Source organism: Serratia grimesii NBRC 13537, from assembly GCF_001590905.1.
Classification (GTDB): Bacteria; Pseudomonadota; Gammaproteobacteria; order Enterobacterales; family Enterobacteriaceae; genus Serratia; species Serratia grimesii.
On sequence record NZ_BCTT01000011.1, the window covers coordinates 1 to 442662 of the forward strand.

Sequence of the window (442662 nt, forward strand, 5' to 3'; positions counted from 1 at the left end):
AAGCATCAATTAAGCCAAGAGGCCATCCGAAAGGATGGCCTTTTTGCTTTGTATCGACCAACAACGTACGATTTTCCGCCTGTTTCTAAGCAATGAAACATTTTCACCTTCCCGTTGAATACTCGACATTGTGCTAAAAAAGCGCTATCTTCGGGCATCTAGAAGTCTAAACGTTTAAACGGATGTGTGAGGATTAAGCAATGCCGATTCGTGTTCCTGATGAGTTACCTGCGGTTAGTTTCTTGCGCAATGAGAATGTCTTTGTGATGACATCCTCACGGGCAAAAAACCAGGAAATCAGGCCGTTGAAAGTGCTGATCCTTAACCTGATGCCAAAGAAGATCGAGACGGAAAATCAGTTTTTACGCCTGCTTTCCAACTCTTCGCTGCAAATTGACATTCAGCTGTTGCGTGTCGACAGTCGTGAATCGAAGAACACGCCTGCGGAGCATCTGAACAATTTTTACTGTGATTTTGAAGACATTCAGGATGAGAACTTTGATGGTCTGATTGTAACGGGCGCCCCGTTAGGACTGGTTGATTTTTGTGATGTGGCTTATTGGCCCCAGATTGAACGGGTCATCGATTGGGCTAAGAACCACGTGACATCCACGTTGTTCGTGTGTTGGGCGGTCCAGGCTGCATTGAACATTCTGTATGGTATCCCGAAGATGACGCGAGAGGTGAAACTCTCCGGTGTTTATCAGCATCAAACACTACAGCAGCATGCACTGCTAACCCGTGGCTTTGATGATACCTTCCTGGCTCCTCATTCACGCTATGCGGACTTCCCTACGGAAATTATCCGGCAGTACACGGATCTGGATATCTTGGCAGAGTCGGAGCAAACGGGGGCTTACCTATTTGCCAGCAAAGATAAACGGCTGGCATTTGTAACCGGTCATCCAGAATATGATGCTTTAACGCTGGCTGGTGAGTATTGTCGTGATAACGATGCCGGTCTTAATCCTGTAGTGCCACTGAATTACTTCCCCGATGATAATCCTGAACTCACACCAAAAGCCTCTTGGCGTAGCCATGGTCATCTGTTGTTCACTAACTGGCTCAACTACTATGTTTACCAGATCACCCCGTACGATCTGCGTCATATGAACCCGACCCTCGAGTAACACTTCTTCCTAAAGCGGCGGCTGAATCGAGGCCGCCGACGTCATGCCTACCCGAAGCATCTTCCTTTGTACCCTCCCTATTTCAGTGAAAATCATTCTATAACAATCACTTAATTCTATTTATTAACGCTAATGGAACCGGTTTCCTTACCTGGGGTTATTGTTATTTTCATTAACCAATTGATAATAAAAGGTTAATAAAATATTTAATAATAAAATGGAAATCGTTTTTGATTTTTATTTTTAGTTGAGTATTCTTAGATCCAGAGAGAAGAGATCTGACCAGTTAAGGATCGTTTTATATGCACCGATCCACACTGATTTCTGACGAAGATGCGCTGGCTTAACAACAACGGTAGCGCGCAACGATGGGAAGGAGCAAGACAATGACGCAACAGATAGTAGGCACGGAGTTAACGTTTACGCAGGGTTTCACTGCTGCTGAGCGACAGGTGTTGACGGATGACGCGGTCGAATTCCTGGCGGAACTGGTGAGTAAATTTACTCCACAGCGTAACAAACTATTGGCTGCGCGCGCCTGCTGGCAGCAGAAGATCGATCATGGTGATCTTCCTGATTTCATTTCGGAAACTGATTCCATTCGTAATGGCGATTGGAGGGTCCGAGGTATCCCCGATGATCTGCGTGATCGCCGGGTAGAAATTACCGGCCCTGTTGAACGCAAGATGGTGATCAATGCCCTGAATGCCAATGTGAAGGTGTTTATGGCGGATTTTGAAGATTCGTTGGCACCGAGCTGGGACAAAGTTATCGACGGCCAGATTAATCTTCATGACGCGGTGAACGGTACCATCTCTTATACCAACGACGCTGGCAAAATTTATCAGTTGAAGCCTAACCCAGCAGTATTGATTGCCCGGGTGCGCGGTTTGCACTTGCCGGAAAAACACGTGCTGTGGCAGGGCGAAGCTATCCCCGGCGGTCTGTTCGACTTTGCTCTGTATTTCTTCCACAACTACCGCCAATTGCTGGCCAAAGGCAGCGGACCTTATTTCTATCTGCCAAAAACCCAGTCCTGGCAGGAAGCCGCTTGGTGGAGTGAGGTCTTCAGCTTCACTGAAGATCGTTTTGAACTACCGCGTGGAACCATTAAGGCGACGGTGCTGATCGAAACACTGCCGGCGGTGTTCCAAATGGACGAGATCCTGTATCACCTGCGTGACCATATTGTTGGGCTGAACTGCGGCCGCTGGGATTACATCTTCAGCTATATCAAAACGTTGAAAAATCATGGTGACCGGGTATTGCCGGATCGTCAGTCGGTCACCATGGATAAATCTTTCCTCAGCGCCTATTCCCGATTGCTGATCAAGACTTGCCACAAGCGTGGTGCCTTTGCCATGGGCGGTATGGCGGCGTTTATCCCTAGCAAAGACGCTGAGAAAAATGCCTGGGTGCTGAATAAGGTACGAGCAGATAAAGAACTGGAAGCTACTAACGGGCATGACGGTACTTGGGTGGCCCATCCGGGGTTGGCTGACACCGTGATGGACGTGTTCAGCCGGGTACTCGGCGAGCGCCGCAACCAACTGGAGGTGCTGCGTGAAAATGATGCGCCTATCAGTGCTGCGGAGTTGCTGGAACCCTGCGACGGGGAGCGAACTGAGGCTGGTATGCGTGCCAACATCCGCGTGGCGGTGCAATACATCGAGGCCTGGATCTCTGGCAACGGTTGTGTGCCGATTTACGGTCTGATGGAAGATGCGGCAACGGCGGAAATCTCCCGTACGTCGATCTGGCAATGGATCCATCACGAAAAGAGTTTAAGTGATGGTCAACTGGTGACCAAGGCGCTGTTCCGTCAGATGCTGAAAGAAGAAATGCTTGTGATACGTGAAGAAGTCGGTGAGGCGCGTTTTAACGCAGGCCGATTTGAAGAAGCTGCGCACCTGATGGAGCGTATTACGACACAAGACGAGCTAATCGATTTCCTGACTTTACCTGGCTATGAGCTCCTGGCCTAAATCCGTTCCTGACCATTAACCCTACATTATTGAAAAGGATAAAAATTATGTCTACCTCTCGTGCTCAACAGATTCAACAACTGGAACAGGAATGGAAATCGGCCCGCTGGGAGGGTATCACCCGCCCGTACAGTGCAGAAGATGTCATTAATCTACGTGGTTCGGTAAACCCGGCTTGTACACTGGCGCAAAACGGTGCCGCTAAGCTGTGGGAGCTGCTTCACGGTAAAGCACGCAAGGGTTATGTCAACAGCCTGGGTGCGCTGACCGGCGGCCAGGCGTTGCAACAGGCCAAGGCGGGTATTGAGGCAATCTACCTGTCTGGCTGGCAGGTGGCGGCGGATGCTAATACTGCGTCTGCGATGTATCCGGACCAATCGCTGTATCCGGTTGATTCCGTGCCGGCAGTGGTTGAACGTATCAACAATACTTTCCGCCGGGCGGATCAGATCCAATGGGCCAATAAAATTGAGCCGGGCAGCAAGGGTTATACCGACTATTTCCTGCCGATTGTCGCCGATGCCGAAGCCGGGTTTGGTGGCGTGCTAAATGCTTTTGAATTGATGAAAGCGATGATCGAAGCCGGTGCTGCCGGGGTGCATTTTGAAGATCAGCTGGCTGCGGTGAAGAAGTGCGGTCATATGGGCGGTAAAGTGCTGGTGCCAACCCAGGAGGCGATCCAAAAACTGGTTGCTGCCCGTTTGGCTGCAGACGTGCTCGGTGTGCCGACGCTGGTCATCGCGCGTACTGATGCGGATGCCGCAGATTTGCTGACCTCTGACTGCGATCCTTACGACAGCGAGTTTGTGTCCGGCGAGCGTACTGCCGAAGGCTTCTTCCGTACCCATGCAGGTATTGAACAGGCGATCAGTCGTGGTCTGGCGTACTGCCCGTACGCTGATCTGGTGTGGTGCGAAACCTCGACCCCGGATTTGCAGGCAGCCAAGCGTTTTGCCGATGCAATTCATGCCAAGTTCCCAGGAAAACTGCTGGCGTACAACTGCTCACCGTCGTTCAACTGGAAAAAGAATCTGGACGATCAGACGATTGCTCGCTTCCAGCAAGAGCTGTCGGCGATGGGCTACAAGTATCAATTCATCACGCTGGCAGGCATTCACAGCATGTGGTTCAACATGTTTGACCTGGCTCACGCTTATGCACAGGGCGAAGGCATGAAGCACTACGTCGAGAAAGTCCAGCAGCCGGAGTTCGATGCCGTGGCTCGTGGTTATACCTTTGCCTCACACCAACAGGAAGTGGGCACCGGTTACTTCGACAAGGTAACCACCATTATTCAGGGCGGCGCTTCCTCAGTGACGGCATTGACCGGCTCGACGGAAGAACAGCAGTTCTGACGCAATCACGCTGATAATAGGTACCCCAGAGCCTGCTTATGCAGGCTCTGTTTCCTGGCGGGAGGTAAGGATGGTGGCAAAACTGGAATTGTTGATCGCACAGACGATTCTACAGGGCTTTGATGCACAATATGGCCGCTTCCTGGAAGTGACCGCCGGTGCACAGCAACGTTTTGAACGGGCTGATTGGTCGGCAGTGCAACTGGCGATGAAAAAGCGTATCCACCTATATGACCATCATGTGGGTCTGGTGGTGGAGCAGTTGAAGTGCATCACCGGGCAAAAGTACTTTGATGCAGATTTCCCGAGTCGGGTGAAGGCGGTATATACCGATCTGTTGCCGGAATACCCACGTTTTGAGATCGCCGAAAGCTTCTTCAATTCAGTCTACTGTCGGCTATTCAGGCACCGTGATCTGACGCCGGAAAAGCTGTTTGTATTCAGTTCTCAGCCCGAAGGGCGCTTTCGCGATATCCCACGCCCGTTATCGCGTGATTTCACCGCCAATGGCGACGTGTCAGAGATGTTATATAACCTGCTGACCGATTTGCCTTTGCGCCTGCCGTGGGAAAACTTATCGCGCGACATTGATTACATTACGTTGGCGTTGCAGCAGAGCTTCAGTGCGCAGCAATTGGCTGGCGCAACGTTCCAGATTGCCAATGAGCTGTTTTACCGTAACAAGGCAGCTTGGCTGGTCGGGAAATTGCGCGTGGCGGAAACAGTCTATCCTTTTCTGCTGCCGATCCATCACAGTGATTCCGGCGCGTTGTTTATCGATACCTGCCTGACCAGCAAGGCTGAAGCCAGCATCGTGTTTGGTTTTGCCCGGTCTTATTTTATGGTTTATGCACCTTTGCCCGCCGCCATGGTGGAATGGTTGCGTGAGATCCTACCGGGCAAGACGACCGCCGAGTTGTATATGGCAATCGGCTGCCAGAAACACGGAAAAACAGAATGTTACCGTGAATATCTGACATTTATGGCGGGTTCTCAGGAGCAGTTTATTATTGCCCCGGGGGTCAAAGGTATGGTGATGCTGGTATTTACCCTGCCGTCGTTTGATCGGGTATTTAAGGTGATCAAGGATGAGTTTGCGCCGCAAAAAGAGGTCACGCAGGCACAGGTCATGGCCTGCTACCAGTTGGTAAAAGAGCACGATCGCGTAGGGCGCATGGCGGATACCCAGGAGTACGAAAATTTTGTTGTCGACAAGGCGCGTCTCAGTCCCGATCTCTTGGCCGAATTACAACGAGAGGTCCCGGACAAATTGGAGGATCTGGGCGATCGCATCGTGATCAAACATCTGTACATGGAACGGCGCATGACGCCGCTGAATTTATATCTTGAGCAGGCTAATGAACAACAGATGCGCGACGCGATTGAGGAATACGGTAATGCGATCAAGCAATTAGCCGCTGCCAATATTTTCCCCGGCGATATGCTGTTCAAGAACTTCGGCGTGACCCGACACGGGCGAGTGGTGTTCTACGATTATGATGAGATTTGCTACATGACCGAGGTGAACTTCCGCGATATACCGCCGCCGCGTTACCCGGAAGACGAACTGGCTAACGAGCCATGGTACAGCGTGTCACCGAATGATGTGTTTCCGGAAGAGTTCAGGCATTTCCTGTGCGGTGACCGGCGTATACGGCAGGTGTTTGAAGAGATGCACAGCGATCTGTTTGAGGCCGACTATTGGCGCGGGTTGCAGCAACGTATCCGCGATGGTCATGTGGAGGATGTCTTCGCTTACCGCAAAAAACGGCGTTTTAGCCAACGTAGCGGTGCGGCGCTGCCTGCGACATCGGCAACGGCGTAAGGGCGCGGAGTACCGCGCCCGGTACGGTTAGGCTTTCGCACCAGCAACGGCGGTACGCGCCAATTCGGTGATACGTGCGTAGTCGCTATTTTCTAAGGCATCTGCCGGCACCAACCAGGAGCCGCCAATGCACAACACGCTTTTCAGTGCCAAATAGTCACGGTAGTTGCTCGGTGAAATCCCGCCAGTTGGGCAGAAGCGCACTTGCGGGAATGGGCCGCTGATCGCTTGTAGAGCTTTTACGCCACCGTTGGCTTCCGCAGGGAAGAATTTAAACTCACGCAGGCCATAGTCCATACCCAACATCAGTTCTGATACGGTGCAGATGCCGGGAATTAACGGAATTGAACCGGCAGTAGCTGCCTTCAGCAAATCGGCGGTCAGTCCCGGGCTGATAGCGAACTGTGCGCCAGCGTCGGTCACGTCTTGCAACTGCTGCGGATTAATGACGGTACCTGCACCGATAATCGCGTCCGGCACTTCTTTGGCAATGGCACGGATCGCGTCCATCGCGCAGGCGGTGCGCAGTGTCACTTCCAAAACCCGTACGCCACCGGCTACCAGAGCTTTCGCCAAGGGTACTGCATGTTCCAGCTTGTTGATGACGATCACCGGCACGACCGGTCCAGCCATCAGGATCTGCTCTGCGCTTGTTTTCCAATTATTCATTAACGGTTTTCTCCAGTTTGGCCGCCGCCGTTGGGCTGCACAGCCATGCGACGGGTTAGAATTTAATGCAGCAGGCGCCTTGTTCGGCACCGGAAAGCTGGCTGCGTAAGGCGCTGAACAGTTCACGGCCACAGCCGATATGTTCCGCACTCAGATCAGGTTGATAAGGCGCACGCTCAGCCAAAATGTCGGCATCGACCAACAATGCCAACTCACCGGTGCGGCCATTGACGCGGATTACGTCACCGTTTTGTACCTTGGCGAGCATGCCGCCGGTGTAGGCTTCCGGGGTGACATGGATGGCGGATGGCACTTTGCCGGATGCGCCGGACAGGCGGCCATCGGTCACCAGCGCGACTTTAAATCCGCGGTCCATCAAGACGCCCAGTGGCGGCATCAGTTTGTGCAGTTCTGGCATGCCATTGGCCTGAGGGCCCTGGAAGCGCACCACTACCACACAATCGCGATCCAGCTTACCGGCTTCAAACGCCGGTACGATGTCATGCTGGCTTTCAAATACCACTGCAGGCGCTTCGATAATCTGGTTTTCAGCGGGGACTGCCGAGGTTTTCATCACCGCCCGGCCGAGATTACCGGCCAGCACCTTGGTCCCGCCGTGGTGCTCGAAAGGCTCGGCCACGCTGGCGATAACCTTGGCGTCGAGCGACGTTTCCGTGCCCTCACGCCAGGCCAGTTGGCCGTTATCCAGCCAGGGTTCCTGGGTGTAGCGTGTCAGGCCAAAACCGGCCACGGTATGTACGTCTTCGTGCAGCAGGCCGTGTTTCAACAGTTCGCGTACCACCAGGGCTACGCCGCCCGAGGCCTGGAATTGGTTGATGTCCGCCGGGCCGTTCGGGTAGATACGACATAACAATGGCACCGCGTCCGACAGCTCGGAGAAATCATCCCAGTTGATAATGATGCCGGCGGCGCGAGCCATTGCCACCATGTGCATGGTCAGATTGGTGGAGCCACCGGTAGCCAACAACGCAACGATACCGTTCACCACCACCTTCTCATCCACCAGTCGGCCGATCGGCAGGTAGTTGCCGGCGGTTTCGGTCAGGCGAGTGACCTGACGTGCGGCCGCGTCGGTCAATGCATCGCGCAGTGGTGTGTCCGGGTGGACGAAAGAGGCGCCCGGCAGGTGCAGGCCCATCACTTCCATGACCATCTGGTTGGTGTTGGCGGTACCGTAGAAGGTACAAGTGCCGATGCCGTGATAAGAAGCGGCTTCGGCTTCCAGCAAGGCCAATCGATCGGCTTTGCCTTCGGCGTACAGCTGCCGTACGCGCACTTTCTCTTTGTTTGGCAAGCCGCTGCTCATTGGGCCGGCGGGAACAAACAGCGACGGCAAATGGCCGAAGGACAGGGCGGACATCACCAGTCCCGGCACGATTTTATCGCAAATGCCAAGGAACAAGGCGCCGTCGAACATATTGTGTGACAGGCCGATGGCGGAAGACATGGCGATCACGTCGCGGCTCATCAGCGACAGTTCCATACCGTCTTGCCCCTGGGTCACGCCGTCGCACATCGCCGGTACGCCACCGGCGACCTGTCCGACAGCGCCCACCGCGTGTAACGCCTTCTTCAACTGCTGCGGATAGTTTTCATAGGGCTGGTGGGCCGACAACATGTCGTTATAAGCGGTAATGATGGCGATATCGCTGCGAACCATATTTTTCAGCGCAGTTTTGTCATCCGGCTGGCAGGCGGCGAAGCCGTGCGCCAGATTGCCGCAGGCCAGTTGTGCACGGTGTACGGTTTGAGAGCGAGCCGCATCAATGCGTGCCAGGTAGGCGGCGCGGCTCGATTTGGAACGGTCGATGATGCGTTGTGTGACACGGGATAGGGTTGGATTAATCATACCTTCCTCACATGCTATTGTTATAGACGCCGCCTGTGGCGGTGCCCCCGGTGGTGAATTGCAGCCCTGATGTGCAAGGCCGGGGGCGCTGTTATGTCGTTATGGTGTTTTAAAACAGGGTGAAAGCAATCATGCCGATAATCCCGCCCACGCTACCCAGAATGGTTTCCATCACCGTCCAGGTTTTCAGCGTTTGCAGCTCATTGGCACCGGTAAATTTGCCGAACAGCCAGAAACCGGCATCGTTGACGTGGCTGAGGACGATAGACCCGCCAGCAATACAAATAGCCAGTGCAGCCAGTTGCCCGCCGCCGAGGCCCAGTTGGCTGGTTACCGGTAGCACCAGGCCGACGGTAGTCAGACAGGCCACGGTGGCAGATCCCTGGATCACGCGTACCATGGCGGACAGCACAAAGGCCGCGACGGCAATCGGCAGACCGGTACCGATCATGGCGTCACCCAATGCCGGGCCGACGCCGGAATCCACCAAAATCTGTTTGAATACGCCCCCGGCACCGGTCATCAGCAGGATGATCCCGGCAGGCTGGACTGCCGCTGAGCAGATGGCCAGCGTTTGCTCGTTGGTCATGCCGCGTGGTTTTGCCAGGCCATAAATCACGATCAAACAGGCGACTAAAATGGCGATAAACGGGTGACCAATAAACTCCAGCCACTGTTGTAACTGTGAGCCAGGTGTGACCAGACGGGCACCAATGGTCTTCATGCCGACCAGCACCAGGGGGCAGAGTACCAGCGCCAGACTCAGGCCAAATGACGGCAGGTTGGCGGTGTTCAATGTCGGTTCGTTTTCATCCGCTGGCATTGACCAGTTAACATAGCGGCTGATAAAGCTGCCGTATAACGGGCCTGCAATCAGCATGCCGAGGACAGCTGCGACCAGACCGATGGCAATCATCCAGCCAAAGTCGGCCTTCATTTGCGAAGCCAACAGCATCGGTACCGGACCCGGCAGCAAGAATGAAGCGGCGGCGGCGACACCGGCAAACAGTGGGATGGCGAGCTTAACGATGTTGCCGTCGGTGCGGCGTGCTACGGCAAACACGATGCCGATCAGTAGCACCACGGCCACGTCAAAGAACAGCGGAAGAGCACAGATCAAACCGGCAATGCCGAGCGCGTAGTGTGCCTTGCTTTGGCCGAAACGTTTCAGCAAATGCGCCGCAATTTGATCCAACGCACCAACTTCATGCAGTATTTTGCCGAACATTGCACCCAACGCGACGACAATAGCCAGGAAGCCCAGGGTGTCGCCCATACCTTTTTGCATGGTATCGGCGATGCGGTCCAGCGGCATGCCGGAGAAAATACCCGCGGCAATAGAAACCAACATTAACGCGACGAAGGCGTGCATACGCGCCTTCATCACCAAAAACAGCAGTAATAGAACCGAGCCGACTGCAGTACCGACCAGCGTTACAGTATTCACGCGCAGACGTCCTGTGGCAGGAAGCTCTGAATGTGCTTCACGGTATCGGCGATAACGCCTTCCAATGGTTGGTTGATGTCGACGGACATCACGTCGCTCTCATCAGCGCCCGGTTGTTCCAGCGCGGCAAACTGTGTCACCAGCATCTGTGGTTTAAAGAAGTGGCCATTACGCGCTGCCAGACGGGCCTCGATGACCGGGAAGTCGCCGTGCAAGTAGATGAACGACAAATTGCCATTACCGGCGCGAAGGCGATCGCGGTAGTGTTTTTTCAGCGCTGAACAGACGATAACCGAAACATTATTAGTACGTTGCATGGCGAAAGCGGCGTCGTTGAGTGCGGCCAGCCAAGGAGCACGGTCGTCATCGTTCAGTGGCTCGCCCGCGGCCATTTTTAGGATATTGCTGCGCGGATGCAGAAAATCACCGTCGAGGAACCCGGCAGACAGTTGGCGGGCAGCGGCGGCGGCCACGGCGGACTTACCGCTGCCGGAAACGCCCATGATGACGTAAATACGGTTTTGATTATTGGTCATGGCTTAGCTCCAAAACGACACGTGGCGTTACCGTGCATTCATTGTTACCGGTAACATGTTATCGGTAACATTGTCGAAGGAAGTTTCGCCAGTTGCAATCGGCTTTAACAGGCAGGATCGTTAACTGTGATCGACTTCAAGTTTTTACGGGGCGGGAGAAACAGGATTGGGACAGCGTTTTACATGCTGACAACAGCGAGAAAATAATGGGCGCAGAAGCTGCGCCCAAGCGCCGGGATTTATGCTTAACGCACGCCGCCGTACTCCAGGCTGATTTCTTTTGCTGCGTGGATCACTAATGCACCCAGTTCGATCACACGGTTGTCGGTGATGCGTGACACCGGACCGGAAATAGAGATAGCGGCAAAGGCTTCGTGGTGTTCATCGAAGATACAGGCCGCTACACAACGCAGGCCAAGTGCATGCTCTTCATCGTCAAAGGAAAAGCCTTGTTTGCGGATTTGCGCCAATCCTTCCTTCAGGTTGTGTGGTGTCAGGGTGTGCTGAGTATAGGTTTGCATACCCTTCTTATGCAGCAGTTGGGTGACCTGCTCATCCGGTAGAGTAGAAAGAAAGGCTTTACCGGCACCGGAGGCGTGCATAGGCAGTTTGCCGCCGATCGGCGCGGACATACGCATCAGCGCGGTGCATTGGACCTGATCGATAATAATTGCCTGGTACTCGCTGGTATCGAGCACAGCCAGGTTGACGGTTTCGCCGGACTCTTCCATCAGGCGGCGCAGTGTTGGGTGTACCATGGCCAGGAGATTGCGGCTCTGCAAGAAGCTGCTGCCGACGACAAAGGCATGAGAACCGAGGGTCCATAGGCCCAAATCACCGACCTGCCGAACAAATCCTTGTTGCTGCATGGTCGTGAGTAACCGATGTGTTGTGGAGTTCGGCAACCCGGCTTGTTGGGCCAGATCGGTCAACGCGACGTTGCCCTGAGCTTCGGCAATATATTCCAATAATTTCAGGCCACGGGTTAACGACTGCACCTGGCCGGTAGCCGCAGTGGCGGTCGGGGATGCAGCACGGGGCTTTTTGCCACGCTTGGCGGGAGCAGGGGTGACCATAATCCACATTCCTTTTTCCGTATGATGGAATTCATTTTCGTTTTTTGCGTATGAATTGCAAGCCGTCAATCAGCTCATCGGATCTGTTGCCTGGCAACCTGAAAAACTCTCAATTACCGCTCACGGCTTTATCCGCACAACCTGTGCTAGGATGGCTCGTTGGTTTTTGCAGCAGTTGGGCGATGGGCTGGATGGCAATTGAAGGGGTTACAGTGACAAATCGAGTAGAGCAACTGCGCCGGCAGTTAGCGCAGCGCATTTTAGTGTTGGACGGCGGTATGGGCACCATGATCCAGAGCTACCGTTTGGAAGAAAGCGACTTTCGCGGCGAACGTTTTGCTGATTGGCAGAGCGATCTGAAAGGTAATAACGACCTGCTGGTGTTGACCAAGCCTGAAGTGATCACCGCCATTCACTACGGCTACCTGGAAGCAGGGGCCGACATCCTCGAAACCAATACCTTCAACTCTACCTCGATCGCCATGGCCGACTACCACATGGAGTCGTTGTCTGCCGAGATTAACTATCAGGCCGCTTGCCTGGCACGTGCCTGCGCTGATGAATGGACGGCTCGCACCCCAGAAAAACCACGCTACGTGGCTGGCGTGCTGGGGCCGACTAACCGCACCGCCTCTATTTCACCGAACGTCAATGATCCGGCGTTCCGTAATGTTTCTTTCGATGAGCTGGTAGATGCCTACCGTGAATCGACACGTGCGCTGGTGGAAGGCGGTGTCGACCTCATCATGATCGAAACCATCTTCGATACCCTAAATGCCAAAGCCGCCGCCTTTGCGGTAGAAACTGAATTCGAAGCCCTCGGTGTCGCACTGCCGATCATGATTTCCGGCACCATCACCGACGCCTCTGGCCGAACCTTATCCGGCCAGACTACCGAAGCTTTTTATAACTCGATGCGCCACGTCAAGCCGTTGAGTTTTGGTCTGAACTGCGCGCTGGGTCCGGATGAACTGCGGCAATACGTTGCCGAACTGTCACGTATTTCGGAGAGTTACGTCACAGCACACCCTAACGCCGGTTTACCTAATGCATTCGGTGAATACGATCTGGATGCGCAAGAAATGGCGAAGCAGGTCGGGGAGTGGGCGCACGCCGGTTTCCTGAATATTATCGGCGGCTGCTGCGGCACCACGCCGGAGCATATTGCCGCTATGGTCAAGGCCGTGGCGGATGTGCCACCGCGCCAGCTGCCGGAGATCCCGGTAGCATGCCGCTTGGCGGGTCTCGAACCGTTGAATATCGACGCCAAAACACTGTTCGTCAACGTAGGTGAGCGTACCAACGTCACCGGTTCAGCGCGCTTCAAGCGATTGATCAAAGAAGAAAAGTACAGTGAAGCGCTCGCGGTTGCCCGTCAACAGGTGGAAAGCGGCGCCCAGATTATTGACATCAACATGGATGAGGGGATGCTCGACGCTGAAGCGGCGATGGTGCGTTTTCTCAACCTGATCGCTGGCGAGCCAGATATCGCCCGCGTGCCGATCATGATCGACTCCTCTAAATGGTCGGTGATCGAAAAAGGCCTGAAGTGCATTCAGGGCAAAGGCATCGTTAACTCGATCTCGATGAAAGAGGGCGAAGAGGCCTTTATTCACCACGCGAAGCTGGTGCGCCGTTATGGTGCCGCGGTAGTGGTGATGGCATTTGACGAAGTGGGCCAGGCTGATACACGTGAACGCAAATTCGAGATTTGCCGCCGCGCCTATAAAATTCTAACCGAGCGCGTCGGTTTCCCGCCAGAAGACATCATTTTCGACCCGAATATTTTTGCCGTTGCCACCGGTATTGAAGAGCATAACAACTACGCCGTCGACTTTATCGAAGCCTGCGCCGATATTAAAACTCATCTGCCGCACGCGATGATTTCCGGCGGTGTGTCCAACGTGTCATTTTCATTCCGTGGCAACGATCCTGTACGTGAGGCGATCCACGCGGTGTTCCTGTATCACGCGATCCGCAATGGCATGGATATGGGGATCGTTAACGCCGGGCAATTGGCGATCTACGATGATCTGACGGCAGAGCTGCGTGATGCGGTAGAGGACGTGATCCTCAACCGACGCGACGACGGTACCGAGCGGTTGTTGGACTTGGCGGAAAAATACCGCGGCAGTAAAGACAATGAAGTAGCGGTACAGCAGGCGGAATGGCGCGGTTGGCCGGTCGAGAAACGGTTGGAATACTCGTTGGTGAAAGGCATCACCGAGTTTATCGAGCTGGATACCGAAGAGGCCCGGCAGAGAGCAGATCGTCCGATCGAAGTGATCGAAGGGCCGTTAATGGCGGGTATGAACGTAGTCGGCGATCTGTTCGGCGAAGGCAAGATGTTCCTGCCGCAGGTGGTGAAATCCGCCCGAGTGATGAAACAGGCGGTGGCCTATCTTGAGCCGTACATTGAGGCCAGCAAGCAGAAAGGCTCTACGGCAGGAAAAATCCTGCTGGCGACGGTTAAGGGCGACGTGCACGACATCGGCAAAAACATCGTTGGCGTGGTGCTGCAATGCAACAACTATGAAATTGTCGATCTGGGCGTGATGGTGCCGACGGAGAAAATCCTGAAGACTGCGCGTGAGCAGAACGTGGATATCATCGGCCTGTCGGGGCTGATTACCCCGTCGCTGGATGAGATGGTCAACGTGGCGAAAGAGATGGAGCGTCAGGGCTTTACTCTGCCGTTGTTGATCGGTGGTGCTACGACCTCCAAAGCGCATACTGCCGTCAAGATCGAGCAGAACTACAGTGGCTCGACCACCTACGTACAGAACGCATCCCGTACCGTTGGCGTGGTGTCGGCCCTGCTTTCCGATACCCAGCGCGACGATTTTGTGGCGCGTACCCGTAAAGAATATGAAACCGTGCGCATTCAGCATGCGCGCAAAAAGCCGCGCACGCCGCCAGTTGATCTACAGAAAGCACGTGATAACGCCATGCCGCTGGACTGGGAAAATTACCAGCCACCGGTGCCGAAACAGTTGGGGGTTTATCCGGTTGAAGCCAGTATTGAAACGCTGCGTCATTACATCGACTGGACGCCATTCTTCATGACCTGGTCGCTGGCAGGCAAATATCCGCGCATTCTGGAAGATGAAGTGGTGGGTGAAGAAGCTAAGCGGTTGTTCGCCGACGCCAATCAGATGCTGGACATGTTGGCTGCTAACGGTAGCCTCAACCCGCGCGGTGTGTACGGTCTGTTCCCGGCCAACCGCGTCGGCGACGACGTGGAAGTGTATCGTGACGAAAACCGTGACGAGGTGTTGGTGGTCAGCCGACACCTGCGCCAGCAGACGGAAAAAACCGACTTCCCGAACTACTGTCTGGCGGACTTTGTCGCGCCGAAAAGCAGCGGCAAGGCCGACTACTTCGGTGCCTTCGCGGTGACCGGCGGTCTGGAAGAAGATGAGCTGGCGGCGGCCTATGATGCACAGCACGATGATTACAATAAAATCATGGTGAAAGCATTGTCGGATCGTTTGGCGGAGGCGTTCGCTGAATACTTGCACGAACAGGTGCGTAAGCTGCACTGGGGTTTTGCTACCGAAGAGAACCTGAGCAACGAAGAACTGATCCGCGAAAATTATCAGGGCATCCGCCCGGCGCCGGGCTATCCTGCCTGTCCGGAACACACCGAGAAAGCGGAAATCTGGCGTTTGCTGGACGTTAACCGCCATACCGGTATGGTGTTGACCGAATCCTTCGCGATGTGGCCAGGGGCTGCAGTGTCCGGCTGGTACTTTAGCCATCCGCAGAGCAAGTATTTTGCGGTGGCGCAGATTCAACGCGATCAGGTGGAGGATTATGCAGCACGTAAAGGCATGAGCGTCAGTGAGGTTGAACGCTGGTTGGCGCCTAACCTTGGCTATGACGCCGACTAAATCAGTGAGGGCGTCGCATGCGGTGCCCCTACCGGCTAATTTCTCTCGCAGGGGCCAACACGTTGGCCCCTTTTTTATCCCTCGTCATTCGCCACTACTTCCACGTCGATGTGCAGCGCGTCGTAACGCCAGTACTCCAAATCACAATCAATCACCCGATCGTGCTGATCGCGGTTAACCCGGGTAATAAATAGCGCCGGGCTACCGTAGGTCACTTTCAGCATGTTTGCGGCTTCTTGCGGCAGCAGTGTCGGCAGCATATCGAAACGAACTCGCCCATAACGAATCCCATAGTGCTCGGCATACAGCCCTGTAAGTGATTGGGTTAAGTCTTCGTCCAAAATACCGGCAAAGTAGGCGGGATTGAGGTAATGCTCGCAGTACAGCACTGCGCGGCCGTCGATATAGCGTAGCCGCCGAATGCGATAGACCTCGGTGCCGGGCGGCAAAGTGAGCTTTTGACTCAAGGCTGCACACAACGGCACGGTAGCAGCGTCGATGACCTCAGTATGGGCATCACGCCCCTGTTGCTGCGCCATGGCATGAAAATGGCTGCGTTGTAACGGGTTATACACCAGGCGAGGCGGCGAGATAAACCAGCCACGTCTGACCTGACGGTAAATCACTCCCTGCGCCTCCAACTGGCCTAGCGCTTCCTGCAGTGTAATGCGGGTGGTAGAAAACTGTTCGCTCAGGGCTCTCTCGGAAGGCAGTTTGCCGTCGGCGTTGAACTCCCCTTCGGCGATACGGCTAGCCAGAGTCTGGCAAATGGTCGCCACGGTTGTTGTTCCTTCACTCATGCAACAGTTGCCCCATTTCAGTGCTTATCGCCCCAGTTAAGGTAGACCAGAGGAAGCTTCGGTGACGTCCGAACGCAATAAAAATGCTGCTTTTTTAGACTGACATATAATTATCACATTCGTCCGTTAGATTGGCTTGGTTCTTGCTGGACTAGTCCAGCGCCTCTACACACTACCACCCGGAGCATCAGTTATGAAACGTTTGTGCGCTTCTGTGTTAAGCAGTGCCATTGTACTGACCAGCCAGATGAGCTGGGCCGCGGATACCGATCTGGCGGCGCTGGAGCAGGCAGCTAAGAAAGAAGGTGAAGTTAACAGTGTCGGCATGCCGGACAGCTGGGCAAACTGGAAAGGCACCTGGCAAGACTTGTTGAGCAAATATGGCCTGAAGCATGTCGATACCGACATGAGTTCGGCACAGGAAATCGCTAAGTTCGATGCAGAGAAGGGTAACGCCACTGCGGATATTGGTGATGTGGGCGCAGCATTCGGTCCGATTGCGGTCCAGAAAGGCGTGACGCAGCCGTACAAACCGTCTACCTGGGCTCAGGTACCGGACTGGGCGAAGGACAAAGATGGCCACTGGGCGCTGGCTTACACAGGCACTATCGCTTTTATTATCAATAAACAACAAGTAAAAGAGATCCCGCATAGCTGGGCTGATCTGCTGAAGGGAACTTATCAGGTCACTATCGGTGATGTCGGCACTGCCTCACAGGCGGCAAGCGGCGTATTGGCAGCTACTTACGCCATGGGCGGCAATGAGAAGAACCTGAAGCCGGGCCTGGAATTCTTCGGCAAGCTGGCTAAGGCAGGGCGTTTGAGCCTGACTAACCCGGTGATCGCCTCGCTGGAAAAAGGCGAAGTGCAGGTTGGCGTGGTATGGGACTTTAACGGCCTTAACTACCGCGATCAGATCGACAAGACCCGTTTTGAAGTGTTGATCCCGTCTGACGGCTCCATCACTTCTGGCTATACCACCATCATCAACAAGTACGCCAAGCACCCGAACGCTGCCAAGCTGGCACGTGAATACATTTTCTCTGACGCTGGTCAAATCAACCTGGCACGCGGCTATGCTCGTCCGATCCGTGCGGAACATCTGACACTGCCGGACGATGTTAAAGCCAAACTGCTACCAGCAGAACAGTATAAAAATGCCCACCCAATCGCCGATCCGGCTGCCTGGGAACAAAGCGCCAAAACGCTGCCGCGTCAGTGGCAGGAAAATGTCATTATGTTTATGCAGCAGTGAGTTAAACCATCATGAAAACGATCCTCGTGCTGTTAGACGGTCTGAACTATCAGGTGGCGCATGACGCTATGGGCTATCTGCAGGCTGAATGTGCGGCAGGACGCGGACGGTTGTATCAAGTGGAGAGCGAGTTACCCTCGCTCTCCCGACCTCTGTATGAATGCATCCTCACCGGCGTCCCGCCAGTGGAAAGCGGTGTAGTGCATAACCAGGTGTCGCGTTTGTCGCATCAGCAAAGCGTGTTCCATTACGCGCGTGCTGCTGGCCTGACGACCGCTGCGGCCGCCTACCATTGGTTCAGTGAGTTATATAACCGTACCCCGTTCGACGCTGCCCGCGATCGCCATACCGATAATGCTGAGTTACCGATCCAGCACGGCCATTTTTATTATGACGACCGCTACCCGGACTCTCATTTATTTGACGACGCCGAAAGCTTACGCCGCCGTCATCAACCCGACTTTTTACTGATCCACCCGATGAACATCGACGACGCTGGCCATCGCTTTGGTCTGTCTTCGCCGCAATACCGCAATTCGGCACGTCATGCTGACGGTGTGTTGTCGCGTTATTTGGCAGACTGGTTGGCTGAGGGGTATCAGGTTATGGTCACCGCCGATCACGGCATGAATGACGACCGCAGCCACGGTGGTGTCTTGCCTGAAGAACGTCAGGTGCCGCTGTTTGTCTTTGGCAGTGCATTCAGCCAGAACGATGCCAACCCGCAGCAGACCGACCTGTGCGGAACGTTGTGTGAGGTGCTGCAAGTGGCACACGACAAGCCGCGCTGTCGTGCGTTGTTGGTATAAGGGCGCATAAAATGAAAGCTAAGTGGATTGCCGCGCTGTGCCTGCTGCCGTTCATCCTGTTGTTCGGCGCGTTCCAAATCGCACCGCTGGTATGGATTGCGGTCAGCAGTTTTTTCAGCCAGAGCAGTGGCTGGGGGCTGGGCAACTATGTTGATGTGCTGACTTCGCCATTCTACTTGCAGGCGTTTCAGTTCTCGTTGGAAATTTCCCTCTGGTCGAGCGTTTACGGCTTGTTGATCGCCCTGGTGGGCAGTTACTCATTGCGTCAACTGGGCCAGACACGGTTCCATGATTTTGTGATGTCGTTTACCAATATGACCAGCAACTTCGCAGGTGTGCCGTTGGCGTTCGCCTTTGTCATCTTGCTGGGGCTAAATGGTTGCCTCACGCTGTTGCTCCGTAAATACGGTTTGATGGAGGGGTTTAACCTTTATTCCAAAACCGGGCTTATCGTGCTGTACACCTATTTCCAGATTCCATTGGGTGTCCTGTTGTTGTACCCGGCATTTGACGCATTGCGTGAAGATTGGCGCGAATCAGCGTCGTTGCTGGGTGCCAGCCCGTGGCACTATTGGCGGCATATTGGCCTGCCGGTACTGGCACCGGCATTGATGGGCACTTTCGTCATTCTGCTGGCCAACGCCCTGGGCGCCTATGCCACGGTATACGCACTGACCACCGGTAATTTTAACGTCATACCGATCCGTATTTCGGCATTGGTGGCGGGGGATATTTCCCTCGATCCTAATCTGGCTAGCGCGCTGGCGATGCTGCTGGTGGCGATGATGGCGTTCATCACCTTGATTCATCAATGGCTACTGCGTCGGAGCTACCTCAATGCACGCTCATAACGTTGTGGAGGGCCGACATGTCCCGTTTTGAAACCGGTTATCACCGTGTGGTGAGCTGCTTACTGTTGCTGATTCTGCTGTTGCCGCTGGCGGCGACGCTGATTTATGCACTGGCCACCCAATGGGGCGCAACCATCCTGCCGGATGGCTTTACCCTGAAATGGTTGGTCGCGTTGTGGAGCGATACGCGCTTCCTGTTGGCGTTGTGGCACTCGTTACTGATCTGTTTCGGCACCCTGGTGCTGGCAGTGGTGGTGATTTTGCCGATGATGTTTGTCATTGCTTACTACTTCCCAAAATTAGATGCCGTGATGAACGTGCTAATTTTGTTGCCGTTCGCTGTCCCACCGGTGGTGTCCGCCGTCGGGTTGATGCAATTGTTTGCCACCGATCCACTGCCGCTGCTCGGAACGCCGTGGATCCTGATCGGTTGTTACTTCGCCATTGCACTGCCGTTTATTTACCGTGCCATCAGCAACAACATGCAGGCGATTAACCTGCGCGATCTGATGGACGCTGCCCATCTGTTGGGTGCCAGTACCTGGCAAGCCGCACTGCTGGTGGTGCTGCCGAATCTGCGCAAAGGCGGCATGATTGCCGTCCTGCTGTCATTCTCCTTCCTGATTGGCGAGTTTGTTTTCGCCAACCTGTTAGTGGGCAGTCAATATGAAACGCTGCAGGTCTACCTCTATAACATGCGTAATGGCAGCGGCCATTTCACCAGCGCACTGGTCATTTCTTATTTCGCCGTGGTGCTGATCGTCACCTGGTTGGCGAATTTGCTGAATAAAACTAAGGGTTAACCGCATGGCTTATCTCAACGTCACCCGACTCAACAAACACTACGGCCAAACCCAAGTGTTTCAGGACATCGACTTCACCGCTGAGGAAGGGGAGTTTGTCACGCTGCTCGGCCCGAGTGGTTGCGGGAAATCCACGCTACTGCGTTGCCTAGCTGGGCTGACGTCGGTCGACAACGGACAGATATTGTTGCAAGGTCAGGATCTGGTTCCAATGCCGCCGCAAAAGCGCGGTATTGGCATGGTGTTCCAGAGTTATGCGTTGTTTCCGAACATGACTGTTGAGGGCAACGTGGCGTTTGGCTTGAAAATGCAAAAGCTGGGTGGTGCGCAAATCCAACAGCGGGTGCAGGAGGTCCTGGCGCTGGTGGAGCTGACCGAGTTAGCCAAGCGTTATCCGCATCAGCTTTCCGGCGGCCAGTGCCAACGGGTGGCGCTGGCGCGCTCGTTGGTGACGCGGCCGCGTTTGCTGCTGCTTGACGAGCCACTCTCGGCACTGGATGCCAGGATCCGTAAACATCTGCGTGAACAGATCCGTCGGATCCAGCGCGAACTGAACCTGACGGCGATCTTCGTCACCCACGATCAGGAAGAGGCGCTAACGCTGTCGGATCGCATTGTGCTGATGAACAAAGGGCAAATCGTGCAAAGTGGTGATGCAGAAACCCTGTATACCCAGCCGGCCGACGTCTTTGCCGCCGGGTTTATTGGCAACTACAATCTGCTGAGTGCCGAACAGGCGTCGGTTTTGACCGGCAGCCCATACCACGGTAAGGTAGCTGTTCGTCCCGAATCCATTGGCATACTCCCAGCAGGGCAGGGAATTGCTGCGGTTATCCTCAACCACAGCCTGCTGGGCAACGTAGTACGTTATCGCGTGCAGGTACGTGGTGTTGAACTGCTGGTGGATGTGCTTAACCGTTCAGTGGCTGATTTGCATGCTGACGGTAGCGAAATTGGACTACACTTAGAAACTGTTACATTACGGGAAGTTGCATGACATTTTCACGCTGATAAGCGGGATTTCTCTTCCCCTAAGCGGCAGTCTGCAATCCGTTGCCGCTTTCCTGCTTTATTCACGCCCGGCAGGCAGGATAGCCTGCTATCCCCGTCGCTTTTCACGCTGTAGGTGTGTTGACTGCGCGGTCTCACCCTCAGGTACTTTCTTGAATAAGCTCCTGAGGACTTCTCCGCTGGCCATCGTCTTGCAGCCAAAGATTAAGCGGGTATAGCTTTTATTTACTCCTGCTGGCGTTAATGGAGCGTATTTTCCGTGTTGACCCTTCTTCACCTGCTTTCCTCTGTGGCGCTGTTGGTGTGGGGCACCCACATCGTGCGCACCGGGATCATGCGGGTCTACGGCGCTAATCTGCGTCGGGTATTGAGCGACAGCGTGGAGAAAAAACCGCTGGCGTTTGTTGCCGGTATTGGCGTAACCGCGTTAGTGCAAAGCAGTAACGCCACCGCGCTGCTGGTCACGTCTTTTGTCGCGCAAGGGCTGGTGGGGCTAACGCCTGCACTGGTGATTATGCTCGGCGCCGACGTCGGTACTGCGCTGATGGCGCGAATACTGACTTTCGATCTTTCCTGGTTATCACCACTGCTGATCCTGGTCGGCGTATTTTTGTTCCTCAGCCGCAAACAAACGCGGGTAGGCCAAATGGGCCGGGTATGCATTGGTCTCGGGCTGATTGTACTAGCGTTGGAACTGATCGTCGCTGCAGCCACGCCAATCACCCAGGCGGCAGGCGTGAAGGTGTTGTTTTCATCACTGACCGGTGATGTGATGCTGGATGCCCTGACCGGTGCGTTGTTCGCTATTATCAGCTATTCCAGCCTGGCGGCGGTATTGCTGACAGCGACGCTGACGGCATCAGGCGTGATCTCGCTGAAGGTAGCTCTGTGTCTGGTGATCGGTGCCAATCTTGGTAGCGGCCTACTGGCGGTGATCAATACCAGTGGTCAGAATGCGGCCGGGCGTCGGGTAGCGCTTGGCAGTCTGTTATTTAAGCTGATCGGTTGCGTGCTGGTGTTACCCTTTGTCTCTTATCTGGCAGACATCATGACCCGGCTGCCAGGAGAGAACGAAGAGCTGGTTATCTATTTTCACGTTTTTTATAACCTGATCCGTTGCCTGGTGTTGATCCCGTTAGCGGAACCGATGGCGCGTTTATGCGAAACGTTGATCGCGGACGTGGCCGCCGATGATCCCCGATTGCGACCGCGACACCTCGACGCCAGCGCGCTGGATACGCCGACGTTGGCATTGGCCAATGCGGCGCGAGAAACCTTGCGCATGGGAGACGTGGTGGAACACATGATGATTCTGCAGCGCGAAGTGCTGCACGGTAAGCAAGGGCAGGATAAAGAGGTGCGGCGGCTCGACGACGATGTCGATGTACTGTATACCGCCATCAAGCTGTATTTGGCGCAGATCCAGAAGGAGGATTTGGGCGAAGAAGATTCCCGCCGCTGGGCTGAAATCATCGAGATGGCGCTTAATCTGGAGCAAGCGGGCGACATTATCGAACGCATGGCCGGTGATGTGGGGGCGAAATCACACGCGGCGCGACGTGCGTTCTCGACGGAAGGGCTGGCGGAATTGGACGCATTGCATGAGCGGCTGATCGCCAATCTACGGCTCGGCCTGTCGGTGTTCCTGTCGGGTGATGTTACCAGCGCCAAGCGATTGCGCCGTTCAAAACATCGTTTCCGTATTTTGGACCGTCGCTATGCGCATGCGCATGTTGACCGTCTGCACCAACAAAACGTACAGAGCATCGAAACCAGTTCACTGCATCTTGGGCTGCTGGGGGATATGAAACGCCTGAACTCACTGTTCTGTGCCGTGGCGTATAACGTGCTGGATCAGGATGAAAAGGATGATGAGCGTGAATGGGAGGATACGCCGAGCACGCTGTAAAAAATGCCCCCGGTTTAGCCGGGGGCATGACTCAGGTTAATTACCGTAAACTACTTACCTGAAAAGACGCCAGCCTTAGCATCGGCAGCTTGGCTATTGCCGTAGCCGCCGATCGGCGTTTCCAGGTTCACCACGCTTTTACCCGCGATACCCAACAGTCCGCCGACAGAGGCTGCGGCATCAAGATGGCCGCCACCCTGATAGCGATTGCCTGTCACATCCTGCTGTTCAAGCTTACCGTTACCCAGAGTTACTTCGCCTTGTTGGCTGCGGATTTCGCCGCCGGTCAAATGGGTCGTGCCCTGAACATTCAGTGCCACGTCATTTTTTCCGTTAATGGAGGATTTCACGCCAACTGCATCGTTATTGACGACATCGGCGTTCACCTTGAATTGGCCTTGCAGTCCGGCAGGACCGGTCAGGCTCTCCTTGGACTTGTTGCCGAGGAAGCGAGCGCCGCGATCCCATAGTGGTGCCTTTTCTTTTTCACCTACCAAGGTTTCCGGTAGAGTGACCTTACCCCCGTCGGCCTTGCTGAAACTGACGGCTCCGGTGGTATCCTGCTTCGGATCGAGACGACGAGCCACGCTGTTGTACTTGTCAGTGGTGGCATCCGCAATCTTGTCGATACCGCCTTCCAATTTCTCTTTCACTTTACCGGCATAGCGCGGCGTACCCACTTTGGACAACTTGGAGGTGATACTACTGGCTGGATCATTGGTGTGGTTAAGACCGACATCCACATTGACCTTCACGCTGCTCTCGCTATCTTTGCGGCTCTCGACATGCAGATCGCCGCCAATATTGCCTTGTACACGGTCAGCATTGACCTGAGCACCGGCCAAGGTGGTATCTTTGCCACTGTTGAGCGTCACTTCTCCAGCACTGATCACGCTATTGCCTTGGGTGGTTTTTTGTAGTTTATCCACGCCGACCTTCACCCCAGCCCCCAGAGTATGGGTGTCGCTGCCGCTGGTGGCGTCGATCTTGCCGTTTGCATCCTTGTTGAAAGATTGCCCGCCTTTAGCATTAGCCTTCAGCCCCAGATTCCAGTTGTTTTTCTGTTCCTGGTTTTGTGTCGACTCCAATATCACGCCACCCTGTTCGGCGTTCAAGACGACACTGCTGCCTTTGATCTCGGTCCCCTGTAGATGTAAAGCCTGCTCGTCTTTGCCCTTGGCGGTAATGTTTACGGCTCCGCCGCTGGTGATTTTACCACCTTGCTGGGTTGTGGAAGATTCATCCACTTTGGCGATATCAAATGCACCACCGAAGGAAATGCCACCCGCGCTCTTTTTGTCATTATCGGTGCTGTTACCGCCGATATCGATATTGCCAGACAGCGTATCGTCCTTGCGTGTCTGGTGTGATTTTGCCGCTTGCACCGCGACCTTATCACCGGCTTTCAACGTGATGTCGCCCTGACTGGTGACATTGCTGCCTTGCAGCGTCAACCCACGACCGGCCTCCAGCTCCACGCCTTGTTGGCCGCCGATGCTACTGACCTGTGCGTTGCTGCTGTCGCTTTCACCCACGCTGCGACCGCCGCCCAGCCCACCGCCGACGTTTTTGGTTTCCGGAGTGGATCCGCCTTTGGCCGACACTTTGACATTGAAGTCGTTGTGGCTTTCATGGCTGCGATCGGTCGCCTGGTCGAAACGGATGTTGCCGTTTTCAGCCGTCACCTGCGCTTTACCCGTGCCGGCATCCAGTGAAATCCCCTGATAAACGGCGTCCTGCTTGACGTTAATGTTAATGCCATTGGCTGCGGTGATACCGCCTGTGACCGCCTGACTGCCGGTGTTTTCACTGCGTTTATTACCGCCGTCACCTTTGGCATCGACGTTCAGATCGTTACCGGTGTTGGTATAAACACGAACGCTGGCATTGCCGCGAGTGTCACGTTGGCTTTCCTGTTGGCTGTTTTCCGCTGCTTCGCTGCGGTGGCTGTCCGCTGCCAGCGTCACTGCGCCTTGGGTTGCCTGATATTTTGTCCCACGATCCAGCAGTTCACCGGGGGTTTTAACATCAATCTCGCCAGCGGTAATGGTGCTGACTACGGCTTGTGAGCTGCTGCTACTTTTCTCACTGGTACCGCCGTTGGCGCCGACATCGATGCCCACATTAGGTAAGCCGATGCTGCCAATATCATTAATCGCACCGTTGACGTCCAACTTGGCCGCCTTACCCACGGCACGCTCTACAGGGCGGCTGATAGCGCTGTAATCCACGTTGGCACCGATGTCTACACCGACATCTGTTTTACGAGTGCTGCTGCTTTCGCTGTCGGTGGCGGCCAGATGGGCAACGCTATTGGCATTTTCCTGATATTTACCACCAGCCTGGTGTTGCGCACCTTGCTGAGTCAGCTTGTCTTTGGCATTAATCGTCAGATTGCCTTTGACGTCGCTGGCTGATGTCACGGCTTTACTGTTTTGCGCGTGAGTCTTGCTGTTCTCATAACCCCCTTCGATACCGGAACCGACTTTGTCGATACCGCCGGTGTAGTAGAACCCTCCGCCAACTTTGGTTTGTTCAGTGTCGCTGGTGGTTTTGTTCTCCGCCGCCAGGAAGGAGACGTTATCGCCGCTGATGCTGGCGTCACCTTGGGTAGTTACCAGTTTGGATCCGCTGAAGGTGACGTCTTTATCTGCTTTCAGCGCTACGCTGCCACCACTCAATGTCGACGACTGTTGCTCATTGCGGGTGGTTTTTTCACTGTCGCTGGTGTGTTCGATGCGGAAACCGGCGCGGTATTGCTTATCACCTTTCTCATTGGCATAGCCGTTAATGGCGAGTGCGGTTTTCTGTTCATCAATGCGTTGTTGCTGTTCCCCAGAACTGACATTGATATTGCCACCGGCGTTGATGTCGAGCTTACCGGTACTGGTCACTTTGCTGCCCACCACATCCGTATCTTGTTTACTGACCAACTGCAGGTTGGTATCGGAAACCAGCTCACTGGCGGTGGATTGTTGATGGCTGTTATTGGACTTCTGCGAACTGCTGGTGATGTTGAAGACGGTGCCGGTACGGGCATCAACCTTATCAACCGTGGTGCTGAGGGCATTGTCGATCCGCAGACCGCCTGAAGTGGCTTCGACAAAACCACCTTGCTTACCTCTTACTTTGCTGCCGGTAATGGTTACGCCCTGTTGACCGTTCAGTCGCAGAGTACCGTCGGCGGTCAGTTCGGTGGCATTACTGACTTCGCTGCGGTTGCTGTTGTCTTGGTTATTGCCACCGCCAATACCACCCCATGAGGTTTTGTTGTCACGAACGGTCTTCGCATTGGCAGTTTTTTGTACGTTGATATTGATGCGATCGTTGGCGTTCGCCGTCAAGTTACGTCCCGCATGCGCTTTGGCTCCCTGGGTCTCCAGCATGTTGCCAGCCGTCAGCGTCAGATCGCCACCGGCACGCAAGTCGCTGCCCTTCAAGCTTTCGGTTTCGTTGCTGTTGCTCCAACTGCCGGTGCGTAGACTGGAGGTATGATTACGCTGATACCCCCGTTCGCTGGTTTTATCCCGCTCGACCAACCCGCTCAGCTGTACATCGCGCTTGGCTTCGATGTTTAGCGCGTCGCCTGCCGTAACACTGGCCCCCAACAGCTTCACATCCTGTTCGGTGGCGGTCAGCGTGGCATTTTTGCTGGCGCTGATGCTGCTGCCGGCTTGTTGATGCTGCTCATTTTCACGGGTGACATCGTATTGCCAAGAGTAGAACCATTGATCGTTGGTGTGGCCCTGAGTCTGCTTTAATTGCTGACCGTCGAGCGTCAGATTGGCACCTTGTAATTTGACCTCCTCGCCACGAATATCGGTCGCAGTCAGGTGGTTGCTGTTATCAGCCAGCAGGCTGATGTTTTTGCCTTTGAGCTCAGTACGGACCAGTTTTTGGCTAGTGCTGCGGTCGTTGATATAGATACCGCCGCGATAGTTTTGGTAGTTCTCACCGCTGTTGCGGTTGCTGCTGTCATCACGAATCTGGCTTTCTGCACGGATGTCGTAGGCTTTCACCCGGATCTCATCGCTGCCCAACAGTTTGCCTGCCAGTTTCACGCCGCTGCCGGCCGCCGTGTTGATGATGTTGATGCGCCCGGCCTGCATGCTGCCAAGATAGTAGCTGTCCAATGCACTTATCGGTTGTTCGCTGCTGAGCACCTGCGCATCGCGCGATACGCGGTTATGTCCGCTGATGGCGTTGATATCCGACACCATTTTCCCGCTTTTCTTATCAAATACCGGGGCGACAATCACCTCACCGCGGCTGTCGATGCGCGGTGCGATCAAATCCAGCACGCCACCGGCGTTCAGTGTGCCGTCCAGATTCAGGGTGTTGCGATTGCCCAGGGTGCTGTAACCCTGCAACATGCCATTTTCCACCAGCGGGTTACCTACCACCAGTGATGAACGGCTGGTATTGATAAAGCCGCAACCACTGCAACTGATCCCATTCGGGTTGGCCAACACATAGTCGGCTGCCATACCAAAGATTTCTTGCTGGCCATGTAACAGAGACGGGTTACGGCTGATAACTTCGTTAAGGATGACGCTGGCCTCACGGCCCGCCAGATTGGGGTTGGCACCCAATTGGCCCGCCAGCTGAGACAGCCCTGGGTCGAGTGAGTTATTCAGCACTGCACCGGGTTGGTTAACATTGAAATCCTGATATTGATTGTGTGACAACCCGTGATCATTGGGCGTCACAATATTGACTACCTGCGCACCGTTACCCGCGGTGGAAACGCCAGGGCCGTTAGCTCCGTTAGCCGCCACGATCTCTCCGGCATAACTGGCGCTGAGTGAGGCGAGAATGATCGCCAGTGAAGCGGCCAACTTACCCGCCGCCGAAAGCCTGAAGTTATTATTTTTCATCCATGTATCTCCGTATATCGCTGTGTTACTGCAAAACTACTGATTAAAATGTGTACGAAAAGCGTGCCAGCACCTGGATCGGATCGTCCGGCATTGCGTGGCTGGACAATAACCAACCACGGCTGGCTTCGACGTCGAGAGTCGCTCGCTGATAGCGAAGGGTGGCACCGGCACTCAAACCGGCACTGCTTTGCCAGCCCGATGGCCGATTGTCACGCGGTAGCACCCGGCCGACATCGCCGCCGATGCGTGGGGTAAGCGTGCTTTGGCCCAGGTTGAAGCTGCGGGACAAGGTATTTTGCAGATACCAGCCGTTATCGCCGGACAACGTGCTGCGACTGAAGCCACGGATCGCGCTACGATCCGTCAGGCTGAGCCATTCCACACCGGGTAAGCGATCGCGACTGTATTGCCCGTACAGCAGGTGACTCAGCTGGTAATTGGAGCCGGCCAACGTGAAACGTTGAGTGAGGTTGGCGAACAGCTTGCCTTTGGTAAATTGAGCATCGGGTATCCCGTCACCGCCGTGACGGTCGGCACCAAACCAAGGTAAACCTTGCTCTACGCTAAGGTTGGCGCTGATCAGGCCGCTGGGTAAGATTTGCAGATGGTTGACCCCTAGCTCGAACAGACTGAGCGTCGGGCTACCGAGGTTGATACGGACGGTGTCAAAATAGTTGTTAATGCGCTTATGGGTCAGCTGACCGCTCAGAGCGTTAATCTGATCGCGATCGCGGTAGAACACATAATCGCTGCGCAGGCCATATTGTTGGGTCTGGCCGTGCAGTTTATAGCTGTTGAACACCAGCTGTTGGCGGTTCATGTATTGTGAATAGCTGGCAAAGCCGCTGAAGGTAAAAGCACCGTAGGGTAGGGAATAGAGCAGGGTATAGGCGCGATTATAACGTTGTGATGGATCTTTCAGCGTACCGGCAACATTGAGACTCACAAAGTCCGACAAGCCGAATGGGCTGTCGAGCGTTGCCGTGCTACGTGCCAACCACTGGCCGGTATTTTTTTGGCCGTAATTGTCTAGTGTGGCTGATAGCAGCCAAGGCTTGGTATGTCGGTTTTGCAACCGAATAATTGAACCGCCGGTTTGACTGCCCGGTAATATATCTAATCGGGTTTTATTCGATTGCAAACGATTGGCTTGATCCAACCCCTGATCAAGTTGGGTTAATTTCAGTGGTTTCCCTTCCAACCCAGGAAATAATAATTGGCTGTTAACCCAGCGATCGCCGCCTTCTATTTTCTCGATAAATCCTTCGGTAACCCGTAGTCCTAACTCCCCTTCAGCATTGGGGCGAATAAATTGTACGCGGGCAGTGATATAGCCTTTATCAAGGTATAAACGGGTTAATTCGCGCGTCAGCAGGTTGATGTCATTACTGCTGATACAACGCTGTGGTAGTGCGGTCAGCGACGCCAAATCTTTCTCTGACAGTAAGGTAATACCCTGCAGATACACTCCACCGATTGGCAAGCATTGGGCAGATAGCGGTAGAGCGGGTACAGCAGGCTCGGGCTCTGCCAGTAATTGCTGCTGCTTAAGTTGTTGGTAGCGTCGTTGTTCTATCTGTTGATTCACTTCACGCGTACCGTCTTGCAGGGCACGACGTGATTCACCCATCGGCGAGAAATGTTCCATTTCCGGCAGGGTTGCAGCAGGTATTGCGGTGCTGAACAGCATCACCAGGGCAGCGGTTTTTTTAATCATTACAATCCATTATGAGAAGCCGAAAAACGGCCAACTCAATCCATGAGGTCAATAAACGGACGGCCAGCAGCCGGCCCGAAACAGCGAGCGACGATCACATTGCGGGGTTCTTTTTTGCTTGTGGCAAATAAGAATGTGGGTTTTTATTTTTCTAAATAATAATTAGTCTGCTTGTTTTTATTTCTAATAAACCTGCGTTTATTAATCACAAGAAGGTAATTAAAAAAGTAAATTAATTGTTTTTCCCGCTCTTGTCGTTATAGGCGGTTATCGGCAGTTATAAGAAGAATCTGAGTTTTTATTTATCGGTGGGATAATAGAGGATGGGGATTATTCTGACAATCCGACCAGTGGGAAATACGAAATTTCGTAGAAAGATGGGGCGCAGTCATTTGCGCCCCGGAGTGAAATTATTTTTTGTTGATCGGCCGACCGGACCAGTAACCCGCCAGCAGCGAACCGGACAGGTTATGCCACACAGAGAACAGGGCACCCGGTAGTGCAGCCAGTGGTGAGAAGTAGATTTTGCCCAATGTGGCCGCCAACCCGGAGTTTTGCATACCCACCTCAATCGCCAGCGTACGGCAGGTGGACTCGTCAAAGCCAAACAGCTTGCCGCCCCAGTAACCGCTCAACAGCCCGATGGCGTTATGCAGGATCACCGCGATGATCACCACCAGCCCAACCGAGGCGATATGACTTTGGCTGCCTGCCACTACGGCACTGATGATGGCCAAAATACAGATCATCGACAGCGCCGGCAGGATAGGCTCAATACGTTTGACCGTTTTGGTGAAGGTGTGATGGACGATCAACCCCAGACCGATAGGGATCACCACGATCTGCAGAATACTGAGTAGCATACCCATGACGTCGACGCTGATCTCGGTATCAACGTATAAGCGGGTCAGCAGTGGAGTTGCGAAGACGCCGACCAACGTAGAAACCGCTGAGATGGTCACGGACAGCGCAACATCGCCTTTTGCCAGATAGATCATGACGTTGGAAGCGGTCCCGCTGGCGACGCTACCGACCAACACCATGCCAGCGGAAAGATCCGGTGGCATATGGAACAGGATCGCCAGCAGCCAGGCCGCCAGAGGCATGATCAGGTAATGCAGAAAGATCCCCGCCGCCACTGGACCAGGACGAGATAACACGCGCTTAAAGTCATCCAGCCGCAGCGTGACGCCCATGGCGAACATAATCAGCATCAGCAGCGGGCTGACGAAGGGGCCGATACCGGTAAAGGTGGTGGGTGTGAAGTAGGCGGCGACGGCGAGCAACACCGCCCACAGGGGGAATAATCGGGTAAATTTTGCCAGCATGAATGAGGTTTTCCTTAGCCAAATAGAACGATGGGGTGGAGTTGTGTTTTTTTGCGAGTTCAGCGGACTGAACCCCTACGGTTATGAACTGATTTTTTAGATGTAGGGGCGCAGCATGCTGCGCCCGCAAGGGATGATAATAGTTTATTCGAACAGATTGTGATGCAGGGTGCGTACTACTTGCTCGGCGTCGTTACCTGGAACCAGGAAGCACAGGTTATAGCTGCTGGCGCCGTAGCAAATCATGCGGATATTGAATGGGTCGAGTACGCCGAACACCTCTTTACCCACGCCGCAGGCCTGGGAAAGCTTATTGCCGATCAGCGCTACCAGAGCCAGATTTTCTTCTACTTCCACCCGACATAGAGACGACAGCTCGGTCAGCAGTGAGGTCGTTAACAGGCTACCACCCGTTGAGGTTGAACCCGTTGTATCCATTGTCAGTGCGACGCTGACTTCGGAAGTGGTAATCAAATCCACCGAGATATTATGACGTGCCAGAATGTTGAACACTTCGGCCAGAAAACCGCGTGCGTGCAGCATGTTAAGGCTGTGCAGTGTCAGCAGGGTTTGCTTACGGCGCAGTGCCAGTGCGCGGAACAGCGGTGGGTTCTCGGTTGTGTTACACACCAAGGTGCCCCCGGCGGAAGGGTCTTTACTTGAGCCGACAAACACAGGGATATCGCTGCGAACAGCTGGCAACAGAGTCGCTGGGTGCAGAACTTTTGCACCAAAGGTCGCCATTTCCGCAGCTTCTTCGAAACCGATTTTATCAATGCGTTTTGCTGCGGGTACTACGCGTGGATCGGTGGTGTAGATGCCCGGCACGTCGGTCCAGATATCCACGCGACTGGCACTTAGCGCTTCGCCCAGCAGTGCCGCAGTGTAATCGCTGCCGCCGCGGCCTAGCGTAGTTGTGCGGCCTTTTGGCTCGCTGCCGATAAAGCCTTGAGTGACCACCAACGCTTCCTGCAGACGCGGCTTGAGTAACGTTTGGGCTAATTGACTCAGCGCTGCGCTGTCCGGTGTGGCGCGCCCGAAATGGTCATCGGTGTGCATGACTTTACGTACGTCAAACCATTCTGCCTGCACGTTGCGAGCGCGAAGGATCTCAACGAACAGCAGGGTAGACATCAATTCGCCGTGGCTGACCAGTTCGTCGGTCAGCGCTGTTGAGGTCGCCAGTGCCGCTGCTTCAGACAGCATGGCGATATTTTCCAACATGCGGTCGATTTCATCGCGGATCACGGCCGGGTTGTCGAGACGATCAAGGATGGCGTATTGGATGCGGCGAATTTCATCGAGCTGGTAAGTGCGCTTGTCGGCATCACTGCCTTCGGCCAGAGCCACCAACAGATTGGTGACGCCCGCGGAAGCGGACAAGACCACCAGACGTACGTCCGGATTGGATAGGACGACGTCGGCGCTGCGATTCATGGCTTCATAATCAGCAACGCTGGTGCCGCCGAATTTGGCGACAACGGTGGAATTCTGGGGTGCTGCTTGGTTCATGTAAAAACCTCGTGTCAGGGTGGCTCTATTCAGAGAGCGCTTTTTTCATAGCCTTGGCACAAGGGAGGAGCGATAAACAGGGGGCAGGCGTAGAGGTTAACGCTACGATACACCCAGAAGCGCCCCACCTTGCTGACTGCCCTTACGGACAATCCCTGGTGACAACTCAGGGGATTCAGCCCCTGTAGCCGATATGATGAATGCCGCGCATCACCTTACCTCGGCGTCGCTCCCCCTCAAGCGTCGTCATTGGAGAACGGCTCCTCTGACACTCTACCTGGGCGACGCACCTCTTCTGGCTTGCACACGGGGTGTGCAAGTAGGCTGTTAGGAATAGCCGGTAATCGCGCTGCTGTCAACGTCCAGACGTTGAGGGATTTTCATCTTGTACCAGTGCAATCAGCGTACAGGGCATCGCTGGGACGAAACCGGAACCGATCGGCTGCAGTGTGCCGTCCTCCCGCTGACTGAATAGCGGAATAACACCCTGATGTTTCTCAAGATACTCCAGCCAGCCAAAGTTCTCGTTTAGTTTGGTGGCTTTGATGGTCGCCCCGTGAGCGATCAGGCTGCTTAACCGCCCGTAGGTGGCCTCTTGATTAAACAAAACTTCATGTCGACGGAAGCGTGAGCTTTCGCCACTGTTGCCGCGACCTTTCAGTGGGGCACCGGAGCGGATAGCGAACACCTGCCCGTCGCCAAAAATATGGCCGAAGTGATAGACCGCCAGTGCATTCTGATGGCGGTTGGGCGACAGTGCCAGCACTTGCGCAGTATCGCTGAGATCAAGGAAGTTCTCGGCGTGTTCGGAGTAAGCATGTCCATAATACGCGGGAATGCCGTCCATTCGTGCCTGGCGGTAATATTCCCAGCTACTGTCAGTAACAATCACCGGGATATTCATTTTCATCAGTGCCTGTGCCAGCATGCGTGCCACGCTATTGGCTCCGACGATCAGCACCCCACGTGGTTTTTGCTGCTGAACCCGCAACCAGCGCGCCATCATGCCACTGGTCAGGCTTTGTAGCACCACAGTACCAATGATCACGGCAAATACCACGGTCACCAGACGATCGGCGCCTGGGTAACCGCTGCGTTGCAATGTCAGGGCGAATAATGAACTCACCGCAGCGGCGACGATGCCGCGTGGAGCTATCCAACACAGCAGCAGGCGATCGCGCCAGTGCAAGGACGAGCGCCAGGTTGACACAGCAATACACAGTGGACGGGCGATAAACTGCACCACCAGAAGCAGACCCAGCAGCGGCCAGCCCATGTTCCACAGTGCCTGGACATCAAGCCGCGCGGCCAAGATGATAAACAGCGCCGAAATCAGGATTGCCGACAGTTCTTCTTTAAAGGCCAGTATGTCACTGGTATCCACATCACGCATATTGGCCAGCCAGATACCCATCACCGTGACGGTCAGCAGGCCGGATTCGTCGGCAATGGCATTAGACACGCCAAAGGCGGTAAGCATAATTGCCAGTACTGCAAGGTTTTGCAGGTAGCGTGGTAGCCAAACACGGCGTAGTGCCAGGCCCAGCAGGTAACCGAATAATGCGCCAGCGACCAGGCCGACAGCGGCGGTAATGCCCAGAGTGTAGAACAGGTGAGTATAGGATTCTGAATGCTGCTTCAGCACGATAAATTCAAACACCAGCAGCGTAAAGATAGCGCCGACCGGGTCGATCACGATGCCTTCCCAGCGCAGTACCTGGTTGATATTGGCATTTGGCCGCACTACACGCATCAGCGGGGCAATGACTGTTGGACCGGTGACGACGGTGACTGCGCCGATCAGCGCAGCCAGTTCCGGCGGAAAGTCCAGCAGCCACCAGCAGGCCACACCGATCACCAGGAATGTGATCAGCATACCGATGGTGACCAGATTGCGCACCACGCCGCCGAGACCACGTATCTCCTCGACGCGTAGTGTCAGCGCTCCTTCAAACAGAATAATGGCGACCGACAGCGACACCAGCGGGAACAGAAGATCGCCGAACAGCGCATCTGGCTGAACCAGGTGCACCACCGGTCCTAGCACGATACCAAATACCAGCAGTGGCAAAATGGCCGGCAAGCGTAATAACCAGGCTAACCACTGTGCTAATAACGAACTTAATCCAATAACCACCAACATCAACGGGGCAGATAATTCCATAGTAATGTCCTTCGTCTTTCAAACTACAGCCTGGTTGGCCGCGCATCCTTAGCCTAATTACGTCAATGACGTGGTGATAATCTGACACAGTTTAGTGACAGTTAAGTAACCCTGATAACAGGCTATTATCCAAAAGTATAGGGGAAGAGCTGAAACGATGCGGCTGCGTTTAACAGTTAGCACCTATCGCAAGAAAAGAGATCATAATCACAGTCGAACAGGCTACAATCGGACAACCACGTCACATTTATTCTCAAGCCTAAGAGTGTTGCTATGAAAAATATCAATCCTAGTCAAACCGCTGCTTGGCAAGCCCTGCAGCAACATTTTGAACAGATGAAAGACGTACAGATCAGCGATCTGTTTGCTCAGGACAGTGAGCGTTTCTCCAAATTTTCCGCCACCTTCAACGATCAGATGCTGGTGGATTACTCTAAAAACCGCATTACCGCGGAAACCCTGGAGAAGCTGCAGGCACTGGCGAAAGAGACTGATCTGCAAAGTGCGATCAAATCCATGTTTGCCGGTGAGAAAATTAACCGTACCGAAGACCGTGCGGTGCTGCATGTTGCCCTGCGCAACCGTAGCAACAGCCCGATTATCGTTGACGGCAAAGATGTGATGCCGGAAGTGAATGCGGTGCTGGCCAAAATGAAACAGTTCTGTGACCGCGTGATTGGCGGTGACTGGAAAGGTTACACCGGTAAAGCCATTACTGACGTGGTGAACATTGGTATCGGCGGCTCGGACCTTGGCCCTTATATGGTGACCGAGGCATTGCGTCCGTACAAAAACCACCTGAATATGCACTTTGTTTCTAACGTTGACGGCACCCATATTGCCGAAACGCTCAAAGCGCTGAATCCGGAAACGACTCTGTTCCTGGTGGCGTCAAAAACCTTCACCACGCAGGAAACCATGACCAACGCCCACAGCGCGCGTGACTGGTTCCTGAAGACTGCCGGCGATCAAAAACACGTGGCGAAACACTTCGCGGCGTTGTCCACCAACGGCAAAGCGGTGGGTGAATTCGGCATCGATACTGCCAATATGTTCGAATTCTGGGACTGGGTTGGTGGCCGTTATTCTCTATGGTCTGCAATAGGTCTGTCGATTGCGCTGTCCGTGGGTTATGAAAACTTCGAGCAGTTGCTGAGCGGTGCGCATGAGATGGACAAGCATTTCGCGCAAACACCGGCAGAGAAAAACCTGCCGGTGCTGCTGGCACTTATCGGTATCTGGTACAACAATTTCTTCGGTGCAGAAACCGAAGCTATCCTGCCTTACGACCAGTACATGCATCGTTTTGCTGCTTACTTCCAGCAGGGCAACATGGAGTCCAACGGTAAGTATGTCGATCGCAACGGCAACCCAGTGGATTACCAGACCGGCCCGATCATCTGGGGCGAGCCAGGCACCAACGGCCAGCACGCGTTTTACCAGTTGATCCATCAGGGGACCAAACTGGTGCCTTGCGACTTTATCGCACCGGCCATCAGCCACAACCCGCTGAGCGACCACCACGCCAAACTGCTGTCGAACTTCTTCGCACAGACCGAAGCGCTGGCGTTTGGCAAATCGTTGGAAGTGGTAGAGGCCGAGTTTGCGGCACAGGGTAAAACGCCGGAAGAGGTCAAGCACGTGGCGCCATTCAAGGTATTTGAAGGCAACCGCCCGACCAACTCCATCCTGCTGCGTGAGATCACGCCGTTCAGCCTGGGCAGCCTGATCGCCCTGTATGAACACAAGATCTTTACCCAGGGCGCGATCCTGAACATCTTCACCTTCGACCAATGGGGCGTGGAGCTGGGTAAGCAGTTGGCTAACCGTATTCTGCCTGAACTGGCGGGTGACGAAGCGGTAAGCAGCCATGACAGCTCAACCAATGCGCTGATCAACCGCTTCAAAGAATGGCGTTAATCGCAGCTTGAATTGATGCCAATAAAAAACCCGCCGCGGCGGGTTTTTTTACGTCTGGAGGATTACAGATTGATTGGCACTTCGAAACTAATGCCTGCACCCACGTCATCGGCGGTGCTGGCATGACTATTGGTGTACCACAGGCTGGTATCAAACTTGACCTGTGAGTCGAAGTTGTAGCCCCAACCTAACTGAATGCCTTTCAGCGTGTCAGATTTCGGGAATGCCTGGTTAATTGACTGGCTGTTTGGATTCACTTTGGCGTATACCAAGCGTGTGCTCCAGCGTTGGCCATCGTCCAGCACCATTTCTACGCGGCCAGACAGCATTTGGCCGTCACCACCCATCGCGTGGCCCAGCGGGTAACCCTGCTGGTAGTAGCCACCTTTATAAGTGTAATGGGTGTAAACATAGTTTTTACGGCTCATGTCTGAGCGGGTATCCGCCCCTTCGATAGACCAGTTGATGGTAGTTGGGCCCCATTCCGGATGACCTTCTAAACCTAACAGGTAGGTGTTTTGTGAAGGCAGGAAACCGGCCTCATCTTCACCGACCAACTGACCGTACAGGCTGACAGGTAAGCCAATCAGTGGCTGCATTTTCAGCTTGAAGTCGAAACCGGCGAGCTGGTTACCCGGATCGTTGCCTTGGCCCGAATCATCGTTGTCTTTACCTCTAAAGGCATCCCAGAAGGAACTCCACGACTGCGGACGACCTTCACCACCCCATTGCATGATGCGCGATGCACCCAACTCAAGGAAGTTGGTTGGCATCATGGTAAAACGACCGCCAATCAGTTTGGTGTGTGGTACAGCAGTATATTGCGACAACTGGCCAGCGGTAATTTGATACTGCCAGCGGCCAATCCACGACAACCAAGGTGTTTCAAACGGCGATTGGTCAGCGCGTTGGAGCATGAAACCTGCGACCGGACGTGCTGCGTCTGAGCGGATCAGACTGCCGTCATAACCTGGGCCCCACCATTGGGATACTTCACCAAAGGACAGCCATTGGTTCCAGATTTTCACCGCACCGTAAGAGCCTTGCATATTGAATTTGGAACCGTCGCTAACACGCTGATCGCCTTCGACAGAACCCTGAACGCGCACGTCCCAGAACTCACCGTTTGCGCCTGCGCCAATAGTGAGGCGATCGTCGGCATATTCGTTTTGACCAAAGCCCTGTGGCGTGCCAGGTTTGTCGGTGGAAGCATAGCCACTCACACGGATATTGGCTTTCAGTTCCCCGACACGGCGTTGAACACGGTCGATGACATTTTTCTCGGTATTCGTGACTGGTTTGGCTTGTGAGATAACCGAGCTGATTTCTTCCTGGCTCAGTGGCCAAGTGGACAGACTGACGTTGATGACGCCACGGTCGGACAGCCAGGCGAGGTCATTACGCAGGTCATTATCAGGGGTGACCAATCCGCTGGCATGGCTGCTCAATGCACAGGTAAACAGGCCCGCGGCGACCAGTCCGTTAAGCTTAGCGCGCATAAATATTCCCTTGTTAATTCGAGTTGTTTGTTTTATGTAAAGATCTATGACCCATCATAGTGGACATTTCAATTTGCTACAAATATATCCATATGAAACATTTAAATGTAACCGGTTGAATAATATTTATTTTTTTATGCTTTTTTGGATATGTTAATTTTTAAGATAATGCCTATGGTAGGATTCGCGGATAATTTCAGTGGTGTTAATGGGGAATATGTATGGCAAAAACCTCCCGCTCAGTGATGGTGGCGAAAGGGTTACAACGGGTGTTGAACATTGGGCTGCTGCTGCTAGCGGCGATCCTGATCGTCTTTTTAGTGAAAGAAACCATTCATTTGGCGAAAGTCTTATTTGTAAACAACGAAGAGTCGACGTCTTATCTTCTGATTGAGGGAATTGTCATCTATTTCCTCTATTTTGAGTTTATTGCCTTGATTGTGAAGTATTTCGAGTCGGGTTATCACTTTCCTTTACGTTACTTTATTTATATCGGTATCACCGCGATTATCCGTTTGATCATTGTGGATCATGAAAATCCAATAGATACGCTAATTTATTCTGCGGCGATATTGTTGCTGGTGGTGACGCTTTATCTGGCTAATACCGACCGATTAAAGCGCGAATAAATACCCGTCATACTTGAAGCTGCGGCGGCGTTTGCTGCACGTGCGCACCCCAGTCACTTACGTTGAGTAAGCTCCTGGGGATTTACACGTTGGCCGCCTTGCTGCAACTCCAATTATTTGGGGTATATCAATAAAAAAGGCGGCCCGGAGAGGCCGCCGAAGACACAGGTATTGATTACCCGTCGCCTTTCAAGCTGCAAGCGTTGTTAACTGTACTCGCCCATCTCATTACTTACTAAAGTAAGCGCCTGAGGATGGGCGAGCTGGTCGCCTAGCTGTAACTTGAAATCCATAGGGTAAAGAAATAGAACGAAGTACATCAATCGCATTGCAGTGGCACAAAACTAACCTTTCACGCCGCCAGCCGTCAGGCCACCGACCAGCCAGCGCTGCGCCAGCAAGAAGACGGCGGTAATCGGAATCGCTGACAGCACCGCCGCAGCGGCAAAGTCTCCCCACAGATAGTTCTGCGGGTTTAGATATTGCTGCATCCCAACCGCCAGCGTATAGCTGTTGACGTCGCGTAATAGCAGTGAGGCCACCGGAACCTCGGTGATGGCAGCGATGAATGACAGAATAAATACTACGGCAAGAATCGGTACCGACAGCGGCAGTAACACTAAACGGAAGGCTTGCCACGGGCTGGCGCCGTCCAGTGCTGCCGCTTCTTCCAGCGAATTATCGATGGTTTCGAAATAGCCTTTGATAGTCCAGACGTGCAGCGCGATACCGCCCATATAAGCGAAGATTACACCGCCATGCGTGTTCAAACCGATAAATGGAATGTATTGGCCCAGCCGATCGAACAACGCGTACAGTGCCACCAATGACAACACTGCCGGGAACATCTGGAAAATCAGCATGCTTTTCAGCAGTGTGCTTTTGCCGCGAAAACGCATGCGAGCAAAGGCATAAGCACAGGTCGTGGACAATGTAACGATGCCGATGGCGGTGATCACCGCGATCTTAATTGAATTCCACAACCACAACAGGACCGGGAACGGCGGTGGGGTGACGCTGCCGTCGGCGTGTGTCACGCTCATGCCGAGCGCCAACCGCCAGTGATCCCAGGAAATTTGCTCCGGTATCAGGCTGCCGGTAGCAAAGTTGCCGGAGCGCAGTGAGATAGTGACTACCATCAGCAGCGGGAACATGATCAGGGCGATAAAGCACAACATCAGTGTATGAGTCATCCACAGGCGCAGACGCTGGGATTTGGGTTGGACCATAGCCATTATTTTTCTCCCTAGTCGAAGTTCATCTTGCTGGCTTTCAGATTCAGGATCGCCAGGGCGCCTACCAACAAGAAGATCAGCGTGGCAATTGCCGCCGCCAGCCCAAAGTCCTGTCCACCGCCGCCTTCGAAGGCAATACGGTAGGTGTAGCTGACCAGCAGGTCGGTATAACCGGCTGGCGTGGTGGTGCCAATCATGTCCGGCCCGCCGTTGGTCAACAGTTGGATCAGCACGAAGTTATTAAAGTTGAAGGCGAAACTGGCGATCATAAGCGGTGTCAGCGGTTTAATCAGCAGCGGCAAAGTGATGCGGAAAAAGTTCTGCATCGGGGTGGCGCCGTCCATCGCCGAAGCCTCGTACAGGTCATCCGGGATGGCTTTCAGCAGCCCCATGCACAGGATCATCATGTACGGATAACCCAGCCAGGTATTGACGATCAAAATCATGCTTTTGGCGGTGATAGGGTCGCTGAACCAGGCCGGTTTGATACCGAACAGATGGCTGAGCATCATGTTGATTTCACCGAAGCTTTGGTTGAACAACCCCTTGAAAATCAGAATCGAAATAAACGACGGCACCGCGTAGGGCAATATCAACATTACGCGATACACCGCTTTGCCCTTCAGCGCTTCCCACTGCACCACGCAGGCTAGCACCATGCCTACCGCTACGGTGAGGATCACGGTCATCACCGAGAACACAATGGTCCAGATAAAGATCGACACGAACGGTTTCTTGATGCCTTCATCCTGCAGGACGCGCAGGAAGTTTTTTCCACCGATGGTGACGGTGTAGCCCGGACTAAGCGTTTCTTTGGCCCAGTTTCCGTCAGCATTTACGGCCTGATAGAAGCCAATTTCCGGGTTCGGTCGGTATTGAATATGGGTTTGTTGGTCGGTCAGCGTATTGCTGTCCTTATCCAGCGCATAAAGCGGGGTGGTACCGGAAAACTGGCGTAGGGAGCTCATGCGCAGCTCACCGCCGTCCGGTAACTGTGCAACCAGTTGGCTCAACGCCTGACGGTTTTGAGTGATCACTCGCAACGTGGCACGTTCGCCCGCCGGTTCGGCGCTTTCTTCGACCAGCTTCAGCGTTTGCGGTGCGTTGGCATCAAAGCTGAAAGGCTGGGAAATCAGCGGTTGGCCGCTGTCCTGATGGGTTAACTGCAGACGCCAGCGTTGATTTTCCGCCGGATACAGGGCAAAGGCAAAGGTCTTGCCGGTCTGGAATTGGCGCTGCATCAGCACCGATTGAGCGCGCTCAAAGGTGAGCTGGTTGGTACTACTGTAGTTGGTAAAGGCGATAGCGATGGTGCAAATCAGCGGAAACAGGACGAACAGCCCCATGCCAGCGATGCCAGGGTAAACGTAGCGCCAGGCGTAGGCACGACGGTTGGCGAAGACGTAAAGCCCGGCGCTGACCAGAATCAACGTCAGAATGGCAAACAGGTATTCACCCTGTGCATACATCAACACAATCAGATAGCAGGTAACCAGGCTGAACAGGCCGATGACCAGCCATTTCAGGATGTCACTCTGCCACCACTTCGACTTTTTGCGCGCAGGTGAACCGGCGTGAGCTAATTGCATAGGGCGTTCCTTTCTGTGAAGCCACAGCGGGGTGCCTGTCTGCACCCCGCACAACATAGTGTGTTACTTGGTGATACGGGTCTGTACGTCATCCAGTGCGGCTTTCACCGTCTGACGGCCGCTGACGGCGTTGATTACCGCACTGCGTTCGGCGTACCAGAAGGCGCTCATCTGCGGGATGTTAGGCATGATTTCGCCGTTCTGGGAGTTTTCCATGGTGGCGGCAATCTTCGGATCTTTCGCCAGTTGTTCCTGGTAAGACTTCAGTGCAACAGCACCCAGAGGCTTGTCTTTGTTGACGTCCGCCAGCCCTTCGTTGGTCAGCAGGTAGTTCTCAAGGAATTCGGTCGCCAGCTCTTTGTTTGGGCTAGCGGCGTTGATCCCTGCGGTCAGTACGCCGACGAAAGGTTTGGATGGCTTGCCCTTAAAGGTTGGCAGCAGGGTCACGCCGTAGTTAATTTTGCTTTGCTCGATGTTTGACCATGCCCACGGGCCATTGATGGTCATGGCGGTCTGGCCTTTGTTGAACGCAGCTTCGGCAATCGAGTAGTCGGTATCGGCGTTGATGTGTTTGTTTTTTACCAAATCGACGATGAATTGCAGGCCAGCCTGGGAACCGGCATTGGCGACACCTACGTCCTTGATGTTGTACTTGCCATTCTCATACTTGAAGGCATAACCGCCGTCGGCGGCAATAATTGGCCAGGTGAAGTAGGGTTCTTGCAGATTCCACATGATGGCACTCTTGCCTTTGGCGCGCAGTTCTTTGTCCAGCGCCGGAATTTCTTCCCAGGTTTTCGGTGCTTGCTTGATCAGGTCTTTGTTATAAATCAGCGATAACGCTTCAACGGCGATCGGGTAACCGATCAACTTGCCGTCATAACGTACTGCATCCCAGGTGAACGGGAACAACTTGTCCTGGAAAGCTTTGGAAGGATGGATCTCGGCCAGCAGGCCTGACTGCGCGTAACCACCAAAACGGTCATGAGCCCAGAAGATGATGTCCGGGCCGTCGCCGGTTGCCGCAACCTGCGGGTATTTCTCTTCCAGCTTGTCCGGATGTTCGATGGTGACTTTGATACCGGTGTCTTTCTCAAATTTTTTGCCGACTTCGGCCAGGCCGTTATAGCCTTTATCGCCGTTGATCCAGATAACCAGTTTCCCTTCCTCGATCTTGGCAAAGGCGGAAGAAGAGAGCACCAACGTGGTCAGAGCCGAAAGTACCAGCGTACGGGCGGTGGTAAAGCTGCGAGTCATAATCCAATCCTTCTTTTTTGTGGGCACGTAAATCAAGGAGAGAGGTTTCGCGGTAATAGTGGGTCACAAAGCGACATATTCTCATCCTCCCCCCTTCTACGCCCCATGCCTGCGTAGTGTGATCCAGTTAACATTGCTCTCTATTCTGTGGCGTCAGACACAAAATAGGGGGACGATTTTTGCCAGGCAGATCACAGATTTGTCTTAAGCGTGGAACTTCTCACCGCTACGGTCGTTCTCTCATCCTCCCATCTCCTCCCCCATGAAAAATTCTGTTACGGATGATTACCCTTTGTGGGGTTTACCGCACTATCGGCCACATTGATTTTTATCGCCACGTGCAGCAGGGAATCGGATTTATGTCGCCAATGCCTATCGCCACTCAGCCAACCCTGTACCGGATCCATCCGGTCAGTTTCCGTGATGGAAACGGGGACGGTGTGGGTGACGCTCACGGCATGATTGCGGCATTACCGTACTTGAGCACGCTGTCGATTGACGGTTTGGTACTGCCGCAAGCGTTGGCGGCACAAGATGAAGCCACGGTCGCAACCCAAGGGCTGACGTTGTGGTATTGCGACGGGCCAAACCACATTCGTCGCGCCACCGCTGCGCAGCAACAGTATCTCCGCAGCCCATTAGCGTTAGAGGTCGTGCCCTTCAGCGTGGAAAAGCTGGTTGAGGTATTGAATGACCGCCGCGTCACCCTGGCTGATAGCCTGTGGAGTACCGGTGATGCCGACCAACCTCGCGTGGTCAGCCATTGGGGGCAAGGCAACTTACGCTCCGCTGATGCTTTTTTGACGCTGTTGGCAATGTTGCCTGCCCCTATTTGCTTGTATCAAGGCGAAGAATTGGGACTGCCGCACGCCGCTGGCCTGCAGGATCCTCTTGGTGCGCAAACGCCGATGCCTTGGCATGAAGCGCCAGAACAGGTGACCTCTGGCGAAATTCACTGGTACCAGCAGGTGGCGATCGAACACCGCGCGCTGGCCATCAGCCGCCAGCAGTATGACAACCAATCCACCTTACGTTACTGCCAGTCCCTGCTGGCATTACGCCGGCTGCCGGTTATCCAACAGGGAGAACTGAGCATCGTTAGCCAGCGTAATGGCGTCGTGCGCTTACTTATTACCCATCAGGATCAATGCCTTGAAGCGCTGATTAACCTGCAGCCTTATACTCAGGCGGCCGCGCCGTCTGAGGCGACCTTGCCACTGGCATGGCAGCACGGTGCGCAGCAAGAGGGTCATCAATGGGTTTTGGCGGGTTTTGCGTCCGCCATTTTTACACGAAATGTTAACTGCGAAAGCAGGGGAGTAACGCATGGCTAGCGTCACATTGCGCAGCGTTTATAAGGCCTTCGGCGAAGCTGTGATTTCCAAAGACGTCAATCTGACAATAGATGACGGTGAGTTTGTGGTGTTTGTCGGGCCATCGGGCTGCGGCAAATCTACGCTGCTGCGCATGATCGCGGGGTTGGAGGACATTACCTCCGGTGACCTGATGATTGGCGATAAACGCATGAATGAGGTTCCGCCGTCTGAGCGCGGTATCGGCATGGTCTTCCAGTCTTATGCGCTGTATCCACACCTGTCAGTGGCCGACAACATGTCATTTGGCCTGAAGCTGGCGGGTGCCAAGAAAGCAGAAATCAACCAGCGGGTTAACCAAGTTTCGGAAGTTCTGCAACTGGCCCATTTGCTCGATCGACGGCCTAAAGCGTTGTCCGGTGGGCAACGTCAGCGTGTGGCGATCGGTCGTACGCTGGTGGCAGAGCCGGACGTGTTCCTGCTCGATGAGCCTCTGTCCAACCTCGACGCCGCTCTACGGGTGCAGATGCGCATTGAGATTTCCCGTCTCCATAAGCGCCTACAGCGCACCATGATTTACGTCACTCACGATCAGGTCGAAGCGATGACGCTGGCCGACAAGATCGTGGTACTGGACGCCGGGCGTGTAGCCCAGGTCGGTAAGCCGCTGGAGCTGTACCACTATCCGGCCAACCGTTTTGTCGCCGGTTTCATTGGGTCGCCGAAAATGAACTTCCTGCCGGTCAAAGTGACCGCTGTGGAACCGCAACAAGTCCAGGTCGAACTGCCTAACCGTCAACTGGTGTGGTTACCGGTGGAAGGTACGCAGGTTCAGGCCGGTTCGAACATGTCATTAGGTATTCGTCCAGAGCATCTGTTGCCTGGCGATGCCTCTGAAGTTCGCCTGACCGGCGACGTACAGGTGGTGGAGCAACTCGGTAACGAGACGCAAATCCACATCCAAATCCCGGCAATTCGTCAAAACCTGGTTTACCGCCAGAACGACGTGGTGCTGGTAGAAGAAGGTGCAACATTCGCTATAGGCCTGCCGCCTCACCGCTGCCATCTGTTCCGTGAAGACGGTACGGCATGTAAACGGCTGCACCAGGAGCCGGGCGTTTAAAGCATCACAGTCTGTATAACAGGAGAATAATGATGACTACCTTGCGCAAACTTCCTCTGGCACTGGCAATCGCCGCTGGTGTTCTCACAACTCAGGCGATGGCCGTGGATTTTAAAGGTTACGCCCGTTCTGGTATCGGCTGGACCGGTAGCGGTGGTGAGCAACAGTGCTTCAAAGCCACCGGTGCTGACAGCAAATACCGTCTCGGTAACGAATGTGAAACTTACGCCGAACTGAAGCTGGGTCAGGAAGTGTGGAAAGAAGGCGATAAAAGCTTCTATTTCGATACCAATCTGGCCTATTCCGTTTCACAACGTTCTGACTGGGAAGACGTGACCCCAGGCTTCCGTGAAGTGAATGTGCAGGGTAAAAACCTGATCGACTGGCTGCCGGGTTCCACCATGTGGGCCGGTAAGCGCTTCTATCAGCGTCATGATGTTCACATGATTGACTTCTACTACTGGGATATCTCTGGCCCAGGTGCCGGTCTGGAAAATATCGATCTGGGCTTCGGTAAGCTTTCTGCTGCCGTCACCCGTAACTCAGAATCCGGTGGTTCTTACGGTTATCTGGATAATGAATGGAAGCAGCGCCCAACCGTCAACGATACCTTTGACGTGCGCTTGGCGGGTCTGGAGCTCAATCCTGGTGGGACTCTGGAACTGGGCGTGGACTACGGTCGCGCGAATGCACAAGATGGCTATAGTTTGGCCGACGGCGCCAGCAAAGATGGCTGGTTGATCACTGCCGAACATACCCAAAGTATTCTGAGCGGTTACAACAAGTTTGTACTGCAATATGCCACTGATTCAATGACCTCCCAGAACAATGGCCGTAGCCAAGGCGCCACTATCGACAACAATGGCAAGATGATTCGCGTGTTGGATCACGGTGCCATCGACTTCAACGATAAATGGGCGATGATGTATGTCGCTATGTTCCAGGACATTGATCGCGATAATAACAACGGCACCACTTGGTACACCGTGGGTGTGCGTCCAATGTACAAATGGACGCCTATCATGAGTACCTTGCTGGAAGCCGGTTATGACAACGTGAAATCCCAGCGTACCGGCGATCGCAACGGCCAATACAAAGTCACCCTGGCGCAACAGTGGCAGGCGGGCAACAGCATCTGGTCACGTCCGGCTATCCGCGTATTTGCTACCTACGCCAAGTGGGATGAGAAATGGGGCTACGCTAACAGCGATTCCGGCGCCGGTTACACCTCAGGTACCGCGTATAACGACACCAGCATGCACACTTTCAGCCGCGGTAATGACGATGAAGTCACCTTCGGCGCTCAGATGGAAATCTGGTGGTAATGTGATAACGGGGAGAGCCAGGTGTTCTCCCCAACCTGTATTCGCCGACACTGACTCTCTTGCCTGAGGCGCGTCGGATACAATGGGGTATAACAATGAAAAAGAATCTGCTGTCACTCTGCTTGTCACTGGCGCTTACCCTTGGTGCGCCATTGGCGGCCAATGCTGATACGCCGGCTAATGTCTCCATCGCACCAGCCATTAGTGCCAGCACGCTGCAAAGCCTGCCATGGCAACCGCTGGTACCGCCGGTTAGCCAAGACGTGAAACTGGATAATGTCAGCCCGCAAATCAATCAGGGCGATATTCAGGGCGCTATTGCCGCCTATACGCTGCCAGCCGATCGCGGCTCGCTGGAAGTTACGCTGAGCAGCATCAGCAAGAACAACTCAATTTATGCGCCAAGCGTACTGGTGCTCGATGAGCACCTGCGTCCGGCTGCCTATTACCCGAGCAGCTACTTCCCTTATCAGCCACCTGGCGCGATGTCGTCGGATCGCTTAGAGGGAACGCTGAAACTGACCCCAGCTCTGGGTCAGAAACAAATCTACCTGCTGGTGTACACCACCCGTCAGGATCTGGCAAAAACCACCCAACTGACCAACCCGGCAAAAGCATATGCGCAGGGTGTGGGTAACGCAGTGCCGGATATTCCGGATCCTATCGCTAGCCATAGCACCAGTGGCACCATCAAACTGAAGGTCACTGCAGAACAGGGTAGCGGCAATATTATGATTGGCATGCTGCAACCGGCACCGGCTGCGACGCCAGTGGTTGTGGGATCTACTGCTGCAGTCGCAGCAGCACCGGCTCCGGTACCAAGCAAGCCGGCGGAACCGATGTTGAATGATACAGAAACCTACTTTAACAATGGCATCAAACAGGCAGTGAAGGCGGGAGACATCGATAAAGCGCTGAAGCTGATGAATGAGGCGGAAAAACTGGGTTCCACCACAGCACGTGAAACGTTTATTAGCAGCGTGAAAGGCAAGGGGTAGTACCCGACGCTGCCGATGCTGGCTCAATGATTGGTGCGCCTCGGCGCACCTTTTTTCATTCGCGGGCCAGCGTTTGGCCGATCAACGCCAGTAGACGGGGATTATCGACCTGTTGCATCACCCGCACAGGTTTGCCCGTGGGCTCCGGCATGCCGACGGTCAGGCGCAAACTGTCTGGCCGCCAGCGCCGTGAACTGCCGCGTGTCATGGCTCCCTCCAGTGCAACATCCACATAATATTCTTCTGTTGTCACCAGCTCCGGCTCTAACAGCCAGGCAATCACCAGCGCATCATGAATCCAACAGCCTGGTAGATGGCGCGTATGGCGGGAATAATCGATCCAGGGTTGGGTCGTCGCCCGCAGATAGCGACACAGCGGCGTATCCGGTTGGGTCATGTGCGCCAGGTCTGCCTGAGTCAACATCGTCTTTGTCGTGACGTCTAATGGGGCGAGCGTGATGTTAGCGCCGCTAGTCAGCACCCGCCGGGCGGCTTCAGGATCCAATCCAAAATTGGTGTCCTTAATGTAGCCTTCGACGTTGAAAACCCCGCCCATAATCACGATTTCCTTCACGGCTTGGGCCATCTGTGGATACAACTGCAAAGCATGCGCGACGTTGGTGAGTGGGCCGATCGCTGCCAGGGTGATTTCGCCGGGGTTATTGCAGATAAGCTCGCCGATTGCCACTGCGGCATTCGGTGTTGTTGTTATTGTGGCATGTGGGTAAGGCGTTTCGCGCCACAGGCTGGCTAAATCCGGATCGGTAATGGCACGATCCAAATGGGCACGCCAGGGCTCTGGTGGTTCACTCAAGGCACAGGTGGCGCCAGCCACCACCGGCACCTGATAGCCGGTTTGTTGCAATAGATGATGGGCCACGGCGAAGCCGACGTCACGTGGCGTATTGCCCGCTACGATGCTGATCAACTCCAGTGAGAGCTGCGGTCTGGCCGCCAGAGCTAATGCCAGCGCCAACCCGTCGTCGACGTTGGCACCGGGGATGCCGTTACCGGGATCGCAATCAATAATCAAACGCATAGCAGTTACCTAAATCAATAAACTAGCAGCCGCACGATCGGCGGATATGTAGCTGGAAGGCGAATTCATGCAGCTCCGGTTGTGCCGCACCGGCAGCCAGCATGGCGATTGCCCGTTTCGCCATGGCGTCAATCGGCTGTTCGACTGCGCTGAGGGGCGGAATGCTGAATTCGGATTGCTGGGTGCCATTAAAGCAAATGATAGCCAGGTCGTCCGGTACGTGCAGTCGGTGTTCCGCCAGTGCCGACAAACAACCGAGCGCCTGTTGCTCGTTGGATGTGAATATGGCTCGTGGGCGCGGTCCTTGCAGCATTCTTTGACTGGCCTGATAGCCACCCTGACGTGTGTAGGGGGCTTCAAAAATCCATTCCTCATGCGGTGTAATGCCCGCCTCAATCAGAGCATCATGCCAGCCATTTAGGCGATCCTGTGCGTTGAGCATGCTCAGTGGGCCAACAAAAATGCCAATTTCCCGGTAGCCGTGTTGTAGCAGATGGCGTGTTGCCTGGCAGGCAGCATCACGTTCGTCTACGCGAATGGCGCAAATACCGGCATGGTTGTCGATGGTGTCGATCATCACGCAAGGGGTACCGGAATTGCGGATCAGATCAAACCAGGGATGGCGATCGACACTGATGTACAGCAGTCCGTCAACCTGACGGCGCAGCAGATGGTTAATCAGGTCGTGTTCGCGCTGCCGGTCGTCGCCGGCGTCACCTAACAACAGTACGCGTCCGTGGCTGAATGCCTCGCGTTGCAGCGCCCGTGCCAGTGTGGCAAAAAAGGGGTTGGAAATGTCAGGCACTACTAAACCGTAAGTCAGGGTATTACCTGAGGCCAGTGCGCGGGCAATGTCGTTCGGCCGGTAACCGGTTTGTTCGATCGCTGCCAGTACCCGCAAACGGGTGGCTTCTGCCACCGGCCGCGGGCCGTTGTTAATCACATAACTGACGACCGCGACCGAGGTGCCCGCTACGCGGGCGACGTCGGCGCGGGTGATACGCCGCGCGGATTGATTATCCAAGTTGGGTTCCTGTACGCCCTGATTACGCCGCGTCCTGCGGCAAGTTAAGATCGCGGCCGCGGGTTTCCGGTGCAAAGAAGGTGGTGATTAAGCCAATGCCCGCCATTACAACAAAATAGCAGGCAACAGGCCACCAGTGACCGAAGCCGGCCAGCAGGGCGGTAGCAATCAGCGGTGCGGTACCGCCGGACAGGATCGACCCCAGCTCTTTGGCAAATGCCATTTTTGAGTAGCGATTTTTGACGCCGAACAGTTCCACGCCGTAGGCGGCCTGCACGCCAAAAATACCCAATGACGCAATGCACATGCCGACCACAATCACCGAAATCACTATTGCTGGTTCGCGGCTGTCGAGCAGCCAGAATGCCGGGAAGGCATACAGCACTAGCAACAGGCAGAACCAACGGTAGGTAACGCGGCGGCCAAAGCGGTCAGAAAGCCAACCCGCGAGCGGGATCACCAGGAAACCGCACAGTGAGGCAATCATCACCGCCAGTGCCGGCACTGACTTATCCACCATCAGCACCTTGGCAACGTAACCCACGATAAAGCCCTGGCACAGATAGGATGGGCCGTTCTCGCCAATACGCAGGCCTAGCATGATCCAGAAGGCTTTAGTGCGTTGCAGATAGCTGCGGTTATCTGGTGTAGCAGGCGTGTTGTCCAGCATCCGCTGACGGTTTTGTTGCAGTTCGCGTTCAAACACCGGTGTTTCACGTACGTGGCGGCGCAGGTACAGCGCCCCTCCGGCGATCAAGATGCTGGCGAGGAACGGAATACGCCAGCCCCAAGCGATCAGATCAGCTTTATCCAACTGCAAGACCAGCAGCCACACCAGCGAGGCCAATAGCGTTCCGCTGTTAGAGCCGATAGCAATGATCGAGGCGACCAGGCCACGCCGTTTGGCCGGTGCGTATTCTGCCAGCATGACGGCGCCGCCGGAAAGTTCTGCACCAGCACCGAAGCCCTGAGCAAAACGCAGGATCACCAGACAGGTGGGGGCCCAGACGCCAATTTGGGCATAGGAAGGGATCAGCCCGATCAGCGTTGTGGAAACGCCCATCAGTGCAACTGTTGTGAGCAACACCACGCGGCGGCCCTTACGGTCGCCAATCCAGCCGAAAACCAACGCGCCGATAGGCCGGGCAATAAAACCGACGGAGTAGGTGGCGAAGCTTGCCAGTAGCGCGACCATTGGGGTGGCTTCGGGGAAGAACACGTCGCCGAACACCATGCCCGCCGCCAGACCATACAGGGCAAAATCGACATACTCCATGGCGGTGCCGAGCCAGCATGAGAAAGTGGCGCGCCAGAATTGACCACGCCCCTCTTTGGTGGCTAAACGTTCATCGGCCGCCAGCGTTTCACTGGCGGCCTGTGGGGTTGCAAGCGTTGTTTCGCTCATTGTATTGATATCCTCTGTTTTGCTGCAGTGAGTTCCCTGGTGTCGGCAAGAAGGTTTGCTGACGAAAAAGTCGGACAAATGGCGATTCAACGCTGCGATGCAAGAGTATCTACGCGCGTAGATAAAACAATGCAACAAAGGTGAAAGTTTGCGGACGATCACAGAATCCCCATCGCTCCGGGGAACGAAGGTAAAGAAAACAGATGGCAGAAAAATGACATTACGGCACTTTTTTACTGTTGAGTTTGCTACGTGCTATCCCACGAATCTGCCTGCCGCTTTTGAATTTCTGCGTTACAATGGCTCTCTGTTAACAGTTTGTATGGTCTGGCGCGGCCGCAGGGCGCGGCGTCAGGCATGGAGTAGAGCAATGTCTGGCAATAGGGATTCCATCTTGCCGCCGCTGGAGTGGTTATCTGTGCAACATCCTCCGGTACCCGCCGCTGTAAGCGACTGGCTGATGGAGCTAGGGTCGATGACTCGCCGTTTTGAGCGTCACTGTGGGCGTGTGCACGTTGAACCACAGCGCGAATGTTTTGTTACCCGCGATCAACTGGGTGAAGAGGCTGAACATTTGCCGGACAGCCCGCGTTACTGGCTACGTGAAATCGTGTTATTGGGCGACAACCAGCCTTGGTTGCTGGGGCGTACGGTGATCCCTCAGGAAACGCTCACTGGCCCGGATTTGGCGCTGGTGGATTTGGGGACGCTGCCACTGGGGCGTTATCTGTTTAGCAGCAATGAGCTAACCCGCGATTATATTCACATGGGGCGGCAAGAGAGCTTGTGGGCGCGTCGCTCCCGCCTGAGACTGGCGGGTAAACCGCTGTTGCTGACGGAACTGTTTTTACCGGCTTCGCCACTGTATGCGGCAGAAAGTACGGACCCAGAATGATGAGGAGAGGAAATACCTTGGAGGGAAGCGTGATTCAAAGCAAGTGGCAGGCTTATAGCCATCTGATGCGCATTGATAAACCGATTGGCACCTTGTTGTTGCTGTGGCCAACTCTGTGGGCGCTGTGGCTGGCGGGGCAGGGCGTGCCATCGCTGTCTATCCTGTTGGTGTTTGTGGTTGGGGTCTTCCTGATGCGTGCAGCCGGTTGCGTGGTGAATGACTATGCTGATCGCGCCGTCGACGGCCACGTAAAGCGGACTGCCGGGCGTCCGATGCCAAGCGGCAGAGTTAGCGAGAAAGAAGCCAAAATTCTGTTTGTGGTATTGGTACTGATCTCATTCGGGCTGGTGCTAACGCTGAATTCAATGACCATTTGGCTGTCACTGGCCGCGTTGGCATTGGCATGGGCTTATCCGTTTATGAAGCGGGTCACGCATCTACCGCAGTTCGTACTGGGTGCTGCCTTTGGTTGGGGCATTCCCATGGCTTATGCTGCTGTGAGTGAGTCGCTGCCTCTGAGCTGCTGGCTGCTATTGCTGGCCAATATCTGCTGGACAGTGGCTTATGACACGCTGTACGCCATGGTTGACCGTGATGATGATTTGAAGATTGGTGTTAAATCCACGGCCATTTTGTTTGGGCGTTACGACAAACTGATCGTTGGCTTACTGCAACTGGCCACGCTGTTGTTGTTAGTCTGGGTTGGCTATCTGGCTCAGTTGAGCGGGGCATTTTACTGGTCGTTACTGCTGGCAGGTGCGCTGTTTATCCACCAGCAAAAGCAGATCGCGACCCGTGAGCGCGAGGCCTGCTTCAAGGCATTCCTGGACAACAACTACGTTGGGTTAGTGCTGTTTATTGGTATCGCGCTGAGTTACTGGCAGGCTTAACGGGCCACTGGCAATAAAAAAGGCACCCGAGGGTGCCTTTTTCGTTTCCGTAACAACGGATTACTCGTCTTTTTCTTCAACTTCTTCGAGTGCAACCGACGGCGCGTTGGTTTCCGCTGGCATGCTGACACTCTCAATGGTCAATTTGATCTCTGGGGTGATCAAATCGCTCAGCATGCTGTACACCTCCATGGTGTGCTCACGGACCGCATCGCCGATGTCGTTGATGTAGCCTTCTTCACGCAGCGTTGCCACCAGGGTTGAGAACACTGCTTTGTCGAAGAACTCTGGCGCGTTGATGCCGTGCAATACCGACAGACGCTGGGCCATAATCCGACTCTCTTTCTCCAGTGCACCGCGATTAATGCTCGGATTCGCACTGAGGATCGACATGGTGATGGCGTAGCGTTGCAGCGTTTCGCGGATACCGGCGGCCAACAATTGCAATGGTCGGATGCGTGCTGGATTCAGAACCAGTTCGTCACCCTTATCGCAGATCAGTTGCTGACGGATCATTTCCTCGATCAGTGGTCGCAGCACTTCGGACAGTTGTTCCTTGTCGTTGTGCAAGAACAGCTCAGCCTTCAGCATTGGGTAAATCAACCCAATCTGACGCAGCAGTTCGGTGCGAGAAACGCGGCGATGATGCATCACGATCGTGGCTATCAGTGAAGGTAGCACCAGCAGATGATGGATATTATTGCGGTAATAGGTCATCAGGACTGCCTGCTCGCGTGGCAGGATGATGATATCGCCGATATTATCCTTCTCGACCTCAAACTTATTCATGTTCAGCGCGTGATCCAGCAGCTCATCTGGCGTCTGGGTCGGTACGGTGACATCGCTGGCATAAGGCACATTGCGCATCAGTTGCAGATAGCATTCAAGCTGCTCCAGCAACTGCTCACGGGTCAGCGAGCGTTGGCGTGAAGCCAGTAGCGCCGTGGAGCACAAGTTCATGGCGTTAGCCGCGGCGGCATTGTTGATGCGCACCATGATTTTGGCCGCCAGATCGTTAACCGTCGGCGTCAACCAGCTTGGGCGTTGGGATTCGATAGGATCAATCGATTCACGCCATTGAGGCACGTTCTGGTTCAGGTAAGTGGTCAACGGCAGTGGATCACCGAAATTGACATAACCCTGGCCGAGATTACGCAGCTTGCGCAGACCACGCAGCATCTGCAGCAGGCTCTCTTTTTCTTTGGTCGCGCCACGCAATTCTTTAGCGTAGGTGCCCACCTCCATCACGTGCTCGTAACCGATGTAGATCGGCACCAGTGTGATCGGGCGAGAACCGCCGCGCAGCATTGCCTGAATGGTCATCGACAGAGTGCCGGTCTTCGGTTCCAGCAGACGTCCGGTACGAGAACGACCACCTTCGACAAAGTACTCCACTGAGTAACCACGGCTAAAGAGTTCGCCGAGGTATTCGCGGAACACCGTCGAATACAGCTTGTTGCCTTTGAACGTCCGGCGGATAAAGAAGGCACCCAGGCGGCGGAAGATCGGGCCAGCCGGCCAGAAGTTGAGGTTAATACCGGCGGCAATGTGTGGCGGCACCAGGCCCTGGTGATACAGGACGTAAGAAAGCAGCAGGTAGTCCATGTGGCTGCGGTGACAGGGCACATAAACGATCTCATGGCCGTCTTGTGCCAACTGACGCACGCGTTCGGCGTTGGTGACGTTGATACCTTGATATAACCGGTTCCAGGTCCAGCTCAACACGCGGTCGGAAAGGCGCACCGTTTCATATGAGAAGTCAGCAGCGATTTCTTCCATCAGCGCAATGGCGTTCTGCTGGGCTTTCTCATGGGAAATTTTCTTGCTGCGCGCTTCGTCTTCGACTGCTTTCTCGATCGCTTTGGACGCCAACAGTTTGTTGAACAGGTCCTGACGGGCCGGCAGGCTTGGGCCAACGGCTGCCAGGCGCTGACGCGAGAAGTGCATTCGTGCTACGCGCGCCAGTTTTTGTGCGATGGTTTTGTCCGTGCCGTGTTCCGTCGCCATGCGACGCAGCGAAACGGTGTTGGAGAAACGCACAAAGCTGTCGCGACCGAGCCACAACACGGCAAAGAACTTCTGTACACCGTTAAGCAGGCGCAGATGCGGCGTGCCATGGCCTTCGCGGCCTGGAGAACGACCAAACATCACTGAAACAGGCAGCATCTGAATATCGAGATCCGGATTACTGCGGTGCAGATCCAGATAGTCGTGAAACAGTTTCACTGACTCTTCTTTCGGTGTGTAGTAGCGGAATACGCGCGGGCCGTCGTGAATAAACACGTGGCTAGGCAGCACGGTACCGTCTATCTCCAGCGGATTGAGGGGATCGGGCAGATCCTGCGCCAGGCACTGGGTGCGAAGCGTCAGTAAATCCGCCTTGGAATTATAAGGTAAAACATACAAAATCGGCCGTGAGGGATCCAACCCTAACTCCGTGACCGGATCTGAAGGGATAACCTTACTTCTTACCAACAATTTGAGTGGTAAATTCAATAGTTTATAATAAATTTTACGCCAACCTGACATAACAACGTGAAGCCTCTTGTTAGCAATGCGCCGCAAGCATACCAGAAACCGGGTAGCAGATCTGTGGTGTTGGAAAACCGAGAGCCGGAAGCATTTCCTGGCCTAGACTCTTTAATTATGACTTACCTCTGTGAAAGGCACTAAAAAACATGGCAAACCAAGCAACCGGCCTGACCCGTATTATTAAAGCCGCCGGCTACTCTTATAAAGGCTTTTCCGCTGCCTGGCAGCATGAAGCTGCATTCCGCCAAGAACTGGTGGCGACCGTGCTGGCTATCATACTGGCGATTTGGCTGGACGTGGGTGCGATAGCACGCATTTTACTGATCGGATCGGTGCTGCTGGTGATGATCGTCGAGATGCTCAACAGCGCGATTGAGGCGATTGTCGATCGGGTGGGTACTGAGCATCATGAGCTTTCGGGCCGGTCGAAAGATATGGGATCGGCGGCAGTTTCACTGGCAATTATTTTGGCACTGTTTGTCTGGGGCTCGGTACTCTGGCAGCACTTTGCCTGAGTGGGGTGGCCCTGTTGCGACATGGGTCGCTAATCCCTGATTTTTATTCATTCTTCGGTTCCCAAGCCGCACTTACCTGTATATACTCACAGCAAGACTGTATAAACAAACAGGGGGCGGAATGAAAGCACTAACTACCAGACAGCAAGAGGTCTATGATCTGATTCGCGATCATATTTCGTCCACTGGCATGCCGCCAACGCGCGCCGAAATCGCCATGCGTCTGGGGTTCCGCTCGCCAAATGCTGCAGAAGAACACCTGAAAGCATTGGCGCGTAAAGGCGTCATCGAGATCGTCTCTGGTGCGTCGCGCGGCATTCGTTTGCTGATGGAAGATGAAGAAGGTTTACCGCTGATTGGCCGCGTGGCCGCTGGTGAGCCGCTGTTGGCGCAACAGCATATCGAAGGGCACTACAAAGTGGATCCTTCCTTATTTAAACCGAGTGCAGATTTCTTGCTGCGGGTTAACGGTATGTCGATGCGTGATATCGGTATTCTCGACGGCGACCTGCTGGCGGTACATAAAACTCAGGACGTACGTAACGGCCAGGTCGTTGTGGCGCGTATTGAAGACGAAGTCACAGTTAAGCGTCTGAAAAAACACGGCAATGTCGTTGAACTGCTGCCAGAAAACAGTGAGTTCCAACCGATTGTGGTTGATCTGCGCCAGCAGAATTTCACCATTGAAGGTCTGGCGGTCGGTGTGATCCGCAATGGCGACTGGGTTTAATCTCCACGCCCGAACATCGTTCTCTGATTTAAATCGCCCCAGTTCTGGGGCGATGTCATTTCTGACTGATTAAAACCGCACTGCCACGGGAACATTTCACTATGCGCCTGATTTCTGCTTTTACCAGCGATACCGATAAAGCCTTGTGGCGTCTTGCGCTACCGATGATCTTTTCCAATATCACGGTGCCACTGCTTGGGTTGGTCGACACAGCGGTCATTGGCCACCTGGATAGTCCGATTTACTTGGGGGGCGTGGCGGTTGGCGCGATGGCCACCAGCTTCCTGTTTATGCTGCTGCTGTTCTTGCGCATGAGTACCACCGGGTTGACGGCACAGGCGTTGGGCGCACAAAACCCGCAGGGATTGGCACGCGCCTTTATGCAACCGCTGTTGCTGGCGGTATTGGCCGGCGTCGCTATCGTGTTGCTACGCCATCCGTTGATCAATACGGCACTGCATATCGTCGGCGGCGATAGCGCGGTGCTTGAGCAGGCACGGTTGTTTCTTGAAATCCGTTGGCTGAGTGCGCCAGCGGCACTGGCAAATATGGTGATCTTGGGCTGGTTGCTTGGCGTGCAATACGTGCGAGCGCCGGTCGTCCTGCTTATTGTCGGTAACCTATTAAATATCGTACTGGATATCTGGCTGGTGATGGGGCTGGGGTGGAATGTTCAGGGGGCGGCGACAGCGACAGCTTTGTCTGAATATGCCACGCTGCTGCTGGGGCTATGGCTGTCCTGGCGTGTAATGCGCATACGCGGTATTTCGGTGCCCATGTTGCGCCATGCCTGGCGCGGAAACCTCCGGCGTCTGCTCGCGCTGAACCGCGATATTATGTTGCGCTCACTGTTGCTGCAGCTGTGCTTTGCATCGTTGACTATCTTCGGTGCCAGACTTGGCGGTGACGTAGTGGCAGTCAATGCGGTACTGATGAATTTACTGACCTTTACCGCTTATGCGCTTGATGGTTTTGCCTACGCGGTAGAAGCGCACTCTGGTCATGCTTATGGCGCACGCGATGATAGCCAATTGCGCAAGGTGTGGCGGGCTGCTTGCCGACAGGCCTGTTTGGTGGCGCTGGCCTTTGGTGTGGTTTATGCGTTTGCCGGGCAGCAAATCATTGCGGCATTGACCTCGCTGCCAGAACTGCGCGCGATGGCGAGAGACTATCTGCCTTGGCAGGTGGTGCTCCCGCTGGTAGGGGTGTGGTGCTATTTACTGGATGGCATGTTCATTGGTGCGACTCGCGGCGCAGAAATGCGTAACAGCATGGCCGTAGCGGCTGCGGGCTACGGCTTGACGCTGTTAAGCGTACCTGTCTTGGGCAACCATGGATTATGGTTGGCGCTGGCGGTCTTTCTTGCGCTGCGTGGCATCGCGCTTGGATGGATTTGGCACCGTCACAGGCTGCGCGGCAGCTGGTTTTCAACCGCGCAATGATGTGGTTTTCTCACTAAAACATAAAATTCATTTATGTTTTTATTTGTATTTTGTTACATATTATCGCCTGCGAATAATGTCGCATAGGAAGTTGTTTGTTGGCGTTTTTTTCTTATTTTTGATTTAAAAATGGATTTTAATTCTGGTTTTTATTTGTTTATCGCTATCTGCTTCTATAATTAATCATGTGGCTGGCGAAGTGAACGGGGATTCTCCTCGGCCAGCAGGATCTGAAACTGATTCACAACAGGTTAACGGAGATACTATGAACAAAGATCAAGCCGACGGTAACTGGAAGCAGTTTAAAGGGAAAGTGAAGGAAAAATGGGGCAAGCTGACCGATGACGATCTGACGGTCATCGAAGGGAAACGCGAACAGCTTGTCGGTAAAATCCAAGAGCGTTATGGCTACCAGAAAGAGGCGGCCGAAAAAGAAGTGAAGTCTTGGGAAGATCACAACAAATATCGCTGGTAGCGCGATAGGCCGCAGCAGATTGCGGCCAGAAGCTTGGTGTCTCCCCCCTTGACGCCAAGTCTGCAGACACAGGGAGGTGCCTGCTAACCCCGCTTATTTCTTCTTGATAGCAATGCTATGGTCATGTTCGCCGCAATCATGCTTGCTGTCGCAAGCTTCTACTTCAACGCAGGCGACGCACAGACCGTGTGCTTCCACTACGCTATGACGCAGGATAAAACCCGACTCTTTAGCCAGTTTTTGCAGCGTATTTTCGATCCCTTCAGTCGTGCGTTCTGTCACCTGACCGCAGCGATCACAAATAAACAGCGCGGAAGTATGCATCGGTTGTTCAAAGTGATGACACAGCACGTAGCTGTTGGCTGACTCGACCCGGTGAATGAAGCCTTGTTCCAACAGGAAGTCCAGAGCACGGTAAACCGTTGGCGGTTTGGCTTGGGGTTCAGCGACGCGCAGCAGATCGAGCAGGTCATAAGCGCTGATGGCACCGGGCTGTTGTGCCATCAGGCGTAACACTTCCAGCCGCTGCGGTGTCAGTCGCACATTGCGTTGCTGACAGAGTTGTTCAGCCTGCGCCAGCAGCTTTTCCTGGGTGCTTGAGTTCATGGCAAATTTCCCGGTACGTAAAAAAGCCGATTTTACCATGATTCAGCCGAATCGCCGAGAGTCGGCCCCTTTTCCTCTGAGATGGCGCATTAATCGTTCGGTTGGCCACTGGCACTTAACCCGAAATGTGATGCTATTCACAACTTGTCTCAGCGGTTGGCGGGAAGAACACCGGTGTCAGGGAGATAAGGCACGTTGTAAGCGGGCTGCCAATGCGGTCATTTCACCCGTTGGGTTATGGCCAATCAGCATAAAAGCGTGGCTGCTATCAGACCAATAGACTACGTTCATCCCTTGGCGGCGTTCGTTTTCGGCGGGTTGTCGTTTGCCCGTTTGCTGGATAATGCATAGCGCCAGTGCACCATACTGCGCATCTAGCCAGGTCAATTGAGCTATTCGTCGATCGTCGTAAGCCAGTACGCGGGCGTTTTTCAGTTCAGCACCGTTTAACACCAACTGTTTTGCCGGGAGGGTCATGCCCAGTCGATCGCCGGTTTGCTGTAATTGAACGTCAATTTGCGTTGCTGATTCATTAACATCGGCCAGCGTTTCCGGCGTATACAGCGCCATATATTGGGCGACTAAGCTGCGCCAATTGTCCTCCGGCTGGCTTAACTGTATATAGACGCGATCGCCTGCAATCCCGAGAGCCAAGAAACTAACGGCGGCGGCAATGAGTCCACGACGACTGACGCCCGGCTGTGGCGTCATTGCGGTGAGTGGCCATGCACCCCTTAATCGTTGTACTGGTGCTTCATCAAGTAAAGGGGCGAATGCTTGTTTAAAAGGCAGACTGCTGCGTTCCAGCAATGACAAACGCTCGGCTAATGCCGGTTCGCCAGCCAGGCGTTGCTCCAGCTGTTGGCGTTGTTGTGGGTCTAACTGATTGTCCAAATAGGCGACCAGCAGTTCATCCGCAGCATAGGTTGAGCTCATGATTGTTCTCCTTTTGCCTGCGGCGAGCGGGTTTGCAGCACGCTATCGTTCGCCAACCTCAGTCGCGCAGCGGCCAAACGGCTCATTATGGTGCCAACAGGTACACCTAACACCTCGGCTGCTTCACGGTAGGAAAGCTCCTCCACGTATACCAGGAAAAGTGTATTACGCTGTGCTTCGGGCAGTTGATTAACGCGCTGCATCACCTCGTTGGCCCATATGGGCTCCTCTCCATTTTCTGCACTGGCCAGTTCGTCGACATCGACAAAACCCTGTCCCTGGCGGATATGTTGAGCGCGGATCTCGTTAAGCCAGATGGAATGAAGGATTGCAAATAACCAGCGGTCCATACGCGTTCCCTCAGCAAACTGTGCGGCGCGCTCAAGGGCACGCACGCAAGTGGCTTGCACCAAGTCATCGGCAATATCCCGTCGGTGGGAAAGCACCAGGCCATAGCGCCACAGACGGGAAAGGTACTGGCCGATTTCGTTGCGAATCGCATCTCTGCTGATGTGCGCCTCCAGGCTCTGTTACATCATGATTCTGGGTGATGATCGATGGCGGCTGCCAGATCTTTGTACTCTTCACAGCCGGTGCCGCACAGTGATTGAATCACCTTCAACTGCTCTTTTGCCAAGTCCTGGCGGCCCTTCACCATATAAGCTTCTCCCAAGTATTCGCGGACTTTTGGGTAGTTAGGATCGAGCGCCACTGATTTTAAATAGTAGCTGATCCCTTCATCAGTGCGGCCAAGCTTGCGGGTGGCATAGCCTCGGTAATTCAGCGCCACGGCGGTGTTGGGATCCTTCAGGGTGTTAAGTACATCGAGTGCTTCCTGATAGCGACCGCTTTTTGCCAGTGCATAAGCGTAGTTTGCTCGATCGTTGTCGTTGATCATGCTGCTTTTATCCACCATGCACGTCTTGGTTTTTGTATCGTATATCTGACCTTTCGGGCAGGTTGGCGTGGTCTGGCCGCTGCCATCTCCCCCCATCGCTAATGCTGCACCGGAAATCAACAGAGAACTGGCAATGACGGGTAGCAACAGGCGTTTGACGAAATTGTTCATGGTTGTTTCCTCATTGGGAGAGGGTGCTGAGCTGCACCCTTGCAGAGAGAACACCTAAAAGCGCCCGTTTATTCGTTTTAATCTATAGGTGCGGCAGTTTTCCCAATACCACCGGTTGTCGTTAGTAGTTAGCGCTGTTATTTGGGCTTAGCGCTGTGCTAGTTAGATTTGATCAACCTAGGGGCTGCGAAAAATTATGGGTTGAGTAAGCATTCGGTAAGTGGGGGGATGCCCTCATAGATGTATGATAAAGCTCCTAATTAATTATTTTATTATAGGAGCTTTATGTAGTATTAGATTGAGTTTAATGATGTATTTTTTTCTCAATAATATTGTATAGAATGACACCCGCAATAATAGATGTAAATGCTGTTGCTATCCCCATTGTTATACCTAAAGTGATGTTTGTGATATTTTTTACTAACATACCGTAAGTCATCACGAAAAATATATGACTTAAATATATCGTATAGGAGGCATCACCTATTTGTAAAAGATTTCTTCGGTTCTGATTAATTGGAAGTATTAATGCAAGTATCATTAGACTAAGTAAATAGTCAACTATTATTGGCTTGCTGATATATGTGGCAACTAATATTAGAATAAATGTTAATGACCATAATATTGTGTTGTTAACACTACCAATAACCTGTGTGATAATTTCTTGGTTTCTTTCTATAATTATTCCAGCCACGAAAAGTAATAGTAACCATTTAGAAAAAAAGATGTTTATCTCATCTAATGGGAATAATCCGTTTCGGGATGCTAGCATTAATGAGAAGAAAATTAAAAATAATAGTAGTGGTATTGCTTTTTTGTTTAATTTCATCATGATAAGGATGGAAAATGCTAGGTAAAAGAACATTTCATATATCAGAGTCCATCCTTGAGCTAGTATTGGTGGCGTGATTTTACCATTGGTTATGCCATACGGAACTAAGAGATATGATGCGATGATTTGCCCTATGTCAAAATTATATGTACGCATGGCTAGGCCAACTGCCCATAATGATATAAATACTGTCAGGTATATCCAATATAAAGGATAGATCCTTACTATCCTTTTCCTCAAGAAAATTAATCCATATTGCAAGTCAAATATTTTATTCTTGGTGGTGTAAGACATTATATAACCACTTATGGCAAAAAACACATATACCCCTATATTACCCATGTTAATCGTTTTTTTTAGGAGCGTATCAACGAAAGGCATTCCCGTCGAATGATAAAGTGAGAACTGAGTTACTGTATGATCTATGACAACCAGCATTGCGGCTATTGCCCTAGCATACTGTAATGATTCTAGTTTTTTCATGGCTACCTTTTCATTAAAGTGATTATGGTATGTGTAATGTCAACTTTGTGGCATTTTGGTTTGTATGATCTCTACTCAATAGATTAGTCTAATCTTGAACTATCCCATTGGACCACCCATAAAAAGAGATAAAAAACCACTGAATATTTCCATTTATTAATTAATTGTAAATATAGCAGCTGAGTGGTACTCATTCATTCTCCAGACAGAATTGGTTAGGTATGACTCTGACCTAGACATCTGCTTATGATATGGGGATTTAAAGTTGTATTCCAGCAACTATTTCTCTAGTTAGTGTCCTTTTGTCTTTGCCATGTAAAAGTCATAACGCACTGTTGCAGTTTTTTCAGCTTGAGCAATCTTATGCTTGTGCGCTGAAGCCAAGAGTGTAAATGTGTCCTGTTCGTCTAGGTTCTACATATAATGTCTGAAGGGAATTACATGAGTAAGTTATGCTTGATTTTTCTATTGTTAGTATCATTTCATGCACTAACTTAGCGTGGAAAATGGCCAATCTAATGCAGGGTTACAATGATTTTTTTTCAATATTTCAGAATAATCCCATAAAAAAGGGGGCCTAATGCAGCATAACATGTTAAGCCTATACCCACTGATTTTCTAAATGCTACATTGATTATAACCATGTAGATTTCGGGTGTAATTTAAAGTTAAAGAATGCGAAAGATTAACCTTAATGCCTATATGTGATTTTTTATGACTACACCAATGGCATTAAATCTATGTGCGTTGTGCGTTGTGCGTTGTGCGTATGGATGGTTGATCGTTTTATCTTCTGACCTGCCCCCAGTATTAGATACAACCGTCAGTTAGTAATGTCGGTTTGTTTATCTTCACATTTTCCATTTCGCCACCGTGCTGCAAACTCTGATGGCGTCTGATAATTCAGTGCCGAATGTGGACGACACTCGTTATAATCCTGCCGCCAGTCATTAATGATTTTCCTGGCGTAAACGATATCGCTGAACCAGTGCTCATTCAGACATTCATCGCGAAATCGTCCGTTAAAACTCTCAATAAATCCGTTCTGCGTTGGCTTGCCCGGCTGGGTTAAGCGCAACTCAACACCATGCTCAAAGGCCCATTGATCCAGTGCGCGGCAAGTGAACTCCGGCCCCTGGTCAGTTCTTATTGTCGCCGGATAGCCTCGAAACAGTGCAATGCTGTCCAGAATACGCGTGACCTGAGCGCCTGAAATCCCGAATGCGGTGGTAATTGTCAGACACTCCTTCGTGAAGTCGTCTACACAGGTCAGGCACTTTATCCTGCGGCCGATGGCCAGCGCGTCCATGACGAAATCCATCGACCAGGTTAGGTTGGGTTGGGCGCTGCTGGGCGGAGCAGCGGCAGATGTTCCATTGCCAGTCCTTTACGACGTCGTCTGCGTTTTACACCCAGCCCACTGAGATGATAAAGGCGGTACACGCGTTTGTGATTAACCTGAAGGCCTTCACGGCGCAGTAACTGCCAGATGCGGCGGTAGCCAAAACGCCTGCGCTCCAGTGCCAGCTCAATAATGCGCCCTGATAAATGCGCATCAGCCGCCGGACGCTGAGCCTCGTAGCGGCAGGTTGACAGAGACAAACCTGTAAGCCTGCAGGCACGACGTTGCGACAGACCGGTCGCATCACACATAAACTCAACGGCTTCCCGCTTCTGGCCTGTCGTCAGTACTTTCGCCCCAGAGCCACCTGAAGTGCCTCCTTATCCAGCATGGCTTCGGCAAGCAGCTTCTTGAGTCTGGCATTCTCTTCCTCAAGCGACTTCAGGCGTTTAACCTCGGGCACCTCCATACCGCCATACTTCTTGCGCCAGGTGTAAAAGGTGGCGTCGGAAATGGCGTGCTTACGGCAGAGTTCACGGGCAGAAATCCCGGTTTCAGCCTCGCGGAGAATACTGATGATCTAGTAGGTAACGGTTTAATCATGCTTTTGTATTCATTTTCCTTTTTTGTCGTCTGGCTACACGGCAGTTTTCCCAATACCACCGATTGTCGGTATAATAGCCGTTTGCGGCAGTACGCCGTTTGTTGAATCCCAGACAGAATCAGGTAGCCAGTAGCCCAGCATGACGACAGACAATAACGCCTCAAAATACGCCGCCAATCGTTTCTCCATCGCGCCAATGCTCGACTGGACCGATCGTCATTGCCGTTACTTTCACCGCCTGTTGACCAAGGAAACGCTGCTGTACACCGAGATGGTGACTACCGGGGCGATTATCCACGGTAAGGGTGACTATCTGGCTTATAGCGAAGAGGAACATCCAGTTGCACTGCAACTCGGCGGAAGCGATCCGGCTGCGTTAGCGCACTGTGCCAAACTGGCTGAGCAGCGCGGTTATGACGAGATCAACCTCAATGTCGGTTGCCCATCCGATCGCGTTCAGAATGGCATGTTCGGGGCCTGCCTGATGGGGCAGGCAACGTTGGTTGCTGATTGCATTAAGGCGATGCGCGACGTGGTGTCGATCCCCGTGACGGTGAAAACCCGTATTGGCATTGACGACCAGGACAGTTACGAATTTTTGTGTGATTTTATCGATACCGTTGCCGGGCGTGGCGAGTGCGATATGTTCACAATTCATGCGCGTAAAGCCTGGCTCTCAGGTCTGAGCCCGAAAGAGAACCGTGAGGTACCGCCATTGGATTATCCACGTGTGTACCAGTTAAAACGTGATTTCCCAACGCTGACCTTGGCCATTAACGGTGGGGTAAAAACGCTGGAAGAGGCGAAACAGCACCTGCTGCATCTGGATGGCGTAATGATGGGGCGCGAAGCCTATCAGAATCCGGGTATTTTGGCGCGGGTTGACAGTGAACTGTTTGGCAAGAAGACAGACGTTATGGACAGCATAGCGATTGTCGAGTCGCTGTATCCGTACATCGAACGCGAGCTGTCGAATGGCACTTATTTGGGTCACATTACCCGCCATATTCTAGGTTTGTTCCAGGGAGTTCCGGGAGCACGTCAGTGGCGCCGGCACCTGAGCGAAAATGCACATAAGCCAGGGGCCGATGCGCGTGTGGTTGAGCAGGCGCTGAATTTAGTGCGTTTGCCGCGTACCGAGATGGCGGAATCGGTATAAAATTTGACTAAAAGTTAGTTTTTTTGACCAGGCATGTTGCGCGCTGTGACATGCCTTTTTTTTAATTTCAATCACTTAGTTCCGTCGTTGTTTCTGGCATGCTTTTTGTAATAACTCAGCAGATACCTCGTTTTGCGAAGGAGCAAAATCATGCTGGAACTCTTCTTTCTTATCGGTTTTGTCGTCATGCTGATGGTGACCGGGATTTCGCTGTTGGGCGTGTTCGCCGCGTTACTGGTGGCAGCGGCATTTATGTTGATTGGCGGTCTGTTTGCGATGGTGATTAAGCTGTTGCCGTGGCTGATTCTGGCTGTTGTGGGTGTGTGGATATACCGTTCGATGCAGAAACCACAAATCCGGCGTTATTGATTTTTTGTCGAATAATCAGTCGGTCACGCTGAAATATACGCAACAGACTTGCTCTGAATGCGGCAGCGATCACAGCTTGGTGCTTTAAATGCTAATGCGCCGCATTAGCCATGTTTTTTGCGTTTCCGGGCTGTTAGGATGTTTGTCGATGCAGCGATGCGACCTATTTCATCACCGCAAGAGACAGTAATACCAAATATGCGTGTTGCTCAAGCAACCCCTGTCTCTGGCGGACTCTGCTCTACCCCTACAAACGCAGTAATAAAAAGGGCTCCTTACGGAGTCCTTTTTATTTGTCATAACGGCCCAGTGGGCGATCTCAACGCCCAGGAATCAGCAGGCTTGAACCGCTGGTGTTGCGGCTTTCCAGTACCTGATGCGCGCGCTGTGCGTCGGCCAATGCAAACTTCTGCTCTTCTTTAACGTCGACCTTGATGGCTCCGCTGCCGATCAGTGAGAACAGTTCATTACTGGCAAACTGCAGTTCAGCACGGTTGGTAATGTAGCCGTTAAGGGAAGGGCGGGTGACATACAGCGAACCTTTTTGGTTAAGCAGCGCCAAATCGACACCGGTAACCGGGCCGGAGGCATTGCCGAAACTGACCATCAACCCACGTCGCTTCAGACTATTGAGCGAGCTCTGCCAGGTACTTTGCCCAACAGAGTCATACACCACACCGACTTTCTCCCCCTGCGTCAGTTCAGCCACGCGCTGGGCGATGTCTTCCTTATGGTAATTGATGGTTGCCCACGCACCGGCACGTTTTGCCAGCTCGGCTTTGTCGTCGGAACCTACGCTGCCAATCAATTTTGCCCCAAGCGCTTTGGCCCATTGGCAGGCAATCAACCCGACGCCACCTGCGGCGGCATGGAACAGGAATATTTCACCTGGCTGTACTTCATGAGTTTGTCGCAAGAGATAGTGTACCGTCAGCCCTTTAAGGAAAGAGGCTGCGCCTTGCTCAAAGCTCAGGTTGTGCGGCAATATCGCCACTTTTTCAACCGCAACGTTGTGCACTTCACTATAGGCACCGAGTGACGACTGAGCGTAAACCACCCGGTCACCGGGCTTCAGTGCGGTGACACCCGCACCGACCTTAATGACGACGCCGGCGGCTTCGGTACCCAATCCACTGGGCAGGGTGGCCGGTGGGTACAGCCCACTACGCACGTAGGTGTCGATATAGTTGATGCCGATCGCTTTGTTTTCGACCTGCACTTCGCCGGCGGTTGGGTCTACGGGTGTAAAATCAACGTATTGCAACACTTCTGGGCCGCCGGTGGCGGAGAATTGAATGCGCTTTGCCATTTCATTACCTCGTGTGGGTGTCTCATTTCACCCTACGCGTTTTAGTATCGGTGATCCAGTTTGCCCTTGCGCAGATTGATACCTTTTTTGCATCGGTTATGCCGCAGGAATCACAGATAAAAATCACGTATACTCTCGCGTCAGGATTCTCCATTCGCAACCGGATAAAGAATACGCTTCATGGCAGGAAAAAAACCAACCAACAAAACAAACGCGGACGAAGCCAGAGATCGTCCACGAGATCGCCAGATGGAAGGGCTGAAGATGCCGCCACATTCGCTGGAGGCGGAACAGTCCGTGTTGGGCGGTTTGATGCTGGATAACGAACGCTGGGACAACGTGGCGGAACGCGTTGTTGCCAACGACTTCTTCAGCCGCCCGCACCGTCTGATCTTTACCGAGATGCAGCGCCTGCTGGAAATGAGCCGGCCTATCGATCTGATCACGCTGTCCGAATCGCTGGAACAGCGGGGCGAGCTGGATTCTGTCGGTGGCTTCGCCTATTTGGCAGAGCTATCGAAAAATACCCCAAGTGCTGCCAACATTGGCGCTTATGCAGATATCGTACGCGAACGTGCGGTAGTGCGTGAGATGATCTCGGTGGCTAATGAGATTGCTGACGCCGGTTATGATCCGCAAGGGCGCAGCAGTGAAGACTTGCTCGATCTGGCTGAATCACGTGTATTCCAAATTGCGGAAAATCGCGCCAGCAAAGATGAAGGCCCGAAAGGTATCGAACGCATCCTGGAGGATACGGTTGCACGCATTGAGCAGTTGTATCAGCAGCCGCATGATGGCGTTACCGGGGTGGATACCGGCTATCAGGATCTCAATAAGAAAACCGCAGGTTTGCAAAAGTCGGATCTGATCATCGTTGCCGCTCGTCCTTCGATGGGTAAAACCACCTTCGCCATGAACTTGTGCGAACACGCTGCGATGACGCAGGAAAAACCGGTACTGATCTTCAGCCTTGAAATGCCAGGCAACCAGATCATGATGCGTATGCTGGCGTCGCTGTCGCGCGTTGACCAAACACGTATCCGTACCGGCCAGCTTGATGACGAGGACTGGGCGCGTATTTCCAGCACCATGGGCATTTTGCTGGAGAAGCGCAATATGTACATTGATGACTCCTCCGGCCTGACGCCAACCGAAGTACGTTCCCGTGCGCGTCGTATTTTCCGTGAGCATGATGGCCTTAGCCTGATCATGATTGACTACCTGCAGTTGATGCGTGTGCCCTCTTTGTCCGACAACCGTACGCTGGAGATTGCTGAAATCTCCCGTTCACTGAAAGCGTTGGCGAAAGAGCTGCAAGTGCCTGTGGTGGCGCTGTCGCAGTTGAACCGAAGCCTGGAGCAGCGTGCCGACAAACGTCCGGTCAACTCCGACCTGCGTGAGTCTGGCTCCATCGAGCAGGATGCCGACCTGATTATGTTCATCTACCGTGATGAGGTTTATCACGAGAACAGCGATCTGAAAGGGATTGCCGAAATTATTTTAGGTAAGCAACGTAACGGCCCAATCGGTTCCGTGCGCCTGACCTTTAACGGCCAGTGGTCGCGTTTCGATAACTACGCGGGGCCACAATATGATGACGAATAATCAGCTAAGGAACTGAAATGAAAGCGGCAACCGCTGTAATCGACCGCCGCGCTCTGCGACATAATCTGCAACAGGTGCGCCGCCAGGCGCCACAAAGCCGCCTGATTGCCGTTGTGAAAGCAAACGCTTATGGACATGGCCTGCTGGAAACAGCGCACACCCTGCAAGATGCCGACTGCTATGGCGTGGCACGCATTGGCGAAGCGCTGATGCTGCGTTCTGGTGGCATCGTCAAACCCATCCTGATGTTGGAAGGCTTCTTCTCCGCCGAAGATCTGCCGGTGTTAGTGGCCAATAACATTGAAACTGCCGTGCATAGTATTGAACAGCTTGAAGCACTGGAGCAGGCCACGCTGTCACGTCCGGTGCCGGTGTGGATGAAGTTGGACACCGGCATGCATCGCCTGGGCGTACGCCCGGAGCAGGCTGAGGCCTTCTATCAGCGTTTGAGTGCCTGCCGTAACGTCGTACAGCCGGTCAATATCATGAGTCACTTCAGCCGCGCCGATGAACCTGAATCCGACACGACGCTGAAGCAAATGCAGTGTTTTGAGAACTTTGCCCGTGGCAAGCCGGGCCAGCGTTCGATCGCTGCCTCTGGTGGTACTCTGCTGTGGCCGGATGCACACAATGAATGGGTTCGTCCGGGTATTATCCTATACGGTGTTTCGCCGATGGAAGGTTCTAATGGCTGTCAGTTCGATCTGCAACCAGCCATGACGCTGAAATCGAACCTGATTGCGGTACGTGAGCACAAGGCCGGTGAATCTGTAGGTTACGGCGGCACCTGGGTGAGTGAAGGGGATACCCGCTTGGGCGTGGTGGCGATGGGCTATGGCGACGGCTATCCGCGCAGTGCACCTTCCGGCACCCCTGTGTGGCTCAACGGTCGTGAAGTCCCCATAGTCGGTCGCGTGTCGATGGACATGATGTCGGTCGATCTGGGGCCTGATGCGACGGATAAGGTTGGCGATGAAGTGGTGTTGTGGGGGAAAGCGTTGCCCGTTGAACGCATTGCAGCCTGCACCGGCATCAGCGCTTATGAACTGATTACCAAGCTGACACAGCGTGTAGCGATGGAATATATCGGCGAATAGCTTCTCGTGGGGCCAGCAACCATGTGCTGGCCCTGATCATGTTCGTGTTACTTCTTTACTGCCAACCATTGATCGATAATGCTTTGATACTCACCGGTCGCTTTGGCCAGGTGCAGCCACTGATCCACATACAATTTCCAACTCAAATCATCACGCGGCAGCATGTAGGCTTTTTCGCCGTATTGCATCGGTTTGTTCGGGTTTACCGCACACAGCTTCGGATAGCGTTTTTGCTGATATAACGCTTCGGAAGCGTCGGTGATCATCACATCGGCTTTCTTGTCGACTAACTGCTGGAAAATTCCCACATTATCATGGGTTAGCGTCAGCTTGGCTTTGGGCAGATAGGCGTGAACGAAGGCTTCGTTGGTGCCACCCGCCGGTTCAAGCAGGCGTACCGACGGTTTATTGATCTGGTCGATGGTGCGGTATTTCTTCACGTCGGTGCAGCGCACTAACGGGATTTTGCCGTCCGTATCCAGCTTATCGGCAAAGAACACTTGCCTCTGTCGTTGCAGCGTGACGGAGATCCCGCCCATAGCGATGTCGCACTTACCGGCGACAAAATCAGGCGTCAGGGTTTTCCAACTGGTTTTCACCCATTTCACTTTGGCTCCCAGGCTCTTTGCCAGCGATTCCGCCATAGTGATATCAATACCTTCATAGCTGCCGTCTTCTTTCAGGAAGGTATAGGGCTTGTAATCGCCAGTCGTGCACACTTCCAACGTGCCCTGTTGAATAACCTTATCCAGGTGTGATTGGGCGCTGGCGCTCCCGGCGGCAACCAGCAGTGCGAGAGGTAATAGCTTTTTCATCGGCGTCCTTTTTATACATTCGTGGTTTTATGCGCTATTTAGCCGTTAATTGTTGCTGACTTGCGCGAGTTACCCACTTTTTATGCCATGAGTTGGTGGAAACGTTCGGCATTGCTGCTGTGCGCTTCACAACCTCGGCGGGGGAAGGGTATCCACAGTCAAAAAACTGATAGGCTGTAACGTCAACATTTATTAACACAGTTTACAGGTGGCTATGTACAACATTGACGATTTTGATATGAAAATCCTGACGCTGTTACAGGCCAATGGCCGTCTGACCAATCAGGAACTGAGCGAACTGGTTGGGCTGTCTGCTTCCCAGTGTTCACGGCGGCGCATCAGCCTGGAGCAGGCGCAATTGATCCGTGGTTATCACGCACGGTTGGCACCAGAGGCGGTCGGACTGGGGCTTGTAGGGCTGATTGAAGTAAGCCTAACCCAGCACGGGCAGGAGCAAATTGACAGTTTCCATCAGATGCTGGAAGAAGTGGACGCCATTCTTGACGCCTATAAAACCACTGGCGATGCTGATTATCTGCTGAAAGTCGCCGTAGCGGACCTGCCGGCGCTGGACGATTTCATCAGCCAGACGCTGTCTCGGCATAAAAGTGTGGCACATATCAAAACGGCGGTAGTGCTCAACCGTATCAAGGAAAACGGTTTGTTGCCTGTTGCGAGATAAAGCTAAAACCGATCGCCGTTTTCCGTCTATATTAGAGCGTAATACTGTGCCCCCGAACCCTAATAATCCAGGAGAACAACCCCGTGTTTCAGAACGTTGATGCCTATGCAGGTGACCCGATCCTGTCGCTGATGGAAAAATTCAAAAAAGATCCCCGTTCGCACAAGGTTAACCTGAGTATCGGCCTTTACTATGACGAGCAGGGCATTATCCCGCAGATGAAAGCAGTTGCCGCAGCTGAAACGCAGTTGAACGCGGTGGATCAGGGCGCATCGGTGTATCTGCCGATGGAAGGCCTGCACCCTTACCGTACTGCGATTCAACATTTGCTGTTTGGTGCTGAGCACCCGATGTTGCAACAAGGCCGTATAGCCACCATTCAGACCGTGGGCGGTTCTGGCGCGCTGAAAGTCGGCGCCGACTTCCTGAAAAGCTACTTCCCGGATTCGCAGGTGTGGGTCAGCGATCCGACCTGGGAAAACCACATTGCTATCTTTGGTGGTGCCGGTTTTAAAGTGAACACCTATCCGTACTTCGACAACGAAAGCTTGGGTGTGAAATTTGACGCCATGCTGAGCGCGTTGAAACAACTGCCAAAACACAGTATTGCGCTGTTGCACCCATGCTGCCATAACCCGACGGGCTCTGATCTGACAAATGCCCAGTGGGATGACGTGGTCAAAGTGATCGCCGAACGTGAGTTGATTCCGTTCCTCGATATCGCCTATCAGGGCTTTGGCGGCGGGATTGCCGATGACGCCTATGCCATCCGCACTATCGCCGCGGCCGGTCTGCCGTGCCTGGTGAGCAATTCGTTCTCGAAAATCTTCTCGCTGTACGGCGAACGCGTCGGCGGCCTGTCGGTGGTGTGCGAAAGCGAAGAAGCGGCCGGGCGCGTATTGGGCCAGTTAAAGGCTACGGTTCGCCGCAACTACTCCAGCCCACCGAACTTCGGTGCGCAGGTGGTGGCGAAGGTACTGAACGATACGCAGCTGAAAGCCCAGTGGCTGGCAGAAGTTGAAACCATGCGCACCCGCATCCTGGAGATGCGCAAAACGCTGGTGGAAGCGCTGAAAGTTGCTCTGCCGCAGCGTAACTTCGATTACCTGCTGGAACAGCGCGGTATGTTCAGCTACACCGGTTTCAGCGCAGCACAGGTCGATCGCCTGCGAGAAGAGTTCGGTGTGTACCTGATTCACAGCGGCCGTGTCTGCATGGCCGGCCTGAACCATAACAACGTGCATCAGGTGGCCGAGGCGTTTGCCGCAGTGCAATAATGTTGTTAGGGTTTGACGTTCGCAAGGGAGCGATAGCGATATCGCTCCCTTTTTGTTGTCGGTTTGCCGCCGGGGTTGCCGCAAACTGGATAGAGAATATACTGATTGAGGGGCGCTCACTCATGTGGCATCAGCAAACGCTAATCCTCAGCGCAAAAGCGCGTGGTTTTCATCTGGTTACTGAAGAAATTACCGACCAGCTAACCCACTTACACCGCCTGCAAACTGGCCTGCTGCATCTGTTGTTGCAGCATACCTCGGCTTCGCTGACGCTGAATGAGAACTGTGATCCTACGGTGCGAGCCGATATGGAGCAGCATTTCCTGCGTCAGGTGCCAGAGAACGCACCCTATCAACATGACTATGAAGGGCCGGACGACATGCCGGCGCACATCAAATCCTCTCTGTTGGGCACGTCCTTGACGCTGCCTGTCGGTCACGGGCGACTGATGCTGGGCACATGGCAAGGAATTTGGCTGGGGGAGCACCGCATCCACGGCGGTTCACGCCGGATTGTGGCCACTTTACAGGGGGAATAACCCAATGAATAACGCAGCACTGCTGGAATACTGCATGGCGAAGCCGGGCGCTGAACAGAGCGACCAGAACCAGTGGCAGGCAAGTCAGATTAAGGTCGGCGACGTGATGTTCGCTATGGTGTGCGAGGTGCAGGGGCGTCCGGCGCTGGCGGTAAAATCCAGCCCGGAACTGGCGGAGAGCCTGCGGGAACACCATCCAGAGATTGTTGCCTGCGAGCGGCTGAACAAGGCTCACTGGAATACCGTGTTTCTCGACGGTAACCTGCCGAACTCCCAGTTCTATAGCTTGATCGACAGCTCGTATCAACTTGTGCTGCAAGGGTTACCTGATCACGTGCGTCAAGAGCTGCGCGCTTAAATCTCGAGGGCAGGTACGCACCTGCCTTCTTCGTTTTCTCATTCTCTGTAGTTTATCTTCCAAACTGTGAACTCAATTTGGTTTTGGGAACGTTCCCTTTTTAATGTTTGATTGAAACGACTAGGCTTATTTAATCAATAAGCCGTAAGACGAAAGGATGTCATGACATGGCCATGAGTGAAGAAAAACGCAAGATGATTGCCGGTGAATTGTATGACGCCGGTGATGAGTTACTCCGCAGCGAGCGCAAGCGTGCACGTCAGTTGGTACACCATTACAACCACTCGTCTCCGGATGAGGGAGGATTACGTAAACAATGGCTGGCGGAACTTCTGGGTCATTATCAGGGGGGAACCATCGAACCGACGTTTCGCTGCGATTACGGCTATAACATTTATCTGGGCAAAAATTTCTACGCTAATTTTGATTGCGTGATCCTCGATGTGTGCGAAGTGCATATTGGTGATAACTGCATGTTGGCACCGGGCGTCCATATTTACACCGCTACCCATCCTCTGGATGCAGAAACACGTGTCGGCGGGGCAGAGTTTGGCAAACCGGTACGCATTGGTGATAACGTGTGGATCGGCGGTCGCGCGGTGATAAATCCGGGTGTTACGCTGGGGGATAACGTGGTGGTGGCATCCGGTGCGGTAGTGACTAAAGATGTGCCAGCCAACTGCGTGGTCGGTGGCAACCCGGCACGAATCATTAAACAACTGTAAGAAAAACCGGGCGCCGCCATGGGCGCCCGCAGTGCTTAGGCTCGTAGTGAATTGATGTCTACCACGAAACGGTATTTCACGTCACTTTTCAGCATCCGTTCGAAGGCCTGGTTGATGTGCTGCATCGGGATCAGTTCAATATCTGAGGTAATGCCATGTTGGCCGCAAAAATCCAGCATTTCCTGGGTTTCGGCAATGCCGCCGATCAGCGAACCGGCGATGCGGCGGCGTTTCATGATCAGGTTGAACACTTGCGGTGACGGGTGATCGTGTTCCGGTGCGCCGACCAGCGTCAACGTACCGTCACGGCGCAGTAGGTTGAGGAATGGGTTCAGATCGTGCTGTGCCGCCACGGTGTTAAGAATAAAGTCGAAACTGTTCGTGTGTTGCGCCATCTCGTCCGGGTTACGCGAGATCACCACTTCATGAGCGCCGAGGCGTTTGGCGTCCTCGACTTTAGATGTTGAGGTGGTGAACAGCACCACATGTGCCCCCATCGCACGGGCTAATTTGACGCCCATATGCCCCAAACCACCGAGACCGACGATGCCCACCTTTTTACCCGGCCCGGCGCCCCATTGGCGCAGTGGTGAATAGGTGGTGATACCCGCACACAGTAACGGCGCTACACCGGCTGGATCGAGGTTTTCCGGTACGCGTAGCACGAAGTCCTGATCAACCACCATGTCGGTTGAGTAGCCGCCGTAGGTGATAGCTCCGGTTTGTCGATCCTGGCCGTTATAGGTGCCCGTAAAGCCGTTTTCACAGTATTGCTCTAACCCTTCGTCACAGCTTGGGCAACTGCGACAAGAGTCGACCATACAACCGACCCCGACTAAATCGCCGATCTGATAACGTGAAACGTGGCTGCCGACGGCGCTTACACGCCCCACGATTTCGTGGCCGGGTACTACCGGGAAAATGGTATTGGTCCATTCGTTGCGGGCCTGATGCAAATCAGAATGGCAGACGCCACAGAACAGAACGTTGATTTGCACATCGTGTTCGCGCAGGGCGCGCGGTGTGTAATCAAAAGGAACTAGCGCTGACGTGGCGTCGTGCGCGGCATAGGCGTGCGTAATGTTCATGGTAACTCCAGTCATCAATGAGTAGGGGGAAACGGCTTCCGGCAGTGGGATGCCGGTGAGACGTGGCCTGAGTAGAGCAAGGGGCCACAGAGGGAACATTGATGATAAAAGCTGCGAGCAAGGAGGGAAATGCCTGAAAATGTCGAAATCTTGCCTGTTTCTGTTCAATTTGAGCGAAACAGATAATAGTGCGGGCCGTCACAGGGACGGCCCGCCGGGCAGGGATTACTTCTTCTTCAGTAATGGCTTGAGGAAGCGTGCGGTATGGGATGCTTCACAGTTGGCCACGGTTTCCGGCGTACCGGCAACCAGGATCTCACCGCCGCCGCTGCCGCCTTCCGGCCCCAGGTCGACAATCCAGTCCGCGGTTTTAATCACGTCCAGGTTGTGCTCAATCACCACAATGGTATTGCCCTGATCGCGCAGTTGATGCAGTACCGCCAGCAGTTGCTGAATATCGGCGAAGTGCAGACCGGTCGTCGGTTCATCCAGAATATACAGTGTTTGGCCGGTACCGCGTTTCGACAGCTCACGCGCCAGTTTGACGCGCTGCGCCTCACCGCCAGACAGCGTGGTCGCTGATTGACCAAGGCGAATATACGACAGGCCGACTTCCATCAAGGTTTGCAGTTTGCGCGCCAGTGCAGGCACCGCGTCGAAGAAATCACGCGCTTCTTCGATGGTCATCTCCAGCACTTCGTGGATGCTTTTGCCTTTGTACTTCACTTCCAGTGTTTCACGGTTATAGCGTTTGCCTTTGCACTGGTCGCACGGCACATAAATATCCGGCAGAAAGTGCATTTCGACCTTGATCACACCATCGCCCTGGCAGGCTTCGCAGCGGCCACCTTTGACGTTAAAACTGAAACGGCCCGGGTTGTAGCCACGGCTGCGTGATTCCGGCACGCCGGCGAACAGCTCACGCACCGGGGTAAAGATACCGGTGTAGGTTGCCGGGTTGGAACGTGGGGTACGACCGATCGGGCTTTGATCGATATCGATGACCTTGTCGAAATGCTCCAGACCGTTGACCTCACGGAAGGGGGCCGGTTCGGCAATGGTAGCTCCGTTGAGTTGACGCTGGGCGATCGGGAACAGCGTGTCATTGATCAGCGTTGATTTGCCCGAGCCAGAAACCCCGGTAATGCAAGTAAACAGTCCCACTGGCAGTGTCAGCGTCACGTCTTTCAGGTTGTTGCCACGTGCGCCGCTCAGCTTCAGCACCTTGGTTGGATCGGCGGGGACGCGTTGTTCTGGAATAGCAATCTCACGTTTGCCGCTGAGGAACTGGCCGGTCAGTGATTCCGGCTGTGCCATGATGTCTTCGACAGTGCCTTCCGCCACTACCTGACCACCGTGCACACCGGCACCGGGGCCGATATCGATCACGTGATCCGCAGCGCGGATGGCATCTTCGTCATGTTCTACCACGATCACTGTGTTACCCAAGTTACGCAGGTGGATCAGGGTTTCTAACAGGCGCTCATTGTCGCGCTGATGCAGGCCAATCGACGGTTCATCCAACACGTACATGACACCCACCAGGCCGGCACCAATCTGGCTGGCCAGACGAATACGCTGTGCTTCACCACCGGACAGGGTTTCTGCTGAGCGTGACAGTGACAGGTAGTTCAGACCAACATTCACCAGGAACTTCAGGCGATCACCAATTTCTTTCAGGACTTTCTCTGCGATTTGGGCACGTTGTCCGCTGAGCTTCATGTTCTGGAAGAAAGTCATTGCGTGACCGATGCTGAGATCGGAAATTTCCGGCAGCGTCGTGTCTTCAACGAACACGTTGCGTGCTTCTTCACGCAGACGAGTACCGTGGCACGAGGCGCAAGGACGGTTGCTGATAAACTTCGCCAGCTCTTCACGTACTGCGCTCGATTCGGTCTCTTTATAGCGGCGTTCCATGTTGTGCAGCACGCCTTCGAACGGATGGCGGCGCACGGTGGTGTCACCGCGATCGTTAATGTATTTGAATTCGATCGACTCTTTGCCGGAGCCGCTGAGAACTGCTTTTTGCACGTCAGCGTCCAGGCTGTTGAAGGGGGCTTCAACGTCGAACGCGTAATGCTCAGCTAATGAACGCAGCATCTGGAAGTAATAGAAATTACGGCGATCCCAGCCGCGGATTGCACCACCGGCCAGCGAAAGCTCGGGATTTTGCACCACGCGCTCAGGATCGAAGAACTGTTGTACACCCAGACCATCGCAGGTCGGGCAGGCACCGGCTGGGTTGTTGAACGAGAACAGACGGGGTTCCAGTTCACGCATGCTGTAACCGCAGATTGGGCAGGCAAAGTTGGCGGAGAACAACAGCTCATCCGCTTTTTCGTCGTCCATATCGGCGACCACCGCGGTACCGCCGGACAGCTCCAGTGCAGTCTCGAACGACTCTGCCAGGCGCTGGGACAGATCGTCACGTACCTTAAAGCGATCAACGACCACTTCGATGGTGTGTTTCTTCTGTAATTCCAGCTTCGGCGGATCGGACAGGTCACACACTTCACCGTCGATGCGCGCACGGATGTAGCCTTGGCTCGCCAGGTTTTCCAACGTTTTGGTGTGCTCACCCTTGCGGTCTTTCACCACCGGCGCCAGCAGCATCAAGCGTTTGCCTTCTGGCTGGTTGAGTACGTTGTCCACCATTTGGCTGACGGTTTGTGCCGCCAGCGGTACATGGTGATCCGGGCAGCGTGGTTCGCCGACGCGGGCAAATAACAGGCGCAGATAATCGTGGATCTCGGTGATGGTACCAACCGTAGAACGTGGGTTATGTGAGGTCGATTTCTGCTCGATGGAGATTGCCGGTGACAGACCTTCAATGTGGTCGACGTCCGGTTTTTCCATCAGCGAAAGGAACTGGCGTGCATAGGCGGAGAGCGATTCGACATAGCGACGCTGCCCTTCGGCATACAGAGTATCAAAGGCCAGCGAGGACTTGCCTGAACCGGACAGGCCGGTGACGACGATCAGCTTGTCACGCGGGATAATCAGGTTGATGTTTTTGAGATTATGGGTTCGAGCACCACGAACTTCGATATTATCCATTTACACTTCCCGTCTTGATGATACACCGCGCCTGTCTGGGTTATTTACAGGTTGTTTTGTGATCGAACGCGCAAAAAACCGGCACAGCCAGTACGAAACGCATAATTATGACACAAAAAAACCTGAATGAATATCCAGTACATGAATGCAAGCAGGTCGATCGAAAGGACAATTCTGGAATACAATACGCAGTAATCAACACGGGTGTCGTTTCAGGCTGAGCGTGTTAAACTTACTCGTTTATACTGTGTAAAAATCAATCATCAGGAGAGTTCTCATGGCCAGCAGAGGCGTAAACAAAGTAATTCTGGTCGGGAATCTGGGCCAAGACCCGGAAGTCCGTTACATGCCGAATGGCGGTGCAGTGGCCAATATTACCCTGGCAACCTCCGAAAGCTGGCGTGACAAGGCGACTGGCGAGCAGAAAGAAAAGACCGAGTGGCACCGTGTGGTGTTGTTCGGCAAGCTGGCTGAAGTTGCGGGCGAATATCTGCGTAAAGGTTCCCAGGTTTATATCGAGGGCGCTCTGCAAACCCGTAAATGGACCGATCAGGCTGGCGTAGAAAAATACACCACCGAAGTGGTTGTGAACGTTGGCGGCACCATGCAAATGCTGGGCGGCCGTCAAGGCGGCGGTGCACCTGCAGGCGGCGGCCAGGCTTCTGGCGGCCAGGGCGGTTGGGGCCAACCTCAGCAGCCACAGGGCGGCAACCAGTTCAGCGGTGGTCAGCAAGCTCGCCCAGCGCAGAATAACGCACCAGCAGCCAGCAGCAATGAACCACCAATGGATTTTGACGACGACATTCCTTTCTAAGATTTGGTTTGGATATGTTGTAAAAAACCCGCTTATGCGGGTTTTTTTATGCCTGCAGCACAGTGGATAAGGCCAAATAAAACCACGGTTTTCCGGCCATCAGGCATGAATCAGCAAGGGCGGAGAGGAACGTTGCAGTCGGGGAAGACGTACGTCAGTGATACGTTTTTCGGTGCTGGTCGGCGGCGACAATAGCAGCCTGTCGCAAAATTGTGCTTTTAACTGCCCCTAAGTTCGAGTTGTTTGTCTGGCAAGTACTCGCTGGCGGGCCAACTGGCCAGATGGCCCGCGAAATCCTCCAAACCTCATTGTTCATGTGGGTTCATGAGTTGTTGTGCTTCATGTTTCATCACGTGGGTATGAATCGCCGCCTGAAACGCTTTAAACAGCAGGCCGTTAATAAAGGTCGTGATGGTGAGTACGATAAAAGCTGTCATCACCCAGTCGATCAGAGCGATGTCACTGTTCAGTAGCGTGGGGCGGTAAATCAGCATTCCCGCAATGACTACCCAGTGACTCATGCAGTAGAAGCACTTAAAAAGATGGCCCAGTAGATCGTTTTTTCTCGCTGTCCATGCTCGCAGAGCGGCGAAAAGTTCGGTCTGGGTCACCGTCATGGATATGCTGGCCGATGCCAGGGCAATCATCAGGCATACCGAGAGGTCCGAAGACAATATGGCGGTCATAATGTTTTCCCCATTGTGGGTTGTTGAGTAACGGAACGAGGCTTTTCAAGAGGGGTCATTACGGTGACTCTCTTATGTAACTTATAAGAGCACGTGATATTTGCCGTTGTCAATATCTTGTATCATTGTAAGATACATGAATAATGCATTGGGAAAGGGGGCTGAAATGCGTCAGGACAATAAGCTTTCGCGCATGCTGCACGTGTTATTGCATATGGCGCGGCACAACAGTGTCTATACGTCGGAACAGATTGCGGTGATGTTGGGCACCAACAGTGCTGTTGTCAGACGTACTCTGGCTGGCCTGCGTGATGCGGGTTTCGTTACATCAGAAAAAGGCCATCATGGTGGTTGGAGAATCGCCGTCGATCTGCGGGATATCAGTTTGCTCGATATTTACCGCGCGGTGGGGGTTAATCAGCTTTTCGCGATTGGTGGCGGAGAGCAGCATCCGGAGTGCGCGGTTGAAGCAGCGGTGAATCAGGCGTTGGGAAACGTATTGGATGAGGCTGAGCAGGCATTACTGGCTCGCTTTGCAGAAATCACATTGGAAAACCTGAAAGAGAAATTCGACCGTCACTTTCCCGAGGGATCCGAGGAAAATGGCGCTGCCTGCATCGACAGCGCCAAATGATAATGGCGCGTTTATGGCTTAACGGCAGCGCCTTCCTTTTTTTCTGGGGCAGGCGTACTTCTGGGGTTATCCATCGCCTTCTGTTTGCGCGCTCGCTCGTCCATGATCAGTCGATAAGCGATGTAGTATTTGTAGATATTACTGACATAAGTCACTGTTTCGGCACCGATCCGCTCGGCGGCCAGGTATTCCACGTTGCCGAACCAGACATTGGGGTTAAAACCGCGTTTTTTGGTTTCGGCTTGCAGGCGGGCAATACGGGCCGGGCCGGCGTTGTAGGATGCGAATGAGAAGAGCACCTTGTCGAGAGGTGTCATAGGTTCGTCAGCGTAGTATCGGTCGATCATCCAACGCATATATTTAACCCCGGCATTGATATTGGGATCCAGATTGCGTATGTCACCGACTTTCAGTTCCTTGCCCGTACTTGGCATCACCTGCATGACACCAATGGCGCCAACCCGGCTACGGACCGATTGGTTGAGGCGTGATTCCTGGTAGCCCTGGGCCACCATCAGCAACCAGTCCACATCATATTGATCGCCATATTTTCTGAATATGTCCACCATCGCCAGAAACTTGCTGCGCTCCTTCTCTGCTGCGGCATTCTTGACATATTTTGCGCTCTTCAGGTAGCGCAACAGAATGGTGTTTCCTAACTTGCTGCCCTGACGGTTATCCTTGACGAAGTTATTAAGCAACGCGAGAAGCTGCGGGCTGTTCTTGCGAACGGCCCAGGCAATGTTGGCATCGTCACGCAGTACCACATCTTCGTGTATCTGAATTTTTGGGAACACTTGTTTCCAGAACAAAGCCTTGTGCCGATCGACCACGATCAGAGGGATAAGACCGGCGTTCAGCATCTCAATCAGATCTTCATCCTCAAGTGCTTCGGGAGCCGCTTCAAGGGTCACGGGAGGAAGAGATTCTTTGGCGAAGTGTGCATTCAGCGCCACCAGGCTTTCGTGATAGCTCGATGAAGGGCGCACGAATACTGTCTTGCCGGAGAGTTGCTCCAGACTTTCTACCTTGGGTGAGGAAGGACCAGAGAGCAGCAGTTCCTTAACTTTTGGATAGAGAGGGGTAGTGAATGCCGCCAGTTCCTGACGTGCTGGGGTAATCGTCAGGTTGGCTGCCGCGATGTCTCCTTTACCTTCGTTGAGCGCATTGAAGAGCTGATCGCGTGCGACCGGTACAAAGATGATCCTTACCTTGAGGTGACGGTGTTTGAGCTTATTTTCCTTCATCAACGTAAGGTTAAGGTTGCGCTCGAACTCCAAAAATATGTCATGGGTGAGACCTCGTTGAGTCCCCTTGTTGATGAAGAAGAAGGTCTTGCTGTAGGTGGTCAACACCCGGATCACCCGTCGATCGAGCATGCCCGGCAAGTCCCCCTTCCAGGGTTGCATGATGTCGTCCATGTTGACTTCCAGAGTATCGCGTTCTTCCTGTTTCGGCGGCTTATCTTTCACCGTAGCAGCATGAACTGAACCAACGAGCAGTAGGGCAGTGAAGCAGGCGATGAGCAATCGATGAAAAGAGATAGCATTCATGGAGGACACTCCGAATGGTGCATCTTTTCATTGTAGTCAAACTAAAAAAGCCCCGAGTGGGGCTTTTCGCTTATGTGGAAATATTACGCCGAGAACCCGCCGTCAATGCTCAGGCTGGCACCGGTGATATAACCGGCTTCGGGCCCGGCGAGGTAGGCGACGAAACTGGCGATCTCTTCATCTTTGCCATAGCGGTTGATGGCCATCATTGCTTTCAATTGATCGGCGAAATCACCGTCATCCGGATTCATATCAGTATCCACCGGACCGGGTTGCACGTTATTGACGGTAATGCCACGTGGCCCAAGATCGCGTGCCATGCCTTTGGTCAGGCCGACCAGCGCGGATTTACTCATGGCATACACAGCACCGCCGGCAAACGGCATACGTTCGGCATTGGTACTGCCAATATTGATGATACGGCCGCCCTCATTCATGTGGCGCGCTGCTTCCTGACTGGCGACAAACACGCTGCGCACGTTAACTGCCAGTGTGCGGTCCAGATCTTCCAGCGGCAGTTCTTCGATACTGCCCATCGCCAGCACACCGGCGTTGTTCACCAGAATATCCAGATTGCCCAAGCTATTTACGGCCTGGCGTACCGCTTGTTGCAATGCGGTAGCGTCGGCGCTATCGGCCTTGATGGCCAGGGCTTTACCGCCAGCGGCGAGGATGTCACGGACCACTGCATCGGCTTTGTCGGCAGAGGCCACGTAGGTTAATGCTACGGCGGCACCTTCACGTGCCAGACGTTTAGCAATGGCGGCACCAATGCCACGTGAGCCGCCCTGAACGAATGCGACTTTGCCTTTCAAAGAGAGCGTTGCGGACATAATGTTTCTCCAAGGTGGGGATGAGGTTAAAAAATCTACCGTTTCAGTATCGGAGAAACACGGATCGGTGACTAGCCCAAAAGAGCTATAATCAGATTAAACCATAGGTTTGAAATCAGCGGGAAAACCATGCTTGGTCATCTGGAATGTTTTGTCAGCAGTGCAGAGAGTGGCAGTTTTTCCGCTGCCGGTCGTAAGCTAGGTATCAGCTCTGCCGCGGTGGGGAAGAACGTCACCAAACTGGAGACGCTGGTGGGCGTACGGCTATTTCAGCGTAATACGCGCAAGCTGACTCTGACTGAAGAGGGTGAACGTTTTTTGCAGGAGGTTAGCGGCGGATTACTGTCGATCCAGTGCGCATTGAAAGGCTTGAGCAGCAGCGGTGGAGTCGCTGTTGGGACATTGAAGGTCAGTATGGGGACCGCCTTTGGTCTGCATTTTGTGCTGCCAATGTTGCCGGAATTTCTGGCGCGATATCCGGCTATTGTTCCTGACTGGCATTTTGATAATCGTCAGGTGGATCTGATCGGCGAGCATTTCGATGCGGCGATGGGCGGCGGCATCGAGCTGGCGCAAGGCATGATCGCACGCGAATTGGCACCGGCACACGGCGTTTTGGTCGCTTCCGTCGAGTATCTGCAACGCCACCCACGACTTCAGCAGCCAGAGCAGTTGGCGGAACATGCGGGTATTTTTATCCGTTCGCCGCAAACAGGGCGAATTCGTAACCTGCCGTTGAGAAACGCAGATAATGAACAACGGGTACCGGCAATGGTGATAAAAATGACGGTGAATGAGCCGGAAGCGGCGGCCCAGGCGGCGGAAATGGGATTGGGTATTGCACTTATCAGTATGCCAAATGCCTTGCCCTACCTGGAAAGTGGCCGCTTGGTACGGGTATTGCCAGGTTGGTATGTCGATCGCGGTAGTTTGTGTCTGTACTTTCCCACCACCAAATTCTTGCCAACCAAAACCCGAGTATTCGTCGATTATATTACCGAACAATTTCGGCAGCAGAAGCTGGCCACACGTTTTGACGCCCGTTAAAAACGAGAAAAGCCCCTTTCGGGGCTTCTTTCTTCCGTCAGTTAACTGTCTGACGATCAGTTGAAGATTTCTGCGGTACCGTAAAGTTTGTTCTGGCCGCCGGCAGCAATGATGCGGTAAGAGTTAGCGCCTGATGCTGCAGCCTTGTTAGCCAATTCACTTTCCAATGCACTCAGGTTAGAAGCACCGCTAACGGATACGACACCGATTTTCTGGGCGTCGGCAGCAGGTTGGCTGGTTGGTTGGTCAGCGGCAACGCTAGCGAAAGAAGCGGTAGTCAGCAGCAAAGCAGTAGCAAAAATTTTGATGTTTTTCATGATTCAATCCTCAGGGTATTTTTTAGGTGAGAGGTTGTTGCCTCTCGATGTGTTAGATAATAGGCCGACATGTTTGAAGAGAAAATCGGAGAGTTTTGAGTATCTCGGTCAAATAAATTGACTTATTTTTGCGCGGTACTGCTTGCGCTGGCGCGCTGGAAAAATCACCACTACCCTTTACGTCAGCAGAATCCTTAAAGGAGTTCTCTCATGATCACTGTTCACCATCTAAATAACTCGCGCTCGCAGCGCATCCTGTGGTTTTTGGAAGAGTTAGATGTGCCCTACCAGGTACAGCGCTATGAGCGTGATCCACAAACTATGCTGGCACCACCGGCTTTGAAGAAGATCCATCCGCTGGGTAAGTCGCCAGTGATTGTCGATGGCGATCTGACGCTGGCGGAATCCGGCGCCATTATTGAATACCTGCAGGAAGCCTACGACGCGCAGGGGCAGTTTATTCCCACCGACTATCATGCCCGTCAGCAGTACCGGTATTGGCTGCATTATGCCGAGGGTTCGCTAATGCCGTTGCTGGTGATGAAATTGGTGTTCAGCCGTTTGGGTCAGCCACCGATCCCCTGGCTGTTAAGACCCGTTGCGGGCGCCATTGGCAAAGGCGTACAGCGTGAATATCTGGACAAACAGATCGCCCCGCACTGCGATTATTTGGAACAGCACCTGAGTAAAAGTACCTGGTTTGTCGGTAATGAGTTCAGTGCGGCAGATATCCAAATGAGTTTCCCACTGGAAGCGATGGCGGCACGCGGCGCACTGGACGGTTGCCCTAAACTACGTGGTTATCTGCAGCGTATTCATTCACGTCCGGCCTATCAGCGCGCACTGGAGCAGGGTGGGCCTTATGATCTGCTGAACTGAGGCGATGGGCTATACTCGATGAGGTCACTCTTCATCGGAGGTAGCCCATGGCTACGCAAATTTTTGTTAACCTGCCGGTGGGCGATCTGCCCGCATCTATGGCGTTTTTCACCCAGCTGGGCTTCAGCTTTAATCAACAGTTTACCGACGACACCGCCGCCTGCATGGTAGTTAGCGACAGCATTTATGTGATGCTGCTTACCCATGACAAATTCAAAATGTTCACCCCGAATCCGATTGCTGATGCCAGAAAGGCCACTGAAGTGTTGGTGTGTCTGTCTCAACCCAATCGGGCGGCGGTAGATGCTCTGGTACGCAAAGCCATCGCCGCGGGTGGCAATACCTATAATCAACCGCAAGATTATGGCTTTATGTATGGGCATGGTTTCCAGGATCTGGACGGACATATCTGGGAACTGACGTACATGGATGAAAATGCAGTGCGAACTCAGTAGTTGTTTTTGCCCCCCGATAGGGGGGTGTTCCCATCGGATTTACCTATGTGACAAATACCGTATTTTCAATAATGATGGTTCCCCATGCTTTTTGCATAAATTGCCGCGATCTTTGGTTGATCAGAGGGTATAGAAGGCTGGATAATCGTTTGCCTTGAATAAACCACCATAAATCACTCGCACCACGCAATGGGAGTTAAACGTTTGCCTTTTATGTAATGCCGATTGGCGACATGAGTGAAGAGCAATGAAGCAAACGTGACGGAAACGATACCGTAATGAACAGGCGTGGGCGGAATAACAAGCCTTTTGAAACGGGCTGGCAATGAAACACAGGGGACAGCAACATGTCGAATTCTCAAGCGAACAACGCCGTTAAACCAAAAGGCGGGCTTGATGGTTATTTTAATATTTCTGCGCGTGGCAGCACCGTGCGTCAGGAAGTGGTGGCGGGGTTAACCACCTTCCTGGCGATGGTTTACTCGGTGATTGTCGTGCCGAGTATGCTCGGCAAGGCGGGTTTCCCACCAACTGCGGTGTTTGTCGCGACCTGTTTGGTCGCGGGTCTTGGATCGTTACTGATGGGTCTGTGGGCGAATTTGCCAATGGCTATCGGTTGTGCGATTTCACTGACCGCGTTTACCGCTTTTAGTCTGGTATTGGGTCAGCACATCAGCATTCCTGTGGCGCTGGGCGCGGTATTCCTGATGGGCGTGCTCTTTACCATTATCTCGGTAACCGGCATTCGTGCCTGGATCCTGCGCAATTTGCCGATGGGCGTGGCGCACGGCACCGGTATCGGCATTGGCCTGTTCCTGTTGCTGATCGCCGCTAACGGCGTGGGCCTGGTGGTGAAAAATCCGCTGGATGGTTTGCCTGTGGCGCTGGGCGCATTTACCTCTTTCCCGGTTGTGATGACGTTGCTCGGGCTGGCGGTGATTTTCGGTTTGGAAAAGTTGCGCGTACCTGGCGGTATCCTGCTGGTGATTATCGCCATTTCGATCATCGGTCTGCTGTTTGACCCGGCGGTGAAATATCAGGGCCTGTTCGCGATGCCTAGTCTGACGGATGCTAACGGCAAGTCATTGATTTTCAGTCTTGATATTATGGGCGCATTGCAGCCTGTGGTATTGCCAAGCGTGTTGGCGTTGGTCATGACGGCGGTGTTTGATGCAACCGGTACTATTCGCGCGGTGGCCGGTCAGGCCAACCTGCTGGATAAAGATGGGCAGATCATCAACGGCGGTAAAGCGCTGACCTCGGACTCCCTGAGCAGCATTTTTTCCGGCCTGGTGGGTGCAGCGCCAGCGGCAGTGTATATCGAGTCTGCTGCGGGCACTGCGGCTGGCGGTAAAACCGGCCTGACAGCGACCGTAGTAGGTCTGTTGTTCCTGTTGATCTTGTTCTTGTCACCGTTGTCTTATCTGGTACCGATTTATGCTACCGCACCAGCGCTGATGTATGTCGGTCTGCTGATGTTGAGCAACGTCACCAAACTGGACTTCAACGACTTTGTTGATGCCATGTCCGGCCTTCTGTGTGCGGTATTTATCGTGCTGACCTGTAACATCGTGACCGGCATCATGTTGGGCTTTAGCGCATTGGTCATTGGCCGTATTTTCTCGGGCGAATGGCGCCGACTGAATATTGGCACCGTCGTGATCGCTGTGGCCCTGGTGGCGTTCTATGCTGGCGGCTGGGCGATCTAATCGCATTGTCGTTTCCCCCGTCGTTTCGGCGGGGGATGTTTTATCTCCGCTTCAGATAAGTCTCCTTCTGCCTGTGCTGCAATTTGAAAGGCACAACAAGCTTTAACCGCTGTAAAAAAAGTGATCTACTATCGGGGCATACTCAGAGATGTAGTCTGAACCCTAGAGTCTAAGGAAAGCATGGAAATCTTTTTTACAATCCTCATTTTAATTTTGGTGGTCTCCCTGTCAGGGGTGGTAACGCGCATGTTGCCGTTCCAGGTGCCACTACCGTTAATGCAAATCGGTATCGGGGCCCTGCTGGCTTGGCCGCATTTCGGGTTACACGTCGATTTCGACCCTGAATTGTTCCTGGTATTGTTTATTCCACCGTTGCTGTTTGCTGATGGTTGGAAAACCCCAACGCGAGAATTCCTGCACCACGGACGAGAAATCCTTGGTCTGGCGCTGGTGCTGGTCCTGATTACAGTGGTTGGCGTCGGTTACCTGATTTACGCCATGGTACCGGGTATCCCGCTGGTGGCAGCGTTTGCGCTGGCTGCTGTACTGTCACCAACCGATGCCGTGGCGCTGTCCGGTATCGTCGGTAAAGGGCGTATACCGAAGCCGATCATGGGCGTGTTGGAAGGCGAGGCGCTGATGAATGACGCGTCCGGCCTAGTGTCACTTAAGTTTGCGATTGCAGTGGCAATGGGGACCATGGTGTTTACCGTGGGGGGAGCGACGCTCGAATTCCTCAAAGTGGCGATTGGCGGCCTATTGGCTGGGGTTGCAGTCACTTGGCTCTACAGTAAATCACTGCGTGTGATGAGCCGCTGGAGTGGGGATGACCCGGCGACGCAAATCGTATTCCTGCTGTTATTACCGTTTGCCTCTTATTTGATTGCCGAACACATCGGCGTCTCTGGTATTTTGGCCGCTGTTGCTGCGGGGATGACCATCAGCCAATCTGGCGTGATCCGCAACGCCCCACTGGCGATGCGCCTGCGCGCCAACAGCGTTTGGGCGATGCTGGAGTTTGTGTTTAACGGCATGGTCTTCATCATGTTGGGCTTGCAACTGCCGGGGATCCTGGAAACCTCTATCTTGCAGGCAGAGCTGGATCCGACCATACAGACCTGGTACCTGTTTGCCGATGTCGCCATTATCTACGCCGCGTTACTGGTGCTGCGTTTCACCTGGCTATGGTTGATGAAAAACGCCAGCCGCCGCTTTATGAAAAAACGGCCGTTGCAGTTTGGCGATTACACCACCCGTGAACTGTGGGTCGCATCGTTCGCCGGAGTGCGTGGGGCGATTACGTTAGCCGGTGTGCTGTCGATTCCACTGTTACTGAGTGATGGAACGGCTTTCCCGGCGCGTTACCAACTGGTGTTTATTGCTGCCGGGGTCATCTTGCTTTCACTGATGGCCGGCGTCATGGCGCTGCCATTGTTATTGCGCGGGGTACAGGTGGCGGACAAGAGCGCCAGCAAGAGTGAAGAACGGATGGCGATTGCCATGGCGGCGGAAGTGGCGATCGAAAGTATCAACAAAATGGAAGAACGGTTGGCTGTTGATACCGAAGAAAACATTGATCCACAGGTGTTGAAAGAGATCAGTTCGCGTGTGGTAGGGACGCTGCGGCGGCGTATTACCACCAAAGACGATATCGAAAATGCGCTGATGCTGGAAAACCTTGAGCGACGTTTCCGCCTGACGGCGCTGCGTGCGGAACGGGGTGAGTTGTACCACCTGCGTGCCACGCAGAAAATCAGTAATGAGACGCTGCAAAAGCTGTTGCACGATCTCGACCTGCTGGAAGCGCTGCTGATAGAGCGCGAAGGGTAATGCCAACGGGGCCGCGGAAGCGGCCCTTTTTATTTAGCAGGTGGCCAATAGTCGCGACAGCAGGCGATCCACGCTTGGGCACTGTGCGACAGGTAACTGCCCTGACGCCAGATCAATCCGACTTTCCATTCCATACGCGGCTCCAGGGGCAGCCAGATCAGGTTCTCCTTATCCAGCCATTGGCAGACCGGTTCCGGTAGAGTGGCGATGCCAACCCCAGCCTGTACCATGGATGCAAGAAAATCCCACTGTCCGCTGCGGACGGCAATTTGTGGCTCAAAACCCGCCTGACGGAAAGCCTTCATCAGCATTTTGTAGAGTGAAAAGTCTTCGTTATAAATCAGGATCGGCCATTCGGCCAATTCAGTGATATTGATGCTGGTGCGATTAAGCCAATGTGGGGTACGCGGTGTGACGACACACATCGGATGGTCGAGTAGCGGTAAGAACGTCAAGGGTTGTTCCGAATCGACTGGCAATATGGTCATCGCCAAATCCAACTCACCCGACATCACGGCTTGCTCAACCGACAACCCACCCAACTCGGAGATTTTCAGCTCAATGCCGGGATAGGTTTGACGAAACTGGCGGATCAAATCGGCGATCTGTCGGCCAACCATTGGCGGAATACCCAGTCTCAATACGCCTTTTTTGACCGAGCTAATGTCTTCCAGCTCCGCTTCCAATTGGCGAAACTCATCGAGGATTGCCAGCCCACGCTGATATACCGCTTGGCCGCTGTCGGTCAGATGCAGTTTACGCCCCTCACGGATCAGCAGCGTGCACTCTAACTCTTCTTCCAGATTACGTAGCATTTTGCTGATGGTCGGTTGGGTGACGAACAGCTTTTCTGCTGCGCGGGTAAAGCTTTGCTGGCGCACGACTTCCACGAAGTAGCGCAGAGTGCGGACATCCACGTTGGGTTCTCCTCAGGGGCAATACCGGCGGGAAACTATTCCCTGATGGCATGATATTAATGATTTTAATTCATTTCAGGCTAGGTTTCCTGGCTGCGTATACTGTAAACCGTGAATTTTTGTTTGAGGTTAGTTTCCATGTTACTGGCGTTACGCCATGCTGCCCCCAACGTGTTGAATCGACTACAGGTGCCAATCCAGGTTGCTTTGTATGCGGGGTTATTTCTTCTCGCCGATCGGCTGGTACAACAGTTTCATCTGCCGCTGCCTGCCAACATTGTCGGCATGCTGATGATGTTGGCGCTAATCCTGCTGCGCATTTTGCCATTGAACTGGGTCAAGGCCGGTTCTCGCTGGTTGCTGGCTGAGATGTTGCTGTTTTTCGTACCGGCAGTGGTCGCCGTGGTTAACTATGCCCAATTGCTGATGGTCGAAGGCTGGAAGATTTTTTTGGTGATTGCGATTAGTACCATGTTGACGCTGGGAGCGACGGGGTTGGTGGTTGATCGTGTCTATCGGCTGGAGGTCTGGTTACGTCGCCGGAAGCAGCACGATGAATGATTTTATCCTCAGTATTGTCTGTTTTTTGGCGACATTGGCGCTCTATTTCGCCAATAAAAAGCTTTATCGCCGTCGCCGTACTCTGCTGTTGATGCCGCTGGTACTGACACCGATGATCCTGGTGCTGTTGCTGGTGGTGACCCACACCTCATATCAGGATTACATTGGCGAAACACACTGGTTGCTGTGGTTGTTGGGGCCCGCCACTATCGCCTTTGCGGTACCGGTATACGAGAATTTGCATATTATCCGTCGTCACTGGCTGTCGCTCAGCGCTGGGGTACTGACGGCAGTGTTGGTTGCAGTTTACAGCTCGGTATGGCTTGCTCGCGTGCTAACGTTGCCGGAAGAGGTTCAGCGCAGTCTGGCTGTGCGCTCCATAACCACACCATTTGCGCTGGAGGCCGCCAAGCAAATGGGGGGCCAACCGGATCTGGTGGCACTGTTTGTTGTGATCACCGGCGTGTTTGGCATGGCAGTGGGCGACATCCTGTTTTTGCGGCTGGCTGTACGCAGTAGCCTCGCGAAGGGAGCTGGGCTAGGTGCATCATCGCACGGTGCCGGCACGGCGAAGGCGTATGAAATGGGACAAGAAGAGGGTGTTGTATCCAGTCTGGTGATGATGTTAGCAGGGATTATTACGGTTATTGCCGCACCTTTGATTGGACAGCTGATGTGGTAAACCTGCGGCAACGTACGCCGCAGGTAGGTTAGGTTCAACGGATATCGGTTGATATAGCGGGAGATCGTGAAGACTCACGCAACACGCGGCCGATTTCGTCATGGTTGAAAATAATGGAGTGATGGTTACAGGCCAGAGGCTGTATGTGCAAATGATGACTAATCGAAGATAGCCCATTGTCCGCAATCGCCAAAAGCTCTTGCCCATCTCCCTGGTCGGTCATACTCAAATTCACGTCTTCGGTTGCCTTGAAGAGCGTAATGCGCGCGTGTTGCAAGGGAGCGCTGAGCGTTTCCTTATTCAGGGAGAGTTCTGTCGGCTCCGCACGCAATGCCCTTGCCGCAGCGTCACCCTCAATGCCTAGCATAGCCAGCATAGCCGCCAGCAAACCCGGCTCGCTGCGTATCTGGAAGGCCGTTTGATAGAAGGTATCCAGCAAAAATACCTGGATGTCACGGAAGCCTCGACTTTCAAGCTGCGCGGCCATTTCCAGAGCAATGAGCCCTCCCAGCGACCAACCTAAAAGGCGCACAGGGCGGGTGGGTGACAGCTTCATATGACCGAGATAATGGGATGCCAGTTCGCGCAATGAGGTGATATGCGGGTGGATAAACAAATTGTGGTTGTTGAGCCCCAATACGTTGAAAGAGCCCTCTAGCGAGATAGCCAAATCATGGTAAATATCGCATCCGGTTACCGCGGGATGAACCATCCAGATATCGTCGGCGGCAATGGTCCGATTAAGACGCATCACCTGTTTAAAGTTAAAGTTGGTTTGATTTAGCCGCGCCAGTAGCTGCTGCAGAGGAGCCGCAGAAATCGGGGCGGTGGCATCAGAGACCGTTTCTGCCGTCAATGCGCGTGCTTGAGCGCGCAACGTTGGGTGAGCAAACAGGGTTTTTATGACCACCGGATAGCCACAGCGCTTCAGCTTGACCAAAAGTTGAATGGCATGCAGCGAATGCCCACCGAGTTCAAAGAAATCATCATCAAGACCAATCTGCGCGACGCCAAGCAGTTCCGACCATAATGCAGCAAGCTGTTGCTCTAATGCAGTTTGAGGGGCTTCATATTGCAACGAAACCTGCGTGGTCGCTGCGGGTGCCGGCAAGGCTTTGCGATCTAACTTACCGTTGGGCGAGAGTGGTAGAGCTTTTAGTCTGACAAAGGTAGAAGGCACCATATAATCTGGCAGGTGTTGCTGTAGCTGATGGCGCCACTGTGTTGAATGTGAGCCCTCATCCGGAGCGACAACATAAGCCACCAGGCGTTTTCCTCCGTGCCCATCTTCTCTTGCCAGTATTGCGGCATCCTCGACGCCTTCACATTGGCGTAGTTGCTGCTCGATTTCGCCCAGTTCGATACGCACTCCATGGATCTTGACCTGGAAATCATTTCTGCCCAAGTATTCGATGTTGCCATCCGGCAACCAGCGTGCGAGGTCACCCGTTTTATACAGACGTGCCTGAGGATCAGGATTGAAAGGATCGGCAATAAAACGTTCTGCGTTTAACTCTGGACGATTCAGGTAACCGCGTGCGACCTGAATACCACCAATATGTAACTCGCCAGCTACGCCAGGCGGAAGGGGTTGTAACTGGGCATCCAAAATATGGAGCTGCGTATTGGCAATTGGTTTGCCAATAGGCACCAATGTCCGCTCGTCATTAGGGTGGCATTGCCAACTGGAAACATCCACGGCGGCTTCCGTTGGTCCGTAGAGATTGTGCAATTCCGCCTGAGGTAACTGTTGCAGGCAGCGGTGCACAGTGGCAAGCGGCAATGCCTCGCCACTGCACATAATACGGCGCAAGGAACCGCACTGCGCCATTTCGCCGTGCCGCAGAAACAGTTGCAGCATTGATGGGACAAAATGCAGTGTGGTTACGCGGTGTTGTGCGATACAGCTGCCGAGATAGTCGGGGTCTTGATGGCCGCCAGGTTTGGCAATCGCTAACTGTGCGCCGACCATGAGCGGCCAGAAGAACTCCCAAACCGAGACATCAAAACTGAACGGCGTTTTTTGCAATACCACATCGTCGTGCGTCAGCGGATACGCGTGCTGCATCCAGAGCAGGCGATTGATAACTCCGCGGTGTTCATTCATGACCCCCTTGGGTTTTCCGGTCGAACCGGAGGTATAAATCACATATGCCAGGCTGCGCTGTGGGTCAGACACTTGCGGCGTAAGATTATCCTTGGGCTCCTGCTGCCACAGATGGCTATCATGTTGTAGGTGCAGCCGTGGAATAGCGATATCAAGGATGGGATTCAATGCCTGTTCGCCTGCCGGGTCAATCAGGATGTATTTCGCACCACAATCTTGCAGCATATGGCGCAAACGATCTTGCGGGTAATCGGGATCAATGGGGACATAGGCCGCGCCAGACTTCAAAATGGCATACAGTGCTATCACCATTTCTGGGCTGCGATTGACGCAAACGGCGATGCGATCATCAGGCCGTATCCCTTGCTGGCGTAGATACCCGGCAAACTGATTTGCCTGCTGGTTCAACTGCAAATAGCTTATCTGCTGCTGCTCATAGCACAGCGCAGGTGCGTTTGGTGTACGTAATACCTGCTGTTCTAGAAATTGATGTATGCCCTGCGGCATAGCCCAGGATTGCTGCGTATTATTCCATTCGTGGAAAATATGTTGCTGCTCGGCAGGCAGTAACAGTGGTAGTTGTCCCAGTGGCAGATTAACTTCGCCATCTAACAAGGTATCAAGCATTTGCACCACGCGGTTGGCAATACGCTCCCCGTCTTCATGGCTAAACCAGGCTTGATTGAGATTGAACTCCAGTACTGGGTCATCGCCTGGGTGGTAGTGACGTAAGTAGATGCCCAATGGCAATTGTTCGTAGCCATGATGCATGTTCTCAACTTTAAACTGACTCCCCTCCAGCTCAATGTCAGTCGGGAAGACTTCCAGCGAAAAGCTGACGTCAAATAGCTGACGTCTTCCCTGTTGATGCAGGTTCAGTTGGCGGTTAAGTTCGGCGATAGGGAACCGCTGATGACGGTAGCATTTACGCAGTTCGCTACCAATGTGCTGCAACAGGTGGGAAAAGGGTTGCTGTACGTCCACGTTGATATTAAGCGGAATCATGGAGGAGAACATGCCAAGCGTTTGCTTATGATCGCTGGTGCTGCGGTTATGCACTGGCACCCCGATGGTGACATTATCCACCTGCCAAATGCGTGCGAACCAACTGGCAAGCAGAGCTACCATGAAGTGCATTGCCGAGCCGCCGTGATGAGCGGCATAGCGCTCCAACTGCAAGAAACGTTCTCGTGGCAAACGCTTTATGATTTGGCTGCTGGGATAGGTTTGCTGTTCGGTGTAATTGGGGCGGCGTTCCAATACGGATGGCGGAGCCGCTGCGAAACGTTCGAGCCACCAATCCCGATCGCGCTGATAGCGTGATGACTGAAGATAGGCGAGATCGCTAACCACGAAATCACTGTAACGTGAGTAACTTATTTCACTCTTCTCTCCCAGTTTTAGCTGCTTATACCGATCCATAATCATTCGGCTTAGTAACGAGATCGACGTACCATCCGCAATCAGGTGATGGGATGCTAATAACCATAGCGTTGTTGAATCGTCGATTTTGGTTAAATGGCAACGCCATAACAGGTCTTCATAGAGTTGATAAGGTTGGATAAATATTTCCCGCAGATGGTTCTGTGCCTGACTGGCTGCATCTTCCTGATGTGAAAAATCGTTATAGTGAAGTTCAATGGATTTTTGACTGAGTGGGTGTTGAATGACGCCTTGTGGTGTTTCCTTCAGCGCGGTTTGTAACGCATCATGCTGTTGCTGAATATACTGGATAGCTTCTTTAAACAGTGGGAAAGAAATCTCCTTATCCACGCGCCAGAGGCATCCTACATTATACATTGGAATATCAGGGTTTAAGGTCTGATCTAACCATACGGCCTGTTGTACCGTCGTGAGAGAATAAGCGGACACGGAACCACCTCCATAAATATAGGAAATAATCGACTTAAATAGGTGCGTAGTCGGTAAGTACTCGAACATTATAAGAGGTGATATTAGATTCGCCCAATTTCACATTAAACATTTTTAATTGTCTATGAAAATGATTTGAATTTAATTTATATTAAATTAAATGATTTGGATTTTTTTGTATTTTAATTTTCATAATATCAATAGCAATTAAAAAGGGTTTATCATCTTATAAATATCCCGTTACGATGACGACTATGTCGTCTTTTTGTTTTGTATTTATATGTTTTTTAAGGTTTTTTATGTCGTATGTACTGTGTTTGGATGAGGTTTTGTCAACAGTGCAGTGATGCCAGACTTCGACTTTATCTCGATTTTTTGCAGTAAGGATAAGTGAGCATACGTACCGGGTTCTCTATTTCAATTTTGCCAAATTGTCATCGATAGATTGCCAGGCCACTTTAAGTATCAGAGTTGCTAATGATATATTATTTAGTAATAAATAAGAGTTTTATCTACTTATTTAATTATTGGTGGGTTTTTATATACACGAGTTTAACGGTGGGCGTAAAAATGACAATTAAATTAAATTGGAATGAATAATATGTTTTTATAATAAGTCAATTTACTAATTTATTGTGAAGATACCCTTATTCATGGGGCCACGATGGCGTGGCCCCATGGTATCTCAATCTTTGACGATCAAATTGTTGCGGCAGTTTTGATCAGTTCTACGACCAGCGGGGACAGTTCGTTGCGTAATGCGGCCCGTTCGGACTGGAACAGTGTGGCGGCGTAAAAACGGTGCCCTGGCAGTTCTACCGATCGCACATCACCTTCGCTGTCGTGGCCGCTGATAATGAGTGGGTGCTGCTGTAGATCGGCGACAAACTCCGGATTAACACCAAAATTGCAGTGATAGCCTTCGTGCGTTTCAAGCTTGCCATATGTGCGTGCAGCCAGCGTATCCGGCTGGAAAATGATCGTGCCGCTTTTCTCGACTAACGAACAGCTCAGCGGGGCAATGACCAATCGACCGCCACTATCAGTCTCTGCATGGCCTGCATCATGCCAACCCATGACGTTACGGGCGTATTCCACAATGGCATACTGGAATCCGCCGCAGGAACCCAGGAAGGGTATGTTTTGCTCACGTGCATAGCGGATAGCCATAAAGGCACCGTCATCATGATTGTACGGGCTACCAGGGACTACCCAGATCGCATCAAAATCTTGCAGTACTGAGGTAGCGGTAATGCTCTCTGTAGGTAGCCAGTGGGATTGAATATCGACGTCAAGGTGTGCAGCAGTGAGTTGGAGAGCAATAGGGATGGCCTGGTGAGAGACGGCCTGAGGAAGGTAATCACCGACCAGAGCAATGCGAACTTGAGCTTTCATCATTTCATTTTCCTGTGCGGGTAAAAAAGGAGGTTACAGTAAAGCCGATCGCCAATCCGCAGTTTTTTAAACGCGGCGCACAAAAAAGCCCGGCGTTGGCCGGGCTTGGAAATCAGGTTTTGCTCAGTACAGCGACGGGGCGCCGGCTGGCCGGGTTTTGAAGCGACGATGTAGCCACATATACTGTTCTGGAGCGCGCATGATCTCTTGCTCCACCACTTTATTCATGTAAGCCGCTGCGGCGATCTCATCGCCAATAGGATAATTCTCCAGCGCGGGTTGGATCAGCAAATCATAACCACGGCCTTTCTCACGGCGAATCAATACGACCGGCACTAGCGCGGGTTTAGCCATACGTGCCAACATAAAGGTGCCGCTGGTGGTGGCCGCCTGATCGACAGCAAAAAGAGGTGCGAACACGCTGCCACGTGGGCCGTAATCTTGATCCGGAGCGAACCACACGGCTTCACCGCGTTTGAGGGCCTGAACCATACCACGCAGATCTTTGCGATCGAGCATGGCCTTGTTGGAACGCATACGGCCTTTGGTTTGCGCCCACTCCATCGCTTTATTATTATGCGGGCGATACATTGCCATCATCGGCTGACAGAGCCCCATGGCACGGCCACCCAGCTCCAGCGACATAAAGTGCACACCAATGACCAGAACGCCACGCTGATTCTGCTGTGCGAATTTCAGGTGGTTGATACCGGAAACGTTGAACCAGCGTTTGACGCGCTTATCTGACCAGAACCAGGCCATGCCGGTTTCCAGCAGGCCCATACCGAGGGATTCGAAGTTGCCGACCACTTTGCGCTCGCGCTGCGCCACGTCCATGTCTGGGAAGCACAGTTCCAGGTTACGACGGGTAATAGAAACCCGGCGTTTCAGGAATCGCATTGAGGTACGCCCCATCCACACGCCAAGCTTGTGCAGCAGCGGGTAGGGGAGTTGAACCAGCAGGAACAGGCAAGCCAGGCCGAACCACGTAAACCAGTAGCGCGGATGCAGCAGGGCCAATTTGAATTTTTGCGGACGCTTCATATGAACTCATTTATGCATTAAGAGGGGCAGCAACCTGTAACGCATAAAGATCCACTCAATTGCGATACAACCACTCAGACACCCAGACATCACTATCGTTTAGCCAGATTCCATAATTGACTAAATCTTTACACTCGAAGGGCGGTTCGCGCTGCTATCAGGCTTCGGAGGGATGGCTGTAGGCCAGCGAAGGCGGCTCTAGGAATCTGTATTATACCACACAATACGAGCTCTAAAGGTAGAGTGGCATACGAATATTCTCATTCGTATTGACAGAAGATTGATATAACACCACATAAGAAAAAGGCGCCGCCTCTTTCGAGGTTGCGCCTTTTCAACATGCTAACTGACTAGTATCAGTTCATGCCGTATTTTTTCAATTTCTTACGCAGCGTACCACGGTTGATGCCCATCATCAGGGCGGCACGGGTCTGGTTGCCACGGGTGTATTGCATCACCATGTCCAACAGTGGCTGTTCAACTTCAGCCAATACCAGCTCATACAGGTCGTTAACGTCTTGACCATTCAGTTGAGCAAAATAGTTCTTCAGTGCTTGTTTAACCGAGTCACGCAGAGGCTTTTGAGTCACTTGATCCTGTGAGTTCACGGTTGAAACGGTCAGTACGTCAGAATTTACGCGTTGTTCGAACATAGTTCTGTCAGCTCTTTTTTGTTACGCAAGATTTTCGAAATATGCCTCCAACGCCTCCAGCTGTTCGCTGGCATCCTCTATGGCGTTGAATGTGCGCCGAAACTGGTCATTCGGGGCGTGCTCCTGGAGATACCAGGATACGTGCTTACGAGCAATCCGGAATCCCTTGCCTTGGCCATAAAAGCCGTGCAATTCCCGAATATGCCCTATCAACAAACGCTTAACCTCGCCAAGTGGCAGAGGGGGCAGCAGTTCCCCAGTGTCCAGATAATGCTGGATTTCCCGGAAGATCCAGGGTCTCCCCTGAGCAGCACGGCCTATCATCAGGGCATCAGCCCCAGTGTAGTCGAGCACTGCTCTGGCTTTATGCGGGTCAGTAATGTCCCCATTCGCGATAATCGGAATGGAAACACTCTGCTTAACTGCCCGAATGCTGTCGTACTCCGCGTTGCCGTTGAACAGGCAGGCACGGGTTCGGCCATGAATAGTCAGGGCTTGTATACCACAATCTTCGGCCAGTTGGGCAATCTCTACACAGTTACGGTGTTCTGGCGCCCAGCCGGTGCGAATCTTAAGCGTAACCGGCACATCCACAGCATTAACCACTGCGTGGAGGATCTGTTTAACCAGGTCCGGGTACTGCAGTAATGCAGACCCTGCAAGCTTCCGGTTCACTTTTTTGGCCGGGCATCCCATATTGATGTCGATGATCTGCGCACCACTGGCCACGTTAATACGTGCAGCGGCAGCCATATCATCTGGGTCGCATCCGGCAATCTGCACGGAACGGATCCCTGGTTCATCGCTATGTACCATACGCAGACGCGACTTATCCGTCCGCCACACCTCCGGATTGGAGGAGAGCATTTCGGATACAGCCATCCCAGCACCCATTGCATGACATAGGGTTCTAAATGGGCGATCTGTAATGCCGGCCATCGGGGCCGCAATCAGGCAATTTGTAAGCTGGTGGTGTCCAATGCGCATAGACAAAGAGTAACCATACTGTGTCCGCAAGGGCGCGTATATTACGCATTTTTGCGTTGAGATGAAAGGCCAAACTTTGACCAATTGGCCGTTATTCGGCAATCAAAATGCGTCTCGTCAGGATTAATAAAAATATTATATATATTTAACAATGAGTTGACGAAAATCGTTTAATTTGTGTGCTATAAAATATTCCCCACACAACAGAATTTTATCTGTAATGAGTCTCGATTCAGCCAGAGATAGGCCGCAATATACGGCATCTATCAGGGGATTCCGTTGAGAATAGACCTAATTATGCTGGGATTACGTACTGGGCATAATGGCGAAGAGTCTGGCGGTTCCGGCGAAGCGCCGTGCTAATACTTGCGGATAAAAGCATGGTTGCTTCGTGGTAGAACAGAATAAAAAACCACCGTAACACGCTAAGTTATCGGTGGTTTTTATCAGGACGACAGGCTTAATTACTTACGTTGGCCTGTAATACGGCACCATTCTTCGCGTTCTGCGACCGGATCGAGTGTGAACTTGTCTTCATAGGCTTGAGCTACGCTTGCAGCCTGCGTGGCCAATACGCCAGATAACCCCAGATAGCCGCCGGACTTCGGCAGACAGCCGATCAGTGGCGCTAATTCGCGTAATGGGCCGGCCAGGATGTTGGCGACGACGACGTCAGCCAGCAGATCGGCAGGTTGGTCTTTTGGCAGATATAGTTCCAGACGCTCTGAAACGCCGTTACGCTGCGCGTTATCACGACTGGCCTGAATGGCTTGGGGATCGATATCGATGCCGATAGCGCGCGCCGCACCGAGCTTCAGGGCGGCAATCGCCAGGATGCCTGAACCACAGCCGAAGTCGATAATAGTCTTACCGGCCAGATCGAGGCCATCCAGCCATTGTAGGCAAAGCGCGGTGGTTGGGTGGGTGCCGGTACCGAACGCCAGACCTGGGTCCAGCATCACGTTGACCGCGTCAGGATCGGGCACATCACGCCAGCTTGGGCAAATCCACAGACGTTCACCAAAGCGCATCGGGTGGAAGTTATCCATCCATTCGCGTTCCCAGTCCTTATCTTCCAGTTGTTCGATCTTGTGGTGGAAACCGGTCCCCAGTAATGGATGCTGTTCCAGCATTGCCACCACGTCGGTCATATCGGTTTCAGCATCGTACAGCCCGATCACATCGGTATCGCCCCACAGCAGGGTCTCGCCTGGCAGCGGTTCGAACACCGGGTTGTCGTGGGTGTCCTGAAAGGTCACCGATACCGCACCGCTTTCAACCAGTGCATCGCTCAGGTCTTCTGCCTGGCTGCCGGTAGTATTCAGTTTGAGTTGGATCCAAGGCATAACAATTCTCTTTAAGAGGGTAATGATGACGCCACTCGGCGTTTTTCGCCGACGACGTTACCGATATAAAACGCCAGCAAGCTCAGTAGCAGTGAAGGCACGATAGGGTGCAACCCTGCCAACTGCAGCTTGAAGCTGGCCAATAGCGTATAGCATACCGCACCTGTAACCATTGAGCTAAGGGCACCCTGCGCGTTGGCGCGTTCCCAGTACAGGCCCAATACCAACGGCCACAGGAATACCGCCTCCAGGCCACCAAACGCCAGCAGGTTTAGCCAGATGATCATTTCTGGTGGCCGCCAGGCCGCCAGTAGCACCAACAGGCCAAGTACGAGCGTAGTCAGGCTGGAGAAACGCTTGATCAAACGCTCGTTCTGCATTTGCTGAGGACGCACGCCAAGGTAGAGATCTTTAATAATAGTGGCGGAAGATTGCAGCAGTTGAGCGTTAATGGTCGACATGATCGCCGCCATCGGTGCGGCCAAGAAAATACCGGCAGCATACGGCGGCAACACGGTGATCATCAGCGTTGGGATCACCTGATCCGGGATTTTCAGATCCGGCAGCACAGCACGTCCCAGCGCACCGGCCAGGTGCATACCAAACATTAGCACCGCCACCACCATGGTACCGAGGATGATGCCACGATGAACTGCTTTGCTATCTTTGTACGAAATGCAGCGCACCGCAGTATGTGGCAGGCCAATCACACCAAAGCACACCAGGATCCAGAACGATGCCATAAACGGCAGACTAAGGATCTGTTCACCGCCCTGAGGTGACACCAGTGCCGGGTCAATCTGTTGCAGTTTATCTACGGCGCTGTGCAGGCCACCTGCGGCGTGGATAACGGCAATCAACAACAGCACGGTGCCGATCAACATCACCAACCCTTGCATGGCGTCATTTAGCACACTGGCGCGGAAACCGCCAAAAGCGGTGTACAGCGCGATGCTGAGGCCAAAGATCAGCAGGCCGGTGTCGTACGGGATACCGGCAGCGGTTTCCAGCAGACGCGCACCACCGATAAACTGCACCGTCATGGCGCCCAGGAACGCCACCAACAGACTCAGGCTGGCTAGCCAGACCAACAGTCGACTTTGGTAACGGCCGTATAGCATGTCATTGAGGGTGATAGCGTTGTAGCGCCGCGCCAGAATGGCAAATTTCTTGCCCAGCACACCGAGCGATAACCATACGGCCGGCAGTTGGATCATTGCCAGTAGCACCCAGCCAAGGCCATATTTATAAGCCGCACCAGGGCCACCGATAAACGAACTGGCGCTGATATAGGTCGCTGTTAACGTCATCGCCAGTACGAAGCCACCCATCGATCGACTGCCAAGGAAATATTCACTGAGGAAATTGCCCGTCTGGCGTCGGCTGTAGGCGTAAACCGACAGCCCAAACACCAGAAGCAAATAGGCAACCAGCGGCAGAATGACTTCAGTTTGCATCGCCGTCCTCCAATGAAATATTACGGAATATGCCACGCACCATCAGCCAGCACAGGCCGATAAACAACAGCGGTACCAATAAGCAGGCCATTTCGAACCAGTGTGGCAAACCGGTAACGCCAGATGCGTTATCGGGTAGATAGGCCGCCAACGACCAGGCCAGCAGATAAAGTAGCGTCAGGCCGAGTGCCCATCGTGCTTCGCGGTGGGCTTGAATAAAGCGTTTGTCCATCCGTGTTCCCCATAGGTTTACGGTGATGGTTTTGCCAAAGGTAAGGAATTCTACGGCAAGGCCGGATTTTGCCAAGCCGTTACCGTGCCTGAGATGAAAAAGAAAAAGGCCGGTGATTAGCCGGCCTTCTGTCAGGCGATGCGAAAAGCCTGCCTTAGGTTTCTTGCAGACCCAGCTTCTTCTCCAGATAGTGGATGTTGGTGCCACCGTGCTGGAAGTTTTCGTCGCTCATGATCTTTTGTTGCAGTTCAACGTTGGTTTTGATGCCATCGATGATCAGCTCAGCCAGGGCGTTCTTCATGCGGGCAATCGCCACGTCGCGGTTTTCACCGAAAGTGATCAGTTTGCCGATCATGGAATCATAGTACGGCGGTACGGTATAACCGGCGTAAATATGAGATTCCCAACGCACGCCGAAACCACCTGGTGCATGGAAACGGGTGATCTTGCCTGGGCTTGGCAGGAAGGTGTTCGGGTCTTCGGCGTTGATACGGCATTCCACCGCGTGGCCGTGCACCTTCACTTCGTCCTGTTTGATCGACAGTGGCTGACCGGCAGCAATACGCAGCTGCTCTTTGATCAGATCCACACCGGTGATCATTTCAGTAACCGGGTGTTCAACCTGAATACGGGTGTTCATTTCGATGAAATAGAACTCGCCGTTTTCATACAGGAACTCGAAAGTACCTGCGCCGCGGTAACCGATTTCCACACAGGCCTTCGAACAACGCTCGCCGATATAACGACGCATTTCGCTGGTGATGCCTGGTGCCGGAGCCTCTTCAACCACTTTCTGGTGGCGACGTTGCATGGAGCAGTCGCGCTCGGCCAGATAGATGGCATTACCCTGACCGTCAGCCAAAATCTGAATTTCGATATGGCGTGGGTTTTCCAGGTATTTCTCCATGTAAACCATGTCGTTATTGAAAGCCGCTTTGGCTTCCGCTTTGGTCATGGTGATGGATTGCTCGAGGTCTTTGTCGCTGCGCACAACGCGCATGCCACGGCCGCCGCCGCCGCCTGATGCCTTGATGATCACCGGATAACCGATACGCTTAGCGAAGGCACGGTTTTTGTCCATGTCGTCGGTCAGCGGGCCATCGGAGCCAGGAACACAAGGTACGCCGGCTTTCTTCATGGCGTTGATAGCAGAAACTTTGTCGCCCATCAGGCGGATAGTTTCGGCTTTCGGGCCAATGAAGATAAAGCCAGAACGCTCGATTTGCTCGGCGAAGTCGGCATTTTCAGACAAGAAGCCATAACCCGGGTGAATCGCCACTGCGCCGGTGATTTCCGCCGCAGAGATGATAGCCGGGATGTTCAGATAGCTTTTAACTGATGGCGCAGGACCGATACACACAGTCTCGTCAGCCAGCAGTACGTGTTTCAGATCGCGATCGGCTGTGGAGTGTACGGCAACAGTTTTGATGCCCAACTCTTTACAAGCACGCAGGATACGAAGCGCGATCTCGCCACGGTTGGCGATAACAATTTTATCAAGCATGTTCGCCTCGTTATTCGATGACGACCAGTGGCTCGTCAAATTCTACCGGTTGGCCGTTCTCTACCAGAATGGCTTTCACCACGCCGGATTTGTCCGCTTCGATCTGGTTCATCATTTTCATGGCTTCAACGATGCACAGCGTGTCGCCTGCATTCACTTTCTGGCCGACTTCGATGAAGGCTTTCGCATCCGGGCTTGGCGTGCGGTAGAAAGTGCCGACCATTGGGGAACGGACGATGTGGCCACTCATGGCCGCTGGTGCTGCAGGCGTTTCAGCTGGTGCGCTGGCAACGGCGGTAGCCAAAGCTGGCTGCTGCTGTGCCGGCATTGCATATGCCTGCGGCATCATTGGGTAAGCCTGTACCGGAGCGGCACGGCTGATGCGAACTGACTCTTCGCCTTCAGAGATTTCCAGTTCAGAAATACCTGATTCTTCAACCAGTTCGATCAGTTTCTTGATTTTACGAATATCCATGAGTGTGATTCCGTACTCTTTTTGCGTAGCAATTAGTGGGTTTTCGACAGACGGTTAACCGCTGCCTGTAAAGCAAATGTGTAGCCATCCGCGCCGAGGCCGCAAATCACACCTACCGCAATGTCGGAAAGGTAAGAGTGATGGCGGAAAGGCTCGCGGGCATGCACGTTGGACAAGTGGATCTCGATAAACGGGATCTGCACCGCCAGCAACGCATCACGCAACGCCACGCTGGTATGCGTGAACGCGGCAGGGTTGATCAGAATAAAATCTGTATTGCCGCGCGCCTCATGTATGCGGTCGATCAACGCATATTCGGCGTTAGACTGCAGATGGCTCAGGGTGATATCCAGTGCGGATGCCTGGTTTTCCAATCCGTTAACAATTTCTGTTAGCGTCGTGCTGCCGTACTTCTCCGGCTCACGCGTCCCCAGCAGATTCAGATTGGGGCCGTTTAGAAGCAAAATGTGAAACTTATCCGCCATTGTGCTGGTATCTCCGGCAATAAAACCATCATCGTAGAAAATAACCCGACGTCACCGATTTGTCACCTGTTAAGGGGAAAATTCACCCTGAGAACAGGAACAAGGTCGGGCATTATAACGATATCGTAGCAATTCGCAGCTAAATACTGGTCTTATCAGCGAAGATATTCAACCCTAAATCAGCAAACTGACGGTGACGTTATCGCATTATGAGGGGTAGAACACAGAAAAGTTCCGCCTGTTAACGCCACCAATTGCGGAATTTCTTGTATCGCAACGCCAGCAGTATTACCGCCAGCAGAGCATAAATGAAAGGCTGCGGTGAAAAGGTTTTGACCGACCACAGGTAGTGAATCGGTGCCAGAATAGCCACCAGATACACCAAATTATGCAATATTTGCCATTTGGCGCCCAGTTTGCGCATCGCCCACAGCGTTGAGGTTGCGGCCAGCGCCAGTAGGATCAACCAACTGATAATGCCGAGTGTCAAATAAGGACGGGTGACCAGTTCGCGCCCCAGCAGGCCGATATTGCTTAGCCCTAGTTCAAGCGTCGAGTAGCTTATCAGATGCAGTGTGCCCCAGGCAAAACACCACAGTCCGACCAAGCGTCGGCAGCGTATCAATAGCGGTTGGCGGGTGTAGCGTGCCAACGGCGCGATCGCTAAGGTTGCCAGCAGCAATTTTAGCGTCATTCTGCCGGTAAAATGCTGGATATCTTTGGCAGGATCGGCGCTGAACCATCCTTGGTCTACCGACAGCACCAGCCAGAGGAAAGGCAGAAATGCCGCCAGATAAATGCCGACCTTGATCCATTTAATGTGAGTTAGGGTCAAACGCACTTAGAAATTCTCCCGCAGATCCAAGCCACGATACAGCGACGCGACCTGATCGGCATAGCCATTAAACAGAAGTGTCGGCTGGCGTTTGACGTCCAAAATACCGCCTGAACCGATAAAGCGCTCGGTGGCTTGCGACCAACGTGGGTGATCGACATGTGGATTCACATTAGCGTAGAAACCGTATTCATTTGGCGCAGATTCATTCCAGGTCGTCGGCGGTTGATCGCGCACCAGACGGATGTGCACAATGGACTTAATACCTTTAAAACCGTATTTCCACGGGGTAATGAGTCGTAGTGGTGCACCGTTTTGCGGTGGCAGTGTCTTGCCGTATACGCCGACAGTCAGCAAGGCCAGTGGATTCATCGCCTCATCAAGACGCAGCCCTTCGACATAGGGATACTTAAGACCACCGCCGATAAACCGGTCTTTCTGGCCCGGCATCTGTTCCGGGTCGTACAGTGTTTGGAAGGCGACGTAGCGAGCATTGCTGTTTGGCTCCGCCAACTTGAGTAATTTACCCAGTTCAAAGCCGATCCAGGGCACGACCATTGACCAGGCTTCCACACAACGCATGCGGTAGATACGCTGTTCCAACGGGAAGCGCTTCATTAAATCGTCGATGTCCAACGTGATGGGTTTAGCCACTTCGCCGTCGATGCGCACTTTCCAGCCTTCGGTTTTCAGCCCGCCAGCGTTAGCGGCTGGATCGGCTTTGTCGAGACCGAACTCGTAGAAATTGTTGTAGCCGGAAACTTTATCTTCCGGCGTCAGTGCCAGTTGGGCTTGCCAGGCGGCGGGCTTGGTGAACGTCAGCGGTTTGCCCGGTGGTGCCTTTGGCCGATCGTGGCCTTTGAACCATGACAGCAAATCAGCCCGTGCATGGGTGGGCAAGGCTAATGAAGCGGCGGTGATGCCTAATGCCTGCAACACTTTACGCCGTTGATAAAACACGGTTTCGGGTGTGACATCGGCTTCGGTTAATTTTCGTTGTTTATTCATGGCATTTTCTCCGCATCTCATCCCTATGGCTTTTAAGGGGCTGTTAACAACGCAACAACTCGACATTCATAGGGGATATATTGAGTAAGCATGGCGTGAAAGCACGCCATATGCGAGGGGCCACGGGAAAATATGAAATTTCGCAGGCGGATGTCCCCTCCGTTGCCGGAGGGGCACTGGGGTTAGCAGATTTTCACCAGGGTACGGCCGGTAACTTGGTTAGCCAGCAGTGCGGCAGCGGTAGCCGGTGCCTGTTCTAACGTGATTTCTTGAGTCGCCTGTTGATAGAAGCTGTCTGGCAGGATACCGGCCAGGCGTTCCCAAGCGGTTTGACGGCGGTGCAGCGGTGTGTGTACCGAGTCGACACCTTGCAGGCGAACATTGCGCAAAATAAATGGCATCACTGTGGTCGGCAGGTGATAACCCCCAGCCAGGCCGCAGGCGGCGACCGTACCGTTATAATTCATTTGCGCCAATACGCGTGCCAGCAGTGTGTCACCCACCGTATCAACAGCACCCGCCCACAGCTGCTTTTCGAGTGGACGCGGGGCTTCGAGATAGCCGCTGCGTGAAAGCACCTCTTTGGCGCCAAGCGCTTTCAAATATTCGATATTGCTTTCACGGCCGCTGATCGCGGTAACGTGATAGCCCAGTGCTGCAAGAATGGCGATCGCTGTGCTGCCTACGCCGCCACTGGCACCGGTAACTAAAATGTTGCCGTCATCGGGATGTACACCGCCTTCTTCCAGAGCCATCACGCACAGCATGGCGGTAAAACCGGCAGTCCCAAGGATCATTGCTTTACGTTCATCTAACCCGTTTGGGAGTGGTACCAACCATTCGCCGGAGATCCGCGCTTGTTCTGCCAGGCCGCCCCAATGGTTTTCACCCACGCCCCAGCCGGTAAGTACCACGCTTTGACCCTCTTTAAAGCGATCGTCGCGGCTATGATGCACCGTACCGGCGAAGTCGATGCCGGGCACCATCGGGAAATTGCGCACGATCTTGCCTTTACCGGTGATCGCCAACGCATCTTTATAGTTAATGCTGGACCAATTGACGTTTACCGTCACGTCACCGTCGGGCAATTGATCGCTGCTGATATCTTTGACGTGAGCTAGAGTTTGATCGTCTTGTTGTTCCAATAACAGTGCGCGCATGTCACTCTTCCTCTCGTTTGCATTTTTGCCATAGATGACTGAATCAGATTTAAATGACTATATGCATAATAAGAAATTTATGTCCTGATAAAGGACAAAAAATGATGATTGAAGGTTTTCTTCGTTGGCGATGCTTGATAGCTTGAGCGGCAAGATCGGCTGGTGGATATCCTTGGGTTGAGCCAGTTACTCATTAAAATATCAAGGTATTGTGTTGGATTCATTTGAGAGGATTCGGGGCCTTTATACTTCCAAAGGTGAAAATTCACGTAACCATAACGGACAAGGCACAGGGATGCGATTCACCACCAAACTCTCTGCATTGATCACCCTGCTTGTTGCTCTGGCGATGTTTTTGATGCTGATGGGCTGCTCATACAGCTTTTTCTACGTCACCCAAGATCGTCTGGAGCGTCGTTTCGACTCACTGATGACCTCGCTCGATCAGGCGATGGTGCGTGAATCCCCCCAAGAGCAGAAACAATGGTTGCCTTTGGTGATGCGCCCGCTCGGTATTGTGGCGGTCAGCGTAGATACCAGTAGCAGTAATCTTCTCTCTTATAAATTACCCACGGTAAAAGTGCCCTGGGAGCCGCTGAACGGCTATCGGCAAGTCACCCAGCCCCTAATGCAGCATCCTGGTGCATCACTGACGATTACGTATGTTGATCCTTTCGCCAGCGACGTGCGTTCGCTGCAATCAACTGCCGCAGTGACGCTGTCGATTGTCGTAATGGTCGTGATCCTGCTGTTCAGCCTGCGTTGGCTGCGGGAACAGGCCGACGGCGAGGATCGGCTCGAGCGACGTGCACGCCGCATTCTGAATGGTGAACGAGAGAGCGTGATGCAAGGTGATGTGCGCGAGTGGCCCGCGAACGTTAGCGGTGCACTCGATCGTCTATTGGCGGACTTGGCGGAAGCGCGCGAGGAACGCAGCCGTGTTGATACGTTGATCCGTGCCTTTGCGGCCCAGGATGCCAAAACCGGACTAAACAACCGATTGTTCTTTGATAACCAGCTCACTACCCAGTTGGAGGAGGTGGGCTCGCACGGCATTGTTATGATGGTGCGGTTACCTGATTTCGACACGTTGCGCGAAATTCACGGTAACAGTGCAGTGCAAGAACTGATGTATTCACTGGTTAACCTGCTGTCGACCTTCGTGATGCGCTACCCGGCGGCGCTATTGGCACGCTATTTTCACAGTGATTTCACCGTTCTCTTACCGCACCGCACCTTGAAAGAAGCGGATGGTATTGCTTCGCAGCTGGTTCACGCGATTGATGCTTTACCTTCAACAGCACTTATCGATCGCGAAGCGTTTTTGCACATAGGCATCGTGGCGTACCGCAGCGGGCAAACTACCGAACAGGTGATTGATTTCGCCGAACAGGCGACGCGTCATGCCACGCTGCAGGGGGAAAATGGCTGGTACGTTTACGACAGCCAGGTACCGGAAAAAGGGCGCGGCAGCGTCAAGTGGCGGACCCTGTTGGAACAAGTGCTGGCGAAGGGCGGCCCGCGCTTGTATCAGAAGCCGGCGGTGACGGTGGAAGGGGAAGTCCATCATCGTGAGATCATGAGTCGGATTTATGACGGGACTCAGGAACTGCTGCCATCTGAATATATGCCGTTAGTGCAGCAGTTGGGGCTGGCGGAAAGTTACGATCGTCAGCTGATTAGCCGGATCCTTCCTTTGTTGGCATTGTGGCCTGAAGAAACATTCGCATTTACGCTGTGTGTCGATTCATTATTGCAGCGTACTTTCCAGCGCTGGCTGCGTGATAGCCTGCTACAGTGTGAAAAAAGTCATCGTCGGCGAATTCTGATTGAACTTGCAGAGGCAGATGTGTGTCAACATATCGACCGTTTGCGCCCGGTGCTGAGATTGCTCTCAGGATTGGGCTGCCGTTTGGTGGTTTCTCAAGCGGGATTAACCGTGGTCAGTACCTCTTATATCAAGTCCTTACCGGTAGAGCTGGTTAAGCTTCACCCTGGTCTGGTGCGGAGTATTGATAAGCGTGATGAAAATCAGCTGTTCGTTCAAAGCCTGACCGGCGCTTGTGAAGGCACCAGTGCTCAGGTTTTTGCTGCGAGTGTGCGGACGCGCAACGAATGGCAAACGTTGAAAGAACGCGGGATCCTCGGTGGGCAGGGCGACTTTTTCGCGTCTCCAGAGCCAATAGACGTCGGGCGTAAAAAATATTCACGCCGTTATCGCGTTTAACCTGAATGCCTGGCAAAAATTGACGTAGAATGAGCGCCAATTCATCTGGGCTATTTTATCTGTCATTTTGGGATTATCCCCAAACTGCCTGCGACAATGACGCCTATTTGATATAGGCTCTTGTCAGTCCTTTTCTGTTGAGCGTTGGTAGGTGCTTACCACCAGCGGCAATCAGGGAATATGTTAGATTTTATGAGCTGTGTTACGCCGTTTCGTGCGCTGACAGGGTGGTAAACTGAGCCTTTGTTCAGGGAATTCAGGCCTCATCCAATTTCCGTGCATTCGAGCAGAAACAATACAGACTATTTTTCACCGAAGTAGAACGTTTTTGCGCCTTGTCGCTGCTTCGTGTGGTTGGTAAAGTAGGCGGATTTTATTTTCCGCCCCCAGCTTGCAGGATTATCCTTTAGTTATGTTTAAGAAATTTCGTGGCATGTTTTCCAACGACTTGTCCATCGACTTGGGTACCGCCAATACCCTGATTTATGTTAAAGGGCAAGGCATTGTACTGAACGAACCGTCGGTGGTTGCCATTCGCCAGGATCGTGCCGGTTCACCCAAGAGCGTTGCGGCCGTGGGTCATGAGGCTAAACAGATGCTGGGACGTACACCCGGCAATATCGCGGCTATTCGTCCGATGAAAGACGGCGTTATTGCCGATTTCTTCGTGACAGAAAAAATGCTGCAGCATTTCATCAAACAGGTTCACAGCAACAGCTTCATGCGGCCAAGCCCGCGCGTGCTGGTGTGTGTGCCGGTCGGCGCAACTCAGGTTGAACGCCGTGCCATCCGTGAATCTGCTCAAGGAGCTGGTGCACGTGAGGTGTTTCTGATTGAAGAACCTATGGCTGCGGCAATCGGTGCAGGTCTGCCGGTTTCTGAAGCAACAGGTTCGATGGTGGTGGATATCGGTGGTGGTACCACTGAAGTGGCCGTGATCTCACTGAACGGTGTCGTCTACTCCTCTTCTGTGCGTATTGGTGGTGACCGTTTCGACGAAGCCATCATTAATTATGTGCGTCGTAACTATGGCTCACTGATTGGTGAAGCAACCGCCGAACGTATCAAACACGGCATCGGTTCTGCTTATCCAGGCGATGAAGTGCATGAAATCGAAGTTCGCGGCCGTAACCTGGCTGAGGGCGTGCCACGCGGCTTTACCCTGAATTCCAATGAAATCCTCGAAGCCCTGCAAGAGCCGTTGACCGGTATCGTCAGTGCGGTGATGGTGGCACTGGAACAGTGTCCGCCGGAGCTGGCTTCCGACATTTCCGAACGTGGCATGGTGTTGACCGGCGGTGGCGCACTGTTGCGTAACCTGGATCGCCTGCTGATGGAAGAAACCGGTATTCCGGTAGTCGTGGCAGAAGATCCGCTGACCTGCGTAGCTCGCGGCGGCGGCAAGGCGTTGGAAATGATCGACATGCATGGCGGCGATTTGTTCAGCGAAGAATAGTCAGCCCCAGGAAGGAGGAATCGTATCGGATGACTGCGCAAAGCGAAAATCAGGTACGGTTCCTCTTTCTGTTGTCGAGGAACACGCATAATTTATGAAGCCGATTTTTAGCAGGGGCCCTTCTCTGCAACTACGACTTTTTTTGGCAGTGATTGCGGCGATTTGCCTGATCGTTGCTGATAGCCGTCTCGGTACGTTCGTGAAAATACGTAACTACATGGACACGGCCGTTAGCCCTTTCTATTTTCTGGCCAATGGGCCACGTAAAGTTTTGGACAGCGTTTCAGAAACGCTGGCTACCCGCCAACAGCTGGAGCTTGAAAACCGAGCTCTGCGGCAGGAACTGCTGCTGAAAAACAGCGATATTCTTCTTCTTGGTCAATTCAAGCAGGAAAACGCCCGCTTGCGCGAGCTATTAGGCTCACCGCTTCGCCAGGACGAACATAAAATGGTCACCCAGGTGATCTCGACTGGTTCCGATCCTTATAGCGATCAGGTGGTGATCGACAAAGGTTCGGACAATGGCGTTTATGAAGGCCAACCTGTCATCAGCGATAAAGGTGTTGTTGGCCAAGTCGTTGCTGTGGCGAAGGTGACCAGTCGCGTATTACTCATCTGTGATGCTTCACACGCGCTGCCGATCCAGGTACTGCGTAACGATATTCGCGTTATCGCTGCAGGCAGTGGTTGTGCAGACGATTTACAGCTTGAGCATTTGCCGAACAACACTGACATCCGCGTGGGTGATGTGTTAGTCACATCTGGCCTGGGTGGACGCTTCCCGGAAGGCTACCCGGTGGCCGTTGTGTCCTCGGTTAAAGTGGATAATCAACGTGCCTATACCGTGATTCAGGCGCGGCCAACAGCTGGCCTGCAACGTTTGCGCTATCTGCTGTTGTTATGGGGCGCTGACCGCAACGGTGATATGCCGTTGCCGCCGGACGAAGTGCATCGCGTTGCCAATGAGCGCCTGATGCAAATGATGCCGCAGGTTTTGCCAGCTGCTGATGCTATGGGGCCACCGTTGCCTGTGCCGGCACCGGCAACAGGGGCTGCTGTGCCGCAAGCTGCCGCACCAGCCACTGGAGTTGCGCAATGAACCGCTACCGCAGCAACGGGCGCTGGATAATCTGGCTGTCATTTTTGGTGGCTCTGGTGCTGCAAATCATGCCCTGGCCGGAACAGATCTACATGTTTCGACCGTCCTGGCTGGCTTTGATCCTGATCTACTGGGTGATGGCATTACCACACCGGGTTAACGTCGGTACAGGTTTTGTACTGGGGTTGATTATGGATTTGATCCTCGGCTCCACGTTGGGCGTACGCGCACTGGCGTTGGGGATCATTGCCTACCTGGTGGCATTCAAATTCCAGTTATTCCGCAATATGGCGCTTTGGCAACAGGCGCTGATTGTCGTGCTGTTATCACTGGCTATGGACGTTGTGGTGTTCTGGGCCGAGTTTTTAGTGATCAACGTCTCTTTCCGCCCAGAGGTGTTCTGGAGTAGTGTGGTAAACGGCATCCTGTGGCCGTGGTTATTCCTGCTGATGCGCAAAATCCGCCGTCAGTTCGCCGTACAGTAAGGGTATATCAATGACTTCGCTTTATCTGGCCTCCGGTTCTCCCCGTCGACGTGAATTACTGACCCTTTTGGGCGTCCCGTTTGAAATCATTCTGACGGATACAGAAGAACAGCGGCGTGAAGGGGAAGCAGCAGAAGTCTATGTGCGCCGTTTGGCGCAGGATAAAGCCAGAGCGGGCGTGGCACTGGCGCAGAAAGATTGGCCGGTACTGGGTGCTGATACCATTGTTGTGCTCAATGGCCGGGTGTTGGAAAAACCTCGTGACGAAGCGCATGCGGCAGAAATGCTGGCGGCGTTGTCGGGTAAACAACATCAGGTGATGACCGCCGTGGCGATCGCCGATCACCATGATGTTCTGTGCCAGCTAGTGGTGACAGACGTGACATTCCGCAACCTGTCACAGCAGGATATTTGCGACTATATTGCAACGGGCGAACCGATGGATAAAGCGGGCGCCTACGGAATTCAAGGAAAGGGTGGTTGTTTCGTCAGAACGATAACCGGCAGTTATCACGCAGTGATGGGCTTGCCGTTAGTCGAAACACATGAGCTGCTCAGTAATTTTGTCGCATTACGTGATGTAAGAACCGGTTGATGGGTGTTGCCATTATCGACCGGTTCTGAGGAGAGGGCATGACAGCTGAGCTACTGGTTAATATCACACCGTCTGAAACGCGGGTTGCCTATATTGATGGCGGCATCCTGCAAGAGATCCATATCGAGCGCGAATCCAAGCGCGGCATCGTCGGCAATATTTATAAAGGGCGCGTAAGTCGCGTGTTGCCAGGCATGCAGGCGGCCTTCGTCGATATCGGCCTGGATAAAGCGGCCTTCCTGCACGCCTCCGATATCATGCCACACACCGAATGTGTTGCTGGTGATGAGCAGAAGAATTTCCACGTGCGGGATATTGCCGAACTGGTACGCCAGGGGCAGGATCTGATGGTGCAGGTGGTGAAAGATCCGCTAGGCACTAAAGGCGCACGCCTGACTACCGACATTACCTTACCTTCGCGTTACCTGGTGTTTATGCCAGGTGCAGCGCACGTTGGCGTTTCGCAGCGTATTGAAAGCGAAGCCGAGCGCGATCGCCTGAAAAAAGCCGTTGCCGGTTATTGCGATGAACTGGGTGGTTTTATCATTCGCACCGCGGCGGAAGGTATTGGTGAAGAAGAACTGTCGCAGGATGCTGCCTTCCTCAAGCGCCTGTGGACCAAGGTGATGGAGCGTAAAAAACGTAACCAGACCAAATACAAACTGTATGGTGAGTTGGCCCTGGCGCAGCGCATTCTGCGTGATTTCGCCGGTGCGGCGCTGGATAGGATCCGCGTGGATTCTCGTCTGACTCACGATCTGTTGGTGGAGTTTACCGGTGAGTACATCCCGGATATCACTGCCAAGCTGGAGCTGTATACCGGTAGCCAGCCAATCTTTGACCTGTACGATGTCGAAAATGAGATACAGCGCGCACTAGAGCGCAAGGTGGAACTGAAGTCCGGCGGTTATCTGATTATCGATCAGACCGAGGCGATGACCACCGTGGATATCAATACCGGCGCTTTTGTCGGCCATCGTAACCTCGACGAAACCATCTTCAATACCAATATCGAAGCAACGCAAGCTATTGCCCGCCAACTGCGGCTGCGCAATTTGGGCGGCATAATCATCATTGACTTCATTGACATGAACAATGACGAACACCGGCGCCGGGTATTGCATTCGCTGGAGTTGGCACTGAGTAAAGATCGGGTAAAAACCACGATTAACGGCTTCTCTCAGCTAGGCTTAGTTGAAATGACGCGTAAACGTACACGTGAAAGCATTGAACATGTGCTGTGTCATGATTGTCCTACTTGTCATGGACGCGGCACATTGAAAACAGTGGAAACCGTGTGCTACGAAATCTTGCGTGAAATTGTGCGCGTGCACCATGCTTATGATTCTGATCGTTTCCTGGTATACGCGTCTGCGGCGGTGGGGGAAGCGCTGAAAAGCGAAGAATCTCATGCGTTGGCGGAAGTGGAAATCTTTGTTGGCAAGCAGGTGAAGGTACAGATCGAACCCTTGTACAGCCAGGAACAGTTTGACGTTGTCATGATGTAGTCCGCCTGTTGGTGGCCAAAGTCCGGCATCGGTGGGGCTCAGCATGCTGAGCCCCACCGTGCATAGATATTCCCGTTGCCAGGCAGCGGAAGCAAGGAGAACTGCGTGAGGCGACTGCCTGGGATTTTGTTAGCTACAGGCGCCAGTCTGATTGTAGTCGTGGCGTTGCTGATCAGCGGATTACGTTTGGCACTGCCTGAGCTGAACAACTACCGCCCTCAAATACTGGCAAAGGTCGAAGGCCTTTCCGGTGTGCCTGTGCAGGTCGATTTCATGCAAGGGAGCTGGGAAACCTTCGGCCCACAGCTTGAAATGGGCAACGTGCGTGCCACGTTGCCCAAAAGTAACCTGCATATTGAACGTGTTACGCTGGCGCTAGACGTGTGGCAGTCGCTGCTGCATTGGCGCTGGCAATTTCGCGATCTCACCTTTTACCAACTCCAGTTTGATCTGAACACCACGCTGGGTGGGGATGAACATCAAGGTAGCACCATCGAACCGGGTAAGATTACTGATCTGCTGTTGCATCAGTTGGATCATTTCGACCTGCGTGACAGCCGTCTCTCATTCCTGACACCCGCTGGTGCCCGTGCCGAATTCGAAGTCCCTCAGCTTACCTGGCTTAACGGTCGTGATCGTCACCGTGCCGAAGGGCAGATTAGCCTGTCGACGCTGAACGGGCAACATGGCGTGGTGCAACTGCGTATGGACCTGCGTGATAATCAGGGGTTATTGAATACCGGTACGGTCTATATGCAGGCCGATAATATCGACATGAAACCTTGGTTTACTCGCTGGTTGCGTGCCAATACCGGTTTGGAAAGCGCCGATTTTAGCTTGGCTGCCTGGTTACAGATCCAGAACGGTGAGATCGCCGGCGGTAATGCATTGTTGAAGCAAGGCGCGGCCAATTGGAGCGTAGGTGCCCAGCAACACCGACTGGACGTGGACAACCTGGCATTAACGCTAAGCCGTCAGGGCACCGGCTGGCAGGTGGATGTACCACAGCTCAATTTGACCACTGACGGTCAGGCTTGGCCGCAGGGCCGGCTTTCCACGTTGTGGCTACCCGAAAACACCGAGTTTATGGGGCCGGGGCAGACTGAAGAACTGCGCGTACGTGCCACCAATATTCAGCTAGAACGACTGGCGGCGCTGCTGCCGACCTTCTCGTTCCTCAGCCCAGACGTGCTGGAGCGCTGGAACGATTTGCAACCGCAAGGCAAGGTCAATGCATTGGCGTTGGATATTCCGTTGAAACAGCCGGAAAAAACCCGTTTCCAGGCCCGTTGGCAGGACGTCAGTTGGCAGCCGTGGAAACTGTTGCCGGGGATAAATCATTTCTCTGGCGCGCTGAGTGGCGGTGTAGAAAATGGCCGCCTGCAGCTTGATCTCAACGACAGCACCTTGCCGTACGGCGACATGTTCCGCGCCCCGTTGGAAGTCAGCAGCGCGCGCGGTGCGTTAACCTGGCTGAATAACCCACAAGGCTGGGAGCTGGCAAGTAAAAATCTGGATGTGAAAGCCAAATCGCTGTGGGTGAACGGTGATTTCCGCTACCAGCAGCCGGCCAAGGGCGACCCGTGGCTGAGCATTCTGGCCGGTATCCGCCTGTATGATGCCGCAGACGCCTGGCGTTACTTCCCGGAACCCTTGATGGGCAAGCACCTGGTGGACTACCTCAGCGGTGCCATTCAGGGCGGGCAGGTGGATAACGCCACGCTGCTCTACAACGGTGACCCGCAGCATTTCCCTTACCGTAAACATGAAGGCCAGTTTGAGGTATTTGTCCCGCTGCGCCATTCGACCTTCCAATTCCAACCGGACTGGCCGGCATTGACCGACCTGGCTATCGATCTCGATTTTGCCAATGAAGGGCTGTGGATGAATGCGCCACAGACCAAGCTGGGTAAAGTCGATGGCAAAAATGTTACCGCCGTCATTCCGGACTACCTGAAGGAACGCCTGTTGGTTGACGCTGACGTGGCGGGTCAGGGCGCGGAAATCCATGACTATTTCGAGCAGACACCGCTGCATGATTCGTTGGGCGCTGCACTGAATGAGCTGCAGATTGGCGGTAATGTCAGTGGGCGCTTACATCTCGATATCCCCTTGAACGGCGAGCTGGTGCGCGCTACGGGTGAGGTGGCGCTGAACAACAACTCATTGCTGGTTAAGCCGATCGAAAGTGAGTTGAAAAAAGTCAGCGGCAAGTTCCGCTTCGATAACGGCAACCTGACCAGTGATAGCCTGTCGGCCAACTGGTTCGGGCAGCCGGTTGCGGTGAACTTCACCACACAGGAAGGTCAAAGCGACTACAAGGTCAATGTGGGTCTGAAGGCTGACTGGCAGCCGGGTAAATTCCCCGGTATTCCGCACGAAGTCGCCGATGCCCTGAGTGGCAGCGCGCCCTGGCAGGGCCAGGTTGCCATTACCTTGCCGCATAAGGGCAACGCCAGCTATGACATCGGCATTGATGCAGACCTCAAAAAAGTAAGCAGTCACTTACCTTCTCCGCTAGATAAACCGGCGGGTGAGCCACTGCCGCTGAGTGTAAAAGTGAAAGGTGGCCTGAATGGCTTCATGCTGACCGGCAGCGCCGGCAAGCAGAACCATTTCAACAGCGAATGGACCTTTGCCAAACAGCAGGTGACGCTGGCACGAGCGGCATGGCAAACCGAAGGCGGTGGAACGCCACCTTTACCGGCCGGTAAATCTTTGACGCTCAACCTGCCGCCACTGGACGGTGAAAAGTGGCTGGGGCTAATGGCACCGGCGTTAAAACAAGGCGGTGGCTCGGGCCAGGTGGGTGGCTTCAACTTCCCGACCACCGTAGCGCTGAAAACACCGCAGCTGCTGTTGGGCGGCCAGGCCTGGCACAAGCTGACGCTCTCGGCCGAAAAACAGCTCGGCGGCACTCTGGTCAGCGCCAAGGGTGAAGAAGTCGACGGCAGTCTGCGGGTGACGGATCGTGGACCGTGGCGTGCCGATATCAATTATCTCTATTACAATCCGCAGTTTAGCGATGGTAAAGGGACGGCGGCGGCGGCGACCAACCCGCTGGCGACGGCAGAAAAGGTTTCTTTCCGTGACTGGCCGTCGTTGATGCTACGCTGCAAGTCGTGCTGGGTCATGGGGCAAAACCTCGGCAAGGTGGAGGCGGATCTGGCCAATCAGGGTGATACCCTGACCCTGGAGCATGGCTTGGTCGATACCGGTAAAGGGCGCATGACCGCCAGCGGCCTGTGGAAGCAGAACGCCCAGGAAGAACGCAGCTCGCTGAAAGGCAAGCTGCTGGGTGGAAAAATTGATGAAACCGCCGCTTTCTTCGGCATCACCACGCCGCTGAAAGGCGCGCCTTATGACATTGATTTTGATCTGTATTGGCATGGGCAACCGTGGAAACCGCAAATGAGCACCCTCAGCGGTGCGTTGAAGGTCAACATGGGCAAAGGTGAGATCGAGAGTATGGGTGGTGGGCGCGCTGGGCAGCTATTGCGTTTGGTGAGCTTCGACGCCTTGCTACGTAAGCTGCAGTTCGATTTCAGTGATACCTTTGGTAAAGGCTTCTACTTTGACTCCATCCGCAGCACGGCATGGCTGAAAGATGGCATAATGCATACCGATAACTTGTTGGTTGACGGACTGGCAGCGGACATCGCTATGAGTGGCCAGATTGATCTGGCACGCCGTCGGATTGATATGGAAGCGGTAGTCGCGCCGGCCATTTCAGCCACCGTTGGTGTGGCTACGGCGTTCGTGATTAACCCGATTGTGGGGGCGGCGGTGTTTGCCGCTTCGCAGGTGCTCGGACCGCTATGGAGCAAGATTTCACTGATTCGCTACCATATCAGCGGTGATCTGGATCAGCCGAAAATCAACGAGGTTCTGCGTAAGCCAAAGGAGGATAAGGCGCCATGAGAAATGCTAACGTTGCGTTGTTACAGTTGTGCAGTGGCGATCGGGTGCGTGACAATCTGGCCCAGATTGAACAGCAGATTAAGCAACTCAATGCCGGGGTGAAACTGGTCATGACGCCAGAGAACGCATTGTTGTTCGCTAACTCCGCCGCTTATCGTGAGCATGCAGAGCAACAGGGTGACGGGCCGTTGCAGAATGCGGTGCGTGAAATGGCGCGGCGTTATGGCGTCTGGTTGCTGGTCGGTTCCATGCCGTTGATCAGCCGTGAGAACCCCGCACTTATCACTACCAGCAGCCTGTTGTTTGATGACCAAGGTGAAATTCGTGCTCGTTACGACAAGCTGCACATGTTTGACGTGGACATTAAGGATACTCATGGCCACTATCGGGAGTCAGACACGTATCAACACGGTCAACAGCTAACGGTAGTCGATACTCCTGTAGGGCGCTTAGGGATGACCATATGTTACGATCTGCGCTTCCCTGCACTGTTTCAAGCGTTGCGGGCGCAGGGCGCCGAGTTGATTTCGGTGCCGGCTGCCTTTACCCGCGTGACTGGCGAAGCGCATTGGGAAATCCTGCTGCGTGCAAGAGCGATTGAAAACCAGTGTGTGATCCTGGCGCCAGCACAGGTTGGCAGCCATGGGCCTACGCGTCGCACTTGGGGCCATTCGATGGCCGTGGACGGTTGGGGCAAAGTACTGGCTGAAAACCCGGATGCAGTATCGGCGATGAAGGTGCGGGTCGATATTACTGGGCTCAAAACCATTCGCGAACAGATGCCGGTATTGCAACACAACAGATTCCAGACGTCGCTGACCGCGCCGTTTGAAAAAAACTTCTCCATTAAAGAGTAAAAAAATTATGAGCCTGACGTTTGTCAGTGAGCAGTTACTTACTGCCAATAAGCTGAGCCACCAGGACCTGTTTTCCGTCTTGGGGCAACTGGCCGAACGCCGCCTCGATTATGCCGACCTCTATTTCCAGTCCAGCTATCACGAGGCCTGGGTGATTGAAGACGGTATTATCAAGGATGGCTCTTACAATATTGATCAAGGGGTCGGGGTTCGCGCTGTCAGCGGCGAGAAAACCGGCTTTGCCTATGCCGATCAGATCACCCTGAACGCACTACAGCAGAGCGCCCAAGCTGCGCGCAGCATCGTACGTGACACGGGTAACGGCAAGGTGCATACCTTGGGCGAAATCAGTCATAACGTGCTGTACCCATTGCTCGATCCGCTGCAAAGCCTGCCGCGTGAAGAGAAAATTGCTTTGCTGCATCGCGTAGACAAGGTTGCCCGTGCTGCCGACAAACGGGTGCAGGAAGTGAGCGCCAGTATTACCGGTGTGTACGAGCAGATCCTGGTTGCGGCAACCGACGGAACGCTGGCGGCAGATGTTCGCCCGTTGGTACGTTTATCTGTCAGTGTGCTGGTTGAACAAGACGGTAAGCGTGAACGCGGCTCCAGCGGCGGCGGCGGTCGTTTCGGTTACGACTATTTCCTTGAAATTGCCGAGGGCGAAGTTCGCGCTGATGCTTACGCCAAAGAGGCGGTGCGCATGGCGTTGATTAACCTTTCCGCCGTTGCGGCACCTGCCGGCAATATGCCGGTGGTTCTGGGTGCTGGTTGGCCGGGCGTGTTGTTGCATGAAGCGGTGGGCCACGGTCTGGAGGGCGACTTCAACCGTCGTGGTACTTCGGTGTTCAGTGGTCAGATGGGGCAACTGGTGGCATCCGAACTTTGTACGGTAGTGGATGACGGTACCTTACAAGGTCGCCGTGGTTCCCTGGCGATTGATGACGAAGGTGTGCCGGGCCAGTACAACGTGCTGATCGAGAACGGTATTCTGAAAGGCTACATGCAGGACAAACTCAACGCACGCCTGATGGGCGTTGCACCGACGGGTAACGGACGTCGCGAGTCTTACGCGCACTTGCCAATGCCACGCATGACCAACACCTACATGTTGGCGGGTAAATCCACGCCGGAAGAGATCATTGCCAGCGTTGAATACGGCCTGTACGCGCCTAACTTTGGTGGCGGTCAGGTAGATATCACCTCCGGAAAATTTGTGTTCTCCACCACTGAAGCCTATCTAATCGAGAAAGGCCGCATTACCAAACCGGTGAAGGGGGCTACGTTGATTGGCTCAGGTATTGAGGCGATGCAGCAGATATCGATGGTTGGCAACGATCTGGCGCTGGATAAAGGCGTTGGTGTGTGCGGCAAAGAAGGGCAAAGCCTGCCTGTGGGCGTCGGTCAACCGACCCTGAAGCTGGACACTCTGACCGTTGGTGGGACCGCGTAATGTTCTCCAGGGGCCGGTTCACGGCCCCTATCAGAATCCTGTTTTGTGGCACGCGTCGTATTAGCAGTAATTTTTCAGTTTAGTGGCAATTAAGAGCGATTCACTGTTTTTTCCTTTTTGTACAAATCAATAAGTTAAATTTAACTATTTCAAATAACTTTCTGCTGGTTGGTCTAGGAACATTCTTTTTTTGTTAGCCTGATTTAGTCATCCGCTAATTATTTGCATCTTGTTACATTCTCCATCCCGTCGTTAAAATGCTGAAAAAACACACGGATGGTCTTCTGAATGGATTCAGTTACTCAACGTCTCACGGCAGCTTTGCTGTGCATTTTCTTTTCCTCTGCCACCGGCGCTAACCTGCTGAGTCCGGCGGACCGCGACACTATCCAACAACAACAACGTGATTTACTGGAGCAAAACCAGCTGCAGCGGCAGGAACTGCAACGCAGCCTGACGCCGACCTTGCCCGCAACCCCAATACCCAGCGCCAAAGTGGGTGGCCCTTGCTTCACCATCAACCGTATTCAACTGGAAGGCGCCGAGCATCTGCCTGCCAGTGCGCAACGCAAACTCACCCAGAATTACCTGCAACAATGCCTGGATCTGGGGCAAATCCAAACGCTGGTGCAGCAGGTTTCCGACTGGTACATCGGTCGTGGTTATATCACCAGCCGTGCATTCTTGACTGATCAGGATCTTTCGCGCGGCGAACTGCGGTTACTGGTGCTGGAAGGCCGTCTTGAGAAAATCCTGCTGGAGCAGCACCAAGATCGCATGCTGAAAATGGCTTTCCCTGGCTTGCAGGGGAACATCCTCAACCTGCGTGATATTGAGCAGGGCATGGAGCAGATCAACCGTCTGCGCCAGCAACCGGTGCAGATAGAAATCCTTCCCGGCAGCCAACCGGGCTACTGGTGGTCAATTTAAGCGCCAAACCCGAGTTTCCGCTGATGCTTGGGCTGGGGTTCGACAACAGCTGGCAGAAAGATGTTAGCGGTGGCGCGAGCTTTACTTTCGGGTCGATGAGCGGTTCTGCCTCGTTGAGTATGAGCCAGACTAAAATCGAGAGTGAATATGCCAGTGTGGGTGACCAAAGTGGTTTGTTTGCGGGAGATAAAGGCTTTGATATTAACGTTGGCAACCATACGCAACTGAATGGTGGGGTGATTGCTTCGACGGCTGACAGCATCAAAAATCAGCTCTCTACCGGCTCGCTGGGTTGGGATGCCATTGATAATAAAGCGGAGTATAACGCCAGCAGCAGCGGTTTTGGTATTTCTACCAGTGGGCCAACCGGCGGCGGTCTCGCTAAGGAAAAAGGTAAGGCTGCCGGCACTACGCAGTCGGCAGTCGCCGCAGGCAATATTGATATCCGTAATACGGCAGCTCAGACACAAGATATCGCCGAACTAAGCCGCGATACGGACAATGCCAACGGACGTATCGATAAAATCTTCGATGAGGCGAAGGTGAAAGACAACTTGGCGTTTACCCAGGGAGTCACGCAGCTTGCGACGCAGTTGGTCAGCGATTATGGTAACAAGCAGATGCTACAGGCTCAGCGTGCCGCTGCGGAAAAACTGAGTAAGGATCCAGCCTACCTGAGTGCAAGTGCACAGGAACGCCAGAAAATGCTAGAGGCGTCGCCGGAGTATAAGGCGGCGCAGAAAGAGTACGGTATCGGCAGTAATTTCTGGGCTGCGGGGACGGCTATCAGTGCGGCGCTGGCGGGAATTAGCGGCGGTGATATTGGCGCTGCGGCCGGTGGTGCGCTGGCACCGTATTTGGCACGGGAAATCAAAACCCGTACAGAAGGCAACACGGCAGCGAATGCGGCTGCACATGCGGTAGCCGGGGCATTGGTGGCATTGGTCTCGGGTAACAATGTGGCGTCGGGAGCTGCAGGCGCGGCAAGTGGGGAACTGGCTGCTAAAATTATCAGCGAACAGTATTATGGCAAGGATCCTTCAGCCCTGACGGAAGCAGAGAAGCAAAATGTCAGTGCGCTCAGCCAATTGGCGGCAGGGCTGGCAGGTGGATTGGTAGCGGACAGCACCGCAGGGGCCGTGGGCGGTAGCGTGGCCGGTAAGACGGCGGTGGAGAATAACTTCCTCAGCGTAACTCAGCTTGATAACTTCGCGCAGAAATCCAGGACGTGTGAAGGTGCAGCCTGTCAGCAAGTGATTCAGGACATGGTAGAGACCAACCTGAAACAGCAGAAGGAAATGCTGGCGTTCTGTAGCAGTCAGCCTGCTCAATGTGCGGATAAGTATGGTTATCTGGTTGAGCAGTGGGATGTGTTCGATCAAGCCATCAAGCAGTTGGACGCTGACGGCAAGCTACCTAACGAGTTCAAGAACTACCTGTCCGCAGTGTACAGTTCCAGTATGGAAGCCGAAGGGACAGTTGCCAATTTAGGGTGGCAACAGAAGTTCGAGGCGCTTGGACTGGACAAGGATACAGCGGCAGCAATGGCGGCTACCGTGCCTGCGCTGATTGCAGCGAAAGGACCGAAAGGAAGTGCAATACCTGTTCCTACTCCAACAAAAGCCAGCAATGGATTGGTTTATCAATCGAATTCCAAGCATACACTGGGTGGTGAAGGTAACAGGCCTAATGCAGGTATTGAACCTAAAAACTCTCTAACCATTTTCGAAAACTCTGTACCTTTAGCAATAAAAGGCAGAGAACACAAAGCGCGATATGCGTTAGACAGCGATGGTAATGTACATAGATTTTCACCAGACAATACTGGTGGTTATCACTGGTCAGGAAGTACCGCCGACCAAAGAAATAAGCTAGAACTACCAAATGACGTTAAAGCTGCCCTAAGAAAGCAAGAAGGATGGAAGTTAAAATGATCATTGGAAATGCACTAGAGATAGCGATTCAGTTGGAATACATTATCCCACTGAATTCACCAAGTGGCCTTTTTAATTTCATAATAGATGATGGCCTTATTCCAGGGAAAGGTACGGTAATAGATCTTTACATGGTGATATCGTCACTCAAGGATAGTTTGGCTTACCATTTAAATTCAGGAATTCAAGATATTGGCGATATCAATTTAGAGAAGCTAGATTTCTCTGACGGAGCCCCAGAAAATATAATCTGGCTGGACAGTGGTGAATTGTCTGACTATGGCTGTGTATTTTGGTTGGGATTTGATGGTGAGGAAGAAAGGTTTTTTTATTCAGTGGATTATGAAAAGACTATACAGGAGAAAAGGTATGCTCGAGGAACTATTGAGAAACTAATTAATAGTCTACCATCCCCTGAAAAGCTCAAAATAAAAAAAACTAACGATATAATATCCATTACAGATATTGATGATTCATATATAGTTTAGAGCTGATCGTTAACCCCGGCCAATTAGCCGGGGTTCTTACTTCTAAGCCCAAAATCCTCACACTTCCCACCGCTGCAACCGGAGCACACCGGGCGCAGCGGTCACTTCCAGTTGTTCAGCGTCGGTGATGCCCGAATCGGTCATCTAGTCGTGCCACAGAGCGCCGTTCCGGCGCTTGCGGGCACCGTCACAAAACCCGGAAAGCGGTAATGGCAGCGGCTGACGCCGCTGCTATGATGTGGCGTTGGTGCTCTTTAACAGCGTTGGGAAAATGGCGTAACGGGCTGAAGAATATCACCAGCGTTGATGCACAAAATCAGCAACAGATCCAAGACGCAATGATCAACTTCTTCATGACAACCAAAGGAGTCGATTATGCAACAGCCAAAGATTATGCCGAGCTGAAGCAGGGTGCTGATATCTTTGTTGCTTCATTGACACCTGTATTGGGTGCCGCAGCAGCAAAACAACTGAGTAAGATTGTGGATGCGAATCTGAAAGTTGTCGCGAAAGGAAATGTTGATGGTAGCAAGTTCACTGATACAAATCAGGGAGTAAGACCGTCAAAATTAGCTGATTTTAACAAACCGACCTTAATCAATGACGTTGTACAGGCCAAAATAGATAAGCGTCCTGACAAAAATTATCCTAATGGAAATATGGGTACTGCTCATGCAGAAATAGGTGTGATCCAACAGGCCTTTGATAAGGGGATGACCCAAGGGCGCGAAATGGCAATGAGTGTAGCAGGGAAAGAGGTCTGCAACTATTGCTTGAGTGATGTAAGGATCATGGCAGAAAAAGCAGGGCTTAAATCACTAACAATTTATTAAGAATCAACAGGTAACGTTCTGTTCTGGCAGCAGGGCATGAAAAAAATAGAAAATAAGGGGCCTGCAAAATGATAATAAAATATGAGCTTTCTCGATTATGTTCAGGTGAGGAATATGTCAGAAATGAATCTCCTCAGTGGGCTGATGTGCTCAATTTTTTAAATATTTTGAAGAATAGCAATGGTAGCGTAAACATCAGGATTATTAATGCCCCTGATATCGGGCCAGAAAGACTCAGTGTTGAGGCAGAGAAGGGTTTTTATCTGGTTACTCTATTGGAATATGATGAGTCTGGAGGTGATGTAAGGTCCATATGGAATAATACGTCATCATCAGGAGATAGTATCATTATCCTTGGTAATTACTGGCCTGAGCGTCAGCTTACAAAAGATTTCGATCTTGTTGTCAGGATCTTTAAGGAGTTCTTCGATACTGGAAATGTATCAACGGATCTCCTTAACTAAGACAAAAAAACCGGCTGCTATGAAATGATCCGGTTTTTTGTTTTTAAGTATTAAACACTAGACAGGCATACTCACCGGTTGCACTGTGGTGACCGCCACTGCGGATAAAAACCGCCTCGATACCACCGGTACCCTGGGCTTCAGCGAGATCCATAAGCAAGGCGATATCTATGGGCTGGAGGCGGCGAAGTATAAGTGCGAAAATGAAATGTTTAAGTTACGTCGATGCAATGTTCCTTGTAGTATTAAGAAGTGGAATATTGTGAAAATAATTGGATTTTTATTACCATGGTAGGTAAAAACAAATGGCTTCAGAATATTTTTTATATATTAAGTTGGAAAAGTTGTTAGCAGAACAGAAAAATTACTTTTGGTCTAAGAATAATTATAAATTATATAGTACAGGACATCTGAAAGAGTTGACTAGACACTATAATGGACATATACGAGAAATAGCTGTTTTATGCCTTGGTTTAATTCGTGATGTTTCTGCCTTGCCTGAGCTTATTAATCGTACAAATGATTGGGCAGAGCCAGTGAGAAAATCAGCAAGGCAGAGTATTGAAAGGTTGCTTGTGAGTAATAACTCCGCTGAGTTTGTTAAATGTCTACCGCATCTAATTTGGCTATTAGAATGTCAACGCGATGATCATAGTCTATTTGTTTTTAAAATCATGGATTTTTTATCTAGTGAAGAAAATAAGTATGCTTTACTGAATGGTTTATCTTCACCTGATAAAATCGTTGCTGAAAGATCATTGTGTATGTTAGTAAATAAAAATCTATTTTCGCTTGATATTATTTTTGAGCAAGCTATGTTACATCCCAATCCTATTGTTAGAATGAGAGCAACTGAATATAAATTGGATAGTGGTTGTGATAATAAAGAAAATCATATCAGAGTTATGCTCATTGACTCCTTCTCTCCTATAAAACAGTTTGTCTTGCAATACATGATTAATAATATGGTGAGAGTGCCTGAAGATCTCTGTTTTAGATTACTACTTGATAAAAACTCTCTTGTACGTTCAAGGATACATAAACTAATTGCGAGCAATCAATTTGATATAATCTCTTTCTATCTTAATGTTTTTAATAATTCATCAAATAGTGTAGCAAAGAGGAAGGTTGCACTTTGTGCACTGAACGAACATCGATATGAAAAAATCATAGAGATTACAGAAAGTAATTTAGAACCAAATTTTATTGGTATTTATATGACATCATTAAAAATTATAGCTCAACATAAAGGAGATGATGCAAGTGGCTTATTATTTGACTCAATGAGCCATCCGCTTGTTGGGATTGTAAAATTATCCTTGAAGTTGATTCTGAAAGAGAAAATAGTCTTTAACCTCATGGATGTACAAAGATTGTTAGATAAATCACCATCACCGTCACACATACCTATTTATTATTCTATGGCTCGTAATTTAAATAAATGGGATAACTTGATTTTAATTCTTGATAATATAAATAAAAATGATATTGATTTCACTAAAATACAAATAAATTACTGGGGTGAAAGTTATAATTTTTCTGGTATCCAACCTTCATATTCACAAAAAATTAAGTTAAAAACTCTTATCGAGAACATAAATATTCCATTAGTAACTAATAGAGTCGTGTTTTTTTTGGATTAATACTAAACCTGATTATAGTATGATTTATTTTAGCATTAAGCTATTTAGTTTCTCCTCCGCGATAAAACCAGGCCGGGCGGCAATCCAAAAGCTACCCGGCCTGCCGCCTTACTATTACCTGTCATATAAGCCGCAGCTTAAACTTTCACTTCCCCAATCCTCTCCAGTGCACCCACCACCAAATCCCAAAACTTATCCTGATCCAGCTTTACCGCCACCTGAGTGTGGCAGTCGGGCGGCGGCGCGGCGCGGAAGTCGGCCACCGTCATACCCAACGTCAGGGTGCCGGTCAGTTCGATATCCACCGGGACTTTACGGACAGTCATCACTTCGGGGTCGATCACATAAGCCACCGCGCAAGGATCGTGTACCGGCGGTGCGCTAAAGCCTTGCGCCTGTTGATACATCTTGCCAAAGAACTCAAGCAGTTCGCTGACAAACCTGGCCGGTCCGGTTTGGATAGCGGCAATGCGAGCACAGACTTCTGGCGTGGCGAGCGCCTGGTGGGTCAGATCTAGCCCGACCATGGTTAGTGGCCACTTTTCATTGAATACGATATGCGCGGCTTCCGGATCGATCTTGATATTAAATTCTGCCACCGCGCTCCAGTTGCCCACGTGGTAGCCGCCGCCCATCAGCACCACTTCCTTCACGCGTTCGGCAATGCGTGGCTCTTTACGCACCGCCATTGCGATATTAGTCAGGCCGCCGGTCGGGACGAGCGTCACGCTACCTGGCGGGTGAGCCATGATGGTGTCGATGATCAGATCTACCGCATGGCAGGGTTCCAGCGTCAATGTTGGTTGTGGCAGCACTGGGCCATCCAGGCCGGATTCGCCATGGATATCGGGTGCGACTTCTATCTGGCGTACCAGCGGGCGCGGGCAGCCGGCAGCAAAGGGCACGCCGGTAATATTGGCGATGCGCGCGACGGCCAGTGCGTTACGGGTGACCTTATCCAGGGTTTGATTACCTACTACGGTAGTCACCGCCAGCAGATCAATCTGCGGGTTACCCCAGGCCAGCAGCATGGCGATCGCATCGTCATGCCCCGGATCGCAGTCCAGTATGATTTTTTTCATTTTTATTCCTGATGCAGGGAGAGGTTCCCGCAGCATAGCGCACCGACGGCAGGCGAGGTAATGACCGATAATGCTTTTTGTTAACCACATCAAAGCGTTGCTGATTCGGTGATGTAATGAAACGTAAATCCCTTTCATGGCACTTTACCCTAGAGTTTACTCCAGGGTTTATTGTGAGGCCTGGCGAAATGCAGAGAGGAGAGGCGCGATGAGCATGTTGAAAAAGCTCTTGGGGCAAGGCGGTTTCGGTGGCGGGCATCAACGTTCGGGACATGGCCGGGGGCATCATGGCAACCGTTATAATCAGTATGGCGATCAGGGGCCACAATGCCTGCAATGTCAGGCACTCAACAAGCCCGGTGCGCGTTATTGCCATCGTTGCGGTCAGCCTTTTGAGGCGGCGGTGGCACAATGCAGCGGATGTTCCGCCCCCTTGCCGCCAGGCAGCCGTTTTTGCCAACAATGCGGCAAGGCGGTCAATGGGGGACAGTCATGACGAAACGTGGATGGAGTGTGATAGTGCTGTTGGTTGCCATGGCGTTATGGACGCTGCTGGCCTGGGGCGTTTCTGGCGTATTGGGCTGGTTGCCCGCGCTAACGGGACTGGCGCAGAGCGGCTCGGCGCAGTTGGCGCCACAGCTTACCGGTTTGCTCAATCTGGTTCCGCAGACGCTGTTGGATAGCGGGTTACCATGGTTGCAGCAACTGGGGAACTGGCTGGCGGGCTCTTTCCCGCTGCTGCTTACCTGGGCGGGATATGTCGTCTGGTTGATCTGGGGGCTAGGCATGCTGGCATTACTGGTACTTGGTGCCTTGGTGCGCCGTGTTCTGATTAGCGATAGCCCTGATAGACTTCCCCCACGCGCTTAAAGTAATCGGTCAGGTAGTTGATGCACACTTGTACCTTGAGTGGCAGTTTATCTTTCTCGGTGTACACGGCATATACCGGGCGAGGATCCGAATGATAACTTTTGAAAAGGATCTCGATCTCGCCACGTTTGATCTCTTCGATCACCCACATCAGCGGTGCATAGGCAATGCCTGCCCCGGCTTTTAACCAGCGGATCATGGTCTGTGAATCGTTGGTGACAAAACGCCCTTGCGGTGCAATACGTGTGCTGATGCCTTCCGGTGCGATCAGCTCGAATTCACTATCCGGTCGCACGCTGTATTCCAGCCAGGAAAAATTGACCATGTCGCTCGGTTTTTGTGGCGTACCGTATTGGCTAAGATAGCTTTTGGCGGCACACACCACCATTGGCATTGAGCCCAGGCGTTTGGAAAATAGGCTGGAGTCTTGCAGCGCACCCGTGCGAATCACCACGTCCAGTCCATCGGCGATCAAATCCGGTGCTGGGATGCCAGTGACCAGGTTCACTGTCAGACCGGGATACTCTTTCAGCATATCGGCGGTCATGGTGGCCAATACGTTTTGTGCCATGGTGGATGAACTGCCAATACGCAACGTGCCGGTCGGCGTATTGTTAAATGCATACAGTTGTTCGTGCACTTCGCTGACTTCCAGCAACATGCGGCGACACCCCTGATAGTAAATTTTCCCGGCTTCTGTCAGGCCAATACTGCGTGTGCTGCGATTAAGCAGCTTAACCTGTAGTTCATTCTCCAGTTTGGAGACGGTCTGGCTGATAGATGAAACGCTCATATCGAGCTGACGCGCAGCCGCCGTAAACGACCCGCATTCAACCACTTTGGCGAATACCGACATCCGTTTTAGTCTTTCCATTATTCACTCTGGCTTAAAAGTGATTTAGATCACAGATTGTTGATGAGTTGATAGTAAGCAAGCTAATATAACGTAGTCGGGTGGAAAGACCTTATCAACGCGCGAGTGTGATCGGCAGCGTCATAGTGGCCGAACCCTCCGGTATCCTCGCAATTCCTATCGCGGATGTACGTTCCAGAGTTTACTCTTTTTTCAGGTTCCTGACCTGTCTGGGCCGGAATTTGTGGTGCGTGTCAGCTAAAATGTAAAGAGAATGTGAATGGAGATATACCCTATAGCTTTCAAGTTGCAGTTAGGCGCCCAGCTCGCTCATCCCCAGGCGCTTACTTTAGTAAGTCACTGGGGTGAGCGAGTGCAGGTAACAACACTGCAACTTGAAAGATGACGGGTATGGAGGTTAACGCCCGGTGCAGTGAGTGATAAGGAAAAATTGATGAGTTTGCTTCCGGTTATGGTCATTTTCGGACTGTCGTTTCCCCCGGTCTTTTTTGAGTTGCTGGTTTCGCTGGCGCTGTTTTTTTTGCTGCGCCGTCTGCTGCAGCCCACTGGGATTTACGATTTTGTCTGGCATCCAGCGTTGTTTAATACCGCGCTGTATTGCTGTTTGTTCTATCTGATTTCATGTCTTTTCGTTTGAGGTCGCTGTGAAAAATTTTTCAATAAAAATAGCCCGAATCGCGATCACACTGATTCTGGTCCTGCTGGGGATAATCGCTATATTCAAAGCTTGGGTGTTCTACACCGAATCCCCCTGGACGCGAGACGCCAAGTTTACCGCTGACGTAGTGGCGATAGCCCCGGACGTCACCGGTCTGCTGACTGACGTGCCGTTAGTGGATAACCAATTGGTGAAGAAAGGGCAGGTACTGTTGGTTATCGATCAGCCGCGTTATCAACAGGCATTGGCGGAAGCCAGCGCCGATGTTGCCTATTACCAGACGCTGGCAGCGGAAAAAAGGCGTGAAGCCGGCCGCCGCGTACGCTTAGGTGTGCAGGCGATGTCGCAAGAAGAGATCGATCAGGCGAATAACGTACTGCAGACGGTCGAACATCAGTTAGCGAAGGCCGTAGCGACACGCGAACTGGCGCAGCTGGATCTGGAACGCACCACGGTACGTGCACCCGCTGACGGCTGGATCACCAACCTGAACGTACACGCTGGCGAATACATTACACGTGGTTCAGTAGCTGTGGCGTTGGTGAAGAAAAACAGCTTCTACATTCTGGCCTATCTGGAAGAAACCAAGCTCAATGGCCTGAACAAAGGCGATCGTGCAGAGATCACCCCGTTGGGCAGTAACCGTATTATGCACGGCACCGTGGATAGCGTGGCCGCTGCCGTTAACAACAGTAGCAGCACCGTGAACAGTAAAGGGCTGGCGTCAATCGACAGTAATCTGGAATGGGTGCGTCTGGCGCAGCGCGTGCCGGTAAAAATCCTGCTGGACGACAAAGACCAATTGCACCCGTACCCGGCTGGCACCACCGCCACGGTGGTGATCACCGGTAAGAATGATCGCGCTGTCGATAGCGGCTCACCTTTTGTGCGTTTGATGCATCGGCTGCGTGAGTTCGGTTAATGAATAACCCAACCTTTATCCGGCTGAGATTTGCCTTCAAACTCAGTTTCGCGATTGTGTTTGCCCTGTTTGTCGGTTTCCATCTCAATTTGGAAACGCCACGCTGGTCGGCGATGACTGCCGCCATCGTGGCTGCCGGCCCGGCCTTTGCGGCGGGCGGCGAACCCTTCTCTGGTGCTATCCGCCATCGTGGTTGGTTGCGCATTATCGGTACCTTTATCGGTTGCTTTGTCGGCTTGGTGATTATTGTCACGACGGCGCGTGCGCCGGTAGTGATGTTATTGCTGTGCTGTATCTGGGCGGGTTTCTGTACCTGGCTGTCTTCGCTGATTAAAGTCGAAAACTCCTATGCCTGGGGATTGGCGGGCTACACCGCGCTGATCATCATCGTGACCGTCGCTAGCAGCGAATCTCACCTGTTAGAGGCACCGCAGTTTGCCATTGAGCGCTGTAGTGAGATCGTACTGGGGATCGTCAGCGCTGTGCTGGCGGATCTGCTGTTCTCACCGCGTTCAATCAAGCAGGATATCGATCGTGCGGTGGATCAACTGCTGGTGGATCAGTACCGATTGATGCAGATGTGTATTAGCAATGCCGAGAAAGAAGACATCGACCGTGCCTGGAGCAACTTGGTGAAAAGCACCACTGCGCTGAATGGCATGCGCAGCAACTTGATGATGGAGTCATCACGTTGGCAGAAAGTGAACCGCCGCGTTCTGGCGTTGCATACGCTTTCGCTGACACTGATTACCCAGGCCTGCGAAACTTATTTAATCCTGCTGAACCACCCGGATGCGCTGAAAGAAAACGTTCGCGAGTTATTGATGGTACCGGCGGAAACGCCGCAGGAAATTCATAAACGCATGAAGTTGCTGCGGCAAGTGCTGACTACCAACCGTACCGATGAGACTTTAGTGACCATCACCAGTTGGGTGGGCGCAGCTACTCGTTACCTGCTGCTGGCCAAAGGTGTGCATACCAACAGCAGCATTAGTGTGGTGGAAGAAGGGGTGTTAAGCAGTGAGGTCGTGGTCAAACCAACCTCGGCAGAAAGACACCACGCGATGATTAACGGCCTGCGTACCTTTGTCGCAACGGCGTTTGGTAGCTTATTGTGGTTATGGACTGGCTGGACCTCCGGCAGTGGTTTTATGGTGATCATTGCGGTGATCACTTCACTGGCGATGCGTACTCCGGCGCCGCGCATGGTGGCGATGGACTTTGTGCTGGGTATGCTGGCGGCGATCCCGGTCGGCTCACTGTTCTTTATGGTAATCCTGCCTGCAACCCAGCAAAGTATTTTACTGCTGTGTCTCAGTCTGGGCCTGCTGGCCTTCTTCATCGGTATCGAAGTGCAGAAACGGCGGTTGGGCTCACTCGGCCTGTTGGCCGGGACCATCAACATTCTGGTGCTGAGCAACCCGATGGAGTTCAACGTGACTCAGTTCCTCGACGGGGCGCTCGGTCAGTTCCTTGGCAGCTGCGTAGGCTTGATGGTGCTGTTACTGATCCGCGATAACTCACGTGAACGTACGGGGCGTACGCTGCTGAACCAGTTTGTCAGCAGTGCAGTATCGGCGTTGACCACCAAGGCGTCGCGTCGTCGGCAAAATCATCTGCCAGCACTGTATCAGCAACTGAATCAACTGCTGATGATGTTCCCGAACGATATCGCGAAGTACCGCCTGGCGCTAAACCTGATCATCGCCCACCAGCGTATGCAGCGAGCGGAGATACCGGCCAGCGAGGAGCTTTCAGCATTCCATAAGCAGATCCGCAATACCGCAGACCATGTTGTTTCGGCTAAAAACGATGTGAAGCGCGCGTACTATTACGATCGACTGTTGGGTGAAATGAATGACTATCAGCAAAAACTGGTGGATTATCATGCGCCACTCAGCGTCACTGGGCCGGTAAAACGCCTGGCGGACATGTTGCATCGTTACCGCCATGCGTTGATCGACTGACACGCCAAATGCCCCTCCCGGGGCTATACTTGCCAAAGATGACCCTGTTTCGGAGTTGCACTGAGTGCCAGACGCGCTGCAAAATGGCATGATTAGCATGAATGGGTGATGCAAGTTGTTGGGTGCGGTTTCCCCTGAAGTGAAAACGTTATATGACAGTCATCTCTGCTTCATCCTTTTCATCTATAAATCCAACTAGCATGGGTGCTGATGCACCCCTGTCTGCCATAATTCAGGGACAGCAATGAATAAGCGGATCCTCGTGGCGATAGTTATCGCCGTTGTGATAGCCGGTTTTAGCGCACTGCGCGGTACCGATAGGGTGATTGCCAACGTGCCGGCGGTGGCTGAAGGTCAGAGTATTGACCAACTGACGCAGCAGAAAAGGGTGGTGAGTTACCTGCAGCAGCATCAGCGGCTGCCGGACTATTACATCACCAAGAAGCAGGCGCGTGAACAGGGGTGGGATGCACGTAACGGGAATTTGTGTTCGGTGCTGCCGGGCAAGGCCATTGGCGGTGACCGTTTCTCAAACCGTGAAGGGCAACTGCCTACCGCCCGTAGCCGAGTATGGCGCGAAGCGGATATCAATTATCAATGCGGCCGGCGCGGTGCCGATCGCTTGCTGTATTCCAGCGACGGCCTGATTTTTGTCACGCGTGACCATTATAAAAACTTCATTCGGGTGGAGTGAGCTTGATGGCAAAAGTAGAGTTCGATTTTAATCAGATTAACGATTTGCCGGCGTTCTACCGCGACTTTGCACATAAGTTTGCGCTGGATGAGGCGTTTGGCGCCAATCTGGATGCACTGTGGGACGTGGTAACCGCGGACATCGGCTTGCCGGTTGAGATTGAGTTTACCCATCTCAACGCCCGCAGCAAACGTCGTTTTGGCGCGATTATTCTTCTGTTTGAAGAGGCGGAAGAAGAGTTGGAAGGTAGCCTGCGTTTCAATATTCGTGAAAGCAGCGGTGAACCTGCACATCACCGGGGATGAACTGGGTTCATCCCGTGGTGACGGCGGCGATCATTCGGCGGTCTCGGCCAGATCACGCAGATACTGGAAGATTTGACGGTAAGCTTTCGGCGGCTTGTTAGCGGCTTTCTCTTTCTGTGCGTTACGCACCAGTGAGCGCAGCTGCTGACGATCGGCATCTGGATACAGCGCCAGAATAGGCGGGATCGCATCATCGCCTTCTTCTACCAGGCGGTCGCGCAGCACTTCCAGCTTATGGAACAGCGAAACCTGTTGGTTATGGCGGTTCTTCAGTTTGTCGAGCGCGGTTTGGATCGGCTCTACATCGCGGGCACGCAGCATTTTGCCAATCAGTTGCAGCTGACGGCGGCGGCCTTCTTTTTTGATCTTCTGCGCCAGTTCAATCGCGGTGCGTAAATCTTCGTCCAGCGGGATGCGGTCCAGGGCGTTTTTACCCAGCTCGACCAGTTCGACGCCCAGATCTTTCAGCGCTTCGGCATCACGTTTAATTTCACTTTTACTGACCCAGATAATCTCGTCATCTTCCTCGTCAATGTTCTCCGGGACATCGTCGAGCCAGTCTTCAGGCTGTTTGTTCATGGTAGGCTCCGTTAAAAAGAGGCTAATCCTAACAGGTTGCCGGCTTTATGCGAAATTCCACGCGGTTCCTGTTAGACTCAAAAGTATAAATCACATGATTTTTGCGCGTGACTCCACGCGCAACCACGCCGCCACGGCACTTTTCTCAACGATTTTCTGATTAAGTATGGCAGATTGATGAAAGTAGTCACTCAAGTTGCAGAACAGCGCAAGGCGCTGGAACAGGCCGTTTCACAGGCTTTGGAACTGGCACGCGCCGGCTCCGATGCGGCAGAAGTTGCCGTGACCAAATCTACCGGTATCAGCGTCAGCACCCGCTTCGGCGAGGTGGAGAACGTTGAGTTCAACAGCGATGGTGCGTTGGGCATTACTGTTTATCACCAACAGCGTAAAGGCAGTGCGTCTTCTACCGATCTCAGCCCGGATGCGATTGCGCGTACTGTGCAGGCAGCACTGGATATCGCCCGTTATACCTCGGTGGATCCTAACGCCGGCCCGGCAGAAAAAGATCTACTGGCGTTTGACGCACCGGATCTGGATCTGTTCCACCCAGAGGAACTGGACGCAGAGCGCGGTATCGAACTGGCTGCACGAGCCGAACAGGCGTCACTGGCCGCAGACAAACGTATTACCAATACCGAAGGGGGCAGTTTTAACAGCCACTATGGTATCAAGGTGTTCGGCAACAGCCACGGCATGTTGCAAAGTTACTGTTCCAGCCGGCATTCACTGTCTAGCTGCGTCATTGCGGAACAGGATGGTGATATGGAGCGTGATTACGCTTACACCATTGGCCGCGCGATGGGCGATCTGGAAAGCCCGGAATGGGTCGGGCAGGAATGTGCCCGTCGCACGCTGTTACGCCTGGCACCGCGTAAGCTGTCAACCATGACCGCACCGGTATTGTTTGCCTCTGAAGTCGCAACGGGGTTGTTCGGGCATTTGGTCGGTGCCATCAGTGGGAGCAGTGTTTACCGAAAATCCACTTATCTGTTGGATTCTTTGGGCAAACAAATCCTGCCGGACTGGCTGACTATCGAAGAGCACCCGCATTTGCTAAAAGGGCTGGCCTCTACGCCGTTCGACAGCGAGGGTGTCCGTACCCAACGCCGCGACATTGTCAAAGATGGCGTGTTGCAAACCTGGCTGATGACCAGCTATTCGGCGCGTAAGCTGGGTATGCACAGTACCGGCCATGCGGGCGGTATCCACAATTGGCGGATCAAAGGGCAGGGTAATGACTTTGCCGGTATGTTGAAGCAGTTGGGCACCGGTTTGGTGGTTACCGAACTGATGGGCCAGGGGGTCAGCGGCATTACCGGCGACTATTCTCGCGGTGCTGCGGGTTTCTGGGTAGAAAACGGCGAGATCCAATATCCGGTCAGCGAGATCACTATCGCGGGTAACCTGAAGGATATGTTGCGTAACATCGTCAGCGTGGGTAGCGATATCGAAACCCGCAGTAACATCCAGTGCGGTTCTGTGTTGTTGCCGGACATGAAAATCGCCGGTCAGTAATGTTTACCACGGCTGGCCGCTCCGGTTGCCAGCCGTCTCACTTCCCTTTCCCCCGTTTTAACCTTGCTTACAAATCTTCGGTTTCGGTTTTCACTTCACTTGCCTATGGTTAGGCTGGGTCAAATAAAACAATAACTGGAAGGTGAGCAAGCATGTCGAACAAACTGAAAGCGCTTATGGCATTGACGCTGCTGGGTGCCAGTTCACTGGCTGTCGCAGCCGATCTGGCCGACGATATGGATACCATATCGGGCAATTACAAAACGGTGCTGAGCACCGACTCCACGGACACAATGAAGCAAAGCTTGCAGAATATGCGTGCCGCTGCCGTAGATGCGAAGCAAAGTAAGCCACCAAAAATGGAAGATAAAGCGGCCAACAGCCCGGAGATAAAAGATTTCCATCACGGTTTGGATACGCTGATCGGCCAGATAGATCAATCGCTGGCGCTGGCTAATCAAGGCAAACTGGCCGAAGCCAAGCAAGTTGCGCAGGGCTTCAAGCAAACCCGCGACGTCAATCATAAGAAATTCCGCTAAGTCTTTTCGCGCCGTTCTGATGTCAGATAGCAGGACGGCGCTTGCCCCAGCACGCGTCGAAACATGGTTGCAAACGCCGCGCTGCTTTCATAACCCAATTCCAGAGCTACCTGCGTCACGCTGCTACCTTCGGCCAGTCGGGCCAATGCCAATACCACGCAGGCTCGTTGGCGCCATTGTGAAAATGACATGCCGGTTTGAGTGCGGAACAGGCGGCTGAAGCTACGGATACTCATGTACAGGCGTGCGGCCCATTCCTGCGGTGAGTCGTGGGCGTCAGGTTGTTGCAGGAAACGTTGGCACAGTTCACCCAACCGTGGGTCAGCAGGCAGCGGGATATGCAGGGGCAAGGACTGCAGATGAGCGAGCTCATGTAACAACAGACTAACCAGCGCGCCATCCCGGCCCTGTGGGTCGTATTCCAGAGGCATATCGACGGCTGCCATCAACAGTTGGCGCATGAGTGGCGTCACGCTAACCACTTGGCAAACCTGCGGTTGAGCGGGCAGTAGAGCCGTCGGCTCAATGTAGAGGCTCCGAGTAGTGACACCGACCATTCTGACCTCATGCGGCATTTGCGGTGGCAACCACACCGCCCGCTGCGGCGGCACAATCCAATTCCCCTGGCGGGTAAATACGTGCATCACACCGGTCGCGCCATACAGGAGTTGGGCGCGGCGGTGACTGTGCATGGGCAGCAGATGGCCTGATGGATAATCGGTGCCGATGGCGATCACTGGCCTTGGCACGTGGTCGAGGTCATCTATACGTACGTTGCGCATAAGCCCTATCGTTGAGCATGTTGGCCGAAATGCAATGATAGTTGGCCTTTCATATAAAGCAAGCCAATCGTCGTCGCTTTACTATCAAGGAAGAGAAATAACGCTGCCTTGGCAGTGAGATATTTTTATTGTTGATTGAACCCTCTTATTTTAAACGCCGGGGCAGGACGAGTTATCTCGTCTGCACAATACAAGAAGTTAATAAGGAATAAGTTGTCTTTTTATTCCAACACCTGAAGCAATAGTTCTTCTTTTAATGCTGTGACTATAAGGTGATATTTCATGTGTAAGATCGGTGTGATTGGTGGTGGGGCGGCTGGCATTTCCTTTGTTTACAATTTCATTAAGAATAAGTCTGTTAATAATTGCAATAAACATCTTTCGCTGAAGGTTTTTGACAAGCAAGGTTTTAACGGGGGCATGGCTTACAGCAGCGATTTCGATAGTCATATTTTAAATATGACGCCGGAGAACATGTCGGCAGATATTTTTGATCGTGCGCACTTTTCAGATTGGATCACTATGCATTTTCCTCGCTACACTAAAGACCGTTATCCACCGCGTTGGCTCTATAAAGAGTATCTCGATTTTATCCGTGATATGTCGGTCTTTATGGCGGCCGACAGCAACGTCACACTGAATTTCATTACCGCTGAAGTTGAGGAAATCGGCCCGCATCCTGCGGGATATTTGTTGACCGCAGCTGGTGGGATTGCAGAGCAGATGGATGCGTTGGTGCTGTGCTCGGGGCATAATGAAGCGGAAAGTCTGTATCCCATTGATGGCGTGATTTCTTATCAGGCGAATCGAGATCTTCCTGCTATTAACCCTGTTTCAGCAATTGGCGTGATTGGCTGTAGCCTAACGGCGATAGATGCCATTATTGAACTGATTGAGCGGGTGGGGGCGAGTAATATTTCGGCTTTGTCGCGTTCCGGATTGTTTCCCAGCGTACAACCTGCGCTGATGCGTGCACCGCCGCCAGAATTTAAGCAGCGATTGACCCGCTTTGTTGCCGACCATAACTATATCGATGCGCATCAGTTAGTTCACATGATTAATGCGGCACTGGAGCAATACTATCCTGGGCCAGAGCGGCTGACGGTATTGTCCTCTATGGGCACCGGTAGAGATTGTTATCGTGACCTGGCTGAAAGCCTCGACCGGGCACGTTTTGCCCGTGAGCATATCTGTAGCTACCTGGCCGCGATCCATCCTGCAGTGTGTGAAGCCTGGGTTAAAATGGATGAAAATAATCGACAAGTATTTATGCGCTTTTATAACTCTTCCTGGATGCGCAATCGGCACGCTATGCCATTAAAGAATGCTTATAAAATTATCACCGGATTAGAGTGCCAACGCTTACGCGCCTTTGGCGGCGTGGTAAATATTGAGAAGGATAATCAAGGGTTCAACGCTTTCTGCCACAATGCGACGGTACATACTCAATATTTACTTAATTGTACTGCCCCTTCATACCAAATGAAGCCAAACCGGTTAAATGGCACTCTGCTTCAAGGTGGACTGGTGCAGGAAAATATATTTGGTGGTGTGAAATGTAACCCTCTCACGCTTAAAGTCCCAGATGAACAGGGAAATGAACAAAACCTGTACTCTCTTGGCGCTCCTGCCAAAGGTGATCTTTTTTATACCTCGGCAATGGAATCCATTACCCGAGATATCAGCAAAATAGTTTTCAATAACAGCATATTTAATACAAAGAAGGCGATAGTATGAAAAACGTAGCGCTATTTGTTGGCAACGATATTTTTTCCTGGCTGGCATGTCAGGATGTTATTAGCGCCTTAAACAAGGAATGTGCCTTTACGGTTTATTTTCCATTGGTGAAAGCATCGCGCCGTTTCCAAGAGCCGGCTGTGCGGCAACTTGGCCTCTATGAACGCCAGGTACTGAATGACTTTGTTTTTCCCTTTGTCACCCGACATGCTGATATTTGCCAGGGCGCTTATCAGGCTCCGCAGGTTTTCCTGGCGGGCTCAGCAGTAAAGGCCCACCGTATTGCTGATATTAATGATGCAACTTTTATCAGCAGTTTGGGCAATATGGATGCGGTCATTTCATTGCGTTGTTATCAGAAATTCTCTGCAGATTATGTGCGGGCTTTCAGCCAGCGCGGTAAATTGCTGTGGAATCTTCATCCGGGGGATTTGCCACATTACCGCGGTGTCATGACACTGTTCCGCGCTATGGTCAACGGCGAGAAAAACTGTGCATTGACGCTGCATGAAATGGATGAGCAGTGGGATGCAGGCCCGGTGATCGCCCGCCAGTCGGCTGAACTGCGCTATGACCTTTCATTTTTGGAAAACATGATACTGCTGGGGTGCCGCTCTGGGGCATTTTTAGCGCACCATTTGATACGGGCGGATGAGCGGGAAGCGATAACCGTTGAGCTACAGGGCGACTACCGTTACTGGGGATTTCCGGACGCACACTCTTTGGCGCAGGCCGAGGCGCTTGGGATTGAACTGATCGACCATGATGCAATTCGCCGCCATTATCTGTCTCTGTTTGTGGGTGATGAGTTCCATGAACTGGCGGGCCAGTTCGCTGCTGGTTTCGATGATTTCATTCGGGCGCATAGCCATGATTGAGATGTTGGTCATTCTTGGTGCCGGTTTTATTACCGGCATTACCACCATTTTATTCGGCTTCGGTGGCGGCTTCGTGGTGGTACCTTTTGTTTATCATCTGGTTGCCTCTTCGGGTGAACAGTCAGGTCAAGCGATGCATGTCGCAGTGGCAACCTCAACGGCGGTGATGATCCTGAACGCGGGCTATGCCACTTTCACTAACTGGCGTAGTGGTAATCTGCTGCGTGAAACCATTGTTCCGCTGGTTTATTTTATCGCTATTGGCGCTGCATTGGGGGCTTTTGCCTCAAGCCTGCTGGAAGACGGCGTGGTTAGGCTACTGTTTGTAATTTATATGCTGGTGACGATTGCGGACTGTCTGTTCAGGCGGGGTTTTTTGGTCAAACCGCCTCGTGCGGCCTTGTCTAAGGTGACGCTATTTGTCGGTGGTCCGCTCATTGGGGTGATTGCGACGATGCTCGGCGTGGGAGGGAGCGTGCTAACCGTGCCTTTATTACGCCGACATGGTTATGAGATGAAACATTGCGTCAGCGCAGCCAATCCGCTGTCGATCCCGGTCGCTATCATTGGTGCACTGATGTATGTCGCTTTGGGCTGGCAGGAAATGACTGGGCCGCAGTATCTGGGTTATGTCAATCTGACCATTCTGGGGTTGCTTGTAGCGGCAGGTATTATGGGGATTGCGTTCGCCAAAAAATGGTTGCCGAAGGTTAATGACAGGCTGCATGCCAGAATTTACGTGCTGCTGTTGATCGTCGTACTGGTCGCCATCAGCTTATAAATGCAGAAAGGGCGGTTGGTCACCGCCCTGAAAACCGCTTAGCGGTGATATTCACCCGCCGCTTCCGGCTGGTACAACAGTTCCAGCACTTCAATACGCGCTTCTTCACCGTTCGGCAACTGCCAGGTAATCTGGTTGCCAATGTGCATGCCCAGTAGCGCTGCGCCTAACGGCGCCATCACTGAAAGCTGCTCGTGGCTATCTTTCAGCGACGCCGGGTAAACCAGCGTACGCACATGTTCTTCTGCAGTATGCAGATCGCGGAAACGCACGCGGCTGTTCATGGTCACCACGTTGGCCGGGATCTGGGACGGCGGCAGGATTTCGGCGCGATCCAGTTCGATGTTCAGCGCGGCGGCGACGTCGGTGTTGGCAAAGGCCGGTTGTTCCAATAGCGCATCCAGGCGTTCCGCATCCAGCTCATTAATAGTAATGGTTGGCTTGGTCATTCCACTCTCCAGTCAAATCAAAAGGCGACGGGTTACGCGCCCATAAATTCGGAAAAACAGCACAAAAGCAACACCCCCGCGCCAGAGGAGCGGGGGTGTTGTTGATGTCGAATTGTCTTACCGATAGTAGGCGGTTAAGCGGGGAAAAGAAAGAGATCCCGATCACGAAGCTTTTCACCGCCGCCGGGTTAACTGGAAACAGCTTGTGGGGTTATCTTTTTGTAATTTAATTGAATTATCTAATAAATCCTTATTTTGCGAAATGGATCCCTGATGGTCACTGAATTTCCACTTCCAACTGGAAAAAAACACGCTACACAGAAAATCGTCCTGGGGTTAGGGTAAAGACATCAGAGAAGGCGGGTTATTCAAGTGATGCGCTGTGAGATTGACAGAATCATGTTGGGATCTAGGGGTACTGAAAAGTGAATGATGGATCTGCTGCGATAGAAAAGAATGAACAGCCTGATGTCAGCATGGCCGGGGCGATAACTGAGCAGGTACTGTCAGATATTACCACTATGCTGAATGAAGACGGTATTTATACCAATGCGGTACAGCAACAGATGTTGGAATCTCATATTCGCGCCATGGTATTGCGCTCAATAACAGGTGAGCCATTACCGGAAGTTGATAAGTCACTGTTTGATGAGATCTCAGCGGAATCAATGCAAATGGCTGAAAGAGTGGTCGATCAGTTTACCACTCTTCCGATCGAAGAGGCTTATTTGCTGTCCGTGCATTTCGAAGTAGCAAAAGATAATAACCAATAGCCGTTAGCGAATTAAATTAATCAGGAGAAAATACCATGGGTCAGATTACTGTAGTGATTGGCGATCGTTTGGGTAAAGGTCAGAAAGTGGGTCAGGGCATTGAAAATGCAGGTGGAAAAGCCATTGTGATCCCTGGCGTAGCGGCAGATATGAAGCTGGGCGATGTGATGAAAGCGGAAGGTGCACAGTTAGGAATCTCTTTCTGTGGCAGTGGCGGTGCCGGCGCGATTACTGCACAAACAAAATACGGTTACAAAGCCAAATACGGTATGCGCTCCATTGATGAAGGCGTGACGGCAATTAACGAAGGTTGCACGGTGTTAGGTTTTGGTTTTATGGATAAAGAAGAACTGGGTCAGAGACTGGTTGAAGCCTACGTTAAAAAACACGGCAATCCGTAATGAAAGAACAATATACAACGTCGGTAAAGGTGGAGGGTAAGGGCGACAGCAAAGCGAAAGCTTTTGCTTCCGCCTTGGCCAACGTACAGGGCGCGGTATTAAAATCCACCAGTAATATTCTGCTGCGTATTGAACCGCAGGATGTCAGCGTATTAAGAGCGGAAGAGAAAATAACAAAAGAAAAGTTTCTATTCTTCTTTCTACCGCGCGAAAGAAAGAATTATTCCGTATCTCTGGAAATAACCGTGAACGTGACAATCATCAATACAGAAAAAGTTGTCTTCGTCACGAAATAAAAACGTTAGCATAAATCAAAGGGTATACTGATGTTTTTAATCATCTTATTTAAGTCGCTTATTATCGGCGGACTGGTGGGGGTTGGCGTAGGGGCCGGCGCCGCACGCATGTTCCATGCCCCAACCACTCAGGGCATGGGCGCTTTCCGTACCTTGGGCGAGCTGAACTCCTGCGAGGGCGATCCGGCTTCCCACTTTTCATTCGGTCTGGGCTTCTTCTTCAACGCCTGGGCGTCTTCCGTGGCGGCGGGTGCCTTCACGCAGGACGTTGACCACCGCATCATCCCACACTGGGGTGCGGCAGCGTTGATGGTCAAAAACCGCAACCTGGCGCAAACGCTGCACGACCCGAAAAAAATGGCTATCGCCTGCGGCATTATCGGCATGCTGGTGGTGGCTTTCCTCAATACTACCGCCTCCGCAGTGCCTGCTGCACTGCAAGTCACGGCGATTAAAGTGCTGGTGCCGGCAGCTAACCTGCTGGTGAATACCGTGATGCCGGTGATCTTCTGGCTGGCGGCGATCGACGCCGGGCGTCGTTCTGGCTTCTGGGGCACCATCTTTGGCGGTCTGGCGCAGTTGATCATGGGCAATGCCGTTCCGGGTCTGGTATTGGGCATCCTGATCGGTAAAGGCGTCGAAGAAAGCGGATGGAACAAAATCACCAAGATCATGATGGCGGTGATCGTGCTGTTGTTCGTGCTGAGCGGCTTCTTCCGCGGCTTCGACATGAAAGTCCTCGAGTCCTTCAGCCTCGGCGTACCGGGCTGGCTTGACGCCATTCACAATACCCTGAGCGGTAAATAAGGAGCTGGAAAATGGAAGAACAAACCCAAAAAGGCTTCTGGTATGCCGACTGGTCATTCCCGATTTTTGTTGGCCTGCTCTCTTCCGGCGTGTTTGCCGGGACGCACATGTACTACCTGTACGGCATCGGCGCATTTAACGAAGTCGCCTTTGTTTCTATGCTGCGTGCCGGGATGGATACCGGTGTTTATGGTGCTGTAGCGGCATTCGGTGCCAGCTTCCTGTTTGCGCGCATCATCGAAGGCTCGCTGGTGGGGATCCTGGACATCGGAGGTGCGATCCAGACAGGTGTTGGGTTGGGTGTTCCTGCACTGTTGCTCGGGGCGGGGATCATCTTCCCGGTGGCGAACTTTGCTGCGTCGCTGATAACCGGTTTGGTAATTGGTTTGGCGATTGGCTACCTGATCATCCTGGCGCGTAAATTTACCATCAACCAGAGCAACTCTACCTACGGGGCTGATGTGATGATGGGGGCAGGTAACTCCTCTGGGCGTTTCCTGGGGCCATTGATCATCCTGTCTGCAATGACTGCCTCAATTCCTATTGGTATAGGTTCACTGCTCGGCGCACTGTTGTTCTATATCTGGAACAAGCCAATCACCGGTGGGGCGATCCTCGGCGCGATGTTGTTAGGGGCCATTTTCCCTGTCGCCATCGCTTAAATGCGACTGTGATTGTTGGGGAGCGGCACGCCGCTCCCCTGCTTGAAAAGGAGTAATGCAGTATGTATGACTTAGTAATCAGACGCGCCAGACTGGTGGATGACCAGCTGGTCGATATAGCAGTTCAGGACGGCAAGATTGCCGAGGTTGGACAGTTAGCCGACGACGTCTGCGCCCATCGGCAACTGGATCTGGCGGGCAACTGTCTCTTGAGCGCCGGCTGGATCGACTCCCACGTGCATTGTTACCCTTCTTCGCCGATTTACCATGACGAACCGGACCTGGTTGGCACGGCCTGCGGCGTCACGACAGTGATCGACGCCGGTAGTACCGGTACCGATGACGTCGAGGCGTTTTATGCGCTGACGCGCAATGCTAAAACCAATGTCTTCGCCTTTCTAAATATTTCACGCATCGGTTTGTTGCGGCAAAACGAGTTGGCCGATTTGGCCGATATCGATAAGCAAAAAGTCAGCCAAGCTATCGGCAAACATCCGGGTTTTATCATCGGTATAAAGGCACGCATGAGCAGTAGCGTAGTCGGCCAGAATGGCACCCGGCCATTGGTGCTTGCCAAAGAGATCCAGCAGGAAAATAACCAATTACCATTGATGGTGCATATCGGTAATAACCCACCGGATCTCGATGAGATAGCCGATCTGCTGACCCGTGGCGACATTATTACCCACTGCTACAACGGCAAGCCAAATCGCATTCTGACGCCTGCCGGTACGCTGCGTGAGTCCATTCAGCGTGCATTGAAGCGTGGCGTGTTGCTCGACGTTGGCCACGGTACCGCCAGCTTTAGCTTTGAGGTCGCCCGGCAGGCGATAGCACTGGGTATTTTGCCGCATACCATCAGTTCCGATATTTACTGTCGCAACCGCATGGCTGGCCCAGTACACAGTCTGGCGACGGTGATGTCCAAATTCTTCAGTGTCGGTCTGTCTCTCCCGCAGGTGATTGCCTGCGTAACGGAGAATGCTGCCTCGGCGCTGCGTCTGAACAATAAAGGTCGCCTCGCACCAGGCTATGACGCTGATTTCACCCTGTTTGAACTCCACCAAGGGCCACAGGTGTTCGCTGATTCAGAAGGGCAATCAGTTGCTGGACAACAGTTGCTGGTTCCACTGGCTGCCGTCGTGGCCGGTGAAATCCTATTAACCGATGAAGGGAAAGCCGCTCATGTCTTCAATCTATGAAAAATATAATTTAAAACAGGTCATTAATACTTCCGGTCGCATGACTATGCTCGGTGTATCTACGCCGCGCCAGGATGTCATTGACGCCGTTGACTATGGCCTGAATCACTATTTTGAAATCAAGGATCTGGTTGATAAGACTGGCGCCTATATTGCCAACCTGCTGAATGTTGAAGCTGCGGTGATCGTTTCCTGCGCTTCGGCAGGCATCGCCCAATCGGTGGCGGCATTGATTGTGAAAGACAATGCCAACCTGTTGGTGAACTTGCACTCAGCACCTATTACCGTTCCACGTGAGATTGTGCTGCCACGTGGTCATAACGTTAACTTTGGTGCACCGGTTGACACCATGGTGGCGCTGGGCGGCGGTAAGGTTGTGGAGGCGGGCTACGCTAATGAATGTTCTGCTGAACAGCTTGAAGCCTGCATCACGCCTCAGACTGCGGCCATTCTCTACATCAAATCACACCACTGTGTGCAGAAAAGCATTCTTTCTGTTGAGCAGGCGGTCGTGGTGGCACGTAAACATAACCTGCCGCTTATTGTTGATGCCGCCGCGGAAGAAGATCTGCTGTGTTACTACCAAATGGGAGCCGACCTGGTGGTTTACAGCGGCGCCAAAGCTATCGAAGGCCCAACCAGCGGTCTGGTGATCGGTAAAAAACAGTATGTTGAATGGGTGAAGCTGCAATCTGGCGGCATCGGCCGAGCGATGAAGGTCGGCAAAGAGGGCATTCTAGGTCTGACTCAGGCGATAGAGAGCTATTTGACGCTGGAAAAAACCACCGGTCAGCAAATGGTTGAAAGAATGACGCCGTTTATCGATAGCCTCAATACATTGACCGGCATCAGCGCCAAAACCGTTTGGGACAGCGCCGGTCGCGATATCGCGCGGGCGGAAATCACCTTTGACGAAGCGGTGCTTGGGCGTTCGACCTACGACATCGTACAGGCGTTGAAAACTGGCGATATCGCTATCTACTTCCGTGGCTATAAGGCTAACGAAGGCAAGATTGAAGTGGATGTGCGCAGTGTTGACCAGCAACAACTGATGACCGTCTTCACCTGTATTAAAAATCTGTTTACGGAGAAACAAGCATGAAGCTGCAACCTAACTACTATCGCGATCGCGTATGCCTCAACGTATTGGCCGGTTCAAAAGACAATGCGCAGGACATTTATGCGGCGGCGGAAGGGCATGTGCTGGTGGGCGTTCTGTCTAAGAACTATCCAGATGTCGACAGCGCGGTGGCTGACATGCAGCGCTATGCGCGGCTGATTGAGAATGCGCTGTCGGTAGGGTTGGGCGCGGGCGATCCGAAACAATCGGCGATGGTCAGCCTGATTTCTCAACGGGTGCAGCCACAACACGTGAACCAGGTATTTACCGGTGTCGGTGCCAGCCGCGCGCTGCTGGGCCAAAATGACAGCGTGGTCAATGGCCTGGTGTCACCTACTGGTCGCGTCGGCTGGGTGAAAATCTCGACCGGCCCGCTGAGTGCTGCGGCACCGGACGGTATCGTGCCGGTGGAAACCGCCATTGCCCTGTTAAAAGATATGGGTGGCAGCTCGATCAAGTATTTCCCAATGGGTGGGCTGGCATGCAAAGAGGAATATCAGTATGTGGCCCAGGCCTGTGCTGAGCATGACTTTATGCTGGAGCCGACCGGCGGTATCGATCTTGAAAACTTCGAGCCGATCGTCGAGATCGCATTGGCTGTCGGTGTGAAACGAGTGATCCCACATATCTACAGCTCAATCATTGATTCCGCCACCGGCAACACTCGCCCACAGGACGTTAAAACCCTGCTGGCAATCACCAAAAAGCTGGTCGGGTAAACGCATTATCGGATGACGTAAGGCAGGGAGGCGACAGGTTCTGTATCCGCAGGCGCGGGCACGCCGCGCCGCTATCTATCATAAGGATAACTATGCGAAACTGGCAGTCTCCACCCCTACGCACCGCGTTAACCCTAGCGCTACTGGCGATGGCCAGCCCGGTGCTGCATGCTGAGGATGCAATGAAATCTACGTCATCTCATTTTGCTTATATCGGTACTTACAATCCCAACGGTGAAGGCGTTTACCGCGTGCAGGTTGATTCGGCCAGCGGTGTGTTGAGCGCCAGAACGCTGGTCAGTAAACAGAGTAATCCAGCACAGCTTACCGTAGATGCCAAAGGCCAGACGCTGTATGTCGCCAGTGAAGTGGCGGACTTTAATGGCACTAAACACGGCGGCATTATTGCTTACCATATCAACCCGGTTGATGGTGGGCTGACGCAGCTTAATCAGGTCGATTCCCAAGGCGCGGGGCCGGTATATCTTTCTCCGACGCCTAACGGCCGCCATCTCCTGGTAGCGAACTACGTCAGCGGTACCGTGGCGGTATTCCCGATTGAGAGTGATGGCAAGCTGGGTAACGCCAGCTCAGTGCAGCAACAGCAAGGGCCAGCCGGTACCGGCAAGCCGGAAGGCGCGGTGGAAGGCAGTTTTGCGATCAGCGACCACAATGGTCCGCATGCACATATGATCGCCAGCGATCCGAGCGGTAAGTATGTGTTTTCAACCGATCTGGGGCTGGATCGTATCTATCAATGGCGCTTTGATGATGCCAGCGGTCAACTGACGCCGAATGATCCACCGTGGATCGCGGCATCGTCTGCCGGCGCAGGTCCACGTCACTTTGTGTTCCACCCGGACGGCAAAACGTTGCTGTTGGTGAATGAAGAAGCCTCGACGCTGACCAGCTACCGTTTTGATAACCAAAAAGGTACTCTGAAACAGCAGCATGTTGTGTCTTCACTGCCCGCTGATTATAAGGGCACTAACTTTGCAGCAGGCCTGGTCCTGAGCGAAGACGGCAAAAATCTGTATGTTGCTAACCGGCTCCACAACAGCATTGGACAGTTCAGTGTTGGCCCTGACGGCGAGCTGCACGCGGTGGCTGAAATCTGGACGCGTGGTGATTACCCACGGTCATTGACGCTGAGCCCGGACGGTCACTTTCTGTATGCGATGAACCAACGCAGCGATAACGTTACCCGCTTCAGTGTAGATAAAGCCAGTGGCAAGCTCAGCTTTGTTGAAGGCTATACGCCGGTAGGCAGCCCATCGCAAATGGTGTTCTTGCCGCTCGCGAAGTAACCCGCTGCCCGTCTGACTCCCCAGGCGGGCACTTTAATTGACGGAAAGAGAATGGTGCGATTTCCCTACCCGCGTTTGGCCTATCTGTTTGATGCTTTACAGTCTGAGACTTTGCCACAAGACGAGTTGGCGAAGCGTTTCGCTGTGTCCACCCGGACCGTGCGTGCCGATATCACTGCACTGAACGACATTCTGGAAAAATACGGCGCCCACTTTGTGCATAACCGTGGTGCGGGCTATCACTTACAGATAGATGACGCCGTACTGTTCAGCGCCTTACAGCATCAAGAACGCAAAAAGCATGCGACTCCACGCAGTGCACAGGAGCGGGTGCACTATCTGCTGATTCGTTTTTTGACCTCAGCTTTTTCTCTAAAGCTTGAAGATTTAGCCGATGAATGGTTTGTCAGCCGCGGTACGCTGCAAAACGACATGGCTGAGGTGAGAGAGCGCCTGGTGCACTACCAGTTAACCATTGAAACCAAACCGCGCTATGGCATGAAGCTGTTCGGTTCGGAGATGGCGATCCGCGCCTGTCTGACCGATCTGTTATTCCAGTTGCATTTGGCCGATGCCGAAAATCCACTGCTCAACAATGAGATCCTGCGGCAACCGCAGGTGACGACCTTTGCCGGTTTACTGCATCCGTTGCTGTCGCAATATGCCATTCGTCTGACGGACGAAGGTGAGCAGTATCTGATTTTCTACTGTGCAGTGGCGCTGCGACGCATTACCGACGGTTATCCGTTGCCGGACTTTGACGTTGAGGATGGTGATGATGCTGTGCGCAAGGTCTCTACCTGGTTGGCAAGTGAGCTGCGTAAAGCTAGCGGGAAAGATATATCAATGGCGGAAGAGGCCTACTTGCGGGTGAATATTGCTGCGCGCCGGGTTCAAGAGGTGCAGCCGACGGAGATCAATGCTGACGATGAAGAAGCGCTGGTGGATTACATTCTGTCGTACATCAACGCGCACTATAACTACAATCTGCAGGGCGACACACAGCTGCGAGCCGATCTGCTCACCCATATCAAGACCATGATTACCCGGGTGAAATACCAGATTAATATCCCCAATCCACTGCTGGCGAATATCAAGCAGCATTACCCGATGGCCTATGATGTGACATTGGCAGCAGTGTCTAGCTGGGGGAAATACACGCCTTATACCCTGAGCGAGAACGAGATTGGGTACCTGGTGCTGCACATTGGGGTTGGTCTGGAACGGCATTACAACATTGGCTATGAGCGGCACCCACAGGTGATGTTGGTATGTGACACCGGCAACTCGACGGTGCGGATGATCCAGGCACAGATCGCACGTAAGTACCCGCAACTGGTAATGACGCGGATCGTTTCGCTACGTGATTACGAGGTGCTCAACCACATTGACGAAGATTTTGTTATTTCTAACGCGCGGGTCAGCGAAAAGAACAAACCTGTTGTTGTGATGTCACCGTTCCCGACTGAATATCAGCTCGAGCAGCTCGGCAAGTTGGTCCTGGTGGATCGAACCAAACCTTACATGTTGGAAAAGTTCTTCGATGCTGATCACTTCATGGTGGTGAACGAACCGCTGACCCAGGCGCAATTGTTCCAGAAAGTCTGTAGCCAGCTTGAGCGTGAAGGCTATGTTGGCGATGATTTTTATCCGTCGGTAGTGGAGCGCGAAACCATTGTTTCCACGATGTTGGGCGAAGGCATTGCCCTGCCGCACTCACTAGGCTTGCTGGCGAAAAAAACCGTGGTGGTGACGTTGCTGGCGCCACAGGGCGTCGTCTGGGGAGACGGTGAGATCGCTCACGTGATCTTCTTGCTGGCAATCAGCAAAAGTGACTATGAAGAAGCGATGGCGATCTATGATCTGTTCGTCACCTTCGTGCGTGAACGATCGATGAGTCGTCTGCTGGGCAGTGACAATTTTGATAGTTTTAAGGCAGTGGCGTTAGACTGTTTGAGTCGGATCTAGCGGCAGGAGTGATATGTTTTGAAGCAGGTGCGCAGCAGGTGGCGCACCTTACCTTTTAGTCTTCGTCAAAGCCGGAATTAATCAACTCAATCACGGCAGCCAGCGCTTTAACTTCATCCGGGCCGGTGGCTTCAACTTCGATGTGACGGCCTTGTGCAGAGTCCAACATCAGCAGCGCAATCACGCTGCTGGCCTCGGCTTCTGTGCCGCTGTCGTTACGCAGCATAACCTCGGCGTCAAAACTCTGCACCAACTCGAACAGCTTCATCGCTGGGCGCGCATGCATGCCAAGTTTATTTTTGATTTCAACTGTTTGCTTGACCGTCATTGTTTGCGTTTTTCCAACGTACGATGGCGTGATTGCACGTTCTTGCCGCGTGAGCGGAAGTAGTCGGCCAACTGCTCTGCCACATACACCGAACGGTGCTTACCGCCGGTACAGCCAATGGCAACCGTCAGGTAGCTACGGTTGTTGGTTTCCAGCATCGGCAGCCACTGCTCCAGATAACTGCGAGTCTGGTAGATGAAGTTGTGCACTTCAGTGTGGCGATCGAGGAATGAAGCGACGGGCTTATCCAAACCGGTCATTGGGCGCAGTTTGGGATCCCAGTGTGGGTTCGGCAGGAAGCGTACGTCGAACACGTAATCGGCGTCGATTGGGATACCGTGTTTAAAGCCGAAGGATTCAAACACCATGGTCAGCTCGCGCTCGCGTTTGCCCAACAGGCGGGTACGCAGCATTTCAGCCAGCTCATGCACTGACATTTCTGAGGTGTCGATGATTAGGTCGGCTCTGGACCGCAATGGTTCGAGCAGATCACTTTCTTCATCGATAGCGCTTTCCAGTGACAGGTTCTTGCTGGAGAGCGGATGCAGACGGCGTGTATCACTGTAGCGGCGAATCAGCGTATTGCGATCGGCGTCGAGGAACAGCAACTGCGGTGAGAAGCTGTCCGGCAGTTGAGTCATCGCATATTCAAACACTTCCGGCGATTCCGGCATGTTACGTACGTCGATGCTTACCGCCGCGGAGCTGTTGCGTTCAGCCAGCGTATTGGCAAGCTGCGGCAGCAGTACCACGGGCAGGTTATCAACGCAGTAAAAACCCATGTCTTCCAACGCCCGTAAGGCGACGGATTTCCCTGAACCGGAACGGCCGCTGACAATCATCAGCACCATGTGGAAACTCCCCTGGCATCTCAGTGGCGTCTATCGCCACCGTTAGAAACTTTATTATTCCGGCCTGAACCGGAATCCATCATGGCTAAACAGTATCGTTATCCGGGCTGGAAGTCACGCCAGCCGGGCGTTACTCGGTGATGATTTGGTAAAGCTCTTCGTCACTTTGCGCGGCGCGCAGGCGACGGCATACGGTTTTGTCGGCCAGGCGCTTCGCGACCAGAGACAGGGTATGCAAATGGGTTTTACATTGGTCGGCCGGTACCAGTAAGGCAAACAGCAGATCGACCGGCTGATTATCAATAGCATCAAAGGCGATAGGTTGGTCGAGACGGATAAACACGCCAACAGCCCGCAATGTGTCCTCTTCCAGTTTGCCATGGGGAATGGCGATACCGTTGCCGATACCGGTGCTGCCCATACGCTCGCGGGTGAGAACCGCGTCAAACACCACCTGTGGTGACAGGTTTAGCTGCTTGGCGGCCAGTTCGCTGATAATTTCCAAAGCGCGTTTCTTGCTAGTGCAATGGACGGCGCTTCTGGTGCACTCGATGTTTAAGACCGAGCTTAATTGCATTGTTTCGTTGTTCATCTCATCTTCACTTAAAATCACACCAGCAAGCAGGCTTGTGAGGTGATTTTTCGCCTGTTGGCTTATCGGCGCGGTACCCATACAAAGACAGGTAACGCGCCGATGGCCGAATATACGTTTGAGCCGAATCCGCTGACGGAAACGGCCCAGAATGTCAGTGTTGCTTCAGTTTGTCTTTATGTTTGTTCAATTGACGTGCCAGTTTGTCGATCAGGGTATCAATTGCAGCATACATGTTCTCGTCTTCCGAGGTGGCGTGCAACTCGCCTCCATTCACGTGCACTGTCGCTTCCGCGATCTGTTGCACTTTTTCCACACTAAGAACGACATACACCTGATTTATGCGGTCAAAATACTGTTCGAGTTTGGCGAACTTAGTGTTCACGAACTCACGCAATGGTTCGGTGATTTCGATGTGGTGTCCGGTAATGTTGAGCTGCATAGTGTCTTCCTTCTCAATAGAGGTCAAACCAACTGTTTACGTTGGTTGGACGGCGGGATGGACAAAGACTCTCGGTACTTGGCGACGGTACGCCGCGCCACGATGATCCCCTGGTCGGAGAGCAGGGTGGCCAGCTTGCTGTCGCTGAGCGGTTTGGCGGGGTTTTCCGCCGCGATCATTTTCTTCACGACTGCCCGGATCGCCGTAGAGGAAGCTTCGCCCCCGCTGTCGGTATTCACATGGCTTGAGAAGAAATATTTCAATTCGAAAATGCCGCGCGGACTGTGCAAAAACTTCTGCGTAGTCACACGTGAGATTGTCGATTCATGCATCTCCACGGCCTGTGCGATATCTGCCAGTACCATGGGCTTCATAAATTCTGCACCCTGCTCAAAGAAGGCCTGCTGCTGCTCGACAATGCAGCGTGAGACTTTCAGTAAGGTGTCGTTTCGGCTTTCCAGACTTTTGATCAGCCATTTGGCTTCCTGCAGATTGCTGCGGATGTACTGACCGTCACTGTCGTTACGCGCGCTGTTGCCCATTGCGGCGTATTGCTGGTTGATCTTCAGCCGTGGAATACTGTCGCTGTTGAGCTCAACCGTCCAAACATCTTGCACCTTGCGTACCAGCACGTCTGGGATCACATACTCAGACTCGCCGGTATTGATCGACTGGCCCGGACGTGGATCGAGTGACTGGATCAACTGCATCGCTTCTTTCAGTGTATCTTCTTTTGAGCGCGTTGATCGCATCAGGCTGCGAAAGTCGTGGTTCGCCAGCAAGTCCAGATGTTCACTGATGATCAGGCGTGCTTCAGCCAGATACGGCGTGTCTTCGGCATATTGGGAAAGCTGAACCAACAAGCAGTCGCGCAGATCGCGCGCGGCAACGCCAACCGGATCAAAACGCTGTACGCGTTTCAACACGGCTTCGACTTCGTCCATTGTCACATTTTCGTCACCGATGCTCTCCAGAATGTCTTCCAGTGGCACGGTGAGATAACCGGTGTCATCGACAGCGTCGACGATTGAGGTGGCGATGGCGGCATCCGTATCGGAAAACGGTGTGAGATCTACCTGCCACATCAGATAGTCTTGCAGGGTCTGGGTGGTTTCACCCTGATAAACCGGCAGCTCATCATCACTGTAATCAGTGCGGGTGCCAGAGGGGGTGCCCGCCGTGTAGATTTCGTCCCAAGTGGCGTCCAGCGGCAGCTCTTCTGGCATGTCTTTCTGTTCCAGCGCTTCGCGGGTGTCCAAACCTTCGGTTTCGATGGTTTCTTTGGTATCGATTTCTTCGTGCAGGTCGGTCTGTTCAAGCAATGGGTTGCTCTCTAACGCCAGCTGTATCTCCTGCTGGAGCTCAAGCGTGGACAACTGCAACAGGCGAATCGCCTGCTGGAGTTGGGGGGTCATAGCCAATTGTTGACTAAACCTGAGTTGCAAACCTTGCTTCATAATCTTCTGTCTACTTCCGTTAAGCGTCGCCCATCAGGACGTGCTGGTACTCAGAGGCGGAATTCTTCGCCCAGATAAACGCGTTTCACCTGCTCATCGGCCAGAATAGCATCCGGCGTGCCGTGAGCAATCAGTTTGCCCTGGCTGACGATATAGGCGCGTTCACATACGTCCAGCGTTTCGCGCACGTTGTGGTCGGTGATCAGCACGCCCAGGCCGCTGTCACGCAAGTGCTCGATAATTTTTTTAATGTCGATAACGGAAATGGGGTCGACCCCGGCGAACGGTTCATCCAGCAGGATGAATTTCGGGTTGGCCGCCAGTGCTCGGGCGATCTCCACGCGGCGGCGTTCGCCACCGGACAGCGCCTGGCCCAGGTTGTCGCGCAGATGGGTGATATGAAACTCTTCCATCAGCTCTACCGCACGGTCTGCTCGCTGTTCACTGCTGAGATCGTCACGGATCTCCAGAACGGCCATCAGGTTGTCATACACGCTCAGGCGGCGGAAGATTGACGCTTCTTGCGGCAGATAGCCGATACCACGACGTGCGCGCGCATGAAGTGGCAACAGGCTGATATCTTCTTCGTCAATCACGATACGCCCGGCGTCACGCTGGACGATACCGACCACCATGTAAAAGGTGGTGGTCTTGCCGGCGCCGTTTGGCCCCAAAAGGCCGACGATTTCGCCGGATTTCACGTTCAGACTGACGTCTTCAACAACTTTGCGGCCCTTGTAGGCTTTCGCCAAGTTTTCTGCGATGAGTGTAGCCATAAGTGATTAGTTACTCTTCTTTTGCCCGTTTTTGTCTTGCAACTGCGACGGTACCAGAACCGTAGTCACGCGTTTGCCTTTATCGCTAAACGCCTGCATTTGCTGCTGTTGCACCAGGTAGGTGATGCGATCGCCTTTTACGTTGCTGTCGAGCTGTTCCAGATAGGCATTCCCGGTCAGGGTCACTAACTGCGATGCGACATCGTAACGGACCTTTTGGGCATGGCCTTTAACCGGCTTGCCGCTGTCTTGCATCTGGTAAAAAGTAACTGGGTTACCAAAGGCTTCAATATAGGTTTTGTTCTGGTCGCCGCCCGGCCTGGTCACCACGACCTTGTCGGCTTTGATATCGATAGTGCCTTGCTTGATCACCACGTTATCGGTAAAGGTGCTGACGTTGCTCTGCATGTCCAGAGACTGTTTCAGTGAGTCAATGCTCACTGGTTGACTGGAGTCGGACTTCAGCGCCCAAGCGGGTGCACTGGCGGCCAAAATCAAGCTGCCGATCAACAGATTACGGCTTCGTTTGTTGGTTCTGAATTTCATAGTTGGTCTTAACCTTATCAATCAGCTCAGCGGTTTTGGCCCGCAGGTTCCCACGCATTTTCATGCCGTTAGAGGTGAAGTTCGTCCCGTAGAGTGTCACTTCGTCATCCGAAGCCACATCTTGGGTCACCAGGTTCACCTGAGCATTGTCTGTTTTAATTTTTTCCAGCTGTGAGGTGGTGGTCAGGCTGTTCACCTCGACATGGCCGTAAAGATACAGCATCCGGTCTTTAGTCAGTTTGGCGCGATCGGCGCGAACTGACCAGGTGGCCACCGCGTTTTCATCAAACAGCGTCATCACTGGCTGGGTAAACCAGCTTAATTCGTCGGCCTCATAGTACTTCACGTCTTCCGCCACCAGCTTGTAACTCAGCTTGCCGGTCGGATTGTACACTATGGTGACCGTGTGCTGGCTCTGGTAAGTTGGGTCCTGGCTGTTGACCGGCCCTGGGACCGAGTCATTATTGAAGTCAGCCATGTTCCAGCCAATCAGCGCCAATGCGATCACCGCCAGCAAGAGGGTGATCCAAAGTTTGGTTTTACTCATATCGACAGCCCTTTGGCGTCCTCCAGCTTGTTCTGAGCCAAAAGAATAATGTCACACAGCTCGCGCACCGCGCCCCGGCCGCCGGCAATGCGGGTAACGTAATGGGCGCGTGGTAGCAGCAACGGATGTGCATCTGCGACTGCAACGGCCAGGCCCACTTGCGCCATCACCGGCCAGTCGATCAGATCGTCGCCAATATAGGCCACCTGATCTGCCGTGAGCGACAGTGTATCCAACAGTTCACGGAAGGCCAAAAGCTTATCGGATTGCCCCTGATAAAGGTGAGTGATACCGAGGGTGTTAGCTCGGTCCTCCAGTAGCTTGGCGGAGCGGCCGGTGATGATCGCCACGTCGATATCTGAGGTTTTCAGGCAGCGGATGCCGTAACCGTCACGGACGTTGAACGCCTTTAACTCTTCGCCATTGTTGCCCATAAAAATCAGGCCGTCTGACAGCACGCCATCGACATCACAAATCAGCAGGCGGATTTTCCCGGCACGCGCCATGACGTCTTGTTCTACAGGCCCGTAGCAGGTTTCAACCAGACTCATTGAGTTCTCTTCCATAATTAAACGACGCCGGCGCGCAGCATGTCATGCATATGTACCACACCCAGCAATTGGTCGCCATCGGCAACCAGCACGGCGGTGATATGACGTTGCTGCATCAGGTTCAACGCGTCGACGGCCAACAGGTTCGGGCGTACTCGTATGCCGCCCTGTGTCATGACATCGACGATCTTGGCTTCGTTGAGGTTAATGCCCATATCAAATATTCGGCGCAGGTCACCATCGGTGAAGATACCGGCGATCTTCATCAGATCGTCACAGATGACTGTCATACCCAGATTTTTACGGGTGATCTCCAGTAATGCGTCGCGTAAAGAAGCGTCGGCACTGACATGGGGGATTTCATCACCACTGTGCATAATGTCGCATACACGTAGCAACAATCGGCGACCCAGAGCGCCGCCTGGGTGCGAAAGGGCAAAATCTTCTGGCGTGAACCCCCGCGCTTTCAGCAGTGCGACGGCCAAGGCATCACCCATCACCAGAGTGGCAGTGGTGCTGGTGGTCGGGGCCAGGCCAAGCGGACAGGCTTCTTGTGGCACCTTGATGCACAAGTGAATATCGGCCGCTTTGCCCATCGAGCTGTCCGGATTGTTGGTCATGCAGATCAATGGGATTTGCTGGCGCTTCAATACCGGGATCAGCGCCTGGATTTCGTTAGACTCACCCGAGTTTGATATGGCGAGCACGATATCTTGCGTAGTGACCATTCCGAGGTCGCCGTGGCTGGCTTCGGCAGGATGAACAAAGAACGCAGGCGTGCCTGTGCTGGCAAAGGTCGCAGCAATTTTGCAGCCGATATGCCCGGATTTACCCATGCCCATCACGACCACTTTGCCACTGCAACCGGCAATCAACTCGCAGGCGCGGGTGAAGTCTGCATTGATGTATTGATCGAGCTGAGCCAGCCCGTCACGTTCAATCTGCAGCACTTCTTTACCTGCCTGCTGAAAATCAAAGCCCGGTTGCAACTGAATGTTCGACATACTCATTCCCGTCGGTTATCCCCTTTCTCTTTAAGATACAGGGGTGTTGGCTGCTTTTTCTTACTCTGGGCACTTAGCGGGCTAAGTTCCCAGAGATGATGAGCCTTGTTCTTCGGCTCAACCAGCGGATCAGCGCAAGCGCTGTTCAAATCGGCTGTGGCCGGTTAGTCGTTCTTTTGCCGTCTTCGAATCTTTCAACGGCTATAGGGTATAGCCAAATAAATGGAAAGGGTTAAAGAACAGCACCGCAAGATACGCAATAAAACCACATAATAACAGAGCGCCTGCCAGATGGCCGATGCGATGTTTCCGCCCAATGCACAGGGCACTGAGCACAATGCTGACTGCCAACATCACCCAGTAATCGCGATGGAAGGCGGCGGCATCGACGCTGCCCGGAGACAGCAGGGCGGGAACCCCCAGCACGATTACCGTGTTGAAAATATTGGAACCGATGATATTACCAATTGCCATATCATCCTCACCCTTTAGTGCCCCGGCGATGGAGGTGGCCAGTTCAGGCAGGCTGGTTCCAATAGCGATAATGGTCAAACCGACAACCAGTTCACTCATACCGAAATAGTGCGCAATCACCGTGGCGTTATCGACCACCATTCTGGAAGACAGTGGCAGAATGATAAACGCCAACACCAGCCACAGCACCGCGACAGTATTGCTGCTGTCCTGCGGCAGTTCGGCCATTTGTTCCACGGTCAGGCTGTCATTGCCTTCACGCTGCGCCAGCCGGGCAATTTTTAGCATCAACAAAATAAAGACGGCGGCGGCAGCCAACAGCACCACGCCATCCAGCCGGCTCAAGGTGCCATCCATCAAGACGAAGCCACACAATACTGTGACCGCCAACATCAGCGGCAGTTCGCGCCGTAAAACTTCGGAACGCGCCGCCAAAGGATGTATCAGCGCAGCAACGCCCAGGATCAATAGAATATTTGTAATGTTGGAACCTAATACGTTCCCTACAGCCATATCTATTTGCCCGTTCAGCGCTGCTGTCGTAGATACGAACAGTTCCGGTAATGACGTGCCGATACCGACGATGGTCATGCCGATAATCAGCGGTGGTACGCCAAGTGAACGAGAAATTACCGCAGCACCGTAAACTAAGCGGTCTGCGCCATACACCAGTAAAAATAAACCAACGATTAATAACGCTATCGCGAGAAACATGCAGGGTCCTTTGTTGGGTATTATCCCGGTTCGTTGGTTAAAAGCCGTAATTCGGCTATCTTGCTTTGCCCTCCGTTGTGCAGACTAAAGCCGCAGCAACGGGTTTTCCCGGCTAATATATGAACACTTTCGTTTTTTTTCGTTATGGTGCCAATTTTGACCGGGTGACGCGTAAAAGTAAAATAGGCTGTGCCTTGGCGCACCATTGGTAACGAAATGCCGGTAAGTTTTTGTAAAGATAAGACGCATTGCGCCCGTTGCTTTAACATCACGGGTAGATTTAGCAAAAATGAGCCGTACGTAAAGGATCCATTAACATGCACCAGAAGGCAGAGAATCTGGTCGAAGTTCGCGATATGAGTTTCTCGCGCGGCGATCGACTGATATTTGAAGATATCAACCTGACGGTTCCCCGTGGCAAGGTGACGGCGATCATGGGGCCGTCCGGTATTGGCAAAACGACGCTTTTGCGTCTGATCGGCGGTCAGTTGACGCCGGACTGTGGCGAGATCTGGTTCGATGGCGACAACATTCCCGCGTTGTCCCGTCATCAACTGTATGATGCGCGCAAGAAAATGAGCATGCTGTTCCAGTCGGGGGCGCTGTTCACCGATCTGACAGTGTTTGAAAACGTAGCTTACCCGCTGCGTGAACATAGTCGTTTGCCGGAGCCGCTCCTGCGCAGCACGGTGATGATGAAGCTGGAAGCTGTTGGGTTGCGTGGTGCGGCTGACCTGATGCCCAATGAATTGTCCGGCGGTATGGCACGGCGTGCCGCGCTGGCGAGGGCTATCGCGCTCGACCCGGAAATGATCATGTTCGATGAGCCGTTTGTCGGCCAGGATCCGATCACCATGGGTGTATTGGTCAAGCTGATCGATGAACTGAATCACGCACTGGGTATCACCTGCATCGTGGTTTCACACGATGTGCCAGAAGTACTGAGCATTGCCGATTATGCGTACATTGTTGCTGATCATCGGGTGATAGCCGAAGGCACGGCGCAAGAATTACAGAACAATCCTGATGCGCGCGTGCGCCAGTTCCTGGATGGTATTGCCGATGGGCCAGTACCTTTCCGTTATCCGGCCGGTGACTATCAGGCCGAGCTGTTAGGTTTAGGGAGTAAATAAGCTGATGTTATTACAGGCGTTAGCGTCGTTAGGACGCCGTGGCATCAACACCAGCGCCAGCTTTGGGCGTGCCGGGTTGATGCTGTGGGGCGCGCTGGTCGGGCGGCCTGAACCACGCAAACAGTGGCCGCTGCTGCTCAAACAGATGCACAGCGTTGGCGTACAGTCACTGTTGATCATCATGGTCTCCGGGTTGTTTATCGGCATGGTGCTAGGGCTGCAGGGTTATATTGTGCTCACCACCTACAGCGCCGAGGCCAGTTTGGGCATGATGGTAGCATTGTCATTGCTGCGCGAATTGGGGCCAGTGGTCACGGCACTGTTATTTGCTGGTCGTGCTGGTTCGGCGTTGACAGCCGAAATTGGCCTGATGAAGGCAACCGAACAAATCTCAAGCCTGGAAATGATGGCAGTCGATCCGCTACGGCGCATTGTTGCACCCCGCTTCTGGGCAGGATTGATCAGTATGCCGCTACTGACGCTGATCTTTGTCGCGATCGGCATCTGGGGCGGTTCGGTGGTTGGCGTAGACTGGAAGGGCATTGACAGTGGCTTCTTCTGGTCAGCAATGCAGGGCGCCGTAGAGTGGAAAAAAGACTTACTCAACTGCCTGATCAAGAGCGTGGTATTTGCCATCACCGTGACCTGGATTGCCATTTTCAACGGGTATGATGCGGTACCGACCTCTGAAGGCATTAGCCGGGCAACGACCCGTACCGTGGTACATTCGTCACTGGCGGTGTTGGGATTGGATTTTGTGCTGACAGCACTGATGTTTGGGAATTGATTCGATGCAAACGAAGAAAAGTGAAATCTGGGTTGGGGCATTTATGCTGATTGCGCTGTGCGCCATCGTGTTTTTGTGTCTGCAAGTGGCGAACATTAAGTCGATTGGTAACGAACCAACATACCGTATTTACGCGACCTTCGATAATATCGGCGGTCTGAAAGCACGTTCACCGGTGAAAATTGGCGGCGTGGTCATTGGCCGTGTGGCTGATATCTCGCTTGACCCTAAAACGTATACACCGCGTGTCGCCCTGGATATCCAGGATAAATTCGACCAGATCCCGGATACCAGTTCATTGGCGATCCGTACTTCCGGTCTGCTGGGAGAACAATATCTGGCACTGAACGTCGGTTTTGAAGATCCGGATATGGGGACTGCCATTTTGAAAGACGGCGGCACTATTCAGGACACCAAATCAGCAATGGTTCTGGAAGATCTGATCGGCCAGTTCTTGTATAAGAGCGGCGGCCAGGATAACGCAGATAAAGCGGGAGACGCGGCTGCTAGCCCGGCTGCCGGTGCTGCGCCGCAATCTGCTGCCCCCATTCATTAAGAGAGGAAGCCTGCATGTTTAAACGTTTACTTATGGTTGCCCTGCTGGTGGTTGCGCCGCTGGCGAATGCGGTCGATCAAACCAATCCTTACAGCCTGATGCAAGATGCGGCTCAAAAGACCTTCAACCGTCTTAAAACAGAGCAGCCGAAAATCAAACAAGACCCTAACTACCTGCGTGCCGTTGTGCACGAGGAGTTGATGCCGTTTGTACAGGTCAAATACGCTGGCGCGCTGGTGCTGGGCCGTTATTACAAAGAAGCCACACCGGCGCAGCGTGAAGCTTACTTCACCGCATTCCAGGCTTATCTGGAACAAGCTTACGGCCAGGCGTTGGCGATGTACCACGGCCAGACTTATCAGATTGAACCTGAGCAGCCGCTCGGCACTGCCGACATTGTGGCCATCCGTGTAACCATCATTGATCAAGGCGGTCGTCCCCCGGTGCGTCTGGATTTCCAGTGGCGTAAAAACAGCAAAACCGGTCACTGGCAGGCGTATGACATGATTGCCGAAGGTGTCAGCATGATTACCACTAAACAAAACGAGTGGGCATCTACGTTGCGTACCCAAGGGATTGAGGGCCTGACCAAACAACTGCAGGCAGCAGCGCAGCGGCCAATCACGCTGGATCAGAAAAACTGATGTCCGCAGCACTCAGCTTTGAATCGCAACAACAGACCCTGATCCTGCGCGGTGAGCTGGATCGGGAAACGTTGTTGCCGCTGTGGGAACAGCGGGAAACGTTGCTGGCGGATAAAACCGTCCTCGACGTTACGCAACTGCAGCGCGTGGACTCTTCCGGGCTGGCACTGCTGGTGCATCTGCGCGAACAGCAGCGTCAACGTGGTGTGGAATTAAAAATTTCTGGTGCCAGCGATCGTTTAAAAACGCTGATCGCGCTGTACAACCTGCAAGCAATAATGCCTGTCGATACCGCTGGTTAGCCCTATTTTAGGCTGGCTAAAGACGGTTTTCTTTCAAAAAGCCCCTGTCACACAGGGGCTTTTTCTTTAGTTTAAGAAAACGTCGTATTCCACTAAGATGTCAGGCTGATTATGATCCTTTTGATGCAGAACTGGATACTATGGAAAATAACGAGATAAAAGACGTGTTGATGCGCGCATTGGCACTGGATGAAGCACATGTTACCGGCGACGGCAGCCATTTTCAGGTGATCGTGGTCGGCGAATTATTTGCTGCTATGAGCCGCGTTAAAAAACAGCAGGCGGTCTATGCGCCACTGATGGAATACATTGCGGACAACCGTATTCATGCTTTGTCGATCAAGGCATATACCCCTGAAGAGTGGCAGCGAGACCGCAAACTCAACGGATTTTAAGGCTGTTTGCCCAGAAGGGCGGGCAGCATCAGTTTAGATAATAGAGAGTAGTCAAATGGATAAATTTCGTGTGCAGGGCCGGACCCGCCTCAGCGGTGAAGTTGCTATTTCCGGGGCTAAAAACGCCGCCCTGCCGATCTTGTTCGCCGCACTGTTAGCGGAAGAGCCGGTCGAGCTGCAGAATGTCCCGAAGCTGAAGGACATCGATACCACCATTAAGCTACTCAGCCAGTTAGGCACCAAGATTGAGCGCAACGGTTCCGTGTTTGTTGACGCCAGCGGCGTGGACGAGTTTTGTGCGCCGTACGATTTGGTGAAAACCATGCGCGCTTCCATTTGGGCGCTGGGGCCATTGGTTGCTCGTTTTGGTCGTGGTCAGGTTTCACTGCCGGGTGGTTGTGCAATCGGTGCACGTCCGGTTGACCTGCATATCACCGGCCTGGAACAGCTTGGTGCAGAGATCAAACTGGAAGAAGGTTATGTTAAAGCTTCCGTTGACGGCCGCCTGAAAGGCGCGCACATCGTTATGGACAAGGTGAGCGTTGGCGCTACCGTGACCATCATGAGTGCTGCAACTCTGGCAACGGGCACCACCGTGATTGAAAACGCTGCACGTGAGCCGGAAATTGTCGATACTGCCAACTTCCTCAACACGCTGGGTGCGAAAATTACTGGTGCGGGCAGTGACCGCATCACTATCGAAGGCGTTGAGCGCCTGGGTGGCGGTGTTTATCGCGTTCTGCCTGACCGTATTGAGACCGGTACCTTCCTGATCGCCGCAGCAGTTTCTGGCGGTAAAGTACTGTGCCGTGACACCCGTCCAGACACCTTGGACGCTGTGTTAGCCAAACTGCGTGAAGCAGGTGCGGATATTGAAGTTGGTGAAGACTGGATCAGCCTGGATATGCATGGCAAACGCCCGAAAGCGGTTACCATTCGCACTGCACCACATCCAGGGTTCCCGACCGATATGCAAGCCCAGTTCAGCTTGCTGAACCTGGTCGCGGAAGGAACCGGTGTGATCACCGAGACGATCTTTGAAAACCGTTTCATGCACGTGCCTGAATTGATCCGTATGGGTGCACACGCAGAGATCGAGAGCAACACTGTGATTTGTCATGGTGTTGAGCAGCTGTCTGGCGCTCAAGTGATGGCAACCGATCTGCGCGCTTCTGCCAGTCTGGTGTTGGCAGGTTGCATCGCCGACGGTGTGACCGTTGTCGATCGTATCTATCACATTGACCGTGGTTATGAGCGTATTGAAGACAAGCTGCGTGCGCTGGGTGCAAATATCGAGCGTGTGAAAGGCGAGTAATTTGTTAAACGCCGGGGCGTTGCCTCCGGCGGAAATACAGTTTGGGGCTCGGCATTGCCGGGCCCTTTTTAATTGCTGTCTTCCGGGAACTCACCGACCGTCATCTTCAGCGTGATGCGTTTTCCCTCTCGCAGCACGACCACCGGAATTTCAGTCCCAGGGCGGATCTCAGCCACTTGGTCCATGGTTTCCAGTACAGAAATTGCCGGTTTGTTATCCACATTGATAATCACGTCGTTGATATGGAAACCTGCATTGCCTGCGGGCCCGTTCGGCGTAATTTCTGTCACGATAATGCCCTGCAGGCGGTCGATACCAGAATTGGACGAGCGCAGGGGAATAATCTCTTTACCCTGAATGCCAAAGTAACCACGGATGACACGACCGTCGCGGATCAGTTTATCCATGATTTTGGTCGCCAGTTCGATAGGAATAGCGAACCCCAAACCTTCTGGTGTCTCACCGTCAGTGATTTTGTCGTAGGTCAGCGTGTTTATACCGATTAACTCACCCAGTGAGTTGACCAGCGCGCCACCCGAGTTGCCACGGTTAATCGAAGCATCTGTTTGCAGAAAGGTCTGGCGGCCGGTTGTGCTCATACTGATGCGCCCGGTAGCGCTGAGGATACCCTGGGTGACGGTCTGACCGAGATTATAAGGGTTGCCGATCGCCAAGACGACGTCACCGACGTGTGCAGTGCGGGCGTTATTAAATGGGATTACCGGCAGGTTGCCAGGATCTATTTTCAGAACAGCCAGATCGGTCAGGCTGTCAGAGCCGACTAAGAGAGCTTCGTAGCGGCGGCCATCCTGGAGCACAACCGTAATTTGCTGTGCATCTTTAATCACGTGGCGATTTGTTAGGATATAACCGCGATCGTTCATGATCACGCCAGAACCTAGCGACAGCACGTTGGCAGCGCCACTCATATTACGGTTATAGATATTCACTACGGCAGGCGCAGCACGTCGCACCGCCTTATTGTAGCTAACCGGTGTTTCATCACGGGTATTGTCATGTTTTTCTGCGAACAGAGTATTGGAAGAACGTAGCGCAGGCAGAGCAACCAGCAACAGACCGGCAACGATTAGACCAATAACGACGGAGCGCAAGAGCTTAGCAAACATGGAGTTTTAGTACGTGAGATGAAAGATACACGGAGGATAACATGAGAATACCGGGCGCAGTATGTCACCGAGCCCGGTTTTTAAACAAATTACCGATTAACGCAGCAGCAGATAAATGGTTTCACCGCCACGTACGATGTTCAGCGCCATTACTGGTGGTTTGGCTTCAAGGACCTTACGCAGCGCCGTGATGTTCTCAATACGCTGGCGGTTGACGCCAATGATTACATCGTCTTTCTGTAGCCCGATCTGCGCTGCCACAGAACCTTTGTCTACTCGATCGATCTTCACGCCTTTCTCGCCGCTTGGAATGGCGCTGTTGCTGAGTGAAACACCCTGCAAGGCCGGTGACAGCGTTTCGGCATTGGTCGAAGCACTTTCGCTGTTATCCAGCGTAACGGAAACTTCCTGTGGTTTGCCATCACGCAGCAACCCAACCTTGATGGTTTTGCCCGGTGCGGTAGTCCCTACCTTGGCACGCAACTCGGCGAAGCTGCTGACCGGTTTGCCGTCAACAGAAACCAGAATATCGCCGGCTTTGATACCTGCCTTGGCGGCGGCTGATTTCGGGAGCACTTCACTGACGAAGGCACCGCGTTGGGCATCGGTATTAAATGCCTTGGCCATATCGGCCGTCATTTCGCTGCCTTTGATGCCCAGCAAGCCGCGTTTCACTTCACCAAACTCGATCAACTGCTGGCTGAGGTTTTGCGCCATGTTGCTCGGAATAGCGAAGCCGATGCCCACGTTACCGCCGCTTGGCGCCAAAATGGCGGTGTTGATACCGATCAGCTCGCCGTTGAGGTTAACCAACGCACCACCTGAGTTGCCCCGGTTGATGGAGGCGTCGGTCTGGATGAAGTTTTCCAGCCCTTCCAGGTTCAGGCCGCTGCGGCCTAACGCAGAAATAATACCGGAAGTGGCGGTTTGGCCGAGGCCGAATGGGTTACCGACAGCCACAGCGAAATCGCCGACCCGCAGTTGATCTGAGTCCGCTATTTTAATCGCCGTCAGGTTTTTCACGTCGCTGAGTTGCAGCAAAGCGATGTCGGACTGTTCGTCACGACCAACCAGCTTGGCGTCAACTTCACGGCCATCATTCAACTGCACGCTGATTTTGTCGGCGTTGTTGATCACGTGATTGTTGGTCAGCACATAACCTTTGGTGGCATCGATAATGACGCCAGACCCTAGCCCTTCAAATGGACGTGAGCTCTGTTGCTGCCCAGGGCCGCCCGGGCCGAAGAAGCGTTTAAATTCCTCCGGTACTTGTTGGCGCTGCACCTGAGTCCCTTCAACATGCACGCTGACTACTGCAGGCAAGACTTTTTCCAGCATCGGCGCCAGGCTTGGCAGCGGCTGCCCCTGAACGGCGACGGGCATCGCCGCGGTGGCTGCCGGTACGGAGGTCAGTGTGAGGCCAATGCTCATTGCCAATGCACTAAGAATTAACGACTTTTTCTTCATTGATAATAACTCTCTCAATACCTGCCGGTGAAATAGTGATGATAAAGCAGCAGCAATACCATAGTGAAGGGTAAGACCGTGAATTTGCGTGAAAAGTTCACTCAATCGCCAGCTTTAAGGATAGCTCAGCGCGGGGTAAGCAGTAGGGGGAAGAGTAAGAAACCCGTGGGGCTGTCCCACGGGTAAAGAAAAGCGTTTAGTCGCGGCGTGGGCGTTCGCCACGCAGCAGGCCAGATGCGCCTTCAGAGTAGTCGCGCGGCATTTCTACCGGCGCCTGATCATTGTCCGCTTCGGCTTCGGTCAGGCGATAGCGGAACGGGTTTTCCTGCATCGGCAGGTCTGGCAGCAAGTTGTTGGAGCTTTTCGCCATATGCTGATACAGCTGGCGATAGTCACGTGCCATGTTGTCCAACAGCTCAGCGCTGCGAGCAAAATGGCCAACCAGCTCTTGACGATATTCTTCCAGCTCGGTTTTGCTCTTGTCCAACTCGTTCTGCAAAACTTGTTGTTGGCGTAATTTACGGTTACCAAAACGCATCGCTACCGCACCAATGGCGATACCGACCACCAAACCAATCAGCGCATACTCCCAGGTCATGATGACTCCTATTTTGACTTCGTTGTTCCGCAGGGATTTTTCACTTAATAATATCCACTATAACCGTTAACCTTGTCCGAGTGGAATCCTGATGAGCTTTTACCTAGTGTTTACAGGGTTTTTCAGTATTGCCCGGAGTGGGTATTTGTGGCGATTACGGTGCGAAGCAGCATCAACTTGCCGCCAAAATTGGCTAAATAATTTATTATGCCCAATAGGTTTCAAGCTACGACAAGGCAGCAACCGTGCGGATTTCCAACGCTAAGCTTTCAAGGCTGTTGGGATTAAGGAGGCAACGCTGCGGCAGCTTGAAGATGAAGGGGATAGCGTTCTTAGGAAACATCGAACAGATGCAGGCACAATCACCGTTATCACGCTACCAGCAGGCGCTGGACGCGGGAGAATACCAGGCCGATGCGGTTCAGCGTCAGGCCGTGACTCAACTGGATCATATCTATCAGGCATTGCAGCAGACACCTGCCGTCAGTGCGTCAGCCAGCGGCCTGCGCGGTAAGCTCAGTCGTTTGTTGGGCAAGCGTAACGAAGTCGTAAAACAACGCCCAGTGCAGGGCTTATATATGTGGGGCGGTGTTGGGCGCGGCAAAACCTGGTTGATGGACATGTTCTTCCACAGCCTGCCGGGAGAGCGCAAGCTGCGGTTGCATTTCCATCGCTTTATGCTGCGGGTGCACGAAGAGCTGACGGAACTGCAAGGGCAAGAGAACCCGCTTGAAATCATCGCTGATGGGTTTAAAGCGCAAACCGATGTGCTGTGCTTCGATGAATTCTTTGTCTCCGACATCACTGACGCCATGCTGTTAGCTACGCTGTTGCAGGCCTTGTTTGCCCGAGGCATCACGCTGGTGGCCACTTCAAATATTCCGCCTAACGATTTGTATCACAATGGCTTGCAGCGTGCGCGCTTCCTGCCGGCGATAGACCTGATCAATACCTATTGTGATGTCATGAACGTCGATGCTGGCATTGACTACCGCCTACGTACGTTGACTCAGGCACATCTGTATCTGACGCCGCTTGATGAGCAGACTCGGCAGACCATGGACCGGATATTTGGGAAGCTAGCCGGCAAGGAAGGCGAGTTTGCGCCGGTCTTGCAGATCAATCATCGGCCACTGCAGGCGATCCGTGCGGTAGATGGCGTGCTGGCTGTGGATTTCCACACGCTGTGCGAGGATGCACGCAGCCAGTTGGACTACATTGCATTATCGCGCCTGTATCACAGCGTCATCCTGTATAATGTGCGGGTGATGGGGCCGCTGAAGGAAAATACCGCGCGTCGTTTCCTGGCCTTGGTGGACGAATTTTACGAACGTCACGTTAAGCTGGTTATTTCTGCTGAAGCCTCGATGTTTGAGATCTATCAGGGTGAGCGGCTGAAGTTTGAATACCAACGTTGCTTGTCGCGCCTGCAAGAGATGCAGAGTGAAGAGTATTTGAAGCTGCCGCATTTGCCATAAGGTCCACGGGGATTCAGTCATTGGAGTCCCCGGTTTTCCTCTGCTAGCGATAAATTGTATTTCCATTCAAAAAGCGTTCGATCTTTGTGAGCGACTTCTCTATAATCTTGCGACCCCACGTTACAACAAAGTTTTTTTTCCCAAAAACTTTATAGTGCCGGCAATGGCTATTCGAAGGGGTAGGTTTGCTGGACTTGTATGGTCGTGTGAGCCTCAACTGTTTTCGAGCGTTTGGGTGTTCACCAACGTGTAACTAATTATTGGGTAAGCTTTCTAATGAAAACTTTTACAGCTAAACCAGAGAGCGTTCAACGCGACTGGTACGTTGTTGATGCAGATGGTAAAACTTTAGGCCGTCTCGCTACTGAACTGGCTCGTCGTCTGCGCGGCAAGCATAAAGCGGAATACACCCCGCACGTTGATACCGGTGACTACATCATCGTTCTGAACGCAGAAAAAGTTGCTGTAACCGGCAACAAGCGTACAGACAAGGTGTATTACCGCCACACTGGCCACATCGGTGGTATCAAGCAAGCGACCTTTGAAGAGATGATTGCCCGCAGTCCTGAGCGCGTGATTGAAATCGCGGTTAAAGGCATGCTGCCAAAGGGTCCGTTGGGTCGTGCAATGTTCCGTAAACTGAAAGTTTACGCGGGCACTGAGCACACTCATGCGGCACAGCAACCGCAAGTTCTTGACATCTAATCGGGATTATAGGCAATGGCTGAAAATCAATACTACGGCACTGGTCGCCGCAAAAGCTCCGCCGCTCGCGTTTTTATCAAGCCGGGCAGTGGTAACATCGTAATTAACCAGCGCAGCCTGGAACAGTACTTCGGTCGCGAAACTGCCCGCATGGTAGTTCGTCAACCGTTGGAACTGACCGACATGGTTGGTAAATTTGACCTGTACATCACCGTTAAAGGTGGTGGTATCTCTGGTCAAGCTGGCGCTATCCGTCACGGTATCACCCGTGCACTGATGGAGTACGACGAGACTCTGCGTGCAGAATTGCGTAAAGCTGGCTTCGTTACTCGTGACGCCCGTCAGGTTGAACGTAAGAAAGTCGGCCTGCGTAAAGCACGTCGTCGTCCGCAGTTCTCCAAGCGTTAATTTTTTACTGCCTTGGCAGTGGAATTTACGCAAAAAACCCGGTGCTTCACCGGGTTTTTTTATGCCTGAAAATCAAGTTGTCGTTACTAAAATCTTTGGTATATCAGACAATTCAATACGAATTAGCCGTACAGCCCCCACAAAACAAGCAAAATCTGGTAAACTATCATCCACTTTTGCGCCTGTTCGCCATGCAGCAGTTATCAGTTTACTTCCAAGGCCGGTTTTTAGACCTCGGGTTTAGCTGCGAGTTGCTGGCCTGCGGTCAAGATCATTCAGGATAGCAGCCTGGTATACCCGATAGATTTCGTGGTGCAGCAAGGCGGGCAACTGGACGAGTCCCTGGAACTTAGTACGCTAAGTCATTGGGGGTGAGACAGATAAGCCAGCACTGTTGCAGTATGAAAAATGAAGGGAAGTTGGCTATTCGCAGTATTTTCTAGATAACTTGGAGGTTTTCATGGCTGTCGCTGCCAACAAACGTTCGGTAATGACGCTGTTCTCTGGCCCGACCGACATTTTTAGCCATCAAGTACGTATCGTACTGGCGGAAAAAGGTGTCAGCGTTGAGATTGAGCAGGTTGAGTTGGATAACCTGCCGCAGGACCTGATTGACCTCAACCCGTACCAGACGGTGCCTACGCTGGTCGATCGCGAGCTGACCTTGTATGAATCCCGTATCATCATGGAATACCTCGATGAGCGTTTCCCGCATCCACCACTGATGCCGGTTTATCCGGTTGCCCGTGGTGAGAGCCGTCTGATGATGCTGCGTATCGAGAAAAACTGGTATTCGCTGATGTACAAAATCGAGCAGAGTAACGGTCAGGAAGCTGAATCGGCTCGCCGCCAACTGCGCGAAGAGTTACTGGCGATTGCCCCTATCTTTGGTCAGACCCCGTATTTCATGAGCGAAGAGTTCAGCCTGGTGGATTGCTACCTGGCACCGCTGTTGTGGCGTTTGCCGCAGCTGGGCATTGATCTGATCGGCGCGGGTTCCAAAGAGCTGAAAGGTTACATGACCCGTGTGTTCGAGCGTGATGCCTTCCTGGCCTCTCTGACCGAAGCGGAGCGCGAAATGCGCCTGCAAACTCGGGGCTAAGCATCATGGATATGTCTCAGATGACTCCACGCCGTCCGTATTTGTTGCGGGCGTTCTATGAGTGGTTGCTGGATAATCAGCTAACACCGCACCTGGTGGTAGATGTGACGCGTCCTGACGTCTTGGTTCCTATGGAGTTCGCTCGTGATGGTCAGATCGTTCTGAATATCGCACCGCGTGCAGTTGGGAACCTGGAATTAGGCAACGACGAAGTGCACTTTAATGCGCGTTTCGGTGGTGTGCCACGTCAGGTCTCGGTACCAATGGCTGCCGTGCTGGCAATCTATGCGCGTGAAAATGGCGCAGGCACCATGTTCGAACCTGAAGCCGCTTATGAAGCGGAAGGATCGTTTGAAGGCATGGACAATGAGACGATTCCATCGGAAAGCCTGATGTCGGTGATTGATGGCGACCGCCCGGATCTGAGCGAAGATCACGATCCGGATGATGAGCCGCCACCGCCGCCACGTGGTGGTCGCCCAGCATTGCGCGTGGTGAAATAATCCCGTAGCAGTGAATAATAAAGGTCGCCTCGGCGACCTTTTTTTTGCCTGTAAAAAGGGCGCTGTCAGCTTTTCAATGACGCAATGCAGGCATCACGTGGGGCACTGAGATCGCCGATACGCACAGTAGTGAGTGCGTGAGTCGCGCGTTGTTTAAACGAGGTAATGGCGGTATCACCTTGTATTTCTGGTGGCGCAGTGCAGATATCGTTGATCGGTAAATTATTGCCTTTGTCGAGGGCATGCAATACCGCGGCTGGGTTGTAGACCAATGCAGAAGACAGCGCTGATTTGACGCCCGCGGTAAAGGCGGCGTTACCGCCGTTGGCTAACTTGGGTGCCAAGGCAATCCAACTGTCGTCACCCAGCTTAATGCTGTTTTCTACCGCATGAAGCTGGCCTGCTTTCGCCAGTTGAGCCACTACCGATGCCGCACCGCGCGCCTCAATGTTGTAACCCACCTCTTGTGAATCCAACGACATCGCCAGTGAGCTGAAACTGACAACCAGCAAAGCGCTGGCTAATAAGGGAACGGGCAATTTCATGGTTAGCTATCCTTATCAAGATACCAGGCGCAACTGCGCCCTGAGTGATATTAATAGAATACTATAGCGCGCCAGGCGCTGGACTGCGGGTGAGGTTGTTACAAAGCGTGTGGGGAGTGCAGTGAAAACAAAGGGCCCGTCAGTGTGAACTGCGGGCCCTTAGAGGCAAAGCGGGGAAGGATTAAACTTCCAGGTAATTCATGATGCCATCAGCAGCCTTGCGGCCTTCGGCGATCGCGGTAACCACCAGGTCCGAACCGCGTACCGCATCGCCACCGGCGAAAATTTTCGGGTTGCTGGTCTGGAAGGCATTATCGGTGCTTTCCGGTGCAACAATACGACCCTGCTTATCGAGCTCAACGTCATGAGCTGCCAGCCAGTCCATTTGGTGCGGACGGAAACCAAAGGCCATGACCACTGCATCAGCATCGATGATATGTTCAGAGCCCGGTACCTGCTCAGCAACCTGGCGGCCATTAGCATCTGGTGCACCCAACTGAGTACGAACCATTTTCACTCCGGCTACGCGGCCAGCGCTATTTAATTCGATACTCAACGGCTGCAGGTTGAATTTGAAATCAACCCCTTCCTCACGCGCATTTTTCACTTCACGTTTGGAGCCCGGCATATTGGCTTCATCACGGCGGTAAGCACAGATAACCTCGGTTGCACCCTGGCGGATAGAGGTACGCACGCAGTCCATCGCGGTGTCACCACCGCCAAGAACCACGACACGCTTGCCTTCCATGCTGACATACGGCTCGTGTTGCTCGGCCTGATAGCCCATCAACTGCTTGGTGTTGGCTATAAGGAACGGCAGTGCGTCGTAGACGCCCGGTGCTTCTTCGTTTTCCAGGCCGCCACGCATCGACTGATAAGTCCCGACACCGAGGAATACCGCGTCAAACTCATTGAGCAGCGTCTCCATGGCGATGTCTTTGCCCACTTCAGTATTGAGCTGGAACTCAATGCCCATCTCGCTGAAAATGCCGCGACGTTTGACCATCACTTCTTTTTCCAGCTTGAAGGCCGGAATACCGAAGGTCAGTAGACCACCGATCTCGGGGTGGCGATCGTAAACCACCGCTTTCACTCCGTTGCGAGTCAGTACATCGGCACAGGCCAGACCGGCAGGGCCGGCACCGATGATCGCCACGCGCTTGCCGGTAGGCAGCACATGGGACATATCCGGCTTCCAGCCCATTTCGATCGCTTTATCGCTGATATAGCGTTCGATGTTACCGATAGTTACCGCACCGAACTCATCATTCAGGGTACAGGAGCCTTCACACAGGCGATCCTGTGGGCAGACACGACCACATACTTCCGGCAGGCTGTTGGTCTGGTGTGCCAAATCCGCAGCCTCCATGATGCGGCCTTCGTTTGCCAGTTTCAGCCAGTTCGGGATGTAGTTGTGAACCGGGCATTTCCATTCGCAATAAGGGTTACCGCAGGACAGACAACGGTCCGCCTGCGCCTTCGCCTGAGTTTCCGAAAACGGCTCGTAAATTTCTACAAACTCAATTTTACGGATCTTCAACGGTTTCTTTGGCGGATCAACGCGCTGCAGGTCGATAAATTGATAAACATTCTGACTCATTAATGACCTCTTACTGCGCCTGAACCCGCAGCTCAGCTGCGGAACGACTACGGTGACCCAACAATGCTTTGACATCACTGGACTTCGGCTTGACCAGAGCGAACTTCGGTGCCCATTCCGGCCAGTTAGCCAGAATCTCTTCCGCACGCGAAGAACCGGTCGCCTGCACGTGCTCGGTAATCAGACCGCGCAAGTGCTCTTCATGAATTGCCAACTGATCGACATCCAACACTTCCACCAGCTCTGGGTTCACACGTTTACGGAATTCGCCATCTTCATCCAGCACGTAGGCAAAACCGCCGGTCATACCTGCACCAAAGTTGATACCGGTTTTACCCAGGACGCAGACGATGCCACCAGTCATGTATTCACAACCGTTGTCACCGATGCCTTCTACGACGGTGATAGCGCCAGAGTTACGTACGGCGAAGCGTTCACCTGCACGACCCGCGGCGAACAGCTTGCCGCCGGTTGCGCCATACAGACAGGTATTGCCAATGATGCTGGCTTCGTGACTGCGGAACGCTGAACCAATCGGTGGGCGCACGGCAATACGGCCACCGGCCATACCTTTACCAACATAGTCATTGGCGTCACCGGTCAGGGTCAGTTCAACCCCACCGGCATTCCATACCCCAAAGCTCTGACCGGCGGTGCCGGAGAAGTACGCTTTGATCGGATCGGCCGCCATGCCCTGATCGCCATGGACTGTGGCGATGGCCCCGGACAGTGTTGCACCTACTGAACGATCGGTATTGCGGATATCGAAGTAGAACGCCTTACTCTGCTTGGCTTCGATATGCGGTTCCGCCTGCGCCAGCAGATCTTTGTTCATCAACCCCTGGTCGAACGGTGGGTTGCTGCTTTCAGTACAGTACAGCGCCTTGCCAGGATGTGGCGTGGCAGTTTTCAACAGCGGCGACAGATCCAGCTTGTTCTGTTTGGCAGAAATGCCATCCAGCTCGGTCAAGAACTCGGTGCGACCAATCAGATCGACCAGCTGGCTAACACCCAATTGCGCCATTATCTCGCGGGTTTCACGTGCGATGAACTGGAAGTAGTTGGTCACACGCTCAGGCAGGCCGTGGTAATGATCGCGGCGCAGTTTTTCATCCTGAGTTGCCACGCCGGTTGCGCAGTTGTTCAGGTGACAGATACGCAGGTATTTACAACCCAGTGCCACCATTGGGCCGGTGCCGAAGCCGAAGCTTTCTGCGCCGAGGATCGCTGCTTTGACGATATCCACGCCGGTTTTCAGGCCGCCGTCCACCTGGAGGCGGATTTTATGGCGCAGACCGTTAGCTACCAGTGCCTGCTGGGTTTCCACCAGACCGAGTTCCCACGGGCAGCCGGCGTATTTCACTGAAGATAATGGGCTGGCACCGGTACCGCCGTCATAACCTGCGATGGTGATCAGATCGGCATAGGCTTTCGCCACACCGGTCGCGATGGTGCCCACACCGGGTTCAGAAACCAGTTTCACCGAAATCATTGCCTTCGGGTTCACCTGTTTCAGGTCGAAGATCAACTGTGCCAGATCTTCGATCGAGTAGATGTCGTGGTGCGGCGGTGGTGATATCAGGGTTACGCCCGGCACTGAATAACGCAGCTTGGCGATATAAGGAGTGACTTTATCCCCTGGCAATTGACCACCTTCACCAGGTTTGGCCCCTTGCGCGACTTTAATTTGGATCACATCTGCATTCACCAAATAGGCCGGGGTCACACCGAAGCGGCCTGATGCCACCTGTTTGATGCGTGACACCTTGTTGGTGCCGTAACGTGCTGGATCTTCGCCGCCTTCACCAGAGTTGGAGAAGCCGCCGAGGCTGTTCATGGCGATCGCCAGCGATTCATGTGCTTCCGGGCTCAGAGCACCGATGGACATGGCTGCAGTATCGAAGCGTTTGAACAGTGATTCGGCGGGTTCAACCTGATCAACCGGAATTGGCGTGCCTTTCGGCGTGATAGCCAACAAATCGCGCAGCATAGCAACGGGACGTTCATTCACCAGCTTGGCATACGTCTGGTAGTCGCTGTATTTACCGCTGTGGACCGCGGTTTGTAGCGTACTCACCACGTCAGGGTTATACGCATGGTACTCGCCGTCGTGAACGAACTTCAGCAGACCGCCTTGCTCTAGCGGCTTGCGTTTCAGCCATGCGCGCTTGGAAAGGTTTTGCAGATCCTGTTGGATGTCACTGAAGCTGGCTCCGCCGATACGGCTAACCACGCCCTGGAAACACAAATCGGACAAATCACGATGCAGACCAACGGCCTCGAACAGTTTGGCGCAGCGGTAAGAAGCGATAGTCGATATGCCCATTTTGGACATGATCTTGTACAGGCCTTTGTTGATGCCGTTACGGTAGTTCAGCATCACTTCACGGTATTTCTTGTCGATCGCCTGGGTATCCACCAGTTTGGCTAAGGTTTCGTAGGCCAGGTACGGGTAGACGGCAGTCGCGCCGAAGCCCAACAGCACGGCGAAATGGTGCGGATCGCGGGCGCTGGCGGTTTCAACGATAATGTTAGCGTCACAACGCAGGCTCTTTTCAACCAGACGGGTCTGGATCGCACCGACGGCCATAGGAGCAGGTACCGGCAGACGGCTTGTGGAGATCGCGCGGTCAGACAACACCAGTAACACGGCGCCATCACGGACCTTGCGTTCCGCTTCGTCACACAGCGCGCGGATGGTTTGTTCCAAATCCTGCTCTGCCGGATCAAAGGTCAGATCAAGATTGTCGGCACGATAGTATTCGCCTTCCAGCGTGGTGAGCTGCTTGAAGTCGGAGTACAGCAGGATCGGCGATTTAAAGCTTAAACGGTGTGCCTGGCCTTCAGCCTCGCAGAACACGTTCATTTCGCGACCGATGCTGGTCGCCAGCGACATCACATGCGCTTCGCGCAGCGGGTCGATAGGTGGGTTGGTCACCTGGGCGAACTGCTGACGGAAATAGTCATAGATAATGCGTGGACGGCTGGAGAGCACGGCGAACGGGGTATCATCACCCATTGAGCCGGTGGCTTCCTGACCGATCTCACCCAGAACGCGGATTACCTGATCCAGTTCTTCGCTGCTGTAGCCGAACTGTTTTTGGTAAGTCTCAAGCTGTGAGTCGTCAAGTTCACGACTGCCGACTTGATCGGCCGGTAAGTCTTCGAACGGCACCAGGCGCTTGACGTTCTTTTCCATCCATTCTTTATACGGATGGCGGCTTTTCAGATCGTCATCAGTCTCGGCGGAATGCAGGATCTTACCGCTGCGGGTATCGATCACCATCAGTTCGCCTGGACCAACGCGGCCTTTCTCTACAACTTCATCTGGCTGGTAATCCCAAATACCCACTTCAGAAGCACAGGTAATCAGTTTGTCTTTGGTGATGACGTAGCGTGCCGGACGCAGACCATTACGGTCCAGGTTACAGGCAGCGTAGCGACCATCGGACATCACGATACCGGCAGGGCCGTCCCACGGCTCCATGTGCATCGAGTTGAAGTCGAAGAAGGCACGCAGATCGGTGTCCATGTCCGGGTTATTCTGCCAGGCAGGTGGCACTAGCAGGCGCATGGCACGGATCAGATCCATACCACCCGCCAGCAACAGTTCCAGCATGTTATCCAGCGAGCTGGAGTCAGAGCCAGTTTCATTAACGAACGGTGCGGCAGTTTGCAAATCCGGGATCAGTGGCGTCTGGAACTTATAAGTACGGGCACGCGCCCACTGGCGGTTGCCGGTGATGGTGTTGATCTCACCGTTGTGTGCCAGGTAGCGGAATGGCTGTGCCAGCGGCCAGCGCGGTACGGTATTGGTAGAAAAACGCTGGTGGAACAGGCAAATGGCCGATTCCAGGCGCAAGTCCGCCAGATCAAGATAGAAGCGTGGCAGATCCGCAGGCATGCACAGGCCTTTATAGATCGTCACCAGATTCGAGAAGCTGCACACATAGAAGCTGTCGTCTTGAACGCGTTTCTCGATACGGCGGCGCGCGATAAACAGGCGGCGTTCCATATCACGTGGACGCCAACCGGCTGGGGCGTTAACAAAGATCTGTTCAATACGCGGCAGAGAAGAGAGGGCAATCTCGCCGAGCACGTCTGGGTTGGTCGGTACTTCACGCCAACCCACGACTGACAGCGTTTCATTTTGCAATTCTTCTTCGACAATGCGGCGGCTGGCACGGGCTTCCTCTTCGTTCTGGCTGAGGAACATCATGCCAACGGCGTAATTCTTGGCTAAACGCCAGCTGCGCTCTTCCGCCACCATGCGGAAAAAGCGGTCGGGTTTTTGTAATAACAAGCCGCAACCGTCGCCAGTCTTGCCGTCAGCAAGGATTGCGCCACGGTGCTGCATACGGGCAAGTGCGTGAATAGCGGTACGCACCACCTTATGGCTAGGTTCGCCTTCTATGTGGGCGATCAGGCCGAAACCACAGTTGTCCCGCTCTTGGGATTTATCGTACAACATATCAGTGAACCTCCCCAGGCTCTGCGTGACTCTCACAACCCACTGCGAGCGGCTTCTTAATTTCAGGCAGAAGTCCAATCAGCAAGGTTAATAGCGCCGATCTGCTTTTCCGCCCTCCGTTAATGGCCTCTCGTGACGGTTCTCACAAGTGGTAAATGACTTGTTTTAAGAGGGAGTCTTAAATTACTGCATAAATATGACGAGACGTTTGCCCGTCCAGAAAGCTTCCAGCGGACTTCCAACTTAGCGAGAAAGAATACGCAGGTCAACTATAGGCCTAAGGGGGTTTCTTATGGGATTTTTTTCGGTTAATTATTTGATAGTTAATATTTTATTTGAGTTTTTTAGCTTACGCAGGAGAGCAGTACCCCCCGGAGAAATGTGAGCTGTCTCACTATAGTGCAACGCCCGAATCTCTGCACCATGCTAGTGCGGGTGGGAATGGCAGAGTTTTATTCTAATAAGTCATTCTTTATTGTTGTTTATAACTATTTTTCATCGCTTTGTCATATTGACGTGAACGGTTGCGTGAGAATAAGAAAAATTCATCTTGGCTGGAGTGATTTTATTTGCATTTATAATGAATAGTTATGCCTGGTGAAGCCTTGCGGGGAAAGCGTTGATCTCTGTCATCGCGGGAAAAGCCGTTTCTTATTAGCATCACGGGCTTTGAACACAGAGACAACCAAGATTATGCAGTTGCCGCAATTAGTCAATATGTTTGGCGCCGATCTTCAGCGCCGATACGGTGAAAAGATCCATAAACTCACGCTGCACGGCGGTTTTAGTTGTCCTAACCGCGACGGCACGCTGGGGCGCGGTGGCTGTACCTTTTGTAATGTTGCCTCTTTTGCCGATGAGCAAATGCAACAACAGAGCATTGCAGAACAGTTGGCACTGCAGGCCATCAGAGTGAATCGCGCAAAGCGCTATCTCGCCTATTTTCAGGCTTATACCAGTACTTATGCAGAGGTGAGTTTGTTGGCGCAGATGTACCAGCAGGCGCTGGCACAGGCTGACATGGTCGGTATCTGCGTAGGCACGCGCCCGGACTGTGTGCCAACCGCCGCACTTGATTTGCTGGCGAGTTACCTCGAACAAGGCTATGAAGTCTGGTTGGAGCTCGGGTTGCAGACTGCGCACGATAAAACGCTAAAACGCATCAACCGAGGCCATGATTTCTCCTGTTATCAACATACCGCACGGCTGGCACGCGAGCGTGGGTTGAAGGTGTGCAGTCACCTGATCGTCGGGTTGCCTGGAGAAACTGCTGCCGACCACTTGGCCTCGCTGGAGCAGGTGGTGGACTGCGGTGTGGATGGCATCAAACTGCATCCGTTGCATATTGTTACGGGGAGCACGCTGGCGCGGGCCTGGCAAGCTGGCAAGTTGCCTGAGCTAGCGCTTGATGAGTATGCCGTCAGTGCGGGCGAGATGATCCGCCATACGCCGAAAAACGTGGTTTATCACCGTATCTCTGCGAGCGCACGCAGGCCGACGTTGTTGGCACCATTATGGTGCGAAAACCGTTGGAACGGTATGCAGGCAGTCGGTGGTTACTTGCAGCGTTATGGGGGACAGGGCAGTGCATTGGATGAAAAGCAGCAATATCGCCCTTGATCGCTGTTTTGATTTGCAATCTTTCCCACACTTCGGTGTTTGCTTCCTTATCTCATCGGTGTTTTACGGTATGATTTAAACGATTCTGTCTGATGGGAGCCGCTATGAAGCAAATCCGGGTGTTAGCCCAGTACTATGTTGATTTAATGGTAAAACTGGGGCTAGTGCGCTTTTCGCTGCTGCTGGCGTCGGCATTGGTGGTGCTGGCGATGGTGGTGCAGATGGCGGTGACCATGCTACTGCGTGGCGAAGTCGAAAGCATTGACGTAGTGCGCTCAATCTTCTTTGGTTTGTTGATTACGCCGTGGGCGGTCTACTTCCTGTCGGTGGTGGTTGAACAGCTAGAGGAGTCACGTCAGCGTTTGGCACGACTGGTAGATAAACTGGAAGAAATGCGCCACCGCGACCTGGAGCTTAACCAACAGCTTAAGGACAACATCAGTCAACTGAATCAGGAAATCGCCGACCGTATCAAGGCAGAAGAAGAGCGTCAGCAAGTGATGGACAAACTGACGGAAGAAATGGAACAGCGTGAATTGGCGCAGATCGAACTGGGTCAGCAGTCGGCACTGTTACGTTCATTCCTCGATGCTTCGCCGGATCTGGTGTATTACCGCAACGAAGACAAAGAGTTCTCTGGCTGCAACCGGGCGATGGAGCTATTGACCGGCAAAAGTGAAAAACAGCTGATTGGCCTAACGCCATTTGATGTCTACGGCCAGGAAATTGCCGAGAAGGTGATCGAAACCGACGAGAAAGTGTTCCGTCATAACGTTTCCCTGACCTATGAACAATGGTTGGTTTATCCCGATGGGCGCAAGGCCTGTTTTGAGCTGCGTAAAGTGCCGTTTTATGACCGTGTGGGTAAACGTCATGGGCTTATGGGTTTTGGCCGCGATATAACCGAGCGTAAGCGCTACCAGGACGCGCTGGAGAACGCGAGTAGGGATAAGACGACCTTCATCTCAACGATCAGCCACGAGCTTCGTACGCCGCTTAATGGCATTGTTGGCTTGAGTCGCATTCTGCTCGATACCGATTTAAACGACGAACAGCTGAAATACCTCAAAACTATCCATGTCAGCGCCATTACGCTGGGCAATATCTTCAATGACATTATCGAAATGGATAAGCTTGAGCGGCGTAAAGTGCAACTCGACAATCAGCCGGTCGATTTCACCGGATTCCTCGCCGATCTGGAAAACCTCTCTGGCCTGCTGGCACAACCGAAAGGGCTGCAATTTGTGATGGAGCCGCAGCAACCTCTGCCGCAACAAATCATCACTGACGGTACTCGCCTGCGGCAAATCTTGTGGAACTTGATCGGCAATGCGGTCAAGTTCACCCCACAAGGGCGGATTGTGGTGCGTGTGCGGCGCGAAGAGCAGGATCGGTTGGTGTTTGAGGTAGAAGACTCCGGCATGGGGATCCCTCAGGACGAACAAGACAAGATTTTCGCTATGTATTATCAGGTGAAGGATCAGCATGGCGGTCGCCCGGCGACCGGTACCGGCATCGGGCTGGCGGTTTCCAAGCGATTGGCGCAGAGCATGGGCGGTGATATCACCGTCAGCAGCGTACAGGGGCACGGTTCTTGCTTCACCTTGTCCATTAAGGCGCCAGGGGTGCAGGAAGCGGAAAACGAAACACAGGCCGAAGAGGTACTGCCATTACCGGCCCTGCATATCCTGCTGGTGGAAGATATTGAACTGAACGTGATTGTGGCACGTTCAGTCCTGGAGAAACTGGGTAACAGCGTAGAAGTCGCAATGAATGGACAGGATGCGCTGGCGATGTTTGATCCGGACGAGTTCGATCTGGTGTTACTGGATATCCAACTGCCGGACATGACCGGGCTGGATATCGCTCGAATACTGCGTGAGCGCTATGCCGGGCAGGCTTTACCGCCACTGGTGGCGTTGACGGCCAACGTGCTGAAAGACAAAAAAGAGTACCTCGACGCGGGGATGGACGACGTGCTGAGTAAGCCGCTGTCGGTACCGGCGTTGACCAAAGTCATCAAACATTACTGGGATCATCAATCCTCTCACGCCACAAAGAAAACGGAGCAAAAGACGATGCAGATTAATGAGTCGTTACTGGATACCACCGTGTTGGAACAGTATATGGACCTGGTGGGGCCGCAGTTGATTCATCAAAGCCTGGAGATGTTTGAGCAGATGATGCCAGGTTATCTGGCGGTGCTGGACTCCAACATGACGGCGCGCGATCAGAAAGGTATCACAGAAGAGGCGCATAAAATCAAGGGTGCGGCGGGTTCGGTTGGCTTGCGTCATCTGCAACAGCTTGCTCAGCAAATTCAAACGCCAACATTGCCGGCATGGTGGGATAACGTACAAGACTGGGTTGATGAACTGAAACAGGAATGGCGTAACGACGTGCAAGTGTTGCGGGAATGGGTAGCGAACGCTGAAAAAAAATGACCCCGACCTAGGCCGGGGTGCGCGAATATTGCGCCAACACCAGGGAAATTGTGAACCTGCGTATTGGATTTAGTGTTCTGGTCGAGCAGGTTGTAGAGAATTCCTAAACATCATACAGCCAACAACATAGCAAATGTAAGCGCTCTTGTTAGAAGATTCATTAAAATGTGTGATGTAGATTAGTGTTTGTCTACTCCGAGCACTAACCAGTTGACAGTATCAACAGGAGGAAGGGTGATGAAAAACGTTGGTGTAGTGCTGAGTGGCTGCGGGGTTTATGACGGTACGGAGATTCATGAAGCCGTTCTGACACTGTTGGCGTTGGACCGTGCGGGTGCCAAAGCAGTGTGCTTTGCACCTGACAAACCTCAACTTCATGTTATTAATCACTTATCTGGTGATGAAGTACCCGGGCAGCGTAATGTTTTAGTGGAGTCAGCGCGCATTGCACGAGGCGAGGTCCAGCCGCTTTCACAAGCCGATGCCAGTCAGTTGGATGCCCTGATCGTCCCAGGAGGATTTGGTGCAGCGAAGAACCTCAGCAGTTTTGCGAGCGAAGGTGAGGGATGCTGGATTGATAAGGATTTGGTTAAGTTAACGCAACAAATGCATAAGGCAAATAAACCAATCGGTTTTATGTGTATTGCCCCGGCGTTGCTACCGAAGTTGCTGGATCAACAAGTGCGGCTGACCATTGGCAACGATCCAGACCTCGGTGAAGTGATTGATGCCATGGGCGGTGAACCGGTGATTTGCCCAGTCGATGACATCGTGGTGGATAGTGAAAACAAAGTGGTGACGACACCGGCCTATATGCTGGCTAAATCTATCGGTGAAGCAGCCAGCGGGATTGATAAGCTGGTTTCACGGGTGCTGGATTTGGCTGAATGAGAAAGTCTGCGGGGAAATCGATTTTATCCCGGCCGTGGTTTTGGCTGAAGCGTGGGCTTCTTGTTCTGGTTGGGGTGTGGTTATTGGGGATTATTGCCTTTGCTTTCCTGCCAGTGCCTTTTTCTTCCGTCATGGTAGAACGGCAGGTTGGTGCCTGGTTGAGAGGCGATTTTGGCTATGTAGCGCACTCCGACTGGGTGTCAATGGACGATATTTCCCCGCAGATGGCGTTGGCGGTGATGGCGGCCGAAGATCAGAAATTCCCTGACCACTGGGGTTTTGACGTGGCGGCGATCGAAAAGGCGTTTAGCCACAATGAGAAGCGCCCGACGCGCATCCGTGGTGCTTCCACGCTGTCGCAGCAAACCGCCAAGAACCTGTTCCTGTGGGATGGCCGTAGTTGGTTGCGCAAGGGGTTGGAAGCCGGGCTGACATCCGGCATTGAGCTGGTGTGGACCAAGCGGCGTATCTTGACGGTGTACCTGAATATTGTCGAATTCGGTGACGGTATTTTCGGTGTGGAGGAGGCATCACAACGTTTCTTCAACAAACCGGCCAAGCGGCTGACCGCATCAGAGGCTGCATTGCTGGCGGCGGTATTGCCCAACCCGCACCGTTTCAAGGCGAATGCCCCTTCTGGCTACGTGATACAACGACAGCAATGGATTATGCGCCAGATGCGCCAACTGGGCGGGGAAGCGTTTTTGAAAGAGAATAATCTGGATTAACGCGCCGGATGAAGGCTAGTGCCTTATCCGGCGCGGCGGGTTATTTCACTGAGGTAAAGGCCGTGGTGACGTGTTTCACACCACTCACCTGGCTGGCGATTTGTGCCGCTGATTGCCCTTCTTGTGGTGTAACCAGGCCCAGCAGGAACACTTCACCGTTTTCGGTGGTGACTTTCACATTCGATGACTTCACCGTATCGCTGGTGAGCAACTGTGAACGTACCTTGGTTGTGATCCAGGTATCGGAAGAGGCGGTGCTCAGACTGACCGGAGTACCTTGGCGGATCTCGTTATACACTTCAGTCGTGCCTTCAACACCCATCGCGATTTGTTTGGCGCGTGCGGCCAAATCGGTGCTCGGCGCTTGGCCTGTCAGTAATACTTTACCCTGATAAGCCGTTGCAACGACGCGGGCATCTTTTTTCAACTGCTGATCTTTACTTAGGGCGTTCTCAACCCGGGCTTCCAGCGTGCCGTCGTCTACCTGAGTACCCACGCTGCGTGGGTCGGTGGCGGTTTTGGTGGCAACAGCCGCGCTGCCAACGACAACGCCTGCAATACAGCCTTGTAACAGCAGGGCGCTGGACAGCACTGCAAATGTGGCTTTCAGCTTCATCTCAGTTCCTTAATCGTCCTGGTGGGGAAACAACGTACTATCTATCAGGTCGCATAGGCAATTTACGGTGAGCATATGCATTTCCTGAATGCGTGCACTGCGGTGTGATGGGATACGGATTTCGACATCCTGCTGGCCGAGCAAGCCGGCCAGTTCCCCGCCGTCGTAACCGGTCAGCGCGACAATCGTCATATCACGCGTCACTGCGGCTTCGACCGCTTTTACAATATCACGGCTGTTGCCGCGGGTGGAAATTGCCAACAACACGTCGCCTGCATGGCCGAGCGCGCGCACTTGCTTGGCGTAGACCTCATCGTGCAGACGATCGTTAGTGATCGCCGTCAGCACCACGTTATCGGCATTGAGAGCAATTGCCGGCAGGCTTGGGCGCTCGGTTTCAAAGCGGTTGATCATGCTGGCGGCGAAATGCTGTGCGTTGGCTGCCGAGGTGCCATTACCGCAACAGAGAATTTTATTACCGTTAAGTAAGGATTGGACCAGCGTCATCGCTGCTCGCGAGATGGCATCGGGTAAAGCCTCCGCTGCCGCAATCTGAGTTTGGATGCTTTCGGTAAAACAGGCTTTAATTCTATCCAGCACGTTGTATTAATCCACTAAGTCAAAGGGCCGGTCTGCACCGGTAAACCACGATTAATCCGCATTGAAGGCGTTGGGTATCCATTCTAACTGGCTACCGGTGATGGCCAAAACATCAAAACGGCAAGATGATGTGTCAAAACTGGCTCCGCGCCCCGCCAACCAAACGGCGGCAGCATGCAACAACCGTTGTTGCTTACGATAAGTGACGCTGGCTGCCGCACCACCAAAAGCGTCATTGCGGCGGTAGCGGACTTCGACGAACACCCAGGTTTGACCATCGCGCATGATGAGATCGAGCTCACCGCCGCGCAACGCCACGTTGGCGGCGAAGAAGGTGAGCCCGGCGCGTTCCAGATAGTGGCGGGCTTGTAACTCATAGCCCGCCCCTGTGGCGCGTTGACTCAAGAGACCGGAACGACCGTACCCTGACGGTATTGCAGCCAAGGCAGTTTTCTGTTGATCACACAACCTTGTGAGGATGTTAGCACACCCGTCGTGCCTGAGACCTGGAAGCCTGGCAGTTGGCGCATTTCAGCAAAGTGGTTGGACAATGTCCAGGCATCCATCCCCATTGCGTACAGACGAACCAGCGAATAATCGTTACGGAACTGGCTGCTTGCCTGCTGCAATAACTGTGGGTTGGAGCCGGCCAACAATGGGATGTCGCTAAACTGCAGACCTTCCATTTCCAGGCGGAAGTCTGGACCGGCACCGGCCTGATAGCTGCGTGAGCTGGCGTACATTGCAGGCTTACTGCGTGAGGTGGTAGCCATGTCGATCATCGGTTTGATCAGTGTCAGTTGAGACTGTGTCGCTACGATATAGACCGCGTCTACGCTGCCGCCGCTGGCTGCAGGCGTATCGCTTGGCGGTGCCGGAATAGTCAGCCCGGCAATGGTTACCGCCTGTGGTGCAGGTGCAGCAGAGATTGGTGTACCGGACATGCGAATGCCGCCGCTGTTCACCATCTGACGCAATTCACCCGGTGAACCGATGCCTTGCTGCAACACGGTCTGGCCGCCCAGTTTCTGCCACTCTTGGTTAAAAGCCTTGGCAACGCGATCGCCGAAGGCGCCGCGTGGGATCAGCAACAGTGGTTGCCGTTTCTGCTGTTCCCAGATGTGGCGTGCAGCATCACGGGCTTCGTCTTCCGGTGAAAGTGCGAAGTAGCAAATATTTGGGTTGTCTTTCGGGGTTTCCGGCTGATTAAGCGCCAGTACGTTCAACGTGGTTGTGCTACTGGCCAGTTGGTCGACATTTTCTTTCAATAGCGGACCGACCACCAGGGTCGCGCCATCCTGCTGTGCCTGCGTCAGCAACGCGGCCAGTGGCTGGCTGGAGGTGTCATATACCTTAATCTGTGCATTAGCGGCTTGTGGCGGCGTAATAGGCGCAGTGGACGGTGTAGACGGTTGTGCCGCTGTGACCGGAGCAGCCTCAGCTGACGGCGCAGAGGTGCTTACCGCACCATTGGCGTTTTGGTCCGCTGGTGCAGGTGCCTGTGCGGGGGCACTGACGGGCTGTGGTTGCTGTTGTATCGGTGCTGAAGACGTCACGCCATTTTTCGCCGCTTCAAAGCCTTTTTGGATCGCGTCGGCGAACACTTTGGCCTGGCCGTTCAACGGCAGCAGCAGGGCGATTTTCGACGTAGAAGCCTGGGTAAAGTTCAGTACCTGGTTCAACTGGGTCGGTAACGTTTTCGCCGCCGGGTTCTGCGGGTAGCGATTCTGCCAGTCTTTAATGCCTGCTTTCAACAGATCAGGATCCTGCTTGTTGTCCTGATAAACACGCAACAAATCAAGCCAACCTTGCAGCACATTCTCATTGGCATTGATCACCAGACTGTTCATGTCCTGCGGTGTCAGCTGTAGTAATGCTTGCCAGGTTTGATCCAGATTGGTTTGGTGCGCTTTGCCGGTCAACAATGGCTCTTGTGCGATATAAGCACGGATGAGCGGCAGAGAAGGTTTACCCTGATTAGCGGCGATCTGCGCCTGATAGAAGCGCACTAACTGATTGGCTGACAACGAGCCGGTATCCAGATGGCCTAATGTACTGCGGGCGCTGACGTAGCTTTTGTTCGCCACCTGAAGTTCAGCACTCAGCAACTGGCGTTCTACCTGCTGCACGCTACTCAGGTTTTTTGGCAGTTGGTTCAGCTGTTCACTGGCTTGCGGCAGCTTCCCTTCACGTAACAGCGCGCGAATAGCAAGTAATTGCCAGTCAGCCTTGTTATCATTACTGCTTTGCTGCAACTGTTGCAGATAGTAATCGGAACTGGCGCTCGCTTCGTCCTGTATATTAGCGGGCGGCGTCTGCGGGGCCTGACTCGGGCAGCCTGCGAGGAAAAGGGCTGCAGCGATAACTGCGGTAAGTCGGACAGGCTTTGAACGCCCTGCTTTGGTACGAACGAATGTTGAGGAAAGCATACTGTATCCAGTGATGTTTTTTTCAAGATGCTTAATATTAAATCGGCAACTCGGATGAAACAATGAATCAACACCAACAATCAGTCATTTCTGCATCAACACTGTATGTGGTGCCCACCCCAATCGGCAATTTAGGGGATATAACCCATCGTGCGTTAGAGGTACTGAAAAGCGTTGATCTGATTGCGGCCGAGGACACGCGCCATACCGGGTTGCTGCTGCAACACTTCGCGATTAGCGCGCGGTTGTTTGCGCTGCACGACCATAACGAACAGCAAAAAGCCGATCAACTGTTGGCGAAACTGCAAGAAGGCCAGAGCATTGCGCTGGTTTCTGACGCAGGCACACCGTTGATCAACGATCCTGGCTATCACCTGGTACGCCGTTGTCGTGAAGCCGGCATTCGGGTAGTGCCATTGCCAGGAGCTTGCGCGGCAACTACTGCACTCTGCGCCGCAGGCCTTGCTTCAGACCGCTTCTGCTACGAAGGGTTCCTGCCGGCGAAAACCAAGGGGCGTAAGGATACGCTGATGGCGCTGGCAGAGGAACCGCGCACGTTGATTTTCTACGAATCTACTCACCGTTTGTTGGAAAGTTTGCAGGACATGGTGACCGTGTGGGGGCCACAACGCTATGTGGTATTGGCGCGCGAGCTGACCAAAACCTGGGAATCCATCACCGGCGCACCGGTTGGTGAGTTACTGGCCTGGGTACAGGAAGATGAAGTCCGTCGCCGTGGCGAAATGGTGCTTATCGTTGAAGGCCACAAGGTGCAGGAAGATGCATTACCGTTGGAAGCGCTGCGTACGCTGGCATTGCTGCAAAAAGAACTGCCGTTGAAAAAGGCGGCGGCGCTGGCGGCAGAAATCCATGGTGTAAAGAAAAATGCGTTGTATAAGTACGCCTTAGAGCAACAAGAACAGTAAAGCGGTTGACCTGCCGCGAGCACGACGCTACTATCCGCGCCGGAGTTGACCAGACAGTCGCCGCTTCACTGCCGTCCCTTTCGGGGGAGACAGGTGGAGGGGAGGAAAGTCCGGGCTCCATAGGGCAGGGTGCCAGGTAACGCCTGGGAGGCGCAAGCCTACGACTAGTGCAACAGAGAGCAAACCGCCGATGGCCCGCGCAAGCGGGATCAGGTAAGGGTGAAAGGGTGCGGTAAGAGCGCACCGCGCGACTGGCAACAGTTCGTGGCACGGTAAACTCCACCCGGAGCAAGGCCAAATAGGGGTTCACATGGTACGGCCCGTACTGAACCCGGGTAGGCTGCTTGAGCCAGTGAGCGATTGCTGGCCTAGAGGAATGACTGTCCACGACAGAACCCGGCTTACCGGTCAACTCCCTCTATAAAGAAAAGCCCGCGTAACGCAAGTTACGCGGGCTTTTTCCTTTTAGAATGCCACTCACACCGGCAAGTCAATCAGTAGCGCTCGCAATGGCGTTTTAGCGCGGATAGTCAGTCGATTCTCCTCATGGATAAACGCCCCATCACCGCAGGTCAGTCGATGACCGTCGTGACGTTCGCCATTGGCTTCAATGGTGCCGTGGATCGACTGTAAATACGCACGCGGTCCGTTCAGCGCCAATGTCTGCTGCTCGCCGGGCTGTAAATCCAAATGATGGATCCACACCTGCTGGCGCAGTTGCAGACTGCCCTGTGCGCCATCTGGCGAGGCCAGCAGCGTCAGGCCGGTTTCTGGCAGCATCAGGCGTTGTACACGTTCGTTGCTGCGCTCCGGGCAGGCATCCAGCCACAGTTGTAAACGGGTCAGTGGTGTATCGCTACTGATGTTTTGCTCGCTGTAACTCAGGCCAGGCTGAGTGGACAACAGTAAGGCTTCACCAGCTTGAGCATTCACTGTGTTGCCGTCGCTGTCGCGGTATTCGGCTTTCCCCTGCAAGATAAGATTCAGGATATCCACATTGGGATAAGTGCGTGGCTGGAATGACGCACCCGGCGCCAGCACCTCCTGATTGAGCACCCGCAATGAGGCGTAGCCCATCAGCTTGGGATCGAAGTAATGTCCAAAAGAAAAGGTGTAGCGAGCCTGCAGCCAACCAAAGTCAGCTTGCCCGCATTGTTGTGCTGTTCTGCATGTAATCATGGCAATCGGCTCTCTAAATTTATTCTTCCCTTCATCGTTCTGGTTGCTGTTGCGTTGGCTTATCTTGGCCATTTTCTCGCTGCCGCCAGAAACCTATTGGGTATATTAAGATGGTAAGCATCTGGACGCCGGATTGTTAGCCAGTTAATCTGGTCGGCATATTCAAATTTCCTGACAGAGAGATTCGATGGCCAGAGATCGGGCGTTAACGCTTGAGGCGTTAAGGGTTATGGATGCAATCGACCGACGTGGTAGTTTCGCTGCGGCAGCCGATGAGCTGGGGCGTGTGCCGTCGGCACTCAGCTACACCATGCAAAAATTGGAAGAAGAATTGGACGTGGTGTTGTTCGACCGTTCCGGTCACCGTACCAAGTTCACCAATGTCGGGCGCATGCTGCTGGAGCGTGGTCGGGTGCTGTTGGAAGCGGCAGACAAACTGACTACCGATGCCGAAGCGTTGGCGCGTGGTTGGGAAACCCATTTGACGATCGTCAGCGAAGCGCTGTCACCGCCGAGTAAATTGTTCCCGCTGGTCGACAAATTGGCGCTGAAGGCGAATACCCAGGTGTCAATTTTCACCGAGGTGCTGGCTGGTGCCTGGGAACGGTTGGAGCAAGGGCGTGCCGATATCGTTATTGCCCCGGACATGCATTTCCGCGCCTCGTCAGAAATTAACACCCGTAAGCTGTACAAAGTGATGAGTGTATACGTCGCTGCGCCGAACCATCCGATCCACCTTGAGCCTGAACCGTTATCCGAATTGACGCGAGTGAAGTACCGCGGTATCGCGGTTGCGGATACCGCCCGTGAACGCCCGGTATTGACTGTGCAATTGCTGGATAAACAGCAGCGGCTGACGGTCAGCACCATTGAAGACAAGCGCCTGGCTTTACTGGCTGGTCTGGGTGTGGCGACCATGCCTTACCCGATGGTCGAAAAAGACATTGAAGAAGGGCGTCTGCGCGTTGTCGGACCGGAGTACAGTCGTGAGGCTGATATCATCATGGCCTGGCGGCGTGACAGCATGGGGGAGGCAAAGGCCTGGTTCCTGCGCGAAATTCCGCGGCTGTTTGCACAACTGGAGCGGCAGTAAATCATTCCCCCTCGCCGGTAAGGAGAGGGGGAGAAACGTGTCACCCGAAACGCTTGTCTCGACCATGCGGTGCGTCCAAATCCTGTGACGGCCCGATGGAAATAATACCGTGCGGATTGATAGTGGCGTGACTGCGGTAATAGTGATTACGAATGTGCGGCAAACTGACCGTTTCGGCAATGCCGGGCATCTGGTAAATGTCCCGCAGGAAGCCATAGAGGTTGAGGTAATCGCTGATGCGGTGTTTGTCGCATTTAAAGTGGGTGACATACACCGGATCGAAACGCACTAGCGTAGTCCACAGGCGCAGATCAGCCTCGGTGAGGTGTTCGCCGGTCAGGTAGCGCTGCTGCCCCAAGATTTGCTCCAACCGTGCGAGTCCATCAAATACCCCGGTTACCGCTTCATCATAGGCCGCCTGGCTGGTGGCGAAACCAGCCTTATACACCCCATTATTTACCTGATCGTAAATCCAACCGTTTAGCTCATCAATTTTTCCGCGTAGCTCCGCGGGATAGTAATCGCCGGCACGTGCGCCAACGCCATCAAATGCACTGTTGAACATACGGATGATATCGGCAGATTCATTACTGACGATGGTTTGCTGTTGTTTATCCCACAGCACCGGCACTGTCACGCGGCCGGTATAGTGTTTGTCGGCGCGTAAGTAAATCTGGTAGAGGAAGTCTGACTGGTACAGGTTATCGCCGGTCGCTTCAGGGAAATCAGTGCCGAAGGTCCAACCGTTTTCCAACATCAGCGGATGCACCACGGAAACGGGAATGATGTGCTCCAGCCCTTTTAATTTGCGCATCAGCAGAGTGCGGTGCGCCCAAGGGCAGGCAAGTGAAACGTACAGGTGATAACGATCTTTCTCCGCTTTAAAACCTCCGACTCCGTGTTCGCCCGGTTGACCGTCAGCGGTCACCCAATTGCGGAACTGAGAGGTTGAGCGTTTGAAACGGCCTCCGGTGGATGAGGTGTCATACCAGATGTCTTGCCAAACGCCATCGACGAGTTGTCCCATGGGAATCTCCTTCGTGTCCGAGTGAAAAAGCAGAAGGGTCCGGCATGCCGGACCCTGAATCGGTCTTAAAATCTTACCACTTTTTGTTCAGAATGCGGTCAATGCTGAAGCCGCCTGGGCCTGCTACGGCCAGAACGATGAAGCCGCCGGCGATGGTCAGGTTTTTCATGAACATCAACTGGTTTACGCCATCTGCAAAGTTAGTATGGAACAACAGTGCGGTCAGGATGGTAAAACCAGCGGTGAACAGTGCCACTGTACGGGTCAGGAAGCCGAACAGAATTGCCAGACCGCCGCCAAATTCCAGCAGGATGGTCAGTGGCAGCAAGAAGCCAGGGACGCCCATTGATTGCATATACTGTTGGGTACCGGCATAAGCATCACCCATTTTGCCGTAGCCTGCCACGATAAACAGGATTGGCATCAGAATACGAGCAACCAGCAAACCTGTATCTTCTAATTTTTTCATCATCTACTCCAAAGTAATTTTTGTTTGCCAGTCTTGGCGTTTTCATGTCAGTGGGTGGTATGCCGGGTATCTGACCCTGTCCTGCCCGTTTCGTATTGATGGAGTGAATGTTAATCGGGAAGCGTATGCTTTGTTAGCAAGTAAAACTGTCGTATTTTTTCAAAAAAACTGAATCTTTAGCCTGCTAACAAATGGAGGGTAATCAGAATGTTGCCCAACCTTCACCGACAGAAACGTCATATTTCTGTGAAAAGGTGGGCGTAACAACGGAAGTATTGAAGAAAGTGAGGCAGGCTATTTCGAGGAAAAGGTTTTCTGGATCAATCTGATAGTGCTAACTGCGGCAAAGGCACGACGAGACCAGCGAATCAGCTTGCTGGGGTGGCGGACGCCGTACAGCGCCATCACACTTGAACCGACCACCAGATATTTACGCAAGCCAAAAATGGTTTGCCAGCCGCGATCGATGCGTTCAGTCTTTTCCAGCCAAAGAGTTTTATTGTCAGCAAGATCCAGCCTTTGCTGCTGGATCTTGTTAATCAGCTTCTCTTTCCTCCATTCCAGATAGCGGCGGCGATTCATTGTTCACCCTCCAACTGGGAACGGTCGATTTCCAATTGTTTGCGCGAAGCGCCAAGTAGCGTAGAACGCCGCGCTTTGACCAGCGTCCAAATGGTACCGACAATGGCCAGGAACAACAGTACGCCAGTGGTGGTGCCTAATGCGATCAAGCGGTAAACGGGGTCGATAGCCCAGAAAATCAGGATCAGCAGGCTCATCAGACCAAATGCCGTGAACAACAGCGTCATACCGGCCATGATCAACAACTGAATAAGGTTGGCTTTCTCCTCTTCCAGCTCGACCACGGCCAGTCGTACACGCGTTTCCACCATACCGACAAGAATAGTGATGATGCGCTGCCCGATGTCCAGGACCCCTTTAGCGGGGCCCTCACGACCTTGTGGTTGTTCGGCCATAATTAACGACGCGCGAGCAGAACGCCCAGCACCACGCCAACTGCAGCGCCGATACCGATGCCGGTCCACGGATTATCACGAACGTAATCGTCCGCCTGGCCTGCGATCTGTTTGGTCTGGGAAGCAATTTTGTCGCCGGCATCGCTCAGACGTGCACGAGTATCTTTCAATGCACCTTCTGCTTTGGAACGCAGTTTTTCCAGCTCGGCTTTTGGCTTATCGGTGGAAGAGTTCAGCACTTCTTCCAACGTATCAGCTAAGGATTTAAGTTCAGCGCGTAAGTTCTCTGCATTTGAATCATGTGCCATGTGATTATTCCTTAACGTTAACTTCGACAGACTTTCAACATAGCGGATTTTTTCGCCGGAGCAAAGGGCAGATGGGTAGCTGATATCACTAAGCATCCATTTTATACGTAATGAAAATCCCGTATGGCGCGGCTCTCAGCGATAAATCCGCTGGTGTAAAAAAATTATTCCGCTTGGGCTTGCTTAAGCTCTGCTTGAGCTTCAGCCAGCTTTTTCTGTTTCTTGGCGACTTTTTCCAGATTACCGGTCTGCTGAGCTTCTTTCAGCTCTTGCTGACGCTCAGTCACTTTGCGTTGTTTGTCATCAATTTTTTTCTGACGATCGGCCTGTAGGCTAGCCGGTGTGCAATGGGTTTGCACTTCGTTCAACGCTTTTTTCAAACCGGCGACACGCTGGGTATTGCCGTGTTGGGTCGCGTAATCAATCTGTTGCTGAATATTTTGTGCCTTGATGGTGCAGCCGTTATCTGCTGCAAACGACAGCGCCGGGCAGGCAAATAATAATGGGAGAGCCAGTAACATCGATTGGCGTAATTTCATGCTATCAGTTCCTTGTTAATGGGACGCATTGGCATGCATCCACTGTTCCTGACTGCCACAAAGGCAGTGCGACAGGAGTCTTACGCTGCTGACTGACGCTAACCTTTAGCATAGCCATAAATTGTGAAGACCCCAAAGAATCCGCCACAGTTCAGTAGTGATTGGTGATTAATTGAGCGGTTGACAATATGAAAGGAAAACCCTTCATATGAAGGGGTATTATCCCAGATTGAGTGGGGCGCGTGCAAATTCACGCACCCAATGGGTAGGAACAGGGGATTCGCTCAGGGCGATAATGTATCCCGGTGGCAAAATTGTTTGCAGCGCCTCGCGTGCCAACAATTGTTGTTCAGGTGAGTCCAGGCGAATCACCAAACCGTCGCCTTCCGGGGTAATACTTTTGATGCGAATACCGCGCTGATCCAAACGTTGATAAACATAAAAACCGTCAGGTAGCGAAAGACCTTGCTGGCCAGCCCGAATGCGAAGCTCGCTTTCAGTGCGCACCATGCAAGGCACCAAGAGTGTGGCGAGCGCCAGCAAAGCGAGCGCAATCAGCAAAACATACTGCCAGCGCGGGCGCTTTGTCATCACGCCCCTTTCCCCTGATTCTGGCTGTCTGAGCGTTTCTTACGCCACAGCACAATCAACGAACCGACCAGTCCGACAACCAGCAACACTAACGGCAGCAGCATCAGGCAGAACATTAACTGGTCTTCATACTTGCGAAACACCGGGGTCTTGCCCAACGCAAAGCCCAGAGAGGTCAGGATCACGACCCACAACAGACCACTCATCCAGTTAAAGAACTGGAAACGCGCATTGCTCAAACCAGAGAGGCCGGCAATGGTTGGTAGCAGAGTACGGACAAAGGCCAGGAAACGACCGACCAGCAGAGCGGAAAGCCCGTGACGGTGGAACAATTGATGCGCACGCTGGTGATAGTGAGCCGGCAGATGTGATAGCCATCCCTGCACCGTTCGCGTATTGCCGAGCCATTTGCCTTGTATGTAGCTGACCCAGCACCCCAGGCTGGCGGCGACGGTCAGGATAAAAATGGTGAGCGGAAAATTCATGGTGCCTTTGGCGATCAACACGCCAACCAGGATCAGCAAGCTGTCGCCCGGCAAAAATGCTGCTGGCAGCAGGCCATTTTCCAGGAACAGGATCATAAACAGCAGGACGTAGAGAGTCCACACGAGCGAAGGGTTCGCCAGCGTCTCAAAATCCTGCTGCCATAAGGCATGTAACAGTTCTTTAATGATGTCCATCCGGTGTTCCTAAAACGTCATTGTTTGTTTGTGTCTCAGCGGCGGATCGGAAGTGGGCGAAGAGCGCGCGGGCGATCCTGACTGCTGGTAACGATGAAACGGCGTTGCTTTTTAGTGGGTTCTAATCGGTGCGACACCGGTCAAGAGTGGTAAGTCAGCGTGCCACGGTAAAGCATATTACTTTCTTTCCAGCCGCCTAGCCTGTTTTGCCGCTGCGGGGTGTGCAGCGCCCAATTGACCTGGGCAAGCCGGTTTAGCGCAGGTGAGGTCTGGCGCGGGAGCCGAGTGCTGTAGCCTAACACTGTGGTCTGAGTATAGACCGGCAGCCATTGGGCTGAGGCTGTCAATGAACCGGGGTAAGAATGTACCCGCGGCAACAGAAGCGGAAACTTGCCGGGCGGTTTGCGCCGCAGCTCTGCTGGTGACTGGTAAACCAAGTCAGAAGAGGAAAGCGTTGTATCAGCGAGCAATGGCTGGCTGTTCAATGCTGTGGGAGTTGTCGCGCATAGCTTTTGGCCGGAGACCGAACCGGTCCAGCAGAAAAGAGCAATAAGCATGGCAAACAACCAGCGCATTTATTCGCGTCCCGCCCCGTAGCAGAGGGTAAAAAAGTGGCTCAACTCTAACAAAATAGCACGATTGGCAACAGGGAAATCTACGTTGCCATCGGTGAAATACTACACGGCAAACCGCGGTTCAGGCATCGATTCAGCGGATTTTACAATACCTGACATAACCCGACGATTTTTGACCGCTTGGGCTACTTATTTTCTGCGGCTACGCCGTCCAGATGCACCACTGGATTATCGGCGAACAGATAGCGGTCAGCGTTATATTCAAAATCGTCGCTGGTGGCATTGAACAACATCTGCTTGGTGTTTTCCAAGTGTTGCCACATGGCTAATTTGGCTGCATGGGGATCTTTGCGAATCAGAGCTTTAAGGATCTGATCGTGATCGTCGCACCAACTGGCGATGGAGCGATCGTCGATATGTTCGTGCAACTTGATCCAATAAGGGTTATTGACGCGTTGCACCCACATTTTTTCTACGATAGTGGCCATGGCGGTGTTTTGGGTAGCGAGAGCCACCTGCACGTGAAATTTCAGGTCCCACTGCGAATCACGAAAGCGATCTTCCTTACGCGCTTGTTCCTGGATCTCCATCAATTGGATGATGTCTTGCTTGGTGACCTGGGTCGCCGCGAATTCAGCAATATTACTTTCGATCAGTTGGCGCGCCTGTAGAAGCTCAAAGGGGCCGGCAGTGGCAAACTCAATGCTGTCACCCGGAACGACCAGATTTTTCTGCTGGTTGGACATCACGTGGATCCCGGAGCCTTTGCGTACGTCAACGTAGCCTTCCACTTCCAACATGATGATGGCCTCCCGCACTACGGTACGGCTAACATTCATCTCTTCAGCAATGTAGCGCTCGGCCGGCAGTTTATCGCCCACAGGATATCGACCACTTTCAATACGCTGCTTAAGCTCGGTGGCCAGTTGTTGGTACAGGCGTCTGGTTTCAGTGAATTCCATAGTGAATGCTCTTAGGGTAGAGAGGGGGCATAGCCATGGATTTGTTATACCACTTATCCGGTAGAGCTACCAGTGACGGCTGGGGAACGCCCGGCGCGATGACCGGGCGGTGGGATTAACTGCGTGCAGGTTCCGGCTGTAGGGCATCTTCCGTCGACGGGGTTGCCGGTCGATTTTGCAAGATGGTCCAGATAGCAATGGCACCGAGAATATCGAATACCGAGAGCGCAGCAAACAGTGGGCTGAAACCCAGAGTATCTGCCAATGCGCCGACCACCAGAGCAAACAGCGTACTGGCGGTCCAGGCAGCCATGCCGGTCAGGCCATTGGCGGTGGCGACCTCGTTGCGACCAAATACGTCAGAAGACAAGGTAATCAGCGCGCCGGACAGTGCCTGATGAGCAAAACCACCGACGCACAACAGCGCGATAGCCGCATAGGGGCTGGTGAACAAACCGATCATGCCAGGGCCAATCATTAGCACCGCACCCAGTGTGACCACCAGTTTGCGGGAAACGATCAGGTTCACCTTAAAGTGTTTTTGGAAAAACGGTGGCAGGTATCCGCCAACGATGCAGCCGAGATCGGCGAACAGCATCGGCATCCAGGCGAACATGGCGATCTCTTTCAGGTTAAAGCCGTAGGCTTTGAACATGAACAGCGGAATCCAGGCATTGAACGTGCCCCAGGCGGGCTCTGCCAGAAATCGCGGCAGTGCTATTCCCCAGAACTGGCGGTTGCGTACAATCTGCCAGGCAGACATTTTCTTGGCATTATCGGTTTGATGTTGCGCCTCTTGGCCCTCAAGGATGTAATCGCGTTCTTCTTTGCTGAGTTTCTTCTGATCCTTCGGATGCTTGTAAAAAATCAGCCAACAGATGGCCCAGATCAGGCTTAGCACACCGGTGATGATGAATGCCATTTCCCAACTGTGCGCTACGATGGCCCAGACAACCAAAGGCGGGGCGAGCATACCGCCGATCGACGAACCCACGTTAAAGTAACCCACGGCAATGGAGCGTTCTTTGGCCGGGAACCATTCGCTACTGGCTTTCAGCCCGGCGGGGATCATTGCTGCCTCCGCCATGCCAACGGCACCGCGTGCCAGCGCTAGCCCACCCCAACTGTTGGCGAGCGCGGTACCCATACAAAACAGCGCCCACAGGATAGCGAACATGGCGTATCCCACTTTGGTCCCTAAAACGTCCAGTACGTAGCCCGCGACTGGCTGCATCACGGTGTAGCAGGCGGAATAGGCCGCGACGATATATGAGTACTGCTGCGTGGTGATATGTAAGGTACCTTCCAGCGTCGGCGCCGCGACGGCAATGGCGTTGCGGGTCAGGTAACCCAGCACGGTGCCAATGGTCACCAATCCGATCATGTACCAGCGTAACCCTTTAATTTTACGCATCCGAAATGTCTCCCAGTCTTCAATAGGCAGTGCCGAGATGGCAGCAGCGTTTTAGGGGGTGATCCCTTTTCGTTGTTCTGCGCCGGCCTGTCCGTCACCGACGTATTCCCGCCGCATGAACGACTGGGTGGCGAGACAATAACTTGTCATACAGATTTAAAAGTTGAGTGATATCACAAAAGCCGTTTTTCAATTACGTAATACTGTTTGCTGGATAATTATGCGATTCATGCCGATTTTTACCGCAAAACCGCCGGTTAATGGCCTTTGAAAGGGAACTAAGCCGCAATCCAGAGTGATATTTTGCTGGACGCCCAGATAAATTGGTGTGATAACTTTGTCGCATTGGACACAATGCAGAACGACAAGCAAGGTGAGGAGCCAGATATGGCGACGTTTTTAAGTGAAGATTTCCTGTTAAATACCGAGTTCTCCCGGCGTTTGTATCATGACTATGCAGCGGACCAACCGATCTTTGACTATCACTGTCATTTACCACCGGAACAGATTGCCGAAAATACCCGTTTCAATAATTTGTATGAGATTTGGCTAAAGGGCGATCACTACAAATGGCGGGCGATGCGCACTAACGGCGTGGCGGAACGGTTGTGTACCGGCGATGCCAGCGACCGTGAAAAATTCGACGCTTGGGCCGCCACTGTGCCGCACACCATCGGTAACCCGCTATACCACTGGACTCACCTGGAGCTACGTCGCCCGTTCGGCATCACAGGGACGTTACTTTCCCCGACGACAGCGGACGATATCTGGCAGCGCGGTAATGCCTTACTGGCACAGGACGATTTCAGGGCGCGTGGCATCATGCAGCAAATGAACGTAAAAATGGTCGGCACGACAGATGATCCCATCGATGATCTGCGTCACCACAAGGCCATTGCCGCCGACAGCAGTTTTGATATCAAAGTATTGCCAAGCTGGCGGCCGGATAAGGCGTTCAATATTGATGCGCCGGGCTTCAATGATTACCTGCAAAAACTGGAAGCGACAGCAGACATCAATATTGGTCGTTTCAGTGCCCTGTGTGACGCATTGAAAAAGCGTATGGATCACTTTGCTGCTCATGGCTGCAAGGTGGCTGACCATGCACTGGACGTGGTGGTGTATGGCGAAGCGGACGAAGCGGCATTAGACACTATTTTAGCTGCACGCCTGAGCGGCAAGTCACCGACACCGGAGCAGAGCGCCCAGTTTAAAAGCGCAGTGCTGCTGTTCCTGGCTGCCGAATATCAACGCCGTGGATGGGTGCAGCAATACCATATCGGTGCCTTACGCAATAATAACAGCCGCATGCTGGCAAGTCGGGGGCCGGACATCGGTTTCGACTCGATTAACGACCGACCGTTGGCGGAGCCACTTTCACGCCTGTTAGACGCCCAAGCGCGTCAGGGTGGACTACCGAAAACGATCCTGTACTGCCTCAACCCTCGCGATAACGAAGTGATCGGCACGATGGTCGGTAACTTCCAGGAAGAAGGTACGCCGGGCAAGATGCAGTTTGGCTCTGGCTGGTGGTTTAACGATCAGAAAGACGGCATGCAGCGCCAGATGACACAGTTGGCGCAACTTGGCCTGTTGAGTCGTTTTGTCGGCATGCTGACCGACAGTCGCAGTTTCTTGTCTTATACCCGTCATGAGTATTTCCGTCGCATTCTGTGCCAGATGATTGGTCGCTGGGTGGAAGAGGGGGAAGCGCCGGCGGATATCACGCTGCTGGGTCAGATGGTGAAAAATATCTGCTTCGACAATGCCAAAAACTATTTCGCCATTGAACTGGCGTAGCTGTTGCCCAAGGTGGGTTTATGCAAAGCATGGTAAAAATTCATTCGCTGGACAATGTCGCGGTAGCACTGCGCGATCTGGCCGCAGGCGAAACGCTGCGGATCGCGTCGCAAGACATTGTACTGACGCAATCGGTGGTTCGCGGACATAAGTTTGCGCTGCAACCCATAGCGGCCGGTGAGGCGATCACCAAGTACGGTTTGCCGATCGGGCATGCGTTGGATGCCATCGCACCAGGTGAGCATATCCACTCACAAAATGCTAAAACCAACCTGAGCGATCTGGACAGTTATCAGTACCAACCTGCTTTTCCATCACTGCCCCCGCAGGCTGCAGACCGAGAGGTAAACCTTTATCGCCGCAGCAGCGGGGAGGTCGGGATCCGTAACGAGTTGTGGATCGTACCGACCGTTGGTTGCGTTAACGGTATTGCCCGGCAGATCCAACAGCGTTTTTTAAAGGAAACGCAGAATGCTGCGGGGATCGACGGCGTGCATCTGTTCAGCCACCCGTTTGGTTGTTCGCAGCTTGGGCAGGATCACGACAATACCCGAACCATGCTGCAAAATATGGTACGACACCCAAATGCGGGGGCGGTGTTGGTGATTGGGCTAGGGTGTGAAAACAATCAGGTAGATGTTTTTCGTAGCACGTTGGGTGTGATCGATGAACAGCGGGTGCGCTTTATGGTGTGCCAACAGCAGGACGACGAGGTGGAGGCTGGGCTCGAGCAGCTACATGCGTTGTATCAGGTGATGCGCGAAGACAACCGGCAGCCAGGCAAATTGAGTGAATTGAAGTTTGGTCTGGAGTGCGGTGGCTCGGACGGTTTGTCAGGCATCACTGCCAACCCGTTGCTGGGGCGTTTTTCCGATTACCTGATCGCTAACGGCGGCACTACGGTGCTGACAGAGGTACCAGAGATGTTTGGTGCCGAGCGGATCTTGATGAGCCGCTGCCGCGATCGGGCGACCTTCGAAAAGACCGTCAGCATGGTTAACGATTTTAAACAGTACTTTATCGCTCACAATCAGCCAATTTATGAAAATCCCTCACCGGGCAACAAAGCCGGAGGTATCACTACGCTGGAGGAGAAATCCCTCGGTTGCACGCAGAAGGCGGGGCAGAGTCAGGTCGTGGATGTGCTCAAGTATGGCGAGCGATTGCGGCAGCCTGGCTTAAACTTGCTGAGTGCACCCGGCAATGATGCGGTGGCGACCAGTGCGTTAGCGGGTGCTGGCTGTCATATGGTGTTGTTCAGCACCGGGCGCGGGACGCCCTATGGTGGCTTTGTTCCTACGGTGAAGTTGGCCACTAACAGCGAACTGGCGGCGAAGAAACCGCACTGGATCGACTTTGATGCTGGCAAGTTGATCCATGGGACATCGATGGATCGTCTACTGGAGCAGTTTGTTGATCTTATCGTGGCGATCGCTAATGGTCAGGCGACGTGTAACGAAGTGAACGACTTTCGTGAATTAGCGATTTTTAAAAGTGGGGTGACATTGTAAAGCCACTGTCTCTGCTTTGCTGACGCCAAAAAAAAGCGCCCGATAACGGGCGCCTATAGCGTTATTTCAGGTATTAACGGACTCTCAGTGGATCTTCATCCGCTAAACGCTGATCTTCTGCCTGGCAGGCCGCTGCGGTGAACAGCACGTCGGTAGAAGAATTCAGTGCCGTCTCAGCGGAATCTTGCAGCACACCGATGATAAAGCCGACAGCAACAACTTGCATGGCCACATCGTTCGGAATACCAAACATGTTACAGGCCAATGGAATCAGCAGTAGCGAGCCACCAGCCACGCCGGAAGCACCACAGGCGCAGATAGCGGCGACAACACTCAGCAGCAGCGCAGTGGGGATATCAACCGGTACGCCCAGAGTGTGGACCGCAGCCAGCGTGAGGACGGTAATGGTGATAGCCGCACCGGCCATATTGATTGTGGCGCCCAGCGGGATAGAAACCGAGTAGGTGTCTTCGTTCAGATTCAGCTTTTTGCACAACTCCATATTCACCGGAATATTGGCGGCTGAGCTGCGGGTGAAGAACGCGGTCACACCGCTCTCACGCAGGCAAGCGAAGACCAGCGGATAAGGATTGCGGCGAATTTTCCAGTAAACGATCAGCGGGTTCAGCACCAGCGCTACCAGCAACATACAGCCGATCAACACCACCAGCAGTTGGGCATAACCCCACAGCGCACCGAAACCGGTGTCCGCCAGCGTCGAGGCCACCAGACCGAAGATACCGAGCGGTGCACAACGGATCACCGCACGAACCACCATGGTTACCGCGTGTGACATATCGTTAATCAGTGATTTGGTGGTTTCAGAGGCGTGGCGCAGTGCCAAGCCCAGACCCACAGCCCAAGCCAGGATCCCGATATAGTTGGCGCTAATCAGTGCTTGGAACGGGTTGGCAACCACGCTCAATAACAGACCTTTTAGCACTTCAATAATACCGCCTGGAGGGTTGATGTCGGCGTTGCCGGTTACCAGCACCAGGTTGGACGGGAACATAAAACTGACCACAACCGCCACCAGCGCCGCAGCGAAGGTGCCCAGCAGATAAAGGAACAGAATCGGACGGATGTTAGTCTTCTGGCCGTGTTTATGGTTGGCGATTGAAGCCATAACCAATACCAGCACGAGCACCGGCGCCACCGCTTTTAATGCTCCGACGAACAGTGCGCCCAGCAGTCCAACGGCTGAAGCTGTTGCCGGTGAGACCAACGCGACAATAATACCGGCCACCAAGCCGACCATGATTTGTTTGACCAGACTGCCCTGAGTGATCTTTTGTAGTAATTTTTGCATAGTGCTCTTCTTCCTGATGATGTTGCTTACAGCTTTATCTCGGCGGGAACGCCACCGGACAACTTTATTTGAATCTGTAACCAAGTGTGTTTGCTTAATCAGTATTCAGTAAACGAATGGGGTTGGAAAGAGCCAGCGGTGAAATTCTGAGGGCGGATCAACTCTTGATAACATACTGGTTACATTTGTGTGATCGCAATAACATTTGGCGTTTGGGATGAATTGCCAAACAATCACGGGGCGACTAGCGCCCCGGATAACAGATTATGGTGCTTTATTATTAGCCAGACGGTCGTTACGGCGGTTAACCCAGGCGTTGATCAGCAGGGTCAACGTCAGGATACCGGCCACTACACCGAGCGAAACGCCGATCGGGATATGGAAGAAGTCGATAATCAACATTTTGACACCAATAAACATCAAAATGATCGACAGGCCGTACTTCAGCATCGAGAAACGTTCTGCCACGTTAGCCAGCAAGAAGTACATGGCACGCAGCCCCATGATGGCGAACAGGTTAGAGGTCAGAACGATAAACGGATCCGTGGTGACGGCAAAGATTGCCGGGATACTGTCTACCGCAAAGATCACATCACTCAGTTCCACCAGGATCAGCACCAACACCAGCGGCGTCGCAAACAACAAACCGTTGCGGCGCACGAAGAAACGCTCACCTTCCAGGTTATCGGTCATACGCAGGTGGCTGCGCAGCCACTTCACCAATGGTTTGTCACCAATCGCCGAATCATCTTCTTTCGCCAGCGCCATCTTGATACCGGTGAACAGCAGGAAAGCGCCGAACAAGTACAGTAACCACTGGAACTGGGTAACCAGCCAGCTACCGGCGAAGATCATGATGGTACGCAGTACGATCGCACCCAGTACGCCGAAAATCAGCACCCGACGTTGCAGGTTGGCCGGCACGGCAAAATAGCTGAACAGCATCAGCCAAACAAAGACGTTATCAACCGCCAGTGCTTTTTCGATCAGGTAACCGGTGAGGAAGGCCAACGCCTGAGTATCGGCAACAGCGCGCCCGGCGGTCTGGTTCAGGTAGTACCAGAAACCCAGGTTGAACAGCAGGGAAAGGCTGACCCACACCAGCGACCAACTGGCGGCCTGCTTTAGCGTCATGGTATGTGCGCCTTTACGGCCTTGCAGCAGTAAGTCGATTGCGAGCATCACAACTATGATGGCGGCAAAGCTGCCCCATAACCAAGGTGTGCCAACGGTATTCATCATCAGAGGTATCCTTCAAAAACAAAAACGGCCAACGTCGGAAGACGCTAGCCGCTCTTATGAACGCTGCAAGCAAACCTCGCCTTCCGGCAAGGTCTCACTTACAACGTTGATGAAGGTGCACCGACAGTGCGCCCTGACATCAGGTTGCCCGGTAACCGGGTGCTTACGCACCGTAATGACGATTGACCGGCAAGATACCCTTCATCTTTCAAGCCGCTGCTGCGTTGTCTTCCCTCTGTCACCCCAGTCACTTACTTAAGTAAGCTCCTGAGGACGCCTTCGGTTGCCGCCTTGCCGCACCTTGAAATCTATTGGGTATAAAAGTTACTCCCCTTTGCACGGCAGAAAGTAATGCAAAATGTGTCAGCGGTCAACGTTTATTGCGTTACCCAGCCAGGGCTTTTTGGGCGCCCAGGCTGACGACAAACCCCTGTAACAGCAGCCGGCTGAACGGCGTATCGCTAACCTGCTGTTGCTTAAGCTGATACTCAGCTTGTTGTTCTGGGTACAGCTCGCCGAGCCAGCTCAGATACTGGTGCATCACTGCGCCGTTAAACTCTGGGTGGAACTGAGTCGTCAGCACGTGATCGCCATAGCTGAGGATCTGATAAGCATCCTGTTGCGAACGTGCCAGTACTACGGCACCGGCAGGGGGGGTTAATACGCTCTGCGAGTGGATCAGATTTGCCTTGAAGCGCGGTGGCAACATCGCCATCCGCCGGTCATTGGCGGCGGCAGGCAACAGCTCGATATCCAGCGTCCCGACCTCCATGCCCTGCGGGTGATAACCGACTTCCCCGCCAAGCGCGTAGGCCAGCAATTGGTGGCCATAACACGCGCCAAAAATAGGCAGCTTGATGAGCATAGCCTGGCGCAGCCATTCGGCGGCCTGTTCGCTCCACGGCAGTTGCTCGGTGACCATCGCCGGTGAACCCGTGATCACCACGCCAGAGTAGCTTTGCGGTGGTAGAGGGTGTTCGCCTGCGGGGAGATGCACGATCTGCACGCGATCGGCGTCAATGTTTCCCTGTTGCAGAAACATACCGTCAAAATTGGCTTTTTCCAGGCGAATAGCGTCTGGTGCATCGCCAGTTTGCATCAGTAATAGTGGCTTCATGTCATTCTCCATCGGCAGGAAACACGACGCCAGTCTGGCGGCGAATGTCGGTCAACAGGCGGGCGATAATTAACGAGTTTTCTAACCCCGGATGCTCCACCTGCCGTTTCTCCACCAGCTCGGCGAACACCTGTGCTTCATATAGCATGGTGTTAATGTGCTGCGGCTGGGTCAAATCCTGACGATGCCCACCGCGCGGCGTTAGCGCAACGCTCTGGCACTCCGAGATTTTCTCAATCACCAACGTGCCATCCTCACCCTGGATCTCGCTGGGAATGTCCGAGTTGCTGACTTTGGAGTGGGAGATAGTTACGTCGAAATCACCGTAGTTGAGGCAGGCTGTGCCGTGAGCATCAACGCCGGTATCGAGCAAAGACGCGCTGGCCATGACCGACGTTGGCGCACCGAACAACGCTACGGCACTGGCGAGACAGTAATAGCCAATGTCCATGATCGAACCGTTGGAGAACTGCGGATTGAAGGTATTCGGGTTCTCTCCTGCCAGATAACGTGGATAGCGCGAAGAGTATTGGCAGTAATTGATAAAGGCTTTGCGTAGGCGGCCAATTTTCGGCAGCGCTTGCTGTAAAGCCAAGAAATTCGGCAGGTGAGCGCTTTTAAAGGCTTCGAACAACACTACCTGATTCTCGCGAGCACAGGCTACCAACTTCTCGGCTTCGCGCAGATTGGATACCAGCGGCTTTTCGCAAATGACGTGTTTCTTATGGCTGAGGAACAGCAGCGACTGCTGGTAGTGCAGACTATTAGGGCTGGCGATGTAAACCGCATCAATCCCGTCTGACTGGGCCAGTGCCTCGAGGGAATCGAAAAACGCATTGACGTGGTAGTTGGCACCAAACGCCTTAGCCTGTTCCAGCTTGCGCGAATAGACAGCGGTCAGCGTGAGTTTGCCACTCTCATGTGCGGCATCGATAAAGCGTTCCGTAATCCAGTTGGTACCAACAACAGCAAAGCGAATCATAGATATCTCCGGTTCCCAGATGTTAGAAATCAGAGTATCACAGGGGCTCGTCAGGTATACAGATTGCCAAACACCGAGAGGTGGGTCAGATACAGTCGGGTATCGAACTCCAGTTGATGGTAATTGGGCTCCATATGGCAGCACAGGCTGTAGAAGGCTTTGTTATGGTCTTTTTCTTTCAGGTGTGCCAGCTCATGTACCACGATCATACGGAGAAACGGCTCTGGTGCTAATTTGAATACCGTCGCCACACGAATTTCCGCTTTGGCTTTCAACTTACCGCCCTGCACTCGGGAAATGGCGGTGTGCATACCGAGCGCGTGTTTCATCACCTGAATTTTACCGTCATAGGCGACTTTACTTAGCGGCTGAGCGTTGCGCAGGTATTGGTTTTTTAAATCGACGGTAAACTGATAAAGCGACTTGTCGGTGGTGCAGTCATGCACCTGCGGATAGCGCTGCAACAGCACATCCCCTAACCGTTGTTGGTCGATCAGCTGCTGCACCTGGCTTTGCAGATGTTCAGGGTAGCCCTGCAAGTAAGTCAGTTCGATTTCACGCATGAGTAATATTACGCCCCAGTATTTCCATAATCGGACGCAGTCGCTCGCGCTGCATATTCGCCTGTCGGGCTTCCCAGCGATCGTGGGCCGCCTGCAGGTTTAGCCAAAAGTCTGCCGTGGTTTCAAAAAGATCGGCAAACAGGTTGGCCTCCGCAACGCTGAGACGGCGATGCCCATTGCATAAGCGGTTTACCGTGGCGCGAGTGACGCCCAAGACCTTGGCCAGATCCTCCTGGCCGATACCCAGCGGTGTTAAGTACTCTTCTTGCAGCACTTCCCCCACCGTAGTGGGTTTTCGGCTTGTGGTCTCTAACATATATTCTCCAATGCCTAGGTATCTTGATGTGGGTCCAGGTAAATCTGCTCGGCGGCATCATTGCGCCAGCGGAACATTAAGCGCCATTGAATATTAACCCGCATACTGGACCAACCTTGAAAGGTGCCGGACAGGCGTTTGTAGTAATTGCCGGTCGGATTATGTAAATCACACTCTTTTTCAGCGGCGGCCAGCATATCGAGTTTTCTGGCTAGTTGGCGTTCAATGGTCGAAGGAATCAAACGATCGTGTCGACCCTCCTGATAGAATTGCGCCAAATATTTGTCTCGGAAAGACGAAATCATTTCCTTCCCCATTCCATTGGGACAATGAGTGTAACATTTAAAGTTACATTGTGTCGGATTAAAAATTGCTCAATGCAGATTAAGCGAAAGGAATGCTATAGCTATCAGCGGCGAAAAGCGGGTTTGGCTTTCCGGTATGCGAGTGAATGCGCAATTTATCCGAAAAAACATTTTACTGCTGGACGTTTTTAGGGGATAAACAGCCCAAATTTTATCAGTCAGGAGGGGCAATGAGCCAACTCGATCTGGGAACACAGCAACTTGAGCTGGAACGTTATCCCCAACAGGAAGAATCCACCCAATTGCAGGCGTGGGAAGCGGCGGACGAATATCTGCTGCAACAGCTTGAAAATGTAAACATCGACGGTCGTCCGGTGCTGATTTTCAACGACAACTTTGGCACGCTGGCCTGTGCGTTGCACAGCCATCAGCCATATAGCATCAGCGATTCATACATGAGCCAGCTGGCCACGCGCCATAACCTCAAGCTCAATGAGCTGGATCCAGAGCAGGTTACGCTGTTGGACAGCCTAGCAGAACTGCCGGCGTCACCGGCGGTGGTATTGATCCGTATTCCTAAGGCACTGGCGTTGCTAGAACAGCAACTGCGTGCGCTGCGCGATGTGGTGGCACCGGACACGGTAATCATCGCTGGTGCTAAGGCGCGTGATGTACACACCTCGACCATGCAGCTGTTTGAAAAGGTGCTTGGTCCGACCCGCACTAGCCTGGCCTGGAAGAAAGCGCGATTGATCTACTGTGAAGTGGCAGACATCGTGCCGCCAGCCGCTCCGGAAACCACCAACTGGGTGCTGGACGGCACGGATTGGATTATCCACAACCACGCTAACGTGTTCTCACGTAGCAACCTGGATATTGGCGCGCGCCTGTTCCTGGATCACCTGCCGCATGACCTTGAAGGCCATATCATCGATCTCGGCTGTGGTAACGGCATTATCGGCATGGCTGCCTTGATGCAGAACCCGCAAGCGCAGGTGACCTTTGCTGATGAGTCCTATATGGCGGTAGCTTCCAGTGAGCGAAACGTGGAGCACAACCTGCCGCAGGATTTGGATCGTTGTCAGTTTGAAGTGAACAACTCGCTGGCGGGGATTGAACGTGAAAGCGTGCGTGCAGTGCTGTGTAATCCGCCGTTCCACCAACAACATGCGATCACCGATCACACAGCCTGGCAAATGTTCTGTGATGCCAAGCGTTGCCTGCAGGTGGGCGGCGAGCTGCGTATTGTCGGTAACCGCCATCTGGATTATCACCAGAAACTCAAACGTTTGTTCGGCAATTGCACCCTGATAGCCTCTAACAAGAAGTTCGTGATCTTGAAAGCGGTGAAGTCCGGCGCACGTTACTGAGTTGATGAAGGGGCGCAGTGAATGTGCCCCTTATTATTGTCACTACAGTGCCATCGCCAGACGCGTGCCCTGATCGATAGCGCGGCGGGCATCCAGCTCGGCGGCGACATCCGCACCGCCAATCAAATGTACTGTTTTCCCCATTTCCAACAGCGGTTGCTGCAACTCGCGACGCGGCTCTTGCCCGGCACAGATAATCACTGTATCGACGGGTAAGCAGCTTTCCTGCTCGGCTCGCACAATATGCAGGCCTTCATCATCAATACGTTGATAATTCACACTGTTTAGCATCTTTACACCGCGCATCGCCAGACTGGTGCGGTGAATCCAACCTGTTGTCTTCCCCAAGCCTTCGCCCACTTTACTGGTCTTACGTTGCAGCAGATAAATTTGTCGAGCTGCGTGTGTCACCACTGGTCCTTCGGCTGCCAGACCGCCGCGATGGTTAAGCTGGTTGTCGATACCCCATTCACGGTTAAACTCGGTTTGATCCAGGCTGCTCGACACGCCGTGCTGGCTGAGGTACTCGGCGGTGTCGAAGCCAATGCCGCCGGCACCGATAATCGCGACCCGTTGGCCGACGGGTTTCTTGTCGCGCAGTACGTCCAGATAGGTCAGCACGTTGGCGTTATCGATACCGGGGATCTCCGGAGTACGCGGCACGATACCGCAAGCGAGGATCACGTCGTCAAATTCTGCCAGATCGGCCGCTGTCACCCAGGTACTCAGTTTCAGCGTCACCTCGAGCAGCGTCAGTTGGCGGCGGAAGTAGCGTAGAGTCTCGTGGAATTCCTCTTTACCGGGGATCTGCTTGGCGATGTTGAACTGACCGCCAATCTGATCGGCAGCATCGAATAACGTCACCCGGTGGCCACGGCTGGCGGCTGTGGTGGCAAATGCCAGCCCGGCTGGCCCTGCGCCGATGACCGCCAATTTTTTCGGTTTCTCTGTCGGGATCAACGGCATTTCGGTTTCGCGGCAGGCACGCGGATTAACCAGACAAGAGGTGAGCTTGCCTTCAAAAATTTGGTCGAGGCAAGCCTGGTTGCAGCCAATACAGGTATTGATTTCGTCGGCGCGTCCCTCGGCAGCTTTTTGCACAAAGGCAGCGTCAGCCAGGAATGGACGGGCCATCGACACCATGTCTGCGCAGCCGTCCGCCAACACCTGTTCTGCTACCGCCGGATCGTTGATGCGGTTGGTGGTGATCAGTGGGATGCGCATTTTCCCCATTAGCTTACGGGTTACCCAACTGAACCCCGCGCGTGGCACCATGGTGGCGATGGTCGGAATACGTGCCTCATGCCAGCCGATGCCGGTGTTGATGATGGTCGCTCCCGCCTGCTCAACCGCCAGCGCCAGCTGTTCGATTTCCTGCCAGCTGGAACCGTCTTCCACCAGATCGAGCATCGAAAGGCGATAAATCAGAATGAAATCGCTACCGACCGCCTGCCGCACCGCCCGGACGATCTCCACGGCAAAACGCATGCGGTTGCTGAAACTGCCGCCCCATTGGTCGTCGCGCTGGTTGGTGCGCGACACCAGAAATTGGTTGATCAGATAACCTTCGGAACCCATCACCTCGACGCCATCGTAACCGGCCTGCTGCGCCAGTGCTGCACACTGGGCAAAGTCGGCGATAGTCTGCATGATCTCATCCTCGCTCAGCGCAGTGGGGGCGAAGGGGTTGATCGGCGCTTGCAGTGCAGAAGGGGCTACCGGCTGCGGTTGGTAACTGTAGCGACCGGCGTGCAGGATCTGCAGTGCAATTTTGCCGCCAGCCTGATGGACCGCATCAGTGACAATGCGATGGTGAGCGACCTGCTGCGGGTGGCTGAGGGTGGAGCCACCACGATACACCACACCTTTTTCATTGGGGGCAATACCGCCGGTAACGATCAACGCTACGCCAGCCGCCGCACGTTCGGCATAGAAGGCCGCCATCCGCTCGGGCCCATTGGGCAGTTCTTCCAGGCCGGTATGCATTGATCCCATCAGCACTCGATTTTTCAGGGTAGTGAAGCCGAGATCCAGCGGTGCCAGCAGGTGTGGGTAATTGCTCATTGCAGTCTCCATCGTTCATCCCCTGCCTCTTTCAAACGGGCTATCGCTTGAAAATTATTGGGCATGATTAGTTGTTATTATTATGTTGCGACACTAAGTGGTCGGATGAGATAAATCTAGCCGTTGTCACTGCCGTTGGGAATCTGTGTTGCGCTGAATGTGATAGATGTCATGAATCTTTATTGTTGTTTGCATACTGAACAGCAAATCGGTTAGCATTTGCGCGTTGAAATTCCTTCTCTCTGCGGAGCCATTACCGAAAATGAACACACACACCTGCTGATATCTTGTCCTGCGCTGCACATATCCGTGCTTTGTGGGGATGTTTTGATTTCATTCAGGAGTGCTTATGGCTCATTTTGCGCAGTCCCCCCATTTTGTTTTACACCAACTGATCTGCCAGTTTGCTGACGGCGAAACGCTGTTCGGCCCATTGGATCTGACTTTCGATCAACAGCATTGCGGCCTGGTTGGGCGCAACGGCGTCGGCAAAACTCGGCTGCTGCGCCTGATAGCGGGGCTAGATCAGCCCGGCGGCGGGCATGTTGAATCTCATGCTTCATTGGCCTATGTGGCACAGCAGCCAGAAATTTCATCGGACACCACGTTAGCGGAGCTGCTGGGCTACGGTGAGACGTTCGCCGCGCTGGCCCGTATCGAGCTGGGGCGACCACTGGCGGACGATATAGATCGTCTTGAAGGGCAGTGGGATCTGAATGATCGTCTGCAGATCGCTTTCACCGCTGCTGGGTTGCCAGCGTTCGATCCACAACGACCGGCACATGATTTGAGCGGCGGAGAGCGCATGCGTGCTGCATTGTGTGGCGCGATGCTGGGCGATGCGGACTTCTTGTTGCTGGACGAACCGACCAACCATCTCGATGCCTGGGGGCGTGATTGGCTCTATCAGCAACTAGCAAGTTGGCGCGGTGGTTTGCTGGTTGCCAGCCACGATCGACAACTGCTGGCACGCATGCAGCACATCGTTGAACTGACGCCCGACACATTACTCAGCTATGGGGGTAACTATGATGATTATCGCCGTCAGCGTGATTTGGAGCAGCAGGCGGCGCGTGCCGGGTTGGAGCATGCGCGGCAGGAGCGGCGTCGCATCCGTGCCCGACAACAGAAAGAACACGACATCAGCCAGCGGCGTTCTGCGCAGACGCTGAAAACGGTTGATACGCTGAATATTGCCTCCTTTGAACGTGTGGCCTACAAGGGAGCTGCCAAAGAAAGTCTCGGTACGCTGCGTAAGCAGCATCATGATCAGAAGACCAGTCTCGACGCCGCTGTGCGTGAGGCATACCAACGGATAGATGAAGATAACCCGGTGATGTTGACGCTACCGGGGAGTGCCGTGGCGGCGGGTAAACAGGTGTTAGTACTTGAACAACTGCAACTGCCTTTTATTGCTATGCCACCGTTGGACTTGCGCCTCGACGGCCCTATGCGTGTCGCACTGACCGGCCCGAATGGCTGCGGTAAATCCACGTTACTGAAGGTGATTGTGGGCCAATTGGTGGCCGATTCCGGCCGGTGCCACTGTCCGTTGTCAACGGCTTACCTCGATCAAAATCTTTCACAGTTCGATCTGTCGCTGTCGGTCGTCGAGCACCTTGGCTTGCAGGATTCGCCGCTCAATGAGGGCACGGTTCGCAGCCAGTTGGCGCAGTTGCAACTACATGCAGAACGTGTGCTGTTGCCCTTGGCAGCACTAAGTGGGGGAGAGCGTTTGAAGGCGGCGCTTGCCTGTATGCTGTGGCGGCAGGAGCCAGCGCAATTGCTGATGCTGGATGAACCGACTAACCACCTGGATTTGGCTTCCTCATTGGCGATTGAGCGCGCGTTGGTCGATTTCCCTGGCGCCATGCTGGTGGTATCGCATGATGAGGCGTTTTTGCAGGCGTTAAAATTAACCCACCGCTTACAGTGGCAGGAAGGAAAGTGGCAACTTCAAGTCTGGTGATAAACGTCAATTGAATGTGCAGAGCGGCCTTAGGGGCCGCTTTTTTGTATCAGGGATTGATGCATTCCAGCAGTTGGGCAAAGGCGGCTGCCATCTGTTCTTCCGGCACGCAGGCGAAGCCCATTAACAGACCACGGCGATGGTTGGGCAGCATGTAATAACGCGAAAGCGGTCGCACCAGCACGCCGCGTGCGTTAGCAGCGGCGGCGATCGCCACATCGTCAGCTTCGTCTGGCAGATTAAGGATCAGATGCAACCCGGCGTTGTTGTTGAATTCGCTGAGCGCCTGCTTACCCAAATGCTGTTCGATCAATGCGGTTAAAAATGCCCGACGTCGAGCGTAAAGCAGTCGCATGCGGCGGATATGCGCCGTGTAATGACCTTCCTGAATAAATTGCGCTAATGCGGTTTGGATCAGCAAGTGCCCCCCACGATACAGTTCGGCATGAGCCGTTTTCAGTGCCGCCATCAACGGTTTTGGCAATACCACGTATCCCAACCTTAGCGCGGGGTAGAGCGTTTTACTGAAGGTGCCGATGTAGATTACCGGTGCGTCGGCTTCCAGCCCTTGCAGCGCCGGTATCGGCTGGCCGGAGAAACGGAATTCACTGTCGTAGTCGTCTTCAACAATCCAACTGCCGCCGTTGCGTGCGAGTGCCAACAGCCGTTGCCGCCGCGCCAGACTCATCACGGAGCCCAGCGGATACTGGTGCGAGGGCGTAACGAAAATCAGCCGTGGTGCGCCAGTGGGTTTTTCCGGCGGCACCATACCGGCTTCATCAACCTCTAGCGGGCAGATATTCACGTCGTTCATCCGCAGGATATTGCGGATCCCCCAGTAACCCGGCTCTTCAATCCACGCATCGTCACCCGGATTGCACAACATGCGTGTCACCAGATCTATCGCCTGATGAATACCCTCTGTGATCAGAATTTGCTCCGGAGAACAGCGGACCGAGCGTGCTACCCGCAAATAATCCACCAGCGCATGTTGCAGCTCCGGGCTACCGCCCTGATTGCTGTAAGTCAGTCGCTGTGGTGCAGGACGACGACTAATGCGTGCCTGGATTTTGCTGAATAACTGGTGTGGAAAGGCGTTAACGTCGGGTACGCCGGGAATAAACGCGCCCCATTGTTTTGGGCTGGCACTGGCGTGGTGCAAGAGGGTAGTACCGCGCGCTGACAGTTCAATACGTCGTTGTTCCCCGTCACTGCCCGTCGGCGCACTGGTAGTGGATAAACAACTATCCGGTACGGTTTCGGCGACGAATGTGCCACTTCCGGCACGAGCCAGAACATATCCTTCTGCCAGGAGTTGTTCATAAACGGTTAATACAGTGTTACGAGAAAGGCTGAGTTCCTGCGCCAAATCCCGTGAGGCAGGCAGCCGGCTGGAGGGCGGCAGGCTGCCGTCCAAAATACTGGTGCGGATCGCGTTATATAGCCGTTTATGCAGCTTATCTTCAGGTTGTTCGCCAAGACGTTGCAATAACAGATCACCACTCAGTGAGCGCAATTGGATCCCTTAATTAATCGTAACTGGCTCTCGATTATAGGGCCACATCCTGTGTAAATAAACGTCATTGTTTCACGAATGTGAACGAAACGTACAACAGGCATCGACCGGAGAGAACAACATGAAAAACGCAGAATTGAATCAACGTCGTCAGGATGCCACTCCGCGTGGGGTAGGTGTGATGTGTGGTTTTTACGCTGAGCGTGCAGAAAACGCCACGCTGTGGGATGTCGAAGGCAATGAAGTTATCGATTTCGCCTCTGGTATTGCCGTATTGAATACCGGGCACCGTCACCCGAAAGTGATCGCCGCGATTGAAAAGCAACTGAAGGCGTTTACTCATACCGCTTACCAAATTGTTCCTTACGAAAGCTACGTAACGCTGGCGGAACGTATCAACCAATGTGCGCCGATCGAAGGTCCATGCAAAACCGCGTTCTTCACCACCGGTGCTGAAGCGGTAGAAAACGCCGTCAAAATTGCGCGTGCTCATACGGGGCGTCCGGGGCTGATCACCTTTGGTGGCGGTTTCCATGGACGTACCTACATGACCATGGCGCTGACCGGAAAAGTGGCACCTTACAAGTTGGGCTTCGGACCATTCCCGGGTTCAGTGTTCCACGGGCAGTACCCGAATGCGTTGTATGGCGTGACCACTGAAGATGCGATGAACAGCCTGGAACGTATTTTTAAAGCGGATATTGATCCTAAGCAGGTCGCCGCTATCGTGCTGGAACCGGTGCAGGGGGAGGGCGGTTTCAATATCGCACCCGCCGAGTTTATGCAGGCGTTACGTACCTTGTGCGACGAGCACGGTATTTTGCTGATTGCTGACGAAGTGCAGACCGGTTTTGCTCGTACCGGCAAGCTGTTTGCAATGGATCATTACAGCGTAAAACCCGATCTGATCACCATGGCAAAAAGTCTGGCAGGTGGCATGCCGCTGTCTGCCGTGGCAGGTCGTGCCGAAGTGATGGACGCCCCAGCTCCGGGCGGGTTGGGCGGCACCTATGCCGGCAACCCACTGGCGGTAGCGGCTGCACTGGCAGTGCTGGACGTGATTGAAGAAGAGCAGCTGTGCCAACGTTCGCAACGCCTAGGCCAACATCTGGTAGAAGTGTTGCAGCAGGCGCGTCAGACCAGCCCGGCGATTGCAGATATTCGTGCACAGGGTTCGATGGTGGCGGTGGAGTTCAATGATCCGGCGACCGGTAAGCCATCAGCGGAAATTACCCGTCAGGTACAACAGAAAGCATTGGCAGAAGGTCTGCTGTTGCTGAGCTGTGGTGTGAACGGCAATGTGATCCGCTTCCTGTATCCGCTGACCATTCCTGAGGACCAGTTCACCAAAGCGCTGGGCATTCTTTCTCGCGCACTGGCTCAATAAGGAGTGGCTGCTATGAAACTGAATAATCCCGAACTGTTACGCAGCCAGTGCCTGATAAATGGTGAGTGGTGTGATGCGCTGAGTGGAAAACGCGAAGCGGTCATCAACCCAGCAACCGGTGTTGAACTGGCCAGCATACCGCTAGTCAGCGGCGAAGAGACCCAACAGGCGATCAATGCGGCGCAGGTGGCGCAGCAAAGCTGGAAGCAACTGACCGCGAAACAACGTTCCTCGCTGATGCAGGCCTGGGCCGACAAGGTGCTGGCAGCACAAGAAGATTTGGCGCAGCTGATGACGGCTGAACAAGGGAAATCATTGGCGGAAGCGCGTGGTGAAGTGGCTTATGCGGCCTCGTTTATCACCTGGTTCGCCGAAGAAGCCAAACGGGTAGACGGTGCGGTATTGCAGGCGCCGTTAGCCTCACAGCGCTTGGTCGTCGTGAAACAACCGATCGGCGTTTGTGCGGCGATCACACCGTGGAATTTCCCGGCTGCGATGATCACCCGCAAGGTAGCACCGGCATTGGCGGCAGGCTGCGCCATTATCGTTAAACCGGCCGAGCAAACGCCGCTGACTGCGCTGGCGTTGGGCAAACTGGCGCAGGATGCAGGCATTCCTGCAGGCGTGCTGCAGGTGGTGACCGGTGACGCTGCCCAAGTGGGCAAAGTGCTGTGCGACAGCCCGGTGGTACGCAAACTGAGCTTTACCGGTTCGACCGAAGTCGGCCGTATTTTGATGGCGCAGTGTGCGCCAACTATTAAGAAGCTGTCGCTGGAGTTGGGCGGCAATGCACCGGTGATTGTATTCGACGACGCGAATTTGGACGCCGCGGTAGCGGGCATTATGGCCTCTAAGTTCCGCAATAGTGGCCAAACTTGTGTCTGCGCCAACCGTATCTACGTGCAAGACGGTATCTATGACCGTTTGGTGGACAAACTGGTGGTGGCGGTTGAGCAACTGAAGGTCGGCGACGGCAGCCAGGAAGGTACCACGCAGGGGCCGCTGATCGACCAGGATGCAGTTGAAAAAGTGCAGAACCACATCGACGACGCGTTGATCAAAGGCGCGCAGATCGCGACCGGTGGGCAGCCGCACGCACTGGGCCATACCTTCTTCCAACCGACGGTGGTGACTGGCGTGACGCAAAAAATGCGTTTCGCCAAAGAAGAAACCTTTGGACCGGTCGCGCCGTTGTTCCGTTTCCATGATGAGGCGGAAGTCATCGCGATGGCCAACGATACCGAATTCGGCCTGGCCGCCTATGTGTTCACGCAGAACGCGTCGCGCCAGTGGCGAGTGCCGGAAGCCCTGGAGTACGGCATGGTCGGTATCAATACCGGGTTGATTTCCAATGAAGTCGCGCCGTTTGGCGGCGTGAAGCAGTCAGGACTCGGACGTGAAGGATCGCGTTACGGGATTGAAGAATATCTGGAGCTAAAATACCTGTGTATCGATGTGAGCTGTTAACCACCGGGAAACTAACCTACCCCGGTGGCCCGAGCTGCCGGGAGACAAAGGATGCTGCATGTCTTCTGATAATACCTATATTTCTCCGGCGCTTGCCGCCGGGGTGCGAACGTCTGCACCCACCAAATCACTGAGTTTCCTCGAAGGGGTGGCGATGATTGTCGGCACCAACATTGGGGCCGGTGTACTGTCCATCGCTTATGCCTCAAGCAAGGCTGGCTTTTTACCCCTGTTGTTTTGGTTGGTGTTAGTGGGGAGTTTGACCACGGTCACCATGCTGTATGTCGCCGAGTCGACTCTGCGTACCCGTGCTCATTTGCAGTTAAGCGGGCTGGCAAAACGTTATGTCGGCGGTATTGGTGCCTGGCTGATGTTTGCTTCTGTCTGTGTTAACAGTGTTGGAGCGTTGACTGCCTATATGACTGGCAGCGGCAAGCTGTTGCAATCCCTGTTTGGTATTTCTCCGGCGATAGGCAGCCTGCTGTTTTTCGTGCCGGCGGCAGGGGTGTTGTATCTGGGGCTAAAGGCGATTGGTCGCGGTGAAAAGTTTATCAGTATCGGTATGGTGGTGATGCTGACCGCATTGGTAGCGGCCACATTGCTCAAAGATACCACCCAGATGCGTAACCTGCTGGACGGTGATTGGCGCTTTATGGTGCCGGTATTCAACGTGGTGGTGTTTTGCTTCTCTGCGCAATACATCGTGCCGGAAATGGCACGTGGTTTCTCGGACAAACCAGAGCAACTGCCCAAGGCAATTATGGTCGGCATGGCGGTGACTTTTGTGCTGCTGGCAGCGGTGCCGATGTCGGTGATTGCGCTCAGTGGGCTAAATGGCATCTCTGACGTGGCAACCATTTCATGGGGACAGGCGTTGGGGCAGTGGGCCTTCTTCTCAGCCAACATCTTTGCGCTGTGTGCGATGTTGACGTCTTACTGGGGGTTGGGTGGTAGCTTCCTGACCAATATTTTTGACCAGTTCAGGCTGGGCAACGACGAGCAGCCGCTGCGCCGCTTCGGTGTGTTGATGTTGGTGGTGTTGCCACCGTTTGTGCTGGCGTACAGCGGGCTGGTGTCGTTCGTTAACGCGCTGTATTTCGCTGGGGTATTCAGCGGGGTGATCTTGTCGATTATGCCGATGTTAATCTTGCGTGGTGCGCGTAAGCACGGCGATCAGACGCCGCGTTGGCAGTGTAGCTGGATCACTCATCCGTTGTTGCAGATCAGCATTGTGTTGCTGTATCTGGCAAGCGCGGTATATGCCATTGCCTCGTTATTAGGTTATCTGCCCTCTGGATGGTGACTTGCCTTCCCTCAAGAAGTGATGTTGTTTCTCGGTCATTGAGAACGGCGGCGTCGTGGCCGCCGATTTTTTATTACCCGCTTATTTTCTCCGGCAGTGCCAACCAGGCCTGTACCGAAGGGCGTTGCCACTGTTTGTGTGCATAGTGGCGAATACTTTCGGGTACGGCATCACCGTGTATCACCAACCGATTCAGCATCAAGGCCAGATCGGTATCGGCAATGCACCATTCCCTGAACAGGTTATCCTGGCCGTGGCTCAGCAACTTTTCGACGACGGCGATCAGCTTGTTGGCGGCAGCCTGCGCAGCGGCGGACAACGGTGGAAACTTACTGTTAATGAACACGGCCTCGGTGGGACGCTCGGCACGCAGGGCCTGCAAATCGCTGCGTAACCATGCCTGAACTTCGCGGGCCTTGGCCCGTTGTTTGACATCGCGTGGGTACACCGGGTGGGCCGGATGGATCTCATCCAGGTATTCATCAATGGCTGAGGATTCCGAAAGCTGAAACTCGCCGATCACGAGCGTAGGCACCCGGCGCGTCAATGACAGCGCCGCGTAGGCTGCTTCTTGGTTTTTCCCCTGTGCCAGGTCGACCGGTTTCACGGTGAAGGGGATGCCTTTTTCCGTCAGCGTAATAAACGCCGACATGGCATAAGGGCTGAAAAATTCAGCATCGGTATAGAGTTCGGCAATCGGCTGAGACATTGGGATTTCCTCAAGGCAAAGGGACGCGAACTTTGATAATTGACGAGGAATGGCTAAAGATCAATCTGTTAGCTGAAAGTTATTTCTAGCGTGTTTGGCGTGGTAAGCGGCAGAAGCCTGCGTTGTGATATATTTGTTGCCATTAAGTTGAATTTGACAGTGCGAAGTAACATGAAGATGTCGTTGATAGAAAGATTGAAAGTGGGATGCGCACGTTTGTGGCCGCATCCTCTGGCCGTTGGTAAAAAAGAGATTTTACTTTCCAGCGTCGGCGCTGGGCTGGGGTTGATGATCGCGGGTTGGATCAGTCATTTTGTGCTGGGCGAGGTGAACCTATGGTTCATCGCACCTATGGGGGCATCTGCCGTGCTGTTGTTTGGTGTTCCGAACAGCCCGTTGGCGCAACCTTGGTCGATCGTGGGCGGCAATATATCTGCTGCGGCGGTGGGGGTGAGTACCAGTCTGTTGATTCCTGATCCCGGGTTAGCCTGTGGAGTTGCAGCCGCGCTGGCGATTGGATTGATGTTCAAACTACGCTGTTTGCATCCACCTGGTGGTGCCGTCGCACTGACTGCGATCCTCGGTGGGCCGGGTATTCACCAACTCGGCTATAGCTTCGTGTTGTACCCGGTACTGCTGAACTCAGTCTTATTGGCGCTGCTGGCGATTATCTTCAATAACCTGGCAGGGCGACGCTACCCGCACCCTTTGGCACCGACCGAGGCGAAACCGGCCAATCTGCCGATTGATGCGGTATCTATTACCCGTGCCGATCTGCACGAGGCACTGATGCAGGGCGAACTCTTTGATATCGATGAAGACGATCTGCAGGACATCCTGTTGCGTGCCGAACAGCTGGCGCATCAGCGGCAGACTGGCAAAGCCTGATTACGCGAGTGTTTTTCGATAAAACACGACTCGCTCTTTTTCGCTAAAACCCCGCGTCGTATGCAGGCGCTGGGAATCTACTTGAGTCAACCAGAGACTCTGGGCAACGGCTTTCTGCCGTGCCAGAGATTATCTGGCTGATCTGTACGTATTTGGGCAATATTTTGACTCAGTGCACAAAAGTGCGTTTAACGCGTACTGAGACGTAGAAATAAGGTATCCAGATACAAGCTCCGATAATATTTCGGATCAATGGGCGGGACTCTTCATAGTTAAGTGCAACGTCTAAATAACGATTGCCAAGGTAAAGATCTATCGCTAAGAAAAGAATATTAGCTAGCAGCAGACCAATATAAAATCTGGGTAGCTGACGTTTCTTACGGAAGAAGAGGCTGGTGGTATAAATAGACAATAAAAACAGGCCAATAAAGCTGAATAGTTCGAAAAACAAAATCCCTTTGAGTGCCACCTGCAGAACGTCGTAATGGTTAAGTGCTATCTTGAGTGTATTGGTGATGGCGACAATATGACCAATGATGCTAATGAGCAGGCCGAACGCAGGGACAAAAAGCCAACCACGGATTTTCTTAAATTCTTTGTTTTCGCAATCCGCACAAAAATCACTGTCTTGAAGTGCTTGATTGTCGCATTGAATGCACGTCGTCATTATCCCTCCTGGAAAAATAGAATCCTTGTCTGGACAAATTATGTAGCGGTACGTTGAATTTGGCTACTGGATCGTATCTGAAGTTTTGAAAAATGCGAACGTCGCCATTTTGTCGCCTCAGCGGGCACGAAACAAAAAAGCCACTTCAGGAGAAGTGGCTTAATATGCTGTAATATCAGCTAAAATTTGGTGGCCCCTACTGGACTTGAACCAGTGACCAAGCGATTATGAGTCGCGTGCTCTAACCAACTGAGCTAAGGGGCCAAGCGGCGAGATTATACGGTAATCTTTTGGCGCAGGTCTACTGTTAACCATCTGTATGTTGCTTTTATGCGCAGTTATAGCCTGTTGTAATTACTGGCGGATTTTGCGATAACCGCTGTAAATCCTTTTAATGGACGCGCGAACCCTATGGAACTCCTGGCACCCAACCTGCGGGTGGTGTTTTGCGGCATCAACCCCGGCCTTTCTTCAGCCCATCAAGGCTACCCTTTTGCTAACGGCAGCAACCGCTTCTGGAAGGTGGTGCATCAGGCTGGCTTTACTGAGCGTCAATTGGCCCCCGAGCAGTGGCAGCAGTTGCAAGATACAGGCTGTGGCATCACTGCGCTGGTGGCACGGCCAACGGTAGCGGCCAGTGAAGTAACGCGCGACGAGTTACTCAGCGGTGGTGAGGCGTTAAAAGAAAAGATTTTGCGTTATCAGCCGCGAGCACTGGCTATCCTGGGGAAACAGGCGTTCAGCAGTGCCTTTGGTGTGCGTAACGCGTCTTGGGGGCGTCAGGAGATGACCATTGGCAAAACTGCGGTTTGGGTATTGCCTAACCCAAGCGGATTGAACCGTGCCACGCTGGAACAACTTACAGCGAGCTATCACGCGCTGTACCTGGCCCTGAAATGATCTTTATTGGAGCTCATGCATGAAATCGATAATCAAAGGCTGTGTGGTTGGTCTGTTGTTGGTTGCCGGTGTTGCTCAGGCAGGTAATACCCCGAAGGAAGTGCAGAACAAAAATAACGTGTTGGAGTTTTATCAGCAGGGGCTGAACAACAAGGATTTTGCGGCGGCGCGGCCCTATTTGGGCGATGAATACAAACAACATAATCCTAACGCGCAGGATGGTGTAGAAGGATTCCGTAAGTTTGTCGAACTGTTGAAAACACGTTTTCCCCGTTCTCATAGCGCAATCAAACAGGTATTTGTCGACGGTAACTATGTGATATTACATGTGGAAACCAGTGGACGTGAAAAGGGAAAAACAGCCGCAATTATCGATATTTTCCGTCTCAACGATGCGGGGAAAATCGTGGAACACTGGGACGTTACCCAACCGGTGCCGGAAAAAACGGCCAGTGGCAACAGCATGTTTTAGACAATAAAAAACCCCGGCATGCCGGGGTTTTTTGCAAGCAGCTAAACCTTAATCGTCCAGGAAGCTACGCAGTACTTCGGAACGGCTTGGGTGACGCAGTTTACGCAGTGCTTTGGCTTCGATCTGACGAATACGCTCACGGGTAACGTCAAACTGTTTACCCACTTCTTCCAGCGTGTGGTCAGTATTCATGTCGATACCGAAACGCATACGCAGCACTTTCGCTTCACGTGCAGTCAAGCCAGCCAGTACGTCGTGCGTTGCAGAACGCAGGCTTTCTGAAGTTGCAGAATCCAGTGGCAGCTCGAGGGTGGTATCCTCGATGAAATCGCCCAGATGTGAATCTTCATCATCACCGATTGGCGTTTCCATGGAGATCGGCTCTTTAGCGATCTTCAGCACTTTACGGATTTTGTCTTCCGGCATCAGCATACGTTCAGCCAGCTCTTCCGGCGTCGGTTCACGGCCCATCTCTTGCAGCATCTGGCGCGAAATACGGTTGAGCTTGTTGATGGTCTCAATCATATGCACCGGAATACGGATGGTACGCGCCTGGTCGGCGATAGAGCGAGTGATAGCCTGACGGATCCACCAGGTGGCGTAAGTTGAGAACTTATAACCACGACGGTATTCGAACTTGTCTACGGCTTTCATCAGACCGATGTTACCTTCCTGAATCAGATCCAGGAACTGCAGACCACGGTTGGTGTATTTCTTGGCGATAGAAATAACCAGACGCAAGTTAGCTTCAACCATTTCTTTCTTCGCACGGCGGGCTTTCGCTTCACCGATAGACATGCGACGGTTGATATCCTTCACCTGCTCGATAGTCAGGCCGGTTTCTTCTTCGATCTGACGCAGTTTTTGCAGGCTGCGCTGTACGTCTTCGGAAACGTCTTTCAGCTTCTCTGACCATGGCTTAGCCATTGCTAGTGCTGCTTCGAACCAGGTGTTGCTGGTTTCGTTACCGGCGAACAGAGTGACGAAGTTTTTCTTCGGCATTTTGCACTGTTCAACACACAGCTTCATGATGATACGTTCTTGAGTACGAACGCGGTCCATCATGGTACGCATGCTGTTGACCAGGAAGTCGAACTGTTTTGGCACCAAGCGGAACTGCTTGAACACTTCAGACAGCTTCAGGATTTCTTCTGCTGCGCTGGCGTGGCTACGGCCGTTCTTTTTGATGACAACACGGGTCGCTTCGTATTGATCACGCAGGTCGGCGAATTTCTGGCGTGCCAGTTCCGGATCGATGCTGTTGTCGTCTTCAGCATCGTCGTCTTCGTCGTCTTCTTCTTCGTCATCGTTCTGTTCTTCAGTCGACAGTTCAGAACCAACGTGCGTAGCGGTAGGGGCGATGTCCTCTTCCGCATTAGGATCAACGAAGCCGGTGATCAGATCGGACAGACGAGCTTCGCCTGCTTCGACGCGATCGTACTGCTCCAGCAAATAGGTGATGGCTTCAGGGTATTCGGCAACAGAGCACTGAACCTGGTTGATACCGTCTTCAATACGCTTGGCGATGTCGATTTCGCCTTCACGCGTCAGCAGTTCAACGGTACCCATTTCACGCATGTACATGCGCACCGGGTCGGTGGTACGGCCAATCTCAGACTCAACGCTCGACAACACTTGAGCGGCAGCTTCTTCCGCATCTTCGTCTGTGCTGTTTGAGTTTTCAGCGAGTAATAGGTCATCGGCGTCTGGCGCTTCTTCCAGAACCTGAATGCCCATGTCGTTAATCATCTGGATGATGTCTTCGATCTGGTCGGAGTCGACGATATCTTCCGGCAGATGGTCATTGACCTCAGCATAGGTCAGATAGCCTTGCTCCTTACCACGGGTGACAAGTAGCTTTAGCTGTGACTGCGGGTTTTGCTCCATAAGACGGTATCCACACTTCAGAGTATTTGGGTTGGTGTCGGTCGGCGAAACCGCCAACAATAGCATTTGGGGCGTTTTTGTTGTTGCCGCGGCCCACTGTGGCGGCATATTGCAGGGCTCTGCCCTCGCATTTATCGGCACTTAAGCCGTTGTATTCTTTATTCTTCACGTTCTGGCGGCGTTATTGGCGGCCTGAACATGAATTAATTTGGTCAAAAATTAGTTTTTCTTTGCTAACACTTGGTTAAGAGAACGGACTTCTTCACGTTCTTCTGGGCTGAGGCCGTGCGTTCTGGCCTGCGCGATCAATGTTTCCAGCCGTTGCTCCAGTACCGAGTCATATAGGCTAGCTAAGGTATCTAAAAAGGTCTGTTCGACCCTGTCCTCAACGATCATATGGTTCCATGTCGCCAAGGTTTCAAGTTGTTGGCTCAATTTGTTGTCGCGATACTGCTCCAACAATTGACCGGTTGTCAGGCCAGGCTGCGCCAAACAGGTCTGCACCAGCTCGACAAACAGCGGTAAGCCCGCCTGTTTAGTCTGCTCCAATCCCTCGAGTGAAGGGATAAGTGTAGCCAGTTGCGGATTTTGTACCAGTAACCCTATTAGTATACGCATGGTTGTGCGTTTTAGCTGGGGCGCCTGATAAGTATTCGCATTTTCAGCCTGCTTGGGCATCAGCTTGTCGAGCTGGCTATCATCCAGCAGACCAAGCTTGCTGCCGAGCTGTTGGCGCAGGTACAAGCGCAACGTTTCGCCCGGCACTTGAGTAATCAGCGGCAGTGCCAGCGTACTTAGCTTGGCGCGACCGTCTGGGCTGCTCAAATCAACCTGCGGCATCAAGGTTTCGAACAGGAAAGTGGAAAGCGGCTGCGCCAGCTCCATTCGTTGTTCGAAGGCCTCTTTGCCTTCTTTACGTACCAATGTGTCTGGGTCTTCGCCATCGGGCAAAAACATAAACCGCAACTGACGCCCGTCGTTCAGATAGGGCAACGCGGTTTCCAGCGCACGCCAGGCCGCTTCACGACCAGCTCTGTCACCGTCATAGCAACAGACAACGTTATCGGTGGCGCGGAACAGCAGCTGAATATGTTCAGCTGTCGTTGAAGTCCCGAGCGAGGCGACGGCATAATCGATGCCATATTGCGCCAACGCCACCACGTCCATATAACCTTCCACTACCAGCAACCGTTGCGGGGTAGGGTGGTTTTGTTGTGCTTCATACAGGCCGTACAATTGACGACCCTTGTGGAATACTTCGGTTTCCGGCGAGTTCAGGTATTTCGGCATGCCGTCACCCAACACGCGCCCGCCAAAGGCGATCACTCGCCCGCGTTTATCGCGGATAGGGAACATCACGCGTTCACGGAAACGATCGTACGAGCGTCCTTGATCGTTAGTCACCAACATGCCGGCATCGTTCAATGCACTACGGCTGTCGGCATCACGACCAAAACGCTTTAATGCGTTATCCCAACCGGCAGGTGCAAAGCCGATAGCAAAATGTCGGATAACATCGTCACTCAACCCGCGCTGTTGCAGATAATCACGCGCCGGCGTACCGGAGGGTTGATGCAGTGACTGTTGATAGAACGCGCTGAGCTGTTCCATCAGTTGATACAGGCTCTGGCGCTGATGACGTTCGATTTGGGTTGGTCCGGAACCTGCCTCGTAAGGCACTTCCAGCCCGTGCATGGTCGCCAGCTCTTCGATGGTTTCAACAAACTCAAGTCTGTCGTAATTCATCAGAAAGTCGACGGCATTACCGTGCGCACCACAACCAAAACAGTGGTAAAACTGCTTTTCGCCATTAACCGTAAATGAAGGCGTTTTTTCGTGGTGGAACGGACAGCACGCGTGATAGTTCTTGCCCTGCTTTTTGAGCTTCACACGTGCGTCGATCAGATCGACGATGTCGGTGCGAGCCAGCAAGTCATTGATAAATACGCGCGGAATTCGTCCAGCCATAAGCCCTTACTTTACTAGCCTATAAACGAGAACAAGCCGCGCATTCCTTTCGGAAAGCACGGCCTTCGTATGCAACTACTCGGTCTGCGCGATTTTTAAAATCAGAAATTCACGCGGCGGGGTTACCCCCGAAGAATTAATACAGACGAGTGCGGCGTGCGTTTTCGCGAGCCAGTTTCTTCGCGTGACGTTTCACAGCAGAAGCTTTAGCGCGCTTACGTTCGGTAGTCGGTTTTTCATAGAACTCACGACGACGAACTTCAGCCAGAACGCCTGCTTTCTCGCAAGAGCGTTTGAAACGACGCAGAGCAACGTCAAATGGCTCGTTTTCACGTACTTTAATTACAGGCATGTGCCTCTCACCTCAATAAAATTCGGTTTGCTGCTGGCCAAGCGCCAGCAATTTCAAAATGGTGCGGAATTTTACTTCAACGGATGCTGCTTTGTAAAGCACCACAGCAAATTGAAACCTGCGGCCACCCTGGTAAAACATGCGCAATTTTGCATCGGGCGCTGATTATAGACTAATCAGAAAAAAATGCTCGTTTTTAATCAAACCGGCATTTATGGCTGGAATCATCAACATAGCCCAATACCTCTGACAAGATGCGCTGTGCTGGCGGTAAACAGGCCTGATTGTGCTAAACTGGCGGCCGCACGTGAATGATGGGAAATGTAATGCGAGTACTGGGTATAGAAACATCCTGCGATGAAACCGGAATTGCAGTGTATGACGATCAGACCGGTTTATTAGCCAATCAATTATACAGCCAAGTGAAGCTGCATGCCGATTACGGCGGTGTGGTACCTGAACTGGCCTCCCGCGATCACGTGCGTAAAACCGTACCTTTGATTCAGGCGGCATTGAAGGAAGCGAACTTGACTGCTGCCGATATCGACGGCGTTGCCTATACGGCAGGGCCAGGCCTGGTTGGTGCCCTGCTGGTCGGCGCTACCATTGGTCGCGCATTGGCGTTTGCCTGGAATGTGCCGGCGGTGCCGGTGCATCACATGGAAGGTCACCTGTTGGCCCCAATGTTGGAAGATAATCCTCCGGCTTTCCCGTTTGTCGCGCTGCTGGTTTCCGGTGGTCATACCCAACTGATCAGCGTGACCGGTATTGGTCAGTACGAACTGTTGGGTGAGTCGGTGGACGATGCGGCCGGTGAAGCCTTCGACAAAACTGCCAAGCTGCTTGGGCTGGACTACCCTGGCGGCCCGATGCTGTCAAAAATGGCGCAACAGGGCACTGCAGGTCGTTTCACCTTCCCACGCCCGATGACCGATCGTCCCGGTCTGGATTTCAGCTTCTCCGGGTTGAAGACCTTCGCTGCCAATACCATCCGCTCCAACGGTAATGACGATCAGACGCGGGCGGATATCGCGCGGGCGTTTGAGGATGCCGTTGTGGATACGTTGGCGATCAAATGCAAGCGCGCGCTGGAGCAAACCGGTTTTAAACGTTTGGTCATGGCTGGCGGCGTCAGTGCTAACCGTACGCTGCGGGTTAAAATGGCGGAAATGATGCAAAAACGTGGCGGTGAAGTGTTTTATGCCCGTCCGGAATTCTGCACTGATAACGGCGCGATGATCGCTTATGCGGGCCTGGTGCGGTTGAAAAGCGGCGCTAATCCGGAACTGAGCGTTTCGGTGCGACCTCGCTGGCCGCTGGCGGAACTGCCTGCAGTATAAATATAAGAAAGGCCGGGATATCCGGCCTTTTTGATCACTCTTCTTTTTTCTCTTCCTGTTCTACCGCATCGGTTTTCTTTTTGCGGAAGATGCCCCAGATTTTCCCTTCCTGACCGCGCCACAAGCGCTGGATATTGTCATGGTGCCGCATCAGGATCAGGCACGACAACATTGCCACTGGGAAGGTAAATTGCGGTTTGAACCACCAGACGTAGAACGGGGCAATTAGCGCGCTGATAATGGCACCGAGTGAAGAATAGCCGCTAAGCAACACGGTCAGCAGCCAGGTACCGGTCATCAGGCCGGTAAGATCCCAGCCGATCGGCGCGATAGCACCAAATGCCGTTGCTACGCCTTTGCCACCGCGGAAGTGGAAGAAGACCGGATAGATATGCCCCACACAGGCAGCGATCGCTGTCAGTCCGAGGTACAGCGGCGGGACATCAAGCTTGTACGCCAGCCAGACCGGCAGCATCCCTTTTAAAATATCGAACAGCAACACTGCTGCCGCGGCGACACGACCGCCGATGCGCAGGACGTTGGTAGCCCCTGGATTCCCTGAGCCATTTTCACGCGGATCGGGCAGCCTGGCGATCCGGCAAACCAGGATCGCACTGGAAACTGAGCCACACAGATACGCGAAGATAATCATGCCAAGCGCGGTAGCACTCATAACGCGGTTCCGTTTAATAAGGGTCGTTTTACTCGCAACATATATGGATAATACGCATATTCCGCTGGAAGTGGTATCCGGCAAGGCCAAAAACAGAGAATGACGTGATGGATATCGTATTTATAGAAGAGCTTACCGTAATTACTACCATTGGCGTTTACGACTGGGAACAAAACATTCGCCAGAAGTTGGTGTTCGATATCGAAATGGGCTGGGACAACCGTCAGGCTGCTGCCAGTGACGATGTGAATGACTGCCTGAGCTATGCCGATATCAGTGAAGCTATTATCCAGCACGTGGAGCCCAATCGCTTTGCGCTGGTAGAACGGGTTGCAGAGGAAATATCTGAAATATTACTCCAGCGCTTCAATTCCCCGTGGGTCCGTATTAAGGTCAGCAAACCGGGCGCAGTTGCACATGCCAACCGGGTTGGGGTGATCATTGAGCGTGGTACCCGTCCGGCGTGACGTTCTGTCATACAGATGCAACTTAAGACCGTTAATTTGGTCCGAACCTGAGAATAGTTTTAGCGGCAATGTATTGAACACTGCCGCTTTTTTATGTTTATAGCCGTAACTTTATAGGGTGATCGAAGCACATGGCGGACATGCATTCACTGTTTATTGCGTTTGTTCTTGGGGTGGTCGAAGGATTAACTGAATTTTTACCCGTATCTTCTACCGGACACATGATCATTGTGGGCGAGTGGCTGGGTTTTACCGGTGATAAGGCTAAAACCTTTGAGGTGATCATCCAACTGGGGTCGATTCTGGCCGTTGTGGTGATGTTCTGGCGCCGTTTGTTTGGGTTGATCGGCATTCATTTTGGCGGTAAACCGGTTGAGCACGAAGGCAAAACGACAGGCCATTTGAAACTGGGCCATATTTTGCTGGCGATGATCCCGGCGGTGGTGTTGGGGCTGCTACTCCATGACTTTATCAAGTCGTTGTTTGCACCGAAAAACGTGATGTATGCGCTGGTGGTCGGCGGTTTCCTGCTCTTGGCAGCGGAATGGTTTAAACCGAAAAAACCAAGTGCGGAAGGGATCGATGACATCACCTACCGCCAGGCGTTTATGATTGGTTGCTTCCAATGTCTGGCACTGTGGCCGGGCTTCTCCCGCTCAGGTTCCACCATTGCCGGTGGCATGCTGGTGGGCGTGAATCGTTACGCAGCTGCGGAGTTCTCTTTCATTCTGGCGGTGCCGATGATGATTGGTGCCAGTGCTTTGGATTTGTACAAGAGTCTGCACTTCCTGACAATGGGTGACTTACCGATGTTTGCCGTCGGTTTTGCCACTGCCTTCGTAGTAGCGCTGATCGCGATCAAGACCTTCCTGTCGCTGATCAAACGCATCTCGTTTGTGCCGTTCGCTATCTATCGCTTTATCGTGGCCGGCGTGGTTTACATGGTCTTCATGTAAGCTGGGCAGCAATAAAAAACCCCGCGCTGCGGGGTTTTTTTATGCCTGATCGAAAGGGATATCCTGAGTTTGTTTCCACTCAGCCAGCGCTTGTTGACGGCGACGTTTCAGCTCGTCGCGGATTGCCAGCCCTTGTAGGCCGCTAGCTACCACCTCTTTGACCGACACCGCATTCGCCACCTGAAACGCTTGGCGCAGGTAGTCACCCTGCGGATAAGGGTTGTTTTCAAAGCCGGTACGACCGCGGGCATCGGCTTCGCTGGTGAGGATCATCTGTTCCAGCCGCTGCGGTTTGCGCCAAACATCAACTGCATCAAACAGTTTCAACAATGTCTCCGGGCGCAGCTTGTTTACCGTATGGATCAGATCGTGATATTCAGCGACCAGCTTGGCCAGATCTCGCACCGGGTTGGGCACTCGTAGCCGCTGGCACAGTTCTTCAACCAGCAGCACGCCCGCAGGCCCATGGCCATGGTGATGTGGCCAGAGCTCTTTTGGTGTCTGACCTTTGCCGAGATCATGACAGAGTGCGGAGAAGCGTACGTCCACGTCAGGGCTGAGTTGGGCAGCAATCGCCAGCGTCATCATTGTGTGAACACCGGTGTCGATCTCCGGGTGCCATTTGGCAGGAGCCGGTACGCCGAACAGGGCGTCGATCTCTGGGAAGAGCACGCTCAGTGCCTCACAGTCTCGCAGCACCTGAAAATACACCTGAGGGCTTTGGCTTTGCAGCGCCTTCTCGGTTTCTTTCCATACCCGTTCAGCTGTCAATGCGACCAATTCGCCGCTGCGTGCCATTTGACGCATTAATGCGAGCGTTTCTGGGGCAATGGTAAAGCCCAGATGAGCAAAACGGGCGGCAAAGCGTGCCACGCGCAGCACGCGCAGGGGATCTTCACCAAAAGCATCCGACACATGACGCAGTACACGCGATTGTAGATCGGTCACGCCGTTGAAAGGGTCGATCAGCTCACCGTCGGCGCTCCGAGCGATGGCGTTGATGGTTAAATCGCGGCGTTGCAGATCTTCTTCCAGCGTGACATCGGGGGCGGCGTAGCAGGTAAAACCGGTATATCCCTGACCGGATTTTCGCTCGGTACGGGCCAGCGCGTATTCTTCATGAGTTTCCGGGTTTAGAAACACCGGGAAGTCTTTACCGACCTGCTGATACCCCAGTGCGATCAGCTCTGCCGGTGCGGCACCCACCACCACCCAGTCGCGGTCAAACACCGGTAACTCAAGCAAGCTGTCGCGGACAGCGCCGCCGACCAGGTAAATCTTCACGGTTAACTCCTGAATTTTTCTTAGGGCTCTGTCTATCAGATTACATGAATTGGTGACGGGATGTCGGCGCCAATAAAAAGGGCGCCCCGCAGGCGCCCGATTTCAAACTGAACGATACTAAAATTAGTTCATCCAGCGGTTGTTGCTTTTGCGACGTGGGATCAGGTGCGGCAACAACAAGCCAAGCAGCAAGCCAACGCCGGCTACACCGCCGCCGTACATGAACCACTGCAGAATAATAGTACGCTGTTTGTCATCGAGTTGCAGGTTAACCGCGTTAACCTTTTTCTGGGCGACGACCAGTTGGTTCTTCAGATCTTGGTTTTCCTGTTGCAGACCGCTGATGGTGCTGTCGCTACCCGCCACTTTTTGCTGCATTTCTGCGGTGCGTTGGTTCCAGCTGTTCTCGATGTTAGCCAACTTGTCAGTCAGGGTTTTCACCTGTTGTTCCAGCGCAGGTACTTGGGTACGCAGGCTTGGTGTTTGGCTAAGCTGATCCAGCGGGATCCAGGTGGTGCGGCCCTTGGCATCGCGGATCTGGCCATAATTAGTGCTGTCATTTACGCTCAACAGGGTCACTTCTTCACCGGCGTTCAGGGTACCGACAATACGGTACTGATTACCCGGGCCGCTGTGGACATAAGTATTCAGTTCATCGGAGATATAGCGCTTATCTTCGGCATGTGCGCCCCAAGTGATGCTGAAGCTCAGCACGGCAAGGCAAATTAGGCGTAATTTCTGCATTAGTTCATCGTTTCTGTGTGAATTTATGGGAACGATAGTAGAGCGTTCAGTCTGACGACGCAACGCAAAAACCGGAATGAGAACTATCTTACTGTGGCAGATTCTGTGAGTTGCGCAGCGTTTTATAACGTAACAGGTTTTTTCTGCAGTTAGCAGGGTTAAGGCGCTGGGAATCGCGGTAAGATAACGGCAACTGTGCGTCACCGGGCAGAACGTGGCAGGTAAGGCCTGCCGCCGTGAAGGCTGACGCGAATGCGTAACTTATTGGTGTAAAAGACTTATGACCGTTGAAATAGAACTGAAATTTATTGCTACCCCGGATGCTGTTGCCGCTTTGCCGCAGCAACTGGCGGCTTGGCCGAACCAACATTCCGCGCCGCAAAAACTGACCAATATTTATTTCGAAACCGCTGATAATTTTCTGCGTGGTCACGACATTGGGCTGCGCATCCGCGGGTTCGATGACAGCTATGAAATGACCATCAAAACCGCCGGTAAAGTCGTCGCAGGCTTACATCAACGCCCGGAATACAATGTCGCGATCGCCACGCCAGAACTGGCGCTGGATCAGTTCCCGGCGGATATCTGGCCGCAGGGCTGTGATATCAAAGCGTTACAGCAGTCGCTCCAACCGTTGTTCCGTACTGATTTTGTGCGGGAAAAGTGGGTGGTCACTTACGGTAAGAGCGAGATTGAGGTTGGTCTTGATCAGGGCGAAGTGAAAGCGGGAGAGCTGAGCGAAGCGCTGTGCGAGATCGAGCTGGAGCTTAAAACCGGGAATACCGAAGATTTGCTGGCGCTGGCTAACGCACTGGCAGAACACGGCGGCCTGCGTCAGGGTAGCCTGAGTAAAGCAGCGCGTGGTTATCATCTGGCACAAGGTAATGCCCCACGTGAGCGCCACCCGTTGGCGGTCTTGAAACCTGCGGTCAAATCCAGCGTTGAACAAGGGATGATCGCCAGTTTTGAATTGGGTTTGAGCCATTGGCAATATCACGAAGAACTGTGGCTGCGCGGAGATACTCAGGCACGCCGTTCCGTTATGGAGGCGATTGCACTGATCCGCCAAGCTCTGGTGATCTTTGGCGGCCTGGTGCCGCGTAAGGCCAGCGCCGATCTGCGCGCCCGCTTGACTGCACTGGAACCGCTGCTGATCGATAAAGCCACTCAGCCACAGGAGCTGTGCTACAGCGCAGAGTATCTGCAATGTAAGTTGGCACTCACATCATGGTTGGTGACCGGCGCCTGGCGTCCGTTTATTGATGCCAAGGCGCAGGCTAAGCTTGACGGTTCTTTCAAACGTTTCAGCGACATTATGCTGGGGCGTAGCGCTGCGGAATTGAAAGACGCTTTTACCCGTACGCTGAACGATGATGAATACGAAGAACAATTGCCACGTCTGACGCGTCAGGTCTCGGCATTTATCCTGCTGTCAGGTGCTTACCCTGACGACGAAACCGGCCCCTACATCGACGGCTGGCGTGAGCTGCAGTTGGCGATAGCCGAACGACGCCAGGGCTGGTACGAAGGCAGCCGTAAGCAAGCCTTATCGCATGCGCCATTCTGGTTAAACGGCGCGCTCCGCTAATTAAGCTGGCCTGCGAGGCGTGGGCCGCAGAACGGATCATTCATTATGTTGCCACTCTCAGCAGCGTTACAGGCTCAGGCACAGAACATCGTGCAGCGTTTTCAGGAAACTCAGGGCGCGGACAGCGCGCTCAGCGATCAGGAACAGCGGGTTTTAGCGTCGAGTGACTTTGTCTGTGACATGTTACTCCATCAGCCTGAATGGCTGGAGACACTGCGCAAGCAACCGCCGGTGGCGGACGAGTGGCTGCATTACGCCGCCTGGCTGCAGGATGATTTGGAAGAGGTGCGCGACGAAGCGCAACTGATGCGCGTACTGCGCCTGTTCCGGCGTGAGACGCTGGTGAGGATTGCTTGGGCGCAGGCGCAAGAACTATGCAGCACGCAAGAGACGCTGTTGCAGCTCAGTGGGCTGGCGGAAACGCTGATTGTCAGTGCTCGTGATTGGTTGTACCAAACTTGCTGCCGTGAATGGGGGACGCCGTGCAACGCTCAGGGCGTACCACAGCCGCTGCTGATCCTCGGCATGGGGAAGTTGGGCGGTGGCGAGCTGAATTTTTCATCCGATATTGATCTGATCTTTGCTTACCCGGAAAACGGCCAAACTCAGGGCGGACGGCGTGAACTGGATAACGCCCAGTTCTTCACCCGCCTGGGGCAGCGGTTGATCAAAGCGCTGGATCAACAAACTATCGACGGCTTTGTTTATCGTGTGGACATGCGGCTACGGCCCTTTGGCGACAGTGGTCCACTGGTGATGAGTTTTGCCGCGCTGGAAGACTATTACCAAGAGCAAGGGCGCGACTGGGAACGTTATGCGATGGTGAAAGCACGGCTGATGGGTGGTTCAGAAGACGCCTACAGTGAGGAGTTGCGCAAAACTTTGCGACCGTTTGTCTTCCGCCGCTATATCGACTTCAGCGTGATCCAGTCACTGCGCAATATGAAAGGCATGATTGCGCGTGAGGTGCGGCGGCGTGGGTTGAAAGATAATATCAAGCTGGGTGCTGGCGGCATTCGCGAAATTGAATTTATCACTCAGGTATTCCAACTGATCCGTGGTGGGCGTGAACCTGCATTGCAGGGGCGCTCCTTACTGCCGACATTACAGGCCGTGGGGGAGTTGGGGTTGCTGGAGTCGCAACAGGTCCAGGCAATGAGCGCCAGTTACCTGTTCCTGCGTCGGTTGGAAAACCTGCTGCAGGCGATTGCCGATCAACAGACACAAACGCTGCCGCAAGATGAACTCGATCAAGCGCGTTTGGCTTGGGGGATGGGGTTCGGTGACTGGTCGGCACTGTTGACCACGCTCGATGGGCATATGCAAGCAGTAAGGGCCGTATTTAACGACTTGATTGGCGACGATAGCCCAGATGTTGGTGAAGATCCGGATTATCAGAACTACCACAGCTTGTGGCAGGATGCCTTGGAAGAAAACGAGTTGGCACCGCTGACGCCGCACCTGGACGAAGACGCGCGCAAGCAAATGTTGCGTACCATTGCTGAATTCCGTCATGACGTTGATAAACGCACCATAGGTCCACGTGGCCGGGACGTACTTGATCAACTGATGCCGCGCTTACTGGCGGAGGTGTGCCCGCGTCAGGATGCGCCGACTGCATTGCTGCGTTTGACTCAGTTGCTGCTGAGTATCGTGACCCGTACCACCTACCTTGAACTGCTGGTGGAATACCATGCAGCACTTAGCCATTTGATTCGTCTGTGCGCTGCCTCGCCGATGGTTGCCAACCAACTGTCGCGTTACCCGTTATTGTTGGATGAATTACTGGATCCAGCGACGCTCTATCAACCGGTAGCTCCGGATGCCTATCGCAGCGAACTGCGCCAATACCTATTACGGGTACCCGAAGACGACGAAGAGCAGAGGCTGGAGGCATTACGCCAGTTCAAGCAGGCCCAACAGCTGCGTATTGCCGCCGGGGATATCTCGGGCGCGTTGCCGGTAATGAAAGTGAGTGATCACCTTACTTACCTGGCTGAAGCCATCATCGACACAGTGGTGCAGCAGGCGTGGAACGATATGGTTGCGCGTTATGGCCAGCCAACGCATTTGCAAGAGCGTGAAGGGCGTGGTTTTGCGGTGATTGGCTATGGCAAGCTGGGCGGTTGGGAGCTGGGTTACAGTTCTGATCTTGATCTGGTGTTTATTCTGGATTGCCCACCGGAAGTGATGACCGACGGGGAGCGCAGTATCGATGGCCGCCAATTCTATCTGCGTCTGGCACAGCGTGTGATGCACCTGTTTAGTACCCGTACCTCGTCCGGCATATTGTATGAAGTTGATGCCCGTTTGCGGCCATCGGGTGCGGCTGGCATGTTGGTCAGTACCGTCGAGGCGTTTGCTGATTATCAGCAAAACGAAGCCTGGACCTGGGAACACCAGGCACTGGTGCGGGCGCGCATTGTGCATGGCGATCCGGCGTTGCATCAGCAGTTTGACATTATCCGTCGTGAGATCCTGTGCAAACCGCGTGATCCAGAAACGCTGCGGCGTGAGGTCCGTGAGATGCGGGAGAAAATGCGCAGCCACCTTGGCAGCAAGCAACGTGATCTCTTTGATATCAAAGCGGATGAAGGTGGGATCACCGATATCGAATTTATTGCCCAGTATCTGGTCTTAGGCTATGCGGGCGCCGAACCGCGCCTGACGCGCTGGTCTGATAATGTGCGTATTTTTGAGTTGATGGCCAATTACGACATCATGCCGGAAGAGGAGGCGCGTGCGCTGACTCAAGCGTATGTCACCATGCGCGATGAGATCCACCACCTGGCGCTGCAAGAGCATTCCAGCAAGGTCAGTAATGGGCAATTCATTGCCGAACGTGAGCAAGTCCGCGCCAGTTGGGTGAAGTGGCTGGGCTGAGCAAGCCAGTTGCGCAATACGTTTTGCAGCTATTACAAACGTCTGTGGTAATATCTGCGCCACTAAAATTTTGTACTTTTTTGGAGTTATCGGATGAAAGTTACACTGCCTGATTTTCGCCGCGCCGGGGTATTGGTGGTGGGTGACGTCATGTTGGATCGCTATTGGTATGGGCCGACCAGCCGTATTTCACCGGAAGCGCCGGTGCCGGTGGTCAAGGTTGAAACCATTGAAGAGCGTCCCGGCGGTGCGGCTAACGTGGCGATGAACATTGCTTCGCTGGGTGCTAACTCACGCCTGGTGGGCCTGACCGGTATTGATGACGCAGCGCGGGCGCTGAGTGCCAAATTGAACGAAGTGAACGTGCGCTGTGATTTTGTCTCGGTGCCGACGCATCCGACCATCACCAAACTGCGCGTGTTGTCACGTAATCAGCAATTAATCCGTCTCGACTTCGAAGAAGGCTTTTCTAACGTCGATCCGCAGCCGCTGTTGGAACGTATTCAGCAGGCATTGCCGCAGATTGGCGCGTTGGTCCTGTCTGATTATGCCAAAGGTGCGCTGAGCCAGGTGCAGAGCATGATCCAACTGGCTCGTGCTGCCAAAGTCCCGGTGCTGATTGATCCTAAAGGCTCTGATTTCGAGCGTTATCGCGGTGCAACGTTGCTGACGCCAAACCTGTCCGAATTCGAAGCGGTGGTAGGTCACTGCAAAGACGAAGCCGAACTGGTTGAGCGTGGCATGAAGCTGGTGGCGGACTTTGAGCTTTCTGCACTGTTGGTCACCCGTTCCGAACATGGTATGACGCTGTTGCAGCCGGGCATCGCGCCGCTGCATTTGCCAACGCTGGCGCAGGAAGTGTTTGACGTTACCGGTGCCGGCGATACCGTTATCGGCGTGTTGGCTGCGGCACTGGCTGCCGGTAACACACTGGAAGAGTCCTGTTTCCTGGCCAATGCCGCCGCTGGCGTGGTGGTGGGTAAGCTGGGGACGTCTACCGTTTCACCGATCGAACTGGAAAACGCGGTACGTGGCCGGGCCGAAACCGGCTTTGGCGTGATGACCGAAGCCCAGTTGAAAACCGCTGTGGCGCAAGCCCGTCAGCGCGGTGAGAAAGTCGTGATGACCAACGGTATCTTTGACATTCTGCATGCCGGTCACGTCTCTTATCTGGCGAATGCCCGCAAACTAGGCGATCGCCTGATCGTAGCGGTAAACAGTGATGCCTCTACCAAACGTTTGAAGGGCGAAACCCGCCCAGTCAACGCGCTGGAAAACCGCATGATTGTACTGGGTGCACTGGAAGCAGTGGACTGGGTGGTGCCATTCGAAGAAGACACGCCACAACGCCTGATCGCCGATATCCTGCCGGATCTGCTGGTGAAAGGCGGTGACTACAAGCCTGAAGACATCGCAGGCAGCACTGAGGTGTGGGCCAATGGCGGCGACGTCAAAGTCCTGAACTTTGAAGACGGCCTGTCGACCACCAACATCATCAAGGCAATCAAAGACGGGCATGGCTAACATTTTATTTTTAGCCTAAATAATTCGAGTTGTATCAAGGCGGCAATCGAGAGAGACCGAATCACTTACACGCGTAAGTGATTCGGGTGACAAATCTGCCGTGAGCAGATTTGAACGCTGTGTGCCGCGGCCCGAAGGGGAGGCTCATGGATGGGCCGAATAACTGAGCGGCCAACGCGGATACAGCCTAGAGTATGAAGGATAAAACGGCGGTGGGCAGTGAGTGGACTGAAGCAAGAGCTGAGTTTGGCGCAGGGCGTTGGGCTATTGTCCACTTCACTGCTGGGTACCGGCGTATTTGCCGTTCCTGCTTTGGCGGCCCAGGTGGCGCAGGGCGATAGCTTGTGGGCTTGGCCTGTGCTGATTGCATTGGTCTTTCCTATTGCTATCACCTTTGCGGCTCTGGGGCGGTATTTTCCCAGTGCCGGTGGTGCTGCTCACTTCGTCGGCCTGGCCTTTGGCCCGCGTATGGCGAAGGTGACCGGCTGGCTTTTTTTGTCGGTGATCCCCGTGGGATTGCCAGCGGCATTGCAGATTGCCGCAGGTTTTTGGCAGGCCACATTCGGTTGGAGTGCCAACGGCCTGCTGCTGGTGCAGATTGCCACGCTGGTGATTATCTGGTTACTGGGCATGCGCAGTGCTGGTTCCAGCGCTAATGTTCAAACGTTGATCGCGATTCTGGTGGTGGCGCTGGTCGCCGCTATTTGGTGGCGAGGCGACATTTCACTGACTCACATTCCCTGGCCGACGTTCACCGAAATTTCTCCCCCTAATCTGTTCCATGCACTGGCAGTGATGTTCTGGTGCTTTGTTGGTTTGGAGGCGTTTGCGCATTTGGCGACAGAATTCCGTAACCCACAGCGCGATTTTCCACGTGCGCTGTTGTTTGGCATGTTGGTTGCCGGGGCGGTGTATTGGGGGTGTACCGTAGCGGTATTGCATTTTCATGCCTACGGTGAGCATCAGGCGGCGGCTGCGTCGTTGCCAGGTATTGTGGTGCAACTGTTTGGCCAACATGCGCTGTGGGTGGCCTGCATAATTGGTTATCTGGCCTGCTTCGCCAGCGTGAATATCTATACGCAAAGCTTCGCAAGGCTGGTGTGGTCGCAGGCGCAGGATCGCCCTGACAGCGCGCTGGCCAAACTGTCCGCCGGGCAGGCACCTGTCAATGCACTCAGCGCAGTGGTCGGCAGTTGCCTGTTGTTCACCTTGCTGATTTATACATTGAATCTGCCGCTGGATACGTTGCTGGTGTATGCCAATGGGATCTTCGTGTTTATTTATCTGTTGTGCATGCTGGCGGGCTGTCGGATTTTGCATGGGCGTTCGCGCCTAATGGCGGCGACGGGCTTGGGGTTGTGTGTGTTGTTGATGGTGATCATCGGCTGGAAAAGCCTGTATGCGCTAGGAATGTTTGTACTGATTGGGTTGATATTGCAATTTGCGTCGAAGGCGGCGTTGAAACAGCAATAAGGGCGCGGTACTGCGCCCTTATCAATAACTTACTCTGCGTCAGGCTGTTGTGCTACTGGTGCTGTGTTCAGCTTGCTTTCCAGCTCGTTCATACGCTGTTCCAGCAAGGCCAGTTTTTCACGGGTACGCAGCAGTACCTGAGTCTGCACGTCGAACTCTTCGCGGTTAACTAAATCCAGACGGGTGAGCTGTGACTGCAACACCTGACGGATTTTCTTCTCAACGTCTTCCCCGAATTCGCGCACACCTTTAGGCATGGACTCATGCACCTGACGTGCGATCTGTTCAATTTTTTTCGGGTCAATCATGGCGTATCCCTTTCAGAGTTTAATAGCTGTCGCCTAGTGTAATGCGAGTTGCCCGCCGGATAAACTATTAACCGCATTCCCTGATGCTGACCGAATTGTGCTTTTGCCAATTGCCCTGATTAATCATTAGCGTTATAGTCGAGAAGCTTATTCTCAGGGCGGGGTGCAAGTCCCCACCGGCGGTAAATCACCTTTTACGGTGAAAGCCCGCGAGCGCTCAGCCAGTCTTTTGCAGTTTGGTTAGAGGTCAGCAGATCCGGTGTAATTCCGGGGCCGACGGTTATAGTCCGGATGGGAGAGAGTAACGGTATCTGCCGGGTTTGTGCCCGCTTGCGTTATTTTTTTAGCTATTGCTAGCTACTCCTCAAGTTCGCCCTGGTTCTGGTAATCCATAATTTATTAATGAGGTTTTTTACCATGAATCAGACCCTACTTTCAGATTTCGGCACGCCGGTAGAACGCGTAGAACGCGCTCTTGAAGCATTGCGCAATGGGCGCGGTGTGATGGTGCTCGATGATGAAAATCGTGAAAACGAAGGTGACATGATCTTCGCCGCAGAAACCATGACCGTTGAGCAGATGGCACTGACCATCCGTCACGGCAGCGGTATTGTGTGCTTGTGTCTCACCGAAGACCGCCGTCAGCAGCTTGAGCTGCCGATGATGGTGACTAATAACTCCAGTCAGTTCCAGACAGCTTTCACCGTGACGATCGAAGCGGCGCAGGGCGTGACGACCGGTGTTTCGGCTTCCGACCGCCTGACCACTATCCGTGCGGCTATCGCTGATAACGCCAAGCCGAGCGATCTGAACCGCCCAGGCCACGTGTTCCCATTGCGTGCACAACCGGGTGGCGTACTGAGTCGTCGTGGCCATACCGAAGCGACTATTGATCTGGTGGCAATGGCGGGTTTCAAACCTGCCGGTGTGCTGTGTGAACTGACTAACGATGATGGCAGCATGGCGCATGCGCCGGAAGTTATCCTGTTTGCCAAACAGCATGACATGACTGTACTGACCATCGAAGATCTGGTGGCTTATCGCCAGTCTCACGAAAAGAAAGCCAGCTGATATCCGACTGATTTTCTGAATATGAAAAAAGCCGCGTAACGCGGCTTTTTTTGTGCCTGAAAATGATTAACTGATGCCGCCGCTTTGCAATAATGCCAGGCTGAATCCCATTACTGCCATCCCACACAGCACGCCGTAGCTTGGGTTATTATGTGGGTCGATTTCTTTCGCTAATGGCATCAGCTCATCAACCGATAATGCCACCATGATACCGGCAACCGCGGCCATAATTGACGCCATTACTACCGGCGAGATCATCGGCCCGAGCAGCAGAAATGCCAGTACACCCCCGAGAATTTCCGCTAAACCGGAAATACCTGACCATAGCAGCGCTTTGGTTTTTGAGCCGGTGGCGGCATACACCGGACCGGCGACCGCCAAGCCTTCAGGGATATTATGGATGGCAACGGCCAGCGCGATACCCATTCCCAACTCTAGATCGGTGCTGGCGGTAACGTAGGTAGCAATACCCTCAGGGAAATTGTGCAGGCTAATGCCCAGCGTCAGTAACACAGCGGTACGTTTCAGATTGTGCGGCTTGAGTGGTTTCTGCAGCAAATCCTGAGGATGCTGGTGCGGCAGCATGCGATCCAGCGCAAAGTAACCCAAAAGGCCAAGCATGAACATGCTGTACCCCAGCATAGGCGACATACCAACGGTGTGCAGCGCAGCGGGTAACATTTCCATCAGCGATATCAACAGCATAATCCCGGCGGCGAAGCCGAGAGCAAACGCCAGCATTCGGTTGGATGGCTTCTGGCCAATAATGCCGAACAGCGCACCGACAAAGGTGGCGCCACCAGCCAGCAAGGTCAGGAGTAGCGGTACGGACATAGTTGTCTCCTCATACCCGTCGTTTTCAAGTGACAGCGTTGTTACCTGCACGCTGGGGATGAGCGAATTGGGTACCTGTCTGCAACTTGAAAGCTATCGGGTATATGCTGAAATTATTGTTTATTTTCTGATACTAACAGACCAAAAGTATAAATCGAATGGATTTAGCTGATTGCTTCCATTGCTTTAACCATTCAAATTTATTGAAGATCATCATCACGGTTATCCGGCTGTGCCATTGAGGCAAACGGCGTAGTCTAGTCCTCAGAATATATTGTGACTAACCAAGGATCCTGTATGAACACCTCTCGTATGCCTGCACTTTTCCTCGGTCACGGTAGCCCGATGAACGCACTGGAAGAAAACCGCTACACTCAGACATGGCGGCGGCTTGGTGAAACATTGCCACGTCCAAAGGCTATCGTCGCTGTTTCTGCCCACTGGTACACCCGTGGCACCGCGGTGACGGCGATGGAGAAACCAAAAACTATCCATGACTTTGGTGGGTTCCCGCAGGCGCTGTTTGATACACAGTATCCGGCTCCGGGGTCACCTGCGTTAGCGGCAAAAATCCAGCAACTACTGGCGCCAATCAACGTCACTGCAGACGTCAGTGAGTGGGGATTAGATCATGGTACCTGGGGTGTACTGATCAAGATGTACCCTGAAGCGGATATCCCGATCGTACAGCTCAGCATCGATGGTACCCAGCGGGCAGAATATCATTATGAGCTGGGTCGCAAGCTGGCAGCATTGCGTGATCAAGGGGTGATGATCGTCGCCAGCGGCAACGTGGTGCATAATCTGCGGATGGTCAAATGGCAGGGCGAAGCTACCCCGTATCCGTGGGCGGCATCGTTTGATAAATTCGTGCGGGATAACCTGACTTATCAGGGTAATAACCATCCGCTGGTGAATTTTATGCAGCACGAAGGTGCGGCGTTGTCGAACCCAACGCCGGAACATTTCCTGCCACTGCTGTATGTGCTCGGTGGTTGGGACGGCAAGGAAGAAATCACCGTACCGGTAGATGGTATCGAGATGAGCTCTTTGAGCATGTTGTCGGTACAGGTCGGCTAATCTGTCACGCCAGCTTAGGCTGGCGTAGATTTATTGGCAAAACCGCAAGATTCCCGGATCACCAATGACGGTGGCAGAATGATGCGTTTTGGCGGCTCATCATTGCCTTGAATACGACTGTACAGCAATTCCCCAGCCTTGCGACCGATCTCGCGTGAGGCCACTGATACGGTGGTTAAACCCGGCTGTACCAAAGACGCTTCGGTAATATCATCAAACCCAATCAACGCAAAATCTCTGCCAACCTGGCGGTCGAACTTACGTAATGTCTGCATCACACCCAACGCAACAATATCCTGATAGCACAACGCTGCAGTGATTTCAGGGTGGGCCATCAACAACTGTTCCGCAGCTCTGGCACCAGAGCTCTGGCTCGCTTCACTGTCTACGATCCATTCCCCTTTTACCACAATGCCGTGTTCAACCAGCTTGCTGGTGTAGCCTCCAAGTCGCTGTGCGCGGGTGGTAGAGCTGATGGAGCCCCCAATAAACGCGATATGACGGTGTCCCAAATCCAGCAGGTGCTGAGTCGCCAATTGGGTGCCCAAGAAATTATCGGTGCCGACAAAGTCAAAGTGCGCATCGGCCACCGGGCGGACTACCATAATGGCCGGTATCTTGCGGCGTTTCAGTGTTTCAAAAAACAGGGTAGGTGTTTGCCGGGCGGCGCACAGCACCATGCCGCTGGCACTGTTCTGCAGCAGCGAGTCGACAAATTTTTGCTGTCTGTCAGCCGACTCTTCGCTGTTAGCCAGAAATAGCATCAACTGATGACGTTCCATCTCTTGGCTAAGCCCAGCGGTCATCTCTGCATAAAACGGATTGGTGATATCGTGCAGTAGCAGACCGACCTGATTGCTGCTGCGATTACGCAGGTTAGCGGCGGTCTGGTTGTATACGTAGCCCAATTCATCAATGGCGCTCAGGACTCGCTTACGGGTGTCATCCGATATGCGGCCGCGGTTGCGCAATACCATCGATACCGTGGCGGTAGAAACTTTTGCATGTGCGGCGACGTCCGCCAAGGTAATTGTGCTCATTTGATGTCCTGTCGGTACTGTTTGTCAGACTAAGGTATAACGATTAACCTAATTTTTTAAAATAACGAAAATAAATCGTGATTAATGTCACGAAAATTCGGTTTTTTACGCGCTTGTTATCGGTTTTATGAGGTTAATCTCGTTAATCAGCCTGTTTGTAATAAGGTTAATCGATTAATCTTTTGCTATGTATTCAGTTCATAGGCAGAACAATATGGCAGAGCAACAGTATAAGGCTACGAGCTACGACAAGTTCCCGGAAGTGACCGTCCAGGGGTATGACGACGCCGCTTGGGAAGGATGGCAGGCTGTGACTGAGGCTGTTAGTCGCAAAGTGGCTGCCCTTGGGTTGCGCAAAATCCTGTTGATCGTGGATTGCTACCATGGGGTGAATCTGGCAGAACTCACTGAGCATTTTATCAATCCTCTGCAACCAGCCTGCAGCATCAACGCCGAGTTGGCCAAATACGATGAACCGCATATTCACGCGATGATTGAGCGCAATCTAACGGATGACCGTGTGTTTGGCGTGCTGTCATGCCATGAAATGCCCGAATTTTTTGATATTGAACGTATACAGCAGTTACGTGATCAGATTGCGCGCGTCGACAGTGGGCTGGTCGTGGTATATGGGCCGGGCGCCGCGTTAATCGCCGAAGGGGATGTGCTGGTGTATGCCGATATGGCACGCTGGGAAATACAGCAGCGCTTCCGCCGTGGTGAGCTGGGTAACTGGGGCGCGGGCAATGTGGATGAAGATGTATTACGTCGCTACAAGCGGGCATTCTTTGTTGAATGGCGGGTCTTCGATCGCCATAAAACGCCACTGCTTCAGCGTGCGGATTTTGTATTGGACACGAACCAGGCCTGTAAACCGACATTAGTGTCCGGTACGGCATTCCATGCTGGATTACAGCAGGCAACTCAACGCCCATTCCGCGTAGTGCCTTTTTTTGACCCCGGCATCTGGGGCGGACAGTGGATGAAAAACCAGTTTGATCTCGACCCGACGGCAGCCAACTACGCGTGGTGTTTTGACTGCGTGCCCGAGGAAAACAGCCTGCTAATGCGTTTTGGTGACGTTCGGGTCGAGATCCCCTCACAGGATTTGGTACTGCTGTATCCACAGCCCTTATTGGGCGAAAAGGTACATGCCCGCTTTGGGGCTGAATTCCCCATTCGTTTTGACTTGTTGGACACCGTTGGTGGACAGAACCTCAGCTTCCAGGTTCACCCGCTGACGGAATACATCCAACAGCACTTTGGTATGCATTATACCCAGGATGAAAGCTATTACATTCTGGCTGCTGAACCGGGAGCTGAAGTGTATCTGGGCATAAAAAATGGCGCAGACCCACAGGCGATGATGGCAGATCTTGCCATAGCCCAAAGAGGTGAAAAGGCATTTGATGATCAGCGTTTTGTTAATCGGTTCCCGGCGCGTAAACACGATCACTTCTTGATCCCTGCGGGTACGGTGCATTGCTCAGGCGCGGGCTCCATGGTGTTGGAAATCAGTGCTACGCCATACATTTTCACGTTCAAATTGTGGGACTGGGGCCGCCTGGGATTAGATGGTCAACCACGCCCTGTGCACCTACGGCACGGCGAGCAGGTGATCAACTGGCACTGTGACACCGACTGGGCAACGAAGCATCTGGTGAACCGTATTGAACCCGTTGCCGAGGGAGAAGGCTGGCAAGAAGAGCGGACCGGTCTGCATGAGCGTGAATTTATCGAAACGCGACGTCACTGGTTTAGCGGGCCGGTACTGCATCATACAGAGGGCCGGGTCAATGTGCTGAACTTGGTTGAAGGCGAAGAGGCGGTGATCGAAAGCCCCGGTGGGTATTTCGCTCCCTTTGTGGTGCATTACGCGGAAACCTTTATCGTACCGGCCGCAGTAGGAGCGTATCGCATTAGCCCTCATGGCCGAAGCTTGGGCAAAACCCTTGGCACGATTAAAGCCTGGGTAAGGGGATAAGTATCATGTTGAAAGTGATTGTGATTTCTCATGGCCCAATGGCTGAAGCACTGATGACCAGTGCGCGTATGGTTTATGGCGAACTGCCAGGAACCAGTTATGTCGGCCTGAGCGAAAGCGCCGGTATTGAGGCTTTTAAACAAGATTTTGCTGCCGAACTGCACCGCGTGAGTGCGGGGGCTGATGGTGTACTGGTGCTGTGCGACATGCTGTGTGGCACGCCTTACAACGTGGCCTGCCGCCATGCTTTTGATCCCGAAATACCCGTGCCAATGGCCGTGGTGACGGGAGTGAATTTCCCGATGTTATTGATGAGCGCCGAATTGCTGGAGGGGAAGGATGTTCAACAGGCGGCACAAGAGCTGGTGGCACAGGGGGGGGAGGCAATAGCCCTTGCTCGTCCGGCGCCAACGGCGCAATTGGACGATTTCTGAGGAAAGAATATGGCCATTTCATTTGTACGTATCGACGACCGGGTTATCCACGGTCAATTGGTAACCCGCTGGGCAAAGGAATTGCCCTGTGACGGCATCGTGGCGATTGATGATGAGGTGGCGGCTGATCCACTGCTGTCATCGGTGATGAAGGGGGCTGTACAGGACACTAAGGTGTGGCTGTTTACCGTGCAGCAAGCGATAGAAAAACTGCCGAAAGTGATCGCCAGCGACAAGCAATATTTTGTGATTGGCAAATCGCCGGTCACGCTGCGTAGGCTGATGGAAGCAGGGATCGATCTCAATAATCGTAACAAGAAGATCAACGTTGGACCGATGTCTGCCCGTAAGGAAACGGTGACTATCGGCCCGAATCAATCGGTGAGTGTCACAGAAGCCGCTGCTTTTGATTTCCTGGCTGAACACGGGCATACCATCGAATTCCGTTTAGTCCCTGATGCCAGTCATTTCAGTTGGTTGGACGCAAAAAAGAAACTCAAATAAGCCTGAACGGCAGGAGTTAACTATGTGGTTTGAAGCGACGCTTATCGGGATACTTTGCTATCTCGGCGCGCTGAGCAGCCCTTGGCTGCTGGGATTGACCGGAGGCTGGTATATTCTCAGCCGCCCGTTAGTTTCCGGCATGCTGGTGGGGGCTATTCTCGGCGATGTACAGACCGGCATTATCATCGGTGTTGCGGTACAGGCGGTATATATCGCCATGGTAACGCCGGGTGGTTCGATGCCGGCCGATCTCAACTTTGTGGCGTTCCCGGCGATTGCGCTGGGCATTCTTTCTGGTAAAGGAACCGAGGTGGCAGTCGCGCTGGCGGCGACGATTGGCATCATGGGTACGGTGTTGTTCAACGCCATGATGGTACTCAATTCTTACTGGAATCACCGTGCAGATCTGGCTGTAGAGCGTGGTGATGAACGGGGGATTTACCTCAATAGTGCCATCTGGCCGCAGGTCACTAACTTCTTGCTGCGTTTTGTGCCAACGTTTATCGCTGTCTTTTTTGGAGCGCGTTATATCAACGCCTTTATGGACAGCTTGCCGGCGCTGGTGTTGACCACCATGAACGTAGTGGGTGGTATTTTGCCTGCAGTTGGCATCGCCATACTTCTCAAACAGATCATTAAAAGCTACAGCATGCTGATTTACTTCCTGGTGGGGTTCATCTGCATTGTTTTCCTCAAACTGAATATGGTGGCGCTGGTGATTGTCGGCGCGCTGCTGGCACTGATTCACTACAACTATAAGCCAGAGCCGCAGGTGGTCGCCGCACAGGCCACGCCTCAGGCTGATGATGAGGATGAATTCTGATGGATATGCCAACACCAAAATTGAATAAGCAGGATCTGCGCCGTTGCTGGCGCAGTTGGATGATGTACAACCTGTCATCGATGAGCTTCGAACGCCTGGAATCTTACGGTTTTTGTCTGAGCATGATGCCGGCGCTGAAAAAATTGTATCAGGATAAACAGCAGCGTATTGAAGCCATTCGCCGCCATACCTCGTTTTACAATACCGAGCCACAGCTGGGTGCGATTGTTAACGGCATGGTGATTGGACTGGAAGAAAAGCGCGCCAACGGCGAGCCGATCGACGGGGAAACCATCAACACGCTCAAAGTGGGGCTGATGGGGCCGGTGGCCGGTATTGGCGACTCAATGGTGCCGGGCATGCTGATCCCGATTTTATTGAGTATAGGTATGGCGCTGGCGGCCGGTGGCAGTGTGATTGGCCCACTGTTTTACATCATTGCGTTCAGCCTGATCGTCATTCCTGGTTCCTACTGGCTGTTTATGAAAGGTTACCATATGGGCTCCGGCTCGGTGGAGATGCTGGTCAGTAGCAAGTCCTCACGGCTGCGAGAAGCACTTTCCCTACTGGGAGTGTTCGTCATGGGCGGTGTAGCGGCGAGCTACGTCAAACTGGGGACTGGTCTGGAGTTTGTTACCAAAGACGGGGTGAATATTCATCTGCAGCAAATGCTGGACGGCATTTTCCCTAACCTGATGCCGCTGATGGTAGTGCTGGTGACCTGGTATCTGATGGCTAAACGAGGGCTTTCTCCGGTGAAAGCGATGCTTGGGTTATTAGTGTTGGCAGCGGCAGGGGTGGCCTGCGGCCTGTTCTCATAATACCCGTCGCCTTTCAAGTTGCAGCGTTGTTACCTGCACTCAGTTATGTGGCCCGTCCATGGGCCACACCCCTTTGGGGGCCGCTGCTAGCAGCGTTCAAATCTGCTCCCGGCAGATTTGTCCCCCCAGTTACTTACTTAAGTAAGCGCCTGGGAATGAGTGAGCTGGGCGCCTAGCTGCAACTCGAAATTCATAGGGTATGAAATTTCCTGTTATTGAGCGAGACAGTGGTCTTTACGGCTCAAATCGTTGCCATTTTTCCGCTACGCTGCCCGGTTTGGAAATGAACTGGAAACGCGCTGGATCGGTTTCAAACTGTAGGTACAAAGGGTCGTCGCTCAGACCGAATTCGTGATATTGGCGTGGTCCGATGGCATGGAGCCTGCCGGATTGATAGCGCGGGTTCTGCTGCCAGATAATATTATTGCCCTGTAACAACGGATACCACGCCAGCCCTTTGTATTCACGAACCGCATCATATTCAAAGCCATATTCACGATCGCACCAGGCAGCGAAGGTCAATGGTTGACTGGGGTCGGCTGAAATTGTGGCGTGCGCCCATCCCGGTGGTACCAGCACCTTTTCACCAGGGCCGGCATGGACGGCAAAACAGCGCCCTGGCTCATGCTCTACGCGTTCTTGCATATAAATGATTGCCTTCCCTTGCCAGATCTCATACAGCTCCGGCGGTGACCAGCCACTGTGCGTGCTGATACGGTGCACATGCCCTTGACTGCGAACGGGTTCCTGACCTAACTGACCTTTGGCATAGGTCACAATACCGAACAGCAACATGCGTTTCTTCAATTCAGCCAAATGCTGCTGTTTGGCGACGTCCATGGCGATGGCATAGACCTGTTCTGGCTCGCAGCAGTCCGGGTCACGTAGCGAGCGACGGATTTGCTCCAATGTCCGAATCTCCGGCAAGGGGCCAATTACCTCATCGCCATAGCAAAACCCCATCGGATGGTCGTTAATGTAGACATCCAGGCCAAATTTAAGCATCGAGTCACTCATATTGTGCCTCCGCTTTCCAACCGGCGCCGTCGGCAAATATGCGTAATTTGAATCCTTGTGGTTGTAGCGCATCGTAGTTGTGGCCAGCGACTGTTGGCCAGACGGCCAATGCAGAGAGCATCTCATCACCGATGTTGATCAGGCGGTGAGCGGTGAAGGAAGGAATATGATGAACGCTGCCGAGCGAAACCTGCTCCAGCGTGCACGCACCGTCCTGGTGCTGCAGCAACAACAAACCCTGACCGCGCAGGCCAAAATAGAATTCCGCTTGTTCGGGGCGCTGATGGAAATGCCCGCGGGTCATAAAGAATTCGTTACCCACGCGGCCAGGTTGCAGGTGAGTGGTACCAACAAACAGTTCGCCTTCTTGCTGGATGGAGGGCAACATTTCTACCTGATATACAGCAAACTCCGCAGGCATAGCGCTCCATGCGACGGGATCGGCGAAGATCCCAGCCAAACTGCCCAGGGTAGTGGATTTGTACTGGATATCAGGCGCGGTAAAACATCCGTTCGCCAGGTTGACCTGCGGTGGAATAATGGACGTCAGTTTCTTCATATCTGGTTGCTCCGCCCGAGGAGAACAGACATATCGAGTATAAAAGGTTAATCGATTAATCACCAGACGGAAGACATAAAAAAGGCGCGATATTGTCGCGCCTGTTACTAATGAATTTGATCGTTAACCGAGAATAATGTGCGGGTAGAAACGGGACAGATCCTGGGTGATCAGTTCGCGGTCTTCACGCAGACCGATACCGCAGGGTTGATCGTCAACCAGCCAGCTGCCGATCAGCGTATAGCTGCCTTCGAACTGTGGTAGCGGGTGGAACTGCTGCACGATCATGCCTTCTTTACCGTAAGGGCCGTCAACGCGTGCAACTTCCTGACCGTTTTGCACGATCTGGATATTGGCGCCTTCGCGTGAGAACAGTGGCTTGGTCACGTAGTGATCGAGCTGTGGGTGCTCGTCTTGTGCAAAGTATGCCGGCAGCAGGTTCGGGTGATCCGGGAACATTTCCCACAACATCGGCAGCAGTGCCTTGTTGGAGATAATGCTTTTCCACGCAGGTTCCAGCCAGCGCACGCCAGCATCTTCCAGCTTGGTGGAAAAGATCTCGCGTAACATGAATTCCCACGGGTAAAGCTTGAACAGATTACCGATGACCTGGTCTTGCAAGTCAGTAAACTGGCCTTTTTCACCCAGACCAATGTCTTCCATAAACAGGAATTCGGTCGGGACTCCCGCTTCCAGCGCACAGTCTTGCAGGTATTGCACGGTACCGCGGTCTTCCTCGCTGTCCTGACAACAAGCCAGATGCAGCAGGCCAAAACCGTGGTGTGCTTTCAGATCGGCGAAACGCTCGATCAGTTTTTCCTGCAGACTGTTGTATTGATCGGACTCTGGGCTGAGGTTGCCGGCGTTGATCTGATCTTCCAGCCACAGCCATTGGAAAAAGGCCGCTTCGTACAGGGAGGTAGGCGTATCGGCGTTGTTCTCCAGCAGTTTGGGCGGGTTAACACCGTCGTAGGCCAGATCAAGACGGGAATACAGTGAAGGCTGGTTGGTACGCCATGAACTACGCACGAAATCCCAGGTGTGTTTCGGGATGCAGAACTTGGCCATCAACACATCACTGTTGATCACTTTTTCTACGACCTGCAGGCACATCTGGTGCAATTCAGCAGTGGCGCTTTCAATTTCTTCAATCTGCGCCAGCGTAAATTGATAATAGGCATCCTCACACCAGTACGGTTCGCCGTACATGGTGTGGAAGCGGAAGCCGAATTCGGTGGCTTTTTCGCGCCAGTCCGGGCGCTCGGTAATCGCAACGCGTTTCATGTATTAGCCGCCCATACTGCGAGAGCTGGAGTTAGAGGTCGCGCTGCTGCGTTGCATGCTGCTTTGCTTGGCTACGGACTCACCAAAGCCACCACGGGTGACGGTATTGGTCACTGCCGGTTTTGGCGCCATTGCGGTTTTCGGTACTGTCATGGTGCGGCCGCCAGCGGTGGCTGGGCCGTAGCTCTTACCGGTCGCGTCAACGAACTTACCGTTGGCTGGGCTGGCGGCGTTTTTGGAGGTGAACAGCGGCTGCTGAGCAAAGCCGGAACCGCCCATCATACGACCCATCATGTAACCTGCCATCAGTGGCATCCAGAAGCTGCCGCTGCTCTGTGATTCGGCGGCCATGCCGGCCTGTGCCGGAGCCGGTGCCTGAGTACACTGAGCTTCACCGAACTCGGCAACACAGTCTTCACGGGTGGCGTATTTCGGCGCAGTTTTTGCGGCTTCTTTCAGGGCGTTGTTATAGGCGGTGGTGCACTGCTCGCTCATGGAAGGGTTGGTGCGCGAACAGTCGTCGGCATTCTGATACATCGAGACCGTTTCATCGCTCTTCTCGCAGCCGGCCAGCATAAAGACTGCGCTGATCGCCAAGGCTACGGGCGCAACACGGTAGTTGCGCCAAGATTTGCGGAACGTCTCTTGGTTGATGTTTTTTGTCCGTTTCATCGTTATTAATCCCATCAGTCGGGCTGTTTTCGCCCTTTCCCAGTAGTGGCCGTAAGAATAGGGGAAAGATGGTCAAAATTAAAGCTGAAACGCCCACAGAATCCACTCTTTACGCAGCTATACGTTAGGCTGTGCGCCAGTTCGCTTTACTGGCTAAAAAAGCCGCGTCAGAGTTCCATTATGAAACGCCATGGGTAAAGTAACGTTCCACTTTGGAACAAAAAAGACGAGAGATCGCAAAGCGTCTGACAGGCTCTATAGTCAGTCCATAACAACGCGGCGGCACAAGGCCCGGCGCACCATCACCTGATATCTGAACGTTACCATCGCCAATTTCCCAAAAAGGATCCGGTTATGTTGAGAATCATCCAGTCTCCAGGCAAGTACATCCAGGGTGCCAACGCATTGGCCGCCGTGGGCGAATACGCTAAAGCCCTTGCCGACCATTATTTTGTGATTGCCGACGACTTCGTGATGAAGCTGGCGGGCGATACCCTGATGGGCAGCTTGCAACACCACGGGGTAAAACATCACGCCTGTGTGTTCAACGGCGAATGCTGCCATAAGGAAATCGACCGGTTGGGCGAAGAGCTGAAGGCTCATGGCTGCCGTGGCGTGATTGGCGTTGGTGGCGGTAAAACGCTGGATACCGCCAAGGCCATCGCTCATTACCAACACCTCCCGGTGGTGTTGATCCCGACGATTGCATCTACCGATGCTCCAACCAGTGCGCTGTCAGTGATTTACACCGAACAGGGGGAATTTGCCGAATACCTGATCTACCCGCGCAACCCTGACATGGTGGTGATGGACAGTGCGATTATTGCCAAGGCGCCAGTGCGACTGCTGGTGGCGGGAATGGGGGATGCGCTTTCGACCTATTTTGAGGCACAGGCTTGTTTCGATGCTCAGGCAACCAGCATGGCGGGCGGCAAGTCAACACTAGCGGCGCTCAGCCTGGCACGGCTGTGCTACGAGACGCTGTTGGCGGAGGGCGTTAAGGCCAAACTGGCAGTCGAGTCCGGCGTGGTGACCGAGGCGGTCGAGCGCATTATTGAAGCCAATACGTATTTGAGTGGCATCGGTTTTGAAAGCAGCGGGTTGGCAGCCGCGCATGCCATCCACAATGGTTTCACCGTGCTGGAAGAGTGCCACCACCTGTATCACGGCGAAAAAGTCGCATTTGGTACGCTGTCGCAGTTAGTGCTGCAAAACAGCAGCATGACGCAGATCGAAATGGTGTTGGATTTCTGCCAACGCCTGGGCTTGCCAATCACGCTGGCGCAGATGGGGGTTAGCGGCGATCCGGCAGAGAAAATCATGGCAGTTGCCGAAGCGAGCTGCGCTGACGGCGAAACCATCCACAATATGCCGTTCAAGGTCACACCGGCCAGCGTGCAGGCGGCAATCTTGACAGCAGATCGGCTGGGCAGCGCCTGGCTGCAACAACACTCACGCTAATCGCGCAGGGGCGCAGCACGCTGCGCCTCGTTGCTGACATGAGGAAATAACCGTGAAAAAACTGATCAATAACGTTGAGTCGGTACTGGAAGAGCAACTGCTGGGATTGGCAGAGGCACATCCTGAGTTGTTGGTGCATCAGGAGCCGGTGTTTGTCACCCGTGCTGACGCACCGGTTGCAGGCAAGGTGGCGATCCTGTCCGGTGGTGGCAGTGGTCATGAGCCAATGCACTGTGGTTTTGTCGGCGAGGGCATGCTCGATGGGGCTTGCCCAGGTGAAATTTTCACTTCACCAACGCCGGATAAAATGTACGAATGTGGTCAGGCGATCGACGGCGGTGCCGGGGTGTTGTTGCTGATTAAAAACTACACCGGCGACGTGCTGAACTTTGAAACCGCCGCCGAACTGCTGCATGACAGCGGTACCCAGGTGGCGACGGTGCTGGTAGACGATGATGTCGCGGTTAAAGACAGCCTGTTCACGGCAGGGCGGCGCGGGGTAGCGAATACCGTTTTGATGGAGAAATTACTCGGTGCTGCTGCGGCACGCGGTGACGATTTGGATACCATCGTGACGTTGGGCCACAGCATCAATAATCACGGACATTCGATCGGTATTGCGCTGGGTGCCTGCACCGTCCCGGCAGCGGGTAAGCCGTCGTTTGTGCTGGCGGAAAACGAGATGGAGTTTGGCGTTGGTATTCATGGCGAGCCGGGCATTGCGCGACGCCCGTTCACCACACTCAATGCGGCGGTGGACGACATGTTCCATACGCTGATCGATCACGGCCACTACCAGCGTACGATTCGCGTTTGGGATCGCCAGCAGGGCGAATGGCGCGATGAAGTACAGTCCAAACAACCGCTGACACGTGGCGATCGGGTGATCGCACTGGTCAATAACCTGGGCGCGACACCGTTGTCTGAATTGTACGGCGTTTATCACCGCTTGGCTGAGCGGTGCGCGGAAGCGGGAATGATCGTTGAGCGCAGCCTGGTGGGTTCCTACTGTACGTCGCTGGATATGCAAGGGGTCTCCATCACGCTGCTGAAGGTGGATGACGAGTTGTTGTCCTTGTGGGATGCGCCGGTGAAAACACCTGCGTTGCGTTGGGGTTGCTGAGGAGGAATCATGGCGTTAACCAAACAACAGGTAGTCGATTGGCTCATGCGCTGCGGCGAGGTGTTTACTCAGCAGCGTGATTTTTTAACCCGATTGGATACCGAGATCGGCGATGCCGACCATGGTCTAAACATGAACCGTGGCTTCAATAAAGTCGTGGAAAAACTGCCATCGGTGGCAGACAAAGACATTGGTTTTATCCTGAAAAATACCGGCATGACGTTGTTGTCCAGCGTGGGCGGTGCCAGTGGCCCACTGTTTGGCACATTCTTCATTCGGGCGGCGCAGGCGGCAAACGCTAAACAGAGTCTGGATTTGGCGGAGCTGCATCAAATGGTACAGGAAGGCGTTGATGGTGTGGTGATGCGTGGCAAGGCAGAGCCGGGTGATAAAACCATGTGTGACGCCTGGTGGGCAGTCGTGGAAAGCCTCGGCCAGTCAGCTCAACAGCAATTGAGCGTGGCGGAAGCCCTACAGCGTGCCAGCGCGCGGGCAGAACAGGCGGTCGAAAGTACTATCACAATGCAGGCGCGGAAAGGGCGGGCAAGCTACCTGGGTGAGCGCAGTATCGGTCATCAGGATCCGGGGGCGACCTCGGTGATGTTGATGATGAAAACGCTGGCAGAGGTTGCGGGTCAATAGCAGGAGGCGAGATGATCAATATCGTTGTAGTTTCACACAGTGCGCAGTTGGCGCGCGGAGTTGAAGAGCTGTCGTTGCAGATGATGCACGGAGATGGCTGCAAACTGGTGTTGGCAGCGGGTGTCGATGATGCGGATAACCCGATAGGTACTGACGCTGTCAAAGTGATGGAAGCGATCGAGTCAGTGGCCGACGGTGCGGGCATTGTGGTGCTGATGGATTTGGGTAGCGCATTGCTGAGCGCTGAAACTGCGATTGATCTGTTGGATCCGGCCTTGGCCGCTAAAGTCAGGTTGTGTTCGGCGCCGCTGGTTGAAGGAACATTGGCGGCTGTGGTAGCCGCTAATGCCGGTGCGGGATTGGAACAGGTGCTGGCCGAGGCGCAGGGGGCATTGCAGGCCAAGCAGGCGCAGTTAGGAGAGGCCGCTGCTTCGGTCACCACAGAGGTTGAAGTACCGTTGATACAGGGAAAACGTGTGAGTTGGACGGTGCAAAACCCGCATGGGTTGCATGCGCGTCCAGCGGCACGATTGGCGGAAGTGCTGGCACCCTTTGATGCTGAACTGGTGTTGGAAAAGCAAGGTCAGTACGCCAACCCGCGTAGTCTTAACCAACTGGCGTTATTACAGGTACGCCATGGTGACACCATCCAGCTGATTGCTGACGGGGCGCAGGCCGAACAGGCACTGGCGGCGTTTAGCGCGTTGGCAGAACAGCACTTTGGCGAAACGGTTTCTGAGCAGAGCCTACCTTCGTTACACGGCATTCCGGTGGCGGAAAGTGTGACAAGCGGCCCGGTGTGGCAGGCGTACAGTTTCTGGCCGACGGTGGTTGAACGCCAGATTGGCGCCGACGATGTGCTCAATGAACAACAGCGGTTACGACAGGCGCTACAGCATACATTGAGCGATCTGAACCGGTTGGCGGAACGTACCGGCTCATTGATTGGTAAACCGCAGGCAGCGATTTTTGGTGCGCATAGCATGCTGCTGGACGATCCGGATTTGCAGCAGGCGGCCTATAGCCGTATTGCCCGTCAGCAATGCAGTGCCGAGCAGGCCTGGCAGCAGGAAATGGACGCAATAGCCGAGGAATACCGTGCGCTTGACGACGACTATATGCGGGCACGTGAGCTGGATGTCCGCGATATGCTGCGCCGTACCCTGAGTCATCTGCAACAGCAGCCATTACCGCCAATTACACTCACTGCTCCGGCAATTTTGGTCATGGATGAACTGATGCCATCTGACGTGGTAATGCTTGATCGTCGTTTAGTGCTTGGCATCTGCCTTAGTGGCGGCAATGCGCTGTCGCACAGCGCCATTCTGGCGAAAGCAATGGGCATGCCGATGGTGGTTGGCATGAACGACTGCATGAGCAAAACCCGTAACGGCCAGAAAGCGATGCTGGATGCAGCACGCGGTGTGCTGCAACTCAGTCACTGAGGGCTACCTTCAGGCGCGAAGCTTAAATTGGCGGATATCAATCTGATACTGTTTGATTTTCCGCCACAGTGTAGTGCGACCGATGCCCAGCAGCTGCGCCATCTCGTTCAATTGCCCACGGCTGATTTTAGCCGCGCGGATAATAGCCTGGCGTTCCATTTCAGCCAGCGTTAACAGCGGCATGCCCGGCTGTGGTTCACTTTCTAACAAGGGTTGGTGGCTGAGCAGGTGCTCAGGTAAGTCCGCTAATTGAAGGTGGTGGCCGTGGCACATCATCGCCGTGCGTTCTACGATGCCTTTCAACTCCAGATCGTTTCCGGGCCATAAATACAGGCCAAGCTGGGCCATGACTTCATCATCTACCCGGAAGCGACACTGGAAGTGCTGTTCCAGCGTGCGCAGATGGTGCTTTACCAGTAGCGGAATGTCGCTCAGGCGTTGGCGCAGCGCGGGGATCTGGATCTCAAACGCCTGTAGACTGTAAAACAGTTGGCGGCGAAAGCGGTTCTGCTGCACCAGCAACGGGAGATTGGCCGCACTGCTGGCGATCACCCGTACATCAACCGGAATCACTCGGTTAGAGTTGAGCCGCATCACCACGCCAGTCTTCAGCACCTGCAGCAGTGCCGACTGCATTTCTGCCGGCAGATACTCTATCTGCTCGAGGTACAGCGTGCCGCCATTGGCAAGTTCAAACTTACTAAGCTGACCCGCTTCTTCTTCGTTGGCATCGCTACCCAACAGCTCGCGAAGCCCTTGCGCTTCTGGCATCAATTGGCAGTTGAGGGCGATATAGGGCCCGGCGGCGCGTTCGCTGGCATTGTGAATGGCCTGACTGAGCAACTCCTTGCCAACACCTTCCTCGCCGCACAGCAGTATGGGATGCTGGCCTTTCGCCGCTTGTTGGCCATAACGAATCAACCGACGCATCTCCAATGAGGCGGACGGCATTTGTTCAAAACTGTGACTGACACGCCCCAATTGGCTGCTGACATACTGGTGCAAGCGCTCAATCGGGTGCAATAGGGCGATAAAGCTACAGCGCTCGCCGTCGAAGATCGGTTTTAGGGTTAATAGCGCGGCGATAAACTGCCGCTGGCTTTCGAAGGTCACTTCAACATGTTGCAGTGGCTGACGCTGGGCGATGGCTCGATTGAGTAGGGCGGGCAGCGTGAGCAGCTGTGTCAGTGGTTTGCCCTGGCTGTGCTGTTCGTCGAGCTTCAGCAGCGTTGCGGCACGCTGATTGATATATTGCAGATAGCCACGATGATCCCAGGCCATAACACCGTCATCAACCCCATCGAGCAGGCCGTAAAGCTGGTTCAGGTGGCGGTTGGATTCTGCCAGCAGGTTGTCGGCGTTGAGTGAATTGCCGATCTCGCGCGCCAGCGCCAGCGTCAGAGAAAGATCGCCGGTGGCACAGTCGGCAAGCAGGCAGCCTAATGCAATCGAGCCGCGTTGACGGCCACTATTGTCATAGACCGGCGTGGCACAAAATGACCAGTCGTGCAGCGCCTCACGCACATGTTCGCTGCCGCGTACTTGCACCGGGTGCCCCTCGGCTGCCGCCAGGGACGGCGCATTGGTGCCGATGTCGCCCTCGGCCCAGTAGGCTCCCGGGGTAAAACCCAGTTGCTGCAAGCGCTCACGTGTCATGGCATCACCGCACAACCACAGCATGCAGCCACTTTCGTCGAGGATCATCAACAAACAGCGGCGCTGTTCCATGTATTCACAAGCATCTTCCAGCGCCGCCTGTCCGAGCGTTAACAGATCGTTCTTGCGCTGACAGATGGAGTTGAACGTGGCACCGAGCGCGCGGTGCGGCGCTTTCCATACCGCCGGCTGCATCAGGCTGCGGCAGCGCAGCCAGGACGCGTAAATGGCGGTGGCAGGGCGTTGTGCCGCTGTGAGTTCACCGTCTATCAGGCGTTGCCAACGTGAAGTATTATCCATCGGATCCCGTCTATCTTGGGTATAAAGCCATCGCATGATGATACCACCACCGGATGGGGGGCAGGTTGTGAGGCGGCAGGCAGAAGCAGTGACAAAGCAAAAAAAACGGAGTGCGGCGAATGCCGTACTCCGTTTTCAGCGTAGTGCGCAAATCAGTTGCGGAATGGGTTACCGCTCTTGCGTACTGGCTGGGTTGGGGTGCTTGCTGCTGGCGCAGATGCGCGGGTGGCAGCAACCGGTGCTGCGGTTTGCGGCGCAGGTGCGTTGCCGTTATAGCCTTCAGCGTAAGCGTCCTGTGCGGTGGTCTGTGGCGCAACCACGTCTTGCGAGGTCGAAACCGGCTTACCTAAAGCACCGTTCAGTGTCATCAGATCGTTCTCGTTCAAGGTACCGAGTGCGGACTTGATGTTCAATTGGTTGATCAGGTAGGTATAACGTGCGCTGGAGAGCTGCTGCTTAGCGTTATACAGCGTACTGGTCGCGTCCAGCACGTCAACGATGGTGCGGGTGCCCACCTGATAACCAGCTTCGGTTGCATCCAATGAACTTTGCGCAGAGACAACGGCTTGTTGGTATGCGTTGATGCTGCTGATAGACGCGTTCACGTTATTAAACGAAGAACGGACTGTCTGCACGACGCTGCGGTGCGCGCTTTCCAGTTGTTCACTGGCACCGACGAAGTTGTACTGCGCCTGTTGTACCTGCGAGTTGGTCTGGCCACCGCTGTACAGTGGCAAGCTCAGTGATACGCCAACTTGGTTTTGACCATCATAAGAGTTCTTCCCGCCGTTCGAGGATGTGGCGAGGCTATTGTTTGATCTACTGTTGTAATTGGTATTGGTAATCCCCGTTGAAGCGTTCAGGTTAACCGTTGGCATATAGCCTGTTTGCGCCGAACGGATCTGCTCACGTGCCAGATCCTGGCTCAGACGGGCTGAAAGCAGGCTCAGGTTGCGGCTTTCGGCTTCTTTCAGCAGGTTGTTCACTGCTTCCGGACGCTTGGTGTTAAAGGACGCGGTGTTCAGCGATGCCAGCTCTGGATAGAAGGTACCGGTGACCTGACGCAGGGATTCCAGTGCGTTATCCAGGTTGTTACGGGCAGTCACTTCTGCCGCCAGCACGGTGTCGTAAGACGCTCGGGCGTTTTGCACGTCGGTGATCGCCACCAGACCCACGTTAAAACGTTGAGTGGTCTGATCCAGTGTGCGGTAAACCGCTTGTTTATTCGCCTGGGTATAAGACAGCGTATCAATGGCGCTCAGCACGTTAAAGTAGGCGGTAGCGGTATTGAGGATCAGCGTTTGCGCAGCGGTTTGAAAAGTCACGTCGGAAATACCGGCGGTTTTTTCCTGCAGCGTCAGCGCGCGCCATTTGGACATATCGAAGATAGTTTGGGTCAAGCCCAGTGACGCGCTGGTCACATTGCTGTTGGTGCCATTGCTGTCACGATAGCCATTATTGTAATTGTAACCGGCACTCAAACCTAACTGTGGCAGCAGTGGGCTGCGCGCTTCGTTGATCTTTTCGAATGCGGCGTCACGGTCAGCGGCGGTTTTGCGCAGATCCGGGTTACTTTCCCTGGCCTGTTTGTAGACCTGCAGCAGGTTCTCTGCCTGGCTCATTGCACTGAAGCCGCCCAGGCTCAGTCCGATAAGAAGGGGGAGCAGTTTCTTCATTTGCATTCCTTGTTGTGCAGCAATATTGCTATGTTAGCGCTGACGATAGACGAAATAGTTGTCGATTCTAGCAGAGTCTGTTGTACGCCTCAGGTGGCTGAATGTGCCATCTCGCGTAACTTTTACCTTTCAGGCCGCCTGTTTACCTTAGTTCAACTGGCTGCGTACGTCACACCTGATATCATGGCTCACAATCTAACATAAAGCTGCGGAAGATTATCCCGCCGTTTCTGTCATCAAAACTGTTTATTTTATCGGCATACTCACGCAGGAGAATTCGCTTATGAGCCACTCACAGCCATCGCCCGTTACTCTCGATAAAAATGATGTAGAAATTATTGCACGTGAGACGCTTTATCGTGGTTTTTTTTCACTCAATTTATATCGCTTTCGCCACCGCTTGTTCAACGGTGAAATGAGCCCTGAGATTAAACGCGAAATTTTCGAGCGCGGGCATGCTGCGGTGTTGTTACCCTACGACCCGGTACGCGACGAAGTGGTGCTGATTGAACAACTGCGGATCGCTGCGGTCGATACCAGTAGCTCCCCCTGGCTACTGGAAATGGTGGCGGGTATGATCGAAACCGGTGAGAGTGTCGAAGACGTCTGCCGCCGCGAAGCGCAAGAAGAGGCTGGCGTTGTAGTCGGGCGTTGTAAGCCTGTATTGAGCTACCTGGCAAGCCCCGGGGGCACCAGCGAACGCCTGTCGATCATGGTGGGGGAAGTGGACGCTACCACAGCGGAAGGTATCCATGGACTGGAAGAGGAACATGAAGATATCCGTGTCCATGTGGTCAGCCGTGAACAGGCTTACCGCTGGGTTGAAGAGGGCGCGATTGATAATGCGGCATCAGTGATTGCTTTGCAGTGGCTGGCGTTGCACCATGAATCGTTAAGAAAAGAGTGGGCCAACTAATGAAACAGCGCTATACCCCTGATTTCCCCGAAATGATGAGGTTGTGTGAAACCAACTTCGCGCAATTGCGCCGCTTGCTGCCGCGCAATGATGAAGTGGGTGAAACGGTGACTTATCAGGTGAACAGCGCCAGTTATCGTCTGACTATTGTTGAATCCACGCGCTACACCTCGCTGGTGCAGATTGAGCAGACCGCACCGGCGGTAAGCTATTGGAGCCTGCCTGCGATGACCGTAAGGCTCTATCATGATGCGATGGTTGCGGAAGTGTGTTCAAGTCAGCAGATCTATCGCTTTAAAGCGCGTTATGATTATCCCAACAAAAAGTTGCATCAACGCGACGAAAAGCATCAAATTAACCAGTTTCTTGCTGATTGGTTGCGCTACTGTTTGGCGCATGGAGCGATGGCGGTTCCGGTTTGTTAGACAGACTGAGATAACAAAGGACACCATTTGGAAAGCCTGTTTAAACTGACCGTGGCAAGTGGGGCCAGGGTCAGGATTCTACAAATAACAGATACCCACCTTTTTGCCGGCGAAAATGAGACGTTGCTCGGCATCAATACCTATCGTAGCTATCATGCGGTATTGGACGCTATCAAGGCGCAACAGCGTGATTTTGATCTGGTCGTCGCCACCGGTGACTTGGCGCAGGATCATTCATTGGCTGCCTACCAGCATTTTGCTGAAGGTATTGCACGATTGCCGGCGCCTTGCGTTTGGCTACCGGGCAACCATGATTTTCAGCCAGCGATGGTCGATGCGCTGGCCGCCGCGGGCATTGCCCCGTCAAAACACGTGCTGGTGGGTGATCACTGGCAAGTGTTGTTGCTGGACAGCCAGGTATTCGGTGTGCCGCACGGTGAACTGAGCGAATACCAGCTCGAATGGATGGAGCGCTGCCTGCAGGCTTATCCAGATCGCTATACTTTGATGCTGTTGCACCATCATCCGCTACCTTCTGGTTGCACCTGGCTTGATCAACACAGTTTGCGCAACCCACATATGCTGGGGGCCATACTGCTGCGTTACCCGAAAGTGAACACGTTGCTGTGTGGTCATATTCACCAGGAGCTGGATCTGGAGTGGCAGGGGCGCCGTTTACTGGCATCACCGTCCACGTGCGTGCAATTCAAACCGCATTGTACCAACTTTACTATCGACGACGTTTCCCCCGGCTGGCGCTACCTCGACTTGCTGCCGGATGGCCGCATCGAGACGCAGGTTTTCCGGCTGGAAAACGACGATTTCCGCCCCGACATGGATTCGGATGGATATTGATGCCTTCTACATTGCTCTACCTGCACGGTTTTAACAGTTCGCCGCACTCGGCTAAGGCGACGTCTTTTAAGGCGTGGCTGACCGAGCATCATCCGCATATTGAGGTGTTGGTACCGCAGTTGCCGGTTTTCCCGGCGGACGCCGCCGAGATGATCGAGAACATGGTGATGGAGCGTGCCGGGCAGACGATAGGTGTGGTCGGTTCTTCACTGGGTGGATACTACGCGACCTGGCTTTCACAGTGTTTTTCACTGCCAGCGGTAGTGGTTAACCCTGCCGTGAAGCCGTTTGAGCTGTTGATTGACTACCTTGGCAAAAACGAGAACCCCTACACCGGCCAGCAATATGTGTTAGAGTCACGTCACGTTTATGATCTGAAAACGATGCAGATCGATCCCTTGGATTCACCGGATTTAATCTGGTTACTGCAACAAACGGGCGATGAAATTCTCGATTATGGGCAAGCGGTCGCCTATTACACCGCGTGCCGACAGACGGTGGAGTCGGGTGGAAACCATGCCTTCGTCGGTTTCGAGCACTACTTCCCCCAGATTGTGGATTTTTTAGGGCTATAACCCGGCTGCGGCTTGAACGACGAAGGGAATCGAGCAGACGCTTCCGGCACCTTCCTTTAACCACGAAAAAATAATCAACGATGACTCAATCCAGCTATAACGCTGATGCCATTGAAGTACTCAGCGGTCTAGAACCAGTGCGCCGTCGTCCCGGCATGTACACCGACACGACGCGCCCCAATCACCTCGGCCAAGAGGTGATCGATAACAGCGTCGATGAAGCCCTGGCCGGTCACGCCAAGCGCATCGATGTGATTCTGCACGCCGATCAGTCACTGGAAGTGATCGACGATGGCCGCGGTATGCCGGTGGATATCCACCCTGAAGAAGGCGTACCTGCGGTTGAGTTGATCATGTGCCGTCTGCATGCGGGTGGTAAATTTTCTAATAAAAACTATCAGTTCTCCGGCGGCCTGCACGGCGTGGGGATTTCGGTAGTTAACGCCCTGTCGAAACGGGTAGAAGTCAACGTCAAGCGCGACGGCAACGTCTACAGCATTGCCTTTGAAAATGGCGATAAAGTGCAGGAATTGGCGGTGACCGGCAGTTGCGGCAAACGCAATACCGGTACCAGTATCCATTTCTGGCCTGACGAACAGTTCTTCGACAGCCCGCGTTTTTCGGTATCGCGCCTTACTCATCTGCTGAAAGCCAAAGCGGTGTTGTGCCCCGGAGTAGAAATTTACTTCATCGACAAGGTGAACAATACCGAGCAACGCTGGTGCTATCAGGACGGTTTGACCGATTACCTGATGGAAGCCGTTAACGGTCTGATCACTTTGCCGGAAGCGGCCTTCGTCGGTAACTTCTCTGGCGATACAGAAGCGGTAGACTGGGCGCTGCTGTGGCTGCCGGAAGGCGGTGAGCTGCTAACCGAAAGCTACGTGAACCTGATCCCGACCATGCAGGGCGGTACCCACGTTAACGGTTTGCGTCAGGGGTTGCTTGACGCTATGCGCGAGTTCTGTGAATTCCGTAATATCTTGCCGCGCGGCGTAAAACTGTCTGCTGAAGATATCTGGGACCGTTGTGCGTATGTGCTGTCGGTGAAGATGCAGGATCCGCAGTTCGCCGGGCAGACCAAAGAACGCTTGTCTTCACGCCAGTGTGCGGCATTCGTTTCCGGCGTGGTGAAAGACGCCTTCAGTCTATGGCTGAATCAGAACGTACAGGCAGCGGAACAGTTGGCGGAACTGGCCATTTCCAGCGCTCAACGCCGTCTGCGTGCCGCCAAGAAAGTGGTCCGTAAGAAGCTGACCAGCGGTCCGGCACTGCCAGGTAAATTGGCCGATTGTACTTCTCAAGATTTGAACATGACCGAATTGTTCCTGGTAGAAGGGGACTCAGCGGGCGGTTCAGCCAAACAAGCACGTGATCGCGAGTATCAGGCGATTATGCCGCTGAAAGGCAAAATCCTGAACACTTGGGAAGTGTCTTCGGACGAAGTATTGGCCTCGCAGGAAGTGCACGACATTTCCGTGGCGATCGGCATTGACCCAGACAGTGAAGACCTTAGCCAACTGCGTTACGGCAAGATCTGTATTCTGGCGGATGCGGACTCCGACGGCTTACATATTGCTACGTTGCTGTGTGCGTTGTTCGTGCGCCACTTCAGTTCACTGGTGAGGGGCGGTCACGTGTATGTGGCAATGCCGCCGTTGTACCGTATCGACCTCGGTAAAGAGGTTTTCTACGCGCTGGATGAAGAAGAAAAGGCTGGCGTGTTGGACCAGTTGAAACGCAAAAAGGGCAAGCCAAACGTTCAGCGCTTTAAAGGGCTGGGTGAGATGAATCCATTGCAGCTGCGTGAAACTACGCTCGATCCTAATACCCGCCGCCTGGTGCAATTGACGGTGGATGCGGATGACGTGGATCAGACGCTGGCGATGATGGACATGCTGTTGGCCAAGAAGCGTTCTGAAGACCGTCGTAACTGGCTGCAAGACAAAGGCGATATGGCAGAGCTTTCTGTCTGACCCAAGAGGTTGTGTCCTGCTCCCATCACCTGATTACGGGCTTTTGGGAATGCGATGGCATCACGGCCTCTTGTGGGACGCATCCTCGTTAGGCCCGGCACCTTTGCCGGGCCTTCTTCCCGTAGGGGCGTTGCGTGTGGCGCCTGACCACTCTGGGCGGAATGCATGAAAATCACCCTTGAAGAATTATTGGCGTTTACCACGGTGGTTGACAGCGGCTCCATCACCGCTGCCGCCGAACAGCTCGGCCAGACCACCTCTGGCATCAGCCGTGCGCTCAGTCGGTTGGAAAAAAAACTTGAAACAACCCTTATGCGCCGCACCACGCGTCGTTTAGAACTGACGGAAGAAGGGCAAAACTTTCTCAGTCATGCGCGCGACATTATTCGCTCGGTGGAGAATGCCGAAGAGCAAATGGCGCTACGAAGGCTGATCCCGGCTGGGAAGTTGCGGGTCAATGCCGCCGCGCCATTTATGGAGCACGTGATCGTGCCGTTGGTCGCAGGATTCCGTCAAAGTTATCCGCAGATTGAGCTGGAACTGAATACCGACAATCTGATTATCGATCTGCTGGAGAAACGTACCGATATTGCCATTCGTATTGGTGCCCTAAGGGATTCGACCATTCATGCACGTCTGTTGGGCGCCAGCCGCTTACGCATTCTCGCCAGTCCAGACTACCTCGCACGTTACGGCACGCCTGACAGTGTAGAGGCGTTACACGACCACTGCCTGCTTGGTTTCACGCAGCCGGAATCGCTTAATTTGTGGCCGCTGCGCTATCAGCAGGCACAGCATTTCGCCATCACACCGACAATATCAGCCTCCAGCGGTGAAACGCTGCGCCAATTGGCGTTGCGTGGTGAAGGGATCGTGCAGTTGGCTGATTTTATGACGCGAGACGATCAACGTAACGGGCGGCTGGTGCCGTTACTGACGTCGGAGACGTTGGACGTACGTCAGCCGATTAATGCGGTGTATTACCGCAATACTCAATTGGCAGCGCGTATTACCTGTTTTCTGGACTACGTCAGCGCGCATATTGATACGCAGACGCTGTAGGGGCCATAGAGCGGCCCCTCAGGGGGATTACAGTGCGTTACCCAGCACGTGAATGGTCACGCCCAACACGCTGTCTTTGATGGTGTCACGATGACGATGCATGTGAGCGATATCCAGATGTTTTTCCAGATGCGCCTGGCTGGCCCACTTTTCCAGCATAAACACGGAATCCGGCGACAATTTCTGCCAAGGCGCCTGTGTGTGGCTGTCGATCATCGGCGTATATTCGCTACAGCCGTCTTCTGCCAGCACTAGTGGAACCAGTTTCTCAATCGCTTTCAGCACGGTTTCACGGTGGCCGGGTTTGGTTTTGATTTCTGCAATTACGGTGATCATCACTACCTCATTGATTGACATGCATAATGCTAGTTAAGCAAAAATTTCTGTCAGATGCGCGCGATAACGTGCGATGTCGCCGTCGATATCTGGTTGTTTAATCACATCATTACAAATGAAGGTTGGGAGTGCTTCCATCCCCAGGAACTGGTTGGCCTTATGGAAGTGCAGGTACACGCCGTCGACGCCGACGCCATGGAAGAACTGCTCTGGATCGGTAAAGGCTTCCAGCGGAGCGTTCCAGGTCAGGCTCAGCATGTATTTCTTGCCTTGGATCAGGCCACCTGAGCCGTATTTCTTACCGGCATCGGAGCGGGTGCGACCGTCGCTGGCGTACAGGCTACCGTGCCCGGCGGTGAACACTTCATCGATATATTTTTTCAGGATCCACGGCTCACCCATCCACCAACCCGGCATCTGGTAAATCACCACGTCAGCCCACAGGTATTTTTGTACTTCGGCCTCGATGTCGTAACCGTCATCAACCACAGTGACTTGTACGTCATGCTTCATGTCGCGCAGAAAGCTTTCCGCGACGTCGCTCATGGTCTGGTTGAGTTCGCCATTAGAATGACCAAACTGTTTTTTAGCATTGATAATCAGGATATTGCTCATTTTTCACGGCACCTGTCAGAGTTAAAATATGTGATGTCTTCCGCATCTGAAGGCTGGGAGACATTTCTCTGACAAGGAGTTTAATGGTTAGCAGTGTAAGTAAAAATGGGATCCAGCGCACAACAGTGTTGACTCTGAGTCAATAAATGCGTGCCAAATGACTGGATTTCGAATAAAACGCGCTGATGAGCTGGCTTTACCGGACGATTGCTGCGCCATCTGTGACAGCCACCCTGCTGATGAGTTACTATCGCGGACAGAATCAACCCTTTGTCGTCCAGGGATTGCCAAGCCACGGTCTGAGGATAATTGAGTAATGAGTGATCTGACTCATGACGGTGTAGAGCGTTTACCGCTGCACACATTTACTGAAAACGCCTATCTGAACTATTCCATGTACGTCATCATGGATCGGGCGTTGCCGTACATTGGTGACGGTTTGAAGCCGGTACAACGCCGCATCATCTACGCCATGTCTGAGCTGGGGCTGAATAACAGCGCCAAATTCAAAAAATCCGCCCGTACTGTGGGTGACGTGCTGGGTAAATACCATCCGCATGGCGACAGCGCCTGCTACGAAGCGATGGTGTTGATGGCCCAGCCGTTCTCTTATCGCTATCCGTTGGTAGACGGCCAAGGGAACTGGGGTGCGCCGGATGACCCGAAATCCTTCGCCGCGATGCGTTATACCGAATCCCGCCTGTCCAAATATGCGGAAGTGTTGTTGGCCGAATTGGGCCAAGGCACCGTTGACTGGGTACCGAACTTTGACGGCACCATGCAGGAGCCGAAGATGTTACCGGCTCGACTGCCCAACATTCTGCTGAACGGCACCACCGGTATTGCTGTTGGTATGGCGACAGATATCCCACCGCACAACGTGCGTGAAGTGGCCGCCGCCGCCGTGGCGCTGATCGACAAGCCAGGCGCTTCGCTTGAAGAGTTGCTCGAGTTCGTACAGGGGCCAGACTTCCCAACCGAAGCCGAGATCATTACGCCACGCGACGAAATCCGCAAAATTTATCAAAATGGCCGCGGCTCAGTACGCATGCGCGCCGTTTGGAAAAAAGAAGACGGCAGTGCGGTGATCACCGCCTTGCCACACCAGGTGTCCGGTGCCAAGGTATTGGAACAGATCGCCAGCCAAATGCGCGCCAAAAAGCTGCCAATGGTTGAAGATCTGCGTGATGAATCCGATCATGAAAACCCAACGCGACTGGTGATTGTGCCGCGCTCAAACCGTATCGATCTGGATCAGGTGATGAACCACCTGTTTGCCACGACCGATCTGGAGCGAAGCTACCGTATTAACATGAATATGATCGGTCTGGACAACCGCCCACAAGTTAAAGGGTTGGTGGAAATCCTTACCGAATGGCTGGCGTTCCGCCGTGACACAGTCCGCCGCCGCTTGAACTACCGTCTGGAAAAAGTGCTGAAACGCCTGCACATCTTGGAAGGTTTGCTGGTGGCGTTCCTTAATATCGATGAAGTGATCCACATCATCCGTAGTGAGGACGAACCCAAGCCGGTCCTGATGCAGCGTTTTGGCATTACTGACACTCAGGCGGAAGCCATTCTTGAACTGAAACTGCGCCATTTGGCGAAGTTGGAAGAGTTTAAGATCCGTGGTGAGCAGGACGAGTTAGCAAAAGAACGCGATCAGCTGCAGGCATTGCTGGCCTCTGAGCGCAAGCTGAATACCCTGATCAAGAAAGAGATCCAGGCAGATGCACAGGCCTATGGCGACGATCGTCGCTCGCCGATTACTGAGCGTGCAGAAGCCAAGGCGATGAGCGAGCATGACTTCGTGCCGTCTGAGCCTGTGACCATTGTGTTGTCTGAAATGGGTTGGGTGCGTAGCGCCAAGGGCCATGATATTGATCCAACTGGTTTGAGCTACAAGGCTGGCGACAGCTACCGCAGTGCGGCCCGTGGCAAGACCAACCAGCCGGTCGTGTTTATCGACTCCACCGGACGCAGTTACGCGCTTGATCCGCTGACGTTACCTTCGGCACGTGGTCAGGGTGAACCGTTGACCGGTAAACTGACGCCACCGCCGGGCGCGACCATTGAGCAAGTGCTGATGGCGGCAGACGATCAGAAGCTGCTGATGGCATCCGATGCCGGTTATGGCTTCGTCTGTACCTTCAACGATTTGGTGGCGCGTAACCGTGCCGGTAAAGCGATGATAACTCTGCCGGATAACGCCAAGGCGCTGGCACCGATGGAAATTCACGGCGACGACGACATGCTGTTGTCGATCACTGCTGCGGGACGCATGTTATTGTTCCCGGTTGCAGATCTGCCGCAGTTGTCGAAAGGTAAGGGCAACAAGATTGTCTCTATCCCATCAGCGCAGGCCGCATCTGGTGAAGATAAGTTAACGTGGCTGTTCGTGTTGCCACCGCAAACTTCTGTGACTCTGCATGTGGGCAAACGTAAACTGACGTTGCGCCCAGAAGATTTGCAGAAATTCCGTGCGGAGCGCGGCCGTAAAGGCACCTCACTGCCACGTGGGTTGCAGCGAATCGATCGCGTAGAGATTGATGCACCAGCACGTGCCCCTACGGGCGACAGCGAAGAATAAGTCCTGCTATAGCAGGATAACAAAACGGGCGCAGCATGCTGCGCCCGCTTGATTTCCCACCACCGGCAATTATTTTCAAATAGTTAACATTTCTCTGCATAAAATTATTGTGCGTATCGCCGGCTGGCGGGAAAATAGCAAAAAAATGCGGGCGATTTTTTCGGGGCCTGCAATCAAAGAACGAGTAAAGGGATCTGCGCAGCGCATCAGGCTGCGTCGGCAGTGTGCTAATGAGGTTGTTATGTTATTGATTTTGCGTGCCGTGCTCGCCACTCTCTATTGTATTTTGGTGTGCATTTTTGGTTCTATTTACTGTCTATTCAGCCCACGTGATCCTCGCCATGTGGCGACATTTGGTCACTTGTTTGGTCGCCTGTCCGGGTTATTCGGCTTAAAAGTGGAAATTCGCGTGCCGGCCAGTGCGGCTAAAAATGGCAACTGTATTTACATCGCTAACCATCAGAATAACTACGATATGGTAACCGCCGCCAAGGTGGTTCAACCGCGTACCGTGACGGTGGGTAAAAAAAGTCTGCTGTGGGTACCCTTCTTCGGTCCTCTGTATTGGCTGACGGGTAACTTGTTGATCGACCGTGATAATCGTGCCAAAGCACATGGCACCATTGCACAGGTAGCCGAACAGTTTAAAAAACGAGATATTTCGATCTGGATGTTTCCAGAGGGCACCCGTAGCCGCGGGCGTGGGTTGATGCCGTTTAAAACGGGTGCGTTCCACGCAGCGATCGCCGCTGGGGTGCCAATTGTGCCGATTTGTGTTTCTACCACCAGCGGTAAAATTAATCTTAACCGTTGGAATAATGGCCATGCGATCGTCGAAATGTTAGAACCGGTAGATATTAGTCATTACAGTAAAGAAAATGTGCGTGAGCTGGCGGCCCATTGCCATGCGCTGATGCTGGCGAAAATTGCCGAGCTGGATGCGGAAGTGGCCCAGCGCAATGCGGCCGGAAAATAATATTCCTACCGGCTTCAAAGAATGAACTTTTAAACGGCGTCAGATGCCGTTAACGCCCGGGCTCCTGCTAATCTGATTATCAGGGGCCCGGTCTTTGCACACGGTTTAGTTATTGCTTTTCATGGAGAAAATATGTCACTCAGTCGACGTCAGTTTATTCAGGCATCGGGCTTGGCGCTGTGCGCAGGATCCGTGCCGCTGAGGGCTGAGGCGAGCGGAATGCAGACCCCATTACCTATTCCCCCCTTGCTTGAATCCCGTCGTGGACAGCCGCTGTTTTTAACGCTGCAGCGCGCGCATTGGGCATTTATGGATAACCGTAAAGCCTCAGTGTGGGGCATTAACGGTATGTATCTTGGGCCGACAGTGCGGGTTTACAACGGTGATGATGTAAAGCTCATCTACAGCAACCGTCTGCCGGAGCCGGTGGCGATGACCATTAGCGGTCTGCAAGTGCCCGGGACACTAACGGGCGGTGCCCCGCGCATGATGTCGCCTAACGTCGACTGGTCACCTGTGCTGCCTATCCGCCAGAACGCTGCGACCTGCTGGTATCACGCCAGTACGCCGAACCGTATGGCTCCGCACGTCTACAACGGTCTGACAGGGCTGTGGCTGATTGAAGATGAAGTCAGCAAGGCACTCCCATTGCCAAACCATTACGGCGTTGATGACTTCCCGCTGATTATTCAAGACAAGCGGTTAGATAACTTTGGTACGCCGGAATATGACCCGCCGTCGCAAGGCGGCTTTGTTGGCGATACGCTGTTGGTTAACGGTGTGCAAAACCCGTACGTCGAAGTATCACGTGGTTGGGTGCGTTTGCGCCTGCTTAATGCTTCCAACTCACGTCGTTACATGCTGCAATTAAGTGACGGCCGACCGCTTAACGTTATTGCCAGCGATCAGGGTTTCCTGCCTGCGCCGGTTGCGGTACAGCAGCTTTCACTGGCGCCAGGTGAGCGTCGTGAAGTGCTGATCGACATGTCTAAAGGCGATGAGGTGACAATCACCGCCGGTGAAGCCGCGGGTATTATGGATCGTCTGCGTGGGCTGTTTGAGCCGTCAAGCATTCTGGTTTCAACCCAGGTGTTGACGCTGAAACCAACAGGGCTATTGCCGCTGGTGACCGATAATTTGCCAATGCGTTTGCTGGCGGATCAACTGTTGGATGGCAGTGTCAGCCGTACCCGTGAATTCCGTTTGGGCGACAGCCAGGCCGGGATCAACGGGGCGGTCTGGGACATGAACCGCATTGATGTACAAACGCAACAAGGTAGCTGGGAACGCTGGAATATCCATGCGGATACTCCGCAGGCGTTCCACATTCAGGGCGTTCAGTTCCTGGTGAAACGGGTTAACGGCGCTCAGCCAATGGCGGAAGATCGTGGTTGGAAAGACACGGTGTGGATCGACGGTGACGTCGAACTGCTGGTTTACTTCAACCAGTCCACCTCAGAACATTTCCCGTTCCTTTACTACAGCCAGACGCTAGAAATGGCGGATCGCGGCAGTGCAGGCCAGTTTATGGTGCAGCCAGCCCTTTAAGCATGCTGTGTGGGTTCATCTTGCGGACCCGCACGCAGCATTTCCAGAAATGCCTGCACTATCGGCGTTGCACTGTCAGCATGATAAATGGCGTATAAATCTGCCGATGGCGCCTGCTGTAGCGGGCAGAAACGCACGCCGGGCCACGGGATACGTCCATAACTGTCCGGCAGCAGTGTGATGCCGTAACCTTCGGTCACCAGCGCCATCAGGGTTTGCGGTTCGTTGACCTGATAGGCGATATCGGGTTTAAACCCCTGCTGCAGGCACAGGTTGTGCAGATATAACCCCAGACTGGCCTCGTGTGGCGGTAGGACCATGAACTTTTCATGCCTCAGTGCTGCGAGCGGTAGGCTTTCTGCTTGCGCCAGTGGGTGATCCAGTGGCAGCACCACCGCAATATTCTCCCGCGCCAGCAATTGACTCGCCAACCCCGGTAATACTTGCTCCCTGGCTTCTCGCCAGACGCCAATATCGATATGACGCTTTTGCAGTGCCGTGATCTGTTGGCTGGGCGTCAGTTCGTTTAAAGCCCAGGTGACATTGACCGTTTGCTCGGTAAAGCGCTTAAGTGCCGGTATCAATCCGCCCCATACTGAAGTACCAACCATGCCAATGACCATGTGGCCAGCCTCGCCACGGCCCAATTGCTGTACCTGATTCAGCGCATGCCCGGCCTGATCCAGCAACATTTCTACGTTGCGAAACAGCATTCGTCCGGCCTGTGTCAACGCCATCGAGCGGGTGGTGCGTTTAAACAACGCGACACCCAGTTGGCTCTCCAGATCTTTGATGTGCTTGCTAAGCGGCGGCTGCGAAATATTTAGCCGGAGTGCCGCTTGAGTGAAGTTCATTTCCTCCGCTACGACACGGAAATAGTGCAGCAGGCGGAAATTAATCCGGCTTGGGTCTGGCATTTGCTGGGGCTGTTTGATGCTGATGATGGCCTCCTGATACTGCCAATTTATAGGTAAATGGAATAAATAGGCCGCCAATAATGTATTGGTCGCCGCCGGACATCGCTCTCTACTATGGGGGTTACTTCCTCCCCTCACAGAAGAGAATACAATGTTTAATCAAGAAGATGCTTTTTCCTGTGCTGACGTGATCCGCACCCGCATGCCGGGTTTCCAACCGCGAGCTGCATTGATACTGGGCTCGGGGCTGGGCGCGCTGGCGGAGGTGATGACCGACACGCTGACAATCGACTACGCTGAGCTGCCGGGATTCCCGGTCAGCAGTGTGGTGGGTCATGCTGGGCAACTGGTCGCCGGTTGGCTGGAGGGCGTGCCGGTAGTGTGCATGAAAGGGCGTGGGCACTATTACGAAGGCCGCGGCATGCAAGTGATGACCACCGCCGTGCGTACTTTCAAATTGCTTGGTTGTGAATTCCTGCTGGCGACCAACGCAGCCGGTTCGCTGCGCCAGTCGGTACCACCGGGCAGCCTGGTAGCGCTTACTGACCACATCAATTTTATGCCTGAATCGCCATTGGTTGGTGATAACGATGAGCGTTTTGGACCGCGTTTCTTTAGCCTGGCGAACGCTTATGATCGTGACCTGCGCAGCCAGTTGGCCCAGGTGGCTGAACGCGTGGGTATTCCGCTGGCCGAAGGGGTATTTGCCGCTTACACCGGGCCTAATTTCGAAACACCAGCGGAAATCCGCATGATGCAAACGCTGGGGTGTGATGTGGTGGGTATGTCTATCGTGCCGGAAGTGCTTTCTGCACGTCATTGCGGGCTGAAGGTGTTGGTGGTGTCTGCGATGACCAACTATGCCGAGGGGCTGTCCGATACGCCGTTGTCTCATGAGCAAACCCTGAGCTGCGCTGCGCTGGCGGCAGAAGATTTTATGCGCCTGATCCGTGAGTTCTTCAAAACGCTGTAATGCTGTAGTCCCTGCACGGTAGGGCACAGGGGCCTTGCCGTGCGAATCATCGTTTTAATCAGAATAATAAGGTGATGGTGATGGCAATAAAAACGCGACTGAAGGTGATGGTGTTTCTGCAGTTCTTTATTTGGGGGGCCTGGCTGGTCACGCTGGGATCTTACATGATTAATACCCTGCATTTCAGCGGGCTGCAGGTGGGCATGGTTTACAGCGCGAAGGGTATCGCAGCGCTGATTATGCCAGGATTGGCAGGCATTCTGGCCGATCGCTGGATCAAGGCCAACTATCTGTATGCGTTGTGCCATTTGTTCGGCGCGGGTGCACTTTACTGCGCTGCACAGGTTGAGCAGCCTATGGTGATGTTCTGGGTCATGTTGTTCAATGCCATGGTGTATATGCCCACCATTTCGCTTTCCAATGCCATTTCCTATTTCTGTCTGGAGAAGCAAGGTTACGACACGGTGAAAGATTTCCCGCCGGTACGGGTTTATGGCACCGTTGGCTTTATTGTAGCGATGTGGCTGATCGGCTTTAGCAAGATTGAACTCAGCAATATGCAACTGTATTTGGCCTCTGGGGTATCGCTGCTGTTGGCTTTCTATTCGCTGACGTTGCCGAATTGCCCGACCAGCAGGGTGGAAAAATCAAAAAGTTGGTTCAGCGTGTTGGGGCTGGACGCGTTGGTGTTATTCCGTCAGCGACGCATGGCGTTATTTTTCCTGTTTGCCATGTTGTTGGGTGCTGCGCTACAAGTGACTAATACCTTCGGGAACCCCTTCCTGCACGATTTTGCGAGCAACCCGCTGTATCAGGACAGCATAAGCGTCAGATACCCGGCGGTGCTGTTGTCGTTGTCACAAATCTCTGAGGTGTTCTTTATCCTCACGATCCCGTTCTTCCTGCGTCGATATGGTATCAAACAGGTGATGTTGATCAGTATGGCGGCCTGGACGTTGCGGTTCCTGTTTCTGGCTTATGGCACACCGGCCGGTTTCGGGTTTGTCTTGCTGTTGTTGTCGATGATTGTGTACGGCTGTGCCTTTGATTTCTTTAATATTTCCGGGGCCATCTTTGTTGAGAAAGAAGCCGATCACCGCATCCGCGCCAGCGCTCAGGGGCTGTTTATGACCATGGTTAACGGGATCGGTGCTTATGTGGGGGCGATCGCCAGCGGCGAGGTCGTGGATTTCTTCACCCACAACGGCATAAAAGATTGGCAGAGTATCTGGTTGATCTTCGCGTTGTATACGTTGGTATTGGGCATCGTTTTTGCGCTGACCTTTAATTATCAGCATCGGCCTGAGGAGAATGCGGGGTCGGTACAACGGGCACATTAAAAAGGAAACAGGCGCCTAAAGGCGCCCGTTTTGACTTAAACGTCAGGAAAGCATCGTTGCAGTTGTTGCCAGTCCGGCGTCCCGGTGGCGTCCTGATTTGCTCCCCACCAAACAGCGACCCGGTTGGCCAGATCCACGGCCTGTGGCACTGACCAGCCGGCCGACAACCCAGCCAACAGACCAATGCAGTGGGCACAGCTTGGGCTCGTGTCTTCAACCGGATAGCCGGCAATTTGTAGTGGTGGGGCATCACCATCACAAAGCCAGACGCCGTCGCGGTCCAGCAGACAAACAAGCGTCAGGTTATGAGCGCTGGCGAAGCCTCGGGCAGCGGAAAGTACATCACCTGTACCGCAGAGTGTGGTTGTTTCACTACGGTTCAACGTCAGCAAACTGTGGCTGTCGCTGAGCATGGCGAAGAAATCTTCATCGAGCTGACCGACCTGTGAACCAAGGGCGATCAGACGGCGTTGATCAAAAGGCAGGCGCGTCAGCCAATCGCGCAATGCTTCACCGTTGTCCCCAACCAGTTGCTCGCCACTGATGTAAATCAGGGTGTCTTCAGTCAACGGGAGGGTGGACAACTGGGCTTTATTCCATTGGGTTTCGCAGCCAGGCTCGATAACAAGAACCGGCTCTCCGTTGGACGGCTTCTGTATCAGGCGCTGGCCGTTGTCCATCTGGCCGTGGCGCAGCAGCACTGGCAGGCCCATCTGCTGCATTTCTGCTTCAATCGCGGCACCCCAGTCACCGTTGCCGACAGGCATGCCGTTGATCACGGGCACCTGTAAATGCATCAGCGCTTGCGCGACATTAAACGCACCGCCGCCAATCTTCCGTTCCTGCGTTAGCGTCACTTCACCGATCGCACTGCCCAGTACCAGGACAGGCTTTACTGCTAAAAACTCACTCATTCATGTCCTCCGCTGCCGACCGGTGGGCCGAACAGAATGCGCTATGATGACGGTGCAAGCGAGCAGAGTCGAGGGGCAAGCCCCTTGTGTTGTGACTAATGTGTGAAATAACCATGCTCTTTTTGCCACTAGTGCGTATAATCGCCGCCCGGCGATTAATTAACCTGTATAAGAGCACCAGAATGAGCACCACCAGCCTAATCCAACCCGATCGTGAATTATTTTCCTATAAGCCTTATTGGGCCGAATGCTATGGCACTGCGCCATTTTTACCCATGTCGCGAGAAGAGATGGATCAACTGGGCTGGGATAGCTGTGATGTGATCATTATCAGCGGTGATGCTTATGTCGATCACCCAAGCTTTGGTATGGCGATCATCGGCCGCATGCTGGAAGCGCAGGGCTTCCGTGTGGGCATCATTGCGCAGCCGGACTGGAGCAATAAAGAAGACTTCATGCGCTTGGGTAAACCGAACCTGTTCTTCGGCATCACTGCCGGTAACATGGACTCGATGATCAACCGCTATACCGCGGACCGTAAACTGCGCCACGATGATGCTTATACTGCCGGCAACGTGGGCGGCAAACGCCCGGATCGTGCAACACTGGTTTACAGCCAACGTTGTAAAGAAGCTTATAAAGATGTGCCGATCGTATTGGGGGGCATCGAAGCCAGCCTGCGTCGCATCGCACACTACGATTACTGGTCTGATACCGTGCGCCGCTCGGTGCTGGTGGACTCCAAAGCTGACATGCTGATTTACGGCAACGGTGAGCGTCCGTTAGTGGAAGTGGCACACCGTCTGGCAGCAGGCGAAAAAATCAGTGAAATCCACGATATTCGTAATACAGCGGTGATGCGTAAGGGCGCGTTACCGGGCTGGACCGGCGTGGATTCTACCCGCTTGGACAAGCCGGGCCGCATTGAGCCAATCCCTAATCCTTACGGTGACGATCTGCCGTGCGCCGACGGCGGTAAGCCGGAACCGGAAGCCAAGCCGGTGACCGTTCGCGCGGCCAAGCCGAAGCCGTGGGAAAAAACCTACGTGCTGCTGCCGTCCTTTGAGAAGGTGAAGGCCGACAAGGTGCTGTATGCACACACCTCGCGTATTCTGCATCACGAAACTAACCCAGGCTGTGCGCGTGCACTGATGCAGTCACATGGCGATCGCTACGTGTGGATTAACCCGCCGGCGATCCCGCTGACTACGCCGGAAATGGACAGTGTGTTTGCCCTGCCGTACCAGCGTATTCCGCATCCGTCCTATGGCAAGGAAACCATTCCCGCCTATGACATGATCCGCTTCTCGGTGAACATCATGCGTGGCTGCTACGGTGGTTGTTCATTCTGTTCGATCACCGAGCATGAAGGGCGCATCATCCAGAGCCGTTCAGAAGATTCCATTATTCGCGAAATCGAAGAAATTCGTGACAAAGTGCCGGGCTTTACTGGCGTAATCTCCGATTTGGGCGGTCCGACGGCAAACATGTACATGCTGCGCTGCACCAATCCGCGTGCTGAGCAGACCTGCCGCCGCGCCTCGTGTGTGTATCCAGAGATTTGTACCTACATGGATACCAACCACGAACCAACGATCAAGCTGTACCGTCGTGCACGTTCACTGGAAGGCATCAAGAAGATCTTAATTGCCTCTGGCGTACGTTACGATCTGGCCGTGGAAGATCCACGCTATATCAAAGAGTTGGCGACCCACCACGTGGGCGGTTACCTGAAGATTGCCCCGGAACACACCGAGGAAGGTCCGCTGTCGAAAATGATGAAGCCGGGCATGGGCAGCTACGATCGGTTTAAACAATTGTTTGACCACTATTCCAAACTGGCAGGCAAAGAGCAGTACCTGATCCCGTATTTCATCTCCTCGCATCCGGGCACCCGTGATGAGGATATGGTGAATTTGGCTCTGTGGTTGAAGAAAAACCGTTTCCGTCTTGATCAGGTGCAGAACTTCTATCCTTCACCGATGGCTAACTCCACCACCATGTATTACAGCGGTAAAAACCCGCTGAGCCGAGTGGGTTACAAGAGTGAAGATGTGGTGATACCGAAGGGCGATCGCCAGCGTCGCTTGCATAAAGCGTTGTTGCGTTATCACGACCCGGCCAACTGGGCGATGATCCGCACCGCGCTGGAAGAGATGGGTATGAAGCATCTGATCGGCAGCCGTCGCGAGTGTCTGGTACCGGCGCCAAGCATTGACGAGCAGCGTGAAGCCAAGCGTTTGCAGCGCCATACTCGCCCTGCGTTAACCAAGCATACTGACATCACTCGTCAGCGTACGCCGTCCAATAAGCCGCCGCGCAAGCCAATCCGTAATAGTAAGCCTTAACGGCTAAGTCAGTGTTTAAACGAAAAGGAGAACCCCCGGGTTCTCCTTTTCGTTTTAAATCACAGTTGATCGTAGGCGGCTTCCACTTTCATCAAGTGGCGTGGTGCCTGCGGGGCTGGATGATATTTACGTATATGCCAGTTAAAGGCTTCCGGCGACAGGTTGTTAATCATCGAAATAGCTTGCTGGCGGTTGCTGGAGAAGGTCCGCAACAGTGCGCCGGTGCCGTTTACGTAGGCGATGATGGTGGCGTAACGCAGATTGACAGGGTTGTTGATCCCCTTAAGCTGCTGTTTTTGCAACACGGCAATGTAGGCCGCACCGAGATCGATATTGGTATCAGGATCCAGCAGATCGTCTTCGTCCGGGCAGCCGCGTTTGCCCTTGTAGCGATAGGCGTCACATCCTGCGGTATCGGCTTTCAGCTGCATTAAGCCGATAGCATTGGAGCGACTGATTGCTGCTGGGTTAAAGCCGGACTCTACTTTTATCATCGCCGTGATCAGTTTATGATCGACATCGTATTTATCCGCAGCATCTTCGATCGCATCATCAAAAGCGTGAGCATCGTAGCTGGTTCGTGGCTTTTTGCTGGAACAACCGGCCAGGATCAACATGACGCAAAGTATGCTCAGGCGTGACCACTGTGATAGGGAAGATTTCATTGTGCTCCGTGCGTTATCTATTTTTAACGGTATTGATCCGGCGGTCGGGGCCGGGTGTCGTCATCATAACGTCAGCCGTCGGAAAGATCTTTAGTAAAAATCAGAGGTTTTGGGCGCTTTCGACAGGAAGAATGAGGTATCGGCAGCAATTTTGGATCTCCTTCACAGAACCTGTTCAAACACTGTAACCGGTTACTGAAACCGGTTGCTGTTTTTTCATTTTTGAAACCATACTCATTCTTCAACTGAATCATTTGTACCTATGCCCTATGAATTTCAAGTTGCAGCTAGGCGACCAGCTCACTTATCTCCAGGCGCTTACTTAAGTAAGTAACTGGGGTCAGTGAGTGCAGGTAACAACGCTGCAGCTTGAAAGGCGACGGGGATATTGCCCCCAGGAGAACGGATGAAAAAAATATTTTTATGCTGCGCAGCCGGGATGTCGACCAGCATGGTGGTGAATAAAATGAAAAAGTCTGCCGAACAGCAGGGGATTGAGGTTGATATTATCGCCGTCGGTATAGATGAATTTGAAACGACATTGGAGAATTATCAATGTTGCCTGCTTGGTCCGCAGATTAAATATAAATTGGCCGATTTTAAAAAGATCGCCGACAAGGAAAATAAACCCATTGCGGTTATAAACAGCATGGATTACGGCATGATGCGTGGCGATAAAATTCTCGCCGAAGCGTTGGCGATGATTGCACAACGCTAATTCTACCGGGGCCGCCTGCTGTAGCCCGTTGCCGTAGGCTTTCTCGCCCCGTGACCATTGACTCAGAACGTCTCGAGGGTTGAACCATGAGTATCAGCCAGGCTGCATTCAATTTTATTGAAAACCGCATCAGCCCGATTGCCGGTAGATTATCGACTCAGCGACATATTATGGCGATCCGCGACGGCTTTATTTCTGCAATGCCGTTTATGATTGTCGGCTCATTTTTACTGGTTTTCGCGTATCCGCCTTTTTCCGCTGACAGCAGTTGGGGAATCGCCCAATGGTGGTTGGGTACGGCAGAAAAACATCAGGTTGCCATTCTTACCCCGTTTAATATGACGATGGGAATTATGTCCGTCTATATTACTGCGGCCATTGCCTACAATTTGGCACAGAGCTATAAGCTCGATCCTTTCATGGCAGCGATGCTGGCGCTAATGTCGTTTTTATTGGTCGCCGCGCCGCAAACCGAAAAGATGTTACCGACAGCTGCCTTGGGCGGTGTGGGGATCTTTACGGCTATTCTTGTGGCAATTTATACCACTGAACTGATCCGTTTTCTCAAGGTACGAAATATCGGTATCTCTCTGCCGGAACAGGTGCCGGCCAAGATCAAGCAATCGTTCGATCTGCTGATCCCGATCCTGGCGGTGGTGATCACGTTGTATCCGCTTAGCTTGCTGGTTCAACACCAATTCAACCTGCTGTTGCCGCAGGCGATCATGGCGCTGTTCCAGCCACTGATTTCTGCCGCAGACTCGCTGCCGGCGATCCTGTTGGCGGTGCTGATCGGCCATTTATTGTGGTTCGCCGGTATTCACGGTGCGGTGATCGTCTCTGGCATGCTGCAGGCATTCTGGCTGACCAATCTGGGCATCAACCAGGATGCTCTGGCCGCCAGCCAGCCAATGCCGCATATCTTTATGGAAGCTTTCTGGACCTTCTTTATCGTCATCGGCGGATCGGGGGCGACGTTTGGTCTGGTGCTGCTTTATCTGCGTAGCCGTTCAGCGCATTTACGTTCGATCGGCAAGCTGAGCCTGGTGCCAAGCTGCTTCAATATCAACGAGCCGGTGATCTTCGGCACGCCGATCGTGATGAATCCCACTTTCTTTATCCCATTTATCACAGCGCCGATCGTCAATTCGATCATTGCCTATGCGGCAGTGAAGCTGGATCTGATTGGCCGCGTGATCTCAGTAGTGCCCTGGACTGCACCAGCCCCAATTGGCGCGGCCTGGGCCACCGGCTGGGATTTCCGCGCTGCACTGTTGGTGCTGCTGTTGGCGGCGGTATCGGCGCTGATCTACTACCCGTTCTTCAAGGTCTATGAGCAACAACTGTTGGACCAGGAAGTGAGTGAAGCGGAGCAGATTGAACAAACGCAGGGAGTCACCGAATGATGGATATGGAAACGGCAGTCATGGAGTTGATCATCAACGCCGGTGAGGCACGCAGTTGTGCCATGCAAGCGCTGTACGCGGCGCGTAAATACCAGTGGGATCAGGTAGATATTTTGTTGGCGGAATCGCAGCTGGCGGCCAAACGTGCCCATGCCACTCAGACTGAATTGATTGGGTTTGATGAAGGGGAAGGCAAGTTGCCGGTCAACCTGATTATGGTGCATGCGCAGGATCACATCATGAATGCCATGCTGGCCCGCGATCTGGTGGAGGAACTGGTGAGAATTTACCGATTACTGGAACAGAATGGGGTGCAAAACCAATGAGCGTATTTCCGAAGGATTTTCTCTGGGGAGCGGCGACGGCGTCGTATCAGGTTGAGGGCGGCTTTGATGCCGATGGTAAAGGTCTGTCCAACTGGGATCTGTTCTCCCATCTGCCCGGCACCACTTATCAGGGCACCAACGGTGATGTAGCGGTTGATCACTACCATCGCTTTCGCGAAGACGTGGCGTTGATGGCTGAACTGGGGATGCAAACCTATCGATTTTCGATCTCCTGGCCACGGCTATTGCCACAGGGGCGGGGAGAGGTAAACGAAGCGGGGATTCAATTCTACAGTGACTTGATCGACGAACTGCTCAAACACAATATTAAACCGATGATCACCCTGTACCACTGGGATCTGCCGCAAGCGTTACAGGACGCGTTTGGCGGCTGGGAATCGCGTGAGATCGTCGATGCCTTCGATGAATATGCCCGTCTGTGTTATCAGCGTTTTGGCGACCGCGTCGAGCTGTGGTCAACCTTTAACGAGACCATCGTATTTATCGGTATGGGTTATATCACCGGGGCGCATCCGCCGAAGTTAACCGATCCGAAGAAAGGCATTCAGGCCTGCCACCATGTGTTTCTGGCCAATGCTCGTGCGGTGAAAAGCTTCCGGGAAATGCAGATCAACGGGCAGATTGGCTTCGTCAACGTTCTGCAACCCAACGATCCGATCAGTGACTCGCCAGAGGATCGCCGAGCCTGCGAGATCGCTGAGGGGATCTTCACCCACTGGCTGTACGATCCCGTCCTGAAGGGGGAATACCCGGCAGAGCTCTTGGCGATGGCGCAGCAGGCCTTTGGCGTGCCGTATTTTGCACCAGGCGATGAGGCACTGCTAAAGGAGAACATCGTAGATTTTATCGGGCTGAATTATTACAAGCGTGAAATGGTAGCGCATAACGACGACGTGGACGGTTATGCCATCAACACCAGTGGCCAGAAAGGCAGCGGGCGTGAGCTGGGTTTCAAAGGGCTGTTCAAACTGGTGCGCAACCCGAACGGTGTTTACACCGATTGGGACTGGGAAGTGTATCCGCAGGGGCTGACCGATGCCATTGGGCGCATCGTCAAACGCTATGGCAACATCCCTATCTACATTACCGAGAACGGATTGGGTGCCAAAGATCCAATCGTCGAGGGAGAGGTACGCGATCAACCGAGGATTGACTACCTGCGCGATCATATTCAGGCGATCGGTGCGGCGATCGAACAGGGGGCCGATGTGCGCGGCTACTACCCTTGGTCGTTTATCGATCTGCTCTCTTGGCTCAACGGCTACCAGAAACAGTACGGCTTTGTGTACGTCGATCACGACAATAATTTGGCACGCAAGAAAAAGCAGAGCTTTGGCTGGTATCAGCGAGTGATCGCCACTAACGGCGAGCAACTGTACTAGGGGGACGACCATGTTCGTCCCGATTTAATGTTGGTTAGGGTAGGGGGAACGGCATGTATCCCCCCTACCATTTAGACAACGCGGTGAACTACAGCGAGTCTGGGTCCGGCCCTAAACGGTTGCCAATATCCAGTTTGGCGATTTCACTCAGTTCGTCTTTATCCAGTTTGAAATCAAAGACCTCGAAGTTTTCACGAATGCGTGATGGTGTGACCGATTTCGGGATCACGATCAAACCGCTGTCCAGATGCCAGCGCACCACGATTTGCGCAGGTGTTTTCTCGTATTTTTCCGCCAGGTCCTTAATGACCGCTTGGTCGAATACGCCTTCACCGCCCTGTGCCAATGGGCTCCAGGATTCGGTAGCGATGTGATGCGTTGCATTCCAGGCACGCAATTGGCGTTGTTGCAGCAGTGGGTGAAGTTCGATCTGATTAATCACGGGCGCGACGTTGGTTTCATCCAGCAGACGCTGCAGGTGTGGGGTGTGGAAGTTGCATACCCCAATACTTTTAACCAGCCCTTGTTCGCGTAGCTTGATCAGCCCGCGCCAGGCATCCACGTACTGATCCTGCTGTGGTTTCGGCCAGTGGATAAGATACAAGTCGACATAGTCCAACTTGAGCTTTTCCAGACTGGTTTCCAGTGCGCCTTGTGGATCGCCTTGATCGTCATTCCACAGTTTGGTGGTGATAAACAGTTCATCGCGGGGGATCGAGGAGGCTTGCAGCGCTGCGCCGACCCCTTCCTCGTTCTTGTAGATCGCAGCGGTATCGATCGAGCGATAGCCCACCTCCAGCGCCTTGATCACCGCTTGGGTGGTATCTGAAATACTCGCCTGCCAAACGCCGAGACCCAACTGCGGCATCAGGTTACCATCGTGGAGTTTGATGATGGGTTGTTGCGTTGTCATGCGTATCTCCTTGTCAACGGATTGCCCGGTGCTGCATGCACCGAGAACGGCTATACCCGTCATACTTCAAGTTGCAGGTGTGTTGTTCGCAAGTCCTTCTGGATCCTCGCGCTTACCGCCTCCCTGTAACTCGAATTATTTAGGTCATGTCAGTAAATTCTAGCTGGCAAACCAGGGTAGTGCTGAGTTCGCTAACCAAATTTCAGTGATATCGGAATAGTGCTTGGGACTGCGCCCGATGATGAGTCGGACGCAGGGGCAGAAATGACAAACAGAAACTAAAGCCTAGCAGTAAATCGCGGGTTTGCGATTAACGTGCCGCTTCATAAATGCGTCGGCTCACTTCCAAAGTAATATCTTGGTGCTCGCCGAGCGCGGTCATACCGTGCTGGTGCAGCTTATCAAGCAGTGCTGGGATCGAGCTGCCGTCGAGCTGGTAATCGGCCATGCGGGTTGGAACGCCCATTTGCTCGAAGAAGGTGCGGGTGGCGGCAATGGCGCCGTCAATGCGGCTGTCTTCGCTACCATCACGCAAGCCCCAAACGCGATCAGCGTATTGCAGCAGTTTTTCGCGTTTTTGTGCTTTTTTCTCGATCAACAACGCCGGCAGGACAATCGCCAGTGTTTGGGCATGATCCAGACCGTGCATGGCGGTCAGTTCGTGACCCAGCATATGGGTTGCCCAATCCTGCGGCACGCCCGCGCCGATCAAACCGTTCAACGCCATGGTGGCACTCCACATCACGTTGGCGCGCACCCCATAGTTTTCTGGCTCAGCCAGCGCACGTGGACCATCTTCCAGTAAGGTCAGCAGTAGGCCTTCGGCAAAGCGATCTTGCACCTTGGCATCAACCGGGTAAGTCAGGTATTGCTCAATGGTATGGATAAAGGCATCAACCACGCCGTTGGCGATTTGGCGCGCTGGCAATGAATAGGTCACTACCGGATCCAGTACGGCGAACAGGGGCTGTACGTGTGGTGAGAAGAAATGCTGCTTATCGCCACTGCTTTTACGGGTGATAACTGCACCGCTATTGGATTCAGAACCGGTGGCTGGCAATGTCAGTACGCAACCCATAGGCACCGCGTCTTTGATCTCGCTGCCGACGGTTTTCAGGATGTGCCATGCATCGTTATCTGCGGTGTAGCGGGCTGCAGCAGCGATGAACTTGGTGCCGTCCACGACGGAACCGCCGCCAACAGCCAGCAGGAAGTCGATGTTTTCTGCACGCACGACGTCGACCGCTTTCATCAGCGTCTCGTAGGTTGGGTTAGGCTCAATACCGGAGAACTCCAGTACATTTCGGCCTGCCAGCGCGGCATAAACCTGATCCAATACGCCGTTTTTCTTCACGCTGCCACCACCGTAGGTGATCAGAATGCGAGCATCGGCAGGAATTTGTTGCGCCAGACCTGCGATTTGGTCTTGGCCGAACAGGATTTTGGTTGGGGTATGAAGAATAAAGTTTTGCATGGCTGATTTCTCTTCTGCATAAGGCAAGCGCCGGATAGCGCAAAATATCTGGGGTGTATTGTCAGTAACCTGGCCCCGTAGCACAATGCTCATTCCTGCCCGAGTCTTGCCTATTCCTACAAAGCGTTGTAGAAAAGCAGAGTTTTAAACTATTATTTATGCCGAATTGTTCTTAGTGTAAGAGGGTGTTTCCGTGAGTGAAATCGATGAACTGCGCGGTCGTATGGCGCGCCAAGCGGCCTGTTTTGCCGAGAGCAACGGTTATACGCCCTCGCCGGTACCACTGGTGAAAATCCTCTATGTCGACCGCCACTGCCCGCGTCAGCCGGTGATGTACGAACCCGGCGTCGTGATCATTTTCCAGGGCCACAAGGTTGGTTACTGCGGTAATCGGGTATTCCAATACGATCCGCGTAATTACCTGCTGATGACGGTGCCATTGCCTTTCGAGTGTGAAACCTTTGCCAGCCCAGAGTTGCCGCTGGTGGGGTTGTCGGTGAATATCGATAGTCAGATGTTGCAGGATTTACTGATCGACATCGGCGACGATGACTATCTGATGAAACCACGCCGAGAGAGCAGTGGGGTGAACCTGGCTGAATTATCGGAAGAGCTCTTGTGCGCCACCGAACGCCTGCTGGACGTGATGGCCAAACCGCTCGATGCGCGGGTACTGGGGCCGCAGATTGTGCGCGAAATTCTGTATCACGTGTTGCGTGGCAGCTGCGGGACGTCGTTGCAGGAACTGGTCAATCGCCATACCCACTTCAGCCAAATAGCCAAGGCGCTGCGGCGCATCGAGAACCAATATGCCGACAGCCTCAACGTTGAGCAGTTGGCGGGTGAAGTGAACATGAGCATTTCGGCGTTTCACCATAACTTTAAGGCGGTGACCAATACCTCGCCGTTGCAGTATGTGAAATCCTATCGGCTGCACAAGGCGCGTTTGCTGATGGTCCACGACGGCCTGAAGGCCAGCACCGCAGCGATCCGCGTCGGCTATGAGAGTGCTTCGCAGTTCAGTCGCGAATTTAAACGCTTCTTTGGCGTGACGCCAAGCGACGAAGTGGCCCGACTGCGTGATAATCCTCCTCTAATGATGGAGGGCTAATCCCGTAGCCGGGGCGCCAATTCAGCGCGTCAGTACAATTTTGCCAAACGCCCCGCGATCGAGATGATCGAGTGCCTGTTGCAGTTGGTCAAAGCGATAGCGTTGATCAATCACCGGTTGCAAGCCATTGGCATCCACCGCCCGCACCAGATCTTCCAGTGCGCGGCGGTGGCCGACACCAATCCCCTGGATCACCGGCGATTTTAGCAGCAACGGTCCGGCAGGGGCCGAGACCTCAAAGCCTTCCAGCGCACCGATCACCGAGATGCGTCCCTGCACGGCGACGGCGCGGACCGAATTGCCGAGGTTAGGGCCGCCAACGGTGTCGATCACATGGTCAATACCCTGATCCTGTGTTAACCGATACACCGTCTCTACCCAATCGCCATCCAGGCGATTAATGCCGTAGTCGGCCCCCAACACCTTGGCTCGTGCCAGTTTTTCGTCGCTGCTGGAAGTGATATACACCTTGGCACCGTGCAGTTTGGCGATTTGCAGTGCGAACAGCGCCACGCCGCCGGTGCCCTGTACCAGCACGGATTGGCCAGAAAACAGGTGACCCTGTTCCACCAATGCGAACCAGGCGGTTAGCCCGGCGCAAGGCAGGGTGCTGGCCTGCGCGTCGTCCAACGAGGTGGGGGCGGCCACCAGCCAGTCCTCATGCAGCACCACATATCCCGCCAACATGCCCTGATAAAAACCGCCCAGCGTATGGTATGGCGGGGTGCGCGCATTACCATACGGCTTCTGTCTGCCATCTATCCAACCGGGGCTAAAGGTGGAAATTACCCGCTCGCCTGGCCGGAAACGGCTGACATCGGCGCCAATTGCGTCGACTTCACCGGCCATGTCGGAGGCTGGAATAAACGGCTGTGGCAGCTCCAGCCCCATGCCGGTTTCGATCATCAACTTATCGCGGTAATTAAGTGATACCGCGTTCACTTTCACTCTAATCTCATGTGGCCCCGGTTGTGGAATGGCACTTTCACTTAGTTTCAGGTGCTGACGCCCGAGGGCATCCATTGTCCAGCGTTGCATTGTTTCGGCCATGATTGACTCCAAAGTCAGTGATAAACAGACCTGTGGATATTATCGTTGATTGAGGTTCTCCAGTGGCGATAAGATTTCCTTTGATTGTTTCTCTAAAGGCTACAAATCATGACCGACCGATTGAACGGTATTTCGGTGTTTGTCACCGCCGTGGAGGCGGGCAGCTTCGCGCTGGCAGCCAGCCGGCTGCACCTTTCACGTTCGGCGGTGGGGAAAACCATTGCCCGTCTGGAACAGCGATTGGCTGTGCGCCTGTTCCACCGGACTACGCGCAGTTTAAGTCTGACCGACGACGGCGCTCTGTTTTATGAACGTTGCTTACGGGCGCTTGAGGAGATTCGCACCGCAGAAACACTGCTGGAGTCGGGCAAACAGCAGGTCAGCGGCAGGCTAAGGGTGTCGATGCCGGTGCTGTTTGGCCGCATGTGCATTGCGCCGCTGTTGACCGGTCTGGCGCGTGAGCACCCGGGGCTGGAGCTGGAACTGTCGTTCAACGACCGCGTGGTAGATTTGATTGAGGATGGTTTTGATCTGGCGATCCGCAATGGAACGCTGGTTAGCAGCAGTGGGCTGGTGGCGCGGCATATTGGCGACCACCGTATGACGTTATGCGCTGCGCCGGTTTATCTACAACAGCATGGCGAACCGACAAGCCTTGAACAATTGACTCAGCATGACGCGGTGACTTACATGCGTGCCGGTGTGGTGCATAACTGGCTGATCCCGGATAGCGACGGCAACGTACAGGAAGTAATGCCGAACAAGCGATTGCAGATGGATGACCTGCAGGCGATGGCGGATGCCACGGTGGCTGGGTTTGGCATTTCCTGGTTACCTTGTTGGCTGGTACGGGAATCGTTGCTGAAAGGGGAATTGGTCAGGCTGATGAGTGAGCGGCCCGGCATGTCATTTGAAGCTCACGCAGTATGGCCGCAAACGCCACATTTGTCGTTGAAGGTACGGCTGGCGGTGGATACGCTGGTGAGCAAGTTGCCCCCGAGCCTGGCGCTGGTCGAAAAAGCTTTGTAGGGGCGGCTAATGCCGCCCGTAAGCGTATCAGGAAGAAGCTGCGCGTTTCTTGCGCCAGATAACCACCATGGCGCCCAGCAGGCCAGCCAGTAGCAGAACCAGCGGCAGAATCATCAGCCCGGTCATTACCTGGCTTTCGTAGCGTTTCACTAACGGGATTTGACTGAAGGCGTAGCCAAGGCCGACCACTGCGCCAACCCAAATCACTGCGCTCAGCCAGTTAAAAAATTGAAAACGTGTGCTGTTCAAGCCAGAAATGCCGGCCATGGTTGGCAGCAAGGTACGGACAAAACCAAGGAAACGGCCGATCACCAGTGCCATCAGACCATGACGATTAAACAGGTTGTGCGCCCGTTGGTGATATTGGGCAGGCAGTTGCAGGAGCCAACCTTTTACCAGATTAGTGTGGCCCAGCCAGCGTCCTTGCAGGTAGCTCAACCAGCAACCAAGGCTGGCGGCGACGGTCAAAATGATCAGCGTAGGAACAAAGGCCATCACGCCCTTGGCGATCAATGCGCCGGATAGCAGCAGCAAGCTGTCGCCGGGCAAGAAGGAGGCTGGCAGTAATCCGTTTTCTAAAAATAGAGTGGTGAAAAGTACCGCATAAACCACCCAAATGACGCTTGGATCGGCAAGGGCTATAAAGTCCTGCTGCCAAAGCGCATGAACAATCTCTCGTAATACATCCATTATATATCCTGTTGCATGCCGGTTGCGCCTGGAGCCACGTACTCCAGGATGCGGTGTTGACCGTATCTGACAGTTACCCGCCTAGTGTACCGCTAATAGCTTAAGCACACATTAAACGAGGCGAATAAAGTTACCGCTGTAACAGGTGATGTATCAGTGCGCGTTAGTAATACGCTCGAACCCGGCGGCGAGATCGTCGATCAGATCCTGCACGTTTTCCAGGCCAATATGCAGGCGTACCAACGTTCCGGAGAAATCGACGCCACCCGCCGGGCGGATCGCTTCCAGTTCCTCCGGTTGGTTGGCCAGGATCAGCGACTCATAGCCTCCCCAGGAATAAGCCATGCTGAAGTGACTAAAGTTGTCCAGGTAATCGGCCAACTGCACGTCACTGAGACGTTGTTTCAGCACAAAAGAGAACAGGCCGTTGCAACCGCTGAAATCACGACGGTAAAACTCATGGCCCTTGCAACTGGGTAGCGCGGGGTGATTGACCACAGCAACCTCGGGCCTTCCGATTAACCAGTTAGCGACTTCAATGCTGCTCTGTTGATGTTGCTTCAGACGCACACCCAACGTACGCAGCCCGCGACTGGCCATATAAGCGGTATCAGCATCCACCATTTGGCCCATCAAATAAGAGTACTCACGCAATTGATCCCAACAGCGTTGGTTCGCTACGGCAGTACCGAGCATGTAATCGGAATGACCAATAATGTATTTGGTGCCGGCCTGAATCGAAATATCGATGTCGAAGTCCAGCGCCTTGAACAGTACACCGGCGGCCCAGGTGTTATCGATCATGATCACCACGTCGGGCGCGACGGCGCGGATGGCCTGTACCATGGCGGGTATGTCTTGCACTTCCATGGTGATCGAACCGGGCGATTCGAGGAACACCACGCGCGTATTGGGCTGAATCAACCCGGCGATATCGGCGCCTATTAATGGGTCGAAGTAGGTCGTCGTTACGTTCATACGGCTCAGGATATGGGTGCAAAAATCCTGCGTGGGTTCATAGACAGAACCGGTCATCAGCAGGTGATCGCCAGCGCTGACAAAGGACAAAATGGCGTTGGAAACCGCCGCCGCACCGCAAGGATAAAGCACACAACCCGCTCCACCTTCCAGTTCGACCATCGCATCTTGCAACGCGAAATGCGTCAGAGTGCCACGTCGGCCATAAAACAGTTCACCCTGTGCGCGTTTGGCAGTAGCGTGCTTTTTGGCGGCGACGGAATCAAAGACCAGTGAAGAAGCGCGCTGGGTGATGGGATTGACTGAGCCCTGTGTATAGCGCTTGCTGCGCCCGGCGCCTATCAGGGTGGTTTCGATGTTTTTTGACGTCATAGGAGCGGGCTCACCTTTATTGAATCTTCACGGGCCATTTACGTTAGCCCTTACGTTAGCATGACATTTAATAGCCATCCAGACGTTTTAACCGCCAAATGCGGAAACGGATGCAATCCTCTGTCTGATGCTGTTCCTGCACGTCATCCTTCTGCTGGGTTGCGATTAGCAAGCGGGTTTATCGGTAAATCCGTTATGTGACGACTAAATGCGATAAAACGATGACGTTGTTGCATCTCTGTGCCGTAAAAGTGACGAAAAACCTTATAAAAGGTGCTTATAGTGCCGAACAGGCAGCGAATGGGTTAGCTGAAAAGCCTTGTGGAGGCTGCGACGGTAATTTTACCGATTATTTGGTAAATAATAATGAGAACTACTATCAATCCCTGAGTGGTTTGATATGATCGCACGCTGAATTATTCCTCAATTTTGATCGGTAACGGGTGGAGGCACAGCGTGAAAACGGCTGGCAAGAATTTAAATCAAGGATCGTTCGGTCAGGGCCGGGCGCAATGGGGCCAGGCGTTCGGCCGTGGTCTGTTAGCTTCAATGGTATTAGTGGTGGGCCTGGCCGGTAGCGCTCAGGCAGCACCGGCGGCTAATCCAGCCGTTACCGAAAGCGTTACACCGGCCGCTGCGCCTGTTGTTGCAGCCGCGCCGGAAAATGTCACACCGGTCAATCCACAACCGACCATCCAGCCGCCGGAAACCCGCGGTATGGACCTGTCCGTTTGGGGCATGTACCAACATGCCGACATCGTGGTAAAAATCGTGATGATCGGTTTGGTGTTGGCGTCTATCGTCACCTGGACCATCTTGTTCTCTAAAGGCAGCGAACTGTTCCGCGCCAAACGCCGTCTGCGTCGCGAACAACTGGCGCTGGCCAATGTACGTTCGTTGGATGAAGCCTCTGAGCTGGCGCAGAACTTCTCTGACGAGAGTATCAGTTCCGTATTACTCAGCGATGCGCAGAACGAACTGGAGCTGTCGGCAGAGTCTAACGACAACAATGGCATCAAGGAGCGTACCGGTTTCCGTCTGGAGCGTCGTGTCGCGGGCTACAGCCGTAACATGGGCCGTGGTAACGGCTTCCTGGCAACCATTGGCGCCATCTCGCCGTTTGTTGGTCTGTTCGGTACCGTCTGGGGCATCATGAACAGCTTTATCGGCATCGCCCACTCGCAGACCACCAACCTGGCCGTCGTGGCACCAGGTATCGCAGAAGCGCTGCTGGCAACCGCACTGGGGCTGGTCGCAGCAATTCCTGCGGTGGTGATTTATAACATCTTTGCCCGTGTGATCAGCGGTCATCGTGCCCAGGTGGGTGACGTGGCGGCGCAGGTTCTGTTACTGCTGGGTCGCGATTTGGATCTGGCCGCCACGGCACAAGCCAAACGTTCACAGCATTCACAGCAACTGCGGGTGGGGTGAGTTATGGCGATGCGCTTAAATGAAGATCTGGACGACAGCGGCGAACTGCATGAAATCAACGTGACGCCGTTTATCGACGTCATGTTGGTGCTGTTGATCATCTTTATGGTGGCCGCGCCGCTGGCAACGGTAGATATCCGTGTCGATCTCCCGGCTTCTTCCGCCAAACCGCAACCGCGCCCGGAAAAACCGGTGTTCTTGTCGGTGAAAGCGGACAAACAGCTCTATGTTGGCGAACAGGCGGTCAGTGCCGACCAACTGACGTCAGTGCTGGACCAGCGGACGCAGGCGAACAAAGAGACCACCATCTTCTTCCAGGCGGATAAGAGCGTGGACTACGAAACGCTGATGAGCGTAATGGATACGCTGCGTAAAGCCGGTTACCTGAAAGTAGGGCTGGTGGGAATGGAAGGTGCCGCCAAGTAGCGGACTGACATCACCAACGAAGAAAAGGGCGCTCAGGCGCCCTTTTTTACGTCAAGAGTTCAAAAGTATTTAGCCGCGAGCATGTGCCGCAGCACGGGCGATTTGCTCATCGGTAGGACGTACGCCGGTGTAGAGCACAAACTGTTCCAGCGCTTGCAGCGCAATCACTTCTGCACCGGTAATCACTTGTTTACCGTGCTCGCGTCCGTAACGAACCAGCGGTGTTTCCGCTGGTAGCGCCACCACGTCGAAGACAATTTTTGCTGCATCGATAGTCGCGGGAGCAAAGGCCAGTTGATCGGCTTCTGTTCCCCCGGCCATGCCGATTGGCGTTACGTTGATCACCATTTCTACGTTTAAATCACCGACGTCTGCCAGCCATTGATAGCCATAGGCATTTGCCAGCGCCTGGCCCGCTTGTGGGTTACGGGCAATGATATGGCCATATTTAAAACCGGCGTCACGCAGTGCGGCGGTGACCGCTTTCGCCATACCACCGCTGCCGCGCAGCGCAAAGGAGGTTTCTGCTGGGATCTGGTGCTGCGCCAGTAGTTTGGCGATGGCGATATAATCGGTGTTGTAAGCCCGCAGAAAACCGTTGTCATTGACGATGGTATTGACTGATTCAATTGCCGTGGCGGAAGCATCCAACTCGTCCAGGAAAGGAATGCAGCTCTCTTTGAATGGCATCGATACTGCGCAACCGCGGATACCCAGTGCACGTACGCCACCGACTGCGGCTTTAATATCTTGGGTGGTGAAAGCCTTGTAGATAAAGTTGAGATCCAGTTCCTGGTACAGGTAGTTGTGGAAGCGGGTCCCGAAGTTACCTGGGCGTCCGGCCAGCGACATGCACAGTTGGGTGTCTTTATTAATCTCACGACTCATGATGAGCTCCTTAACCGGGAAAAAGAAAAACCTAGTGCTGGTCGAGCAGTGCTTTAGAACCGGCATGTCGCCAGTGGATGCTGCCCGGCAGGTAGAGCGCATTCTGCTCTAATGGCCGCTCGTCAATCAGTGTGCTGACCATGTCGAAACTGTGTTGTGCCAAAGCACGGCAGTCCTGCGCCACGGTGTCGATTTTCAGCGTGAGGCCGTCGAACAGGTAGTGATCGTCGAAGCTGCACAGATGCAGATCGCTTTCCATTAACTGGTGCTGGTTCAGGTAACGCAGTACCCCTTCCAGTAGGCCACAGGCGGCGGTAAATAACGCTTTTGGCGGCCTACCTAGCTGCGCGCACAGCTGAGCAAACATTTCGTAACCGGAGCTGGGGTGGTAATTACCGTTGATGATCCATTCTGGTTTACAGATAACCCCGGCGCGTTCCAGACCGAGCTGAAAACCTGCCAGTCGATCACGTGTGGGTGAAATGCGGGGTTGGCCGCCAAGGAAGTAGAATTCGTCCGGATGTTGGCGCGCGATGTTTTCCACCAGCGTAGCGGTCGAGGTGAGCGAGTCGGTGATCACCAGAGGCAGATCGGAACCAGTAATCAGACGGTCCATCTGTACTACAGGCAGGCCGGCGTTGATCTTTTGGTATTCCGCATCGTTGAGCTGGCTGGAAGCGACAATCAGACCATCGACCTGACGTTGTACCAGGCTGTTCACGGCCATCATTTCCTGCGCCGGGTTCTCATCGGTACAGGCGATCAGCAACTGTAAACCGGCCTCGCGACACAGGGTTTCCAGCTCGCGTGAAATTACCGCAAAACCGTAGTTGGTCATTTCCGGCACAACCAGCCCCAACGTATGGCTACGAGAAGAGCGCAGCGAACGGGCGTGGAAGCTGGGTTGGTAGTGGTGCTCAGCGGCTAACGCCAAGATACGATCGCGGGTGTCATCAGACACCCGGTACTCCTTGCTACGGCCATTGAGCACCAGACTGGCGGTCGATTTAGACACGCCTGCCAGTGCGGCAATATCACTGATGGTTATGCGTTTATTTTTTTTCACTGACGGCATCTGAGTTCATCGAAGGATGCGTCATTCTAGCATGCATGGCGTCAGCGACCAGTGTTCGAGCGCCAGGTGTGCTTCACCACGCAGTTGCAACAGAGGTTGTGGGCCAGGGAAGTAGCGCGCACTCATGACCGCTTCGCCGTGGTTGATAAAGATCTCCACGCTGGAACGATCGAACAGTATCTGCAAGTGGGCCAGATTACCGCGCCAATAGCGGTGTTCAGGTTGCCCGCTACGCAGGTTGTTGCGTGTCAGCCGCAACAAGCCTCCGTCCCAGTCCAGTGTCATTGCGTCGCCGAAGTTTGCATTGAATTTCCCCCCTGGCGTCAGCAGCAGTTCCGCGCTATCGATGGGCCAGCACGGTGCATTGTCGGCGACACCTTGCCATTGTCGGCTTTCGCCTCGCAGCTGTTGCAGTTCGCGTGCCGGCTGTTGGTAAAGTTTGCCGTTATGCAGTGACAGTTCACGCGGGCAAGTCATGATGTGGATCCAGCCATATTGCCGTGTCGGATGATAATCCTCATCCTGTTCTGGCACGCCCATCCAGCCGACCAGTAACCGGCGGCCATCTTCGGCCTGGGTGGTCTGTGGTGCATAGAATTCGAACCCGGCATCCAATTCGTGAAATGCATCATGTTTAAACGCTGCCTGCTGATAATCCAGTTTACCTATCAGGTAACCTGCCTGATAAACGTTGAGGTAACGCTCGGCCTGCGCTTCAAGCCCTTGTGGGCAGCAGATCAACACCTCAACGCCATCCAGCGTGAACAGATCCGGGCATTCCCACATATAACCGAAATCGCCGATGCCGTTTAGCTGTGAACCGGCAATATCACCCAGAAACTGCCAGTTACGTAGATCGTCGGAACGCAGCAACAGCACTTTGCCACGATCTTGCAGATCACGCGCACCGAGCACCATGTACCACGCGTTCTGATGGTGCCAGACTTTCGGATCGCGGACATGGCCGGTATAGCCTGCCGGTAGTGGCAACACTGGGCCGAGTTTGTCATAGCCGCCTTGCGTATTCTCTTGCGCCAGGCACTGGTAAGCGGTGCGAGAGCCATCGGGGTATTTTACGTTGCCGGTATATACCAACATGATTTTTTCGTCCGCTACGACCGCTGAGCCTGAATAACAGCCGTGGCTGTCGTAACAGGCGCCGGGGACCAATGCTATCGGTTGATGCTGCCAATTGATCAGATCCGTCGATTGCCAGTGACCCCAGCATTTGTTGCGATGTTCGCAGCCCAGCGGATTCCACTGATAGAACAGGTGATAGACGCCGTTATGCTGAATGAACCCATTGGGATCGTTAAGCAGGCCGACGCTTGGTGCCAGATGCCACGCCGGTCGGTGTGGATCGCTCAGTGCTTTTGGTATTCCGCTCATCAAGGCCCTAATGGCCTGTTTCATTAAATGTTGTTCTTCCATTATTCACTGTCCGTTTTGTATTTCAGCAACAACGAGAGAATGAAAGCGCTGCCGAAGGCGATCACCAGACCAATGATATAGCTGACCAGTGAACTGGCCTGCACGATCGCCATCCCTGGGATTGCCGTTAGCCCGACCGCGTTCATACCGACATGATTGGCCACGACCCAGGCTCCACCGAGCGCACCGCCCGCCAGCGCCGCCAGGAAGGGTTTCACAAAACGCAGGTTGATGCCGAACAGCGCGGCTTCGGTAATGCCAAGCATGGCGGAAAAGGCCGAGGGGACGGCGATGGCTTTGATTTTGGCATCACGGGTTTTGAAATACACGGCCAGACAGGCACCCCCCTGAGCAATATTGGCCATAGACCAGATCGGCAGCAGGAAGTTAACGCCAATATTGGGGTTACCGAGTAGCCCAGCTTCAACGGCATGGAAACTGTGATGAATTCCGGTGATGACGATAGCGGAATACAGGCCACCGAACAGCAAGCCGGCAAACCAACCGGCATGGGTGATCAGTGTGCTGAGTACCAGGGAGATACCGTCACCCAGCGCGCGGCCGGCCGGGCCGATAAACAGCATGGCGACGAAGCCGGAGATCACCACCGTCAGGAACGGTGTCAGGATCAGATCCAGCGCGTTGGGGATCACTCTGCGCAGTTGTTTTTCCAACATGCTCATAAACCACACCGTCAGCAGCACCGGGAACACCGTGCCCTGATAACCGATCATGGCGATCTCCAACCCGAAGAAATCCATGGTGTGGAAACCACTGGCGACGCCCCAGGCATTGGTCAGCGCCGGATGAGTCAAAATACCGCCGAGTGTCGCACCCAGATAGGGATTACCACCAAATTCACGTGCGGCGGTAAAGCCGATCAGGATCGGTAAAATAATAAATGCCGCTGAGCTGAACATGTCCAGCATCACGAACACGGCACTGTTTGCATCGGCCCAGCCGTAGGTTTTCACCATGCCAAGCAGGCCCATTAATAGGCCGGAGGCGACGATAGCCGGGATTATTGGGACAAAGATGTTCGACAGCAGGCGAGCGATACGTTGCAGTGGATTAAGCTTTTTAGCCGCGATGTCGGCGGCTTCAGACTTGCTGGATTCGTTGATACCAGCTGCCTTGATGAATTCTGCATGTACCTTGTTGACCAGCCCAGTGCCGAAAATCACCTGGATCTGCCCGGCGTTACTGAAGCAACCTTTCACACCTTCAAGCTTACCGATCGCGACCTTGTCCATCTTGCTGTCATCGATCAGCACCAGGCGCAAGCGTGTGGCGCAATGGGCGGCGCTGGCGATATTCTCTTTGCCGCCAAGCAGCGGCAACAGCGCGTTAGCGGTTGCGGTAATGTCCATGTTTACTCCCTTTATAAATAAAAATGCCGCCGCAGTAGTTTGCGGCGGAAATCAGCCCTTCAGCGTCAGAAGAAGTACTTGAATCTGGCGCGTACGCCATAGCGCTGATCGTTGTTGGCGTTGGCGATCTTGTTCTCGGCATTGGCTTCCAGCATTGAAACGTAAGCGCCGAGGTACAAATTGAAGTTCTTCATATTCATGATGTTTGGTATTTGGTACGAAGTATGAATGGTGTGTATGTCATATTTGCCCGGCTCGCTGAGCGGGTTACTGATGTCTGCGGTCATGCCGGTAGTATTGAACTCTTCGATATTGTTGTGGGCGTAGATATAACCCAGTTCAAAGCGGCGCCACAGCATGTTGATGCCAGCGGTGAAATCCTGTTCGCCTGAGGCGTCAAGGTAGGCGGTACTCAGATTGACGACCACGCCGTTGTCCGGATTAGTGGCAGTGTTGTTCCAACTGAGGGTCATGCCGTAGCCGTTACGTTTGGATTGGTCGACGAATTGCCCCTGACCATCATGATAGCCATATGCGTTGTTGACCACGTTGCTTTCCATCGCCACCGCCGCGCTAAGCTGGTCTTTTTTCCAGGCGATCACTGGCCGCAGATAGGCGACATTTTTCTTATTATCCAAACTGTTGCCGTGATAGTTGTCATCCTGGAACAGCGATGTCCCGTCCTCCACCAACGTATTGAGTTCAAAGTAGAAGTCACCGGCATATTTGCTCAACATGAGATTACCGCCGCTGCTGCTACGGCCACGGCCTTCTTTCATCATGTAGATATAGCCGAAGCCGTCGGCGTACAGATCATTGGCCGTGTTGCCGGAATACTGGATGAAGGTGTCCTGATTGAGCGGGAACATGTCGTAGGCTTCAAAGCGGCCAATCTTGGTTTGCCAGTTCTTTTCGTTGCCGAAAAAGAAAGCAGCATCATCGAGGTTCATTTTGCCGGTCATGTCTGCCAACGGCTGCACGCTAAAGCCCGAGAAGTTGCCGTCCGGGTTACGGCGGTAACCGTCTACGCCAACCAGAATACGGCCGTTGATATCCCAGCGCTCTTTGTTACCGGGCTTCCAGTCCTTGTTGTCGCTACTTTTCAACGAAGTGAGCTGACCGCTGCGGCTGGCCCCATCCAGGTTAAATTCGACATCGCCATATAATTTAAGGTCGGTTAAACCGGTGAGTTGCAGGTTGCTAGTCGGTGTGGCGTGGGTTTCCAGCGTTGCAGTACGTTGTGCGACCTGCACGGTTTGTCGTTCGGTGTTCGCGGTGCGCTGCTCCAACTGCTGTGCTTTGCGTTCCGCTACTGTGGCACGCGTTTCTGCCAGCGATGCCCGTTGTTCAGCTTGTTGCAGCCGTTGTTCCAACGCATTCAGACGCGCTTCGATACTGTTGTTGGCGCCACAAGCCGCCGCAGAAGTAGAGATGAGAAGCCCTGTTGTGACTGCCAGATAGCTAAGTTTCTTCATGATTTTCTATCATCCGGGAAGGTTGTTATTATTTTGCTAAATTGCTAAACCGGTTTTTCATGATGAAAGATAGTGAGTTGATAGGCTGCTTGCAATCAAGTTTGCTAACCCGATTCAGCTATTGTGATCAAGCCCGCAAATTACACGCTAATGATGAAAACGGTAGGTATGGCCCCCAGAGCCAATGATTTAGGCGCGGGGAGTGGGGGCCAAATGCACTCTTAACGGACTAACGCTGGAGGAAATCTTGCAGCTCGTCGGTCCGTGGCAAAGCCGTCATTGCACCTTTGGCTGTGGTAGCCAATGCGCCGCAGGCCTGGGCCTGGGCGATGACGGCTGACCACTGTTCTTCTTGTGGCAGAGTGCCAAGCTGTGCCAGTGCCGCCAGCAAGCCGGCGACGAAAGCATCGCCCGCTCCAGTGGTGTCGACAGGGGTGATCGAAGGGGCGCGGAAGTGGCGTATTTGCTTGCCGTCATGCATGCACACGCCGTCACCACCGAGTGTCACTAGCAGCAAACGTAGTGGATAGCGCTGCATCATCCAATCAATACCACTCTCTAACTCCCCGATACTGCTGATAAAATTCAGCTCCTCTTGTGAGATTTTTACTATGTCTGCCAGTAGCAACGCTTTTTGCAAACAGGGACGCAACGCTTCCGGCTGACGCCAGATATCTTCGCGAATATTCGGGTCAAAACTGACCCAGCCGCCAGCTGCCTTGATGTTTTCCATCGCGGTAAAGGTAGTGCTACGACTGGGTTCCTGCGACAAGGCGATAGAGCAGACGTGTAGCCATTCATCTGCCTTAAAATCAGGTAGATCCTCGGGTTGCAGGAACAGATCGGCACTGGGATTGACCATAAAAGTGAAGGAACGCTCACCCAGTAGATCGAGATCGACCACCACGGTGGAGGTGTGGTGGTCGGGGTCCTGTGACATATGGCAGATATCCACCTGCTCTTCACTTAGCACCTGCTGTAAGAAAGCGCCGAAGCTATCTTGCCCTACTCGACCGATAAAGGCGCTGTCGCCGCCAAGGCGGGCGATACCCACCGCCACATTGGCGGGAGCACCACCGGGGCATTTAAGATAACTGTTTGAATTTTCAGGAACCAGATCGACAACTGCGTCACCCAGAACCCATACGCGATTAACCATGTTCAATCCCTGTTTTCACCTGTGTTAGATGACGAGCTAAAATAGAAGAACCGGTTTAGCATTGCAATGAAAGAATCTGAAGCTTGTTGGTAAAGTCAGCATGTAGCGGGCCAAAAAATGAAGAATAGGGAATAAGTTATAGCAAGCGAGAATAAGTAACGTGTTGACAACTATAATTAAAAAATTGAATTAAGATTAATGGAGATCGTGAATTCTAAATACGGCCAATGAATTATGGCGAGGATTTTGAATAGGATGTTTCCTAAATTATAGGTGCTGCTTAGCATAATCATGCGGTGATGAATAAATGCATCGTTTAGATGCAATTATTCATGTTCATTAATAGATATCACAAATGAATTTTAATTTTATCATATGTATATCAATGAATTGAATGGTGTTTTTGGGTTTTTCTTAGGGGGATATATTAGGGGTGTAACGTATTTCTATTAAGTGTTTTGTTATCTAGCGCCCATTACGGACCAAAATTAAGTTGATTGTGGGCTATTCGTGCGCATAATGTTTGCGTTTTTTTACAATTCTTATCTTTTATTTGTCTTTCGACAGGGAAAAAGTAATGCGCCATTCCGCGTACTCGTCGCTCAGCCTTGCTGTGTGTAAGGGCTGTATTCCATTAAGCTCCGTTGTCTTGCCGCTGTTTATATACAGCCTACCGCTTCACGCGGCAACGCCAAACAACGAACAGCTGATCATACAGCAGCAGCGACAAAAGGCGCTGGAGCAACAACTGACACCGCCGACACCGGATGTGCGTTTGTCTCCACCTTCGTCCAGCTTTGGCCGTATTTCTTTCCCGCAGGAAAAAACCTGTTTCCCCATCGACCAGGTGGTACTCACCGGTCAGGATAAACTGCCTCACTGGTTGCCGCTGCAACGTATCGCCGATCAGGCGCAAGGCCACTGCCTGGGTGGTCAGGGCATTAACCTGCTGATGAGCACTCTGCAAAACCGGCTGGTGGATCACGGTTATATCACCACCCGCGTGTTGGCACCGTCACAGGATCTGAAAAGCGGCAAGCTGCGGCTGGTGGTGGTGCCAGGTTACGTACGTCAGGTGAAACTGACACCGGACAGCGGTCATTACATTCAGCCTTACAGCACATTCCCGGCCCATGCAGGCAACCTGCTGGATCTGCGCGATATCGAACAAGGGCTGGAAAACCTCCAGCGTCTGCCGACGGTACAGGCCAACATGGAAATCATCCCCGGTGAACAACCCGGCGAAAGTGATATTGCTCTGAGTTGGAAGCAGGAACGTATGTGGCGTATAGGCGCTTCGTTGGATGACTCTGGCACCAAGAGCACCGGGCGTTATCAGGGGGGCCTGACGCTGTCGCTGGATAACCCGTTTTCGCTCAGCGACCTGTTCTATATTTCAGGCTCCACCGATCTGCAAAACCAGGGCGGCAAAGGTACTAAAAATATCACCGGCCATTATTCGGTACCTTTCGGCTACTGGATGGCTGGGGTAACCGCCAACAGCTATGACTATCACCAGACCATTGCCGGTCAGAATCAGGATTACCGCTATAGCGGCAAGAGCAAGAACCTGGATTTCCAGCTCAGCCGGGTACTACACCGTAACGGCAGCCAGAAAACCACGCTGACTTACGACGTGCTGGCACGTGAGTCCAGCAACTATATCAATGACACTGAAGTAGAAGTGCAGCGTCGGCGCACCTCTGGCTGGCGGCTGGGGTTGCAGCATCGCCACTACATTCAACAGGCTACGCTGGACGCGGGTGTCAGTTATCAACGGGGAACCCGTTGGTTCGGCGCACTGCCGGCACCGGAAGAGACCTTTGGTGAAGCCACTGCCCTTAGCAAAATTGTGCAGCTAAATGCCCAGCTCGACGTGCCGTTCAGCCTGTTTACCCAGAACTTCAGATATAACGTCCAGTATCAGCGCCAGATCAGCGACACGCCGCTGACGCCGCAGGACCAGTTTGCTATCGGCAACCGTTGGACGGTGCGCGGCTTTGACGGTGAGCGCACCCTGAACGCTAACCACGGCTGGTTCGTCCGCAACGATCTCGCCTGGCGCACGCCGTTGCAGGGGCAGGAACTGTATCTCGGTGCCGACTACGGTGAAGTGGGTGGATATGGCTCCGATTATCTGGCGGGGCAACACTTGGCTGGCGGTGTTGTTGGGCTGCGTGGTTATGCCTACAAGGTCGGTTATGACCTGTTTGCAGGCGTGCCCTTCTCCAAACCGGACGGTTTCAGCACCAGCCCGGTCACCCTGGGCTTCAATCTGAGCTGGAACTACTGAGGCATGACGATGCGCGCAGGCGAATATGATATCAGGGCACCATTGGTCCTCGGTGGTGACGACAGTGAAGCGGAAGCCTTTGGTGCGGCCGTATGGTTATGGATGCATTCTCCGATGCACCGCGATGCGCCGCTGCACACGTTACCGACACTGTTATTGCCGATCATCAAGCGACAACAATATGTGCTGGTATCACAGCAAAATCAGCCCGTGTTTTTCCTCAGTTGGGCCTGGATGAGTCAAGACGCTGAAGCGCGCTATTTGACACAGCCGGCAGTGAATATGCAAGAAAGTGACTGGAACAGTGGCGATCGTCTGTGGTTCTGTGACTGGATCGCGCCGTTCGGTCATACGCGGGAAATGCGTAATCTGATGGCCAGGGAGATCTTCCCGCACCTGTGTGTACGGGCGCTGTATCACCGGGGGGATCAACGCGGAAAACGCGTGGTGAACTTTAAAGGTGCAGAGGTCAGCCATCAGCAAGCGCAGCAATGGTGGGCGAGCCACCCGTTAGCCGTCGAGCCATCAGAAATTCAATAAGGACATTGCCATGAACAAGAACCTGTATCGTATCGTTTTCAACAAAGCGCGTGGCATGCTGATGGTGGTGGCGGATATTGCCCGCTCCGGTCGTGCCGGGTCCGCGCGTTCACCTGGTCTGGGCCATACGCTGAGCCAGTGTATCGGCAAAATCAGTGCTGTTAGCTTCAGCCTGCTCATCGCACTGGGTGCTATACAGCCGGTGCAGGCGGCAATTATCGCCGACGGTAATGCGCCGGGTGGTCAGCAGCCGACCATTGTTAACAGTGCTAACGGTACGCCACAGGTCAATATTCAGACGCCAAGCGCTGGTGGGGTTTCCCGTAATACCTACAGCCAGTTCGACGTCGACAAGCAAGGCGCGATCCTCAACAATTCCCACAAAATGACTCAGACGCAACAGGGCGGTTGGGTCGACGGTAACCCGTGGTTGGCGAAAGGCGAGGCCAAGGTGATCCTCAATGAGGTCAACTCACGTGATCCTAGCCGCCTGAACGGTTACATCGAAGTCGCCGGGCAGCGTGCGCAGGTGGTGATCGCCAACCCATCCGGTATTACCTGTAATGGCTGCGGCTTTATCAACGCCAACCGTGCCACCCTGACCACCGGTCAGGCACAGATGAACAACGGCAACCTGACGGGCTTCAACGTTGAACGCGGCGAAGTAGTGGTTGAAGGCGCCGGTATGGACAGTTCGCGGCAGGATTATACCGAGATCATCGCGCGATCGACGAAGATCAACGCCGGACTTTGGGCTAACGATCTTAAAGTCACCACCGGTCGCAACAAGGTGGATGCGACGCATCAGCAGATCGACAAACAAAGTGACGATCCCGCTACGCGACCGCAACTGGCGGTGGATGTGGCGAAGTTGGGCGGCATGTATGCCGGTAAGATCCGTATGATCGGCACCGAAACCGGCGTCGGGGTACGCAATGCCGGTAATATTGGTGCGCAGGCCGGTAGCGTGGTGGTAACCGCCGATGGCCGCATTGAAAACAGCGGCAAAATCAGCAGCGGCAGCGACATGCAGCTGGCCTCGAAAGGCGGCGTCAGCAACAGTGGTTCACTGTTTGCAGCAGGCAATGCTGGCGTCAGTAGTGAAGGGGATGTGCAAAACAGCGGTTCTATCGCCGCACGCAATAATGTGCGTGTCCAGGCAGCCAGCCTGAACAGCAGCAAAGGCAGTACGTTGGCAGCTGGAGTACAACAAGATGGCAAGCTGGGCGGCAGTGGTGAACTGGCATTGACCACCAGCGGTAAGCTTACAGCACAAGGCCAGAACCTGGCGGCGGGTAATCTGCATGCCAATGGGCAGGGGGCGGACATTAGCGGCAGCAAGACTGCCGGTACTAATGTCACGCTGGACGCCGGACAGGGTGACTTGACGACGGCCAATGCACAAGTCGAGGCGACACAGCATCTGATTGTCAACAGCGGTAAGCAACTGAACAACGACGGCGGCAAGCTGGCGGCAAATAAACTGACGCTGAATGCGCATGATTTATCGAACCGGAAGGGCGAAATCACCCAGCTTGGCAGTGAAGATTTAACGCTGAACCCACAGGGAAAACTGGATAACGCTGGCGGCCGCATCGCCAGTAACGGCAACGGACTGACGTTGAAGGCCGGGGCGATCGATAACCAGAGCGGTGAAATCGTACATGCGGGCAAAGGCACGCTGGCAGTGAATACTGGCCGCTTGCAGGGCGACAGCGGCAAACTGTTGTCCAATGGCCAGCTCAGTATGCAGGGTGGCGACTACGTACTGGATGGCGGTACCACGTCAGCGCAGCAGATCACGATGGATGCCGACAGCCTGTCTAACCGCAATGGCCAACTGGTGCAAAGCGGCAGCGGAGATATGCGCCTCAATGCCCGTCAGGGCATCGATAACCAGGGTGGCCAACTGGCGGCTAACGGTAATGTGACGCTAAACGCAGCACAGTTGAACAACCAAAATGGCAAAGTGATTGCCGCGCAGGATGGGAGTCTGAAAGCGCAGGTCAGCGGTGTTATCGATAACCGTCAGGGGCAGTTGGCGGCTAGCCAACAGACCCGATTGCAGGCGGAAAAACTGGATAACCGCAAAGGGCTGGTTTCCGCCGCGACGGGTAGCGCTGAGGTCATAGCTCGGCAGGCAGTGGACAACGGCAGCGGTCGTATCGAGGCCAAACAAGGCCTGCAAGTGAGCGGCGCCGGGTTAGAGAACCAAGCTGGGCAAGTCGTTGGTGGTGAACTTTCACTGGCGCTCGGCAAGGGTGCGCTGAACAACCAGCAAGGCGTTATCGCCGCCAGCGGTGATCTGACCTTGAACAGCGGCCTGCTGACGAATGACGGTGGCCTGTTGCAATCTGCCGGCAACATGAACATTGATACCCATGGGGCGGCATTGAGCAACCGTCTGAGTGGTGAAACTGGCGGTATTCTCAGCCAGGGAACGCTGGCGATCCACAGCGGTGCGCTGGACAACACACAGGGCATGCTGGTGGGCGTCGGAACGACAGATCTGTTCACCGGCAGCCTGGATAACAGCAAAGGCACGTTGGTCGGCAAGCAAACACTCAACATCGACAGTCTGGCGCTGACCAATGACGGCGGTCTGTTGCAGGCAGGTGGGGACGCGACTCTCGATACTCACGGACAGGCATTAACTAACCGCAACAGCGGCAAGAATGGCGGCATCAGCAGCTTGGGCAAACTGGTTATCACTGGCGGTGCCGTAGATAACCAAGACGGCTTTATCGCCAGCTCCGGTGACCTGCAACTGCACGGCGACCAACTGGATAACCGCTACGGTACGCTGGCTTCCGAGAAACATTTATCGGCTGCGGCTAACACCATCAATAACCAGGGCGGAGCAATTAAATCCGGTCAGGATATGGTGCTGAACGCCAAAGAACTGTTGGATAACAGCAATCTTGGCGTGATTGGCGCAGGCAAAAAACTGCAGCTGGATAGTGGCCATCTGGTGAACGACCAAGGCACCTTGGTGAGTGCCGATGCAGCGAAGATCAACTTCGGCCTGCTGGAAAACCAGGGCGGTCAACTGGCTGCCCAGACGGTGCTGGAGCTGCACGGCAACAGCCTCAATAACAACAACGGCGGTCTGATCCAGAGCGGTGACCGTCTGGAACTGACGGTCGATCGACTGACCAATAACAACAGTGGTGATAAAGGCGGTATCACCAGCCAAGGTGCCATGAACCTCACCACTGGTGTGTTCGATAATGGCCAAGGTGTAGTGATTGCCGGTAAAAATCTCAAGCTCGATGCAGAAGCACTGTTGAATGGCAGCGGCAAACTGGTGGCGCAGCAGGCATTGGATCTGACGACGACCGGCACGGGCGGCCTGAATAATCAGGGCGGGTTGGTTCAGTCGGGTGCGGATATGCAGATCGATACCCATGGTCAGTTGCTGGATAACCTTAATGGTACTATCCACAGCCTGGGCCAGTTGGAACTCGGCAGCGGCGACGTCAATAACCAGGGCGGCACGCTGGGGGCCAAAGGCGATTTCACCCTGACGGCGCTGAAGCTGGATAACAGTAACGGCGGGCGGATTATCGGCGAGAAGGCGGTGACGCTCACCAGCGCCGGTCTGGATAACCGCAACGGACAAATTCAGGCGGTCGGCAACCTGCTGCTGGACAGTGCGCAGGGGATTATCGATAACACTCTGGGGCTGATCCGCAGTGGTGCCAGCGTAACGCTCAATGCTCTGCAGTTCACCAACGACACGACGCAGGCGGAAAATAAAGGGTTGGAAGGCCAGTCAGTGGCGCTGAACACCGGCACACTGAGCAACCGTGGCGGCAGCATTCTGGCTAACCAACAACTGACCATCACTAACGCGGGCCTGCTTGATAACAGCGGGGGCCAATTGGCGGCCAGCGAAAATCTGCAGTTGCAGGGCGCAGCGCTTAACCTGCTGAACACTGCCGGCACCATTAAGGCTGGCAAGCTGCTGGACATCAATGCCGCAGCGGTCGGTGGCGATGGGCAGTTACTATCGTTGGGTGATATTAATCTGGTCAGTGGGCAAGGTATCAATAACAGCGGCGAGATGATCGCCAACGGCAATTTCAACTTCACTACGCCGGGCGATGTGATCAACAGCGGTAAACTGCTGGCGGGCTCTAAGCTTGATCTGCACGCCAACAACCTGTTCAACGATGCCAGCGGTGAGATCAATGCCGGGCAGGATTGGCTTACGGTGAATGGCACCCTGACCAACTACGGCCTGATCGACGGCAAGCACACCCTGCTCAATGCCAACACGTTGACCAACATTGGCACGGGTCGCATTTATGGCGATGCGATTGGCGTGCAGACCGTCACCTTCAACAACCTGGCTGAGAACGGTACTGCTGCCACATTGGCCGGGCGCGAGCGGGTAGATATTGGCACCCAGACGCTGAATAACTATGACCACGGGCTGATTTACAGCGGCGGGGATATGGCCATTGGCGGCCAGCTTGACGCTAACTACCTGGCAAGCGGGCAGGCTGGCACCATTAATAACCACAGCTCGACCATTGAGTCCGCCGGTAACATGGCGCTGTCCGCCGGGCAGATCAATAACATCAATGATCACTTCAGCACCGAACTGGTGACAGTATCCAGCGACAAGCTGACCGAGTATCAACTGAGCGGCTCCGATAAGCGCTATCAGCCGGACGAAATACGCATTACTCACGATGAGGTGAATTACCTCAATACGCCGGACGGTCGCAAAGACAACTACAACCAGTTCGATTTCAACCGGACGGTGCAGGAAACCCAGATCAAGGAAAGCGATCCGGCCAAGATAATCGCCGGTGGCGATATGGCGATCAACGCGGGTCATCTGCTCAATGACAAGAGCCAGGTGGTCGCGGGCGGTACATTGGCGATCAATGCCGGCAGCGTGGATAACGTAGCGGTGGCGGGCCAGCGCCTGACCACTGACGCCGGGGAAGTGACCAATTACTACCGCATCAAGAAGAAAGGCAAGGACAAGCAGGGATATAACGCCACGGCCTACACGCCGCCGACCACTATTCAGACCATTGCGCTGAAACCTAGCCAACTGATTGATCACGGGCAGATTGCAGGCAACCCGATCGCTATCACGCCGCTAACGCCACAGAGCACCAATGCCACCATCGGCACGGCCGGTGGGGTGAATGCCGTGGTGACTGGCAGCGATGTTTCTGCCGGGATGCAGACTATTGGCAGCGGTGCGCTGCCGGTGATTCAAGCGGTGGCGTTGCAACCAGGCCAACAGTTTGAAGTCGCTAATAAGGTGAACAACCAACAGGGTGACGTGGTCGACAGCGTTGTGCGTATCGTCGGCCCTGACACTCGCCTGCCAGATAACAGCCTGTTCAAGACCAATCCGGCACCGGGTGGGCAGTATCTGGTGGAAACCGATCCGCGCTTCACCAACCAAAAATCCTGGCTGGGTTCGGACTACATGATCGCCAAGGCGACCAATAATCAGGACAACGTGCTGAAACGCCTGGGTGATGGTTACTACGAACAGCGACTGATCCGTGAACAAGTAATTAATCTGACAGGCCAGCGGTATCTGGACGGTTACAACAACGACGAAGAGCAGTTCAAGGCGCTGATGGATCAAGGCCTGACGTTCAGTCAGCAATATAACCTGAAGGTTGGCGTAGCGCTGACGCCAGAGCAGATGGGGCTGTTGACCAAAGACATCGTCTGGCTGGTGAATGCCAAGGTCACGTTGCCGGACGGGAGCCAGCAAAATGTGCTGGTGCCGCAGGTGTATGCACGCATGCAACCGGGCGATCTGGACGGTTCTGGCGCATTGATTGCCGGGCGCAACGTCAACCTCAATCTGGGAGACGGTCTGTTTAACAGCGGCCATATTGCAGGCCGCGAAGTGGTGAAACTGAGTGCTGCCAATATCACTAACGTGGCGGGCAACATTCAGGGCACTGACGTTGGGCTGATCGCCCGTACCGACATCAACAATATCGGTGGCGTGATCCAGGGCAACAACTCACTGTTGGCCAGCGCCGGGCGTGATATCAACGCCATCAGTACTACCCGTACGGCGCAGAGCGTTAACGGGGCCAACAGCTTCGAGCGCACCAATATCGACAGCGTGGCGGGTATGTATGTGCAAGGCGCTGACGGCAAGCTGATGCTGCAGGCCGGTCGCGACATTAAATTGGATGCTGCGCAGGTGGTTAACAGCGGTGAGAACGGCCAGACGGTGCTGAATGCCGGGCGTGATCTCAACCTGAATACGGTGACCACCGCCAGCCGCGACAACCTGATTTGGAACGGTGATAACAGCCTGAAACAGGGCAATAGCCAACAGGTGGGTAGCGAGGTGGTCGGTAAAGGGGGCGTGACTCTCAATGCGGGTAACGATCTCAACGCCCGTGCGGCGACAGTTTCCGCGGGTGATGCGCTTAACCTGAATGCTGGCCATAACGTTAATATCCTTAATGGCGAGAACACGCGTGATCTGGATGAGCGTCACAAGGTGACGGGGGGCAATGGCCTGTTGTCGAAAACCACGACAACAACCCGAGACACCTTCGATCGCCAAACTGTTCAGGGCAGCACTCTGAGCGGTGACAGCATCAACGTGCTGGCAGGTAACGATCTGCGTGTGCAGGGCAGCAGCGTAGCTGGTACTCAGGATGTGAAACTACTGGCAGGCAACGATCTGACCGTGACCGGTGCGACCGAAAGCAACAGCGAACTGCATCTCAAGCAGGAGAAAAAATCCGGCCTGATGAGCAGCGGCGGCATCGGCATCAGCTACGGTACCGAAAGCCTGAAAACCACCGATACCGCGCAGGGCCTGACCAATCAGGGCAGTACCGTCGGCAGCGTAAACGGCAATGTAACTCTGGGCGCCGGTAACAACCTGGCGGTAACCGGCTCTGAGCTGGTGGCCGGTAAAGACATGGCGTTGAGCGGCAAGAATGTGTCGGTGACGCAGGCGCAGGATCAAAATAGCCAGACCCACAAGGTTGAACAGAAGAAATCCGGGTTGACGCTGGCGCTTTCCGGTACGGTTGGCAGCGCGTTGAACACCGCGGTGGAAACCTCACAGCAGGCAAAATCTACCGACGACAGCCGTCTGGCGGCGTTGCAGGGCACCAAAGCGGCGTTAAGTGGCGTGCAGGCCGTTCAGGCGGCGCGCTTGGCCGAGGCGCAGGGTGCCGATCCTGCCAACAACAACATGGTCGGGATCAGTATTTCCTACGGTACCCAGTCCTCCACCTCGACCCAGAACAGCGGGCAGAGCACCGCTCAGGGCAGCAGCCTGACGGCGGGCAACAACTTGAGCATTACTGCCAGCGGCAACGGTGTGAAGGGTCAGGATGGTGACATCACCGTGCAAGGCAGCCAACTGCAGGCGGGCAAAGACATCACCCTGAATGCCAATCGGGACGTGAATCTGCTGTCTGCCACCAACACCCAGTATCTGGATGGCAAGAACGAGAGCCAGGGCGGCACGCTGGGCGTGGGCATCGGCGTCGGTTCCGGCGGCATTGGGCTGAGCGTTTCTGCCAGCGTCAATAAAGGCAAGGGCAACGAGAAGGGCAACGGTACCAGCCATACCGAAACCACGGTGAACGCCGGTAATCAGGTCAATATTACCAGCGGACGTGACACCAACCTGATCGGCGCGCAGGTCACCGGTGAAACGGTCAAGGCCGACGTAGGTCGTAACCTGTTGCTGGAAAGCCAGCAGGACAGCGATCGTTACGACTCGAAACAGCAAAATGCCAGCGCCGGCGGCAGCTTCACCTTCGGCTCCATGACCGGCTCTGGCAGCATCAGCCTGAGCAAAGACAAGATGCACAGCAACTACGACAGCGTGCAGGAGCAGACCGGTATCTTCGCCGGTAAAGGTGGCTTTGACCTGACGGTGGGCGAACATACCCAGCTTAACGGCGCGGTAATCGGCAGCACTGCCACGGCGGACAAAAACAAACTCGACACCGGCACGTTGGGCTTTAAGGATATTCACAATCAGGCTGATTTCGAGGTAGAGCACCAGAGCGTGGGTATCAGCTCCGGCGGCAGCATCGGTAGCCAGTTCGCCGGTAACATGGCCAACGGCCTGCTGGTGGGGGCCAACAACAGCGGACACGACAGCTCAACCACCCAATCGGCGGTGAGCGACGGCACCATCATCATCCGCGATCAGGACAAACAGACGCAGAACGTCAGTGACCTGAGCCGCGACGTAGAGCACGCTAACCAAACCCTGAGCCCGATCTTCGACAAAGAGAAAGAGCAGAAACGGTTGCAGCAGGCGCAGTTGATCGGCGAGATCGGCAATCAGGCGATGGACATTGCGCGGACCGAGGGAGCGATCACGGCCACCAAGGCTGCCAAAGAGAAGATGAATAACGTCACCGATACCGATCGCAAGGCGGCGGCAGACAAGCTGGCGAAAGATAAGCCTGGTGAGGTGATCACCAACGACGATATCAACGCGCAGATTTATCAGACGGCCTATAACAAGGCGTTTAGCGAGTCGGGTTATGGCACGGGCGGTAAGGTACAGCAAGGTATGCAGGCAGCGGTCGCTGCGGTGCAAGGGTTGGCCGGTGGCGATCTGCAGGCGGCAATTGCCGGTGGGGCTGCGCCTTATCTGGCGGAACAGATACACCGTCTGGCACCCAATGAGGAAAGTCGTATTATCGCGCATGCGGTGGTGGCTGGCGCACTGGCGGAGCTGCAAGGTCAGTCGGCTGCAGCCGGTGCTGCGGGCGCTGCGACGGCGGCATTGGGTACCAAAGCGATTGCCGAGGCGATGTTTGGTACCAGTGATTTCAGTAAAATGAGCGAAGAGCAGCGCCAGACGGTTTCTGCATTGGCCACGCTCGCGGGCGGTTTGGCCGGTGGGTTGGCAAGTGGTGATACGGCAGGAGCCGTCACTGGCGGGCAATCCGGTAAGAATACCTCTGAGAATAACGACCAATTTGGTTTTTCTCCTGGGATGATGAGCTCTGGCCAGGCTGCCTTTACTTTAGGTGAGTATATGACGGAGCATGGTGCTACTCCGGAACAAATTTCTGCGGCACAGTCTGATTTGGCGCGTGGTTTGGGAACCGGGGCACCACAACCTGCGACCGAGTTTGTTAAGGCTTGGGCGCTACTGATGAGTGGTGTCGGGGGAGCTGTTATCGCACCTACGGCTGGCACGGCGGCCGTTATTGGTGGAGGGACCTTTGGTGGTATTTCTGATGCGGGTAAGCAGCTACTTACTATGAAGCCAAATGAGACATATAGTTACACAGATACTTTAATAGCTATTGGTACCGGCGCATTAACGCAGGGCAAAGGATTGGTACTCTCAGAGGCCGTAAATACAAGTGGTGCATATTTAGGAAGTAAAGTTAAAGGCGAAGATGCCACAGGGGCTGTAACAGGTGCTTTATTTGGTACGTTCATCGGTTATAAGGGTGGTGAAAAAATAACCGAAAAAATTATATCTAAAGGTATATCCCCCATTACTGCTGAAGCATCTGGGGTTGTGGGTGGCGGTGTGGCTGGGACAGTTGTAGGGGCAGGAATTGAAGCTGGGATGAAAGCTGAGGATAAAAAAAATGAAAAATAAACGTGTAGGTTTTTCAATGTTTTTATATTTATTTTTTTCGTGTGCATTATTGATAATAGGAATAGCTATTTTAGCTAGTTTTATCGCGCCAATAATTTTCTTCGTTCGTAATGGAGTTTTTGAGTATCGGTTAGATACGTTTATTTTTGCTTGCAAAGCTGGAGCAGGCGCTGGCGTTCCATTAGGCATTGGGGTTTGGGTGTTTGCTAAGATAGAAGAGATAAAAAAGAAAAAATGAAACGACTTTGCAAGACCGTTTTGCTACCGATGAACATCGGTATTACAGTGCTTAGCCCCCTGAGTGCTGATGCTGTCACACGCGAAGAAATGCGGACACTCGATGCCGCCTATCCGCCCGGCAGCTTTGTTAACTGCGAGGGCGAACTTGCCGGGAATGGTAAAAATTTACTGCCCATGACTACCAAAATTCGTGGGCATATCATAAGTAGAGCGGAAAACCTAAGCCATGCCGATGTCCGTATGATGTTTATTCCTCATGGCTCATCAACGGCAACGATTACGCTGAGCTACCGGCAGAAAGTGATCATGGAAGAGGGGGGGCAACGGGTTTATATCGATCCGGATAGCCTGAAAGTCTCAATGCCTGTCAGCCCTTCGAGTGAGGCGATTGTAGCCAAAGGATTTCGGGATGGGCTTCCTGCAACGCAAGAAATTCAGCCCTATCAGACGACAGAAATCACCGATTTCCCGTCTTATGTGGTTAGGGCTCCGGGTGAATCCCCCCTTTATTGCCATAAAGAAGAGTAGGGATTGTAGGGGGGACGACAGTGTCAGGACTGTTTGGTAGTGGCATGGAGGCAGCATTAAAAGAGCAAAGGGAAAAGAATGAAAAAAAGTAGATCAGTGATTTTGATGTTGTATTTAATGTGCTCATTTTTTGTGCTTTTATTCATCGTGAGCCTATTATTTCAAACACTTGGTTATTGGGTTAACGGAGGGGAGAATATAATATTTTTTGTAAAGGATAATTTTTACACCTACTTAAAAGTGGGGGGCGTTGGTTTTTTTGTTGGATTCGTGTTGTGGTTGTTTAAAGTACGATGACATTGCTTTTACCAAACCAACTACTCAGTCCGAATGTTGTTATCATATGCGTCACCAGCTCACGCTTAAAGGCTGGCTTCAGAGCTTTTTTTCGATAATCTCTTTCAGTGCGCGATTCTCAAGACTGAGGTCGGCAAACATCTGCTTGAGCCGTCGGTTCTCGTCCTCAAGATCCTTTATCTTTTTAATATCAGATGCTTCCATTCCATCGTATTTAGACTTCCAGTTGTAATATGTGGCTTCAGAGATTCCGGCCTCGCGGCAGACATCTTTCACTGTTCGTCCAGCTTCAACTGACGTAATCACCGTGATGATCTGATGCTTAGTAAAACGGGCTTTACGCATAGCGATCTCCTTCGTTGGCAAAATGAGTATGCCGGAAGAACTCTAAATGTGAATGGCACGATTATGCGAGATACTTACAGTAGGTAATGCGGTATTGTCAGTGACTGCTGAGGGCGGCGGTGTAGGTGCTCAGAAAGTGGTTGATAAGATAGAAAAGAAGAGTGAAGAGAAAAAATGAATATGCATTTAACTAAAGAGATAGTTTTTTCATTGTTACTGATCACGATGATAACTCTGGCCGTAATAGTTGCTGGGTTAGCAACTAACTTACTATTTTCAGGAGTTCTATGGTTCTTGAATGGTGAGTTTGATATGACTTGGCAACGTGCATTACATACAGCAAAGTTAAGTTTTTTCGGAGGAGGGATATTAGGGATTGGGATGGTTTTTATTCGCTTTTTGAAAATAAAAGGATTTTAGCTATCTTTACTAGAATAGATGAACATAACTCTAATGAGAAATCATCGTCTGATGAGCCACCGGAGCCTTAAAGTATAATAGACGTAATTACTCAGGAAGAACATTTTTCAGTCTCTTCCTCGATATGGAATCTTAGGCATTTCGATTAAAACTATATGTTGTTTTTGCTAACAATGGAGTGGGGTTGTTGTGGTGATAAAGTTAGGTTTAATTTTTACTATTGTTCTATCAGTCAGTACTGTTTCTGGCTGTTCCGTGAACTTAACAAAATCTGTAGATGATTACGCAGGTGCAGATTTTTCCAGGATCAGGGTGAAAAACTACCTGCCGCCTTTAACTCTTGAGGTTTATGAAAAATCAGGGCAGTGCTACAAACTTGTGGATGCCAAGAGTTTGACTGCGGGTGTCAATGTCATGGGTATCAAGTCAACCTACAATAAAAAACTACCAGGCATGTTACCACCGTCTACCGAGATGCAGGGGATGGATGCGATAGAATACAAAATCAAAGCGAATCAGCATGTCAGTATCACCTATAAAGAAGAGACGTTTAGGTCTCAATATACCCAAATCATTGCTACACGCTCTTCACATTTTATCCCTGAGGTTGGGCACGATTATGACATCTACTCATCCAAGTCGGGTGTAAGTGTTGTTGACCTGACCAGCAGCAACCATGCACCAAGGTCGTGGGGTAATGAAGACAAAGAATGCAACTATAAAACAGGTTTTTTGGGCGGCAGGAATTATTATTGATGCGTAGTAGTCCACAAATTACCGGTTCAACTGATTAATTATTGCAGTGAGTGTGTTACTCTCTAACTTTATATATAAATTTATCTTGATTAAAACTAATAAATTATTTATGCCGTCAATATGACATAGATACCAATGCTTTCGCACCAATGTTGTTCTACTTACTATTAAGGATGATTGTTATGAAAAAATTAGTCATTGCCAGTATTGTTATTTCCACTCTGGGTTTCGGAACTGCGGCACATGCCGGGCAAAGCACTATCACTGCCGGCTATGCACAGAGCAAGGTGCAGGACTTCAAGAATATCAATGGCGTTAACTTAAAATACCGCTACGAGTGGGATTCCCCGATCAGCGTTATCAGCTCATTTACCTATATGAGCGGTGACAAGAATGAGTCTTACAGTTTCTACCGTGACGTGATAGATCACCACGCTGAAGTTAAATACTACTCTCTGTCTGTTGGTCCAGCGTATCGTTTTAACCAATATATCAGCATCTATGGTTTGCTGGGGCTGAATTATAACAAGCTTGATTACAAGTCATCCTGGAATAACTACGCAAACGGCGCTTACGAATATATGGGCGAAGAGAGCGGTAACCAGAAGAAAACGTCCTTTATGTACGGTGTCGGTTTCCAGGTCAATCCAATGGAGAACCTGGCGATTGATGTCGGTTACGAAGGATCCAGACTGGATGCCGATGATAAAAACCACGCTATTAACGGCTTCAACATCGGCATTGGCTATCGTTTCTGATAGTTGAATGCTGCCGGCCTCCTGACATGGAGGCCGGCAACCTTTACCCCATCTTCGGATAGACCCCCGGCCCGATCGGCAGGCCGAGCGCATACCATGCCAGCAACAGCAAAATCCACACGGCAAAGAACACCAGCGGATACGGTAGGATCAGCACGTAATAGGTACCAAGCTGGGCGTCTTTGCGGTAGCGCTGTAGAAAACCGAGAAACAGCGGCAGGAACGGCGACATCGGCGCCAGTGGCAGCACCGACGAGTCGGCGATGCGGAAGATCATCTGCGCGAACGCAGGGTGGAAGCCGAGTAGCATAAACATCGGCACAAAGATCGGCGCCAGTATCGACCAGATGGCGGAGCCGCTGGCGATAAACATACACAGGAAGGCGGAAAGGAACATCAGGCCCAGAAATGCCGGTGCACCACTCATGCCTGCCGCTTCCAACATGTCAGTCAGGCCGATGGCCATAAACTTGCCCATGTTGCTCCAGTTAAAGAACGCCACGAACTGCGATAACGGGAATACCATGACGATAAACCCGGCCATGCTTTTCATCGGTTCGATCAGGTGGTGGGGAATATCGTCCGGACGCCGGATTTGCTTGGTGACGACGCCATAGGTAATACCGACGGTGAAAAAGAACAGGATAATGATCGGCACAATGCCTTTAATAAACGGCGATGGGATCACCGAACCGGTTTTAGGATCGCGCAGCGGGGCCGCTTCCGGCACCACCAGTGCGGCGATAATGGCGATAAACACCAGTGCAGCGATACCGCTCATCATCAACCCACGGTTTTGCAGTGGGGTCAGCGCCTCAATTTTATCCTCGGCGCTGCCCTGCCATTTTGGCAGGCGCGGTTCAATAAACTTATCGGTTAACAGCGCCCCGGCGATGGTCAACACGATCACTGAAGTTGCCATAAAGTACCAGTTGTCGATCACGCTGACGTGGACGGCGGCGTCCACCGCTTTGGTGGCCTCAGTACTGATACCGGAAAGCAGTACGTCGGTTGTTACGATCAACAGGTTGGCGGTAAAGCCTGAGGCAACCCCAGCGATAGCGGCTAGCAATCCAGCTATCGGGTTACGGCCTACTGCCAGGAACATCAGTGCGCCGAGCGGCGGCATTACCACCAGTGCGGCATCGGAGGATATATGGCTGAAAAAGGCAATAAACAGCACCATGTAGCTGGCATAGCGGGCGCTAACGCGTGAAGCCATCTTGTACATCAAGGCTTGCAGCAGCCCGACCTTCTCGGCCAGCCCGGCGCCGATCACCAATGCCAGAATGGCACCCAGTGGGGCAAAGCTGCTGAAGTTATGAATGATATTGGGGAAGATCCACTGCATGCCCTCCACGCTCATCAGGTTATTCACCTTGATTAATTCGCCAGTGGCCGGGTTCTTCACCACCATGTCTAGCCAAGAGAACAGCGCGGTGGCTAGCATTAAGACAACGATCAAATAGACGAACAGTAAAAATGGATTGGGGATTTTATTCCCGATGCGTTCTACCCAGTAAAAAACGCGGCCGGGGCTTTTATTCGCTGACGTTGTGACCTCACTCATTGGCTTACCCTCTGTGTTTGTCCTGTTGTGTTTATTTTTTATTATTTGATTTAATTATAATTATTGTTACTGGCCCGGTTTACGGGCCTTTGCAGCGTAGTCGTTATTTTAACGGTGAAGGTTTAATGCCCTTGGGGATTGGGCAACTGTAGGGCTGTTCTGCACGCTGGCGTTCGAACTCACGACGGCAGTCAGCCAGAAGGTTGCTGTCGCTCAGCAGTTCGATGGCAGTAGCCGCCATGACTTTACCCGCCAGGCACATGCCTTTGTGTGCGATAGAGGTTCGGCCTTGTGCTACCAGTTGCCAGGTATGCAATGGTGTGCCGAGTGCGAAACACGGACTGAAGCATTGAGCGGTGGGCGTTACCCAACTGACATCACCGACGTCGGTGGAGCCATACAGCAGATCTTCAGACGCCACATAAGGGGCAACTTCATCCATCAGTACTTTGTCGCCCAAATTCTGCACCCATTCGCGCCCGGCAGCACCGCCGGTACGGGCGATATTCAGCTTGGCATTACGCAGGTCGTCCTTGTTTAGCGTTTGGCGGATCTCGGTGGCGAACCTGCGTTCTTCCTCGTTGTACTCTGGCAAACCGAAATCACAGACATAGCGATACATCACCTGTTCCATGCTACGGTTCGGCACATAGTTGGAGCAGGCCTTGTCGAAACGCACCGTCATTTGAGTGTCTGTCATCAGTGCCGCGCCTTTGGCGATGTTGATCACCCGCTGGTAAATATCTTGCGCTTGATCGAGCTGCGGCGCGCGGATCAGGTACAGCACTTCTGCGTCGGCCTGCACCACGTTGGGTGAGCTGCCCCCAGTGTTGGTGACTGCGTAATGTAGCCGGGCTTCCTGCACGATGTGCTCACGCAGAAAGTTGGCACCGGTATTCATCAATGTCACGGCATCCAGTGCACTGCGGCCAAGATGTGGCGAGTTAGCGGCGTGAGCTGCGATTCCCTTGAACTGAAACGCTGCCTGAATATTGGCTAAGGTACTGGTGTTGAACATCCCGCTGAAGCCTTCAGGATGCCAGGTGAGGGCGGCATCGACGCCATCAAACAGCCCCTCACGTACCATAAAGGTTTTGCCGGAGCCGCCTTCTTCGCCGGGGCAGCCGTAGAAACGTACGGTGCCGGTCAGGTGTTGTTGTTGTATCCAGGCTTTCACGGCGAATGCCCCTGCCAGTGCGGCGGTACCCAGCAGATTGTGGCCGCAACCGTGACCGTTACCGTTTTCCACTAAGGGTTCCGGTGTGGCACACCCCGCTTGCTGGCTCAGTCCGGCGAGAGCGTCGTACTCGCCCAGTAGCGCGATCACCGGATGGCCGCTGCCATAGCTGGCGATAAACGCGGTTTCAATACCGCCAACACCACGTTCAAGCGTAAAGCCTTCCTGCTCCAGCGCATCGGCTAGCAGGTTGGCAGAATAGGTTTCGGTAAAGCGCGTTTCAGGGTGATCCCAGATGCTGTCGCTCAGTGCGCTGAAACGGGGCTGGTGTTGGTCAATGTACTGATTGATGAACGCCAGTAATTGCGGATTACTCATGCTTTGCTCCCAAACGTTGGCAGGTTCAGCGCCAGAGACGCCAGTGTTTTCACCGCTACCGCCATGACCTGCTCGTTAAAATCAAACTTCTCGTTGTGGTGTCCGGCGCTCAGCTCGGTGCCGAAAATCACGTAAGAGGCCTGTCCGCCGTGGGATTTAACCCGTTCCATCATATAAGTGGCGTCCTCTGAACCTGCGGCCTGCTCGCGGCGATCAACTACTGAAGATAGCTCTGCGATGCCCTGTGCTTGTTGGTGGATATAGTCCACCCACGGTTGGGTCGGTTTACTGCTCTGCGCCGCACCCATCAGCGCGATCTCGCATTCCACGCCGTGCATTTTGGCTGCGCCCTCAATCACATTCAGTGCCTGCTGGTAGACAAACTCGTTGATAGCATTGGTGGCGCCACGAGTTTCCACTTTCATAAAGGCCTGATCGGCAATCACGTTACGGCCAGTACCGGCCTGTAATACACCGACGTTGATGCGTGAGCTGCCTTCGCTGTGACGTGGGATAGCGTACAACCCCAATGTGGCCGCCGCCGCCGCCAGCAGGGCGTTACGGCCGTCTTCCGGTTTGGCGCCGGCATGGGAGGCTATGCCACGGTAGGTGACGTCCAGCTTGCTGGTGGCCATAAAGCTGTCGCTGCCGCACACCAGTTCCCCGGCAGGCACACCGGTGCCAATATGCACTGCCGTAAAGAAATCAACGTCGTCAACGACGCCGGCTTCCACCATGGATTTTGCGCCACGGGTGCCTTCTTCCGCCGGTTGGAAAATCAGTTTGATGGTGCCGCTCAGTTGCGGTTCCAGGTTCTTGAATACATGCGCCAGTCCCAGGCCGATGGTGGTGTGTCCGTCATGACCACATGCATGCATCATGCCGTTGTTACAGGAGGCGAACCCTTCACGGAACGGCAGGTGATCCGGTTGCAGTTTTTCGTTCAGATCGAGCGCGTCCATATCAACCCGATAGGCAATCACCGGGCCAGGGCGTCCGGTATCCAGCGTGGCAACAATGCCGGCAAAACCGCCGGAAAAGTGCGGCAGCCATTTTTCCAGTGCACCTTGTTCACGTGCGCGTTGCTCTTGTTGCTGTAAGGCTTCGGCAGACGGAAGCCCCATACGTGCATCGGCATTAATTACTTCGCGACCCAGTTGCAGGCGATAGCCCAGTCGATCCAGTTCTTCAGCCACCAGAGTAGCAGTGCGGAACTCAAACCAACCTGACTCGGCATAGCGGTGGAAGTCACGGCGCCAAGCCTGCAGTTGCGGGTATAAATCGGTCACCAACATCGAAAGCGGATTATTCATTGGGATATCTCATAAGTTATCGCGCCCAGGTAAATGCCGGGCAGCAGTGGTGCGCTGAACTGAAATCAGACGGTGAAACTATTTAATGAAAATGGCGTATTTAGTGACTAACTACCGTGAAGAGCGCTTATCACCGCAGAAAATGCGTTTAATTAAGCGAAATAAGAATTTGGTTATTTATTATGTTTTTTTCGAATGTACACAATGGAATCGGGCTAAATAAGATGCCAATATCTTGCTATTGATAAACAACAGTTATCGCCACTTGCCTATGCCCGCCTCAATAAAATTGCACCAATTACGTGCGTTTGTAGAAGTCAGCCGGCAGGGCAGCATTCGCGCCGCCAGCCGTACTTCACGCCTTTCACAGCCCGCCCTAACCAAGTCGATTCAGGAACTGGAACAAGTACTGGGGGCTAAGTTGTTTATCCGCCGTAGCCAAGGGGTCGTGCTCACCGACTGTGGCGATAACTTTTTCCAACATGCCAGTCTGATCCTCGAAGAACTCCGGGTGGCGCAGGAAGATATCCAACAACGGCTAGGGCTGGCAGGGGGATCTGTGAATATCGGCGTCGGTGGCAGTATTGCGCGAACAGTGATGCCGCAGGTGATTACTCAGTTTCATCGTGAATACCCTAAGGTCAAAGTCAGAATTGTTGAAGGGCAGTTGGTGTCGATGATCCCGGAACTGCGACAGGGTGAACTGGATTTTACCGTAAATACCTATTACCCCAGTAGCATGGACAATGAGCTGCAATACGAACGGCTGATGGAGAAAGAGTATAAAGTGGTGGTGCGTAAGGGGCACCCGATGGAGGGGGCGACATCACTTAAGCAACTGCAACACTGCGACTGGACCATGCCAACGCCTAAAGGCAGCTACTATCGGCTGTTGCATGATTTGTTCGGGGACTTGGGGATGGCGCCGTCGATCAGCGTCACCTGCGAGACTTTTATGGCTTGCACCAGCCTGGTGGCGCAGAGCGACTTTGTCAGTATTTTGTCGGTAGATGTGATTTCTGATCCAATATTGGGCAAACATCTGGTGCCGCTGGCGTTGGAGGAGAGCCTTCCAAAGGCGACGTTTTATCTGATCCAGCGTAAAGACACCACGCTGACGCCGATGGGCGCACACTTGGCGCGCTTGTTTCGGCTGTATTGCCGGTGAAAATGCCGCAGCGAGTTATCCCCGCTCCCGAATAAAGTGGCGGGTGATAATCCATATCCTTTCGCTTTTTGAACACCCCTGTGCGGATATCTTAGGCTTTGCCCATCAGCGGATCGCTGACGCTGTGATCGCCGTTTTCCAGACGGCCTGCCAATCGTCGCCGCCAGCCATGAGAACCTTCTAACGAAAGATCGTACCAACCACCGCTGGCTTTGGCGTCAAAGGCTTGCTGATGGCGGCCACCTGCCGGCAGTTCAATTCGCCAAGGGCCGAGTTGCGTATAGGGGCAACGGGCGATGGTTACTGTTGTTGTCTGGCTACCGGGGTTCGTGAGCGTTAGCGACAAACGATCTCCCTGTGGGGTCAGGCGTACTTCTGGCTGCGGCTGCTGAACGTTGCCACGCAGCTCACGATGAAAACCGTTGGGGCCCAGTAGCCACAAATGGTATTCATCCGTCGTTGACCAATTATCGCTGACGGCCTTTCCTGCTTCGACGGTATAGCGCCGTGGAATCTGATCCAGATTGAGCTGATCATAAACGTGAAATACCGCGCCTTGTGCGCCAGTGTTGTACAGATTGAGCGTCACCATGTGTTGTTCGGGGTAGCTGGTGGCCTCAACGTGCAGTTGGTAAGGCAGCGCACGTGATGGACGTGCCAATCTCGATTGGTGCGGTAACTGCTGCTTGTCCGGTGGCGGCAGAGGTACCTGTGGTAACTGTTCCTGCCGTTGGCGCAGGCTGTCGGCAGCGTGACGACTGACTGCCGGCAAGCTGGGTAACGTCTCGCCGTTAGGGTCGACAAAGTTGAACGCAGAGGTGAGATCGCCGCACACTGCCCGTCGCCAGGCACTGATATTCGGTTCATGCACCTGGAAGCGTTTCTCTAAAAATTGCAGTACCGAGGTGTGATCGAATACCTGTGAATTGACCCAACCGCCACGGCTCCAGGGTGATAGCACCAGCATTGGCACGCGTGGTCCGGGGCCATAAATGCGACCGTCTGGTGGGGGTTGGTCCTGTGAACCCGGAGGGGCAACGTGTTGAAATATTTCGCTGTCGAACGGCACCGTTGATTTGCCGGCAAAGCTGCCGTCTTCGCGTAATGAGGGGGCGGAAGGTGAAGGCATATGATCGAAGAAACCGTCGTTTTCGTCGTAATTGACCAACAGTACGGTCTTGCTCCACACCTCGGGGTTGTCGGTCAGTGCATTGAGGATTTCTTGAGTAAACCAGCCCCCCTGAACCGGGCTGGACGGCCAGGGGTGCTCCGAGTAGGCTGCCGGAGCGATAATCCAACTGACTTGTGGCAGTTTGCCCTGCTGCACGTCGGCGCGGAAACCGGCTAACATCGCGGCCAAATCATTGCCGTTAGCGGCTGGCAGTGTATTGCCATTCCCTTTGTACAGCGGCGCTTCGGCGTTTAGCTCATCGCGGTAGGGCACAAAGGCGGTGAAATCTTTCGGCGGCTGCGCCGGATTACCCACTTTAACGCTGGCGGCGCGATACTGGCGAAAACCCGCTAATGGGTTATCGGTGAAGTTATCCGGCAAAAATTGATAGACCTTCCAGCTGACACCACTGGCTTCGAGTCGTTCTGGATACGTATGCCACTGGTAGCCGACCTCAACGGGGCCGGGGCTGTCCCATTCGTTGACCACGACAGCGACGTCGGCAGCCGTTGGGCCGTTGGTCCCGGTCCAGTGGAACAGACGGTTGGTATTGGTACCCGCGTGGATCGAACAATGATAGGCGTCGCACAGGGTGAAGGTTTCGGCCAGCGCAAACTGGAAAGGCAATTCGTGGCGACGGTAATACCCCATCGAGGTCGGCGTTTTGTACGTGGGCCAGGCGCTCATACGGCCGCTGTCCCAGGCGGACTGCTCGTCTACCCACGAATGCGGCGTGCCGCTAACCCGCTGAGCATTGCCGCGCTTGCTGTCCAGGTGATAGGGCAGCACCAGCCGATTTTCCCCTTGCTGCTGCCACACATGACGGCCGTCGGGCAACGGGATGGTAATGCGATCGCTAAAGCCGCGTACCCCGGGCAGTGTGCCGAAGTAATGATCGAACGAGCGATTTTCCTGCATCAGGATCACCACGTGTTCGACATCGTTAATCGTGCCGGTGCGGTTATTGGCCGGAATTGCCAGTGCTTTACGGATCGAGACTGGTAACAGTGAAAAAGCCGATCCGATGGCGGCAGCCCGCAGTATTTCTCTGCGCGAAAAATCAGGCATGCGTCGTTAAACTCCCATAGGTGTGCTTTGAAGATAGTTGTTAACGACGATAATGGCGAAAAATAACAAGGAGATGAAAGGAGAAAAAATAATGCTCCCGGGCGGGAGCATTATCGAAGGGTTTATTGCCTGATCAGTCGACCCAGTGTCGGTGCGGCTTCAAAGTCGCTGCGGAACGGGTTGATATCCAGACCACCGCGGCGGGTATAGCGGGCAAATACGCTGAGTTTTTCCGGCTGGCAGCTTTTCTTAATGTCGTTAAAAATGCGCTCGACACACTGCTCGTGGAACTCATTATGCTGACGGAAAGAGATCAGGTAGCGCAGCAGGCGTTCGCGATCGATTTTCCGGCCTTGATAGTGGATGACTACACTGCCCCAGTCCGGTTGGTTAGTGACCAGACAGTTGGATTTCAGCAGATTGGAGGACAATGTTTCCGTCACGGTTTCTGCTTGCTCATGGGTAGCTCCGTCCAGATATTCTGGCTTAAAGTCAAAGTCATCCACGGCGATATCCAGATCGTCAATATTGATGCCCGGCAGGCGGTCTATCTGCGATGAATACCCGTCCAATCCCGGATAGAGTTTAACGCCGACCTGACCGTTAGCGGCCTGCGACAAATCTTTTTGCATCGCCGCGCTCACCTGTTCCACGCTGTCAAAGCGCGTTTGGTTAAAGCTGTTGAGATACAACTTGAATGATTTGGACTCGATCAGATTGGTGGAAGAATGCGGCAGAGTGAACTCACCAATGCCAACCACTGGCTTGCCTTTTGCGTTGAGCCAGGACAGCTCGAAGGCAGTCCACAGGTCGAAGCCGCTAAACGGCAGGTTTTGTTCATCTACACCGATCAGATCACGGCCGCGAGCACGCGGCAGAGCCTCGAGCAATTCGGGAGCATACTGGTCCGGATAATCGGAGTTAGCGCCAAGATGGGTGATTTTATCTTGTTTTTTGATATGCATATTCATTGCTCCTTGCAAGATCGGTATTGATATAGCGGTTAAACAGGCTACGGGCGGCGTAAATTGGCCCGACCCCTACCAGGGCGTAGACCACCTTGATCAGGAACTGCGACAAGATCATGGTTTTGATGATGTCCCAGCTCAAGACGTTGTAGAACGCCAGTGTACAGAACACCACACTGTCGATGGCTGAAGCGACAACGGTGCTGGTGATCACTCGCACAAACAGGTAGCGGGAGTTGGTCAACTCTTTGATTTTGCAAAGCAGATAGGAATTGACGTTCTCGGAGATCAAATAAGCCGCAGATGAAGCGACCAGTACCGCCATAATACTGTGAACGATACCATCATAGGTCTTGCTGAATTCCCACTGAGGAATGCTCGGCACCAGTGTGGTGGCCCAAACACCCAGTACAAAAATCAGGTTGGCCATAAACGAGATGATGATGGTACGTCTGGCCAATCGTAGTCCGTAAAACTCGTTTAAAATATCGACCAGAATAAAAGTGAGAGGATAAATAAAAATAGCGGGCGGTGTGATCAGGTTCAACGCGGGAATTTGAATCGGTTTGACGCCACACAGGGTTGAAAATATATAAATCACGCTGAGTGCTACGGTAATGATCAGATAGGCATACCAGGAGCGTTCGTGGCGATCGCTGAGCTCGTAAGCGGTTTGCTGCTGATTGTTACCGTAAATCTTGCGGTACAGCGCCTGCAACTCATGTCGGCTGAGATCTTCCGATATTTCGCTGTCGGCCAGCTCATTGAGCCCCATGGTGATGGTTTTGCCTGTAGCTAATACCATGACATTGGCGGCCAGGGTGCCATGTCGGGTAAAGCCCAATAGCTTGAACTTTTGATTCGGTTCCATTTATAGCCTTTCTCCAAAGATATAACCCAGGAATTGCACGGTATCCTGATGATTTTTCTCCATGCTGCTTTCTTCTTTGTCATTAATGACAAAAAAGCCGTTTTTTCCCGAGTGATACAATAAAGGCGAATTGCAAACCAGCACCGGCGGGCGTTTTATAATAATGACCTCGCCAGGGATAAATGAACCTTTTATTTCGGTCTCTATTTTCATTGCTACCATATTTGACTCATCGCCGAAGAAATAAGTCAAAGGGAACTCTGTGACAAGTTGACCGATCTTCTTGCCGGCAACCGCTAAAAAACGTGACTGCGGAATAACAGGAATGGCGGAGGGGTTTTTATTCCCTTCGGTGGAAAGGGTTTCGTTGAGCAGCTCCAGCTTTTCCAGATCATAGTCTTCGATCTCTTCACAGGAAACGCCAAAGAAATCTGAAATCCGGTTAACGGTGGCTTGCTGCACATTATTGACCTTTCCATCCAGGATCTTATAGATGGTGGTGCGTGTCAGGCCAGTACGGTTAGAGAAGGATGCCTTGGTTTCGCCCCGGGTGCGCATCAGATATTCAATATTCTTAATGATGTTGACTTTGCGCTGGGCGTTAGTGGTCTTCATAAGCATTCCTTACAATATTCTGGCCGGCTTTACTATATCGCACGCACCGGCATTGTCCAGAACGGACACGGACATTGTGCCGGTAACCAGCTGATTACACTTTAGAAACGGAAAGTATTCTACCCCTTGTCGTGGGCACGGAGGCATTTATCATGATGCATATAATGAGAAATAAAGGTAATTAAATATAAATCAATCACTTACATTTCAATCCAAGAAAAGTGAACACAAAAGTGAGTTTTGTGTCTACTTTTGTGTTGACCAGAGCGGATTTTGTGAGCTAATGTTCACCCATACTGAAGTGTTTATTGACGATCCAAATGGTTAATAGGTAATCGTCGGACAGCTTCTATAATAAAAAGCTCTGAGAGGGAGGCGTTTCCATTCTCTGAGTATTAAAGGATGTTTTAGCTACTAACACCAGGGAATTTCAATTACGTCATCGGCTGTAAAGCTGCAGTTTAAAACCCACCCCTCTATCTTGATGCCAGTCGGCTAGTTAGCCGACCGATATCTATTTATGACGTGATGTCATCATTCGGTAATTGTATCTCTTATCTCTCTGTTTCCGAGTTCCCCACTCCCCGTGGTGGAGAGTGGAGATATCACTCAGGCCAAATCAGCTTTGTGCAGACGCCGGTTTCTGAGAGCGACTTACCGTCAATTTAAGTGCCCAATACAGCAGGCTAGCGGCCAGCAGTGAGTTGATGGTTGGCACACCCCATTCAGTCACCAATCCGACGATGCTGCCAGCAATACTGGCGATGATGGCCGCCCAGCCAATGGTTGGCGTTTGGTCAGGCAGTTTTCCTTCTTGGCGGCTCTCATCCAGAATCTTGCGATGAGTACGCAGCAGATAATAATCGACCAACATAACGCCGATAATCGGAGGGAATACCACGCCAAGTACCGTCAGGAAATCGACAAACCGGTCCAGAATTCCCAATACGGAAAGTGTGGTACCTAATACGCCAATCACCAACGTGGTCGCGGTGTATTTCAGTCTTTTGCCGGTCATGCCTTCAACGGCGTTGACGATGCCCAGTGACGATGAATACAGATTGAGATCGTTAACTCTCAGTGTGGAGAATACTACGACCAGCAATCCTGCACCGCCGGCGACTTGTGACATGATGGTGACCACATCCGCTGTGCCGAGCGTTTTGGCGATCAGCAGTGCCAGGCCGTTAACCACGAACTCTCCGGCGACAATGGTGAGAATAGTCACGCCAAATACATGCTTGCTGTTTTTGGAGTAGCGCGTTAAATCGGGGGTCATCAGGCTGGCAACAATCGCACCGCCGACCACAATGGTGATACCAGCGCTGATCGACAGCGGATCACCTGGCGGCATGAGTTGGATAATCTCCGGCAGGTTATGGCCGGTGAGGGTGATGTAGGAAATATAGGCCACCAACATAATAAACATCGGTACCGCAATTCTGGCGGCGATGCGCAAGGCCTTGAAGCCGAACGCCACCAGAATGGTCAACAGAGTACCGGACAAACCGGCCGCCAGACCAAAGCCCAGTTTATTGCCAAGAGCGAAATCCAACGATTTGGCGAAGATAGCATTTTGTATGCCAAACCAGCCTAGCAGGCTGACAGCGACAACGACGCCGATCAGGACTGAACCCAACCGGCCAAAGCCGCACCAACGGGCCAACAGGCTACCGGAGATCCCTTCTCGCATACCCGCCAACCCAAGGCCGTAGGTCACCACGCCAAATATCAGGCTGCCGACAAAAATGGCGGTGAATGCATCGATCAGTGTCATTGAATGGCCCAATACGGCGCCAAGCATAAACTGATCCAGAGCGGTCAGCATACCCATATGCACAATAGCTACGCTTAAGAACGAGACTCTTTTATCCTGAGGTACCCGGGTTAACGGATAGTCTTCAATTTTGATCACAATGAGGTATTCCTTGCTATTTAAATAAACTGGATGCCTTTTGCTATCAGGCGATCGGGAATGTAGCTGTCCAGCTGAGCATATTTGCAAAACTCCTCAAACTGCTGCTGTGTGTGGACATCAGATTTTTGATAAATGTTATATATTCTATTTTCTATGGTTTTATTGCTGATGTTATATATTTTGGCGATTTCTTTCACCGACAGCCGTTGCAGCATTAAAAATATAACGTCCAGCTCAGCCCGGGTAAAAATGGTGCTGTTAGTTTCAGTGGTCAATACGCTGGGTTTTTGATGATTGATATAGTTAAGTGGGGATAAGGTGTTAAGCGGCTTGGCGTTCCACATTACCCCAAATACTTCTTTCTTATCGTTGTAGATAGGCAGTTTTTCGCTGATAAACGGTGTCAGGCTGTCTTTCCCGTACCAATAATGCGTCTCTATCACGGCAACCCGATCGCGCGAAATCTCGGTCATTTTGTCATGTTCGACAAAATCGGCCGCAGACTCGGCCCAGTCGGCGGGGAATTCGTCGTCTCGCTTACCGGCTATATCAAAACTTAATGGCGTGTTGGTATAGAGGTAGGCGGCCCGGTTCATGTAAAGATGACGGGATGCCAGGTCCTTAATGCCCCATGGCTCACTTAAGTGCTCCATCATGGCAATCAGGCCTTTCAAATAGAATTCATTACTTTTATCGGGCGAATCCATTCTGACCTCACCGATTAAGATTGGGTTAAATCTCTTTCGCCAGGTAGTGACGTGTATGCTTCTTGGCATATCCGCCTAAATTACCGTAGACCTGATAGCCCAATTTTTCATAAAAACCTCTGGCCTGGAAGTCGAAGGTATCGACATAAGCCATGTGGCAACCCCGCTTCTTGGCTTCTTCTTCGGCTTGCACCATTAGTTGGCGGCCATAGCCACTTTTCTGATATTGGGCACTGACCCAAAGATACTGAACTTCAAGCCCGCCCCACCAGGTTCTGGCAACCAGACCAGCGACGATTTTTCCTTCGTCATCGGTAATGGTCAGGAACAACGGGTGGATATCTACATGTTCGGTTTTCTCGTTGTGGGCCCAAAGGCTATCAATGACGAATTCTTCATCCTGTGGGTTTGGCTGATCGGTAATATTGATATTCATCGTTGTAATATAATTCCCTGTGATAATAATTTGTTTTTGCAATCAATTTGATGCTTGCTAACGGGTTTAACTATCACTTTTCATAATGTATTACAAGGGTGGTTTTCACCCGTTCCCGTCAATGTGGCAAACCTTTATATTAACTGTGACGGGGCTAGAAAATAGCGCAATACGCGGTAATAAATAGCGGTAAGTCCTGTCCAGTCAATCTATTCCTATTGTGCCTCACCAGGGCCTCCTTCAGGAAATACATTAGCCATTCAGGCTCCACCGGTAGAGCAAGCTAACTTGCCAAAGGGGAGCCGCCATGTTTAAGAATCCCCAGAGTCAGCACCTAAAATCCCATCATTTGTCCTGAACGCCACCTTTAGCGATGTTTTCCAATGCAGGTGCGATAGCTGCACTGAACATGGCACCATGATCCAAGCCGGGCCATTCCCGGAAGTCCACATCAAGCCCGTTTAGCGTGTTCAACCGCTCGGCTAACTGCTGAGCTGCGTCTGCGGGGAGTGGGGGCTGCTTTATATTGGGCGGCGCTGAGCGCATTTTCTCTCCACCGCCGGTCCACAGCCACAGATGGGCAGATAATGCAGGATGTCGATCAATAACCCGTTGTGCTTCCTGCAAAATAAAGCCTTTTCCCCACCACAGAGAGGGCTCTACGGCGACGTAATATTGGAATGAAGCTGGCTGGGTTAACAGCGTATGCAGCACAAACAGGCCGCCATAAGAGTGCCCCCACAGCGTTTGCCGTTGAGGGTCAATGGCTACCTTGGCCGCCACTGCCGGTTTAATCTGGCTTTCGATCAGTTTCAAAAAGGCATCTGCGCCGCCATTGGCCCGCATCCCACCGGTTTGCAGTGGCGCCGGCGTGTAATCGTAGCTGCGGCCATTGGCATCGATACGCAAATCGTTGTCATAACTGAGCAGTACCAATACCGGCGGCTGTTTTTGTGCCGCAAGGCGAGCCAATAAGTTGGTATTTAACTCCATCAGTACTGCGTTGCCATCCAAAAAGTAGATGACTGGATACCCAACCGGTGACGGGGCTAAACGTGGTTGCGCAATGCGGATGCGATAATGACGCTGGCCATCCGCTGAATTGAACCGCAAATCACTGAACTGATAATCAGGTGACTGTGTATCGGCGACGGTCACGCCAATTTTACGCTCCAGATCGGGTCTGGCCTGCGCCAGCATAGGGGAGCCAACGCCGATCATCAGCGTGATAACAAGGGTAAGACAGCGACGATAAAAGGATGGCATGCTGAGCCTATTCACCTGAAAAACGTCGATATTAACATCTCATTGTTAAATGGGCATACTGCTGTAAGATCCTGATCTGCGTGGCAGACATTATGAATGGCAAATTAGCGCAGGGTAAATTCATCTATACCTGATATTTTGGCCGGATTTTTAATTATTTATTGTGGGTTTAGTTCACGTAAAAATATTAATTTATGGATTTTTATTATTTTTTCATGTTTTTATTTTAAAATGACAATGTGGGTGAGAGTCACGTTAGGGTACACTTAGTGTATGATGATTTTTATATAAAAATAATTTAAACCATGCCTGAAAATAATTTTTTAAGATGAGTTGTGCTTTCAAAAAAAATCACACTGGCCAACACGGAGTGTGTAGTTGGCCAGCGATGAGATTTTCTTTCTGATTACTCGATCTAATGCGCAGTAATTCAGTGTGTACTGATGAAGTCGATCACCGTCTTTAAACTATGGTTATCTTTTTCATGCTGATGCAGTGCCAATATAGCGCCCCAGAACAGCAGTCGGTACGGTATAAGGTGTTCAGGAAATGTCTCCCACGAATCGACGCCAAATAATACAAGAGAGCGTTGTTCGAACACTGCTCTAACTGACTCTTCAAGCCGTTTGTCAGCCGAGGTGGCTAGCCAAATCTCCATCAGCAATACCAGGGGATTATGCTGTGGGTATTGGTGCATATATGTGATCAGCTCAATGATGCGCGCTTTAATGTCATTGGTGTCGCCAGTGGGAACCTGATCCATAAATGATTGCGTCAATTCCCGGATGAGATCGTAGCGACCGGCAGGAAAGTGGTACCTCAATGCGCCACGGGTGACACCGACCAGCTCACAGATTTTATTTTCGCTGAAGGCGATATATCCTTCATCGGCAAGCACATTTTTTGCCGCGAGCAGGAGTTTTTTTCTGGTCTCATCAGCGTTTCTCTGAATCACATCTTTCTTCATGGTCAGGCCCTGGATAAAATAACTTCACCATCCGCACACCATGTGGGAATAGAACGACATATTGTAATAACCTCTTGAGCATGAATCAAAAGTAGCTTCTCCCAAGGCTCAAGTGTTTCACCTGACGTTAGCAACGTCGTCTGCATATCGTTATGCAATGTGCTGCCAATAGCGATAGTGGTTGGCGGTTCATTTTGTAATCCTTCACCGTAGGTTTTCATATCTGTCGCGAGAACATGCATGCAGCGCTCGATCAATGCAAACAACTCACTACGTTTATTCTCGGTGATGGCTAATGCATATTCTGTTTCAAGATTGTACAGTGCAACGTGTAGTTCACGTAGTTTACCAAGTAAAATCTGACAGTTAAGTGTTAGCTGTTCATTGTCGTTACTACGCCAATTAGGCTCCAGTGCCACCTGTGCCAGCAGTTTTTGAGTGGTATCCAGTTTTGACCAGCCTGCGACTTGCTTACCTTTGTCCAGCGCCAATGGGCTGATTTTTTCTGAGAAGTAGGCTAATAAACCGGATAGCGACAGGCGCAGCTTTTTCCCTTCAGTTTCCGGCCAGATCAGGCCATGCACCAGTGTTCCAACCACGATACCCAGAAGGATGCCGATGACGCGGTCACGAATTTCTGACAGCTCAGGGCTGGGGGCAAAATCGGTAAACATCGCCAGTGAGAAGGCGAACATGATCTGAATACCTGCGTAGCTGCTGCGTTCTGAACCTGCGGCAACCCAGCTACTTAGGGCAATCACCGGGACGACCATCAACAGCAATCCGGTGATTGAATCTATGTGTGGCAGGATAAACACCGTAGAGAATAATGCTAGGGCGCTGCCGACCAGACAACCGCCGATACGCAACAGGCTTTTTTGTACCGACGCGCCGAGTCCCGGCATGGCTACGATGATACAGGTCAGCATTGATGTGTGAATGCCAGGCCATTGGACACTGGTATAAAACACGTAACAGATAGCCACTGAGAACAGCGTTTTGACCCCGAATTTGATGTAATCGTATGAAAGCCCTTGTCTGCCTATCTGTGGGGTAGGGAGCGTTGATTCCATGGCGGCGGGTTGTTGTTCGTGGGAATCTAACAGCGAGATGCTGATCAGCGAGCTATAGATTTCTCGCAGGCAGTCTGGTAGGGACTGGATTTGTTCCCGGGTCTGTAGTGTCAGATGATATATTTCGTCTTTCTGTATGCTCTCAAGGAAAGTATGACACTCTTCTGCCAGCCAAAGACAATGGCTGACGATTGCCGGTGATAAAGGCGTGGTCGTGAGGCGGTGTAATTTACGTGTAGCAGAATATAGACGTTCTACTGTGGCGATTTCCGCCAAATGTTTATCTTCATTTTCTCGGTAGCTGGCATTGCGCATCACTGAGAACTTCAAGTATTTATGCAGCGTGAGTACGCTGTTTTGAATTTCTAACAAATCCGGCGTCTCCACCGATTTTCCGGACGCCGTTGCTTGTAACGCCCGGCTGACTACCGTCAGAATCCGCTCTATTTCCTGTTTTAACTGTTTGACTGGCTCGACCGGCAAGAAAAGTGTATTAACGATATGCGCCACAACAGTTGCGTAGCAGCCGGCAACCCAACTCCATAGGCAGTTGCGCAGTAGCGCTTCACCATTTGAAGTTAAATCAACAAAGCTTTGTGAATAAGTTACGGTGATGGCCATACCAAAAAACAGAAAGCCCATTTTTTTTGACGAACGCATCAGATAAAGCATGGTGACCAGCGCGACTGCCGAAACCAGTAGCCGCAACATCGGGTAATCGATGGTGAATTTCAGAATAAGAATAGAGCATCCAACGGCCAACGTATTTACCAGAATAAATAATGGGAAAATTATCCGAGTTAATACAATGTTTTGCTGCGTAGCGAAAAAGATGACCAGAAGAGAGTAGGACAATTGCGGCACGTTAAGCGTCATCGAAATGATGATGACAATCACTGATGAGATCAGATAACGCAGCATGGCGTTATAACGTCCGGGAAAGGCGTGTAACTCCTGTTGCAGAAAACGCCACAGGTTACCTTGCTTCATGTCGGATGCTGCGAACTCACTCATGATGCATTACCGTCCTCGTGGGCCAAAATAGTATTGGGACGGATGTTGACTACCGCGGATGTACCCATGCGAAACATACTGAGGTCGGGGTTGGTGACGCGGATACGTACGGGGAAACGCTGGGCGACGCGTACCCAGTTAATGCTGCGTGATACACTTGGCAGTCCGCCTTGGGTAGCGCCGCCATCGTCGGGATAAACCCCATAACCAATCGAGTCCACTACACCGGTAAAGTTCTTGCTAGTGTTGCTCATTAGATAGATGTCGACTTTGGCATTGTCGCGAATGTTTTGCAGTTCAGACTCACGGAAATTGGCCACTACATACCACGTGTTGCTGTCGATCAGGGTAAAGACCGCCTGTCCTACGCTGGCATATTGCCCTGCGGTAGTTTTTAACGATGCAACGCGCCCGTCGAACGGGGCTTTGATGATAGTGTGTTCCAGATTGAACTGTGCAGTGGAGATATCTGCTTTGAGCACTTCGCGTTGCGCTATTAATGCGGCGACGCTACTGATGGCAGCATTGGCTTGTTGTGCCTGCAATTTGGTGGACTGAAGCTGAGCTGATGACGCGCGCTGGGCCGCTCGAGCTTGATCGAGAGCTTCTTTGGATACATAGTTCTGCGGGCGAAGGGTTTCCAGGCGGCGCAGTGTATTCATGTCCTGTTCGGCAGTGGCGCGGGCTGCATCGATGCGTTTCTCTGCTGCCTGAGCATTGAATTGCTGGGCATTCACATCTCTCTGTGCCAGGACGATTTGCTGTTCCAACTGGGCCAGGCTTGCCGTCGTACGATTTAGCGAGTCCTGATAGGGACGCGGATCGATATGAAACAGGACATCACCTTTTTTAACCAATTGGTTTTCACGGATTGGCATTTCAATAATCAGGCCGTTGACCTGAGGGGCGACGTTAATGGTATCTGCATATACGTAGGCATCATCGGTTCGAGGGGCTTCATCAAGGGTCTTGATTACCCAACATAAAACCGCAAGCGTAATCACCGTGAGTATGATGACGAACAAACGCCTTTTCATGGTGTTCTCCATGTTATTCAACATTCCCATCTCCTTGATGAGTAAGCATTATTAATTAAAGAAAAGGGTCCAATAACACATTGAAAACAATGTAATCAGCAGAGGGTACGTCAGGATGTAAGGGGTGAGCCATTCCGCTTTTTTCCGAGCGGTCAGGATCATGTAAATAATGACTGTGGTCAGGCAGCCACCCGAAATGCAAAATAGCCAGTCTGGGAAGTAAGCGCCGAGAATATTGATCGAGGGTGAGCGGGAATGGCAGCCACTCAATAATATGACCATTCCGGTTATCCAAAATAACTTGCGTTTCATAACGTATTAAACCAGAGAAAAATGAAGGCCAAAATACACTAAAAAACCGGCAACATACAACCATGTACTTTGAGTGGTTATTTGCATTAAATAATAATTGGCTTATTTTTCAATGCCATTATCTCAATGATAATTGAGACAAAGAATGGATAGGGTAGGGGCGGAGTAAAAGGCGCAACGGGTGAATAAAAAGCCGATCTCTGTTCTGGCTTTTTACTATCTTCTTGCCAGCTTCTTATTGGTAATGTCCGGCAATAGGTGATCGAGCGATATGATAAGTATCGGCTGGCGTAGGTTTTCCATCCGTATCTCTGAAAGCAAAAAACCCGCCATAGGCGGGTTCTTCTAAAGATGGTGCCCGGACTCGGAATCGAACCAAGGACACGGGGATTTTCAATCCCCTGCTCTACCGACTGAGCTATCCGGGCAACGGGGCGCATTAAACCGTATTGGCCGGATGTCGTCAATCGCTTTCTATCACAAAGCCGATCGGTTGCTCTATTTTCAAGCAAGTCCCGCCTCGCGTCTCTGCAATAGTCACAATTTGTTAACTCTTCAGCCCTGGCTGTAAGCCTTGCCGTTACTTCAATTCCTGCTCAAACGCGGCAATCGTTGATCGGCTTTACAGGTGGTTATAACAGTAACATGTTACATAATTGTATTTTAAGGATATTATTTTTTCATTTGTGATCGTTGTAACTTAAATAACATAAATTGAATGTTATGTTTCGATAATAACAATTTCATTCCTGGTATGGTTTGGGAGTGGGGTAGGGAGAAAGAACGTAAAAGTTCACAGATAAATTTGGAGAAAAAGTGAAATACATCATAGGGATAATCTGCATTATTGTTGTCTGTGTCTTAGCTCTCTTGGTAAGCAACGATCGCAAAAACATCCGCTACCGCCCGATCTTTGTGATGCTGGGCTGTCAGTTTGCCATGACTGCACTGTTACTTAAGACCGATGTGGGCAACAAGGTTATTGGTGTGATCGCCGGGGTGTTTGGCAATTTGCTTTCTTACGCCAATGAAGGGGTCAACTTTGTTTTTGGCGGTTTGCTGAATAAAGGGGAGATTTCATTTTTCCTGTCTGTTTTGCTGCCTATCGTGTTTATTTCGGCGCTGATTGGCATCCTGCAACACTGGCGTATTCTTGGTTTTATAATTAAATACATCGGGTTAGGCTTAAGCAAAGTTAACGGCATGGGGCGGCTCGAATCCTATAATGCCGTTGCTTCGGCGATCCTCGGGCAGTCTGAAGTTTTCATCTCAGTTAAAAAGCAACTCGGGCTGTTACCGGAGCACCGTTTATATACGCTGTGTACATCTGCTATGTCGACGGTGTCTATGTCCATCGTGGGCGCCTACATGGTGATGCTTGATCCCCGCTACGTGGTAACCGCATTGGTGCTGAACCTGTTTGGTGGCTTCATTATGGCTTCATTAATCAACCCTTATCAGGTCAAGCCAGAAGAAGACATCCTTAATGTGGTTGAAGGGGAAAAGCAGAGCTTCTTTGAAGTACTGAGCGAATACATCCTCGATGGCTTTAAAGTGGCGGTGATCGTAGGTGCAATGCTGATTGGCTTTATTGCGTTGATCACCATGGCTAACGCGGTATTCACGGCCTTATTTGGCATCTCTTTCCAAGGCGTCTTGGGTTACCTGTTTTCTCCATTGGCTTTCCTGGTAGGGGTGCCTTGGAATGAAGCGGTGCAGGCTGGTGGCTTGATGGCAACCAAGATCGTCAGTAACGAATTCGTTGCCATGCTCAACTTGTCTCAAGGTGGGTATCACTTCACTGAACGTACCATGGCGATTATCTCGGTCTTCCTGGTGTCGTTCGCCAACTTCTCTTCCATTGGCATCATCGTCGGCGCCATCAAAGCGTTGGATTCCAAACAAGGGAACAGCGCCGCTCGCTTTGGTTTAAAGCTGCTTTACGGTTCTACGCTGGTCAGTTTCCTCAACGCTGCCGTGGTGGGGTTCTTCTTTTAATCAACAGAGTGCCACATCGACAGCGTGTGGCTGGACAGTTTTGCTGCAATATAGGGAATGTGTGATGAAAATGATTTCTCCAACCAAAATTTCGTTATTAGCCATGATGGTTGCTGGCGCAGTAAATGCTGCAACGGTGGATCTCCGCGTTATGGAGACCACCGACGTCCATGGCAATGTGATGGATTACGACTATTACAAAGATCAGGCTACAGCCCAGTATGGTCTGGTGAGAGCCGCTTCGTTAATCGATGCTGCCCGTGAGGAAGTGACCAACAGTGTGTTGGTGGATAATGGTGACATTATCCAGGGTAGCCCGATGGCAGATTATGCCGCCGCTAATCTGAAAAAAGGCGAGGTACATCCAGTCTATCAGGCGATGAACGCCCTGAACTATGTCGTTGGCAATATTGGTAACCACGAATTCAATTACGGTTTGGATTATTTACAACTGGCGATCAGCGGGGCCAAGTTCCCGTACATTAATGCCAATGTGTATGACGCCAAAACCAAAAAACCTTATTTCAAACAGTACCTGATCGTGGATTCGCCGGTTAAAGATCGTGAAGGCAAAGTGCATAATTTGCGTATTGGCTATATCGGTTTCGTGCCACCGCAGGTCGTTCTGTGGGATAAGGCAAAACTGTCCGGCAAGGTGATCACCAAAGACATCACTGAAACGGCCAGAGAGTTGGTGCCGCAAATGCGTAAAGAGGGAGCGGATATCGTTATCGCTATCGCCCACTCTGGCCTTTCTGCCGATCCTTATAAAGCCTTGGCAGAAAATTCTGTGTATTACCTTTCGCAGGTTCCGGGGATTGATGCCATTGCGTTCGGCCATTCTCACGGTATTTTCCCTAGCAAGAGCTTCGCTGCAATCCCCGGGGTTGATATCGATCAGGGGACAGTCAACGGCGTACCTGCGGTGATGCCGGGCCACTGGGCTGATCACCTGGGGGTTATTGATCTAGTACTTGAAGGGGAAACTAACAACTGGAAGGTTGTATCCAGCCGTGCAGAGGCGCGACCAATTTTCGACAAGAAAAACGACAAGTCAGTGGCGGCTGCCAAAACAGCGCTGGTGAAAACGCTGGAACAGGCGCATGACGATACGCGTAAGTTCGTTAACAAGCCTATCGGTACTATCGCTGAAGATACCAATACCTATTTGGCGTTGGTGCAGGACTCCTCAGCAATCCAGATTATCCGTGAAGCGCAGAAAGCCTATGTTAAGCACTATATCCAGGGCGATCCGGATCTGGCAGATATACCCGTGATTTCGGCTGCTGCGCCGTTTAAAGCCGGTGGCAGGAAGAACGATCCGGCGGCCTTTGTCGATATGCGCAAAGGGCCTTTGAGCTTCCGTAATGCGGCAGATCTTTACCAGTACGCCAATACGCTGGCCGCAGTGAAAGTACAGGGAAGCGATCTGAAAGAGTGGTTAGAGTGCTCTGCCGGCATGTATAACCAGATAGACGTGAAGACGGATAAGCCACAGTCACTGCTTAATTGGGACGGTTTTCGCGCTTATAACTTCGATATGTTTGACGACCTGAGTTATCAAATAGATGTGACTCAGCCCGCGCGTTACGACGGCGATTGCAACCTGATTAACCCACAGGCGCAACGCATCACGTCACTGACCTATCAGGGTAAGCCGATCGCAGCCCATGCGCGATTCCTGGTTGCCGTTAACAACTACCGGGCATTTACCGGCAAGTTTGCAGGGACGGGGGAAAAGCATGTTGTTATCTCCTCTCCGGACGAAGTGCGCACCATTGTTGCTAATTACATCAGTGAACAAACCAAACAACATGGTGAGTATAAGCCACAAGTAATAAACAGCTGGCAGATTGCACCTATTTCCTCGGATAAGAAATTAGATATTCGGATGGAAACATCGCCAAGCCAGAATGCTGCTGCTTATATCAAGCAAGCTGCTCAGCACCCTATGGAATTGATTGAAAAAGACGATATTGGTTTTGCTATTTATAAAATTAATTTACAGAAATAAAGACTAAGGGAAAGACAATGAGAATGGTTGATATCATCGCCAAAAAGCGCGATGGAAAAGAACTGACAACGCAAGAAATTGCATTTTTTGTTGATGGTTATACCCAGGGCAATATTCCTGATTACCAGGCGAGTGCACTGGCAATGGCGATCTTTTTCCAGGATATGAACGATCGTGAACGCGCTGATCTGACTATGGCGATGGTGAATTCAGGGGATGTGATCGATCTTTCTGCGATCGAAGGCGTAAAGGTCGATAAACACTCGACTGGCGGCGTTGGCGATACGACGACGCTGGTGCTGGCACCTTTAGTGGCGGCACTGGATATCCCGGTTGCGAAAATGTCCGGTCGTGGTTTGGGCCACACCGGCGGCACGATCGATAAGCTGGAAGCCGTGGCGGGTTTCCATGTGGAAATTTCCAGTGAACAGTTTATCGAGCTGGTTAATCGCGACAAAATTGCTGTGATTGGTCAAACCGGTAATTTGACCCCGGCGGATAAAAAACTGTATGCGCTGCGTGATGTTACTAGCACGGTAAACTCCATTCCGCTGATCGCCGGCTCAATCATGAGCAAGAAGATTGCCGCAGGGGCTGATGCGATCGTACTGGATGTGAAAACCGGTGCAGGCGCATTTATGAAAACCACCGACGACGCGATCGCACTGGCGACGGCGATGGTACGCATTGGCAATCACGTCGGTCGTAATACGATGGCGGTGATTTCTGATATGTCGCAGCCACTGGGCTACGCTATCGGGAATGCGCTGGAGGTGAAAGAGGCCATCGAAACGCTGCGTGGTGAAGGGCCGGAAGATCTGACCGAACTGGTGATGCAGTTGGGCAGCCAAATGGTGGTGTTGGCGAAAAAGGCAGATTCTTTACCTGCCGCACGCCAGATGCTGGAAGAGGTAATCCGTAACGGTAAAGCGTTGGCTAAATTCCGTGATTTCCTGGCGAACCAGGGAGGGGATGCTTCGATGGTAGATCACCCCGAGAAGCTGCCGCAGGCGAAATATCGGATTGAAGTCCCGGCCAAACAAGCTGGAGTGGTCGCAAACATTGTTGCCGACGAGATCGGTGTCGCGGCGATGTTACTCGGGGCTGGGCGTGCAACCAAGGAAGATGATATCGATTTGGCTGTTGGCCTGATGATGCATAAGAAAGTCGGTGATCGGGTAGCCATCGGTGACTCACTGCTGACGATTCATGCGAACCGCGAGGATGTGGCAAGCGTGATGGCGAAAATATATGAAAGCATCACCATTGCGGACAAAGCAGAAGTACCTAAGTTAATTCACACCATTATTACCCAGTAAATGTAAACCATGTTCCTCTCTACTTTTAGAGAGGAACAACTTCGTATCACAATAAAATCTAATTATTAAATATAAATATCTCTGGGTTATTAAATAGAAAACGGGATTTTTCTATGAATAAAATAATGCAATTTAAAATAAACCGACCACTGGCACTGCTCTCTATTTTATTTTCTTTTCAGGGTGTAGCAGAAGAAATTAAAGTAACGAATAACGGTAATATGTTTTCCAATGTGATTAATGACAGCCATGCGGATCTGTCGTTCCGCAATGTATTTAAAAACCTCAGCACGGAGGACTATGGTCAGCGCTCAAATCAGACCGCTTGGGGGCAAGGGATCACCCTTGATTATCAGTCCGGTTATTTCGCGGATATGCTGGGGATAGATGCGTCTTATTATGGTGTGGTGAAATTGGCGGCCAGCGATGATTTTTGGGGCCGTAGTGTGTTGTATAACGACAATGGTCAGGCTAAAGGTTTTAATAAGATCGGCCAACTCTATCTGAAAGGGCGTTTGGGAGATGACGATACCTACTTGCATCTGTATTCCGGCTGGCAACAGATAAAAAAATGGGGCGCGCTCAATAACTCAACGCGGGCTATTCCAAGCACTTATCTGGGCTGGCGTGGTGAAGCAGCTACTGGGCCATTACGCGTTCGCGGCGCCTATGTGACGCGCTACAGTGACAGGGATTCCCCGGATAAAATTCATTTCCGAACGGCGGATAAAAAGCAGATTAGCAGTATTGCTACCGGTGAGTTGAGCTATAGCGATCGGGGTTACAGTGCGCTCTATTTCTTCGGTGAAAGCCATAACTATCTGCAACGGCAGGGGCTGGAATTAGGTTGGCAACCTGCCGCCTGGGTTGATCATCGTTTCAAGTTGGCGAGCCAATTTTACCTTAATCATGGTTTGAATGACTGGACGCATATGTCACGTAGTCATAAAACCTTTGATGATGATGCCTATCATGCAGCGATGTATGCCGAGTGGCGCGCAGATCGCTGGAAGCATAAGGTTGGGGCGTCTTACACCCGCGCCTCGTTGTCTGGCGGGTTAGGGCGTTTTGAGTGGCACCTGGCCAAGCACAGTCGAGGGACGTTTAACTCGATGGCTGACAGTTGGGGCAATGACTATGTTGGCGATAAAGAAAAGATGCTGGCCTGGACGTTCGGTTATGCAATTTTACCGGAAGTTGAGTTGGGTATGGTCACCAACTACGGGTGGGGAATGAAGTACCAAGGTCAGAAGCTTGATCGTGGGGAAACGCTGGTTTATTCACGTTGGACGCCTTCACAGCCAGCGTTAAAAAACCTGGCGATACAGCTTTCTGGCGGCCCTTCCTGGAATTTCCAAAGTCAGCATAATCAACCCAAGTTGACGCCGGACGGCAAACCGATGCGTGCGAGAAACCATTCGATCGAACTGCAAGTGGATTACGCGTTTAACTTGTTCTAATCATGTCAGTCTTGCCATGTGAGGTTATTCACATGGCAAAAAATAAATAATTATGCATTTTTAGTGGTTATTAACCGGCTTGAACCGTCAAAAAAAACGTGCAATCATTGCGCAAATTCACGATGCGGTGATTCCCCCTCATCATAAGTCAGAGGATTACAGGCATGACTGGTTTTGTTGTTCAAGCGCAGTTGCGCACCAGACATCTTATGATGCCATCACTCTGTTCTTACTTTTCCCGAACGCGGTCCGCCAGAAATACCCAGCCTGCCATGCGGTAAGGCTATCTGATGCTCGCTGTTAGGCATTATTAAAAATAGAACTGCGGTTCTGATTTTACTGATGTCTATTGGTCGCTGCCGATACCAGCCCCTAATATATCCTTCATACTTGAAGCTGCATCTGTGTTGGCTACATTCACACGCCCGAATCACTGACTGATGTCAGCTCATCGGGACTTGTTCACTTGCCGCCTCGATGCAACTCCAATTATTTTGGATAGATACCTGATAATCTTAGGAGAGTCAGCCGGTCATGCCTATTTAGGGTAAATGCTGCGACGCCGGACATCACTTTACCGGGATAACCTTTGTTATCTCATTACTGTGCCCTGTGGCACACCCTCATCCTTAACCGTTTGAGAGTTAGCATGATGAAAGAATTGAAAATCGCCACCAGCGCCAGCCTGGTCGCTACCATTGAAACGCTGCGTCAGATCGTCCGCGTAGAGCAAACGGACTTCACCGATGTCGCTGCGTTAGTGGTGTCGGTTGATGACGTCAACACCGGTATCCTGGCGCACCTTAAAGCGACCGGGTTCGAGATCCCGACCTTTGTGGCGGTTGCCGCGGATGAACATCTTTCCCCGGACTACCTACCTTTTATCAGTGGCGTTTTTGCGCTGGACGGTGCCAGTAAGGCGTTCTACATGGCGCAATTGGAAGCTGCTGCGGATGCTTACGAACAAGCGCTGTTGCCGCCGTTTTTCAAAACATTGAAAACCTACGTGGAAATGGAGAACTCGACCTTTGCTTGCCCTGGGCATCAGGGGGGGGAGTTTTTCCGCAAGCACCCGGCCGGCCGGAAGTTTTTTGAGTTCTACGGTGAAACACTTTTCCGTTCTGACATGTGCAACGCTGACGTTAAGTTGGGCGATCTTCTGATCCACGAAGGGTCGGCCAAGGATGCACAAAAACATGCTGCGCGGGTATTCAATGCCGATAAAACCTATTTCGTGCTCAATGGTACTTCGGCAGCCAACAAAGTCGTGACCAATGCATTGCTGACGCGTGGCGACCTGGTTTTGTTCGATCGCAACAACCATAAATCCAACCACCACGGTGCGTTGATCCAGGCCGGGGCTACGCCGGTATATCTGGAAACCGCGCGTAACCCGTTTGGTTTTATTGGCGGCATTGATTCACGCTGTTTTGATGAGCACTATCTGCGCGAGCAAATTCGTGACGTAGCGCCCGAGAAGGCCAATGCAGCACGTCCGTTCCGGCTGGCAATTATTCAGCTCGGTACTTATGACGGCACTATCTATAACGCACGCCAGGTGATCGACTCTATCGGCCACCTGTGTGACTACATCCTGTTTGACTCTGCCTGGGTGGGTTACGAAGGCTTTATCCCGATGCTGAAAGAGTGTTCGCCGCTGTTGCTGGAGCTCGATGAGCTGGATCCGGGTATCTTTGTCACCCAGTCGGTACACAAGCAGCAGGCCGGTTTCTCGCAGACCTCGCAAATCCACAAAAAAGACGACCATATCAAGGGCCAGAAGCGCCACTGCAATCATAAGCATCTCAATAATGCTTTCATGCTGCACGCCTCGACCAGCCCGTTTTACCCGCTATTCGCTGCGCTGGATGTGAATGCCAAGATGCACGCCGGGGCTGCCGGTCGTCGCATGTGGATGGATTGCGTGAAATTGGGTATTGAGACGCGCAAGCAACTGTTGGAACGTTGCTCGCAGCTCAAGCCGTTTATTCCGCTGCAGGTGGCGGGTAAGAATTGGCAAGATTACGACACTGATCTGATCGCCAACGACGCGCGTTTCTTCAATTTTGTACCGGACGAGAAATGGCACGGTTTTGAAGGTTATGCCCAGGACCAGTATTTGGTTGACCCGTGCAAATTGCTGTTGACCACGCCGGGTATAGACGCAACCACCGGCCAGTACACCGAGTTCGGCGTGCCGGCGACCATTCTGGCCAACTTCTTGCGTGAGAACGGCATCGTTCCGGAAAAATGTGATCTTAATTCAATCTTGTTCCTGCTGACCCCGGCGGAAAATCCGGCCAAGATGGAACAGTTGGTGGATATGTTGGTGCAGTTCGAGCGCTATGTGGCAGAAGACGCGCCGTTAAGTGTGGTTTTGCCAACGGTATATCGCAAGAATGAACAGCGCTATCGTGGTTATACCCTGCGCCAGTTGTGTCAGGAAATGCATGACCTGTACGTCAGTTTTGATGTGAAACAATTGCAGAAAGAGATGTTCCGCCAGCGTCATTTCCCACAGGTGATGATGAACCCGCAAGACGCTAACGTAGAGTTTATTCGCGACAATGTTGAGCTGGTACCCATTGCTCAGGCGGAAGGGCGCATTGCGGCTGAAGGGGCGCTGCCATACCCGCCGGGTGTACTCTGTGTGGTACCTGGGGAAGTGTGGGGTGGCGCAGTTCAGCGCTACTTTTTGGCATTGGAAGATGGGATTAACCGGCTACCGGGATTTTCTCCAGAGTTGCAGGGCGTTTATATCGAGAAAAAGGATCACGGTTGGAAGCGTATCTTCGGCTATATGATCAAGCAATAATTTGGTAGGGCCGCAGAGCGAATGTTAGTCAGTTAGTCTTTGTGAAGATGGGGGATATTTCGGTCGATTAACGCTGGTGACCATGAAACACCGGCGCCCCGACCGAGCAAGGGACCCTAGGCGCGGTCCCTTGCAACCCACGCCTTGCCCTATCAGACGGTTGGCTGCGCCAACGACTCTCTCTTTGTCACTCCGCATCACGGCCGGCTACGACAGACGTCCCTGTCTGTCTCGCCTGAAACCGCCATCCATGGCGGTTTCGCCTATGCTTTGTTCCTGCGTTCGACGTCTTCAAGGGCGTCCAACACCGTGCTCATAGAGGCACTTTCGTCGTTTTTCGGTAGGTAGCCCACAGAGGGGGTAGGTTGCCCGGTGGCTGCTGATTAGGGTGTTGACCTTAATGCGCATCACCGGCTGCCGAGCAAGGCGGCGTTGTCAGGGGCAACCGGCCAGGGAAGGCCGGTTGAGGCGAGACGAACAGGGATGTTTGTCGTAGCCGACCCGCCCGGCAACGCTGACGCTGCGAGGGGACCCGCGTAGCGGGCAGCTGGTGTTAAGCAGGGGCGCGGGTGGAGGGGCCGCGCCTTCGGCCCCTCCAATTGCCGTTCATCTTGGCGGCAAAGAAATACCGAACGTTTATGGCAATTCCTCATACACGGAACCTTCAGAGACCGAATAAAACCAGCCATTCTGATTAACTGACAAGCATTAGCTCGCAGGGGCTGCTTTTAAATCACCATGACTCGGGATGACAAAGCCGAATGGCGGCACTACCTTTTAGGTAAAAGCCATGAGTATTGGAATAAGATGATGAAAGAAGAGGGTTATCCCGAGTGGGTCAGCAGTGAGAAAAGACGTTCAACGCTGCGTAATTTTAACTGGTTCCTATTGGTTAATGTGTTGCTTGCCGCCTATCTCTTGCTCCAACGCGCTCAGACACTCGGCGATCACTCTCTGACTGATCTGTTACGTGGCGCCCCGGCTATCGATAGCGTGGTGTTATTGTCCGCCCTGTCTTTTATCGTATTACGCCAGTTGGCTGCACGCGGAGAACTGGCGGTTTGGCGCGGCGCGGTGGTGTGTATCCTGTTACTGGCGTTATGTTGGTGCGGCGTTTTCCATCATTTGATCGTCAACAATAATATTAATCTGGTTTACCCTTTGTCACTCGGCCTGCTGTTTTCCTCATTGATCGCTTTTTACCTTTCCCCACGATTGTTCTTCCTGTTCAGCATCCCGGTGTTGTTGGTGGCGATAGTCGAAAATATCTTTATCCGCAGCGCTTTTTCTCTGGTTAACCTGATTTCATATGCCTTGATGCTGTTTCTGATTTATTCGGCGCAGCATCGGCTGGAACAATGGTTCACCTTGGCTATTGAGCGTGAGCAGGAAAACAAACAACTGATTGAGCGTCTGAGTAAGCTGGCACACCGTGATCCACTCACCGGTATCGCTAATCGGCGCTACTTTGATCACTACTTTGACGCTGTTTTACTGCGGGAGTCGACTCTACAGTCGCCGTTTACGCTGATTCTGTTGGATGTCGATTTCTTTAAAAAATATAACGATCACTATGGACACCAACAGGGAGATGAGTGCTTGGTTAGGCTTGCGGCCTGTTTGGACAGTGCAACACGACGTTCGCAGGATCTGGTGGCCCGTTATGGTGGTGAAGAGTTTATTATCCTGCTGCCGAAATCTGATGCCCGTGAGGCTGAACAAGTCGCACAAAGAATTGAGGCGCTGCTCGCGGGTTTGGCGATGCCGCATGCCGCTTCCGAGGTGGCACAATGGGTGACGGTAAGCCAAGGGGTTGCACAATGGCAACCGGGACAAAACCGTGAGCAACTACTGGCGGCAGCCGATCGCGCGTTATACCGCGCCAAGGCGCGTGGTCGCAATGGCTATAGTATTGCAGAGTGATGTGGTTGGTCAGGACGGCACGAAAGGCCGCCCTGACCAAGGTGATTAACGGCGTCGATAGCTCTTTTGCGCGTTGTTCACTTTCACCAGATAACGGCGTGATTCACCGGCTGGATGCTTAGTCGTCAGCGTCTGATAAACGTCGCCCGGCTGCATGCCATTGATGATACTCACCGCTCGAGTCCTGTCGCTGGAGAACACTCGCAACACACTGCCTGCACCACCGTTATAGGCGGTGATAACGGCATAGCGACGCGAGGTTGGGTTCTGAATACCACCCAGGTAGTTGTTCTGCAAAATGGCCAAATAGGCGGTACCGGTGTCGATATTGTTCTCTGGATCGAACAGGTAGCTGCGGCTTGGTTTACCCCATTTCCCGCGCATCTGGAACACGTCTTTACCGGCGGTGTGTTGCACCACCTGCATCAGGCCTAGCGCATCCGAACCGCTTACCGCATAGGGGTTAAAGCTCGATTCGGTCTGCATGATCGCCAGGATCAGTGACTCTTCAACACCGTATTTCTCCGACGCTTTACGGACCATTGGCAGATATTTATGCGCACGTTTGTCCAGGTGGTTCGGTACCAACTGGATGGTGATTGAGTAAATCACGTGCAGGCCGGAAGTCCGTTTTTGCAGTTTGCTCTGCAACAGATAGTCAGCAAAATGCGCTGCACGCCATTCCCAACGGATCGGCGCGCCTTTGTTATCCAGTACCTGACCATACAGGAACGGTTCTTTACTGATCTGAATATCGTTGACGTCGGAGTAGAGATCGATAGAACCCGGATCGTCGCCCATCAGCAAGGTGCTGATAATCGCCTGACGCAGGTGTGCAGCAGGATCGGTGGTGGCGATGGTTTCAATGGTGATGGCACCAGAATCAAAGTTGATGTGGCTACGGGTTTGATACTGGTCGGTGTATTTAACGTAATCTTTTGGCCCGGCGATCAGAACTTCGTTCAGACCCCAGATATTCTCAATGTTGTGGGCGAATTGGCCCATCAGGATCTCAAAGCCGTTGGTGTCTTTGACCAGGGCTTCGTTGACTTCTTCACTTTTTTTGCCGGAACAGGAAATCAGCAAAGGCGCTATCACTAGCAAAGCTAAAATTTTCTTCATCTTAAAGCCGTATACGGGAAATATTGAAGAGGGCCAGCGCCTGGCCCCAACAGCGTTATTCGCTCGGTGGCGTATAGCCTTCGATGTGCACGTCGTGCCCTTCGAAGAGGAACTTGATCATTTCCGCTTCCAGCAGTTTGCGGTCATCCACGTTCATCATGTTCAGTTTTTTCTCGTTGATCAGCATGGTTTGTTTTTTCATCCATTCTGCCCAGGCTTCCTTCGAGATCTCGTTATAGATACGTTTGCCGACGTCCCCTGGGTAAAGTTGAAAATCCTGCCCTTCGGCATCGCGTTGCAGGAAGGTACAAAAAATGGTTCTGCTCATGCTAATTCCTCATCAATGGCGCTATCGCCAAATAAACCCTGCTGGCGTGGTGACTGTTTTGCCAACTGTTGTAACAGGCGGTCAACCGGCGCTGCCAGCCCGACCGATGGCGGCTGCGCCAAGTTATACCAGAGACCGGCGCCTTCATCCATGCTGGCCGCCGCGTCGTTCATATCCAACCATATCGGCACGATATCGAGATGGAAATGACTGAAAGTATGACGAAATGCGGTCAACTGCTGCTGGCGATTGTTTTTCAGACCGCGTTGTTGGAGCCAGAGTTCCATCTCTTCTCGTTCGCTGAACTGCGGGAAGCAAAATAGGCCACCCCATAGCCCAACGGCTGGCCGTTGTTCCAGCCAGGCTTGCTCACCCTGCTGCAACAATAAAAAGTAGGCCGTTTTTTCCGGTAGGGTTTGCTTGGGTTTTTTACCGGGGTATTTCGCCCAACTGTGGTTGGCATAGGCGATACAGCCTAGGCTGAGCGGGCATAGCTCGCATTTGGGTTTGGAGCGGGTACAAACCATTGCCCCCAGGTCCATCATCGCCTGATTGAACTGGCCGACGCCCTTTGCCGGGGTGACGTCTTCACTGATCTGCCAGAGACGGTTTTCCACGTCTTTCTTGCCAGGCCAACCTTCAACCGCATAGCAGCGTGCCAATACGCGTTTCACGTTGCCATCGAGGATCGGGTAGTGTTGGCCGAGTGCCAGAGACAGTACTGCACCTGCGGTTGAACGGCCGATTCCAGGCAGCGCGTGGATTTCTTCAAAGGTTGTCGGGAACTCGCCGCCGTGCTGTGCGACAATAGTCTGCGCAGCCTTGTGCAGGTTACGCGCTCGGGCGTAGTAACCCAGGCCGGTCCACAGATGTAGCACTTCGTCCAGCGGCGCTTCTGCCAGAGCACGCACGTTGGGAAAACGAGCGATAAAGCGCTGAAAGTAAGGGATCACGGTGGCAACCTGAGTTTGTTGCAACATGACCTCAGATAGCCATACTTGATAGGCGGTTTTATCAAGCTGCCACGGCAGAGTTTTGCGGCCGTAACGCTGGTACCAGTCAAGCACCACCTGTGCGAACTGTTGTGCTTGCATCATAAGCAGATTCGATATCCGGCAGAAAATGAAGCGCGATTGCAGCATAGAGTCATGATGCTGTAAACCGGAACTTTCCGACGTCGCACGGCAGGTACATAAGATGAACACTTGCTAAACCAATGTATCTTTGCATAATGCGCGTTTCCCTAATTAGCAGCCAAACAGACAGAAAGCACTATGATTAATGACGTCATCTCCCCGGAATTTGATGAGAACGGCCGCGCTATGCGCCGTATCCGCAGTTTTGTTCGCCGCCAGGGGCGGCTGACCAAAGGCCAGCAGCACGCGCTGGACAACTATTGGCCGGTGATGGGCGTGGAGTATCAGGCTGAACCTGTCGACATCACTGCACTGTTCGGGCGCGATGCACCGACCGTGCTGGAGATCGGTTTTGGTATGGGCGCCTCGCTGGTGACCATGGCGGGTAATAACCCGCAGCAGAATTTCTTGGGGATTGAAGTACATTCGCCGGGTGTGGGCGCGTGTTTGGCCGACGCCACCGAAGCGGAGTTGAGCAACCTGCGCGTAATGTGTCACGACGCAGTTGAGGTGCTGGAGAATATGATCCCGGACGGTTCGCTGGACATGGTTCAGCTGTTTTTCCCCGATCCGTGGCACAAAGCGCGCCACAACAAGCGCCGTATCGTACAGACGCCGTTTGTTGAATTGGTGCGTCGTAAACTGAAAGTAGGCGGCGTGTTCCACATGGCCACCGACTGGCAGCCTTACGCAGAACATATGTTAGAGGTTATGAACGGGATCTCAGGCTACCGTAATCTTTCCAGCGATAATGATTACGTGCCGCGTCCGGATTCACGCCCACTGACAAAATTTGAATTACGCGGCCAGCGTCTGGGACATGGCGTTTGGGATTTGATGTTTGAGAGGAAAGAATAATGGCTAAGAACCGCAGTCGTCGTTTACGTAAAAAGTTACACATTGAAGAGTTTCAGGAGCTGGGTTTCTCCGTAGCATGGCGTTTTGCCGAAGGCACCTCGGTTGAAGACATCGACAGCACGCTGGACGCTTTCATTGATGAAGTGATCGAGCCGAACGGCATGGCGTTTGACGGTAGCGGCTACCTGCAGTGGGAAGGTTTGATCTGTCTGCAAACTATCGGTCACTGCACCGACGAACAACGCGAACTGGTCAAAAAATGGCTGGAAGCGCGTAAACTGACCGACGTGAAGGTCAGTGATCTGTTCGATATCTGGTGGGACTGATTTTCCCAGCCTGATGGGCGCGGCTTTGTGCCGCGCTATGCTTATTGCTTTTAAGGTGCCTTAATGGCGCCTTTGTTTTGTCCGGAGTGTGACCGCGGTGGTAACAACATTGGATAACGCGTTGCTGGATGACATTCTGCAACAGGTGCGCCCGCTGATAGGTCAGGGCAAAGTGGCAGATTACATACCGGCGCTGGCAGAAGTGGCTGCTGATCGCCTGGCCATTGCCGTTTGCACCGTCGACGGCGAAATGTTCCAGGCGGGTAACGCCACCGAGCGCTTCTCTATTCAGTCCATTTCCAAGGTACTGAGTCTGACGCTGGCACTGGCACGCTATCAGGAACACGAAATCTGGCAACGGGTCGGCAAAGAACCTTCCGGTCTGCCGTTCAACTCGTTGTTGCAGTTGGAGATGGAGCAGGGCAAACCGCGCAATCCGTTTATTAATCCCGGTGCGCTGGTGGTGTGCGACATGCTGCAAACCCGGCTCAGTGCCCCCAAACAGCGAATGCTGGAAGTGGTGCGCCAACTGGCCGGTGAAGATGACCTGGCCTATGATGCGCGGGTGGCCCGTTCCGAGTTTGAACACTCCGATCGCAATGCCGCAATAGCTTATCTGATGAAGTCATTCGGCAACTTCGAAAACGACGTGCTCACCGTGCTGCAAACCTATTTCCACTACTGTGCGCTGCGAATGAGCTGCGTAGAGCTGGCACGTAGCTTCGTTTACCTGGCCAATCATGGCCGCGATCTTAGCGGACGTGAAGTGATCAGCCCATTGCAGGCGCGACAGATTAATGCGCTGATGATGACCAGCGGTATGTACGATGGTGCAGGGGAGTTTGCTTACCGTGTGGGTATGCCGGGAAAATCTGGCGTCGGTGGCGGTATCGTCGCCATTGTTCCTGATGAGCTGTCGATCGCTGTCTGGTCACCGGAGCTGGATGCCTCCGGTAACTCGTTGGCGGGAACTGCGGCACTGGAACTGTTGTCTCAACGGATTAGCCGTTCGATTTTTTAGCCCATCACGGAAGGGCGTCAGGAGAAAATATGTTAAAGAAAACCGGATTAGCCTTGTTGTTGTTGACGGCTTCACAGGCACACGCCGAGTATCAGTGCGGTGTTAAACCTCAGGACGACGTGATTATCAGCCCGCAAAATGTGCAGGTGACGGGCGCCAGTGGCAATCTGCAGATTTCACCTGATGGTGATGTAACCCGCAACGGCCAGGCTTTGAGCATAAATGACAGCCAGCGGCAAAAGGCCTTCAGCTATCAGAGCGCACTGCGTAAAGAATTGCCTTGGATTGATAAAGGTGCGCAGCAACACCTGGAAAAAGCGCGCGTGGCGCTGGACAAGGTGATTGTTAAGGAGCTGGGGAGCGACAGCAACGTGCGTAACCGGCTGACCACTTTGAATGGCCAGCTCAAGCAGCAGATGAACCGTATTATCGAGCACCGCAGCGACGGCCTGACCTTCCACCACAAGGCGATTGACCAGGTTGAGCAGGATGGCCGTAATCTCGTGCAGCAGAGCATGGGTGGTGTGCTACAGGACAGTCTGAATGAGATGGGTGTCAAACAGGCTGCCAACAGTGGCGGCAACCCGTTGCAGGCGATCATGGGTAACCTGGGCGGCCTGCAGAAAGCGATTCAGAATGAATGGAACAACCAAGAGCAGGACTTCCAGAACTTTGGCCGTGACGTGTGTAACCGTGTTACAGGTCTGGAGACTCAGCGTAAAGATCTGCTTAATTCGTTGAAATAACATGACATCACGGTTGATCGCTTGCTGTTTGGTATCTTCAGAGTGAAGCAAAAAAAAGCGCTGATAATTCAGCGCTTTTTTCTATTCATCTGCCAGGAACAACTCCAGCAGCGAGTTAAGGAAGAGTTTACCTTTCTCGGTGATTTGCCAATATTCCGGCGTTTCTTCCAGATAGCCTTTCGCCAGCGCTTCGTCCAGTGGTGCACGGATAGTGCTTTCATCCAGCCCGGTATAGTTGACGAATTCGGCACGCGGTGCGGCTTCCAGCAGACGAAAGCGGTTCATGAAGAACTCGAATGGTCGATCTGCCGTCATCACCTCATGCTGTTTGTCCATATACTTGCCCTGCATAAAACCACGCGGATGCTTGGTTTTCGCCGTACGCAGAATACGACCGTCGCTGAAGGTCAGTTTACCGTGTGCGCCGCAGCCAATCCCCAGATAGTCGCCGAAGCGCCAATAGTTGAGGTTGTGTTGGCACTGATAGCCGGGTTTGGCATAGGCCGAGGTTTCATATTGTTGATAACCAGCGGCGCTCAGTAGTTCGTGACCGCGTTCGAAAATATCCCACAGCGCATCGTCGTCCGGCAGTACCGGCGGGCGCGAGCTGAACAGGGTATTAGGTTCGATGGTCAACTGATACCACGACAGGTGCGGTGGGTTCAGGGCAATCGCCTGGCGTAAATCGTCCAGCGCTTCTTCCAGCGACTGGTCCGGCAGGCCGTGCATCAGATCGAGGTTAAAGCTGCGCAGACCAAGACCGGTAGCCAGGTGTGCCGCGCGTTTGGCCTCTTCCGGGCCGTGTATGCGTCCCAGACGAGTTAACTTCTCGGCGCTGAAGCTCTGGACCCCGATTGAAATACGGTTCACACCGGCGCGCTGGTAGCCGCTGAAGCGATCGGCCTCAACGGTACCAGGATTCGCCTCCATGGTGATCTCGGCACCCTCAACCACGTGTATACGTGCACGGACACCGTCCAGCAGCGATTGCATCGCTTCGGCGCTGAGCAGGCTAGGGGTACCGCCGCCGATAAAAATGGTACTGATTTCGCGGCCGGCAACCAACGGCAGATCGGCATCCAGGTCTGCCAACAGATGATCGACATATTCTTGATGCGGTACTTCGCCCTTCAACGCATGCGAGTTGAAGTCGCAGTACGGGCATTTCTGCACGCACCACGGGATATGAATATACAAACTCAGCGGGGGCAACTTAAGCATTGCGCATCGCTTCCAACATCAGTTTCAGCGCTTTGCCACGGTGAGATACAGCGCGTTTCTCGTCACGGCTCAGCTCTGCCGCTGTGCGGCCCAGTTCCGGGACATAGAAGATTGGATCGTAACCGAAGCCGCCTTCACCTGCGGCCGCAAAGGTGATTTCACCGGCCCAGCTACCATGGAACACCAACGGGGTTGGATCTTCCGCGTGGCGCATATACACCAGTACACAGTGGAACTGTGCACCGCGGCTGCCCTGCGGCACGTCTTTCAGTGCGATCAGCAATTTGTCGAGATTTTGCTGGTCTGAAGCGTCAACGCCCGCGTAACGTGCAGAATAGATACCTGGTGCACCGCCCAGCGCGTCGACAGCCAGACCCGAGTCGTCGGCAATCGCCGGCAGGCCGGTGATTTGCGCGGCGTGGCGGGCTTTCAGGATCGCGTTTTCGATAAAGGTCAGGCCGGTTTCCTCAGCGGAATCCACGCCCAGCTCGGTTTGTGCGACCACATTCAGCCCGAAATCGGCCAGCAGGTCGGCGAGTTCACGCACTTTGCCCGGATTACCGGTGGCAAGAACGACTTTTTGCATGATGACTACCTTGAAATTTATTCGATTAGCGCCGCGACCACGGCGGGGATCTGTTGCGGGTTAACGATGCGTAACTGTTTATGTCGCCCCAGTTCGCCTTTCTCTATGATGACGTTGCTTTTCGCCACTTTGAACTGCTTGGCGAGAAACTTGATCAGATGAGCGTTAGCCTGGCCGTCTACCGGTGGGGCGGTAATGGCGACTTTAAGTTCGTCGCCATGCAAACCGACAATCTGGTCGCGGCTGGCTTTCGGCTGAATATATAGCCTGATTGCCAGCCCGTCCAGCACGGGGGTAACTGCACTCACAGCAGGAACCAGATCTCACCAAACAGATCCATGCCCAGGTAGTTGATCAGATACAAGATCAGGATCACGACCATCGCTGAAAAATCAATGCCGCCCATAGCCGGCAGAATACGACGGATAGGGGACATTAAAGGCTCGGTCAATTGATACATCAGTTGATCAATTGGGCTGCGGCCCTGGCTAATCCAGCTCATCAGCGCGCGAATAATCATCACCCAGAAGATCAGGTAACCGGCCGACTTCACCAGCGAGATCAAGCCAAACAGCAGGTTATATGGACTGAGTGACATCGCGCCGCCTTGAATGAGCAACAGCAGCGGGTATTTGATGGTCATCAGCAAAAATGCTAACAGCAGTGATGCACTGTCGATTGGCCCCAATGACGGGATGATACGGCGCAGCGGGCCAACCACCGGCTGGGTGATCTTCACGACAAACTGTGCGAATGGGTTGTAAAAGTCAGCGCGTGTCCACTGCATCCAGATGCGCAGCAGCAGTACCATGACGTAAAGATCAACAACGGTTTTGACCAAAAAAGTCAGCGTTAGCATGTAGTAGCCCTTCTCCTTAACTCTCGATTATTTAAAATGATTTTTCCATTTCCTGCGCACGGGATACTGCCGCTTGCATCGCTTTGGCCACGGTGGCCGGCAGTTGTTGTTCGTTGAACACCCGTAGTGCCTCGGCGGTGGTGCCGCCTTTGGAGGTGACCTGCTCACGCAAGGTCGATAATGGTGTCTCTGGGTTTGCTTCGACCAGCGCGGCGGCGCCAGAAGCGGCTTGCTGGACCAGATCGCGGGCGGTCTGGCTGTCAAAGCCCATACGTTCGGCTTCCTGCTGCATGGCTTCCATAAACAGGAAGAAATAAGCCGGTGCACTGCCTGCCGCCGCGATTACGCTATTGATGCCGCTTTCGTCATTCACCCAACAGACTTTACCTACGGATGCCATCAAATCGCTGGTGTAGTCGCGGTCCTGCTGGCTAACTTGCTGTGGCGCATACAGGCCACTCATGCCTTTGCCTACCAACGATGGGGTGTTCGGCATGATGCGGACGATGTTAAGTTTATCCCCCAGCAACTGGTAAAAACGGCTGACCTGGATACCCGCGGCGATGGACAATACCAGTTTACCGCTGAAGTCGATCTGATCGCGCAGGGGCTGACACACGTCTGCCATCATTTGCGGTTTTACCGCCAGCACCACGACATCAGCAGCGCGTGCGCAAGCAAGGTTATCGCTGCTGCTGATGATGCCGTAGTCTGCCGCCAACGCATCACGGTTTTTGGCCGAGGGTGCGCAAACGCTGATGGATGTGGCCGGGTAACCCCCGGCAACCAGGCCGGCGATGATAGCGCGTGCCATATTACCGGCACCAATAAAGGTAATCTTACGGTGCTGCATTAAAATTCCTCATCTGTGTGTATATCCGTCGTCTTTCAAGCTGGCTGTATTGCTATAACTTGAAAGCTATAGATATGTTAGGCCTGTGAATAATCACGGGCGCCAAAAATCGCGGTGCCAATACGCACCATCGTACTGCCTGCAGCAATCGCCGCCGTCATATCATCAGTCATGCCCATCGACAGCGTGTCCACTTGGGGATACTGCTGTTGCAGTGCCTGAAAGGCGTCGCGCATCTGGCTGAACACCGCTAACTGGTTCTGGTAATCCTCTTGCGGAGCGGGGATAGCCATCAGTCCGCGCAACCTGAGATTCGGCAGGGCGGCAACTGCCTCTGCCAGTGCCGGCAGTTCAGCCAATACAATGCCAGATTTGCTCTGTTCATCGCTGATATTTATTTGGATCAGCACGTTAAGCGGTGGCATGTCTGCCGGGCGTTGTTCGCTCAAACGCAGGGCGATACGCAATCGATCGACGGTGTGGCACCAGGCAAAGTGTTCTGCTACCAACCGACTCTTATTGGATTGCAGCGGGCCGATAAAGTGCCAATCCAGCGTTGCACCTTCTGGCAGTGCAGCGAAATGTTTAACCTTATCCACGCCTTCCTGCACATAGTTCTCGCCGAAGGCACGCTGACCTGCCGCTATGGCTTCTGCGATCGCTGCCACAGGTTTGGTTTTGCTCACTGCAAGCAGTGTCACTTCTTCTGGAGTGCGAGCGCAGCCTTGAGCGGCCGCGGTAATGCGGTTTCTGACATCCTGCAGATTCTGTTGGATAGTGCTCATTATTGACCCAGGAGATTGATATGGATATCGATGAATTCGTGGCCCTTAGTGTAAAGCATAATGCTTCGGATCTGCACCTTTGTACCGGTCATCGACCGATGTTACGCATTGATGGTGATCTGCGGCCCTTGGAAGGGGCCGAAATGCTCACCGAGGCGAGTATGCATTTGCTGTGCGGCATGTTGTTGCAACCAGCGCAATGGCAGCAGTTGCGACAGCAGGGCCAGCTCGATCTGGCACTCTCGCTGTCGGGCAATATTCGGCTGCGAGCTAATTTCTTTTTGCAAAGTCAGGGTGTTTCCATTGCCTTGCGGTTAATTGCCGACCGCTGTCCAACGTTAGCGGCACTGGCAGCGCCAGATATTATCCCCGCGTTGGTGCGGCGGGAGGACGGTTTGATTCTGGTGACCGGAGCGACGGGCAGCGGAAAGTCGACCACGCTTGCGGCGATGATTGACAACATTAACCAGCACCAGCGGCGGCATATCCTCACTGTGGAGGATCCTATCGAGTTCATCCACCACAGCCAGCAGTGTTTAATCCAACAGCGGGAATTGGGGCGCGATAGCCACAGTTTTGACGACGCATTGCGTGCTGCACTGCGTGAGGATCCAGATGTGATTTTGTTGGGGGAGCTACGCGATACCACCACCATTCGTCTGGCGCTGACCGCTGCGGAAACCGGTCATCTGGTGCTGGCAACGTTGCATACTCGCAGTGCACCGCAGGCGGTAGAAAGGTTGGTGGATGTATTCCCAGCGGAGGAAAAGCCTTATGTGCGTGCCCAGTTGGCTGGCAGTTTACAGGCGGTGATCGCCCAAAAACTGTTGAGCAGGCCTGGCGGCGGGCGTGTGGCTATTTTTGAAGTGCTGACGGTGACAGCGGCAGTCAGCAGCATGATCCGCGAAGGCAAAACCCATCAGCTGGCCAGCGTGCTGCAAACGGGTGGGCAGTTTGGCATGCAGACGTTTGAACAGGGTTTACAACAGCGGATCAGTGCTGGGTTACTGAATGGGGAACAGGACGCTTTTGCATCAGGATTAGATTAACCCAGTTGCCGCTCAAACCAGCTTTCCAAGATCACCACTGCTGAAGCAGAGTCTACACTGCCTTTGTCCAGAGCGCGGAACCCACCGCGGTCGAACAGATTAGCACGGGCTTCGACAGTACTGAGGCGCTCATCATGCAGCGCGATTTGTACGCCAAAGCGGCCATGCAAGCGGTTGGCGAACTTGCGTGCTTGCTCTGTGACCAACTGCTCTGTGCCGTCCATGTTCAGCGGCAGCCCGACGACGACCAGATCAGGTTGCCACTCTTTCAGTAGTTTCTCGATCTTTTGCCAGTCCGGCTTACCCTCTTGTGCTTTGAAGGCCGCCAGTGCACGGGCGCTGCCGGTGAGTTCCTGCCCGATGGCTGCTCCGATGCTTTTGGTGCCGAAGTCGAAGGCGATAATGGTGCGGTTGGTCATCAAGCATGTCCTGCGTGGTTGGCAATACTACAAATGTCGATGCCGAGGCGGTTAGCCGCCTCGCGCCAGCGGCTGGCGATTGGCGTATGGAACAGAATGTTGGTGTCGGCTTCAATGGTCAGCCAGGCGTTTTCCAGCACTTCCTGTTCTAACTGGCCTTTTTCCCAGCCGGCATAACCGAGCGCCACCAACACGTCATCGGGTTGGTCTGCGGTGCCCAGTGTCTCCAGCACGTCTTTCGACGTGGTGATCATGGTCTCTGGTGAGATCTGAATGCTTGAACCGAAGCCTTTACAAGGTGTATGCAGGATAAAGCCACGATCGTCCGCCAACGGCCCGCCTGCAAAGACGGGTTTATCCAGGCTGATGGCCGGATCGCGCATCGGTGGCATGATCTTCAGTTTGCTCAGCACCGTTTCCACCGTGAACTGTTCCACCGGTTTATTGATCACCAGGCCCATGGCGCCGTCTTCATTGTGCTCGCAGACATAAATCACCGAGCGTTTGAAGCGAGGATCCTGAAGTGATGGCATAGCGATAAGAAAATGGTGCTGTAAATTCATGGTGTTATTTAAGGTAATTGATTGGTGAGAAGTTAAACAACCGCCAGTATGCGGTTATACCCATCGCCTTTCAAGCCGCAGCTTGCTTGACGCGGGCCGAGCGAGTCGGCCCGGGAAGCCAGGATGGCGGGCGACAGCATCGCCCGCACTGTGATTATTTTGCCGCCAGACGTTTTTCGATCGCGTCCATCAGCATGCCGGTAATCGACACAGGGAAGGCGGCTTCGATTTCACGTGCACAGGTTGGGCTGGTGACGTTGATTTCAGTCAGTCGATCACCAATCACGTCCAGGCCAACAAAGATCAGCCCTTTTTCTTTCAAGGTTGGAGCCACGGCACGAGCGATTTTCCAGTCGCTTTCGCTCAACGGACGAGCTTCACCACGGCCGCCAGCGGCCAGGTTGCCACGGGTTTCGCCTTGTGCGGGAATACGCGCCAGGCAGTAAGGTACAGGCTCCCCATCAACCACCAGAATACGCTTATCACCTTCCTTGATCGCTGGCAGGAAGTTTTGCGCCATGCAGAAACGGCTACCGTGTTCGGTCAGCGTTTCGATAATCACCGACAGGTTCGGATCGTCCTGTTTAACGCGGAAAATGGACGCGCCGCCCATGCCATCCAGCGGTTTGAGGATGATATCACCATGTTGCTGGTGGAATTTACGGATATGCGCTGCACTGCGGCTCACCAGGGTGTCCGGCGTCAGTTCAGGGAACCAGGCGGTGAACAGCTTTTCATTGCAGTCACGCAGGCTCTGCGGCTTGTTGACCACCAGAGTGCCTTTGACTTCCGCACGCTCCAGAATATAGGTTGCGTAGATGTATTCGGTATCGAAAGGTGGGTCCTTACGCATCAGGATCACGTCAAGATCCTGCAGCGCCAGATCTTGTTCGCTGCCAAAGCTGAACCAGCTCTCTTTATCTTCCTTCACGCTCAGCAAGCGAGTGCGGGCGCGCCCGTCACCGCCATGCAGATAGAGATCGTTCATCTCCATATAATGCAGTTCCCAGCCACGGCGCTGCGCTTCGAGCAGCATGGCGAAGCTGGTGTCTTTCTTGATATTGATGGAAGCGATAGGGTCCATCACGATGCCGAGCTTAATCATCTTTTCTCCTTTAACCCAGATCACCGAAACGTACCTGCAATGCGGTAATTGCGGTGAGCGCTGTGGTTTCTGTACGCAGAACGCGTGGCCCCAGCAGGATATCAGTAAATCCGTGGCCTGTGGTCATCGCAATTTCGTCGGCGGATAAACCGCCCTCTGGCCCAATCAGCAGGCGGACATGTTCCACCGGCAGCGGCAACGTATTGATGCTGTGGCTGGCGCGTGGATGCAGGTTGAGTTTCAGGCTGCCATCTTGCTCGGCGCACCAGTCTTCCAGTTTCATCGCTTCGCGAATTTCTGGAATACGATTGCGGCCACATTGTTCGCAGGCGGCGATGGCAATTTTCTGCCATTGCTGAAGTTTTTTAGCCAAACGTTCGCCATCCAGCTTCACGCCGCAGCGCTCGGAAAACAGCGGGGTGATGATATTAACCCCCAGTTCGATGGATTTCTGAATGGTGAACTCCATCTTTTCGCCGCGAGAAATCACCTGGCCAAGATGCAGATTGAGTGGTGATTCACGGTCTTCCAACTGGCCGGCGCTGAGCTGCACCTGAACGCTTTTCTTGTCGACCTGGGTGATCACGGCGTCAAACACCTGATTGCTGCCGTCGAATAACTGCAGCGCCTGGCCGGGGTTCATGCGCAGTACACGCCCGATATGGTTGGCGGCGTCTTCGCTTAAGAAGATTTCCGCGTTGTCGATTAACGACTGCGGGTGATAAATGCGAGGTATGCGCATATGAATATTCGATCCTGACTAGAGGGTATAGTTTGCCTGATAGAACAGGGGCTATACCCTATGAATTTCGAGTTGCAGCTAGGCGCCTAGCTCGTTCATCCCCAGGCGCTTACTTTAGTAAGTAACTGGGGTGGGCGAGTGCAGGTAACAACGCTGCGGCTTGAAAGGCGACGGGTATATAGTAGGTTAGCCCTTTCGTTGCTGGCAAGCTTGCTGAATATAGGGATTATGGTTGCCCTGTACCTTAGCGATGCGTGCCTCGCGCTGGCATTCCCACTGGTTTACCGGATATTGACGGTTCCACACGTCAAAAAGCTGGGTCTGTTGCCGTGAAAGCTGCAGTTGATAACGGTCGCGCATATAGAAGTAAGTACGAGCGATGGCACCGCGGGCACGAGCGGGCGGTTCGGCCTGTTTGTTTTTGAAGTCCACTTTCATTGGGCACTGGCCGTACTGGCCCTCGCCACCTTTCCATTGGCTATACATAAAGTTATTACGATCGCCGTTCACTTCACCTATCGCCGGCTGCAGGTTGTGCAGGTCGGTCTCGATTTGTCGGTAGCCCGCATCCTTATTGCAGTTTTTGCGACCACCCTGTTGCCAGCACTGTAATTGGTGACCGAACTGCCAGGCAGGTACCACATGTTCCCATTCGATACGCTGTGCGCGCTGGGCATTTTTACGCGCCTGATAGCCACAACTGTTCAGGTCGGGGATGCCTTTCTTGCCCTGCCAGTCTATCCGGCAGCCGCAGTAGAATGAACCCGGCGCATCCTGGTTAATTTTAGCCGCTGCCGCTTTGGCCTGAGAAAAGTTATTGATGCCGTGGGCCTGAGCGGCACCCACGGTGAGAACCACCGTAAACAAAATTTTGCGAAGCATATTCCAAAACAGCTCAAAATTGGAAAAGCAGGCAGGGTAGCGGAAGTTTACGGTAGTAGCAAATGACGATATTTACTTGTTTTAACGTATAAATCGTTTCGTTAAAGGGGATCGTTAGCGTTAAATCTCAGCTTTTCGCCGCACTGACGGCAACGGTATTCACTTTCACCACGCAGCACCCGATTATGGCGACGCACGGTAAGCTGGTGCTGTTGGCAATCGCACAGGTAGGGGAAGGTCTTGCTCTGTACTGAGGCAATCTCAAATTGATGAGTACGGCTGGCAGGTACCTGCAATACGCTTTCCATCATCCAACGCCATTCATTGCCGTGAGGAGGGACGCGGCCAAACTGGCGAAATACCAACAGGTGCGCCAGTTCATGAGGCACCACTTCGTCGATAAAAGCTTGCTGGTTTTCCATCAGTAATATCGGGTTTAGCCTGATTTCCCAAGCTTGCAGCCAGGCCGTACCCGCGCTGGTACCACGTTGTTGGTAAACAACTTTGGGCTCCGGGAACTCGACGGAAAAGTGCTGACGGGCCAGCTGCAATTTTTCTCGCAGACAGCGCATCACCGCTTGTTGTAGCGCAATGGGGATTCTTACTTTGTTCATTGTGGCTAGCTTAAGCAATGGCGCGTCGGCTGGCAATAAGCGTATTCCCATCATATTTGATGCTGCTTTTGTGTTGGCTGCGTCATTCAGACGATCCCAGGAGCTCTTCCCTAATTGCGTTGCTGCAAGCCGCGTTCAAAACTGTTCCCGGCAGATTTCTCACCGCATTGATAACCTGATCGACACCGATGGATTGTAATCAATGTGTTAACTGCGGGATAATAAACCGTACATGCTGAGTCTGTACCCGCAGTGCTCACAGATAAGATTGGAAAGCGCCCTGAACAATACCTTGCTAACACAGGGGTTATTATGCGATTTAGCGCAATAACCGACTGATTAAAAATACGTAAGGTGGAGGGAGTTTTTTGACGCGGCCTGCCCCGAGCTGGCTGAGTAAGTGTGAATTTAACGCAGCTGATGTTGCAAGTGAGAGATCAATGTCGAATAAACCGTTCCATTATCAAGATCCGTTCCCGCTGAAGAAAGACGATACCGAATACTATCTGTTGAGCCGCGATCACGTTTCGGTGAGCGAGTTTGAAGGCCAGGAAGTCCTGAAAGTAGCCCCCGAAGCATTAACCCTCCTTGCCCAACACGCGTTCCATGACGCCTCATTCATGCTGCGCCCAGCGCACCAGCAGCAGGTGGCCGATATCCTCAAGGATCCGGACGCCAGCGAAAACGACAAGTACGTTGCGCTGCAATTTCTGCGTAACTCAGAAATCGCCGCCAAGGGTATTTTACCGACCTGCCAGGACACCGGGACTGCAATTATCGTCGGCAAAAAGGGCCAGCGCGTCTGGACCGGCGGCGGTGACGAAGCGGCATTATCACGTGGGGTGTACAACACCTTTATCGAAGACAACCTGCGTTATTCGCAAAACGCTGCGCTGGATATGTACAACGAGGTCAACACTGGCAGCAACCTGCCAGCACAGATCGATCTCTACAGCGTAGACGGTGAAGAATACAAATTCCTGTGTATCGCCAAGGGCGGTGGTTCAGCCAACAAAACCTATCTTTACCAAGAGACTAAGGCGCTGCTGTCACCGGGCAAGCTGAAAGACTATCTGGTCGAGAAAATGCGTACGTTGGGTACCGCGGCTTGTCCGCCGTATCACGTCGCATTTGTTATCGGTGGGACGTCTGCCGAAGCAACGCTGAAAACCGTGAAGCTGGCCTCCACTAAGTATTACGATGGCCTGCCGACCGAAGGTAACGAACATGGTCAGGCGTTCCGCGATGTGGTGCTGGAAGAGGAATTGCTGAAAGAGGCGCAGAACCTCGGATTGGGTGCACAGTTTGGCGGCAAATACTTTGCGCACGACATCCGCGTGGTGCGTCTGCCGCGTCATGGCGCATCCTGCCCGGTAGGCATGGGGGTTTCCTGTTCCGCTGACCGTAATATCAAAGGCAAAATCAACCGCGATGGCATCTGGCTGGAAAAACTGGAGCATAACCCGGGCAAGTTTATTCCGCAGGAGCTGCGTCAGGCCGGGGAAGGTGAGGCGATTAAAATTGATCTTAACCGCCCAATGGCCGAGATCCTAAAACAGCTGTCGCAATACCCGGTATCCACCCGTCTGTCGTTGAGCGGCACTATTATCGTGGGCCGTGATATCGCACACGCCAAATTGAAAGAGCGCCTGGACAAGGGTGAAGGTTTGCCGCAGTACGTGAAGGACCACCCGATTTACTACGCTGGCCCAGCCAAAACGCCGGACGGTTACGCATCGGGTTCGCTGGGGCCGACAACGGCTGGGCGTATGGACTCTTATGTTGATCTACTGCAATCCCACGGTGGCAGTATGATTATGCTGGCGAAAGGTAACCGCAGCCAACAGGTGACCGACGCTTGTAACAAGCACGGTGGCTTCTATCTTGGCAGTATCGGTGGCCCCGCGGCGGTATTGGCGCAGCAGAGCATCAAGAGTCTGACCTGTGTCGAATACCCGGAATTGGGGATGGAAGCGATCTGGAAAATCGAAGTGGAAGATTTCCCGGCGTTTATTCTGGTCGATGATAAAGGCAATGACTTCTTCCAGAAGATCCAGGCCGGTCAGTGTGCACGCTGCGTGAAATAACCTCTGTAAATACTTATCGCCCGGCGGCGGGCGGTAAGTAATCTGCGAGTGAGGTTCCTGTGTAAAGTCCTGTAGCCCGCTGGACGCAACCTTTTAACCTGTATACCCTAACGCGCTAAGCAGTAACACACGCATAAAGGCATATTTGGAATAGAAGGTTCGGCAAACACATGGAAACGCAGGAAAATCATATCAGGGAGTTGCTGGTCTGGATTGAAGACAACCTGACTAACCCACTGTCACTGGATATCGTTTCTGCCAAATCAGGCTACTCGAAATGGTATCTGCAGCGAATGTTCAAAACGCAGACCAATCTGTCGCTGGCTTCCTATATTCGCGCCCGTCGTTTGTATCTTGCTGCCTTCGCCTTACGTTTTACGCGCAAGAGCATTCTTGATATTTCTATTGAATATCAATTTGATAACCAACAGACTTTTTCTCGTTGCTTCAAGAAGCACTTTGCCGAATCTCCCAGTGTTTACCGCCATGCCCGCAAGCAGGACTTCAGCCATCTGGTGCGTTCATTGTCTGTCAGCCAGCCTGGCGACATCAAAGTTGACTGCATCAAGGTCGCCAAAGGCCAGTATGCAATCCGAGGCAAAAGCTACGCTTACCATCTGGACATTGCCGATCTTGATAAATCGCATCTGCATATCCGCAGTAAAATCAGAGAGAGATTTTATGCATCGGTGGCTAGCCGGCCAGTGTTGACCTATGCACTTACCGAGTTTATTCCGGATGGGGAGCAGGTCAGGGTTGAGTATGTTCTCGGTGTTGCAGCGGATTACCCGGTCAGTGACGATGCGGGCCTCGAGCCGCTGCCAGAAATCTACGGCGATTATTGCCGATTTTGCTACTCCGGCAAGCCTGTCGCTTTGCACGACCACGTGGTGCAGATTTACACCCAGGCATTACCGGAGCTTGGCCTGGCCCGTCGCGAAGGGCCAGACATGACGATGTTCAACTATTCACTGAATGAGCGGGAGGAGCTGCATCTTGAGCTCCAGCATCTGGTACCAGTGACACCTCTTGGTTGAGTGAGCGTACGTCAGGAGTACGGTTTTTCTGTTGCACAATATCCGCCATTACCGCCAGCGCAATTTCCGCCGGGGTCTTACTGCCCAGCGGCAAACCGATTGGAGCATGAATACGCTCCAACTCTTGTGGGCTGAATTCGGCAATTTGCTGCAGACGCTGGCGGCGTCGCGCGCTGTTGCGCAATGACCCCATAGCGCCAATGTAAAAGGCCGGGGTATGAATCGCCTCCATCAGTGTCAGATCATCCATGCGCGGATCGTGCGTTAACGCCACAATCGCGGTATTGGCATGGCAGCCGCCATCTTCAATAAATTTAGCCGGGAACTGGCGCAACAAGGTAACGTTGGGTCTGAGTTGTGGGGCGAAATTATCCAGCGCTTCTGGGCGGTTCTCACAGACCAGCACTTCAAAACCCAATGAACTGGCGAAGTCGGCGCAGTATAGCGCTACGCTGGATAGCCCGGCGATCAGCAAACGCGGCGCTGCGGCGATATGCAGAGTGATTTGCGGGCCACGACGTTCGACTTGGGTGGTGCTGGCAAAATCGGTCAGTGTCAGGCTGCTGCAAGCATCGGGTAAGGTCAGTCGTTTTATCAGCGCGTGATGACCATTGAGGGCGCCAGCGATGGTGGTCAGATAGCCAATACTCTCGTCACCGGTCGGTAAATACTCAATTAACACTTCCAACACGCCGCCACAGGGCAACGCAACATTCGGTTCCATTCCGCCTTCACCGTAGCGGATCACCTGGCTGGCAGCCTGATACTCTCCGGCCGCCACGCGCCGCAGAAAATCCTCTTCTACACAGCCGCCTGACAGCGAACCGCAATAATGCCCATCTTGGGTCGCCGCCAGTAATGCTCCTGGCGAACGTGGCGAAGAGCCATAAGTGCTCAGTACGGTGCACAGCCACACCGGTTGCTGTTTCAGCCAGTTTATCGCCTGGCTGACCACGGTGATATCGAGATGTTGCATAGTTGATTTACTCGCTGACCGGTAGCTGTGACGGAAGATCAATATCCTGCACGACAGTGGGCTGTTCAAAAGGGAGCAGATACACCGGCTGCCCTTTAAGTAGCTCTCGCGCTCCATTATCACCACGCAATTGGCCCAGTTGTTTGCGCAATAGAGCGGAAAAACCGACCGGGTGGCCCGGCTGTTGCTGGAAACTAGGGCGAACAATCGCGTGTTGCTGCAAAGCGATGGCCACCTGTTGGAAAACGGCGGGCGTGACGAAAGGCATATCCGCCAAATGTATCAACCAGCCCTGCCAGTGCGGCGTCGCGTTAACCCCCGCAGCGATGGAATCGCCAAGGCCGGGGCTGGCGAGCAGCGTTGTCGCAACTTGATAAGTGGCGCAAATCTGTTGCACTTCCAGATTATCCGGTCGCGTGACCACCCATACCGGCAGGCCAGAAGACAGGGCCTGACGCAGTGTCTGCTCAAATAGCGGGCGTTGTTGACCCGCATCATCCACAAACGCAGCATTTAATTTATTGCCTTTGCCACCGGCCTGGGAGAAGCGTTCCCCACGTCCGGCGGCAGCGATCAGTATGCCTGCTGTCATCTTCCACGCTCGAATTTGCGCAACTTTTTATTACCTTACTAAAAATATATGTTTTTGAGATGTGTTTTTGTTGAAAACAACATGTTAATCATCACATAATTTTGGTTATAAGCATATGCTTATGACGTCTACGGCAAGGTCGTCAGCGTTTGCGCAACAACACCGCTGAACACAAAAATACAATAAAAATGCAAAGGACTTTTTTATGAGCAATTTCAACCCGTCGCGGCGTCGCTTTATCAAAAGCGCCGTGATAGCGGGGGTATCCGTATACCTCGCGCCATTGTACAGCCGCGCTTATGCCGCGCTGTTTGAGCAAAAAATCCTCCAGTCCCCGAACTGGGATGCTCATGAAAAGCGTATACGCTTCCGTATTGATGGTCGCGCGAAAGTGATGGGGCAAAAAGTGTTTGCTCGTGACATCCGTGCGGTCGATATGCCGCACTGGCCACAGCAACAGGCACATGCCTTCGTTCTACGCGTCACCAAGGCCGACCGGCTGTTTGAAGGGATCGATCTCTCATTATTGGGGGACGATCTGCAACCCGACAGACTGGTAACGGCGGAGGATCTGGCACGTGACGGCTTGGCGTTCCCTGCGTTCTACGGCGATGACATGTTGTTGCCAGTTGGCAAAACCCCAGCCTACCTCGGCCAAGCCGTGGCAATCCTGATTTATCACGATTTTGCGCGTTTCCGCTTCGCCAAAGACAAGCTGAAATTCCGTGAGGAAACCCTTAAATACGGTGCGGAAACCGGCCCGCTGCAACGTGATCCTTGGGGGACCTTCCGCTATGTGCGCGTAGGGGGAGATAAGCCGTTTGACGACGATCGCTTCTCCAGCCTGAAAGACACGCCGATTTTCCCTGTCTCGATGAAGAAACACCTGCCGGTTTGGCCGGAAGGTCGCGAAGGTGGCAAGTTGGATCAGGAAGGCATGTATTACGCCGGGATGATCGCCAATGAACTGCAAACGCCACCTGAAGACTGGCTGGTGATGTCGCGCCGCTATACGACACAGTCAGTGGATACTTCCGCGCTGGAGCCGGACAACGCGAACGGTTGGTTCGATGCAGCGACGCAGACTCTGCATCTGGTGATACCGACCCAATCACCGCAGGAAGTGGCCGATGAAATGCCACGTATGTTGGCTAAGCATAATCCGCCGGTGAAACAACTGATTTTGCACCCGTGCTACACCGTCGGTTACGGTTCGAAAGATCACTATAACTTCCCGTACTACGGCGCGGTGGCGGCAATGTACGGTGATGGGCGTCCTGTACGCCTGGCCAATGACCGTTTTGAACAGTTCCAGACCGCGCTAAAGCGCCATGCCTTCGACATGAATTACCGTATTGCGGTGAACAGGCAGACCGGTGTACTGCAATCATTCCACGGCGAGATGACGGCAGACGGCGGTGGTCGCAGCAACTTTACGCCGTCGGTGGTGATGGTGGCGGCAACCGCCGCACAGTCGATTTACTACTTCCCGAAAAGCGATTTGTCGGCGGTGGGGCTGGCCTCACGCGCGATAGATGCGGGTTCGGCGCGTGGTTACGGCACGCTGCAAAGTATGGCTGCCACCGAGATGATGGTGGATGAACTGGCTGCCGAACTGAAGATCGATCCGATTGAGTTCCGTTTGCGCAATGTATTGAAATCCGGCATGAAAAATACCCAGGGTGCGATTCCGGCGGGTGCCATCCGTGCTGATGAAGTGCTGGAGAAGGCCGCGAAGCATGAGATATGGCTGCAACGTGCCCAGCGTAAGGCGGAATTTGAAAGCCGGCACCCAGGTAAACGTTATGGCGTTGGCTTCGGTTGCGTGCAAAAAGACTTCGGTACCGGCGCCGAGACTTCGTTCGCCCGTGTTGAATTGGCGGAAGATGGGCGCATCATGCTGCATCACAGCGGTGCGGAGATGGGGACCGGGATGTCGACCTCGCAGTCGGTGCTGTGTGCTCAGTGGCTGGGTAAACCGGCAGATGAGGCTCACTTCTCTGTGACCGATTGGTCAGTGCTGCCAATGGTCACCAGCGGCGATCCTTATATCATGTCGCAGGCCGAACAGGACAAGTTGCAAGCCAACCCAGCCTGGACACCAAGCTATTGCTCGCCGTCCAGCGCCAGTAACTCGGCATTTTACTTCTCTCACAGCACACGCGAAGCGGCGCGGTTGATATTCGACCATGGCCTGTGGCCGGCGGCGATGGCCATTTGGCAATCCGGTATCGGTGGTGGTCAGGCCGCACCACTGGTAGTCCGTCGAGAAGACGCTCGTTGGGTGGAAGGTGGTCTGACCGCCGCCGGTTTGGAAGTCCTGAGCCTAGAGCGTTTGGCGAAAAAAGCCTACCAGATGGGGGGCATCACCGGTGCAGCGGTACATGTGTTTAACCGCTGGCAGTGGGCGGAAGCGGACTTCACCCTGAGTGGTAATAGTGAACGTCTACCCATTGACGGGCTGGCGGTACGCAATGCCAACGGTGAATTTAAGACGCTGCCACGTAATCAGGCCTATTACCCACCGACCCAGCGCAATAACGCTGCGGTTACTTATTACAGTGCTGTTGGAACATTGGCAGAGGTGGCGGTGGATATCGCAACCGGTCAGGTGGAGCTACTGAACCACCATTCCATCATGGAGTGCGGCAACCTGATTGTGCCGGAATTGGTTTCCGGCCAATTGCAGGGCGGGCTGGCGATGGGGATTGGCCATGCGCTGCACGAATATTTACCACTGTACGAGGACGGGCCAGGTAACGGTACCTGGAACTTTAACCGTTATCACCTGCCGCGTGCCAGCGATGTGGCGGTCTGGAAACAGACCGATGACATCCTGCCCGCGCTGTCGGAAACCGATCCGCCAAAAGGGATGGCTGAAGTTGTGATGATCCCAGTGGTTGCTGCGCTGGTGAACGCCATCGCCGACGCTACCGGCCATCGTTTCCGTGATTTGCCCGTTCGTGCAGAAAATATTCGTGAGGTATTACAATGAGCATTAAAACCCAGCCGATTTCCCTGACCATCAATGAAAAGCAGTACGGCCCGATCGACGTGCCGGAAGGGCTGATGATGATTGATTTCCTGCATGAATATCTTGACCTGACCGGTTCGCGTCTTGGCTGCGGGCAGGGGATCTGCCACGCCTGCGTGGCGATTGTCGATCACCCGAGCGGCACGAGTGAGGAAGTGCGTACCTGTATCACCGGCGCGCATTTCTTCAGCGGCAAGAAAGTGCGCACCGTCGAAGGTCACGCCAAGGTGGATGAACAAGGTGAGGTTGTTGAGCTTTCGCCGATCCAGCAGGCTTTCCTGGAGCATTACAGCTTCCAGTGTGGCTACTGCACGCCGGGCTTTGTCAACGCTGCCACCATTTTCGTGGAAAAGCTTAAACGTGAACCGATTGCCCGCGATCAACTGGAAAGCGCCATTGAACAGGCGCTGGACAGTCATATCTGCCGCTGCACCGGCTATGTGCGTTACTACGAAGCGGTACGCGACGTGGTGCTGAAAACCCCTGGCCTGGTGAAGGAGACGGCGCAATGAAAAAACGTCTCGCACTGCTGTTCCTGCTGGTGGTGATTATCGTCATCGCCGTGCTGTGGTGGCGTGAAAATCGCCATTACGACGGCCCGGTACAGAAGGTAACCGCCAGCACCGAACAGATCACCCGTGGCCGCTATCTGGCTCAGGCCGCCGACTGTGCTGCCTGTCATACCGCCAGTGGTGGCGCGCCAATGGCAGGGGGGTATCCGCTGGATACGCCGTTCGGCACGATCTATGGCAGTAACCTGACGCCTTCGGCCGATCAAGGTATTGGCCGCTGGACCAAAGACGACTTCTTCCTGGCGGTGACCCAGGGCGTGGCACCGGGCGGTCGTCATCTGTATCCGGCGATGCCTTATACCTCGTATAAAGGGATGTCACGCCAAGATGCCGATGACATCTATGCCTACCTGATGACTCGCCCTGCGGTGGATGTCGCCATTCCAGAAAACGCTATGCCATTCCCGTTCAACCAACGCATGGCGCTGATTGGCTGGAATTTGTTGTTCCGCAGTCAGGATCCGCTGCCGGCCAGCTCGCAGGGGGCTTCAGCCCAGTGGCAACGCGGCCGTTATCTGGCGGATACGCTGGGCCACTGTGGGGAATGCCACACGCCACGCGGTATGCTGGGTCAAATGGATCTTAGTAAACCTATGCAGGGCGGTGATCTTGGGCGCTTTATGGCACCGAATATCACTCCGCACGGGTTGGCACAGCGCGGCTGGACACCGGACGACCTGAGTCGTTTCCTCTCGACCGGCCTTGCACCGCAGGGTTCCGCCTTCAGCGAGATGCATATGGTGGTGGATCTTAGTACCCGTCACCTGACGCCGGAAGACCATCAAGCGCTGGCGACCTATCTGATGGGAGAACAGCCGCCGGCTGCTGTGCCGGTAAAAATTGGCGAGGGTAGTGACGCTGGGCGTATCAGCTATCTTGACCAGTGTTCGGGCTGTCATGCGCGTGAAGGCGAGGGTAAACCGCACGTGGCGGTGGCTATGCGTGATAACGCCACGCTGCGTCAACCGGATGCTAAAAACCTGATCGTCTCAGTGCTGGATGGTTTACCGGCACAGCAATTCCCTAACGGAGAAAGCATGCAGAGTATGCCTGCTTTTGGTGACCGGCTGGATGATGCGCAGGTGGCGGAATTGGTGAACTACCTGCGTGTGACTTGGGGCGGGTTGCCGGCGGATGTGACTGCCGAGCAGGTGAAAGCATTACGTCATAAATAGGCGGAGTTAAGCTAAAAAAATGGCCCGCAGACGATCAATCTGCGGGCCATTTTGTTTTGGGGAAGCTTATCCGCGGTTGGTTGCGCTTACTGCGCGCTGGCTACGCTGCTTGACGGCATAACCGATAGCCAATACCGCCACCCAGACTGGGATCAGCAACACTGAGATTTGAATCCCCGGCGTCAGGTACATGATCACCAGAATGCCAGCCATAAACACTAGGCACAGGTAGTTGCTGAACGGATACCAGAAGGCTTTGAACTTCGGCTCAACGCCTTCGCGGTTCTTGGCTGCGCGGAACTTCAGATGCGCCAGGCTGATCATTGCCCAGTTAATCACCAGTGCCGATACCACCAGTGCCATCAGCAGTTCGAAGGCGCGGCCAGGGATCAGGTAGTTAATCAGCACGCAGAATGCGGTGGCCGTTGCGGAGACGGCAATCGCAATGACTGGCACGCCGCGGCCATCAACTTTCAGCAAACTTTTCGGCCCATTACCCTGTTTAGCCAAGCCGTACAACATACGGCTGTTACAGTAAACACAGCTGTTGTACACCGATAGCGCAGCAGTCAACACCACGACGTTCAGCACCGTTGCCACCAGATTGCTGTTCAATGCATGGAAGATCAGCACGAACGGGCTGCCGCCTTCTACCACTTTGCCCCACGGATACAGTGACAGCAGAATTGCCAGTGAACCGATATAGAACAGCAGAATACGGTAGATAACCTGGTTGGTCGCTTTAGGAATGCTTTTCTGCGGGTTGTCTGCTTCTGCTGCGGTGATGCCTACCAGTTCCAGGCCACCGAACGAGAACATGATCACTGCCATTGCCATCACCAGCCCCATGATGCCGTTCGGGAAGAACCCGCCTTGTGCCCACAGATTGGTAACGGTGGCTTCTGGGCCTCCCATGCCGCTAAACAGCAAATAGGCACCGAACACGATCATGCCGATAATTGCCACGACTTTGATAATGGCGAACCAGAACTCCATTTCGCCATACACCTTCACATTGGCCAGGTTGATGGCGTTAATGGCCAGGAAGAACACAGCCGCCGATACCCAGGTAGGGATCTCGGGCCACCAGTACTGCACATAGATACCGACTGCGGTCAGTTCCGCCATGGCAACCAATACGTACAGCACCCAATAGTTCCAGCCGGAAGCGAAGCCAGCGAAGTTGCCCCAGTATTTATAGGCGAAGTGGCTAAAGGAGCCGGCAACCGGTTCTTCCACCACCATTTCACCCAGTTGGCGCATGATCAGAAATGCGATAAAGCCGCCAATGGCATAGCCGAGAATAACCGACGGGCCAGCCATCTTTATTGTTTGCGCGATACCGAGAAATAGCCCGGTACCAATAGCGCCCCCTAGAGCAATAAGCTGAATGTGGCGATTTTTTAGGCCGCGTTTCAGCTGGTCGCCATGCTGTTGACCATCCATTAATGAAACCCTCTGTCGTTGCAGAATTACTCACATGCTGTAAAGCAGTGGTTACGATGTGTGTTTTGTTTTATTTACGGCGTTATATCTATTAATTCCACGGAGCCGCTACCGTTTGGCAAAGAATAATGTTATGCGCTTCAGTTTGCACCTGCTTTGTGTTGTGAGTGATTAAGATTTCAGCAGTTTAGGAAACAAAATGCGGGTTGTGTGACGGCAGGGGGGATTCAATGCATGAAATAAGCAATAACTCACATAATGCGCAAAAATAATTTAGAGAGGGTGGGTTATCGGTGGCGAAGTATTAACCGTTTAAACGCACCTTTTGCGATGCAAATAGGTATTCGTTAAAGCTTAATAAACATGCAGTAAAATCCTGACTTTAATGCCTCAGTCTGCTGGCTGGAAGGTTTCGCAAAAGTTAAATCAAGAACCTACCGCGTAAATGGTATTACCAAGCGTGCGTTAGCGGTTTGCAGCAGGTCTGGAATTGAGGTGTTAAAATGTGCGGGTAACCTGATTTCGATCAAGGCCCATATGGACAGGAGGTGAATACTTTGTTACTTTACCGTCACGTTTTTGAAATTGGTATTACCAATTGACTCCGCGCCATTCGCAGAGAAGAATTCACCCATGGCCTACAGCAAAATCCGCCAACCCAAGTTGTCAGATGTTATCGAGCAACAGCTCGAACACCTGATCCTCGAGGGAACACTGCGCCCAGGCGAGAAACTGCCACCGGAGCGCGAACTGGCGAAACAATTTGATGTTTCCCGTCCTTCTCTGAGAGAGGCCATCCAGCGCCTGGAAGCTAAAGGGCTGCTCCTGCGCCGTCAGGGCGGTGGCACCTTTGTACAAACTAATCTGTGGCAGAGCTTTAGCGATCCGCTGGCTGAACTGCTGGCCGACCATCCTGAATCACAATTCGATCTGTTAGAAACCCGTCATGCCCTCGAAGGCATTGCTGCCTATTATGCGGCGCTGCGTGGTACTGACGAAGATCTGGCACGCATCCGCGATTGCCACATTGTGATTCAGCAGGCCCAGGACAGCGGCGATCTCGACGCCGAAGCCGACGCGGTCATGCAATACCAAATCGCCGTGACCGAAGCTGCCCACAACGTTGTGTTACTGCACCTGCTGCGCTGTATGGGGCCGATGCTGGAACAGAACGTGCGTCAGAACTTTGAATTGCTCTACTCGCGCCGTGAGATGTTGGCAAAAGTGAGCAGCCACCGCGCCGGAATTTTTGAGGCGATTGTGGCACGCGAGCCAGAAAAAGCTCGTGAAGCCTCGCACCGCCATTTGGCGTTTATCGAGGAAATCTTGCTGGATCTCAGTCGGGAGCATACCCGACGCGAGAGATCGCTGCGGCGTCTCCAGCAACGCAAGGATTAAGAGCGGTTCTCTTCAGGGCACACCAGCCTGCAGGGTTTACGTTCGAAGTGCTTAATTAAGCATTTAAGTAAGCGGCAACTAAACTGATGGGCCTGTCTTCGTGTGTTTTGCCTCAGAACACAGGAAGACAGGCTCCAAAACAAACCATTAGACAGATAAGGAATACCACCATGTCAGAACGTTTAAACAATGACGTGGATCCGATCGAAACCCGCGACTGGCTGCAGGCGATCGAATCGGTCATCCGTGAAGAGGGTGTTGAGCGAGCTCAGTTTCTGATTGATCAGGTTCTGGGTGAAGCCCGTAAAGGCGGTGTTAGTGTTGCAGCCGGTGCTGCAGCTCACAACTACGTCAACACCATCGCGGTGGAAGACGAGCCTGCTTACCCAGGTAACTTGGATCTTGAACGTCGTATCCGCAGCGCTATTCGCTGGAACGCGGTAATGACAGTTCTTCGTGCTTCCAAAAAAGATCTGGACCTGGGCGGCCACATGGCTTCCTTCCAGTCTTCTGCGACCTTCTATGAAGTCTGCTTCAACCACTTCTTCCGTGCACGCAACGAGCAAGATGGCGGCGATCTGGTTTATTTCCAGGGCCACATCTCTCCAGGCGTTTACGCACGTGCCTTCCTTGAAGGCCGCTTGACCGAAGACCAAATGAATAACTTCCGTCAGGAAGTTCACGGTAAAGGCTTGTCCTCTTACCCGCATCCTAAACTGATGCCTGAATTCTGGCAGTTCCCGACCGTATCTATGGGTCTGGGTCCAATCAGCGCCATCTATCAAGCGAAGTTCCTGAAATATCTGGAACACCGTGGCCTGAAGAATACCTCTGCTCAAACCGTTTACGCCTTCCTGGGCGATGGCGAGATGGACGAGCCAGAATCCAAGGGCGCGATCACTATCGCTACCCGTGAGAAGCTGGATAACCTGGTCTTCGTCATCAACTGTAACTTGCAGCGTCTGGATGGCCCGGTCACCGGTAACGGCAAGATCATCAATGAACTGGAAGGCATCTTCGCTGGCGCTGGCTGGCAGGTACTGAAAGTCATTTGGGGTGGTCGTTGGGACGAGCTGCTGCGTAAAGATACCAGCGGCAAGCTGATCCAACTGATGAACGAAACCCTGGACGGCGACTACCAGACCTTCAAATCCAAAGACGGCGCTTATGTACGTGAGCACTTCTTCGGCCGCTTCCCAGAAACCGCTGCGCTGGTCAAAGACATGACCGACGACGAGATCTGGGCGCTGAACCGTGGTGGTCACGATCCGAAGAAAGTCTTTGCTGCACTGAAAAAAGCGCAGGACACCCAAGGCAAACCAACCGTTATTCTGGCCCATACCATCAAAGGTTACGGCATGGGTGAAACCGCGGAAGGTAAAAACATTGCTCACCAGGTGAAGAAAATGAACATGGAAGGGGTTCACCACTTCCGCGATCGTTTCAATGTGCCAGTTGCCGATGCAGACATCGAAAAACTGCCATACATCACCTTCGAGAAAGAGTCTGAAGAGTACAAATACCTGCACGAACGCCGTCAGGCACTGAAAGGTTATGTACCGACTCGTCTGCCAGCGTTTACCCAGAAACTGGAAATGCCGGCACTGGAAGACTTCAGCTCACTGCTGGAAGAGCAGAACAAAGAAATCTCTACCACCATCGCCTTCGTGCGTGCCCTGAACGTGATGTTGAAGAACAAGTCGATCAAAGATCGCCTGGTTCCAATCATCGCCGACGAAGCGCGTACCTTTGGTATGGAAGGTCTGTTCCGTCAGATCGGTATCTACAGCCCGAACGGTCAGCAGTACACTCCACAGGACCGTGAGCAGGTTGCTTACTACAAAGAAGACGAGAAAGGCCAAATCCTGCAGGAAGGCATCAACGAACTGGGCGCAGCATCTTCATGGCTGGCCGCAGCGACTTCCTACAGCACCAACGATCTGCCAATGATTCCGTTCTACATCTACTATTCGATGTTCGGTTTCCAGCGCATCGGTGACCTGTGCTGGGCAGCAGGCGACCAACAGGCGCGCGGCTTCTTGATCGGCGGTACTTCCGGTCGTACCACCCTGAACGGTGAAGGTCTGCAGCACGAAGACGGCCACAGCCATATCCAGTCTCTGACTATCCCTAACTGTATCTCTTACGATCCAGCTTACGCATACGAAGTGGCAGTGATCATGCACGACGGTCTGGTCCGCATGTACGGTGACGCGCAAGAAAACGTCTACTACTACATCACCACACTGAACGAAAACTACCACATGCCGGCAATGCCACAGGGTGCAGAAGAAGGTATCCGTAAAGGTATCTACAAGCTGGACACTCTGGCAGGCAGCAAAGGTAAGGTTCAGTTGCTGGGTTCAGGTTCTATCCTGCGTCACGTACGTGATGCGGCGAAGATCCTGGCTGACGACTACGGTGTGGGCTCTGACATCTACAGCGTGACTTCCTTCACTGAACTGGCGCGTGATGGCCAGGATTGTGAGCGTTGGAACATGCTGCACCCAACCGAAACCCCACGTGTACCGTACATTGCTCAGGTGATGAACGATGCGCCGGCGGTTGCGTCTACCGACTACATGAAGCTGTTCGCAGAACAGGTTCGTACTTACGTTCCAGCCAGCGACTATCGCGTACTGGGTACTGACGGCTTCGGTCGTTCAGACAGCCGCGAAAACCTGCGCCACCACTTTGAAGTTGATGCTTCTTACGTTGTGGTTGCTGCACTGGGTGAACTGGCTAAACGCGGTGAAATCGAAGCTTCTGTGGTAGCTGATGCGATTAAGAAATTCGACATCAACCCAGAAAAAGTTAACCCGCGTCTGGCATAAGAGGTACTGAAGAATGTCTATCGAAATTAAAGTACCGGACATCGGTGCAGACGAAGTGGAAATCACCGAAATTCTGGTGAAAGTGGGCGATAAAGTTGAAGCAGAACAATCGCTGATCACTGTTGAAGGTGATAAAGCTTCCATGGAAGTCCCATCCCCGCAGGCGGGTGTGGTTAAAGAGATCAAGGTTTCCGTCGGTGATAAAACCGAAACCGGCAAACTGCTGATGATCTTTGAAGCAGAAGGGGCAGCGGCTGCTGCGCCAGCTGCCAAAGCTGAAGAGAAACCGGCCGCAGCACCTGCTGCACCGGCTGCCGCTGCTGCCAAAGATGTTGCGGTACCGGACATCGGTGCTGACGAAGTTGAAGTGACCGAGATCCTGGTGAAAGTGGGCGACAAGGTGGAAGCCGAGCAGTCCCTGATCACCGTTGAAGGCGACAAGGCTTCGATGGAAGTCCCGGCACCGTTCGCAGGTACCGTGAAAGAGATCAAGATCGGCACTGGCGACAAAGTCACCACCGGTTCTCTGATCATGGTATTCGAAGTGGCTGGCGCAGCATCTGCTGCGGCTCCAGCAGCGGCACAAGCGCCGGCAGCCCCTGCGGCACCGGCTGCATCTGCGGCTAAAGACGTTGCAGTACCGGACATCGGTGGCGACGAAGTAGAAGTGACCGAAGTGATGGTGAAAGTGGGCGACAAAGTTGCCGCTGAACAGTCACTGATCACTGTTGAAGGTGACAAGGCTTCTATGGAAGTGCCGGCACCGTTCGCAGGTACCGTGAAAGAAATCAAGATCAGCGCCGGCGACAAAGTGAAAACCGGTTCCCTGATCATGGTATTCGAAGTTGAAGGCGCTGCGCCTGCTGCTGCTCCTGCCCAGAAAGCAGAAGCTGCACCGGCTCCGGCTGCAAGTTCTGCACCAGCTCCACAGGCTGCACCGGCTGCGAAAGGCGAGTTCGCTGAGAACGATGCTTATGTGCACGCTACTCCGGTCATCCGTCGTCTGGCGCGTGAATTTGGCGTGAACCTGGCGAAAGTGAAAGGCACCGGTCGTAAAGGCCGTATCCTGCGCGAAGACGTTCAGACTTACGTGAAAGACGCCGTTAAACGTGCAGAAGCGGCACCAACTGCTGCTGCCGGTGGCGGTCTGCCAGGTATGCTGCCATGGCCGAAAGTGGACTTCAGCAAGTTCGGTGAGATCGAAGAAGTTGAACTGGGTCGCATCCAGAAAATCTCTGGTGCTAACCTGAGCCGTAACTGGGTGATGATCCCGCACGTAACGCACTTCGACAAAACTGATATCACCGATCTGGAAGCTTTCCGTAAGCAACAGAACGAAGAAGCTGCCAAACGTAAGCTGGATGTGAAATTCACCCCTGTGGTGTTCATCATGAAAGCTGTTGCAGCTGCTCTGGAGCAGATGCCGCGCTTCAACAGTTCTCTGTCCGAAGATGGTCAGAAACTGACGTTGAAAAAATACATCAACGTAGGTGTTGCGGTTGATACGCCAAACGGTCTGGTTGTGCCGGTATTCAAAGATGTGAACAAGAAGAGCATCACTGAACTGTCCCGCGAACTGATGGCTATCTCCAAAAAAGCACGTGACGGTAAACTGACCGCAGGCGAAATGCAGGGTGGGTGTTTCACCATTTCTAGCCTGGGCGGTATCGGGACGACTCACTTTGCACCTATCGTGAATGCACCAGAAGTCGCTATCTTGGGCGTATCCAAGTCTGCGATGGAACCGGTCTGGAACGGTAAAGAGTTCGTACCGCGTCTGATGATGCCAATGTCGCTCTCCTTCGACCACCGTGTTATTGACGGTGCCGATGGTGCGCGCTTTATTACCATCATCAACAACATGCTGGCTGATATCCGCCGTATGGTGATGTAATAAAAAAGGGCGCAGCATGCTGCGCCCTTACTACTTCAGTAGCAGTTTTGTCGGTTTTTGCACGACTCGACAAAATTGTTGAGACACGGGTCACTCGAACACGCTTTGCAGATTATTAACAATTCTGTAAACTGCTCGCGGTGTAAGCGTCCCGGTGGATGAAGGGCGTTATGAGATCGATTAATAATATGCCCAATGGATTTCACGTGACGGCTAGGCGGCAAATTCACGAGTTCTCAGGAACTTACTCAGGTAAGTGACTGGGGTGAGAGAACGAAGCCAACAACGCTGTAACTTGAAATACGCAGGGGATAAAATGACGTCTGACCCGCCGGACAATCAATTAAGAGGTCATGATGAGTACTGAAATTAAAACTCAGGTCGTGGTACTTGGGGCGGGCCCGGCAGGCTACTCTGCTGCCTTTCGTTGCGCTGACTTAGGTCTTGAAACCGTTCTGGTTGAACGTTATTCCACTCTGGGCGGTGTTTGCCTGAACGTGGGATGTATCCCTTCCAAAGCACTGTTGCACGTTGCCAAAGTGATCGAAGAAGCCAAAGCGTTGGCTGAACACGGCATCGTTTTCGGCGAGCCGAAAACTGACATCGACAAAGTGCGTGTCTGGAAAGAAAAAGTCATCAATCAGCTGACTGGCGGTCTGGCTGGTATGGCTAAAGGCCGTAAAGTGAAAGTGGTTAACGGCCTGGGCAAGTTCACCGGCGCTAACACCCTGGTTGTTGAAGGCGAAAATGGCCCAACGACCATCAACTTCGACAATGCCATCATTGCCGCAGGTTCTCGTCCGATCCAACTGCCATTCATTCCTCATGAAGATCCACGCGTGTGGGACTCTACCGATGCACTGGAACTGAAAACTGTCCCAGAGCGTCTGCTGGTCATGGGCGGCGGTATCATCGGCCTGGAAATGGGCACCGTATACCATGCGCTGGGTTCACAGATCGACGTAGTCGAAATGTTTGACCAGGTGATCCCGGCTGCTGACAAAGACGTGGTGAAAGTCTTCACAAAACGTATCAGCAAGCAGTTCAACCTGATGCTGGAAACCAAAGTGACTGCGGTAGAAGCCAAAGAAGACGGCATCTATGTCACTATGGAAGGTAAGAAAGCACCTGCAGAGCCACAGCGTTACGACGCGGTGTTGGTTGCTATCGGTCGTGTACCGAATGGCAAGCTGCTGGAAGCAGGTAAAGCTGGTGTTGAAGTTGACGAACGTGGCTTCATCAACGTCGACAAACAACTGCGCACCAACGTGCCACACATCTTCGCTATCGGCGACATCGTCGGTCAACCGATGCTGGCGCACAAAGGCGTGCATGAAGGCCACGTTGCTGCTGAAGTTATCGCTGGCATGAAGCACTACTTCGACCCGAAAGTGATCCCATCAATCGCTTACACCGAGCCGGAAGTTGCATGGGTGGGTCTGACCGAGAAAGAAGCGAAAGAGAAAGGCATCAGCTACGAAACGTCCACCTTCCCGTGGGCTGCTTCTGGCCGTGCTATCGCTTCCGATTGTGCAGACGGCATGACCAAACTGATCTTCGACAAAGAAACTCACCGTATCATCGGTGGCGCGATTGTCGGCACCAACGGCGGCGAGCTGCTGGGTGAGATCGGTCTGGCTATCGAGATGGGTTGTGACGCAGAAGACATCGCGTTGACTATCCATGCTCACCCAACCCTGCACGAATCTGTAGGCTTGGCGGCTGAGATCTACGAAGGCAGCATCACCGACTTGCCTAACCCGAAAGCCAAGAAGAAGTAATTCTGCTGGTTTGAACGGTTGATAAGCGGCTCCTGAAAAGGGGCCGTTTTTTTATGGGCGGAATGCAGTAAAAGGCCGCTCAGTGAGCGGCCAGTAGCTTACTTGTTCTGGAATATCACATTCAGCGTCAGGTTGTTGCCGTTAACCGACCAACCCCCTTTACTCACGCCAAACGCCGATCCCAGTACAATGAGCAGGATAAACATAGAACTCCCTTTCATTGCGCGATCCCTGTGGAACCACTACCACCGCGACTTCACCGGAAAAATCCCGGTGGAACAAGCGCTCGGTAGCGCCTGTATCGCAGTAGTTGCAGCACTGTTCTCAAGCCCGATGACCGGCTGCTAAACCGGCAGAACAGACCCATCGAGAGAGTACCTAAAAATAGCTGTGATAACATTGTTTAGTTGATTTTTTGAACGATGTTACGCACAATGCTTTGGCTCGGTAGCGCTTGTATCGTTCTTTAACGATGTAAGAAACCCGTGAGGTGCCTGCTAACACCGAACGGAACAAAAGAACCGCCTTTACGGCGGTTTTTTTGTGTCTCCGACTCTCAACTTTTGATCTTCAAATTCAATAACCATTGTAAATATGTGGCTATTGTGTTGTGCTCGTTAGGCTAAATCGTCGTGCTCACCGCCCCCCGGCTAGCCTGTGCCGTAGCCGATTACACTGCGCTCAACGATTCAGCAAAGATTTAATGTTGCTTTTATGTGAACGAATTAACAACCAATTCAAATCCTGATATGCTGGCTGGGCGGAACCGGGCACTGTAACTTACAGTCCAGGACATCGACAGCAGTGCCCCGTCAGGATCAATGGCATCACACCGTGCGCTAAACCCGGTTTGAAAATATACCCTGTGGCTTGAAGACTACGGGTACAAAACGCCAGGCACAATAAATGACAATGAGAGCGAGGAGAATGTCGTGCTAGAAGAATACCGTAAGCACGTAGCCGAGCGTGCTGCAGAGGGCATCGTCCCTAAGCCGTTAGACGCCACCCAAATGGCAGCGCTGGTTGAATCATTAAAGAATCCGCCAAAAGGCGAAGAAGAATTCCTGTTAGACCTGCTGATTAACCGTGTACCACCAGGCGTCGACGAAGCCGCCTATGTCAAAGCAGGTTTCCTGGCAGCTATCGCCAAAGGCGAAGCAACATCTCCCCTGATTACCCCAGAGAAAGCCATTGAACTGTTAGGCACCATGCAAGGTGGCTACAACATTCATCCGCTGATCGACGCGTTGGATAACGAAAAGCTGGCACCGATTGCCGCCAAAGCGTTGTCCCATACGCTGCTGATGTTTGACAACTTCTATGACGTAGAAGAGAAAGCTAAAGCGGGTAACCCACACGCCAAACAGATCATGCAATCCTGGGCCGATGCCGAATGGTATCTGTCACGTCCAAAGTTGGCAGAAAAGATCACTGTTACTGTGTTCAAAGTGACAGGTGAAACCAATACCGATGATCTGTCACCGGCGCCGGATGCTTGGTCTCGCCCAGATATCCCATTGCACGCCTTGGCAATGCTGAAAAACGAACGTGAAGGTATTGTGCCGGATCAGCCGGGCAGCGTTGGCCCGATCAAGCAAATCGAACTGCTGAACAAAAAAGGTTTCCCTCTGGCCTATGTCGGTGACGTGGTCGGTACCGGTTCTTCCCGTAAGTCTGCCACTAACTCAGTGTTGTGGTTTATGGGCGACGACATCCCGTATGTGCCTAACAAGCGCGGCGGTGGTGTAGTACTGGGCGGTAAAATTGCGCCAATCTTCTTCAACACCATGGAAGATGCCGGTGCGCTGCCGATTGAAGTGGACGTTAATGACCTGAACATGGGCGATGTGATCGACATTTACCCGTACAAAGGCGAAGTGCGCAACCATGAAACGGGCGAACTGATCGCTAACTTCGAACTGAAAACCGATGTGCTGCTTGATGAAGTACGCGCAGGTGGCCGTATCCCGTTGATCATCGGCCGTGGCTTGACCACTAAAGCACGTGAAGCCTTGGGCTTGCCGCACAGCGACGTGTTCCGTATCGCCAAAGAAGTGGCAGCCAGCAACAAAGGTTTCTCGCTGGCACAGAAAATGGTTGGCCGCGCCTGTGGCGTCGCTGGCGTGCGTCCGGGTGAATATTGTGAACCGAAGATGACCTCTGTCGGTTCACAGGACACTACAGGCCCGATGACCCGTGACGAGCTGAAAGACTTGGCTTGCCTGGGCTTCTCTGCCGATCTGGTGATGCAGTCCTTCTGTCACACAGCCGCTTACCCGAAACCGGTCGACGTGACGACTCACCATACGCTGCCGGACTTTATTATGAACCGTGGCGGTGTATCGCTGCGTCCGGGCGACGGTGTTATCCACTCTTGGCTGAACCGTATGCTACTGCCGGATACTGTCGGTACCGGTGGTGATTCCCATACTCGTTTCCCGATCGGCATTTCCTTCCCTGCGGGTTCTGGTCTGGTGGCCTTTGCTGCTGCTACCGGTGTTATGCCGTTGGATATGCCTGAGTCTGTTCTGGTTCGCTTCAAAGGCAAAATGCAGCCGGGCATCACTTTACGTGACCTGGTACATGCTATCCCTTATTACGCGATCCAGCAGGGGCTGTTGACTGTAGAGAAAAAGGGCAAGAAGAACATCTTCTCCGGCCGTATCCTGGAAATTGAAGGCTTGCCGGATCTGAAGGTTGAGCAGGCATTTGAATTGACCGATGCCTCTGCTGAACGTTCTGCTGCCGGTTGTACCATCAAACTGGATAAAGCGCCGATCCAGGAGTATCTGAACTCTAACATCGTGTTGCTGAAGTGGATGATCTCTGAAGGCTACGGCGATCGCCGTACGCTGGAGCGTCGTATCCAGGGCATGGAAAAATGGCTGGCGGATCCACAATTGCTGGAAGGCGATGCGGATGCAGAATATGCCGCGGTGATCGACATCGATCTGGCCGAGATCACTCAGCCAATTCTTTGTGCGCCGAACGATCCTGACGATGCACGTCTGCTGTCCGACGTGGCCAACAGCAAGATCGATGAAGTGTTCATCGGTTCTTGCATGACCAATATCGGTCACTTCCGTGCTGCGGGTAAACTGCTGGATCAGCATAAAGGTCAGTTGCCGACCCGTCTGTGGGTGGCACCGCCAACCAAGATGGATGCGGCTCAGCTGACTGAAGAAGGCTACTACAGCGTGTTTGGCAAGAGTGGTGCGCGTATCGAGATCCCGGGCTGTTCACTGTGCATGGGTAACCAGGCGCGTGTTGCTGACGGTGCGACGGTGGTTTCCACTTCGACCCGTAACTTCCCGAACCGTCTGGGTACTGGCGCTAACGTCTATTTGGCGTCTGCAGAATTGGCAGCGGTTGCTTCGTTGCTGGGTCGTCTGCCAACGCCAGACGAGTACCAGACTTATATGGCGCAGGTCGATAAGACAGCGGCGGATACCTACCGCTACCTGAACTTTGACCAACTAGGCCAGTACACTGAAAAAGCTGACGGTGTGATCTTCCAAACCGCGGTTTAATTTAGTGACAGAGTCATGTTAAGCGGGGGTCTATAAAGGCCCCCGTTTTTTATGGCGATAATGCCCATTTGTTTTCATGTTCACAGAATGGGTTATTCACGACCATTACGGACTTCATTTCCGCGGAAATGGTTAAAAGGAACATCCCCTCGTTCTGGAAATGCCCCTCTGTAGCCATGTTTAGGGTCAAAGTGGTTATCAACATGCCCACGAAATTCGTGCGGACCATGGAACCAGGGACCCGCGCCAATAAACCTACCGCCGATAAACCAGTCAGGGCCGTAATAGCCATAAGGGGCGCAGTAGTACGGTTCGTAGTCATAATAACCGTATGGGCAGGCAGGCTCTGGCCCCAGGTTGATGATGACGTCAGCCGTTGCCTTAGTCATTGAGAGCAGCATGAGTGCGACGAATGACATCAAGGCAATGCGTTTTGACAGGATAGTGTTCATTTTCATCTTCTGAAAAAGAGAATATACCTGAGCTCGGCCTCTTGTTTGTTGAAGGGGAAGAGGCCGGGTTACCCTTAATACGCACTATCTACTTTTTGAAGATTTCAACATGGATGTCTTTATGATCGCTTTCTTGGCCTGATGCACCGACGATGCGGTAGTAGCAATCTTTTCCGCTTAATCCGCTGAGTTCATTGCATTTTTGATCGACAGCTTTGGAGATGTCTTTGTGCCCGACGGTTGGCACTCCGGTTTGTTGGATTGAGAGGTCGCCGAGTTTTGTATAGCTGGCGGAATCTTCGAGGGTGATTTGCTTGGCAGCAAAAGAAGATGCCGAGAAAATAATGCTCAGTGCTACGATTGGGATAATGTATTTCATGGCACACATCCTGATCTTGGTGATAGATTTGAAGGAGGTGAAATCGCCTCTGGCCGGTATTGAACTTTAATTAAAGTTCCATAATGTAAAAGCTAATCGATATTTGCAGGAAGTCAAAAGAGGAAGATTGGCGTAATGGTTATAATGTCTTTAATTTTCAAATTCATATTGATTTTATTTGTCTTATTTTGAGATATATCTTCACTTTCTTTACATAGATTGAATAAATACAATTATTGAACATTTCCCATGATCTTGCCCTACCAATCTCCATAAATAATTTACTCTGGTTTGCTTTATTTCCGATAATAGCACCATCTCTCCTTTATATTTTTCATAACAAATTTATTAAGTTAATCCTTAATGTCACTGAGCTTGCCAATGGGCTAGCGAGAAGCCCACAGAGACGATTTATCCACTGTTGCCAGGGCTATGATGCTCGGTGTCGCCTTCACGGGAACCGCCAGCTTATCGAACGAGCGACAGGTGACTTCCCATTGCTGACGCAAGCGGCTATATTGCGCGGCGATAGCGCCACTGGCGTTTTATTTTTCTCAGTTGCCAACTTTGCGAGCGCTCACTGAGTTAGTCATGAATTAATGTTTACACTAAGGGAAAGGGCTCAGGAGGCGTGCTATGGATTACGAATTTCTGCGTGACGTGACCGGCCAGGTGATCGTCAGATTTTCGATGGGGCATGAGGTCATTGGCCACTGGATCAACGAAGAACTCAAAGGCGACTTTAACCTGCTGGACCGGATCGAAGCCGGTGCGGCGGAGGTAAAGGGCAGCGAGCGTCAATGGCAGTTGGAAGGCCATGAATACACATTGCTGATGGACGGTGAGGAAGTGATGATCCGAGCCAATCTGCTGGAGTTTGAAGGCGACGAGATGGAAGAGGGGATGAATTACTATGACGAAGAAAGTCTCTCATTCTGCGGCGTCGAGGATTTCTTGCAGGTGCTGAAGGCTTATCGATCTTTCATGCTCAAGTACTAAGCGTCGGGCGCGGCATGCCGCGCCCTATATTTATCACAGATGCGGAATATTGCGGCCGTAATAGATTTCCTGCATCTCTTTCCATAGCAGATCGGTAATCTCTTTACGCTCGGCGGCACTCAGTGCATCCGGTTTGGCGTTAAACAGGTAGTGCTTCAGATCGAAATCTTTCAGCAGCATCTTGGTATGGAAGATGTTCTCCTGGTAAACATTCACGTCCATCATGTGGTACAGCGCCTTCATATCATCAGACATAAAGTTCTGGATCGAATTGATCTCATGATCGATATAATGTTTTACGCCGTTCACGTCGCGGGTAAAACCACGCACACGGTAATCCATGGTGACGATGTCAGATTCCAACTGGTGGATCAGGTAATTCAGCGCTTTAAGCGGTGAAATCACGCCGCAGGTCGAGACTTCGATATCGGCGCGGAAGGTGCACAGACCGCCTTCCGGATGACTCTCCGGATAGGTGTGAACACAGATGTGGCTCTTGTCCAGGTGTGCGACCACGGTTTTTGACAGTGGGCCTGGGTGTTCCGACGTATCGACATCATTCGGATCAACCGGTTCTTCGCTAACCAGAATGGTGACGCTGGCGCCCTGAGGCTCATAGTCCTGGCGTGCGATGTTCAGAATATTTGCGCCAATGATCGAGCAGGTCTCGCTCAAGATCTCGGTCAAGCGGTTGGCGTTGTATTGCTCGTCAATGTAGGCGATATAGCCAGCGCGGTCATCCGCGGTTTTGGCGTAACAAATATCGTAAATACAAAAACTCAGGCTTTTTGTCAGGTTGTTGAAGCCGTGCAGTTTTAGCTTATGCAATTTGGTTCACCTCCTTTATCTTCTCGCTTAACGTGAAACGTTCAGTGCGTTGAGCAAATACTGCGGCAGTGCAAAGCTGCCCACGTGAATTGCCGGATTGTAATAACGACAGTTTAAGCCACTTTGATTAAAGCGATGTTGCAGGGTAGATAAGTCGAGCTGGCGCAGTGCCGGATCCTGACTCGCCCATGCGAAGGTCATAATGCCGCCGTAATAGGTCGGGATTGCGGCCTGATAGAAGCTGACGTCGTTGAAGTATTGGCTCAGCTTGGTGTGGCTATTAACCGCTTCGTCTTGCTGTAGGAAGCACACGCCGTTCTGTGCGACAAAAATGCCACCTTCATTCAGACAGCGTGCGCAGCCTTCATAGAACGCGGAGGTGAACAGACTTTCGCCGGGACCAATGGGGTCGGTACAGTCTGAGATAATCACATCGAATTTTTCATCGGTCTGACTAACAAAATTGACACCGTCATCAATCACAAGTTTGAAACGTGGGTCGTCGTAGGCACCAGCATTGTGGTTTGGAAGGTATTGGCGGCAGAATTCCACCACACCGGCGTCGATCTCAACCATCGTGATTTGCTCTACGCCCTGATGACGGCTCACTTCACGCAACATGGCGCCGTCGCCGCCGCCGATGATCAGCACTTTTTTCACGTGGCCGTGAGCCAACAGCGGTATGTGGGTCATCATCTCGTGATAGATGAACTCATCACGCTCGGTGGTTTGCACCACGCCGTCGAGCGCCATGACGCGCCCCAGAACCGGGTTTTCAAAAATAACCAAATCCTGATGCTCGGTCTTCTCACGATACAGCACGTTCTCTACTGAGAAGTACTGGCCGAAGTTGGCATGCAGCGTTTCATACCAAATTTCTTTCTGGGTCATGTGCGGGAACTCCGTAATAACAGCCATGAAAAATGGGCGCAACATCATAGCTAACTCTGCCTGGTGATGCACGGCTGAATTTCAAACAGAGGTAGCAGAAAGGCGGAGGGGATTAGTTGGCGTAGGCCAGCAGGCTTAGCGAGTCGCGTGCCAGAGATTTACACTTCTTGGGTGTCGGGATAGCAATACCACTGAGATCACGATAGCTGTCTTCACCCAGCGCCTTCATGTTGAAGCTATTATAGTTGGTCAAATCCCAACGGTTTTGTTGGGCAAAATAAACGATGGCACGCTTGATTTGTGCATTAGGCAAGTCGTTGTAGCCACAGTCATTTTTCAAATAGATAAATACTGCCGTCAGATCGGCCAGATCTTCCGCCTCAGACTCATTCAGTGCCAGACTGGCGTTGGAGAACCCCAGCGTGGTGAGCAGCAGCACCAGTAATGTTGTTTTTTTCATCTTGAAAATAGACCTGTTTGTTGTCAACAGACGTTATCACACTTGCCTGTAAAGGCACCAAATTTTATTACCGGCGGATAACATAACGGAAAGCAAAGGCTTGACCTTCCGCTAAGGGGAGGGTTTAGGCTGTATAGCGATAAGTTTAGACCCATAATCTTTCGAGCTGCAGCCTTATTGGGTTAGCTACAGCTTAGTGAGCATTGAGTGCCGATCACTGAAAAAGGGAGTCAGCGATGTTACGCCGTGATTTTATCAAACTGACCGCTGCGCTGGGCGCGGCAAGCGCTTTACCGTTGTGGAGCCGGGGTGTGTGGGCGGCTGAGCTGCCAGCGTTGCCTATTCCGCCGTTACTGATGCCGGATGCGCAGGGAAATATAGCGCTGGCGTTGCAAACCGGCGAAATGAATTGGCTTCCGGGTAAAGCGACCCATACCTGGGGCGTGAATGGCGCGTTGCTGGGCCCAGCGGTGCGACTGCAACGCGGTAAGCAGGTAACGGTAGATATCCGCAACGCACTGCCGGAGGCCAGCACCGTTCACTGGCACGGTTTGGAAATCCCAGGGGATGTCGATGGCGGTCCACAGGCGCTGATCCAACCGGGCACGACACGCAGGGTGCAGTTTACGGTTGAACAGCCCGCAGCGACCTGCTGGTTCCATCCGCATACCCATGGCAAGACAGGGCAGCAGGTAATGATGGGGTTAGCAGGGTTGGTGCTGCTGGAAGACGATGAGAGCAGTAAGTTGCCACTGCCGAAAACCTGGGGACAGGATGACATTCCTGTGATCCTGCAGGACAAACGGTTGGGCAAAGACGCACAGATTGAATATCAACTGGACGTAATGAGCGCGGCGGTTGGCTGGTTTGGTGACCGCATGTTCACCAACGGCGCGCAGTATCCACGGCATATTGCCCCGCGTGGTTGGTTACGCCTGCGTTTCCTCAACGGGTGTAATGCGCGCTCGCTGAATATTGCGGCCAGCGATAATCGCCCACTCTATGTGATCGCCAGTGACGGTGGTTTTCTGGCTGAGCCAGTCAAGCTGACCGAGTTGTCGATGCTGATGGGCGAACGTTTTGAAGTGCTGGTGGATGCTTCCGACGGCAAGCCATTTGATATTGTTACGCTACCGGTTAAACAGATGGGCATGACGTTGGCACCATTCGACCAACCACTGCCAGTGTTGCATATTCAACCTTCATTGGCGCAGGGCAACAAGACGATGCCGGATAGCCTGGTGAAGCTACCAGCGTTGCCTGCGGTGGCGGGTGTTCAAGAGCGTTGGCTACAACTGATGATGAATCCGCAGTTGGATATGCTGGGCATGCAGGCGTTGATGGATCGTTATGGTCATCAAGCAATGGCTGGAATGAGCATGGATCACGGCAGTATGGGTAAAGGTGACGGCGCGATGGCCGGTATGGGCCAGGGCAGTATGAAAGGCATGGACCATGGCAATATGAAAGGTATGAATCATGGTGATATGAAGGGAATGGATCACAGTGCCAAACCTTTCGACTTCAGCCACGGCAATATGATCAACGGCAAGGCCTTCGACATGGCTAAACCGATGTTTGAAGCCAAGCGCGGCAAATACGAAAAATGGACCATCTCCGGCGAAGGCGACATGATGTTGCACCCGTTCCATATTCACGGCACCCAGTTCCGTATTCTGTCGGAAAATGGTAAGCCACCAGCGGCTCACCGCAGTGGCTGGAAAGACACGGTGCGTGTCGAAGGCTGGCGCAGTGAAGTGTTAGTGCGCTTTGATCACCTGGCCAACAGCGATCATGCTTATATGGCTCACTGTCACCTGTTGGAACATGAAGATACCGGCATGATGTTGGGCTTTACGGTAACCGACTGAAGATATGTGCTCCGGTGCCTCGCTACAACTTGCCCTTCATAGGGCAGGGAGCAAAAGCCACCAAAGAAACAAGTGGCGGCGCACTCGCGTCGCCAGAGGCTTCAGGCTATGCTAAACTCTGCGCCCTTCTTCCGGCAACTGACCTGAAAACTATGAAACACACTGTAGAAGTAATGATTTCCGAGCAGGAAGTTAAGACCCGTATCGCTGAACTTGGCCGCCAGATCACCGAACATTACCGCGATAGCGGCAGTGATATGGTATTGGTTGGGTTGCTGCGTGGCTCCTTCATGTTCATGGCCGATTTGTGTCGTGCGATCGACGTACCCCATGAAGTCGACTTTATGACAGCGTCCAGCTACGGCAGTGGCATGTCCACTACCCGTGACGTGAAAATCCTCAAGGATTTGGACGAAGACATCCGCGGCAAAGACGTGCTGATTGTCGAAGACATCATTGATTCCGGCAACACGTTGAATAAAGTGCGCGAAATTCTGGCACTGCGCGGGCCGAAATCACTGGCGATCTGTACGCTGTTGGACAAGCCTGAGCGCCGTGAAGTCGAAGTGCCGGTTGAGTACGTGGGCTTCCCGATCCCGGACGAGTTCGTGGTAGGTTACGGCATTGACTACGCTCAGCGTTATCGCCATTTGCCATATGTCGGTAAAGTGGTGCTGCTGGACGAATAAACTGCGGTTGGCGCGATATACCCTTTATACTTGAAGCTGTACCTGTGTTGGCTGCATTTGCTCACTCCAGTCACTTACTTATGTAAGCTCTTGGGGACTGACGAATTTGCTGCGTTACTCGGCAAAGCCTCGCCCCGTTGAGGCCAGCGCAGGCGCTGTTCAACAACGCCGTGGCTTTGTTGTGGTGCAACGCCAATTATTTGGGGTATATGTTGTGTCGCAGGCGAAATTAAATGCCTTTATCCTGCTGCAGAGTAGCCATGGCCTTGCGATAGCCCATTTCCAGGCTTTCTCGGCTGGTGGCTGCAACTTCCAGATCCCGCAGACGTCCGTCCTGGATCCCATACACCCAACCGTGAATCATCACTTTCTGACCGCGTTTCCACGCTGATTGCATGATGGTGGAATGGCCCAGGTTATAGACCTGCTCAATCACGTTGATTTCGCACAATACGTCAAGGCGCTGTTCCGGTTCCAGCTCACCCAACAGTGAACTGTGTTTGTACCAGAGATCACGGATGTGCAGCAGCCAGTTGTTGATCAGCCCCAATTCCGGGTTTTCAACCGCGGCTTCTACGCCACCGCAGCCCAGGTGGCCACAAATAATAATATGCTCAACTTCCAGCACGTCGACGGCATACTGCACGACCGACAAGCAGTTTAAATCGGTGTGAATGACCAGGTTTGCCACATTACGGTGGACAAAGAGTTCACCAGGTTCCAGCCCGGTCAGTCTTTCCGCAGGAACGCGGCTGTCTGAACAACCTATCCATAAAAAGCGAGGCTTTTGCGCCTGTGCTAAACGTTCAAAAAAATCCGGGTCTTCCTTGCTGATGTTAGCCGACCAGGTATGGTTATTAGCGATAAGCTTTTCGATTTCTTTCATGGAGGTTATTGACCTGTAACGAACAGATTGCGTTGGGGTAATATAGGACAAGCGTCACAGTTTGGAAATCGGAACAGTGAAGCAAGACGATATTCAGCCACTTTCTATACAGCATGGTGGGATGGAACCTGAATTTTCCGCACGGATTTGCCTCAGTGAAAACGCTGCTGATGATAAGATCACCTTCATTACAATACGCAGCAGCATACTCATCGTCACAAGGTACTTTTTAACTTATGAATTATGCACTGGAATTAGCGCAGTTAACCAAGACTTACGCCGGTGGCGTCAAGGCATTGCGCGGAATCGATCTGAATGTCGAAGCGGGGGATTTCTATGCCTTACTGGGGCCAAACGGCGCCGGAAAATCCACGACCATTGGCATTATCAGCTCGCTGGTTAATAAAACGTCCGGCAGTGTGCGGGTGTTTGGCTACGATATCGACAAAGATATCGTCAATGCCAAGCGTCAGCTCGGGTTGGTACCGCAGGAATTCAACTTTAATCCGTTCGAAACGGTGATGCAGATAGTCGTCAACCAGGCGGGTTACTACGGTGTTGCTCGTCGTGAAGCACTGGCGCGGGCAGAAAAATACCTGACTCAGTTGGATCTGTGGGGCAAGCGCGAAGAGCGTGCCCGCATGCTGTCTGGGGGGATGAAACGCCGGCTGATGATTGCCCGCGCATTGATGCATCAGCCAAAATTGCTGATTCTTGATGAGCCAACCGCCGGGGTGGATATCGAACTGCGCCGCTCAATGTGGGGCTTCCTGAAAGAGCTGAACGCGCAAGGCACCACAATTATTCTTACCACTCACTATTTGGAAGAAGCCGAAATGCTGTGTCGCAATATCGGCATTATCCAGAACGGTGAGTTAGTCGAAAATACCTCAATGAAAGGGTTGCTGGCCAAGCTGAAGTCCGAGACCTTCATCCTGGATCTGGCCGCGAAAAGCCCACTGCCGAAGCTGGACGGTTACCGCCACCGCCTGACGGATACCTCAACGTTGGAAGTTGAAGTAATGCGTGAGCAAGGCCTGAATGGTCTGTTTACCCAACTCAGCACGCAGGGTATTCAGGTACTGAGCATGCGTAACAAGGCTAACCGGTTGGAAGAGCTGTTCGTCACCCTGGTTAATGGCAATGGAGAAAAAGCATGACGCGTTTGTATTGGGTGGCCTTACAGAGCATCTGGGCCAAAGAGATCAACCGTTTTGCCCGTATCTGGATTCAGACGCTGGTGCCACCGGTGATCACCATGACGCTGTATTTCATCATCTTTGGCAACCTGATCGGTTCGCGTATTGGTGAAATGCACGGTTTTGATTACATGCAGTTTATCGTGCCGGGTTTGATCATGATGGCGGTGATCACCAACTCGTATGCCAACGTGGCTTCGTCGTTCTTCAGCGCCAAATTCCAGCGCAACATTGAAGAACTGTTGGTGGCACCGGTACCGACACACGTCGTCATCGCCGGTTACGTCGGTGGTGGCGTGGCGCGCGGTATTTGCGTCGGCGTATTGGTGACCGTGATTTCACTGTTCTTTGTGCCACTGCAGGTCCACGCCTGGTGGGTGATTGTGGCCACACTGTTGCTGACGGCCATTTTGTTCTCGCTGGCGGGGCTGATCAACGCGGTGTTTGCCACGACCTTTGACGATATCAGCCTGATCCCGACCTTCGTACTGACGCCGCTGACCTATCTGGGCGGGGTGTTTTACTCGCTGACGCTGTTGCCGCCGTTCTGGCAGGCGGTGTCCAAACTGAACCCTATCGTCTATATGATTAGTGGTTTCCGTTACGGTTTCCTGGGCATCAGCGACGTACCTTTGGCGTTGACTATGGCAGTTTTGGTGGCGTTTATTACGGTGTTCTACCTGTTGTCCTGGTACCTGATTGAACGCGGTCGCGGTCTGCGTACCTGATTAACTAGCGTCCCCAGGCATCGCGTCCGGGGACGCTTTTTTTGACCTGAAACAGGCATCATGTAAATCAATAAAATTGCTCCAATAACCCCTTTATCTCCGCTGTTCAAATCGTGCTATGCTGGCGCTCCACATTTTCTCCATTTTGTTATTACGTACTCGTAAGCAGAACATAACCATGCGGTCTAAACATAAGATAGCGGCTGGGCTTCTCGGTATTCTGATGGCATTTGCATCCCCGGCAAGTCTGGCAAATTTGTTGTCGGAAGACAGTGCTGTTAAATCCGAATATATGGAAGCGCAACGCGACAGCGAGGTCTATTCGCTGATTGGCGAGCATGTTATTCCGGTCGGTGAAGTGAAGCAGGGACAACTGATTCAGGTGTTCCCGGCGGATGCGGAATATTACGAGTTCAAATTCGGTCACGGCACCGGTTTTATCGATAAAGACGATGTGCGAAATCTCAAAAAATCGCGCAAAGTGAAGGATGACCTGGGTGAGCTGAACAAGCCGCTGACCAACCAGAACCTGATCACTCAAAAAGTGACTAACGTCTATACCGATGCCGATAACGGCAGTGATATTTTTGGCGTTCTGGAAGAGAACCTGCGCTACCCGATCATCGGTAAGCTGAAGGATCGGCTCAACAACACCTGGTATGAGATCAACATTGGTGACCGGTTGGGTTATGTCAGCGAACTGGACTGCGAAATTGATATGGGCATTCCGGTACTGACTTATCATCATCTGTTGAAAAACGAAGAGAACAAGCGCTTCCGTCATACGTCGACAACCACGTCTGATGTGGCGTTCAGCAACCAGATGACCTACCTGAAGCAGGCTGGCTACGACACTATTTCCTTATATCAGTTGGAAGCTTACCTGAATAATCAGATCAATTTGCCGGGCAAGGCAGTGGTGCTGACGTTTGATGACGGGCTAAAGTCGGTTTATCGGTATGCTTATCCTGTGCTGAAAGACTATGGCTTCCGCGCTACGGCGTTTATCATTTCCTCGCGCATCAAACGCCATCCGCAGAAGTGGAACCCAGACTCGCTGCAGTTTATGAGTATTTCCGAACTGAAGCAGATTCAGGATGTATTCGATGTGCAGTCGCATACGCATTTCCTGCATCGCACAGATGGTAACCGTCAACCGATCCTGCTGAGCCGTTCTCTGCATAATATCGAGTTCGATTTTGAGCACTCACGCCGTGCGTTGTCGCAGTTTAATCCACACGTGCTGTATCTGTCCTACCCATTTGGTGGCTACAACCAGCGGGCGATACAGGCAGCGAAAGACGCCGGTTTCCATATGGCAGTGACCACAGTGCAAGGCAAAGTGAAGCCGGGGGATAATCCCTATACGCTGAAGCGGCTGTATATTTTGCGCACCGACTCGATTCAAACGATGGCGGACAGAATAGCCAATAAGCCAGGAACGGTGGTGGTGCAATAGTAGGAAGGAACGGGCGCCGAAAGCGCCCGTTTTTACGTTTAAGCGACCTGAACCGGTACGGCTTTCGCTTTACGTTGCAGGTTGTTGTCACCTTCGAAGTAGGCGACTTTAGGATGGTGTTGGCGTGCATCAGCATCGCTCATCTGCACGTAAGAACAGATGATCAACTTGTCGCCCACGCAGGCGCAGCGTGCTGCCGCACCGTTGACCGAAATAATGCGAGAACCACGTTCTGCGGCGATAGCATAGGTCGAGAAACGCTGACCGTTATCAACGTTATAAATATCGATAGCTTCATATTCCAGAATGCCTGCGGCTTCCAGAAAGTCCTGATCAATGGCGCAGGAGCCTTCATAGTGCAAGTCGGCCTGAGTCACTTTCACCCGATGCAGTTTGCCTTGCAGCATAGTACGTATCATAACTTTACCTAACTGAGTAATAGAGGCGATTGGGTTAAATAGCCATACTGAGGTATATCGTCACCGATAAGCCTGCCATTGTCTACAATCTGGCTTGTTGTACAGGTGACGTATGTGCAAAAAATAACCTACAACGTTAAATCAACCTGCTGGTTGTCGATCAATCGTGCTTTACCCAGCCAAGCGGCCATTAACACCACGGCACGTTGGCTTTCAACGCCCAGGGGTTGCAGGCTGTCAGCGTCGCGGATAAACAGCTCGTCCGGGGTGAAACCGGCGTTGCGCAGGTGCTCGGCGGTTTGCTCCAGCAACTCGTCGACGTGACGTTCACCGTTGCTAAGCTGTTCTGCCAGCGCATTCATGATTTTGCTGAGCTGCGGGGCGATTTTACGCTCTTCGGCAGTCAGATAGCTGTTGCGAGAACTGAGCGCCAGGCCATCTTTAGCCCGTACTGTCGGTACGCCAATAATGTCGATGTCGTAGCCCATATCCGCCACCATCTTGCGGATCAATGCCAGTTGCTGATAGTCCTTTTCGCCAAAACAGGCCAGATCCGGCTGCACCAGATTGAACAGCTTACTGACAATGGTGGCGACGCCGCGGAAATGCCCCGGGCGGCTGGCACCTTCCAGCATGGTGGAAATGCCCGGTACGTCGACGTAGGTTTGCTGTTCCAGCCCCTGCGGATAGACATCGGCCGGTGCGGGTGCGAACACCAGTTCAACGCCGCGGCGGGTCAGCTTTTCGCTGTCCTCTTGCAAGGTACGTGGGTAACTGGCCAGATCTTCAGGGCGTTCGAACTGCATCGGGTTGACGAAAATACTGACTACCACGATATCGGCGCGTGCGCGGGCTTCATCGATCAGCGTCATATGACCTTCGTGCAGGTTGCCCATGGTCGGCACCAGCGCGATGCGTTTCCCATCCTGACGCCAGCGGCGGATCTGCTGACGCAACAGCGGCAGGGTCTCGATAATTACCATTCCATAACTCCTAACGCGGACACTTTAGTTGAAAGAGTGCTCTTCAGCGGGGTAAATGCCTTGTTCTACGTCCTGGATATATTGTTGCACCGCCGAGCGGATATCGCCGCTCTGTGCCAGGAAGTTTTTAGCAAATTTCGGTGTGTGGCCACCGGTGATACCGAACGCATCATGCATAACCAGAATCTGACCATCGGTGACATTACCGGCACCAATGCCAATCACCGGAATTGTCAGCGCTTCAGTGACTTTGCGAGCCAACTCAGTAGGTACGCACTCCAGTACCAGCAGTTGAATACCGGCCAGCTCCAGATTTTGTGCATCTTCCAGCAGTTGTTTGGCAGCGAGTTCATCACGGCCCTGTACCTTATAACCGCCGAACACGTTTACCGACTGCGGTGTCAGGCCCAGGTGGCCGCATACCGGCACGGCACGCTCGGTGAGCATTTTCACTGTTTCACACAGCCAACTGCCGCCTTCCAGCTTCACCATATTGGCACCGGCTTGCATCAGCTCTGCGGCATTGGTGCAGGCCAGTTGTGGGGTGGCGTAACTCATAAAGGGCAGGTCGGCCAGCAATAGGCAGGCCGGAGCACCCCGGCGCACGGCACGAGTATGATAGGCAACGTCGGCGACGGTGACCGGGAGTGTAGAGTCGTGGCCCTGCAGCGTCATGCCCAGTGAATCGCCCACCAGCAGCACTTTAACGCCTTGCTCTTCAAACAGTTTGGCAAAGCTGGCATCGTAAGCGGTGAGGGAAGCAAACTTGCGCTGTTCCTGCTTCCACTGGCGCAAATGGGTCACGGTGGTGGGTTTCATCACTACGTCTCCTGAATAGAGCCGTGCGGCGTACGCAGGGCCCTGACTGCAAAAAAGTGCTGTCATTCTACTGTAACCCTAACGGGGTGGGTAGCGCAGATCATAATGCTTAAGCGGTTCTTAAGAACCTTGTGGTGTAATGGGCGGCAATGGCTAAAAAGGACGCACATGCGAATTCTGCTGATAGAAGATGACAAGTTAATTGGCGACGGCATCAAAGCCGGGTTGACCAAGCTTGGCTTTAATCTGGATTGGTTTACCGATGGGCTGGTCGGTAAAAACGCGCTGGAAAGTGCGCCTTATGACGCAGTGATCCTCGATCTCAGCCTGCCGGGTCTCGACGGGTTGGATTTGTTGCGCCAGTGGCGGCAGGCCGGTCATGACGTACCTGTATTGATCCTGACCGCACGTGATGCGCTGGAACAGCGCGTCAGCGGCCTGCAAAGCGGCGCCGATGATTACCTGTGCAAGCCTTTTGCCTTGGCAGAGGTTGCTGCACGCCTGCAGGCATTGATCCGCCGTCGTCATGGTCAACTGATGCCACAATTGGTGCATGGTAATGTAGTGTTTGATACCGCCACCCGTAGCGTTAGCTGTAACGGCGAGCCCGTCACATTAACACCACGAGAGCTGGCCGTGCTGGAATTGTTCCTGCACAACAAGGGACGGGTGCTGGCGCGCCCCTTGATCCAGGAAAAATTGTACAACTGGGACGATGAGGTCAGTAGCAACGCGGTGGAGGTACATATTCATCATCTGCGACGGAAGTTGGGCAACGGGTTTATCCGTACCATTCACGGTGTGGGTTATACGCTGGGGGATGTACCGTGAGACATCTTAGTTTACGACTGAGGTTGATCCTGATTTTCAGCGTGCTGGCGCTACTGACCTGGTGTTCTGCCAGCCTGGTGGCATGGATGATGACGCGCAACAACATCAATGAAGTCTTCGATACCCAGCAGATGTTGTTTGCCAAACGGCTGGCGACAGCCAACCTGGGTGATCTGCTGGCAGATGAAAGCGTACGGAGTCTACCGAAAACCAAGAAGCTGGTGCACCACGGCAAGCGTGGTGAACAGGACGATGATGCGCTGGCGTTCGCGATTTTTGACCGTAACGGCAAAATGCTGCTTAACGATGGTGAAAATGGTGCGGATTTCCGCTTTGACAGTGAGCGCGAAGGTTTTACTGATGGTGAGCGCAAAGGCGATGATGACAGTTGGCGGCTACTGTGGCTCACCAGCCCCGACGGGCGGTATCGTATCGTGGTGGGGCAGGAGTGGAATTATCGCCGGGACATGGCGTTAGGCATGGTGACCGGGCAATTGGTGCCGTGGCTGGTGACATTACCGATCCTGATGTTGTTGATTGCACTGATGGTCGGGCGTGAGCTGCGCCCGTTGCGTACTGTCGCCGCAGGGCTGCGCAAACGCGCCCCAGACGATGCCACGCCACTGGACGCGAGTCAGGTGCCGACTGAAGTGCGCCCGTTGGTGGATGCGCTTAATGCGCTATTTACTCGTATCAATGCGCTGCTGGTGCGGGAACGACGATTCACCTCCGACGCCGCCCATGAATTGCGTAGTCCGCTTGCGGCACTGCGGGTGCAGACGGAAGTAGTGCAACTGGCTGGCGACGACGAACCGATGCGCGCGCATGCGTTGGACAATCTGACAGTAAGCATCGATCGCGCTACGCGGTTGGTGGATCAACTGCTGACACTGTCGCGGCTGGACTCCCTGTCCGATCTGGCCGAACTGGAAACGGTCGACTGGAGTCAATGGGTCCCGATGACCTTGGCTGAACAGGAACGCCATGCACATGCTGCCAATGTCACGCTGCGCTATGAACAACAAGGCACTCCGCCACCGTTACAGGGGCAGCCACTGCTGCTGTCATTGCTGGTACGCAATCTGGTGGATAATGCTGTGCGCTATACCCCGAAAGGGGGCACCGTCACGGTGAGACTGACAGAGCGCTTGCTGACGGTCGAGGATGATGGGCCTGGTGTGACGACGGAGCATCTGGCACGGCTTGGAGAACGTTTTTATCGTCCGCCGGGTCAGGAGCAAACGGGAAGCGGACTGGGATTATCTATTGTTGAGCGTATAGCGAGTTTACATGGACTGCGTGTTAGCTTTGCCAACCGACCGGAAGGGGGATTTGTTGCTCAGGTGATGCTATAGGGCGCTGTATACCACGCCCGATTCAGGATTTCTGCTTGGGGTGATGCCAGAGTTCCATGCCATTTTTCGGCACGCGCTTCAGGCAACTGGCCAGGGATTCGCCATCAGGGAATATCAACTCAGGGGCGATTTCCGCCAGCGGATAGAGCATGAACTCACGTTCTTTCAGGCCGTAATGTGGCACAGTCAGACGATCGGTATGAATGACGTCATCGCCATATAGCATGATGTCCAGATCGAGTGTGCGAGGGCCCCAGCGTTCATCTTTGCGCACGCGGCCCTGATTGCGTTCTATCGCTTGGGTGTGATCAAGCAGCTGTTCGGCAGGCAATAATGTATCCAATGCAACCACGGCATTGAGAAAGTCCGGCTGGTTCTGCGGCCCCAGCGGTTTAGTACGGTAAAACGAAGAACAAACGATCAACCGGGTGCGCGGGAGATGCTCCAGCGCTTCCAGTGCGGCTTTCACCTGTTGTAGCGGGTGCGCCAGGTTACTGCCCAGCGCGATATAAACGCGGATCATTATTCCCCTTCTTTACGCGGCGTCCGTCGACGAGGACGGCGTTGACGCGTGCGTCGTGGTGCCGGATCGTCACCCAAAGTGTTCAACATGGTTTTTTGGCGTGCTGGAGTAGCGTCCTGGAACTCGCCCCACCATTCGGTCAGACGCAGCATTTCCGGGTTTTCTTCTACTTCCGCACGCAGCGCCAGCAAATCATAAGCGGCGCGGAATTTCGGGTGTTCCATTAGTTTGTGTGCGCGCTTGCCTTGGCGGCGTGACAGCCGAAGCTGCAACTGCCAAATATCACGAACCAGAGTAGTGATACGTTTCGGGATCGCCAGCGAGCGGCACTGCTCGTCCAACACGTCATTCATCGCCAGAGCGAAGGCATCGTAATATGCCAACCCGCTTTCCTGCGCCAGCTTCTGGGCATGTTCCAGCAACGGATACCAAAGCATAGCAGCAAACAGGAACGCCGGATTGACGCGCATGTCATTCTGCAGACGATAGTCGGTATTCTTCAGCACCTGTGCCAGGATTCGCTCCATTGGCGTGTCATGGTTCGGGGTGAAGTGACGTGCAATCTGTGGGAATAACGGCTGGAACAGCTGGTATTCACACAGCTTCAGATAGGTCGGATAACCGTAGCCTGCCTGCAACAGTTTGAGTGATTCCTCAAACAGACGCGCCGGTGGGATCTCATGTAACAGTGACGCCAGGCGTGGGATCGGCTCGGCGGTTTCATCACTGATGGTCATGTCCAGCTTGGCGGCAAAGCGCACAGCACGCAGCATGCGCACCGGGTCTTCGCGGTAACGAGTTTCTGGATCGCCGATCAGGCGAATCACACCTTGCTTCAGATCGCGCAGGCCGTTGACGTAATCACGCAAGGTGAAGTCCGCGACACCGTAATACAAACTGTTGATGGTGAAGTCACGGCGCTGAGCATCTTCTTCGATTGAACCGAAGATGTTGTCACGCAACAGCATGCCATTTTGGGCCTGCTGGGAAGAATTCTTGTCCGATTCCGGCGTTTGCTGTTCGTGGTGGCCACGGAAGGTAGCAACCTCGATAATTTCCGGCCCAAACATGACGTGCGCCAGGCGGAAGCGGCGACCAACCAGACGGCAGTTGCGGAACAACTTGCGCACTTGTTCTGGGGTTGCATTGGTGGTGATGTCGAAATCTTTTGGCTTTTTGCCAAGCAACAGATCACGTACGCCGCCACCGACCAGATAGGCTTCAAAGCCGGATTTGTTCAGTCGGTACAGCACCTTCAGTGCATTCTCACTGATGTCTTTACGTGAGATGGAATGCTGGTCGCGTGGGATTACGGTCATTGAGCCGTTTCCCTCTGCTGCAGGAAAAGGTGGGCGTTTACGCGGTGCCGGCCGGCGGGCAGGGCTTTCTCTGCCGCGATCGGCGGAACGTTGCTGCGGCGCAGCTGGCTGTTCAGCCACCACGCTTTCTTCGCGGACTACGTTTTTATCGCTGACCGGCGCATCATCGCGCGGCTGCTTGTCATCGCGGATTAGCACCTTACGGCAGAAATTGGCTACTCGGGTAAAAATGGTACACCTCGATAGTGTCTGATAAAAATGGCGCTAACAAAAAATAGCGGCTAATCATAGCTCACCATGGCTCTTTTGAGAATGCCGATGTGTTTCCGCCCAGGGGATAGCCTCCTGACGCGGCACATTATCCAGCTTCCAGTGTGCGATTGCCCAGCTCAATAATAACGACAGGTCAAGATCTTGCCAGCTTTCTGGTAGTGGTTGGCGCAGAAACTTCAGTGCGGCAACCAGTACAGGACGAGGATCACCGTCGGGCAATGCGGGCGCATGGTTTTGTTTCGACAGTTTGATGCCATTAGCGCCCAGCGCCAGCGGCAAATGCGCATAAGTAGGTACCGGTGCCTGCAACTGATGGTATAGCGCAATTTGGCGCACCGTCGGTTCTATCAAATCGGCACCGCGTACGATTTCGGTCACACCCTGGAAATGATCGTCAACCACCACCGCCAGGTTATAGGCGAACAGGCCATCACGTCGGCGGATGATAAAGTCTTCCTGCGCCAACGCGGGATCAGCGTGTAACTCACCCTGCAGTCGGTCGTGAAAGGCGAAAACAGGTGCGGACTGCCGTAAACGAATGGCAGCACCCTGAGGGCCAAGATGCAAATGACGGCAGTGACCGTCGTAAAGGCCACCTATCTGCTGGATACGGCTACGGGTACAGTTACAGAAATAGCTGAGCCCTTGCTGTTGGAGTTGATCCAGCGTTGCCCGGTAGGCTTCATGGCGTTGGGATTGATAGATGACCTGGCCGTCCCAGAGGAGACCATAGTGTTCCAGAGCGGATAAGATACGATCGGCCGCACCGGCAACTTCGCGCGGGGGATCGATATCTTCAATGCGAACCAACCACTGCCCGTGTTGAGCACGAGCCTGAAGGTAGCTTCCCAGAGCAGCAATCAGCGAACCGAAATGCAGATCCCCGGAAGGCGATGGGGCAAAGCGCCCCACATAATGTCTTTCTTGCATATCAGAGGGGAAACTTTCCCTTTTCTCTGTGCGGCGCACGTAGATACGCACGCCGCAGCGGTAACAACTGTATACCCGTCATAGCTGAAGTTGCCTCTGTGTTGGCTGCACTCACTTACCTGAATCACTTACTTGAGTAAGCTCATCGGGATAAGCTCCCTTGCCGCCTTGAGGCAACTCCAACTATTTTAGGTATATTAACCGGCCATCTGCTTTTCGCGGATTTCGGCCAGCGTCTTGCAGTCGATGCACAAATCGGCAGTCGGACGCGCTTCAAGGCGACGAATACCAATCTCCACGCCGCAGGATTCGCAGTAGCCGAAATCTTCGTCTTCTACTTTCTTCAGCGTTTTCTCGATCTTTTTAATCAGTTTGCGTTCGCGATCGCGGTTACGCAGTTCAAGACTGAACTCTTCTTCCTGAGTGGCACGGTCGGCCGGATCAGGGAAGTTAGCTGCCTCTTCCTGCATATGCGACACAGTACGATCCACTTCATCCCTGAGCTGGTTGCGCCATGCTTCAAGAATGCGCTTGAAATGCGACAACTGGGCGTCGTTCATGTACTCTTCGCCCGGCTTCTCTTGGTACGGCTCCACCCCAGCGATGGCGAGAATGCTCAAGGACGAGGTTTTACGGGTTTGCCCTTCTTGCATGTTGCTTCTCCTACATACACACGCACTATCGAATCCCCAATGCGGGGGAAAAACAGGCCGCTATAAATAACAGATGGGACGTAGGTTGGCAATTATTCCTGTCGCCTGCTTGACAATGGTGTGAAGGAAGGCGTATTTGGCGACGCGATAACCGGTTGTCGGAATATTTGTGCCCGGTCAGCGCTAATCGATAAAAAACGGTAACTTATCGCAGAGAGATATACCGTCAGGTGATAATTTAGCCCCATAACAAACTACTTCTACGCCCAACTGCTGAACCTGTGCTAACAGTGCCGCATAACGCTCATCTATATGATGTGCCGGTGCGACCTGTTCAATACCGCTATGTAACACAGCAAAGAACAAAACCGCCCGTTGCCCGCTTTCAACCACGCTTAGCAACTCACGTAAGTGCTTCTGTCCTCTGAGCGTTACTGCATCAGGGAAGTAACCACGTTGTTGTTGCAATAATGTGACTGACTTAACTTCAATATAGCAGCTAGCTCTATTTTCTGCCTGTAATAACAAATCGATACGACTGTTTTCACTGCCATATTTCACTTCACTGCTGATTTTACTGTAACCGGATAATTCATTGATTAGATTCTGTTCGATAGCCTCGCGCACCAAGGTGTTGGCGCGTAAGGTATTCACACAAATCCAGTCCCCTTGTTGGGTATGTGTCAGCTCCCAACTGTGGGCGTATTTACGCTTGGCATTATCCGATGTGGAATACCAAACGGTATCGCCGGGTGTCGCGCAACCGGTCATGGCACCGGTATTGGCGCAGTGCAGGGTAAAGGTTTCTCCCTCCGGTGTGATGACGTCCGCCAAAAAGCGTTTGTAACGTTTAATCAGCGTGGCGTGGCGCAGCGGTGGCGTAAAAATCATGGATTGTCCTGGTTGGCTAAGGGCCATTGTTCAAGCATCTGATAACGCGTGCGGCCGTTTTCAAAAACTGACTGGTACAAGGCGAATGCGTCGGCACTGAAGATCCAGCCCGGTGTTGCCGGTGGTATGGCGACGGGCTGTGTTGCGGAGCGCAATAGCGTGATGTGCGGATGAAACGGCATCGGGCTTTGATAGCACCCACTGCGGGCGGCCTGCGAGCGCAAAAGCTCTGCCAATTGCAGCAATTTGCGTGGGGCTCGCCGGGTGCCAAGCCAAACCACGCCGGGACGAGGCCAATGGCCCAGGTCATCCAATACCATGCTGAAACCGGGCTGACTAATGCGGCTAGCCAGCTTCTTTAGCGCGGTTTCTTTTTGTGCCGAAACATCCCCAAGAAAGGCCAGCGTCAGGTGCAGATTGGCTGCGGCGACGGGCCGACCCGCTTCTGGTGTGAAGCTTTCTGCACGCCAACGGATCACCTGCTGCTGTAGCGCATCAGGTAAGGTCAGGGCAAAAAAAAGGCGGCGCGAACTGGACATAGATACCCGGCAAGTAATGAAACGCAGAGTCTAATGCTACAATGTGCGCCGCCCAATGTTAACCACTACGGAGAGTTCTGTGTCTTCACTGCCCGTCAGCGCGGTTCTTGATGAATTGCTCACTGCGCTGCAATCCGCCCCTCAGGTGTTATTGCATGCACCGACCGGTGCCGGTAAATCGACCTGGCTGCCGCTGCAGATCCTGGCCAAGGCTGGGCTACCGGGGCGAATTATCATGCTCGAACCGCGGCGGTTGGCGGCGAAAAACGTGGCATACCGATTGGCGCAGCAACTGGGGGAGGAGCCTGGTCAGACGGTGGGTTACCGCATGCGTGCCGAAAGCAAAAGTGGGCCGCATACCCGGCTGGAAGTGGTGACCGAAGGCATTCTTACCCGCATGTTGCAGCAGGACGCTGAGCTGCAGGGCGTTTCGTTAGTGATTCTCGATGAATTCCATGAGCGTAGCCTGCAGGCCGATCTGGCGTTAGCGCTACTCTTGGACGTACAGCAGGGTCTGCGCGACGATTTAAAGCTGCTGATCATGTCAGCAACGCTGGATAACGCTCGTCTGGCGCAGTTGTTGCCGCAGGCCCCAGTAGTGGTATCCGCTGGTCGAAGCTTCCCTGTTGAGCGTCAATATCAACCGTTAACCAGCCATCAACGGCTGGAGGACGGTGTGGCGAGCGCCGTTAAGCGCCTGTTGTCTGAGCAGACGGGATCCTTACTGCTGTTCTTGCCTGGTGTGGCTGAGATTAATCGGGTACTGGAGCGTCTGAGCGGCGACGTCGCGGCCGATATCGAATTATGCCCGCTGTACGGTGCCTTGCCGTTGGCGCAGCAGCAGAAAGCGATTCAGGCGGCACCGGCAGGGCGGCGAAAGGTGGTATTGGCAACCAACATCGCTGAAACCAGCCTGACCATCGAAGGTATTCGGTTGGTGGTAGACAGTGGCCTGGAGCGTGTGGCGCGTTATGACGTGCGGAACGGCCTTACGCGATTGGTGACACAACGCATTAGCCAGGCATCAATGATTCAGCGTGCTGGCCGTGCCGGTCGTCTGGAACCGGGCATTTGCTGGCATCTGTTTGCCAAAGAGCAGGCCGAGCGGGCGGCGGAACATGCTGAGCCGGAAATCTTGCAAAGTGATCTCGCCGCTTTCTGGCTGGAGTTGCTGCAATGGGGTTGTCATGAAGTAGGGCAATTGACCTGGCTTGACCGGCCACCTGAGCCAGCGCTGGCGGCAGCCAGAAGGTTGTTGCAGCATCTTGGCGCCACCGATGACGGCGATAAACTGACTGCACGCGGTCGCCAGATGGCTATTCTGGGTTGTGAACCGCGTTTGGCGGCGATGCTAACCCAAGGAGCAGAGCGGAGTGCTGATGGACTGGCAACGGCTGCAGCATTAGCTGCGTTGCTGGAAGAACCACCGCGCAGCGGACAAATGGACATTGGTTACTGGCTGAGCCGCCCGCAGCCGAACTGGCAACGACGCGCCACTCAGCTTGCCCGGCGTTTGCAGGTAAAGGCGGGACAGGTGGATGTGGATATGGCGCCGAGCCTCTTGGCGTTGGCGTTTACTGACCGCATTGCTCAACGGCGTGGTCAGGATGGTCGTTACCTGCTGGCTAACGGCATGGGCGCAGCGATGAATCAGGATGAAGCATTATCACGAGCCCCTTGGCTGATCGTACCCAGCCTGCTGCAAGGGCATAACAGCCCCGATGCACGTATTTTGCTGGCACTACCGGTAGACATTGAGGTTTTGGCGGCGCAACTGCCGGCGATCGTTTCCCAGCAAACCGCAGTGGAGTGGGACGAGGAAAAAGGCACGTTGCGTGCCTGGAAGCGTCAGCAGATTGGCCGTTTGACGCTGCGCGCACAACCATTGGCCAAACCGGCTGACGAAGAGTTACAACAGGCGTTGCTCAATTGGGTTCGTGCCCAAGGTGTCGCAGTGCTGAACTGGGATACTGCCGCTGAACAGTTGCGCCTGCGTTTGCAGTGCGCACAAAACTGGTTGCCAGAGGCCGCCTGGCCGCCGGTCGACGATGATGCGTTGCTGGCATCGTTGGAGCAATGGTTGTTGCCGTCGCTGAGTGGCGTACGTGACATGCGTGGGTTAAAACAGGTGAATATTGCTGAGGCGTTGGTGCGGTTGTTGAGCTGGCAGCAAAAGCAGCGGCTGGATAATGCGCTACCCACTCATTACACTGTGCCAACCGGCAGCCGGCTACCGATCCGTTATGACGCTGGCAAACCACCTGCGTTGGCAGTGCGTCTGCAAGAAGTGTTTGGTGAACAGCGCAGTCCGATGCTGGCAGAAGGTCGCATCCCGGTGGTGCTTGAGTTACTCTCACCGGCGCACAGGCCATTACAAATCACCGGCGATCTGGCGGCGTTTTGGCAGGGGGCCTACAAAGAAGTGCAAAAAGAGATGAAAGGGCGTTACCCGAAGCACGTGTGGCCGGACGACCCGGCGAATACCGCACCTACGCGGCGCACGAAAAAGTATCAGTAACCCCGTCATACTTGACGCCGCATCGGTGTTGGCTGTGTTCACTTATCCGAATCACTTACTCGCGTAAGCTCATCGGGATAAGTTCTCTTGCCGCCTCGATGCAACGCCAATTATTTAGGGGGAGAATTCAGATGTTTCTTCTGTTCAGCAGCCTAATGCCGCGACAGATTAAGCGACTCATAATGGCCGGCAGTGCCGCCAAGTCTGGAGAGTAACAGCAATGGCTGGGGATGACCGCGAGCCCATTGGGCGCAAAGGGAAACAACCAACACGCACCGCGTCGCGCAAACCGCCGCGCCGTCGTCGAGATGACGATTACGATGATTACGAGGAAGACGAGTACCAGGATGACGAAGATGATTATGAAGACGAGGAAGAACGCATGCCGCGTAAGGTAAAAGCGACTCCGCCGCGTAAAAAACGCCGCTGGCTCGGCCTGCTGATCAAACTGATTCTGGTGGTCGCTGTCCTGCTGGCGATCTACGGTGTCTATCTGGATTCACAGATCCGCAGCCGCATTGACGGCAAAGTCTGGCAGTTGCCGGCAGCGGTTTATGGCCGCATGGTCAACCTGGAACCGGGCATGCCGTACAGCAAAAAGGAAATGGTCGATTTGCTTGAAGGCATGCAATACCGCCAGGTAAGCCGCATGACACGTCCAGGTGAATTTACCGTGCAGGCCAACAGCATTGAAATGCTGCGCCGCCCATTTGACTTCCCAGACGGTAAAGAGGGCCAGATCCACGCTCGCCTGGATTTCCAAAATAACCGCCTGGCGAAAATCGAGAACATGGAAAACCAGCGTAGCTTCGGGTTCTTCCGCCTCGATCCGCGTCTGATCACCATGTTGCAGTCGCCGAACGGTGAACAGCGTCTGTTTGTCCCGCGCGCCGGTTTCCCGGACCTGCTGGTGGATACGTTGATCGCCACGGAAGACCGCCATTTCTATGAACATGACGGTATCAGCCCCTATTCCATTGGCCGTGCGGTGTTGGCTAACCTGACGGCCGGACGTGCGGTACAGGGCGGCAGTACGCTGACGCAGCAGTTGGTGAAAAACCTGTTCTTAACCAACGAGCGTTCGCTGTGGCGTAAAGCCAACGAAGCCTACATGGCGTTGTTGGTGGATTACCGTTACAGCAAGGACCGTATCCTTGAGCTTTATCTGAATGAGGTTTACCTCGGCCAAAGTGGCAATGATCAGATTCGTGGTTTCCCTCTGGCCAGCCTGTATTACTTTGGCCGTCCGGTGGACGAACTGAGTTTGGATCAACAGGCGCTGTTGGTGGGTATGGTTAAGGGGGCGTCGCTGTATAACCCTTGGCGCAACCCGAAACTGGCGCTGGAGCGCCGTAACCTGGTATTAAAACTGTTGCAGAACCAGGGTGTGATCGACGCAGAGCTGTATAACATGCTCAGCGCCAGGCCGCTGGGCGTGCAGCCAAAAGGCGGGGTGATCACGCCGCAGCCCGCGTTTATGCAGATGGTACGTCAGGAACTGCAAGCCAAGCTGGGCGATAAGGTTAATGATCTGTCCGGTGTGAAGATCTTCACCACGTTGGACCCGGTATCACAAGATGCAGCGGAAAAAGCCGTTGAGGACGGTATTCCGGCGCTGAAGGCTGCGCGTCACGTGCAGGATCTGGAAGCGGCGATGGTGATTGTCGATCGCTTCAGCGGTGAAGTTCGCGCCATGGTCGGTGGTGCTAATCCACAGTTTGCCGGATTTAACCGTGCTATGCAGGCGCGTCGTTTGGTCGGGTCGCTGGCCAAGCCACCAACCTACCTGACGGCGCTGTCTGAACCAGATAAGTACCGTCTCAACACCTGGTTGGCAGATCAGCCATTGACGTTGAAATTGTCGAACGGCACTGTCTGGCAGCCAAACAACTATGACCGCAAATTCCGTGGTCAGGTGATGTTGGTGGATGGTCTTGCCTTCTCACTCAACGTACCCACGGTGAACCTGGGTATGGCGGTTGGGCTGGATCAAATCAGTGCTACGCTGCAACGCTTGGGCATTCCAAAGGCAGAAATTAACCCAGTGCCTTCGATGCTGCTTGGGGCGATTGGCCTGACACCGATGGAAGTGGCGCAGGAATACCAAACTATCGCCGGTGGCGGTAACCGTGCTCCACTGTCTGCGGTGCGTTCGGTGATTGCTGAAGACGGTTCAGTGCTGTATCAGAGCTTCCCGCAGGCGGAGCGTGTCGTGCCGGCTCAGGCGGCTTACCTGACGTTGTACGCCATGCAACAAGGTGTCGCGCGTGGGACCTCTCGCTCACTGTCGGTCAAGTTCCCTAACTACAATCTGGCGGCGAAAACCGGTACCACCAACGATTTGCGTGACAGCTGGTTTGCCGGTATCGACGGTAAAGAAGTGGCTATCGCCTGGGTTGGGCGTGATAACAACGGTCCAGCTAAGCTGACCGGTGCCAATGGTGCGTTGACCCTGTATCGTCGCTATCTGGAAAACCAGACGCCGCTGCCGCTGATGTTGCAGCCGCCGGAAGGCATTAACCAGATGGGCATCGATGCCAGCGGTAACTTTGTCTGTAGCGGCGGTGGGCGTACCATTCCCGTATGGACTGATAATCCGCAGGGGTTGTGCCAGGCAAGTCAGGCCGCTCAGCAACAACAGCAACAGCAGCAGGCGGGTGAGCAAAAAGATGCTGACGGTGTGGCGGGCTGGATCAAGGACATGTTCGGTAAGTAAGCGCCCAATCATGTAAAACGCTTAGGCGAAAAGTTTTTCTTTGTTATTAAGCCCGTAACTTTCTGTTGCGGGCTTTTTTATTTCTCTGCGCAGTTTATTTCCATCAGGTTAATGTGGCTAAGCGGTTAATCACACACCAATTTACAGGCTGAATTCGACTTGCAGTTTAATTTGCCTTCTGCATAAAATGCGTCGCTTATAATAATTATTATCGTTTACATTCGTCATCAAATAATTCACCAGAGAAATCACTTATGCCGTCCAAGCGTCTTCCATTTCCCATGGCCAAGCAGGGCCGAATTCACGCCAGTGGGTTAGCGATCACTATCGCTGCTGCACTTGGCACGCTGGCGATGCCGGCATTTTCCGCTGACACCAAATCGACCGCCAAGGAAGACACGATTACCGTGGTAGGCAGCGGTCAGTCTCAGCAAGAAAGCGCCTGGGGGCCAGTCGGCACCTATGTGGCCAAGCGCAGCGCCACCGGTACTAAAACGGATACGCCGCTGATTAAAACGCCGCAGTCGGTCTCTGTCGTCACGCGTGAAGAGATGGATATGCGCCAATCGGAAACGGTGAAAAGTGCGTTGGCTTATACGCCAGGTGTGATGGTGGGCAACCGTGGTGCCTCTACCGCCTACGACGCTGTGAACATTCGTGGTTTTAGTTCAGTGGGTACCAATATGTACCTGGACGGCCTGAAACTGCAGGATGATAACTATTCCATTTACCAAATTGACCCTTACTTCCTGGAGCGCGCTGAAGTGCTGCGCGGTCCTTCCTCGGTACTTTATGGTAAGAGCAGTCCGGGTGGTGTCGTCGCTCTGGTCAGCAAACGCCCAACGACTGAAACCCTTCGTGAAGTTCAGTTCAAAATGGGTACCGACAATCTGTTCCAGACCGGCTTCGACTTTGGCGGTGCAGTAGATGATGACGGTGTTTACTCTTACCGCTTGACCGGCTTGGCGCGTGATGAAGATCAGCAGCAAGTGGGTGAAAAGAGCAAGCGCTATGCTATCGCGCCTTCTTTCAGTTGGCGGCCGGATGATCGTACCTCGTTGACTTTCCTCAGCAGTTTCCAGGATGACCCAAGCGTGGGCTTCTATGGCTGGTTGCCGAAAGAGGGCACGGTGCAAAATGGCATCAATGGTAAATTACCAACCAGTTTCAACGACGGTGAGCCGGGTTACAACAACATCTCGCGTAAGCAGCAGATGGTCGGGTACGCCTTTGAGCATGGGTTTGATGACGTATGGACGGTGCGCCAAAACCTGCGTTATTCCAAGATGGACGTTGATTACCGCTCCATCTATGGTCAGGGTATCAGCGCGACTAACCCTGCTGAATTGACACGTGGCGTGATGAACTCAAAAGAGCACATGTCCAGCTTTACTGTAGATACGCAGGCGCAGGCCAAGTTTGCGACGGGGCAAGTTGATCACATGTTGTTGATGGGCGTGGACTACATGCGCATGCGCAATGACGTCGTCTATCAGTACGGCACTGCTTCTCCTCTGAATGTTATAGCCCCACAGTATGGTAACCAAAGTTACACCATTACTGGTGGTGCAAGTCAGGTCAATCGTCAGGAGCAAACTGGGCTTTACGTACAGGATCAGGCTGAATGGAACCAGTGGGTGCTGACCATGGGGGGGCGCTATGATTGGAGTGATACGAACAGCACCAACCGTTTGAACCAGAATTCGGTATCAAAGCAGAAGGACAACGAATTCAGCGGCCGCGCTGGTCTGAATTATGTATTTGAAAACGGTGTGGCACCTTATATCAGTTACAGTGAATCCTTTGAGCCAACTTCAGGCACGGACTTCAGTGGTAACACCTTCGCCGCCTCCAAGGGCAAACAGTATGAAGCTGGTGTGAAGTTTGCGCCGAAAGATCGTCCTATTACTGCCAGCATGGCGATCTATCAGCTGACTAAAACCAACAACAAGGTGGCTGACCCTAATCCAGATCATCCATTCGCCAGCGTGCAAGGCGGTGAGATTCGCTCTCGTGGTGTCGAGCTGGAAGCCAAAGCTGCGTTGACAGCCAATGTTAACCTGCTGGGTTCTTATACCTATACGGATGCCGAATATTCCAAGGACACCACGCTTCAGGGCAACACCCCGGCCGCGATTCCAAAACACATGGCCTCACTGTGGGCGGATTACACCTTCCATGAAACCGCACTTAGCGGTTTGACGCTGGGATCGGGTGTTCGCTATGTCGGTTCCAGCTATGGGGATGAGGCCAATACCTTTAAAGTGAAGGACTACACGGTGGTTGATGCCGCGATAAAATACGATCTGGCGCGTTTCAATCTGCCTGGCTCCTCGATTGGCATCAACGTGAACAACCTGTTTGATAAAGAATACGTCTCTAGCTGCTTCGCGACTTATGGTTGCTATTGGGGCGCTGAACGCCAGGTGGTCGCCACCGCAACCTTCCGCTTCTAACCGGATAACCGGGGCGGCGTTATGTCGCCCCGGACAGAGTAGGACCTATGCAGGATAAACACCCCAATCACGATGCCACTTTTACGTTAGATAGCGCCAGCTTTGCCGTTCCCGGTCGTGTGCTATTGCAGCCATTATCGCTGACCTTTCCCGTGGGGAAAGTGTGTGGGCTGATCGGTCACAATGGTTCAGGCAAATCTACGCTGTTAAAAATCTTGGGTCGCCACCAGAACCCGTCCACCGGCAGCGCATTGCTCAACCAACAGCCATTGAGCCAATGGGACAGCAAAGCCTTTGCGCGTCAGGTTGCTTACTTACCCCAACAATTGCCTGCCGCAGAAGGCATGACGGTGCGTGAACTGGTGGCCATTGGCCGCTATCCGTGGCACGGCGCACTGGGGCGCTTTGGCGTTAACGATCGCCAACAGGTGGAAGAGGCGATTGCGCTGGTGGGCTTGAAACCCTTTGCCAATCGACTGGTAGATAGTCTGTCCGGCGGCGAACGCCAGCGAGCGTGGCTGGCGATGATGGTGGCGCAAGACAGTCGTTGTCTGTTACTGGATGAGCCGACCTCGGCGCTGGATATTGCGCATCAGGTTGAGGTGCTCGCGCTGATTCAACGATTAAGCCGCCAGCGTGGTCTGACGGTGATTGCGGTGTTGCACGATATCAATATGGCTGCACGCTATTGCGACCATCTGGTGGCGTTGCGCGGCGGTGAGATGATTGCACAAGGTACCCCATTAGATCTGATGCAGGGTGACGTGCTGGAACAAATTTACGGTATTCCTATGGGGACGCTGCCACATCCAAGCGGCGGTGCGCCGGTGAGTTTTGTCTACTGATGTCTGATTCCTCTGAGTTTCATCATGATGCCGTACGCCGTCGCCTGCTGACGGCGATGGCGCTGTCTCCATTGCTATTTTCCCTGCCGGGACATGCTACTGAAACGTCGCCCGATTTGACGCGCATTGTCGCGCTGGAATGGCTGCCTATTGAGCTGTTATTGGCACTCGGGATTACGCCACTGGCAGTAGCTGATATCCATAACTACAACCTGTGGGTGGAAGAGCCAAAGCTACCAGCATCGGTTATTGACGTGGGCCAGCGTACCGAACCCAACCTCGAATTGTTGCAGCAGCTTCACCCTTCCTTGATGCTGCTGTCGAAGGGCTATGGGCCAACGCCACAAAAGCTGGAGCCAATCGCACCGTCCATGAGCTTTAGCTTCAACGACGGCAGCGGCAAGCCGCTGACGGTCGCGAGGGAATCGCTACAGGCATTAGCACAGCGGCTGGGGATAGAGACGCGTGCGGTGCAACATTTGGCGCAGTTTGATCGTTTCATTCAGGACGCACGTCAGCGCCTGCATTCGTATACTCAGCAGCCACTACTGATGTTTTCACTGATGGACACTCGCCATGCCCTGGTTATTGGTCAGAAGAGTCTGTTCCAGGAAGTTATGGATCAGCTTGGGATAAAAAATGCCTGGGAAGGGGAAACCAACTTCTGGGGCACGGCAGTGGTGGGAATTGAACGTCTGGCGACGGTGAAAAGCGCACGGGCGATTTACCTCGATCACGGTAATCAGGCGATGATGGATAAAGTGAGTTCGACTCCGTTGTGGCAAGCATTACCCTTCGTTAGACAGAATCAATTACGTCAGGTACCGGCAGTGTGGTTCTACGGTGCGACGTTATCGGCGATGCGCTTTTGTCATTTGCTGGAACACGCGCAGGAGAGCTATTCATGAACGCACGTATCCGTGCATTGCCGGTGACGTTGGTTCTGGTGCTGCTGGCAAGCGCCAGCGGTTTAACGCTTTATAACTTGCTACAACAGCTGCCATGGGCACAGTGGGGACAGGCGCTGAATGCACCGGACATCGACGATGTGCACCAAATGTTGTTTCACTATAGCCTGTTACCGCGGCTGTCGGTGTCCTTGCTGGCCGGGGCCGGATTAGGGTTGGTCGGTGTACTGTTCCAACAGGTATTACGTAATCCGTTGGCAGAACCCGCGACGCTCGGCGTTTCCGCTGGGGCGCAGCTTGGGCTGACGGTTGCGACACTGTGGATGTTGCCGGGTGGTGAACTGACACGCCAGTTGGCGGCGATGGTGGGAGCTGTGGTGGTCGGCGGATTAGTGTTTGGCGTGGCGTGGGGCAAACGCATGTCGCCGGTGACGCTGATCCTCGCTGGGCTGGTGTTGGGGTTGTACTGCGGTGCGGTTAACAGCCTGCTGGCGCTGTTCAATTACGATCAACTGCAGGGCGTCTTTTTGTGGAGCACCGGTGCACTGAACCAGCAAGACTGGAGCACTGTGCAGTTTATCCTGCCGCGTTTGCTGGTGGCCGGGTTGTTGGCGGTCTTGTTACTGCGACCACTAACGCTGTTGGGATTGGACGACGGTGTGGCACGCAATCTGGGGCTGGGGTTGTCGATGGCGCGTTTTTGCGCGCTGGCTGTGGCGATCATCTTCAGCGCCATGTTGGTTAATGCCGCGGGCGTGATCGGTTTTATCGGTTTGTTTGCCCCTTTGATGGCAAAAATGCTGGGGGCACGTCGGTTGGCACATCGCATGATGTTGGCCCCTCTGCTGGGGGCGTTGTTGCTGTGGTTAACTGATCAGGTGATGATCTGGCTGACGCAGGTATGGCGTGAGGTTCCTACCGGGGCCGCGACCGCGCTGTTTGGTGCGCCGCTGTTGTTGTGGTTGCTACCGCGGTTGCGCAGCGCTTCTACGCCACCGCCAATGAATCTGGGTGATAAAGTGCCAGCAGAACGTGGTCATCTGTTGGCATGGGTCGCGCTGGCGGGCGCGGTGTTATTCGCCGGTCTGACTGTGGCATTGATGTTTGGGCAAAATGCTGCCGGTTGGCACTGGAGCCAGGGTGCTGAGCTGGAGTCACTGATGCCGTGGCGCTGGCCACGTGTCTTATCGGCACTGGCGGCGGGTATGATGCTGGCGGTTGCTGGGACATTAATCCAGAAGTTGACGGGTAACCCGATGGCCAGCCCGGAAGTGTTGGGTATCAGCTCGGGTGCTGCGTTCGGCGTAGTGATGATGTTGTTGGTTGTACCGGGGGATGCCTTTGTTTGGTTGCTGCCTGCTGGGAGCCTGGGAGCTGCCGGTACTTTACTGGTGATCATGATTGCCGCAGGGCGGGGTGGTTTCTCCACCGAACGCATGCTCTTGGCCGGTATTGCACTCAGCACGGCGTTTACCACCACCATTTTCCTGCTGTTGGCCAGCGGTGATCCCCGTACCGGTGGGCTGCTGACCTGGATTTCTGGTTCTACCTATTCGGTGACACCGGAGCAGGCAGTGCGAACGGCGATTATTGCGGCGATGCTGATTGTGTTGGCCCCCCTGTGCCGTCGTTGGCTCAGTATTCTGCCGCTTGGCAGCGCTACTGCCCGCTCCGTGGGGATCGCGTTGACGCCAGTGCGGTTGACCATTCTCCTGCTGGCCGCCACGCTGACCGCAATGGCGACGTTGACCGTAGGGCCACTGAGTTTTATTGGCCTGATGGCACCACACATGGCGCGTATGTTGGGCTTCCGTCGTGCGTTACCGCAAATGGTGATTTCCGCGTTGTTAGGGGGCTTGCTGATGGTGTTTGCCGATTGGTGTGGGCGGATGGTGATGTTCCCTTACCAAATCCCTGCGGGGCTGCTGGCGACCTTTATCGGTGCGCCGTATTTCGTTTATCTGTTGCGTAAACAAACGTCGTAACCGACGCTGTAACGCCCTGGTGATGACATACCCGAAAAGTATTAAAGACAGTCTGACCGACATGGAAAAATCAGAGCTGAAGAAAGGGGCTAACGTTCCGGCCAATGCCACTCGTTATGACATCGCAGATGTGAAGGCGATCAGGGCGTAGCTGAATATTTCTCAGAGCGAAATGGCAAAGGTGTTGGCGGTGATCCAGGTTAACCCCGCATGCTTCAGGGAACTTGCAGCACATTAGACCTCTGTGCGGATTTCTTACCTGCTGCATGCGATGCGTCCAGCGTCCCTCCACCAGAAACAAAAACGGCGAGCCTAGGCTCGCCGTTTTCACATAGAATGCGCGGGCTTATTTCAGGCCAGCAGCATCACGCAGCAGATCTGCTTTGTCAGTCGCTTCCCAAGGGAAGTGCTCACGACCGAAGTGGCCGTAGGCAGCAGTTTCGCGGTAGATTGGTTGCAGCAGATCCATCATCTGGATCAGGCCGTATGGACGCAGATCGAAGAACTCGCGTACCAGCAGGGTCAGCTGTTCGGTAGGGACTTTCTCGGTACCGAAGGTTTCCACCATAATTGAGGTTGGTTCTGCCACGCCAATCGCGTAGGACACCTGGATCTCACAACGGTCAGCCAGGCCGGCAGCAACGATGTTTTTTGCTACGTAACGTGCTGCGTATGCTGCTGAACGGTCAACCTTAGATGGATCCTTACCAGAGAACGCGCCGCCACCGTGACGCGCCATGCCGCCGTAGGTATCAACGATGATTTTACGTCCGGTCAGACCGCAGTCACCCATTGGCCCGCCGATAACGAAACGGCCGGTTGGGTTGATGTGGTATTTGGTGCTGGCGCTCAGCCATTCTGTAGGCAGAACTGGCTTGATGATCTCTTCCATTACCGCTTCTTGCAGATCTTTCAGAGAAATATCTTCGGAATGCTGGGTGGACAGCACTACTGCGTCGATGCCGACGATTTTGCCGTCGTCATACTGGAAGGTTACCTGGCTTTTTGCATCTGGACGCAACCATGGCAGTGTGCCGTTTTTACGCACTTCGGCCTGACGCTGTACCAGACGGTGCGCGTAGGTTACTGGTGCAGGCATCAGCACGTCGGTTTCATTGGTGGCATAGCCAAACATCAGACCCTGGTCGCCAGCACCTTGTTCCAGCGGATCGGTACGGTCAACGCCCTGATTGATATCTGGGGATTGCTTGCCGATAGCGCTCAGTACGGCACAAGAGTTGGCGTCAAAACCCATATCCGAGTGCACATAACCGATTTCGCGTACGGTTTTACGGGTGATTTCTTCGATATCGACCCAAGCGCTGGTGGTGATTTCACCGCCAACCAGTACCATGCCGGTTTTCACGTAAGTTTCGCAGGCGACGCGTGCTTTAGGGTCTTGTTCCAGGATGGCGTCGAGAACGGCATCGGAGATCTGGTCAGCGATTTTGTCAGGATGCCCTTCGGAGACGGATTCGGACGTGAATAGGTGTTTAGCCATTGTATTCTTTACCTTGCATAAGACGGGTTAGAAATTACTGCACAGCGCTGGAGATCCGGCATCAAAGCGAAGGGTCTTCCGCTGATGGCGCGAGATACATCCTGCAACGCCCCTCAGGCAAAGCCGTTAAGCAGTTTCTTCGTTAATCAGTATAGATGGATTAACATCTGGACGTCTATTTTAGGTCAGGCCTTGACCGGATTGCCAGTATTTTTTTGCCAATTCGCTCTTTTGCGCAAAGCTACTGACGCCATTTTCATCGCTTGAAACAGTTTTCGACAAATTTTCATTTTGCATTTTCCCCGTGTTATCGGTATAAACTGCGCGCGCGGCTCATTTGATGCACAGCGTGGGGCAAGAAGTTGTAAATTTCTGTGGCGCTCCCGTTAGTGGCCGGATGGTCAGTCGCAGACGTCGATTTGTGGCGTCGCCGCTTCATAGAACGGTCACGTTCTTACACTATTAATAGAGGCTCGGTCGTTCATTGTGGACGACGTGCGTGGAGGTGGTTGGATTAATGATCCGTTGTCTACCGGTTGTTGGTTCTCAACAGCAGTGCCGTTCTGGCGCACATTCTTCTGCTATTTCCCGTCTAGTCTCTACACCACCTTCCAGGTGTGATAAACACTTGGGCGCTACTCAGGATTCTCGGGCCGGTTAACGGTCGTCTGAAGAACTGAACAAGGGTAGCCTGCAGCCTTCCTGTGGGATGTTTCTTGACCCGATTCACGAGGTTTGAACAGGGTGTCTTACAATTATATGAGTAATAAACCGATCGCTGACCGCGAACGGCAGTTTTATTCGCTGCCGCAAGTGCGGTTTGTTGGGTTGTTCTCGCGGGTTGTAGCTGCGATAGTGGCTGACTGTATCGTCAGTACGGGATGTGAGGCGAGTAATGTCTGATGATCTGTTGATTCACCGTCCGTCAGCTACGGGCGAATCTATATCTTTGCGCTCCATGCAGGAGGTTGCTATGAATGACCGTGATGCCAGCAAGATGCTGCGCACTTATAACGTCGCCTACTGGGGCAACAATTATTATGACGTCAATGAACTGGGTCACATCAGTGTGTGCCCAGATCCTGACGTCCCACAGGCGCGTGTCGATCTGGCCGATTTGGTCAAACAACGCCAAAAAGACGGTCTGCGTCTGCCGGCGCTGTTCTGCTTCCCGCAGATCCTGCAGCACCGCCTGCGTTCGATCAATGCCGCTTTCAAACGTGCGCGTGAATCGTTCGGTTATGAAGGTGGCTATTTCCTGGTTTACCCGATTAAAGTGAACCAACACCGTCGCGTGATTGAATCTTTGGTTAATTCTGGCGAACCGCTGGGGCTGGAAGCTGGCTCTAAAGCTGAGCTGATGGCCGTGCTGGCACATGCCGGTATGACCCGTTCGGTGATCGTCTGTAATGGCTATAAAGACCGTGAATATATCCGTCTGGCATTGATCGGCGAAAAACTGGGGCACAAGGTGTACCTGGTGATCGAGAAAATGTCCGAAATCAACATGGTGCTGGAAGAAGCTGAACGTCTGAATGTGGTACCACGCTTGGGCGTGCGTGCGCGTCTGGCGTCGCAAGGCTCCGGTAAATGGCAGTCGAGCGGTGGCGAAAAGTCCAAGTTCGGGCTGGCAGCCGTTCAAGTGTTGAAACTGGTGGAAACCCTGCGTGAAGCGGGCCGCCTTGATAGCCTGCAATTGCTGCACTTCCATTTGGGATCGCAGCTGGCCAATATTCGTGACATCGCCACTGGCGTACGCGAATCGGCACGTTTCTACGTCGAACTGCACAAATTGGGCGTCAACATCCAGTGCTTTGACGTGGGCGGCGGTCTGGGCGTGGATTATGAAGGTACCCGTTCACAGTCTGATTGCTCTGTGAACTATGGCCTGAACGAATACGCCAACAACGTGATCTGGGGTATCGGCGACGCCTGTAATGAACATGGCTTGCCACATCCGACCGTGATCACCGAATCCGGCCGTGCGGTTACTGCACACCATACAGTGCTGGTATCCAACGTGATCGGCGTTGAGCGCAACGAATTCAGCGAACCCTTGCCACCGGCAGAGGACGCACCGCGCGCGCTGGAAAGCATGTGGGAAACCTGGCTGGAAATGAACGAGCCGGAGAACCGCCGCTCGCTGCGTGAATGGCTGCACGATAGCCAGATGGACCTGCATGATGTCCACACTCAGTATGCTCATGGCATGCTGGATCTGACCAAGCGTGCCTGGGCTGAGCAGTTGTACCTGAACATCTGCAACAAAATCCAGCAGCAATTGGATCCAAGCAACCGTGCACACCGTCCAATCATCGACGAACTGCAAGAGCGCATGGCAGACAAGTTCTACGTCAACTTCTCGCTGTTCCAATCAATGCCGGACGCCTGGGGTATAGACCAGCTGTTCCCGGTGTTGCCACTGGAAGGGCTGGATAAGCCACCAGAAGGCCGCGCAGTGCTGCTGGACATCACCTGTGACTCCGACGGTACTATCGATCACTACATCGACGGTGACGGCGTAGCGACCACCATGCCAATGCCGCCGTACGATCCGGAAAACCCGCCGGCGCTGGGCTTCTTTATGGTGGGAGCCTACCAGGAAATCCTGGGCAACATGCACAACCTGTTCGGTGATACTGCCTCGGTTGACGTGTTTGTCTTCCCTGATGGCACGGTAGAAACTGAATTGTCTGATGAAGGCGATACCGTTGCCGACATGCTGGAATATGTGCAGCTCGATCCTACCGCGCTGCTGGCTAAATTCCGCGATCAGGTAAAAGAAACCGATCTCGACAGCGAACTGCAAGCGCAGTTCCTGGAAGAATTCGAGGCCGGTTTGTACGGTTATACTTATTTAGAAGACGAGTAAGTAACGCTGAAAGGCCGGGTATCTCTTTGATGCCCGGCCTTTTTTATTGGTTTTCCTCCGCAGTTCCCCCGCGATATCCCTTCTCCCATACCAGTTATCACAAATTTGTTAACTCTCCGTGAGGATTCGGACAGGGTTTTCTTTGTAGGTTGTCATTATCGGTTTGATCAGTCTCCGGGGTGGCAGTGATGATGAACAGACGGCAGTTTATTCTGGTTGGCGGTGGCCTGTCCGCGGCGTTTTCGCTGGGTCTATTGCCGACATGGGCGGTGCGGGCTGCGGCCACCGCGCAATTTGAAGTCAACTACACTGATCAACAGTGGCATGAGCGGTTGTCCGCTGCGCAATACCATATTTTGCGAGAGGAGGGCACCGAAACCCCCTATAGCAGCCCGCTGAATGACGAACACCGTGATGGGGTGTTTTCCTGTGCGGGGTGCGATTTACCGCTGTTCTCTTCCCATGCCAAGTTTGACAGCCACACCGGCTGGCCGAGCTTTTATCAACCTCTTGATCATGCCGTTGCCCAGCGCCAGGACCGTTCATTTGGCATGGTGCGAGACGAGGTGCACTGCCGGCGCTGTGGCGGGCATCTGGGGCACGTGTTTGACGACGGTCCACAACCTACCGGATTGCGTTACTGCATGAACGGGTTGGCGCTGTTGTTCGCGCCGCAAAAAGCATAATGGGGAGAGCGATATGTTGATCCTGATCCTGGCTTATCTCGGCGGCATGCTGACTATAGCCAGTCCCTGCATTCTGCCAGTGCTGCCGTTCATTTTCTCGCGCGCCGATCGCCCTTTCTTGCGCTCCGGTTTGCCGATGCTGGTGGGAATGGCGCTGACCTTTGCGCTGTTTGCTACGCTGGCTGCCGTCGGTGGTGGTTGGGTCGTGGCGGCCAATCAATATGGTCGCTGGCTGGCATTGATCCTGATGGCGGTATTTGGCATCACCTTACTGTTTCCGGCGGTTGCCGAACGCGTGATGCACCCGTTGGTGTCGGCAGGCAATCGTCTGTCTGACAAGATTGCGGCAGACAAACAGCACCAGGTTGGCTCATCGCTGCTATTGGGCGTCGCCACTGGCCTGCTCTGGGCACCTTGCGCTGGGCCGATACTCGGCCTGGTACTGACCGGTGCCGCGTTGCAGGGCGCGAATGTCGGTTCAACATTGTTACTACTGGCCTATGCCGCTGGGGCGGCGACTTCATTGGCATTAGCATTGTTGATCGGCGGTAAGGTATTCAGCGCCATGAAACGCTCACTGGGGGCCGGTGAATGGATCCGACGGGGGCTGGGGGCGGCGATGCTACTGGGGGTTGTGGCGATTGCGCTCGGTCTTGATACCACGGTGCTGGCACGCATTTCGGCCGCGTCCACAGGCGGTATTGAACAACGGTTGGTACAGGTATTTACTCCCGCCGCAACGCCGGTGCGATCTTCTGTGCAAACGGCAGTCGACTCACAACCCATGTTGGATGACCTGGGCGAGATGCCGTCCCTGTCAGGGGCTGTACAGTGGCTGAATTCTCCGCCGCTGACGACGGAGTCCCTGCGTGGCAAGGTAGTCCTGGTCGATTTTTGGACTTACTCCTGCATCAACTGCCTACGCTCCCTTCCCTATGTGAAGGCTTGGGCGGAGAAATATCGTGATCAGGGATTAGTGGTGATTGGCGTACATGCGCCGGAATTTGCCTTCGAGAGAGATATTGGCAATGTCACCAAAGAGGCGAAAAAACTGGGGATCGACTACCCGATCGCCATCGATAACAACTACAGCATCTGGCGCGCGTTCAACAATCAATATTGGCCTGCACACTATTTTATCGATGCCACCGGGCATATTCGTTACCAACATTTTGGTGAAGGTGACTATGCACAATCTGAGCGGGTGATTCAGGAGCTGCTACGCCAAGCGGGGGCAAAAAATATCAGTACGGCTGTTAGCCAGGTTGCCGGCCAGGGCGTTGAACAGGCGGCGGGCAATCAGACTGATATCTCACCAGAAACTTACCTGGGTTACGCACGGGCGCAAAACTTTGCTTCCGGCGAGGTGACTCAGGACAAGAGCGCTAGCTATGCCGCGCCGGCAAGCTTATCGCTCAATGATTGGGGGCTGGTAGGAAACTGGACGGTGGGTGAAGAAAGCGTGACGTTGAATGCCCCTCAAGGACGCATCGTCTACCGCTTCCATGCTCGAGATTTGCATTTGGTGTTAGGCCCGAGTGCCGGGGGGAAACCGGTCGCGTTTAAAGTGACGCTGGATGGCAAAGTACCTGGTGAGATGCATGGTACGGATGTGACACCGGACGGACGCGGCGTGGTCACTGATCAGCGTCTCTATCAACTGATTCGGCAAACCGACGGCGCTGGAGAACACACCTTCAGTATTGAATTTGAACAGGCTGGGGCTGCGGCTTACGCCTTCACTTTCGGCTAATCCAGTGGTGAATATGATGAAACGTTCAAACAGGCTCGGCACGTGGTTAAGATCTTATGCCATTACTGGCGTGGTAGCGTTGGTCGGTGTAGGCCTCTGGCAAGGAAGCGCATGGTCATTCGGCGGGGCGGAAACCGCGGTGGTGATACCTGCACCTGCGGTTGATGAGCCAACTGGCACGTCGCACAGTGAGACCGCTATTTTTGCCGGCGGCTGTTTCTGGGGTGTGCAAGGCGTCTTTCAGCATGTGAAGGGCGTAACCAGCGCTGTCTCAGGTTATACCGGAGGCACCGCGCAAACTGCCGATTATCAGCAGGTCAGTGGCGGTGATACCGGTCATGCGGAATCAGTGAAAGTGACTTTTGACCCGACTCAAGTTTCCTACGGTGACTTGCTGCAGATTTTTTTCTCAGTGGCGCATAATCCCACAGAGCTTAATCGACAAGGACCGGATAGTGGCACGCAGTATCGCTCCGCGCTTTTCCCGCTGAATGATTCACAGCAGCAGGTGGCTAATGCCTACATTGCTCAGTTGCAGACCAGTCACAGTTACGACCAACCGCTGGTTACGCGTGTTGAGAGCAATGGGCATTTTTACCCGGCAGAGTCTTATCATCAGAACTTTTTAACGGAACACCCTGATTCCCTCTACATCATGATTAACGATCAGCCGAAAATAAAACAGCTGGAGCATTTATTCCCGACACGTTATAGCCAGCAACCCGTACTGGTGAAGTAGTAGTGCCTATACTGGACAGTGACGAGTCACCAGGATGATGATGCGCGCTCTTGAAGCGCGAACGAAATACGGCGATAATCTGCCGTATCAGCAGTACTGAACCAGATTTTGTATCAATCCCTTTCTCGTCGGGCTAACGACGCGGGAGGGATTTTTTTTTGTCAGCGCCTGTGTGATTTTTCACCAGGTGAAACGTTGAAATATGAGGGTTTACTATGAGCACCTTAGGCCATAAGTCCGATAATTCTTTAGTGTCCAACGCCTTTGGTTTCCTGCGCTTTCCGCTGAACTTCATGCCTTACGACAGCGATGCAGAGTGGGTCATCACCGGCATTCCATTTGACATGGCAACCTCCGGCCGTGCTGGTGGCCGTCATGGCCCGGCGGCGATCCGCCAGGTTTCCACCAATTTGGCTTGGGAAGGCAACCGTTGGCCGTGGAACTTTGACCTGCGCGATCGTCTGAACGTCGTCGATTGTGGCGACATCGTGTTCAACTTTGGCGATGCTCAGGACATGAGTGACAACTTGCAGGCGCACGCGGAAAAACTGCTGGCAGCTGGTAAGCGCATGCTCTCATTCGGCGGTGACCACTTCGTCACACTGCCGCTGCTGCGCGCACACGCCAAACATTTCGGCAAACTGGCGCTGGTGCACTTCGATGCCCATACCGACACCTACGCTAACGGCAGCCAATACGACCACGGTACCATGTTCTTCCATGCGCCGAACGAAGGCCTGATCGATCCAACACACTCTGTGCAGATCGGCATTCGTACCGAATACGATCACGACAACGGCTTTACCGTATTGGATGCTGCGCAGGTTAACGATCGCAGCGCGGACGACCTGCTGGCTCAGATCAAACAGATCGTCGGCGATATGCCGGTATACCTGACCTTCGACATCGACTGCCTGGATCCGGCGTTCGCACCGGGTACCGGCACGCCGGTGATCGGCGGCCTGACCTCCGATCGTGCGCTGAAACTGGTACGCGGCATGCAGTCACTTAACATCGTGGGTATGGACGTAGTGGAAGTGGCTCCGGCCTACGATCAATCCGAGATCACCGCGCTGGCCGCGGCGACCCTGGGCCTGGAAATGCTGTATCTGCAGGCTGCCAAGAAGCAATCTTAAACAGTAACAGCTTAAACTCTGGCCTTTCAGAGGCCAGAGTCCATGGAGATAGCATGCTGACCAAGCCTTCAACACGTCTTAACAAATATATAAGCGAGAGCGGTATCTGCTCGCGCCGTGATGCCGATCGTTACATCGAACAAGGCAATGTTTTTATCAATGGCAAGCGCGTGACGCTTGGCGATCAGGTGTTCCCAGGCGACGTCGTCAAGGTCAACGGTCAGCTGATTGAACCGCGTAATGAAGACAATCTGATCTTTATTGCGTTGAACAAGCCAGTCGGTATTGTCAGCACTACGGAAGATGGCGAGAAAGACAATATTGTCGATTTCGTCAATCACAGCACCCGTATTTTCCCGATCGGACGGTTGGATAAAGACTCTCAGGGTCTGATCTTTCTTACCAACCACGGCGATTTGGTGAACAAAATCCTGCGGGCGGGCAACGATCACGAGAAAGAGTATCTGGTCACGGTCAACAAACCGGTAACTGACGACTTTATTCGTGGCCTGGGGGCCGGCGTGCCGATGCTGGGTACGGTGACCAAAAAGTGCAAGGTGAAGAAAGAAGCGCCGTTTGTGTTCCGCATCGTGTTGGTACAGGGGCTTAACCGCCAGATCCGCCGTATGTGTGAGCATTTCGGTTATGAGGTGACCAAACTCGAACGTACTCGCATCATGAATGTGAGCATGGCCGGGTTGCCGCCGGGTGAATGGCGTGATTTGACAGACGACGAACTGGTCGAGCTGTTTAAATCCATTGAGGGCTCCTCCTCAGAAGCCAAGCCGGCGAAAAAAGCTAAACCTGCAGCGAAAAAACCGATGGGAAGCGCACCGAAAAGTGCTGAAAAATCCAGCGCCAATGCACCTGCACGTAAGCGTTTTGCTCAGCCAGGTCGTAAAAAGAAAGGGCGTTAAGCTCTCAGCTATCCCGTTAGCTTAAAGGACGATGGATACAGTGTGAATGCTGGTGGGGCGCGTTATGCGTCCCACCTTTTTTATGCCCGTTTTACCTCACGCGTCATCAACATCCGACTGAACAGTACGCCGCCCGCCAGCAGTGTCACCAATTGTGAAACGATCAGCACCGCAAACCCCGACGAGACCTTGCCCTGACTGGCCATCACCATACCCATGATCATCGGCACAAACGCCGAGAACATATTGCCGATACCGTTAATCAGCCCATAGGCGCTGCCCACGGCCTGCGGCTGCGCATAATGCTGTAACAGAGTCGGGATCGCGGCCCCCTGAGCACCCCAACAGGCATTGGCCGCCAGCAGGAAAAAGGCGATCCAGCCGAGTTGTTCGCTATGCATCACGCCATAGATGCACAACGCAGTGGCTGCGCCGCCAAAAGCGAAGATCAGCGGTGCCTGATAAGGGCGGATGCGATCGAGCAGCACGCCGCCAAGATATTTCGAGGCAATACTGACGATAAACGGCAGCGAGGCCATCCAGCCCATTTGTTTGATGGAAAAGCCTTTCTCGTCGGTCAGGTACGCGGGTAACCAGGAACTGGATCCCCACAGGTAGCTGAGGGTGGCAATCTCGATCAGCATGATCCAGCCAAGCATCGGCGTATGCCAGGCCACAGCAAACGTCTCCCAGACACGCGTCATGACCGGGCGAGGATCGACGGCACGTGACACCAGTGATGCCGGGTGTATAAACAGCCGTACCAATGCTAACCCGAGCAGCAGATTGATCAGCGCCAGCAGGTAAAAGGAAATGGCCCAGCCGAAGTGCGTCATCAGAAAACTGACCAACGGGAAACCGATCACTAACCCCAGTGAGACACCCAATGTGCTGATTGCATTGGGCTTGCCACGTTCATGGGCGGCAAAATGATCGCCGATATACATGGTTTTCAGCGAGAACAATGGCCCCTCACTGATCCCCAACAGTGCGCGCACTGCAAATAGCAGCAATACCGACCCCGCCAGGGGGGACGCGGCGGTGAGCAGCGCCCACAGGACAATGCTTAGCGTCAACGCACGGCGGTAACCCATCAGTGTTTCCAGGAACGGCGTCAGTAACATGGCGGAAAGCCCGTAACCAAGCAAAAACACCGTCATCAACATACCCTGATGCGCGCGGTTCCCCCCGAGCTGGAAGTGTTGCAGGAAGTCCGGGTTAACCAGCATCACGGCGATATTGACCCGATCGGCATAGGCGATGACGATCAGAAACAGTAGGGCTACGACCCCGAACCAGCGTTGACGTTGTTGCACAATGTGCTCCTTTGACGGGCGATTGACAAATTCAGGCAGCAGAAAACTAACCCGCTGATTTCACAGTGTTGAAAAGCAGGTTTTTGGCTGTTTAAATGTAAATTTATTGTTATGAAAAAGGTTTTTTAGTCAGTGAGAAAGAACTTTTACTCGCATTGCATCAGCAAGATCAATGTGTTTTTACCGATGAAATCGTGATGTAGTGCACAACCTTCATAGGATTTTCATATCGGTGCATTTTTTCGTGATCTTTCCCGCATTTGTCATGTTTAAACAACTTTCCATTAACAATTGCCGCTTTGTTCTCTTGACGAAAGTTTCACCAGACTTATAGTGAGTGTATTAAATAAGAAACTGAGTTTCATATATGAAACAATCAGATAGAGGACAGAAGCAATGAGCTGGAAGAAAGTGTGTGAAGTGTCTCAGGTGAAAGAAGATTTTCCTTTTTCTGCCAATGTGGAAGGGAAAGAAGTCGGGGTGTATCTGATTGACGGCAATTACTACGCACTGGAAGACGTTTGCCCACATGCTTATGCCTTGCTCAGCCAGGGGTTTGTTGATGACGGTAAGGTCGAGTGTCCGTTGCACGAAGCATTGTTCGACGTGCGCACCGGCCAGTGCCTGCGCGAGCCAGGCGGCCGCGATCTGCAAACCTATGCCACCCGGGTGATCGACAATCAAATCCAAATCACCTTTATTGCGGAGGAGTAATCATGCAGCACATCACCGATTTCAATCCCTGGCTGCCGGACACCCAACAGGTGATCCCAGCGCGTGAAGGCGGCAACGGCCAGATCCATCAGCCAGGCCATTTCCAGAACGTGATCTGGCAAAACCGGGCCCGAGTGCCGGATGGTTTTGAGACAGCATTAGTCGCTGCGCTGGAAGAGATTTTCGAGCAGGGCGCGGAAGAACTGGAACAGATTGTCAGTGCGCTCAATCAACGGCGCCTGTTCGATCGCAATGGCCAGCCTTGGAATGAGACGGCGTTCCGCGAATTCCTTCACGTTAACGGTTTCTGAGCAGCACCCGGGAGAAGACAATGACAGCAAACACAACATCCTCCGCACAGACCTTACAGGATTATCTCGATCAGGGGCTGCGCGGCATGTGGTATCCGGTGCTGGCCAGTTGGGAAATCGGCAATAACCCGGTAGGCATTACGCGTCTGGAACAACAGATCGTGGTGTGGCGTGACGGAGAAGGTGCGATCCACGCTTTGGAAGACCGCTGCCCGCATCGTGGCGCACGGCTTTCCATGGGCTGGAACCTAGGTGATCGTATCGCCTGCTGGTATCACGGCGTTGAAGTCGGCGGTGATGGTACGGTTAAAGACGTGCCGGCGGTCGACCGTTGCCCGCTGGTGGGGCAAAAATGCCTGCGTTCTTATCCAGCCAAAGAAGCCTATGGTGCGGTATTCCTCTATTTCGGCGTGACCGCAGATGAAGAACCAGCCGAACTGACCTTCCCGCCGGAACTGGCAGACGAAGCGTCTTACAGCAACTTCTTGTGTACGGCCAGTTGGGACTGCAATTACCAGTATGCGTTGGAAAACGTGATGGATCCGATGCACGGCACCTACCTGCACTCCTCTTCACACTCAATGGCAGAAGGGGATCGCAAGGCGGATATGGCACTGGAGCCGACCGACAGCGGTTTCATCTTTAAGAAGAATGGCCAGATCGGCGTGAACTTTGACTGGGTAGAGTTCGGCAGCAGCGGGGCTTACTGGATGCGCCTGTCGATCCCGTACAAAAAACGTTTTGGACCGGGCGGCCATTTCTGGATCATCGGCATGGTGGTCCCGGAAGATAAAGATCACTGCCGGGTGTTCTTCTGGCGGATCCGTAAGGTGAAAGACTGGCAGCGTGACATGTGGCGCTTTATGTACCGCAACCGCCTGGAATCCTTGCACTGGGACGTATTGGAACAGGATCGTATCGTGCTGGAAAACATGGCACCGAACGCGCGTGGTCGTGAATATCTGTACCAGCATGACGTTGGGCTGTCTCGTCTGCGCCGTATGATGCAAAAAGAAGCACAGAAACAACTGTCGCGTCTTAACGAACAGGAGGCGGCGCAGTGAATGGCCTACTGACAGGTAAACGCATTGTCGTGACCGGCGCGGCTCGCGGTTTGGGGCGTAGTTTCGCTGCTGCGGTCGCCGATGCCGGTGCCAGCGTGGTGATGTGCGATATTTTGGCCGATGAACTGACAAACAGTGCAGCCAGTCTGCGTGAGCGGGGCGCACAGGTTGAATCTCATGTGATCGATCTGGCCGATCCAGCGTCGATTCATGCAGTGTTTAACGCCATCGCTGAAGGTGGCGCGATCGACGGGTTAGTGAACAACGCGGCGTTGGCTACCGGCGTCGGTGGCAAAACCATGATGGAATACGACATCGATCTGTGGGATCGGGTAATGCAGGTTAATGTGCGCGGCACCTGGCTGGTGAGCCAGGCCGCGGTGCCATTGCTGGCACAAACCCCGCATGCCAAGATCGTTAACGTGGCTTCGGATACCGCGCTGTGGGGCGCACCGCGCTTAATGGCCTATGTGGCCAGCAAAGGGGCGATTATCTCGATGACCCGCTCGATGGCGCGTGAGTTGGGCCCGCAGGGGATTTGCGTGAATGCCATTGCTCCGGGCCTGACGCGGGTGGAGGCCACGGAATACGTGCCTGCCGAGCGTCATCAGCTGTACGAGCAGGGCCGGGCATTGACCGGGGCGCAGCACCCTGACGACGTCAATGGCACGGTGCTCTACCTGCTGTCACCGCTGGCGAACTTTGTGACTGGCCAGCTGTTGCCGGTTAACGGCGGTTTCGTTTTTAACTAATCTACCTTTTAGCCAGGAGCAGCACATGGCGGACGACCAAGGGTGTAAATATCTGATCCCAGGACTGGATCGCGGATTGCAACTGTTGCTGGCCTTTGGCGAGCAACATAAGGAAATGACATTTGCCCAATTGCATCGCTTGGTCGATATGCCAAAAGCGACCGCCTATCGCGTAGTGCAAACGTTGGAGCACCTGGGCTTTCTTGAACGTAACCCACGCACCAACACTTTTTCTTTGGGTATCAAGGTGCTGCGTCTCGGCTTTGAATATATCGCTTCGCTGGATGTGGCGCAGGCCGGTCAGCCGGTAATAGAACAACTGCGCGATCGCAGCCAGTGCAGCAGTCATCTGGCGATCCGTGATGAGCGTGACGTGATCTACATTGCTCGTGTCAGCGCCGCGGGTTCGCAAATCAACCAGGTCAGCGTCGGAACTCGCTTGCCGGTACACCAAACCTCGCTTGGTCGCATGTTGTTGACCAGTGCCACCCGTGAGGAATTTGAACTGCTTTACCCGCAGGAACAACTGCCGGGGAGCGGTCCGGGCACCCCGGCGGATCGTGAAACCTTGTGGCAGATGGTGCAGCAGGATAAGGCGCGTGGCTATGTTATCGGCGAGTCATTTTTCCGCCACGGCATCTCCTCTATCGTCTATCCGATCTTCAACCGCGAGCAGCGGGTTGAGGCCGTGATCAGCATTATGGTGCCGTCCGATGAGATCCCAAAAGCGGATCGCGAGCGGCTACGCATGGAGGTGCGGGACGCCGCGGTGAAAATCTCCGGCTTCCTGGGCGCACCACCGCAGGCTAACGTCGGTTAACTGATTTTCATAGGGGCGCCGCAAGCTACGCCCGCATGACTCGGGACGAAGATAGTCGTCCCCTACCAATGACTCAGGCAGGGATAAGGCTCATGACAATCATGGGCCGGGGTTCGATCATGCCTGAAAACTGCATTCAGCGAGAACGTGAGGCACAATTAATGAGCGTAATCGGAATCGAAAAACTGGAGTTTGGCGTCGAAAATCTGCCAACGTGCGAGAAATTCATGCAGGACTTCGGTCTGCAGGCCGCGCAACAGCATTGGGGCGAAACCCAGCGCGAATTCACTACCCTGAGCGGGGCGCGCGTTGTACTGCATCCGTTGCAGAGCGAAGCGTTACCGACAGCGTTCGAGAGTGGTTCTACCTTGCGTCGTATGACCTGGGGCGTTAACAGTCCGGCCGAGTTGGCGGCGTTGCAGCCATTGTTGGCGCAGATGCCAGGTTTCCGCCAGGTGGGTGAAGAGCTGGAGTGCCTCGATCCGAACGGCATGACGTTGCGCTTTAGCGTTAGCCAGCAGCGCGATGTTGATTTACCTGTGTCACCGATCAACCAGTGGGGCGATGTGCGCCGTATTGATCAGCCGAGCCCGGTGTATGCCCAGGCGCAACCTATCAACATCGGTCATGTGGTGTTCTTTGTCGATGATCTGGCGGCGACTGAACGTTTCTATCGCGAGGTGTTGGGGTTCCAGGTATCGGACCGTTATATCGATCGTGCGGTATTCCTGCGCACTCAGGCACGCGGCGGCCATCACAATCTGTTCTTGCTGAAATTGCCTAATCGCCCACGCGGCCTGAATCACGTAGCCTTTACCGTACGCGACATCCACGAAGTGATCGGTGGCGGTATTGCCATGAACAAAGAGAAGTGGAGCACCTTCATTGGTCCTGGGCGCCATCCCATTTCCTCAGCCTACTTTTGGTACGTCAACAGCCCGACCGGCGGTGCGTTTGAGTACTACACCAACGACGATTACCTGACTGAAAACTGGCAACCGCGTGAGCTGGAACACTCACTGGTGTCGTTCACCGAGTGGGCTGTGGAAGGTGGTATCGACCATGACACGCGCCGCCAGCAGAAAAAACCGGAGGCGTTATGAGCCAGCCAGAACCGGCAGGCATCGTGATCATCGGTGGTGGTCAGGCTGGTGGCTGGGCGGCGAAAACGCTGCGTGACCGCGGCTATGCAGGCCGTTTGACGGTGGTCAGCGATGAACCCTATGACTTTTATGAAAGACCACCGCTTTCTAAAGCGGCATTGCTGGACGGTAATGCGCCGCTCAGCCGTTTGTTCAGCGAACAGGTGGTAGCCGGGTTGAACATCGATTGGTGTCGCCCGTTGCGTGCTGAATCTATTGATGCACAACAGCAAATCGTCCACCTCAGTGATGGCCGGCAATTGCAGTTTGATCAACTGCTGATTGCTACCGGTGGGCGACCGCGTGTTCCGGACGCTCGCTGGGCTGACCATCCACGAGTGATGACGCTGCGCTCCTGGGATGATGCGGCGAAGCTACGGCAGGCATTACAGGATTGTCGCAAGTTGGCGATTGTCGGCGGTGGGTGGATCGGCCTGGAAATTGCCGCGTCGGCACGACGCCTCGGGGCTGAGGTGACGGTGTTTGAGCGCCAGCCTGCATTGTGCATGCGCAGCGTAGGTGCGGACGTCTCCCAGGCGTTGCTCGAACTGCATCAGCAGCAGGGCGTAACGGTGCATTGCGGCTGCGGTGAGATCCAACTGGACGATCGTAACGGCAGCGCCTGGATCGGCAGTGACAGCAGCGATCCTCAGCCGTTTGATCTGGTGGTGGTGGGGATCGGCGTGGAGTTGAACCTGGAGCTGGCGCAGGGGGCCGGGTTAAAGGTTGATGCCGGTATCGTGGTTGACGGCCAGGGGCGCACCAGCCACCCAGCGATCTTCGCTGCTGGTGACGTAGCGCGCCACCCGACGCTGGGTCTGTGCCTTCAATCCTGGGCCTATGCGCAGAATCAGGCGATCAGCACCGCCTGCGCAATGCTGGATGCCTTTGCCTCACCTTACGATGACGTGGCCTGGCTTTGGTCGGATCAATACGACGCGAATATCCAGATCCTCGGCATACCGACCGGCGGCGTGCATCACGTGGTGCGACGCACACCACAGTCGCAGGTGTTCTTCACGCTGAATGCCGACCGGCAGTTGGTGCAGATGGTGGCGTTCAACGACGCACGCACCATCAAGCTGGGTAAGCGCTGGCTGGCCAGTGGGCGAGTGTTGGAACCGCAGCAGTTGGCGGACGCAGAGTTTTCTTTAATGGCGTTGAAATAACGCCCGTAACCTCGGGAGCGTTTCATGACTACGCAAGATATTGACGCCCGCGCTGGACGGGTGGGGGAAGCCGTTGCCGAAAATCCGCAGCAGCGGGTTCGCTGGTCGGTGCCAATCGCGCTGTTTGCCTGTGTGTTGCTGGCGTTTTTCGACAAGATCAGCATCGCGGCGCTGTTTTCCGATAGCGAATTCCAGCAGGCCTTGGGCATCAGTTTTGACCCGGCGCGACTGGGCTTGCTGATGAGCGCATTTTTGTTCTCGTATGGCATTTCTTCGATGCTGCTCAGCGGTATTGGCGACCGGTTGAACCCAGTAAAAGTGCTGATCGGCATGATGGTGGTGTGGGGCGTATTGATGGTGCTGATGGGCATGGCCCGTTCTTATCACACCATGATGACATTACGCATTTTGCTCGGCATTGCCGAAGGCCCGTTGTTGCCGATGGCCTATGCCATTATCCGCCAGGCCTTCCCGCAGCGGCTGCAAGCACGTGCCACCATGCTGTGGCTGCTTGGTACACCGCTGGGGGCGGCGCTCGGCTTCCCGGTCACGCTGTATATCCTCAATACCTTTGACTGGCAAACCACCTTCTTCTTTATGGCATTCCTGACGTTGCCGGTCATGTTGCTGGTGCTGTTTGGCATGCGTCATCTCAACGTATCACGTCCGGCAGCGGCCACGGTTTCAAAACCGGCAATCGCCGAACGTAAACAGCATCGCTATGAACTGTTGCGCAGCCCGCATTTTTGGATGATTTGCCTGTTTAACATCGCTTTCCTGACCTATCTGTGGGGCATGAATGGCTGGTTGCCCAGCTACCTGATCAAGGGCAAAGGCATTCACCTGGAACACGCCGGGTACCTGTCATCGCTGCCATTCATTGCGATGCTGCTCGGCGAAGTGCTCGGTGCGTGGCTGTCAGACAAGTTGGATCGCCGTGCGCTGGCCTGCTTTATCTCGCTGTGCGGTGCCGGGCTGGGGTTGGCCGTGGTGCTGCATATGCAGGGCACTTACAGCGTGATCGCCGCCATGGCTTTCAGCACCTTTATGTGGGGTGCCGGCGCGCCGAACATCTTTGCCCTGCTGGCGAAAGCCACCAGTAGCAAGGTCAGCGCCACCGCAGGCGGTATTTTTAACGGATTAGGCAATTTTGCCGGTGCGTTGGCACCGGTGCTGATGGGGGCGCTGATCGCCGCCACCGGCAACATGGATAACGGTTTGCTGTTCCTGGTGGTGATGGCCTTTATCGGCTGCATCATTCTGCTGCCGTTGCTGAAGAAATATTGATATCCCATTGATCAACGAGGAGTAACAACATGTCCCAGGTTGAGAAACCAGCCGGCGTTAAGCCGCAAGATCAGTCGATAGATAATTGGGTGGAATCACGTATCGCCCGTTTTGAAGGCCGTAAATATGACTGGAATGCCCTGAAGTTTCAGGCTGACTACGACCCGAAATACCGCCGTGCGCAGATGCGCTATATCGGCACCGGTGCCACTGGCGTGGTGAACGACACCAATACCATTCCGGCGGGTAACTTTACGTTTTCTACCATGGTGTTGCCGTCTAAATGCGAAGGTCCATTGCACCTGCATGACGACGTGGAAGAAGTGTTCTTTATGCTGAAAGGCAGCATCACGCTGATGATTCAGGACGGCACGGAGTATTACGAAACCAAGCTGAAAGAGCGCGATTTGATCTCGGTTCCGGCCGGTGTTTACCGTGGGTTGTTCAACCACGGCGAGGAAGAGGCGTTGATGTGCGTGATGCTTGGTACTGCCAAACCGGAAACCCCGACCTACCCGGCAGATCACCCATTATCTAAAGTGAAACGCAACTGATGAACGGCCTGGCGCAACGTCAACAGGCGCGCTGTGGGGATTACACCCTGAGCTGGCGCGAAGCGGGGCACGGCCGACCGGTGGTGCTACTGCACGGTATTAGCTCCGGTTCGGCCTCATGGATCAAGCAGTTCAACGATCATGAATTAGCCGATGGTCACCGCCTACTGGCCTGGGATGCCCCGGGCTATGGTGGCAGTTTACCGCTGACGGTGAGCCAGCCGGATGCTACTGCGTATGCCGCTGCGTTGGCAGCGCTGGTGGCTGAGTTGCAGTTGGATCAACCGTTGATCGTTGGTCACTCACTCGGTGCGTTAATCGGCAGTGCCTATGCTGCCGGTTATCCCGATGGCTTGTGCGGACTGGTACTGGCGGATCCGGCTCAGGGCTATGCCAGTGCACCGGAAGAAAAGCGCCAACAGGTTTACGGTCAGCGTAAGCAAATGATCGAAACCTTGGGGCCGCAAGGTTATGGCGAACAACGGGCAGCTGCGCTGCTGTGTGATGACGCGGATCCGCAGGATATCGCCTGGATCCGCAACGGCATGCAGCAGTTGGATCCTGACGGTTTTCTTAATGCCGCCTGGATGCTGGCTAACGATGAGATCAGCCATTATCTGGCGCATTACCGCGGCCCGTTGCAGGTGTGGTGCGGTGACTGCGATCGGATCACGCCACCGGCGGCGGCGACAATATTGGCGCAGCAGCAAGATGCACCACTGCGTCTGATCGAGGGGGCGGGACACGCCAGTTATCTCGATGCGCCGGTGCAATTTAACCGCTATCTGCAGGACTTTACGGGAGCAATCCAACCATGAATTTTCAGCTTGATAAACGTGTCGCTGTCGTTACGGGCGGTTCGTCGGGCATCGGATTTGAAACCTTGCGCCTGCTGCTGGCGGAAGGGGCAAAGGTGGCATTTTGCGGCCGCGATTCGGACAAGTTAGCCGGTGCTGAAACCAGCCTGCGTAATGAGTTCCCGCACGCGGAGATCCTGGCGCTGCGCTGTGACGTGTTGGACGAGTCGCAGGTGACACAGTTTGCTGCTCAAGTGATGGCGCACTTTGGCGCCGTGGATGTGTTGATTAACAACGCGGGGCAGGGGTTTGTCGCGCACTTTGACCAAACGCCACGTACCGCCTGGTTACATGAGGCGGAGCTAAAGCTGTTCGGCGTCATCAACCCGGTACAGGCATTTCTGCCGGCGCTGGAACGTTCGGATATTGCGTCGATTACTTGCGTGAACTCGCTACTGGCACTGCAGCCAGAAGAACACATGATCGCCACTTCGGCGGCGCGTGCAGCCTTGCTCAACATGACGCTAACGCTGTCGAAAGAACTGGTGGATAAGGGGATCCGCGTTAACTCAATCCTGTTGGGCATGGTGGAGTCCGGCCAGTGGCGTCGCCGTTTCGCCGAACGCAGTGATAAGGATCAAAGCTGGGAACAGTGGACGGCAGCGATTGCAGAACGACGCGGCATCCCGATGAAACGTCTTGGCAAACCGCAGGAGCCCGCGCAGGCGCTGCTGTTTTTGGCCTCACCCCTGGCGTCCTTTACTACCGGTGCGGCGCTTGACGTCTCCGGTGGCTTTAACCGCCATCTTTAATCGCAAGGGCTGAAAAGATGAAGAAGATCATGATGATTGGCTACGGCGCAATGGCCAGAGAAGTGCTTTCCCGCCTGCCGGACGGGGTGAGTGTGGGCTGGATCGTGGCGCGTGCGGCTCATCATGCGGCAATCGACAGTGCCTTCGGGGGGCAGGTGCAGGCGCTAAGCCATCCGGATCAGTGTACTGAGCAACCGGATCTGGTGCTGGAGTGCGCCAGTCAGCAGGCGGTAGCCGAATTTGGTGAGGCTGTGGTGACGCGTGGTTGGCCGTTGGCGGTGATCTCCACCGGTGCGCTGGCGGATGCGGCGCTGCAACAGCGGTTGCAGCAGGCTTGTCGGCAACATCAGGGGCAGCTCATTGTGCTGTCCGGTGCCGTAGCAGGCATGGATGGGTTGGCATCGGCGCGTGAAGGCGGGCTGGACAGCGTCACCTATCAGGCCTGTAAAAGTCCGGCGAGCTGGCGCGGCAGCATGGCAGAGCAATTGATTGATCTCGATGCCGTGAGTGAGGCTCAGGTGTTTTTTGAAGGTTCGGCGCGTGAGGCGGCGCGGCTGTTCCCGGCCAATGCCAACGTGGCTGCGACCATTGCGCTCAACGGCTTGGGGATGGACGCCACCCGAGTGCGGCTGCTGGTTGATCCCGCCACCCGACGCAACACCCATCGACTACAGGTGTGCGGTAATTTCGGTGAATTTCAGATTGAGCTGAGTGGTAACCCGTTAGCGAGCAATCCCAAGACATCAACCCTGGCTGCGTTAAGCGCAGTACAAGCCTGCCGCCGTCTGGTAGACGGTGGTTTTATTGCCTGAACGGCAGGAGCGAGCATGGAAAAGTTAAAGATTTTTGTGGCTGGGCGCTGGTGTGAAGGGCGAGGCGACGAGATGACCTCGGTGTTTCCGGCTGACGGCAGTGTCAATGCACGGTTGTGTGCCGCCAGCATTGAAGACGTCAATGATGCGGTGGCCGCAGCGGAACGCGCCTGGCGCGCGCCCGAGTGGCGTGGGCTGGTGCCGCATCAGCGTGCCAATATTTTGTACCGCGTCAGTAATCTGATTATGGCGCAGCAGGAAGAGTTGGCGCAGTTGCAGACCCGCGACAACGGTAAACCGCTGGCGGAAACCCGTGGCTTGGTGGCCAGTGCGGCGGCGACGGCCCGCTATTTTGCTGCTGCCTGTGAGGTGCTGGAGGGCGAACTGCCAACCCAGCGCAGCGCAGAGGTGATGACGTTGAGCCAGTATCAACCGCTGGGGGTGATCGCTGCGATTACGCCGTGGAACTCGCCGATTGCCAGTGAAATGCAAAAGGTGGCCCCAGCATTGGCTGCGGGCAACGCGGTGATTCTCAAACCGGCCGAAGCCACGCCGCTGATGGCGCTAAAACTGGCGGAGTTGTTTGAACAGGCAGGGCTGCCTGCCGGGCTGCTCAGTGTGCTGCCGGGGAAAGGTTCGGTGATTGGTGAAGCGTTGGCCCGCCACCCGTTAGTGAAAAAGATTTCTTTTACCGGTGGCACCAATACCGGTCGCCATCTGGCACATATTGCCGCCGAAAAACTGATCCCTACCTCGCTGGAACTGGGCGGCAAATCGCCAACTATCGTGCTGGAGGACGCCGATCTGGAACAGGCGGCCCGTGGCATCTGCTACGGCATTTTCAGTTCCGCAGGGCAGGCTTGTATCGCCGGGTCGCGTTTGTTTGTGCATCGTTCTCTTTACCAACCGCTGTTGGCGCGACTCAGCGAACTGGCTGCTGGGCTGCGAGTGGGGAACCCGTTGACACCAGGGGTGCACCTTGGCCCGCTGATTAACGAAAGGCATCGTCAAAGCGTAGCGGATTACGTGGCGCTGGCGCAGCAGGAGGGCGGTCGGATAGTGATTGGCGGCGAGGCCCCGGCAGATCCGATGTTGGCAGGCGGCAGCTATTACCTGCCGACGATTATCGAAGGGTTGAGTAACAGCGCCCGCGCCTGTCAGGAAGAGATTTTTGGCCCGGTGCTGGTGGCGTTGCCGTTTGATGACGAGAAACAGCTCATTGAACAGGCTAATGACTCGGTGTACGGGCTGGCAGCAGGCATCTGGAGCCGTGACTTCCCGCGGGCGATGGCGCTGGCGGATAAATTGGAAACCGGCACTGTGTGGATAAACACCTACAAAACATTCTCTATTTCTACGCCTTTCGGCGGTTTTAAAGAGAGCGGTCTGGGCCGCGAAAAGGGCCTGCACGGGATCAAAGCCTACATGCAGCAAAAAAGCCTGTATCTGGCGCTGAACCATCAGGTCAATCGCTGGAGCGATTAGCTTTGAGTGACGGTGCGTACCCCTACAACGAACACAATTAGAAGGCAGATCATGAGCGATAAAATAACGGTTGGTGAGGCGATAGCCCGGACTCTGGAACAGTACGAGGTGTCGGCGATGTACGGCATCATTTCGATTCATAATCTGCCGATAGCTGACGCAGTAGGCCAGCGCGGCAACATTCGCTTTGTGCCGGCGCGTGGTGAAGCGGGGGCCGTGACTATGGCCGATGCCCACGGCCGTTTCTCTGGTCTTGGCGTGGCCTTGACCAGTACCGGCGCGGGTGCAGGCAATGCGGTCGGTGCAATGATCGAGGCGATGAACGCCAATACGCCGCTGCTGCACATTACCGGTCAGGTGGAAAAAGCCTATCTGGATGCCGATGCCGGGTTCATTCATGAAACGCGGGATCAATTGGGTTTCCTGCGCGCCTGCTCCAAACGCGCGTATCGGGTTAACTCTGCGGAACAGGCCGTGGCAGTGATCCAGCGGGCCATTCTCGACGCGCAGACGGTGCCTTGCGGCCCGGTGGCGGTAGAGATCCCGATCGATATTCAAAGCAGCCTGGTTTCCAGCGCGGTACTGAGCCAGCCGGTGATGCCTGCGCCGCTACCGCCAGCCAGTGACGATGCGGTTGAACGGCTTTATCAGCGGCTGAAACAGGCCAAACGCCCGTTGTTGTGGCTGGGCGGCGGCGCGCTAGCTTGCGGCGACGCGGTGCGCAAGCTGGCGGATGCGGGTGTCGTGGTGATCTCCAGCACCCACGGGCGTGGCATTCTGCCTGATAGCCATCCGCGCAGCCTGCGTGCGTTCCATAATTCACCGAGCATTGAGGCGATCCTGACGCAGTGCGATCTGACGCTGGTGGCCGGTTCACGTCTGCGCAGCAATGAAACCCGTACCTGGACGCTGCCGCTGCCACGTCCATTGGTGCAGATTGATATTGATCCGGCGGCGGCCAACCGTAACTATCTGGCCGACGAACAAATTAATGGCGACTGTGGTGCTTTGCTTAACGCACTGGCAGCCCGAGTTAGCCAAGGTGAGAAGGTCAATGCTGAGTGGGACGCCGAAATCGCCCGCGCGGTGCAGCAGGCGGAAAGCGCGTTGCGCCAACAGTCTGGGGAATATGCCAAATTAAACGACGCCATTGCCGCCGCGTTGCCGCAGGATGGGCTGTTGGTGCGTGATATCACTGTCTCTGGAAGCGTTTGGGGCAGCCGTTTGTTCCGTGCGATTTCGCCGCTGTGTAACATTCATTCGCTGGCTGGCGCGATTGGCATGGGTTTGCCGATGGCGATTGGTACCGCGATCGCTAACCCGCAGCGTAAGGTGGTCGGGTTGGTGGGCGACGGTGGGTTGGCGTTAGGCTTGGGTGAGTTGGCGACCATGGCACAGGAGCAGGCCAATATCACTTTGCTGATCATGAACGACGGTGGCTACGGCGTGATGCGCGGTATTCAGGATAAATACTTTGCCGGTCGCCAATACTATAACGAACTGCACACCCCTGCTTTTACGCTGGTGGCTGAAGCGATGGGGCTGAAAGCCTGGAAGGTGGACAGCGCGGCGCAGTTCAGTGGTGTGTTGGCGGAAGCGATCAATTATCCGGGGCCGTCGGTGGTGGAGGTGGATATGAACAGTATCGGGCCGTTGACCTTCGCCGGGCCGCCGCAAAAGTCTCTATATTGATGAAGTGAAAAACGCCGGGCACTTGTAGAGACTCTGTTCACTTAAGATGTTTTTTGACAAGTTAAGCGTTTTTTTCGGTCGATAAATGACTAGATTACCATGAGATTCTTACGCTCCGACCGAGCAAGGGGCCGTAGGCGCGGCCCCTTGCAACCCGCGCCTTTGCCCTATCAGACGGTTGGCTGCGCCAACGGCTCTCACTTATTCACGCCGCATCACGGCCGGCTATGACAGGCGTCCCTGCCTGTCTCGCCTGAAACCGCCGTCCATGGCGGTTTCGCCTATGCGCCGCTCATGCGTTCGACGTCTTCAAGGGCGCCCAACACCGCGCTCATCTCATCATTTTCACTGTCTTTCATTACGCAACGTCAAACTGAGGGCATATGTTGCCCGGTGGTAGCCAATGTGGGTGTTGACCTTGGCGCGCATCACCGGCTGCCGAGCAAGGCGGCGTTGTCAGGGGCAACAGGCCAGGGAAGGCCGGTTGAGGCGAGACAAACAGGGACGTTTGTCGTAGCCGACCCGCCCGACAACGCAGGTGCAGCGAGGGTATCCGCGCAGCGGACAGAAGGTGTTAAGCGAAGGCGGGGGTGGAGGGGCCGCGCCTTCGGCCCCTCCAATTGCCAGACATTATGGTTACAGAAAAATGGAGGATATTTATGGCAATTCTAGTTGCACTGAACTTGCAGGAACCGAATAAAAAAATGCCAATCAGGCTTAACTGATCAGCATTGTGGCATGTGTTGAGCCCGCTATTTTATTTGCCTGCCGCGATGCGGTCACGAATATGCTGCGCACGTGCTTCGGAAGCAGGGTGATCGTCGAACATGCTGCTTTGACGACCGGCTTCCATTTTCGCCAGTTTCTCAAAGCTGGTGACCAGCCCGTTTGGATCGATACCGCGCTGCTTCATCAGATCGAACGAATAGTCATCCGCTTCACTTTCCTGTTTCTGGGAGAACTGAGCGTTAACCAGTTTTTCGCCCATATCCGCCAGTTGCGACTGCGACAGTGACGCAATGATGCCGCCGGTTGAGGCCGCTGCGGTACGCAACGCCACGGTACCGTAAGCCACCTGCATGGCTTTACGCGTATGGCCCAGCGCCACGTGGCCCATTTCATGGCCCAGTACGCCTTCCACTTCATTGTCGGTCATCATGTCCATCAGCCCGCTGTAAACGCGGATACAGCCATTAGCCATCGCCCAGGCATTCACGTCTTTGGTGACGTAAACTTTGTAGTTAGCTGGCGTGCCGTTGATATTATCCCCCAGCGCCGCTGCAATTTTGTTCAAACGCTTAGTGTAAGTACTGTCGGCTGGCGCGATTTGTGCCTTGCTGTCCATCTCTGCGCAGGATTTATCACTCAGGGTTTTGACGTCGTCATTGCTCAACGTCGCCGCCTGAAATGCTTGCGCGCCAGACTGCATCAACGTATCGGTATTCAAGTTTTGACAGCCGCTTACCAAAGTGGCAATGCTTAATGCAATCAAAGAGGTACGGATTTTCATAACGCTATCTTCCTGTGATAGTAACAAGGGGGGAGTGTCATTTTTAGTTTAGGGAAATCTTGCTGCACGAGACTAGTGTACGATGACAATTGGGAAAATAGTGTTATTCCGAAAAACTGACCAATTGTGCTAATAAGTTGTGAACTCGCTCTCATTTGGTATTAGGGATTGCCGTTTTAATGCTGAGTCTGAGAAAATAGAAAACTTGACTGATTTTTTAATCCGACCTGGAGTAAAACATGTCCTCTCGTAAAGAGCTT

General features: G+C 53.4%; 387 protein-coding genes, 2 tRNA genes, 1 other RNA gene, 5 pseudogenes and 2 riboswitches. Of the genes and pseudogenes, 212 read left to right on the forward strand and 183 right to left on the reverse strand.

All coding sequences use genetic code 11. The annotated features are described in order from the left end of the window. The first annotated feature begins 200 nt into the window (after nucleotides 1-200). From metA to aceK, 4 genes are all read left to right on the forward strand, one after another. Nucleotides 201-1130, forward strand: coding sequence for a homoserine O-acetyltransferase MetA (metA, locus tag SGR01S_RS14000; protein WP_037426647.1), 930 nt, complete (start codon nucleotides 201-203; stop codon nucleotides 1128-1130). Nucleotides 1131-1516: 386 nt separating this feature from the next. Continuing rightward, nucleotides 1517-3115: a malate synthase A gene (aceB, locus tag SGR01S_RS14005; protein WP_061807767.1), complete on the forward strand. Its 1599-nt coding sequence runs from the start codon at nucleotides 1517-1519 to the stop codon at nucleotides 3113-3115. 47 nt (nucleotides 3116-3162) lie between these two features. Then, a complete protein-coding gene (aceA, locus tag SGR01S_RS14010; RefSeq protein WP_037426651.1) occupies nucleotides 3163-4470 on the forward strand; it encodes an isocitrate lyase in 1308 nt (435 codons plus the stop codon). Nucleotides 4471-4540: 70 nt separating this feature from the next. Next, nucleotides 4541-6295: a bifunctional isocitrate dehydrogenase kinase/phosphatase gene (gene aceK / locus SGR01S_RS14015; RefSeq protein ID WP_061807768.1), complete on the forward strand. Its 1755-nt coding sequence runs from the start codon at nucleotides 4541-4543 to the stop codon at nucleotides 6293-6295. Between the two features lie 27 nt (nucleotides 6296-6322). On the opposite strand, the gene SGR01S_RS14020 is transcribed toward aceK, so the two are convergent. The 5 genes from SGR01S_RS14020 to iclR form a co-directional block, all read right to left on the reverse strand. Next, nucleotides 6323-6964, reverse strand: coding sequence for a bifunctional 4-hydroxy-2-oxoglutarate aldolase/2-dehydro-3-deoxy-phosphogluconate aldolase (locus SGR01S_RS14020; RefSeq protein WP_037426655.1), 642 nt, complete (start codon nucleotides 6962-6964; stop codon nucleotides 6323-6325). 55 nt (nucleotides 6965-7019) lie between these two features. After that, the gene (gene edd, locus SGR01S_RS14025; RefSeq protein ID WP_061807769.1) at nucleotides 7020-8834 is read right to left on the reverse strand and encodes a phosphogluconate dehydratase; all 1815 of its coding nucleotides are present in this window, start codon (nucleotides 8832-8834) and stop codon (nucleotides 7020-7022) included. A 109-nt stretch (nucleotides 8835-8943) separates the two neighbouring features. After that, nucleotides 8944-10281, reverse strand: a complete 1338-nt coding sequence (gntU, locus tag SGR01S_RS14030) for a gluconate transporter (protein ID WP_061807770.1) — start codon at nucleotides 10279-10281, stop codon at nucleotides 8944-8946. Continuing rightward, nucleotides 10278-10817 (reverse strand): gluconokinase, encoded by a 540-nt coding sequence (gene gntK / locus SGR01S_RS14035; RefSeq protein WP_037426661.1) that lies wholly within the window; start codon nucleotides 10815-10817, stop codon nucleotides 10278-10280. Before gntK ends, gntU begins: the two co-directional genes overlap by 4 nt. 245 nt (nucleotides 10818-11062) lie before the next feature. Beyond that, nucleotides 11063-11893 (reverse strand): glyoxylate bypass operon transcriptional repressor IclR, encoded by an 831-nt coding sequence (gene iclR / locus SGR01S_RS14040; protein ID WP_061807951.1) that lies wholly within the window; start codon nucleotides 11891-11893, stop codon nucleotides 11063-11065. A gap of 182 nt (nucleotides 11894-12075) precedes the next feature. Between iclR and metH the strand changes: the two genes are divergently transcribed. After that, nucleotides 12076-15786, forward strand: coding sequence for a methionine synthase (gene metH / locus SGR01S_RS14045; protein ID WP_115185231.1), 3711 nt, complete (start codon nucleotides 12076-12078; stop codon nucleotides 15784-15786). 74 nt (nucleotides 15787-15860) lie between these two features. On the opposite strand, the gene SGR01S_RS14050 is transcribed toward metH, so the two are convergent. Next, nucleotides 15861-16586 (reverse strand): UTRA domain-containing protein, encoded by a 726-nt coding sequence (locus SGR01S_RS14050; protein WP_061807771.1) that lies wholly within the window; start codon nucleotides 16584-16586, stop codon nucleotides 15861-15863. A 193-nt stretch (nucleotides 16587-16779) separates the two neighbouring features. On the opposite strand from SGR01S_RS14050, the gene SGR01S_RS14055 reads away from it, so the two are divergent. The 6 genes from SGR01S_RS14055 to SGR01S_RS14080 all read left to right on the forward strand — a co-directional run bounded on the left by SGR01S_RS14055 (nucleotide 16780) and on the right by SGR01S_RS14080 (nucleotide 23224). Then, a complete protein-coding gene (locus SGR01S_RS14055; RefSeq protein ID WP_061807772.1) occupies nucleotides 16780-17841 on the forward strand; it encodes an ABC transporter substrate-binding protein in 1062 nt (353 codons plus the stop codon). 11 nt (nucleotides 17842-17852) lie between these two features. After that, nucleotides 17853-18650: an alkaline phosphatase family protein gene (locus SGR01S_RS14060; protein ID WP_037416057.1), complete on the forward strand. Its 798-nt coding sequence runs from the start codon at nucleotides 17853-17855 to the stop codon at nucleotides 18648-18650. Nucleotides 18651-18661: 11 nt separating this feature from the next. Beyond that, complete coding sequence (locus tag SGR01S_RS14065; RefSeq protein WP_037416061.1) at nucleotides 18662-19501, forward strand: ABC transporter permease; 840 nt, start codon at nucleotides 18662-18664, stop codon at nucleotides 19499-19501. A 17-nt stretch (nucleotides 19502-19518) separates the two neighbouring features. Further along, nucleotides 19519-20304, forward strand: a complete 786-nt coding sequence (locus tag SGR01S_RS14070; RefSeq protein ID WP_037416064.1) for an ABC transporter permease — start codon at nucleotides 19519-19521, stop codon at nucleotides 20302-20304. Between the two features lie 4 nt (nucleotides 20305-20308). Next, nucleotides 20309-21301 carry an ABC transporter ATP-binding protein gene (locus SGR01S_RS14075; RefSeq protein WP_037416067.1) on the forward strand — a complete coding sequence of 331 codons (993 nt, stop codon included), beginning with the start codon at nucleotides 20309-20311 and terminating at the stop codon, nucleotides 21299-21301. A gap of 273 nt (nucleotides 21302-21574) precedes the next feature. Then, nucleotides 21575-23224 (forward strand): Na/Pi cotransporter family protein, encoded by a 1650-nt coding sequence (locus tag SGR01S_RS14080; protein ID WP_037416071.1) that lies wholly within the window; start codon nucleotides 21575-21577, stop codon nucleotides 23222-23224. A gap of 50 nt (nucleotides 23225-23274) precedes the next feature. Here the strand turns inward: SGR01S_RS14080 and SGR01S_RS14085 are convergent, their stop codons facing one another. From SGR01S_RS14085 to SGR01S_RS14105, 5 genes are all read right to left on the reverse strand, one after another. Next, nucleotides 23275-28101: a hemagglutinin repeat-containing protein gene (locus SGR01S_RS14085; RefSeq protein ID WP_061807773.1), complete on the reverse strand. Its 4827-nt coding sequence runs from the start codon at nucleotides 28099-28101 to the stop codon at nucleotides 23275-23277. 43 nt (nucleotides 28102-28144) lie between these two features. Continuing rightward, complete coding sequence (locus SGR01S_RS14090; protein ID WP_061807774.1) at nucleotides 28145-29821, reverse strand: ShlB/FhaC/HecB family hemolysin secretion/activation protein; 1677 nt, start codon at nucleotides 29819-29821, stop codon at nucleotides 28145-28147. Nucleotides 29822-30231: 410 nt separating this feature from the next. After that, complete coding sequence (gene panS, locus SGR01S_RS14095; protein WP_061807775.1) at nucleotides 30232-31149, reverse strand: ketopantoate/pantoate/pantothenate transporter PanS; 918 nt, start codon at nucleotides 31147-31149, stop codon at nucleotides 30232-30234. A gap of 144 nt (nucleotides 31150-31293) precedes the next feature. Next, a complete protein-coding gene (gene lysC, locus SGR01S_RS14100; RefSeq protein ID WP_037416076.1) occupies nucleotides 31294-32661 on the reverse strand; it encodes a lysine-sensitive aspartokinase 3 in 1368 nt (455 codons plus the stop codon). A 109-nt stretch (nucleotides 32662-32770) separates the two neighbouring features. After that, nucleotides 32771-32964: riboswitch (Lysine riboswitch) on the reverse strand. A 52-nt stretch (nucleotides 32965-33016) separates the two neighbouring features. Further along, on the reverse strand, nucleotides 33017-34825 hold the full coding sequence (locus SGR01S_RS14105) for a cation:proton antiporter (RefSeq protein WP_037416079.1): 1809 nt from the start codon (nucleotides 34823-34825) through the stop codon (nucleotides 33017-33019). Nucleotides 34826-35098: 273 nt separating this feature from the next. Here SGR01S_RS14105 and pgi point away from each other — a divergent pair, with 273 nt between their 5' ends. Next, nucleotides 35099-36745: a glucose-6-phosphate isomerase gene (gene pgi, locus SGR01S_RS14110; RefSeq protein WP_061807776.1), complete on the forward strand. Its 1647-nt coding sequence runs from the start codon at nucleotides 35099-35101 to the stop codon at nucleotides 36743-36745. A gap of 62 nt (nucleotides 36746-36807) precedes the next feature. Here the strand turns inward: pgi and SGR01S_RS14115 are convergent, their stop codons facing one another. Continuing rightward, complete coding sequence (locus SGR01S_RS14115) at nucleotides 36808-38244, reverse strand: capsule assembly Wzi family protein (RefSeq protein ID WP_061807777.1); 1437 nt, start codon at nucleotides 38242-38244, stop codon at nucleotides 36808-36810. Between the two features lie 221 nt (nucleotides 38245-38465). Here SGR01S_RS14115 and psiE point away from each other — a divergent pair, with 221 nt between their 5' ends. Beyond that, nucleotides 38466-38873 (forward strand): phosphate-starvation-inducible protein PsiE, encoded by a 408-nt coding sequence (gene psiE, locus SGR01S_RS14120; RefSeq protein WP_061807778.1) that lies wholly within the window; start codon nucleotides 38466-38468, stop codon nucleotides 38871-38873. Between the two features lie 344 nt (nucleotides 38874-39217). Here the strand turns inward: psiE and malG are convergent, their stop codons facing one another. The 3 genes from malG to malE all read right to left on the reverse strand — a co-directional run bounded on the left by malG (nucleotide 39218) and on the right by malE (nucleotide 42954). Further along, on the reverse strand, nucleotides 39218-40108 hold the full coding sequence (malG, locus tag SGR01S_RS14125; protein WP_004948829.1) for a maltose ABC transporter permease MalG: 891 nt from the start codon (nucleotides 40106-40108) through the stop codon (nucleotides 39218-39220). Between the two features lie 11 nt (nucleotides 40109-40119). Continuing rightward, complete coding sequence (gene malF, locus SGR01S_RS14130; protein WP_061807779.1) at nucleotides 40120-41697, reverse strand: maltose ABC transporter permease MalF; 1578 nt, start codon at nucleotides 41695-41697, stop codon at nucleotides 40120-40122. A gap of 63 nt (nucleotides 41698-41760) precedes the next feature. Next, nucleotides 41761-42954 carry a maltose/maltodextrin ABC transporter substrate-binding protein MalE gene (gene malE, locus SGR01S_RS14135; protein WP_037416088.1) on the reverse strand — a complete coding sequence of 398 codons (1194 nt, stop codon included), beginning with the start codon at nucleotides 42952-42954 and terminating at the stop codon, nucleotides 41761-41763. Nucleotides 42955-43313: 359 nt separating this feature from the next. Between malE and SGR01S_RS24615 the strand changes: the two genes are divergently transcribed. The 4 genes from SGR01S_RS24615 (at nucleotide 43314) to malM (ending at nucleotide 47713) form a co-directional block, all read left to right on the forward strand. Further along, nucleotides 43314-44288, forward strand: coding sequence for an alpha-amylase family glycosyl hydrolase (locus SGR01S_RS24615; protein ID WP_061807953.1), 975 nt, complete (start codon nucleotides 43314-43316; stop codon nucleotides 44286-44288). Continuing rightward, nucleotides 44281-45390, forward strand: coding sequence for a maltose/maltodextrin ABC transporter ATP-binding protein MalK (gene malK / locus SGR01S_RS14145; RefSeq protein WP_037416091.1), 1110 nt, complete (start codon nucleotides 44281-44283; stop codon nucleotides 45388-45390). The genes SGR01S_RS24615 and malK overlap by 8 nt, the downstream gene beginning before the upstream one ends. Nucleotides 45391-45419: 29 nt before the next feature. Continuing rightward, nucleotides 45420-46715, forward strand: a complete 1296-nt coding sequence (locus SGR01S_RS14150; protein WP_147284278.1) for a maltoporin — start codon at nucleotides 45420-45422, stop codon at nucleotides 46713-46715. Nucleotides 46716-46810: 95 nt separating this feature from the next. Beyond that, entirely contained in the window at nucleotides 46811-47713 is a 903-nt protein-coding gene (gene malM / locus SGR01S_RS14155) for a maltose operon protein MalM (protein ID WP_037416097.1), read from the forward strand. A gap of 55 nt (nucleotides 47714-47768) precedes the next feature. Here the strand turns inward: malM and SGR01S_RS14160 are convergent, their stop codons facing one another. From SGR01S_RS14160 to SGR01S_RS14170, 3 genes are read right to left on the reverse strand one after another with little or no spacing between them, the layout of a single operon-like run. After that, nucleotides 47769-48752 carry a nucleoside hydrolase gene (locus SGR01S_RS14160; protein WP_061807780.1) on the reverse strand — a complete coding sequence of 328 codons (984 nt, stop codon included), beginning with the start codon at nucleotides 48750-48752 and terminating at the stop codon, nucleotides 47769-47771. Between the two features lie 22 nt (nucleotides 48753-48774). Next, nucleotides 48775-49776, reverse strand: coding sequence for a LacI family DNA-binding transcriptional regulator (locus tag SGR01S_RS14165; protein ID WP_061807781.1), 1002 nt, complete (start codon nucleotides 49774-49776; stop codon nucleotides 48775-48777). A gap of 22 nt (nucleotides 49777-49798) precedes the next feature. After that, nucleotides 49799-51181, reverse strand: a complete 1383-nt coding sequence (locus SGR01S_RS14170) for an MFS transporter (protein ID WP_061807782.1) — start codon at nucleotides 51179-51181, stop codon at nucleotides 49799-49801. A 370-nt stretch (nucleotides 51182-51551) separates the two neighbouring features. Between SGR01S_RS14170 and ubiC the strand changes: the two genes are divergently transcribed. Both ubiC and ubiA read left to right on the forward strand, forming a co-directional pair. After that, nucleotides 51552-52076 (forward strand): chorismate lyase, encoded by a 525-nt coding sequence (gene ubiC, locus SGR01S_RS14175; RefSeq protein WP_061807783.1) that lies wholly within the window; start codon nucleotides 51552-51554, stop codon nucleotides 52074-52076. Beyond that, on the forward strand, nucleotides 52073-52966 hold the full coding sequence (gene ubiA / locus SGR01S_RS14180) for a 4-hydroxybenzoate octaprenyltransferase (protein ID WP_037416110.1): 894 nt from the start codon (nucleotides 52073-52075) through the stop codon (nucleotides 52964-52966). The genes ubiC and ubiA overlap by 4 nt, the downstream gene beginning before the upstream one ends. 60 nt (nucleotides 52967-53026) lie before the next feature. Here ubiA and plsB read toward each other — a convergent pair whose 3' ends face one another. Next, the gene (plsB, locus tag SGR01S_RS14185) at nucleotides 53027-55495 is read right to left on the reverse strand and encodes a glycerol-3-phosphate 1-O-acyltransferase PlsB (RefSeq protein WP_037416113.1); all 2469 of its coding nucleotides are present in this window, start codon (nucleotides 55493-55495) and stop codon (nucleotides 53027-53029) included. A gap of 149 nt (nucleotides 55496-55644) precedes the next feature. Here plsB and SGR01S_RS14190 point away from each other — a divergent pair, with 149 nt between their 5' ends. From SGR01S_RS14190 to SGR01S_RS14205, 4 genes are all read left to right on the forward strand, one after another. Next, complete coding sequence (locus SGR01S_RS14190) at nucleotides 55645-56013, forward strand: diacylglycerol kinase (RefSeq protein WP_061807784.1); 369 nt, start codon at nucleotides 55645-55647, stop codon at nucleotides 56011-56013. A gap of 121 nt (nucleotides 56014-56134) precedes the next feature. Further along, the gene (lexA, locus tag SGR01S_RS14195; RefSeq protein WP_037416119.1) at nucleotides 56135-56743 is read left to right on the forward strand and encodes a transcriptional repressor LexA; all 609 of its coding nucleotides are present in this window, start codon (nucleotides 56135-56137) and stop codon (nucleotides 56741-56743) included. A gap of 101 nt (nucleotides 56744-56844) precedes the next feature. Beyond that, entirely contained in the window at nucleotides 56845-58185 is a 1341-nt protein-coding gene (gene dinF / locus SGR01S_RS14200) for an MATE family efflux transporter DinF (RefSeq protein WP_061807785.1), read from the forward strand. 265 nt (nucleotides 58186-58450) lie between these two features. Further along, nucleotides 58451-58660 carry a CsbD family protein gene (locus tag SGR01S_RS14205; protein ID WP_017894203.1) on the forward strand — a complete coding sequence of 70 codons (210 nt, stop codon included), beginning with the start codon at nucleotides 58451-58453 and terminating at the stop codon, nucleotides 58658-58660. A 93-nt stretch (nucleotides 58661-58753) separates the two neighbouring features. Here SGR01S_RS14205 and zur read toward each other — a convergent pair whose 3' ends face one another. From zur to SGR01S_RS24215, 6 genes and pseudogenes are all read right to left on the reverse strand, one after another. Then, nucleotides 58754-59266, reverse strand: a complete 513-nt coding sequence (gene zur / locus SGR01S_RS14210; protein WP_061807954.1) for a zinc uptake transcriptional repressor Zur — start codon at nucleotides 59264-59266, stop codon at nucleotides 58754-58756. Nucleotides 59267-59443: 177 nt separating this feature from the next. Then, on the reverse strand, nucleotides 59444-60202 hold the full coding sequence (locus tag SGR01S_RS14215; protein WP_061807786.1) for an anti-sigma factor family protein: 759 nt from the start codon (nucleotides 60200-60202) through the stop codon (nucleotides 59444-59446). Next, nucleotides 60199-60648, reverse strand: a complete 450-nt coding sequence (locus tag SGR01S_RS14220; RefSeq protein ID WP_235189114.1) for an RNA polymerase sigma factor — start codon at nucleotides 60646-60648, stop codon at nucleotides 60199-60201. The genes SGR01S_RS14215 and SGR01S_RS14220 overlap by 4 nt, the downstream gene beginning before the upstream one ends. Before the next feature lie 89 nt (nucleotides 60649-60737). After that, nucleotides 60738-61271 carry a tetratricopeptide repeat protein gene (locus SGR01S_RS14225; protein ID WP_037416128.1) on the reverse strand — a complete coding sequence of 178 codons (534 nt, stop codon included), beginning with the start codon at nucleotides 61269-61271 and terminating at the stop codon, nucleotides 60738-60740. 304 nt (nucleotides 61272-61575) lie between these two features. Next, entirely contained in the window at nucleotides 61576-62586 is a 1011-nt protein-coding gene (locus SGR01S_RS14230; protein ID WP_061807787.1) for an acyltransferase family protein, read from the reverse strand. An 823-nt stretch (nucleotides 62587-63409) separates the two neighbouring features. Further along, nucleotides 63410-64508: pseudogene (locus SGR01S_RS24215) on the reverse strand (IS3 family transposase). Between the two features lie 163 nt (nucleotides 64509-64671). Here SGR01S_RS24215 and dusA point away from each other — a divergent pair. Together dusA and pspG are read left to right on the forward strand one after the other, a co-directional pair. Then, nucleotides 64672-65691, forward strand: a complete 1020-nt coding sequence (gene dusA, locus SGR01S_RS14250; protein ID WP_061807791.1) for a tRNA dihydrouridine(20/20a) synthase DusA — start codon at nucleotides 64672-64674, stop codon at nucleotides 65689-65691. A 150-nt stretch (nucleotides 65692-65841) separates the two neighbouring features. Further along, on the forward strand, nucleotides 65842-66060 hold the full coding sequence (gene pspG / locus SGR01S_RS14255) for an envelope stress response protein PspG (protein ID WP_037416133.1): 219 nt from the start codon (nucleotides 65842-65844) through the stop codon (nucleotides 66058-66060). A 319-nt stretch (nucleotides 66061-66379) separates the two neighbouring features. Here the strand turns inward: pspG and SGR01S_RS14260 are convergent, their stop codons facing one another. Next, nucleotides 66380-67369: a quinone oxidoreductase gene (locus SGR01S_RS14260; RefSeq protein ID WP_037416136.1), complete on the reverse strand. Its 990-nt coding sequence runs from the start codon at nucleotides 67367-67369 to the stop codon at nucleotides 66380-66382. Nucleotides 67370-67549: 180 nt separating this feature from the next. On the opposite strand from SGR01S_RS14260, the gene dnaB reads away from it, so the two are divergent. Further along, nucleotides 67550-68974 (forward strand): replicative DNA helicase, encoded by a 1425-nt coding sequence (dnaB, locus tag SGR01S_RS14265; protein WP_061807792.1) that lies wholly within the window; start codon nucleotides 67550-67552, stop codon nucleotides 68972-68974. Between the two features lie 17 nt (nucleotides 68975-68991). Further along, nucleotides 68992-70071 (forward strand): alanine racemase, encoded by a 1080-nt coding sequence (alr, locus tag SGR01S_RS14270; protein ID WP_037416139.1) that lies wholly within the window; start codon nucleotides 68992-68994, stop codon nucleotides 70069-70071. A 47-nt stretch (nucleotides 70072-70118) separates the two neighbouring features. Here alr and SGR01S_RS14275 read toward each other — a convergent pair whose 3' ends face one another. Beyond that, nucleotides 70119-70886 carry a transporter substrate-binding domain-containing protein gene (locus tag SGR01S_RS14275; protein ID WP_037416141.1) on the reverse strand — a complete coding sequence of 256 codons (768 nt, stop codon included), beginning with the start codon at nucleotides 70884-70886 and terminating at the stop codon, nucleotides 70119-70121. Nucleotides 70887-71100: 214 nt separating this feature from the next. On the opposite strand from SGR01S_RS14275, the gene SGR01S_RS14280 reads away from it, so the two are divergent. From SGR01S_RS14280 to maa, 5 genes are all read left to right on the forward strand, one after another. Continuing rightward, nucleotides 71101-71568: an Lrp/AsnC family transcriptional regulator gene (locus tag SGR01S_RS14280; protein ID WP_037416143.1), complete on the forward strand. Its 468-nt coding sequence runs from the start codon at nucleotides 71101-71103 to the stop codon at nucleotides 71566-71568. A gap of 83 nt (nucleotides 71569-71651) precedes the next feature. Continuing rightward, the gene (locus SGR01S_RS14285; RefSeq protein WP_061807793.1) at nucleotides 71652-72845 is read left to right on the forward strand and encodes an amino acid aminotransferase; all 1194 of its coding nucleotides are present in this window, start codon (nucleotides 71652-71654) and stop codon (nucleotides 72843-72845) included. A gap of 122 nt (nucleotides 72846-72967) precedes the next feature. Continuing rightward, nucleotides 72968-73384: a secondary thiamine-phosphate synthase enzyme YjbQ gene (locus tag SGR01S_RS14290; protein ID WP_012147138.1), complete on the forward strand. Its 417-nt coding sequence runs from the start codon at nucleotides 72968-72970 to the stop codon at nucleotides 73382-73384. 4 nt (nucleotides 73385-73388) lie between these two features. Further along, a complete protein-coding gene (locus SGR01S_RS14295) occupies nucleotides 73389-73742 on the forward strand; it encodes an MmcQ/YjbR family DNA-binding protein (protein ID WP_037416147.1) in 354 nt (117 codons plus the stop codon). Nucleotides 73743-73909: 167 nt separating this feature from the next. Continuing rightward, complete coding sequence (gene maa, locus SGR01S_RS14300) at nucleotides 73910-74467, forward strand: maltose O-acetyltransferase (RefSeq protein ID WP_061807794.1); 558 nt, start codon at nucleotides 73910-73912, stop codon at nucleotides 74465-74467. 35 nt (nucleotides 74468-74502) lie between these two features. Here the strand turns inward: maa and SGR01S_RS14305 are convergent, their stop codons facing one another. Then, nucleotides 74503-75555 (reverse strand): NAD(P)-dependent alcohol dehydrogenase, encoded by a 1053-nt coding sequence (locus SGR01S_RS14305; protein ID WP_061807795.1) that lies wholly within the window; start codon nucleotides 75553-75555, stop codon nucleotides 74503-74505. Nucleotides 75556-75780: 225 nt separating this feature from the next. Further along, complete coding sequence (uvrA, locus tag SGR01S_RS14310; RefSeq protein WP_061807796.1) at nucleotides 75781-78612, reverse strand: excinuclease ABC subunit UvrA; 2832 nt, start codon at nucleotides 78610-78612, stop codon at nucleotides 75781-75783. A 277-nt stretch (nucleotides 78613-78889) separates the two neighbouring features. Between uvrA and ssb1 the strand changes: the two genes are divergently transcribed. Further along, entirely contained in the window at nucleotides 78890-79426 is a 537-nt protein-coding gene (gene ssb1 / locus SGR01S_RS14315; protein WP_020837150.1) for a single-stranded DNA-binding protein SSB1, read from the forward strand. 305 nt (nucleotides 79427-79731) lie between these two features. On the opposite strand, the gene SGR01S_RS14320 is transcribed toward ssb1, so the two are convergent. Continuing rightward, on the reverse strand, nucleotides 79732-80112 hold the full coding sequence (locus tag SGR01S_RS14320; protein WP_073963461.1) for a DUF1360 domain-containing protein: 381 nt from the start codon (nucleotides 80110-80112) through the stop codon (nucleotides 79732-79734). Between the two features lie 166 nt (nucleotides 80113-80278). Between SGR01S_RS14320 and SGR01S_RS14325 the strand changes: the two genes are divergently transcribed. Further along, nucleotides 80279-80746, forward strand: coding sequence for an RrF2 family transcriptional regulator (locus tag SGR01S_RS14325; protein WP_037416155.1), 468 nt, complete (start codon nucleotides 80279-80281; stop codon nucleotides 80744-80746). Nucleotides 80747-80757: 11 nt separating this feature from the next. Here the strand turns inward: SGR01S_RS14325 and SGR01S_RS14330 are convergent, their stop codons facing one another. Next, nucleotides 80758-82299, reverse strand: coding sequence for an MltF family protein (locus tag SGR01S_RS14330; RefSeq protein WP_037416158.1), 1542 nt, complete (start codon nucleotides 82297-82299; stop codon nucleotides 80758-80760). An 83-nt stretch (nucleotides 82300-82382) separates the two neighbouring features. Then, complete coding sequence (locus tag SGR01S_RS14335; protein ID WP_061807797.1) at nucleotides 82383-83132, reverse strand: 3-oxoacyl-ACP reductase family protein; 750 nt, start codon at nucleotides 83130-83132, stop codon at nucleotides 82383-82385. Between the two features lie 129 nt (nucleotides 83133-83261). Between SGR01S_RS14335 and SGR01S_RS14340 the strand changes: the two genes are divergently transcribed. Then, on the forward strand, nucleotides 83262-84179 hold the full coding sequence (locus SGR01S_RS14340) for a LysR family transcriptional regulator (protein WP_061807798.1): 918 nt from the start codon (nucleotides 83262-83264) through the stop codon (nucleotides 84177-84179). 56 nt (nucleotides 84180-84235) lie between these two features. Here the strand turns inward: SGR01S_RS14340 and bhsA are convergent, their stop codons facing one another. Further along, a complete protein-coding gene (gene bhsA / locus SGR01S_RS14345; RefSeq protein WP_037416166.1) occupies nucleotides 84236-84496 on the reverse strand; it encodes a multiple stress resistance protein BhsA in 261 nt (86 codons plus the stop codon). 210 nt (nucleotides 84497-84706) lie between these two features. On the opposite strand from bhsA, the gene SGR01S_RS14350 reads away from it, so the two are divergent. From SGR01S_RS14350 to SGR01S_RS14365, 4 genes are all read left to right on the forward strand, one after another. Beyond that, the gene (locus SGR01S_RS14350) at nucleotides 84707-85375 is read left to right on the forward strand and encodes a glutathione S-transferase family protein (protein WP_037416169.1); all 669 of its coding nucleotides are present in this window, start codon (nucleotides 84707-84709) and stop codon (nucleotides 85373-85375) included. Between the two features lie 47 nt (nucleotides 85376-85422). Next, nucleotides 85423-85830 (forward strand): VOC family protein, encoded by a 408-nt coding sequence (locus SGR01S_RS14355; RefSeq protein ID WP_061807799.1) that lies wholly within the window; start codon nucleotides 85423-85425, stop codon nucleotides 85828-85830. Between the two features lie 347 nt (nucleotides 85831-86177). Beyond that, complete coding sequence (locus SGR01S_RS14360) at nucleotides 86178-87539, forward strand: NCS2 family permease (RefSeq protein WP_037416174.1); 1362 nt, start codon at nucleotides 86178-86180, stop codon at nucleotides 87537-87539. A gap of 180 nt (nucleotides 87540-87719) precedes the next feature. Beyond that, nucleotides 87720-89369, forward strand: a complete 1650-nt coding sequence (locus SGR01S_RS14365; RefSeq protein WP_037416177.1) for a Na+/H+ antiporter — start codon at nucleotides 87720-87722, stop codon at nucleotides 89367-89369. A gap of 29 nt (nucleotides 89370-89398) precedes the next feature. Here SGR01S_RS14365 and SGR01S_RS14370 read toward each other — a convergent pair whose 3' ends face one another. Continuing rightward, nucleotides 89399-90286, reverse strand: coding sequence for a LysR family transcriptional regulator (locus SGR01S_RS14370; protein ID WP_037416180.1), 888 nt, complete (start codon nucleotides 90284-90286; stop codon nucleotides 89399-89401). Between the two features lie 138 nt (nucleotides 90287-90424). On the opposite strand from SGR01S_RS14370, the gene SGR01S_RS14375 reads away from it, so the two are divergent. Together SGR01S_RS14375 and SGR01S_RS14380 are read left to right on the forward strand one after the other, a co-directional pair. Then, nucleotides 90425-90847, forward strand: coding sequence for a CidA/LrgA family protein (locus SGR01S_RS14375; protein WP_037416184.1), 423 nt, complete (start codon nucleotides 90425-90427; stop codon nucleotides 90845-90847). Then, entirely contained in the window at nucleotides 90840-91529 is a 690-nt protein-coding gene (locus tag SGR01S_RS14380; RefSeq protein WP_037416187.1) for an LrgB family protein, read from the forward strand. Before SGR01S_RS14375 ends, SGR01S_RS14380 begins: the two co-directional genes overlap by 8 nt. A gap of 34 nt (nucleotides 91530-91563) precedes the next feature. On the opposite strand, the gene SGR01S_RS14385 is transcribed toward SGR01S_RS14380, so the two are convergent. The 14 genes from SGR01S_RS14385 to acuI all read right to left on the reverse strand — a co-directional run bounded on the left by SGR01S_RS14385 (nucleotide 91564) and on the right by acuI (nucleotide 108089). Then, a complete protein-coding gene (locus SGR01S_RS14385) occupies nucleotides 91564-95508 on the reverse strand; it encodes a non-ribosomal peptide synthetase (protein WP_061807800.1) in 3945 nt (1314 codons plus the stop codon). A gap of 699 nt (nucleotides 95509-96207) precedes the next feature. Then, nucleotides 96208-96906 carry a CTP synthase C-terminal region-related (seleno)protein gene (locus SGR01S_RS14390; RefSeq protein ID WP_423826058.1) on the reverse strand — a complete coding sequence of 233 codons (699 nt, stop codon included), beginning with the start codon at nucleotides 96904-96906 and terminating at the stop codon, nucleotides 96208-96210. 120 nt (nucleotides 96907-97026) lie between these two features. Then, entirely contained in the window at nucleotides 97027-97947 is a 921-nt protein-coding gene (gene lpxP / locus SGR01S_RS14395; RefSeq protein WP_061807801.1) for a kdo(2)-lipid IV(A) palmitoleoyltransferase, read from the reverse strand. Nucleotides 97948-98303: 356 nt separating this feature from the next. Beyond that, on the reverse strand, nucleotides 98304-98600 hold the full coding sequence (fis, locus tag SGR01S_RS14400; protein WP_000462905.1) for a DNA-binding transcriptional regulator Fis: 297 nt from the start codon (nucleotides 98598-98600) through the stop codon (nucleotides 98304-98306). Nucleotides 98601-98621: 21 nt separating this feature from the next. Further along, nucleotides 98622-99587: a tRNA dihydrouridine synthase DusB gene (gene dusB, locus SGR01S_RS14405; protein WP_037416196.1), complete on the reverse strand. Its 966-nt coding sequence runs from the start codon at nucleotides 99585-99587 to the stop codon at nucleotides 98622-98624. A gap of 464 nt (nucleotides 99588-100051) precedes the next feature. After that, the gene (prmA, locus tag SGR01S_RS14410; RefSeq protein ID WP_061807802.1) at nucleotides 100052-100933 is read right to left on the reverse strand and encodes a 50S ribosomal protein L11 methyltransferase; all 882 of its coding nucleotides are present in this window, start codon (nucleotides 100931-100933) and stop codon (nucleotides 100052-100054) included. Between the two features lie 11 nt (nucleotides 100934-100944). Next, a complete protein-coding gene (gene panF, locus SGR01S_RS14415; RefSeq protein ID WP_061807803.1) occupies nucleotides 100945-102390 on the reverse strand; it encodes a sodium/pantothenate symporter in 1446 nt (481 codons plus the stop codon). Next, a complete protein-coding gene (locus tag SGR01S_RS14420) occupies nucleotides 102380-102622 on the reverse strand; it encodes a YhdT family protein (RefSeq protein WP_061807804.1) in 243 nt (80 codons plus the stop codon). The genes panF and SGR01S_RS14420 overlap by 11 nt, the downstream gene beginning before the upstream one ends. A gap of 154 nt (nucleotides 102623-102776) precedes the next feature. Then, complete coding sequence (gene accC / locus SGR01S_RS14425) at nucleotides 102777-104126, reverse strand: acetyl-CoA carboxylase biotin carboxylase subunit (protein WP_037416206.1); 1350 nt, start codon at nucleotides 104124-104126, stop codon at nucleotides 102777-102779. Between the two features lie 10 nt (nucleotides 104127-104136). Then, a complete protein-coding gene (gene accB / locus SGR01S_RS14430) occupies nucleotides 104137-104601 on the reverse strand; it encodes an acetyl-CoA carboxylase biotin carboxyl carrier protein (RefSeq protein WP_037416209.1) in 465 nt (154 codons plus the stop codon). A gap of 32 nt (nucleotides 104602-104633) precedes the next feature. Further along, nucleotides 104634-105086, reverse strand: a complete 453-nt coding sequence (gene aroQ, locus SGR01S_RS14435; RefSeq protein WP_037416212.1) for a type II 3-dehydroquinate dehydratase — start codon at nucleotides 105084-105086, stop codon at nucleotides 104634-104636. A gap of 241 nt (nucleotides 105087-105327) precedes the next feature. Then, nucleotides 105328-105927 carry a protein-methionine-sulfoxide reductase heme-binding subunit MsrQ gene (gene msrQ, locus SGR01S_RS14440; RefSeq protein WP_061807805.1) on the reverse strand — a complete coding sequence of 200 codons (600 nt, stop codon included), beginning with the start codon at nucleotides 105925-105927 and terminating at the stop codon, nucleotides 105328-105330. Further along, on the reverse strand, nucleotides 105928-106929 hold the full coding sequence (gene msrP, locus SGR01S_RS14445) for a protein-methionine-sulfoxide reductase catalytic subunit MsrP (protein ID WP_037416217.1): 1002 nt from the start codon (nucleotides 106927-106929) through the stop codon (nucleotides 105928-105930). A 182-nt stretch (nucleotides 106930-107111) separates the two neighbouring features. Beyond that, a complete protein-coding gene (gene acuI, locus SGR01S_RS14450; RefSeq protein WP_061807806.1) occupies nucleotides 107112-108089 on the reverse strand; it encodes an acrylyl-CoA reductase (NADPH) in 978 nt (325 codons plus the stop codon). A gap of 295 nt (nucleotides 108090-108384) precedes the next feature. Between acuI and csrD the strand changes: the two genes are divergently transcribed. The 15 genes and pseudogenes from csrD (at nucleotide 108385) to SGR01S_RS14525 (ending at nucleotide 127982) form a co-directional block, all read left to right on the forward strand. Continuing rightward, nucleotides 108385-110316 carry an RNase E specificity factor CsrD gene (gene csrD / locus SGR01S_RS14455; protein WP_061807807.1) on the forward strand — a complete coding sequence of 644 codons (1932 nt, stop codon included), beginning with the start codon at nucleotides 108385-108387 and terminating at the stop codon, nucleotides 110314-110316. Nucleotides 110317-110728: 412 nt separating this feature from the next. Continuing rightward, nucleotides 110729-111772 (forward strand): rod shape-determining protein MreB, encoded by a 1044-nt coding sequence (gene mreB / locus SGR01S_RS14460; protein WP_012147106.1) that lies wholly within the window; start codon nucleotides 110729-110731, stop codon nucleotides 111770-111772. A 94-nt stretch (nucleotides 111773-111866) separates the two neighbouring features. Beyond that, nucleotides 111867-112871, forward strand: coding sequence for a rod shape-determining protein MreC (gene mreC / locus SGR01S_RS14465; RefSeq protein ID WP_037416222.1), 1005 nt, complete (start codon nucleotides 111867-111869; stop codon nucleotides 112869-112871). Beyond that, entirely contained in the window at nucleotides 112868-113356 is a 489-nt protein-coding gene (gene mreD, locus SGR01S_RS14470) for a rod shape-determining protein MreD (RefSeq protein ID WP_012147104.1), read from the forward strand. Before mreC ends, mreD begins: the two co-directional genes overlap by 4 nt. Nucleotides 113357-113366: 10 nt before the next feature. Then, the gene (locus tag SGR01S_RS14475) at nucleotides 113367-113951 is read left to right on the forward strand and encodes a Maf family protein (protein WP_037416225.1); all 585 of its coding nucleotides are present in this window, start codon (nucleotides 113367-113369) and stop codon (nucleotides 113949-113951) included. 38 nt (nucleotides 113952-113989) lie between these two features. Then, nucleotides 113990-115459, forward strand: coding sequence for a ribonuclease G (gene rng, locus SGR01S_RS14480; RefSeq protein ID WP_012147102.1), 1470 nt, complete (start codon nucleotides 113990-113992; stop codon nucleotides 115457-115459). 105 nt (nucleotides 115460-115564) lie between these two features. Continuing rightward, nucleotides 115565-119380, forward strand: a complete 3816-nt coding sequence (gene yhdP / locus SGR01S_RS14485) for an AsmA2 domain-containing protein YhdP (protein WP_061807808.1) — start codon at nucleotides 115565-115567, stop codon at nucleotides 119378-119380. Further along, on the forward strand, nucleotides 119377-120237 hold the full coding sequence (gene nit1, locus SGR01S_RS14490; protein ID WP_037416232.1) for a deaminated glutathione amidase: 861 nt from the start codon (nucleotides 119377-119379) through the stop codon (nucleotides 120235-120237). The genes yhdP and nit1 overlap by 4 nt, the downstream gene beginning before the upstream one ends. Nucleotides 120238-120244: 7 nt before the next feature. Further along, a complete protein-coding gene (gene tldD / locus SGR01S_RS14495) occupies nucleotides 120245-121690 on the forward strand; it encodes a metalloprotease TldD (RefSeq protein ID WP_037416235.1) in 1446 nt (481 codons plus the stop codon). A gap of 288 nt (nucleotides 121691-121978) precedes the next feature. Next, nucleotides 121979-122689: pseudogene (locus SGR01S_RS24365) on the forward strand (POTRA domain-containing protein); the annotation flags it as partial. A 635-nt stretch (nucleotides 122690-123324) separates the two neighbouring features. Further along, the gene (locus SGR01S_RS24555; RefSeq protein ID WP_255212239.1) at nucleotides 123325-124554 is read left to right on the forward strand and encodes a VENN motif pre-toxin domain-containing protein; all 1230 of its coding nucleotides are present in this window, start codon (nucleotides 123325-123327) and stop codon (nucleotides 124552-124554) included. Further along, nucleotides 124539-125042 (forward strand): Imm42 family immunity protein, encoded by a 504-nt coding sequence (locus SGR01S_RS14505; RefSeq protein ID WP_255212235.1) that lies wholly within the window; start codon nucleotides 124539-124541, stop codon nucleotides 125040-125042. Before SGR01S_RS24555 ends, SGR01S_RS14505 begins: the two co-directional genes overlap by 16 nt. 209 nt (nucleotides 125043-125251) lie before the next feature. After that, the gene (locus SGR01S_RS14510) at nucleotides 125252-125875 is read left to right on the forward strand and encodes a cytidine deaminase-like fold-containing protein (RefSeq protein ID WP_061807810.1); all 624 of its coding nucleotides are present in this window, start codon (nucleotides 125252-125254) and stop codon (nucleotides 125873-125875) included. 68 nt (nucleotides 125876-125943) lie between these two features. Then, a complete protein-coding gene (locus tag SGR01S_RS14515; RefSeq protein WP_061807811.1) occupies nucleotides 125944-126339 on the forward strand; it encodes a DUF6911 family protein in 396 nt (131 codons plus the stop codon). Nucleotides 126340-126644: 305 nt separating this feature from the next. Further along, a complete protein-coding gene (locus SGR01S_RS14525; RefSeq protein WP_061807813.1) occupies nucleotides 126645-127982 on the forward strand; it encodes a HEAT repeat domain-containing protein in 1338 nt (445 codons plus the stop codon). A 137-nt stretch (nucleotides 127983-128119) separates the two neighbouring features. Here the strand turns inward: SGR01S_RS14525 and uriH are convergent, their stop codons facing one another. After that, entirely contained in the window at nucleotides 128120-129064 is a 945-nt protein-coding gene (gene uriH, locus SGR01S_RS14530; protein ID WP_061807814.1) for a uridine-preferring nucleoside hydrolase UriH, read from the reverse strand. Nucleotides 129065-129272: 208 nt separating this feature from the next. Between uriH and SGR01S_RS14535 the strand changes: the two genes are divergently transcribed. Then, nucleotides 129273-129560, forward strand: coding sequence for a zinc ribbon domain-containing protein (locus SGR01S_RS14535; protein WP_061807815.1), 288 nt, complete (start codon nucleotides 129273-129275; stop codon nucleotides 129558-129560). After that, entirely contained in the window at nucleotides 129557-129934 is a 378-nt protein-coding gene (locus SGR01S_RS14540) for a hypothetical protein (protein ID WP_061807816.1), read from the forward strand. The genes SGR01S_RS14535 and SGR01S_RS14540 overlap by 4 nt, the downstream gene beginning before the upstream one ends. On the opposite strand, the gene aaeR is transcribed toward SGR01S_RS14540, so the two are convergent. Then, nucleotides 129897-130808: an HTH-type transcriptional activator AaeR gene (aaeR, locus tag SGR01S_RS14545; protein WP_037416253.1), complete on the reverse strand. Its 912-nt coding sequence runs from the start codon at nucleotides 130806-130808 to the stop codon at nucleotides 129897-129899. The genes SGR01S_RS14540 and aaeR overlap by 38 nt on opposite strands. 433 nt (nucleotides 130809-131241) lie before the next feature. Here aaeR and aaeX point away from each other — a divergent pair, with 433 nt between their 5' ends. From aaeX to SGR01S_RS14570, 5 genes are all read left to right on the forward strand, one after another. Beyond that, nucleotides 131242-131445, forward strand: a complete 204-nt coding sequence (gene aaeX, locus SGR01S_RS14550) for a p-hydroxybenzoic acid efflux pump operon protein AaeX (protein WP_004936952.1) — start codon at nucleotides 131242-131244, stop codon at nucleotides 131443-131445. A gap of 7 nt (nucleotides 131446-131452) precedes the next feature. After that, nucleotides 131453-132388, forward strand: coding sequence for a p-hydroxybenzoic acid efflux pump subunit AaeA (gene aaeA / locus SGR01S_RS14555; RefSeq protein WP_037416260.1), 936 nt, complete (start codon nucleotides 131453-131455; stop codon nucleotides 132386-132388). Beyond that, nucleotides 132388-134355, forward strand: a complete 1968-nt coding sequence (aaeB, locus tag SGR01S_RS14560; protein ID WP_061807817.1) for a p-hydroxybenzoic acid efflux pump subunit AaeB — start codon at nucleotides 132388-132390, stop codon at nucleotides 134353-134355. Before aaeA ends, aaeB begins: the two co-directional genes overlap by 1 nt. A 244-nt stretch (nucleotides 134356-134599) precedes the next feature. Beyond that, nucleotides 134600-135049 (forward strand): ribonuclease, encoded by a 450-nt coding sequence (locus tag SGR01S_RS14565; RefSeq protein WP_061807818.1) that lies wholly within the window; start codon nucleotides 134600-134602, stop codon nucleotides 135047-135049. A 5-nt stretch (nucleotides 135050-135054) separates the two neighbouring features. Then, nucleotides 135055-135354, forward strand: coding sequence for a barstar family protein (locus tag SGR01S_RS14570; protein WP_037416266.1), 300 nt, complete (start codon nucleotides 135055-135057; stop codon nucleotides 135352-135354). Nucleotides 135355-135384: 30 nt separating this feature from the next. Here the strand turns inward: SGR01S_RS14570 and yjgA are convergent, their stop codons facing one another. Next, a complete protein-coding gene (yjgA, locus tag SGR01S_RS14575) occupies nucleotides 135385-135933 on the reverse strand; it encodes a ribosome biogenesis factor YjgA (RefSeq protein WP_037416268.1) in 549 nt (182 codons plus the stop codon). 177 nt (nucleotides 135934-136110) lie between these two features. On the opposite strand from yjgA, the gene pmbA reads away from it, so the two are divergent. Both pmbA and cybC read left to right on the forward strand, forming a co-directional pair. Further along, nucleotides 136111-137451 (forward strand): metalloprotease PmbA, encoded by a 1341-nt coding sequence (gene pmbA / locus SGR01S_RS14580; RefSeq protein ID WP_061807819.1) that lies wholly within the window; start codon nucleotides 136111-136113, stop codon nucleotides 137449-137451. 152 nt (nucleotides 137452-137603) lie between these two features. Beyond that, the gene (cybC, locus tag SGR01S_RS14585) at nucleotides 137604-137990 is read left to right on the forward strand and encodes a cytochrome b562 (protein WP_037416274.1); all 387 of its coding nucleotides are present in this window, start codon (nucleotides 137604-137606) and stop codon (nucleotides 137988-137990) included. On the opposite strand, the gene SGR01S_RS14590 is transcribed toward cybC, so the two are convergent. Then, nucleotides 137987-138772, reverse strand: a complete 786-nt coding sequence (locus SGR01S_RS14590) for an AraC family transcriptional regulator (protein WP_037416277.1) — start codon at nucleotides 138770-138772, stop codon at nucleotides 137987-137989. The genes cybC and SGR01S_RS14590 overlap by 4 nt on opposite strands. Before the next feature lie 282 nt (nucleotides 138773-139054). Between SGR01S_RS14590 and SGR01S_RS14595 the strand changes: the two genes are divergently transcribed. The 3 genes from SGR01S_RS14595 to SGR01S_RS14605 are packed head-to-tail and all read left to right on the forward strand — an operon-like array spanning nucleotide 139055 to nucleotide 142168. Then, nucleotides 139055-140509: an FAD/NAD(P)-binding protein gene (locus SGR01S_RS14595; protein ID WP_061807820.1), complete on the forward strand. Its 1455-nt coding sequence runs from the start codon at nucleotides 139055-139057 to the stop codon at nucleotides 140507-140509. After that, nucleotides 140506-141387, forward strand: coding sequence for a formyltransferase family protein (locus tag SGR01S_RS14600; protein ID WP_037416283.1), 882 nt, complete (start codon nucleotides 140506-140508; stop codon nucleotides 141385-141387). The genes SGR01S_RS14595 and SGR01S_RS14600 overlap by 4 nt, the downstream gene beginning before the upstream one ends. Beyond that, nucleotides 141380-142168 carry a sulfite exporter TauE/SafE family protein gene (locus SGR01S_RS14605; protein ID WP_061807821.1) on the forward strand — a complete coding sequence of 263 codons (789 nt, stop codon included), beginning with the start codon at nucleotides 141380-141382 and terminating at the stop codon, nucleotides 142166-142168. Before SGR01S_RS14600 ends, SGR01S_RS14605 begins: the two co-directional genes overlap by 8 nt. A gap of 38 nt (nucleotides 142169-142206) precedes the next feature. Here SGR01S_RS14605 and rnk read toward each other — a convergent pair whose 3' ends face one another. After that, nucleotides 142207-142617 (reverse strand): nucleoside diphosphate kinase regulator, encoded by a 411-nt coding sequence (gene rnk, locus SGR01S_RS14610; protein WP_020831894.1) that lies wholly within the window; start codon nucleotides 142615-142617, stop codon nucleotides 142207-142209. Between the two features lie 425 nt (nucleotides 142618-143042). Between rnk and SGR01S_RS14615 the strand changes: the two genes are divergently transcribed. The 10 genes from SGR01S_RS14615 (at nucleotide 143043) to SGR01S_RS14660 (ending at nucleotide 151872) form a co-directional block, all read left to right on the forward strand. Continuing rightward, nucleotides 143043-143390: a glycine dehydrogenase gene (locus SGR01S_RS14615; protein WP_061807822.1), complete on the forward strand. Its 348-nt coding sequence runs from the start codon at nucleotides 143043-143045 to the stop codon at nucleotides 143388-143390. A 35-nt stretch (nucleotides 143391-143425) separates the two neighbouring features. Then, nucleotides 143426-143791 carry a glycine-rich SFCGS family protein gene (locus SGR01S_RS14620; RefSeq protein WP_012147075.1) on the forward strand — a complete coding sequence of 122 codons (366 nt, stop codon included), beginning with the start codon at nucleotides 143426-143428 and terminating at the stop codon, nucleotides 143789-143791. Continuing rightward, on the forward strand, nucleotides 143791-144087 hold the full coding sequence (locus tag SGR01S_RS14625) for a DUF4312 family protein (RefSeq protein WP_061807823.1): 297 nt from the start codon (nucleotides 143791-143793) through the stop codon (nucleotides 144085-144087). Before SGR01S_RS14620 ends, SGR01S_RS14625 begins: the two co-directional genes overlap by 1 nt. 30 nt (nucleotides 144088-144117) lie before the next feature. Beyond that, the gene (locus SGR01S_RS14630; RefSeq protein ID WP_012147073.1) at nucleotides 144118-144894 is read left to right on the forward strand and encodes a DUF4311 domain-containing protein; all 777 of its coding nucleotides are present in this window, start codon (nucleotides 144118-144120) and stop codon (nucleotides 144892-144894) included. An 11-nt stretch (nucleotides 144895-144905) separates the two neighbouring features. After that, entirely contained in the window at nucleotides 144906-145556 is a 651-nt protein-coding gene (locus SGR01S_RS14635; RefSeq protein WP_037416299.1) for a DUF4310 family protein, read from the forward strand. A 62-nt stretch (nucleotides 145557-145618) separates the two neighbouring features. Next, a complete protein-coding gene (locus SGR01S_RS14640; RefSeq protein WP_061807824.1) occupies nucleotides 145619-146758 on the forward strand; it encodes an amidohydrolase/deacetylase family metallohydrolase in 1140 nt (379 codons plus the stop codon). Next, the gene (locus SGR01S_RS14645) at nucleotides 146742-147860 is read left to right on the forward strand and encodes a DgaE family pyridoxal phosphate-dependent ammonia lyase (RefSeq protein WP_037416304.1); all 1119 of its coding nucleotides are present in this window, start codon (nucleotides 146742-146744) and stop codon (nucleotides 147858-147860) included. The genes SGR01S_RS14640 and SGR01S_RS14645 overlap by 17 nt, the downstream gene beginning before the upstream one ends. Continuing rightward, nucleotides 147857-148597 carry a 2-dehydro-3-deoxy-phosphogluconate aldolase gene (gene dagF / locus SGR01S_RS14650; protein ID WP_061807825.1) on the forward strand — a complete coding sequence of 247 codons (741 nt, stop codon included), beginning with the start codon at nucleotides 147857-147859 and terminating at the stop codon, nucleotides 148595-148597. Before SGR01S_RS14645 ends, dagF begins: the two co-directional genes overlap by 4 nt. A 92-nt stretch (nucleotides 148598-148689) precedes the next feature. Next, nucleotides 148690-149904, forward strand: a complete 1215-nt coding sequence (locus SGR01S_RS14655; protein ID WP_061807826.1) for a lactonase family protein — start codon at nucleotides 148690-148692, stop codon at nucleotides 149902-149904. A gap of 51 nt (nucleotides 149905-149955) precedes the next feature. Continuing rightward, nucleotides 149956-151872, forward strand: a complete 1917-nt coding sequence (locus tag SGR01S_RS14660; protein WP_061807827.1) for a BglG family transcription antiterminator — start codon at nucleotides 149956-149958, stop codon at nucleotides 151870-151872. A 55-nt stretch (nucleotides 151873-151927) separates the two neighbouring features. On the opposite strand, the gene npr is transcribed toward SGR01S_RS14660, so the two are convergent. From npr to SGR01S_RS14715, 11 genes are all read right to left on the reverse strand, one after another. Further along, nucleotides 151928-152200, reverse strand: coding sequence for a PTS phosphocarrier protein NPr (gene npr / locus SGR01S_RS14665; protein WP_020831874.1), 273 nt, complete (start codon nucleotides 152198-152200; stop codon nucleotides 151928-151930). After that, on the reverse strand, nucleotides 152197-153051 hold the full coding sequence (gene rapZ, locus SGR01S_RS14670; RefSeq protein ID WP_012147065.1) for an RNase adapter RapZ: 855 nt from the start codon (nucleotides 153049-153051) through the stop codon (nucleotides 152197-152199). The genes npr and rapZ overlap by 4 nt, the downstream gene beginning before the upstream one ends. Before the next feature lie 130 nt (nucleotides 153052-153181). Further along, entirely contained in the window at nucleotides 153182-153643 is a 462-nt protein-coding gene (gene ptsN / locus SGR01S_RS14675) for a PTS IIA-like nitrogen regulatory protein PtsN (RefSeq protein WP_172479792.1), read from the reverse strand. A gap of 154 nt (nucleotides 153644-153797) precedes the next feature. Then, on the reverse strand, nucleotides 153798-154085 hold the full coding sequence (gene hpf / locus SGR01S_RS14680) for a ribosome hibernation promoting factor (RefSeq protein WP_004948547.1): 288 nt from the start codon (nucleotides 154083-154085) through the stop codon (nucleotides 153798-153800). 23 nt (nucleotides 154086-154108) lie between these two features. Continuing rightward, nucleotides 154109-155542, reverse strand: coding sequence for an RNA polymerase factor sigma-54 (gene rpoN, locus SGR01S_RS14685; protein ID WP_037416312.1), 1434 nt, complete (start codon nucleotides 155540-155542; stop codon nucleotides 154109-154111). A gap of 50 nt (nucleotides 155543-155592) precedes the next feature. Continuing rightward, on the reverse strand, nucleotides 155593-156318 hold the full coding sequence (lptB, locus tag SGR01S_RS14690; protein ID WP_061807828.1) for an LPS export ABC transporter ATP-binding protein: 726 nt from the start codon (nucleotides 156316-156318) through the stop codon (nucleotides 155593-155595). Between the two features lie 6 nt (nucleotides 156319-156324). Continuing rightward, the gene (lptA, locus tag SGR01S_RS14695; RefSeq protein WP_037416318.1) at nucleotides 156325-156864 is read right to left on the reverse strand and encodes a lipopolysaccharide ABC transporter substrate-binding protein LptA; all 540 of its coding nucleotides are present in this window, start codon (nucleotides 156862-156864) and stop codon (nucleotides 156325-156327) included. Beyond that, nucleotides 156833-157411 carry an LPS export ABC transporter periplasmic protein LptC gene (gene lptC / locus SGR01S_RS14700; RefSeq protein ID WP_037416323.1) on the reverse strand — a complete coding sequence of 193 codons (579 nt, stop codon included), beginning with the start codon at nucleotides 157409-157411 and terminating at the stop codon, nucleotides 156833-156835. Before lptC ends, lptA begins: the two co-directional genes overlap by 32 nt. Further along, nucleotides 157408-157962, reverse strand: a complete 555-nt coding sequence (gene kdsC, locus SGR01S_RS14705; RefSeq protein ID WP_037416326.1) for a 3-deoxy-manno-octulosonate-8-phosphatase KdsC — start codon at nucleotides 157960-157962, stop codon at nucleotides 157408-157410. The genes lptC and kdsC overlap by 4 nt, the downstream gene beginning before the upstream one ends. A gap of 17 nt (nucleotides 157963-157979) precedes the next feature. Continuing rightward, nucleotides 157980-158966: an arabinose-5-phosphate isomerase KdsD gene (kdsD, locus tag SGR01S_RS14710; protein WP_061807829.1), complete on the reverse strand. Its 987-nt coding sequence runs from the start codon at nucleotides 158964-158966 to the stop codon at nucleotides 157980-157982. A 201-nt stretch (nucleotides 158967-159167) separates the two neighbouring features. Continuing rightward, nucleotides 159168-160154 carry a calcium/sodium antiporter gene (locus SGR01S_RS14715; protein WP_061807830.1) on the reverse strand — a complete coding sequence of 329 codons (987 nt, stop codon included), beginning with the start codon at nucleotides 160152-160154 and terminating at the stop codon, nucleotides 159168-159170. Between the two features lie 317 nt (nucleotides 160155-160471). Between SGR01S_RS14715 and mlaF the strand changes: the two genes are divergently transcribed. The 7 genes from mlaF (at nucleotide 160472) to murA (ending at nucleotide 165286) form a co-directional block, all read left to right on the forward strand. Continuing rightward, nucleotides 160472-161287, forward strand: coding sequence for a phospholipid ABC transporter ATP-binding protein MlaF (gene mlaF / locus SGR01S_RS14720; protein ID WP_037416336.1), 816 nt, complete (start codon nucleotides 160472-160474; stop codon nucleotides 161285-161287). 4 nt (nucleotides 161288-161291) lie between these two features. Next, nucleotides 161292-162074, forward strand: a complete 783-nt coding sequence (mlaE, locus tag SGR01S_RS14725; RefSeq protein WP_037416339.1) for a lipid asymmetry maintenance ABC transporter permease subunit MlaE — start codon at nucleotides 161292-161294, stop codon at nucleotides 162072-162074. Between the two features lie 4 nt (nucleotides 162075-162078). After that, nucleotides 162079-162630 (forward strand): outer membrane lipid asymmetry maintenance protein MlaD, encoded by a 552-nt coding sequence (gene mlaD / locus SGR01S_RS14730; RefSeq protein ID WP_037416342.1) that lies wholly within the window; start codon nucleotides 162079-162081, stop codon nucleotides 162628-162630. A gap of 14 nt (nucleotides 162631-162644) precedes the next feature. After that, nucleotides 162645-163274: a phospholipid-binding protein MlaC gene (gene mlaC / locus SGR01S_RS14735; protein ID WP_061807831.1), complete on the forward strand. Its 630-nt coding sequence runs from the start codon at nucleotides 162645-162647 to the stop codon at nucleotides 163272-163274. Beyond that, nucleotides 163274-163576 carry a lipid asymmetry maintenance protein MlaB gene (gene mlaB, locus SGR01S_RS14740; protein ID WP_037416347.1) on the forward strand — a complete coding sequence of 101 codons (303 nt, stop codon included), beginning with the start codon at nucleotides 163274-163276 and terminating at the stop codon, nucleotides 163574-163576. The genes mlaC and mlaB overlap by 1 nt, the downstream gene beginning before the upstream one ends. A 140-nt stretch (nucleotides 163577-163716) precedes the next feature. Further along, entirely contained in the window at nucleotides 163717-163971 is a 255-nt protein-coding gene (gene ibaG / locus SGR01S_RS14745; protein ID WP_017894138.1) for a BolA family iron metabolism protein IbaG, read from the forward strand. Between the two features lie 55 nt (nucleotides 163972-164026). Next, a complete protein-coding gene (gene murA, locus SGR01S_RS14750) occupies nucleotides 164027-165286 on the forward strand; it encodes a UDP-N-acetylglucosamine 1-carboxyvinyltransferase (RefSeq protein WP_037416349.1) in 1260 nt (419 codons plus the stop codon). 68 nt (nucleotides 165287-165354) lie between these two features. Here murA and degS read toward each other — a convergent pair whose 3' ends face one another. From degS to zapG, 3 genes are all read right to left on the reverse strand, one after another. Next, complete coding sequence (gene degS, locus SGR01S_RS14755) at nucleotides 165355-166413, reverse strand: outer membrane-stress sensor serine endopeptidase DegS (RefSeq protein WP_061807832.1); 1059 nt, start codon at nucleotides 166411-166413, stop codon at nucleotides 165355-165357. 96 nt (nucleotides 166414-166509) lie between these two features. Continuing rightward, nucleotides 166510-167880: a serine endoprotease DegQ gene (gene degQ / locus SGR01S_RS14760; protein ID WP_037416356.1), complete on the reverse strand. Its 1371-nt coding sequence runs from the start codon at nucleotides 167878-167880 to the stop codon at nucleotides 166510-166512. A gap of 196 nt (nucleotides 167881-168076) precedes the next feature. Next, the gene (zapG, locus tag SGR01S_RS14765; RefSeq protein ID WP_006317094.1) at nucleotides 168077-168478 is read right to left on the reverse strand and encodes a Z-ring associated protein ZapG; all 402 of its coding nucleotides are present in this window, start codon (nucleotides 168476-168478) and stop codon (nucleotides 168077-168079) included. Between the two features lie 350 nt (nucleotides 168479-168828). Here zapG and zapE point away from each other — a divergent pair, with 350 nt between their 5' ends. From zapE to sspB, 5 genes are all read left to right on the forward strand, one after another. Continuing rightward, nucleotides 168829-169956: a cell division protein ZapE gene (zapE, locus tag SGR01S_RS14770; RefSeq protein WP_061807833.1), complete on the forward strand. Its 1128-nt coding sequence runs from the start codon at nucleotides 168829-168831 to the stop codon at nucleotides 169954-169956. Between the two features lie 276 nt (nucleotides 169957-170232). Beyond that, the gene (rplM, locus tag SGR01S_RS14775) at nucleotides 170233-170661 is read left to right on the forward strand and encodes a 50S ribosomal protein L13 (protein ID WP_037416359.1); all 429 of its coding nucleotides are present in this window, start codon (nucleotides 170233-170235) and stop codon (nucleotides 170659-170661) included. 15 nt (nucleotides 170662-170676) lie between these two features. Further along, on the forward strand, nucleotides 170677-171069 hold the full coding sequence (rpsI, locus tag SGR01S_RS14780) for a 30S ribosomal protein S9 (protein ID WP_020831838.1): 393 nt from the start codon (nucleotides 170677-170679) through the stop codon (nucleotides 171067-171069). Between the two features lie 460 nt (nucleotides 171070-171529). Next, a complete protein-coding gene (sspA, locus tag SGR01S_RS14785) occupies nucleotides 171530-172171 on the forward strand; it encodes a stringent starvation protein SspA (protein ID WP_037416363.1) in 642 nt (213 codons plus the stop codon). A 5-nt stretch (nucleotides 172172-172176) separates the two neighbouring features. After that, nucleotides 172177-172674, forward strand: coding sequence for a ClpXP protease specificity-enhancing factor (gene sspB, locus SGR01S_RS14790; RefSeq protein WP_061807834.1), 498 nt, complete (start codon nucleotides 172177-172179; stop codon nucleotides 172672-172674). Nucleotides 172675-172739: 65 nt separating this feature from the next. Here the strand turns inward: sspB and SGR01S_RS14795 are convergent, their stop codons facing one another. From SGR01S_RS14795 to gltB, 3 genes are all read right to left on the reverse strand, one after another. Next, nucleotides 172740-173219, reverse strand: a complete 480-nt coding sequence (locus tag SGR01S_RS14795; protein ID WP_037416368.1) for a hypothetical protein — start codon at nucleotides 173217-173219, stop codon at nucleotides 172740-172742. Between the two features lie 181 nt (nucleotides 173220-173400). Continuing rightward, the gene (locus SGR01S_RS14800) at nucleotides 173401-174819 is read right to left on the reverse strand and encodes a glutamate synthase small subunit (protein WP_061807835.1); all 1419 of its coding nucleotides are present in this window, start codon (nucleotides 174817-174819) and stop codon (nucleotides 173401-173403) included. Nucleotides 174820-174829: 10 nt separating this feature from the next. Then, nucleotides 174830-179290, reverse strand: a complete 4461-nt coding sequence (gene gltB / locus SGR01S_RS14805; RefSeq protein ID WP_037416371.1) for a glutamate synthase large subunit — start codon at nucleotides 179288-179290, stop codon at nucleotides 174830-174832. Nucleotides 179291-179983: 693 nt separating this feature from the next. On the opposite strand from gltB, the gene mnmL reads away from it, so the two are divergent. From mnmL to mtgA, 4 genes are all read left to right on the forward strand, one after another. Further along, on the forward strand, nucleotides 179984-180910 hold the full coding sequence (mnmL, locus tag SGR01S_RS14810; RefSeq protein ID WP_061807836.1) for a tRNA modification radical SAM protein MnmL/YtqA: 927 nt from the start codon (nucleotides 179984-179986) through the stop codon (nucleotides 180908-180910). Between the two features lie 104 nt (nucleotides 180911-181014). Continuing rightward, entirely contained in the window at nucleotides 181015-183354 is a 2340-nt protein-coding gene (gene arcB, locus SGR01S_RS14815; protein ID WP_037416377.1) for an aerobic respiration two-component sensor histidine kinase ArcB, read from the forward strand. Nucleotides 183355-183591: 237 nt separating this feature from the next. Next, a complete protein-coding gene (gene elbB / locus SGR01S_RS14820) occupies nucleotides 183592-184245 on the forward strand; it encodes an isoprenoid biosynthesis glyoxalase ElbB (RefSeq protein WP_061807837.1) in 654 nt (217 codons plus the stop codon). After that, on the forward strand, nucleotides 184242-184973 hold the full coding sequence (gene mtgA, locus SGR01S_RS14825; protein ID WP_061807838.1) for a monofunctional biosynthetic peptidoglycan transglycosylase: 732 nt from the start codon (nucleotides 184242-184244) through the stop codon (nucleotides 184971-184973). Before elbB ends, mtgA begins: the two co-directional genes overlap by 4 nt. A gap of 40 nt (nucleotides 184974-185013) precedes the next feature. Here the strand turns inward: mtgA and dolP are convergent, their stop codons facing one another. The 4 genes from dolP to SGR01S_RS14845 are packed head-to-tail and all read right to left on the reverse strand — an operon-like array spanning nucleotide 185014 to nucleotide 188618. Further along, nucleotides 185014-185589, reverse strand: a complete 576-nt coding sequence (gene dolP, locus SGR01S_RS14830) for a division/outer membrane stress-associated lipid-binding lipoprotein (RefSeq protein WP_037416385.1) — start codon at nucleotides 185587-185589, stop codon at nucleotides 185014-185016. A 9-nt stretch (nucleotides 185590-185598) separates the two neighbouring features. Next, nucleotides 185599-186189 carry a DnaA initiator-associating protein DiaA gene (gene diaA / locus SGR01S_RS14835; RefSeq protein ID WP_037416387.1) on the reverse strand — a complete coding sequence of 197 codons (591 nt, stop codon included), beginning with the start codon at nucleotides 186187-186189 and terminating at the stop codon, nucleotides 185599-185601. A 51-nt stretch (nucleotides 186190-186240) separates the two neighbouring features. Beyond that, a complete protein-coding gene (locus SGR01S_RS14840; protein WP_115185184.1) occupies nucleotides 186241-186594 on the reverse strand; it encodes a YraN family protein in 354 nt (117 codons plus the stop codon). Continuing rightward, the gene (locus tag SGR01S_RS14845) at nucleotides 186591-188618 is read right to left on the reverse strand and encodes a penicillin-binding protein activator (protein WP_061807839.1); all 2028 of its coding nucleotides are present in this window, start codon (nucleotides 188616-188618) and stop codon (nucleotides 186591-186593) included. Before SGR01S_RS14845 ends, SGR01S_RS14840 begins: the two co-directional genes overlap by 4 nt. Nucleotides 188619-188680: 62 nt before the next feature. Between SGR01S_RS14845 and rsmI the strand changes: the two genes are divergently transcribed. Further along, nucleotides 188681-189544 carry a 16S rRNA (cytidine(1402)-2'-O)-methyltransferase gene (gene rsmI / locus SGR01S_RS14850; RefSeq protein ID WP_037416395.1) on the forward strand — a complete coding sequence of 288 codons (864 nt, stop codon included), beginning with the start codon at nucleotides 188681-188683 and terminating at the stop codon, nucleotides 189542-189544. Between the two features lie 41 nt (nucleotides 189545-189585). Continuing rightward, nucleotides 189586-189964, forward strand: an RNA gene (gene rnpB, locus SGR01S_RS14855) — RNase P RNA component class A. A gap of 57 nt (nucleotides 189965-190021) precedes the next feature. On the opposite strand, the gene SGR01S_RS14860 is transcribed toward rnpB, so the two are convergent. Beyond that, on the reverse strand, nucleotides 190022-190723 hold the full coding sequence (locus SGR01S_RS14860; protein WP_061807956.1) for a pirin family protein: 702 nt from the start codon (nucleotides 190721-190723) through the stop codon (nucleotides 190022-190024). 187 nt (nucleotides 190724-190910) lie between these two features. Between SGR01S_RS14860 and SGR01S_RS14865 the strand changes: the two genes are divergently transcribed. Continuing rightward, a complete protein-coding gene (locus tag SGR01S_RS14865) occupies nucleotides 190911-191816 on the forward strand; it encodes a LysR family transcriptional regulator (RefSeq protein WP_037416398.1) in 906 nt (301 codons plus the stop codon). A gap of 40 nt (nucleotides 191817-191856) precedes the next feature. On the opposite strand, the gene SGR01S_RS14870 is transcribed toward SGR01S_RS14865, so the two are convergent. From SGR01S_RS14870 to SGR01S_RS14920, 11 genes are all read right to left on the reverse strand, one after another. Further along, nucleotides 191857-192843: a glutathione S-transferase family protein gene (locus SGR01S_RS14870; RefSeq protein ID WP_037416402.1), complete on the reverse strand. Its 987-nt coding sequence runs from the start codon at nucleotides 192841-192843 to the stop codon at nucleotides 191857-191859. Between the two features lie 73 nt (nucleotides 192844-192916). Then, nucleotides 192917-193312 carry a DoxX family protein gene (locus SGR01S_RS14875; RefSeq protein WP_024483097.1) on the reverse strand — a complete coding sequence of 132 codons (396 nt, stop codon included), beginning with the start codon at nucleotides 193310-193312 and terminating at the stop codon, nucleotides 192917-192919. Nucleotides 193313-193606: 294 nt separating this feature from the next. Continuing rightward, a complete protein-coding gene (locus SGR01S_RS14880; protein WP_037416405.1) occupies nucleotides 193607-193894 on the reverse strand; it encodes a YqjK-like family protein in 288 nt (95 codons plus the stop codon). Next, complete coding sequence (locus SGR01S_RS14885; protein ID WP_061807840.1) at nucleotides 193891-194289, reverse strand: phage holin family protein; 399 nt, start codon at nucleotides 194287-194289, stop codon at nucleotides 193891-193893. Before SGR01S_RS14885 ends, SGR01S_RS14880 begins: the two co-directional genes overlap by 4 nt. A 2-nt stretch (nucleotides 194290-194291) precedes the next feature. Beyond that, nucleotides 194292-194597 carry an ElaB/YgaM/YqjD family protein gene (locus SGR01S_RS14890; RefSeq protein ID WP_037416411.1) on the reverse strand — a complete coding sequence of 102 codons (306 nt, stop codon included), beginning with the start codon at nucleotides 194595-194597 and terminating at the stop codon, nucleotides 194292-194294. A gap of 164 nt (nucleotides 194598-194761) precedes the next feature. Then, a complete protein-coding gene (locus SGR01S_RS14895; RefSeq protein ID WP_037416414.1) occupies nucleotides 194762-195136 on the reverse strand; it encodes a DUF1090 domain-containing protein in 375 nt (124 codons plus the stop codon). Between the two features lie 219 nt (nucleotides 195137-195355). Beyond that, complete coding sequence (gene mzrA / locus SGR01S_RS14900; protein ID WP_061807841.1) at nucleotides 195356-195727, reverse strand: EnvZ/OmpR regulon moderator MzrA; 372 nt, start codon at nucleotides 195725-195727, stop codon at nucleotides 195356-195358. Continuing rightward, nucleotides 195727-196407 (reverse strand): DedA family protein, encoded by a 681-nt coding sequence (locus SGR01S_RS14905; protein ID WP_037416416.1) that lies wholly within the window; start codon nucleotides 196405-196407, stop codon nucleotides 195727-195729. Before SGR01S_RS14905 ends, mzrA begins: the two co-directional genes overlap by 1 nt. Nucleotides 196408-196547: 140 nt before the next feature. Further along, entirely contained in the window at nucleotides 196548-196982 is a 435-nt protein-coding gene (locus SGR01S_RS14910) for a hypothetical protein (protein ID WP_037416419.1), read from the reverse strand. 185 nt (nucleotides 196983-197167) lie between these two features. Next, nucleotides 197168-197944: a transcriptional regulator ExuR gene (exuR, locus tag SGR01S_RS14915; protein WP_061807842.1), complete on the reverse strand. Its 777-nt coding sequence runs from the start codon at nucleotides 197942-197944 to the stop codon at nucleotides 197168-197170. Between the two features lie 115 nt (nucleotides 197945-198059). Then, nucleotides 198060-199358: an MFS transporter gene (locus tag SGR01S_RS14920; RefSeq protein ID WP_037416425.1), complete on the reverse strand. Its 1299-nt coding sequence runs from the start codon at nucleotides 199356-199358 to the stop codon at nucleotides 198060-198062. 387 nt (nucleotides 199359-199745) lie between these two features. Here SGR01S_RS14920 and uxaC point away from each other — a divergent pair, with 387 nt between their 5' ends. Beyond that, complete coding sequence (gene uxaC, locus SGR01S_RS14925; protein WP_061807843.1) at nucleotides 199746-201158, forward strand: glucuronate isomerase; 1413 nt, start codon at nucleotides 199746-199748, stop codon at nucleotides 201156-201158. A 20-nt stretch (nucleotides 201159-201178) separates the two neighbouring features. Continuing rightward, a complete protein-coding gene (locus tag SGR01S_RS14930) occupies nucleotides 201179-202669 on the forward strand; it encodes a UxaA family hydrolase (RefSeq protein ID WP_061807844.1) in 1491 nt (496 codons plus the stop codon). A 73-nt stretch (nucleotides 202670-202742) separates the two neighbouring features. On the opposite strand, the gene sstT is transcribed toward SGR01S_RS14930, so the two are convergent. The 7 genes from sstT to SGR01S_RS14965 form a co-directional block, all read right to left on the reverse strand. Then, entirely contained in the window at nucleotides 202743-203978 is a 1236-nt protein-coding gene (sstT, locus tag SGR01S_RS14935) for a serine/threonine transporter SstT (protein ID WP_037416435.1), read from the reverse strand. A gap of 264 nt (nucleotides 203979-204242) precedes the next feature. Further along, a complete protein-coding gene (locus SGR01S_RS14940) occupies nucleotides 204243-205220 on the reverse strand; it encodes a TerC family protein (RefSeq protein ID WP_037416439.1) in 978 nt (325 codons plus the stop codon). Nucleotides 205221-205605: 385 nt separating this feature from the next. Next, a complete protein-coding gene (locus SGR01S_RS14945) occupies nucleotides 205606-206337 on the reverse strand; it encodes a glutamine amidotransferase (protein ID WP_061807845.1) in 732 nt (243 codons plus the stop codon). A gap of 1 nt (nucleotide 206338) precedes the next feature. Next, on the reverse strand, nucleotides 206339-207319 hold the full coding sequence (locus SGR01S_RS14950; protein ID WP_061807846.1) for a Gfo/Idh/MocA family protein: 981 nt from the start codon (nucleotides 207317-207319) through the stop codon (nucleotides 206339-206341). Nucleotides 207320-207369: 50 nt separating this feature from the next. Beyond that, the gene (locus SGR01S_RS14955) at nucleotides 207370-207882 is read right to left on the reverse strand and encodes a M48 metallopeptidase family protein (protein WP_061807847.1); all 513 of its coding nucleotides are present in this window, start codon (nucleotides 207880-207882) and stop codon (nucleotides 207370-207372) included. Continuing rightward, a complete protein-coding gene (locus SGR01S_RS14960) occupies nucleotides 207875-208198 on the reverse strand; it encodes a HigA family addiction module antitoxin (RefSeq protein WP_061807848.1) in 324 nt (107 codons plus the stop codon). Before SGR01S_RS14960 ends, SGR01S_RS14955 begins: the two co-directional genes overlap by 8 nt. Nucleotides 208199-208212: 14 nt before the next feature. Continuing rightward, on the reverse strand, nucleotides 208213-208503 hold the full coding sequence (locus SGR01S_RS14965; RefSeq protein ID WP_061807849.1) for a type II toxin-antitoxin system RelE/ParE family toxin: 291 nt from the start codon (nucleotides 208501-208503) through the stop codon (nucleotides 208213-208215). Between the two features lie 230 nt (nucleotides 208504-208733). Here SGR01S_RS14965 and rlmG point away from each other — a divergent pair, with 230 nt between their 5' ends. After that, nucleotides 208734-209873, forward strand: coding sequence for a 23S rRNA (guanine(1835)-N(2))-methyltransferase RlmG (gene rlmG / locus SGR01S_RS14970; protein ID WP_061807850.1), 1140 nt, complete (start codon nucleotides 208734-208736; stop codon nucleotides 209871-209873). A gap of 42 nt (nucleotides 209874-209915) precedes the next feature. Here rlmG and SGR01S_RS14975 read toward each other — a convergent pair whose 3' ends face one another. Beyond that, entirely contained in the window at nucleotides 209916-211937 is a 2022-nt protein-coding gene (locus tag SGR01S_RS14975; RefSeq protein WP_061807851.1) for an oxidoreductase, read from the reverse strand. 349 nt (nucleotides 211938-212286) lie between these two features. Here SGR01S_RS14975 and SGR01S_RS14980 point away from each other — a divergent pair, with 349 nt between their 5' ends. Then, nucleotides 212287-213906 carry an ABC-F family ATP-binding cassette domain-containing protein gene (locus SGR01S_RS14980; RefSeq protein ID WP_061807852.1) on the forward strand — a complete coding sequence of 540 codons (1620 nt, stop codon included), beginning with the start codon at nucleotides 212287-212289 and terminating at the stop codon, nucleotides 213904-213906. A 49-nt stretch (nucleotides 213907-213955) separates the two neighbouring features. Here SGR01S_RS14980 and pdxR read toward each other — a convergent pair whose 3' ends face one another. Next, nucleotides 213956-215422, reverse strand: a complete 1467-nt coding sequence (gene pdxR / locus SGR01S_RS14985) for a MocR-like pyridoxine biosynthesis transcription factor PdxR (protein ID WP_061807853.1) — start codon at nucleotides 215420-215422, stop codon at nucleotides 213956-213958. Between the two features lie 121 nt (nucleotides 215423-215543). Here pdxR and SGR01S_RS14990 point away from each other — a divergent pair, with 121 nt between their 5' ends. Genes SGR01S_RS14990 through SGR01S_RS15000 form a run of 3 tightly spaced genes read left to right on the forward strand, consistent with a single transcriptional unit; the run spans nucleotide 215544 to nucleotide 219579 of the window. Then, nucleotides 215544-216809, forward strand: coding sequence for a 4-aminobutyrate--2-oxoglutarate transaminase (locus SGR01S_RS14990; RefSeq protein ID WP_061807854.1), 1266 nt, complete (start codon nucleotides 215544-215546; stop codon nucleotides 216807-216809). A gap of 12 nt (nucleotides 216810-216821) precedes the next feature. Next, on the forward strand, nucleotides 216822-218276 hold the full coding sequence (locus tag SGR01S_RS14995) for an NAD-dependent succinate-semialdehyde dehydrogenase (RefSeq protein ID WP_061807855.1): 1455 nt from the start codon (nucleotides 216822-216824) through the stop codon (nucleotides 218274-218276). Between the two features lie 58 nt (nucleotides 218277-218334). After that, nucleotides 218335-219579, forward strand: coding sequence for an aromatic amino acid transport family protein (locus tag SGR01S_RS15000; RefSeq protein ID WP_037416463.1), 1245 nt, complete (start codon nucleotides 218335-218337; stop codon nucleotides 219577-219579). A 73-nt stretch (nucleotides 219580-219652) separates the two neighbouring features. Here the strand turns inward: SGR01S_RS15000 and yfcF are convergent, their stop codons facing one another. Continuing rightward, on the reverse strand, nucleotides 219653-220288 hold the full coding sequence (gene yfcF, locus SGR01S_RS15005) for a glutathione transferase (protein WP_061807856.1): 636 nt from the start codon (nucleotides 220286-220288) through the stop codon (nucleotides 219653-219655). 171 nt (nucleotides 220289-220459) lie between these two features. On the opposite strand from yfcF, the gene SGR01S_RS15010 reads away from it, so the two are divergent. Then, nucleotides 220460-221176, forward strand: coding sequence for an HPP family protein (locus tag SGR01S_RS15010; RefSeq protein ID WP_061807857.1), 717 nt, complete (start codon nucleotides 220460-220462; stop codon nucleotides 221174-221176). 169 nt (nucleotides 221177-221345) lie between these two features. Here SGR01S_RS15010 and SGR01S_RS15015 read toward each other — a convergent pair whose 3' ends face one another. Continuing rightward, nucleotides 221346-221843, reverse strand: a complete 498-nt coding sequence (locus tag SGR01S_RS15015) for a DUF2569 domain-containing protein (protein WP_037416472.1) — start codon at nucleotides 221841-221843, stop codon at nucleotides 221346-221348. 187 nt (nucleotides 221844-222030) lie between these two features. Beyond that, nucleotides 222031-222107, reverse strand: a tRNA-Ile gene (locus SGR01S_RS15020). 147 nt (nucleotides 222108-222254) lie between these two features. Here SGR01S_RS15020 and mug point away from each other — a divergent pair. Next, complete coding sequence (gene mug, locus SGR01S_RS15025) at nucleotides 222255-222743, forward strand: G/U mismatch-specific DNA glycosylase (RefSeq protein WP_061807858.1); 489 nt, start codon at nucleotides 222255-222257, stop codon at nucleotides 222741-222743. A 19-nt stretch (nucleotides 222744-222762) separates the two neighbouring features. Then, nucleotides 222763-223215: a nuclear transport factor 2 family protein gene (locus SGR01S_RS15030; RefSeq protein ID WP_037416478.1), complete on the forward strand. Its 453-nt coding sequence runs from the start codon at nucleotides 222763-222765 to the stop codon at nucleotides 223213-223215. A gap of 48 nt (nucleotides 223216-223263) precedes the next feature. Here the strand turns inward: SGR01S_RS15030 and rpoD are convergent, their stop codons facing one another. From rpoD to rpsU, 3 genes are all read right to left on the reverse strand, one after another. Further along, the gene (gene rpoD, locus SGR01S_RS15035) at nucleotides 223264-225102 is read right to left on the reverse strand and encodes an RNA polymerase sigma factor RpoD (protein ID WP_037416481.1); all 1839 of its coding nucleotides are present in this window, start codon (nucleotides 225100-225102) and stop codon (nucleotides 223264-223266) included. 219 nt (nucleotides 225103-225321) lie between these two features. Further along, nucleotides 225322-227070, reverse strand: a complete 1749-nt coding sequence (dnaG, locus tag SGR01S_RS15040; RefSeq protein ID WP_061807859.1) for a DNA primase — start codon at nucleotides 227068-227070, stop codon at nucleotides 225322-225324. Nucleotides 227071-227206: 136 nt separating this feature from the next. Beyond that, nucleotides 227207-227422: a 30S ribosomal protein S21 gene (rpsU, locus tag SGR01S_RS15045; protein ID WP_001144069.1), complete on the reverse strand. Its 216-nt coding sequence runs from the start codon at nucleotides 227420-227422 to the stop codon at nucleotides 227207-227209. Between the two features lie 326 nt (nucleotides 227423-227748). Here rpsU and tsaD point away from each other — a divergent pair, with 326 nt between their 5' ends. Further along, nucleotides 227749-228762 (forward strand): tRNA (adenosine(37)-N6)-threonylcarbamoyltransferase complex transferase subunit TsaD, encoded by a 1014-nt coding sequence (tsaD, locus tag SGR01S_RS15050; RefSeq protein WP_061807860.1) that lies wholly within the window; start codon nucleotides 227749-227751, stop codon nucleotides 228760-228762. A gap of 34 nt (nucleotides 228763-228796) precedes the next feature. Here the strand turns inward: tsaD and plsY are convergent, their stop codons facing one another. Further along, entirely contained in the window at nucleotides 228797-229435 is a 639-nt protein-coding gene (gene plsY, locus SGR01S_RS15055) for a glycerol-3-phosphate 1-O-acyltransferase PlsY (protein WP_061807861.1), read from the reverse strand. A gap of 107 nt (nucleotides 229436-229542) precedes the next feature. Here plsY and folB point away from each other — a divergent pair, with 107 nt between their 5' ends. Both folB and bacA read left to right on the forward strand, forming a co-directional pair. Then, nucleotides 229543-229902: a bifunctional dihydroneopterin aldolase/7,8-dihydroneopterin epimerase gene (folB, locus tag SGR01S_RS15060; protein WP_037416487.1), complete on the forward strand. Its 360-nt coding sequence runs from the start codon at nucleotides 229543-229545 to the stop codon at nucleotides 229900-229902. A 131-nt stretch (nucleotides 229903-230033) separates the two neighbouring features. Then, on the forward strand, nucleotides 230034-230858 hold the full coding sequence (gene bacA, locus SGR01S_RS15065) for an undecaprenyl-diphosphate phosphatase (protein WP_037416490.1): 825 nt from the start codon (nucleotides 230034-230036) through the stop codon (nucleotides 230856-230858). 39 nt (nucleotides 230859-230897) lie between these two features. Here bacA and SGR01S_RS15070 read toward each other — a convergent pair whose 3' ends face one another. Both SGR01S_RS15070 and SGR01S_RS15075 read right to left on the reverse strand, forming a co-directional pair. Beyond that, nucleotides 230898-232142 carry a multifunctional CCA addition/repair protein gene (locus SGR01S_RS15070; RefSeq protein WP_061807862.1) on the reverse strand — a complete coding sequence of 415 codons (1245 nt, stop codon included), beginning with the start codon at nucleotides 232140-232142 and terminating at the stop codon, nucleotides 230898-230900. 123 nt (nucleotides 232143-232265) lie between these two features. Continuing rightward, nucleotides 232266-232886, reverse strand: coding sequence for a TIGR04211 family SH3 domain-containing protein (locus SGR01S_RS15075; protein WP_061807863.1), 621 nt, complete (start codon nucleotides 232884-232886; stop codon nucleotides 232266-232268). A gap of 280 nt (nucleotides 232887-233166) precedes the next feature. Here SGR01S_RS15075 and SGR01S_RS15080 point away from each other — a divergent pair, with 280 nt between their 5' ends. From SGR01S_RS15080 to yjeH, 4 genes are all read left to right on the forward strand, one after another. Further along, entirely contained in the window at nucleotides 233167-234474 is a 1308-nt protein-coding gene (locus SGR01S_RS15080; RefSeq protein WP_061807864.1) for a CYTH domain-containing protein, read from the forward strand. A 45-nt stretch (nucleotides 234475-234519) separates the two neighbouring features. Continuing rightward, nucleotides 234520-237357, forward strand: coding sequence for a bifunctional [glutamate--ammonia ligase]-adenylyl-L-tyrosine phosphorylase/[glutamate--ammonia-ligase] adenylyltransferase (gene glnE / locus SGR01S_RS15085; RefSeq protein ID WP_061807865.1), 2838 nt, complete (start codon nucleotides 234520-234522; stop codon nucleotides 237355-237357). 93 nt (nucleotides 237358-237450) lie between these two features. After that, nucleotides 237451-238881: a bifunctional D-glycero-beta-D-manno-heptose-7-phosphate kinase/D-glycero-beta-D-manno-heptose 1-phosphate adenylyltransferase HldE gene (hldE, locus tag SGR01S_RS15090; RefSeq protein ID WP_061807866.1), complete on the forward strand. Its 1431-nt coding sequence runs from the start codon at nucleotides 237451-237453 to the stop codon at nucleotides 238879-238881. Nucleotides 238882-239100: 219 nt separating this feature from the next. Continuing rightward, nucleotides 239101-240354, forward strand: a complete 1254-nt coding sequence (gene yjeH / locus SGR01S_RS15095) for an L-methionine/branched-chain amino acid transporter (protein WP_061807867.1) — start codon at nucleotides 239101-239103, stop codon at nucleotides 240352-240354. A gap of 29 nt (nucleotides 240355-240383) precedes the next feature. On the opposite strand, the gene ubiK is transcribed toward yjeH, so the two are convergent. After that, a complete protein-coding gene (gene ubiK, locus SGR01S_RS15100) occupies nucleotides 240384-240662 on the reverse strand; it encodes a ubiquinone biosynthesis accessory factor UbiK (RefSeq protein WP_037416503.1) in 279 nt (92 codons plus the stop codon). A 145-nt stretch (nucleotides 240663-240807) separates the two neighbouring features. Next, nucleotides 240808-240969: riboswitch (FMN riboswitch) on the forward strand. A gap of 110 nt (nucleotides 240970-241079) precedes the next feature. On the opposite strand from ubiK, the gene ribB reads away from it, so the two are divergent. Beyond that, a complete protein-coding gene (gene ribB / locus SGR01S_RS15105; RefSeq protein WP_037416506.1) occupies nucleotides 241080-241733 on the forward strand; it encodes a 3,4-dihydroxy-2-butanone-4-phosphate synthase in 654 nt (217 codons plus the stop codon). 66 nt (nucleotides 241734-241799) lie between these two features. On the opposite strand, the gene zupT is transcribed toward ribB, so the two are convergent. Next, nucleotides 241800-242567, reverse strand: coding sequence for a zinc transporter ZupT (zupT, locus tag SGR01S_RS15110; protein WP_037416508.1), 768 nt, complete (start codon nucleotides 242565-242567; stop codon nucleotides 241800-241802). Nucleotides 242568-242864: 297 nt separating this feature from the next. Between zupT and ygiD the strand changes: the two genes are divergently transcribed. Continuing rightward, the gene (gene ygiD / locus SGR01S_RS15115; protein WP_061807868.1) at nucleotides 242865-243647 is read left to right on the forward strand and encodes a 4,5-DOPA-extradiol-dioxygenase; all 783 of its coding nucleotides are present in this window, start codon (nucleotides 242865-242867) and stop codon (nucleotides 243645-243647) included. 14 nt (nucleotides 243648-243661) lie between these two features. On the opposite strand, the gene SGR01S_RS15120 is transcribed toward ygiD, so the two are convergent. Then, nucleotides 243662-244687, reverse strand: a complete 1026-nt coding sequence (locus tag SGR01S_RS15120) for a LacI family DNA-binding transcriptional regulator (RefSeq protein WP_037416513.1) — start codon at nucleotides 244685-244687, stop codon at nucleotides 243662-243664. Between the two features lie 214 nt (nucleotides 244688-244901). Here SGR01S_RS15120 and SGR01S_RS15125 point away from each other — a divergent pair, with 214 nt between their 5' ends. The 5 genes from SGR01S_RS15125 to SGR01S_RS15145 are packed head-to-tail and all read left to right on the forward strand — an operon-like array spanning nucleotide 244902 to nucleotide 249253. Beyond that, complete coding sequence (locus SGR01S_RS15125; protein ID WP_061807869.1) at nucleotides 244902-246671, forward strand: class I mannose-6-phosphate isomerase; 1770 nt, start codon at nucleotides 244902-244904, stop codon at nucleotides 246669-246671. Nucleotides 246672-246676: 5 nt separating this feature from the next. Beyond that, on the forward strand, nucleotides 246677-247105 hold the full coding sequence (locus SGR01S_RS15130) for a PTS sugar transporter subunit IIA (RefSeq protein ID WP_037416517.1): 429 nt from the start codon (nucleotides 246677-246679) through the stop codon (nucleotides 247103-247105). Nucleotides 247106-247114: 9 nt separating this feature from the next. After that, nucleotides 247115-247609 carry a PTS sugar transporter subunit IIB gene (locus tag SGR01S_RS15135; RefSeq protein WP_061807870.1) on the forward strand — a complete coding sequence of 165 codons (495 nt, stop codon included), beginning with the start codon at nucleotides 247115-247117 and terminating at the stop codon, nucleotides 247607-247609. 22 nt (nucleotides 247610-247631) lie between these two features. Further along, nucleotides 247632-248432, forward strand: coding sequence for a PTS mannose/fructose/sorbose/N-acetylgalactosamine transporter subunit IIC (locus SGR01S_RS15140; protein WP_037416524.1), 801 nt, complete (start codon nucleotides 247632-247634; stop codon nucleotides 248430-248432). Next, on the forward strand, nucleotides 248432-249253 hold the full coding sequence (locus SGR01S_RS15145) for a PTS system mannose/fructose/sorbose family transporter subunit IID (protein WP_115185183.1): 822 nt from the start codon (nucleotides 248432-248434) through the stop codon (nucleotides 249251-249253). The genes SGR01S_RS15140 and SGR01S_RS15145 overlap by 1 nt, the downstream gene beginning before the upstream one ends. Nucleotides 249254-249487: 234 nt before the next feature. Here the strand turns inward: SGR01S_RS15145 and SGR01S_RS15150 are convergent, their stop codons facing one another. The 4 genes from SGR01S_RS15150 to SGR01S_RS15165 all read right to left on the reverse strand — a co-directional run bounded on the left by SGR01S_RS15150 (nucleotide 249488) and on the right by SGR01S_RS15165 (nucleotide 252785). Beyond that, the gene (locus SGR01S_RS15150; RefSeq protein WP_061807871.1) at nucleotides 249488-250270 is read right to left on the reverse strand and encodes a glucose-6-phosphate isomerase family protein; all 783 of its coding nucleotides are present in this window, start codon (nucleotides 250268-250270) and stop codon (nucleotides 249488-249490) included. Further along, a complete protein-coding gene (locus SGR01S_RS15155) occupies nucleotides 250263-250829 on the reverse strand; it encodes a glucose-6-phosphate isomerase family protein (RefSeq protein ID WP_037416531.1) in 567 nt (188 codons plus the stop codon). Before SGR01S_RS15155 ends, SGR01S_RS15150 begins: the two co-directional genes overlap by 8 nt. Before the next feature lie 123 nt (nucleotides 250830-250952). After that, the gene (locus SGR01S_RS15160; protein ID WP_061807872.1) at nucleotides 250953-252113 is read right to left on the reverse strand and encodes a glutathionylspermidine synthase family protein; all 1161 of its coding nucleotides are present in this window, start codon (nucleotides 252111-252113) and stop codon (nucleotides 250953-250955) included. Between the two features lie 3 nt (nucleotides 252114-252116). Then, the gene (locus SGR01S_RS15165; protein ID WP_037416536.1) at nucleotides 252117-252785 is read right to left on the reverse strand and encodes a DUF1190 family protein; all 669 of its coding nucleotides are present in this window, start codon (nucleotides 252783-252785) and stop codon (nucleotides 252117-252119) included. Nucleotides 252786-253139: 354 nt separating this feature from the next. Between SGR01S_RS15165 and SGR01S_RS15170 the strand changes: the two genes are divergently transcribed. Genes SGR01S_RS15170 through dhaM form a run of 4 tightly spaced genes read left to right on the forward strand, consistent with a single transcriptional unit; the run spans nucleotide 253140 to nucleotide 257456 of the window. Continuing rightward, entirely contained in the window at nucleotides 253140-254246 is a 1107-nt protein-coding gene (locus SGR01S_RS15170) for a glycerol dehydrogenase (protein ID WP_061807873.1), read from the forward strand. Nucleotides 254247-254298: 52 nt separating this feature from the next. After that, on the forward strand, nucleotides 254299-255369 hold the full coding sequence (gene dhaK / locus SGR01S_RS15175; protein WP_061807874.1) for a dihydroxyacetone kinase subunit DhaK: 1071 nt from the start codon (nucleotides 254299-254301) through the stop codon (nucleotides 255367-255369). Nucleotides 255370-255378: 9 nt separating this feature from the next. Beyond that, nucleotides 255379-256011 carry a dihydroxyacetone kinase subunit DhaL gene (gene dhaL, locus SGR01S_RS15180; protein WP_037416542.1) on the forward strand — a complete coding sequence of 211 codons (633 nt, stop codon included), beginning with the start codon at nucleotides 255379-255381 and terminating at the stop codon, nucleotides 256009-256011. Between the two features lie 11 nt (nucleotides 256012-256022). After that, nucleotides 256023-257456 (forward strand): dihydroxyacetone kinase phosphoryl donor subunit DhaM, encoded by a 1434-nt coding sequence (gene dhaM, locus SGR01S_RS15185; RefSeq protein ID WP_037416546.1) that lies wholly within the window; start codon nucleotides 256023-256025, stop codon nucleotides 257454-257456. 9 nt (nucleotides 257457-257465) lie between these two features. On the opposite strand, the gene dhaR is transcribed toward dhaM, so the two are convergent. Beyond that, nucleotides 257466-259412, reverse strand: a complete 1947-nt coding sequence (gene dhaR, locus SGR01S_RS15190; RefSeq protein WP_037416549.1) for a dihydroxyacetone kinase operon transcriptional regulator DhaR — start codon at nucleotides 259410-259412, stop codon at nucleotides 257466-257468. Between the two features lie 152 nt (nucleotides 259413-259564). Continuing rightward, the gene (gene tolC, locus SGR01S_RS15195) at nucleotides 259565-261088 is read right to left on the reverse strand and encodes an outer membrane channel protein TolC (RefSeq protein ID WP_061807875.1); all 1524 of its coding nucleotides are present in this window, start codon (nucleotides 261086-261088) and stop codon (nucleotides 259565-259567) included. 283 nt (nucleotides 261089-261371) lie between these two features. Here tolC and nudF point away from each other — a divergent pair, with 283 nt between their 5' ends. From nudF to SGR01S_RS15225, 6 genes are all read left to right on the forward strand, one after another. Beyond that, nucleotides 261372-262004, forward strand: a complete 633-nt coding sequence (nudF, locus tag SGR01S_RS15200; RefSeq protein WP_037416554.1) for an ADP-ribose diphosphatase — start codon at nucleotides 261372-261374, stop codon at nucleotides 262002-262004. Continuing rightward, nucleotides 262004-262429: a DUF1249 family protein gene (locus tag SGR01S_RS15205; RefSeq protein ID WP_061807876.1), complete on the forward strand. Its 426-nt coding sequence runs from the start codon at nucleotides 262004-262006 to the stop codon at nucleotides 262427-262429. The genes nudF and SGR01S_RS15205 overlap by 1 nt, the downstream gene beginning before the upstream one ends. 27 nt (nucleotides 262430-262456) lie before the next feature. Continuing rightward, nucleotides 262457-263284 carry a 3',5'-cyclic-AMP phosphodiesterase gene (gene cpdA / locus SGR01S_RS15210; protein WP_037416560.1) on the forward strand — a complete coding sequence of 276 codons (828 nt, stop codon included), beginning with the start codon at nucleotides 262457-262459 and terminating at the stop codon, nucleotides 263282-263284. Then, nucleotides 263284-263859 carry an esterase YqiA gene (yqiA, locus tag SGR01S_RS15215; protein WP_061807877.1) on the forward strand — a complete coding sequence of 192 codons (576 nt, stop codon included), beginning with the start codon at nucleotides 263284-263286 and terminating at the stop codon, nucleotides 263857-263859. Before cpdA ends, yqiA begins: the two co-directional genes overlap by 1 nt. An 80-nt stretch (nucleotides 263860-263939) precedes the next feature. Beyond that, nucleotides 263940-265835: a DNA topoisomerase IV subunit B gene (gene parE / locus SGR01S_RS15220; protein ID WP_037416565.1), complete on the forward strand. Its 1896-nt coding sequence runs from the start codon at nucleotides 263940-263942 to the stop codon at nucleotides 265833-265835. A gap of 165 nt (nucleotides 265836-266000) precedes the next feature. Further along, complete coding sequence (locus SGR01S_RS15225) at nucleotides 266001-266897, forward strand: LysR substrate-binding domain-containing protein (protein ID WP_037416568.1); 897 nt, start codon at nucleotides 266001-266003, stop codon at nucleotides 266895-266897. A 27-nt stretch (nucleotides 266898-266924) separates the two neighbouring features. On the opposite strand, the gene SGR01S_RS15230 is transcribed toward SGR01S_RS15225, so the two are convergent. Both SGR01S_RS15230 and SGR01S_RS15235 read right to left on the reverse strand, forming a co-directional pair. After that, nucleotides 266925-267233: a putative quinol monooxygenase gene (locus SGR01S_RS15230; protein ID WP_020828683.1), complete on the reverse strand. Its 309-nt coding sequence runs from the start codon at nucleotides 267231-267233 to the stop codon at nucleotides 266925-266927. A 33-nt stretch (nucleotides 267234-267266) separates the two neighbouring features. Continuing rightward, a complete protein-coding gene (locus SGR01S_RS15235; RefSeq protein WP_037416574.1) occupies nucleotides 267267-267848 on the reverse strand; it encodes an NAD(P)H-dependent oxidoreductase in 582 nt (193 codons plus the stop codon). Nucleotides 267849-268164: 316 nt separating this feature from the next. Here SGR01S_RS15235 and parC point away from each other — a divergent pair, with 316 nt between their 5' ends. From parC to ftsP, 3 genes are all read left to right on the forward strand, one after another. Next, nucleotides 268165-270438 carry a DNA topoisomerase IV subunit A gene (gene parC / locus SGR01S_RS15240; protein WP_061807878.1) on the forward strand — a complete coding sequence of 758 codons (2274 nt, stop codon included), beginning with the start codon at nucleotides 268165-268167 and terminating at the stop codon, nucleotides 270436-270438. 241 nt (nucleotides 270439-270679) lie between these two features. Then, on the forward strand, nucleotides 270680-271414 hold the full coding sequence (locus tag SGR01S_RS15245) for a 1-acylglycerol-3-phosphate O-acyltransferase (RefSeq protein WP_037416577.1): 735 nt from the start codon (nucleotides 270680-270682) through the stop codon (nucleotides 271412-271414). A 132-nt stretch (nucleotides 271415-271546) separates the two neighbouring features. Then, complete coding sequence (ftsP, locus tag SGR01S_RS15250) at nucleotides 271547-272962, forward strand: cell division protein FtsP (protein WP_061807879.1); 1416 nt, start codon at nucleotides 271547-271549, stop codon at nucleotides 272960-272962. On the opposite strand, the gene SGR01S_RS15255 is transcribed toward ftsP, so the two are convergent. After that, nucleotides 272959-273879 (reverse strand): LysR family transcriptional regulator, encoded by a 921-nt coding sequence (locus SGR01S_RS15255; RefSeq protein ID WP_061807880.1) that lies wholly within the window; start codon nucleotides 273877-273879, stop codon nucleotides 272959-272961. The genes ftsP and SGR01S_RS15255 overlap by 4 nt on opposite strands. Before the next feature lie 151 nt (nucleotides 273880-274030). On the opposite strand from SGR01S_RS15255, the gene xapA reads away from it, so the two are divergent. Together xapA and SGR01S_RS15265 are read left to right on the forward strand one after the other, a co-directional pair. Further along, nucleotides 274031-274852 carry a xanthosine phosphorylase gene (gene xapA / locus SGR01S_RS15260; RefSeq protein ID WP_061807881.1) on the forward strand — a complete coding sequence of 274 codons (822 nt, stop codon included), beginning with the start codon at nucleotides 274031-274033 and terminating at the stop codon, nucleotides 274850-274852. Nucleotides 274853-274932: 80 nt separating this feature from the next. After that, the gene (locus tag SGR01S_RS15265) at nucleotides 274933-276192 is read left to right on the forward strand and encodes a nucleoside permease (RefSeq protein WP_061807882.1); all 1260 of its coding nucleotides are present in this window, start codon (nucleotides 274933-274935) and stop codon (nucleotides 276190-276192) included. 35 nt (nucleotides 276193-276227) lie between these two features. Here the strand turns inward: SGR01S_RS15265 and SGR01S_RS15270 are convergent, their stop codons facing one another. Next, nucleotides 276228-277106 (reverse strand): PfkB family carbohydrate kinase, encoded by an 879-nt coding sequence (locus tag SGR01S_RS15270; protein WP_061807883.1) that lies wholly within the window; start codon nucleotides 277104-277106, stop codon nucleotides 276228-276230. 182 nt (nucleotides 277107-277288) lie between these two features. Between SGR01S_RS15270 and SGR01S_RS15275 the strand changes: the two genes are divergently transcribed. Beyond that, nucleotides 277289-279454 carry a YgiQ family radical SAM protein gene (locus tag SGR01S_RS15275; RefSeq protein ID WP_017894017.1) on the forward strand — a complete coding sequence of 722 codons (2166 nt, stop codon included), beginning with the start codon at nucleotides 277289-277291 and terminating at the stop codon, nucleotides 279452-279454. 59 nt (nucleotides 279455-279513) lie between these two features. On the opposite strand, the gene SGR01S_RS15280 is transcribed toward SGR01S_RS15275, so the two are convergent. After that, nucleotides 279514-280119, reverse strand: coding sequence for a transglycosylase SLT domain-containing protein (locus SGR01S_RS15280; protein WP_061807884.1), 606 nt, complete (start codon nucleotides 280117-280119; stop codon nucleotides 279514-279516). 406 nt (nucleotides 280120-280525) lie between these two features. Between SGR01S_RS15280 and SGR01S_RS15285 the strand changes: the two genes are divergently transcribed. The 4 genes from SGR01S_RS15285 (at nucleotide 280526) to SGR01S_RS15300 (ending at nucleotide 283972) form a co-directional block, all read left to right on the forward strand. Beyond that, complete coding sequence (locus SGR01S_RS15285; protein WP_061807885.1) at nucleotides 280526-280837, forward strand: PTS sugar transporter subunit IIB; 312 nt, start codon at nucleotides 280526-280528, stop codon at nucleotides 280835-280837. An 86-nt stretch (nucleotides 280838-280923) separates the two neighbouring features. Beyond that, nucleotides 280924-282243 (forward strand): PTS sugar transporter subunit IIC, encoded by a 1320-nt coding sequence (locus tag SGR01S_RS15290; RefSeq protein ID WP_037416599.1) that lies wholly within the window; start codon nucleotides 280924-280926, stop codon nucleotides 282241-282243. Next, nucleotides 282240-282569, forward strand: a complete 330-nt coding sequence (locus tag SGR01S_RS15295; protein ID WP_037416601.1) for a PTS lactose/cellobiose transporter subunit IIA — start codon at nucleotides 282240-282242, stop codon at nucleotides 282567-282569. Before SGR01S_RS15290 ends, SGR01S_RS15295 begins: the two co-directional genes overlap by 4 nt. Further along, nucleotides 282566-283972 (forward strand): GH1 family beta-glucosidase, encoded by a 1407-nt coding sequence (locus SGR01S_RS15300; protein WP_061807886.1) that lies wholly within the window; start codon nucleotides 282566-282568, stop codon nucleotides 283970-283972. Before SGR01S_RS15295 ends, SGR01S_RS15300 begins: the two co-directional genes overlap by 4 nt. A gap of 88 nt (nucleotides 283973-284060) precedes the next feature. Here SGR01S_RS15300 and dkgA read toward each other — a convergent pair whose 3' ends face one another. After that, entirely contained in the window at nucleotides 284061-284885 is an 825-nt protein-coding gene (dkgA, locus tag SGR01S_RS15305) for a 2,5-didehydrogluconate reductase DkgA (protein WP_037416606.1), read from the reverse strand. Between the two features lie 310 nt (nucleotides 284886-285195). Then, nucleotides 285196-286359 carry an alcohol dehydrogenase gene (yqhD, locus tag SGR01S_RS15310; protein ID WP_061807887.1) on the reverse strand — a complete coding sequence of 388 codons (1164 nt, stop codon included), beginning with the start codon at nucleotides 286357-286359 and terminating at the stop codon, nucleotides 285196-285198. 223 nt (nucleotides 286360-286582) lie between these two features. Here yqhD and SGR01S_RS15315 point away from each other — a divergent pair, with 223 nt between their 5' ends. Further along, the gene (locus tag SGR01S_RS15315; protein ID WP_370452817.1) at nucleotides 286583-287470 is read left to right on the forward strand and encodes an AraC family transcriptional regulator; all 888 of its coding nucleotides are present in this window, start codon (nucleotides 286583-286585) and stop codon (nucleotides 287468-287470) included. A gap of 21 nt (nucleotides 287471-287491) precedes the next feature. Here the strand turns inward: SGR01S_RS15315 and SGR01S_RS15320 are convergent, their stop codons facing one another. Next, nucleotides 287492-288520, reverse strand: a complete 1029-nt coding sequence (locus tag SGR01S_RS15320; protein WP_061807888.1) for a zinc-dependent alcohol dehydrogenase family protein — start codon at nucleotides 288518-288520, stop codon at nucleotides 287492-287494. 108 nt (nucleotides 288521-288628) lie between these two features. On the opposite strand from SGR01S_RS15320, the gene SGR01S_RS15325 reads away from it, so the two are divergent. Further along, nucleotides 288629-289549 carry a LysR family transcriptional regulator gene (locus SGR01S_RS15325; protein WP_037416615.1) on the forward strand — a complete coding sequence of 307 codons (921 nt, stop codon included), beginning with the start codon at nucleotides 288629-288631 and terminating at the stop codon, nucleotides 289547-289549. Between the two features lie 27 nt (nucleotides 289550-289576). Here SGR01S_RS15325 and SGR01S_RS15330 read toward each other — a convergent pair whose 3' ends face one another. Both SGR01S_RS15330 and metC read right to left on the reverse strand, forming a co-directional pair. Next, nucleotides 289577-290239: a DedA family protein gene (locus tag SGR01S_RS15330; protein WP_037416618.1), complete on the reverse strand. Its 663-nt coding sequence runs from the start codon at nucleotides 290237-290239 to the stop codon at nucleotides 289577-289579. Nucleotides 290240-290392: 153 nt separating this feature from the next. After that, a complete protein-coding gene (gene metC, locus SGR01S_RS15335) occupies nucleotides 290393-291589 on the reverse strand; it encodes a cystathionine beta-lyase (RefSeq protein WP_061807889.1) in 1197 nt (398 codons plus the stop codon). A gap of 456 nt (nucleotides 291590-292045) precedes the next feature. Between metC and exbB the strand changes: the two genes are divergently transcribed. Together exbB and exbD are read left to right on the forward strand one after the other, a co-directional pair. Continuing rightward, nucleotides 292046-293020 carry a tol-pal system-associated acyl-CoA thioesterase gene (exbB, locus tag SGR01S_RS15340; RefSeq protein ID WP_073963463.1) on the forward strand — a complete coding sequence of 325 codons (975 nt, stop codon included), beginning with the start codon at nucleotides 292046-292048 and terminating at the stop codon, nucleotides 293018-293020. Nucleotides 293021-293023: 3 nt separating this feature from the next. Continuing rightward, the gene (gene exbD / locus SGR01S_RS15345) at nucleotides 293024-293446 is read left to right on the forward strand and encodes a TonB system transport protein ExbD (protein WP_037416623.1); all 423 of its coding nucleotides are present in this window, start codon (nucleotides 293024-293026) and stop codon (nucleotides 293444-293446) included. Between the two features lie 69 nt (nucleotides 293447-293515). On the opposite strand, the gene SGR01S_RS15350 is transcribed toward exbD, so the two are convergent. The 6 genes from SGR01S_RS15350 to cscK all read right to left on the reverse strand — a co-directional run bounded on the left by SGR01S_RS15350 (nucleotide 293516) and on the right by cscK (nucleotide 300844). Then, entirely contained in the window at nucleotides 293516-294334 is an 819-nt protein-coding gene (locus SGR01S_RS15350) for a shikimate 5-dehydrogenase (RefSeq protein ID WP_061807890.1), read from the reverse strand. 31 nt (nucleotides 294335-294365) lie between these two features. Beyond that, a complete protein-coding gene (locus tag SGR01S_RS15355; RefSeq protein WP_061807891.1) occupies nucleotides 294366-295409 on the reverse strand; it encodes a LacI family DNA-binding transcriptional regulator in 1044 nt (347 codons plus the stop codon). A gap of 21 nt (nucleotides 295410-295430) precedes the next feature. Continuing rightward, nucleotides 295431-296840, reverse strand: a complete 1410-nt coding sequence (locus SGR01S_RS15360; protein ID WP_061807892.1) for a glycoside hydrolase family 32 protein — start codon at nucleotides 296838-296840, stop codon at nucleotides 295431-295433. Then, entirely contained in the window at nucleotides 296840-298210 is a 1371-nt protein-coding gene (locus tag SGR01S_RS15365; protein WP_037416632.1) for a sucrose-specific PTS transporter subunit IIBC, read from the reverse strand. Before SGR01S_RS15365 ends, SGR01S_RS15360 begins: the two co-directional genes overlap by 1 nt. A gap of 65 nt (nucleotides 298211-298275) precedes the next feature. Further along, the gene (locus tag SGR01S_RS15370) at nucleotides 298276-299685 is read right to left on the reverse strand and encodes a carbohydrate porin (protein ID WP_061807893.1); all 1410 of its coding nucleotides are present in this window, start codon (nucleotides 299683-299685) and stop codon (nucleotides 298276-298278) included. Between the two features lie 229 nt (nucleotides 299686-299914). Beyond that, on the reverse strand, nucleotides 299915-300844 hold the full coding sequence (gene cscK, locus SGR01S_RS15375; RefSeq protein WP_061807894.1) for a fructokinase: 930 nt from the start codon (nucleotides 300842-300844) through the stop codon (nucleotides 299915-299917). 577 nt (nucleotides 300845-301421) lie between these two features. On the opposite strand from cscK, the gene SGR01S_RS15380 reads away from it, so the two are divergent. The 5 genes from SGR01S_RS15380 to SGR01S_RS15400 are packed head-to-tail and all read left to right on the forward strand — an operon-like array spanning nucleotide 301422 to nucleotide 314052. Then, entirely contained in the window at nucleotides 301422-303137 is a 1716-nt protein-coding gene (locus tag SGR01S_RS15380) for a ShlB/FhaC/HecB family hemolysin secretion/activation protein (protein WP_061807895.1), read from the forward strand. Nucleotides 303138-303146: 9 nt separating this feature from the next. Further along, nucleotides 303147-303677 (forward strand): toxin-activating lysine-acyltransferase, encoded by a 531-nt coding sequence (locus SGR01S_RS15385; RefSeq protein ID WP_061807957.1) that lies wholly within the window; start codon nucleotides 303147-303149, stop codon nucleotides 303675-303677. Between the two features lie 10 nt (nucleotides 303678-303687). Further along, complete coding sequence (locus SGR01S_RS15390) at nucleotides 303688-313284, forward strand: hemagglutinin repeat-containing protein (protein WP_061807896.1); 9597 nt, start codon at nucleotides 303688-303690, stop codon at nucleotides 313282-313284. Continuing rightward, entirely contained in the window at nucleotides 313274-313522 is a 249-nt protein-coding gene (locus tag SGR01S_RS15395; protein ID WP_061807897.1) for a hypothetical protein, read from the forward strand. Before SGR01S_RS15390 ends, SGR01S_RS15395 begins: the two co-directional genes overlap by 11 nt. Continuing rightward, nucleotides 313519-314052, forward strand: coding sequence for a hypothetical protein (locus SGR01S_RS15400; RefSeq protein ID WP_061807898.1), 534 nt, complete (start codon nucleotides 313519-313521; stop codon nucleotides 314050-314052). The genes SGR01S_RS15395 and SGR01S_RS15400 overlap by 4 nt, the downstream gene beginning before the upstream one ends. A gap of 319 nt (nucleotides 314053-314371) precedes the next feature. Here SGR01S_RS15400 and SGR01S_RS15410 read toward each other — a convergent pair. Continuing rightward, nucleotides 314372-314694: pseudogene (locus tag SGR01S_RS15410) on the reverse strand (transposase); the annotation flags it as partial. 174 nt (nucleotides 314695-314868) lie between these two features. Between SGR01S_RS15410 and SGR01S_RS15415 the strand changes: the two are divergent. From SGR01S_RS15415 to SGR01S_RS15425, 3 genes are all read left to right on the forward strand, one after another. Beyond that, nucleotides 314869-315114, forward strand: coding sequence for a hypothetical protein (locus SGR01S_RS15415; RefSeq protein ID WP_061807901.1), 246 nt, complete (start codon nucleotides 314869-314871; stop codon nucleotides 315112-315114). Between the two features lie 189 nt (nucleotides 315115-315303). Beyond that, nucleotides 315304-315870 (forward strand): hypothetical protein, encoded by a 567-nt coding sequence (locus SGR01S_RS15420; RefSeq protein ID WP_255212236.1) that lies wholly within the window; start codon nucleotides 315304-315306, stop codon nucleotides 315868-315870. A gap of 182 nt (nucleotides 315871-316052) precedes the next feature. Further along, nucleotides 316053-316628 (forward strand): Ail/Lom family outer membrane beta-barrel protein, encoded by a 576-nt coding sequence (locus tag SGR01S_RS15425; RefSeq protein ID WP_061807902.1) that lies wholly within the window; start codon nucleotides 316053-316055, stop codon nucleotides 316626-316628. 43 nt (nucleotides 316629-316671) lie between these two features. On the opposite strand, the gene abgT is transcribed toward SGR01S_RS15425, so the two are convergent. The 3 genes from abgT to SGR01S_RS15440 form a co-directional block, all read right to left on the reverse strand. Next, entirely contained in the window at nucleotides 316672-318198 is a 1527-nt protein-coding gene (gene abgT, locus SGR01S_RS15430; protein ID WP_061807903.1) for a p-aminobenzoyl-glutamate transporter, read from the reverse strand. Nucleotides 318199-318301: 103 nt separating this feature from the next. Beyond that, nucleotides 318302-319753, reverse strand: a complete 1452-nt coding sequence (locus SGR01S_RS15435; protein ID WP_037416655.1) for a M20 family metallopeptidase — start codon at nucleotides 319751-319753, stop codon at nucleotides 318302-318304. Next, the gene (locus SGR01S_RS15440) at nucleotides 319750-321066 is read right to left on the reverse strand and encodes a M20 family metallo-hydrolase (protein ID WP_061807904.1); all 1317 of its coding nucleotides are present in this window, start codon (nucleotides 321064-321066) and stop codon (nucleotides 319750-319752) included. Before SGR01S_RS15440 ends, SGR01S_RS15435 begins: the two co-directional genes overlap by 4 nt. Before the next feature lie 271 nt (nucleotides 321067-321337). On the opposite strand from SGR01S_RS15440, the gene SGR01S_RS15445 reads away from it, so the two are divergent. Next, nucleotides 321338-322234 carry a LysR family transcriptional regulator gene (locus SGR01S_RS15445; RefSeq protein WP_061807905.1) on the forward strand — a complete coding sequence of 299 codons (897 nt, stop codon included), beginning with the start codon at nucleotides 321338-321340 and terminating at the stop codon, nucleotides 322232-322234. A gap of 91 nt (nucleotides 322235-322325) precedes the next feature. On the opposite strand, the gene SGR01S_RS15450 is transcribed toward SGR01S_RS15445, so the two are convergent. From SGR01S_RS15450 to SGR01S_RS15505, 13 genes are all read right to left on the reverse strand, one after another. Further along, entirely contained in the window at nucleotides 322326-324473 is a 2148-nt protein-coding gene (locus tag SGR01S_RS15450; RefSeq protein ID WP_061807906.1) for a phosphocholine-specific phospholipase C, read from the reverse strand. Nucleotides 324474-324595: 122 nt separating this feature from the next. Continuing rightward, nucleotides 324596-325438, reverse strand: coding sequence for an NADPH-dependent 7-cyano-7-deazaguanine reductase QueF (queF, locus tag SGR01S_RS15455; RefSeq protein WP_037416668.1), 843 nt, complete (start codon nucleotides 325436-325438; stop codon nucleotides 324596-324598). Further along, the gene (locus SGR01S_RS15460) at nucleotides 325416-326312 is read right to left on the reverse strand and encodes a queuosine precursor transporter (RefSeq protein ID WP_037416671.1); all 897 of its coding nucleotides are present in this window, start codon (nucleotides 326310-326312) and stop codon (nucleotides 325416-325418) included. Before SGR01S_RS15460 ends, queF begins: the two co-directional genes overlap by 23 nt. Beyond that, on the reverse strand, nucleotides 326313-326927 hold the full coding sequence (locus SGR01S_RS15465) for a helix-turn-helix domain-containing protein (protein ID WP_037416674.1): 615 nt from the start codon (nucleotides 326925-326927) through the stop codon (nucleotides 326313-326315). It lies immediately after the preceding gene. A 619-nt stretch (nucleotides 326928-327546) separates the two neighbouring features. After that, nucleotides 327547-328842 carry a cytosine permease gene (locus tag SGR01S_RS15470; RefSeq protein ID WP_037416677.1) on the reverse strand — a complete coding sequence of 432 codons (1296 nt, stop codon included), beginning with the start codon at nucleotides 328840-328842 and terminating at the stop codon, nucleotides 327547-327549. Between the two features lie 20 nt (nucleotides 328843-328862). Next, entirely contained in the window at nucleotides 328863-329552 is a 690-nt protein-coding gene (locus SGR01S_RS15475; RefSeq protein WP_037416680.1) for a helix-turn-helix transcriptional regulator, read from the reverse strand. 25 nt (nucleotides 329553-329577) lie between these two features. Further along, the gene (locus SGR01S_RS15480) at nucleotides 329578-329988 is read right to left on the reverse strand and encodes a GNAT family N-acetyltransferase (RefSeq protein WP_037416683.1); all 411 of its coding nucleotides are present in this window, start codon (nucleotides 329986-329988) and stop codon (nucleotides 329578-329580) included. A 345-nt stretch (nucleotides 329989-330333) separates the two neighbouring features. Beyond that, nucleotides 330334-331254: an alpha/beta hydrolase gene (locus tag SGR01S_RS15485; protein WP_061807907.1), complete on the reverse strand. Its 921-nt coding sequence runs from the start codon at nucleotides 331252-331254 to the stop codon at nucleotides 330334-330336. Between the two features lie 430 nt (nucleotides 331255-331684). Further along, on the reverse strand, nucleotides 331685-332221 hold the full coding sequence (locus SGR01S_RS15490; protein ID WP_061807908.1) for a TetR/AcrR family transcriptional regulator: 537 nt from the start codon (nucleotides 332219-332221) through the stop codon (nucleotides 331685-331687). Nucleotides 332222-332223: 2 nt separating this feature from the next. Next, entirely contained in the window at nucleotides 332224-334215 is a 1992-nt protein-coding gene (locus SGR01S_RS15495) for an FUSC family protein (protein ID WP_167348760.1), read from the reverse strand. 89 nt (nucleotides 334216-334304) lie between these two features. Further along, a complete protein-coding gene (gene mdtN / locus SGR01S_RS15500; RefSeq protein WP_147284281.1) occupies nucleotides 334305-335357 on the reverse strand; it encodes a multidrug transporter subunit MdtN in 1053 nt (350 codons plus the stop codon). 39 nt (nucleotides 335358-335396) lie between these two features. After that, nucleotides 335397-335657 carry a YtcA family lipoprotein gene (locus SGR01S_RS24660; RefSeq protein WP_073963464.1) on the reverse strand — a complete coding sequence of 87 codons (261 nt, stop codon included), beginning with the start codon at nucleotides 335655-335657 and terminating at the stop codon, nucleotides 335397-335399. Nucleotides 335658-336009: 352 nt separating this feature from the next. Continuing rightward, a tRNA-Phe gene (locus SGR01S_RS15505) sits at nucleotides 336010-336085 on the reverse strand. Nucleotides 336086-336473: 388 nt separating this feature from the next. On the opposite strand from SGR01S_RS15505, the gene SGR01S_RS15510 reads away from it, so the two are divergent. The 6 genes from SGR01S_RS15510 (at nucleotide 336474) to SGR01S_RS15535 (ending at nucleotide 347186) form a co-directional block, all read left to right on the forward strand. Then, complete coding sequence (locus tag SGR01S_RS15510) at nucleotides 336474-337655, forward strand: NupC/NupG family nucleoside CNT transporter (RefSeq protein WP_037416712.1); 1182 nt, start codon at nucleotides 336474-336476, stop codon at nucleotides 337653-337655. Nucleotides 337656-337719: 64 nt separating this feature from the next. After that, nucleotides 337720-339669, forward strand: coding sequence for a bifunctional 2',3'-cyclic-nucleotide 2'-phosphodiesterase/3'-nucleotidase (locus SGR01S_RS15515; protein WP_082797632.1), 1950 nt, complete (start codon nucleotides 337720-337722; stop codon nucleotides 339667-339669). A gap of 17 nt (nucleotides 339670-339686) precedes the next feature. Further along, nucleotides 339687-340988, forward strand: a complete 1302-nt coding sequence (locus SGR01S_RS15520) for a pyrimidine-nucleoside phosphorylase (protein WP_061807911.1) — start codon at nucleotides 339687-339689, stop codon at nucleotides 340986-340988. 125 nt (nucleotides 340989-341113) lie between these two features. Beyond that, nucleotides 341114-342448 (forward strand): OprD family outer membrane porin, encoded by a 1335-nt coding sequence (locus SGR01S_RS15525; protein ID WP_255212237.1) that lies wholly within the window; start codon nucleotides 341114-341116, stop codon nucleotides 342446-342448. Nucleotides 342449-343100: 652 nt separating this feature from the next. Next, a complete protein-coding gene (gene speF, locus SGR01S_RS15530; protein ID WP_061807961.1) occupies nucleotides 343101-345263 on the forward strand; it encodes an ornithine decarboxylase SpeF in 2163 nt (720 codons plus the stop codon). A gap of 807 nt (nucleotides 345264-346070) precedes the next feature. Continuing rightward, a complete protein-coding gene (locus tag SGR01S_RS15535; protein ID WP_061807912.1) occupies nucleotides 346071-347186 on the forward strand; it encodes a GGDEF domain-containing protein in 1116 nt (371 codons plus the stop codon). A 45-nt stretch (nucleotides 347187-347231) separates the two neighbouring features. Here SGR01S_RS15535 and mltC read toward each other — a convergent pair whose 3' ends face one another. From mltC to mutY, 3 genes are read right to left on the reverse strand one after another with little or no spacing between them, the layout of a single operon-like run. Next, complete coding sequence (gene mltC, locus SGR01S_RS15540) at nucleotides 347232-348308, reverse strand: membrane-bound lytic murein transglycosylase MltC (RefSeq protein ID WP_037416721.1); 1077 nt, start codon at nucleotides 348306-348308, stop codon at nucleotides 347232-347234. 55 nt (nucleotides 348309-348363) lie between these two features. Beyond that, nucleotides 348364-348636, reverse strand: coding sequence for an oxidative damage protection protein (locus tag SGR01S_RS15545; RefSeq protein WP_061807913.1), 273 nt, complete (start codon nucleotides 348634-348636; stop codon nucleotides 348364-348366). Continuing rightward, on the reverse strand, nucleotides 348633-349733 hold the full coding sequence (gene mutY / locus SGR01S_RS15550; RefSeq protein WP_370452799.1) for an A/G-specific adenine glycosylase: 1101 nt from the start codon (nucleotides 349731-349733) through the stop codon (nucleotides 348633-348635). The genes SGR01S_RS15545 and mutY overlap by 4 nt, the downstream gene beginning before the upstream one ends. A gap of 177 nt (nucleotides 349734-349910) precedes the next feature. Between mutY and trmB the strand changes: the two genes are divergently transcribed. The 4 genes from trmB (at nucleotide 349911) to SGR01S_RS15570 (ending at nucleotide 352723) form a co-directional block, all read left to right on the forward strand. Further along, entirely contained in the window at nucleotides 349911-350630 is a 720-nt protein-coding gene (gene trmB, locus SGR01S_RS15555; RefSeq protein ID WP_037416729.1) for a tRNA (guanosine(46)-N7)-methyltransferase TrmB, read from the forward strand. Then, entirely contained in the window at nucleotides 350630-350956 is a 327-nt protein-coding gene (locus SGR01S_RS15560) for a YggL family protein (protein ID WP_037416731.1), read from the forward strand. The genes trmB and SGR01S_RS15560 overlap by 1 nt, the downstream gene beginning before the upstream one ends. A gap of 97 nt (nucleotides 350957-351053) precedes the next feature. Further along, on the forward strand, nucleotides 351054-351977 hold the full coding sequence (gene glsB, locus SGR01S_RS15565; RefSeq protein ID WP_061807962.1) for a glutaminase B: 924 nt from the start codon (nucleotides 351054-351056) through the stop codon (nucleotides 351975-351977). A gap of 29 nt (nucleotides 351978-352006) precedes the next feature. Beyond that, nucleotides 352007-352723 (forward strand): YggN family protein, encoded by a 717-nt coding sequence (locus SGR01S_RS15570; RefSeq protein ID WP_061807915.1) that lies wholly within the window; start codon nucleotides 352007-352009, stop codon nucleotides 352721-352723. Nucleotides 352724-352804: 81 nt separating this feature from the next. Here the strand turns inward: SGR01S_RS15570 and hemW are convergent, their stop codons facing one another. The 6 genes from hemW to SGR01S_RS15600 all read right to left on the reverse strand — a co-directional run bounded on the left by hemW (nucleotide 352805) and on the right by SGR01S_RS15600 (nucleotide 357027). After that, nucleotides 352805-353944, reverse strand: a complete 1140-nt coding sequence (gene hemW, locus SGR01S_RS15575) for a radical SAM family heme chaperone HemW (protein WP_037416736.1) — start codon at nucleotides 353942-353944, stop codon at nucleotides 352805-352807. Further along, nucleotides 353937-354530: an XTP/dITP diphosphatase gene (locus tag SGR01S_RS15580; protein WP_061807916.1), complete on the reverse strand. Its 594-nt coding sequence runs from the start codon at nucleotides 354528-354530 to the stop codon at nucleotides 353937-353939. The genes hemW and SGR01S_RS15580 overlap by 8 nt, the downstream gene beginning before the upstream one ends. Before the next feature lie 17 nt (nucleotides 354531-354547). After that, on the reverse strand, nucleotides 354548-354838 hold the full coding sequence (yggU, locus tag SGR01S_RS15585; protein WP_061807917.1) for a DUF167 family protein YggU: 291 nt from the start codon (nucleotides 354836-354838) through the stop codon (nucleotides 354548-354550). Next, complete coding sequence (locus SGR01S_RS15590) at nucleotides 354835-355389, reverse strand: YggT family protein (protein ID WP_037416742.1); 555 nt, start codon at nucleotides 355387-355389, stop codon at nucleotides 354835-354837. The genes yggU and SGR01S_RS15590 overlap by 4 nt, the downstream gene beginning before the upstream one ends. Before the next feature lie 31 nt (nucleotides 355390-355420). Continuing rightward, nucleotides 355421-356242: a pyrroline-5-carboxylate reductase gene (proC, locus tag SGR01S_RS15595; protein WP_037416746.1), complete on the reverse strand. Its 822-nt coding sequence runs from the start codon at nucleotides 356240-356242 to the stop codon at nucleotides 355421-355423. Nucleotides 356243-356319: 77 nt separating this feature from the next. Beyond that, a complete protein-coding gene (locus SGR01S_RS15600) occupies nucleotides 356320-357027 on the reverse strand; it encodes a YggS family pyridoxal phosphate-dependent enzyme (protein ID WP_061807918.1) in 708 nt (235 codons plus the stop codon). A gap of 20 nt (nucleotides 357028-357047) precedes the next feature. Between SGR01S_RS15600 and SGR01S_RS15605 the strand changes: the two genes are divergently transcribed. Then, the gene (locus SGR01S_RS15605; protein WP_037416750.1) at nucleotides 357048-358076 is read left to right on the forward strand and encodes a type IV pilus twitching motility protein PilT; all 1029 of its coding nucleotides are present in this window, start codon (nucleotides 357048-357050) and stop codon (nucleotides 358074-358076) included. Here SGR01S_RS15605 and ruvX read toward each other — a convergent pair. The 6 genes from ruvX to SGR01S_RS15635 all read right to left on the reverse strand — a co-directional run bounded on the left by ruvX (nucleotide 358073) and on the right by SGR01S_RS15635 (nucleotide 362401). Beyond that, nucleotides 358073-358495 (reverse strand): Holliday junction resolvase RuvX, encoded by a 423-nt coding sequence (gene ruvX / locus SGR01S_RS15610; protein WP_037416753.1) that lies wholly within the window; start codon nucleotides 358493-358495, stop codon nucleotides 358073-358075. The two genes, SGR01S_RS15605 and ruvX, sit on opposite strands and share 4 nt — an antisense overlap. Continuing rightward, the gene (locus SGR01S_RS15615) at nucleotides 358495-359058 is read right to left on the reverse strand and encodes a YqgE/AlgH family protein (protein ID WP_037416755.1); all 564 of its coding nucleotides are present in this window, start codon (nucleotides 359056-359058) and stop codon (nucleotides 358495-358497) included. The genes ruvX and SGR01S_RS15615 overlap by 1 nt, the downstream gene beginning before the upstream one ends. Nucleotides 359059-359212: 154 nt before the next feature. Then, the gene (gene gshB / locus SGR01S_RS15620) at nucleotides 359213-360163 is read right to left on the reverse strand and encodes a glutathione synthase (protein ID WP_037416757.1); all 951 of its coding nucleotides are present in this window, start codon (nucleotides 360161-360163) and stop codon (nucleotides 359213-359215) included. 10 nt (nucleotides 360164-360173) lie between these two features. Beyond that, nucleotides 360174-360905, reverse strand: coding sequence for a 16S rRNA (uracil(1498)-N(3))-methyltransferase (gene rsmE / locus SGR01S_RS15625; RefSeq protein WP_061807919.1), 732 nt, complete (start codon nucleotides 360903-360905; stop codon nucleotides 360174-360176). A gap of 186 nt (nucleotides 360906-361091) precedes the next feature. Beyond that, nucleotides 361092-361787 carry a deoxyribonuclease I gene (gene endA, locus SGR01S_RS15630; RefSeq protein ID WP_061807920.1) on the reverse strand — a complete coding sequence of 232 codons (696 nt, stop codon included), beginning with the start codon at nucleotides 361785-361787 and terminating at the stop codon, nucleotides 361092-361094. A 101-nt stretch (nucleotides 361788-361888) separates the two neighbouring features. After that, on the reverse strand, nucleotides 361889-362401 hold the full coding sequence (locus SGR01S_RS15635; protein WP_061807921.1) for a SprT family zinc-dependent metalloprotease: 513 nt from the start codon (nucleotides 362399-362401) through the stop codon (nucleotides 361889-361891). 440 nt (nucleotides 362402-362841) lie between these two features. Between SGR01S_RS15635 and fumA the strand changes: the two genes are divergently transcribed. Next, nucleotides 362842-364488 carry a class I fumarate hydratase FumA gene (fumA, locus tag SGR01S_RS15640; RefSeq protein WP_061807922.1) on the forward strand — a complete coding sequence of 549 codons (1647 nt, stop codon included), beginning with the start codon at nucleotides 362842-362844 and terminating at the stop codon, nucleotides 364486-364488. Between the two features lie 170 nt (nucleotides 364489-364658). Continuing rightward, a complete protein-coding gene (locus tag SGR01S_RS15645; protein WP_061807923.1) occupies nucleotides 364659-365525 on the forward strand; it encodes a helix-turn-helix domain-containing protein in 867 nt (288 codons plus the stop codon). Here the strand turns inward: SGR01S_RS15645 and SGR01S_RS15650 are convergent. Both SGR01S_RS15650 and SGR01S_RS15655 read right to left on the reverse strand, forming a co-directional pair. Beyond that, nucleotides 365449-366501 carry an XdhC family protein gene (locus tag SGR01S_RS15650; protein ID WP_061807924.1) on the reverse strand — a complete coding sequence of 351 codons (1053 nt, stop codon included), beginning with the start codon at nucleotides 366499-366501 and terminating at the stop codon, nucleotides 365449-365451. The two genes, SGR01S_RS15645 and SGR01S_RS15650, sit on opposite strands and share 77 nt — an antisense overlap. Nucleotides 366502-366508: 7 nt before the next feature. Further along, nucleotides 366509-367093, reverse strand: a complete 585-nt coding sequence (locus tag SGR01S_RS15655; RefSeq protein WP_037416776.1) for a nucleotidyltransferase family protein — start codon at nucleotides 367091-367093, stop codon at nucleotides 366509-366511. A gap of 205 nt (nucleotides 367094-367298) precedes the next feature. Between SGR01S_RS15655 and SGR01S_RS15660 the strand changes: the two genes are divergently transcribed. The 3 genes from SGR01S_RS15660 to SGR01S_RS15670 are packed head-to-tail and all read left to right on the forward strand — an operon-like array spanning nucleotide 367299 to nucleotide 371874. Then, nucleotides 367299-370088, forward strand: coding sequence for a xanthine dehydrogenase family protein molybdopterin-binding subunit (locus tag SGR01S_RS15660; protein ID WP_061807925.1), 2790 nt, complete (start codon nucleotides 367299-367301; stop codon nucleotides 370086-370088). Continuing rightward, on the forward strand, nucleotides 370085-370639 hold the full coding sequence (locus SGR01S_RS15665) for a (2Fe-2S)-binding protein (protein ID WP_037416779.1): 555 nt from the start codon (nucleotides 370085-370087) through the stop codon (nucleotides 370637-370639). Before SGR01S_RS15660 ends, SGR01S_RS15665 begins: the two co-directional genes overlap by 4 nt. After that, the gene (locus SGR01S_RS15670) at nucleotides 370636-371874 is read left to right on the forward strand and encodes a cytochrome c (RefSeq protein ID WP_061807926.1); all 1239 of its coding nucleotides are present in this window, start codon (nucleotides 370636-370638) and stop codon (nucleotides 371872-371874) included. The genes SGR01S_RS15665 and SGR01S_RS15670 overlap by 4 nt, the downstream gene beginning before the upstream one ends. A 66-nt stretch (nucleotides 371875-371940) precedes the next feature. On the opposite strand, the gene SGR01S_RS15675 is transcribed toward SGR01S_RS15670, so the two are convergent. After that, nucleotides 371941-373320: an amino acid permease gene (locus SGR01S_RS15675; RefSeq protein WP_037416785.1), complete on the reverse strand. Its 1380-nt coding sequence runs from the start codon at nucleotides 373318-373320 to the stop codon at nucleotides 371941-371943. Nucleotides 373321-373953: 633 nt separating this feature from the next. Between SGR01S_RS15675 and pdhR the strand changes: the two genes are divergently transcribed. The 4 genes from pdhR (at nucleotide 373954) to lpdA (ending at nucleotide 381227) form a co-directional block, all read left to right on the forward strand. Continuing rightward, the gene (pdhR, locus tag SGR01S_RS15680) at nucleotides 373954-374718 is read left to right on the forward strand and encodes a pyruvate dehydrogenase complex transcriptional repressor PdhR (protein ID WP_037416788.1); all 765 of its coding nucleotides are present in this window, start codon (nucleotides 373954-373956) and stop codon (nucleotides 374716-374718) included. 170 nt (nucleotides 374719-374888) lie between these two features. After that, nucleotides 374889-377552: a pyruvate dehydrogenase (acetyl-transferring), homodimeric type gene (aceE, locus tag SGR01S_RS15685; protein ID WP_061807927.1), complete on the forward strand. Its 2664-nt coding sequence runs from the start codon at nucleotides 374889-374891 to the stop codon at nucleotides 377550-377552. Nucleotides 377553-377565: 13 nt separating this feature from the next. Then, nucleotides 377566-379446 carry a pyruvate dehydrogenase complex dihydrolipoyllysine-residue acetyltransferase gene (gene aceF, locus SGR01S_RS15690; RefSeq protein ID WP_037416792.1) on the forward strand — a complete coding sequence of 627 codons (1881 nt, stop codon included), beginning with the start codon at nucleotides 377566-377568 and terminating at the stop codon, nucleotides 379444-379446. A 356-nt stretch (nucleotides 379447-379802) separates the two neighbouring features. After that, on the forward strand, nucleotides 379803-381227 hold the full coding sequence (gene lpdA, locus SGR01S_RS15695) for a dihydrolipoyl dehydrogenase (RefSeq protein ID WP_012146711.1): 1425 nt from the start codon (nucleotides 379803-379805) through the stop codon (nucleotides 381225-381227). Nucleotides 381228-381325: 98 nt separating this feature from the next. Here the strand turns inward: lpdA and SGR01S_RS24560 are convergent, their stop codons facing one another. Next, the gene (locus tag SGR01S_RS24560) at nucleotides 381326-381448 is read right to left on the reverse strand and encodes a hypothetical protein (RefSeq protein ID WP_255212238.1); all 123 of its coding nucleotides are present in this window, start codon (nucleotides 381446-381448) and stop codon (nucleotides 381326-381328) included. Nucleotides 381449-382159: 711 nt separating this feature from the next. Here SGR01S_RS24560 and acnB point away from each other — a divergent pair. Then, complete coding sequence (acnB, locus tag SGR01S_RS15700) at nucleotides 382160-384757, forward strand: bifunctional aconitate hydratase 2/2-methylisocitrate dehydratase (RefSeq protein ID WP_037416795.1); 2598 nt, start codon at nucleotides 382160-382162, stop codon at nucleotides 384755-384757. 92 nt (nucleotides 384758-384849) lie between these two features. Here acnB and SGR01S_RS15705 read toward each other — a convergent pair whose 3' ends face one another. Beyond that, a complete protein-coding gene (locus tag SGR01S_RS15705) occupies nucleotides 384850-385209 on the reverse strand; it encodes a hypothetical protein (RefSeq protein WP_061807963.1) in 360 nt (119 codons plus the stop codon). An 88-nt stretch (nucleotides 385210-385297) separates the two neighbouring features. Next, nucleotides 385298-385588, reverse strand: coding sequence for a hypothetical protein (locus SGR01S_RS15710; protein WP_037416797.1), 291 nt, complete (start codon nucleotides 385586-385588; stop codon nucleotides 385298-385300). 636 nt (nucleotides 385589-386224) lie between these two features. Here SGR01S_RS15710 and yacL point away from each other — a divergent pair. Further along, on the forward strand, nucleotides 386225-386587 hold the full coding sequence (gene yacL, locus SGR01S_RS15715; protein ID WP_037416800.1) for a protein YacL: 363 nt from the start codon (nucleotides 386225-386227) through the stop codon (nucleotides 386585-386587). 33 nt (nucleotides 386588-386620) lie between these two features. On the opposite strand, the gene speD is transcribed toward yacL, so the two are convergent. The 3 genes from speD to SGR01S_RS15730 form a co-directional block, all read right to left on the reverse strand. Next, entirely contained in the window at nucleotides 386621-387415 is a 795-nt protein-coding gene (gene speD / locus SGR01S_RS15720) for an adenosylmethionine decarboxylase (protein WP_012146704.1), read from the reverse strand. Nucleotides 387416-387442: 27 nt separating this feature from the next. Further along, nucleotides 387443-388306 (reverse strand): polyamine aminopropyltransferase, encoded by an 864-nt coding sequence (gene speE / locus SGR01S_RS15725; protein WP_061807964.1) that lies wholly within the window; start codon nucleotides 388304-388306, stop codon nucleotides 387443-387445. Nucleotides 388307-388418: 112 nt separating this feature from the next. After that, a complete protein-coding gene (locus tag SGR01S_RS15730) occupies nucleotides 388419-388766 on the reverse strand; it encodes a YacC family pilotin-like protein (protein ID WP_037416803.1) in 348 nt (115 codons plus the stop codon). Between the two features lie 236 nt (nucleotides 388767-389002). Here SGR01S_RS15730 and cueO point away from each other — a divergent pair, with 236 nt between their 5' ends. Continuing rightward, nucleotides 389003-390637: a multicopper oxidase CueO gene (cueO, locus tag SGR01S_RS15735; protein WP_061807928.1), complete on the forward strand. Its 1635-nt coding sequence runs from the start codon at nucleotides 389003-389005 to the stop codon at nucleotides 390635-390637. A gap of 152 nt (nucleotides 390638-390789) precedes the next feature. Then, nucleotides 390790-391326 (forward strand): hypoxanthine phosphoribosyltransferase, encoded by a 537-nt coding sequence (gene hpt, locus SGR01S_RS15740; protein WP_037416809.1) that lies wholly within the window; start codon nucleotides 390790-390792, stop codon nucleotides 391324-391326. 229 nt (nucleotides 391327-391555) lie between these two features. On the opposite strand, the gene can is transcribed toward hpt, so the two are convergent. Then, nucleotides 391556-392212, reverse strand: a complete 657-nt coding sequence (can, locus tag SGR01S_RS15745; protein WP_061807929.1) for a carbonate dehydratase — start codon at nucleotides 392210-392212, stop codon at nucleotides 391556-391558. Nucleotides 392213-392448: 236 nt separating this feature from the next. Between can and SGR01S_RS15750 the strand changes: the two genes are divergently transcribed. From SGR01S_RS15750 to SGR01S_RS15760, 3 genes are all read left to right on the forward strand, one after another. After that, nucleotides 392449-393372: an ABC transporter ATP-binding protein gene (locus tag SGR01S_RS15750; protein WP_037416812.1), complete on the forward strand. Its 924-nt coding sequence runs from the start codon at nucleotides 392449-392451 to the stop codon at nucleotides 393370-393372. Continuing rightward, the gene (locus SGR01S_RS15755) at nucleotides 393369-394139 is read left to right on the forward strand and encodes an ABC transporter permease (RefSeq protein WP_037416816.1); all 771 of its coding nucleotides are present in this window, start codon (nucleotides 393369-393371) and stop codon (nucleotides 394137-394139) included. Before SGR01S_RS15750 ends, SGR01S_RS15755 begins: the two co-directional genes overlap by 4 nt. Before the next feature lie 178 nt (nucleotides 394140-394317). After that, nucleotides 394318-395598: a polysaccharide deacetylase family protein gene (locus tag SGR01S_RS15760; protein WP_061807930.1), complete on the forward strand. Its 1281-nt coding sequence runs from the start codon at nucleotides 394318-394320 to the stop codon at nucleotides 395596-395598. 38 nt (nucleotides 395599-395636) lie between these two features. Here the strand turns inward: SGR01S_RS15760 and panD are convergent, their stop codons facing one another. The 3 genes from panD to panB form a co-directional block, all read right to left on the reverse strand. Further along, entirely contained in the window at nucleotides 395637-396017 is a 381-nt protein-coding gene (panD, locus tag SGR01S_RS15765) for an aspartate 1-decarboxylase (protein ID WP_037416822.1), read from the reverse strand. 128 nt (nucleotides 396018-396145) lie between these two features. Further along, nucleotides 396146-397000, reverse strand: a complete 855-nt coding sequence (gene panC, locus SGR01S_RS15770) for a pantoate--beta-alanine ligase (RefSeq protein WP_061807931.1) — start codon at nucleotides 396998-397000, stop codon at nucleotides 396146-396148. 24 nt (nucleotides 397001-397024) lie between these two features. Then, a complete protein-coding gene (gene panB, locus SGR01S_RS15775) occupies nucleotides 397025-397819 on the reverse strand; it encodes a 3-methyl-2-oxobutanoate hydroxymethyltransferase (protein ID WP_037416828.1) in 795 nt (264 codons plus the stop codon). Nucleotides 397820-397987: 168 nt separating this feature from the next. Here panB and qseB point away from each other — a divergent pair, with 168 nt between their 5' ends. Further along, nucleotides 397988-398650, forward strand: a complete 663-nt coding sequence (gene qseB / locus SGR01S_RS15780; RefSeq protein WP_037416831.1) for a quorum sensing response regulator transcription factor QseB — start codon at nucleotides 397988-397990, stop codon at nucleotides 398648-398650. Further along, nucleotides 398647-400005, forward strand: coding sequence for a quorum sensing histidine kinase QseC (gene qseC / locus SGR01S_RS15785; protein ID WP_037416834.1), 1359 nt, complete (start codon nucleotides 398647-398649; stop codon nucleotides 400003-400005). Before qseB ends, qseC begins: the two co-directional genes overlap by 4 nt. Nucleotides 400006-400027: 22 nt before the next feature. On the opposite strand, the gene folK is transcribed toward qseC, so the two are convergent. The 6 genes and pseudogenes from folK to thpR form a co-directional block, all read right to left on the reverse strand. Next, entirely contained in the window at nucleotides 400028-400528 is a 501-nt protein-coding gene (gene folK / locus SGR01S_RS15790) for a 2-amino-4-hydroxy-6-hydroxymethyldihydropteridine diphosphokinase (RefSeq protein ID WP_037416837.1), read from the reverse strand. Next, entirely contained in the window at nucleotides 400528-402045 is a 1518-nt protein-coding gene (gene pcnB, locus SGR01S_RS15795; protein ID WP_370452798.1) for a polynucleotide adenylyltransferase PcnB, read from the reverse strand. The genes folK and pcnB overlap by 1 nt, the downstream gene beginning before the upstream one ends. 94 nt (nucleotides 402046-402139) lie before the next feature. Continuing rightward, a pseudogene (gene gluQRS, locus SGR01S_RS15800) lies at nucleotides 402140-403050 on the reverse strand (tRNA glutamyl-Q(34) synthetase GluQRS). Nucleotides 403051-403247: 197 nt separating this feature from the next. Then, entirely contained in the window at nucleotides 403248-403703 is a 456-nt protein-coding gene (gene dksA, locus SGR01S_RS15805; RefSeq protein ID WP_012146687.1) for an RNA polymerase-binding protein DksA, read from the reverse strand. 183 nt (nucleotides 403704-403886) lie between these two features. After that, on the reverse strand, nucleotides 403887-404594 hold the full coding sequence (sfsA, locus tag SGR01S_RS15810) for a DNA/RNA nuclease SfsA (protein WP_061807932.1): 708 nt from the start codon (nucleotides 404592-404594) through the stop codon (nucleotides 403887-403889). Continuing rightward, a complete protein-coding gene (thpR, locus tag SGR01S_RS15815) occupies nucleotides 404591-405133 on the reverse strand; it encodes an RNA 2',3'-cyclic phosphodiesterase (protein WP_061807933.1) in 543 nt (180 codons plus the stop codon). Before thpR ends, sfsA begins: the two co-directional genes overlap by 4 nt. 79 nt (nucleotides 405134-405212) lie before the next feature. On the opposite strand from thpR, the gene hrpB reads away from it, so the two are divergent. The 7 genes and pseudogenes from hrpB (at nucleotide 405213) to SGR01S_RS24225 (ending at nucleotide 416799) form a co-directional block, all read left to right on the forward strand. Beyond that, on the forward strand, nucleotides 405213-407651 hold the full coding sequence (gene hrpB, locus SGR01S_RS15820) for an ATP-dependent helicase HrpB (RefSeq protein WP_172479791.1): 2439 nt from the start codon (nucleotides 405213-405215) through the stop codon (nucleotides 407649-407651). Nucleotides 407652-407871: 220 nt separating this feature from the next. Continuing rightward, nucleotides 407872-410367 (forward strand): bifunctional glycosyl transferase/transpeptidase, encoded by a 2496-nt coding sequence (gene mrcB / locus SGR01S_RS15825; RefSeq protein ID WP_061807934.1) that lies wholly within the window; start codon nucleotides 407872-407874, stop codon nucleotides 410365-410367. A 254-nt stretch (nucleotides 410368-410621) separates the two neighbouring features. Beyond that, on the forward strand, nucleotides 410622-412823 hold the full coding sequence (fhuA, locus tag SGR01S_RS15830) for a ferrichrome porin FhuA (RefSeq protein WP_061807935.1): 2202 nt from the start codon (nucleotides 410622-410624) through the stop codon (nucleotides 412821-412823). 47 nt (nucleotides 412824-412870) lie between these two features. Next, complete coding sequence (gene fhuC, locus SGR01S_RS15835; RefSeq protein WP_037416849.1) at nucleotides 412871-413668, forward strand: Fe3+-hydroxamate ABC transporter ATP-binding protein FhuC; 798 nt, start codon at nucleotides 412871-412873, stop codon at nucleotides 413666-413668. Further along, a complete protein-coding gene (gene fhuD / locus SGR01S_RS15840) occupies nucleotides 413668-414576 on the forward strand; it encodes a Fe(3+)-hydroxamate ABC transporter substrate-binding protein FhuD (protein WP_061807936.1) in 909 nt (302 codons plus the stop codon). Before fhuC ends, fhuD begins: the two co-directional genes overlap by 1 nt. Further along, nucleotides 414573-416561, forward strand: a complete 1989-nt coding sequence (gene fhuB, locus SGR01S_RS15845; RefSeq protein WP_061807937.1) for a Fe(3+)-hydroxamate ABC transporter permease FhuB — start codon at nucleotides 414573-414575, stop codon at nucleotides 416559-416561. The genes fhuD and fhuB overlap by 4 nt, the downstream gene beginning before the upstream one ends. 22 nt (nucleotides 416562-416583) lie before the next feature. Then, nucleotides 416584-416799 (forward strand): annotated as a pseudogene (locus SGR01S_RS24225) (NadS family protein). Between the two features lie 108 nt (nucleotides 416800-416907). Here SGR01S_RS24225 and metK read toward each other — a convergent pair. Beyond that, nucleotides 416908-418062 carry a methionine adenosyltransferase gene (gene metK / locus SGR01S_RS15850; RefSeq protein WP_061807938.1) on the reverse strand — a complete coding sequence of 385 codons (1155 nt, stop codon included), beginning with the start codon at nucleotides 418060-418062 and terminating at the stop codon, nucleotides 416908-416910. 517 nt (nucleotides 418063-418579) lie between these two features. Here metK and yqgG point away from each other — a divergent pair. The 8 genes from yqgG to rluF all read left to right on the forward strand — a co-directional run bounded on the left by yqgG (nucleotide 418580) and on the right by rluF (nucleotide 426165). Then, a complete protein-coding gene (gene yqgG / locus SGR01S_RS24695) occupies nucleotides 418580-418723 on the forward strand; it encodes a small protein YqgG (RefSeq protein ID WP_464773948.1) in 144 nt (47 codons plus the stop codon). A gap of 98 nt (nucleotides 418724-418821) precedes the next feature. Further along, entirely contained in the window at nucleotides 418822-418965 is a 144-nt protein-coding gene (locus tag SGR01S_RS24230; protein ID WP_115185180.1) for a virulence promoting factor, read from the forward strand. Then, a complete protein-coding gene (gene speA / locus SGR01S_RS15855) occupies nucleotides 418958-420934 on the forward strand; it encodes a biosynthetic arginine decarboxylase (RefSeq protein WP_037426581.1) in 1977 nt (658 codons plus the stop codon). Before SGR01S_RS24230 ends, speA begins: the two co-directional genes overlap by 8 nt. A gap of 188 nt (nucleotides 420935-421122) precedes the next feature. Beyond that, on the forward strand, nucleotides 421123-421620 hold the full coding sequence (msrB, locus tag SGR01S_RS15860) for a peptide-methionine (R)-S-oxide reductase MsrB (RefSeq protein ID WP_037426579.1): 498 nt from the start codon (nucleotides 421123-421125) through the stop codon (nucleotides 421618-421620). Between the two features lie 13 nt (nucleotides 421621-421633). Next, nucleotides 421634-423373: a cytochrome c biogenesis protein DipZ gene (locus SGR01S_RS15865; RefSeq protein ID WP_061807939.1), complete on the forward strand. Its 1740-nt coding sequence runs from the start codon at nucleotides 421634-421636 to the stop codon at nucleotides 423371-423373. A gap of 16 nt (nucleotides 423374-423389) precedes the next feature. Further along, a complete protein-coding gene (gene msrA / locus SGR01S_RS15870; protein ID WP_061807940.1) occupies nucleotides 423390-424112 on the forward strand; it encodes a peptide-methionine (S)-S-oxide reductase MsrA in 723 nt (240 codons plus the stop codon). A 215-nt stretch (nucleotides 424113-424327) separates the two neighbouring features. After that, a complete protein-coding gene (gene speB, locus SGR01S_RS15875; RefSeq protein WP_037426573.1) occupies nucleotides 424328-425248 on the forward strand; it encodes an agmatinase in 921 nt (306 codons plus the stop codon). Between the two features lie 53 nt (nucleotides 425249-425301). Next, nucleotides 425302-426165, forward strand: a complete 864-nt coding sequence (rluF, locus tag SGR01S_RS15880) for a 23S rRNA pseudouridine(2604) synthase RluF (RefSeq protein ID WP_037426571.1) — start codon at nucleotides 425302-425304, stop codon at nucleotides 426163-426165. Between the two features lie 80 nt (nucleotides 426166-426245). Here rluF and SGR01S_RS15885 read toward each other — a convergent pair whose 3' ends face one another. Next, complete coding sequence (locus tag SGR01S_RS15885; RefSeq protein ID WP_061807941.1) at nucleotides 426246-427481, reverse strand: MFS transporter; 1236 nt, start codon at nucleotides 427479-427481, stop codon at nucleotides 426246-426248. A 396-nt stretch (nucleotides 427482-427877) separates the two neighbouring features. On the opposite strand from SGR01S_RS15885, the gene SGR01S_RS15890 reads away from it, so the two are divergent. From SGR01S_RS15890 to SGR01S_RS15955, 14 genes are all read left to right on the forward strand, one after another. Next, nucleotides 427878-428195, forward strand: coding sequence for a non-heme iron oxygenase ferredoxin subunit (locus SGR01S_RS15890; RefSeq protein WP_012146671.1), 318 nt, complete (start codon nucleotides 427878-427880; stop codon nucleotides 428193-428195). 2 nt (nucleotides 428196-428197) lie between these two features. After that, nucleotides 428198-428506: a recombinase-like helix-turn-helix domain-containing protein gene (locus tag SGR01S_RS15895; protein ID WP_037426567.1), complete on the forward strand. Its 309-nt coding sequence runs from the start codon at nucleotides 428198-428200 to the stop codon at nucleotides 428504-428506. 20 nt (nucleotides 428507-428526) lie between these two features. After that, on the forward strand, nucleotides 428527-429570 hold the full coding sequence (locus SGR01S_RS15900; RefSeq protein ID WP_061807942.1) for a Rieske 2Fe-2S domain-containing protein: 1044 nt from the start codon (nucleotides 428527-428529) through the stop codon (nucleotides 429568-429570). Then, a complete protein-coding gene (locus SGR01S_RS15905; RefSeq protein ID WP_061807943.1) occupies nucleotides 429567-430322 on the forward strand; it encodes an SDR family oxidoreductase in 756 nt (251 codons plus the stop codon). The genes SGR01S_RS15900 and SGR01S_RS15905 overlap by 4 nt, the downstream gene beginning before the upstream one ends. A 25-nt stretch (nucleotides 430323-430347) precedes the next feature. Next, complete coding sequence (locus SGR01S_RS15910) at nucleotides 430348-431142, forward strand: IclR family transcriptional regulator (protein WP_061807944.1); 795 nt, start codon at nucleotides 430348-430350, stop codon at nucleotides 431140-431142. A 161-nt stretch (nucleotides 431143-431303) separates the two neighbouring features. Further along, a complete protein-coding gene (locus tag SGR01S_RS15915) occupies nucleotides 431304-432245 on the forward strand; it encodes a VOC family protein (RefSeq protein ID WP_061807967.1) in 942 nt (313 codons plus the stop codon). Next, complete coding sequence (locus tag SGR01S_RS15920) at nucleotides 432242-433453, forward strand: NAD(P)/FAD-dependent oxidoreductase (RefSeq protein WP_061807945.1); 1212 nt, start codon at nucleotides 432242-432244, stop codon at nucleotides 433451-433453. The genes SGR01S_RS15915 and SGR01S_RS15920 overlap by 4 nt, the downstream gene beginning before the upstream one ends. A 24-nt stretch (nucleotides 433454-433477) precedes the next feature. After that, nucleotides 433478-434740 (forward strand): MFS transporter, encoded by a 1263-nt coding sequence (locus tag SGR01S_RS15925; RefSeq protein WP_037426718.1) that lies wholly within the window; start codon nucleotides 433478-433480, stop codon nucleotides 434738-434740. A 29-nt stretch (nucleotides 434741-434769) separates the two neighbouring features. Then, complete coding sequence (locus SGR01S_RS15930; RefSeq protein ID WP_037426720.1) at nucleotides 434770-435294, forward strand: cupin domain-containing protein; 525 nt, start codon at nucleotides 434770-434772, stop codon at nucleotides 435292-435294. Next, nucleotides 435294-436112 carry an alpha/beta fold hydrolase gene (locus tag SGR01S_RS15935; protein ID WP_061807946.1) on the forward strand — a complete coding sequence of 273 codons (819 nt, stop codon included), beginning with the start codon at nucleotides 435294-435296 and terminating at the stop codon, nucleotides 436110-436112. The genes SGR01S_RS15930 and SGR01S_RS15935 overlap by 1 nt, the downstream gene beginning before the upstream one ends. Then, entirely contained in the window at nucleotides 436109-436903 is a 795-nt protein-coding gene (locus SGR01S_RS15940; RefSeq protein WP_037426725.1) for an SDR family oxidoreductase, read from the forward strand. Before SGR01S_RS15935 ends, SGR01S_RS15940 begins: the two co-directional genes overlap by 4 nt. Nucleotides 436904-436920: 17 nt before the next feature. Beyond that, nucleotides 436921-437715, forward strand: coding sequence for an aspartate dehydrogenase (locus tag SGR01S_RS15945; RefSeq protein ID WP_061807947.1), 795 nt, complete (start codon nucleotides 436921-436923; stop codon nucleotides 437713-437715). Nucleotides 437716-437730: 15 nt separating this feature from the next. Further along, nucleotides 437731-439200: an aldehyde dehydrogenase gene (locus tag SGR01S_RS15950; protein ID WP_061807948.1), complete on the forward strand. Its 1470-nt coding sequence runs from the start codon at nucleotides 437731-437733 to the stop codon at nucleotides 439198-439200. A 51-nt stretch (nucleotides 439201-439251) separates the two neighbouring features. Further along, nucleotides 439252-440892, forward strand: a complete 1641-nt coding sequence (locus SGR01S_RS15955; protein ID WP_061807949.1) for a thiamine pyrophosphate-binding protein — start codon at nucleotides 439252-439254, stop codon at nucleotides 440890-440892. A gap of 757 nt (nucleotides 440893-441649) precedes the next feature. On the opposite strand, the gene loiP is transcribed toward SGR01S_RS15955, so the two are convergent. After that, the gene (gene loiP, locus SGR01S_RS15960) at nucleotides 441650-442402 is read right to left on the reverse strand and encodes a metalloprotease LoiP (RefSeq protein ID WP_061807950.1); all 753 of its coding nucleotides are present in this window, start codon (nucleotides 442400-442402) and stop codon (nucleotides 441650-441652) included. Nucleotides 442403-442662 lie beyond the last annotated feature (260 nt).

Bases quoted from the DNA above. Each gene is read 5' to 3' on its own strand.
- metA (WP_037426647.1), top strand. From the start codon at position 201: ATGCCGATTCGTGTTCCTGATGAGTTACCTGCGGTTAGTTTCTTGCGC.
- aceB (WP_061807767.1), top strand. From the start codon at position 1,517: ATGACGCAACAGATAGTAGGCACGGAGTTAACGTTTACGCAGGGTTTC.
- aceA (WP_037426651.1), top strand. From the start codon at position 3,163: ATGTCTACCTCTCGTGCTCAACAGATTCAACAACTGGAACAGGAATGG.
- aceK (WP_061807768.1), top strand. From the start codon at position 4,541: ATGGTGGCAAAACTGGAATTGTTGATCGCACAGACGATTCTACAGGGC.
- SGR01S_RS14020 (WP_037426655.1), bottom strand. From the start codon at position 6,964: ATGAATAATTGGAAAACAAGCGCAGAGCAGATCCTGATGGCTGGACCG.
- edd (WP_061807769.1), bottom strand. From the start codon at position 8,834: ATGATTAATCCAACCCTATCCCGTGTCACACAACGCATCATCGACCGT.
- gntK (WP_037426661.1), bottom strand. From the start codon at position 10,817: ATGACCAATAATCAAAACCGTATTTACGTCATCATGGGCGTTTCCGGC.
- iclR (WP_061807951.1), bottom strand. From the start codon at position 11,893: ATGGTCACCCCTGCTCCCGCCAAGCGTGGCAAAAAGCCCCGTGCTGCA.
- metH (WP_115185231.1), top strand. From the start codon at position 12,076: ATGGGCTGGATGGCAATTGAAGGGGTTACAGTGACAAATCGAGTAGAG.
- SGR01S_RS14050 (WP_061807771.1), bottom strand. From the start codon at position 16,586: ATGAGTGAAGGAACAACAACCGTGGCGACCATTTGCCAGACTCTGGCT.
- SGR01S_RS14055 (WP_061807772.1), top strand. From the start codon at position 16,780: ATGAAACGTTTGTGCGCTTCTGTGTTAAGCAGTGCCATTGTACTGACC.
- SGR01S_RS14060 (WP_037416057.1), top strand. From the start codon at position 17,853: ATGAAAACGATCCTCGTGCTGTTAGACGGTCTGAACTATCAGGTGGCG.
- SGR01S_RS14065 (WP_037416061.1), top strand. From the start codon at position 18,662: ATGAAAGCTAAGTGGATTGCCGCGCTGTGCCTGCTGCCGTTCATCCTG.
- SGR01S_RS14070 (WP_037416064.1), top strand. From the start codon at position 19,519: ATGTCCCGTTTTGAAACCGGTTATCACCGTGTGGTGAGCTGCTTACTG.
- SGR01S_RS14075 (WP_037416067.1), top strand. From the start codon at position 20,309: ATGGCTTATCTCAACGTCACCCGACTCAACAAACACTACGGCCAAACC.
- SGR01S_RS14085 (WP_061807773.1), bottom strand. From the start codon at position 28,101: ATGAAAAATAATAACTTCAGGCTTTCGGCGGCGGGTAAGTTGGCCGCT.
- SGR01S_RS14090 (WP_061807774.1), bottom strand. From the start codon at position 29,821: ATGATTAAAAAAACCGCTGCCCTGGTGATGCTGTTCAGCACCGCAATA.
- panS (WP_061807775.1), bottom strand. From the start codon at position 31,149: ATGCTGGCAAAATTTACCCGATTATTCCCCCTGTGGGCGGTGTTGCTC.
- lysC (WP_037416076.1), bottom strand. From the start codon at position 32,661: ATGAACCAAGCAGCACCCCAGAATTCCACCGTTGTCGCCAAATTCGGC.
- SGR01S_RS14105 (WP_037416079.1), bottom strand. From the start codon at position 34,825: ATGGAATTATCTGCCCCGTTGATGTTGGTGGTTATTGGATTAAGTTCG.
- pgi (WP_061807776.1), top strand. From the start codon at position 35,099: ATGAAAAATATCAATCCTAGTCAAACCGCTGCTTGGCAAGCCCTGCAG.
- SGR01S_RS14115 (WP_061807777.1), bottom strand. From the start codon at position 38,244: ATGCGCGCTAAGCTTAACGGACTGGTCGCCGCGGGCCTGTTTACCTGT.
- psiE (WP_061807778.1), top strand. From the start codon at position 38,466: ATGGCAAAAACCTCCCGCTCAGTGATGGTGGCGAAAGGGTTACAACGG.
- malG (WP_004948829.1), bottom strand. From the start codon at position 40,108: ATGGCTATGGTCCAACCCAAATCCCAGCGTCTGCGCCTGTGGATGACT.
- malF (WP_061807779.1), bottom strand. From the start codon at position 41,697: ATGCAATTAGCTCACGCCGGTTCACCTGCGCGCAAAAAGTCGAAGTGG.
- malE (WP_037416088.1), bottom strand. From the start codon at position 42,954: ATGACTCGCAGCTTTACCACCGCCCGTACGCTGGTACTTTCGGCTCTG.
- SGR01S_RS24615 (WP_061807953.1), top strand. From the start codon at position 43,314: ATGTCGCCAATGCCTATCGCCACTCAGCCAACCCTGTACCGGATCCAT.
- malK (WP_037416091.1), top strand. From the start codon at position 44,281: ATGGCTAGCGTCACATTGCGCAGCGTTTATAAGGCCTTCGGCGAAGCT.
- SGR01S_RS14150 (WP_147284278.1), top strand. From the start codon at position 45,420: ATGATGACTACCTTGCGCAAACTTCCTCTGGCACTGGCAATCGCCGCT.
- malM (WP_037416097.1), top strand. From the start codon at position 46,811: ATGAAAAAGAATCTGCTGTCACTCTGCTTGTCACTGGCGCTTACCCTT.
- SGR01S_RS14160 (WP_061807780.1), bottom strand. From the start codon at position 48,752: ATGCGTTTGATTATTGATTGCGATCCCGGTAACGGCATCCCCGGTGCC.
- SGR01S_RS14170 (WP_061807782.1), bottom strand. From the start codon at position 51,181: ATGAGCGAAACAACGCTTGCAACCCCACAGGCCGCCAGTGAAACGCTG.
- ubiC (WP_061807783.1), top strand. From the start codon at position 51,552: ATGTCTGGCAATAGGGATTCCATCTTGCCGCCGCTGGAGTGGTTATCT.
- ubiA (WP_037416110.1), top strand. From the start codon at position 52,073: ATGATGAGGAGAGGAAATACCTTGGAGGGAAGCGTGATTCAAAGCAAG.
- plsB (WP_037416113.1), bottom strand. From the start codon at position 55,495: ATGTCAGGTTGGCGTAAAATTTATTATAAACTATTGAATTTACCACTC.
- SGR01S_RS14190 (WP_061807784.1), top strand. From the start codon at position 55,645: ATGGCAAACCAAGCAACCGGCCTGACCCGTATTATTAAAGCCGCCGGC.
- lexA (WP_037416119.1), top strand. From the start codon at position 56,135: ATGAAAGCACTAACTACCAGACAGCAAGAGGTCTATGATCTGATTCGC.
- dinF (WP_061807785.1), top strand. From the start codon at position 56,845: ATGCGCCTGATTTCTGCTTTTACCAGCGATACCGATAAAGCCTTGTGG.
- SGR01S_RS14205 (WP_017894203.1), top strand. From the start codon at position 58,451: ATGAACAAAGATCAAGCCGACGGTAACTGGAAGCAGTTTAAAGGGAAA.
- zur (WP_061807954.1), bottom strand. From the start codon at position 59,266: ATGAACTCAAGCACCCAGGAAAAGCTGCTGGCGCAGGCTGAACAACTC.
- SGR01S_RS14215 (WP_061807786.1), bottom strand. From the start codon at position 60,202: ATGAGCTCAACCTATGCTGCGGATGAACTGCTGGTCGCCTATTTGGAC.
- SGR01S_RS14225 (WP_037416128.1), bottom strand. From the start codon at position 61,271: ATGAACAATTTCGTCAAACGCCTGTTGCTACCCGTCATTGCCAGTTCT.
- SGR01S_RS14230 (WP_061807787.1), bottom strand. From the start codon at position 62,586: ATGAAAAAACTAGAATCATTACAGTATGCTAGGGCAATAGCCGCAATG.
- dusA (WP_061807791.1), top strand. From the start codon at position 64,672: ATGACGACAGACAATAACGCCTCAAAATACGCCGCCAATCGTTTCTCC.
- pspG (WP_037416133.1), top strand. From the start codon at position 65,842: ATGCTGGAACTCTTCTTTCTTATCGGTTTTGTCGTCATGCTGATGGTG.
- SGR01S_RS14260 (WP_037416136.1), bottom strand. From the start codon at position 67,369: ATGGCAAAGCGCATTCAATTCTCCGCCACCGGCGGCCCAGAAGTGTTG.
- dnaB (WP_061807792.1), top strand. From the start codon at position 67,550: ATGGCAGGAAAAAAACCAACCAACAAAACAAACGCGGACGAAGCCAGA.
- alr (WP_037416139.1), top strand. From the start codon at position 68,992: ATGAAAGCGGCAACCGCTGTAATCGACCGCCGCGCTCTGCGACATAAT.
- SGR01S_RS14275 (WP_037416141.1), bottom strand. From the start codon at position 70,886: ATGAAAAAGCTATTACCTCTCGCACTGCTGGTTGCCGCCGGGAGCGCC.
- SGR01S_RS14280 (WP_037416143.1), top strand. From the start codon at position 71,101: ATGTACAACATTGACGATTTTGATATGAAAATCCTGACGCTGTTACAG.
- SGR01S_RS14290 (WP_012147138.1), top strand. From the start codon at position 72,968: ATGTGGCATCAGCAAACGCTAATCCTCAGCGCAAAAGCGCGTGGTTTT.
- SGR01S_RS14295 (WP_037416147.1), top strand. From the start codon at position 73,389: ATGAATAACGCAGCACTGCTGGAATACTGCATGGCGAAGCCGGGCGCT.
- maa (WP_061807794.1), top strand. From the start codon at position 73,910: ATGGCCATGAGTGAAGAAAAACGCAAGATGATTGCCGGTGAATTGTAT.
- SGR01S_RS14305 (WP_061807795.1), bottom strand. From the start codon at position 75,555: ATGAACATTACGCACGCCTATGCCGCGCACGACGCCACGTCAGCGCTA.
- uvrA (WP_061807796.1), bottom strand. From the start codon at position 78,612: ATGGATAATATCGAAGTTCGTGGTGCTCGAACCCATAATCTCAAAAAC.
- ssb1 (WP_020837150.1), top strand. From the start codon at position 78,890: ATGGCCAGCAGAGGCGTAAACAAAGTAATTCTGGTCGGGAATCTGGGC.
- SGR01S_RS14320 (WP_073963461.1), bottom strand. From the start codon at position 80,112: ATGACCGCCATATTGTCTTCGGACCTCTCGGTATGCCTGATGATTGCC.
- SGR01S_RS14325 (WP_037416155.1), top strand. From the start codon at position 80,279: ATGCGTCAGGACAATAAGCTTTCGCGCATGCTGCACGTGTTATTGCAT.
- SGR01S_RS14330 (WP_037416158.1), bottom strand. From the start codon at position 82,299: ATGAATGCTATCTCTTTTCATCGATTGCTCATCGCCTGCTTCACTGCC.
- SGR01S_RS14335 (WP_061807797.1), bottom strand. From the start codon at position 83,132: ATGTCCGCAACGCTCTCTTTGAAAGGCAAAGTCGCATTCGTTCAGGGC.
- SGR01S_RS14340 (WP_061807798.1), top strand. From the start codon at position 83,262: ATGCTTGGTCATCTGGAATGTTTTGTCAGCAGTGCAGAGAGTGGCAGT.
- bhsA (WP_037416166.1), bottom strand. From the start codon at position 84,496: ATGAAAAACATCAAAATTTTTGCTACTGCTTTGCTGCTGACTACCGCT.
- SGR01S_RS14350 (WP_037416169.1), top strand. From the start codon at position 84,707: ATGATCACTGTTCACCATCTAAATAACTCGCGCTCGCAGCGCATCCTG.
- SGR01S_RS14355 (WP_061807799.1), top strand. From the start codon at position 85,423: ATGGCTACGCAAATTTTTGTTAACCTGCCGGTGGGCGATCTGCCCGCA.
- SGR01S_RS14360 (WP_037416174.1), top strand. From the start codon at position 86,178: ATGTCGAATTCTCAAGCGAACAACGCCGTTAAACCAAAAGGCGGGCTT.
- SGR01S_RS14365 (WP_037416177.1), top strand. From the start codon at position 87,720: ATGGAAATCTTTTTTACAATCCTCATTTTAATTTTGGTGGTCTCCCTG.
- SGR01S_RS14375 (WP_037416184.1), top strand. From the start codon at position 90,425: ATGTTACTGGCGTTACGCCATGCTGCCCCCAACGTGTTGAATCGACTA.
- SGR01S_RS14380 (WP_037416187.1), top strand. From the start codon at position 90,840: ATGAATGATTTTATCCTCAGTATTGTCTGTTTTTTGGCGACATTGGCG.
- SGR01S_RS14390 (WP_423826058.1), bottom strand. From the start codon at position 96,906: ATGATGAAAGCTCAAGTTCGCATTGCTCTGGTCGGTGATTACCTTCCT.
- lpxP (WP_061807801.1), bottom strand. From the start codon at position 97,947: ATGAAGCGTCCGCAAAAATTCAAATTGGCCCTGCTGCATCCGCGCTAC.
- fis (WP_000462905.1), bottom strand. From the start codon at position 98,600: ATGTTCGAACAACGCGTAAATTCTGACGTACTGACCGTTTCAACCGTG.
- dusB (WP_037416196.1), bottom strand. From the start codon at position 99,587: ATGCGCATTGGACACCACCAGCTTACAAATTGCCTGATTGCGGCCCCG.
- prmA (WP_061807802.1), bottom strand. From the start codon at position 100,933: ATGCCTTGGATCCAACTCAAACTGAATACTACCGGCAGCCAGGCAGAA.
- panF (WP_061807803.1), bottom strand. From the start codon at position 102,390: ATGCAAACTGAAGTCATTCTGCCGCTGGTTGCCTATTTGCTTCTGGTG.
- SGR01S_RS14420 (WP_061807804.1), bottom strand. From the start codon at position 102,622: ATGGACAAACGCTTTATTCAAGCCCACCGCGAAGCACGATGGGCACTC.
- accC (WP_037416206.1), bottom strand. From the start codon at position 104,126: ATGCTTGATAAAATTGTTATCGCCAACCGTGGCGAGATCGCGCTTCGT.
- accB (WP_037416209.1), bottom strand. From the start codon at position 104,601: ATGGATATTCGTAAAATCAAGAAACTGATCGAACTGGTTGAAGAATCA.
- aroQ (WP_037416212.1), bottom strand. From the start codon at position 105,086: ATGGCGGATAAGTTTCACATTTTGCTTCTAAACGGCCCCAATCTGAAT.
- msrP (WP_037416217.1), bottom strand. From the start codon at position 106,929: ATGAATAAACAACGAAAATTAACCGAAGCCGATGTCACACCCGAAACC.
- acuI (WP_061807806.1), bottom strand. From the start codon at position 108,089: ATGCGCGCACTGTTATTGGAACAACAAGACGATCAAACTCTAGCTCAC.
- csrD (WP_061807807.1), top strand. From the start codon at position 108,385: ATGCGATTCACCACCAAACTCTCTGCATTGATCACCCTGCTTGTTGCT.
- mreB (WP_012147106.1), top strand. From the start codon at position 110,729: ATGTTTAAGAAATTTCGTGGCATGTTTTCCAACGACTTGTCCATCGAC.
- mreC (WP_037416222.1), top strand. From the start codon at position 111,867: ATGAAGCCGATTTTTAGCAGGGGCCCTTCTCTGCAACTACGACTTTTT.
- mreD (WP_012147104.1), top strand. From the start codon at position 112,868: ATGAACCGCTACCGCAGCAACGGGCGCTGGATAATCTGGCTGTCATTT.
- SGR01S_RS14475 (WP_037416225.1), top strand. From the start codon at position 113,367: ATGACTTCGCTTTATCTGGCCTCCGGTTCTCCCCGTCGACGTGAATTA.
- rng (WP_012147102.1), top strand. From the start codon at position 113,990: ATGACAGCTGAGCTACTGGTTAATATCACACCGTCTGAAACGCGGGTT.
- nit1 (WP_037416232.1), top strand. From the start codon at position 119,377: ATGAGAAATGCTAACGTTGCGTTGTTACAGTTGTGCAGTGGCGATCGG.
- tldD (WP_037416235.1), top strand. From the start codon at position 120,245: ATGAGCCTGACGTTTGTCAGTGAGCAGTTACTTACTGCCAATAAGCTG.
- SGR01S_RS24555 (WP_255212239.1), top strand. From the start codon at position 123,325: ATGCTAGAGGCGTCGCCGGAGTATAAGGCGGCGCAGAAAGAGTACGGT.
- SGR01S_RS14505 (WP_255212235.1), top strand. From the start codon at position 124,539: ATGGAAGTTAAAATGATCATTGGAAATGCACTAGAGATAGCGATTCAG.
- SGR01S_RS14510 (WP_061807810.1), top strand. From the start codon at position 125,252: ATGGCAGCGGCTGACGCCGCTGCTATGATGTGGCGTTGGTGCTCTTTA.
- SGR01S_RS14515 (WP_061807811.1), top strand. From the start codon at position 125,944: ATGATAATAAAATATGAGCTTTCTCGATTATGTTCAGGTGAGGAATAT.
- SGR01S_RS14525 (WP_061807813.1), top strand. From the start codon at position 126,645: ATGGCTTCAGAATATTTTTTATATATTAAGTTGGAAAAGTTGTTAGCA.
- uriH (WP_061807814.1), bottom strand. From the start codon at position 129,064: ATGAAAAAAATCATACTGGACTGCGATCCGGGGCATGACGATGCGATC.
- SGR01S_RS14535 (WP_061807815.1), top strand. From the start codon at position 129,273: ATGAGCATGTTGAAAAAGCTCTTGGGGCAAGGCGGTTTCGGTGGCGGG.
- SGR01S_RS14540 (WP_061807816.1), top strand. From the start codon at position 129,557: ATGACGAAACGTGGATGGAGTGTGATAGTGCTGTTGGTTGCCATGGCG.
- aaeR (WP_037416253.1), bottom strand. From the start codon at position 130,808: ATGGAAAGACTAAAACGGATGTCGGTATTCGCCAAAGTGGTTGAATGC.
- aaeX (WP_004936952.1), top strand. From the start codon at position 131,242: ATGAGTTTGCTTCCGGTTATGGTCATTTTCGGACTGTCGTTTCCCCCG.
- aaeB (WP_061807817.1), top strand. From the start codon at position 132,388: ATGAATAACCCAACCTTTATCCGGCTGAGATTTGCCTTCAAACTCAGT.
- SGR01S_RS14565 (WP_061807818.1), top strand. From the start codon at position 134,600: ATGAATAAGCGGATCCTCGTGGCGATAGTTATCGCCGTTGTGATAGCC.
- SGR01S_RS14570 (WP_037416266.1), top strand. From the start codon at position 135,055: ATGGCAAAAGTAGAGTTCGATTTTAATCAGATTAACGATTTGCCGGCG.
- yjgA (WP_037416268.1), bottom strand. From the start codon at position 135,933: ATGAACAAACAGCCTGAAGACTGGCTCGACGATGTCCCGGAGAACATT.
- pmbA (WP_061807819.1), top strand. From the start codon at position 136,111: ATGAAAGTAGTCACTCAAGTTGCAGAACAGCGCAAGGCGCTGGAACAG.
- cybC (WP_037416274.1), top strand. From the start codon at position 137,604: ATGTCGAACAAACTGAAAGCGCTTATGGCATTGACGCTGCTGGGTGCC.
- SGR01S_RS14590 (WP_037416277.1), bottom strand. From the start codon at position 138,772: ATGCGCAACGTACGTATAGATGACCTCGACCACGTGCCAAGGCCAGTG.
- SGR01S_RS14595 (WP_061807820.1), top strand. From the start codon at position 139,055: ATGTGTAAGATCGGTGTGATTGGTGGTGGGGCGGCTGGCATTTCCTTT.
- SGR01S_RS14600 (WP_037416283.1), top strand. From the start codon at position 140,506: ATGAAAAACGTAGCGCTATTTGTTGGCAACGATATTTTTTCCTGGCTG.
- SGR01S_RS14605 (WP_061807821.1), top strand. From the start codon at position 141,380: ATGATTGAGATGTTGGTCATTCTTGGTGCCGGTTTTATTACCGGCATT.
- rnk (WP_020831894.1), bottom strand. From the start codon at position 142,617: ATGACCAAGCCAACCATTACTATTAATGAGCTGGATGCGGAACGCCTG.
- SGR01S_RS14620 (WP_012147075.1), top strand. From the start codon at position 143,426: ATGGGTCAGATTACTGTAGTGATTGGCGATCGTTTGGGTAAAGGTCAG.
- SGR01S_RS14625 (WP_061807823.1), top strand. From the start codon at position 143,791: ATGAAAGAACAATATACAACGTCGGTAAAGGTGGAGGGTAAGGGCGAC.
- SGR01S_RS14630 (WP_012147073.1), top strand. From the start codon at position 144,118: ATGTTTTTAATCATCTTATTTAAGTCGCTTATTATCGGCGGACTGGTG.
- SGR01S_RS14635 (WP_037416299.1), top strand. From the start codon at position 144,906: ATGGAAGAACAAACCCAAAAAGGCTTCTGGTATGCCGACTGGTCATTC.
- SGR01S_RS14640 (WP_061807824.1), top strand. From the start codon at position 145,619: ATGTATGACTTAGTAATCAGACGCGCCAGACTGGTGGATGACCAGCTG.
- SGR01S_RS14645 (WP_037416304.1), top strand. From the start codon at position 146,742: ATGTCTTCAATCTATGAAAAATATAATTTAAAACAGGTCATTAATACT.
- dagF (WP_061807825.1), top strand. From the start codon at position 147,857: ATGAAGCTGCAACCTAACTACTATCGCGATCGCGTATGCCTCAACGTA.
- SGR01S_RS14655 (WP_061807826.1), top strand. From the start codon at position 148,690: ATGCGAAACTGGCAGTCTCCACCCCTACGCACCGCGTTAACCCTAGCG.
- SGR01S_RS14660 (WP_061807827.1), top strand. From the start codon at position 149,956: ATGGTGCGATTTCCCTACCCGCGTTTGGCCTATCTGTTTGATGCTTTA.
- npr (WP_020831874.1), bottom strand. From the start codon at position 152,200: ATGACGGTCAAGCAAACAGTTGAAATCAAAAATAAACTTGGCATGCAT.
- rapZ (WP_012147065.1), bottom strand. From the start codon at position 153,051: ATGGTGCTGATGATTGTCAGCGGCCGTTCCGGTTCAGGGAAATCCGTC.
- ptsN (WP_172479792.1), bottom strand. From the start codon at position 153,643: ATGAACAACGAAACAATGCAATTAAGCTCGGTCTTAAACATCGAGTGC.
- hpf (WP_004948547.1), bottom strand. From the start codon at position 154,085: ATGCAGCTCAACATTACCGGACACCACATCGAAATCACCGAACCATTG.
- rpoN (WP_037416312.1), bottom strand. From the start codon at position 155,542: ATGAAGCAAGGTTTGCAACTCAGGTTTAGTCAACAATTGGCTATGACC.
- lptB (WP_061807828.1), bottom strand. From the start codon at position 156,318: ATGGCTACACTCATCGCAGAAAACTTGGCGAAAGCCTACAAGGGCCGC.
- lptA (WP_037416318.1), bottom strand. From the start codon at position 156,864: ATGAAATTCAGAACCAACAAACGAAGCCGTAATCTGTTGATCGGCAGC.
- lptC (WP_037416323.1), bottom strand. From the start codon at position 157,411: ATGAGTAAAACCAAACTTTGGATCACCCTCTTGCTGGCGGTGATCGCA.
- kdsC (WP_037416326.1), bottom strand. From the start codon at position 157,962: ATGAGTCTGGTTGAAACCTGCTACGGGCCTGTAGAACAAGACGTCATG.
- kdsD (WP_061807829.1), bottom strand. From the start codon at position 158,966: ATGTCGAACATTCAGTTGCAACCGGGCTTTGATTTTCAGCAGGCAGGT.
- SGR01S_RS14715 (WP_061807830.1), bottom strand. From the start codon at position 160,154: ATGTTTCTCGCGATAGCGTTATTAATCGTTGGTTTATTTTTACTGGTG.
- mlaF (WP_037416336.1), top strand. From the start codon at position 160,472: ATGCACCAGAAGGCAGAGAATCTGGTCGAAGTTCGCGATATGAGTTTC.
- mlaE (WP_037416339.1), top strand. From the start codon at position 161,292: ATGTTATTACAGGCGTTAGCGTCGTTAGGACGCCGTGGCATCAACACC.
- mlaD (WP_037416342.1), top strand. From the start codon at position 162,079: ATGCAAACGAAGAAAAGTGAAATCTGGGTTGGGGCATTTATGCTGATT.
- mlaC (WP_061807831.1), top strand. From the start codon at position 162,645: ATGTTTAAACGTTTACTTATGGTTGCCCTGCTGGTGGTTGCGCCGCTG.
- mlaB (WP_037416347.1), top strand. From the start codon at position 163,274: ATGTCCGCAGCACTCAGCTTTGAATCGCAACAACAGACCCTGATCCTG.
- ibaG (WP_017894138.1), top strand. From the start codon at position 163,717: ATGGAAAATAACGAGATAAAAGACGTGTTGATGCGCGCATTGGCACTG.
- murA (WP_037416349.1), top strand. From the start codon at position 164,027: ATGGATAAATTTCGTGTGCAGGGCCGGACCCGCCTCAGCGGTGAAGTT.
- degS (WP_061807832.1), bottom strand. From the start codon at position 166,413: ATGTTTGCTAAGCTCTTGCGCTCCGTCGTTATTGGTCTAATCGTTGCC.
- degQ (WP_037416356.1), bottom strand. From the start codon at position 167,880: ATGAAGAAAAAGTCGTTAATTCTTAGTGCATTGGCAATGAGCATTGGC.
- zapG (WP_006317094.1), bottom strand. From the start codon at position 168,478: ATGACCTGGGAGTATGCGCTGATTGGTTTGGTGGTCGGTATCGCCATT.
- zapE (WP_061807833.1), top strand. From the start codon at position 168,829: ATGCAGGCACAATCACCGTTATCACGCTACCAGCAGGCGCTGGACGCG.
- rplM (WP_037416359.1), top strand. From the start codon at position 170,233: ATGAAAACTTTTACAGCTAAACCAGAGAGCGTTCAACGCGACTGGTAC.
- rpsI (WP_020831838.1), top strand. From the start codon at position 170,677: ATGGCTGAAAATCAATACTACGGCACTGGTCGCCGCAAAAGCTCCGCC.
- sspA (WP_037416363.1), top strand. From the start codon at position 171,530: ATGGCTGTCGCTGCCAACAAACGTTCGGTAATGACGCTGTTCTCTGGC.
- sspB (WP_061807834.1), top strand. From the start codon at position 172,177: ATGGATATGTCTCAGATGACTCCACGCCGTCCGTATTTGTTGCGGGCG.
- SGR01S_RS14795 (WP_037416368.1), bottom strand. From the start codon at position 173,219: ATGAAATTGCCCGTTCCCTTATTAGCCAGCGCTTTGCTGGTTGTCAGT.
- SGR01S_RS14800 (WP_061807835.1), bottom strand. From the start codon at position 174,819: ATGAGTCAGAATGTTTATCAATTTATCGACCTGCAGCGCGTTGATCCG.
- gltB (WP_037416371.1), bottom strand. From the start codon at position 179,290: ATGTTGTACGATAAATCCCAAGAGCGGGACAACTGTGGTTTCGGCCTG.
- mnmL (WP_061807836.1), top strand. From the start codon at position 179,984: ATGCAGTTGCCGCAATTAGTCAATATGTTTGGCGCCGATCTTCAGCGC.
- arcB (WP_037416377.1), top strand. From the start codon at position 181,015: ATGAAGCAAATCCGGGTGTTAGCCCAGTACTATGTTGATTTAATGGTA.
- elbB (WP_061807837.1), top strand. From the start codon at position 183,592: ATGAAAAACGTTGGTGTAGTGCTGAGTGGCTGCGGGGTTTATGACGGT.
- mtgA (WP_061807838.1), top strand. From the start codon at position 184,242: ATGAGAAAGTCTGCGGGGAAATCGATTTTATCCCGGCCGTGGTTTTGG.
- dolP (WP_037416385.1), bottom strand. From the start codon at position 185,589: ATGAAGCTGAAAGCCACATTTGCAGTGCTGTCCAGCGCCCTGCTGTTA.
- SGR01S_RS14845 (WP_061807839.1), bottom strand. From the start codon at position 188,618: ATGCTTTCCTCAACATTCGTTCGTACCAAAGCAGGGCGTTCAAAGCCT.
- rsmI (WP_037416395.1), top strand. From the start codon at position 188,681: ATGAATCAACACCAACAATCAGTCATTTCTGCATCAACACTGTATGTG.
- SGR01S_RS14860 (WP_061807956.1), bottom strand. From the start codon at position 190,723: ATGATTACATGCAGAACAGCACAACAATGCGGGCAAGCTGACTTTGGT.
- SGR01S_RS14865 (WP_037416398.1), top strand. From the start codon at position 190,911: ATGGCCAGAGATCGGGCGTTAACGCTTGAGGCGTTAAGGGTTATGGAT.
- SGR01S_RS14870 (WP_037416402.1), bottom strand. From the start codon at position 192,843: ATGGGACAACTCGTCGATGGCGTTTGGCAAGACATCTGGTATGACACC.
- SGR01S_RS14875 (WP_024483097.1), bottom strand. From the start codon at position 193,312: ATGAAAAAATTAGAAGATACAGGTTTGCTGGTTGCTCGTATTCTGATG.
- SGR01S_RS14880 (WP_037416405.1), bottom strand. From the start codon at position 193,894: ATGAATCGCCGCCGCTATCTGGAATGGAGGAAAGAGAAGCTGATTAAC.
- SGR01S_RS14885 (WP_061807840.1), bottom strand. From the start codon at position 194,289: ATGGCCGAACAACCACAAGGTCGTGAGGGCCCCGCTAAAGGGGTCCTG.
- SGR01S_RS14890 (WP_037416411.1), bottom strand. From the start codon at position 194,597: ATGGCACATGATTCAAATGCAGAGAACTTACGCGCTGAACTTAAATCC.
- SGR01S_RS14895 (WP_037416414.1), bottom strand. From the start codon at position 195,136: ATGAAATTACGCCAATCGATGTTACTGGCTCTCCCATTATTATTTGCC.
- mzrA (WP_061807841.1), bottom strand. From the start codon at position 195,727: ATGACAAAGCGCCCGCGCTGGCAGTATGTTTTGCTGATTGCGCTCGCT.
- SGR01S_RS14905 (WP_037416416.1), bottom strand. From the start codon at position 196,407: ATGGACATCATTAAAGAACTGTTACATGCCTTATGGCAGCAGGATTTT.
- SGR01S_RS14910 (WP_037416419.1), bottom strand. From the start codon at position 196,982: ATGCGCTGGTTGTTTGCCATGCTTATTGCTCTTTTCTGCTGGACCGGT.
- exuR (WP_061807842.1), bottom strand. From the start codon at position 197,944: ATGGAATTCACTGAAACCAGACGCCTGTACCAACAACTGGCCACCGAG.
- SGR01S_RS14920 (WP_037416425.1), bottom strand. From the start codon at position 199,358: ATGCGTAAAATTAAAGGGTTACGCTGGTACATGATCGGATTGGTGACC.
- uxaC (WP_061807843.1), top strand. From the start codon at position 199,746: ATGGCGACGTTTTTAAGTGAAGATTTCCTGTTAAATACCGAGTTCTCC.
- SGR01S_RS14930 (WP_061807844.1), top strand. From the start codon at position 201,179: ATGCAAAGCATGGTAAAAATTCATTCGCTGGACAATGTCGCGGTAGCA.
- sstT (WP_037416435.1), bottom strand. From the start codon at position 203,978: ATGCAAAAATTACTACAAAAGATCACTCAGGGCAGTCTGGTCAAACAA.
- SGR01S_RS14940 (WP_037416439.1), bottom strand. From the start codon at position 205,220: ATGATGAATACCGTTGGCACACCTTGGTTATGGGGCAGCTTTGCCGCC.
- SGR01S_RS14945 (WP_061807845.1), bottom strand. From the start codon at position 206,337: ATGAAGCCACTATTACTGATGCAAACTGGCGATGCACCAGACGCTATT.
- SGR01S_RS14950 (WP_061807846.1), bottom strand. From the start codon at position 207,319: ATGATTCGCTTTGCTGTTGTTGGTACCAACTGGATTACGGAACGCTTT.
- SGR01S_RS14955 (WP_061807847.1), bottom strand. From the start codon at position 207,882: ATGCGTGAAATCGAACTGACTTACTTGCAGGGCTACCCTGAACATCTG.
- SGR01S_RS14960 (WP_061807848.1), bottom strand. From the start codon at position 208,198: ATGTTAGAGACCACAAGCCGAAAACCCACTACGGTGGGGGAAGTGCTG.
- SGR01S_RS14965 (WP_061807849.1), bottom strand. From the start codon at position 208,503: ATGATTTCGTCTTTCCGAGACAAATATTTGGCGCAATTCTATCAGGAG.
- rlmG (WP_061807850.1), top strand. From the start codon at position 208,734: ATGAGCCAACTCGATCTGGGAACACAGCAACTTGAGCTGGAACGTTAT.
- SGR01S_RS14975 (WP_061807851.1), bottom strand. From the start codon at position 211,937: ATGAGCAATTACCCACACCTGCTGGCACCGCTGGATCTCGGCTTCACT.
- SGR01S_RS14980 (WP_061807852.1), top strand. From the start codon at position 212,287: ATGGCTCATTTTGCGCAGTCCCCCCATTTTGTTTTACACCAACTGATC.
- SGR01S_RS14990 (WP_061807854.1), top strand. From the start codon at position 215,544: ATGAAAAACGCAGAATTGAATCAACGTCGTCAGGATGCCACTCCGCGT.
- SGR01S_RS14995 (WP_061807855.1), top strand. From the start codon at position 216,822: ATGAAACTGAATAATCCCGAACTGTTACGCAGCCAGTGCCTGATAAAT.
- SGR01S_RS15000 (WP_037416463.1), top strand. From the start codon at position 218,335: ATGTCTTCTGATAATACCTATATTTCTCCGGCGCTTGCCGCCGGGGTG.
- yfcF (WP_061807856.1), bottom strand. From the start codon at position 220,288: ATGTCTCAGCCGATTGCCGAACTCTATACCGATGCTGAATTTTTCAGC.
- SGR01S_RS15010 (WP_061807857.1), top strand. From the start codon at position 220,460: ATGAAGATGTCGTTGATAGAAAGATTGAAAGTGGGATGCGCACGTTTG.
- SGR01S_RS15015 (WP_037416472.1), bottom strand. From the start codon at position 221,843: ATGACGACGTGCATTCAATGCGACAATCAAGCACTTCAAGACAGTGAT.
- mug (WP_061807858.1), top strand. From the start codon at position 222,255: ATGGAACTCCTGGCACCCAACCTGCGGGTGGTGTTTTGCGGCATCAAC.
- SGR01S_RS15030 (WP_037416478.1), top strand. From the start codon at position 222,763: ATGAAATCGATAATCAAAGGCTGTGTGGTTGGTCTGTTGTTGGTTGCC.
- rpoD (WP_037416481.1), bottom strand. From the start codon at position 225,102: ATGGAGCAAAACCCGCAGTCACAGCTAAAGCTACTTGTCACCCGTGGT.
- dnaG (WP_061807859.1), bottom strand. From the start codon at position 227,070: ATGGCTGGACGAATTCCGCGCGTATTTATCAATGACTTGCTGGCTCGC.
- rpsU (WP_001144069.1), bottom strand. From the start codon at position 227,422: ATGCCTGTAATTAAAGTACGTGAAAACGAGCCATTTGACGTTGCTCTG.
- tsaD (WP_061807860.1), top strand. From the start codon at position 227,749: ATGCGAGTACTGGGTATAGAAACATCCTGCGATGAAACCGGAATTGCA.
- plsY (WP_061807861.1), bottom strand. From the start codon at position 229,435: ATGAGTGCTACCGCGCTTGGCATGATTATCTTCGCGTATCTGTGTGGC.
- folB (WP_037416487.1), top strand. From the start codon at position 229,543: ATGGATATCGTATTTATAGAAGAGCTTACCGTAATTACTACCATTGGC.
- bacA (WP_037416490.1), top strand. From the start codon at position 230,034: ATGGCGGACATGCATTCACTGTTTATTGCGTTTGTTCTTGGGGTGGTC.
- SGR01S_RS15075 (WP_061807863.1), bottom strand. From the start codon at position 232,886: ATGCAGAAATTACGCCTAATTTGCCTTGCCGTGCTGAGCTTCAGCATC.
- SGR01S_RS15080 (WP_061807864.1), top strand. From the start codon at position 233,167: ATGACCGTTGAAATAGAACTGAAATTTATTGCTACCCCGGATGCTGTT.
- glnE (WP_061807865.1), top strand. From the start codon at position 234,520: ATGTTGCCACTCTCAGCAGCGTTACAGGCTCAGGCACAGAACATCGTG.
- hldE (WP_061807866.1), top strand. From the start codon at position 237,451: ATGAAAGTTACACTGCCTGATTTTCGCCGCGCCGGGGTATTGGTGGTG.
- ubiK (WP_037416503.1), bottom strand. From the start codon at position 240,662: ATGATTGACCCGAAAAAAATTGAACAGATCGCACGTCAGGTGCATGAG.
- ribB (WP_037416506.1), top strand. From the start codon at position 241,080: ATGAATCAGACCCTACTTTCAGATTTCGGCACGCCGGTAGAACGCGTA.
- zupT (WP_037416508.1), bottom strand. From the start codon at position 242,567: ATGTCCGTACCGCTACTCCTGACCTTGCTGGCTGGTGGCGCCACCTTT.
- ygiD (WP_061807868.1), top strand. From the start codon at position 242,865: ATGAACACCTCTCGTATGCCTGCACTTTTCCTCGGTCACGGTAGCCCG.
- SGR01S_RS15120 (WP_037416513.1), bottom strand. From the start codon at position 244,687: ATGAGCACAATTACCTTGGCGGACGTCGCCGCACATGCAAAAGTTTCT.
- SGR01S_RS15125 (WP_061807869.1), top strand. From the start codon at position 244,902: ATGGCAGAGCAACAGTATAAGGCTACGAGCTACGACAAGTTCCCGGAA.
- SGR01S_RS15130 (WP_037416517.1), top strand. From the start codon at position 246,677: ATGTTGAAAGTGATTGTGATTTCTCATGGCCCAATGGCTGAAGCACTG.
- SGR01S_RS15135 (WP_061807870.1), top strand. From the start codon at position 247,115: ATGGCCATTTCATTTGTACGTATCGACGACCGGGTTATCCACGGTCAA.
- SGR01S_RS15140 (WP_037416524.1), top strand. From the start codon at position 247,632: ATGTGGTTTGAAGCGACGCTTATCGGGATACTTTGCTATCTCGGCGCG.
- SGR01S_RS15145 (WP_115185183.1), top strand. From the start codon at position 248,432: ATGGATATGCCAACACCAAAATTGAATAAGCAGGATCTGCGCCGTTGC.
- SGR01S_RS15150 (WP_061807871.1), bottom strand. From the start codon at position 250,270: ATGAGTGACTCGATGCTTAAATTTGGCCTGGATGTCTACATTAACGAC.
- SGR01S_RS15155 (WP_037416531.1), bottom strand. From the start codon at position 250,829: ATGAAGAAACTGACGTCCATTATTCCACCGCAGGTCAACCTGGCGAAC.
- SGR01S_RS15160 (WP_061807872.1), bottom strand. From the start codon at position 252,113: ATGAAACGCGTTGCGATTACCGAGCGCCCGGACTGGCGCGAAAAAGCC.
- SGR01S_RS15165 (WP_037416536.1), bottom strand. From the start codon at position 252,785: ATGAAACGGACAAAAAACATCAACCAAGAGACGTTCCGCAAATCTTGG.
- SGR01S_RS15170 (WP_061807873.1), top strand. From the start codon at position 253,140: ATGTTGAGAATCATCCAGTCTCCAGGCAAGTACATCCAGGGTGCCAAC.
- dhaL (WP_037416542.1), top strand. From the start codon at position 255,379: ATGGCGTTAACCAAACAACAGGTAGTCGATTGGCTCATGCGCTGCGGC.
- dhaM (WP_037416546.1), top strand. From the start codon at position 256,023: ATGATCAATATCGTTGTAGTTTCACACAGTGCGCAGTTGGCGCGCGGA.
- dhaR (WP_037416549.1), bottom strand. From the start codon at position 259,412: ATGGATAATACTTCACGTTGGCAACGCCTGATAGACGGTGAACTCACA.
- tolC (WP_061807875.1), bottom strand. From the start codon at position 261,088: ATGAAGAAACTGCTCCCCCTTCTTATCGGACTGAGCCTGGGCGGCTTC.
- nudF (WP_037416554.1), top strand. From the start codon at position 261,372: ATGAGCCACTCACAGCCATCGCCCGTTACTCTCGATAAAAATGATGTA.
- SGR01S_RS15205 (WP_061807876.1), top strand. From the start codon at position 262,004: ATGAAACAGCGCTATACCCCTGATTTCCCCGAAATGATGAGGTTGTGT.
- yqiA (WP_061807877.1), top strand. From the start codon at position 263,284: ATGCCTTCTACATTGCTCTACCTGCACGGTTTTAACAGTTCGCCGCAC.
- parE (WP_037416565.1), top strand. From the start codon at position 263,940: ATGACTCAATCCAGCTATAACGCTGATGCCATTGAAGTACTCAGCGGT.
- SGR01S_RS15225 (WP_037416568.1), top strand. From the start codon at position 266,001: ATGAAAATCACCCTTGAAGAATTATTGGCGTTTACCACGGTGGTTGAC.
- SGR01S_RS15230 (WP_020828683.1), bottom strand. From the start codon at position 267,233: ATGATCACCGTAATTGCAGAAATCAAAACCAAACCCGGCCACCGTGAA.
- SGR01S_RS15235 (WP_037416574.1), bottom strand. From the start codon at position 267,848: ATGAGCAATATCCTGATTATCAATGCTAAAAAACAGTTTGGTCATTCT.
- parC (WP_061807878.1), top strand. From the start codon at position 268,165: ATGAGTGATCTGACTCATGACGGTGTAGAGCGTTTACCGCTGCACACA.
- SGR01S_RS15245 (WP_037416577.1), top strand. From the start codon at position 270,680: ATGTTATTGATTTTGCGTGCCGTGCTCGCCACTCTCTATTGTATTTTG.
- ftsP (WP_061807879.1), top strand. From the start codon at position 271,547: ATGTCACTCAGTCGACGTCAGTTTATTCAGGCATCGGGCTTGGCGCTG.
- SGR01S_RS15255 (WP_061807880.1), bottom strand. From the start codon at position 273,879: ATGCCAGACCCAAGCCGGATTAATTTCCGCCTGCTGCACTATTTCCGT.
- xapA (WP_061807881.1), top strand. From the start codon at position 274,031: ATGTTTAATCAAGAAGATGCTTTTTCCTGTGCTGACGTGATCCGCACC.
- SGR01S_RS15265 (WP_061807882.1), top strand. From the start codon at position 274,933: ATGGCAATAAAAACGCGACTGAAGGTGATGGTGTTTCTGCAGTTCTTT.
- SGR01S_RS15270 (WP_061807883.1), bottom strand. From the start codon at position 277,106: ATGAGTGAGTTTTTAGCAGTAAAGCCTGTCCTGGTACTGGGCAGTGCG.
- SGR01S_RS15275 (WP_017894017.1), top strand. From the start codon at position 277,289: ATGAGCACCACCAGCCTAATCCAACCCGATCGTGAATTATTTTCCTAT.
- SGR01S_RS15280 (WP_061807884.1), bottom strand. From the start codon at position 280,119: ATGAAATCTTCCCTATCACAGTGGTCACGCCTGAGCATACTTTGCGTC.
- SGR01S_RS15285 (WP_061807885.1), top strand. From the start codon at position 280,526: ATGAAAAAAATATTTTTATGCTGCGCAGCCGGGATGTCGACCAGCATG.
- SGR01S_RS15290 (WP_037416599.1), top strand. From the start codon at position 280,924: ATGAGTATCAGCCAGGCTGCATTCAATTTTATTGAAAACCGCATCAGC.
- SGR01S_RS15295 (WP_037416601.1), top strand. From the start codon at position 282,240: ATGATGGATATGGAAACGGCAGTCATGGAGTTGATCATCAACGCCGGT.
- SGR01S_RS15300 (WP_061807886.1), top strand. From the start codon at position 282,566: ATGAGCGTATTTCCGAAGGATTTTCTCTGGGGAGCGGCGACGGCGTCG.
- dkgA (WP_037416606.1), bottom strand. From the start codon at position 284,885: ATGACAACGCAACAACCCATCATCAAACTCCACGATGGTAACCTGATG.
- yqhD (WP_061807887.1), bottom strand. From the start codon at position 286,359: ATGCAAAACTTTATTCTTCATACCCCAACCAAAATCCTGTTCGGCCAA.
- SGR01S_RS15315 (WP_370452817.1), top strand. From the start codon at position 286,583: ATGGCGCGCCAAGCGGCCTGTTTTGCCGAGAGCAACGGTTATACGCCC.
- SGR01S_RS15320 (WP_061807888.1), bottom strand. From the start codon at position 288,520: ATGGCCGAAACAATGCAACGCTGGACAATGGATGCCCTCGGGCGTCAG.
- SGR01S_RS15325 (WP_037416615.1), top strand. From the start codon at position 288,629: ATGACCGACCGATTGAACGGTATTTCGGTGTTTGTCACCGCCGTGGAG.
- SGR01S_RS15330 (WP_037416618.1), bottom strand. From the start codon at position 290,239: ATGGATGTATTACGAGAGATTGTTCATGCGCTTTGGCAGCAGGACTTT.
- metC (WP_061807889.1), bottom strand. From the start codon at position 291,589: ATGACGTCAAAAAACATCGAAACCACCCTGATAGGCGCCGGGCGCAGC.
- exbD (WP_037416623.1), top strand. From the start codon at position 293,024: ATGGCGATGCGCTTAAATGAAGATCTGGACGACAGCGGCGAACTGCAT.
- SGR01S_RS15350 (WP_061807890.1), bottom strand. From the start codon at position 294,334: ATGAGTCGTGAGATTAATAAAGACACCCAACTGTGCATGTCGCTGGCC.
- SGR01S_RS15355 (WP_061807891.1), bottom strand. From the start codon at position 295,409: ATGCCGTCAGTGAAAAAAAATAAACGCATAACCATCAGTGATATTGCC.
- SGR01S_RS15360 (WP_061807892.1), bottom strand. From the start codon at position 296,840: ATGGAAGAACAACATTTAATGAAACAGGCCATTAGGGCCTTGATGAGC.
- SGR01S_RS15365 (WP_037416632.1), bottom strand. From the start codon at position 298,210: ATGGACATTACCGCAACCGCTAACGCGCTGTTGCCGCTGCTTGGCGGC.
- SGR01S_RS15370 (WP_061807893.1), bottom strand. From the start codon at position 299,685: ATGAAGAAACTTAGCTATCTGGCAGTCACAACAGGGCTTCTCATCTCT.
- cscK (WP_061807894.1), bottom strand. From the start codon at position 300,844: ATGGTTAATCGCGTATGGGTTCTGGGTGACGCAGTTGTCGATCTGGTT.
- SGR01S_RS15380 (WP_061807895.1), top strand. From the start codon at position 301,422: ATGCGCCATTCCGCGTACTCGTCGCTCAGCCTTGCTGTGTGTAAGGGC.
- SGR01S_RS15385 (WP_061807957.1), top strand. From the start codon at position 303,147: ATGCGCGCAGGCGAATATGATATCAGGGCACCATTGGTCCTCGGTGGT.
- SGR01S_RS15390 (WP_061807896.1), top strand. From the start codon at position 303,688: ATGAACAAGAACCTGTATCGTATCGTTTTCAACAAAGCGCGTGGCATG.
- SGR01S_RS15395 (WP_061807897.1), top strand. From the start codon at position 313,274: ATGAAAAATAAACGTGTAGGTTTTTCAATGTTTTTATATTTATTTTTT.
- SGR01S_RS15400 (WP_061807898.1), top strand. From the start codon at position 313,519: ATGAAACGACTTTGCAAGACCGTTTTGCTACCGATGAACATCGGTATT.
- SGR01S_RS15415 (WP_061807901.1), top strand. From the start codon at position 314,869: ATGAATATGCATTTAACTAAAGAGATAGTTTTTTCATTGTTACTGATC.
- SGR01S_RS15425 (WP_061807902.1), top strand. From the start codon at position 316,053: ATGAAAAAATTAGTCATTGCCAGTATTGTTATTTCCACTCTGGGTTTC.
- abgT (WP_061807903.1), bottom strand. From the start codon at position 318,198: ATGAGTGAGGTCACAACGTCAGCGAATAAAAGCCCCGGCCGCGTTTTT.
- SGR01S_RS15435 (WP_037416655.1), bottom strand. From the start codon at position 319,753: ATGAGTAATCCGCAATTACTGGCGTTCATCAATCAGTACATTGACCAA.
- SGR01S_RS15440 (WP_061807904.1), bottom strand. From the start codon at position 321,066: ATGAATAATCCGCTTTCGATGTTGGTGACCGATTTATACCCGCAACTG.
- SGR01S_RS15445 (WP_061807905.1), top strand. From the start codon at position 321,338: ATGCCCGCCTCAATAAAATTGCACCAATTACGTGCGTTTGTAGAAGTC.
- SGR01S_RS15450 (WP_061807906.1), bottom strand. From the start codon at position 324,473: ATGCCTGATTTTTCGCGCAGAGAAATACTGCGGGCTGCCGCCATCGGA.
- queF (WP_037416668.1), bottom strand. From the start codon at position 325,438: ATGCATATCAAAAAACAAGATAAAATCACCCATCTTGGCGCTAACTCC.
- SGR01S_RS15460 (WP_037416671.1), bottom strand. From the start codon at position 326,312: ATGGAACCGAATCAAAAGTTCAAGCTATTGGGCTTTACCCGACATGGC.
- SGR01S_RS15465 (WP_037416674.1), bottom strand. From the start codon at position 326,927: ATGAAGACCACTAACGCCCAGCGCAAAGTCAACATCATTAAGAATATT.
- SGR01S_RS15475 (WP_037416680.1), bottom strand. From the start codon at position 329,552: ATGGATTCGCCCGATAAAAGTAATGAATTCTATTTGAAAGGCCTGATT.
- SGR01S_RS15480 (WP_037416683.1), bottom strand. From the start codon at position 329,988: ATGAATATCAATATTACCGATCAGCCAAACCCACAGGATGAAGAATTC.
- SGR01S_RS15485 (WP_061807907.1), bottom strand. From the start codon at position 331,254: ATGCCATCCTTTTATCGTCGCTGTCTTACCCTTGTTATCACGCTGATG.
- SGR01S_RS15490 (WP_061807908.1), bottom strand. From the start codon at position 332,221: ATGAAGAAAGATGTGATTCAGAGAAACGCTGATGAGACCAGAAAAAAA.
- SGR01S_RS15495 (WP_167348760.1), bottom strand. From the start codon at position 334,215: ATGCTGCGTTATCTGATCTCATCAGTGATTGTCATCATCATTTCGATG.
- mdtN (WP_147284281.1), bottom strand. From the start codon at position 335,357: ATGGAGAACACCATGAAAAGGCGTTTGTTCGTCATCATACTCACGGTG.
- SGR01S_RS24660 (WP_073963464.1), bottom strand. From the start codon at position 335,657: ATGAAACGCAAGTTATTTTGGATAACCGGAATGGTCATATTATTGAGT.
- SGR01S_RS15515 (WP_082797632.1), top strand. From the start codon at position 337,720: ATGAAAATGATTTCTCCAACCAAAATTTCGTTATTAGCCATGATGGTT.
- SGR01S_RS15520 (WP_061807911.1), top strand. From the start codon at position 339,687: ATGAGAATGGTTGATATCATCGCCAAAAAGCGCGATGGAAAAGAACTG.
- SGR01S_RS15525 (WP_255212237.1), top strand. From the start codon at position 341,114: ATGCAATTTAAAATAAACCGACCACTGGCACTGCTCTCTATTTTATTT.
- speF (WP_061807961.1), top strand. From the start codon at position 343,101: ATGAAAGAATTGAAAATCGCCACCAGCGCCAGCCTGGTCGCTACCATT.
- SGR01S_RS15535 (WP_061807912.1), top strand. From the start codon at position 346,071: ATGATGAAAGAAGAGGGTTATCCCGAGTGGGTCAGCAGTGAGAAAAGA.
- mltC (WP_037416721.1), bottom strand. From the start codon at position 348,308: ATGAAGAAAATTTTAGCTTTGCTAGTGATAGCGCCTTTGCTGATTTCC.
- SGR01S_RS15545 (WP_061807913.1), bottom strand. From the start codon at position 348,636: ATGAGCAGAACCATTTTTTGTACCTTCCTGCAACGCGATGCCGAAGGG.
- mutY (WP_370452799.1), bottom strand. From the start codon at position 349,733: ATGATGCAAGCACAACAGTTCGCACAGGTGGTGCTTGACTGGTACCAG.
- trmB (WP_037416729.1), top strand. From the start codon at position 349,911: ATGATTAATGACGTCATCTCCCCGGAATTTGATGAGAACGGCCGCGCT.
- SGR01S_RS15560 (WP_037416731.1), top strand. From the start codon at position 350,630: ATGGCTAAGAACCGCAGTCGTCGTTTACGTAAAAAGTTACACATTGAA.
- SGR01S_RS15570 (WP_061807915.1), top strand. From the start codon at position 352,007: ATGTTAAAGAAAACCGGATTAGCCTTGTTGTTGTTGACGGCTTCACAG.
- hemW (WP_037416736.1), bottom strand. From the start codon at position 353,944: ATGCTTAAGTTGCCCCCGCTGAGTTTGTATATTCATATCCCGTGGTGC.
- SGR01S_RS15580 (WP_061807916.1), bottom strand. From the start codon at position 354,530: ATGCAAAAAGTCGTTCTTGCCACCGGTAATCCGGGCAAAGTGCGTGAA.
- SGR01S_RS15590 (WP_037416742.1), bottom strand. From the start codon at position 355,389: ATGCTAACGCTGACTTTTTTGGTCAAAACCGTTGTTGATCTTTACGTC.
- proC (WP_037416746.1), bottom strand. From the start codon at position 356,242: ATGCAGCACCGTAAGATTACCTTTATTGGTGCCGGTAATATGGCACGC.
- SGR01S_RS15600 (WP_061807918.1), bottom strand. From the start codon at position 357,027: ATGAGCACTATCCAACAGAATCTGCAGGATGTCAGAAACCGCATTACC.
- SGR01S_RS15605 (WP_037416750.1), top strand. From the start codon at position 357,048: ATGGATATCGATGAATTCGTGGCCCTTAGTGTAAAGCATAATGCTTCG.
- ruvX (WP_037416753.1), bottom strand. From the start codon at position 358,495: ATGACCAACCGCACCATTATCGCCTTCGACTTCGGCACCAAAAGCATC.
- SGR01S_RS15615 (WP_037416755.1), bottom strand. From the start codon at position 359,058: ATGAATTTACAGCACCATTTTCTTATCGCTATGCCATCACTTCAGGAT.
- gshB (WP_037416757.1), bottom strand. From the start codon at position 360,163: ATGATTAAGCTCGGCATCGTGATGGACCCTATCGCTTCCATCAATATC.
- rsmE (WP_061807919.1), bottom strand. From the start codon at position 360,905: ATGCGCATACCTCGCATTTATCACCCGCAGTCGTTAATCGACAACGCG.
- endA (WP_061807920.1), bottom strand. From the start codon at position 361,787: ATGCTTCGCAAAATTTTGTTTACGGTGGTTCTCACCGTGGGTGCCGCT.
- SGR01S_RS15635 (WP_061807921.1), bottom strand. From the start codon at position 362,401: ATGAACAAAGTAAGAATCCCCATTGCGCTACAACAAGCGGTGATGCGC.
- fumA (WP_061807922.1), top strand. From the start codon at position 362,842: ATGTCGAATAAACCGTTCCATTATCAAGATCCGTTCCCGCTGAAGAAA.
- SGR01S_RS15645 (WP_061807923.1), top strand. From the start codon at position 364,659: ATGGAAACGCAGGAAAATCATATCAGGGAGTTGCTGGTCTGGATTGAA.
- SGR01S_RS15650 (WP_061807924.1), bottom strand. From the start codon at position 366,501: ATGCAACATCTCGATATCACCGTGGTCAGCCAGGCGATAAACTGGCTG.
- SGR01S_RS15655 (WP_037416776.1), bottom strand. From the start codon at position 367,093: ATGACAGCAGGCATACTGATCGCTGCCGCCGGACGTGGGGAACGCTTC.
- SGR01S_RS15660 (WP_061807925.1), top strand. From the start codon at position 367,299: ATGAGCAATTTCAACCCGTCGCGGCGTCGCTTTATCAAAAGCGCCGTG.
- SGR01S_RS15665 (WP_037416779.1), top strand. From the start codon at position 370,085: ATGAGCATTAAAACCCAGCCGATTTCCCTGACCATCAATGAAAAGCAG.
- SGR01S_RS15670 (WP_061807926.1), top strand. From the start codon at position 370,636: ATGAAAAAACGTCTCGCACTGCTGTTCCTGCTGGTGGTGATTATCGTC.
- SGR01S_RS15675 (WP_037416785.1), bottom strand. From the start codon at position 373,320: ATGGATGGTCAACAGCATGGCGACCAGCTGAAACGCGGCCTAAAAAAT.
- pdhR (WP_037416788.1), top strand. From the start codon at position 373,954: ATGGCCTACAGCAAAATCCGCCAACCCAAGTTGTCAGATGTTATCGAG.
- aceE (WP_061807927.1), top strand. From the start codon at position 374,889: ATGTCAGAACGTTTAAACAATGACGTGGATCCGATCGAAACCCGCGAC.
- aceF (WP_037416792.1), top strand. From the start codon at position 377,566: ATGTCTATCGAAATTAAAGTACCGGACATCGGTGCAGACGAAGTGGAA.
- lpdA (WP_012146711.1), top strand. From the start codon at position 379,803: ATGAGTACTGAAATTAAAACTCAGGTCGTGGTACTTGGGGCGGGCCCG.
- SGR01S_RS24560 (WP_255212238.1), bottom strand. From the start codon at position 381,448: ATGAAAGGGAGTTCTATGTTTATCCTGCTCATTGTACTGGGATCGGCG.
- SGR01S_RS15705 (WP_061807963.1), bottom strand. From the start codon at position 385,209: ATGAACACTATCCTGTCAAAACGCATTGCCTTGATGTCATTCGTCGCA.
- SGR01S_RS15710 (WP_037416797.1), bottom strand. From the start codon at position 385,588: ATGAAATACATTATCCCAATCGTAGCACTGAGCATTATTTTCTCGGCA.
- yacL (WP_037416800.1), top strand. From the start codon at position 386,225: ATGGATTACGAATTTCTGCGTGACGTGACCGGCCAGGTGATCGTCAGA.
- speE (WP_061807964.1), bottom strand. From the start codon at position 388,306: ATGACCCAGAAAGAAATTTGGTATGAAACGCTGCATGCCAACTTCGGC.
- SGR01S_RS15730 (WP_037416803.1), bottom strand. From the start codon at position 388,766: ATGAAAAAAACAACATTACTGGTGCTGCTGCTCACCACGCTGGGGTTC.
- cueO (WP_061807928.1), top strand. From the start codon at position 389,003: ATGTTACGCCGTGATTTTATCAAACTGACCGCTGCGCTGGGCGCGGCA.
- hpt (WP_037416809.1), top strand. From the start codon at position 390,790: ATGAAACACACTGTAGAAGTAATGATTTCCGAGCAGGAAGTTAAGACC.
- can (WP_061807929.1), bottom strand. From the start codon at position 392,212: ATGAAAGAAATCGAAAAGCTTATCGCTAATAACCATACCTGGTCGGCT.
- SGR01S_RS15750 (WP_037416812.1), top strand. From the start codon at position 392,449: ATGAATTATGCACTGGAATTAGCGCAGTTAACCAAGACTTACGCCGGT.
- SGR01S_RS15755 (WP_037416816.1), top strand. From the start codon at position 393,369: ATGACGCGTTTGTATTGGGTGGCCTTACAGAGCATCTGGGCCAAAGAG.
- SGR01S_RS15760 (WP_061807930.1), top strand. From the start codon at position 394,318: ATGCGGTCTAAACATAAGATAGCGGCTGGGCTTCTCGGTATTCTGATG.
- panD (WP_037416822.1), bottom strand. From the start codon at position 396,017: ATGATACGTACTATGCTGCAAGGCAAACTGCATCGGGTGAAAGTGACT.
- panC (WP_061807931.1), bottom strand. From the start codon at position 397,000: ATGGTAATTATCGAGACCCTGCCGCTGTTGCGTCAGCAGATCCGCCGC.
- panB (WP_037416828.1), bottom strand. From the start codon at position 397,819: ATGAAACCCACCACCGTGACCCATTTGCGCCAGTGGAAGCAGGAACAG.
- qseB (WP_037416831.1), top strand. From the start codon at position 397,988: ATGCGAATTCTGCTGATAGAAGATGACAAGTTAATTGGCGACGGCATC.
- folK (WP_037416837.1), bottom strand. From the start codon at position 400,528: ATGATCCGCGTTTATATCGCGCTGGGCAGTAACCTGGCGCACCCGCTA.
- dksA (WP_012146687.1), bottom strand. From the start codon at position 403,703: ATGCAAGAAGGGCAAACCCGTAAAACCTCGTCCTTGAGCATTCTCGCC.
- sfsA (WP_061807932.1), bottom strand. From the start codon at position 404,594: ATGATTTTTACGCCACCGCTGCGCCACGCCACGCTGATTAAACGTTAC.
- thpR (WP_061807933.1), bottom strand. From the start codon at position 405,133: ATGTCCAGTTCGCGCCGCCTTTTTTTTGCCCTGACCTTACCTGATGCG.
- mrcB (WP_061807934.1), top strand. From the start codon at position 407,872: ATGGCTGGGGATGACCGCGAGCCCATTGGGCGCAAAGGGAAACAACCA.
- fhuA (WP_061807935.1), top strand. From the start codon at position 410,622: ATGCCGTCCAAGCGTCTTCCATTTCCCATGGCCAAGCAGGGCCGAATT.
- fhuC (WP_037416849.1), top strand. From the start codon at position 412,871: ATGCAGGATAAACACCCCAATCACGATGCCACTTTTACGTTAGATAGC.
- fhuD (WP_061807936.1), top strand. From the start codon at position 413,668: ATGTCTGATTCCTCTGAGTTTCATCATGATGCCGTACGCCGTCGCCTG.
- fhuB (WP_061807937.1), top strand. From the start codon at position 414,573: ATGAACGCACGTATCCGTGCATTGCCGGTGACGTTGGTTCTGGTGCTG.
- metK (WP_061807938.1), bottom strand. From the start codon at position 418,062: ATGGCTAAACACCTATTCACGTCCGAATCCGTCTCCGAAGGGCATCCT.
- yqgG (WP_464773948.1), top strand. From the start codon at position 418,580: ATGATCCGTTGTCTACCGGTTGTTGGTTCTCAACAGCAGTGCCGTTCT.
- SGR01S_RS24230 (WP_115185180.1), top strand. From the start codon at position 418,822: ATGAGTAATAAACCGATCGCTGACCGCGAACGGCAGTTTTATTCGCTG.
- speA (WP_037426581.1), top strand. From the start codon at position 418,958: ATGTCTGATGATCTGTTGATTCACCGTCCGTCAGCTACGGGCGAATCT.
- msrB (WP_037426579.1), top strand. From the start codon at position 421,123: ATGATGAACAGACGGCAGTTTATTCTGGTTGGCGGTGGCCTGTCCGCG.
- SGR01S_RS15865 (WP_061807939.1), top strand. From the start codon at position 421,634: ATGTTGATCCTGATCCTGGCTTATCTCGGCGGCATGCTGACTATAGCC.
- msrA (WP_061807940.1), top strand. From the start codon at position 423,390: ATGAAACGTTCAAACAGGCTCGGCACGTGGTTAAGATCTTATGCCATT.
- speB (WP_037426573.1), top strand. From the start codon at position 424,328: ATGAGCACCTTAGGCCATAAGTCCGATAATTCTTTAGTGTCCAACGCC.
- rluF (WP_037426571.1), top strand. From the start codon at position 425,302: ATGCTGACCAAGCCTTCAACACGTCTTAACAAATATATAAGCGAGAGC.
- SGR01S_RS15890 (WP_012146671.1), top strand. From the start codon at position 427,878: ATGAGCTGGAAGAAAGTGTGTGAAGTGTCTCAGGTGAAAGAAGATTTT.
- SGR01S_RS15895 (WP_037426567.1), top strand. From the start codon at position 428,198: ATGCAGCACATCACCGATTTCAATCCCTGGCTGCCGGACACCCAACAG.
- SGR01S_RS15900 (WP_061807942.1), top strand. From the start codon at position 428,527: ATGACAGCAAACACAACATCCTCCGCACAGACCTTACAGGATTATCTC.
- SGR01S_RS15910 (WP_061807944.1), top strand. From the start codon at position 430,348: ATGGCGGACGACCAAGGGTGTAAATATCTGATCCCAGGACTGGATCGC.
- SGR01S_RS15915 (WP_061807967.1), top strand. From the start codon at position 431,304: ATGAGCGTAATCGGAATCGAAAAACTGGAGTTTGGCGTCGAAAATCTG.
- SGR01S_RS15920 (WP_061807945.1), top strand. From the start codon at position 432,242: ATGAGCCAGCCAGAACCGGCAGGCATCGTGATCATCGGTGGTGGTCAG.
- SGR01S_RS15925 (WP_037426718.1), top strand. From the start codon at position 433,478: ATGACTACGCAAGATATTGACGCCCGCGCTGGACGGGTGGGGGAAGCC.
- SGR01S_RS15930 (WP_037426720.1), top strand. From the start codon at position 434,770: ATGTCCCAGGTTGAGAAACCAGCCGGCGTTAAGCCGCAAGATCAGTCG.
- SGR01S_RS15935 (WP_061807946.1), top strand. From the start codon at position 435,294: ATGAACGGCCTGGCGCAACGTCAACAGGCGCGCTGTGGGGATTACACC.
- SGR01S_RS15940 (WP_037426725.1), top strand. From the start codon at position 436,109: ATGAATTTTCAGCTTGATAAACGTGTCGCTGTCGTTACGGGCGGTTCG.
- SGR01S_RS15945 (WP_061807947.1), top strand. From the start codon at position 436,921: ATGAAGAAGATCATGATGATTGGCTACGGCGCAATGGCCAGAGAAGTG.
- SGR01S_RS15950 (WP_061807948.1), top strand. From the start codon at position 437,731: ATGGAAAAGTTAAAGATTTTTGTGGCTGGGCGCTGGTGTGAAGGGCGA.
- SGR01S_RS15955 (WP_061807949.1), top strand. From the start codon at position 439,252: ATGAGCGATAAAATAACGGTTGGTGAGGCGATAGCCCGGACTCTGGAA.
- loiP (WP_061807950.1), bottom strand. From the start codon at position 442,402: ATGAAAATCCGTACCTCTTTGATTGCATTAAGCATTGCCACTTTGGTA.